Source organism: Maribellus sp. CM-23 (assembly GCF_021354595.1).
Classification (GTDB): domain Bacteria; phylum Bacteroidota; class Bacteroidia; order Bacteroidales; family Prolixibacteraceae; genus Draconibacterium.
This window is the reverse complement of record NZ_JADWYJ010000001.1, coordinates 1441784-1840369: the sequence shown is the minus strand read 5'-3', so window position 1 is coordinate 1840369 and position 398586 is coordinate 1441784. Positions and strand designations below refer to the sequence as shown.

The window sequence follows — 398586 nt, the reverse complement described above, 5'->3', positions numbered from 1 at the left end:
CTTCTTTGCTTATTTGCCCGGTTAAAACTTCAGCAACTACCCGTCGCTTGAAGCTTTCATCATAAACTATAAATCCTGACATAAATTTACTTTTTGTGTAAACCTATTTTAGGACAAGACATTTTGACCCCCTTAATCCCCCAAAGGGGGACTTTGTTGCTACAAATAGTTAATAGTCTGGCTCCTCCCCGTTGGGGAGGTTGGGAGGGATCATTAACTTTAATATCTTCCTATTTTAAAGTACCTCATTCTCCGTTCTGTCGATAATCTCCTGTTGCAAATCGGCGTTCATATCGTTAAAATAGTCGCTGTAACCCGCCATTCGCACGAGTAAGTCTTTGTAATCTTCGGGGCAAGCCTGTGCCGCATACAAAGTAGCCGTATCAACGATATTAAACTGAATGTGATGACCACCCAGCGAGAAATAACTGCGAATCAGGTGTCCCAGTTTTTCCATGTCTTTTTCGCGTTTAAGCAAGCTCGGAACAAAACGCAGGTTGAGCAAAGTTCCTCCCGATTTTGTCTGATCGAGTTTACCCAGCGAACGAATTACATTGGTTGGCCCGTGCGTATCGCATCCGTGCGACGGCGAAGTTCCGTCGGAAATTGATTTACCTGAAAAACGCCCGTTAGCTGACGCTCCCAGCACTAAACCAAAATAAACATGGCAGGTGGTTGAAAGCATATTCAAATGAAAAACTTCTCCTTTTGTGTTGGGTTTTCCTTCGATAGCATTCAGCAAATCGTTGTAAACGCACAATGCAATTGAATCGGCATATTCATCGTCGTTCCCAAAAAACGGTGTCCGGTTCAGAATTCTTTGACGCAAGGCTTCTTCGCCTTCATAGTTCTTTGCCATGGCTTTCAGCAAAGTATACATGGTGAAGGTTTTTTCTTCAAACACGTGCTTTTTTAATACTGAAAGACTGTCTGTAACAGTGCCCAAACCGGTACATTGAATGTAGTTGGTGTTGTATCGTGGTCCGCCGTTGTAATAGTCTTTTCCCTTCGAAATACAGTCTTCAATCACCACCGAAAGGAAAGGTGCGGGAGCATATTTGGCAAACATCTGGTCGATGTAGTTGCTTACACGAACTTTTTGATCGACGACAAAATTCAGCTGTTTCAGAAATGCTTCGTACAGTTCTTCATAGCTTTTAAAACTCAAGGGATCGCCGGTTTCTATACCGGCAACTTTACCGGTTAGCGGATCAATTCCGTTATTCAGCGTTATCTCCAGAACTTTCGGAACATTCAGATAACCGGTAAGCAGATAAGCTTCTTTACCAAAAGCACCCACTTCAATACAACCGCTGCAGCCACCCTCACGTGCATCCTGCAGGCTTTTTCCCTGGTTCACCAGTTCCTGAATGTAGGTATCAGGATTGAAGACCGAAGGATAACCGTGACCCTGGCGAATCAGATGCACTGCTGCCTTCAAAAATTTATCGGGCGTTACTTTGCTGATATGAACCGAGTTTCCGGGCTGAAGAATGTGCAGCTCTTCGGTCACTTCCAGCATCATGTACGAAACCTCGCTGACGGCGTCGGTACCGTCGGGTTTAAGACCTCCGATGTTGATGTTGGTAAAGTCGTTGAAAGTTCCGCTTTCACGGGCGGTGATTCCTACTTTTGGCGGTGCCGGATGGTTGTTCACCTTTATCCAGAAACAGGAGATCAGTTCTTTTGCCTGGTCTCGGGTGAGCGTACCTTCTGCAAGCTCTTTTTCATAAAACGGTTGCAAATGCTGATCAAAATGCCCCGGATTCATGGCATCCCATCCATTTAGTTCGGTAACCGTTCCGAGATGCACAAACCAATACATCTGAATGGCTTCCCAAACATTTCGGGGTGCATGAGCCGGCACCCAACGGCACACTTCAGCAATGCGTTTCAGCTCTTTAATTCGCTGCGGAACTTTCTCCGTTTTAACCAAAGCTTCCGCCAACTCAGCATGACGTTCAGCAAAAACAATAACTGCGTCGCACGAAATATCCATCGCCTTTAATTCTTCCAGTTTGCTGGTTGCTTCCGGATCATTCAGAAAATCGAGACTATCGATGTGTGCCTTAATTTCCTTTTTATAGTCGAGCATTCCTTTTCGGTAAATCGTCCCGTCGAGCGCGGTGTGACCAGGAGCACGCTGCTCCATAAACTCGGTAAATACACCGGCTTCGTAGGCCCTTTTCCATTCATTCGGAACATGATTGAAAATGCGTTCCCGCATAGTGCGGCCTTGCCAATACGGAATAACCTCGCGTTCATAGGTGTCAATATCTTCCTGCGAGATGGTATAACGTTGCTGGTCGCGCGTGTTCAAAACATGAAAATCTTCGACACTGTGACAAGTTAACTCCGGAAAAGTGGGAACCGATTTTGGTTTTGGTCCGCGTTCTCCCACAATGAGTTCGTCATCACCTATATAAATCGTCTTTTGTTTGCAAATCTCCAGGAAATTCAGGGCGCGCATTACCGCTTCTGAATATTTTCCGTAATTCTCGCGATAGAAAGCAGTTGTAATTAATGCCCGCTCAATTGTCAATGATTCCTGGGTTTCAACGCTTAGTTTACGCAAGCGCTGAATACGTTCATTCATTCCGGGGCCTATTTTTTGGGTTTTGATTGGTTGATAGAAATTACCTTCCGCTCCGGCGGGGCGTTCAGGTGCTTTTTTGGTTTTTATTTCAGCAAATGACATGATACCACTTGATTAAATTCAACAATAATAAAATGATTAGGAAAAAGAGGGGGAAGTAAAAAACTAGGCATAGAACATGCGGCATTCGAACAGACATTGGTACGAATCGTGCAAATGTGATATGTGTTGCTGTACTGCCACCGAATTTGCTTTTGCGACAGTAAAATTAGAGAATTATTTGGGAGATTTCAATATACTGAGAATAAATAAACACCATCCAATCAGCATACTATCATCGAACGAACAAAGCAAGACAAAACACTACTGCGTATCTTTTACACAACGAAACCCAGTATGACTCATACCAGTGTTAACTTCTCCGTGCATGCGGGCTGCCACTCTGTAACTCGAACAATAGCTGTCGTTGCAAAGAAAAGAACCACCGCGCATTGTTTTTTGAAGTTCAGTACCCGTGGACTTTGCAGGTCCGGTTGGATTAAGGGTTTCCTTATCTGTTGACAGAGTTTTGTAATACCCCGGATCGTACCAATCGGCTGTCCACTCCCAGGTATTGCCCGCCATATCGTATAAACCATAAGCATTGGGAGCATACGATTTAACAGGTGCGGTAGTAAAGAAGCCATCCATCATTGAATTTTGGTTGGGAAAATGTCCGTTCCAGGAATTGGCTTTTGGGATACCAGCTTCAATGTGTTCATTACCCCACGGATAAATGTTGTTTTCCAAGCCACCTCGCGCCGCAAATTCCCATTCCGCTTCGGAGGGAAGTCTTTTCCCGGCCCATTTGCAATAGGCAAGCGCATCGTAGTAACACACGTGCACCACCGGATGATTTTCTAGTCCTTTTATACTGCTTCCGGGGCCTTTGGGATGTTTCCAGCTGGCACCGATAGTCCAGGACCACCATTGCGAATAATCATTTAACGGCACTGCCTGTCCGGGAGGACTAAATACCATTGAACCGGCCTTTGCCACGCTGTCTCTGGCGTAACTGGTGTTCAGATTTCCCGGAAGCAGATTCTCCAAAACCACCTCTTTTTCTGCAACAGTCACATAACCGGTAGCCTTCACAAATTCGCTGAATTGAGCATTGGTAACCTCGTGCTCATCCATCCAGAAACTGTTCACCCTTACCGGATGCTTCGGATATTCATCAGGGCGTGCCTGCTCATTATCCGCACCCATTTCAAAAACTCCGCCTTCAATGAAAACCATTCCGTCAAAACCTCCTGCACCCGGTGCAATTTCCGGTGTGCCGGAGTCAACTCCCTTACTACGAGGAAGATCTTCAACTTCGCAACAAGATTCGATTTTGTCGGCTACAATAAGCGTATCCTGAATATTCTTTTTTTCCGCGGCAAGCTTTTGTTTGGGTTTCGTTGAACATCCTGCAAAAAGCAGGAAAATAATAATGACCACTGAATATCTTCCCTTCATTTCTGTTTGATCCTCCTCTAAATTAATGGATGTTCTGCTTGCTAACTCACGTCACAACATAAGATAACCATGGTTGGAAAAAAAAGTTTAGGTGGTCAAACAGAAGGCCGATCCTCCTGACCGGCCCTATGAATGTGTTACCTTAATGCATATTTGTCTATATACAGCGCATTAAGTAATACTTATACAAGTTAAGAATTTAGAAAAGTCAAGTCAATGCATTCGACCTTTTTTTGAAAACACGCCAAAAACTAAAACACTAATTCTGTATTTTAAAAATGGAATATATTGGGACTGAGTAACATAAAAGAAGAAAGGGCAGTTCAACAACTGCCCTTTTACTAATGTTAACCCCCAAACACACATCGTGCTGAACGCACGATGATACAAATGAACAAAAAAGTTCCCAGTTATCAAAACAATCGGGAATTTTTTTTAACAACTTCTGTGTGATTTTTAATTGCTTAAGAAAGCTAAATTGACCATAGTTCAAAAAAAGAAGGCCATCGGGTTGTTTATTATACCGATAGCCTCTCATTGGTAGTCCCGACGGGAATCGAACCCATATCTACAGTTTAGGAAACTGCTATTCTATCCGTTGAACTACGGGACCAAATTTCCGGCGCAAAAATATACAAAAACCTATTCTCCCACAAATCGTTCTTGAATATTCTGCTTAATCCGCATCCACTTCCATGGAATTCTTTGAATTGAATGATTATCTTTGCGGATCAATAAAATAGCGGATAATGTTAGACAAAATCAAAGCATTACAGGAGGAGATCGATAAAATTGTCGCTTCAAGTAAGGAAGAAGTTGAAGAATTACGTATAAAATACATCAGCAAAAAAGGCCATATCAGCCAATTATTCAACGACTTTAAAACGGTTCCACCGGAACAGAAAAAGGAAGTTGGACAAGCAATCAACGTACTTAAGCAATTTGCGCTTGATAAAATCAACGGCCTCAAAGAAGGGTTTGAAAACAACGGCAGCGAATTATCGGGCGTTGATTTAACAATGCCGGGTGAACCGATGAAACTAGGTACCCGTCACCCGCTTTCGCTGGTAAAAAACGAAATACTGGGTATTTTTTCACGGCTTGGCTTTACGGTTGCTGAAGGTCCCGAAATAGAAGACGACTGGCATGTATTCTCTGCGCTGAACTTTGCTCCTGAGCACCCAGCGCGCGATATGCAGGATACTTTCTTTATCGAAAAAGATCCGGATGTGCTGTTGCGTACACACACCTCAAGTGTGCAGATACGTGTGATGGAACACACCCAACCTCCCATCCGTATGGTTTTCCCGGGACGTGTATTCCGAAACGAAGCGATTTCAGCCCGTTCGCACTGTATTTTTCATCAGATAGAAGGTCTGTATGTGGATGAGAACGTTTCGTTTGCCGACCTTAAACAAACACTGCTTCAGTTTGCAAAAGAGTTGTTTGGCGAAAATACCAAAATTCGTCTTCGCCCGTCGTACTTTCCGTTTACCGAGCCAAGTGCCGAAATGGATGTAAGTTGTTCGATTTGTGGTGGCGAAGGCTGTAATGTTTGCAAATATACCGGCTGGTTGGAAATTTTAGGCTGTGGAATGGTAGATCCGAATGTACTGGAACTTTGCAACATCGACAGCCGCAAATACACCGGTTTTGCCTTTGGAATGGGAATTGAACGAATTACGATGCTGCGTTACGGCATAAAAGACATTCGTCATTTCTTTGAAAACGATGTTCGCTTTTTAAAGCAATTTGAATCCGCTACATAGAAATAAATCACTAAAATATAGCATGAAAAAGGAGTCCGCAACAGGCTCCTTTTTTTGTATTTTAACTCGAGATATTTCTTCCCCGATAAACAACATTTCATCTAATTATTACGTTTGTTTCATCTAACTATCACGTTAACACGAATTTAACAAAAACTGATTTTAACACATGTTATATAGCATGTTATAAATGAATGTTCTAACTTTGCTGAATACTTTTTAGTCTTTTATTGACTTTGGAGTTTGATTTTAACCATCCGGGATTGGATTACAGAGAGAAAACATTCAAGAAGCATTTACCTTTTAAAATCCTGGATATCAAATAGAAAACAGATGAAAACTCAAACAGATCAGAATCAGATCGTCATTAAAACCGACACTGAAAATGAGAAGAAAATGTTGCCCATGAACATGCTGTTCACTTTGGCAGCTGGAGCAATTGCCGGAGTGGCAGTTATCTTCGGCCTCTTTTGGGCCGTAGAAAAATTACTCGGAATGTAATTTCTGTACAATACACAACTGAAAAGCTTGCCACTTGGCAAGCTTTTCTTGTTTTATAAAGTTTTCAGTTTCTTCCGGTTTCGTTTATCCTTTCAAAATACGTTCAATTTCGGCCAGTTCCTCGTCGAAAAACGAAAGCTTTTTAAGCGTTTCTACGTTGTTTTCGATCTGCTGAACCGAACTAGCTCCAACCAATACAGAAGTGATACGTTTGTCTCTTAAAACCCATGCCAAGGACATTTGTGCCAACGACTGACCCCGTTCCAACGCCATTTGATTCAACTTTACAATTTTTTCGTAGGCGGAATCAACATGCTCTTTCTTTAAAAACACCTCACGGGTAGCTCTCGAACCTTCCGGTATTCCGTTTAAATACTTATCGGTTAAAAGTCCCTGTGCCAACGGCGAAAATGGAATACAACCAATGCCCTCGTGTTCCAGTACATCCAGCAACTCGTCTTCCACCCACCGTTCAAACATCGAATATTTGGGTTGATGAATTAAGCATGGTGTCCCCAACTCCTTTAAAATGCGGGCAGCTTCACGTGCCATTTCTGCCGGGTAATTCGAAATGCCAACGTAAAGAGCCTTCCCCGATCTGACCGCCTGATCGAGTGCCATCATCGTTTCTTCCAGCGGCGTATCCGGATCGGGACGGTGCGAATAAAAAATATCGACATACTCCAGCCCCATTCGCTTCAAACTCTGGTCAAGGCTCGACAATACATACTTGCGACTTCCCCACTCTCCATACGGTCCCGGCCACATTAAGTAACCAGCTTTGGTGGAAATGATCAGTTCATCACGGTAAGCGCTGAAATCCTGTTTCAGAATCTTTCCAAAATTTTCTTCTGCCGATCCCGGTGGCGGACCGTAATTATTGGCCAGATCAAAGTGTGTAATACCCAGGTCGAATGCCCGGTGCAGAGTGGCCCGTCCGTTTTCAAAAACATCGATTCCACCGAAGTTGTGCCATAAACCGAGGGAAACAGCAGGTAGTTTTAGCCCCCATTTGCCACATCGGTTGTATTTCATGGTATCGTAACGACTTTCTTTCGCGATATATGTCATAATAAAAGATTTAATTCGTATTAAAATTAACCATTTTATCGGGGGTTCGTTCAAATGATCGGATGTTCTTTGAATAGTCGTGCAGAAAGAAGTCCGGTATTCATTCATTTTCATTAATTTTGAACCCAATAACAGATTATCATGGAACAATTCAGCACTCGTCAAAATAAAATTTCAAAACTCGTCCATCGCGAAATGGCCGACATTTTATTAAAAGTCAACAAAACACAATTTGTAGGAAAATTAATTAGCGTTACCGTTGTAAGGGTTACCAAAGACCTGGGTATTGCACGTGTTTATCTGAGTATTTTCCCTTCAGAATTTGCCAAAGAAATACTGAAAGAAATACAGTTAATCAGTAAACAATTAAGGGGAGAACTTGGAAGAAAGGTTGGAAAAAGCCTGCGCGTAATTCCTGATCTTGAGTTTTATATCGACGACAGTCTGGACTACATTGAGAACATCGACAACCTGTTAAAACCGTAAATTCTTCGAATAGTAACCAACAGATACTACTTTGAACTTACCATTTTTCATTGCCAAGAGATACCTGGTTTCCAAGAAGAAACAAAATATTATAAACATAATATCAGGGATTTCAATGGCGGGAATTATTGTGGGAGCCATGGCGATAATTATTATCGTTTCGGTGATGAATGGTTTCACACAACTGATCGGCGTTTTTTACAGCGATTTCGACCCGGATCTTAAAATCACTCCGGCGGAAGGAAAAATGTTTGATCCGGCTGAAATTGACGTTCAGAAAATAAAGGAAGTAGCCGGGGTTGTTTCGTATGCAGAAGTAGTTGAAGAAGTGGTCATGCTGAAGTATGGAAAACAGCAATATCCGGCTACGGTAAAAGGTGTTCCTGCCAATTATAATCAATACACCAATATAGAAAAGCTCTTGACTGAAGGCTCGTATTATTTTGAAAAACAAGGCATTGATTATGCCATCGTTGGACAAGGTGTTGCCAACTACCTTAGCGCAGGAGTTTCGTTTCTTGATCCCATTGATATTTATGTTCCCAAAAAAGGCCGGCAATTTTCGTTAAATCCCTCCCGGTCCATAAATCATGGATACTTGTATCCTGCAGGCATTTTTTCGGTTTTGGAAGAAATTGATGCGCAATATATTCTGGTTTCAGATACGTATGCAAAAGAGCTTTTTGAAAGCGGAAATAACGTATCCTCGATTGAATTGGATGTGGATGATTCGGCTCCTGTCAATGAAATTCAGAAAAAGATACAGGCAATTGTAGGTGAAAAGTTTCACGTGAAAAACAAGGAAGAGCAGCACGATCTGGTATTTAAAACCATGAAATCAGAAAAATGGGCCGTTTACTTTATCCTTATTTTCATTTTACTTCTTGCCTCCGGAAATATGATCGGCAACTTAGCCATGCTTTATATCGATAAGAAGGAAGACATTACGATATTAAAAAGCATGGGATTAACCACTCAAAGCATAAACCGGATTTTTTTATACGAAGGTTGGATCATATCTTTTGTGGGAGGTATTATCGGAACGCTGCTTGGCATCTTTGTTTGCTGGCTTCAAATTGAATTAGAACTGATAAAACTTCCTGGCGCAAACGGTTCTTTTGTAATTTCTGCCTACCCGGTTAGCATTATGCTTAGTGACGTTATCCTGGCCTTTCTGGCTGTTCTTTCAATAGGTTTTTTGGCATCCTGGTACCCGGTAAAATTCATGTCGCAAAAACATCTTGCCGAAACAAATATCAATTAGGTGAATTTAATCAGAGTATTTACTCTCTATTTATTCTAACTTTCGGTCAGAAATTAAATTTATACTACTCACTTTTTAAAAATTTAACAAAGTTTTATTCTTTTGCAGAAAGAAAAGTAACATCATCAATTTAATATGATTATGAAGGCAATTGTTAAAAGTAAACCGGAAAGAGGTTTGTGGATGGAAGAGGTACCAATTCCAAAACCTGGCCCCAACGATATATTGTTAAAAGTGAAAAAAGCGGCCGTTTGCGGTACCGATTTGCATATTTACAAATGGGATGAATGGGCGCAGCAAACCATTAAAACACCTGTCATTATTGGTCACGAATACATGGGAACCGTTGTGGAAGTTGGCTCGGAGGTTGACCGTGTAAAAGTTGGAGAACGCGTAACCGTTGAAGGCCATATTTCATGTGGATTCTGTCGTAACTGCCGGCGTGGTCGTCAGCACATTTGTGACAATACGATTGGAATTGGAGTACAACGCGATGGTGGTTTTGCTGAGTACATTGCAGTGCCGGCTAAAAACGTGCTCCACATCGACGATCGTATTTCAGACGAAATGATGGCCATTATGGACCCGTTGGGGAACGCAACGCACACAGCCTTGTCTTTCCCTCTTTTGGGTGAAGACGTGTTGATTACCGGTATTGGAGGCCCGATTGGAGCCATGGCTGTTGCGATCTGTAAATTTGCAGGTGCTCGTAATGTTATCGGAACCGACTTAAGCAAATACCGCCGTGAATTGGCTCGTAAAATGGGCGCCACACGCGTGATCGATCCAACCAAAGAAAGCATAAAAGAAGCGATGGCTGCTCACAATATGGTAAGTGGCTTTGACATTGGTCTGGAATGTTCGGGATCTCCCATCGCCTTTAACGACATGGTTAATCACATGTACAACGGTGGTAAAATCAGTCTTTTAGGTTTGCTTCCTCAAAGTACCCAAATCAACTGGAGCCGGTTGATTTTTAAAGGATTAACACTGAAGGGCATTTACGGCCGTGAAATGTACGAAACCTGGTACCACATGGAAATGATGCTTACTTCGGGATTAGACATTTCGCCCATTATTACACACCGTTTTAAGGCCGAAGATTTTCAGCAGGCTTTTGACATCATGGAAAGCGGCGAATGCGGTAAGATTATCCTTGATTGGGAATAATACTGTTTCACGTGAAAAATACAGTAAAGGGGAGTCGTATTTGATTCCCCTTTTTATTTGAGTTTCGGTGAATTGGTATTTCAACTACCTTTGCAGCAAAAGAAATATTTTGAAACAAGGACTGGTCATAAAATCTACGGGAAGCTGGTACACAGTTGAGGACGAACAGGGAAATACTTTTGAATGCAAGATCAAAGGTAGCTTTCGTATAAAAGGCATTAAAAACACAAATCCTGTCGCTGTAGGCGACCGGGTGAGTTTCTCACTGCAATCGGTATCCGCCGACGAGAAAGAGGCAAAAATAGGCCTTATAAGCGCCATTTCGGAGCGAAAAAACTACATTATCCGGCGCTCGATAAATCTTTCGAAACAAGCGCACATTATTGCGGCCAATATCGACCAGGCTGTTCTTATTGCTACAATCGACTATCCCGTTACCACAACTACTTTTATCGACCGTTATTTGGCCTCTGCCGAAGCCTACCGTATTCCGGTCATGTTGGTTTTTAACAAAACCGACAGATACAACTCCGCGCAACACGAAAAGATGCAAGAATTGATTTCGATTTATGAAAGTATTGGATACAGCTGCCTGGCAACATCGGCAGATAACGGAACAGGCGTGGGAGAATTAAAAAATGCCCTTAAAAACAAAACAAATGTAGTAAACGGACACAGTGGAGTAGGAAAGTCAACCTTGATCAATTTAATTCAGCCTGGGTTGAATCTTAAAACGATGGAGATTTCGGACCTACACAAAACAGGTAAACATACCACTACCTATTCGCAATTGTTTAAGCTTGATTTTGGCGGCTATATCATTGATACTCCCGGTATAAAAGCCTTTGGTATGCTGGAGATGGAACCGTGGGAAATTTCGCACTATTTTGTTGAAATATTCAAGATCTCTGAAAATTGTCAATACAACAATTGTTCGCATACACACGAACCGGGTTGTGCTGTAAAAGCGGCCGTTGATAATGGAGAAATTGCTCCGTCGAGATTTATCAGTTATTTGGGTCTTTTGGAAGGAGACGAAAAATACCGACCTGCTTTTTAAAATCAATAAATAAAATCTATTCCGATGATTCTATAAAGCCTCCTCCCACTAATCTGTCGCCATCATAAAAAACAGCCGTTTGTCCGGGCGAAATCATCGCCTCAGGTTTTAATAATTCGACCTCTACCCTAGCCTCGTCTAAAATACGCAATCTACAAGGCGTTTCCTGAAGCCTGTATCTTACCTTTACCGTAAGTTCAACGCCGTCGATAACAACCTCGTTATCAATAAAATAATAGTCTCTCAAATAGATCTTATTCCGGTATAAATCCTCGTATTTTGCCAACACAATTTCGTTACTATCTAGGCGAATTTCGGACACAAAAAGTGGGAAATTGAGATTTAAGCCCAAGCCACGGCGTTGCCCAATCGTATAATTGGTTATTCCTTGATGCTGCCCCAAAATATCACCATTATGATAAATAAAGTTTCCGGGACAAGATTGAATTCCGTTTTTTTCGAGAAATTTTCTATAGTTATTCCCTTCAATAAAACAGATTCCCAAACTATCCTTTTTCTCAGACAAACGAACAAAGCCTTTTTCGAACGCCTGCTTTCTTACCTTACTTTTCTGACACTCGCCAAGTGGAAAAAATAAACGGTCAACTATTTCTCTTTTTAATCCCCAAAGAAAAAATGTTTGATCCTTATCTGGATCATCTCCTTCAAACAAGAACTTTTTATTATTATAAAAACCGGTTTTTACATAATGACCGGTTGAAATATAATAGCAGTTATTATCGTTTGCATACTTTTCCAGGTAATGAAATTTCAATTTTGGATTACAGTAAGCACACGGAAAAGGAGTTCTTCCCTGAAGGTATTCGTTGATAAAATAATGTGTGATTGTACTCTTAAACTCTTCCCGGAGATCTACAATAATATGAGGAATATCGAGTTTTCGGGCTAACTCTTTTGCATCACTAAAATTACGCTCACATTCTTCATCGGAACCACTAAACTGAAAACTTATACCGGTAACTTTATAACCATTTTCTTTTAGAATTACGGCAGCCATAGAGCTGTCAATACCACCGCTCATTCCAAGTAAAACCCGTTTATTTACTTCCATTTTCAGTATTAAAGTAGGTAAAAATGACTTTTGCCTTTGCCTTTCCAATAACCTTAGCAATCGAATCCTCCGATTGTAGCCTAATATTTTTTACAGATTTAAACTCCTTCAAAAGCCTTTCAGTCGTCTTTTCCCCTACCCCTTCTATCGTATTTAGTTCGGATCCAATAAAACTTTTTGAGCGTTTATTGCGGTGAAAAGTAATTCCGAAACGGTGAGCTTCATCTCGTAATTGCTGAATAATTTTTAATGTTTCGGAGTTCTTATTGATATACACAGGAACAGAATCTCCTGGAAAATAAATTTCTTCCAGTCGTTTTGCGATACCAATAATGGTAATTTTTCCCCGCAAATTAAGCTGATCAAGTGCACTTACAGCCGAAGATAACTGCCCCTTCCCTCCATCAATTACGATGAGCTGAGGCAAAGGCTTCTCTTCGTCCAATAGCCGCTTATAACGACGAAAAACCACCTCTTCCATCGAGGCAAAATCATTTGGGCCTTCAACCGTTTTTATATTAAAATGCCGGTATTCGCGCTTCAGCGGTTTAGCATTTTTAAATACAACACAAGCAGCTACAGGATGTGTTCCCTGCAAATTACTATTGTCAAAACACTCGATTAACTCGGGCAGTTGTTGCAACTGAAGGTCCTTTTTAATGGTATTTAAAATTCTATCGGTACGAATTTGCGGGTTCTTTAATACTGTTTGCTTCTCTTTTTCAAGCCTGAAATACTTGGCATTTCTTGCCGATAAATCTAATAACTGCTTTTTATCACCTCTTTGCGGGACTTTAAATTCAACGTTTTCGAGTATTTGATCAAGCTTAAAAGGCACTAAAATTTCGCGTGCATTGCTAAATATCTTTTGCCGAATATCAATGATACCGGCTATTAAAAGCTCCTTTTTGGTTTCTTCAAGCCCTTTCTTTATCTCGAGCGTGAAAGTCTGAATAATGGCACCTTTTATAATTTTCAGGTAATTAATAAATGCATGCGTTTCGTTTTCATCAATAGAAAACACATCAACATCGGTAATAACAGGTGAAACAACCGTAGAACGGCTTTGATACCTCTTTAATGAATCGTATTTCTCTTTGATTTTAACAGCCTCCTCAAACTTAAGTTGAGAAGACATATCGGCCATTAAAAGCTCCAAGTGTTTGATTACTCCTGAAACATTTCCCTTCAAAATATCAGCAATATCCCCTATTCCTTCATTGTATTTTTCTTCAGAAATATAACCTTCGCATGGCCCCAAACAGTTACCAATATGATATTCCAGGCAAACTTTAAACTTGCCCGACTCAATATTCTCCTTACTCAAATTATAATTACAGGTTCGTAATTTATACTCTGATTTAAAAAGATCAAGTAGCGTTTGAACAGTATATATGGAAGTATATGGACCAAAATACCGCGATCCGTCACGAATTAAATTGCGTGTTTTAAAAACCCTTGGGAAAGGCTCGTTTTTAATACAAATCCACGGATAGCTTTTATCATCTTTTAAGCGAATATTATACCTGGGTTGATACTTCTTAATCAGATTATTCTCCAACAACAGCGCATCCTGCTCGCTTTCTACCACCATATGCTTAATATCCATAATATTTCTGACCAACAAAGCAGTTTTACGATGCTCATGTTGCTTCGAAAAATAAGAGGATACGCGCTTTTTAAGATCTTTCGCTTTCCCAATATAAATGATGGTTCCGAAAGAATCAAAAAATTGATAAATACCTGGCTGATGCGGCAGAACTGCAAGCAATTCTTTTAGACGATCAATGTTACTATTTGAAGTTTTGTATTTCAACAACTAATTATACTTTACCAAAACCTGTGTTTCATAATCCCGGAGCAGCTGTTTATTTGGAGTATCAATAAACTCAAGATCGCATATAAAGCTGAAATAAATTTGCTTTACCCCGCATTTTTGTGCCAACTTTAGAGCAGCCACAGCCGTTCCTCCTGTTGCCAACAAATCATCGTGAATCAAAACAACATCCTCTTCAGACAAGGCGTCAGCATGCATCTCCACAACATCACTCCCATATTCCAACTCATATGTCTCCTGCAAAATTTCAGACGGCAATTTACCCCGCTTGCGTATGGGAACAAAACCTGCATTTAACTGGTTCGCCACTGCTCCGCCAAAAACAAATCCTCGCGCTTCAAGACCAACCACCTTCGTAATTCCCTTGTCTTTAAAACCATGATAAATACTTTCGGTTACATACCTAACTGCATCCCTATTTTTAAAAAGGGTTGTAATATCCTTGAAACTTATCCCCTCTTTAGGATAATCAGCAATCTCTCTTATTTCCTTTTTTAAGTCCATTTCAAACACTTTGTTCCACGTGAAACGCTAGCGACCCAACATAACTAAAAGTACGTTTATATCAGCAGGAGACACTCCTGAGATCCTTTTAGCCTGTCCGATCGTCTTTGGTTTTATTTTATCTAATTTTAATCGAGCTTCAGTTGAAAGAGATTTCAATTCGAGATAATTAAATTTATCTTCAATTACTATGTTGTCCAATTTGACGAATTTCTCTGCCAGTTGTTTCTCTCTATTAATATATCCTTCGTATTTAATCGCGATCTCAGCTCCTTCAATAATTTCATTTTTTCTGTCTTCAGGCAAATCTCTGAGAAACGCTTTAAAGGGAGTAATCACGTCCACCAAATGAAATATCGAAATCTGAGGCCTTAATATAATTTCATACAATTTTACCCCCTGCTTGAGTTCCGAAGTACCTTTCTCTACCATTAAGTCGTTAACAAACCTTGGTTTAACAGAAAAGTCTTTTGTAAAACTTATAATACGGTTTATCCAGTCATATTTTTCCTCCAACAACCTAACACGTTCATTACTCGCTAAACCCAACTCATTTGAACGTCGCGTCAAACGAATATCTGCATTATCCTGTCTTAACAAAATACGATACTCGGCCCTACTGGTAAACATTCGATAAGGCTCATCTACACCCTTTGTAACAAGATCATCTATCAAAACGCCTATATAGGCTTCATCCCTACCTAAAATGAACTCATTTTTAAGGTTTTGTGCCTTTAAATGAGCATTAATTCCCGATATAATACCTTGAGCACCAGCCTCTTCGTATCCTGTAGTTCCATTAATCTGACCAGCAAAATACAGATTGCTAACCAACTTTGTTTCAAGAGTATGCATAAGCTGAGTAGGATCAAAATAGTCGTACTCGATAGCATAACCAGGTCGGAAAATTTTAGCATTTTCAAGTCCTGGTACTTTATTCAAAGCATTTAATTGCACATCCCAGGGAAGTGACGATGAAAAACCATTTAAATAAAACTCGATGGTATTTTCCCCTTCCGGTTCCAGAAACAACTGATGCTGTTGCTTCTCTGCAAAGGTCACAAGTTTTGACTCGATACTGGGGCAATACCTGGGACCAGCACCCTGGATGGTTCCATCGAACATCGGAGACAAATCGAACCCTTTCTCAAGTTCGTCGTGCACATCAGGACTTGTATAAGTGATCCAGCAAGACCGTTGCTTTAACGAAGACTTAGCTTCCGGCAAATAGGAAAATTTAAAATATCCTTCATCACCCTTTTGCTCTGTTAGCTTACTAAAATCGATAGTTCTTCCATCAATCCGAACAGGAGTCCCTGTTTTTAAACGTCCGGTTTTAAAACCGTGTTCAAACAGCTGTTCAGTGATGTTGTATGACGCGGACTCTCCAATCCTGCCACCTTGCATTTTTGAAGCACCAATGTGCATTAGGCCATTAAGAAAGGTTCCGTTGGTAAGTATTACGGTTTCTGATTGAAACTCAATACCAATCTTTGTCCGAACACCGGTAACCTTCTTATTATCAATTAGTAAACCTATAACAGCATCCTGCCAGAGATCCAGATTATCAATGCTTTCCAATACATTTCGCCACTCTTCCACGAAGCGAAAACGATCATTTTGGGCACGTGGACTCCACATTGCTGGCCCCTTTGACCGATTCAGCATTCTGAACTGAATGGTTGTCTTGTCGGCAATAATACCAGAATAACCGCCTAAAGCGTCGATCTCGCGCACTATTTGCCCTTTGGCAATACCTCCCATGGCAGGATTACAGGACATTTGACCATACTTGGTCATATCCATGGTAATCAGCAAGGTTTTAGAACCTAAATTTGCAGCAGCAGCGGCGGCTTCGCAACCAGCGTGGCCCCCTCCTACTACAATAACATCGTATTTTGGTATCATTTTTCCAACCCCTTAAAATCAACTTCACTCAAATAAAAATCTTCTTTGCTTCGCATTAAGACCTTTTCTTCCTCTGTTTTATCCTTGTATCCAACTAAATGCAGGGTTCCGTGAAAAACGACCCTGTAAAGCTCTTTTAAGAGCGTTGAATCGAATTGAACGGCATTATCCTTCACCCGGTCTACACTGATAAAAAGATCGCCGGAAATAACGTTTCCTTCCACATAATCGAAGGTTATTATATCCGTATAATAATCGTGATTCAGATACTCTTTGTTCATTTTCAGCAGATACTCATCCGAACAAAAAATAACTGAAATATCACCTATTTCCCTTAACTCTTTTTCAATCAAAGAATTAAGCTGCAAATTTAAAATATTTTCGTGAATTGAAATTGGATCAATGTCTTCGAAGTAAAATTCGACTGAATTCATTAACATAGAATTTTAAATTGGAGGCTGTTTCCTCTCTTATTGAACTCAACGGAATTGGATAAAGTTTTTATAATATGAATACCTCTCCCTGATTCCTTTTTTATATTTTCTTTTGATGTTGGGTCAGGAACTCCTTCAAAATCAAAACCTTCGCCTTCATCGGTTACACTAATAACCAAACTGTGTGTTAAACAATCAACCTTCACTTTTATTTCCTTGTGCTGTACGTTCTTATTTCCATGTACAATTGAATTGACAATGGCTTCCGACAAACACAATAAACTTTTGTTAAAACAACTTTCTGGCAACATATGAACGGTAAAAATTTCCCTTAAGAAGATTTCTACTCTTTTAAGCTCGGTTTGCGAAGATTTAATCACCAATATGTAGCGAGGTGGTTCTATCACTGGTTGCTCTTAATATTATTCAAATACTGCTTGTATTTACTGTTATAAAAGTTGTTCAATTTATGAGAATTCTTGTTTAAATATTCTATCGAGTAATTTTCTTTTTCTTTATACTCAAAAAATTTAACGGGGTTACTATAAAATTCATCGGCGCTTTCTGATTCACGTTTTTCTTCAAACTCTCGCTCCATCTCGGCTTTTTCAGCTTCAAGTAAACGAGTGGTTATTAAATTTTGTCTTTTAATCGTTTGCGCATTTATCGATTTATTCATCAACTCCTTTCGGTTCTCTTCCAACATTTTATCGATTTGCTGCAATGCGTTTCGTGCTCCGCTCCCAACACTTCCGTTATTCATCATTTCGCGGATCATTTGCTGCATCATTTCGTGCTGCATTAAACTTTCGCCCAACTGTTGATTCATGCCCTGGCTACCACCTTCTTTCATTTGCTGAATCATATTTTCCAGCTGTTTCTTTAGACTTTCAGAAGACTGTTTTAAATCCTGCATTCCACTACCCATTCCTCCGGGATTTTCACATTGCTGATCGCCGGGTTGTGCATTGGCCTGCTGTTTTTCCATTTGCTCCAATACTTCGTTGAGCAATAAAGCCAGGTTATTGGCAGCAGTTATGACAAACTGCTGACTTCCCCTTGCCTGTGGAAACAATGCTTCTTCCATCTCCGAAGATGCCTTGTTCAAATTGATCTCCAGCGAAACAAGCTCATTATTAATAGTACTGGTAATCTGCGGAGTACGCATCGCCAGTGCATAAAGTGAATCTTTCACAATGTTGCTCTGATCCTTGATCCTTTTTTGATGGAGGTTGAGTTGAACCAACTGCGGATCTTTGGCATCAACACCCGAAAGTCCGTTTAAAATATCTTCCTGGTTGAAACTAATATAAATCAAGTTGCTAAGAATCTGTCGCAGGTTCTGCATATTTTCCATGTTTTGCTCCTGACTGTTCATATCCAGCATTTGCTGCATTCCGAAGGCCATATTTTTCATCTTTTCAGATGTCTCCTTCATACTCGAACCCGACTTCTTTCTATTCTTTTGATCCAGATTTTCCTTGCTTTTTTCGATGCTTTCATCCACGTTTTTAAAATCTTCCTCAAACTCGTCGAACATCATCGGCTTTTCGAGTTCCTCGTTCATGTTTAAAGCATCTTTAATCTGGTTATGAAGGTCTTCCAGTTCTTTACCGTGTTTATCAACCGCCTCTTTGGCTTGTTCAAAATTTTTCTCTTCCAGTATTTCTTCTGCCATCTTTTCTTCTTCACCGGCCATCTCTTCAATCTTGTCGATTACATCCTGTAATTTTTGCTCAATTTTCATCTTTTTGAGCATTTCCAGGTTCCGGTCCAATTGTTTTTGAAGATCATCAAACGACATGTCCATATTCTTACTCAGCTGATTTAACTTTTTGCTGTCGAACTCTTCAGCCAACTTGTTAAATTCTTCCATCAGCTTTTTCAACTCATCAGTAAAAACTTCATCCAGCAACTCTTCAATCTGCTTTTGCTTTTCAAGAATATCAGTATTGGGTTTATCAAATGAATTGAGGTAATTATTCAGATTCTCGTTGCTTTGTTTTACCTGATCATACAGCTTTTCCAGCTGATTTTGTTTTTGAACAATGTCGTTGACCATCTGCGATTTCTCCCAGTCAGAAACAGAAGTATCCATGTTTTTAAACTGCAAATTCTTAAGATCCTGCTGAATTTCATTGGCCAACTTCTGACTCTTATTCAGCATATTTTCAAGCGTTTCAAACTGCTCCTTGTCAAAAGCCTGTAATTCCTGCTGATTTGGAAAATGAAAGGTAAAACTTTTAGAGGCAGTTGTTTTATAACGATTTATAGCATCGTTATCGCTAACCGAAAAATAATAGGAAATAATGCCTTCTTTATCCGGAAGGTCAGCAAAATCGTAACTGAAGTAAAAATCCTGATCTGTTAAATTCCTGACAACCGGTAGTACAATACTTGAATCGGTGTTATCAACATTGTAATGAAAACGAAGAGAAGAAAACCCGTAGTCGTCGCCAATAAGTCCTTTGTAAAAAAAGCGTGTGATATGCGTTGAATCCTGCATTTGAATCACATCTATTTCAGGATACAAATCGGGTATCACTTCTACTGAATACGAAAGAGCCAACTCAGGTTCCGTTACTTTATTCTGTATAAACACATTATAAGCCGCCGACTTGTAAAAGTTTCTTTCAACCACAAATCCTTCGTCATCCTTTTTAGCATTAATCCGAAGCGAATCGTCTAAAATAATGTACAACGAATCCACGTCCATTCCACTAAAAAGCCATTTTAACCGCGTTCCGTTTGGTACCTGCAAATCACCGATATTGTAAAAAACCTGGCTTTTCAACGATGTATAAACAGGCGGCGTTACCTCGGTTTTAAACCCATTAATACCAGGTTTCGGAAGTAACTGTAGTTGATAAGTATCCGATTTATACTTCAAATCAGTAAAATAAAAACGAACCGGGTTGATCACCGAAGCCATTTCAAATTCATACTCCCCTTCTGCTCCCGTTTTCATTAAATAGTTGTTTCCTTCTATATTAATGTATGCGATCTGTGGAATTTCATTTCCTTCGGCCGTTACCCTGACAGTAAAAGCATCTCCCTTTTTTGCCTTCAACTCTTTATTCTGCAAATGAAAGGTAAAGGGAGCCGGTTTTACAAACGTCTCGTTGTAATGGATGATCCTGTGTGTCGATTCAGTAAAAATATTCTTGTTAATAACCAACAAACCTAAAGTAACAACAGCACTAATGAACAGATATACAGCGACTAATCGTATATTTTTAAAACTAACCGCTTCGTTAAAATCAAAAACCTTTAGTTCATTGATCTTTTGATCGATACTCGCCAATAAAATATCATTTGAAACATCTTCACTTTTATATTCTGATAACTCAATAATATTCAACAACTTATCCTGAATACCCGAGAAATGATTCTGAATTAACTGAGAAGTAGATTTTAAATTCAGCGGCTTTAAAACGTGCGCCAGACGTAACAACGGAATCCCAACAAAACTAACAAGTAGTAAAACCGAAAAAACGATAAACCCGTAAAACACTATCTTTCTGGCTTCTGAAGAAAGGTAACCAACATATTCGATCAGCGAAAAGGCTGTGAATAACACAATCAAAACCGCTGCGCTTACTACTAAACCCTTAATTAACTGGTACGAATAGTACTTAAGTTGAAAGGTATTTAGTTTATGAACAAGTATGTCGAAACTTTTCGTCATTTAATTATTTTTCAGGCCCTTGCAAAATAGCTCAATTGTTAACAAAGTGTGTGTTTTTTGCTCACAAAACAAAAATAATCTTTTCATTTAATATTTGGTTTATCCGCAAATTTCTACATATAACAACGAGGACAAAAAAGAATTGTTAGAAGCGTGAAAATTTAAGGTGAATATTTCAACACTATTTACACTGGTTGATATCCTTCTTTTCTTTCTACACCGCGCTATTAACAATTGTTTATAACAACAGAAACAGGATTAAATTATAGCGTCTTACTATTGCTTACACCTGTTTAAAACCCCTTAAAAATTCCGTTAACAGTGTCTTCATAAAAACTGGGAAATACTAATTAACACTTACCAACAGGTTATAATAAACACCATTAGTTTTTTATATTTGTTTTCAATATTAATATTAATACGGAAAGCTTGGACATTCTATTAGTTGAAGACAATGTACTGAACCAGAAAATCGTTTCTTTTAACCTGAAGAAATACAATTTCACGGTTACTGCTGTAACAAACGGACAGGATGCCATAGAGGCGGTGAAGAGTAATAGTTACCGGCTTATTTTAATGGATCTGATGTTACCGGGCATGAACGGCTACGAAATAACCGGTGAAATTAGAAAATACGAAACAGAAAAAGGCGTTGAAAATCAGGTTCCTATAATTGCTATTACCGCTAATACACTGGATAACGACCGGGAAAAATGTTTTGAAGCCGGTATGAATGAATACCTTTCGAAACCTTTTACTGCGGAGCAACTATTGGAGAAAGTGATGCACTTTTTAGCTTAATTGTTAATAAATGGAAGAAGATAATCTGGACATACGGGGAGGCTCATACACGGAGACGGAAAGAGAGCTGGATAAAAAACTAAGGCCACTTCAGTTCAGTGATTTCAAAGGGCAGAAACAAATTGTTGAAAACCTTGAAATATTTGTAAAAGCGGCTAAAATGAGGGGGGAAGCCCTGGACCATGTTTTATTGCACGGTCCTCCGGGATTGGGAAAAACCACCTTATCAAATATTATTGCCAACGAACTGGGCGTAGGTTTTAAAATTACTTCGGGACCGGTGCTGGATAAACCTGGCGATTTGGCGGGTTTATTGACAAACCTGGAAGAAAGCGATGTATTGTTTATCGACGAGATTCATCGTTTGTCGCCCATTGTGGAAGAATACCTGTATTCGGCCATGGAAGACTTTCGGATTGATATAATGATCGACAAGGGACCCAGTGCAAGATCGGTACAGCTCGAATTAAGCCCTTTTACGCTGATTGGAGCCACAACCCGCTCCGGACTGTTAACTTCTCCCTTGCGGGCGCGTTTTGGCATTAAATCGCACCTGGAGTACTACGACGCGGATGTATTGACTCTAATTGTTAAACGCTCGGCCGGTATTTTAAATGTGGCGATCACCGAAGATGCTGCGCGCGAAATTGCATTGCGAAGTCGTGGAACACCGCGTATCGTCAATTCATTGCTCCGGAGAGTGCGTGATTTTGCGCAGGTAAAAGGCGATGGAAACATTGAAATAGAAATTACGCGTCATGCACTGGCAGCTATGAACATCGATAAATATGGTTTGGATGAAATGGATAACCGTATTTTGTCTTCCATCATCGACAAATTCAAAGGCGGACCTGTTGGAATAACCACCATTGCTACCGCAGTTGGTGAAGATGCAGGTACGATAGAAGAAGTCTACGAACCCTTTTTAATCAAAGAAGGATTTATTAAACGAACTCCCCGCGGAAGAGAAGTTACCGAATTGGCCTACAAACATTTGGGTAAAATAAAATACGGCGACTCCCCTACTCTATTTTGAAATAAATTTTACTTCAAACAAACGGGAATACAGTTTACCGGTTACAAACATGCGGTCGTTTTCGGCATCGTAAGCAATACCGTTCAGGTAGTCGATGCGTTCGCCTTGTTTGTGATAAAGGTTGATGATTCCGGCCATGTTGATCTCTTCCACTATTTTTCCGGTTGCAGCATCAATTTTTACGATGTAATCAGAGGTGTAAACGTTGGCATAAATAAAACCGTTCACATATTCCAGCTCGTTCAAATTGGCCATTAATGTTCGGTCGTTACCAACCTGTAGTTTTTTTACCACCGAAAAATCATCCGGACTAATCCAGGTAAGAACATGTGTACCGTCACTCATAATAAGGTTTTTACCATCGTTGGCAAGTCCCCATCCTTCGGGTGAAGCGTAAGTAAAACTATCGATAACTGCCAGTGTTTCCAAATCGTAGACAAAGCCTTTTTGAGCACGGTAAGTAAGTTGGTAGATCTTGTTGTTTAATATGGTAATTCCTTCGCCAAAATATTTGTCATCCATTTCAAATACCTGCAGCGGCTTGCCTGTTGAAACATCGATTTTCATCAGTCTTGAATGACCTTTTTCCCCGGTTCCTTCGTAAAGAAAACCATTGTGGTATTCCAGCCCCTGCGTATACGAAGTGGTTAAGTGCGGGTAATTATTCAGCACCTGATAAGAAAACTGAGCAGGTTTAACATCCGACAAAACCGTGATGGGCTTTGAACGTGTATTTTTCAAACCATCTGTTTTTTCGGCATGAACATTTAAATTTATATTTCCAACTTCCTTTAATTCAATATCTTTCTCAGTAAAATCAAGTTCGTTACTTTCTTTTATCAATTTATTTTGAAGGTATAGATTGACCGATTTTAATTCCCCATCTCGAAGTTTGGTTTTTACATTTACCGAAACTTTTTCGCCGCAAATGTATTGCGGTTTTTCGGGTTGAAGTGTGATGGTGCTAACCGGTTTTCGTGCTCGTTTTTCCGATTTACTTGAACACGAAAAGGTGGTTACAAACAAGGCAATGATCAGGAATATGGGAAAAAGCTTTTGTTTCATCTGCTTTTGAATAATTAAAAGTTCAAAGATAAAACTATTAAATGTTTGCTGTTAAATGTATTTTATCTTTGCTCAAAAATAATACTCGATTGAATCCTTTCAAAAAATTAGCCGGCGATACAGCTATTTATGGCGTTAGCAGCATAGTAGGGCGTTTCCTGAACTGGTGGCTTGTCCCCTACTACTCTTTTATGTTTTTGCCCGAACAATACGGGGTGGTTACCAACATGTATGCCTACGTGGCTTTTTTCCTGGTATTGCTCACGTACGGGATGGAAACTTCGTATTTCAGGTATGCATCGCGAAGCGACAAGCCCGAAGAAGTTTATTCCACATCGTTGATTTCGTTGCTGTTTACCACGCTTTCTTTTGTGCTGCTGGCCTCGGCTTTCCGGCACGAAATTGCTGCCTGGATTCGCTATCCCGATCATCCGGAATACATACTTTGGTTTGCCATCATCCTGGGAATAGACGCATTTACTGCCATTCCTTTTGCACGGCTAAGGCTGAACAACCGGCCGATAAAATTCGCGATGTTGAAGTTTATTTTCATCGGTTTTAACATCGGTTTTAACCTGTTCTTTATTTCGCTTTGCCCGAAGCTGGTGGAAAACAACCCCGACTCCATTGTTAACCTGGTGTATTCCAAAGAAATTGGCGTTGGCTATGTTTTTATTTCCAACCTGCTGGCTTCAGTAATAGTATTGGTTTTACTGCTTCCCGAGATTTTCCGTATCTCTTTTCGTTTTGATAAAAAGCTGCTGAAACAAATGCTGAATTACGGCTTTCCGATTCTGATCGTGGGATTAACCGGGATGATCAATCAAAACATAGATAAAGTACTGTTGCCCTTTTTATTGCCGCAGAACCAGGATCCGATGTTTCAGCTGGGAATTTACGGAGCCAACTACAAACTGGCCGTACTGATGAATATGTTCATTCAGGCATTTCGCTATGCGTTTGAACCTTTCTTTTTTGCACGTGGCGGCTCAAAAGACGATCCCCGGATATATGCCGTGGTAATGAAGTATTTCGTGATTTTCGGGCTGATCATTTTCCTCGGAATGATGCTTTACCTCGACATTGTAAAGCTAATCATCGATCCTAAATACCACGAAGGATTGAAAGTGGTTCCGCTGGTTTTGCTGGCCAACCTCTTTTTTGGCATTTATTTTACGCTTTCGCTGTGGTACAAACTTACCGACAAAACCCGTTACGGCGCTTATATGGCTCTCGTTGGATCGTCTATTACCCTGATTTTAAATTTTTTATTGATACCGGTTATGGGTTATATGGGCTCGGCTATCGCTGTTTTTGTCTGTTTTCTGGCCATGATGATTATATCGTTTGTGTTGGGGCAAAAACATTACCCGGTTCCTTATGATTTAAAGCGGATTGGAACTTATGCTATTTTCGCCGCGGTATTTTTTGCCGCTTCCTATTTTACTGAAAGTTTACCTTCACTACTGAAATACGGTGTGAATACCGTTTTCATGCTTCTTTTTCTGGGAACTGTTTTTAAACACGAAAAAAATGACCTGCTAAAATTGTTTAAAGCAGGAAATAAAAAGTAAATACAGTATTTAAGTTTCTATATATCAATTACTAATAGTTGTAATAAAGCTTATTTTATCTCGTTTCATAAATATAAGGAATGAATGAGATAAATATGAAAAAGTATTAATTTTGTGGGATTATGAATATTGAAGGTAAAATTATTGCTTTGGCCAGCGATCACGCAGGCTTTCTGAAAAAACAGGTGATCATAAAATTCCTGCAGGAGAACAACATTCCGTTTAAAGATTTTGGGTCTTACTCAGAAGAAAGTGTGGACTATCCGGTTTACGCGCATTTAATCGGTGAAGCCATTGAAAAAGGAGAGTACGAAACGGGTATTACTTTTTGCGGAACAGGGCAGGGAATCAGTATTGCAGCTAACAAGCACCAGGGCGTTCGTTCGGCTATTTGCTGGAATCCGGAAATCGCTGTATTAGCGCGTCAGCACAACAATGCAAACATTTGTGCCATTCCGGGCCGCTTTGTTGGCGACGAAGAAGCAATTGCCATTGTAAAAGCCTTTTTAAGTACTGATTTCGAAGGAGGAAGACACGCCCGCAGGGTAGACCAGATTCCTATTTGTTAGTGAATGACGGAACTGAAAAACATATTTCTTCAGGATTCTAAAATAGCTTTTAACAAACAGCATCGACGAACCTTAAATTTCAACATTTCGAAGTATGATGAAGCAGTGGCCAAAGGCAAGCTTCGTTATACCAACCTTGAATTGGCGAAACAACGTGCTTCTTATTTCAAAGAAAAAGTAGTTTCAAATCTTGCTGCACATCTCACGGAGTTTGAAAAGAATGCCCAAAAAAACGGGATTGAAGTGGTTTGGGCACGCGATGGAAAAGAAGCAGTGGAGGAGATTAAGAAAGTTCTGGAGGCCGTAAATGCAAAAGTTCTGGTGAAAAGTAAGTCGATGATCTCGGAAGAGATTGAACTGAATGAACACCTGGAACAGGCAGGTTACGAGCCGGTTGAAACCGATTTAGGGGAATTTATTGTGCAGGTAGCCGGCGAGAAGCCTTACCATATTTTAACGCCTGCCATGCACAAATCGAAAGAAGATGTGGCGACGCTTTTCAATCAAAAATTTGATACACCCGAAAATTCGACACCTGAAGAACTCACCAAATTTGTTCGCGGGGTTTTGCGTAAAAAATTTACCAGTGCCGAAGTCGGAGTGACCGGATCCAATTTTTTAGTAGCCGATATCGGGGGAGTGGCTCTGACCGAAAACGAGGGGAACGGAATGATGTCGGTTTCCTTTCCAAAGGTGCACATTGTCATCACCGGCATCGAAAAAATAATTCCTTCGGTTAACGATCTGGCTTTGTTTTTCCCACTGTTGGCAACCCTTGGAACAGGGCAGCAGTTAACGGTATACAATTCGTTGTTTACCGGGCCCAGAAGAGTCAACGAAGCCAACGGACCGGAAAAAATGGTAGTAGTGTTGCTCGATAACAACCGAAGCAAAATAGCGGAAGAAAAAGAGCGCTACAAAGCCTTGAAATGCCTGCGCTGCGGAGCTTGTTTAAATGCCTGTCCGATCTACAAAAATGTAGGTGGTTATACGTACAATACTACTTACAGCGGACCAATTGGCTCGGTGATTACACCGGTTATGAAGGGTTTTAAGTTTGATCACCTGAGTTTTGCCTGCACCATTTGCGGGGCTTGTACACAGGTGTGCCCGGTTAAAATTCCTTTACACGATTTGCTTTTGCTCAACCGCAAAACAAGTGTTGAAACAAAGCACACTTCTTTGGGCTGGAATATGGGAATGAAAGCCTACGAATGGGCCTTTAAAAAGAGAAAAAACCTGGATATGGTCAACGGCTCGGTAAAAAACGGCCTGTTGAAAATGCAACCTACGATATTGGGCGACCGAAAACAGTTTCCACCGGTAGCCAAAACTTCGTTTAGTAAACAATGGAAATCACATAAAACGTCTTAATTATGTTATCGAATACGTGTAAATATGCTCTTAGAGCCCTCATTTATCTGGGAAAATTTTCTACCGAAGACAAACGAATCGGTATCAAGAAAATTTCGGAAGATCTTGAATTGTCATCACCCTTTTTGGGGAAAATTCTTCAAAACCTGGTAAAGCAAAAACTGCTGGTTTCCACCAAAGGACCCAATGGCGGATTTTCGCTGGCCAGAAATGCTTCTGAAATTTCGTTGTGGGAAATTGTAACCAAGGTTGATGGCGAAGAGTTTTTCACCAACTGCCTGATCAGGCTGGAACCGTGTAAAACACACGATCCGTCAAAACCGCTGTGTCCGGTACACGCCCAGTATGAAGTTCTCAGAAATCAAATCCGTGGATTTTACACCGAAACAACGCTTGAGAAGATTGGCGAGGACATCGATAAATACGAAGACCTGGTAAAACTTTAGAGATATTTTTCCAGTTTTTTACCTGAAGCAAACAGGCGAAAAAGAATGGTAGCACTTAGTAATCCGGCTACATTGGCCCAAAGGTCAAGTACATCGGATTGTCGGGTAACGGATATTTTATGTTGAACCGATTCCAGCATTACAGCCAAACATATGGCTACCAGTGGTGCCCAGAAATAGTAGTTGGGCGTAAGTTTTTTTACCGGTCTGAAAAGCAGCAGGCACAGGATAAAAAACAGAAAAAAATGGACGATTTTATCCAAATGAGGAATCCTTAAAAAGGGTTCTGCGGGCAGTTGGCTCGCCGGAATAAAAAGTAAAAAACACGTAAGTAATAACCAAATCGTAAGTCTCCAGTAATCGTTAAATTTCAACATGGCGGGAATTTATATTCATATTCCTTTTTGCAGGCAGAAGTGCTATTATTGCGATTTTTACAAAACCGTTAATACCACCTTAAAACCTAAGTTTTTACAAAGCCTGAAAGCGGAGGCAAAGGTACGTAAAAACTACCTTGGAAACGAGGCGGTCGAAACCATTTATTTTGGAGGAGGAACCCCGTCGGTGCTTGAAGCCGGCGAGTTGGCGGATATACTGGAGCATTTAAATGAGCTATTTGAAGTAAAGGAAAATACAGAAATCACCTTCGAGGCTAACCCCGATGATTTAACTCCTGCATATCTGAAAGCAATAAAACAGGGAGGAGTTAACCGACTGAGCGTGGGGATTCAGGCATTGCAAAACCAGCATCTTCAAAAAATGAACCGCCGGCACGATGCCAGCCAAGCCATCGAAGCCATTCATAATGCTGCAAAAATTGGTTTTAACAATATCAGTGTCGATCTTATTTACGGGCTACCCGGTTTAACCGAAAGCGAGTGGAAAGACAGTCTAAGCCAGGTTTTTGAATTGCCCGTACAGCATCTTTCAGCGTATCATTTAACCTATCACGAAGGCACAGCGTTTTACACCTGGTTAAAAAAGGGCACACTCCGGGAATTAAGCGAAACCGAAAGTGTAAAGCAGTTTGAAATTTTGATAGACAAAGCAGCTTCGGCGGGTTTTGAGCAGTACGAAATCTCAAATTTTGCGCGTAACGAATTGTATTCTCAGCACAATACTTCGTACTGGCAAGGGAAAAAATACCTGGGTTTAGGGCCTTCAGCACATTCTTTTGACCAGCAATCGCGCCGGTGGAACACTTCACATGTCGAATCGTATATCAAGGCCATCGACAACGGATTAGCCTTTTCCGAGGAAGAAATACTAAGTGAAAATGACCGCTACAACGAATACATTTTGACCCGCATCCGAACCAAATGGGGAGTTTCGTTAACGGCTATTAATGAGCTTTTTGGAGAAGAAATGAAAAGCTATTTTCTAACGCAGTTAAAAAAATATGTTGACGCCGGGTTGGTAAACCTGGAAAACGACCGGGTCACTTTACCCCGGAAAGGTCTGTTTGTTTCGGACGAGATAATGACCGACCTGATGATTATTTGATTGTCAACCAATAAGTTGAATTCGCATTCTGTCTGAAAAATATTGATAAAAGCAAAGGTGGGTGGCATTATTTATCTATCTTTGCGGTTCTTTGAAAATCAGATTGCATGCAAGTAAAAATTGTCAATAAATCGAGGAATGAGCTGCCGGCTTACAGTACAAAACTTTCTGCCGGAATGGATTTACGCGCGAATCTCGATCAGCCGGTAACTTTAAAACCCTTACAAAGAGCTTTGGTTCCAACGGGCCTGTTTATCGAACTACCCGAAGGTTACGAAGCACAGGTACGTCCCCGAAGCGGACTGGCCCTTAAAAAGGGAATAACGGTTTTGAATACGCCCGGAACAATCGATGCGGATTACCGGGGTGAAATAGGCGTCATTTTGATCAACTTGTCGCAGGAAGATTTTGTTATAGAGAACGGTGAACGAATCTGTCAGATGGTAATTTCGAGCCACGAAACTGTGGAATGGGATTTGGTAGAAGTGCTGGAGGAAACAGAAAGAGGAGCGGGTGGCTTTGGTCACACCGGGAAAAATTAACATGAAGAAAAGAATAGTACAAGGATTAGGAGCTGCATTTTTGTTGGCGTCATTTATTTCCTGTTCAGGACCTAAAAAAGTCACCGAACAGGAAGTCGTCAAAGCTGCTGTAGATAAACCCGTTGATGAGCTGGCCGAAGAACAGCAAAAACAATTTGAATACCTTTTTGTAGAAGCCTTAAAACAGAAGATGTTTGGCAATCCGCAAAAGGCCATTCAGTTGCTGTCAAGCTGTTTGGAGATTGATCCAAACTCGTCGGCAGCCATGTTCGAGCTGGCAAACATCCACGCGGTAAACAACGATTTTACCAGTGCTTCTTTGTTGCTGGAGAAAGCCATTTCGCTGAATCCTGACAATAAATGGTACAAAGTATTGCTGGCTCAAATTTACCAGCAAACCCGCAAGTTTTCAGAAGCGGCCGATTTGTATGCAGAACTGATAAAAAAAGAACCGGAAAATCTGGAATACATTTACATGAATGCAGCGTTGCTCGCCAGTGCAGAGCGCTACGACGAGGCTATTGCTGCCTACAACAAAATGGAAAAGGAAACCGGGATAAACGAACAGATTTCGGTAGCCAAACAGCAGGTGTATGTTTCGCAGGGAAAAATAGATAAAGCTTTTGAAGAGATTCAGAAACTGATTGACAATAACCCTGGAGAAGCCAAGTATTACGGTTTACTGGCCGATTTATACCACAGTCAGGGCGACGATGAAAATGCCTTGAAATACTACCAGAAAATTCAGGAACTGGATCCCGAAAATGGTTTTGTGCATTTTTCCCTGGCCAATTATTACCTCGAAAACGGAGATACGGAAAAATCGTTTGAAGAAACCAAAAAGGGCTTTGAAAGCGGATCGGTGGAAGTTCAGACCAAGCTTCAACTGTACATGATGCTGACCAATAACAATACGCAGCCAAAACTTACGGAGGAGCAGGAAAACGAACTGATCGCTATTTTGCTGGAAAAACACCCGGACGATGCGCTGGTTCATACAATTTATGCCGAAAGCCTGCTAAAAAAACAAAAGCTGGCAGAAGCAAGAACCGAATTGCTGAAATCGCTGGAGATCGAGAAAAACGATTACATGATTTGGGAACGGGTGATGCTGATCGACAACGATCTGCAGGACTGGAATAGCTTGTATACACACACAAAGGAAATTATGGAGTTGTTTCCCAACCAGCCACAAGGCTACTTTTTCCATGCCATTGCCTGTGTTCAGCTCGAAAAGTTTGAAGAAACAGTTACAGTTGCCGACGAAGGGATGGATTTTGTAATTCAGAACCCGCAACTGAAATCCAACTTCCTGATGCTAAAAGGAGAAGCCATTTACAAGCAAAACAAAAAAGAGGAAGCTTATAAATTGTTTGACAAGGCATTGGAACAGGATCCTGAAAATTACCTGATTTTGAACAACTATGCTTACTACCTGTCGGTTGAAGGGAAAGAGCTGGATAAAGCCGAACGGATGAGTGGAAAAGTAGTGGAACGCTTCCCCGATAATTCAACTTACCTGGATACACATGCCTGGGTTTTGTTCAAAAAAGGAGAATATACGCTGGCTAAGTTTTACATGGAGTCGGCCCTGAAAAACGGGGGAGAGGATAACCCAACCCTGCTCGAACATTACGGCGACATTCTGTTTATGCTTAAAAAGCTGGATGAAGCCAAAGCCTATTGGGAAAAAGCAAAGAATTTCGGAGGAGATTCGGAGGTTCTGCTGCGTAAAATAAAGGAACAAAAATATATTGAAGAATAGAAAATGGGAAAACGTTCCTTGTTTAAATTTCCACTTATTGTTTTTTTTCTGTTTTTGATTGGAGCAAGTGCCTGTAAGGCCCCGCGTGAAGTGGTTAGAACGGCCATTAAACCAATGGGCACCAATCGTTTGTTGAAAAACATTGAAGAGAATGCGTTTGATTACGAGTACCTGACGATTAAACGAATCAGCTGCCAGTTTTCCAGTTCCGAGAATAAATCATCGTTTCGAATTAACCTGAGGTCGAAGAAAGATGAGCAGATTCTGGTAGCGATCAGTAAGCTCAATATTCCGGTGGGTAGGGTGCTGCTTACTCCCGACAGCGTTAAATATGTGAATTACATCGATCACAATTATTTTGTGGACGATTATTCATTTATCAGCGATTTTTTGAATATGGACATCAACTTTGCCACCATTCAAAACATCATTTTCAACAATGTTTTTTCCTATCGCGACGACCCGCGTGACGATTACAAAACCTTTGATTCCTTTATTGAATCAGGGATGTATGTTCTTCAGTCGGAGAAAAACAGGAAGATCTTTAAGATGGAAAACAAAAGGCCGCAGAAGATCGACCGCCGCCTGAAACGCCTTGATGTGGAAGCGCTTATCCTGCAACGGATGTTTTTTGATCCGGTGCATTATTCCCTCAAAAAACTCGAAATATTTGACAAAACCAACAATCGTAACGTGTTTATGACGTTTGATGAATTTACGGAGGTAAATGGGAAAGAGTATCCGGGAGCTATCGATATGAGTTTTCAATCGGAAGTGGATAAAGTTTCGGTGTCGCTGAAAATGAGCGGTTTTTCAACCGAAGAAATCACTTCGTTTAGCATCAAAATACCGGAAAAATACGAGGAAATCCGTGTAAATTAAGCTTGTTTCATTTACATTCGTGAAAACGATTTTGGGATGAAGTATTTCGTATTCACATGGATTGTTTTTCTGATTCCTCTGGTAGGTTTCACACAATCGATTTCCGAACTGCAAAAGCAAAAAGAAGATGCAGCCAGGGAGATTGAATACACTTCCCGTTTGCTTCAGGAAGCCCAAAAAAACGAAAAATCATCGCTTACCAAACTAAACCTGCTAAACAGTAAAATACGCCAGCGAAACTCTCTTATTGACGCTATTAACGGCGAAATACGCTTGTACGACGAGTTTATTTCGAACAACGTTTTGGCAGTGGATATGCTGGAGGACGATCTCAAAAATTTAAAGGAAGAATATGCGGAAATGATCCGGCTGGCTTACAAAAACCGACACAGCGGAGATGTTCTTTTGTTTATGTTGTCGGCCGAAAACTTTAACCAGGCCTACCGCCGGCTTTTGTACACGCGCCGGTATTCTGATTACCGGAAAAACCAGGTTGAAATGATCGGGTCGGTTCAGGAAGTATTGAACGGAAGCATTAAAAAGCTGGAAGAACAAAAGGCAGTAAAACAACAGCTGGTGGGGCAAACCAGGGAGGAAAGGCAGCAACTTTCAAAAGAACAGGGCCAGCAAAACCAGGAACTAAAGGAGTTGAAAGACCAGAAAAGAAACCTCGAAAAACGGCTTCAGCAACAGCGAAAAATAGAACAGCAACTCGAACGCGAAATTCAGCGGATTATTGAAGAAGAAGCCCGCAAAAGCAAAGAAAGCGGAGGCTCGGGTTTTGCACTTACTCCCGAACAAAAGCTGATCGGCAGCAATTTCGAACAAAACAAGAAGCGCCTGCCCTGGCCGGTGGAACGGGGAATCATTGTGGAGCATTTTGGGGTTCACCAGCACCCGGTACTTACCAACGTGCAGGTGCGAAACAACGGGGTGAATATTGCTACCGAAGCGGGTTCAAAAGTACGTGCCATATTCAGTGGCGAAGTAACCCGTGTTTTTGGCATTTCGGGCGGAAATACGGCCGTTATTATCCGGCATGGGAGTTATCTTTCGGTTTACTCCAACCTGCGCGAGGTAGTGGTTAAAAAAGGCGATAAAGTGAGCACCAAGCAAGTGATTGGAACGGTTTTCACCGATTTTGACGATGACAACAAAACCATCCTTAAATTTCAGATTTGGCACGAAAGCCAGAAAATGGACCCCGAAGACTGGATTGTCCGGTAGTTATTTCTTTTCGTTCAGTTTTGCATTGATCTCCCTCAGATTTTCCAGCATTTCCATGGTTACCGGGTTTTCAACTGCGGCATTGCGCATTTCTTCTTTTCGCAAACCCAGCTTGGTGTCAAAGCGGCCGAGTATTAAAGAGAAAACCACAAATCCCACCATCATTACCGGGTAAGTGACCCATTTGTTTTCATCCAGAAAGTTTCGAATGGTTTCGTCTTTTAAATCATTTAAAAACATAAATACGATCATTATAAAGCTGGTGTAATTGATATACATCCGCGCACGATCGATATAGATTTTCCACCGGATGAAGGTGCGTTTGTCCATTTTTATTCCAAAGAATTTCATAGCTGTTGCGCGTTTAATTGCAGTTCCATTTTGTATTGAGAAAGAAAGTGTTGCAGGCCGGTTTTTTCCAGGAAAAGCTGAGTTTCCCCACTCGGATCGTTCACATTGTTCGTGTTGATCTCACTTCCGGCTTTCTCATAAAAAGAACGAAACAAAGTGCTTCCTATTTTCTGACGCCTTAATTTTGGTGCCACAGCAAATTGCAATATCCGGGCCCGCTGAAGGTCTCCGGCCAGGTAAGCCGTCAACTCATTGTTCAGGTAAGCGCCGTAAACGGTAACATTATCAAGTTTGCGAATGGTTTCCGAAGTATTTTGCCAGGTAGGTTCCCAACTTCTGAAAGTATCCAGGATGCTAAAATCGGGAGCAGGCATTTCATGAATCTCCACCGCATTGTTTATCTCCACTGCATCTGGTTTTCCTTTAAAACATTCGAGTTTTGTTACCTTTTTAAAACCGGCCGAAGTGTACGATTTGATGGCAGGAGTGTTTTCACTGATCACCTCCAGTTCTATTTTGGTAACCTTCTTTTTGCGGAGTAGGGGAATCAGCTGTTCGTACATTTTAGGAGTGGCTTTTTGCCCTCTGTAGTCCTTTAAAACACCTGTGGCTGCGTTGTAGGCAATGGTTTCGTTATTCACTTGCCGGATGGCATGCAGCATAAAACCAACGGGTTTACCTTCTTCAAAAATTCCCATCGAATGATCGGGCAGAATATCTTCCGACATGATTTTCCCGGCGAGTATTTCGGGGGTGAGATTTACCTTTACAAAATACTCTTCGAAAGCGCGGTTGAAGAGGTCGGTCAGTTCATGAATACCAAGGTTTTCAAGTGTGCGGAATTCCATTATTGATTGGTTTGAAGTTGATTTTTGGGTAATAAAAAACCGGCTTGTGGCCGGTTTCTGTTTATGCTGATTTTATAAATTAGCCACTCTTGTAAGCGACGGGATGTCGAGAAATTTGATCTTTCGTCCCTGTAACTCGATGAGTTTGTCGTTTTTGAATTCAGATAGCAGCCTGATAACCGATTCAGTGGCCGTACCAACCATGTTGGCCAGTTCTTCGCGGGTGAGCGAAATCTGAAGCGTATTGTGATGATCGAGGTCAAAATTCTCTTTCAGCAACAACAAGACTTCTGCCAGGCGTTCGCGAACTGTCTTTTGAGCAATGTCGGTAATGTAATCGTTGGCTTCGCGTAATTCGCGGCAAACAATCTGCAGCATGTGGTGCGAAAACTGCCAGTTGCTTTGGATCAGGTACAACAGTGTTTGATACGGAATGTGGCAAAGCGCCGCTTCATCAATCACTTTGGCGGTTGTACAGGCCAGTTCCTGGCTCAGTAACGAACGGTAAGCAATGATCTCGCCTTTTTTGGCAAAGCGAATGATCTGTTCCTTGCCATCAATACCTGTTTTGTACACTTTGATGATGCCGCGCGTAACACAGAAAAACCCTGTTAATCTGCTTCCTTCGCGGTAAATGATGGTTCCTTTTTTGTAGAGCGAACAAGTTTTTTCAAAGTTCAAACGGTTGAACTCATCCTCAGTCAGTTTTTTAAATAACTGAAATCCACTCAAATCCGATTCAGCATCCGATGGCCTTTTAACTGCACTTCTCATTTTAGGTTTTTAGAATAAAATTAAATTCAGCTCTCTCTTAATGACGATAAAAATACAATTATCTGCTTTATTCGAAAAACTATTTATATAGATAGTTGTATGTTGTATATTTGTTGCAAAGTAAAATAAAAGTATTTTAAAATTAGGATGTTATGAAGCATGTTGTCGATATGGCGTGGACTGATAAACTCGCTTTCGAAGGTGATATGGATGGACACAAAGTGATTGTAGATGCTACGGAAGAAGCGGGAGGCAGCGATCTGGGACCACGTCCCAAGAAGTTAATGCTCACGGCTTTGGCTGGTTGTACCGGGGTGGATGTAATTATGATTCTGAAAAAAATGAAAGTGGAGGTGGAAGCTTTCAATGTAATTGTGGAAGCTGATGTTACCGAAGAGCACCCCAAACGTTATTACAAAATGAAGGTGATCTACCAGTTTAAAGGAAAAAATTTACCCTTGGAAAAACTGGAAAAAGCAGTGAAATTATCCGAAGAAAAGTATTGCGGAGTAACTGCTGCCTACCAAAAAGCCATGGATGTGGAAAGTGAGATCAGAATTGTGGAATAAGAACAGTGCTTGATCAAAATAAACAGAAAGCAATCTTCAGTGAAGGTTGCTTTTTTGTTGCCCGGCACTTGTCAACTTTTTTTTGCAGGTTCCCAAAAAAAGCAATAAAACCTTCGTTTAAAATGCTTTTTTAATCCCTTGCGGGAAATACAGTGCAGGAGCGCTTTTACTCAAAATGACTTCCGGGAAACTGCTGTGTAATTTGATAAAATTTGTCTCAACAATATGATAAACAGACTAATTGGATGTTTTTCGGTTATGATTTTACTCCCAAAACCCCTAACTTGTAGGTACCATTAAATTTTTCAAAATCATTTAAACACATGGTTTTGAAAGTATTTGTTTAACCCAAAAATTGAATATCATGAGTACATTGTTAAGTACATGGGTTGATATGCCCATTAATTTGGATGATTCCATTAACAGTTCCTTGTGGACTGATGCGGGAGTAATGGATACGCCAAAAGGAAAGGTATTGGTAAAAAACAATGCCGAGTTTTTGTACGTTGCGCTTGACCTGACAGCCGATCAGGGAAATGATGCGGGTACCGGGGATTACTTTTGGTTTACCTTCGACCGTAACCGGAACGCAGCCATTACCCCGAATTACGATGTAAACTACGGTTTGTATCCGGGGAACCCCAATAAAATGGGACGTCAGTATTATCTCGGTGCCGGGCGCTGGACCGGTTTGGTAAATGAAACAAGCCCTTCGATGTGCAGGGTCGAATTCGGGCCGTCTCCTAACTCAGATACGCCGCACCGAATCTGGAAAATGCAGTTTCTTTTATCCGATCTGGATGTTTCGCTTGGCAGTTGGTTTCCGTATACGCGCTTTGGTTTTCGCGTGGCTTCCACCACACCGGGTTTTACCCACAACGAACCTGCTAATTTTTACACCGCTTTTACCAACCTTCATTATTTATTTCTCTCGAAAAAAAGAATGTTCCCGGGCGGCTCGATGGGAACTGTTTTTGGCGGGGTAGGTTTAATTCCTTACGACAAGATCGTTTCGGGCCGGGCGACCACAGCCTCCGGTTATCATCCGTATGTTGAAAATGCAGCCTTTGGTGGAACACTGAATATAATTGGCAATCGCACCACGCTGGCGGGGCTGTCGGGGCGTAAGTACAAAGTTCTGCACCGCGAAGGGACTTCGGGTACTTTTACGCCTTTATTGAGCTCTTGGAAGAATTACCAGTGGGACAATGCGACCAGTCAGTATGTGTTGCGGCATTTCGGGCCGGATACCGACGACAAGTACACCATTCCGAATACCAGCGTGGATTATTCCATCGATGATTTGCTGATTCAGTTCAATACGGTGGGGATGAATGCCGGGATCCATCAATTTCGTATCGATGTGGATTCTTATTCGGGAGATACCGAATTGCTGACTTTGTACATCGACAATAATTTGCCGGAGCTGAATATCAACAGTATTACCCACAACGGAGTACAAAAATCGGCTTGTTCCATCGTAAAACTAACCAGCGATACCGATGGGCTAAAATTCAATATTACGGCAAACGATGTTGAAGGGAACCTGCGCTTGTTCAGCTTGTCGGCGCACTACGGGAGCAATCAAAGTACGGTTATTCACTCGCAAAGTTACCCTGGTTCAGGAAATTGGACAGGTGTTGTTAACCTTCCGGTTCCCGGAAGCGGGGAGTGGGTGCCGCCTGTTACCTGCGCCTATCAGTTTCGTTTAAAAGGGTGGGCCCGAACCACCAATGGCTATGGTTATATTGGCAGTGCGGAACATTCGGAACACCTCACGGTTTTAAAACCAGGCTACGAAAATGTGGTGCTAAAAGCCACTTTGAGCAACTTTGTTTTAGGAATGGATGGAGGTAAAATAAACTGATACAATGAGTTGCAAGGAGTGTTAGTGAAAGCTCTGTTTTTTTAGGGATTCATTTTCTTCTTGCTAAACCTGAAAACAAAAAATACCGGTGAACGCAAACGGGCTGCACACCGGTTATTTTTTGTAATTTAGTTTTTTGATTAACAAACATTCACTATGCTACAATCGGTCAATCCAACCACTGGCGAAGTGGTAAAATCGTATGAAGCTCATACCAGCGAGGGGACAGAAAAAATAATCAATGCCGTAGATAAAACCTGGCACCATTGGAGAAGTACTTCGTTTATGTTTCGAAGCCAGCTGATGCAAAATTTATCGAGTCTGTTGAAATCGAAAAGAGAAGAACTGGCATTTCTGATGGCGCTTGAAATGGGCAAGGTGAAACAGGAAGGAATGGCCGAGATTGACAAGTGTGCCTGGGCTTGTGATTATTATGCAGCAAATGCCGAAAGTTTTCTGGAGAATGAACCGATTCCCACAGAAGCATCCAAATCATATGTTTCGTATCAGCCCATCGGAACTGTTTTGGGAATTATGCCCTGGAACTTTCCGTTTTGGCAGGTATTTCGCTTTGCTGCGCCAACACTGATGGCTGGGAACACAGCAGTACTGAAACACGCCAGCAACGTGCCGGGGTGTGCCATTGCCATCGAAGAATTGTTTCGTGAAGCCGGTTTCCCTGAGAACGTTTTTCGTACACTGTTGATCGGTAGCAAGCAGGTTGAAAAGGTAATTCGTCATAAAGCCATAAAGGCGGTTAGCTTAACCGGAAGTACGCCTGCCGGTAAAAGTGTGGCTGCCATCGCCGGATCGGAACTTAAAAAATGTCTGCTCGAACTGGGAGGCAGCGATCCGTACATTATTCTGGAAGATGCCGACATGGAGTATGCGGCGCAAAAATGCGCCAAAGGAAGGCTGTTAAATGCCGGGCAAAGCTGTATTGGCGCCAAACGCTTTATCGTGGAAGAAAAGGTTTATGCCCATTTCCTGGAGTTGTTTACGCACGAAATGAGTGAGGCCGTATTTGGTGATCCCTTTGATGAAGACACAACGATGGGTCCCATGGCCCGGTTCGATTTGCGCGACGAATTGCATCAGCAGGTAGTGGCCTCGGTTGAAAAAGGTGCTGAAGTGATCATCGGAGGCGAGATTCCCCGCATAAAAGGCGCTTTTTACCCACCCACTATTCTGGAGAATTTAAAACCCGGAATGCCGGCATATGACGAGGAGCTTTTTGGGCCGGTGGCTTCGGTGATAAAAGTAAAAGACCTTCAGGAAGCCGTTAAAGTGGCCAATGACACCGAATTTGGCTTAGGGGCGGCTATCTTCACCGCCAACACATCAAAGGGCGAAAATATCGCAGAAATGCGCCTTGAAGCGGGTGCCTGTTTTGTGAACGATTTTGTGAAGTCTGATCCACGGCTACCTTTCGGTGGCATAAAAACCAGCGGTTTTGGACGGGAGTTATCGGTACATGGCATTAAAGAATTCACCAACATAAAAACAGTGGTGGTAAGGTAGTTCTTTGGCAAGTAGGTTAAGCTGATGTTTTGGTGTCTTTCCAGGGCCATTTGGAATAGATTTTTCGCCCGACAAATTGCCCAAGAAAAAAACTTCCGATCAGAAAGGGGGCCAGTTCCCAGGTCAGCGACAGACCAAAAAATTTCCGGATAAGTATAATCAGCGGAACCGGCAAATGAATAAAGAAAAACCACCAGAAAGAGAGTTTCCTGAACTTTCCTCGCATATATCCAAAAGGCAGGTTAACCGCAAAAGTAGCAAGACAGGTTAATAAAACACGGATCCAAAGCTCTTCGGGATATAGTTGAAACAGAAGAATGTTCAGGAAACCGGTCATCTGCTAATCAAGTTTTGCTTCAATCAGTTCGCACAGTGTATCCACCCAGCGGTCATGTGTATTTAAACTTTCCACCAGCTGCACTTTTTCTCCACCTTTTTGTTTGAATTCACGGTTGTAATCGTGTTCAATCTCAACAATGGTTTCCAGGCAGTCGGTTACAAAAGCCGGCGCAAGCACCAGTATTCTCTTTTTTCCTTCCTGAAGTTTTCGGTCGAGTACTTCATCCGAAAATGGAGTGAGCCAGTTTTTGGAAAGCCGCGATTGAAATCCAATGGTATATTCATCGTCTTTCAGACCCATTTCGTTGGCAATCAGTTGGGTTGTTTCGCAACAGGCCCGGCTGTAAGCATAGGTTTCACCGGCAGGTTGTTCATCGGGTTGACTCTTTTCATCCTGACGGTTGGGCAGACCATGGTAGGAGAAAAGTACAAAATCGAAACTCTTCGGATCGTATTTCTGCGCCTGTTCAGCAAAAGCTTTTATAAAGCCCGGATTCCGGAAGAATTGTCCGATCCGGACCACCTCGATATTTATTTTCTTTTTCTGAATGTAGTCTTCAACAGCCACAAAAGCCGTTTCAGTGGTCGAAAGCGCATGTTGCGGGAAAAGCGGCAAAACGATCAACTTTTTATATCCTTCTTTCTGAATTTGAAGAAGCGCCTGCTTATACCCCGGGTTTCCGTATCGCATGCCTAAAAAAACATCGGCTTTTTCACCCAATTTATCCTGCAACTTTTCCTGCAATTCTTTGGACAGGTAAATAAGTGGCGAACCTTTTTTGGTCCAAAGCCGCAGGTACAATTGTGTCGATTTTTTAACTCTGAAAGGAATGATGATCAGGTTTACGAGTATTTTCCTCGTTAGCCACGGAATGTCTATCACCCGTTTATCGTTCAGAAATTGAGTGAGGTAACGACGTACTGCCGGTTTGGTAGGTGCATCTGGGCTACCTACATTTACCAGCAAAACAGCTGTGTTCGACTTGTTCATATCAGTTGGTTGAAAATTGATCAGCAATGATGCGGCCTTGTTTGATGCGGTCGGCCATTCCGATTCCGTCGCGAATGTTTCCGGCCAGTATTACACCCGGGAATTCCTTTTCGAGCGCAGAAATGGCTGCCAGTTTTTGTTCGCTTTCAAAACTGTATTGCGGAATGGCATGTTGGTAACGGAAAATACGGCATACATCGGGATTGAATGTCTTGAGTCCCATCATTTCGGTAACTTCCTGCTCAGCAACTTTTAACAGTTCTTCGTCGCTCAGGTCAAACAATTCGGGTTTGCGAATACCGCCCATAAATACCGACAACATGGCGCCGCCTTCGGGGGCACGGTTTTTCAAAAACGAAGAAAGGAATAAGATTCCCAATACCTGTCGTTTTTCAGCGGAAGGCACCAGTCCACCGAACGATCTGATCGGAAGACCCTCCCATTTTTTAAATCCCAGCGAAACCTGCGTTACTTTCGCATATTTCATCTGGTTGATTTCGTTGACTTTTTCGGCCGGAAGGAAAGGGAACAAATTCTGCAGCCCATACGCTCCAACCGTAGAAATTACGTGGGTAAATGTTTCTTCACCGAGCTGATAGGAATTTTCACCTTCCTGTTTTTTTACTTCCAGGTTTTTACAATTCAGGCTGATGTTTTCTTCGCCAATATTTTTTACAAGCGCTTTTACCAGGTTTTCCAAACCACCTTCAGCCGAAAAAACAACCTTGGTAGCTTTCTTTTCGCGTTCTGTTTTGGGCTCCTTGGCTTTTTTGATGCTTCCGCCAATAAAACTGCCATAGTTTTGTTCGAGGTTGTAAAGTTTGGGCAGTGCAAAACGGGTGATCAGTTTTTCCGGATCGCCGGCATAAACCCCCGATAAAAAGGGATCGACTGCATTTCTGAGAAAGCTTTTTCCCATGCGTCGGCGCACCATTTCAGCGATGGTTTCATCGGGATTGGTGCCCGGTTTTCGGAAAGGCTCGCCCAAAATACGAAGTTTGTCACCAAAGGTAAAGAGGGGAGTGGTTATACCGCCGATCAAACCCGAAGGAATAACGCGCCATTTCCCGTTTAGCCAGATCCAGCGGGCCTTGGCCGATTCGTTGGCTACTTCCAGCGTGCAGTCGTCTTTCAGGTCTTCAAAAAGCTCGGCAGCTTCGGGTTGGCCCAAAGCACCGGTATTCGGTCCCGATTCAAATACAAAACCATCCTGCTGATTGGTTCGGATAACTCCTCCCGGACGATCGTCTTTTTCAAAAACATGAAAGTTAACACCGTTCTTTTTGAGGTAGAAAGCGGTGGTTAACCCGGTTAACCCGGCGCCGATAATGGCTATTTTAACATTTTCTTTGTTCACCTTACAGGGCTCTTGAGAATTTCTGTGTTGCATTTTTTAAGTTCGGATCGAGGTTGGCGGCAATGTTTCTCACAAAAAACTTTCCGCGATCGGGTACCGTAATTTCGTCGTTGTTAAAAATCAGCAATCCTTCTTCTGCAAATGCCCCCAGTGATTCTTCTTCGTAACTGATTGCCTTTTTGATTTCATCGACGGTAACGCCAAAAACCTGTTCCGTTTCTTTCCATGAAATATAGTAATTACACATTACTTCGTTGATCACATGGCGGATTATTTTCTCACGTTGAGTGAGTTCATAGCCTTTTTCAACCGTGAATTTTCCTTTGTTGATCTGATCAACGTATGTATTGGTGTCTTTTATGTTCTGAGCATAAGCACTTTCTAGCTGGCTGATGCCGGTAGCTCCAAAAGCATACACCTGGCCGGTAGTTTCGCGGGTACAGTAGCCCTGGAAATTACGGTGAAGTTTTTTGCTGTTAAAAGCGATGGCCAACTCGTCGTCGGGTTTGGCATAATGGTCCAGACCAATGGCTTCGTAGCCGTTTTGGGTAAGCAGCTGATAGCCTTTTTCAAACATATCAAGCTTTTTGCTGGCTGACGGAAGCCCTTTGGCTTCGAGTATTTTCTGTGCTTTGCGTACCCACGGAACATGCGCGTAGGAGAAAGTTACCAAACGGTCGGGCGATATTTCGATGGCCCGTTCAATGGTTTTGGCAAACGAATCCACATCCTGGAAAGGAAGTCCGTAAATAAAGTCGAGGTTAATGCCCGTATTGGGGTGTTTCCGGATCATGGCCACCAGTTCTTCCACCGGAATGATGGACCCGTCGCGGTTGACGTTGTCCAGCACTTTCTGATCAAAATCCTGAATACCTAGGCTGAAACGGTTGAATTTCATGGCCACCAGCCTTTCAATAAACTCTTCATCGAGCATGGCCGGGTGGCACTCCATGGCAATTTCGGCTTTGTCTATAAAAATAAAATTGTCGTGAATTACCTGCATGATCTCGTCGATCATTCCCACCGGTAATGAATTGGGTGTTCCGCCACCCCAGTGAACCTGCGATACTTTTCTGTTAGGATCGAGGTAGCTTTTTACCATCAGGATCTCTTTTTTCACCGCATCTACATACCGCCGCATTTTATCCTGATCTTTTGTTAAATGGGTGTTACAGCCACAGTAATAACAAATTTTCGGGCAAAACGGAATGTGAATATAAATCGAGATGTTCTGCGGATTTTCATCGTTTGAACGCTCCAGAATCCGGATGTAATCATCTGCGGTAAAATCAGGAGTAAAAAAATTGGCAGGAGGATAACTCGTGTACCTCGGTACCGGAGTATTGTATTTCTGAATAAGTTTTTGATCGATCTGCATAATCTGAAATTTTAAAGTAAAATCGTTTACAGCGTTATTCTTCTTCCCGCTCGTAAAACGATACATTGAATATAAACGGTAAAAGCAGTAAAAGGATCACGCTCAGGGCAATCTCGATACCAAATAATCCACGGTAACCGATTGCATCAGCGATTTTTCCACTCATTATTGCAATTACCAAACTGCTAAGATGGGTGATAACGATCTGGATCGTGAAGTCGGTTCCTTCGCGGCCCTTTCGTACCACCTGCATACTCATGGTATACACAAATACCGATGCCATTGCATAGGCTCCCCAAAGCAATGCGACGCCGATATAAATCAATATCAGTTGATGGTTCGTAAATGTTAATCCAAAGAAATAGACCGCCACCAGCAGGTTCAGCACCGGAAAATACCAGACTGATCGTACAATTCCTCTGCGGCGGAGAAACATTCCGGCGGGGATGGTCATGGCCACACCGCAGGCAGTTCCGAAGATTCCCGAGATGACGCCGATTTTCTTTACATCGTAACCCAGGTCCACAAAGTAGGGTTTCACCATGGTCAGTATTCCGATGATTCCCGAGTAAAAGAGAAACAGCAGCAATACGTGCCCGCCAATTTTCTTTTGTTTGAAGAAATAGGCAAAGTCAAGCGGCGAAACCTTTTTGCCGGTGCTTCTTGTTTCCTTGTCTTTTCGCACTTTGTACAGGGTTACCGGAATGAGTGCCAGTAACACAAAGGCGCCAAGCGAGTGCAAAAGCATTTGCCAACCCCAGTAGTGGTAGATGATCAGCAGCACGCCGCTTCCCAACATGGTTCCGATAAAACTGCCGGCCGATTGCATACTGTTTCCCAGGCTGCGTTCTTCTTTTTTCAGAACGAGAATGGCAAATGCATCGGTGGCAATGTCCTGCGTGGCTGATGCCGTAAAGGCAATCACCATCAGCACTATAATAGTAATAAAATCGGTGGCCAGGTTCAGCGATCCAATGCTTACGATCACCATTGCATAAAATACCTCGGAAGCCAGGATCCAACGCCGGTACTGGGCTTTGGTTTTGCTGGTGAAATCAACCAGAGGTGCCCAAAGCAGTTTTAAAATCCATGGAAGCTTGATCAACTGGATGTAACCGATCGACTCCAGTGAGTAGTTTTCCATGCGCATGATCACAGGGATCACCGTCGAGAAAAAACTCATCGGGATCGACTGTGCCAGGTAGAGGCTCAGCAGGGTGCCGTATTTGTTCAGTTCATTTTTCTTCATCTGCCTGCTAGAATACAACTTTCAGGTTCAGTCCCATGGTTGCCGGTTTCCCGATTTGCGCATACGAATGTCCCAGTGCCTGAAAATAGAAAGAATTGTAATGACTATCTAAAATATTTTTACCCCAGAATGACAGTGTTACATTCTTTTTTTCGAAACTGATGCGGTGGTTCAGTAAGCCGTAGTACGACTGGTAAGCTTCGTTGGTTTCTTTCCAGTAATGCTTGCCAAAACCGTTGTAGGTAAGGTGAAAACGCACCCGGTCGAGCCATGTTTTATTGAGTTCGAGCGAGTAGTTACCCCCTACGTTAAAAGAGAACCGGGGAACATAGGGAATGTAATTTCCACTGTAATCCTCGTCTTCATCTTTTACATAGTCGATGAATTTGGCGTGGTTATATCCAAAATTAAACCAGGTTTCGAGGTGCTTGGCCGGCAACGCTTTTATTTCAAATTCAACGCCTTTGCTTTCTGATTTACCTGCGTTTGTCAACATCGAACCGGTTCCGCTCGGTACGGTCTGATAAATTTGCTGGTTGGTCCAGTCAATGTAAAAGAAAGCCAGGTTGGCATATACTCTCTGTTGCAACCATTTTGCTTTGATCCCCGCTTCGTAGTTCCACGAATGTTCGGGTTCGAACGAGCGATCTTCGTCACGCTCAAAGGTAGAATTAAAGCCTCCTGAGTTATACCCTTTTGCAACGGTTGCATACGGAACAAAGTATTCGGATATGCTGTACTTAAGCGCAAATCGCGGAAGAATTTCAAAGAAATCCATTGAGCTGTTAAACGTTTCGACCGGTTTAAGTACACCGTTTGGGAATTTGTCGTAAACATAATCCAACGTGGCTTTTTCAAAATCGGCGCGCAATCCTATCGTAAACGAGAGCCCTCCGTAATCAAATGTTGATTGATGAAAAAAAGCAACGCCTGAATTGATATTGTCATAGCTCTTGGTGTAATAATATTCCGAATACGGGAGTCGGTAGGCTGCTATGCCATCTTGTCCATATTCTACCGTAACCGACTTATCTTGTACCTGTTTGAACGAGAATATGCCAAACAACCAGTTGTACAATTTGTCTCCATTCGAGCGCAGGTTGTATTCCTGAGAAAACATGTGTTGTTTTTGATCCTGCGTAACAAAAAAGAGCGATTGCGGAGTAAAGTCCTGGTCAATATCCTGAAAGTCGTCCACCGATTGATAACTTGTGGTAGCTGTAAACAGGTATTGTTCACTGGCATAACTTAAGTTGACACCTGTCGACAACATTTTTCGGTTGTACACGCTTTCGTGGTCATAATTAACATTTCCGGCCTGGTTGGTTGAATCATTAAACACAGCGTAAGGATAGCCGATTTGTTTACTGTCTTCATACTGAATATTACCGCTAACCTGGAAATTTTTTAGCGGATTATAGGCAAGTTTTAACCGGCCGGAATAACTCTCAAGAGCATCCACTTTTGTGTTGTTAAAATGGTTGGTAAAAAAGCCTTCGTTGTCACGGATACTTAAGTTACCCAACACAGCCAGGCTTTTGCTGATCGGCTGGTTGTGCGAAACCTGCGCATTGATCTGGTTAAAATTTCCGTAATCGGCAGCAACACTGGTGCGTCGTTTATTGCCGGGTTGGTTGGTGATAACGTTGATCAAACCTCCCATGGCGTTTCTTCCGTACAGTGTTCCCTGTGGGCCACGCAATACTTCGATACGCTCCACATCAAAGAAATCAAAATTGAAAGCTGATTTCTCAAAATAGGGAATGCCGTCAACATAAAGGCCTACCGACGGTGTGTTGATCCGGTTACCAACTCCCCGGATGTAAACCGGTGAAGTAAGTTTGGAGCCATAATCGGGCATAAAAAAGTTGGGAACCACTGCCGAAATATCGGTCAGGTTCTGAATTTTGTTATTCTCAATCAAGCGTTCGGGCACCATTGTGGCAGCAGCCGGAATCTCAAATACATTGCGGTTGTATTTAGGCGATTTTATTTCAATGTCCTCTAACTGGTAGTGTTTGATGGAGTCTTGAATAGCTTTTTTTTGTGCTTTTGCAGCAGTAATACTGATCAGTACTGCCGCCAAAAGCATTGCGGTTTTCTTCATGTGGTTTCAAAATTGTTGATGCAAATTCTTCCCCCGAAATAGGGAAACAGATAACTTTCAGGTATTGGCTAGGCCGCTACCGGAGGGGGACGACAGAAGAAATGCCCCTGACCGGGGTCTTGTTGGTACAAGGTATGTTTGAACCAGCTCTTCCAGTGGAATTTTTGAAATAGTTGCGGAAGCTCGGTTTCTTCTGTTTTTTCGTATTGAGTGTCGAAGTGATAAACCAGGTCTGAAAGGTAAACCGTGTGCTGTGTATTCAGATTAAATTCAACCTCTTGTGAGTTTTCGCTTACACGGATGTTGCCGTTGCTGGCCTCGTTCACACCAAAAAGAAGAAAATAGGCATAGAAAAGCAGGAAAGCCAGGTAGGGGATATGGGTTGTAAATATTCCGACTGTAAACATTTTCCTTTGTCTTTTCTATCAGTGGGTAAAGTTATAAATAATATTCAGCTGAACAGTAACTTGTGTATGTTTTAGAATAGCTCTTTAATCCATACATTTGCTGAAACTCAACACCTAGGTAATGAAAAGATTAGTTCCGATTTTAGTAATACTGTTTTTTATGATCAGCTGTACCACCAAAGAAAAAGTAGACCTGGTTTTAACCAATGCTACGGTTTATTCCATCAATGAAGATTTTACCACTGCAGAAGCCATGGCGGTGGACCAGGGAAAAGTAGTGGCAGTTGGGACTTCAGAGGAAATACGTTCGAAATACGAAGGCCAAACCACCCTTGATCTGAAAGGAAAGTTTGTGTATCCCGGTTTCAACGATGCGCATTGCCATTTTAACGGCTATGGAAGTAACCTGACACAATATGCCGATTTACGCGGCACCCAAAGCCCGGAAGAAATTTACGAACGCTTAAAAACCCATTACGAAAAGTTTGGAGGGGAATGGATTTTAGGCCGGAGCTGGGATCAGAACGACTGGGAAGAAAAGCAATTTCCGGACAAAACAAAGCTGGATGAGCTGTTTCCCAACACGCCGGTTTACCTGGTTCGCGTTGACGGACATGCCGGATGGTGCAACTCAAAAGCACTTGAAATGGCCGGAGTAACTGCTTCTTCGAAAGTAATGGGGGGAGAAGTTCTGTTGAAAAACGGAGAACCCAGCGGGATTTTAATCGACAATGCCATGGGATTGGTATTTCGTCTTGTTCCTGATATAACTCCTGAACAGCAGGAGAAAGGCTTGCTGGCCGCCCAAAAGAATTGTTTTGAAGCGGGACTTACTTCGGTTACCGATTGCGGCCTGGGGAAAAATACCATTTTGCTGATGGATGAAATGCAAAAAGCAGGTGTTTTGAAAATGCGAATCAATGCAATGCTGGACCCAACACAGGAAAACTTCGAATATTTTGTAAAAAAAGGAGCTTACAAAACCGACCGCTTGTTGGTAAACACGATTAAAATTTATGCGGATGGCGCACTTGGATCGCGGGGTGCCTTACTTTTAGCTGATTATTCGGATGATCCCGGGAACAGCGGACTTCAGATAGAGCCGCAGGAATTTTACGACAGCATATGCCGGTTGGCTTACGATAACAACTACATGGTTGCCACCCATGCCATTGGCGATGGCGGAAACCGCCTGGTGCTGGATACCTATGCAAAGTATTTAAAAGGAAAAAATGACCGTCGCTGGCGCATTGAGCACTCACAGATTGTAAACCCGGATGATTTTGAAAAATTCGGGCAGTATTCCATCGTTCCTTCCATTCAGGCAACGCATTGTACTTCCGATATGCCATGGGCGGAAGATCGACTGGGCCCGGAACGGATCAAAGGTGCTTATGCGTACCAGACATTGCTTCAGCAAAACGGCTGGCTGCCCAATGGAACCGATTTCCCGGTGGAGAACATTGAGCCGCTGTTTACCTTCTATTCCTCGGTTTTTCGTACCGATCACGAAGGTTCGCCCGAAGGCGGCTGGCACATCGCCGAAGGCTTGACACGCGAACAAACGCTGCGCTCTATGAGCATCTGGGCCGCAAAAGCATCGTTTGAAGAAAATGAAAAAGGAAGCCTCGAACCCGGTAAATATGCCGATTTTGTGGTACTCGATACCGACTTAATGACGGCATCGCCCAAACAAGTGCTGAATGCAAAAGTGGAAAGTACCTGGATTGGAGGGGAAAAGGTGTTTTGATGAACCCATTCATTGATATTGAGATCGGTCAAGTTATTGGCTGATTTGCGCTTTGTTTCAAGACAAGGCACGATTCTTATTACCAGGTTTAGTTTGTAAAAGATAGCTGGTGATAAAAAACTCTATTTTCAATTATTGTTCTTGTTTTATCAATCAACGCAACCATCGGCTTGTATTTATCATCTGCTAATAAATCAATAACCTGAATTATGAAATTTCCCAAAATTGTCTCCTGTAAATCTCCAACGCTGTTTTTTAAGCTGTTTGCGTTGTGTTGGTTGTTCTTTGTTTTTGTGTTGAAAACCGAGGCACAAATTGCAGTAATCGGGGGTGTTAATTTTAGCAATGTACGAAGCGATGTTTCGTTGGAGAGCAAGAATGGTCTTACTGCTTATCATTTTGGGGTAAGTGTTCAGTATTATCCGATAAAAAGCCTCGAAAAATTGTCCCTTACAAACGAAGTGATTTTCTCGCAAAAAGGTTATCTGCAAAGCTTTGCCGAAGATTACACTTTTCGTTTTAATTACCTGACATTACCGGTTTTAGTAAATTATACGCCACATTCGTTTTTTTCGGTTCAGGGCGGGATTGAACTAAGCCAATTGATGTCAACGAGTATCAAGCAGGGAATGAAAACATACAGGCATTTCGATACGGGATTGGTATTGGGAATAAGTGTTTTCGATAACTCAAGAGTTAGTTTTTACACGAGGGCTACTTATGGGTTGAGGTATATGCTGGATTATGTGTTAATCGATGAAATGGGAGATTTTGAAGAGGATATAAACGACATCTACAACGTTTGCTTTTCGGCAGGCATTAAAATCAAATTGAGGAATGAAAAAATTGCGTTTGGTAAATAAGCTATGGCTGGCAGGTCTGGCAATTGGGCTGTTCGCCTGCAACGGTATATTTGTTCCTGATCCAATCGACCCACGGCTTCCGAAATACACCGAAAGCGGTAACAATGTTGCGGGTGCCTTTGTCGGCAACAAAGTATGGGAATCACAGTTAACGTGGAGTTTGTATGGGTATTCATACCCTCCTTTGATGAATGTATGGCCTGAAAAAGATAGTATTGTTCTACGCTTTCCCGGAAGTGCAGAAAACAAGCATGCAAGTATTGAATTTTCTCTTCATGAATCGGGAGTGGATGGATTTGAGGATATAAGCCATTTGGAAGGACAAAAAATTGTACTTGATGGAGTAACAAATAAGGCATTTTTCATCCGTGAATCAAAATATCAGGAAGCATATAAAAATAGGGGAGTTGGCCAACTCTATATCCGGAAGGTTGAACTGAACGCCCCATTGAGTAGCGCCATTTTTTCCGGTACTTTTGGGTTTTCAGTAACAGATTCAATCGGTAATACCACTAAAATATCGTATGGACGTTTTGATTACCGGCTGGGAAAAGAGAGCAATTTTTTTATTTCTACGGAGCAATAGCCAAGCACAAGAATTTCAAAAATACCTTCCCGTTTTTTGCTGATAGTTTTGGTATTCTTCCCCATAGTTTTGAAGGAGAAAACGCTCTTCTTTCAAAATCGAAAAATGAATACCGACAAGGGCTGCTAATGTGAAAGCAATCATAAAAACATTGGGAAAAACCAGTGCAACTCCAAAAAAGTAAAGATCGAGGGAAAGAAAAAAGGGGTTGCGCGAAACGGAGAATATACCAGTGGTGATGAGTTTTCCGCGGTTCGTGACATCAAGGCCCAAGCGTAGCGATGTTTTAAAATGAACAAGCGTTAGCACCCATAAAACCAATGCAAGAGTGATCAACATTGCACCGGCTGTTTTTAGAACGGCACCGCTGATAAGAATTCGTGTAAGCAATTCCGGAAGAATGGAAAACGAAAAAACAGGCTGGCACAGTTCGAGGAACCAAAGCAAAAATAAGAAAGTAAAAATGAGATAACGTAAGATTTGCAAAGGCTTTTTGGGATTGGCTGCAGCCATCACCCGGATTTGTTTTTGTGTGAGGATGTATACCCTTGCTGCCACAAAAGCCATCATCAGCAGAAATCCTATCAGCGGGAAATAATTTAAAAACTCCATCCTGTTTATTTGAAAATAAAAGTAGTTGAATCGGAGGTTTTTACAACAAAAAATCCCCGGCAAAACTACCGGGGATCTATATCTTTCATGGCTTGAGTTCTCTTCTAGATATTGGGGAACGAGATGCCGATCATCATTGGGTTAAGTTCGGGCCCTTTGCCGTCTTTAAACAGCGGCGTTAATCCGTAATTTACAAACACGCAGAAATCGCCAAACCCGATTCTTCCGGTGAGGTCTACCTTGAATTGCGAAAGGTTAAAGTTGCCTCTTGATTTTTCTTTGTTGCCGTCGTATTTGTACTTAGTGTGCGAGCCGATATGCAGGCCGCCAATTACACCCCCGGCCAGGTAAAGGTGAGAACCTCCCATCCGAAGCGGCGTTTTCCCCTCCAAAATGATCGGCGCGGTTAAATACGTCATCGTTAGTTTCGATTTGTCGAATTTGTCGAGATCTTCCAGCGATACCGGGATGATCATTCCGTTGTTTGGGTCTTTTTCGATGGTGATTTGGCGGTCGAAGCGGTAATCCGAAAAGCTGAATCCCAGACCTGTAACCAGAGCAAAGTTATTGCGTTGGTTTCTGAAAGCCCACTCTGCAAAGTTGATGTTCCAGGTGAGTGATTTTCCGGGAATAAGATCAAAAAACTCGTCTCCGTTGTACATGGAATAATCGGTGCTGCTAAACAGGTTCATTCCTACTTCAATGCCGGCCCAATGCGGGTTAAAATGACCGTTCCAGTTTTTGCTCCGGGGCTCCTTGCTAACATTTACGTAGGTTCTGTGCCCGTTTTCCACAACATCGAAAGTACGCCGTCCGATTCTGATACGCGTGGTATCGCCCCAGTCGTCAGTAATTACTTCAACGCCTTTGTTTTCTCCTACTTTCACTTTGGTTCCATTGCCGTCTTCAACAACGGTCACCACATTTTTTTTCAAAACTTTTACCTGGGTGGTATCTTCTTGTGCAAAAAGGTTGCTTACTAAAACACTGCACAGGAGTAAGGTCATAAACGATTTCATCTGTTTCTATTTTTTGTTTCTGATGCTGTGACGGACTGCTGTTTTAAAAAGTTACAGGCGATTGTAAAATCGATGAAAAAAAAGAGCGGATTTATTGACCGTCGGCTTTTTCGCGGGTATTGGTAGGAATGGTAAAAGCCAGTAAACGAGAGTCGTAGTTGATCTCGGTTATTTCACCTTCAGCATCGGTTTTGTAGGTAAGATTTTCTTTGGTGAAGCCCGAAACCAGTTTTAATCCGGCTTTTTTGATCTTACTCATGGAAAGATCGTTGAGCCCGGTTTTTTCGAGCACGACTTCTGCCAACAGCTTTTCTTCGATGTTGGAATGCGAAGTTTCCGGAACGGTAATGTACATGGTGCCTAAAGATTCGTTCGGATGCGGAACATCGAGCGATGCCGTGAGTGTTTTTATTTCCTGCGGCATTTCTATGCGGGCCCTTACAATTACTGGTTCTGGCTGGGCATTTTTTTGAATAATTTTCGGAGTGTTGACACTCTTCTTTGGTATAGCTTTTTTCTGAACAGGTTTTTCCGGCACATCTGCAAGGTTTTGTTTTTCAGCCACATGTTCTTGTATAAAAACAACTTCGGGTTGAGCAGAAGGCTGCGGTTCTTTGCTTTCTTCTACTTGGGCAAGCTGATTGGTAGGAACGTTTGTTTTCCGGTTTCTTGTTACCAGGCTAAAAACTACCAGGCCCACTATTAAAATAGCTGCCACACGGGTGCTCCAAAGCAAAAGGGTTTTTCCGGCGGCTCGTTTGTAAAGCTTGTTTTTCTTTTCGAACCGGATGCTTTCGTCGGCTTTGAGTCGGGTCTTATCAAACTGGTCAATGTCTTCTTGTTTTTCCGGATGCGACAAAATATAAGCTTCAAAATCGTGCATTTCCTGCGCAGAAAGATCGCCTTCGAGCCTGGCAACTGCTGCCTGATTGAACGCGCTTTCGAGATCGTATTTTTCGTGGTAAAGCGTTTTCTTTTTATTGAAAGTAAGCGATTCGGGCACAGCTGTTACGGCACTGAAAAGTTCGAGTTCCTCTTTCAGATCGGGATTCTGTTGCAGAAAGTCGATAAAGACATCCACCAGCTGTTCATCCAGGTTACCTTCCAGGTAATCGATGAAATATGCTTCGTAATTTTGCCTTGTGATCTTCATGTTCAACTTCTTTTCCTTTTCTTTATCAGGCAACCGCCTCAATACTTCCGATGTATTTTTTTAAAAATACCCTGGCGCGGTAAATATACACTTTTACCTGTGCTTCGCTTAAGTGGGTAAGTTCGCCAATTTCCTTGTAGTTGTATCCTTCATAATCGCGAAGCAACACAACCATTCGCTGTACTTCAGGCAGTTTGTCCACAGCTTCGCGTAAAACTTCTGCCAGGTCGGTGTAATTGTTTTCCTGCCCTTGTTCGGGCATCGTAATATCGTCGGCATACACCGAATGTTTCTCTTTTCGTATCCGGTCGATCATGGTATGGTAAGCCGTGGTAAATAAATAAGCCTTTACTTTCGCGGCATTAACATTTTCCACGTTTTTCCACAGCTTTTCATAGCTGTCCTGCACAATGTCCTCTGCCTTGTGCGTGTCCCTAATGCTTTTAAGGACGAACCGGTACAAACGGTCCGAATATTCATCAACAGCCAGGTTATATTCGTTTACGGTCATTCGTTTTTAAACACTGTTCACTGGATATGACGGACGAGTGAACAGGAAGTTACAGGGGAAAATACTTTTGTTTCTATTTAACGCGTCTAACTTAGTGTTTATCCCTGGAAAATAAGGTAATAAGGTTTTGGTTTTTGTATAATTTAATTGTCTACTAAGCTTGGTAAGCAAAGAATAAGGTTTATTTCTGCTCCATTTTGAATGTGTTTTTAAATGAAGGTATTTCTGCAAGCTTGATTAGAATGTGTAAAAACCTTATTTTTAAGATATAGAGCTTAGTAGCTAAGAAGATCAAAATGAAATAAACCTTATTAACCTTATCAGACATGAAGATCGAATATAATAACCTTTACACTCATTTTGTCCTTACTACTTATCAGCGAATGCCTGTTATCAGGGAAGAAATCCGGGAAAGAATTGAAAAATACATAACGGGTATTGTTTCTAACAATTCATCAAAATTATATGCGATCTATGCAAATCCAGAGCATGTTCATATGCTTGTTTCCCGCTCTCCTTCCATTTCTGAATTGGAATTGGTTTTGGTAGTTGCCAATAGTTCTGAGCGATTTATTAATTCAAACCAATTGATAAAAGGAAAATTTGCATGGCAGCAATCAGCTTCAGCTTTTTCGGTTTCTAAATCAGATGTAGACAGGGTTTGCAGATATATTTTGAATCAACCGGAACATCACCGGCGAACTACTTTTGAGGAAGAATACCAGGAGTTCATAAAACATTATCAAACAGGAATGAAACGCTAGTACCTGTTTTGAAAAAGTGAGATATTGCGGGCTCAATGATCAGGTAATCAGCACTAACTTCATGAAAATAAAAGAGCCATTCCTAAAAAAGAAATGGCTCTAAATATCTGATAGTTTGATTCTTTCTCTCGCCACCTGAATGAGGAGAAGTATCTTTATTAGTCAATAACAGTCACCCAGCCGTGGTTATCCGGCTCATCGCCGTACTGAATAGCACGTAACTTATTGTACAGTTTTTCGCTGATCGGGCCTGGTTTTCCGTCTTTCGAGAAAACGTACGATTCTTTTGTATCGTAGTCGTCAATCCGCTGGATTGGGCTGATAACAGCTGCGGTCCCGCAGGCACCGGCTTCTTCAAACGTAGCAAGCTCTTCCACCGGAACGTGGCGGCATTCTACTTTCATTCCCATTTCTTCAGCCAAAACCATCAAACTCTTGTTGGTGATGGATGGTAAAATAGATTCCGACTTGGGTGTAATGTAGGTGTTGTTTTTTACCCCAAAGAAGTTGGCTGCACCACATTCATCGATGTATTTTTTCTCTTTTGCATCGAGATAGAAAATATTGGAATAGCCCAACTCGTGTGCTTTTTGTCCGGCAATAAGACTGGCTGCATAGTTTCCGCCCACTTTAAATTTTCCCATTCCAAGCGGGGCAGAACGGTCAAATTCGCGCATAATTACAAACGGCGTGGTTTGGAAACCGCCTTTAAAATACGGACCAACCGGAGTTACAAACAGGATGAACATGTACTCGCGTGCCGGTTTTACACCAATTTCGGCGCCTGTGCCAAACAGCACCGGGCGAATGTACAACGAAGCTCCCGACTCGTAAGGAGGAACAAACCTTTCATTAAGTTTTACCGCTTTGGTTACGGCTTCCATAAATTTTTTCTGCGGAAAGCGGGCCATCATCGTCCCGTTGGCCGAATCCTGCATACGTTTGGCATTTTCATCCATTCTGAAAACACGGATTTTGCCGTCTTTTCCCCTGAATGCTTTCAGGCCTTCAAAGGCTTCCTGCCCGTAATGAATGGCAGAGGCAGCCATGTGCATTGTAAAATATTCACTGTCGCTAACTTCCAGATCACCCCAGGCGCCATCTTTGTAGGTGCATCTTATGTTGTAATCTGTTTTTCGGTAGCCGAAACCAAGATTATTCCAATCGATATTTTCCATTTTATTATTTTAAGTCTTGTTAATTCGGAATGAATGCAACTTTTGTTGCATAGCCAAAGTAAGGAAATTTTCCGGGATTAAAACACGATAATAGTCACCGAAGTCTACTCACAGCAAATGTTTTAAAGCTGCTTAATATTGGCGGTTTTTTAGAGATTGGAACCAGGTAGTTTCCGGAACTTGCAAATTCATTTCATTGGATGGAATAAAGTTCTGAACTGATCAAAATCCCAGATTTTCGCGTTTATTTCAGTTTTTCATTGTTTTGATGACGGTCTTTGTCCCTTGTTGTTTTTTTCCCGATATTTTTGATAAATGCCTCACTTAAGTCAACACCGGTTTGATTGGCTAGACAGATCAACACCCACAGAACATCCGCCATTTCGTCGGCCAGGTTGTATGCTTCATCCGACTTTTTAAACGACTGATCGCCATATTTTCGGGCCATAATGCGCGCCAGTTCGCCCACTTCTTCGGTAAGGATGGCCATGTTGGTCAGCTCGCTAAAATAGCGTACTCCAATGGTTTTGATCCATTCATCTACTTGTTGCTGGGCTTCGTTTAGGGTGAGTGTTTGCTTATTCATGCCTTAAAAATTGATAGAAATTATTGGGATGAACTACTTCAGAATTTGAAACAGTGTAAGTATCCAGAAATAACTTTGGAATTTTGAAAGTGCTGTTCACTTTCCATTTAAATTCAAAAGCCTCCAATTTACCTTGTGCTTCTTCAATATAGTCGATTTCTTGTTTTTGATGCGTTCTCCAAAAATAGGAATTTACCCTTTTCAAGGCGTAATGATTGGATTTGATGCGTTCGGAGATGATGAAGTTTTCCCAAAGAGCTCCTTTGTCTCCACGCATTTCCAATGGTTTGAAATCATTTATCAAAGCGTTCCGAATACCATTGTCGTAGAAATATATTTTGATTTTTGAGCTTAGTTCGTTTCGCAAATTACGACTAAACGATGGGAGCCGGAAAATGACATAAGCTTTTTCAAGAATGTCAATATAATGAATGATTGTTTTTCGATCGATCTGCAAAAGGCTTGAAATTTCGTTATAGGAAACCTCACTTCCAACCTGAAACGCTAAAGCCTGAAGTAATTTTTGTACAAATTCTGGTTTTCTAATTTCCTGAAAAGCAATTATATCCTTGTAAAGGTAGCTTTCTGTAAGGTTAAACAGGATCTCGGTTTCAGCACCTGGATGGTTGATTACGTCGGGATACATTCCAAAAACCAATCGTTGATTGAATTGTGAGAGTGCCTCAATATAATTTGTATGTTCACTCAATTCAATCCACGAAACAGGATAAAGGTAATACTCAAACTTACGGCCGGTGAGTGGTTCATTAATATTGTTAGCTAATTCGAAGGCAGAGGAGCCTGTAACGATCAACTGAACTTCAGGGATTTCGTCAACGATTATTTTGAGAGTGATACCCACATCGGGTATTCGTTGAGCCTCATCGATAAAAATCAGTTTAGCATTACCAAATAATTGCTTTAGCCCGCTGACCGTGACATCTTGAAGTTGCTGCCGGACAATTGCAATATCGGCATTCAGATACAAAGAGTTCTGTGACTGGCTCTCCATAATCTTTTTGATTAAGGTTGTTTTACCAGTCTGCCGGGCTCCTTTTACGATGATCGCTTTTCCCTTACCAACCTTATCAATGATGATATGTTCGAGTGACCTTAAAATCATTTTTATAAAAATTGGGATTATATTCCCAAAAATACACATAAAAATTGGGATTATGATCCCGAAATTCTATATAAAAGTTGGGATTAGCAATTTTCTTTTTTAAAAATCCTTTTGTTTTGAATCGATGATAATGGTTACCGGACCGTCATTCACCAGGGCTACCTCCATCATGGCGCCAAACTTACCGGTGCCAACTTTTTTACCCAATGCTTCTTCCATCGAAGCCACAAATTTCTCGTACATCGGGATGGAAAACTCGGGCCGCGCCGCACGAATGTACGAGGGGCGGTTTCCTTTTTTGGTGCTGGCCTGAAGCGTAAACTGGCTGACAACAATCACATCGCCCCCCACATCCTGTACCGATAAATTCATCACCCCGTTTTCATCATCAAAAACGCGAAGTTGTGCTATCTTTTTTACCAGGTACGATATATCTTCCTCTGTATCTTCGCTTTCGATACCCACCAGGACCAGCAGTCCTGTCTCTATTGCCGAAATCTTTTCTCCTTCAACAGTAACGGAGGCTTCTTTTACTTTCTGAATAACTACACGCATAAATTTTTGATTTTGCTTTGCTAAGGTATAAAAAGGGAAGTAACTCTCAACTTTTGAGATTTGGCATTGTTTAGTATTTTGCAATAAAAATTGAACAGAACAAATGAGAATCATTCAAGTTTTTATGTACCTGCTTATTTTTCCTGTATGTTCCTGGGCACAAAAAGCAAGCTTAAGTGGTAAAGTGGTAGATGCCACTAGTAACGAACCGCTTCCGTTTGTAAATGTGGTGGTGGCCGGAACGGGTATTGGGACGGTTACCGATACCGAAGGTCATTTTGTTTTGAAAGGTCTTGAGTCCGGATTTATTCGGGTAGAGGCGTCGTTTGTGGGATACCGGAAAGTGATTTCATCTGAAACGGAAGTTCGGCAGGCCGGTAATGCTTACATCGAAATTAAGATGGAAAAAAGCCGAGAGAACATTGATGAGGTGACAATAAAAGCTTCCCCTTTTCGGGTGACGATGGAAAGCCCCTTGTCGATGCGGACGATCGGGGTGGGAGAGATAGAGAAAAGCCCGGGCGCCAACCGCGATGTTTCACGTATTATTCAATCGTTTCCCGGAGTTCAGTCCACGCCGGCATACCGCAACGATGTGATCATCCGGGGTGGCGGGCCTTCAGAAAGCCGCTTTTTCCTCGATGATGTGGAAATTCCCAACATCAACCATTTCTCCACACAAGGAGCTTCGGGAGGCCCGGTGGGCATTCTGAATGCCGATTTTATACGGGAAGTGAATTATTACTCAGGCGCTTTCCCTGCCAATCGTGGGAATGCTTTAAGCGGAGTGCTGGAGTTCAGGCAAATTGATGGCAACGAAGAGAAGATGCAGTTTCACGGAACGCTGGGGGCTTCGGAAGTGGCTGCTACCCTTGACGGGCCGCTGGGCGAGAAAACCAACTATGTTTTTTCGGTGCGCCGTTCGTATCTGCAATTGTTGTTCAGCGCTTTGGAACTGCCGTTTCTGCCCAATTTCACGGATATGCAGTTCAAGGTGCGTACCCGTTTCGATCAAAAAAATGAACTTACATTGATCGGGCTGGGGGCCTACGATGTGAATAAGCTGAATCTGGATATCGAAGACCCGGATGAGGAACAACAATACATTTTGAGTCAGCTACCCGAGAACCGTCAATGGAGCTACACTGTGGGAGCTGTTTACAAGCATTACCGCGACAATAGCTATCAGACTTTTGTGGTAAGCCGCAGTCAGTTGAAAAACCTGTCGGATAAATACCTGGATAATGATAAAAGCACCGTGGATAACCGGATTTTGGATTATGAATCGCAGGAAGTCGAGAATAAGATCAGGCTTGAGAATACTTCCCGTATTAACGGGTTTAAGCTGAACTTCGGTGCAGGGCTTGACGTGGTAAATTACCTGAATAACACTGTTTCAGGGCGTTTTTACGAAGAAGAATTGCAACAGGTAAATTACGACACCGATCTTTCGTTGCTAAAATATTCGCTCTTTTTTCAGCTTAGTAAAAATGTTTTTGACGAACGGTTGGCGCTCTCGCTGGGTGTTCGCACTGACGCCAACAATTACTCGGCCAGCATGAACAACCTGCTGGAGCAGATTTCACCAAGGTTTTCGGCTTCGTACAAACTGAGTCCGCAATGGAGTCTTAATTTTAACACGGGGCGTTATTACCAGTTGCCGTCGTACACTTCGCTGGGTTTCAAACAGGACGATGTGCTGGTGAACAAGCAAAACAAGCTGAAATATATTTCAGTGGATCATTTGATTGGAGGTCTTGAATTTCGGCCTAAATCAACGGTTCAGCTTTCGGCAGAGGCATTTTGGAAGAACTACTCCGACTATCCGTTTTCGGTGAAAGACCAGATCAGCCTGGCGAATAAGGGAGCCGATTATGGTGTGATTGGTGATGAGGAAGTGGTTTCAAGCTCTGAAGGAAGAGCTTACGGGGCGGAATTTCAGGCACGCATTAATTCGAGTGAGGGCTTTAATTTCAACCTTTCTTACACGCTGGTGCGCAGCGAGTTTAAAAACGGCAGCCAAAAATATATTCCTTCGAGCTGGGACAGCCAGCATTTGCTCGTTTTGACCACTACCAAAGACCTGAAAAAAGGCTGGAGCGTTGGAGCCCGCTGGCGGTATGTGGGAGCTTTGCCTTACACGCCGTGGGATTTGGACAAGTCGTCGCTGGTGGAAGCCTGGAACCTGAGTGGCGGCCCTTACTACGATTTTTCGCGTCTTAACAGCGAGCGTCAGCCTGCTTTTCATCAGCTGGATGTACGGGTAGATAAGGCTATTTACGGAGAAAAGATCACGACCAAGTTTTACATCGACATTCAGAATCTGTATAATTTTCAGGCCAAAACCAACGATATTGTGGTGCGGGCAACCGATGCCAGCGGTAATTTTCTGCTGACCGACAACGGTACCCGCTATCAGCTAAATGTGATTGAAAACAAATCAGGAACGGTGCTTCCCACCATCGGTGTTATTGTTTCGTTTTAACGAAGTTTGTTCAAAAAGCAGCCAGTTCAGCGATCCATCGCTCTTTTTCATGTTCGCTGAGGAAGCTGGCTTTAAAGCTGTTTTTAGCCAGTTTTAGTATTTCTTCTTTTGATAGCTTCAGTGCTTCAGCCGTTTCCCGGAAATTCTGGTTCAGATAGCCACCAAAATAAGCCGGATCATCAGAATTTACAGTAGCAATAATACCCGCATCGAGCAATTTTTTTAGCGGATGATCCTTCAAATGGTCCACCACTTTTAGTTTTAAATTGGAAAGCGGACAAACCGTTAACGGAGTCTGACGTTTGGCGAGTTCCTTCAGCAACTCCGGATCGTCGATGGAACGCACACCGTGATCGATGCGTTCGGCGTGGAGTAAATTCAAACTGTCCCAAATATTTTGCGCCGGGCCTTCTTCGCCGGCATGCACTACTACCCGAAATCCTTCTTCGCGTACCATCCGAAAAACGCGTTCGAATTTAGTGGGCGGGTGACCCAGTTCGGAAGAATCGAGGCCAAACCCCACAAAATAGTCGCGGAAGGGCAAACACTCTTTAAAAGTGGAAATGGCGTCTTCTTCACTCAAATGTCGCAGGAAATTGGGGATCAGAAAACTGGTGATTCCCCATTGTTCCCGGGCGTCATCGAGTGCCTTTTGAAGACCGTTTACCACGGTTTCCAAAGCAACTCCCCGGTGTGTGTGGGTTTGCGGATCGAAAAATAGTTCGGTATGTACAATGTTTTCCTCCCGGCAACGACTCAGGTAAGCCATGGCCAGGTCGTAAAAATCCTGTTCATGCAGCAACACATCGGCTCCCTGGTAATAAATGTCGAGAAACTCTTGCAGGTTTTTAAACTCGTAAGCTTTACGAAGCGCTTCAACGCCTGCGTATTTTAAGGGAATGTTGTTTCGTTCTGCCAAAGCAAAGATCAACTCCGGTTCAAAGGTTCCTTCAATGTGTAAATGTAATTCGGCTTTAGGAATGGCCTGGATGAGGGCTGTTAAATTTTCTGTCTGCATTGCTCTTTCTTTTGATAAAGATAGAAAACACCCGGATAATACCAATTGTTTTTGGATGTCCGCCTTCTGAAAAACAATGTAGTTATCCGGAAATAAAGGGGTTAATGTTGAATTTCGCGGCCATACTTTCCGGCCACCACGCCGATGTAAAACAACTGAAAAGCATGGTAAATCATCACCGGAACCAGGAAAAGACTACCCAAAGTACTTCCGGCAAAAAGAACGCCCACCATCACCGAGCCGTGAACCAGCGATTTTTTGGAACCGCAAAACAAAACGGTGATCCGGTCTTCGCGGTTTAGGTGCAAGCGGCGGGTAAGGTATTTGGTGGCTTCAAAAACCACAAAGAAAAGGGCGATAACACCGGCCGACAATAGTAAGAGCGAATGCACGGGAATGCTGGTAAAAATGCCGTTGGTGAACGAGTCGCCAAAACTGCGGTACACAATGGCAAGAATCACCGATTTGTCGAACCAGCTGATGCGTTTCCGGTTGCGCATGGCCCAGTTTCCCCAGTAACGATGCAGGATCAGCCCAACAATAACCGGAACCAGCACTTGCAAAGTAAGGTCGCGAATTACCGGCCCAAATGAAAAAGAGCCGGCTTGCTGATCCAGAAAAAGCCCCATCCACGCAGGCGTAAGAATGATGCCGATCACTCCCGAAATGCTGGCGTTAAAAATGGCTGCCGGAATATTTCCCCCTGCAATCGAAACCATCACCACCGACGAGGAAACGGTGCTGGGCAAGGCAGCCAGAAAGAAAACGGAAAGCCACAGAATTTCCTGATCGCTTCCCCTGAAAAGAGGGTAAAACAATAGCAGTAAAAGCGGGAAAAGCAGGAAAGTAATGCCTTGTATAACAACGTGAAGCCGCCAATTTCCGAGGTCGTGTTTTAAACGTGCCGGATCGAGTTTTAGCCCGTAGAAAAAGAAAAGCAACGTAATGCCGTATTTGATAAGCTGACGAAGTTCGATAACACTTCCTTCTGCACCGATTCCCGGGAAAATGCGGGCCAGCAAAATCATCAAAAGGATTCCGGCAATAAACGGATCGGGAATGACCGTGCTGATAATGCGCCTGATTTTACCTGACATGTTTACTTTTACTTTCCGGCAAAGATGCAGATTTTCCCGAAGATCCAACTTTTATCACCTGTTAAATGGACTGAAACGACGGTAGCTTAAAAAATCTTTTTGAATACCGGAAGTTGTTTGACCAGCCAGGCGGTAAGAAAAGTGAGCAGCAAAGCCAAAGGTGCCAGAACCAGAAATTTGAGGTGCGGTGGAATGGAAAGAGGCAAAAAAACAGCACTTAAAGCTACAATCAGGGGGGCGTGAAAAACAAATACCCCGTAAGCACTTTCAGATAAATGCCGGGCGAATTTTGGCTGAGCATTCAGCCGGTCTTTAAAAATCCCGAGTAAACCCATGATCAGGGAAAAACCCACCAATTGTTCCCACAAGGCATACGAAAAGGATTGATAGGTAAGGCCACCCATAAAAGGATCAAGTCCGGAGCTTATGGCTTTGCCGCCTATAAATACTAACGGAAAGCCAATAAAAATAAGGGCTTGTGCAAAAAGGAACCACTGCTTTCCCATTTTCCGGTTAAAATGTTCCAGCCAGTTGTTTTGCCATGCGATGGTTCCAAAAGCAAACAGAACTATGTACTGCACAAAAAACGGAAACTGGAAATTGGTAAAACTCCAGCTCCAGCCAACGGGCAGCCAAATACGGATGATAAACTGTGCGATTCCGATTAAAAGAGCTGCGACGAGGATTTTTTTTGTTCCGGGAAAAGGAATACGGATTTTTAGGGGAGTCATTCTGATTAAAAGATAAACGGCCGTGAAAATCAACAAAGCTTCCACAAACCACATGGGGCCGAAGCCAAAGGTGCGTCCCGAGAAAATATGTTCCAGCAACCCGGGTTCCTGCTTACGGATATAGTGGTTGGCAATAAAGTTAGTCAGCGGATTCAGAATAAAAAAGAAAAGCACGGTTGGAATTCCCAGGCGGATCAGCCTGTCGGAAATAAAACGCTTGCTGCCTTTGCGTTGGAGCGACGGAACCAGGAAAAATGCAGAGATAAAAAAGAACATTCCCATAAAAAAGGCTTGGTTCGAAGCCACAAACATCGACAGGGGAATAATCTCCGGAAGTCCGGCTTCTGCTTCGTTGTAATACCACCCGCCGGGGGCTCCGTAGGTAATGGCAAAATGATGAAGAACCACCAGGCTGATCAGGAAAATGCGGAGGTTATCGATGTAATAAAGGCGCTTACCGGTCATTTACGGTTATGATTTTAAGTGGTTTAAAGGTATAAAAAAGTGGATACCTTTTGCAGGAACCCAGGCAGTAGGTTTGGGTTCGTTGGTTGGGAGTTTCTGCCTGTTACTTTTTTAGTGCATGAATATTGGCACTTACCGGAGTGGCTGCCACAATGGTTTGCAACACCACGCAATAGCGTTCGGTGAGTTTCAGCAATGTTTGTTTGGTTTCTTCACCGGCATCGCAATCAAGTTCAAAATACAAACGAATGTTTTGAAAACCTACCGGAACTTCTTTCGAAACACCCAGTGTTCCTTTAAAATCAAGGTCTCCTTCTGCACGCACTTTTCCTTCTTTGATGGTGATTCCGATGGAAGTGGCCACTGCATTAAGCGTAACTCCGGCACAGGCTACCAGTGCTTCGAGTAGCAGATCGCCCGAACAAAGCATGGTTCCGTCGCCACCGGTTGCCGGATGCAGACCCGCCTGGGTGAGCGCCCGCCCGGTATCTACTTTGCACGAAATGCCTTCGCCCAGTTTTCCGGAGGCATGCAAGGTGATCACGGCTGATTGCGGATCGTTGCTGTACTTTTTCTTGAGTGGTGCCTGCAGGGCTTTTAGGTCTTCTGTCTTCATAGTAAGATGTTATAAAAGAGGTTGTATCAAGAATGAGTCGTATAAATTGAACGTAGAACAGAACGCAGATGACACTGAATTTAACAGATAATCACGTACAAAACAGCGAAAATCAGTTGAATCTGAGTTATCAGTGTTCTATTTCAAATTGTAATCCTTCTTACTATTGATACAGCCTCTTTCTCATACGCAATTTATTATTTCTGGTTTTCCGGTGGACAAACTGTCATTTCAGGTACTACGTCCCAAGTGGTCCAGTCAACATAGCCGGAACCGATGTAGTGACTGCCGTTCTCTCCCATAATATTCCAACGAATCGTATAGGTAGGATCCATTCCTTCTTCAAACAACATTTTGTCTGTTTCGCGAATGGTCAGTACTTCTCCGTTGCTACTGGTTAAGGTTCCGCTAAAATTGATGATGATCCACTGACGAACACCGTTTTTATAGTGTACACGCCAATGCGAACTGATGTTTCCGCTTACATAATCTACCATTTCACCGTCGCAAAACAGGGGTGTCAGATATCCGTCTTCGGTGAATTTTGCCTGGTAAGTTTTGGTTTCAGCCGATTTTAAAACAACATCAACTTCGTTTTCATACATGTCTTCTTTGGTACATCCCATCATTAGAAAGGATAACCCCAATACAAAAAACGCAATTTTTTTCATGATTCATTTTTTAGAGTTAGAAGAACAAGTTAGGAAGACCGCGTACACGGGACTTAGCAGTTTTGATGCATTGTTTTACAATTTTGCAGCATGGATAGAAGCGCCAATAAACTTTCATTGTTTATCGCCGGGGAGTAAAAACGAACTGGATGAATGAGAGATTTGTTGTGCGATTGTGAACACTTGTATAACCAAATCCCGGGCATTCACGTACACTCCAAATCTTGTGCTCCAGGCCGGGCAAAAGAACTTAACACATGTATATGAAGCTCTTAATAACACTCAATTCATTTTCCGGAAGCCTGTTTAGCTGTGTCTGTCACCAGGATAGTTCTATTTTGGTGGATATTCAGGGGAAGACGCTGATGTTGTGTCCCCGTTGTTCGGGGCTGCAGGCCGGATTTTTTGTAAGCGTGCTGATTCTATTTCTGATTTCGGAACGGAAAAGCCTGAAAACCGGGCGTGCTTTTAAATGGTTGGTGGTTGTGGCTTTGACGTTTTTATTTTCTGAATGGATGCTGGCGCAACTGGGTATTATTCATTCGGGTACAGCCAGCCGGTTTTTGAGCGGACTGGCGGGGGGTGTGGCATTTTCGTTACTGGCATTTGCTTACCGGAATCAGTTTGTTGGTCGTGGCAGCCAGTCACTATCCCGATTTTATCAATTATTCGCAATGATAATCATAACCCTGTTACTTGGGTTGCTCTTGTTTCAATCCGACCTCTGGATTGTTGTAACACTCTTTTTGGCAGTGGCGGTTGTAACCAATGTGTTGTTTGTGCTGCAAACCGCCATTCTTCGTGTTTATTTTCTGTTGGTCAAACCAAAAAACAAGACTTTATGAAAAATTTTTATCGTTTAACCCGAATGGATGTGGCCTTTATCGTGGGAGCCGGCCTGTTCTTTTTTAGTTGTATTGCAACCACCCTGCAAACAGCGCGAACCAAGGCGCCCGGACAGGTGGAATTGAGCGCGGGGTATTTACAGTCGCGCGGAACGGATGATACCGAGGAGGATGTTCCCATTCAGCTGATTGGTATGAATGCCCGGGTGGGAGTATGGGAAAACCTGGACGTTGGCCTGGAACATACCCTGGATGTTACGAAAAGCAATGATGCTTATTTCAATACCATTTGGGGAGATGTAAAATACCAGATCTCGAACCACAGTAACCAGGACAAAAAACTTACTTTTTCTTCGGGGCTGCTCAAGGGGTACGTGTACAACGGAGATGTGTCGGTGCACATAACCACGCTGCCTTTGTATTTTAGCTATCCTGTCGACAACCGGGCCACGCCAACGTTTATGTATCGCTACGGATTGATCAGCGATGGATTCTTTCCCAATTCTGACAGTTTTGATGAGCCGCGCCATACCTTTATGCTGGGAATTGAATATGCCCTGAAAGATCCGGATGCTGCCAAATGGATACCCAAATTTGCCGCATCGATCGGAACCATGCAATCGTTTCGGGATGACGACTCGGGTGCCTTCCTCTTTAATTTTGGCTTTAAAGTGGATTCCCCTTTTGGGCAGCGGCAAAAGTAGACGCAGCTGGGTTGCCGGGTTGCCGAATTGTTTTTTATTTCAGTCAGAAACATTGCTTTTCTGTCTGGGAAAGGACTCTGTTTTACATAAATGATTTGGCACCGTTCTTGTTCCAAACGGTCGCTTAGAAACCAGAATCTAAACAAATGACAACCGTAAAACAAATCTTTGCCGTTCTGCTGCTCGCTGCGCTAACGGCATGCTCGGGTGTCCCGATCAGCATTAAAAGTCCCGAAAACAATTCAACGTATAGTGTAGAGTATCTTTTTGAACACGACGGTTGCAAAGTGTATCGTTTTTACGACCGTGGCGAGTATGTGTATTTTACCAACTGCCTGGGCGATGTAACCAGTTTCTCCAACGATACCACGCAAACGCGTATCGAGAATCACATACGTATCAATACGCAGGATATTCAGCCAGCCGAAACGCCGGCAATGAAAGATGAACCCGTTTCAGAAAAGTAAAGCACATCGGGGAAATAACGTTCGGGGGTTAGGGCCGGTTTTTAGGCCGGCTGAATGTTGCCGGCATTCCATCCCCGGGTACCTTTTATCAGTTCGAAAGTAACCATGGCTCCCTCGCGGATTTCAGGATAGGCTTCCGAAATATGAAAGAAATATTTTTCGGTACTCGCGGTGTCTTTGATAAAACCGTAGCCTTTGTCGGCTTTGAAATGCTCCACACGACCGGTCAGCGGAACATCTTCCACCTCTTCTTTTTTAGGTGTCGACACTGCAATGTCTTCTACTTTGATTTCTGCCTTTTTCTCGTCGGTTGGCATTTCAGTCGTAATCACGCCGTTTTCATCTACATACGCGATCATATCGTCCAGGGAACTACCACCGGCATTGGCTTTGCGCTCTTCTTTACGTTTCAGCTTTTCTTTTCTTTTTTGCTCTCTTTTTTTTTCTAATTCTCTTTTGTTATACGAAATTGATCTAGCCATTCACTTGTATTTTATGTATTTTTTTCTCTCTGTCAAGGTATTTTGCTGTTGGTGCACGACACGTATTTCACGGTATGCTTTTTTTGAAGCCGGTCAGGCAGATGCACTCTTGTGGTGCAGGTTGACCGGTGTACTGCTATCTGGGATACTCCCGGGTTTCAGGCGCTTTGTCTAAACAAGAAAAAGATTTTTGAAGACAATTTTAGCGTTCAGAACATCCGCAAACAAAAGGCGGACAAAACACTACGGAGTATCACTCAACAAAATACCAGGTTGCCAGGCTTTCAAAGGTAATAAATTATTCCGACGATTGCCATAATACGGCAACAAGGCAGTGCTTCCCGAAACATAACCAAATGACTTCTAATTACGTAGTCCATTGTGTTTCACTATGATTATTACTATTGAATGAATAGTAACATGGAATTCATAAGCAATAGCGGTAATTATCCGCCGCTTGACGGACCATTAAAAACAAAAATTTTAATCTCATGAAAAAGTTTACTTTGTTGATTGCCGTATGCCTGATTGTGGCATCGCTGTGTGTGACCCCAAGCTATGCGCAGGAATCGGAAGATCCCGGCCTCGTACTGGTAATGGAAGAGTTTGTGGCTCCTTCCGATATGCCGGAGTTCTGGAAAGTACAGTCGGAAGCCATCAAACTGTTCGACGAACTTGATTTCGACATGAAGTTCTGGACCTACCGCACCGATCAGAACTCGTTCTACTGGGCCGTACCACTTCGGAATTTTGGATCGATCGATGAATTTTACGCCCAACACATGAAATTCACGGAACAATTAAAAGAGAAAGGCTATGATCCGGCTGCCAAGTTTCGCGACCTGTCCAACATCAGCCAGTTTGTGGTGCGCTGGAACAAAGATTTGTCGTTTCGCAAAACCGAAAGGGTGGAAGGTGCCGAGCCCGACAAGTTTTATGAATGGATGTTTATCTACCTGAAATCAGGGCATGAAAAAGAAGCCGTTGAAGCTTGCCAGAAATACATTGATTTCTACAAAGGCATTGATGAAGATTACCCGTGGGACATGTACGAAGTGGTGCTGGGAGAGCACACTCCCTGCTGGATTATGGAAGTATCGTCTGATAGCGAAGCCGCATTGCGTACCTTGGAAGGCGAGCTGCAAAAGAAATACAACGAGGATTTTATGAAGCTGTGGCAAAACATGATTCCGCACGTTCGCGACATAAAAACCCAAAAAGGCTGGTTCCTTCCCGGCTGGTCCCGGTTTAGTGAAAACTAAGTAAAAGTGGTGCAGTGTTGCTGTTATGCCGTATTATCGTGATGTTGGTTGGCTGTTTCAGTATTTAGGGATTGAAGGATTGATGAGATTGAAGGATTGAAATATCCAATCGTCCATTGCATTGCTTGCACCTTGTAACTTGAGGCTTGCAGCTATGATGCCCAAAATTGCAGGCGGCAAAGAACCAAAATGCCGGCCATTGAGTATCTTTGAGCAAAGCACAACCAACAACATCAGCGCCAATGGAAGCGGATAACGGGAACAAAAGCGAAAAGAAGAAAGAAGATCCTTCACCGAAAAATGAATCGTGGATGGATAAAGCGGAAGCCTTCATCGACGAGGCGGCGGATAAAATACACAAAAGCGATACCTACCGCAAAGCCGACGAAACGGTGGAAGAAGCCACCAAAAAGCTTTTCCGGAAAGCCGGACGCTGGTGGGGAAAACTCTGACCACGCCGTCCCCGAGGACTCGGAGCCACCCCTCCTGCCAGGAGGGGAAAGTCGGAGAGTTATATTCCACGACCCCCTTTGTCGACCACGCTAAAGCCTTACGCTGACATTTCCCCCATTTGGGGGAAAGAATAGGCAGATTGGATCTTTAGGAGGGGAAATTAGTGTTTCGAATAAATCCTGCAAACCCCAAAATGATGGGTATAAAAACAGGGAAAGAATGCCGATATTCTCTCCCTGCTTCCAGGTCAGTGTTATAGTCCCTGTTCAGGACGACCCGTATATTAATAGGCTTTTGGCTTGTACTTTTCGCTGCCGGTATTCCAGAGCGCAAAACTCAGGATGTCGGCAAGCTCTTCGAAATTCCTGCTTTTGGTATTGTCGAGGCCATGCCCGGCTTCGTAGTCCACCCGGAAGATCACCGGGTTGTTGTCCTGGTTGATGGCCTGCAAACGGGCAGCAAATTTCCCCGGGTTCCAAACCGCTACACGCGGGTCGTTCATTCCGGCAGTGATCAGGGCAGGCGGGTATTTCACGCCCTCTTTCAGGTGGTGGTAGGCATCCATTTCAAGCAAGGCCAGAAACTCCACCGAGTCTTTCACCGTGCCAAATTCCGGGATATTGGCGGGGCCCCCGGGTTCGAGTTCGGTGCGAACCGCGTTCATAACACCCACCGACGGAATGGCCGCCGCAAACAGGTCGGGGCGTTCGGTCATCGCCCGTCCGATGAGGATACCGCCGGCACTTCCCCCGTAAATGGCAATTTTTTCGGGGGTGGTGTATTGCTGGTCCACCATGTATTCGGCGCAGGCAATAAAATCTTTCCAGGTATTGGGTTTGGTGGTTTTAAACCCGGCTTTGTGCCATTGTTCGCCCAGTTCGCCCCCTCCGCGTACGTGGGCAATGGCAAAAATGCCGTCTTCGAGGCACCACAGCAAGGTATTGGGACCAAACCCCGGATCCATCGAAATACCGTACGAACCATAGCCAAAGAGCAGCAGACGTTGGCTGCCGTCCTTTTTTAATCCGTTTTTGTAGATGATCGACAAGGGCACTTCCACCCCGTCGTGCGATTTTACCATCACTTCTTCCACCACCAGGTCTTTGTACTCGGGATATTCGGGAATAACCGACAGGTTCTCCAGTACAAACGCATCGTCCGCCAAATCGTATCTGAAACGCTGGCTGTTGCTGGTCCAACCCGCCAGGGTCACCCACACTTCGCTAAACTCAACTCCTTTGCTGCGGACCATAACGGTTCCGGCAACAAAGGGAAGCGTCAGTTCGCGGCTTTCCCCGTCGTAGGGTTTGAAATACAGTTTTTCCTGCACCCCGTTTAGCTTCATGGTGTAATAAACCCCGTCTTTGGTGAGGGTAAATCCCGACAGCTTTTGTCCCGGGTCTTCCGGAATAAAGGTTTCGGCTTCACTGATCTCAGGCTGATCGAGCGATACCCTTAGCAGTTTGAAGTTGGGTGCATCTTTGGGCGAATACAAAAAGAGGTCTTTCTGATTGGTGGCCCAGTTGTAAATCTCGTCTTCGCGGCCAAACAGCAGTTTCCAATCGATCTGATCGTTGTCCAGCTGATCACCCGGAGCAAAAAACACCTGTGCCCGGTTGTCGACATTGGCTGCCAGAGCATACACCTTGTCGCAATCCCGGTCGTAGGCTGCCACCGGAATATCCATCTGTCCAAGACCCAGCGCGGGATATTGCTCTTTGGAGAAGAAATCGGTGTCGGTGGAAGCATCGGTGTTGATGCGGTGTAAACAGGTTTTGGCCTCTGTGTAAAAGCTAAAATCGCTGACATTGTCGGAGCCCGTGCGAATGTACAGGAAGCTATTTTTTCCGGGCAGCCACGAGGTAATCCCCAGCACCTGCTCAACACGGTCGGGAAGTAGTTCGCGGTCGTCCACTTTCATCACCATCAGCGTAGCCAGTTCCTTTCCGTTGGGTGTTACGCCAAAGGCCAGGTATTCGCCGTCGTAGGTCGGAAGAATGTTGTTGATCACATACTTTACGGTGGAGTCGTTGCCAAAGGTTTCAGGGTCGAAAAGCAGTGTTTCCGAACCGCCCAGTCCTTCACGGAAGAAGAGTTTGCCCGTATCGTCGTCGGGGGTGGTTTTCAGGTAGAAATAGCGGTCGTTGTCGGTGATGCTCAGGTTGGTGACCCGCACCGTACGGCGGCTGTCGAAATCGTACATTTTATCCAGCAGCTCCTGCCGGGCATCGATGCTTCCGAGCACGGTTTTGGCATAGTCGCCTTGTGCTTTTAGCCACGCCAGCACGGTGGTATCTTCCGTGTTTTCGAGGTACTGGTAGTCGTCGGTAAGCGAGGTTCCGAAATAGGTATCCGTCACCGGTTTTTCAGGCGCCAGCGGTGGTTTTTCCACGGTCTGGTGTTGGGTGCATTGCATAAAAAAAGCGGAGATCGCTGTCAAAAGTAGAATTCGAGTTTTCATCTGTTTGTTTTTAGTTCTTTTTAGTGCGGATATTCAATTTACGCAAATCGCAGGTAAAAGACAAGTGAGTGCTTTGATCAGTGTATTGGAAACCAGTGTGTTTGGGATTGGGGTGAAAAAGGAGAGGAGGCGGGAGGGTGACCACCCTGTAACGGTCCCGTAGAATTCGCTTTTAAAAAGAGTGCGGCATGTCAATGTGCAGGGGAGAGGCATCCTTTATCTTCTGTTCATCATGAAAGTCGTTAAAACCGTCTTTGTTTGCAAACCAGTTCAGCACTTCGTTGCGTTTCAATTTTGTTTTTAAAGGAGAAGAGACCGTTAGGAATGAACTCCAGGGATAATCAAACATACTTTCGCAAAAACCGTGGTGTACCCGGTCAAATAAGATTTGAACTTTCATTATTCCACCTTTTCAATCTATTTTTTAAAAACATTCTACCATAATAAGTTTTGAGATATTTTTCGCGATGAGTTGCATCCTGCTGATTTAAACAAGCCTCAAAATAGATTAAAACCAATGGGCGCCTGTTTTTGGTCGAATCTACTTCTCCATTGCAGTGTTGTTCAAATCTTAATTTTAAATTTTTTGTATAACCCGTATAGTTATTTCCATCTTTCAGACTTCGAAGTACATATGTATAATAAAATTGTTTCATGAGAAAAATTTTAAATTATTTGACAGGGTGAACGGGATTGTGGTGAATGTAATAAACCAGGTATTTCAGGTGGTTGATATTTGCAACCCGTATTCGTTTGAACGGATGCTCAAACAGACTTCCTGTGCGAAGATACTTCTTGTTGATGGCTTTGGTGTAGGCGTTAAAAAGATGGGAGAACTGATTGGCAGGTTTATACCTCTTGGAAACGCTTTCGGGTCTGGCAGACACCGAAAGGTTTTTCTCCAACCCCGAAGTGTCTGGAAGACCTTCGGGTTTTTTATGATCCATAAAAGGAATTTCGGCCTCCGGTTTTATCCTGACCAAAAAATGAAAATGATTTTTCATCAGCACCCACGCGTAAGTATCTGCCACCGGCGAGATGTACTTATCAAATAAGTTTAGAAAATGCACATAATTCTCATTGTCTTGAAACAGGTTGCATCGGTTGATCCCCCGGTTGTAGATGTGGTAATATTTTCCGTATTCAAGAGGTGAGGTGTTCATGCACTCAATTTACAAACTTTTTGTAAGGCCCGAAAGGTCTTGTTTCATCTATGGTATCAGCGCCGAAACCTTTGGGCCTGTTCTTTTTAAAACCGGATCTTTACTGATAGGCCCGGCTGGTACGAGCGGCTGATTAAATTGTACTGCGCACAAGGTTTTAGGTCCAGTTCCAGCCTGTTAAAGCTGGTTGCCTGGAGGGCATTGATTCGGTTCACGCGGTTTTTCCCGGTCAGGTTCATCGGAATCCCGACAGCCAGTGTTCCAAACCCTGCCAGTCCGCCAAAGAAAGCAATCACCACCGCTCCCAAAGCCCAGTCGTCGGTGGCGGTGAGGGCCACCCCGGCAATGGTCAGAACGGTGCCTCCCAGTATGGAAGCCCCTACAATGTTGAGTGTTCTTCCCGATTTCTGAAGCTGTACCGCTCTGTCGAGGTACACATTCAGGTCTTCCTGCGAGAGGGTTTCCAGATGCTCCTGTGTATAGATCAGTTGTGCCTGGGTTGCGAATACGGCTAACAAAAGAATAAGGCCCGCAACGATCTTTTTCATGACAGTTAATTTTGGTTCTATAAATAAGTTAAGGATTTATCGCCGAAACGGCAATACAGGGGCGATGGAGGAATTCCTTGCCCCACTCTTTTTGTCGGCCACGCTCTGGAACGATCCCGTAGAATTCGCTTTTAAAAAGAGTGCGGCATGTCAATGTGCAGGGGAGAGGCATCCTTTATCTTCTGTTCATCATGAAAGTCGTTAAACCCGTCTTTGTTTGCAAACCATTTCAGCACTTCGTCGCGTTTCAATTTTGTTTTTAAAGGAGAAGAGACCGTTAGGAATGAACTCCAGGGGTAATCAAACATACTTTCGCAAAAACCATGGTGGACAGGGTTATGGTGTATGTAATAAACCAGGTATTTCAGGTGGTTGATATTTGCAACCCGTATTCGTTTGAACGGATGCTCAAACAGACTTCCTGTGCGAAGATACTTCTTGTTGATGGCTTTGGTGTAGGCGTTAAAAAGATGGGAGAACTGATTGGCAGGCTTATACCTTTTGGAAACGCTTTCGGGTCTGCCAGACACCGAAAGGTTTTTCTCCAACCCCGAAGTGTCTGGCAGACCTTCGGGTGTTTTATGATCCATAAAAGGAATTTCGGCCTCCGGTTTTATCCTGACCAAAAAATGAAAATGATTTTTCATCAGCACCCACGCGTAAGTATCTGCCACCGGCGAGATATACTTATCAAATAAGTTTAGAAAATGCACATAATTCTCATTGTCTTGAAACAGGTTGCATCGGTTGATTCCCCGGTTGTAGATGTGGTAATATTTTCCGTATTCAAGAGGTGAGGTGTTCATGCAATCAATTTACAAACTTTTTGTAAGGCCCGAAAGGTCTTGTTTCATCTATCCCAAACGGGGAAAGAAACGGGCAGATTGGATTTTTAGAAAAGGAAAATAGGAGTACTCCTCCCCCTTCTTCTGCTCCACAACATCTTGACTGCCAGTTGTGTTTTTTATAATTTGCAATAACTAAAAAGCCAAAAACACAGATATAACCGACAAACAACGTTTATTCTGTAAGATTTTTGCAAAGTACCATTGAGCACACATGTATCACCAGTACATGTACACGCCTTCTGAAACCGTTGGCGTGCATACAAAAAAGGCCACCTGCCGCCCTGAGAAGCTTGCAAGTGGCCGGTCAATAATCTTAAATTATTAACTTTTTAAATGTAACAAAAATGGCAAACATTGATGATTACAATGATCTTTTAGCCGACATTCAGGCAATTCCCGACGAGGAAACAACAGAACCCACGCTTCCGGTGGATGTCGCTTTGCAGGAAGCCGAAAACCTTCATCACTGGAGTTTAGACGAAGCGTGGAGGTTCTCCCCAGACTTTCTCCCACAGCCACGCATATTTCGACGCTGCGATCTGCATCAGAACGTCCTCTTTCGATGGTGCATTCTGTTCCACCGGATTAAGAAAGGGACCAAGCGCCTGTTCGGCCGACGGCAAACCCATTCCTGCCAGCATTCCTGCGTCGGGATTGAGCAGGAAATGTTCGCCTGTGGCGCGACCGTCCCAGAAATTGCCACCTTCGAAAATACCTTCCTCGTCGATGTGCAACACCGGACTGAAGGCAGCATAGGCAGCGCTCGGTGGTTTGCGGTCACCAAAGCGGTGTGGCACCGCTCCCCGGTAAACCGAGCCTTTTAAATTGATCCCGGGATTGGGGCCTGTAAAACCTAGCCCCGGATCGTGACAGCCGGCACAAGCCATGTTGTCGGGGGAAGAGATCTTGTCGAAATAGATGTTTTTACCCAGTAACTGCAGATCAGTCAGGCCATCGGTTTGGGCCATCTTGAGTTCCGGAACTCCCATTTCGTCGTTCAACATTTCCTTTTGACAGGAAATGATCAGTGTCGTCAGCAGGACGACAACTCCCATTTGAAGTAAGCTTTTTGATCTTTGCATAACGCTAAAATTTAGGTGTAAGCTGATTTTGTTACAACCTAAAAGGGTGTGTGTATTTATTAAGGTACTTAAAAATCAGGAGTTTCCATTGAAATATTAGACCTTTTTTATTCGAACACTACAGGAAGAATCCATCCCAGAATCGGGCAGGGATAAAAAGGGTCTTTATAAAGAAACGAAGTAATCTGCCGGATTCTTCATTTAATGATGAAGGGGTTTATTCTAATCCTTCGTCTATCAGCTGACGGAGAAGCCATCTATCTCAGCGCACCTTGTTGGTATAGAAAGTGGACTGCCTTTGTCCTTCCCGGGCAAAGGGGAATAAAAGTGGGATTTCGTTGCCCCTTTCAGGGCAGCCAGTCGACACCGGGTGGGCGGTATCTTCCGGTTTTTTTAGCCGCTTCGTCGATGTCTTCGGGGAGCATCAGCGGGATGCAGGTAACGCTTACCAGCCCGCTGGCCGATGCCTGTAACGAAAATGCCGCCATGCTGCTGTTGTCGGGCATATCGAATATGCCGTAAATATCGTATTCGCCAAAGGCGTAATACACACTTTCCACGCTTCCTCCCAGCGAGCCCGCCAGTTCATGAATCACCGAACGCCTGCCCGAACCTCCTTCGCTGAGCAAGCCCTGTACTCCTTCGCCTATGTATTTTCCGCAAACCAGGTACTTTGCCATTGTATTTCGATTTAAGACACTAGAGTCTGTTATGTAAATACAGCCTACGTCGTGGGGTAGAAATGGTTGCTAAAAAATTGATCACACTAAGCAGAAAAGGGGATTATAATTTTTACCAAAGGTTTTATTCCTATACTTTAGTGAATATCTAATATTCCCTTGATAATAATCCTTCTACGCTAAAGGGGAAAGTCTCTATCCTAAGCTGAAAAGCGATGAAATTCCTTATTTTACTGATGGTTTAGAAATATAACTCCTCTGCTGGCCACGAAGCCCCGCAATACTCGCACGCGCTTGGTTCGGCAATAGCATGCCCACAAAAGGGGCAAATGCCCTCGTTTACATCACAGTTCACGCAAATCTCTTCATCGGTGGCTACCGAGTTACGGTAAACGGTGTTCATTTTTTCGCCACAGGTTAAGCAGTTCATAGGCTGGGTTTTAATTTATGTATAAGTTAATTTACGTAAATATTGTCCTTGTGATTAATCAACTACTTCAAATCCGATTGACTCCAAATAATTATAAGTGTCATTATAAAACTCAGGAAGCCGAGTGTGATCTTCTTTATCGCCTTCTGGTACAACAATCACCATTCCTTGACGAGCTCTGGTTAATAGCACCCGATAGGCGTTTTTTAAATACAGCCTCCGATCAGCTTTATTAATATTTTGCCATTTACTGCCTTTGAAAGATTTATAATCCCATCCTTCTTCTGAAAATCTGAAATCTCCGTCCCAAGCCACGCAAGCCCAATCTAGTTCCAAGCCTTGAACATGAAATTCGGTGGCCACATCTTCTAAATAGTAAGAAGACCGAATGTCATCCTTGTTATTTAAAAACCAATTCACCGGATCGATTGGGGATTTCACGTCAATTGCATAAGGTTTTAAACGTTGTGCTTGAGAAGAAACCACAATGCCATATCTTTCGGTTCCTCGCGCTTTTTGTTTCAACCATTGTTTGGCTTTTTTAAAATCGCGTGTTAAAACAATGGGATATTTTGCTTGGAGCTCAGACAACGTTTCTTGTGCTTCTTCTCTATTCAAATCCAAAATTTGCTTTACAAGCAACGAGACATTTTCTGCTCGAAACGAACGCATGGAAACCGACAAGTGCAGCGAATCAGAGTGAATAACATTGGTTCGGTGATTAATTTGCTGAAGTATTTGCTCTGCATTGTATTCACTATCTGTTAATCGGGTTGACATGTAAATTTTCCAATCAGGAAAGGACCGTCCAAGAGCTTCGATCCATTCAGAAATACCTGCTTCGCCTGTATTTATTTCCTGACCTCCTCCAACTAAGCAAACTACAACCGCCCAGTCAGGGTGACGGTCGAGACAAGAAATAAGGAATTCCGGTTCGGACATGTGAAAATCGGGAACACCTTTCTTTTGTTTCATGAAATTCGAAGTTTGCTCCAGCGTCCAGGCACGTTGTGCTTCGTCGAAAAGCGTAACATGTTCAATAGGGGCTGAATCATCTCTTAGCCCTTCATCTCTGAAATGATGTACATTCTGAATAAATGCTTGAACTTCACTTTTAGCAACCTTTTTAGTTAGTTTTTCACTTTTTGCTTTGGCTCGCTTCACTTTATCACGCGCCAAAGCTTCTTGGAGAATTTTCACTAATGGTCCATTTCCCGAAAGGAAAACACTATACAATTCGCTGTCTTTATCGAAATGAGTTGTTGCAACATTTAGTCCCACCAAAGTCTTCCCTGCGCCGGGGACTCCGGTTACGAAACAAATTGCTTTTTCCGAGTTATCTCTTGCCTTTTTTATGATGGCCGAAATCTCATCTGAAGTCTGGCTTAAATTGATGGCACTTGCATCGCTCCTCGAAATATCGGCAACCGAATGATTAGCGTAAAGTGAAGTGGCCGCTTCAATTATTGTTGGCGTTGGTTGATAACGTCCTTTTTCCCAATCTTCAATATTTATGCGTTCTTGCCCATCAAGAAACCGAATTGAGTCAGTAATGATAGCTTGAAACCTTTCCGAATTAGATTTAATTGGGTTAAAAAGTCCATCACCATGCTTCGATGTAGTCAGAACCAAATCGGCATTTCTGGCTTTAGTGGCTAATAAAACAGGTATTATAATTTTATCGTGACTCGTTTCGTGAAAGTTCTTTAAATCCAACGCATAATCCCACACTTGGTCGACCGCATGAGAAGGATATTCTTTTTCTCCAACTTTAAATTCAACAACGAAGATGAGGGATTCTATTAGCAAAAGAACGTCAATGCGCTTACCCATTCGGGGTATGGCATATTCGAAATAGATTGATCCAGAATAGCCATTTAGGATATCCTTCAAATATTGTATCTGAAACTTCCATGCATCTTTCTGGGTTTGCTCTGTTGCAAACTCGTTATTATCAGCCAGTATTCCTAGAATCTCTGTCAGGGGAGTTATCAAAAAGTTTTGGATTGAGTCGGAATAATATGCTCGGTTCATTAGTTTATGTTGAAAAGTCAACCATAAATCTAATAGAAAATGAACATAAAGTGATTGTTCTACCTAATTTTCTTCGCGCAATGGAATTAATTCACACCAGTCGTGATCTAACTCGGGGTTATAAGTTGGGAATTGGGGTTTTACTAATCCGAAATCGTGTGGAACAAAATACAATCCATCGATTAACAGGCTTTTAAACCATCTTTGAAATTCATGAAATGTTAGATTCTTGGGATTGGCGATTTCAGCTTCTTCAAACAGTTTATAATTGCCTGCATCTCGGTACAAATATTCAATGATGATTTTATGTTTCTTCATTCAGCAAATGAAGAGAATATGTTTGCTCGTGTCAACGGACTATGAGTAACATCCCTGATGCCAGCGGCATCGAATGTCTATAGAATATTCGTTGAGAAAGAAGATATTCGACTCCGGCCGGAGTCGTACCTTTCCTCTCAGGGCTTATTTCTATAAGCATTCCAATCCACCGGATTTGATTTTTGTTCCGCATTGTGACAGGCACCAGCTTTGGGTTTTGTGCTTTGCCCTTCATGCGGCCCATATTGTACGAGCGGATATGTTGATCGTGCACATCCATCGTTTCCAAAATTACAATTAAAAGCCATTGCTACCAGACGGATGCCGGCGGCATCAAATGTCTATAGAATATTCGTTGAGGAATGAGATATTCGACTCCGGCCGGAGTCGTATTTCCTCCACACATTGTATTTTCTATAGACATGCAAATCCTCCGGATTTGATTTTTGTTCTGCATTGTGACAGGCACCAGCTTTGGGTTTTGTGCTTTGCCCTTCATGCGGTTCCTATTGTACGAGCGGGTATGTTGATCGTGCACATCCATCCCAAAGCATTAATGCAAGCTAAAAATAAAAAATGAAACACGCATCCCTGATGCCAGCGGCATCAAATGTCTATAGAATGTTCGTTGTGAAAGAAGATATTCGACTCCGGCCGGAGTCGTATTGCTTCCACCGATGTGTTTTCTATACACATGCAAATCCTCCGGATTTGTGGTATGGTGGCCCATTATGCTTTCTATCCACATTCAAATCCACCGGATTTGTGATGAGGTGGCCGATCTTGTTTGCTATAGACGCGTTAATCCTTCGAATTGGAAATCGAATTGCTTATCTTGTAATCAACAACTAAAACATACATTATGGCCGATACATTCTCACAAATTTATATACAGGTGGTCTTTGCCGTACAAAACCGAAAAGCGCTCATTCAGTCCGAATGGGAAGAGGAATTAAACAAATACATAACCGGAATTGTACAGAACAAAGGACAAAAAATGTTAACGATTAACGGCACCGCCAACCACATTCATTTTCTGATTGGCATGAAACCTACTTGTTGCCTTTCTGATTTGGTCAGAGAAATAAAAAAATCATCCGTCGCATTTATCAAAGAAAAGCAATTCTCGAAATTTCAGTTTCGATGGCAGGAAGGATTCGGGGCATTTTCTTACGGACAATCCCAATTGTCGGATGTAATTCGATACATCGAAGGTCAAAAAGAACATCATAAAAGAAAAACCTTTCAGGACGAATATGTAGCTTTTCTCAGCGCTTTTGAAATTGAGTTTAAAGATGAATATTTATTTGAATGGCTGGATGATTGATGCCCGCGGCATCAAATGTCTATAGAACATTCGTTGAGGAATGAGATATTCGACTCCGGCCGGAGTCGTACCTTTCCTCTCAGGGCTTATTTCTATAAGCATTCAAATCCTCCGGATTTGTGGTGTGGCGGCCGATTGTGTTTTCCATACACATTCAAATCCGCCGGATTTGATTTTTGTTCTGCATTGCAACAGGCACCAGCTTCGGGCTTGGTATTTTTGCCCTTCATTCGGCTCCTATTAAAGGAGCGCGTTGCTTTGTTGTGTACGTCGGCCACGGTAGTTCAGCGTTTAATGTTAGGAAGAAAGTTGGAAGCGGAAGATACAGTCGCAGTTTGCAGCACTTATATCTCGTGTCTCGCAGCTTATGATTCACTACTTGCGGCTAGTAGCTTGATCCTTGATTCCGGATACTAGATGCTCGTAACTCGCAGCTCGTGTCTCGCTACTGGTAACCCGCAGCAATCAATCGATCGTAATCTCATCAATTTTACCTGCAATCTCAACAGCTGCATTTCGTCCGGTATCATTAAAAGCGATTTTGCCGTTTTGTTTATCGGTAAGTTTTACATCAAGCGTTGAGGTCATGCTTTCACTAATACGCCCATCCATAAAACCTGAAACAGGTGATGCCAGTTCCGTGGCTTTGTTTCGGTGAACCACTATTTCCAGCAGGTAATTCTTATTTTCCATTACCACCTCTGCCACATCAACACCCGCCACGGAGCGTACTAACCGGGAACCATTATAGGTGGTAAACTGAATGATTTCTTGGTTATAATAAAGCCCTGCAATAAACCCGACAAAAGAACTGCCTAGCCATGGAATTTTAGCAACCGAAGCCTTAAGCGAAACTCCCTGCTGCGAGAAATGGTTGGTTTGCATCCAGATGTACGCCGAAGGGAAAGAGTGTCCCCAATCTTTTTCGGTATATCCTCTCCCACCGTTGAAATTGATATCCCTGCCATCGATGTTAAGGCTGCCCCGAATTTCATGATTCATACTTAAAACCCCGTGATAACATTCCATAAACGGCACAAAGGCATACGGTCCCATTATTCCCGGCGAATACCAATGATTAGGCCATGGAACCGGATTCGCAAAGTAAAGTTCACCCCTGACGTTTTCAAGATCAAGCAACATCTTATCCAAAGCGAATGAATTGTTCCCGATTGTTGTGGTAAAATAATTTGCACCGGAATTAAAATCTTCCACCGGAAACCGAATATAATCTGATGTTTGTTTTATTCCGTCGAGCACCTGAATAAAAGCCTGCTTACTACCCTGTGCATCCATGGCAATTCCGGGGATAAATGCAAAGGCAGATTTTTCGTCGGCAGTTATAACTTTATAATACCAGCCTTCAAAATATTTCCGATTTTTCCCCCATCCATGATATCGTTCGGGATGAAAAAGTGCTTTCATCTTTTTATGCCACATACTGCCGTTCTTTATCGTGTAAAATACAAAGAATATAGTTAAGGCTCCATCTTGAATGAATGAAGGATGTGCTGATGGAGTGATTGGGTGAATGCAGGAAGACTAAGCCCTCTGTCGTCCTCCTTCTTTTGCAAGGCGACAAATTCAATACAGGATAAGAAAAGTGATCAGTGTTCAGTGTTTAAAGTTAGCAAGGAAGTCTTTTTGTTTTCTCCCTTTCTTTCAAGCCAAATACCCCGCTACGGGGCTAGTTTCTAGTGAATTGCTATTGTGCGCCGGTTTTCGTAAATTATTGTTACCAAAAATCAGGCGCAATGAAAAACCGGTTTTCCTTTCAACTGAGCGGATCCAGGCATAAGCAGCCGCCAAAACTCCGGAAATGGTCACCCGGGTATCGGCTTATTTCCTGGCTGCTGATCGTGTGTTTGCTCAACCTGTCGGGCTGTATGAACTATTTTAAAGTGCGTGGCCCCAGCGCACCCTTGGCCGAAGAAATGGAGAATTTAAGCGCTCAGCACAAGCGAATGATTCTTCATTTTGGGGAAGAGGCCTGGGTGGTTACAACGCCCAAGGTAACGGCCGATTCCTTAACACTGAATACCTGGGAAAAGTACGAGCTGGTGCTCAGCAAACCGGTAGTACCCGATAAAGCAAACCGCTACCGGACAAAAAATCCCTACCGCGAAAATGCCGTACTAAACGAAGTACACATTTATGCTTCGAGCCTGAACCGTTACCCGGGTACGCTAAAGGTGGGTATTCCGGTAAGCGATATCCAAAAAATTGAAATCTATGAAAAAGACAAAGGCGCTACCACCGCATCGTGGGCACTGGGCATCCTGGGAGGCACTGCCGGCGCGTTGGCTGTGCTCACCCTTTTGGTATTGCTGTTAAAATCGTCGTGCCCCTTTATTTATACCTGGGACGGTGAGCAGTATGCGCTGACCGGAGAAATTTACAGCGGAAGCATTCAGCCGCAACTCGAACGACACGACTTTCTGAAACTTCCCGTTTACGCCCCGGAAAACATCAACTACAAGCTAAAAATAGCCAACGAAGTAAAAGAGATCCAGCATACCAACCTGATGGAGATGTGGGTGTTTGACCACGCTTCCGACCTGAACATCTGGGTGGATAAATACGGGAAGTATCATACTGCCGGGCAGCTTTTGTCGCCCGTGTCGGCCACCGCTTTCGACGGTTCCGATCTTTCGGCTTTGATTGCCCAAAAAGACAGTTTGTTTTTTACCGGCCGCATCAGCGATCAGGAACTGCCGCTCACCGACGGAATGATCCTGGAATTTCAAAAACCGGAGAAGGCCGTTGCTGCAAAAGTGATGATCCGGGCCAGGAACTCCTTTGTGCTCGATTATATGATCAGCCAGTTTCACGATCAGTTTGGCGACCGCTACAAACGGTGGAACAAAAAGCAGCAAAGGGTTCCCGAGGCGCAGCTGCGGCAATGGTCGGCCGACCAGAACATCCCGCTGACTTTGTCGGTGGAACGAAACGGCGAATGGGAGGCGGTGGATTATTACAATGTTATCGGCCCGATGGCGTTTAAGGAAGACATCCTTTCGTTCGGGTTAAACGGAACGGAAAGCAACCCGGTAAAAATTAAACTCGAAGCGGGTAACTTTTTCTGGGACATCGATTATGTGGGGATCGATTATTCTGCCGACCTCGAGCTCGACTATACGGTGGTTTCGGCAACATCAGCCCTTGATCAGTCGGGGAAAGACATTACAAAGAAAATACTGGCCGACGATCACCACTATTACGATCAGCCCGAAGTGGGAGACTATGCGGAGCTAAGTTTTGATCTTCCGCCGAACCGGGAGGAAGCGCGTTCGGTTTTCCTGCACAGCAAAGGCTGGTACCACATCCTGCGCGATCCCAAGGGGACTCCTGATATCGAGTACCTGAAAACGTTCCGGGAGCCCGGGCGTTTTAACCGCTTTGTGAATGAATACATGCAGCAAATGGTCGAGTATCAGAACAAAGACCAATTCCCGAACCCATAAAACCGGCGTAGTGAAAGAAAAACAAGAAAGAATACCCGAACTGATCAATGGCCGGAAGGTATGGTTCCTGGTGAGACGGCTGCGTGCCTTTATTTTCTGGCAGATTCTGAAAGTGAACCGCAATCCGCTGACAGCGGTGAGGGAAGTAAAGCGGCTGAAAAAACTCAGAAGTTCGGTGCACGGAAACCAGCGGATCACCAAGCTGGTAAAATCGGGCAGCCTCTACTACTGGGTGACCGATTTTCCCGGGTTTCCGTCGGCCAATCTGAAGAAAGTGATGCAGCAGGAGTTTTTCCGGAATAATAGAGGGAACGGAAGCGCGAACCGGGCAATGATTCCGCAGCAGACCATTATCTGGGGGATTACCAATCGCTGTCAGCTGCAGTGTTCGCATTGCTACGACTGGGACAACATCGACAGCCGAGACCATCTCTCGCTCGATCAGCTAAAAGAGATTCTGCAAAAGATCGAAGAGCAGGGCATCCGCCATGTGCAGCTGAGTGGCGGCGAGCCGCTGACCCGCTTCGACGATATGATCTCGATCCTGAAAGAAGCCTCCACGCGCATTGATTTCTGGTTGCTCACATCCGGTTTTGGCTTGACAGAAGAAAAAGCCCGGGCGCTTAAAAAAGCGGGTCTGGTAGGGGCAAACATCAGCCTCGATCACTGGGATGAAGACAAGCACAACCGGTTTCGGAACCATCCGCGTAGTTTTGAGTGGGTGTTAAAAGCCGTGGAAAACTGCCGGAAAGCGGGAATACTGGTAAGTCTTTCGCTGTGTGCCACCCGCGAATTCACCACCGAAGAAAACCTGGATAAATACATTCAGCTGGCTAAAAACATCGGTGCGCATTTTATCCGCATCCTTGAGGCCCGGCAGGTGGGGCGGTTTTCAGACAAGCCCGTTCGCCTGGGAAAGGACCAAATTGAGTTGATCAGTGATTTTGTGATCCGGATGAACAACGATCCGCAATTCAGCGATTACCCCATCGTCGTGTTCTATGGCTATCACCAGCGAAAACTCGGGTGCATGGGTGCCGGCAACCGCTACCTCTACATCGATGCCAACGGCGATTTTCATGCCTGTCCGTTTTGCCGCGGGCGAAGGGGAAACGCACTCACCGGTTCGTTTAACAACTCGATTGAAAAATTAAGATCGGAAGGCTGCCAGGCCTTTAAGACCGTTTCGGTTGGTGAGGAGTTTGAGGGGATTTAGCTGCAGTTTGCAGTCACAGTGTTCAGTCATTGGTCACTAGTCATTGGTCAATGGGAGTGGTATAGAAGAGATTGCTTAGGTCTCCGTCAACTGACGGATCCCTCGCAATGACAATCATCTGTTAACAGAAAGCAGCGGACAAGTGACGTATTCATTCAGGCATGATTTACTATTGTCCGCTGCTTTTGCCCCCACATAGCGTGTGCGTCTTTGCGATCCGACGGAGGAAGTGAAGCAATCCAAAACAGATGGTAATAAGTAATGAGTTTGAAGAAGATTGCTTCGGTCGTAAACTCCCTCGCAAAGACCAAGATTTTATAGAAGTCTGGTAGCGGACCGTGCAGTTTTCTGCCGGGAATAAGATTTTTGTGGTCCGCTGCCTCTGGTTTCCGTTCAACGTGCGTCATTGCGATCCCGAGGTATCGGGAGAAGCAATCTTAATTCCGGGATACCTAATGCTGAGGGATTGAAGGACAGAAGGATTGAGTGAAGGCATAATACCCGATGATGGTAGTCTCGGTTTGCAGAGGCGCTGAAATCTGCAATCGACATTGAATGCTTGGTTGACTTGCAGCTCGCGGCTAATGGCTAATCGTTCACAGCTCTCCCCCCATTGAAACCCTGGCCGACGCAAGGCAGTAAAAACATATGAAAACGATCAACCGGTTTTAAAAAATAGCAGCCATGGAACAATTCAAGAACAACGTCAAAAAACGGATTGACTACCTGGGTATGGAAATTGCCTGGATGCTTCGGGAGCATCCCAACACAGTGGTGGGAGAAGTAAGCGTAAAGCAACTGCTGGGGGGCATGCGCGGACTTACCGCCCTGGTGTGCAATACCTCGTATGTTGACCCGTACCGCGGTTTGTTTATCAGCGATTATGCGATTCCCGAGTTTGAAGACAAACTGCCCGAAGAGATCTTTTACCTGCTTTGCACGGGTAAGTTCCCCAGCGAAACCGAACTGGCCGAACTGCGTGAAGAACTCGGCTTCCGGGCCGAACTTCCGGACTACCTGTGGACCTTTATCCGGCAGCTTCCGCCCCACCTGCACCCCATGACCATGTTTAGCCTGTGTGTCCTGGCGCTCGAAGGAGAGTCGGTGTTTAAACAGAAGTACGAAGCGGGCGAACTGGCCAAGTCGGAGTACTGGGAATACATGCTGGAAGATGCCGTGAACCTGCTGGCAAAACTGCCCGCCATTGCTGCGGCGATCTACCGCATCCACTTGTTGCGGGAAGAGCCGATTGATTACCGCCCGTCGCTCGACTGGGGAAGCAACCTGGCGCATATGCTGGGGGTGAATCCCGAGCTTTCGTTTGCCGAACTGGTACGGCTGTACATGGTGCTGCACTGCGACCACGAAGGTGGCAATGTGAGCGCGTTTACTTCGAGGGTGGTGAACTCGGCACTATCGAACCTTTACTATGCCACATCAGCAGGGTTAAACGGCTTGGCGGGGCCGCTTCACGGACTGGCCAACCAGGTGTGCCTGCGCTTTATCCGTGGTATTCACGAGCGTTTTGGCGAATCACCAAGCACCGATCAGCTCGACGCTTTTGTGAGGGAAGAGCTCGATGCCGGGCGGGTAATTCCTGGCTACGGGCATGCGGTGCTTCGGGTCACCGATCCGCGGTTTACGGCGTTTATGGAGTTTGGCAACCGCCATTGTCCGAATTCGCCCTACCTGCAAACCGTTAAGAAGCTGTACTACGTGGTGCCCAACATCCTGAAAACCTACAAGGGAGGAAAGGTGGCGAACCCTTACCCCAATGTGGATGCGATTTCTGGAACGCTGCTGTACCAGTACGGGATCAGTCATTTTGATTTCTACACCGTGATGTTTGGGATTTCGCGCACCTTTGGTTTCTGTGCGCAAAGCATTATGGCACTGGGGCTGAACCAACCGATTATCCGGCCCAAAAGCGTTACCAACAAGTGGTTGATGGATGCGCTGGAGCGGGCGGAGTAGAAAACCCAACGGGTTTTCATCGGAATAGCCCCGGGTTTTAACCCGGGGTAATGAGCGCAGCGAATAAGCGGCGCAGTTAAACCATTCGGTAGAGATTGCCGCTTGTATGCGCCGCAATGATTTGTCGTTGTTTTATAGCCAATCCCCGAATTAAGCAGTTTTTCAGCTGGCCCTTCATTGGACGGAGAACTTGGGTCTCAACCCTGTTCCTGGTTGTTGATTGTTGGGGGTTGCTGCCAGCTCTTAACCCCCTTTGTCACCCTCGCTAAAGCCTTACGCTGACATTTCCCCCAAATGGGGGAAAGAATTCGGAAGGTTGGTTTTTGGGAGGGGAAACTATCATCCTTAATATTAGAGTTTATATAGGAATATTTAGGAGTACTCAGTCGTAGCTTGCGGAGACTGGGGGAGGAGGTGGTTAACTGATTTACATTGGAGGAAAGAAGGTAGTACCACCCTGTCAGCGAATTGGAGTTTGTTATGTATGGCAGGTTTCGAGTCGCTGCCACCCCTCCTGGGAGGAGGGGAAATCGTGCTTTTTAAGAGTTACAAATCGATATAAAAAAACAGCCACCTGTATCGACTTTGGGTTTTATTCCTTTTGTAAGACAAGTGGCTGCTTTTGGGAATGGATTCCCTTATGATGCTGGCTGTTTAATCATCGTCGTGGCCGTTGCCATGGTGATCGTCGTCGTAGCCATCGTGGTCATCATCGTCTCCGTGGTGTTTGTGTTTGTAGCGGGTGCGGCAGTCGTGCGCCAGGTTGCTGACAACTATCTGGTAAATGTCCTGGTTGCTGTTGGCCGAGATAACAATCACTCCATCGGTCTGGTCAGCATTGTCGAGGTCAGCCGGGTCCACACGGGCCATCAGCTGGTCGAGGTACATCTGTATCACCGAAGTAACATCGATGCCTTCGTCGGTCACTTCCACGTCTTCCTTTTCGGTTTTGAAATAGACGTCTTGCGTTACGCGCACTTCTATGGGCCAGCTACCTGCATCGTTTTTGTAGGTTCCGCCAAGGAAAAACACAGGTTCGCCGCCCGCATCTTCTTTCTTCCCTTCAATTTTGAGTTCAATCTCGTCGTAAGTGCCGGGCGAAAGCACAAAATTACCAAGGGTAAGTTCGTTGTTCAGCAGGTCGACCCACTCCGAGCCGTGCCATTTGTATTCGATTTCAATCGAGTCTTCGTTGGTGAGCTGGCTTTTTAATTCAGCTTCAAACTTAATGGTGGATACCAGCAAATGAGCCGTATCCCAGACAATGGAATCGGTTTCTACCGTGGCCGATTTAAGCGTTCCCTGAACAGGGAGTGCAAAGCGTGGATTCAATGCTTCAAACTGAACACCAAATTCAGAAGTTCCGTCGTTTTTACTGTCGTCTTTCTGGCAGGCGGTAAACACCATTGCAAGGGCCAAAAAAACAAGCACTACATTTTTCATTCTTCTCATACTTCTCTTTTTAATCAAATAATTTCTCGTGGCTTGCCACGGGTTTTCCTTGTATTCTCCCCTGAATTTCAGGGGAGATGTCATCCGTCAACTGACGGATGGCAGAGGGGTGCAATAAAGAAAATTCTGTTTTTCAGTTTGTTGATGAAACAACGTTGGAGTAATATTCTCTGGCTCTGCCACAGGGATTGTCAACGTCAAGAATTTTCTTTATTGGTTGTGTATAGGCAAACGCAAAAGCGCGTTCAATATTTTAATACCAAAAGGTTTCTTTCTTCCCGGTTCACAATTTATCGCCGGAAGCGTTGCCAAAACTGTGCTTTTTCTGTTTCCTTTCAGGAAAAATAAAATCGTATTGCACAGCTCTCTGTCGAGTTTCCCGTCCTTCCCGTTTTGGTGTATTTCCGGAATGTCCTTTCATTTTAAACTTATTCGCGGGGATTATGTTGAATGGCTTAGTACCGTTTGCTTTCTGCGTGTAACGTGCAAATAAGCCTGTTGAAGAATGTACTTAAGGACATTGATTTACAGTAATAGATGCGGTGTTTTTCAAAAAAATACTAATTTTCAGCTCTATTAAAAGATAGAAGCACACGGGGAAATTCAAAAAGATACGGTTAATGAAAAGAATTGCGTGGCAGTACTGTTTCCTGGTACTTTTTTGTATGCAGGCCTTTTCTTTGTACGCCAATGAGCAGGCCCGGTATGAGTCGAGGATAGACAGCCTGCGGAAAGAAATTGAATCAAAATCGGGGGAGCATGCGGTGGCAGCCCAACTGGAACTGGCCTTGCTAAAAGTGGGGACCGACAAAGCGGAGGCTCAGCAGCTGGCAGATACTGCGCTGCTGGCAGCCAAAGAATCGGGAAAGAAAACGCTGTTGATGAAGGCCTTTTATGCACAGGGCAGGGTACTTCTTGAAAAAGAGCGCTACGAAGCGTCGCAGGCTTTTCTGGATAGCGCTTTGGTACTGGGTACAGAACTGAACGACAACTGGTACAAAGGGGAAATTCTGTACCGGATGGGAACCAACTATCATTTTTTGAGTGATGAAATTGGCGCGTTGAAATCGTTTAACGACGCGGTTCAGGCATGTCGCTTATCCGATAATTACAAAACACTGGGCTCGGCTTACTCCATGATGGGAACCATCTTCCGGATGAACGGTTTGTACGACCGCGCCATCGAATACATTATTAAGTCGGAGTTGAACTACGAAAAAGCCGGGTTTACCGAAGGAAGTGCGTGGGCCGATTACCTATTGGGCCGTACCTATGCCGACCTGGGACTGCAGAAAGAAGCGCTGGAGTACTTTGAGAAGTCGCTGGAATTGTACAAAAAGCTGTCAAAAATCGACGGAGATGAGGGCGGATTGGCGATTTGCTATGCCCAGATTGCCTTGCTTAACATCGCTTCGGAAGAGTACGACGAGGCACGTAACAACATCGAGAATACCCGGAAGATCTATTCGGAAAAAGGATCGAAGTTTGGCATGTCGAACGTATACAAAGACCTGGGAATACTCGAATATTCACTCGGAAATTACCAGCTGGCAGAAAGCAATTTAAGAACCGCGGTGGAGATGAAAGAAGGGCTGAACGAAGTGCTGAGTTCTTCGGTTATTTTTGAATACCTGGGTTTGAGCATGATCGGGCAGGGACAGTTGACAGAAGGGATTGAAATCATAAAAAAAGGATTGGAGCTTGCCATTACCAACGATCAGAAAAAAATTCAGCTTGATATTTACGGAAAGTTGACCCAGGCCTACTTGGATATGGGCGATCTTAAAAGTGCCATTGATTGTCAAAACAAGCAAATCCGGATCCAGGACCTGATTCTGGCAGGAGGCGGAAACATCAAAGCCAGCCAGTTGTCGGCCATGTATGAGATCGACCAGAAAAACAACCAGATCGCCGAACTGGAAAAGCAAAACAAAATCAACGAATTAAGTATCCGGGAACAACGGATCATCCGAAACTTTATGATTAGCGCGGTTGTACTGGCCTTGCTGATTGCCGGAGTAATCCTTTGGTTTTACCGGAAACTGAAATACACCAACCGAGAGTTGTTTGAAGCCAATGCTGCCAAAGACCGGTTCTTCGCCATTATTTCGCACGACCTGCGCGGGCCTACCGGGTCGCTGACTTCCTTTTTGCTACACCTGAACGCCAATTTTGATCAATTTAGCAAGGAAGAACTAAGAGACATGGTGGCCATCCTGTGCCAATCTTCTGAAAATGTAAGCCAGTTACTGGAGAACCTGCTGATATGGGCGCAATCGCAGTCCGAAAAAATTGAATACCGCCCGGAAAGGTTGAGCCTGACCGATTGTATCGACAGTGTGGTGAAAGGGCTGTCGCAAATGGCCGAACACAAAGAAATTGATATCCGTTTTGAGCGGGAACAGGACCTGGTGGTTTTTGCCGATCGCAATATGCTGCAGACCATTCTGCGCAACGTACTTAGCAACGCGATCAAATTTACGCGCAGAGGAGGGCATGTAATTATTCATCCGGAAATGAGCCGGAACAACACCGTTCTCGTTCGTATTTCGGATACCGGCGTGGGTATTGAAAAGTCGAAACTCGCCAGTATTTTTGATATCAGCAATTCGTACCACACCCACGGTACCGAAAATGAAATGAGTACCGGCCTAGGTTTGATCCTGGTAAAAGATTTTATCGAGAAAAACCGGGGAAGTATCTCGATTGAAAGCGAGCAGGAGAAAGGTACCACCGTTTCGTTTACACTTCCGGCAACAGCTTCCGGAGCCCGAATGTAATTTGCTTTCCAAAAGGGCAGACAGCCGGCGTTTCTAAAAGCTTTATCGGGTGCGACAACAGTTCCGCTCGCCAGCCAATAAGTATTAACATAAAAAATTGGGTGTCAGTGTACCTGATGCGGGGTGTTTTTTATAACATTGTAAACGGTTTCCGTTAAACGCTTGGAAGCCACCTTGTATATGAAAGAAGAACAACTCACCATCGACCGGATTGAAGTATACCAGTCGCCGATCAAACTAAAAGAACCCTTTGTTATTTCGCTGGGGCCCTTGGCGTATGCCCAAAACCTCATGGTTGTGATCCGCGCCCGTGAAGGGATTGCCGGCTTTGGTGAGTGCAGTCCGTTTATGACCATCAACGGCGAAAGCATGGAAACGGCTTTTGTGGTTTCGAAATACCTGGCACAGATGCTGCTGGGGCAGAATCCGCTGGACATTGCGGCCTGTTCGGCTGCCATGGACCGTGTTATTTTTGGAAATTCGAGTGTAAAAAGTGCCTTTGATATAGCACTGTACGATATCGCCGCCCAGCAGGCAGGCGTTCCCCTGTATCAATACCTGGGGGGCGACAATACCCGGCAACTGGTAACCGATTACACGGTAAGTCTGGGCAACCGGGAGAAAATGGTCAATGATGCGTTAAAGATCAAAGCTGCCGGATACCAGGTGATCAAAGTAAAACTGGGCGAGAACGGCGAACGTGATATTGAACGGATTCGTGCCATACGGGAAGCCATCGGAAATGAGATTCCGCTGCGTTTGGATGCCAACCAGGGCTGGGGAACCGACGAGGCCATCCGTGTTTTGCAGGCACTTGAACCGCACAACATCCAGTTTTGCGAAGAGCCCATTCCGCGTTGGGATTTTATGGACCTGAAAAAGGTCAGGCAGCAGTCGGGGATACCGGTGATGGGCGACGAATCGTGTTGCGACCACAACGATGCAAGGCGCCTGATTGACCTGGAAGCTTGCGACATGTTTAACATCAAACTGGGAAAATCGGCGGGCATTTTCAAGGCCTTAAAAATCAAAGAACTTGCTGAAGAGGCAAACATGCCTTTGCAGGTCGGCGGTTTTCTGGAATCGCGGCTGGGTTTCACCGCATCGGCACATTTTGCGCTGGCCGGGAAAACCATTGTTTTCAATGATTTTGATACGCCGCTGATGCTGGAAGAGGACCCGGTGATCGGGGGGATCTCGTACGGCGAAAATGGCAAGGTTACAGTGCCGGAAGCTCCGGGACTGGGATTAAGCGTGGATCCCGGATTCCTGAAAAAGCAGGTTTCGGCGGTGTTTTCATAAGTGGATTAGAAATGCCGCTTTTCAAAAAGTCGGAACCAACGGTTTTGTTTTTCATATCAACAGGCATTGTAAATAAACAGATATTCAGTTGGTTGGTTTTATCGGTTTCAGTCATAAGGCATTATTCTGGGATTTTTTCTAACTTGTATAAGACAGTGTAGGAAATAAGTTTTAAAAATACCGAAAGATGAACCGTGTAGAGATTACCGGAATCTCCTCCAAGCTTCGTAATTTGATTTATGAGCATTCGGCGGAAGCGGATATTCCTGCCGGAACTGAAGTAATGTATGAAGGACAGTACATTAAATCCATACCTATTTTAACAAAAGGGTTGATCAAAGTTTTTTCCCGTTACGAAGACAAGGAACTATTGCTGTACTACATCAAACCCTTCGAAAGTTGCATCATGACCTTTGATGCCAGTTTAAATCAATCTCCCAGTCGGGTTTATGCCTCAACAGAAGAGGATTCAAGTGTGCTGCTTATGCCTGTCGAAAAAGTGTTCAAATGGATGAAAGAGTATCCTGAAATGAATCAGCTTTTTTTTCGCCAATACAATGTTCGTTATACCGAATTGATCGAGATGATCAACCAGATTCTGTTTGATAAAATGGACAAACGTCTTTATGAATACCTAAAATCAAAGGCAGAACTTAAAAATCAAAATCCCATAAAAATTTCTCACCGGGAGATTGCCAACGATTTGGGTACTGCGCGTGAAGTTGTAACCCGTGTCCTGAAAAAACTGGAAATGGAGCAACTGGTTAGCCAGGAGGCAGGCGCAATAAAAGTAATGTAGTGGTGACTGTGGTCACCGGTTGCCCATGCTTTTTTGTTGTAACTTGAATAGAAACTATTTTAATCTGTAGTGTATGAAAAGAAATATGGGTAGCATCGATCGTGGCTTACGCGTACTGATAGCAGCGCTTTTGGTTGTACTTTATCTCACAGGAAAGATCGGTGGAACGCTGGGCGTGGTGCTTTTACTACTTGCTGTTGTCTTTTTGCTGACGAGTCTTTTGGGAATCTGTCCATTGTATTATCCACTTGGCTTGAAAACAAACAAAAAGGCTAAATAAGGGAAAGCCGGTTATTCCGGCCTTTTTTATCATCTGTAATAAGATAAAAAAGTCTGTAACTATTTTAAATCTATTGAAAAGAAGCCGATGAAAACAATTTTTACCAGAAAGCAATTTATTGGTGGCGGGCTTTTATTGACCAGTCTTCTGTTTGTCTTGCTTGTTCAGGCACAAACAAAATACGTGGTAGAAGCTTCCAACACAGTGTTTACTCCCGATGAACTGAGTATTCAGGTTGGAGATACGGTGGAATGGCGCAATGTGGAGGGGTGGCACAATGTAAATGGTCAACAAACTACCTTCCCCGAAAATCCTGAATCTTTTGGGAACCAGGAGGGGAACGGATGGGTTTATTCCCATGTATTTACTACGGTTGGAAGCTACAACTATCGATGTGATCCACATGCATCGCTTGGGATGACAGGAAAAATCGAAGTTCGGGCAGCAACCGATGATGGAAAATATACTTTAACGCTGAATCTTAGCAACATGAATCCACATGTCGGTCAGACACTGTACCTGTCGGTGGTGGATAAAAGCTCAGGAAAAGAGGTGGAGCGCAAAATGACTACTGTTAGCGTCGCATTCTCCCTGCAGGTTTCAGGTATTGAAAAAGATCATTCTTATTTTGTGAATTTCTTTGCCGATCACAATGCTAACGGGATGTACGATGCTCCTCCTGTTGATCACTCCTGGCAATTAGAGGCAAACAATGTTTCGGGAAATATTACTTTGGATTTTACTCATAACACTAACTTCATCGATATCAACTGGCAAAACAAACTGACGGTAAATTTTGCCGGAATGAATCCGCATGTGGGGCAAACACTTCGTCTTTGGGTGATTGATAAGAGCTCGGGAGCAGAGATCTCTTATTCCGGAGTGATGGCAACTGCCGAATTCTCCGTTGAAGTTTTCGGGATAGAAAACGGGAAGTCGTATAATATTGATTTTTATGCTGATCACAACAACAACGGAACATACGATGAACCTCCCGTTGATCATGCATGGCGACTGGAGTTGAATAATGTTGCGGGAGATGCGGTACAGAATTTTACTCACAATACCAATTTTACTAATATTTTGCCGGTTACGGCTGTGAGCGACCTTGTAAAACGAATGTTTGCCATGTATCCCAACCCGGCAACTGGCCTTGTACGGCTAGAGCTGACAAGTTCTTTGAGCAAGCCCCTTGTAAATATATTCGACATTTCCGGAAAAATGCAGTTGGTGCAGCAATCGTGGAAAGGAGCCACGCTTGATCTGGATGTTTCTAACCTGGCTGAGGGAATGTATTTTGTGACAGTCAGTACGCGTGAAGCACGCGAAACGCTGAAACTGATTAAACAATAGTGAGAACAATACGGTATGAGGGACAAGATTAATTTGATAATTTTTGGGTTGTTAGTGGTCCTTGCACCAACAGGGGTTTGGGCGCAGGAGGAGGAAGATAAAGTAAACAATGTCTTTCAGGGAACAAGGGTGGTAAACGGGCAGTCGGCAAACCTGGCCGATGATGGTGTTTTAATGCTGATGATCCAGCATCGTTTTGGAGACATAAGTGGGGGATTTTATGATTTGTTCGGATTGGATGTGGCCTCAATGAGATTGGGTTTTGAGTATGGTTTAGGAAAGAACCTTAACCTTGGAGTGGGGCGGAGTACCTGGTTGAAGACTTTTGATGCTTTTGCCAAGTGGCGTCTGGTTCAGCAAAAAAACGATTTCCCGTTTACGGCCGTTGTATCTGCCGGAGCTTCCCTTCCAACAATGCGTGATCACTTTCCGGCAGCTTACGATCAGTTTTCGGATAAGGTCTCATGGAATTTTCAGGTGCTGCTGGCTAAGAACGTGGATAATTTCGGGATCCATCTCTCGCCGGGTTTTCTTCAAACCGGGTATATGCCTGAATTGAACAAAGAGTTGTCGGTTTTCACGCTTGGAACAGCTGCTGCGTTGCGTATTTCAAAAAAAGTTTCGGTCAACCTGGAGTATTTGGTTCCTTTTAGTTCTGATATTCAGGGAGATAATGCGCTGTCAATGGGAGTGGATATTGATACAGGAGGTCATCTCTTTCAGCTGGTTTTATCGAATAATCAGCGTATGTTTCACCAGGCGGTTTACACCAATACCACAGGAAGTTTATCGGGTAGTCACTTGTTTTTAGGATTTAACCTTATTCGGGAATTTAAGCTAAAATACAAGGATATGTGGACTGATTAATTTCGTTTGTTAGCCTTCCTGAATTGAAAAATAAAACCTTTAGCCTATATTGTTGTTCCCTTTAGGTAGCAGACAAAAAGGAAGCATTTTGATGCGAAGTTTTTATTAAAGCAGAACAACCATGCAGGAATTTACGAAGACGGACAAAATGGTGCACCTGGTGCAAAACAATCACAGTTTATTGCCGGTGATTCACCGCTTTGGTATCAGGTTGGGTTTTGGTAATAAAACCGTTGAAGAACTTTGCTCGGTTTACGGGGTCAACACCGATTTCTTTTTGGCCATCGTGAATACTTTTCACAACAAAAACTATTTTCCAAAGGCACAATTGCTTTCCTTTTCGCCCTTGCTGATCGTTGACTATCTCAAAAAAACACATGCCTATTATGTGGGCTTTTCGTTGCCACAGATCGAAGAACTGATTCACCAGCTTTTGTTGAGTACCCCGCAGCAAAACAGTGAAATGAAAATGATCGAAACGTTTTACCTGGCTTACAAGCGAAAGCTACTCGAACATCTGAAAGAGGAAGAGGAAACGATTTTTCCGTACGTGGAAATGCTGGTTTTAAAACCGCAAGAGGTAGAGCACCGGAATTTTGATTTCAATTTTGAAAAGGAACACGAGCACGTGGATTTCGAGTTGAACGACTTGAAAAAACTGATCCTGAAATACCTGGTTCCGGAATACGACGAGTGGGTGTGTAACAAACTGATGGAGGAAATATACCGGTTTGAAAAGGACATGCACGATCATTCGCGAATGGAAGATGCCATTCTGATTCCACACGTTTTGCATCTTATGAAAACCGCGGAATAATGGGACAGACTGTGATCATTATTTACCCGGCAGAGCTGGTTCGCCGCGGACTGGTTTCGGCACTTGAAGATCTTCAGGGGGCGCGGATCGTTAGTGTGGCAACTTTTACAGAAGTGCGTTTGCAGGATTATGCGGCGGTAGCAAAGCTTTTGCTGATTGTTCCGGCCAGCTGTGAGTGTACCGGCGATTTGCTGGAGTTACGAACCCGTATTGGCGAGCACCTGCTGATCGGGATTGTTTCAAACGAAAATGAAAAATACAACCAGGATACGTTTGACAAAGTGCTGCCGCTGGATACACCCGCCCGGCAACTGCGCAAAGCAGCCGAAGGTTTTTTTGAACAGGAGGACGCGGCGCTAAACGACGAACTTACCGCCCGCGAAAAAGAAGTGCTGCGTTTGATCGCCCTTGGAAACACCAACAAAGCCATTGCCGAGAGCCTTTTTATCAGTACGCACACGGTTATCTCGCACCGGAAAAACATTACCGAAAAACTGGGAATCAAGTCCATACCGGGGCTTACCGTTTATGCCATTATCCAGAAAATAGTGGCTCCCACCGATATCTCGGCCGACCATCTGTCGTAAAAACTTTCATTAACGCCCTCCAAAAAATCCCTACATGTTGGGATATTATTTTGAATGGTTCAAAATAATTTTGCCCCCGAATAAATCACTCTATTGTTATGAAAAGAAATACAAAGACTATTTTAATGGCAGCACTGTTGTTTTTTAGTGTTGCTGCTATGGCCCAAAACACCGATAATAACTCCGAATTTAATGCTGCCGAATCCCTGTTGAATTCAGGATCGAACCTGTCGATTGGGGGGTATGCACAAATCGATTACAACCAGCCGTTTGTGGACGGAGAGCGGCGCAATTCCACACTGGATATTCATCGTTTGGTACTGCTTTTTGGTTATCGTTTTAATGAAAAAACCAGTTTCGTGAGTGAGATTGAGCTCGAGCATGTGCAGGAAGTGTATGTGGAGCAGGCATTTATGAATCACGAATTTTTGCCCTGGCTGAACCTGCGCGGCGGTTTGATGCTGGTGCCGATGGGAATTCAGAACGAGTACCACGAACCTCCCACATACAACGGGGTGGAGCGTACCAACCTCGACAGCAAGATTGTGCCAACTACCTGGCGTGAAATCGGATTGGGATTTGCCGGCCGTTTTGACCAGGCTTCGCTGAAATACCAGCTGTATGTGATGAACGGTTTTAACGGCTACGACGGAGCAGGTAAGTTCCGTGGTTCTGACGGCTTCCGGAAAGGAAGGCAAAAAGGAGCCGAATCGTTTATGAGTTCGCCAACAGTGGCTGCCCGTGTTGATTATTACGGCATTCGTGGTCTGAAACTGGGAGCCAGCACCTACCTGGGGAAATCGCAGTCGAGCCTGTACGACGGACTGGACAAAGACGATGATATGGCACTTGCACAGGCTGATTCTTCAGCAATTAGTATTGCCATGCTTGGTTTGGATGCCCGTTACCGGAACGGTGGTTTCGAGGCACGTGGTCAGTTTAATGTGGCAAATGTTTCCAATACGGCAGAGTACAACGATTTTACCGGTGCTGATCTGGGAAGCCAAATGCTGGGCTGGTACCTCGAAGCCGGTTACGATGTTTTACACGGTGTGCAGAACGGACAACGACTGGTTCCGTTTGTTCGTTATGAGCGTTACAACACACATGCGAAAACAGCCGGAAGTCTGGCTGAAAATAAGTCTTTCGACCGTACCGATGTTACCATTGGCGCGGGTTGGTGGCTGGCTACCGGAGCCGTGCTGAAAGCCGATTATCAGTTTTTTGATACGGCAGCCGGAAGCGCGGGAGGCCAGTTTAATATGGGAATCGGAATCTGGTTCTAAACGATTGAAACATGTTACGTATCTTAATTTTTGTATGCTTTATATCTGTTGCCGGTGTCAATGACCCGGCAGCAGACTTTTACCCGGAAGAGAAAGCCGTCGGGCAACTTGAGAAGAGCCTGAAGACCAAGGATGTGGAGGTTTTGGAGCGGTTTGATTTAACGGCACAGGTTAAAAACGAGCGCAGAACCGTGGCTTATCAGTTCAAATACGATCATAAACCGGCCACCTTTTTTGCAGTTTTTACCGAATCGAAGGGACGTTACGATCTGTTTGATTACCTGATCATCACAGATAAGGAAGGGACAATACAGTCGGTGAGTTTGCTGAGGTACCGGTCGGAGCACGGCGGTGAAATAGCCTCGCGCAAATGGCTTTCGCAATTTGAAGCTTACTCGGGTGGCCGCCTGATCTACGGAGAAGATATTTCCGCGATTTCGGGTGCAACACGTTCGGCCATGTCCATAACCCGCGATATTCCCGAGGTTATTCAGTTGCTTCAAACGTCCCTGGTGAAGAAGTAGAACGGGCATTTGGGCTATTTTCTGTCAAAACCGGCCGAAAGATGCCAAATCTTTGTGGGAAGATTGATGGCTTTGTAATCTTCTGAAAGATAGTTTTTTAAACGGAAGAGTGCATTGCTGGGCCCAAGTTGTTTGACTTCTTGCATAGAGATGTTATGTGAAATCTCATAATTTCTGTTAATTTCAACGCCCTTTAACAGTCATTTTATGAGTACATTGCTCCGTATTGGAACCATTGTGGTGCTTTTCGCTTTTGTCGCCTATTCTTTAGGTATTTACCGGGAACATCGCAAACGACTTCTCACAAAATCCATCTTGTTTTTTATCACTCTTGGTGTCGTTCTCGACATTACCGCAACCGTTTATATGATCATTGGATCATCAGAAGGGGCCTTTACCCTTCACGGAATTCTGGGGTACCTGGCTTTGGCGGGTATGTTTACCGATGCGGTTTTACTGTGGCGGATATGCCTGAAAGAAGGCCTGTACAACCGCATTCCAAAGAAGATTCATCTTTATTCGCGTTATGCTTATTTGTGGTGGGTAATTGCCTTTATTACCGGTGGTTTGTTGGTGGTGCTAGGATAATGCACCATTTTTACTCTTGATCGAATCAAGAGTAAAAGTCAACACAAAACATCTAGTAAGCTACTGTAAATCTTAGACTTCATCTATCGCTGATGAGGATGTTGCCGGTTTTTATTATCGTTTGCCCAGCAATTGGTCTACCGAAATCTTTCCTGGTCCTGAGAACAAAAGCACCACGTAACTAAGCAGGTACAGCAAAGCCATTTCCTTGCGCGCAAAAGGATCAGCACCATGTGCAATAAATGCTGCCACCGACATAGTAACAATCAGGGGAATGGTAGCCAGTCGCGTTCCTAGTCCTAAAATCAGTAAGATGGAACAGAAAAATTCAGCAAAAACTGCCAGCCCCAACGAAATTCCGGGGCCAAGACCGAACGGATCCGCAAACTGAAATTCTCCGGACAGCAAACGCTGAAGTTTCGGATAGCCGTGGGTGAGCATAAAAGCTCCTGTTCCCACGCGAAGGATCAGTAACGAAAAGTGGAGGCCAGATGGGTGTAATCGGGTTGAAAAAATCTTCTTCATGGCTTGTAATTATGAATTTCACTTAATCCACTAAACAACCACACAAACGATTTGTTGGTAGGCTCGGGTTATTATTTGCCGGATATTTCTTGTGTTGTCGTACTCCTCCTTTAAAATCAGAGTGTTTCGTCGGGCCACGGCACAGGCTGGTTGCTTGCTTTAAAAAGTGGTCGTTGTGCGTCCACACTTCTGAGGTACTCACCCAATTTCACAGCCAGTTCCTTTACTTTTTCGGTTTCCTGTTCCGCCAAGTTATTTAGCTCGCCAATGTCTTCGCGAATGTTGAATAACTCAAAACGCTGGTCGGCATAGTAATAAATAAGCTTCCAGTCGCCGCTTCGGATGGTACAGGTGGCTCCGATACCCGGTCCGCTTGGGCCCCAGTTGTTGGGAAAATTCCAGAAAAGATCGCGGTTTTCGTTTTTGGGTGCGTCGTTTTTCAGCACCGGCACAAAGCTCATCCCATCTACCGTTTGTACGGTTTGATAGTTGCTAACTCCTGCCATTTCGAGAATGGTTGGGAAGAAATCCTCGATAATGACCATCTTTTCTGTTTTGGTTTTTGGCTGAACCACTCCCGGCCATTTTACAATCATCGGTTCGCGGATTCCACCTTCGTAAGCCGAGCCTTTTCCACTGTTAAGTGGTTTGTTGCTGGCATGCACGGCTTCCCTTGGTTTAAGGCTGAATCCTCCGTTGTCGGACATAAAAAGGATGATGGTATTCTCTGTCAAGCCATTTTCATCGAGGTAGTTCATCAGGTCTCCGAGGCTTTTGTCCATGCCTTCCACCATCGAAGCATAGCGCGCTTCTGCATCGGTTAGACCTGCATCAAGGTATTTTTGGTAAAACCGCTTATCGGCATACAAAGGAACGTGCACGGCGTAGTGCGACATGTATAAGTAAAAAGGTTGATTCGAGTCGCGCGCAGAATCCAACGCATGGATGGCTTCCAGTGTCAGTGCCTCGGTCAGAAAAATGCTGTCGCCGTGGTATTTTTCCAGTCCCGGAATCCCCCATGGTTCGGAGTGGCCTCCTTTTTCCTTGTTGCCAAAGTTTTCGGTACCGTAATAACTTCCGGGGCCGCCCGCTGCATGCCCGGCAATGTTTACATCAAACCCGCAATTCAACGGATCGGCTGCAGGTGTGGTCATGGCGCCAAAATGGGCTTTCCCGCAATGGATGGTAAAATAACCGTTGTCGTGTAATATCTGTGGCAGTAATGTCGCGTAAGTGGCATTTTCGATGGAATCTACCGGTTGAATACCGTTTACACTCCACTGGGGATAGCTAAGCACCGGGTGTTGGGAATCTACCGACTGGTTTCTTCTGAGTGTCCAGTTGGTAACGCGGTGCCGGGCGGCATTCATCCCACTCATCAGGCTCACACGCGTAGGCGAGCATACTGAACTGGCATAGGCCTGGGTAAACATCATCCCTCCATTGGCGAGCTTTTGCATCGCCGGAGTATAGTAGCGCCGGTTAAATTCGGTCTCTTCGGTCCAGAAAGGAACAGAGGTATCCTGCCAGCCCATATCGTCTACCATAAACATAATGATATTGGGCTTGCTTTGAGCCTCGTTTTGTTGGTCGGTATTTGCACATCCACTTACCAAAACAAGCGAAAGCAGCATCATAAATAATCTAATTGTCCTCTGGGCCGAAGAAAGAATCGTCATAGTAAAGTTTTTTTGAGTCCTTTAGCCGCAAAGAAAGTGAATTGTGGTCTAATAAATGGATTCTTTTTAGCTTTTATGACTCAGGTTTTGGTTGGAGCGGGTGGCTGTCCAGGTTCCGCCGCCGCTGGTTTGGTCGTCGTAGCCCCAGGTTCCGGAAAAAGAAGAATCTTCGGCTTTTAGAATGCCTCTGCCGCCGGTTTTTCCCCAGGTCCAGTTGTAGTGCAGTGCATCGTTTTCTAGTAGCCCCTGAAGTTCAGCTACTCCCACGCCAAAACTAAAACGGCCGTTCACCCGGTTTCCTTTCCGGTAAAATACGGCGGTGGAGGCAAGCGCTTCTTTTTCACCGTTTTTTAGCTGACGTTCGTGTTCCCCCTTGTACAAACCAGAAAAGGGTACATCAGAAAATACTGCATCAGAATATTCTGATTCGGTAATTGCATTTTCACCCGGGCGACGCGGGTAAAGTGAAGAAAGATCAATGGCGAGGGCATGCCCGGTAAGAAAGGTCTGCATCTCGGGATCTTCGATAATTTCGGCTATTTTTTTGGCTTCCAAACCTATTCCCTTTGTTAGTTTTGCCGATTTGTAAAAGTCGGGTTCAGCTCCCACAAACGACTCCGAATCCATTATCAGTTCGTTGGCAATCACTTTTAAGCGGTCGGACGAAACCGGATGCGTGGAGGTTCGCATGTAGTTTTCCCAATCAGCCTGGTTTGTAAAATCGCCCCGGTGACCAAAGAAATTGGTAAAAAGGGTGAAAAGCAAAATCATCCCTCCTGGCATGGTTCCAATTCTCCGGAACATATCGGTTGCGAAACCATCGGCCTGCTGCTCGCATTTTTGCGAAGTTTCAAACGAAACACTTTGGTACGAAGGGTGTTGGAAAACGATGTGTCCCAACTCGTGTCCAAGTATCCACACAATAATGGATTTGAGCAGTTTCTGCGAAACATCGTCCACCCACTGGTCGCTTTCCCAGGCCTTTTCAGGAACATGAAGCGCTTTGATCGGATCGGGAATCTGCCCGGCAGGAAAGCGGTTGAAACCGTATTTCAGCACGGAAAGATAATCTACCAGTGTTTCCTGGCTATATCCGTTTCGTTCAAGCCAAGCCGAAGCTACCGAGAGATCGTCGATAAATTTAACCGACGAAATGGGAGCATAAATCACCTTGTTCTGAACATCGGCATAAAATGAAAACGGAGAGTCAGAAAATTGCGGATGTGGCTTGAGTGGAATCTCCAGTCGCACGCCAAACGCATTGAAGCGTTCCGGCGCATAAAGTTTTGCCAGCATCAGGTTATTGAAGTTCCACCGGATATTATCGGGGTAACGGGTGGTGTAATATTGCAATACATGATCGGGGTAAATGTCGGAGTAATTGTTTTTCATGGCTGAGTGATTTTATTTTCCCTGAAAGAATTTGGCTGCCTCCAGAATTTTGTCGGGAACCGGCTCGGGGCAGCCTCGCTTGAGCCAGTTGTCAAAATCGGGGTATTCGCCCCACTGTTCGTCCCAGACGGAAGCCATCAGCGATTGCCGGGTGTTGTTTAAGGCGGTTTCAAATTCGAGCCTGAGATTGTTCGGAACCGGTTCGCCGGAATTCAGCTTATCCAAAATGTGTGAATACGTACGAAAGTCTTTTTGATAGTTTGCCCGTACATTGATCGAAGCCTCTGACTGTTTTTCTGTTTTCTGAAGAAACTGAAAAGTGGTCGTAGTCTCCGTTTGCTGACCATTATTATTGGTGACGGTTTTCTGTGTTTTGGCCTGCGTAACGATCGAGTAAACCGTTATGACCGCACCAAAAAGTGCAAAGAAAACACCCGGCCCCACGTTGGCCATCATAAATTTTTTGTTGGCCCACTCCAAATTCGCTGTTCCTTCGGCCGGTGCATCGGGGGCAAAAAGAAACAGTAGAAATCCGAGGATGATGCAAATACCTGCAATGCCTAAGGCCAACAGACGTTCGTGCGCACGTTTCCGAATAAGTAGTTCATTGGTATCCATAACTTTGATTTAATGGGTTCTGGGGCAATTAATTGACCCGCTTCCAACAAGTTACGAATTATTGAATCTGAAAACAATACAAGCTGCCGAACCTGCTGTGAGCAGAACGTTATTGAACCGGAGGTGTAAAGGATGTAGAGGCTTTTCTGTTTAAGATAAGCGCGAGTTGATGAATTTTAGCTGTTGTTCCAGCATGGCTACTTTTTTCATTTTGTACCCGGCTTTTTGGGCAGCTTTTACCGGAGCAGAATAAATGGCTTCCACTTCCAGTGCGCGTTTGTTATCGAAATCCAGTTTCATGCTGGGTGCATAAGGCTCCATTTTCATGGTCATGTTGATCATTTTATGGGGCAGATCGTTGTCGAGGTTGTACCCGCATTTTTGGGCGGCTTCCACCACTTCTTGCATCATATCGTGCGACAGTTCACGAATGGATTCATCTTCCATCAGGTGATCGGTGTTGGAATTCAGAACAACGCACATCCCGTTAAAAGGAACATTCCAAACCAGTTTGTGCCACCGGGCATATTCCAGACTTTCGGCAATATGGGCGTCAACCCCGGCTTTGCAAAAATCAGTGCAAACCTGCTCCAGTTGTTCCTTGTTTCCACGGTACAGGCCCAGGTTGATCCGGCCTAAATCCAAATGAGAAATTACTCCCGGACTATTTTTCTGGGAACAGATAAAAGCAAGCCCGCCGGCAATGTTGGTGTGAGGCAGTTCTTCCGCCAGCTTTTCTTCAACACCCAGTCCGTTCTGAATCAGCACCACCAGGCTGTTTTCGTGTAAAATGGGTTTTAAAAGCGATGCCAGCTGATGGTTGGCCGTTGTCTTCAATCCTACCAGAATAACATCGCAAACTGGCATATCATCGGTTGAATGGTAGGCAAGAACAGGGTTTAGCAGGAAATCTCCGTCAACAGAATGGATTTGCAGTCCGTTTTTCTTAACCTGTTCAAAATCGCTTCTGAACAGGAAATGAACCTCGTTCCCGGCTTTGGCCAGCTTTCCTCCGTAGAATCCGCCAATGGCCCCGGTTCCAATAACTGCATATTTTAATCTCATACACCTTTTCTAAAAAATCGATTTCAAAAATAGCCGGAAAGCAATCGTTTGGGTGAAACAGGGAATAGCAGGAAAGAAGAGTTAACGAAAAGATTTGATAAAAAGCCGACTCAAACGAGAAGCGGCTTCTTTGAAGTTATTCGTTTGAGAAATATGATAGAAATATCGAATATGGCTGATGCACTTACTCTTAATGTAGAATAGTTGGTAGCTTTTCCCGGAGCTGTTTAAAAGGGGGCGTTCTGCTTAAAACATGTTGTTTAACACATTTTAGTTATTCAAAATATAATATCTTTATGCAATCGATTGCAGCAATCGATTGCATTTGTCTGTCTTGATTGAAATTTGTTCAGCACGTTATGCTGGTTGATAAGTGATTGACTTTGTACAAATTGAGTTTTCGATACCTGAGATTTAACGGTTGTAAGATGAAACAGATGTGATAAACTAACTAAACTTTAAACTAAACCTGTTGAGTTATGAGAATGAAATTTAGCTTGCTCGCCTTTATTCTGTCTCTATTTTCTTGCGAGCATCCAAAGACTTCTGATTTAGATTTAGTTAACCGTTTATCGGAACAGTTAAAGTATGCAGTAAGGCTTTCGGAGCCTTTACGTGACAGTATTTTGACATCTCCCCGCACAGTTGAAAATGGTAAGTTAAAGCTGGTTGCCAGTCGTGATTGGACGAGTGGCTTCTTCCCCGGAAATTTGTGGATGATAGAGGAATTGACAGGAGATACGACATGGCGGAGTATCGCCACCGAATTTACTCTTCCTTTAGAAAAAGAACAGTGGAATGCAGGCACCCACGATATGGGGTTTAAAATGTTCTGCAGCTTTGGTAAGGCATATTCAATAACCGGTAACCCGGGATACAAAAAGGTGCTGATACAGTCGGCTTATACATTGGCAACACGTTTTAATGCCAATGTTGGTTGTCTCCGCTCGTGGGACCATAATGCAGACAAATGGGACTTTCCGGTTATCATTGATAATATGATGAATCTGGAGTTGTTAATGTGGGCTTCAAAAGAGACCGGAGATGGGCACCTTAAAGATATAGCGGTATCACATGCCCGTACAACAATGAAAAATCATTTTAGGGCAGATAATTCATCTTATCATGTGATCGATTATAATCCAGAAACTGGAGAAATAGAACATAGACAAACCCACCAAGGATATTCTGATGAAAGCTCGTGGGCTCGTGGACAGGCTTGGGGATTATATGGATATACCATGATGTACCGAGAAACGGGATTAAGCGAATTCTTGGAGCAGGCTGAAAAGATAGCCGCCTTTATCTTAAGCCAACCAGGATTGGAAGAAGGGGCGATTCCGGTTTGGGATTTTAATGCACCCAACATTCCTAATGAACCCTATGATGCTTCAGCCGGTGCTATTATTACATCAGCACTTTACGAATTAAGTCAATATTCAACACACAAAGAACATTACATACGGGTGGCCGAGAGTATGCTTTCCAGGTTGTCCTCTCCCGAATTTTTAGCGCCGGTTGGTGAGAACATGGGATTCTTATTGAAACATTCAACTGGTCATCTTCCGCACAATTCAGAGATTGATGTGCCGATTGTTTACGCAGATTATTATTTCCTGGAAGCAATTATAAGAAAGCAGCATATTGAAAATATTTGACCAATAAATAATTAGCAATTAAACTAAACCCAGTTCTTATGAAAATTAACAATGAAAATAGAAAGGCGATCAGCCTTTTTATACTATGTTTTTATCGATGTAAGCCATATTAAATCTGAAGTAACCTATAACATTACAATTATCGGTTTATACGTGATTCTTGTCATTAACGAATCAGTATTCTTCTTATAAATAAGGACTGGGGATACTGTAATTTGTTGTCAGTTAGGAGTTTTAACTAAACTAAATAAAACTGAATATTAACCTAAAATAAATCTTCATGAAAGACAAAAACGGAATTAAAAAAGCAGTTAGCTTTTTGATGTTGTGTTTCCTCTTCGTTACTGTTTGTCTGAGTGCTTCCGCACAGAAAACGGTTAACGGAAGAGTGATCGATGAGGGGGGACTGCCTTTGCCAGGAGTATCTGTTATGATAAAGGGTACCACGCAGGGGACAGTGACCGATGTGGATGGAAATTTTTCGATTCCAAATGTTAACCAGGAGTCTACGCTGGTTTTTTCCTTTGTTGGGTTAAAAACTCAAGAGATTCTGGTAGGCAATAAGACTGCTTTTGAGGTAGTGATGGAAGAGCAGAGTATTGGCCTCGAAGAAGTAGTAGCTGTGGGCTATGGTGTTCAAAAAAAGGAGAGTGTTGTTGGCTCCATTGCTCAGGCATCGGAAGAAGAGCTAAAACGAACGGGTAATGTAACCGATCTTCGCCAGGCTTTATCTGGAAACTTACCAGGTATTGTTTCACTTACTTCATCCGGTGAGCCGGGTGGTATATTAACGGGTGAAAGTGCAACCAACATTTACATTCGTGGGCAGAACACCTGGAATGGTGGCCAACCATTGATTCTGGTTGATGGTGTTGAGAGAGACATGAACAACATCGATGTTAATGAGGTCGAAAGCATTTCAGTATTAAAAGATGCTTCTGCAACAGCTGTCTTTGGAGTGAAAGGAGCAAATGGTGTGATTCTGATCACGACAAAGCGAGGTAAAGAAGGTAAGACAAAACTGAATTTTAATTACGTCGCTACCGGTATAATGTTATCCAGACAGCCTGAAAAGCTGGATTCATATGATGCAATGATGGCGAAGAATGAGATCATTGAACGTGAAGGTGTTATGAATGAGCCATCATGGAATGCGTATGTGCCATATGAAATTGTACAACGTTACCGTAAACCTCAATCGGCTGAGTATGCAGTAATCTATCCCAATGTGGATTGGGAGGAAGAAATGTTCAAAGACGTAGGTTTCTCGCACAAGGCGACACTTAGTGCCAGAGGGGGAAGTAATTCAGTAAAATATTACGGACTGTTAGGATATACGCACGAAGGTGACATGTTCAAAGACTTTGATAACCAGAAAGGATATGATCCGAACTATAACTTCAACAGGTTTAATTTTCGGAGTAACATTGATTTTCAGTTAAGTAAAACAACAAAACTTGCGGTTAATCTTTCCGGGTATTATAGCCAAAAGAACACGAACTGGAATAACGAAGGGAGTACGAGCCGGGCAGATTGGTGGATGTGGGCAGCAACTTATTATATTGCTCCCAACCTTATGATTCCAATGCACGAGGACGGTAGATGGGGAGCTTACCAGGAGGGGGGTAACAACACCCTAAACCCCATTGCAGTAGTGTACAATATTGGTATTCGGGAAACAAGAACAACTCAACTCAATTCAGATTTCTCGCTTACTCAAAATCTCGATTTTATAACCAAAGGATTAAAGTTTAAAGCCAGTTTGTTTTATGATAATAGCATTCGCTCTGAGGGGGGAATCTGGGATCAGCAAAACAGCATAAGACCGAACGAGGCGCGTACAAATGTGCCTTACAAACAAATCTATCCAATGCTTTATGAAGGACCCGATCAGGATCCAAGTGAATATACCGTGTTGCTTCCTGTAAGTGACGAAGAATATGATTGGGTACTGAGCCCTTGGGGTATTAGACAGGAAGATATAAAAGAAGCAAACTGGTCCAACGGGATTCCCGTATCCAGGAGATTATCTTATGAAGCACAATTAAACTGGGCAAGAAAATTTGACGCGCACAATGTGAGTGCAATGGGTGTGTTTAAACGAGAAGAATTTGCCTATGGAAGTATGTTTAAAAAGTATCGGGAAGACTGGGTTTTTCGTGCCACTTATGATTATAACTCACGATATCTTTTAGAAGTAAACGGTGCTTACAATGGTTCAGAACAGTTTGGACCGGGCTACCGTTTCGATTTTTTCCCGTCTCTGGCTTTAGGATGGTATGTTTCCAACGAAAAATTTTTCGAGGTTGACTGGATTGACAGGCTGAAACTCAGATACAGCATTGGTAAGGTGGGAGATGACAAGGTGAGTGCAATTCCATGGCTTTATGCCTCACAGCTTGCATACGGCGGATACGCCAGGTTAAGTGAAAGAAGTAACGGGCGAAGCCCTTATACTTTCTACCGGGAAAAATCTGTTGGGAATCCTGATATCCAGTGGGAAACAGCAGTGAAAACAAATATTGGTTTGGAACTGGGTTTAATGAAAAATATGTTGTCCTTAACTGTTGATTATTTCACCGAAGACAGGACAGATATTTTGATGTCAGGAGGGAGTAGAACTGTTCCTTCATTTTTTGGGGTAACTCCTCCCAGTGCCAACCTTGGACGTGTAAAGGCCAAAGGGTTTGAAGTGGAGCTAGGATTTAATAAAAAGTTTGGACGTTTTGATGTCTGGTCTAACCTGGCTATTACTCACAACGAAAACGAGGTAATCTTTCGCGATGATCCCCCATTGCAGTTAGATTATCTAATGGCAAAAGGATATCCAATTGGCCAACAGAAAAGGCTGATTTCAACCGGATTTTACAACAACTGGGATGAAGTATTTGCCAGCGTTCCTACTGAAACCAATGATCTTCAAAAACTTCCGGGCTATTATAATTTACTTGATTTTAATGCGGATGGAGTAATTAAAAGTACTGAAGATAGTGCTCCAATTGGATATTCGAATATTCCGCAGAATACCGCTAACCTTTCTTTGGGGCTTAACTACGGGGGCTGGAGTTTTATGGTTCAGTTCTATGGTGTTAACAACGCCAACAGGTATATTCCTTTTAACAATTTCAACAATGATATTGATGTTGTTTTTGGCCATGTTAAAGACTATTGGTCAAAGGATAATCCAAACGCTTCATCTTTCCTGCCACGGTGGAAAACACCGGCAGAGAATGTAGGTGATTATTACTTGTATGATGCTTCTTTTTTAAGATTGAGAACGGCGGAGGTTGCCTATTCCTTTAATAACCTGGCATGGGTAAAGCAGGCTGGATTTGATAATTTAAGGATATTCCTTAACGGTAATAACTTGTTCTTTTGGTCAGATTTACCTGACGACCGCGAAAGCTCATATAGTGGAGGTAGTGACACGCAAGGAGCCTACCCAACTACTAAGAGGATTAACTTAGGAATTGATTTAACCTTTTAAAAAGCTAGAACATGAAACGTATAAAATATAATATAAGCTTTTATGTGATTTTCATACTATTGATTTCAATATCAACATCATGTGAAGATTATCTGGACAAAGCACCTGAAGCAGATATTAGTGAAAAGGATGCTTTCGGAAACTTTTTTAGTTTTCAGGGATCAATTGAAGAACTGTACAACTGTGTGATGGATCCCGATAAGGGGGGAGCCTGGAACAACTATTCGTTTGCTGACGAAAACCTGAACAATAAGATATACAACTTTGATATCGGAAACTACTGGTCTAATGAAGGTTATTTTTCAGGTAAGAGTGTAAATACTACTTCCAATGAAGGAAGAGATAGAAGAGTATATGAGTATGCCTGGTACGCCATTCGAAAAGCCAACCTGGCACTTGCCAAACTCGAAGAAGAAGGTTTGTTTGAAGGAACGCAGGAAGAGAAAGACTTGTTAAAAGGGCAAGCCCTGTTTTTTAGGGCATGGTTCCATTTTGAGCTTGGAAGATATTGGGGTGGATTACCCTATATAACAAGAGTATTGGAGCCAACTGAAAGTCTTATTACAGAAGAGTTTAATCGGCTCACATTTCAGGAGATGGCTGTAGAGATGGCCAAGGACTTTCGTGCGGCTGCCGATCTTTTGCCCAATCATTGGGATGAAACAGAAGCCGGGCAGGCAACTTTAGGTCATAATATGGATCGCGTTAATAAGTTCTTTGCACTTGGTTATCTTGGAAAAGCTTTATTATATGGAGCCAGTCCCATGATGAATGAAGAAGCAACAGGAAGTGCTTCGTACAATGCTGAGTTGTGCCAGCAAGCAGCAAGCGCTTTTGGTGAATTGTTAAAGTTGGCTGATGAAACCGGAATATATGGATTGCAGCCTTGGAGTAGTTATACGGACATTTTTTACCGGTTTAACCATGCGAAAACGGGCGGTATTGAAACGATAATGAACCCCACGATATACAACCGTGGACGTATACGTTGGTCAACCGTCGGGGCTACTGTTCCATCGTCGTTCGGGTTAAATAGTGGATCAAGTGCAGATGTACCTACCCACAATATTGTGAAAAACTTTGCGATGGCCAACGGACTACCAATCGACGATCCCGAGTCTGGCTATGATTCCAATGATCCATGGTCAAACCTTGAACCCCGTTTTGCTAAATTTATAGTAAAAGACGGTGATAATTTCTCCAATATTCGGAGTGCTGATAAATACGCAGAATTATACACCGGAGGTCGCCATCGCTCGCAAATAAACCCGCCGAGTGTTACCGGATATTATTCAAGGAAATTTAATGGGATGGATAAGGCTTTTACTGTGTCCAAAGCCGGAAACCTGGCTGCTTACGTACCCTACTTACGTATGGCTGATGTATATCTTATGTATGCCGAGGCGGTTCTGTTTAGTGGTAACGGAGGACCTAATGCAAGTTCAGCTAATTATACAATGACTGCTGTTGAAGCAGTAAATGCTGTAAGAAACAGGGCTCAATTACCTGACCTAACTGCTAAATATACAGCAAATAAAGACGTATTTTTTGAAGAAATCGTCCGTGAGAGGGCTGTGGAATTGTTCATGGAAGGCGCCCGTTTTTGTGACCTGCGTCGCTGGAACCGTAACGGAGATCCTCGTTATCTTGAAAAAACCGCTATCGATTTTGATCGTGACCCCGATGGAAAGCCGATCAACATAAGCGAAAGAGTTGTGATAAAAAGAGTAGCAGAAAAGAAACACAACTGGCTTCCTTTGCCGGTGTCTGATACCAAGATATTTGAAGGATTCCCTCAGAACCCGGGATGGTAGGCTAAGTCTTAAATTAAAAATCATTAACAAATGAAAAAGAAGAATACAATAATATTAGCTTTTCTGTGTGTATTAGTATTATTCATTTCCAATAATATATTTGCTCAGTCAGAGAAGTTAGTAACCATCGAGTCGGTTGTGGCCGATGAGAATGGGAATCCTGTGGAAAATGCACAGGTGTTCTGTGATAAAGCTTATACCAAAACAGACCCTAATGGGAAGTTTAGTTTTGTTGTTGAATCCGGTTCTAAAGTTGTGATTGAAGCAGAGGGATTTGAGAAAGTTATTCTTACCCAAATTGAAATACAAAGTATGTCCGGCGTCGAGTTAAAAAAGACACCTTTTATGTATGGAGAAAACAACAAAGTTGACGTTGCTTTTGGAAGAGTATTTCAGGGAGATGTTGTTGGTGCGGTCAGTTCTTTAGATGTATCAGAAATTAATGCAATAGATAATACTATTTGGGCAGGCGATGTGCTAACAGGTCGTACCCTAGGCCTACTAGGAAGCAACAGTATACGGGGGATCGGTATAAATATTAACGTTGCATCATTAACAGGAAGTGGTCTTGAATCGGGAAATGCTCTGTTTATTGTTGATGGATTACCTCGTGATATTGAATCTCTCAGGTTATCGGAAATCGAAAAGATATCAGTACTCAAAGATGTAAATGCCGCAATTTTATACGGAACAGCAGCAGTTAATGGCGTTGTTTTGATCACTACAAAAAGGGGAGAACCTTTTAAAAAGAAAATGGATTTTTCATTTAACTATGGACTTTCCACTCCCCGTGAGTTGCCTGAATATTTAGGCTCGGCCGAATACATGACTTACTTTAATAAGGCCAGAGAGAGTGACGGACTTGCACCTTTATACAGTGATGAAACAATCGATAATTACAGAAATGGCAACATGTATCGCTATCCGGATGTAGATTATTACTCGGATGAGTATTTAAAAGACTTCAAAACATATTTCGATTTGAATGGTGAATTTTCCGGAGGAAATGAAAATGCAAGTTATTATACCAACGTGGGCTGGTATTCATCAGGAGGAATTTTAGACTTTGGAGAAGGAGCTAATGCCAGAAACAATATATTCAATGTTAGGGGGAATGTTGATCTTAAGATTAATGACTGGATTAAAACATCAGTAGATGGTTCATCTCTTTTTGGCAATAACAAAGGACAACGGGGAAGTTTCTGGGGCAATGCCAGTTCAATAAGACCATTTGAGTTTACCCCGCTTATTCCTTTTGACCTGATCGATCCTGAGAATTCGCTGTTGAAAGGACGGAAAAACGATGTGGACGGAAAATACCTCCTGGGAGGTAACTCCAACTACCTTACAAATTCGATTGCTGATAGTTATGCCGCTGGAGTTGTGGAGGCCATCTATCGAAAATTTTCATTTAACAACCGAATTGATTTTGACCTGAATAAAGTGACCCAGGGCTTATCGTTCCATACAAATATCAGTTTTGATTACTTTACTAGCTATCTCCAAACGATCGCCAACGAGTATTCAGTTTACGAACCTGTATGGGCCGAGGATGAAGATTTGGTCGTAGACCTAATCCAGCATGGAAATGATACACGGCCAGGCACGCAGGTAGTTGGCGGGACATACTTTAAAAGACGTTTTGGCTTTTACGGGCAGTTGAGCTACGACCGAATGTTTAATGATGTACACCATATTACCGGGTCGCTTCTTGGCTATGGAAATAATTATAAGGAAGAAGGAGATTTTCAGGGAGTAAAAAGTGCACATTTGGGCTTGCAGTTAACCTACGCTTTTGACAGAAAGTATTTAGTTGATTTTAGTAGTGCTTATGTAAACTCCGTAAAACTTCCGGATGGAAACAGGGGAGGCTTCTCTCCTTCTTTGGGGCTTGCATGGGTTTTAAGCAACGAAGACTTTTTAGCTTCAGCTAATAACGTGGATTATTTAAAGCTACGTCTTTCCGGAGGGATCCTAAAATCAGACATACCAATCGGAGGTTTCTTTTATTACGACAACAGATATGGCGGTTCCGGCAGCTATAACTGGTACGAAGGTACACGTAGTCGCTCCGGAATTGCTTCAAGTTGGAGTAGCAATCCTAATTTAGGATATGCAAAACGGAATGAAATTAACCTGGGTATTGAAGGGATGTTTTTCGACAAAGTATTGGGAGCAGAAGTAAATCTATTTTATGATGTATATAACGACCTGGTAACAAGGCCAAGTACAGCCTATCCAAGTTTTTATTCGAACTTTATTCCTTACGAGAACTTTAATGCCAACCAATACAAGGGAATTGAATTTGGGCTTACTTTCAACAAGTCTGTTGGTGACTGGGACTTTTACCTGGCAGCAAATGCACTTTATGTAACTTCTGAGCAAACAAAAGTGGATGAAGTTTATGATAATGACTACCAATACAGAAAAGGTAATCCGGTGGATGCAACTTTTGGTTTAGAGGCGATCGGATTTTTTGAAGACCAGCAGGATATCGATGATAGCCCGTACCAAACATTTGGAACGGTAAAACCAGGCGATTTAAAATACAAAGATCAAAATGGTGACAATATCATTGATGGAAATGACGAAGTTTACTTGCGTCGCTGGCAGGCTCCTTTCTCCGGCGGATTGCAAATGAAAGTTTCGTATAAAGCCTTTACCCTTTATGTTCTAGGAGAAGGACGTTCGGGATCAGAGACCTTCAAGGAAGGTAGTTATTATTGGATTGACGCAAACGATAAGTATTCTGAAGTTGTCAGGGATGCCTGGACTCCGGAAACAAAAAATACGGCGAAATATCCGAGAATAAGTTCTCAGTCCAATAGCAATAACCTGCGCAGATCCAGCTTCTGGTTGTATAATAATGATTATTTCGAGATCCGAAAAGTTCAACTCAATTACACTTTTCCGGAGGCTGTTACAAAATCTTTGCTGATGAAAGATTTGAATGTTTTTGTCAATACATCAAACGTTTTCCAATTTGCCAAGAATAAAGAAATTAGAGAACGTCGTATTGGTGGAGAACCATACTACCGAACTTTCTCGATAGGTGTAAAAGCTAACTTTTAATTCACTTTAAGATTAATATTATGAGACGATATAAGATATTTTTATTCTCGCTGGTAGCTCCGGTAGTACTCTTTTCGTGCGACCTGTTGGAGCCTGCTGATGATAATCATAGTACCATTGAAAGAGTTTATGAAGATCCTACATTTGGCGAAGGATTGCTCATAAAAGCCTATACCTATATCCCAACAAACGATTACAGATACGATGAAGTAGCGACAGATGATGCTGTTTCCAACGACAGACAAAACTCTTATATGAGAATTGCGACCGGAGAATGGTCGGCACTGTATAATCCGCAAAGTCTTTGGGACAACTGTAACCAGGGAATTCTATATGCAAATAAATTTCTGGATGTTGTAGATTCTATTCCGTGGAAATGGACCGATGATGATCTGAATGCCTTGTATGTAAGGCGTCTAACCGGAGAGTCTTATGCTTTGAGAGGGTTGTTTAAGTATTTTCTTTTGCGCAACCATGGTGGTTATGGATCTGATGGTGAACTATTGGGAACACCCATCTACGACAAATTTTTGGAAACAAAAGAAGAGTTTTCTACACCACGGGCAGGTTTTTCCGATTTTGTAGGCAGTGCAAAATCCGATTTAGACAAGGCCCTCACATATCTTCCGTTGGATTATGGTAATTTGGGAAGTGTAGATGAGCTCCCTGCCGGTTTTTCAGAAGTAAGTGATATTTCATTGTACAATACTGTTTTTGGAGATGTGACTCAACAACGGATGAGCGGAAGACACGTAGAAGCAATGAAAGCCAGACTGGCGCTTCTTGCTGCCAGTCCTGCATTCAACGCCAGTGACAATACTTCGTTGTGGGAGGAAGCTGCTGATTTGAATGCCGATTTACTGGACGATATTGGTGGGCCTGCAGGACTGGATCCTAAAGGGCATATTTTCTTCCTGAAAGATCAAGTGAATGATGCAGATATCACAACAGGTAATAAACAGGATATTGCTGAAATTCTCTGGAGAAGACCAATTTATTCAAACAGGACAAGAGAAGCAAATAACTTCCCGCCATCTCTTTATGGAGATGGAGACATCAATCCCACTCAGAATTTGGTTGATGCTTTCCCGATGGCAAATGGATACCCTATTACAGATGAGAATTCCGGTTACGATCCGGCGAATCCATATGCAGGAAGGGATCCTCGTTTGAGTTTGTACATTGTTTATGATGGAAGTAAGTTGAAAAACACCACGATTAATACGGGAGTAGGAGCTGGCGACGATGGTTTAGATGCCCTGCAGAATTCAACACGTACAGGTTATTATTTGCGAAAGCTGTTAAGGGACGATGTCAACCTGAATCCTTCATCCACCAGCGATCAAAAACATTTCAACACACACATACGGTACACCGAATTGTTTTTGAATTATGCAGAAGCTGCCAATGAGGCATGGGGACCCGATGGCATGGGAGGTAACGGATATTCAGCCAAAGATATTATTGGGGCAATACGTCAGCGGGCAGGAATTGCTCAACCAGACAGTTATTTGGCATCTATCTCAAGTAAGGATGAAATGCGTACGCTTATTCGTAACGAAAGAAGACTGGAACTCTGTTTTGAAAGTTTCCGTTTCTGGGACTTACGCAGGTGGAAAGAAGATCTGACGGAGCCGGCAAAAGGTGTTCGTATCGAAAATGGTACCTATAGTTATTTTACGGTTGAAGGGCGAGCTTATGATAACTCGTATATGCATTACGGACCTATTCCTGATAAGGAAATAGTTAAATTTAATCTGATCCAAAATGATGGATGGAATTAGTACTTTTAAAAAGAAAAATACAGAAATATGAAAAGGATATTATTAATACTTACAATATTATCAGGGTTAACAGCATGTAATAACTTTGATATTGAACATCCTGATTTTGAATATACCTCTGGTTATTTTCCTTATCAGTTTCCGGTGAGGACACTCGTTCTGGGCGATTATATTTATGATAATTCGAATGATAATGCCCACAAATTTATCATTTCGGTGGCGATGGGCGGAGTGTATGAAAACACTATGAACAGAGAGTTTGATATTGAAGTAGATGAAAGCTTATGCAATGACATATTGTTTGGTGCCAACGGAGATACCATACATATGATGCCAAGCAACTACTTTACATTAAGCTCTAACAGCAAAATTGTTATTCCTGCAGGAAAAATGAATGGGGGAATAGAAGTACAGTTAACTGATGCTTTTTTTAACGACCCGCTGGCAATAAAACTAGGGTATGTTGTTCCAATAAGGTTAAAAGGATCAGCTGATGTTGATACCATTCTGTCCGGAAGTTCTACTAATCCGAATGCAGATATTCGTATCGCTTCTCAGTGGGCTGTTGCTCCCAAGAACTTTACCATGTTTGCCGTAAAATATATCAATGAATACCACGGTACTTATTTCCATTACGGGGCAAGTAAAGTGAAAGACAATGGCGGTAACGAACTTGAAAGTAAAACCTACAGTGAAAAGTACGTTGAAAATAACCCAACAGCCAAGTTGGTAACTACCGGAAGAAACCAGGTTTCATTAACAACGAGCTTGAACTCTGATGTAATGACCGGCGAAATCACAATGTTGTTAAATTTCTCAGGAGATAAATGTACGATCACCGGCGCAGAGGGTGCTGCTTATACCGTAAGCGGTATTGGAGAGTTTAAATCAAAAGCATACTCATGGGGCAATAAAGAGCGCGATGGTATTGTTTTGGATTTCACTGTATCCATTGATGATCAGACCTATGAAGCAAGTGATGTGTTTGTAATCAGGGACAGAGGTGTGGTTATGGAGATTTATAGCCCGGAAGCTTTTTAATCAGTAAATTCTGCAATAATAATTCAAACCGTCATCCGTCAATTGACGGATGACGGTTTTGTTTTCATACGAGTAATCTTCAATTATATTGGGTATGATTCCTGAAGTGGCATTCTTTAATGTATTGTTTACCAGAAAAGTAAGAATTCTGATAACATCTGTTTTGTTCTGCATTTCTACGTATGCGTATACTAATACTCCATCCCAGGAGAGAAAGGAATACGGCAACTTAGAAAAAGAAACAATGTTGCTTTTATCCCGGATTGAGCCCGGAGTAGCAGGAATGGGAAAAGTTTTTCAGAACAAGAATTACCCGGAAAAAGCTGCGGAAGAATTACTCATTTATTTTAGAGAAAGAAAAACTGTCAGGCATTTGGTTGAACGGTTCTCTGCAGAAGATTCAACCAGAAATTATGCTACGAAGAATGATTTCAGCATAGCCAATAACGCCCTGAAGCATATTTTTGCCAGTCAATCTGCTTACCCGCCTTCTTTTTGTGGCGATGATATTGACTGGGATTCACGTCCTGTTCCGGATAACGAGTGGATATGGCAATTGCATCGCATGTATTTCTGGAATTCAATGGCACGTGTTTACCGACAGACCCGCGATGAAAAATATGCCAGAGAGTGGGGGATTCAGTTGCTGGATTGGATAAAAAAGAACCCCAATGACGAATCACACAAATATGCGTGGCGGTCCATTGAGGCAGGAATACGTGGTTATAGCTGGACTATTCTTTTTCAACACTTTTTAGATTCGCCTTCGTTCACTCCTGAAATACTTGTCGCTTTTTTGAACAGCTTTTATGATCATGCTGAGTACTTGATGACGGTTTACCGAAGCAAAAGCAACTGGGGATTGATGGAAGCTGAAGGAATGGCTTTTATCGCAATTACCTTTCCCGAATTTAAAGATGCCGTGAAATGGCGTACCGAGGCTTTCCGGCGCCTGAACAATGAAATTAACCTGCAGGTTTATCCCGACGGGCACCAGCGCGAACTGGCCATTGGCTATCATATTGGCTGCATAAACTGGTTTTTGCGTACCCTTGAACTGGCAAAAATGAACCAGCTTGAAAACATGTTTCCTCCATCGTACCTTAAAACGATTGAGCTTATGTGTGAGGTTCCGATGAAACTTGGTTTGCCCGATGGTACAAATGCGCAATTCGGAGATGCATGGGCCGGAAGACCAGGACAACATAACAACAGGTATTTGGAGTGGGCAAAAATGTTCTCCCGCAACGACTTTTTGTATATAGCTACCGAAGGGAAGCAAGGAAGTAAGCCCGATTCTACTGCATTTGCTTTGCCACAAAGCGGATTGTATTCTATGCGCAGTGGTTGGGATAAAAATGCCACCTGTTTGGTTTTGAAATGTGGTCCCAATGGCGGAGGACATTGTCAGCCCGATAACGGAACATTTACCCTGCATGCGGGTGGCCGAACCTTAACGCCCGATGCCGGATCATACATTTATAGTGGAGATGCTGAAAACCGTGCTTGGTTTAGGCAAACCAAAGTACATCAAACGTTAACGTTGAACGGAGAAAACAGCCAGTACGCTCCGAAACTTCTGCTATGGAAGCCCGAAGAGAAACTCGATGTTCTAGTGGTTGAAAATCAGAGTTATGAGAATTTGGCGCATCGGCGCTCGGTGTTCTTTATTGATAAAAAGTACTTTGTGATTGTTGACCAGGCTTTCGGTGATGCCGCCGGTGATGTGAATATCCATTTTCAACTGGCACCGGGAAAAGAAGAGGCAATCTATGATCATGTTAATAATTCTGTCCACTCAAATTTTAGCGAAGGTTGGAATGTGTGGGTTGAATCAATGCCTCAGCCGGGGATGGAGTTAAAAGAAGAATTGGGACAAGTTTCTTTTGAGTATACCAAGAAAGAGCCCAGGCCGGCTTTTAGCTATGGTATTAAAAAGAAACAAGAGGATGCTGAAGCAAGATTTGTAACGGTAGTTGCGCCTTACCTGGGGAAAGCTCCCCGGGTTCAGGTTAAAGTGATTAATGGAAATTTATTGAATAGAAACGAATTATACCTGGAAATAATTGAAAATGGAGAGACAAAGAAAATAGGTTACAACCTGTAAAAAAGTTATCAGCAGGCAACCTTTAACTTAAATAAAACCAACTAAAATGAAAGCAAAATTAATCTCATCTATCCAACTTTTGTGTGTGATTTTGATGGTTGTTTTATCTGTACCGGCTTGGGCTGGTAATTCTGAGAAAGAACCAGAGAACGAGGAAGTACAAAAGCTCCAGAATCCAATCACGGTTGAGTACCTGAAAAAAAATCTTCGGAAGTCGCAACCACGTTTGGTTTTAAATTCCCAAATAAGAAGCAAGCTTAAAACAAAACTGAACACCGATGAGGCAGTGCAAAATATGTACAAAGCCATCAAACTAAATGCAGAGAGCATTTACACCAAGCCTTTACTCGAAAGAGTGGTTGTTGGTCGCCGGTTGTTGTCAACTTCTCGCGAAATATTGTGGCGTGTAAACATGTTGGGGATGGTATACCAGGTGGAAAGAGATAAAAAAGCACTGGCCCGTTTAAATGAAGAAGTTGTAGCTGTTTGTAACTTTTCGGATTGGAATCCCTCACATTTTCTCGACGTGGCTGAAATGTCGATGGCAGTTGCCTTTGCGCTCGACTGGACAGAGGGGAAACTACCCAGATCTACCGTTGAACTCGCCAAAACCGCTTTGATTAAAAAAGGAATAGAGCCCAGCTGGCCCGAAAGCGGGAAAAATCCCGGATGGGCATACGGGCATAACAACTGGAACCAGGTATGCAACGGTGGAATGATAGCAGCTTCCATTGTGATCGCTGAAAAAGACCCGGAACTTGCTGCCAAAACAATAAGCAGGGCATTGGATGGCATCGTTCAGGCCTTAAAACAATATGCTCCCGACGGAGTATATCCTGAAGGTTCAACTTACTGGGGCTACGGGACCAGTTTTTCAGTGGTTACATCTGCTATTTTGGAGAGCTCATTCGGAACCGACTTTGGAATCGCTGATTACCCTGCCTTTAAAGAGAGTGCGGTATTCAGGTACTTAATGAATGCTCCATCGGGTTGGTATTACAATTTTGCCGATTGTGGGGATAAGCGAAGTGCGTCGGGAGACGTTATTCTAGCGTGGTTTGCAACGAAAACCGGTAATGCTGAATTTTTTGAGAAGGAAAGATTCTTAATGCCTGCCGAAGAAATGGGTAAATTATCGAGACTTGGCGGTGCAGCCTTGGTTTGGTTATCGCAATACAAAGAAAGCGAGGATGTAAAAATGCCCAATGCCTGGAAAGGCGACGGGTCAAATCCGATTGTTGTTTTCAAAGGAGATGCAGGTGATGAGCATAATTATTACTTCGGAGGAAAGGGAGGCCGGGCAACAACCAGCCACGGAAACATGGATGCCGGATCCTTTATTTTTGAGTTAAACGGCGTGCGCTGGGTGATCGATCCGGGTAATCAGAGTTACCATGAATTGGAAAAGACCGGATTTGATTTGTGGGGAAGTTGCCAGGATTGCGAACGCTGGACTTTACTGACAAAAAATAATTTTGGACACAGTACGATCTCGGTTAACGACCAACTATTTATCAATAATGGTCAGGCTACTCTGATTGATTTTAGCGAAGGCGAAAATCCAAAAGCCTCATTTGACTTAACGGCGGTTTACGGAGAAAACCTGAAAAAAGCGGTACGCACCTTTGAGAAAGACAGCCCCGTTTCATTGGTCATTGAGGATAAGATCCAAATCTCAGAGTCATCGAAATTAATTACCTGGCAGTTACTTACAACGGCCGATGTTGAAATCACACCAAGCGGCGCATTGTTAAAACAAGACGGAAAAGAGCTTAAGGTTGAGAATCAGACCCATCCGGAGCTGACTTTTTCGGTCGTTTCTCTCGATCCTGCACCGATGGAACTCGATCGTCAGATAAAAGGATTAAAGCGAATAGAGCTCCGTATTCCTGCCTGGACCTGCAAAAACGGGAAAGACCAGATTCGAATCAGACTGTCTGAAAATTAAGTTCAAAACAGGTCTCGGAACCTGAACATTGGAAAAAGCGGAACTATCAGAATAGATATGGATTCCTGTTATTCCGGACTATCGGGTTAAAGAAATAAAAAGACTGGCTTATGAAATATTTATTGCAAACACTGATCCTGGTTCTTTTTCAAGTTGCCTTTATCCAAAGCAATGCGACTACCTCAGACATTGATGTTGTAAAAAAGCGTGTGTTGAAACAGGCGATGCAACCGGTGGCGGATAATAATGTAATTGAGAAACTGCTTATATCTATCCGGGAGGATGGTACTTGGCCGGGAATTAATTATGCCGATGTTTCGCGAGAGGGATTTCAGCATGCAAGGCATTCGTCCAACATGGTTATCCTGGCAAGGGCATATAAAAGTAAAGAGTCAAAATATTACAACAAAAAGGACGTAAAGGCGGTAATTGAAAAATCCCTGAGAAACTGGGTTGATCACGATTATTTCTGCGATAACTGGTGGCATAATCAGATTGGAACACCCAACAGTTTGGTAACATTAATGCTACTGGTTGGCGACGAGCTTCCCAAAGATTTGGTAGCTAAGGCGCAACCTATCATTGGGCGTGCACACCTGACGGCTTCCGGAGCACGCCCCAGCGGCGACCGGATAAAAATTGCGGGCATTCTTGCTAAAAATCTGCTTTTTCTAGGCGATAAAGAGCAATTCGACGAGGTGATCAAAGTAATTGAAAATGAAATAAAATTCAATACCGGGCAGCGTGGAATGCAACACGATTTCAGTTTCCATCACCGGCAGGACAGGGTAAACAACACCTTGTCGTACGGGCTTGGTTATGCCGATGCTTTTGCCGAGTGGGCTGCCTATGTGGCAAGTACCGAATATGCTTTTTCAGAAGAAAAAATTGATCAGCTGGTGGATTATTTTCTGGATGGAATCTGCAAACAGATGGTTTATGGGCGGTCTGATGACCCCGGAACAAAAAACCGCGATGTTTCCCGGCCAGAAAGTGGCAGACCCGCAGGAACGGCTACTCCCGAAAGATTGTTGAACTCGACGGATTACCGAAAAGCCGAACTGGATGAAATAATTAGAATCAGGAGAGGAGAAGCTGCTCCAACCTTATCATTTGATAAATTCTTCTGGCAAACCGAACATTATTCCCATCAGCGGCCCGAATATTTTACCTCTGTCCGGATGTTTTCTACCCGTAACCGAAATATGGAAGAACCTTACAACAGCGAAGGACTTAAAAACCATCATAAAGCAGACGGAGCCAACTACATTTCAGTTACCGGCGAAGAATATACCAATATTGCACCCGTGTTCGATTGGCAAAAAATACCGGGGACTACTGTGCTGCAAAAACCGGAATTACCAGCGCCACGCGAAATACAAAAAGATGGCCTTACGGATTTTGTGGGCGCGGTAACAGATGGAATTTATGGTGCTGTCGGCTTCGATTTTAAAAGCCCACACGATCCGCTTTCCGCAAAAAAAGCCTGGTTTTTTTTCGATAAGGAATATGTTTGTTTGGGGGCCGCAATAAAATCACAAAGCAACCTTCCGGTAGCTACCGCGCTTAACCAGTGTCCGTTGAAGGGAGATGTGACAGTGGGATCAAGCAGTCAAAAATCAATCCTTGAAAAAGGAGATCATCAGTTGGAAAGAGCAGATTGGATTCTTCATGATGGCATTGGCTACCTGTTCCCGAAATCGGCAAAAGTTAACGTGTCGAACCAGGCACAAACCGGTAGCTGGTATTCCATTAATAAACAGGTTAACTCCCCCAAAGAGGAGATAAGCCTGGATGTGTTTAAACTTTGGCTGGATCACGGTAGCCGGTCAGAGAATGAAAGTTACGAATACATTATTGTACCAGCGGTTACTGAAGAACAACTGGAGAATTCGCCTGACCGGGGAATCTCAGTTTTGTCTAATACGGCTAAAATTCAGGCAGTAAAACATTCGGGCTTGCAATTGTGCCAGGCTGTGTTTTACAAAGCTGGGGAACTTCAGGTTTCTGAGAAAGTGAAAATTATATCCGATCATCCCGGAATTGTAATGATTAAAATGGAGCAGGATAAAGTGATCAGTTTATCGGTGGTCGATCCTGCACGAAATTTAGGGAAATACCATCTTGCCATTTCAGGAAAAACAGCTAATCAGGGCGATAACTTTATCGCTTCATGGGATGAAAAAAGCGGGCTAACCCGTATTTCAGTTGACTTACCACAAGGAGTTTACTGTGGGAAAAGTGTAACCATTAATTTATAGAAACGGAGAAATGAAGAAATGTTATTTGATAGTGGGATTCTTGTTTTTTATGTTGTTTTCATCTTTTGGGTGTGTTAAGGACGACGCAGAAAATAATCAGGGTGAAGCTAAGAGTATTAATCATCCCCGTATTTTGCTCTTAAAGGGAGAGGAACAGCAAATTAAAGATTTGATTGCATCTGATCCTACCTGGGCAAAAATGCACCAGGCCATCCTGACTGAGTGTAGCAAAATTCTGGCAAAATCGCCGGTAGAAAGAGTTTTAATCGGCCGCCGGTTGCTCGATAAATCGAGGGAATGTCTTCGAAGGGTATTTTACCTCTCTTACGCCTACCGGATGACAGGTAAAGAGGTTTACTTTATCCGTGCAGAATCGGAGTTACTGGCCGTGGCAGAATTTAGTGATTGGAATCCCTCGCATTTTCTCGATGTGGCCGAAATGACCATGGGAATGGCCATCGGTTACGACTGGCTTTACGATAAACTGCCGGAAGATTCACGTGAAAAAATCAGTGAAGCGATTGTTTCAAAAGGTTTGTATCCTTCCTTCGACAGTAAATACAATTGGTTTTTAACTTCCTCGAACAACTGGAACCAGGTGTGTAATGCCGGCATGACTTACGGAGCACTTGCCGTACAGGAAGATTATCCGGATCTGGCTCAACAGATCATCGATCGTGCTTTTGAAACCATTAAATTATCAATGGGAGAGTACCAGCCCGATGGTGTTTACCCTGAAGGATACAGTTATTGGGGATATGGAAGTTCTTTCAACGTAATGTTTTTAAGTGCGGTGGAAAAAGTCCTGGGATCCGATGAAGGATTAAATGCTACAAGGGGTTTTCTAGAGACGGCCCGATATCTTGAGCATGTGTTGGCACCTTCGGGAAAATGTTTTAACTACAGCGACTGTGGTCTCGGGGGAAACCTGAGTCCTGCTATGTTTTGGTTTGCGGAAAAATCAGATAATCCTTCTCTGTTGTGGTCGGAAAACAAATTCCTTCAGAACAGTGATTTCTCCAAATTTACCGGCGATCGTCTTCTGCCTGCAATTATGATCTGGGGGAAAAATATCCCGCTGGATCAAATTTCCGAACCATCAGAAAAAAGCTGGATGGGGCAGGGGGCGAATCCCGTTGCTATGATGCGTACATCATGGACGGATGAAAATGCTGTTTTTCTTGGGTTTAAAGCCGGTTCCCCGTCTGTAAACCATGGACACATGGATGTAGGCTCTTTTGTAATGGAGGCCGAAGGTGTGCGTTGGGCTTCAGATCCAGGAATGCAAAGTTACGAATCGCTGGAGTCAAAAGGGATGTCGATTTTTGGACGAAGCCAGGATGCGCAACGTTGGACCATTTACCGGATGAACAATCATTCGCACAACGTTTTAACAGTAAACAATGAGTTGCAGAAAGTATCGGGCTATGCAAAAATTGATAAGTTCTCGGATGCTGAAGATTTCAGGTTTGCTGTGTCCGATATCTCGTCGGTTTATAAGGATCTGTTGAAAAAAGCAGTTCGCGGTGTCGCTATCAAAGACGAAAAATACGTGGTGGTTCGCGATGAGATTGAGACGCCCGGTAATGCAGTTAAAGTAAAGTGGGCAATCTTCACTTCTGCCAGTGTTGAATTGAGTGAACAGTCGGCCACTCTCTCGATTGGTGATAAAAAATTGTATCTGAAAGTGGAAGGGCTGGAAAACCTGACCATGAAAACATGGAGCACCGCTCCGACCAATGACTACGATGCCCAAAATCCGGGAACGGTTATGGTGGGCTTTGAATGTGAAATTCCTGCAAACACTTCCAAGAGTTTTGAAGTATTGCTGGTTCCTGAGAAATATGCCAACGTGGCTTTGCCTTTAGACAAGACATTAAGTAACTGGTGATTTTTTTAAGATGAAAAGGAATAAAATTGGTCTGCTTATTTTCCTGTTGTTTTCGCTTCTTCAGCTTAGGGCACAACAAAGTAATCCACATATTTTGGTTAAACCCGAAGATAAACAAGCGGTGTTAGACAAAATCGACAAGCAACTGTGGGCAAAAACCATTTTCGACAACATGCGAAAAAATGTGGAGTCCTATGCTGATCGTCATCAAACCGATAAAGAATGGATTTTGAGCCGTTACCTGATGAACCGTGTTCCCGGCAAACGATACACAACGGTTTATTCCGACAATTCGGGAAAAAAGCTAATAAAGTGGGAGGGAGATGCTCCGGTTCCTACAGTAAGGGTGAATACTTATTTGCGCACACCTATAACGGAAAAAGGCAGCTCGTATCGAAAACCTACCATCGAGGAGCTTGTACCCAACGATACCTGTAGGTTGATGTTCCTGTTTAATCCCGAGACGGGGGAAAAGGAGTGGGTCGATCCGCAGGCTTATATTACCTCGATCAACAGTGATATTAACAAACTGGCACAGGATGCTGCTATTCTGTACTGGCTCACCGGCGAAGAAAAGTTTGCCACTTTTGCTGCCGATATTATTGATCAATGGGCAAAAGGTGCCTATTACCAGGAACCTATTGTTGGACCGTGCCGCACCGGCTTTCTCGACATGCAGACCCTTGGTGATGCAGCTTCCCGTTCGCTGATTGTTGCTTACGATTTTATCAAGCCATTTATGAGGCAGAAAAATTATGACCTCAGTTATTATGATACGGTGTTTGAGAAGATTGCATCAACTTTGGCTTTTCGTGGTTACTGGAATAACAACTGGTACGCTGCCGAAAGCTCAACCATGGTTTTTGCGGCACTGAGCCTTGAAAATCCGCAAAAAAGGGATTATTATCTTCAGTTTTTTCTTGAAAAAGATACCATCAACGGTAGTTGCGGGCAACTGGCGTTACCGTCTACGGTAGAAAAATGGCTCACTCACGACGGGCATTGGAAAGAACCGGGAGGTTATCACAATTATCCGGTGGGCAATCTTTTGGTTGCAGCGCTCGCCCTCGAAAATAATGGTTTTGATGTTTTTCTTCAGTTTCCTGCCCTCTTTAGGGCTTCTTATGCCATGTTAAAGTATTCGTTTCCAAATCTTACGGTTTCTGCTTTTGGAGATACCGGAAGGTCTTCGCAAAGCGCAGAATCGCTGGAAATAGGATTGATAGGAGCGGTAAAGTATAAACAGCCCGAATTGCCAGAGATGCTGGCATCAATGAAAAAACTGATGGATGGCGGTAAATACCGGCGCGATGATTCAGGATTCGTAGGCTTGCTTTGTTATCTACCCGAAATACCGGAGGCAACATCATCTTTTGAATGGCCCAGAACCGGAACACTCGATTTTGCACGGTATTATCTGCAACGTAACGGTACCGATCCAAAAACCGGATTGATGGTGGGCGTTCAGGGAGCTACCTACAACCACAACCATTGCAACGGAATGGCCATGGAATTGTACGGTCTGGGTGAAGTAATGGGAATTGATGCGGGCACGGGACCCAATTACGAACATCCGATGCACCGCAATTACTACAGCCAGTGGGCTGCACATAACACTGTGGTGGCTGCCGGTGCTTCCAGTTCTGTTCCTTTCAGCGGTTCGGCCGGCACAAAACAAATCGGGGAGATCGAATTGGCCGCTATGGAACCCATGCCCGACAAAGAAGCAGTGTCGCCCGATTATTCGTTTACCGATACCCGGTATTTCGATAAATCCACGAACACGAACCAGTTAAGAACCCTGGCCGTTGTGCGCACTTCGCCTTCGTCGGGATATTATGTCGATATTTTCCGCTCCGACAATGAAGTGAGCAACGATTATGTGTACCACAACATGGGGGAAGGGCTCGTGTTAACCGACAAAAAGAGCGATGTTTTGAAAACGGTTTCAACAAATTATCCGTTGACTGGAAAAGACTATCCGGGATTCCGCTTTTTTACGGATGTTCAAAAGCTGGAAAATTATTCGGGGAATATTACAGCATTGTTTACGATCAAAGAAAATGAACTTCCGGATAAATATATGCAGGTACTTGTTCCGGGGGCAAAGGACCGTACCTACTTCACCGCATTGTCGCCAAAGGTGAAAACGTCAGGGCATCAATATAAAAATCTTCCGCAACCTGTTTTTACTGTTCGTGCGCAGGGAGAAGCCTGGGCTGAGCCTTTTATTGCCGTTTTCGAACCTTTTGAGGGGACAGGAAACCAATCGATCAAGGCGGTAGAAAAAATAGAGGAACTAAGCAGTTCCCAAAACACAGTGTTGAAAGTTTATAACAGGAATAACACGGAGCAGATTGTTTTGCAGGGAAACGATTGTGAGGCGAGAATCGATGGAAAAGATATCCGGTTTCAGGGTTATTTCGGAATCGTTTCGTTAAAAAACAACCAGCCGGAACACCTCTACCTGGGCAAAGGAAAGGAAATCGGATACGGTCCGGTGTCGCTGAAAGCCGAAAAGGAGCATGTCTCTGCTGAGATTCGAAAAATTGATAAGAACTCCTATTGGGTGAATTGTACCCATCCCATGAAACTTATTCTGGAGAATTCAACGATAAAAGAAGTCATTTTGGATATAAACGGTTTATCGCAGAAAATAACAACAGAACCTGCCGGAAAGGGAATGTCGGTTTCAATCCCTTCGGTTATGGGTGCAGTGGTGAAATGGTAAGAGAAACAAATTATTGAAAGAATATCAACAACGTTAAATTTATGGAGATGAAAAAAACATTCATTTTAATTGCGATCATCGCAGCAGGCATTTTTTCTCAGTCGTGTCAGAATAAGTCTGGCGAGGCTGCAACCGATTTTATCGGTGAGAATGTAAAATTTGCCGCCGAACAATACGGTTTGCAAATAGCTGAAATTGAAAAATCTGACAAAGTGCTTAATCCCAAAAGTATTATCAACGGAAAAATGAAATACATTCCGCCGCAGGAATGGACCTCCGGTTTTTTCCCGGGTAGTTTGTGGTATATTTATGAGCTTTCATCCGACGAAAAATGGAAGCCGCTTGCCACAAAATATACTGAAGCACTCGATACAATTCAATACTTTACAGGCAACCACGATGTTGGGTTTATGATTTATTGCAGCTATGGGAATGCACTTCGGCTTACCGGAAACGAAGCATATAAAAATGTAATTGTAAACGCAGCCAAATCGCTTTCAACCCGTTTCAGGCCGGGCGCCGGAATTATCCAGTCGTGGAATGCCAACAAAAAGAAAGACTGGACTTGCCCCGTTATCATCGACAATATGATGAACCTGGAACTAATGTTTGAAGCGACCAAGTTTTCAGGAGACTCCTCGTTTTATAAAATTGCTGTAACCCATGCCGACAACACGATAAAAAATCATTATCGGCCCGACTACAGTACCTGGCATGTTGTGGATTACGATCCTGAAACCGGAGACATCCGCCACAAGAATACGCATCAGGGATTTTCGGATGAAAGTGCATGGGCACGTGGCCAGGCGTGGGGAATTTACGGTTTTACCCTTTGTTACCGCGAAACCGGCGACCGCAAATACCTTGAGCAGGCTGAAAAAGCTTTTGAGTTTCTGGCCAACCATCCCAACATGCCTGCTGACGGCGTTCCTTATTGGGATTTCAATGCTCCCAACATTCCGAATGAAAATCGTGATGCTTCCACGGCAGCCATTTTGGCCTCTGCCCTGTACGAAATGTCAACCTACGATAAGAGTGAGTATTACAAAGGTTGGGCAGACAAAATCGTTCAGAGCCTGTCAAGTGCCGAATACCGTGCTAACTTAGGTGAAAACGGCCATTTTATTCTGAAACACTCAGTCGGAAGTTTGCCGCACAATTCGGAAGTGGATGTACCACTCAACTATGCCGATTACTATTTCCTGGAAGCACTGAAGAGAAAACGCGATCTGGAGAGAAAGTAACAGAAGCGTCGCGGAGAAACGATAGTATAAAGGTTGTATGAGAAGAGAAGGCGGTAAATTGGTTCCAATTGCCGGATTCTCTTCTCTCTCTGCCTCTAAAAAATAAATCTGTCGGGTGCGAGACCTGACAAAACATTTAGCTTGCTCTAAAGGCCAGCCTGATAACTTAAACCAAATTACCATGACCCATAAGTTCTTCATTTTTTGTCTGTTCTGTCTTCTGTCTTCAGGAGTTTCCTTCTCTCAGGATTGGCAGCAAATTTGCTCAGCAGAAGAGGTGTGTTCTGCTTTCCCTGAGAAAATGGAGTACATTTTTGAGAACCTGGATCTCAGTTATCCCGGGCTGGAGAAAGTAAAAGAAGCTTTTGATAAAAATGAGTTGTCTAAGGCCTGTTCCTTGTTGCTGGCGTATTATGAAAAAAGTGATAATGCCCGGCGACTAAAAAAGCAGCAACCCAATGTATCGTCGCAAAACACATCATTGGGCGATTCCATTTTGCAGGATATTTATGTATTTCAATTGGTAGGGGCAAAGGTTCCCCGGGTGGATGATGGTCACCTTAAGTGGGACTACACAGGTCCTGAGGATGATATTGAATGGGCATGGATGCTCAACCGTCATCATCCGGTGAGTTTTATTTTTTCGGAATATTTCAAAACCGGTAATCCACAGTACACAAAATACATCGACTCGTTTATTAAGGACTGGATCATCGAAAGCTGGCCCTATCCGGCAAAGAAAAGCAGTACCGCTATGTGGCGGGGTCTCGAAGTGAGTTTCAGGGTGAAAATGTGGTCGCAGGTGTTTTACGGACTGATGAGTACCGATTATATCTCGCCGGCAACACGACTGCTGATTTTGAGCAGTTTGCCTGATCATGCCGACTATGCGCGTAATTTTCATGCACAAGGTAACTGGCTGACCATGGAAATGTCGGGCTTGGCTACCTTAGCGACCGCGTGGCCCGAGTTCAAAAGGTCTCCTGAATGGCTTGAATACACCATCCACACTATGGCCGAAAGTATGAAGGAGCAGGTTTATCCTGATGGTGTACAGACTGAACTTACTTCGCATTACCACAGCGTGGCACTGAGTAATTTTTACCTGTTTTACGAGATTTGTAAGCAGGCTGGGAAAACCTTGCCGGAATATTTTACCAGCCAAATTGAAAAGATGTGGGACTACACCGCCTGCACCATGCGCCCCAATGGAACGGGCTTGTTAAACAACGACTCCGATCTGGATTTTAACCGGGATCGTGTGCTCAAAGTTGCCCCTTCCTACGGCCGGAACGACTGGGAGTTTATTGCCTCCAACGGGCAAAGTGGTACCGTACCAAAGAAAGGGCCTTCGTTTGTTTATCCATGGGCTGGTCAGTTGATTTCACGAAGCGGATACGATACCGGTGCACAGTGGTCTTTTTTCGATTTTGGTCCGTGGGGAAGCGGGCACCAGCACAACGATAAATTACATATTTCGGTTTCAGCTTACGGCCGTGATCTGCTGGTCGATGCCGGGCGTTTTGCCTATCGCGGCGAAGTGGCCGAGAAGTTTAGAGGATATGCATGCGGAAGCCAGGGGCACAATGTGTTGCTTATCGACGGCAAAGGGCAGGCACCAGGTCCGAAAGTTGCTGAAGAACCGGTTTCGCCAACTGATTACAAGATTTCAAAAGACAACGATTTTGCCAGGGGATCATTTGAAGATTTTAAAGGATTGGAAGGCAAGAATAGACACACCCGCGCACTCTTTTATTCCCGTGGAAATTTCTGGGTAGTGGTTGATCAGGTTTCTACCGACCAGCCCCGGAAAATTGAGGCGCTCTGGCACTGGCATCCTGATTGCAAAGTTCAGATCCGGGAGCAAAAGGTCTTATCTGTCAATGACCATGGTAATTTACAGATTATACCTGCAGGTGATACAAAATGGTCGGTTCAGAAGATTGAAGGTCAGGAGAAACCGGAAATTCAGGGGTGGTACAGCAGAGAATACAACACTTACAAACCCAACGCGGCAATCGTTTATTCTACACATATTGAGGGAGATTCCACATTTGTTTGGGTGCTTTTTCCTTCAGAAAAGTCGGAATCCGGAGTTCAGGCTCAAATTGTTTCAAAATCAGCGAAAGAGATAAAAGTAAAGATCACAAATCAGGACAACAAGGAATGGGAAGTTGCTGTCCCTCTGAAATAAACAACTATAATCGAATGAAAATTTTAAATGTGTTTTTCGCCATCCTCTTTTTTATAACCCCTTGTTTGGTGGCAGCTCAATCGTCGTCTTCGCTGAATAATACCAAAATCGACGGATATCGAGCCATTTGGTTCGAACTTAACCAGAAATACGAATACGGAGATAAATATTCGGGTGCTTTGGGAACATACACTGCCAAGCATACGCCACTCGCCATTTATTCAAAAAAGGCCGATAAAACCTTTTTCGTTTATGGCGGAACAACTAACAAAGATGAGCGCCATTTGCTTTGCATGATCGGCGAATTCAACCATAAAACCGGAACGATTTCCAAACCAACCGTGGTTTACGATAAACAGGAAGTGAACGATCCACATGATAATCCTTCGCTGTTGATAGATGATGCAGGTTATGTCTGGGTATTTGTAAGTGGAAGAGGCCGGTCCCGGATGGGGTTTAAGTTTAAAAGTAAAAAGCCATTCAATATCGATGCTTTTGAACAAATTACCGAAGAAGAAATGACTTATCCTCAACCGTGGTACACCAACTTTGGATACTTCCATTTCTTTACCAAGTATTCGGGAGTGCGGCAGTTGTATTACGAAACCAGCACAGATGGGAGCCACTGGACCGACGACAAATTACTGGCTGCCATCCCGGTTAAGGAAGGCGAAAAATCGGGCCACTACCAAACCAGTGCCGTTTTTCAAAATCAAAAACTGGGTACTTTTTTCAACCGGCACCCACAGGGGAATGTGGACAAACGAACCGATTTGTACTACGTTCAAACCGAAGACTTTGGGAAAACCTGGGCAAATGTCAACGGGGAAACACTGGAATTACCCTTGTTGAAAATCGAAAATCCAGCACGGGTTATCGACTATGCCTCGCAAGAGAAAAATGTGTACATGAAAGATATGGGATTTGATAAAAGCGGAAATCCTGTTTGCCTGTACATTCGCAGCAATGGCCACGAACCCGGCCCGGTAAGTGCGCCTTACGAATGGTGTATCACGCGATGGGACGGTATAGAATGGCAGACTTCAGTGGTTACTGAATCGGATCACAACTACGATATGGGCAGTTTGTACATCGAGAAAAAGGAATGGAAAATTGTCGGTCCGACAGAACCCGGTCCGCAGAAATGGGGGGTAGGCGGCGAACTGGCTGTTTGGAGCTCAACCGACAAGGGAGCCACCTGGCAGAAAGAGAAAACCTTAACGCACGATAGTCCTTTAAGCCATTCTTATTTAAGACGGCCTGTGGATTTTAAAGCGCCGTTCTGTTTTTTCTGGGCCGACGGAGATTCGCATGAATTCAGTAAGTCGGAACTATACTTTGGCGATTTTGACGGGAATATCTGGAAACTCCCTTACGAAATGAAGGACGATTTTGTTAAACCAACTAAAATTAATTAATCATGAGAAACCTCGTAGTATTTATCGTACTCATCAGCTTTTCGCTGCATGGTTTTGCTGAAGAAAAGCGCGATTTACTTCAAAAAGAAGCGACTAAGATTGATCTGGCAGCTTCGCTGGTGAAAAACTTTTCGGAGTTAAATTTTCCAACGTATGAAAACCGCAGTTTTTGGAACAATCTTCCGGCAGAAATTCGGAATGAATATATAGCAGATGCCGAGGAAGCGCTGGATTACAACTGGCCGGTGGTAAAGGCCACCGATTACCTGGAAATCATTCGCTCGGGCGACCGCCGTCAGGGGGCATATTCGGCGCCGCAAAGGGTACTGCTTGCACTGGTAATGGGAGAACTGGCTGAAGGGGAAGGTCGTTTTACCGACCAGATTGTGAACGGCGTTTGGTACTACAGCGAGCAAACCTGGTGGGGCTGGTCGGCGCACTTAACAGCTCAAAAGGCACCGCATGGTTTGCCTGATGCCGACGAACCGGTCATTGACCTCGGCGTTGGCGAAATTACCAACATCCTTTCGTGGACATGGCTCTTGTTCAAAGACGAGTTCAACAAAATTCACCCGCTGATTGCCAAAAGGTTGAAAAATGAGATTATGAAAAAAGCGGTGATCCCCTACTACGAACGCAATGATTTCTGGTGGCAGGGCTTGGATGGAAGCAGATCGGTAAATAACTGGAATCCATGGACCAATCATAACATGCTCACCGCCATTTTAATTCTGGAAGACGATCAGGAGAAGAAAATTGCAGGAGTTGAAAAGGTAGTGCGTTCGCTGGATGCTTTTACAAACGATTATCCGGCAGATGGAGGTTGCGATGAAGGTCCTTCTTATTGGGGAAGGGCAGGGGCTTCTTTGTATCAATGCCTCGATTTGTTGAAAAGAGCTACAAGTGGAAAATTTGACGTATACGATAACTCCCTGATTCAAAACATGGGAAGCTATGTTTACAAAGCATACATCAGCTATCCTTATTTTACCAATTTCGCTGATGCCGACGCCACAACCGGTGGCCGTCCGCAAATCATTTACAGCTATGGAAAAGACATCGGCGATCCCATAATGCAGGGTTTTGGTGCATTTTTGGCGAAGAAGCAGGATTGGGGAACCAAAGCTCCGGGCGGTAAAGTTGACGAGCAGATAATGCAGCTGATGTTTTTAAAGGAGATTGCCGATGCAAAAGCAGAGGAACCACTGATAAGCGATTTTTGGTTGCCTGATTTACAGGTTGCCGGTGGGCGTGATCAGCAAGGATCTTCCAACGGTTTCTTCTTTGCTGCCAAAGGCGGGCATAATGCCGAAAGTCACAACCACAACGATTTGGGAACATGTGTCTTGTATTACAACGGCAAACCTTGTCTGGTGGATATCGGCCGTGAAACCTACACTGCAAAAACCTTCAGCCGCCGCCGTTACGAAATCTGGACCATGCAGTCGCAGTATCACAACCTACCCAAAATCAATGGCGTTGACCAAAAAGAAGGTCGCAATTTTGTCGCAACCAACTCAACTTTCAAAGCCGACACAAAAAAAGCAGTATTCTCAACAGATATTTCAAAAGCTTATCCAGAGAATGCACAGGTGGAAAAATGGATTCGCTCTTACGCATTGGAGCGCGGAAAGCGCTTCTTGATCAACGATACTTATGAATTAAAAAGTGTGGAGGAGCCTTCTACCCTGAACTTTGTAACCTGTTGTAAAGTTACTGAAGCCGGCCCCGGTAAGTTAAAACTGGAGGGCGATGGTTTTGTTATGAACATGGCTTACAACCCGAAAGTGCTTACTCCAAAAATCGAATTCAACGAAATAACCGACAGCGGATTGAAAAGATACTGGAGCAGCATCACTCGAATCGTTTTCACCGTTAACAATCAAAAAGCCACAGGCAAAAACGAAATTGTGGTGACAGCAGCAAAATAGGCATCACTGATTTCTGATTGAGAGACTGCCGGGTCTTTCCTATAAATTGAATAACATGGTTAAAAAGAACTATCTCATCCGGATTTTTATTGCAGCGGCATTCTTTCTTGCGATAGTTGCCTGCCAAAAAGAAAAAGAGGTCCCGCTGATTTCCGAAGAGGAACAGCAATACATTGTTGAAAAGGCCACATCTTTTCTCGACAATTTGCCGGTTACGGTAACTGCTGCGGTTTGCGAGCGTAGTGCTGGTGGAGCACACGATTTTTATTCGGAAGGAGATTACTGGTGGCCTGATCCTGAAAATCCCGAAGGACCTTACATTCGGCGCGACGGTGAGTCCAATCCCGGAAATTTCACTGCGCACCGGGAGGCGATGATCCGTTTCAGTCAAATAGCCGGAATGGAAACTTCTGCCTACCTATTGACGGGTGATAAGAAATTCGCCACGGCTGTTGGCAAACATTTGGAAGCGTGGTTTGTAAGCCCGGAAACGCGGATGAATCCCAGTTTGCTTTATGTTCAGGCCATAAAAGGAAGAGTTACCGGACGAGGTATTGGAATTATCGACGCCATTCATTTGGTTGAAGTAGCGCATTCTGTTGAAATTTTAGAGAAAAACAGTGCTTTGCCTGAAGCACTCATCGCAGGAGTAAAAAGCTGGTTTGGGGAACTGGTGACCTGGCTTACGACACATCAGTACGGCATGGATGAAATGAACGCGAAAAACAACCACGGTACCTGCTGGGTAATGCAGGTGGGTGCTTTTGCCCGGTTGACAGGCAATACGGAGGTACTGGAATTGTGTCGTAACCGGTTTAAAGATGTGTTGCTGCCCGGTCAAATGGCTGCCAACGGTTCGTTTCCGCAGGAAATTGCCCGAACAAAACCTTACGGCTATTCCATTTTTAACCTTGATGTTTTTATGACAACCGCCGAAATTCTATCCACTGATACTGAGAATCTTTTCACGTTTACAACACCGGAAGGACTGAGTTTGGAAAAGGCGGCTGATTTTTTGTTTCCTTTCATAAAGGATAAATCCAGGTGGCCTTATCCTCCCGATGTGATGTATTGGGATGAATGGCCTGTGCGGCAGCCTTTTTTGCTGTTTGCCGGAAGGGCGTACAACAAACCGGAGTACCTTGAGCTTTGGAAAACGCTGGAAGGCTACCCGACAAACGGAGAGGTTTTGCGCAATTTACCGATTCGGAATCCATTGATTTGGCTGATGGACAAACCGGTAAAATAAAGGGTAATAAAACCGGCTGTTTAAATCCCCTTTATTTATTAGGAAGGAGTTTAAACGGCCGGTTCTTACTCAAAAGTTGGGAGAGAATATACGTTTCAGTTACATTACAATCGTCATGATCGAGCGAGGCAAACTCTGAAGTTTTGTTGCTTTTTCTCCAATCATCAACAGGTAGTGGTATTCTTTTTCTGAAAGATTGAGCACGACCACTGCCACCGAACCATCAGGATTTTTAAAAGCTGTTGTTTGCAGATCGTCACGGCTTGATGAGGCTGCAATTCTTTTGGCACCTTCCCGGATAAATTTCGAGAAATGACCGATATAATAGTAGCTGTTCGTAAAAATCAACTCGCCGGTTTGTGTGTTAGCATGAACAGGAGCGAAGCAAAAGTTTCCAACATGATTTGGCCCTCCGGTTTCATCCAGAATAATATTCCAGTCGGTCCAGGCAACGGTTCCGCAGTTAAAATCATTCAGCATTGAGTAGCCATAGCGTTCACCCAACGTCCAGTCGCCAACCCTGTTCAGGTCGAATTTCTCCACACATCCTTCTGTAAAAACCAGCTTTGTTTCCGGGTAGGCATCGTTTACCAGTTTTACGTTTTTAAACTGCATATCGCCGCCAGTCCACGGTTCGTACCAGTGAAACCCGATTCCCCAAACGTATTTGGCGGCATCAGGATCGTTTAAAATAGTGGAAGCCCGCTGGAAGATCTGGTCGCGGTTGTGGTCCCAGGCAATGAGTTTTTTATCGCTCATGCCGCTGTTGTGCAGCGTTGGTCCCAGGTATTTTTTAATAAAATCGCGTTCTTCATCGGCTGTGTAAACACACGATTCCCACCTCTGAATTGCCATTGGCTCGTTTTGCACGGAAAGCCCCCACACGGGAATTCCACGTGCTTCGTATTCCTGGATAAACTTTACGTAGTAATTGGCCCACGGTTGTTTGTATTGTTCCAACAGCTTCCCGCCGCGCAGTACGTTGTTGTTGTCTTTCATCCAGGCAGGAGGACTCCAGGGACTAACAAACAATTTCAGTTTTCCTCCGGCAGCTCCGATTGCTTCTTTTATAAAGGGAATACGAAACTTCTCATCATGCTTTACATTGAAAGTACTTAGCAACGAATCATTTTCTTCCACGTAATTATACGAAGCGCTCGAAAAGTCGCAACTGGCAATGTTGGTACGCGCAAAGTCATACCCAATACCATCTTTCGGATCGAAAAATGAAGTTAAAATTTGCTGCCGGGTTGCTTCGGGCATTTTGTAAAAGGTTTCAGCCGAAGCGTCAGACAAAGCTGCACCTATTCCCTCCATCGATTGAAAGGTTTTTGAAGGATCGATAAACACAAAGGGTTGTATTTCCAGCGGTTGATCTACCGACTGAAAAGCAAATTCACCCACGTCGCTCATCCGAAGGCTGGTGTCTTTCGCAGTTACAAATACCCTCGCCTTTTGCGGGTTAAACGATTGGAGAGCTTGTTTCTCGTTGCCGGTATTTTCTTGTTGGCTGCATCCGGCCAAAAGCAAAAAGGATGCGAGCAAGAGGTTGGCCAGCTTTTTCGAATGATTTCTCATGACAATAATTTTTAAACTATTTTTTTTGACGTTTTAAATGTTCAATGTTGTCCGCAATCGGTGGTTCGAAAGCTTTTCTGTAAAAAAAGGCCGTGCACCATTCTCTCTGACGGCGCACGACCTTTTCATCTCTGCATATATCTCTTTTATTGTTTCGTAACCGTCAGTACGGCTTGCTGTATGCCTGCCGACACATCGATGGTGAACACGTAGGTAGCATCTTCTTCGAGTGTTACTCCAGAAACAAGGCCAAGGTTACCGTTATCGCGGCCATTGGTACCATCACCAATGAATACAATTTCACTGCTTGTTGAAATAGCGGCGCTTCCAAATTCTCCACCCCAGCCTTTCTGGTGGAAAAACTTGAAGTTGATACCATCAAGGCTGATGTTTTTACCGCCGACTAAAGTCAATTGGTATTTTTTTGCACCAATCGGCGCCATACACAAGGCTTTGTCGGTGTTCCAACCCAGGTAATTATCTGTTAACGATGGTTTGCCAACATTGTCGCCAATCACCCAGATTGCTCCGGTGCCGTCGGCATTTAACGAAGCAACCGAATTTCCGCTAAGTACTTCCACTCTGAAATAATTGAGTTTCAGGTTGGCCGAAATGCGATATTTGCCGGTGATCGGAACAAAAGTATACAGCCCGTTTTCCTTTTTGGTGAGATAATCGGCATCAATCCACCAGTCGGCAATGTTTTCCAATCCTTCAATGGTGATATCCTGACCCTGTGTGAGCTCCACGTCCAACTGGTAATTTTCCTTGTCAACCATGTGCATTTTTTCTCCGTTTAAAAGGATTTCGAAGAAAGGAGCAGCTGTGTAGGTAAGGGTATTGAAGGTAACCGCGAAAGTTCCGGCCACCGGACTTACAAAAGGAATATTTGTAGCGGTGCCTTCGGTTACTGCTCCGGCATCCCATCCGAATACGATTTCGCTTCCTTTTTCGTCGAGAGCCGGAGTTTTAATGTATGCCGGAAGATCGGTTGACGGGAAGGCTTCAGTAGCAGCATACTCGTGGGCCTGCCCGGTTGGGAGCATGGGGTACGAAGCATCTTCGGTTACCAAAATCAAATAAGGATATTGTGCGCGGGTAATCGGCACATCAAAGGTTTTTGTGATTCGCTTGAGCGTCGTATTCACTAAAATAAATTCGAGCGTGGCCGTTCCGTCAGGTATATCTTTGTGAAACGGTATTTCAATCACTCCTGAATATTCGCCGTTTTCCTTGGTGCGGATGGTGGTCCGTTCTACTTCTTCATCGCCAAAATACAGGATGGCAGTGAGCGTAGAGAGAGGAATTTCGTCGCTTACGGTAGCCGAAAAAGGCAGCATGTCGCCAAAATGTACATTCGAAAACTGGTTCTCCATTTCCAGGACGGGATTTCCCGCCTGTTGGATTTCGTTTACCTCGTCAGTACACGAAATGAAAGCCGTAAAGCCCACCAGTATAAGTATCAAGTATTTTAAGTTCTTCATTGTGTTAGTTTTTATTTTTTCCATCGATATGAAATCACAGATTTAGCAGGCACTTCGTAGCTGAAGTGGTGCGCGCCGTCGTCGAGCGTAATCAGTTTGGAAGCGGTATTACTGTTGAGTAGAACCACTGCGTAGGTACCATCGGTATTTTCAAAGGCCGACATGTAAAATCCGCCGTCGGCAAAGCCCGAAGTTCCGATGCGCACGGCACCCGGTTTAACCACTGAGGATAAGTGCCCGATGATGTAGTAATGCGAGTTGCGCGTGATGGTCGAATAGTTGGAACGGTCGATGTCAACTGCGCCGTAACAGGTTTGGCAGCCGCCTTCGCGGTTGGGCCCGCGCTCGCTGTCGAGCATCAGGTTCCACACGATAACGCCCTTGCACCAGTTGTTTACGGTACCCAGCGCCACTTCCCGCATGTCGTCGATCAAACGCACTTCCAGATTGCGGCCATCGTTCCAGGTACCAATGGATGTTTCGGTAAAAATCAACTCCTTCTCGGGATATTTTCCGTGTATATCCAGCAGTTCCGATTTGTCTCCGCCATAGTTGTGATAGGCCGCTCCGGCAACAAGCTCATCGTCGATTCCGGCATCGTAAATTTTTACCGGGTAATCGTTCTGATCCGCCATATTATCGTAGTTGTAATTGTGGTCGAACAGATAGATTTTTGTGTTTAACGAAGCTGCTTTTAATGCCGGAACCAGGTTGTTTTTTACAAACTCGAGTTGTTCTTCCCAGCCCATAAAAAGGGATGCTGAATTTCCGCGGTTCAAGGGCTCGTTTTGCGGCGTTACAGAATAAATATTTATTCCTTGCGCGTTAAAAGCCTGAATCCATTTTACAAAGTAGGTGGCATAGTCTGCATAATGAGCCGGGTTTAGCTGCCCGCTGGTCCATGAGTTGAAGGGCTGCAAATCAGTAAGATTATTCACTTTCATCCAACGTGGAGAGGTCCAGGGCGATCCCAGGATTTTTATGTCCGGATTAATGGACAGAATCTCCTTTATAATTGGGATAACGTAGTCATTTTCTTCGGATGTGAGTCCGAAATTCTCAATGCCCGGATTATCGCAGCAGGTATATTCGCTTAGCGAGAAATCGGAACAACCAATGGAAATGCGGATGTAACTTTGTCCCATTCCTTCAGTCGGCGAAAACGTTTCCTTCAGAAATTTAGTCCGGTTCTCGGCCGTCATCTGCATCAGGTTGTAACAGGTAGAGCCCGTTACCGCTGCTCCAAAACCATCCATAGTCTGGTACCTTGTGTTGGGTTCCAGCTTGATGGTGGTTGGCGACATATTGCTTTTTTCACTGAAATCAACAGCGTGCTTTTTGAAATCCTGTGTCCGGTTGTTGGTTGTAACATAAATCGTTACATCGCCGGTTTCGGTATCCGGAATTTCATCCACGCCGCCGTTGTCTTTGTTTTTGTCGCTGCAGGCAACAAATCCGCAAAGCACCGCCGCCAGTAAAATCAGTTTTAAATCGAATTGTATCTTCATCTTATCAGAGCGTTACTTTTTCAATGTGTACTGTGTTATCGTTCAGATTAATTGTAAAACGATAATTGGCTGACTCAATCACCGGGTCGTTTTCACCGTTAGGAATGTCCCAGTTGTTATCGCCTGAAATAATCTGTTCGCCGGTAAATGTAAACTGACCTGCTTTTTTCTCATTTGCCCAACCTGTGTTCTCAAAGGGTTTAAACCCGGCATAATGATCCTGGTCGCCCGGAGTATAAAAAGTTCCCTGGTAAACACCATCGTTTATCTGACGCAGCAGGACATAATTCATCACGTGGCCAAAACCCCAGTCGGTATGTACCCTTTTGTGCCCCGGGTATACGGCATTTATTTCGTCGGAAGTTACATTTGTAGGGTATCCCAGTCCCCAACCGCAAGCCAGCAGGTATTCAGGATAGGCCGGATTATCGACTCCCACAAAAATGTTTTTGCGAACCGGGTTGTAATAGAGAGTGTATTCGCCTGTTGCTCCGAGGAATTTCACCTGTGAATCAGAGATTCGCTCAAAGAAATCAGGATTGTAGATGTTGCTTGCATCTCCCAGTTTGCCAAAAACCTGGTACGTTTTACCGTTTTCGAGGGTGCGTTTCAGGGTGCGGAACGATTCACCATAAATATCCTGGTTGCCAAAAGCTGACAAGGCCAGGTCGTCGGCTCCCAGGTTACTTCCTGTAGTGGCTACACCAAAGGCGTAATTGTCGTAAACAAAAGCTTTGGTATAATCGGCATTGGGCGTATAAGCAAAAGCCGACTCGCCTGCTTCGCTGATCATGGCCATTTGGCCATTCACATTGCCAAAAACCGCTCCGCTGTAATCGATGGTTTTATCGGCATTCAGCTTTTCAGCCACTTTAAAACGGAACGATGTCTCAAAAGTAAGTTCAGTTGCTTCAAACTTGTTTTTGTCGGAAGACCGGGGTGAAAGCATCGCAACAGTTCCATCGTCGGTAACCAGGTAAAGTTGGTTGTATACCGGGCGTTTTCCTGTCAGGCCTGTAACCTGATAGGAGTCCTTTCCTTTCAGAACATTTGCAGCTACGAGGTTTACCACCACATCCGAATTATCGGCCTGGTTGTTCAGCAAGGGAATAAAAATGGACTGATTTACCAGGAATGTATCTCCTGCCATTGGAATTACTCCTGAAGCCACCACTCTTCCTTCTGATACCACTTCGTATTTTAAGGTAGCAAGTATTGTGGCCGGATCACTCATCCGGGCGTTTAACGTAATGGAATCGCCAAAGGTAAAGCTTGCCGGGGTAACGGTTACGGCTTCAAAAACCGGAATTGATTCTTTGCGGGGGCCGTATTCATCGTCGCACGAAGCGAAGAACAAGCCAAGCACCCCGATCAGCATGAATATTTTATATATCGAGTTCATAATTATCTCTTTAAAAGTTTACTGTTCATAGTTTAATAACCAGGATTTTGAACCAGGTTGGGGTTCTGGTCGATTACGTCCTGTGGAATAGGCAGAATGTAGGATAAGCTGTTGAAGGGGTAAACCTGCGCGGGGCGTCCTTCATCCTTGTCGTAAACGGCATTCATTACTTCTTCCACTTTATCGAGGCGAACAAGATCGAACCAGCGCTGGCCTTCGAAAGCCAGCTCAAGCCGGCGTTCTTTCAGATAGGCTTGCATAATTTGCTCGTGTCCGGCAGTTGCCGACGACGGAAGATTGCTTAGCCCTGCCCGGCGGCGGGTTTGGTTAATAATGGCAGCAGCCCCGTTGTAGTCGCCTTTGCTGATCAATGCTTCCGCCTTGAGGAGCAGAATATCAGCATAACGCAATTTAATAATGCTGTTGTAGGCGCTGCGGCATTTGTACATAAATGGATAATTGTCGGCCGGGTAATACACGTTCCAGTCGCATTGATAAAACACAACCGATTCCTCGTAACGTTTATCGCCTACTTCGCTGTTAAATGTTTTTATCAGGTCGCGCGACGGTGTGATCCATTTTAGCCAGGTGAAATAAAATGTCCAGTCATTCAGCGGACGACCATACATCCAGGTTACCCAGTTCGTGTTGCCGGGGAAAAATTGAGCTTCGTAGATAGTTTCCTTTGTATTCCGGGCTTTTGCATCAATGGCTTTGTTTTGCTGCGATGCCGGAGAATTGGGATCCGTTAAAGTAACGCCAAACAGATCGCCAAAGTTTTCCACTAATTCAAAGCCATCGCCGGCTAACTCATCGGCATATTTAATCACCTTGTCGTAATCGCGCAAAGGTTTTTCTGCATAGACCTTAGCGAGCAGAGCACGGGCAACTGATTTCGACAGCTGTGTTTTATCGGCAGCGCTGTTGTCGGGTGCGTATTGCAGTCCTTCCAGAAGGTCTTCTTCAATCTGCTGGTAGATGGTCAAAGCGTCCGTTTGCGGCGGGAAATAAGCCGGGTAAACATCCTTAATGGTTTCGGAAGTAATGTCGCCGGCTACGGTGGTTACCAGCGGTACATTTCCCCAAATCCGTACCATGTCGAAATAGATCATGGCCCGGAGGATTTTGGCTTCGGCCTTGTATTGCTGCCTTTCCGCCTGGGTTAAGGATGCGTCATTTACATCGACGATGAAATTGATCAGCTTATTGGTTTGGCCTACATTGGCCATGTGCCCGTTCCAGTCGCGTCTCAGGTTAATGTTTGAACCTTCGATGGAGTTAACCTCAAAGGGAGTGGTTTCTGCATTGGGCGCACCTGCATAGGCATTGTCGGAATGCGATTCGGCAAGCAGCAACATATCAAGGTACCAGTGTTCCTGGCCGTTTTTAAAACGCTCAAGCAAGAATTGCCGATGTGATAAAACAGCTGCTTTGTCTCTAAATACTACGGGTACACTGTCCTGGTTAAACCCTTCGGTTACATCCGAATAGGTGTCGATCGGATCGTAATCAAGCGAACAGGCTGCAAACAGGAAGACTGATAGGATAAATAAAATATATTTTGACTTCATTTTGTGCAGTTTTAAAATTCAACATTTAGTCCAAAAACAAAGGTTTTACTATGCGGATAGGTTCCCCAGTCAATGCCTTGTACGGCACCGCTGTTACCCCACTGGTTTACTTCGGGGTCCATTCCGCTGTACTTTGTTATTGTTAGCAAATTGCTGGCAGTAACATACGGTTGCAGGCGCGAAACACCCAATTTGTTTAAAATACCCCCATTGAAATTGTAGGAGAAAGTAACATCTTTAACCCGGAGGTAAGTGCCGTCTTCAACAAAATAACTTGAAGGCTGCAAGTTGAATCCTGCTTTGGGAACATCTGTAATTTGTCCCGGGGTACGCCAGCGTTCCAATACTTTGGTCGATTGATTTTTTAAGTCGTGCATGCCCTCCGTGTCTCCTTTCGAAGCATTGAAAATATCGTTCCCTACAGAGCCCTGCATGAAAACACTTAAATTGAATCCTTTGTATGAGAAGGTATTGGTAAGCCCGAATGTAAATGTCGGGTTGGGATCGCCAATGTAGGTTTTATCCGAAGCAGTGATCTTTCCGTCTTCGTTGATATCGCGGTACATTAATTCGCCGGTTTCCGGATCAACACCGTCGCTGATGTAACCGTAGAATCCGCCGAGGGCACGTCCCGGCTCATTTCGTACTACACGTGTTTTATGGAAAGCATCTGTTGTTTCTGCATCGTAGTAGATTTTCTGTAACTCAAGACTTTGCAGTTCGTTTTTGTTGAAGGAAATGTTAAAATCGGTATTCCAGCTAAAAGCTCCGGTAAGATTGCGTGAGCTTGCTGAGAATTCAAAACCCCGGTTCATCATCTCTCCTTCATTTCGTGTAATAATAGCTGCTCCTGAAGGTCCTGCCGGCACTCCAACATACATTAGCATATCGGTTGTATGTTTTCTATAATAATCCATTACTAGGGTTAACCTGTTTTCAAACAGAGTAGCATCCAGGCCGATGTTCACTTGTGAAGTAGCTTCCCAGGTAAGGTCAGCAGTGCGAAGGTTTGCCTGGGGAATGGAAGGAACAGCGTCTTCTTTTCCGGTTTCGAACCATGGCTGACGGGTAATGTTGTACCGTTGCAGGTAGGAGTAATCACCCACTCCCGACTGGTTACCTGTTTGTCCCCAGCCTCCGCGGATTTTTAAATCGCTGATCCAGTCGATGTCACGCATGAATTCTTCGGAAGACAGACGCCATGCTCCTGAAAACGAAGGGAAGGTTCCCCAGCGGAGATCGGGGTGCAGCTTGGAAGATCCGTCCTGGCGAATGTTGAATGTAAAAAGGTACTTGCTTTCAAAGTTGTACGACAGACGTCCGAAAGCAGACATAATACCCCATGCAGATGCCGAAGAACCGGTATTGTCCCAGGCAATTTTGTTGGCTGCATTCAGTGTCTGGATATATCCGTCTTTAAAATGAGTTCCGTTAATGTAGCTTTGCGACCATTGCGAATCCGTCCACGAGGTACCGGCCATTGCTTCGAAATTGTGTTTTTCGGCAAATGTTTTCTTGTAAGTCAATACATTGTCGAATACCAGAAGCGTGTTCATGCTTCGTGTGTCCCAGGCACTTCCCCAGTCATCTCTGTCTAAACCATGAACCGGAGGGGTGAATCCTGTTATTTTCCCGTTTCTGCGGTCAACAGTAAGCGATGATCTCAGGTTCAGTTCCGGCAGGAAAGTAATGGTTGCACTACCTGAAGCAATCAGGCGGTTTTCGTTGTTTTTATTGTTTTTGCCGTTTTCGAGCGATTCAACCGGATTGGTAATGTTTTGCCCGAAAAACAGACGGTTGTACAAGCCAGTTTCCGGATCGATAACACTGGCCGCCGTGGGTAGGTTAACCACCGAAAGCACCACGCCTCCACGGTTGGAGCCGGCCCCGGTAGTTACGCTGTTACTTGTATTGTCAGAATACGACAGGTTCAACCCAATATTCAGCCATTTACGTACCTGGCTGTCAACATTACTGCGCAGGTTATAACGACGGAAAAATGCAGAACTGAGTACTCCTTTTTCGTTCAAATAACCGCCGGAAACAAAATAGCGGGTCTTTTCGTTGCCATCCGATATCTGCAACTGGTAATTTTGGGTAATACCGGTTCCATACACTTCGTCAAACCAATCGGTTTGATCGGTGGTACCTTCGGGGATGGTTCCCGGGCGGATTTCGTCGATCAGCTCCTTGTACTGGGCGGCATTCAGCGATTCAATCTGGTTGGCCACACGGCTCACACCCATTTGAACATTGGCCGCAATTTTGGCACCTCCGCCCGCTTGTTTGGTGGTGATAAGAACAACGCCGTTTGCAGCCCGCGAACCATAAATAGCTGCAGAAGAAGCATCTTTCAGGATTTGCATGCTGGCAATATCCTGCGGAGAAAGGAAGTTGAGGTTATCAACCGGAACGCCGTCTACCACGTACAAAGGCTCGTTGCTTCCGTTAAAGGAGGTGGTACCGCGCACTCTTACAACCATTTCGCCACCGGGAGCTCCATTGGGCTGGTAAACATTAACACCGGCCGCCTTTCCCTGGATAGCCTGCGCTGCCGAGACAATCGGGCGTTCGTCAATGTCTTTGGTTGAAACTGTAGAGACAGCGGTGGTTACGTCTTTTTTGGCAACAGTGCCATAGCCAATTACCACCACTTCGTCAATTTGCTGCAGGTCTTCCTTCAATGAAATATTGATCTCATCTTGATTGCCTACTGCTACTTCCTGTGCAAGGTAGCCGATGTATGAAAACACCAAAACGGCATCATTACCGGGCACGCTGATCTGGTACTGGCCGTCAAGGTCAGTTATCACACCCTGCAAGGTTCCCTTTACCACGATGTTTACACCGGGCAATGGTATTCCGGCAACATCTTTTACAACTCCTGTTATGTTTTTGGGATTTTGTGCCTGAGCCGAAAAGCCAAAGCATAGAATCAAAAGCAAATAAACAAGAGGAATTTTTACTTTAAAGAAATTAGTTCCCATAGATAAGTTATTTAATTAGTATCAGTTTTCATCAGGAAATAAGCGCATGGCCCTTTTGGGAAAAACGCAACGCTTACCTCTTATTCAAACTCTGGTAAATAAATTCCGAACGGTATTATAAATTGTTAAATAAGTCTGTCCTGTTTTGTCTTTTACAAAGGTATCTAATGATGAGGCTGCTTTGGGAGAGGCGAAAATTAAAGTGGATGCTTGTACCTGTTTGAACGGCTTAGTTTGCTTATTTTGTGTCTGTTAACATAGTGTGGTGGAGGTGAAAAAGTGGAACAGAAGTGGATTGTTACCCTGCAAATATTTGTTTTACCGGAGCTTTGAAGATGCTTTGATCACAAAATGGTTGATGGCTAGTTGGGGCGTTAAGCGATGCTCTTGCCGATGTGGATTTTCGAAAATCAGAAAAGTTATGTTAAAACAAAATTCTGAAATTTCAGGGCTTGCTTTCATCGGATAAGAACCAGTAAATCTTCGAATTCGTCGCGTGATACGGCCCGGCTTTTGGCTTTGGCCCGGTAATTATAAATGGTGTTGACCGAGTACCTTAGAAAATCAGCAATTTGCGAGCTGTTACTTATGCCCAGTCGGATTAGGGCGAGTATTCTTAGCTCGGCATTCAACAGTTCGTCTTTTTTCAATACAATTTTCTCTTCGTCAACCAACAGCATGTTTACTTTCTCTACAAAATGAGGAAAAATGCGTAAAAATGCTTTGTCGAAATTTCGGTACAGTTCTTCAATCTCGTTTTCCATCATCGTCTGCGACCGGGTGGCTACCAGCAACTCAGAAACCTGCCCCGCCGTGAGCTTTTTATTGACCATGCGGCGGAACCCATCCATTTTATCGATGTAAGTAGAACAGAGTTTGATAAAATGCCCGATGTATACTTCCTTTATTTGGTTGGATTCCGATAGGTCTATGTTAACAACTTGCAGTTGCTGATTTACCTGTTTTAATTCATTGTTCAGGCTTTGCAAATTTGTATTGGCTTCCTGCAGGTATTTTCGGGTTACGGATAAACGCCTCATTTGGCTGTAGATGTAGAAAAAGGCAATGGTGAGCAGAACTCCCAAAATACTCGAAAGCAGTAAGTAATTTTTTAGCTGCCTGTTTTTCTTTTCAATGGTTGCCTGGTAGGTTAAATCAATGAGCGACAGGATGCCGGCGCTTTGCAGGCTTCGGAGGCGCGCGTTGTAAAACACCGTTTCGCTCCACGAAAAACGAATGTAATTATAGGCACGTTCCATATCGTTTTCCTTGTACAGAATTTCGGCCAACATCCACAGCGATGCGTGGTCTTTTGTTGCCGAAAGTATATCCGACAGGGCGGATAGTGCGAGGTAGTATTTCTCCTTTTCCGTGTCTTTGAGTTTTCGGTAGGTTAAGGAGCGATTGTAACTTGTTATGGCAAATTCGCGGGTCCCCAGGGTGCATTTTGCCAGTATGGTATCGTTCACTTTCAATGACTCTTCCAATCTTCCCGAATTTCTCAGGTCGTCTTCTTTTCCCACATAATACAGTTCGTCGGCAGGTGTAAGAACCGTTTTTAGCGAATCGCCGTACCGGGATGATATTTGCCAGTATTTTTCGGCTCCCTGCTTGTTTTGCGTATAAAAGGCAAGTTCAGAATAAATGTGCTTATAGGTGCTGTAGTATTCCACCAGCAACCTGGCTGGTACTTTCTGCCGGTCAATTGAAATGATCAAATCAACCGCTTCCAGGTACATTCCGGTAGAACCCATCAGGAAAGCCAGCTGAAGCTCACTTTCGTACTGAAGTTCGGTGTTGTTGAGGTGTTTCGCAATTTCAATATTCCTGTTTTTGTAATAGATGGCAGAGTCGCAAATGTAAGGACGGTATTCGTTGTAAAGCTCTGTGTTTATGGTGTATTCTTGAAGGGAATTTTTGGGTGTATGTTGTAATTGCGCTTTAAGTCTCTGCAAGCGTTCTTCCTTCTGTTGTGAATAGTTTGCATGATTTTCGATGGCTATATCAAGCCGGGTCATCAGCGAGTCCAACGAATATTGCCCCAAAACAACACCCGGAGCAAAAAATACAAAACAAAACAATATTCTAATTGAATACATAACTTTAGACTTACCCTTCACCAGAGTAGCACAAAATAAGCATTTTTTATTGTCTCTTCAATGTGGAAAATCATTTTCCAATGCCTGTTGTGATGATGATAGTAGGGTGCAAAATATTGGAGTGTTCTTGTAACTTATGTCAAAAGTTCATTTATAAAGTGGTTTGATGTGTTAGCTATCATTTTCTGTCTGGTGTAGTTTGGCCAAGTACTCTTTGGGCGTTTGGTTGTAGTGCTTCCTGAAACTTCTGGTAAAATAAGAGTGAGTAGTGAACCCAACTATATGAGCTGCTTCATCAATATTGTATTGATTTGTTTTAAGCAAATTAATGGCTTTTTCCAGCCGATAGATACGAATGTATTCTGAAGTTGAATAGCCGGTCAGATTTTTAAGCTTACGATGCAGTTGGGAGCGGCTAATCCCAATCAGACTCGTGAGTAGCTCAATATCGAATTCTTCGTCATTTAAGTGTTTTTCAATGATATTGTTTAACTTTTTAAGGAAGTAATTATCTAGCCCATTCATTTCGGATGATTCAGTAGCCGGTATTTTGGGGCCAAAATATTTGCGAAGCTTAGCACGCTGTTCCAGTAGATTGTCTATTTGAGTTAGTAACAGCTCGTCGTCAAATGGTTTTGATAGATAGGAATCAGCACCCAATTGCATTCCTGTAATCTGATTCTCTTTTGATGAAAGGGCGGTTAAGAGAATGACCGGTATATGAGAGGTGGCCATGTCGCTTTTTATTTTAGCGCAAAGTTCGAAGCCATCCATTTCAGGCATCATAACATCCGAAACAATTATATCCACTGCTGTTGATTGAAGGGTATCCAGTGCAATTATCCCGTTTTCCGCTGTTTTTGTCTGGTAGTGTGGCTTTAATACCGAGCTTATGTAAGTCCTTAGGTCCGGATTGTCTTCCACAATCAGAACCATCGCATTTGATTTTTGACTTTTTTCTTTAGCCCCGTGAATTGCTAAATCCTGGGAAACAGTTGTGCTATAGGATTCAAAATATATGTTTTCACCCTCTTGCTTTAGCGGTAGCTGAACGACAAAACAGCTGCCCTTACCCGGTGTGCTGTATGCATGCAGGCAGCCTTTGTGCATAAGCGTAAAGTCGCGACACAATGAAAGGCCAATGCCCGAACTGTTTTTGCGTAACTCTTTGCCTTGCTCAAAGCGGTCGAATACTTTTCTGAGGTCTTGCGCTTCTATTCCCGGCCCCTCATCTTCTATTAAAATAGATACCGTTTCGTCGGTGTGGAGTTCGCCAAAACTGATGTGGTTTTGATACTCATCTTTTGGAGGTTGGTGTTTGCCTTTCTTTAATGAAAGACTAATCTTCTTGTTGTTGGTTGTGTACTTAAAGGAGTTCGAAAGCAAATTAAAAATAATGTAATCCAGTTTTTCAGGATCAAACTCCATTTTAATGTGTTTATCCGGGTAGCTTTCCGTAAAAGAAATGGACTTCGATTGGATGTCAAAAGAAAAATGCAAGCTTCGCTCTTTAAGAAAACCAATGACATCATCAGTCGAAAGGTTTAATTTCTCTTTTCCTTCTTCCAATTTACGGAAGTCGATGATTTGATTGATCAGTATAAGTAAACGCTTTGAGTTGCGCTGAATAATATCTACCATCTCTCTCTGAGAATCTGTTAAGTTATCAGCTTCGATTAATGATTTGGTAGGCCCTGAAATAAGTGATAGAGGGGTCTTGAATTCATGCGATACGTTGGTAAAGAAGCTTAATTTCAGTTCATTGATTTCCTCTTCCTGTTGGTGTTGTATTTTCTGTATTAATATGTCATTTCTCAGTTTTGTCCGTGCCTTTAATATTCTTATTAAGAAAAACAGGATGGAGCCAATCAGTAGTAAATAAGTAATATAGGCCGTGTTTGTTGCATAAAGCGGCTTGGTTATGGTTATGTGTATGCGTGCAGGCTCTAAGCACCATATGCCGTCATTGTTACAGCTTTTTACTTCAAATATGTATGAGCCCCATTTCAGGTTGGTGAACATGGCTGAAGCCTCCTGCCCTGCTTCAATCCACTCGTCATAGAAATTGACCAGCCGGTACTGGAAGCGGTTTTTTTCGGGTAACAAGTAGTTGTCCGAAGTAAACATAAAGCGGAGGGTGGTTTCATTTGGTTTAAGACGCAGTTGATGGGTAACGGAGTCCATGTTGGTATAGAAAAGATTGTAGTGCTTTTCATTGTTAATGATGGCATCGCTTATAATGACTTTTGGTGGTCGGGTATTAATTTTTATGTTATCGGGATTTACAGTAGTGAAGCCATTGGTGCCGCCAAAGTACAATAAGTTATCCTGGTCTTTGAATACCGATTGCGGATTGAACCAAAGGCCCTGTATTCCGTCAGAGGTCTTAAAATGCCTTGCGGTTTGGTGTTCCGGTTTATACAATACCAGGCCATTATTGGTTGTAATCCAGATGTGTTGATTGAAGTCTTCTAAAACACCATAAACGGCATTGTCTTTTAACAGATTGTTGGCGTTGAAACTGGTAAACTTGTCATCTTTTGGATTATAAATAATGAGATCCGTTTTAGTTCCTATCCAGATTGTACCGTTCTTAAGTTCTGTAATGGAGTAGATTAATCTGTTTAATCCGGCTCGTGCATTTTTTTTAATGGATGTGTTGGGCTTAAGCGGAATGCACCTGATATCGCTCACGGTGCCTATCCAGATATTGGAGTTGGAATCAACAATGATGGATTTAATGAACGGCGAGTTGTTGGGTATTTCGTTGGGGAATATTGACGATTGAAAAGAAATTTTCTTGGTTTCGTGATGGTAGAAGTTGAGTCCTCCCCCGTGTGTGCCTATCCATACCCCTGAATCAACCGGGAAAAGCGAATAAACTTCATTGAAAGAAATATGCTTCCCGTCTTCAGGACCGGCATCAAAATGCGTGTAAGAGCTGAGCCCCGCTGGTTTATACCAAAGTCCGTTTGCTTTTGTTGCCACCCAATGCCCGCCAAAGCTATCAAAGCACTGGTATTTAATATTGTAGGTGTTTTGGTCGTGGGAGAGTGGTACCGTTGTAAAGATGCCTCGTTGCTTATCAAAGCTGTTGAGTCCTCCCCTTTCGGTTCCAACAAATATTTTTCCATTGCTATCCTGGGCAAAACAGCTGACCATATTATTACTGATAGATAATGGATCTTTGGAATGTGAATAGTTGATAAACTGATTATTGGCATAGTGATAATAACTAATGCCACCGGCCCATGTCCCGATCCAGATTCCATTTTGTTTGTCTTCAAACAGTTCAAAAATAGAGGAGTTGGGTAAGCCTTGATTTTTGTCACTGTCAATCCATAATAGCTGCTGTCCGGGTTGCTGGATAAACAGGCCATAGTAGGTTGCTATCCAGAATGTACCACTTCGATCCTTGATGACTTTACGAATATCCCAGCTATCATAATCGACCCCCATCGCTTTATTAAAATCAAACTGCTTTGTTTGGGTACCATCCATTGAATACAAGATGAGACCACTTTTTATATAGCCTATCCAAATGTGGTGATTGTCTCTGTATATGGAAGTTACCTTATTTCCCTGGGCAGGGATAAACAACTCTGGCTTTAGGTCAGTGAGTTTTGCTTTATAAACACTGCCTTCCTGAGTGCCAATCCATACATTATTATTTACATCAAAATAGAAGTATACAGGTTTTTCATTGTTAACAAAGGCCAGGCGTTCAAGATAGCCGTTGTCAGCATTAAGCCGGCCCATACCAGCCTGATCTGCTATCCATATGTTTCCTTCATTATCACTCGCTATATGATGTATATATTTGTTTTTAACGATGCCATCTTTATCATTGTAATGAAATTGACTAAAAAGCTGAGTAGCTTTGTCCATTACGCATATTTTATCACTGATTGCTACCCATATGCGTCCGTCACGGTCAATGGCTAAGGAGTTAATCGCGCCATTTTTAAGGCAGTCACTTTTCCTTTCTTCGTTGCTGAACTTGTTTTCGTCCCGCATACTGTATTTGAGTAGTCCATGATTGGTTCCTACCCAAATAAAATCATTTTGATCTTGAATAATTGCATTAACCGATTCGGATGAAAATCCACCAAGTGGTGATATGCGACGAAATATAAAATCAGTATTACTGCCATTCATTTCGTGCCCAAAAAAACAAAGCAAAAATATTATGAGTACGATTTTCATATGCAAATGTTTGTTGCAAAAATAGCTGAATTAAACTACAAGAACTAGTATATATGTTGCAAGGCAACTGCATTTATCCCATTAGTGAACAATGCTTGAAAGAATATGCAATATGTGTGGCAGAGTTGGCTTGATGGTGTATTTATATTTGAAAGGAAGAACGTTGGAAGAGGGTTCTGATATGAATAATAGCTGAGATAAATAGGAGTATTCTTCGAATGATGCAAGTCAGTTTGAATTTGATTGCGTAGAAGTCAGAGACCTGGATCCGCGATTATCGCGTAGCTGGTCAGATGGTTTTATGGTAATCTTTTTAAAGATGAAAGAAGGGCAAAATAAAAAAGTTACAGAGATGACAATTAAGTGTAAGCAAGGAATCCTTGTCTTTGTTTAGGAACCTGTAAGAGAAAAATAAACACAACAAGATATGAAGAAATCTTTTTTAGTACTGTTGTTAATTGTTGGTTTTATAACAATAGCATCAGGACAACGAGAGCAGATGGTGATCAATGACAAGTGGCGTTTCACCTATGGATATGAAGTGCAAAAAAATGTATTTACAGAAATAAATCTGCCTCACACGTGGAATACCAAAGATGCATTGGGAGGCAATGTTGATTATTATCGGGGACTAGGTAATTACGAGCGGACACTTAAAGTGGAAGAAAGCTGGAAAGGAAAGCGATTGTTTGTTCGTTTTCTCGGGGTCAATACGGTGGCCAATGTGTTTATCAACGGTAAACATGTGGGCGAGCACCGTGGTGGTTACACGGCTTTTGCATTTGAAATAACTGATTTTGTCAATTATGGTGAAGATAATACGCTTTGGATTCGGGTCAATAATGCGCCGCAACTGGATATCATGCCTTTGGTGGGCGATTTTAATATGTACGGCGGCATATACCGCGATGTAGAACTGTATATAACCGATACCGATCTTATATCGTTGCTGGACTATGGCTCTAAAGGAGTTTATCTTCATCAGCAGGAAGTGTCATCAAGCAAAGCCCAGGTAAATGCAGTCGTTAAAACATTGGGGCATTCAGAGTCTGTTGTGCGTTTAATGGTTGAAGATCACAGCGGTAAAATCATACTCAATAAGTCTGTTTCCGTGTCTCCGGGTAAGAACCAAACTGGTGAGGTAGCTATTCCTTTCGAGATGCAGGAACCGCGCTTATGGAATGGGCGTAAAGATCCCTATTTGTACACCGTGCGAACGCAGTTGATTAAGCAGGGAAATGTTGTGGATGAGGTTGTTCAACCATTGGGTTTGCGCTTTTTCCATGTTGATCCTGATAAAGGCTTCTTTTTGAATGGTGAGCATTTACAGCTAAAAGGTGTGTGTCGGCATCAGGACAGACCAGAGCTGGGGAATGCCGTATCGTACCTGCACCATGCCGAAGACATCGCCATAATGGAAGAGATCGGGGCCAATGCAGTGCGCTTGTCTCATTATCCGCAAGATCCGCAAGTGTACCGCTTGTTAGACGAGAAAGGTTTTATCGTTTGGAGTGAAATTCCTTTTGTAGGTCCAGGTGGGTATCGCGATAAAGGATTTGTAAATCAGGCTTCTTTTAAAGAAAATGGTAAGCAGCAACTGCTGGAAATGATACGTCAGCAAATCAACCATCCTTCGATTGTTATGTGGGGTTTGTTTAATGAGCTGAAGGAACAAGGAGATAATCCTGTTGAGTATATTAAGGAGCTGCATGCGCTCTCTCATTCCGAGGATCCGTCGCGAATAACTGTGGCTGCAAGTAACCAGGGAGGTGCTTTAAATACAATTACAGACATTATTGCCTGGAACAAGTATTATGGCTGGTACGGCGGAAACCCCTCTTCTATTGGAACCTGGGCCGATAATCAACACAAACAAATGCCTTCAACTCCTATTGGGGTAAGTGAATACGGTGCCGGAGCAAGCTTGTATCACCAGCAGGAAGAACTAATTCAGCCTGCTCCCAATAGTTTCTGGCACCCGGAAAACTGGCAAACGCATTTTCACGAAGGCCATTGGGTAGCTATCGATCAACGCCCTTTCCTATGGGGAACATTTATTTGGAATCTGTTTGATTTTGGAGGAGCGCACCGCACCGAAGGGGAAGTGCCGGGGAAGAATGACAAAGGCTTGGTGACTTTTGACCGGAAAGATAGAAAAGACGCTTTCTACTTTTATAAGGCTAACTGGAACCAGACCGAACCAATGGTTTATGTGGCGGAGCGACGCATCGTGAATCGGACAAAAGCAGCACAAACCATTAAAGTGTATTCCAATCAAAAGCGAGTGGAGCTGTGGGTAAATGGAACGAAAGCAGGTACAGCCACCGGTGATTATGCACGCTTCTATTTCGATGTGACCTTAAAGCCTGGCATGAATGAAATAATCGCCAAAGCGGGAAAAGAATTAATAGATACGGTTTACATTAATTTACAGGTTAATAATTAAATAGATGAAGAGGAGAGTATTGCTGTTTGCCTTGGGTGTATTGGTATTAGTGGCTTGTGAGCAACCACAGGATTTTACTGAAAAGCTTTGGTACAAGCAGCCGGCAAAAGAGTGGTTTGAGGCCTTGCCAATAGGTAATGGGCGCATAGGTGCTATGGTGCATGGGGGTATAAATCGCGAGCATTTGCAGCTCAATGAGGAAAGTTTGTGGGCCGGATGCCCGGAACAGCCCTATCCGGAGGATGTCCAGAAACACTATAAGCACTTTCAGAAACTAAACCTTGAGGGGAAGTTTGAACAAGCGTATGAATATGCGGGTAAGTATTTGGTTACCAGTCCAACCGGCATTAGATCATACGAACCATTTGGTGACCTGTATATCGGCTTTGACCACTCTGACGGGCAGAATTATCGCCGGGAAATTGACTTGAGCACAGGCGTTGCTACCGTAGAATATGAAGTAGAGGGAAAACGCTTCCATAGGGAAACCTTTGTATCCATGGAGCACGATGTGTTGGTTTATCATTTTAAAAGTTTGGACGGAGAGAAAGTGAATGCCGAAGTGGCGTTTAACCGTAAAAAAGATGTGCTAACAAAGGCTGTAGCGGACGGTATTGTTATTCAAGGGCAGATTTTTGATGATCCTGACGGTTATGATGATAATGTTGGAGGATCCGGAAAAGGTGGTTACCACATGAAATTTGCAGGCCGTGCCAAAATAATTGCCGATGGTGCTGAAATTGTGCGAAACGATGAGGCCTGTCAGATAAAGGAGGCTTCCTCATTTACCGTTCTGTTTGGTGCCGCCACTAATTACAATTTGGCCGGGCTTAATTTTGACGAATCCATTGATGCCTCTGAAAAAGTTGCAGAGGACATTGAAAAGGCTGAGGCATTCACGTATGCCGAATTGAAAGAAGCCCATGTGAAAGTTCATTCCGAATTATATAAGCGCGTGAATCTGGATCTGGCTAAAATGGTAACAGACACCATTCCTACAGACAAGCGTCTGGATGCTCTAAAAGCTGGCGACGACGATGTGTATTTGCAGCAATTATTATTTCAATACGGGCGATACATGTTAATAACCAGTTCGGCAGGCAAAGCCAACTTGCCGGCTAACCTTCAGGGGATTTGGAACAAGGATATGTGGGCGGCCTGGGAGTCGGATTACCATATGAATATTAATTTACAAATGAATTACTGGCCGGCTGATGTTTGCAATCTCCCTGAAACTGTCAGGCCGTTATCTGAATACTTAACACGACTGGCGGTTAATGGGAAAGAAACAGCCCGCGAATTCATTGGTTCTGAAGGATGGATGTTTCATGCAAGCAGTAATGTGTTTGGGCGGACTACACCTTCTGCTTCAAATGCTTTTTATCAGATAAGTGTCGGTTATAGCTTCCCTTTGGCAGGAGCCTGGATGACACAGACATTGTGGAGGCATTATCAGTTTACCCGTGACGAGCAGTATTTACGCGAAACCGTTTATCCAATGTTAAATGGGTCAGCCCGTTTTATCATGGATTTTCTTCAGGAGGACGAAAACGGGGTGTTGGTAACAGCTCCATCTTATTCGCCTGAGAACGAATATATAGATCCCGAGACTGGGAAGGTATTGTCTAACACAGTGGCTTCTTCTGTAGATATTCAGATCATTCGTGATGTACTAAACAGTTGTTTGGAAGCAGAGCAGTTGCTTGGACAATCAAATCTCACGGCAGAGATAAAGTCAGTACTGCTTAAGCTGCCTGAGATTAACATCGGTGCCAATGGTACCATCATGGAATGGATTCAGGATTACGAAGAGGCTCAGCCTGGGCATAGACATATCTCACACCTCTATGGCTTGTATCCATCTACTCAAATAAATCCTTCGAAGCCGGAATTATTTGCAGCTGCGCGTAAAACGATAGAGAGGCGGCTGTCATTTGGTGGTGGACAAACAGGCTGGAGCCGTGCCTGGATGGTTAATTTTTATGCGCGCCTGTTGGATGGCGATGAATCGTATAAACACATCAATGCGCTGCTAAAAGAGCAAATGACCAATAATCTGTTTGATTTGCATCCGCCACGTATTTTTCAGATAGATGGCAATCTGGGCGTTACGGCCGGAATGGCTGAAATGTTGCTGCAGTCGCATGAGCCAGGTATCATTCGCTTGTTGCCCGCATTGCCTCAACAATGGCAAGAGGGTACAGTTAGTGGACTCAGGGCAAGGGGAAACTATGAATTAGGCATGACCTGGTCGGAAGGTAAACTCACAAAAGTGCAGGTAAAGGCTTTCAGGGATGGACAGGTTTCTTTGGTGTATCAATCAAAAGAGATGCCGGTTGATATGAAATCTGGCGAAACAAAAGAAGTGGTGTTTTTATAGTTGAAGCATTGAATAAGCGCTTGCTTTTAAGAAGATAACGACAAAAAACATGGAATTACTTCCAATCCTCACGATCATTGATCGTGGGGATTTTTCATTTTCATTACCAGTGTTTTTCTTGTAGGTATATTGTCTGGTCTTTTGGCTTTCTGACACGAGGTACCTAGTGAGACTGCTTGCAGCAAGCTGGCAAGGTATCCCATTGGATAATCATTGTTTTATTCGCACCAAGGTAAGGGGCATGTAACCCATGAGACCCTGATCCGTCAGTCTCACCGATTTAATAACCCAAAACAGCCCGCTGTTCTTTCATTATTTATGCCTGTGCCAATGTGTTCTCCAGGGGCGTTTCCAAAGTTGGTAATAGGCTCCGTTTTTTCGGTGAGCACCGAAAGCGCTGAACAGCCATAAGAAGAATCTTTTTAAAACTTAGAAATTCTAAAAAAAGTTAAATGCTGCTGTCGAGGATGTTGCAGTTGCGAAACAATAGTGAAAACATGCAGCATGTGTCTCAGAACTAAACACAAAAGTGCAAAAATCTTGGAAGTGCTTCATGTATGTTTGGATTTATAAGAATGGAAACATAGGAAGGCACAGTGGTGCTTGGTTTCCTTTTTTATAAAAGTGTAATTCTAATCAACCATTTATGAAGAAAAAAAACAAAGTTGTTTATTGGACTCAGCTAAAAAAGTTTGTTTCCAGTAAATTGAAGTTTAGCTTACTGTTTCTGGGATGGAGTTTGTTCCATACATCAGCAATAGCTAATTATTCTAGCGGTGATGGTTTCAGGGAGTCAGGAAGTCAGACTGATAGAACAGTTTTTCAAGAGCCTAGCCGGGTAATGACAGGTGTAGTTAAAGATGGGCAAGGGCTAACACTGCCAGGTGTAACTGTGTTTTTAAAGGGCACAACTACCGGTACGGTAACTCAACCAGACGGTAGCTATCAGCTTAAAGTTCCGGAGAACGGCGGTGTTTTAGTATTCTCATTTATCGGAATGGAAACGAAGGAGGTTGTAATTGGTAATCAAACGGTTGTCAATTGTGTCCTGGTTAGTTCAGTAACAGCGCTTGAGGAAGTAGCTGTTATCGCGTATGGCACTCAAAAGAAAGTGACTATCACGGGAGCTATCTCATCCATGGATACTGAAGAGCTGGGAAGAATGCCTGTTGCTTCGGTTAGCAATATGCTGGCCGGTAACATGACGGGTGTGTCAGCAGTTCAGTATTCGGGCCAGCCAGGTTCTGATGATGCACAAATTTACATTCGTGGAGAAGCAAACCCCTTAGTATTAGTGGATGGGGTTGAGAGAGCATTCTCTCAAATTGATCCGAACGAAATTGCCAATGTAACTGTATTGAAAGATGCCTCTTCAACAGCTGTGTTTGGAGTGCGGGGAGCCAACGGGGTGATTTTAATAACCACCCGCCGAGGACAGGAAGGATCTGCTCAAATTCATGTAAACTCGTCAATTGGGGCACAGGTACCAACGAGCTTAGGTAAATATGTGAATGCCAAAGACTTTATGACTTATGTGAATGAAGCCAACTCAAATGATGGTCAGTCACCTACCTATTCTGAGGAAACATTGGCTCAATATGATGATCCTAACAGAAATACATTGTTGTATCCCGATACCGATTGGCAGGAGATGTTTTTTGATGATTATGCAATTCAGCATCAGCACAATATGAATGTAAGCGGAGGTTCAAAAAGAGTTAAATACTTTACCTCTATGGGAATGCTTAGTCAGAACGGTATTTTTAACGGGAATGATGAGCTTGAATCTAACGGGAACTTTACCTACCGACGTTACAATTTGAGAAGCAACCTTGATTTTGAGATTACATCGAGTACGACCATGTCGGTAAATATTGGTGCTCGTCTTGAAAATCGCAACGAACCCAATGCCTATAAAGATGGTGAGTTTTTCCGCTCGTTTAAAGAAGCGAATCCACTTGGTGGTGCCGGAATCGTGGATGGTAAAGTTATTTTGGGGAACACAGAAGTGTATGTCCCACTTGCCAGCAGCGCCATGGATTTTACGGGGCGGGGAACCACGTCCAAATCTAAAAATGCCTTAAACCTGGACTTTAATCTGAAGCAGAAGCTTGACTTCATTACTAAGGGTTTGGAGTTGAGTGTGAAAGGTTCTTACAATAGTGAGTATGAGCAATGGAAGACCTTTAAGACGCAACGCCCCAGGTACACACCTTGGTTGCGAAAAGATATTCCATGGCTGCAGGATGTACCCTATACGGAAGAGGAAGGCGAACAAGTTATTCTGATCAAAGACGGCGATGATGGCCAAACAGAGTTCGACACAGGTGTTGGAAAAGGTCGTGATTTTTATACCGAAGCAGCTTTAAACTTTAAGCGAAGCTTTGGCGGGCACAATGTATCGGCCTTAGCTATGTATAATGCCAGGCGCATTTATTATCCTGCAAATGCTGTTAATCAGGATTTGCCGGCTGGTTATGTGGGGTTGGTTGGACGTATTACCTATGACTATGACACCCGTTACCTGGTCGATTTAAGTGTGGGGTATAACGGTTCGGAGAACTTTCACCGCGATCGCCGTTATGGAACGTTCCCATCTGTTTCTGTTGGTTGGATTGCAACCGAAGAAGACTTTCTGAAGGATAATAATATCATCGATTATCTGAAGTTGCGTGCTTCATATGGTATTGTTGGTAAAGACCGACGCTACAATGATTACAGGTATCGGTTTGGATACGTTCCCAATTCATGGACTTCATCAGGTGGCTATCGATTTGGCGATGTATCAGGGGGAACGTGGTATGGCGGTTACAACGAAGGTAAAATTCATGACGAGTTTACTACCTGGGAAACGGCTCACAAGCAGAACTACGGTGTGGATATGCGATTCTTAGACAGTAAATTATCTATTTACTTAGATTACTTTAATGAAAAACGCGATGATATCTTAATTGCCCGTCAGACTTACCCAACTTTTGTTGCCTTTACTCCACCTGAGGTCAACATGGGGTCACGGGAGATCACCGGATGGGAATTTAATATCGGTTGGAAATCGCGTGTGAATGAGGTTTCTTACAATGTGTCTTTTAATGGTTCGTATGCTAAACGCATTGTTACCTTTATGGACGAAGTACCCAACCCGGAAAACCCCTGGACCTTGCGCACAGGATATGAGGAAGGTCAACCATTCGGGTATAAATTTATTGGATTCTACCAGGATGGAATGCTTAATAACAACGGTGTGGACGCGAAAGAGGTGCAGCCCTCTATAGCAGAAGGAGACTGCGTGTATGCTGATGTTAACGGCGATGGAGCTATCGATAGCAATGATATGGTTGCCATTGGTAACACAAACAACCCACGCTTTACAGCAGGTTTAAATATGGGCTTTGAGTGGAAGAACTTATCCTTTTCCATGCAATGGAATGGTGCTACCGGAGTTTCACGTGTGTTGGCAGGTGCCTACCGCGAGCCGTTAGGACCAACAGGTAACCGCTCATTAATGCAAGAGCAGTTTGATAACCGATGGACACCGGAAACAGCAGAGACAGCTACGTTGCCACGTGCTTCAATGAGTTCACTGCCAAATAATAGCATGGTCTCTGATCTTTGGATTAGAGATGCCAGCTATATCCGATTGAAGAACTTCCGTATCGGTTATGATATTCAGTCTCAGTTTATAAAGGGTCTGGGGATTAGTAAGTTTAACGTTTTCGTTGCCGGACAAAATGTGTTGACATTTGATAAGCTGAAAGTACTGGATCCGGAATCTCGCACAACAGCACTCAATCCTGCTTATCCGGTAATGGCTGTATACAACCTTGGGGTTAACCTTAGTTTCTAAGCAGAACTTAATCAATAAAAAAAGTTTGTACAATGAGAACGATAATATATAAATTACTGTTTGTTGGTGCCATTGTTGCCGGTTTGTTTGCAACATCGTGCGTTGATGAATTTGAAGTGGGAGATGACTTTCTGGTTAAAAAGCCCAGCGGAGATATTTCGATTGATACCGTATTTAATGATGCGGTGAGCGCTAAAGGTGTGCTATGGAATGCATATGCTACACTGTATTATGGCTTAACCGATAGGACTACCTATTTTCATAACCTCGAAGGATTAAACTCTTTAGGAGATGATTACGAGAGTTTTTTGAATCAGGCGCGTGGAACATCGGTTTATTATTCCGGCCAGATGAATCCGTCAAAGGAATACAATGATTCAAAAGGATATTATACAAAACCCGAGAGATGGAAAGGAATACGTTACGCTTATACTTTTATTGAAAACGTAGATAAAGTACCAAATTTCGAGCAAGGAGAAAAAGAACGGTTAGTTGGAGAGGCCAAGATGATCATCGCAAGCCATTATGCGAACATGTTTCGCCATTTTGGTGGATTACCATTGTTAAAAAAGGCATATCAGCCTGCTGATGATACGAATGTTGAGCGTGCTACTGTAGAAGAAACGGTAAAGTTTATCACCAATTTGTGTGATGAAGCAGCAAGTGCTCTTCCCTGGCAGTTGAGTAATGATGAGATTGGTGCATGGGCGGGCAGATTTTCGGCTGCCGGCGCAAAAGGATTAAAAGTCAGAGTGTTGCTGTTTGCTGCGAGTCCGTTGTTTAATTCTTCAAATACCTGGAGTGGATCCGGAAACGAGTCGGTTAGCAATTTGCAAACAACCTATGGTAGTTACGATGCCAGCCGCTGGCAAGATGTGGTGAAGGCTTGCGAAGATTTCTTTACACTTAATGGAGGTATTGCGCCCAATACAGGAACATACTACCTGAATCAGCCTACAGGTACTGATCTGCAATCATATCGTGAAGGCTACCGCGAAGGCTATTACAACAGAAGTAACCCCGGAATGCTTATATCAGTGCGAAGAGCTGATAAATCACCTTCTAAATGGGATTATTATTATTTCCCAACCATATGGGTACGTTGGAATGGTATGTTACCGACATTAACCGGTTTGAATGCCTATCCAAAAGCAGATGGAACACCTTTCCTGGAAGCAGACATGCCATGGAAAAAGAGCAACGCGGAACAGCAAACGGCTCTGAATAATGGAACATATGTTGATCCTTTCGCTGATCGCGACCCTCGCCTCTATGAAGTAAGTAACATAACCGGTAAGACCTACCATAACGGAAGATTGTTTGAAGGGTATATGGGCGGCTCTCACCGTGGCGATAAAGAAGATGGATCGCAGGTTAAGACCGACAAAGGGCTGGCTGCGTCAGGCTTTACAAATTATAAGTTCACGCTTGATTTTGCGGGAGAATACGACGGTCGCACAATCCATTGGCCTGAATTACGTATAGCAGAGATTTACCTGAGTTATGCTGAGGCACTGACAATGGTTGGCCGTTCAAGCGACGCCTATAAGTGGGTGGACGCGGTACGTGAACGTGTCGGACTTAAAGGTTTGTTAGAAGCCAATCCAACCCGCAGTGCTATTGATGTAACACATCCCGATTTCAGTGAGGCGGCACCAGCTGATGAGTTTTTATTAAAAGAAATCCTGAGAGAAAGAAAATGCGAATTGGCGCTTGAAGATGTACGTTTCTACGACCTCATCCGCTGGCGTTGTGCAGAGGATTTCAAAAAGCGTTTGTCCGGCTTATTAATATGGAGATACAAAAAAGATGATGGTACAATCGTGGATGATGATGCCTCATTTGTATTTAATGAATTCCAGATAAGAAAGCGCTTTATTCAGGATGGCGAGTCGGGTAAAGAACAAATTATTCGGATTTACCCTGGCGATAAAGAAACTGCGATCAATAAAGATGCGCACGGATCAATGTGGGAGCCTAAATGGTATTTGTCAGCTTTCCCAACAACTGAATTAAATAAGAGCTATGGTTTAACACAAAACCCAGGCTGGTAAGCAGTAAAAAGTTGAATTTATGAAGACAAGATATTTAAAATTTATTATTGGGCTTTTCCTTGTATTTGCAGTTCAAAAGTATGCCAATGCAGACGAACTGACCGGCCGTGTGTTGGATGCAAAAGGAAAACCAGTTTCAGGAGCATTGATTTATTTGGTGCAGTATCCTGATGTTAAAGCGACTACTGACAGGAATGGCGAGTATACTATTACTGCCACAGAAAATTCTGAAGCAGTTATTAATTCAGCTGATATTTTTTCCAAGTCAGTAATATTATCGGATAGCCTTGTGGTTGTTATGGGCCTGGAAACGAGCCCGGTGAACCGTGGTTATGATTTAATTAACGCAACAAAAAACACGGCAGCATCTGCTCGTACTGTGTTTGCAGAAGACCTGGAGAAAAACGACTCAAAAGTGAACGCTTCCAATGCATTGTTTGGCGAGTTGTTGGGGCTTAGTGTGTTACAGGAAAGTGGAACAGTTGCCGAAAACCAGGCTAGGTTGAATTATCGTGGCTTAGGACGTCCGTTGGTCTTAGTGGATGGTTTCGAACGTGATCTTGATGGACTGACTGTGGAGGAAATTGAGTCAGTGACCTTGTTAAAAGATGCAGCATCGCAGGCTATTTATGGCATGCGTGGAGCAAATGGTGTTTTGTTGGTAAATACCAAAAAAGGTAAATACAATACCATGGAGATTGATCTTAAATACGACCATGGGGTTAAGTTTGCCAAATCAACTATTCCAATGGTTGATGCTTTCACCTATGCGAGTGCGATGAACGAAGCATTAGCCAATGATGGGTTAGCTCCTGAGTTCAACCAGTATCAGCTTAATGCCTACCGAGACGGAGGTCAGCCCGGAATTTATAGCAATGTAAACTGGGCCAATGAGATATTTAAGGATGTAGCTCACTCTAACTCCTACAATGTACAAGTTAGAGGCGGTAATGGCATTACTCGTTTTTATGGGGCGGTGGCCTATGATACTGATGAAAGTTTTATTAAGCTCAACGCGCCCGATCCTTCAATCCCGAACCAGTTCAAATATTCAAACCTGAATGTGCGTACCAATGTAGATGTCAACATATCAAAAAATACACTGCTGACAATTAATATGCTGGGGAAACTACAGGAGAACAGCCGGGGAATGCTAAGTGAATCGGACCTGATGAAAAGTATTTATAATACATCTGCCGGAGCATTTCCAATAAAAACCGAAAATGGTAACTGGGGAGCCAGCACAACGTGGAAAACCAATCCGGTAGCTGAATTGTCAACAGCTGGTTTTACAAGGTTTCATACGCGTACCCTTTACGCCAATATAAACATTAAGCAAAACCTTGATGCGATTACCAAAGGTCTGAATGCAAGTGCCAGGTTTGGTATGGACTCTTATTCGGTAATTAGAGAGAAAAAGTACAGAACTTACCAAACAGAGACCATTACACCTGTATTTGATAATGATGGTAACCCAACTGATCTTGAATATAACCTGATTGGAGAACGCATGACCAACTTTCAGGAGTGGAATGCAGGCACCATCGATCAGTGGAGAAAACTTACCGGACAGGGACAACTCGATTACAAACGCACTTTTAACAAGTCAACCGTAGGTGGTGGATATATATTTGAGATATCTAGCTATTCCGGTTACGGGCAGCACAAAATGTTTAACCGCGTAAATAATGTCATGTATGCTTCGTATGGCTATGATCATAAATATTTGCTGGATGCTACATTTTCAGTTGGTTCTTCTAACGTGTTGAACCCCCGTAGAAAGTGGGGTTATTTTCCTGCCATTTCGGCCGGATGGGTTGTTTCGCAAGAAGACTTTGCTAAAAACAGCGAGGCCATTGATTACCTGAAAGTGAATGCATCATGGGGTATTACCGGAAGTGATAATATGGATTTTGACCTGTACAAAGTGTACTATCAAACAGGTAAAAGCTATTTATTCGGGAACTTCCAGGGAGTGGGTACTATTGAGCCCGGTAGCTTACCAGTGGTTAATCTTACTTATCCTAAAACCCGAAGTGTGAATGTTGGTGCTGAAGGTACATTCTTCGGTGGTATGAATGTGAGTGTTGATGTGTTTGATATTAAAGAGTACGACCAATTGATTGAAAGCAAAAATATTGTTTCATCAGTCATTGGTATTGACCCGGGCATGACCAACAGTGCAGAATATGCTTACAAAGGCGTTGAGTTAGGATTAGGATATACAGGCGCAAAAGGTGACCTTAAGTATTCGGCGATGGGACATTTCACTTTTACAAGAAGTGAAATAATTAATAACAACGAGCAAGTATGGAAGAATGACTTTAACAGGGCTACCGGACATCCGGTTGGTCAAATCTTTGGTTACGAATCGATAGGTTTCTTCAAAGATCAGGCTGATATTGATAATAGTCCTGTTCAAACTTTCTCAGAAGTGCAGCCCGGAGATATCAAATACAAGGATCAGGATGATAATGGCATTATCGACCAATACGATAGAATTGCTATTGGCAATAATTCAATTGTACCCGAAATGTATTTTTCATTGGATTTGAATGTTGAGTATCGTAAGCTAGGTATCAATCTTCTGTTCCAGGGAACTGCTAACCACAGTGCCATCATGAAGGCAGATGGTATTTACCGTCCATTAGTCGATAATAATAATATATCACAACATTATTACGATAATCGCTGGACTGAGACAAATCAGGATGCATTGTACCCACGTTTAACAAACGCGCTAAATGAAAACAATAATGTGGCCTCAACTATTTGGTTGCAAGATTTATCCTATCTGAAACTTAGAACAGCTGAAATTTACTATACCCTGCCAAAACAATGGGTTGAACGTGTAAAGCTGGGCAATGCCACAATCTTTGCCAGGGGCTATAACCTGTTTTCGATCGATAAAATGAGAGTTGGCGATGCTGAGGCCTTTGGTCTCAATTTCCCAATGTATAGTTCTGTTAATCTTGGAGTGAAGATCAATTTCTAATAGACTGAAGTATGAAAAATAAATATAAACACAAAATAGTATTACTGCTTAGTGCAGTGATGTTGACGTTTACTGCCTGCAACGACTTCCTGGAGTATAGCGAAACAGATACTCTCAATGAAGAGTTGGCATTTAGTAATCTGCAGCGAGCCACCTCCGCGGGTTTAAACTGTTATACTTATTTACAGGATAATTTTGGATCGGCTATGCGTTCCTCTGGTTGCGACGAATCGCAGTATGCCTGGCCTGCAAGTTATATTCATAAATACTATAATGGCAGCTGGTCGTCCTTTAATACGGTAGATGATCAATGGGGACATTTTTACCAGGGCATCTTTGTGTGTAACAACTTTCTTGAAAAAGCGGCAGATAAAGAGTTTGAAGAGTATCTGTACAACGAGGATTATGAAAGATTGTACACCAACTTTAAAAATCTGAAATGGGAAGTAAGAGCCCTGCGTGCTTATTTTTACTTCGAATTGGTTAAACGCTATGGCAATGTGCCTTTGGTTACTGATGTGCTTAACAAGGAGGAAGTTAATCGTGTATCGCAAACTGATGCCAAAAAAGTGCTGGAATGGATTGCCAGCGAGAGTCATACTTGTTCTGATTATCTGCCCGATACCTATGACGTTAATGAATATAGCAAACAAACCGGTCGTGTTACAAAGTTGTTTGCAAAGGCTCTGGAAGCACGGGTACTGTTATATGCTGCCAGCCCCTTACACAACAATGGCACTTACGACCTGAATTTGCTACGCTCGTCTGGTCTGGCTTCGCTATCCATTATTAATGCAATGGAAGCCAACGGTGTTAGCTTGTCTTCTATCGAGTACTCCGATTTGTGGAACTCAGAAGGCGATAAACATGCAAAATGCCCGGAAGTTATAGCGAATATCATGAAAGGTGCAACCAACTCGTTTGAAAAAGAAAACTTTCCAATTTCAGTAGAGGGAGGAAAAACGGGTAACTGTCCGACTCAGAACCTGGTTGATGCCTACGACATGCAATCTGGCTTTACTTACGATCCGGCCAATCCATATGCAAATCGCGATCAGCGTCTGCAACAAACCGTGGTGGTCAATCAGTCGGAATGGGCCTATAACGAAACCATGGATATTTTCTTTGGCGGAAAAGATGGCTTGCCAAACAAAGGTGCTACTCCAACCGGCTATTACCTGAAAAAATATGCGATGAAAAACACCAACCTTAATCCGGTTGGTACCACGCAGCATAAAATGGTTTGGATCCTGTTTCGTCTAGGGGAAGTGTATTTGAATTATGCAGAAGCTGCCAGCCAAATCAATGGTGTGTCAGGTACTGATGCTGACTTGCCGCTTTCAGCTGTTGATGCGATCAATAAGGTGCGCACACGCAAAGGCTTAACCATCGATGCTATTTCAGATGCTTTATCACTGGAAGATTTTACCACTCAGTATCGTAAAGAGCGCATGGTAGAGCTGGCTTTTGAAGATCACCGTTTCTGGGATGTTCGACGCTGGATGATTGGAGATGCTACCGTTGCGATAAAAACAATGAAGATTGAGAAAGCGGCTGATGGTTCATTTATCTACACAAAAGAGGTAGATAATAGCACTCGTCTTTGGGAGGATAAATACTACTTCTATCCGATCAATCAAAGTGAGCTGAATATTAATCCAAATTTGAAACCAGGTAAAAATTGGTAAAAATTACTGGTGCAGAGCTATCTCTGTATCTGTATTACAAAATTTTAAAAAGTTTAATTATGAAGAAAAAATTAAGCTATATATGGATATTAACCATTGCTGCAGTGGCTTTTATCTACGGATGTAACAAAGAAGACCTATTGCATAATAGTCAGGAAAAGGAAAATGTTGCCTTAAAAATGACAGTAAAAAATGATGTACTGGTTTCGGGTGACAGCCTAAGTATTGTTTTCGATGTTGAGGGAGACGCTGTTGCCGGTAAAGACATTGAAATTACTCTGTCGGTAAGCAACGCAAACGGAGAAGATGCTTCTCAACACTTTCTGGGGTTTATTGAAACGGTTGTTTTTCCAAGAGGTGAGAAATCGCTTACTAAAAACTATTCAGTCAGTAAGCTTAAAATGGCTAAAATTAATGTGGAGCTGAGTGCCAGTTGTGAAACGAACACTATTACTGGCGAAAAGATTCCTTTAACGATTACCAACAATCCATCGTGTAACCTGAACTCTTTTCTGCTTGATGGGAGAGAGGGCGAGATTAACCAGGAAGACCGCACTGTTTTGGTATACATGGTATACGGTGCTGATCTGACAGCTTTGGAGCCAGTGTTGGAAGTATCGCTCGATGCAAGCTATTCACCGGAAGGTAAGCAGGATTTTTCATCTCCGGTTGAGTATACCATTACTGCGCAGGATGGTGAAACTAAAAAGGTATACACCGTTTCTGTTAAGTATGCTAAAAATGATAAAGCTGTTGTCGAATCATTCATACTTGGTAATTACCCTGCTGTTATCGATCAGGCTAACCGGGTGATCAATGTAAATGTGCCAACAGGAACCAATGCTGCTGAGTTGACCGCTTCACTCACACTTGCCTATGGAGCCACCTATGAAAAAGCGGGTGACACTTATACGGTAACCGCTGAAGATGGGGTGACGACGCAGGAATACAGCGTAAGCATTGTTGAAAAAGCAGTTGCGCCTCTCATGGTATTTGTTGAAGGAGGCACCTTTACGATGGGAGCCGGAGGAGCGTCTATGTTTGAAGCGACTATTTCTAAAGATTTATTTGTAAGTACTTTAGAGATCATGTGGGGAGAGTATGGTGATTTATTAGGTGAAGACAGAGCCAGTGTTCAAGGCTGGAGATGGAAGCCTGCCGGACCAACTATTCCTATGACTTGCTTGTCATGGTTTGATGCTTGTGACTTTAGTAATAAGCTGAGTATTGAGCATGGCTTAGAACCGTATTATACAATATCAGATGTAGTGAGTGAAGCAACTGGCCGTATTTCTTCAGCAACTGTAACCATCAATGATCCTAACGGTAAAGGATACCGTTTGCCAACTGAGGCAGAATGGGAATTCATTGCACGTGGAGGCAAGTACTCTCAAGGATACATTTACCCCGGCGGCGATGTAGCAACAGAGTTGGGATGGGTACAAGCCAATGCCACAAATGTTTATAACAACTGGGGAGAACCGCATCCTGGTGCAAATTTTAAAGCCAACGAACTAGGTATTTTCGATATGGTGGGTAATGTGAGAGAATGGTGCTGGGATTGGGCTGGCGGAGAACATCCGGCAATTCCAACAACTGATCCTATGGGACCTGAATCGGGCACAAATAAAGTGACTCGCGGAGGATGCTATTGGACACGTCCTACGGATAATGAAATGGAAATGTGGGAACGTGGTAAAGAGTTTGGTGTAAACCCAAACCATGCCTCCATCGGATTTAGAATTGTTCGTAATAAATAAGAAGTGGATACATAAGAGTTGGTATTCTGAGGGATACCAACTCTTATTACTTTAAAATTCGATTTATTCGTTAGCCAGTTAATATTGTTTATAAAAATAACTGCTGTAGTTGTTTTTTTTAGTGGAGAAATTATGAAGTATCTTGTATGGGTAGTAGTTGTCGCAGCTTGCTTTATCGCAGCATGTGGTCAGGATGAGATGTTGGAAAAGGACAAGCCGGTTGCTGCGATTCCTTTAAAAATGGCGCTGGAAGAAAAGAGTCTTGTTTCCGGAGATAGTCTCGAAGTAGTGTTTAGCTCGGTGTATGGTACACCCGCAAAATTGGATATCCCAATTTCTATTGCCATTAGCGATGGTGATGGTGTAGATATTTCGAATTATTTCAATGATTTTGAAAAGACGATAACCTTTCAGAAAGGGCAAACTGTTCTGGCAAAAAAATTTCAGCTGGGTGATGCGCAGATGACCAAAGGAGAGGTCCAGCTGATCGCTGGTTCAGAGATAACATCAATTGCCAATAGTTCAGTGAGTTTTACTATCTCAAACAGCGAGTTGTGCAACCTGGTATCTTTTCAGCTTAGCGAGGCTGTTGAAATTGTAAAAGATGGAAGTACGATATATGTAACAATGCCTGCCGGTGCTGATTTAACCAGTTTGACGCCTGAATTGGAGGTATCTCCCAAGGCTACCTATTCACCGCAAGGTCCACAGGATTTTTCATCTCCTGTTGAATTTACCGTTACCGCGCAGGATGGTGTGACAAATAATAAGTATACCATCATTGTCAATGCTGTAATGCCTTACTTGTCAAACTTAGTGGCTGATTTGGAGATGTACAATGCCGCTGTGAAAGAGCTGGAAGAATCGGGTGCAGCGAGGAGCGCGTTTAACAAATGGATTACAGAAGTGGCCAATGCCGCCATGACAAGTGAACCATACGCCGTACAACAATTAACCCAGGAAAACCAGGCAACTGCAAAGGAAAATGCCCAAAATATTTACACCATTGCAGTTGATTGGATGTTCATGGATAAAAAAAGTGAACAAGCCGGTTTATACCTTCAAAAAGCAACCGCTTTAATAAAAGCATGGGCAAGTATTAATGAGCCCACCGATCATACTCCGCGCGAATCGTTAATAACTCCTTTGTATGAAGCTTACTCGGTAATAAGACAACACATTGGTGAGCAGGATCGTGTCGCGATTGATGGCTGGATACGTAAGCGGGCTGACTATTATAAGCAATTGAACTTTACCGGCAACCTGCTCGAAAACAACTGGAATACGATACGAATCAATTTCCTGTTTTATTTTTCACAGATATTAGACGATGAGGCACTCTATAATACCTCTGTGGATAATTTGAAAAGTCACATTGAACTCAACATTCTGGAAAATGGTGTTTCTCATGACTTTGTTAACCGCGATGCGTTTGCTTACCATTCATACAACCTGCTTTTTTATGCGCGTATATTAAAGGCAGCTGGCATGTACAAAGATAAAGCAGCAGCCACAGCGCTTTATCAGTTGCAGAACAAAAAAGGAAGTTCCATCGAAAGCTGTGTGAAGTTTTGGGAACCATATATGATGGATACCGAAAACTATGTTCACCTGGAGTTTGTGAATACCGAGTGGGCTCCGGATAAGGATCGCAGCGATTATAACAAGCCTTATAACCCAATGGGAACAGTATACGTTTTGGATGAGCTCCGGTATATTGACACTAAATGTGCCGAATATGTGCTGAAGATAACATCGATGAATAAATACGGGCGAACTTTTAATTATTGGATGAATAGTCTTCAGCCTGCAAACTAGCTGTGCTGTGGCGATTATGGTAGGTGGGTAAACCAATGTCGCTATGTTTCCTGTATAAATATTTAAATGATTAAAAGAATGAAGAAGCGTATTTTGCTGGTGGTTTCGCTTATTTTTTGGGCAGTATTAATTGGTTTTGCGCAAGAGAATAGCACAATAATAGTTCCTTATCCTAATCATTATGAGGCTAAAAAGGGGTATTTCGATTTCTCCAATCGGCTAACTGTGTCAACAGATGCAGATGAGTTCAATGATATAGTCAAGGTATTTACGACACAGGCCAAGAGCTATGCCAATATCAATGTGCGTCAGAAGAAACAAAATGCCCGGGTTAAACTGTTCAAATCAAGCGAAGTGACAGCCAAAGAGGCTTATCGTTTGGTAATTGAACCGGACGAAATTGTTATTGAAGCAAACGCTTCGGAAGGGACGTTTTACGGGTTGCAGTCACTCCTTCAGTTGCTTATTAATGCGCAGCAAAAGGGTAATACATCCATTCCCTGTGGTGTGGTCGATGATAGTCCACGTTATGAGTGGCGCGGTTTTATGCTCGATGAGTCTCGTCATTTCTTTGGCATGGAAGAAGTGAAAAAGATACTGGACATGATGGCTCTGCAAAAACTAAACAAGTTTCACTGGCACCTGACAGATGAGCCCGCATGGCGTATTGAAATAAAACAATATCCTTTGTTAACCGAAGTGGGTGGTGCCGGAACCAAATGGGATAAGAATGCACCCGTCAGGTTTTATACCCAAAAGGAGATAACAGAAATAATTGAGTATGCAGCCGAACGTTTTATCGAAATTATCCCTGAAATAGATATGCCCGGTCATGCAACGGCTGCTGTTAGAGCATATCCCGAATTTGGTGGAGGAGGTTCAGAAAGAAACCCTGATTTCACTTTTCACCCGGGCAAAGAAGGAACATACCAGTTTTTGACCAATATCCTTAAGGAAGTGGCTGCTTTGTTCCCTTCTGAATTTATCCACATCGGAGGTGATGAAGTACACTATGGTAATCACCAGTGGTCAGGTTTTCCCGAAGTACAGGAGTTGATGAAAAAAGAGGGATTGAAAGACCTCGTTGATGTAGAACATTACTTTTTAAACCGGATGGCCGATTCGGTTAAATGCATTGGGAAAACAGTAATGGGATGGGACGAAGTGACCAACGCGGGTTTAAGAAACGAAGATACCTGGGTAATGTGGTGGCGACACGATAAGCCACAAATGTTACAGACGGCGGTTGATAAGAAGTACGCAACAATTATGTGTCCTCGCAGGCCGCTTTATTTTGATTTTGTGCAGAATGATTCGCACAAAGACGGAAGACGATGGGGCGGATTTTGTCCTATTGAAGACGTATATGCTTTCCCCAACGGGGAAATGACAGGTGGGCAGTTTTATAAAAGCGACTTTGTTAAAGGAATTCAGGCCAATGTGTGGACGGAAACCATGCATACTGTCGAACGACTTGAGTTCATGGTATTCCCACGTTTGTCGGCACTGGCTGAAGCAGCCTGGACCAAGGAACTAAACAAGGATTATGAGAGCTTTAGTAGTCGCCTTAGTTGGTTAATTCCATTTTTCGAGCGGGAGAATATTAGCCTGTTTGATCCGCTTCGTCCGGAGCGCATCTCAGAAATCAATGGGGTGAGTGAAGAAAAACACTAATTTGATTTTAGTAAGTCTGATGGCTAGGTGGTTTGGCGAGTGTACCTGACTGCTTTTAATACTGTAACAATGAAAATAGAGAAAATCACAACTATTGGTATTGTCGTTATTAGCGCGATGATTTTGTTTTCGGGATGTTCAGGAACGAAAACCAATGAAGAAACCACATAGACGATTTGCTCAGTTTAAAGTCGTGAAAAGTGCGAAAAATAGAAATTGATAATTATAGATAGTGTTATGAGATTTTTTGGACAGCTTTTTTTTGTTTTGATTTCCATAGGAGTGTTTTTCGGATGTAAGAAGGAAAATGCAAATCAAACTTTTATAGATGAGAACATAGAATTTGCATCTGCTCAAATCGGATTGCAATTGGATGCAATTCGTAAAACGAATAAGGTGTTGAATCCAAGAACAATGAATGAGGATGGGACTACCCGCTATGTGAATCCGCAATGTTGGACAAGTGGCTTTTTTCCTGGTACGATGTGGTATATGTATGAACTAACAGGCGAGCAGAAATGGATCGATTACGGGACTGAATTAACTGAATCGTTGGAGAGTGTGCAATACCTGAAGTGGCATCACGATGTGGGTTTCATGATCGGATGTAGTTATGGCAATGCATACCGTTTAAACAAAAATGAGAAGTATACCAACGTAATTGTCCAGGCAGCTAAGTCGTTATCAACCCGATTCAGACCCGGAGCAGGCGTTATACAATCGTGGAATACCACAAACGGATGGATGTCGCAACGCGGGTGGGAATGTCCGGTTATTATAGACAACATGATGAACCTCGAACTGCTGTTTAATGCTACGCGCCTGAGTGGTGATTCCACTTTTTATGACATTGCAGTGCAGCATGCTAACACTACTTTGAAAAACCAGTTCAGAGAAGATTTTAGTTCGTGGCATGTTGTTGACTATGACACTATTACCGGGGATGTGCGTCAGAAAAATACCGCGCAGGGGTATTCCGATGATTCAGCTTGGGCCAGAGGACAAGCCTGGGGTTTGTACGGCTACACAGTGTGTTATCGCGAAACAAAGGATCTCAGGTATCTGGAGGTGGCCGAAGAAATAGCTAATTTCATTTTTGGCTCACCCAATTTACCACAAGATCTGGTGCCGTTTTGGGATTACAACGCACCGAATATCCCTAACGAGTTGCGCGATGCTTCGGCTGCTGCCATAACGGCGTCTGCCTTGTGCGAGCTTAGCGGTTTCTCTGAAAACAAGGAGCTTTATCTTGTAAAAGCGAAAGAGATAATGAAGTCATTGGCCTCGCCGGTCTACAGAGCAAAGTTAGGAGAAAACAATTTCTTTGTGTTAAAACATTCTGTAGGAAGCATTCCTCATGGAGCCGAAATTGATGTACCTCTCAATTATGCTGATTACTATTTCCTTGAAGCACTCAAACGGTTTAGGGATTTAGAACAATAATTAATCTGTTTCACTCCCATCTGCCAAGATTTCTTGTCGAAATAATAATTAGCGAACCATGTGTATGAAAAAAATTAGTGAGAATAAACTGATGATGCCCCTTCGAAACCTGGCGGCTCTATTGGTAGTGCTTTGTTTTTCGATGGGCCAAACCGAAGCGCAACAGCACGACTGGGAAAACCCTGCGGTGATCGGAATCAATAAGGAACAACCGCACGCCACGCTCTATCCTTTTAATACGTGGGAACAGGCTCTGAGTGGGCAAGCAGAAAATTCACAATGGATACAGCTGTTGAATGGAAACTGGAAATTCAACTGGGTTAAGCATCCGGACGAACGACCTGTTGACTTTTATCAGACCGGTTTTGATGATTCTGAATGGAACACTATTCCGGTACCGTCTAACTGGCAGTTGCACGGGTATGGAAAGCCGATTTATACCAATGTAGCTTATCCGTTTAAAAACAATCCGCCCTACGTTATGTCGGAGCCGGATAGCGCCTACACTTCATTCGAAATGCGCAATCCGGTTGGCTCTTACAGACACCAGTTTATGGTTGATGAAAGTTGGAATGGGCGCGAGCTGTTCATTCACTTTAATGGTGTGAAAAGTGCATTCTATTTATGGATTAATGGTAAGAAAGTAGGGTATAGTCAGGGAAGTATGACCTCGGCAGAGTTCAATGTGACCGACTATGTGAAGCCGGGAAAAAACCTTTTGGCAGCGGAAGTATACCGCTGGAGTGATGGTTCTTATTTGGAGGATCAGGATTTCTTCAGGTTCAGTGGAATTTTTAGGGACGTTTACCTGATGGCTGCGCCCAAATTGCATATCCGTGACTTTTTTGCCCGAAGCACTTTCGACGCAGATTATAAAAATGCAGAGTTGAATGTTACGGCTTACATCCACAATTACGACGAGAAAGCTCGGTACCGCACGCATCTGCAGCTTGACCTGGTGGATGCCAATGGCAATTACTACAAACAGTCGCCTTTGACAGAACACCTGACGGTGATGATTTTTCCCGGTAACGAAAGTGTTGTTCATTTAAAACAAAAGGTTTTGAACCCGCGTCAGTGGAGTGCCGAAGATCCATATTTGTACAAAGCTATCCTGACGCTAAAAGATGATCAGGGCAATGTGCTTGAACGGGTATCCACTGATTTTGGTTTCCGCGATGTAAAGGTGGAAGAGGGTGAATTGCTGGTTAATGGGCAGCCTGTCTATATTAAAGGAGTGAACCGCCATGAGCACGACCCTGTTACGGGACGTAATGTATCCAAAGAGCGTATGTTACAGGATGTGCTGATCATGAAGCAAAATAACATCAACACAGTGCGGATGGCACACTATCCCAATGATCCCTATTTTTATGAGTTGTGTAATAAGTACGGCTTGTATGTTATCGATGAGGCCAATGTGGAATCGCACGGAGTGGGTTATGAACCAGCTAAAACACTGGCCAACAAACTGGAGTGGCGCGAGGCTCATGTTGATCGGATTCGTCGGATGGTAGAACGCGATAAAAACCATCCTTCCATCATCATCTGGTCATTAGGAAATGAAGCGGGAGATGGTACCAGCTTTGAAGTGGCGCGCGATTACATCCGTCAGCGTGATCCGGAGCGTCTTGTGCAATACGAACGCGCCGGCACACGCAGTTATACCGATATTATCTGTCCGCAATATTCGCATCCGTGGGAGTTGGTTGATTATGCCACAGGTAAGAGCGGTTCTGTGTACCCAGGCTCTTGGAGATGGGGTACCTTTGATTATGCGGCGTCGCAAACACGCACACAGCCCTGGATTTTCTCTGAATATGCACATGTTATGGGCAACAGTTTAGGTAACTTCCAGGATTACTGGGATGTAATTGAAGAGTATAAATACCTGCAGGGTGGTTGTATCTGGGATTTTGTGGATCAGGGTCTTCAGGCAACAGATGATAACGGAAACGTGTATTTCAAATACGGTGGTGATTACAAAGATTATCCGAACGATGGTAATTTCTGCTGTAATGGAATTGTTCGACCGGACCGAACACCAAACCCTGCTTTATATGAGGTGAAAAAGGTTTACCAATATCAAAAGGTTGAACCGGTGAACCTGTTGATCGGGGAAGTGGATTTGTTTAATAAGCACTTCTTTATAGGAACAGAACATTTGGTATTTAGCTGGGAACTTACCGAGAATGGAAAATTGCTGCAACAAGGACAATTGCCTCATTACAACGTGGCGCCTCGTCAAAAAATGCGTATCCGCATCCCGTTTGAAAGGCCGCAATTGAAACCGGGTGCCGAGTATTTCCTGAAAGTAACAGCTGCTTTGCGTGAAGATGGTTTATGGGCAAAGAAAGGGCATGTAACAGCCTGGGACCAGTACACTATCCCTTATGAAGTACCGGCCATGGAAGAACAAGACCTTGCGGAATTACCTGCTGTTCAGGTCTCGCAAAGCGAAGAGGCAATTCGTGTGTTTAACAAGGAATTCTCGGTTGAAGTAGACCCTAAGAGTGGCCAGGTGGTGTCGTACAAGCAGAAAAAGACAGAGCTGCTTACCGCGCCTATGAAAGTGAATTTCTGGCGTGTGCCAACCGACAACGATCGAGGCAATAAAATGCCTAAGCGACTGGGAGTGTGGAAACAGCCACAAATGGAAGTTCAAACAGTAGATGTGAAGCAGGTAAGCAGCACACAAGTTATTGTGGAGGTTAAAAGCAAGCTGGACATTGGAAAGAATAGCCAGGTAGTGAATAAGTACACCATCACTGGAGATGGCGCATTGGGAGTGCATACATCGGTAAGTTTAGAAGGTGAAGAAATCCCTGAAATGCCTCGATTTGGAGTTCAACTAGCCATTGATGAGAAATACAATAATGTTAGTTTCTTTGGCCGCGGCCCATGGGAAACCTATTGGGACCGCAAAACATGCGGGGAAGTGGCTATCCATTCTGGAAAAGTAGATGAATTTATTCACGATTATGTTCGCCCTCAGGAAAATGGTAACCACGCCGATGTGCGTTGGGTAATGCTGACCGATTCAGGGAAGAACGGATTGAAGGTGGTTGCCAAAGAATTAATTCATTTTTCGGCATGGCCTTATAGTATGGAAACACTGGAGGCAGCCACACACCCTGTTTATTTGAAACGAGATGGCAACATTACTTTGAATATTGATTATAAGCAGATGGGAGTTGGTGGTGACGACAGTTGGGGATCTAAAACCCATGAAAAGTATTGGCTGAAAGCAAATAACTATGCGTTTGAGTTTGTTCTTCAATGGGAGCAGCATTAATATAGCGGCAGTGGATAAAAATGACCCTGTAGCAGGGAGTTTTTCAGCCCAATGGAGTATTGGTTGAAGCATCGTGACGATGTATGGTTCCAACAAGTTTTAACAGGTTAATTAGTTGGAAACATTAGTTCTACTTTAACACATTTGAAAAACCTACCTATTTTTACCCTTATATCCCTAAAGGGAACAGGCAGGTTTTTCTGTTTGCCCCCTTTAGGGCGGGGTAGAAACAAACAGAAAAATCATATTCTAGACTTAATCTGTTAAAGTAGAATTAGTCAGAATAGCTATTTAAAGGATTATGAAAGAGAAAAAAAATCTGCGGATATTATTGATTGTGATATGTGCCTGTGTTTTTTGGGTGGGGTATCAATTATTGAAGGGTAATGGTACTGAAACAGATATTGAGCAGGGCGTTAAGCATCCTAACGTTGTCATTATATATGCCGATGACTTAGGGTATGGTGACATAAGTGCTTATGGAGTAGGAAAACTTAATACACCCAATATCGATCGGATAGCTACCGAGGGTATTCGGTTCGAAAATGGATATGCCACTTCTGCAACCTGTACTCCAAGCCGTTATTCATTGCTCACCGGGCAATACCCATGGCGTAATTCCAGAGCTCAGGTGCTTTCTGGAGACGCACCTTTTTTGATAGATCCTGAGCAGCCAACGTTGCCAAAAATATTGAAGAATGCTGGCTACGAAACAGCCGTAGTAGGTAAATGGCATTTAGGAATGGGCGACGGCTATGTGGATTGGAATGAGACAATAAAATTAAATCCCAATGTCATTGGTTTTGATTATTCATACGTGATGGCTGCTACCAACGACCGTGTGCCCAATGTGTATGTTGAGAATGGAGATGTGGTTGGATTAGATAAAGCCGATTCATTAAAGGTTAGTTACAAGAAAAACTTTGAAGGTGAACCAACCGGAAAAGCCAATCCTGAACTTTTAAAAGTAATGTATAGCCACGGACACGACATGAGCATCAATAATGGTATTTCCAGAATTGGCTATCAGAAAGGTGGAAAGTCTGCGCAATGGATAGATGAAAATATGGCAGATACATTTCTTGTAAGAGCGCAGCAATTTGTAAAACAAAGAAGTGACAATCCCTTCTTCCTGTTTTATGCCCTGCATCAGCCGCATGTGCCGAGGGTGCCCCATCCCCGATTTGCGGGCACAACAGGAATGGGACCGCGTGGTGATGTTATTGCAGAAGCAGATTGGTGCGTTGGTGAATTTCTGAAAACGCTGGAGCAGGAAGGGCTAATGGAAAACACCCTTATTGTATTCTCGAGTGACAATGGGCCGGTGCTCGATGATGGTTATTTGGACGAATCGGCAGAGAAAGTAGGTAACCATACACCCGCCGGTCCTCTCAGGGGAGGTAAATATAGTTTATATGATGCCGGAACAAGGGTTCCTTTTATGGTGATGTGGAAAGACAAAATTAAACCGGGAGTTTCCAATGCAATTATTTCTCAGGTTGATCTGGTGGCATCCTTAAGCAAATTAACAGGGCAAAGCATCCCACAAACCGATAGCGAAGATATGCTGGATGTGCTGCTTGGCCGCTCGCAAAAAGGAAGAGAAAGTGTTGTTATCGAGGGACTCTATCATCGAACGGCATTCAGGAAAGGCGACTGGATACTGATACCTGCGTACGAAGGCGCCAAAAAAGTGAGTTGGGGGGTCGATAACGAAACTGGTTTTGGATATGATACACAGCTGTATAACATTACAGACGATATTGCGCAGCAGAATGATTTGGCAAAACAGATGCCTGAAAAGGTAAATGAGCTGATGGAAGAATATAGAAGAATTTTGGATGACAAGTGATTCATACTCCCTGAAATTAGTCAGGGAGTGCAACTTTCTTTCATTCAAATTTAATATTGTTAGACAGCGTTTATTTTACAGTTTCTTGTTCAATTCAGGCCAATAGTTTTTGCATCAGAAAAAACCAGTGCAAAAATAATTTCATGTTCGATTTTGTGAAGCAAGCTTTTTAAAATTGAAAGCTGTAGCCGCGATTAATACCGATAAACACTTAAAATTACCCAATAAAAACAGCCAATAGCTTATTGACACTTAAATGACTATCGGCGTATTGCCGTGGGTGAATTAGTCGGTTGTTTATTGAAAGATGCCACTTATATATAGTAAAAAGGAAGAGCTTGATTTTTATCAGGCTCTTCTTGGTTAGTACCCTTAACTTTTCTTTTTCCGAACCATCTCGTACTGATTTGTAGTTGATAGGGAAGATATTTAAAACCATTAACGGAAACTCATTACGGAAAGATGGACAATTAACTTATTTTCCAAGCTTTAGAATTCTTATCGGCGTCTGGCAACAATTAAAAAATTGATTGAGTTGATAGTTAGGTCGGTATGTTTTGATGAGGAGAACAATGCCAAACCAATATTCCGGCAAAATACCACCTCCGTTTGTTCCACCTCGTTTGACGTAAATATCATACGCCTGCATACTTGTTTTGTGGTATTTCGATTTTGCTTCTCATTTTGCTGACGGGTAAAATGGGGCATCTGCCCTATTTTTTAAGGTACCTCTTATGGCTAAAATTGCATAACATTAAAAAGTAAGAAAGTTATGAGAACAAGATTTATCATTGCAATTACCTTATTATTCGGTTTATCAACTGCTGTTAAAGCTCAAACTTTAGGAGATTTTATACCTAAAGAAGACAGAGGCGCATACGGGCCCAGAGAATTTCCTTCGAAAGATGTGTACATTGCCAGTTTTGCAGTCAATTTTCAGCTGTATAACCTTCGTTCTACTTCAACCAAAGGTGGCTTTGCAAACAAAATGCTGTCGGGCGATACGAAAGCCTCATTGGCTGTTGGCCTCGATATTCCAGCCTTAACATTGCAACAAATTACCGATGAAGCTTACAAAGGGTTTGTGGCCGAACTGGAAGCCAACGGATTTAATGTGCTGAATCCCGATGCCGCGGCAAATGCTCCCTATTACGAAAATTACGAACGGATAGATAATATGGAAATGAGCCTGTCGGAAGCTCCGGGAGTGATTACGGTGTACCCATCGAACACCACATTTTTTGTGAAAGGTTTTAACAACTCGGGTAAAATTAAACGTGCAGGTATGTTTAGTGTTATTGGGCTGGCCGACCGGCTTGATGAAGTAGGAAGCTACCCGAAACTTTCGCGCGATCTGAACGATGCGACCATTGTAAATGCCGACATGTACGTGTTGTTTTTGGATGTTAAGAAACCCTACCAGGGCAACGGGGCAAAACTTACGGCCAATACCAATCTGCGCCTGAGTGCTTATGATGCTTTAACCAGCAGAATGGCAAGTGGAAAAAATAGTTTCACCGACAAACTTGGTATCACTGCATCGGAGAAAAAAGAAGTAACGACAACTGCTCGGACTGCCATCGATTTTGTTGCCGGAAGAAACAAGATCGGAGGTTCACCGCTCGGAACTTATACCGGTGTACTTAAAAAAGATTTGGCAATTACCGGAGTAGTGGCCCAGGAGAAAGTTGAATCTTATGCCAAAACCAAAAACGACTATATCGGCACGGAAACTGCATTCGGAAAAATGTACCGAACTGAAGATATTTCGGTAGAAAACACCGCCTTAATCAAAGCCGATGCCGGTAAATATGAAAAAGGCGTGGAGCAAGCACTTCATGCATTTCTGAAACACCACGTTGGTGAGTTCAAAGACAAGTTTTTTAAATAGTAAACAACACCCTAAAACATTACAATGAAATGAAATGGATGGCGGCACTTTTGGGGATGTTTTTTTTGATGAGTTCATGCAGCGATGACGAATTGAACCCGGCGGAAAAAGCTTTACAGACAAAAACCATTGAATGGGAAGTTTTTCACGAGTTTGAACCCGGAGAGACGGTTGTTCAGTTTGAAATATCAGACGATGCACAATGGCTTTTCTACTACACACAAATGGCAGAAGCGTATCGGGTAAACATGAAAACAGGTACACGGGAAAGGATGACAGCACGTCCTTTGGAATTAAAAAACAATAAATTATATACTTATGCTCTAAAGGATTACAAGAGCTACTTTGGTGTGTCAACTGATTTTGGCGCAAGCATCACCGAATATTATGTGGGCGCCTACACCAATGTAGCTGCCGGATGGTACGAAGGAGCCTTTATTGCTCCGATGATTAACCGAATGTTTGTAATGCCCAACGGAAATCTGATTATACCGCACATTATGCGTACAGCAAACAACTCCGCTTTTCTGGCCGACAATAAATTAATTGTGGTTTCTGAAGATGGAGGAGCAACATGGGAAAGAAAGGAAACCGAGTATTCTTTCATTTCGGCACAACAGGGCGACATGCTCTATGCCATTAGCGAAGGCTGGACCGGAGTAAAATCCTCCGAAATTTTGTATTCCGATAATAGCGGCTTGAGCTGGCAACCTTCCGACCTGATTTATCGTCCGCAAGCCCTCGACCGGGAAAACTGTCTTATCGCGGGCTCGGGAAATGAAATTCAGAAATTTAAAAATGGGGCCTGGACGACCTATACCTGGGAGGCGAACTCCGACCCCCTGGTAAACGTCATTGGTCTGAAGTATGAAGGCGTGCGTGGAGATGACCCCAACGGCCGAAGAATAGATGATTTTGAGTTTGACTCGGCTAACAACCTCTACATGATTGGCAAAAACGGGAACACCCTTTGCCGCACAAAGTTAAACTGAAGGCGAGCCTGATGCTGCTAAAAGCACATTCGCATTAAGCATTCTCTTTTGTGGTAAGCCAGCAATGGTGGCAATCATTGGTCAGCATGCAGAGCTACACAAAACAAGACGAATGTTCATCCTCAAAACCAGTACAGCCCAAGTGTGCAGCAACCATTGCTGTGCATTTGCGGCTGTTTTTTAGCGACGCCATTCAGAAAAATAAGATTGTTGCATTTATAACGCTATTGCCGGGAGTGCCCACATCAGGCAGAACTTTACCGGGGAATTTTATCCATGACGAACTTGAATAAAACAAACGGCTTTTTTCACCATGCTTTGGTCCACTACCGAAAATGGGATTTTCTCAGTTTTACGCTACTGACGATACTATCTCTTTTAAATGGCCAGACCACGGTGTTTTACCTGATTTATTTTTTCTGGTGGAATGAACTCCTGCGTATCATTTTAGATAAAATATGTTTCAGCCGTAATCCCAATGCAATTCTTGTAAGTGATAAAAAGGCCAGGGCTTTTGAATCAGTTATACAAATGGGGATCTATTTTATCTTCATCGTTGTTTTGTTTGGTTTTTTAGCCAACTGGAAAAACACAGTACTTATAATGATAAATATGGACATCCTGTTTTTTCAGAATGCATTTTTCAACATCAATCTGATTTTAGTAGCAGTAGAGCGTATTTATCTGCACAAAGCCAAACAACCGTTAAAGGTAAACTTCGGTAGTTTTACTCCCAATATGATTGTGTTACACATTTCCATCATTTTGGGGGCGGTGCTTATGTTTTTTGTGGTTCGAAATTTCCCCGATTTTTTTACGCCCACCAATCTTTGGGGCTCGGTGATCATTATCCTCCCTTTTCTGCTTTTAAAACTTACAATTTCCTATTTCGATTAATGGAACAAAAAAAGTTGGTATGACTGCTTTAGCTTTATTGTTTGCCCTAGTTTTCGGTTTGCTTTGCCTGCTGGTATGGCAGGTGCAGAAGTATTTTAACTTGCAACGCAATCTGAAAACATTTGGGGAAGATTTGCAAACTAAGGTAAGTAAACTTGCTGACAACGAGGAAAATGTAAAAGAGAATCTTGAAGCAGAAAAACAACTCCATGCCATAATCAATAAACGCTTGCTAGAGCTTGAACAGCAATTCCCCGACTCTGCAACCGGGCATGATTTAGCCGGCCTGAAAACAGAGATGTTCACGAAAGACTTTAAAAAGATGTTTCATTCTACATTAAACTTGCTAAAAGTTGAACATAGTTATTATACTAATCGTTAATTAAGCCGATAAGAAAGTAACACAATTTTACTTTTACAACCTCAACATCTGGACAACCAGGGGATAACCGTGAACAAAATGAATTTTAGAAAAAGGCTGTTGGCTATTTTCTTCGTCCTATTTGCATTTAATTCATTCTCGCAAACAGATCTTTCTGCTGATAGTATAATACAGTATGTACAAAAGCAGGATAACTATAATTTAAAGGTCGAAGTGCTTCAGAAAAATATAAAGGAAATTTATATGACTCAATTCGATGAAGCGCTTCAACTGGCTCGTTTGGGCTACAACTTAGCCGATCAGCAGAACGACAGGGTAAACAAAGGCGACTTTTTGCGAACCATTGGAGGTGCTTATGGCAAAAAGGGAAATATAGACAGTGCTTCGGTCTATTATTTTAAGGCATTAGAAGAGCTTGAGCCTACCCAAAACAGCGAAAAATTGGGCTTGCTTTATGACGATATGGCAAGGTTATACCGCAAACTGGCGCAACCCCAAAGAGCCCTGGAGTATTATGACAAAGCATTAAAACTTTATGACGCAGAGAACAACCTCGAGGGGATAGCGCGCATTAATAACGAAAGTGGTGTGGTTTTTCGCGATGCGGGAGATTACAAAACCGCCAACGAACGCTTCGAGAAATCCTTGCACATCCAGCAAGCGCGGAAGGATTCTGTCGGTATCGGTTACGCCCTGGAGTTTCTGGGCTACAATCAGTTTCTTATTCATGATTATAAAAAAGCAGAGGACTATTTGACACAGGCACTGAAAATCCGTGAGCAGGTTGGCGAAAAATTTGCAATAATGCTGAATTATACTGCGTTGGGTGAGCTTTACAAGCAAGTCAATCAGCCTCAGAAATCCATTGAATATTATGAACAAAGCAATGCTTTAGCAAAAGAAATAGATTTCCTCGACATTCAAACCTACAACTACCAGCAAATAATGAAGAATTATGAGATGCTGGGAAATTTTAAAAGAGCGTATCAAAATCTGAAGGCATTTAATGTGTTGAACGACAGTTTGTACAACGCGCAAAAGCTGAAAGATGTTGAAGAAATTACGGCCAGGTACGAAACTGCTGAAAAAGAAAAACAGATACTTGTACAGCGGACAAAAATTGCGGAACACGAGCTGAGTTTGAAAAGCAGGAATCTTTGGATTTTTGGTCTTTCATCCTTGGTAATAATTATTGGCCTGATAGGTTTTCTTTTGTATAAACAACAAATGCTGAAAAACATTCGACAACAAAAGGACAGTGAACTTAGACTGGCGCTGGAAAAAATTGATAGTCAAAATAGGTTGCAAGAACAAAGGCTGGCTATATCGCGCGACTTGCACGACAATATCGGGGCGCAACTGTCATTTATTGTTTCCGCCATCGATACCATCAAGTATTTCATGTTGGATAAAAACGACCTATTGACAAGTCGGTTGGATAATATCGGAACCTTTGCCAACGAAACCATTCAGGAGTTGCGTGATACCATTTGGGCGATGAATAAACCGGGTGTTAGCATTAACGACCTGCAATCCAAGATTGCCAACTTTATTGGAAAAGCCAAACAGTCCTACCATGATATTGAAATCTCGGTTGTTACTGACGAAGAGATTTCAGCAGAGGTGCAATTCACTTCCTTGCAGGGGTTAAACATCTTCCGGATCATCCAGGAGGCTACCAACAATGCATTAAAATATGCCGATGCCAGCCATATACTCATCCAAATCAGCAAACAAAAAAGCACCATTCATTTTTTAATAAAAGACGATGGAAAAGGCTTTGTTGAAAATGAAGTAGAACCCGGCAACGGACTTTTGAATATGCGTAAACGGGCCCTGGAATTAGGGCGTGAACTAACATTAATTTCTGACCTCGGAAATAATACAATTGTCTCATTCAATGTCAATTTAAAAAAGTAACTCTTGAACACGCGAATAGCTATTATTGACGACAATAACTTCTTGATAAAGAGTGTAAAAGAAAAACTTTCGTTTTTTAATGACATTTCGATTGCGTTTACAGCCAATGATGGGGTTCAGTGCATGGATAAACTGGAAGTTGATGCGCGGGTAAAACTTATTCTTATGGATATTGAAATGCCCCAAATAAATGGCATTGAGGCCACGGCCCTGATCAAACAAAAATACCCGCAGATCAAGATTATTATGCTAACGGTTTTCGACGATGATGAAAATATATTTAAAGCGATCCAGTCAGGTGCGGATGGTTATCTGTTGAAGGAGACTTCATCCTCCGAACTTTATAATGCGATTCTACAAACGCTGGAAGGTGGTGCTGCCATGACCCCTTCGATTGCACTTAAAACCCTGAATCTGTTGCGCAGACCCTTATCCTTGAAAACAAATGACACCGAAGAAAATGTGAAACTTACCGGTCGGGAGGTGGAGGTATTGGAACAATTGGCTGTCGGGCTCCCCTATACTTCAATCGCCGATAATCTGTTTATATCGCCATCTACAGTGCGCCGGCACATCGAAAACATTTACAAAAAATTACAGGTTCACTCTAAGGTAGAGGCAATAGAATTAGCGAAAAGGAAAAGGATTATTTAAGATACCAGCCTGATATATGATAAAAAAAGAGCCTGATAAAAATCAAGCTCTTCTTTGTTTGTACCCGAGGCGGGAATCGAACCCGCACTCCGTTGCCAGAACTGGATTTTGAATCCAGCGCGTCTACCTATTCCGCCACCCGGGCTTTTCCTTTAACGGAAATTGGTGCGCAAAACTAACTATTTCGTTCGAATTACCAAAATATTAATGCGCAATTTGTTTTGCCTGGTCAATTCTTTTTACCACTTGCCCGTAAACAATCAGTGCAACAGCCGAAATCATGGCAATACCTACAAAGTAATACCAGATGTAATGGGCATTTTGGGCAGCTACAGCCCATTCTTCGTGCGAACCAAACAGTCGCGGATCGGGACAATACCGGTCGAGCAGTACCCCCGACATTAAAAAGCCTAAAATGGAAGAGAGAAATGAATGCAGGTGACTAAATCCGAGGTAAAGTCCTTCCTCTCCTTTGGGAGCCTGTAATGAAAAGTATTCAAGAAAGCGCGGAGAAATAAAGGTCTCGGCAAACCCTTGAAAAGCGATCCCAATAACCATCATAAATGCTACCGGATGCATTCCCATAATTTCGTTCGGGAACAGGTTTCCGGATGCCATAAAGAGCGCTGATACAGGCATGATGAACATACCCACTGTCATGCTGAATAAGGCTGATCGCTTGCGCATAAAGTGGGTAATCAGTCCAACCGTGGTAAATACAACCAGCGGGTTAATGTTGGCATACCATTCCGGGGACGCGCCTTCTCCGGCAAGTCGAAGAACGTATTTGGGCATCGTCGCATACATCTGATGTTGTACCATCCAGAAGCCGGTGATGATCAGGATGAGGAAAATTAATCTCGCATTTGTGAGAACGCGTAAGAAGCCCTTCCAAAGTTCAGCGATTGATTTTCCTTCTCCCTCATGCTTTTTACTGGTAAAGAGGAAGAAAACGACCAGGAGTCCGATCAAAGTCATGGCGGCCGAGAAGTAACCAATCCAAATTAATCCTTCATTACCCCAGGCTTCGCGCAAGGGTTTAACTATGGTTTTTCCGGAGAAGGCTCCAATATTGACCATTGCATAGAATATACTGTATCCTCTGGCGCGGTTTTCTTTCGTGGTTTCTTTGGCAACTGTTCCGGTAATTACCGACTTAATAAAAGATCCTCCCAGAATAATAAGTACCATGGCCGGTACTACTGCATAGCGGTAGGACGATGTTTCCAATCCTTTAAAAACGGTGGTGTCGCCATATTCTGCCAGGCCGGCTGATTCAAACAAGCTGGGAAGGGCACCCATTCCGGCATATCCGAGTGTAAGCAGCCCAAAAGCCAACATCAACGACTTGCGGAATCCTATTTTATCGGCATAAGCGCCTGCAAAAGTCGGCAGAAAATACAATAATGCAGAGAAGGTACCTGCAATTGCTCCGGCTTCAATGTCGTTAAAGCCGATGATACGTGATAAATATAAAGTGATAGCTATGAACAAGCCATAGTAGGCAGCCCGTTCAAATAATTCGACAGTGTTGGCTACCCAAAATGCCCGTGGAAACTTCCAGGTTTCTTTTTTTTCCATATTATTTTGCTGAGTTTGACCGGCAAAAATAACAGCTTATTCCGGTTCTCAAAATCAGGCATTTTAACATAAGCTAAATTCTTTTGCAGGGAAATTCTTTTTTCTAACTTAGCTTCAAGTGATTGAACCGTAGCAAATGAACCTGAACGAAGAGAAAAAACTAGTGGATGAAATCAGGCGGGGAAACGAGGCCGCTTTTGAAAAGATATTCCGTCGATACTACCGGCCTTTGTGCCTTTTTGCCACCAAAATACTGGGAGACGATGAAACGGCTGAAGAAGTTGTTCAGGATTTCTTCGTGAAGCTGTGGGAGCGAAGGGAAGGATTTATAGTTGAAACTTCGGTCAAAAACTACCTGTTCCGGTCGGTAAAGAATCTTTCCATCAATGTAATCAAGCACGAGCAGATTAAGCTGAAACATGCCCAGCAGGTGATGGCAGATGCTGAAGCGAACGATTTTAAGGATCATTTTACGGAAGTGGATCTGGAGCGTGCGATTGAAAAAAGCATTGAAGAATTGCCTGAAAAACGCCGCGAGATATTTCGGCTTAGCCGCGAAGAAGGATTAAAATACCGCGAAATAGCCGAACGAATGAATATTTCCATTAAAACGGTGGAAGTTCAAATGGGTTTGGCAATCAGGACATTACGAGATAAACTGAAAAAATACAGCACCTTTCTTTTCTTTTTTGTGCCTTTTTATCAAAAATAGCTTAGGGGTAAAATTAGTGTGTATTGTCATTTAAATGTAATGAGTAAAATGGAGAACATCGAGAATCAGTCCCGTGAGCTGTTAACCAAACAGCTGGTTGGAGAAGCAAGCGACCGGGAAAAAGTGGAGTTGGAGGCCTGGCTGGAACAATCGGAAGAAAACCGGGCAGAGTGGGAGCAGAGTAAGAAGATGCTCTCGAAAATCGACTCATTCTACCAGGAAAAGCGTTTTGATACAGACGCTGCCTGGAAAAACGTTCATGCACAATTTGTCCCAACGAAAGGCACAGTGGTATCGTTTCAGAAAAAAAGAAAGGAGGGTATTGCAACATTTTACAAGTATGCTGCGATACTGGTGGTGGCACTTTTACTGGGGACTGTTGGATATTACATTGGTTTCAGAAACCAGGTTCCGGCTGTTTACAGCGAGGTAATCTCGGGAGAAAACCAGGTTTTACAACAGTATGTTTTACCCGATGGCTCGGTGGTTGCCCTGAACAGCCATTCGAAACTTACGTTTCCGAAGAAATTCAGGGACAATGTACGCGAAGTTAGCATCGAGGGCGAAGCATTTTTTGACGTAAAACCCAATCCCGATATGCCTTTTGTGATCAATGCCGGCGAAACTCAGGTAAAAGTTTTAGGTACCTCTTTTAGCGTGAGTGCGTATCCGGGAGATGAGACCGTGGAAGTAATTGTTGAAACCGGCAAAGTGCAGGTGATCAGCAAATACACTGAAAAACAGACCGTAGCGACAGAGGTGTTTTTGATTCCGGGAGAGAAAGGAACCTTTTTCACCCAAAACAAAATCCTGGAGAAATCGGTAAACGCCGATCCCAACTTCCTGTCGTGGAAGACTCACGACCTCATTTTTAACAAGGTTCCATTAAGCGAAGTGATCCGTTGTTTGGAAAAAACTTACCACATCAGGATCGATCTGGCAGAACCCGGGTTAAATGATTTGATGTACGAAGGTCATTTTGACCAGAAACCCGCTGATTTTGTATTGGATGTTATACGGCTCACATTCAATCTCGAACTCACCGGCGAAAACGAACATTACACGCTTGCGGGCCGTAAAAACGACCAGTAAAACGAATGAGCAATGAAAACAATTTTGAATAAAATACGAATTTTCATCCTTTTAATTGGAGTGGCATGGGTGATGATGCCCGATCGGCTAAGCGCACAGGAAGAAAAAAGCCAGGCGCTCGACCAGAACATTACCATTTTTGCCGAGGATGAACCGCTTTCGAGCGTAATAGAAAAGATATGCAAGTACCTGAACGTCGATTATTCCTATAACTCGAACCTGGTAGCGGATAAAAAAATCAGCCTGAATATTTCAAATAAACCCATTAAATATGTACTGGATAAGTTGATGAACGACTTTTACCTTTTGTTTGAAATTGAAGGCAACCTACTGGTAGTGCGTGATTATGTTCCGCTGGATAAGAGCATTGATTACGAGAACAATTCGCAGCAGTTTTTTTCCAGCAACCGCGGTTTTTTATTTGACGATCCGCACGACAAACGCATTACCATTAAGTTTAAGTCGGCCAGTAACCTGATCATTATTCCGGTGAACATCAACGATTCCGACACGCTGAATTTTATTCTCGACACCGGGGTTCGTTACCCGATTATCACTGAGCTTCCGTTTGTAAACAAGCTGAACCTGAATTACATGATGCCGGTGAAGATAAAAGGGTTGGATGAAGGCGAAGGTTTGACCGCTTACCGTTCGGGAGGAAATACGATGCACATCGACGGGCTCACTGCCCGGAACCAGGAAGTGCAGATGGTCATCGACGAAGATTTCCAGATTTCGCATATGTTGGGAATCCCGGTTCATGGATTGATTGGCTTTAATCTTTTCAAGGATTATGTGGTGGAAATCGATTATGCCGATGAAAGGCTGGTACTTTATAAACCGGAGTATTACAAATACCGCGACCGGAACAAAGACATTATCATGCCTTTGCACTTTGATGGGAACAAACCGTATGTGCGTACCACCATTGTTACCGACGAGATGAAGGATGTGCCGGTAAAACTGTTGGTAGATACGGGAGCAAGCGATGCTTTGTGGCTTTCCGAAAAATCGGACGAGCGCATTAAATTGCCGCAGAACCACATCGAAACTTTTTTAGGAAGAGGCCTGAGCGGCGATTTGTACGGAACCAAAGGAAGGATAGATGCCATTTGGGTAGGCCCGCTTTTGATGTCGCACCCGATCGTTGCTTTCCCCGATTCGGAGCTGATGGAGCAACTGATCTCGGCAAACGACCGTAACGGAACCATTGGGGCCGAAATTTTGCGAAGGTTTTATGTGATTGTGGATTACCGGAACAGCCGGCTGACGCTGCGTCCAACTTCGCGGATAAAAGAAGATTTCAATTATAACATGAGTGGAATGGAAGTTATCAATCCGATGCCCGGATTGCCCGTATTCACCATCGCGGATATTACCAAAGATTCGCCTGCCTTTAACGCTGGTCTGCAAAAAGACGATCAGATTTTATCGATCAACAGTAGCAGCCACCGGTCGATGGAACTGAATGATATTAACTTACTGCTTCAAAGCAAAGAAAACAGGAAAATACGCATAAAAGTACTGCGTAATGGTGAAGAGGTTAAAACTTCGTTCGAGCTGAAAAGAATGTTTTAATGCATGCACCCACATAGAAAAATAGTCATATTAATTGCCATCCTGTTGCTCGCCTTTCTTTCGAAGGGCCAGCAGCAGGATGGTTCTGTATTGGAACGCCGGGTGACGCTTCGTATCCAGGACCAGGCGCTTGAATACATTCTGGCCCAGATAAGTTGGCAGGCCGGTGTCTATTTTTCGTACGATGCTTCTATTGTGAACTCTGAAAAAAAATGCTCGGTGGAAGCTGAGAACAAGTCGCTTTTTACTGTGCTGAATCAGCTGTTTGATCCCGCTAAATACAGCCTGATTGAGCGCGAAAACCAGGTAATTGTTTCACTAAAACCCGACGAACCCGAAACGAATGTAGCCATAACCGACAGTATTCCGTTGAAGTACTTCTTCCTAAGTGGGAAGCTGGTGGAAGACCGCAAAGGAAAACCGGTTCCCTACGCGTCGGTATCTGTTTTTAATCAACCCATCGGTACAATTTCCAACTCAGACGGTGAGTTTTTGCTGAAACTTCATCCCGATCATATCAACGATACCGTGGTGATCTCGAGTATGGGCTATGCACAAATTCTGCTTCCGGCCTATAAACTGCTCGATGAGGATCTTTTTATTCTCAAACCCATTTCCATCCGTATCAAAGAAGTAACGGTTACGGCCATTTCGGCTCAGAAATTACTGGAGAATATTCGCAATAACCTGGAACGGAATTACACCGCTCATCCGCGGTTGATGACTGCTTTTTACCGCGAAACTGTAAAACAGGATGGCGCTTATATCAATGTTTCAGAAGCCGTGCTTGAAATCCTGAAATCGCCGTATGTAAATACTTTCAGAAGCGATTTGGTGCGACTGATAAAAGGGCGTAAAAGTCCCGATGTTCAGCCTTTTCGCTGGTTGAACTTTAAGCTGCAGGGAGGGCCGTTTACCATTGTTCAACTGGATGTGGTAAAAACCATGGAGAGCTTTATCAGCAAAGCCTTTGAAAGCAGTTACAAATACGAAGTTTCAAGGGTAATTCTTTACCACGAGGAGCCGGTTTATGTTTTGACCTTTACGCCGGCTTCTGCCGATGTTTTTCCGGGTTACATTGGGGAAATGTATGTTCACCGCGAAAGTTTTGCGATTGTGCATGCCAGTTTCCGGTTTAATAAAGGTAGCCTGAACGAGGCCGTTTCGTTTATGATTCGCAAAAAGCCTCCCAAAGTAAAGGCACGCCCTACTTATGTGCAATACAGCGTAAATTACCAGCAATACCAAGGGAAATGGCATTTGTCAAGCGCGCAGGCTTCGGTAAAATTTAAGATAAGAAGCAAACGCGATCGGCTAAACAGCGAATTTCACAGTGTATCGGATTTACTGATCACCAATATTCAACCCACAGATTTAAAGCGTTTTTCGGGCGACGAGCGTTTTTCCCGCGACGATGTTTTTGTGGAAAAACTCGGGCAGTTTGACGAAAAATACTGGGAAAATTACAACATCATTAAGCCCGACGAAGACCTTCGCAACGCATTCAAGGAAAAGTAGGCGTTTTCTGAGCTTGGGTTGTGGTTGGAAATTTAGTATCCGGCCGGAGTAAACTGCCCCCAATCAAAATTGCTTCCATAAAAAAGAGTTGTTACATTTAACAACTGATTTCTGAATCAACTAAAACTAATAGCACATGAATAGAAAACTTCGTATGGGAATGGTCGGTGGAGGAACCGACGCATTTATTGGTGCAGTTCATCGTTTGGCTGCTTTTATGGACAATCAAATTGAATTGGTTTGCGGCTGTTTCAGTATAAATCCGGAGGTTTCAAAATCTTCAGGAAAACTCTATTTCTTGCCGGAAGAACGCATTTACACGACTTACCAGGAAATGTTTGAAAAGGAGTCGAAGCTGCCCGAAGGTGAAAGAATGGATTTTGTTACGATTGTAACCCCGAACTTTGTACACTTCGACCCTGCGGTAATGGCGCTGGATCATGGATTTCACGTGGTTCTTGATAAACCCATGACTTTCACGCTTGAAGAAGCCTATAAACTCAAAGAGAAACTGGATGAAACGGGTTTGACTTTTGCGTTAACGCATACCTACTCGGGTTACCCGGCGGTTAAACATGCCCGGAAAATGATTGCTGACGGTCAGCTCGGAAAAATCAGAAAAATTTTTGTTGAATACCCGCAAGGTTGGCTTTCGTCAAAACTTGAAGATACCGGCAATGCGCAGGCATCGTGGCGAACCGACCCGAAACGCTCGGGAAAAGCAGGATGCATGGGTGATATCGGAACACATGTTCATCATTTGGCAGAGTATATGACCGGTTTGAAAGTGACCGAATTGTGTGCCGAGCTGAATGTTTTTGTTCCCAATCGTTTACTGGATGATGACGGTGCAGCTTTTCTGCGTTTCGACAACGGAGCAAAAGGCGTGCTGATGGCCACTCAAATTGCGGCAGGCGAGGAAAATGCGATCCGTATCCGGGTTTATGGAGACAAAGGCGGCATTGACTGGGAGCAAATGGAACCCAATACTTTACGCGTTAAATGGCTCGGGCAACCCATGCAGGTTTTGCGTGTGGGAACAAGCCTCGACAGTGCGGTTGCGGCTCATAACACCCGCGTTCCGGGAGGACACCCCGAAGGCTACCTGGAAGCTTTTGCCAATATCTACCGGAATTTTGCCTTAACGGTTCGGGCAAAGGCAAATGGCGAAGAACCTACACCTGAAATGCTCGATTTCCCGGGCGTGGATGATGGTATTCGTGGCATGCAGTTTATCGAGACTGTGGTAAGCGCAGGCTACAACGATGAAGTGAAGTGGGTAAAGTTCGGCGAGACAATTTAAATACCAACCTGATAAACAAGATATCATGTCGAGACCTGTAACAATATTTACCGGACAGTGGGCCGATTTGCCTGTTGAAACCATGTGCCAAAAGGCAAAGCAGTTTGGCTACGACGGACTTGAGTTGTGCACTTGGGGAGATCATATGGAGATCCCAAAAGCTGATCAGGCGTATTGCGATCAACGACTTGAGCTACTGGCAAAGTACGACCTGAAATTGTTCGCTATTTCCTGTCACCTGGATGGCCAGTGTGTGTGCGATCCCATTGATCAGCGGCATAAAAGCATTGCCAGCGCTCATGTTTGGGGCGATGGCGATCCGGAAGGCGTTCGACAACGTGCAGCCGAAGAAATGGTAAAAACAGCCGAAGTAGCAAAAAGATTGGGAGTTGACAGAGTGGTTGGGTTTACCGGAAGTCCGATATGGCACCTGCTGTATTCGTTTCCTCCGGTTCCGCCCGAAATGATTGAAGAAGGTTATGCTGATTTTGCCCGTCGGTGGAAACCGATTCTGGATGAATACCAAAGCCTGGGAGTGAAATTTTGTCTCGAAGCACATCCCACTGAGATTGCTTTTGATATTCAGACGGCGCATCTGGCACTAAAAGCACTGAATCATCATCCTGCTTTTGGTTTTAACTTCGATCCAAGTCATTTCGGCTACCAGCATGTGGATTATGTACGGTTTATTTATGAATTTGCCGATCGTATTTTTCATGTGCACATGAAAGACGCTTACTGGAGTGATACGCCAATGAGTGTGGGCGTTTTTGGCGGGCACATGGAATTTGGTGATAACCGGCGGTACTGGAATTTCCGCAGTTTGGGAAGAGGAAAAGTTAATTTTGAAAACATTATAAGGGCGCTGAACGACATTGGATACAACGGGCCGCTTTCCGTTGAATGGGAAGACAGTGGAATGAACCGCGAACATGGTGCAACAGAAGCCTGTGCTTTTGTGAAAAAGGTTGATTTTGCTCCTTCGGATGTAGCTTTTGACGATGCGATGCAGAAGTAAGATTTTTATAACCTGATACGGTCCGGAAAGGATCGCCAACTGAATTTAATTGTATGATGACAGATCGAAGAGCGTTTATCAAAACTACAACGATGGCAACCGCTGGTGTAACGATGGCAGCGGGTATGCCGCTGGCTATGAATTCGTGTGCGGGAGCCAATGATAAAATCGTGTGTGGCGCCATTGGCGTCAATTCCATGGGTTTTGCTGATCTAAAGGCATTCCTGGAGAAGAAAAACACGGAGTGTGCAGCCTTGTGCGATGTGGACGAGCATGTGCTCAACAAACGAATCGACGAGGTTGAGAAGATCCAGGGAAAGCGTCCGAAGGGATTCAAGGATTTCAGGAAATTGCTGGAGGAACCCGGAATTGACGTGATCATTATCGGTACGCCCGATCACTGGCACTGCCTGCCTTTTGTGTATGCGGCGCAGCTTGGGAAACACATTTATTGCGAAAAGCCCCTGGCCAACTACATCGAGGAAATCAATGTGATGGAACGTGCGCAAAAGCGTTATGGTAACATTGTTCAGGTAGGGCAGTGGCAGCGGAGTGACAAGCACTGGCTGGATGCCGTTGATTTTGTGCATTCCGGGAAGCTGGGACAAATACGCGCCGTTAGAACCTGGTCGTACCAGGGTTGGATGAAATCGATACCCGTTAAACCGGACGGGCTGGTTCCTCAGGGTGTTGATTTCGATATGTGGCTGGGGCCCGCTAAAGCCAGGCCTTTTAATCAGAACCGCTTTCATTTTAATTTTCGCTGGTTTTGGGATTATGCCGGAGGTTTGATGACCGACTGGGGCGTGCACATTATCGACTACGGACTGTTTGGAATGAAAGCTAAGGCTCCCAAATCGGTTATGGCAATGGGCGGCAAATACGGTTACCCGGATGACGCTGCTGAAACGCCCGACACCATGCAGGCTTTGTATGAATTTGATGGCTATACCATGTTGTGGGATCATGCCACCGGAATCGATGGCGGATACTACGGAAGAAGCCACGGTGTTGGTTTTGTTGGAAACAATGCAACACTGGTGGTGGATCGCTCCGGATGGGAAGTAATTCCGGAGGGTGGAAAGAATCCAAAAATGGAGCCGGTTGAATTGATTAAAGGCGATGGCCAGGGTTTGAGTAACCACATGCAAAACTTTGTAGATTGCATTCGTAGTAACGATCCGGATACGCATTGTAACATCGATATTGCAGCCAATACTGCCAGGGTTGCGCACTTGGGGAACATGGCGCTTAAAATAGGGCAACGTCTTTATTGGGATGCCGAGAACAGCCGTTTTATTGATAACGATGCGGCCAACGAATTGTTGGTTCCGCAGTACCGGGCACCCTGGGAACTTCCAAAGGTTTAAAAAATACAAGCATATTTGAAAAGGCAGGCTATTGGGGCTTGCCTTTTTTTATCTATATGTATAATGTATTTGGTATTGAGGCAAGTAAGATTACTATGAAAATAGTATTTGTGGATTTTTGAGACGTTCTTGTTAGCGGTCTGGAGATGATCAAAAAAAGTGAAAGAAAACGGAGAGAAAAGCGCATGAATAAGCACGATGTACATTCTGCGTGTTTTTTAATTAATATTAGTGTATAGTCAGTAAAATAAGATGTTTTGAGTTACTATTAACATAGTATTGTTGTGTGGATCCATAGATTATAGGAATCAAAAAGTCCTTTACGCCACTACATAAAGTGGTAATTGAAATTCAAAGCGGGTTCCCTGGTTAATTTTGCTGTAAACCTGGATAGACGACTTATGCAAATCAAGGATTTTTTTAACGATTGCCAATCCCAGTCCGGTGCTGTTTGCCCCCTTTGTTTTGCTGCCTTTATAGTAGCGGGTGAAAATGTAGGGCAGCTCATCTTCCGCGATACCTTTTCCGGTATCGGCAATTTTTACCAGCACTGAATCTTTTTGTAATTCCAGCTCAATGGTAACCACGTCTCCCGGGTTGCAATACTTGATGGCATTGTCGAGAATGTTCTGAAAAACCCGGTCGGTCATCTGAATGTCGGCATACACCAAAGGCAGGCTTTTGGAATAGATGGTATTGATGCTGATATTTTTCTCACGGGCAATAATCTGAAATTTGTCGGCCACATCCTGCACCAGTTCTGCCACCTGTATCGGTTCGGGTTGAATCATTTGCGGATTCGATTCCAGTTTTGACAATTCAAACAGATCGTTGACCAGTTTGCTCAGGTTTTCCGAATTCTGGAGAATGATTTCGAGGTATTTCTTTCGTTCATTTTCGGTAAGCCTGTCTTCTTTCAGTAAAATGGTTTCGGTAAAACCCTGTATTGAGGCAATGGGGCTTCGAAGATCGTGCGAAATATTGGCAATCAGTTCTTTCCGGAGTTCTTCCACGCTTTTCAACTGAATAATATTTTGTTGAATGGTTTCGGCCATGCTGTTAAAAGTATGCGCAACATTGCCCAATTCACCACCTGTTTTCAGGTTAATACGGACAGAGTGATTTCCTTCCTTAAAACTTCGGAAGGCCGAAATGATTTTGTTGAGATTGCGGGTAATGATCCAAATCGCCAGTAATCCCAGAATAGACGTTAGAAACACCGATATTAAAATGCTTCGGGCACCGACTTTTAGGATAAAACTGTTTTCGAGGGCCGCCATGGTTGAAGTGTATTGATTGCTGGCCAAAATAATGTACATGTAGCCTTTTAGCTGGCCGTCTTCGATGATCTCAGCTGCCGAGAATATTTTGGGTGAACCCGGGTTTCGCGGGTCGTCGCCTTTTATGATACGGTCGTCACTGCGGCTCAGAAACTTCTTAACCGGTTCCAGCGAAACATATTCGGTTTTAACATCCTGGCCGGGGACAACAAAGGTTAGTATTCTGCCGCCCGGATCGAGCAAATACACTTCTATGCTTGGATGAACCGCCATCATGGAATGCATTAGCACCTTAATGGCTTCTTCCTTTACTTGTCCATCCACAAAAATCGGGGAAACTTCCTTGATAGCCCCCGCTGCAATTTCTCCGTTGATTTTTTGTTGCGCTTCCTGGTTGTATTCCGAAGAGAATATCACAGAAATGTAGATGAAAATGATGGTCAGCAAAATGGTGAAAACCAAAAATATACCGGATATTTTCCAGTACAGGCTGTTGAATATTTTACTTTTTGTGCTCATGATCTTTTATAATTCGTCGTTGAATTTATAACCCACTCCCCAACTGGTTAGTATGTATTTTGGATGGTTGATGTCGGGCTCAATTTTCGACCGCAGGCGGTTGATGTGAGAGTTTACGGTATGTTCGTAGCCGTTGAAGTTATATCCCCAGACAGTGTTTAACAGATCGGTTCGGCTGTATACTCTACCTGGTTTTTGTGCCAGAAGCACCAGCAAATCAAACTCTTTGGGCGTGAGTTCGAGCCGGTCGCCCTTTAGCAGTACTTTTCGTTTGATCAGGTCAATATTCAGTTCATCAATGCTTATCCTTTCTGACTGATTTTTTTCTTCGTCGTTACTGAGAGCGTTCAGTCTGCGGAGTATTGCTTTCACGCGGGCAATAAACTCGCGCACGCTAAAGGGTTTTGTCAGGTAGTCGTCGGCACCGGTTTCCAGTCCCAATACTTTGTCAATTTCCTCTGATTTGGCGGTAAGCATCAGAATGTGCGTACGAATTTTGTCGGCCCTGAGCTGACGGCAAACTTCCAATCCGTCCATTCCGGGAAGCATCAAATCCAGTATAATCAGGCTGTAGTTGCCGGTACTGGCTTTTTCGTAGCCTTCGCGCCCGTCGGTTGAAATGTCCACTTCGCAATTCAAATCCTTTAAATGAATGCTGACCAGTTCGCCGATGTGCGGATCGTCTTCAATTAACAAAACCTTGTCCATGATACTTTTCGTTTGTTGCTACAACAGTAACAACAAAGTATCACAAAAAGGTCACGAAGCCATTGATTTTGTGTAAAATGCATATTTTTGAGTACAGTTCAGGAGATTTGGTGGTGACCGGAAATCATGCTTTTTTCAGGTTATTGCGGAAGGTGCCCGGAGTTACCCCTTTGCAATCTTTAAACGCCCGGGTAAATGAATTGGTTGATCCGAAGCCCGATTTTTCAGCAATGTAATCGAGCGTGTAAAAAGCGTGCTCTTTGCTGCGGAGCAAAGCCTCGGCCTCTTCTACCCGGTACTTATTTACAAACTCGTTGAAATTAACCCCAAATTCTTCGTTTATCAGCCGCGAAATATAAGTACGGTTGGTTTGCAGCGTTTCTGAAATAGTGGTGATGCGAAGGTCTGAAAGGCGGTAAATCTTCTCGCTTTCAAACAACGTAAGCAACTTGCCCTTGAGTAGCTCCTGGTGCGAATCTCCCAATGCCTCGTGCTCGTTGGTAGTATGATTCACTACTTCAGCTAGCTCGTCTGAGATAAGTATTTGCTGGTTTGCGTAAAATCCGATGAGAAAATAAACAGTACTGAAAACGAGTGAAGGGAACAGCAGAGAAATTTCGTTTTTGGCAAAATAACTGCGTCCTACAACGGCAAAGAAAATTCCAAGGGTCGCAACGATGAGCATAACAATGCTAATGTGACGGAGCCATTGCACGCTTCTTCCTTCGGTGTTCGAGTAAAATTCGGTTAAGCGCTTGTTGTGTTTGTTGGTAACCCGAATCCCGACGAGAAGATAGATCATTACCTGTCCGATGAAAATGATTCTTACAATCAAAAGAATAAGGCCTTTAAATCCGGGGAGTGTAGCCAGGTTCAAGTCTTTAAGGTTTCTTTCTATCAGTACATCTTTTACGTAGTCAACTCGCTGATCTGGGCTGAGATAGAAAGTGAATAGCAGCGATGCCAGGCTAAAAAGTATGGCCGGTATAAAATGGATGAAGTAATGTGCACATTTTATTTTGTTGGCAGTAAGTAGCAGAATATAAGCAAAGAAAAGAGGACAGATGGATAGAAGTGCCAGGAGATAAACGCTTTCTAAAAAGGAATAAATATGGTACGACTGAAAGAAGAAAAAGGTATGTGTAACGTATAAAACGGAAGCCGCCAGCATAAACAAGCCCAGCGATTTATTGGCCATGATCCGCGGTTTTTTCTGGAATAAAAATACCAGTGCCCACATTAAGGTTACATACATGGGGAGAAGTAGAAACGCCGACTTGATCATAATAAATATTATTGCTCTGCAAATTTATACTTTATCCAACGTGGCTCTTGTTCAAGTTACTATATTTAGTAGAATGTTACAGCATTTTGTTACTTGTTATCCGGGATCTAAAGTGTAGATATGTCCTGTCCTGCCTTGTCTGCCGCTTTTTTGAACTGAGTGGCTGTGATTGCCCGCACAGAAACACCAATGGACGCATTTTTTTGGTGGGCTCCAAACTTTGTTACTACAACAAAGGTGTTATTCTCATCTTTTTCTTCGCTGAACGAAGCGTGAAAATTCTCGCTTTTTACCTTGGAGAGATCCGAAAAACGAACGGCAAAGTATCCCTCTTCTCCCTGGTAGTAGTAGGTTTTCTTACGGGGGTTGTAAGCGGCCTTTGTCTGTGTGCGGCTTTTGGGTTTGTCTTTTAAAAATTTCCCGTCCTGTTTCGGAAAGGTAAGCGACATCCGGTAGCTGCCGGCATCCAGGTGATGAAAAACAACTTTCCCGTTTTCTCCCGCAGATTGATAGGCGATAAGTTCAGAGCCTTTTTCAAGATAAACTCCGGCTTTGGGAGCCGGTTTTCCCGGGATCAGAAAGTTGAATAGAACTAAAAGAATGGCTAAAATTTTCATGGCTGTTTTTGTATGTAAAGATCTCCTTTATTACGGACGATCGGGTAATTGTTTTAAAATGCGTCGTCTAAAGTTCGTACGGTGAATACTTCGTTTAATTTTTCTTCTGAAATACCGGTTTTCAGGTTCACGCTGATTTTTTCGTTAGGTAGCAGGTCAAAATAGTTATTGGAGAAGAACCCTTCTTCATCGCCGATTTGCAGGTACACGTTTTTAGCCAGCTTATCGGTTGTCAATGTAATATCAAATCCGTTTTCCGATTTCTGAATGGTGTACTCAACCGTTGGTTTTTTGATTTTCAGATTTTTAAAAGGTTCAAAATAGTACTTGTTGTGCGAAAGAACTTTTCCGTCTTCAAGAACTTCGGCTACAAAAACCATTTCATCTAACATTTTGCGGTATTTGAAACGAAATTCGTTTCGGTTCACATCAAAATAATCGTCGCTCGAATTGGCCGGGAGGTCAAGAAGTGAAGCTTCTTCCCAGATCACTTTGCCGTTAAAATCGACCAGGCGCATGCGAAGCTCTGCTCTAACAGGCTCCAGGCGGTCGTTGACAATACCCACTTTGAACTTGATATCTTCTTCGTACGGGCTAACCAATACCTGGCTAAATCCCTTTTTTACTGAATATTGAAGTGCTTTCCATTTTTGGTAATAGTCGGTAGAACTCCACGACGCAACCGGCCAGCAGTCGTTAATTTGCCAGTACAAACTTCCCATGCAATAAGGCATGGCACGGCGGTGGCCTTCCAGTCCGAATTTGATTCCATCGGCCTGCAACACATGGTTTACGTACAGGAACGACTCAAAATCCTTTGGGTGTTTGTATTCTTTCAGCATGTAATATTCAATGGTTCCGTTGCCGATGGACGAGCGCTGGTGCGATTTCATCACTTCGGAATAAATGTCGTAATCTTCCGGCACGGCATATTTTCGTACGGTGGACATTTCAGGAAAGCTTTGGAAGCCGTATTCACTCATAAAACGGGCCAGGTGCGTGGCGTAGGTGCTAAAAGGTTCTTTTCCCCACCAAACGCCCCAGAAATGTTCGTCGCCGTTCACCAGGTCGGCTTGTACTCCCAGACCCGACGACGGGCTGGAACCCCAGTAGCTTCTTTGCGGATCGAGTTCTGTCACCACATCCGGCAAGGTTTTGTGGAAAATATCGACATAAGCCTGCCATGCTTTCTCCGGTACATCGGCGCCTTGTTTTTCGGCTTGTGCTTTCCAGCCCCAGGTGTTCCAGGCAGTCAGAATTTCGTTGTTTCCGCACCACAAGGCAATTGACGGGTGATTGCGCAGTCGTTTCACGTTGTCGATGGCTTCGTGTTTTATGTTTTCAAGAAAATCGGCATCGTTCGGAAACATGGCGCAGGCAAACATAAAATCCTGCCACACAAGGATTCCGTTTTCATCGCACAGATCGTAAAAAATATCTTCTTCGTAGATACCGCCTCCCCAAACGCGTAACATGTTGTTGTTTGAGTTTTTGGCGGTTTCAACCACGGTTTTGTAGTTTTCGTTGCTTACACGCGGCAGAAAAACGTCGTTTGGAATGTAGTTGGCGCCTTTCATAAACACCGGATGCCCGTTCAGCTTAAAGTAAAACGAAGTGCCTTCCTCGTCTTTTTCGCGAACCAGTTCGAGGGTGCGGATGCCAATGCGCGTGTTTTTATTTTCTTTTCTTCCGCCAACCTCCAGGTTTCCGGAGAGATTGTATAAATGCGCTTCTCCCAAACCGTTGGTCCACCACAATTGCGGGTTGGCAATTTCGAAATCGAGCTGGTATTTCGCTTTGCCTTCATTAAGGGTGACTGTTTGTGTGGCCAGCGTAGTTCCTTCGTTGGCAATGGCCAGTGTTGCTTTTCTTTTTTTATTAGAGGAGATTTCAAAAACAGCGGTGAAAGTTGCCTTCTCTTCGGAAATTTCATTCTGAACTATTCGCAAATCTTCGATAATTGCATTGTCCCAGGCTTTAAGATAAACCGGCCGCCAAATGCCGCTTGTAACCAGGCGTGGACCCCAGTCCCATCCAAAATGATAGCCTGCTTTTCGGGTGTAAATGCTTACTTTTTTCCCGTCTTCAACCTGTCCGCGTTCTGCCTGGTCGTTTTCAGCCCCGGGATACACAAAACCGTTGGCGTCGTATTTCTTGAGCCCTTCGGTAATGGGCGAGCGAAACAAAATACGAAGTTCATTTTCGCCTTCTGTAAGTTGTTCTTTAACATTTACCTGCCATTCGCGAAACATGTTGTTGGCCGAAAGCACTTTCTCCCCGTTCAGAAAAACATCGGCATAAGTATCAAGGCCTTTAAAATCGAGGGCAATATTGTCGCGGTCGAGGTAATTGTCATCAATGGTAAAAGTTGTTTTGTACTCCCAGTCAACTTTATCGATCCATTGCTGATCCAGTTCGTTGAGGCGGTAAAAAGGATCTTCAATTTTCCCGGCAGCCATCAGGTCGGTATGTACCGTTCCGGGCACTTTGGCGGGCATCCATTCGTTTTTATCGGCTTGTTTAAATGTCCAGTCGGTATTTATTTCTTTGATAACCATAAGGTTCGAATCTTTTGGGACTTGTTTGCAGCTATTTGCCAGTAGCAAGACAATGGCAGCCAATACAGTTACTTTTAACGTGGAACGCATGGATAATTTTAGTTTTAAGCGTGGTTAAAGTTGATAATTTCGCCTCGAATTACCTAAAGTTCTGTTTAAAAAGGGGGCAAATAAAAATGCCATCAGACAAAGGGTTGATGGCATTTTTATTTGTTGTACAAAGCGTTAACTGTCTTTTTCTGTGGTCGATATTTTAAACGGCAGGTAAAGCGGACAAAATTTGAAAAGCCCGGTTGCCAGCGGAATAATTCCGATTAAGCCCCACCAGCTGTCAAAAATTACACCTGCAATAGCTACGATCAATCCGGCGATTATCCTGATCAGTCGATCCGTTGTGCCAACATTACTCTTCATATCTTCTTTGTTTTAGTTATATGTTTTGAAACAATCGATAAATCAATGGGTTTAAACGAATTAAAAATGTTCGTCCAGGATGTTGCAGGCGGCTTTTACAAAGAGCGGGCATTTTTTCTGAAACACACCTTCGGCGCTTGCTGCTGCGTTTCCTTCGGGAGTAGAAATATCGTAACCCGTTAATTCTTTGCAAATCAAACTCCCGTAGGCAGCTTTGAAGCGCTGGTTAAACTCCAGGATCTTCTGTTTGGTTGCAGCTTTTGCCTCGGGCTCTGAAACTGCATTTCCGTGTTGCATGCCAATTACCATGTACGCTCCGGTAACGGCACCACAGGTTTCGGCGCAATTCATTCCGCCGCCAAATCCGCTCGAAATTTTCAGGGCTGTTTCTTCAGGAAGTCCCAGGTCTGCGGCATACAGGCTAAATACTGTTTGGGCACAGTTAAAAACGGGGAAGCGCTCGTCGACAAGGTTTGATTTGTTTGCCATTTTTTAGTTAAAGTTAGGAAGTTTTTTCTAACTCCGACGAGGGATGAAAAGCCTGAAAATAAAAAACCCGGTCTGTACGTCAGCTGACGGACAAACCGGGTTTTATTATATTTTTTTGGTTGATTGCTTATTCGCCGCGAACAGCTGCTACACCCGGAAGAACTTTTCCTTCGAGGTATTCAAGCAGTGCACCACCGGCAGTTGAGATGTACGAAACTCCCGGAGCAATGCCAAACTGGTTAGCCGCAGCAACCGAGTCGCCACCACCTACCAGCGAGAAAGCACCTTTTTTGGTGGCTTCCACAATGGCTGCACCTACCTTTTTTGTTCCGGCAGCAAAGGTTTCCATTTCAAAAACTCCCACAGGACCGTTCCATAGAATGGTTCCCGAGTTTTCGATTACTTCCTTCATTTTGGCAACGCTTTCAGGACCTGCATCCAAACCTTGCCATCCTTCCGGAATAGCGTTGGCTGCAACTACCTGGGTATTGGCGTCGTTGCTGAATGCGTCAGCTGCCACAACATCGGTAGCAATTACCAGGTTAACCCCTTTTTCTTTGGCCAGTTTCTCAATGTTTTTGGCAGTTTCAAGGAAATCAGTTTCGCAAATGGAGTCACCTACCTCGCCACCGTTGGCTTTTACAAAAGTGTAAGTCATACCACCACCCAAAATCAGGTTGTCAACTTTACTCAACAGGTTTTCGATGATAGTAATTTTCGATGAAACTTTTGCACCACCCATGATCGCAGTTAACGGGCGTTGTGGGTTTTTTACCACTTTGTCGAGGCTTTCAACTTCACTTTCGATCAGGTAACCAAACATTTTGTCGTTCGGGAAAAATTGGGCTATAACAGCTGTTGATGCGTGTGCGCGGTGAGCTGTTCCAAACGCATCGTTGATCCAGCAGTCGCCGTTGTCAGCCAGCTGTTTTGCAAACTCTACATCACCTTTTTCTTCTCCTTTATGGAAGCGAAGGTTTTCCAGAAGCAACACTTCTCCGGGCTGAAGCGCATCAGCAATCGCTTTTACTTCTGCACCTACACAGTCGGGAGCGAGTTTAACTTCAACACCCAGTAATTCACTTAAGTGACCAACCAAGTGACGCATTGAAAATTTATCTTCCGGACCGTTTTTCGGACGGCCAAAGTGCGACATAATCACCGGAGAACCACCGCTTTCCATTACTTTTTTAATGGTTGGAAGCGCTGCTTTGATTCGGGTGTCATCGGTAATGACAAAATTTTCGTTCAAAGGAACGTTGAAGTCAACACGGATAAGTGCTTTTTTGCCCTTAAAGTCGTAGCTGTTAATTGTTTGCATCGTATTTTATTTTAATAATTTCTTGAAAATCATTCAAAGATAAGAATTAATGCAACGCCATAACAGTGCTGATTTCAAGGCCAAATGAATTTAATGTTTGGGTAAAGTAGATTAGGGAGGGTTGGAGGATTAGAATATTGGAAGGTTCGAATTTGACGATAAATGGAGGAAACTGTTAGACTGATAAATTGTAAAATTGTTAAACTGTTTACTGTGACTGACCACTAAATCTTTCTGTCCTTCGATCCATCAGTCCTTCAGCTTCAAGACACAAGTCGCAGTGTTCAGGGAAGAAAGGACTGGATTTCAAATAATCAATAACAAACAATGAATATCTAGTGACCAACTACTCGTGGTTCGTGGCAGATGGCTCGCTGCTCATTCTCTCATTAAAGCATTCATGCATTTTCGCATTTTCATTGAATGCCCAATGACTGCCAATACTTGCCGTTCTCTGATCTTTCTCTGTGTAACACTGCGGTAGAATTTTTTAAAATCGTTCGTGCATAAATTTCCAATATTCAACGCTCAATGTTCAATCCAACCGACATAAAGTGCTATTTTTGGCTCTATGTTTTTTAAAGACGTTGTAGGACAAAGCAAAATCAAAAAGCGGCTGATCCGCTCGGTAAAGGAGCAGCGAATCAGCCATGCACAGTTGTTTGCCGGGCAGTCGGGAACAGGAAAGCTGGCCATGGCGCTGGCGTATGCCCAGTATATATCGTGCCGGAACCGCACCGATGGGGACTCGTGTGGAGTTTGCCCGTCGTGCCACAAGTACCAAAAACTGGCGCATCCCGACCTGCATTTTGTATTTCCGATTTTCAATGCAAAAAACCTGAACAAGCCGGTGAGCGACGATTTCCTGCCGCAATGGCGCGGGAAAGTCCTGCAGTCGCCCTATTTTACCCTGGGCGATTGGTTGCACCACATTGATGCCGGCAATGCACAGGGCGAGATTTACGAACGCGAAAGTGAGTCGATCCTTCGCAAACTGAACCTAAAGTCGTTTGAGTCGGAATTTAAGGTGATGATTATCTGGCTGGCCGACAAAATGAATGTGGCCTGTTCCAACAAGCTGCTGAAAATGATCGAGGAGCCGCCCAGCAAAACACTTTTTTTGCTGATCACTGAAAACGAAGAAGACCTGATCGGAACGATCCGTTCTCGTTCCCAGTTGGTAAAGTTTCCGTTTATTGAAGCCGAGGCCATTGAAGAGGCCTTGTTAAAAATAGAAGGGATCGACCCGGAGATTGTTCCCGATGCGGTGCACCTGGCTTCGGGGAGTTACATCCGGGCACTTAGCTACCTCAATCCGGGCGAAGATGAGCGCTTCTACCTGCTGAAATTTCAGGAGATGATGCGTTTTGCCTATGCCCGAAAAGTGAGTGAACTGATCACTTGGGCCGACGAGATGGCCGGCATCGGGCGTGATAAGCAAAAGGCGTTTTTTGCCGCTTCACTGCGTTTGGTGCGCGAATATTTTATTTCGAACCTGAAGTGCAGAGAACTCTCTTACATGAACCGCGAAGAAATGGAATGGGGGAAAAAGTTTGCTCCGTTTATCAACGAAAGAAACATTGTGCCCTTCGCCAAAGAGTTTGAACTGGGCATTCAGCACATCGGGATGAACGGCAATCCGCGCATCGTATTTCTGGATACTGCCTTGAGGATGGTGCGCTTGATAAAGCGCTAATTCGGCATAGATTCGTTCAAAATAGTTGGCATTTCCGGTTCAAATGGTATTAATCGTTATTTTTGTGTATGTATGCCAAGCCTAAAGGAAGAAACTAAACATAGAAAGTTACTATGCCGGAAGTGAATACCATAGAACGAGGAGTCTGCAAATCGGATAACGTATGTTGTGCTAAATTGCATGTTACAGACTGGCTCGCCGATATTAAATCGGTGGTTCAGGGTGACGAAATTGTGGAAGTCCGGTTTAAAAATACCCGCAAAGATTACTACCGGAATGTCAATAACCTGAAAATAAAGGTAGGGGATCTGGTGGCAGTTGAAGGAAGCCCGGGACACGATATCGGTGTGGTTTCTTTAAAAGGCGAGCTGGTGTACGACCAGATGAAGCGTCACCGGGTTACGCTGAACAACGGCGAACTCCGGAAGATTTACCGGATTGCCAAGCAGGTAGATATTGAAAAATGGAAAGAAGCCATTGCGCAGGAACACCAAACCATGATCCGGTCGAGACAACTGGTACAAGACCTGAACCTGGACATGAAGATCGGGGATGTGGAATACCAGGGCGACAAAACCAAAGCTATTTTTTATTACATCGCCGACGGACGTGTCGATTTCAGGCAGCTTATTAAAGTTTTGGCCGACACGTTTCGCATCCGCATCGAAATGAAGCAGATTGGTGCGCGGCAGGAAGCCGGCCGTATTGGTGGAATCGGGCCTTGTGGACGCGAACTTTGCTGCTCTACCTGGATGGCTAATTTTATTTCGGTAACCACCAATGCGGCGCGCTACCAGGAAATTTCACTGAACCCGCAAAAGCTGGCCGGGCAATGTGGCAAACTCAAGTGCTGCCTGAATTTTGAGGTGGATGCCTACATCGATGCACAGAAAGACTTTCCGCCGACCAATGTGCCGCTTGAAACCGAAAAGGCATCCTACTATTACCTGAAAGCCGATATTTTCACGGGTATTTACTGGTATTCTCCAAGGGGAGATGGTCCGGCAAGCCTGGTGGCAGTCCCGGTTGAACGTGTGAAGGAAGTGATTCGGATGAACCGGAAGGGACGGAAACCGGAAAAACTGGTAACGGAGCGTTACGAGAATAATACAAAGCAGGAAGATACGTTTCATAATGTGGTGGGGCAGGAAGATTTGAATCGTTTTGATAAACCGCAGAGCAGAAAGAAAAGCCGGAATAAACGTTCCCATCGAAGAGAAGGCGGGCCGACGAGCGATTCAGGAGAAAGAAATAGAAAAGGGAGGAATCCAAACCGAAATAACGGGAGATAGATGAAGAAGATTTTTCAGTGGGCGCTGGCTGCTTTTTGTTTGTGTTGGCTAGCTGCCTGTCAGCCAAAAATTATTTACGAAACATACAAGGAAATCGATCAGCGCAGCTGGAACAAAGACTCTCTGGCGGTGTTTGAAATACCGGTGACCGACACCACACATAATTTTGATCTTTACATCAACGTCAGAAACGACGTAAACTACAACTACAGCAATTTGTGGCTGTTTGTAACGATCGAAGAACCGGACGGAAAATCAGTAGAAGATAAGTTTGAAATTACGCTGGCCGAGCCTTCCGGAAAATGGATGGGAGAAGGAATGGGCGGATTAAAAACGCGCGAGGTTTTGTACCGGCGTAACATTTTTTTCCCTTCTTCGGGAAATTATACGATCACGCTTCAGCAGGGAATGCGGGAAAATGTGTTGAAAGGGATCAGCGATGTGGGTGTCCGTATCGAAAGGGTTAAAAATTAGCCGTCAAAATTGAATCAACCAAGAAATAGCAGTAACGATAAATAAAAGTGGGAAAAGGAAAACTTTTAAAGTTTAACGAGTTGTTGAGCTTCGAACATGTGGTTCAGGCTCCGTTTAACGTGGTAGAACACAACGATTTTCAGCTGAAAGGAAAGTGGGGGAAGGAATTTTTTAAGAATGACAACCCGCTGATCCTGGAATTGGGTTGTGGCAAAGGAGAATACACCGTGGCCCTGGCTGCAAAAAATCCGGACGTGAACTACATGGGCGTCGATATAAAAGGCGCCCGGCTTTGGAGAGGGGCCAAACTGGCTAAGGAGCAGGGTTTAACCAATGTTGGCTTTTTGCGTGCCAATATCGAGCAGATCACACAGTTTTATGGTGCGAGTGAAGTGGCGGAAATCTGGCTTACTTTTCCTGATCCGCAAATGGAAAAGACACGTAAACGTCTTACCTCAACTACCTTTCTGAATAAATACCGGGAGTTTCTGAAGCCCGGCGGAATCGTTCATCTGAAAACCGACAGTAACTTTCAGTACAATTATACCCGCGAGCTGGTAAAGCTGAATAGGTTTGAGATTTTGGCAGAGACCGACGATGTTTATGAGTGGGAACATTTGGACGACACACTGCGAATCCGGACTTTCTATGAAAAACAGTGGCTCGATCGTGGAATTAAAATCAAGTATATCGCTTTCAGGCTTGACACCGGCGAATTTCTGGAGCCGGATGTTGAAATTGAAAAAGACGAGTACCGCAGTTTTGGCCGCTCAGCAAGAGAGTAAAATCTAAAAGGGATGAGTGATTTTTTCCAACAGGTTTTCGAAGTGGTAAAGCAAATACCTCCGGGTAGGGTAACCTCCTATGGAGCAATTGCCCGTTACCTGGGAACCGGCGGGTCAGCGCGTATGGTAGGCTGGGCCATGAACGCCAGTCATACATCGCCTGATTATGTTCCCGCGCACCGCGTGGTGAACAGAAACGGATTACTTACCGGAAAACATCATTTCGACAGCCCCAATGCCATGCAGGAATTACTCGAAGCCGAAGGGTTCAAAATTGAAGACGACCAGATTCTGAATTTTCAGGAACGATTCTGGGATCCGGCAAAGGAACTTGATTTGTGAAGCCCTTAAAAGGACAATGACTTTGTTAATTTTCTACCTTTGAGGGCAAATCAGCAAGATGCCAAAAATCCTTTCCATTGAAGATTTACTCCCGTTAACTGATTCGATTCCTTTGATTGATGTCAGGTCGCCGGCCGAATACGAACTGGCGCATGTTCCCGGCGCATTTAACATTCCTATTTTTGACAACGAAGAACGTCGTCAGGTCGGAATCAAGTACAAAATTGGCGGAAAAGAAAGTGCGGTACTGCTGGGGCTCGATTTCGTGGGCCCCAAAATGTCAACTTTTGTGCGGGAGGCAAAAAAGCGTGCCCGAAATAAGAAAATTCTGGTTCATTGCTGGCGCGGCGGAATGCGTTCTGCGAGCATGGCCTGGCTTTTTGAAACTGCCGGACTTGAGGTATATATCCTCAAAGGCGGCTACAAAGCTTATCGGAAATACATTCGTGAACAGTTTTCGCGTCCGGTGAAGATGGTTGTGTTGGGAGGCTATACCGGCAGTGGAAAAACCGAAATACTTCAGACTCTGAAAAATCAGGGAGAACAGTTTCTCGATATTGAAGCCGTAGCTCATCACCGGGGGTCAGCTTTTGGTTCGCTGGGGCAGAAAGAACAGCCAAGCAACGAACAATTCGAAAACAGCCTCGCAGATGTTTGGCAAAAATTCGATTTCAATCAAACTGTTTGGGTGGAAGACGAAAGCCGTCAGCTGGGGCAGATTGGCATTCCGGATCCTTTGTATCAGCAGATTTGTAAAGCACCGCTCATAAAAATTTACATTCCGAAGCCTTTCAGAGAGGAAAGACTGGTGAAGGAGTACGGATTGTTTGAGAAACCCCTGCTAAAGGAAATGATTGAAAAGATCCGGAAAAGGCTGGGAGGGGCGGTAACTGCTGAAGCATTGAAGGCATTGGAAACCGGCGACCTTGAAAAAGTAGCTTCGCTGACATTGCTTTATTACGATAAAAGCTACGATTACGGCTCTTTGAAGCGTGATCCGGAGAAGATTCTGGGGGTGGAGCTGGAAAAGGATGATCCGGCCGAAAATGCTGAAATAATTAAAGGATTGTTGAATAAAATATAGTCTGTTTTGGAACCTATTTATCTTGATTACAACGCCACCACCCCCATTGCCAAAGAGGTGGCAGATGCCATGCGGCCTTATCTCGAACATTTTTTTGGAAATCCTTCGAGTGTACACTCGTATGGGGTTAAGACAAAACTGGCGGTAGAAAAGGCACGCGCTCAACTGGCTGATTTGATTGGCTGTTCGGCGGCAGAGATTGTTTTTACAAGCGGCGGAACCGAGTCCAATAATTACGCAATCAAGGGTGTGGCGATGGCGAACAAACATCGCGGCAATCATATTATAACGTCAGCGGTGGAGCATCCCGCGGTTTTTGAAGTTTGCCGCTACCTCGAAAAAAACGGCTTTGAAATTACCACGGTTCCGGTGGATGAAGACGGAGTGATTGTGCTCGAAGAACTAAAAGCCGCCATTCGCCCTGAAACCATTCTGATTAGTGTGATGCACGCCAACAACGAAGTGGGGACGATTCAGCCCATCCGAGAAATTTCTGAAATTGCCCGCAGGCACAGTATCATTTTTCATACTGATGCGGCACAGTCGCTGGGGAAAATTCCGGTAAATGTGAATGAGCTAGGTGTTGATTTGCTGAGTATTGCCGGGCACAAACTGTATGCTCCCAAAGGAATCGGGGCTTTGTATATTCGTAGCGGCGTTGAGTTGGAGAAGTTGATTCACGGCGCTGATCATGAGCAAAACTTGCGGGCGGGTACCGAAAATGTATTGGAAATTGTTGGGTTAGGGGCGGCAGCACAGTTAGCTGCGGAAAACCTAAACGAAAATATCGATCACTACAAGAGCACTCGTGATTACCTCGAAAAACTGCTAAAAGATGCCATCCCATCGCTAAAAATAAACGGACATTACGATTTACGCCTACCCAACACGTTGAGTGTTTCTTTTCCAAAAGTGGAAGCCAACACCCTGATCGATCGTTTGGAGGGAGTGGCTGCATCAGCAGGAGCCGCTTGCCATGCCGAAAGTGTGGATGTTTCAGCGGTACTTGAGGCCATGCATATTCCGATTGAATTTGCAATGGGAACGATTCGTCTGTCAACAGGAAGAGGAACTACCATGCAGGAAATAAAACAGGCAGCAGATGAAATCATTGAAACGGTGAAACAGTTGCTTCCAAAAGAGGAGGGCCAGCATTTAGCAGGGAAATCTTTTCAGAAAGAAATTAAACTGACGCATTATACGCATGGATTGGGCTGCGCCTGTAAAATTCGTCCGCAAAACCTCGAAAAAGTGTTGAAAAACCTGGCGCCGGTAATCGACAAAAATGTGCTGGTCGGAACCGAAACTTCCGACGATGCAGCTGTTTACCGGATCAGCGATGAGCTTGCGGTGGTTCAAACGCTCGACTTTTTCACACCTGTTGTAGACGATCCGTATGATTTTGGGGCGATTGCCGCTGCCAACGCTTTAAGCGATATTTATGCCATGGGGGCCAAACCGGTTTTTGCGCTGAATATAGTCGGCTTTCCCGAAGATACGCTTCCGATGGAAACGCTGGAGCAAATTCTGAAAGGTGCGCAGGACAAAGCCGCTGAAGCCGGAATTCCGGTTTTGGGCGGACACACAGTCGAAGATCCGGAGCCTAAATTCGGGATGGTGGTGACGGGGACAATTCACCCGGCCGAGATTTTGAAAAATACCGGTGCGCAACCTGGCGATAAACTTGTGCTGACCAAACCGCTGGGAACCGGCATCCTGTCAACAGGAATAAAGCGCGGAATGGTGGAAGATCAGCTACGGGAAATGGTAAGCCGGCAAATGATGAGCTTAAACAAAACCGCTGCCGATGTGATGAAGAAATATTCGGTTCATGCTTGTACTGATGTTACCGGTTTTGGTTTGATGGGGCATTTGAAGGAAATGACAAGCGGATCGTTGTGTGATGCAACGGTGTGGTACGACAAAGTGCCTTTTTTGCCCGAAGTGAAAAATCTGGCAGTGGCGGGAGTCATTCCCGGAGGATCGCACAATAACCTCAGTTTTGTGTCTGAATATGTTGATTTTGGAAACCTTTCGCGAACTGACCGGCTTTTGCTGTGCGATGCGCAAACTTCGGGTGGTTTACTGATCGCACTGCCTGCGGCTGAGGCCGAAAGACTGGTAATTGATCTGAAGGAGAGCGGCGTGTCTGATGCTTGTATAATTGGTGAATTTTTGGCGAAAGGGAAAGGGATTGTTACTGTTCAGTAAGATCTTTATATGTTTTAGTATTGAACAAATGGTTAGAATATTCTTGCTGAAAACAATTCACCCATCCAGGTGTTTTTATAAGGCAATTGTTACTTTTGCATGGTTTTACGATTACATAAGAACATAAGAATCATTTAAAAATGGCTGAAATACCAAGAAAGTTAATTGTCCCGAAGAATGTTACCGATGCTTTGCGCACGGTAAAATACCCGGGAAGTAATGAAGACATTGTTGCGCTTGAAATGCCACAGGAAATTCGGATTGCCGGACAACGCGTAAGTTTTTCCCTGGTTTTTCAGAAAAGCGATGATCCAAATATCGAAGCGCTGATCCTCGAATGTGAGAAAGCGATCAAAACCTATGTGGGAGAGGAAGTGGAGATTGAAGACAATATCGCGGTGAAGTATATCCACGATATGGAGCGCCCGGTTCTTCCAAACGTAAAAAATATCATCGCCATCGCCTCCGGGAAAGGTGGTGTTGGTAAATCAACGGTTTCGGTAAACCTGGCAGTTGCGTTGGCAAACTCAGGAGCTAAAGTTGGTTTATTGGATGCCGATATTTTTGGACCTTCAATACCGAAAATGTTTGGTGCTGAGGGTGACCGCCCGGCAGGAATCAAAATTGACGGTCGCGAGATGATCAATCCGCTGGAAAAATACGGCGTTAAATTTCTCTCGGTTGGTTTTTTTGTGGATACTGAAAGTGCCATTATCTGGCGCGGGCCCATGGCTTCAAATGCTCTGAAGCAGTTGATCTCAGAAGGAAACTGGGGCGATCTCGACTATTTGCTGATCGACCTTCCTCCCGGAACCAGTGACATTCATCTTACCCTGGTACAATCAGTGCCGGTTACAGGAGCGGTGATTGTTACCACTCCGCAGGATGTTGCGCTGGCCGATGTGGTGCGCGGTGCCAGCATGTTCAAAAGTAAATCGATTGATGTTCCGGTGCTGGGGCTGGTTGAAAACATGGCTTGGTTCACGCCCGAAGAATTGCCGGAGAATAAATACTACATTTTTGGTAAAGACGGCGGTAAAAAACTGGCCGACAAACTGGGGCTGTCGTTTTTAGGACAGATTCCGATTGTGCAAAGTATTCGCGAGGGAGGCGATTCCGGCAACCCGGTTGCTTCAGCCTCCGAAACAATTACCGGAAAGGCTTTTGCTGAAATTGCAGCAACCGTAAAACACCGGATACACCTGCGAAACCTGCAAATGGCCCCTACCAAAAAAGTGAAAATTTCAAGGAAATAGTTCTCCTGATAAGGAGGCCTTTCAAACGGAAGAGATTTGTTTATTTAGAGCAGATCTCTTCTGTATTTTTAACCGAATTGTATTGGGGGTTTTTAGGCAATCAAATTTTCTTATTTTTGCAGCACCCGTCATGAGAATAAATAATGGTAATCAACAATAATCTGATGTTTCGGGAGTTTATTCTTAGAGCAAATAAAATACCTGTTTGAAGAGACTTTTTTTACATACCATAGTTTTTCTTTTATTGGTTGCGGTTTTTGCAGGGTGTTCCACCGAAAAGAATACCCGGGCATCGCGTGCTTACCATAATGTTACCTCGAAGTACAACATTTACTTTAATGCCAACGAGAGTGTAAAAGCGGGGCTCGAAACCATCGATTCGCGCATTGAGGATGACTACACGCACGTGCTTCCGATTTTTAAGGAAAATGATCCGGCAGCAGCTAAAATGGTAAAATCCGATATGGATTATGCCGTTATTAAATGCTCGAAGCTGGTTGAAATTCATTCTTTGACCAAAAAACCTAAACGGAAAAGAGGGGGTGGTTCTCGCAAGTACCAGGAGTTTGCCAGCCAGGAAGAATTCAACAAATGGGTTGACGAAAGCTATTTGCTGATGGGTAGAGCATACTTCTATCAACAAAATTATTTTGCAGCCATCGATAATTTCTCGTACGTAGTTCGTAAATATCCCAAGGAAGAGACTGCCAGCATGGCGCAAGTCTATCTGATCAGGGCTTATACACAACTTGAAAGATACATTGAGGCCAACGAAGTTATTCAGGCCATTCAGGGCTACGACGATTTTCCACGGAAATACGAACGCGAACTGGCACTTGCCACCGCCGATTATTATAAAAAACAGGGCACTTACAGCGAAGCGATCCGAATGCTGGACATTGCCGTAAACAAAACGTTCTGGAGAAAAGAAAGGGCGCGTTTGCTCTACATTGTGGCGCAGTTGTACCAGGAAATGGGGCAAAACGATAAAGCATCGGAAACATTCAGCCAGGTGGCGCGCATCAGTCCCGATTACACGATGGCATTTAATGCGCGGATCAATTCTGCAGGAATATTTTCAGGTGAAGGCGACATCACTCAACTTAAAAAGGAGTTGAACAAGATGCTGCGTGATAAGAAGAACATCGATTTTCGCGACCAGATCTACTATGCATTGGGTAACCTGTTGATGAGGGAAGGTAACCGCGATGACGGAAAGGACAATTACCGTCTTTCGGTGGCCGCGAGTTACAAAAACCAGTACCAGCGTGCTTTGTCAGCGATCACACTGGCAAATCTTTATTTTGAAGACCAGAATTACCGCGGGGCCCAGTCTTATTACGACAGTGCCATGATCATCATAGATGAAAATTATCCGGATTACAAAAACGTTGAATTAAGATACAAAAGTCTCACCAGCCTGGTGGATAACCTGTTGATGGTGGAGCGTCAGGATAGTTTGCAGAAAGTTGCTCAAATGCCGGAAAATGAGCGCGAGGCTTTGATTGCCCGTTTGATGCAGGAAGAGCAGGAGCGCCAGCGTAACATGGAAAACCTGGCGATGCAAGGCTCTCGTGATCAGGGCTATTACCGATCTAACCGCTACCGGATGGGAATGGGAGGTGCGGGTGGAACCGGATGGTATTTCTACAATCCGCAAACGATTTCTTACGGAAGGGTAACTTTCCAGCAACAGTGGGGCCGAAGACCATTGGAAGACGATTGGCGGCGTGCCAACAAGAACACGGTTTCGATGGGCGAAGAAGACGAAGTGGCAGAAGAGGCCCGGCAGGAAGAACAACGGGAGCAAGACCCGCTGAAGAAAGAATTTTATACGCAGGATCTTCCGTTGAACGATTCGCTGATGCAGGTTTCGCATAACCGGATCCGGGATGCGCTTTACAACGCCGGAAAAATATTTAAGGCCGAGTTTGAAGATTATCCACGTTCGGCAGAATCGTTTGAAGACCTGAACAAACGCTACCCTGCCAATATTTACCTGCTTTCAGCTTACTTTGATTTGTACGACTTGTACGAGCTGATGGGCGATAAAGCCAAATCCGATTATTACCGCAACCTGATTATTTCGCAGTACCCGGAAAGCAAATACGCGCAATTCCTGCTCAATCCGAATTTCTTTGTGGAAATGGAGGCCCGTCTCGACAGCCTCAACAAGCTGTATCAGGAGACATTCAGAAATTACAAGGCAGGGCGGTACCGGAATGTTTTAACGCTGGCCTCGGAGATGAAACAGATGAAGCCCGACACGGTGATCATTCCAAAAATTGATTTTATGGAAGCGATTGCGAAGGGGACCCAGTCGGATATGAGTCAGTTTGAATTGCTGATGAAAGGTTATCTTGAAAAATACCCGGCAAAAGAACCGTCGCCGCTGGCAAAGGAAATTCTGACATTGATCCAGGACAGTACGTTGGCCGATTACCAGAAACTGGTGGACATGGGGTATATCAACGAAGAAATTCAGAACGAAGAATTGCTAGCCAACGGAGATGTTGACGATGAGTTTGGAGGCAAGTTCTCGTACGACGAAGATCTGTTGCATTATTTTGTGATTGCTTATCCGAGAAAGGACGAGAAAAAGATCGATCTGAACCGTTTGAAATTTGACATTGCCAACTACAACATCGACCATTATACGAAGGTTGATTATGATATTGAAACCGAAAACCTGAACGAGAACACGGCATTTGTATTGGTACGTGCCATGCAAAACAAAGAGAATGCGTTGATCTACCACGGATCGATCATTCGCAGGGCGCCGGTGTTTAAATCGCTTCAGGACATCGATTACGTGAACTTTGTGATTTCTTCCACCAACTACCGACAGGTGATGTCGGAGAAATCCATTGCCGATTACCTGAAATTCTTTGTGAAAAATTACAGCCGCTTTATTCGTTCGAACTTTACCGACGATGGCCTGGATATTTCTCCGGAAGAATTGATGGCGCGTGCCGAAGCCGAATCAAATGCGCTGAAGGAAAAAGGACGTTTTGTGAGTGTAAGTACCGCTTTGCCCGGAACGTTCAATACACAGGTAGATACAACGCAGAACTTTGTACTGGCAGTAAAAGACAAGGGCGTTTCAATGCGCCAGGTTCTAAAAGAATTTTCTGATTTCAACCGTGTGGAGTTTAGGCCCTGGAACTTGGGGACGCAAATAAAACAGATAGATGAGTACCAATTGCTGGTGGTAAATGGCATTCCGGCTCTGAATCAGTCGTTGTCGTATTTCCGGAAAGTATTGACCACCCGGAGCCTGTATGGTTCGCTCACAGGTGTTTCTTACCGTGCATTCCTAATAACAGATGAAAACCTGCAGGCTTTGATGGATAAGAACAAAGTGGATGAATACATGACCTTCTTCCGGGCGCATTATACACAACGGAGTTCAGAACAAAGCAGCAGTAGTTCGCAGTCGAATACGCAAAGTACCGGGGCAGTGACTCAGCCAACAACCGGAGCAGTACAAGAGGCTGCAAAAGTTACGGATGTGGAAGGCCCGTATAATCCGGCAGTGGAGGGAGCACACAGAGTTGTGTTTGTGATTCCGGCAGAAGGAATTGACAAGGCTGCTTTTATCCAGGGAATTGAGCGTTACAACAGCGATAACTTTGCAGGTTCAAACTTTGTTGTTTCCGAGCAAGCGCTCGATGCATACCGTGTACTTGTTATTATTTCAGGAATGAAAGACAAGGAAACAGGACGTTTGTATTTCAGTAACCTGGTTCGCACCCGTAGTTTGTTTGACGCGCTGGGCAATGCCGAGTACCGGAACTTTCTTATTTCCGACGAAAACTTTGGGATTTTCCTCAACGAAAAGAACATCACCCAGTACATGGATTTCTACAAAAAGGTGTACCTCGGCAATTAGCCGCAAGTTTCAGACGGATACATTTCAGCAGCTATCGGCTCACAGCTGGTGGCTCGAAGCTATTCACCCATTAAGTGGTTAAACTTTGTTAATGCCATACTTCAGCGGCACTTTTTTTGTTTCTATCTTTACATGAATAATAATAAAACAATGAGTATGAATAAACCACGTATACTTTGGACCGACGACGAAATTGACCTGCTACGCCCCCATATTCTGTTTCTGACAGAGAAGGGGTACGAAGTGGAGACAGCTACAAATGGACTTGACGCGGTTGAGAAAGTAGGTGGTAGTTATTTCGATATCATTTTTCTGGACGAGAACATGCCGGGTTTGACCGGGCTGGAAACGCTGACCCGCATCAAGGCAATTTCGCCCAATGTTCCGGTGGTAATGATCACCAAAAGTGAAGAAGAAAACATTATGGATGAGGCAGTGGGGGCCAAAATTGCCGACTACCTTATTAAACCCGTAAATCCCAAGCAGATTTTATTAACGCTGAAAAAGAACATCGATCAGAAACGTTTGGTAACCCAGCAAACCACGTCGAAATACCAGATGCAGTTTGCTCAGATCGGAATGGAGATAAGCGACCGGCTTAGTTTTGATGAGTGGAAGGAGATCTACAAAAAGCTGGTTTACTGGGAGCTGGAGTTAAGTGAGTCGGAAGATTCGACCATGGACCAGATTCTGGCGATGCAAAAGGAAGATGCCAATAAAGCCTTCTTTCGTTACATAAAAGACAATTATGCCGATTGGTTTAACAGGGAATTGGGCGACCGGCCGATGTTGTCGACCGATATTTTCAGGCACGTTGTTTTTCCGCAACTCGATCAAAAGAAAAAAACACTGGTTTTGGTGATCGATAACCTGCGTTACGACCAGTGGCGCATCTTTAGCCCGGTTGTGAATGAGTATTTCCGTACGCAAACCGAAGACCTGTATTGCAGTATTTTACCCACCGCAACTATGTATGCCCGAAATTCGATGTTTGCTGGCCTGATGCCTTCGGAAATTGAGAAAGTATATCCGCAGTTATGGGAGGACGATGACAACGAAGGCCATAAAAACCGAAACGAGGATGTTTTACTGCAAAAGCAAATGGCCCGTTTCGGGCGGAAGGAGAGTTTGTATTTTGAAAAAGCTTCGGGTGTTCGCAAAGAACGTTGGGTAACCGATAACCTGAAGAATATTCTGGAGAATGATCTTTCGGTAATGGTGGTCAATTTTGTGGACATGATTTCGCATGCACGTACCGAAATGGACATGATCCGTGAGCTGGCCAACAACGAAAAGGCCTATCGTTCGCTGGCACTTAGCTGGTTCAGGAATTCTTCCATTCTGGAACTTTTAAAAGAATTGGCAGACAACGATATCCGGCTGGTTATCACTACCGACCATGGAGCCATTCGGGTGGATAATGCGGTGAAAGTGATTGGTGACAGGGAAACAAATACCAACCTTCGTTACAAGCTGGGGAAGAACCTTAATTTTAAGTCGAAGAACGTATTTGAAATTCGCGATCCGCGAAAGATCTACCTGCCGTCAAGAAACGTAAGTACCAGCTACATTTTTGCGCAGGGAACCGATTTTTTTGCCTATCCGAATAACTATAATTACTACGCCAATTATTACAAGGATACCTTTCAGCACGGGGGCATTTCAATGGAAGAAATGATCATTCCGGTGGTGACCCTGGTTCCTAAAAAATAGGCTTTTGCGGGTTTAACTCTTAGCAGGAAGTACTACGTTTAATCACAAAGTCGCCTTTTTGTGCGCCGATCTTTTTGCCGATAACCGGGCATTTGATCATCAGCAGGAAAAACAAGCGGGGATCGTTCTGGTCCATCAGTCCTTCGTAGTTTCCCATTCCTTTTGAAATGATCAGGTCGGCGGAATCATACATTGCTTTAAACTCCGGGCTAACCCTGTGAAGCAAGGTGGAGGGAGCGTGGTCGCCGTTCGATACCAGTTTTGCTACCTGGGGAATACCTACTTCTTTGGCTTCCTTTAAGGTTACATCGTTTAGAATGGCCCGCTCGCGAACGGAAAACACGACATTCGGATGCTGGATGGTTTCCAGGAAAAGTTTGTCGAGCACCACTTCGCCGCAATTGTCTCCCAGGTAAAGAACGGACTTTGCCTTTGCAATTTCTTTCCGCAGCTGATCCGAATCGTCGATGGCAAAATCGCTGGTCATTACGCGGTCGATGGTTCCCCAAACATCAAATTGGTGTGTGGGGCCAAAATCAATGATGTTGCCGGCAATGGCCAGTCGTAGTGCTGTATCAAACGGATCGGGAGCCTGGCTGACCATTTCTTTGAAGCCATCGTAGCGGGCCAGCATTTCCTGGTTGCTTTCTTCTTTCTCGGTTTTGTACGGATCGGAAATCGGGGAGTGTTTCTCCAGTTCGTCAATAATGTTGCGCGAAATGTCGGGAGAATAACTGATGTCTAGATCAATCCCGGCAATGGATTGGATCAGCTCACTTACCAGTGTGTTTCGCTTCTCCTCTGCGATTTCGTATTTGTCCATTCGTTTTTCCAGGGCTTTTACCTGGCAAATCAGGCATTCGTAGTTCATGGAGTAAAGATAGGCAGAAGAACGCAGTTCAAATTCTTATTCCTGCTTTTTGTAGAAGCCTCAATATGTTTAAAAAAAATGCAGCGTGAAATTGATTAGAGGGAAACATCATTTGGAGAGCATTTTCTGTTGAACAAAATTTTATTTACTGTATCTTCACTAAAAACCTAAAATATGAAAATAGCTCTCATAGCATTCTTTGCTCTCCTTGTTTTGGTATCATGCAGAAAAACAGAGATATCTGATGAAACCCAGAAAACAATTGTCACCGGAGAGATCGTCGGCTTTAATAACTTACCTGACTATAATTCACTAGAAATACTTGTTCCTCAGTTTCCGGGAAAAGCATTAAAATTAAATCCTACTATTGATAATTTTGGAAAATTCTGGTTCAGATTGGATTTGGAAGACGCAACCAATATTTTGATTCGTTACGAAGCTAGGTTTCCGGTATTTATTGCTCCCGGAGATTCCGTTCACATTATTATTGATAACGACTTTATTTCTAACATAAGTGAAACTTACCGCGATTTATATGATCATTTGAAAGTAAGAGGAACCTCCGAAAGGATGAATAAGGATATCTCAGGATTTCTTGCTTATTGCGAAGATTCAGTTTTTCATCACTTGGCATTGAATGATTCTCTTAAAAAGTATACGGGAATAGAAGCGAGGCAGTTCCTTGATCGCGAACTTGGAAGGTATGGCGAAGCATTGACGGATTTCAATGCAATGAATAATACTTCAGAACATTTTAAACGCTGGGCACAAAATCATTTAAAATACAGGATATGGTCAATCTTGTTTCAGTATCCGGCATTTCATGCTTATCTAAATAAGATGGAAATGCCAAAGGATGGGTATAACAGCCTAGTTCCACCGGAGTATTTTGATTTTCTTGATTCGATGAAGAACTTTAGAGAAGACGAACTTTTTGAAACCAGCAGTTACATCAACTTCTTGGAAGGTTATTACTTATATGAGCGAAAAAAAATACCGGTCGATACGTTTCAGTTTTATAACCGGCTTTTGGATACTGATTTTGAGAAAGGATACAAATATTTTGTTAATTACTACCAGACAGCTACAACGGGATTTGCGAAAGATGTTGTATTGTCAAGTTTTCTGTATTATATGTTGGAAGATGGAAAGTACAATGATCTAAAGTATCTGATTGATTTTTCGCTGATTGAAGATGATAAGTTCAGGGCAAAAGTGGTGGGTAAATTCAACCACGAACAGAAGCTGGTTGAAAATCCGGAATTGCATCCCGATTTCAATATTGATGCAAAAGTGCGTGAAAATGATTTTTTACAGAATTTGGTTACGAAGTATAAAAACAATGTGATTTATATTGATTTTTGGGGACCATGGTGCAAGCCTTGTATGGCAGAGATGCCATATGCAAAACAACTAAAAGAAAAGTTCAAAGGCAAAGACGTGGTTTTTGTGTATTTGGGAGTACAAAGCAGCGAAGCCAGCTGGCGGTATACAATTAAAGAAGAAGGTATTGACGGAGAGCATTTTTTATTGACCAATGAAGAACAGAAACAATTGAAGGATATCTTCGGATTTGAGGGTGTGCCACACTATGTTTTATTGGATAAGCAAGGAAAGGTGGCTATGAAATTCGCGCCCCGGCCCAGTAGCGAGGAAATTTTGGAAAAAGAAGTTGAAAAACTGCTGAGATAATATTAATCATCAGGTAAGTTCTACTTCCCCTTCTTCATTTGCGCATACAGCTTGTTGGCAAAAATAAAGTCATCGAGTTTTTGATTGCCCGAATCCAGGATTTCGCGGTTGGTGCCCACCCATTCTTTTTCGCCTTTGCTGATAAACAAAACCGATTCACCGATTTCGATTACTGAGTTCATATCGTGGGTGTTGATGATGGTGGTCATCTGAAATTCCTTCGTAAGAGCCTGGATCAGTTGGTCGATCACTGTAGATGTTTCCGGATCGAGGCCCGAGTTGGGTTCGTCGCAAAACAGGTACTTCGGGTTGAGGGCGATCGCACGCGCAATGGCCACACGTTTCTGCATCCCTCCGCTTATTTCGCTGGGATAAAGTTTGTAAGCCTGCCGGTCGATGTTCACGTGGTCGAGGCAAAACTGAACACGCTTTATTTTCTCGGGGCCGCTCATATTGGTAAACATATCGAGCGGAAAGCGGACATTGCCTTCCACGCTTACACTGTCGAAAAGCGCGCCTCCCTGGAAAACCATTCCAATTTCGCTTCGGAGCAGTTTTCGCTCTTTGTTGCTCATTTGCACCAGGTTGCGGTCGTTGTACCAGATCTCACCTTGATCGATATCAAACAAACCAAGAATCGACTTCAGCAATACGGTTTTTCCCGAACCGCTTCGCCCGATGATCAGGTTGGTTTTTCCGGGCTCAAAGGTGATGGATATATCTTTTAAGACCTGGTTGCCATCAAACGCTTTTGATATATTTTTTACTTCGATCATGTAAGGAGTAAACGTGTTAGAAGAAGGTCAAAAAACAGGATCAGAATGTTGGTATTAACAACGGCCTTGGTACTGGCTTTTCCCACTTCGAGCGCACCTCCCTGCACATAATACCCAAAATAGGCAGGTACCGACGAAACGAGAAACCCAAAAACCAGGCACTTGATAATGGAGAAAGTAACGTAATACGGGTAGAATAGCCATTGAATACCGTCGATGTATTCCGGAATGGTAACTACTCCCACCAGCGGACCTGTCAGCATTCCTCCCAGCAGACCAAAGAAAACACTCATGATGTAGAGGAAAGGAAAGATGAAGACCACCGCCACGATCTTGGGAAATATCAGGTAGCTGGCCGAGTTCACGCCCATAATCTCCAGCGAGTCGATTTGCTCGGTAACGCGCATGGTACCGATTTCGGAGGTGATGTTAGAGCCGATCTTCCCTGCCATGATCAGTGCGAGCATGGTTGACGAGAACTCCAGCAACAAGGTGTCGCGGGTGCCAAGTCCTACCAGTTCGTTCGGGTAGAGCGGATTGGCTAGTGCATGTGCAAACTGGATGGTCATAATACCTCCAATGAAAATGGAAATAATGATAACGATCCATACCGAGTTTACTCCGAGGTTGTCAATCTCAAGAAACAATTGACGCACATACATTTTGGCTTTTTCGGGACGGGTAAACACTTTCGATAACATCGAAAAGTAGCGGCCTATGTGAAAAAAAAATCCCATTCGCATTCGATTCCTGCTTTTCTGTCCGGATAAAATTACAACTTATATGATGGATACAAAACTTTTGATGTGCCGATTGAGCACAATAGAAATAAAATTCCTCCGTACTTATTTCGATATGATTTTTAAATTGGTACTTTTATAGGAAACAGAGGATATAAAAAGGAAGCAAAAGGCAAGCATTTTAAATCCCGCAAGCGGGGTGTTTGCACTGATTCCCGAAGAAACAGACTTAGTATGAATAATACGTATTGCGTTATCATGGCAGGTGGTTTGGGCAGCCGTTTCTGGCCACTCAGCCGCACCGCCAAACCCAAACAGTTCATGGATATTTTAGGAACCGGCCGCACATTTATGCAGCAAACCTACGAACGTTTTTCAAGGTTGATACCCAAAGAAAACTTCTTGGTTGTGACCAATGTTCGGTACAAAGACCTGGTGTTGGAGCAGATACCCGAATTAGGTGAAGAGCAGGTTTTGCTTGAGCCGCTAAGACGCAACACGGCGCCCTGTTTGGCTTATGCACTTCATAAAATACGGCTGAAAAATCCGGAAGCAAAGATCATCGTAACTCCTTCCGATCATTTAATTCTGAAAGAAGAAGAATTTGTGAGCCAGTTGAAAAACGGGCTGGCTTTCCTCGATGTGAAGGAAAGGTTGCTAACACTGGGGATAAAACCCAGTCGTCCGGAAACCCGCTACGGTTACATCCAGGTAAAAAAGAAAAAAGAATTTAACGATCTGGACAATCTCTACAAGGTGAAAACCTTTACGGAGAAGCCCGACGTGGAAATGGCAAAAATATTTATCGAAACCGGTGAGTTTTACTGGAACTCCGGGATATTTATTTCCTCGGTTGACTGTTTTATGAAAGCTTTTGACGAACACCTTCCAGAAATATCGCAAACTTTCCTGAAAGGTGAGCATTTGCTGGATACGCCCAACGAAGAGGCTTTTATTAAAAAGGCTTATTCCGAATGCCAGGCGATTTCGATCGACTATGGGATTATGGAAAAAGCCACCAATGTGTACGTGCTGACTGCCGATTTTGGGTGGAGCGACCTGGGAACCTGGGGCTCGTTGTATGAAAACAAGGCAAAAGACGAGTCCGGAAATTTAATTGAAGGCGACAATATTCTTACCTACGATGTGCGAAACTGCATTGTGAATATTTCGGGTGAAAAAGCAGCCGTTATCCAGGGACTGGATGGTTACATTGTGGCCGAGTCGAACGAAACACTGATGATCTGTCGTTTGGAAGACGAAGACCAGATCAAGAAATTTGTAACCGATGTGCGGATCAAAAAAGGTGATTCGCTGGTTTAGCCTGACTTAACTTTTTATCAAATAAAAACCGCCTTCCCTGTACGAGAAGGCGGTTTTCTTATGTTGTGATGATCGTATCTGCTTAGATTACATCAATTGCATTCAGGTCTTCAAAAGCAACCTGCAAACGAGCGATCATTGCTTCTTCAGCTTTTCTTACCCAAACACGTGGATCGTAGAATTTTTTGTTGGGTTTGTCGTCACCTTCCGGGTTACCGATTTGTCCCTGCAGGTAATCGTGGCTGGCAGCTTCGAAAGCACGAACGCCATCCCAGTATGCCCACTGAGTGTCAGTATCGATGTTCATTTTAACTACACCGTAAGAAAGTGCTTCGCGAATTTCTTCGTGTGAAGAACCTGATCCTCCGTGGAATACAAAATCTACTGGTTTTTCAGCAGTGTTGTGTTTTTCCTGGATGTATTTCTGTGAGTTATCAAGAATTTTCGGAGTAAGTTTTACGTTACCAGGTTTGTAAACACCATGTACGTTACCAAAAGAAGCCGCAACAGTGAAGTTCGGAGAAACTTTGCTCAGTTCTTCGTACGCATAGCAAACTTCTTCTGGCTGGGTGTAAAGTTTTGAAGAGTCAACATCAGAGTTGTCAACACCGTCTTCTTCACCACCGGTAATACCCAACTCAATTTCAAGGGTCATACCCATTTTGCTCATTCTTTCGAGGTATTTTTTGCTGATCTCGATGTTTTCTTCCAGCGGCTCTTCGCTCAGGTCAAGCATGTGCGAGCTGAACAACGGTTTTCCGGTTTCAGCAAAATGTTTTTCGCTGGCATCCAGTAACCCGTCAATCCAGGGTAACAGTTTTTTGGCAGCGTGGTCGGTGTGCAGAATTACATGAACACCATAAGCTTCAGCCAAAGTGTGGATGTGTTTTGCACCGGCAACAGCGCCTAAAATAGCAGCTTGTTGTCCTTCCAATTTCAATCCTTTACCGGCATTGAATACAGCACCACCATTTGAAAACTGGATGATAACAGGAGCATTGGCTTTTTTAGCTGCTTCCATAACTGCGTTTACTGATGATGAACTTACTACGTTCACTGCCGGAAGTGCAAATTGATTTTCTTTTGCTACTTTGAAAATGAATTGTACGTCAGAACCGGTTACTACACCTGGTTTTACGTTTTCGGCTATTTTACCCATTTTGTATTTGTTTATTTGATTTTAGAATTTGTCTGCTGTCTAAATAAAGTGTAACAAAATTAGAATTTCCCCATTTGTTCAGCAAAATTGCCCTGTTAATGATGATTAAATTCTTCATTATTTAATATTTAGCTGTATTCGGATACCGGGATCCGGTGGCTGATATTCGGACATTTCAACCGCTGTAAACATTTTAGTGTCTGACGGATAATGGCATACAAAAGGCAGGATTCAGCTTCGGTAACCGTAATTCTGTTGCTGAATCCTGCCCGCTTGTGCCCGGCTGTTTGTTTGAAAAATACGCTTGTTAAGTACTTTTTAATTCACCGGAATTATTTTATGTTCTCCAGCTTTTGCTGAGCTTTTGTGATTTCTTGCTCTTTATTTTCGATATCCTTTAAGAGTAGCTTTTGTTTGCTGGTGTTTTTATCAATTTTCTTATCGTATTTATCGACCGACTTCCTGGCCTTTTTTATCTCATTGGAGGTTTTCTTGATATCATCGTTCAGGGTTTTATTTGCTTCACCCGATAGAGGACTGGGGTTGTCGCCATCCGACAGCATGTTGGATTTTAATATGCTTTTGGATCCCTTCAGGTCATGGTTCAGGTCGTCGATATCAGATTGTTTTCCGGCCGATTTCCGGTCCATCTTTTTATTGTCTCTGTCGAAACCCGAATAGTCACTTTTCATTTTCCTGAGTTCTTTCTCCAGTTCACCTACTTCGTTTCTTACTCCCTGCCGGTAAAGCTCTGCAGCATATTTATGGACGTATTCCTGTGCTTTCTCGGTGCCGGAACCCGATTGGGCGCCAATAAAACTTCCGTTGTTGTCGAACAGGGTAGCAAAAGTGATTCTGTCCTTTGTAGACGTGATGCGTGTGTAAATATCAAGTGTATCGGGGCTGATTTCAGCCACTACTACCCGGCGGATCACCCACTTCTCTTTGTCTTCCTTTTCCATTTTCGGGAGTTTTTTAAAGGTGTCGAAAAAGTTCTTCGGAACCAGGGTCTCTTCCCAAAGGGCAATGGCATCTTTACTTGTAGTCTGCGGTACATCCACCACAAATGCTGGCTGCATTGCGTTGTTCAGGGCCCATTCTTTTTGCTGAACACGGATTTCTTCTTGCGCCATTGCGCTGAATGAGGCCAGTATTAATCCAAGGGAAAGTAATTTTTTCATAGCGTTAAAATTTTAAGTTTTTAAAGGAATCCGGGGCGTTCCATTTGTTTGTTAACTGATGGATATGCACTTCAATTAGCATCAATTTCGTTGAACACATTTTCTATTAAAATGGCTTCGTGCAATTGGATGGATTCTTTTGTTACTTGGTTGCCGGATAATTATTTAAGGTTAATGATCAAATGTAAATCTGTTAAATTATCGTTGGTTTTTTAAGAAATGGCTTTCTGTATCGCCTTTCTCGTCGCTCTATAACATGCATTAAATAACAAACACATCTGACAGAAGTTCATATTTGGAAGTCTTGTGGAGCACGTTGAATCGTATAATTAGAACGTCTTTTGTACTTTGAGTTGGTAAGATTATAACGTAGGTCAATCAGTAGGGGTGAAAGACGGAATTGGATATAGATGAAATTCAGTAGTCTATGTGCATTATGACTATAAAAATAGTTAAAATGTCAAAGAACGGCGTTGTGACTAAAAATATAGTCATATATTTGTTTTGAAGGATTGACAAATTAAAAAGATACTGATATGCAACTGACAAAAGCAGAAGAGCAGATTATGCAGCATTTATGGGAAATGGGCGAAGGAATTGTTCGCGATATCCGCGATCGCTTTAACGAGCCAAAGCCAGCCCGAAATACTGTTTCAACCGTGTTGCGGGTTTTGGAGAAGAAAGAATTTGTGGCGCATAAAAGCTACGGAAACCTTCATGTTTACTATCCTGTAATTACAAAGGAAGAGTATTCGAAGTCACAGCTTTTTGGGCTTATGAAAGATTACTTTAACAATTCGTTTCCGGCGCTTGCTACTTTTTTTGCTAAAGAAAAGGATTTGAATATCCAGGATCTGGAAAAGTTGATGGAAGAAACCAAGCAACAATTATCAAAAGATAAATAAGCTCCCACCTATGGAAACATTCGCCTTTTATTTACTAAAGTCAGCGCTTTGGTTAGCAGGTTTTACTCTGGTTTATCTATTGTTCTTGCAAAATGAGCGATATTTTGTCCTCAATCGGATTTTTCTGGTTGGCGGAATACTGGCAGCTGGCTTTTTACCATTTTTTACCTGGTATTATACAGTCGAACTTAATACTGGGTCAATCGAGTCGATTGCCGGAATACCGCAACAAGGGGCAGATGAGGTCGTTGTTACAACAAATTTGTTTTCAGTACAAAAGGCTGTGCTGTTTCTGTATTTGACGGGAGTTTTATTTATGGTCTTCCGGATGTTAAAGTCCACTATCCCGGTTCTTCGAGTCATTTTCAAGGCAAAAGTATGTCGGTACAGAAATGCAAAGCTGATCCGTAATGTCGAATTTCCCGCATCGTTTTCACTGATTTCGTTTGTATTTGTCCATCCTTCAATTGACGAACCTGAACTAGGCGAAGTCGTGAAACACGAGCAGGAACACATCCGGCAAAAACACTGGATCGATTTATTGATTTTTGAGGTCCTGCGCACCGTTCAGTGGTTTAACCCGATTGTCTGGTTTTATGGCCGACTGATCAGGCAGAATCACGAATACCTGGCAGATAAACATGCGCTGCAGAGCAGTTTGAATCCGGGTGTTTACCGTGCGGCTCTACTCAACCAAACATTTGGTGGGTCAATCATTCCGTTGACCAGTTCTTTTAACTTTTCATTCAATAAAAAACGATTTAACATGATGAATCCAATAATTCAATCACCATTAAGAAAACTGAAGTTATTATTGATAATACCGGTTTCTGCAGGCATTTTGTATGCTTTTGCAATGCCCGAATATCGGAATAACACAGAGACTGAAGCACTAAATGAGAATTCACAGGAAACAAAAGTAGTAATCGGGAATATTACCTGGGAGGGTAATTCGGTTTATACTGCTGATGAGTTGAATAAGGCTTTAGATATTAAAAAAGGAGATACCTATTCGCAGAAACAGATTGATCAACAGCTTTACCATGGTCCCGTTTCTGATCTTTATCTTAACAATGGATATCTATTTTTTAATGTAGAACCTGTTCCAACTAAGAAATCGGACGGTAGAACTGATTTTACCTTTAAGATTTTTGAAGGAGGACTTTATCAGTTTCGCAAAATTGAGTTAAGAGGTAACAAAAATGTTCCAGATGATATTCTCCGTGTCGTTTCTATAAGATCCGGAGAGTTGTTTAGCAAAGAAAAATTAATAGAGTCAACCAAATCTTTGGTAAAGACCGGAAATTTTGTTGCCGAGGAAGTTTCTCCCGATGTAAAACCTGATTTAAGCACCCAGGGCTATACCGTTGGAATGGTAGATATTGTATTTAATGTTGTTGAGAAATAAAGAAAAAAGGGCATCCTCATCTCAGGAGATGTCCTTTTATAATCAGCGCGTTTGCTTCATCTGAAATGCTTTTTCCTTACATTTGTTTAGCAATTATTTAGGTCATGAATATTCAAGCAAAAAAACTGGAGTTGGTTGATTTAATTTTGAAGACAGATAAACCTGCACTTCTTGAATTGGTTAGCCATATTTTGAAACAGGAAAAGGATGATGACTGGTGGGATGAATTACCGCTTTCCGTTAAAGAGTCAATTGATCTTGCCCTGGAACAGGTTGAAAAAGGGGAGGAGCTCTCACATGATGTTGTCTTGCAGGAAATTAGGGCCAAATATGGTTTGAGATGAAAGTTTTCTGGTCTCCTAAAGCAAAAAGCGATTTTGAGAACATTCTTGATTATCTGTTAAAAGAGTGGGGAATTAAAGAGGTTGAATCACTGATCAAAAAAACGGACCGGGTTCTCAATGCGATTGCGCAAAATCCTAAAATGTTTATTGAATCCTCCAAAAGAAAAAATGTTAGAAAGGGATTTATAACCAAGCACAACAGTGTGTTTTATTTGGTGAAATCGGGGAACAAGGAAGTGGTTTTATTAACGTTTTGGGATAATCGACAAAATCCTGAGAAGTTAATCTATTGAATGATCAAGTAAATTTTGGTAATCAGTTGTTGCAAGGAGTTCGCAGCGTAAGCAATAAAAAAGGCACCCACCTTTCAGTGGATGCCCGTAAAAATCAGTCTCCTTTTTGTCCCTAATGCTATGTTATTTGTCTGTTTCGCTTAATTCGAGGAACATTTCCAAATCCTGGTCAACACTGGTAATTCCGCCAATTCCAAAGTTTTCTACCAATACATTGGCTACGTTGGGCGAAAGGAAGGCCGGCAATGTTGGTCCGAGGTGAATGTTTTTCACGCCCAGGTAAAGAAGTGCGAGTAATACGATTACCGCTTTTTGTTCGTACCACGCAATGTTGTAGGCAATCGGCAATTCGTTGATATCGTTTAGCTCGAAAACTTCTTTCAGCTTGAGCGCAATCACTGCCAGTGAGTAAGAATCGTTACACTGTCCGGCGTCGATTACGCGTGGGATTCCGCCAATGTCGCCCAACGGAAGTTTGTTGTAGCGGTATTTGGCACAACCGGCGGTCAGGATGACCGTATCCTGTGGCAATTGTTCTGCAAACTGCGTGTAGTAATCGCGACTCTTCATGCGTCCGTCGCAACCTGCCATTACAAAGAATTTCTTGATGGCACCGGTTTTTACGGCATCCACAATCTTATCAGCGAGTGCAAAAACCTGTGCGTGTGCAAATCCACCAATGATTTCGCCGCTTTCAATTTCCTGCGGTGCTGCGCATTTTTTGGCATGTTCAATAATGGCACTAAAGTCTTTCATCTCGCCGTCCTTACGATCCGGAATATGAATCGCTCCTTCCAAACCGGATGCTCCTGTGGTGTAAATACGGTCTTTGTACGTTGCTGATTCTTTTGGCGGAACAATACAGTTGGTGGTGAACAGGATCGGGCCGTTAAAGCTTTCGAACTCGGTGTTTTGTTTCCACCAGGCATTTCCGTAGTTCCCAGCCAGGTGTTTGTATTTTTTGAACGCCGGGTAGTAGTGCGCCGGCAGCATTTCGCTGTGAGTGTACACATCCACGCCGGTTCCTTCGGTTTGTTTCAGCAGTTCTTCCATGTCTTTCAGGTCGTGCCCCGAGATCAGGATAGCCGGATTGTTTCGAACGCCAATGTTTACTTTGGTCATTTCCGGGTTTCCGTATGCTGAAGTGTTGGCGGCATCAAGCAATGCCATCACATCCACACCGTATTTTCCGGTTTCCAGCGTAAGTGCTACCAGTTCATCCACCGACAGGTCTTCGGTTGTAGCCACCAGTGCACGTTGCATAAAAGCAAAAATCTCATCTTTTTTGTTACCCAGGTTCCAGGCGTGTTCCGCATAAGCCGCCAAGCCTTTCACACCGTAGATAATAAGTTCGCGCAACGAACGGATGTCTTCGTTTTCAGTGCTCAAAATCCCAACTTCTTCAGCTTTCTTTTCGAAGGCTTCTGTGCTTGATGCCGTCCATTTAGCACAATCCGGAAGGTTGTCGGGCAGGATAACGCCTGTACTTTTGCAAAGAATATAAAGTTCGTTTCTAACCTGAAGGGCTTTGATGATTCTTCTTTCAAATGCCTTTTTGTCGAAATTGGCGTTGGTAATAGTGGCGAACAGTCCGTCGAAAACAAACTTGTCAACCTTCGATGGGTTGGCATCAATTGCACGTAGTTTTTCGTTGTACCAACTAATCCCTTTCAAAACAAAAAGCAAAGTGTCCTGCAGGTTCGCTACATCACTGGTTTTTCCACAAACTCCTGCAATGGTACAGCCGGTTCCTTTGGCGGCTTCCTGACACTGAAAACAAAACATACTCATATCTGTACAATATTTAAATTGATTAATAATTTTTTTGATTTTGGTGTTGGGAGCGGATGTTGTCAGGTCCCGGACCGGGCTCTGGTGTTGTTTATTATCCGGTATTCCTGACAATCCCGATCAAACAATTAAATCCATTCTTCGGAAAGAACTTCTCCCCGAATGCTTATCACAACTTCTTTTACGGGTACCTTCCGCGAGGCCATTTGGGTAGCCATTTCCACCATTTGCGACAAGCCGCCGCAACACGGTACTTCCATGATCACCACTGTAATGGTATTGACCCTTGCATCGTCGATGAGGCGGGTCAGTTTTTGAACATAAATATCTTTTCCCTGGTCGAGTTTCGGACAGGCGATCACCATTTTCCGGCCCTTTATAAAATCTGCGTGGAAATTGCCATAGGCAAAGCCGGCACAATCGGCAGCCACCAGCAGGTCGGCACCATGAAAGTACGAAGCTGCGGGGTTGATCAGGTGCATTTGCACCGGCCATTGGGTAAGAGCCGATGGAACGTCGCCGGCAGGAGCTGCCATTTTCAGGCTTCCGGCATCAAAAGCCATGGGAGCCGATCCCGGGCAACCACCTGTTGCACAACCTCCGGACGATGCACTTTCCTTTTTGTCGCCGTGCAGCAGTTCGTGCACTTCGCTGATTTCAAAGGGCATTGCCTCGCGGTTGGCGCGGATAAAACTTAAAGCTTCGTTCAGGTAACCGGTTTCGTTGTGGTCCTGTAAATGTTTCAGGTGGGCAAAAACGGTTGCCTTTCCGGCTTTTATCATTTGCGAAATAGTCGCTACCTCGTCGTAGGCATCGGCTTCGCGTTTTTCGATGGTGATGGCGCCTTCCGGGCAATGACCGATACAGGCCCCCAGACCGTCGCACATCAGTTCGCTTACCAAACGGGCTTTGCCGTCAATGATCTGTAAGGCACCCTCGTGACAGTTCGGAACACAAACTCCGCAACCGTTGCACAAATCCTCGTCTATTTTTACAATTTCCCGTATCATATCGTTTCTTATTTGTTTTCTTATTTTTGGATCACGCAACAAAAGTAGAGGTGCGGCGTTTCGTAAAATGTATCAATTGTTACAAATCTGAAAGATTCCGATAATCTCCTTATTTTCTGATTTCTTGTTATATTTAACAAAAAATATTAGTAGACTATGCTGGATGCTTTCAATCACATTCTAAAATTCTTTTTAGGAAAGGATTACCCGGTAGGTTCTAAATTTCTGATGTTTGCCTTAATTATTCTCGTCCTTTTGCTTCTTAATAATTTATTTGGTTTTACTTTTTATTACGAGTCAAATCAAAAAATTTCTCTAATCAGAAATATTGAGGAATTGAAAAGAACAAATCCTGATAATACTGAACTAGAGGAATTCCTCAAAAAGCATGAAAATGAAGTTATAGAAAGGAAGAACTTGTTAGATGAATTTCTCAGCTTGTTTTCCAGAGAAGATTTTAAGCCTAATGCAGAGTCTGATAATTTAAATGTAAAAGTGATAAGAGATACAGTTTATATTTATCAAATTCCTAAAATATACAGAGACTCTTCGAGTTATAAATCTATTCCTATCTCGTCGTCCGATTCTTTTAATAGTTCAGAATTCTCTTATAGTCACGGTTTTAAGTTTGGGATTGACTGGGGGTCTTTTATGAAAGGAGATTCTGTTTCTGAGATAGAAAGAATTGTATCTGAGCAAGAAAGAAATACAGAGAAACGATATCGTTCTAAATTATGGCACACAGTAACCTCAAGTATTTTATTTATTATTTTGGCACTTTTAGTTTTTGTTTTGCTATTAGTTTTTCCATTTGTTACAGAAAAGAAAGATAGATTTAATACTGTTGTAGGGATTTTGGCATTTCTACCATTTTTAGCTTTTTGGATATGGTTATTTCAATGGCTATTGGGACTTATTCCTGTAATTAATAATTCTCCTTGGATAAATTATTTAATTAATATCTTAATAAATGCTTTAATCGTATTAGGGGTATCTTTATATTTTGGATTAAAAGAAGAAAAGAAAACAAAAAAGGGGGTGTAGGGAACATAGAGATTTTTAGGTAACAAAATTTGTATGCCTGTTTTCTGAAAACTTATCAATTGTTACAAAATGATCGATTATTCGCTTTTAAGTCACTGCCCCGTTTTTAGCGGGATTCCGGAGCATGAAACCAAACAGCTTCTGGCAGAAATTCATTTTCAGGTTAAAAATTATGAGAAAGACGAGATTGTGGCGCTTGCCGGAGAGGAGGTAAAAGACCTGTTGGTGGTGCTTACCGGAACGGTGCGCGGTGAAATGATCGACTACTCGGGAAAAACCGTAAAGATCGAAGATATTGAAGCGCCCAAACCGCTGGCGGCAGCTTTTTTATTTGGAAAGGAAAACCGTTTCCCGGTTACTGTTTCAGCCAATGTACCTGCTAAGATACTGGCGATACCGGTTCCCGAATTCCTGAAGATTTTGCAGTTAAATACGCGGGTGCTTCGTAACTACCTCAACAGTATTTCTTCGCGGGCCCAGTTTCTTTCGCAAAAACTGAACTTTTTGAGTTTTAAAACGATTCGCGAAAAAGTGGCACATTTTCTTTTGCAGCGGGCCGGCGACCGTTTTCATTCGTTCGAGCTAAATAGTACCCAGCAGCAACTGGCCGATTTGTTTGGTGTTACCCGCCCTTCGCTGGCGCGTGTTTTGGGTGAAATGCAGGCCGAAGGATTGATCACTATCGAGAAAAAAACGGTAACCCTACTGGACAAAAATGCACTAAATCAATTGCTAAAAAATGGATGATTTAATTCGCTACCCGGTATTTCAATCCTGCAAAAACTTGCTGGCATTTACCACCACCAAAAAAAGTGTGAATAGTGTGGCTGCGCGTTTTACGGGCGACGAGGAATCTGTTTTTATGGGAAGCAGAAAAGAGCTGGCGCATTTACTGGGGATAAAAACTGAACAACTGGTTTTCCCGCGGCAAACACATACTTCAACGGTTTGTACAGTGGAGGAAATTCCGGAACAGGAAATTACCGAAACCGATGCGCTGGTCACCAACCAGGCGGGAATTTGTATTTGTGTGCAGACTGCCGACTGTGTCCCGATTCTTCTTTTTGACCCGGTAGAAAAAGTGGCAGCGGCTGTTCATGCAGGCTGGCGCGGAACAGTTCAGAAAATTGTGGTGGAAACCGTTCGGAAAATGCAAAAGGAATACAACAGCGATCCGGTCAATATTATCGCCGCCATCGGTCCGTCAATTGGTCCGGGAGTTTACGAAGTCGGTTCGGAAGTGGAGCAGGCGGCGCGACGTTCAATTCCCGGAGCAGAGGAAACACTTTGTTTAAATGGTTCGGGAAAATATCACTTTAACCTGTGGGAAGCCAACCGGAACCTGTTGTTGAGTTGTGGTCTTGTGGCTCAGCATATTGAGGTGTTGAAAGAGTGTTCTTTTCAGAAAGGCGAGAAATATTACTCGGCGCGCCGCGAAGGTGTGGAAACCGGGCGCATGGTATCCGGAATTATGATATATTAGCAAGAAAATACCCATTAATTTTCACCCTTAAAAATCACTCAAAATGAAAGCAAAAAACCGCAAATGCATGTTTCAGCAAATGTTTGTTGCTGTAGCATTGTTGTGCTTGTTCACCGGTACTAAAGTAAGTGCACAGGAAGGCGCGTACTGGATGGGCTTGTCGTCAAAAAATCCGGCCGCCATTGCCACCCCATCGGATTGGGCTTATGGAAGTTTCTCGCATGTAGCATTAGATCTGGGAGATTATGGTAAAGAGTCCTATAATTTGGTGACAGGTTCGTTCGACTACCGAATTTCACCAAAAGCCGGAACCGTGGGACTCGATTTTTATCATACAAAAATGGAACTGGAGACCGCCAGCCTGGTAAAAGTAAACTACGCTTTTGATTTCAAGGTTTTTAATTCGGCCATTTTAAGCTTTGGTATTTCAGGAGGGACCACTTTTTATAAAAATGAGCTTTCTTCTTATCATCTTTATCCTGATGATCAATATGATCCTTTATATGAGCCGGCTGAAGATCAACATTTCAAAACGTTTAATGGAAACATCGGCATGTTTTTTCATTCAACAAAGTTAAGTGCCGGATTAAGTGTAACTCTCCAGGAGCAAATTGCCGGAGAGGATAATTTGGCGATTGATATTCCTGCAGTTTTCACAGGTGTTCTGTCATTTAAATTGTTTGATGCAGAAAGTTTTACGCTCACTCCAAATGTTATGGTCGATTATTCCGACAAAGATTATACGATCATTCCGGGAGTTTATGCAGAATACAAGAATACAATCTGGGCAGGGTATCAGAACGGTGATTTTGAGGATTTTCATTCGGTGATGTTTGGTGTAGATATCAAACAAAAATTCCGGATTGGCTACAGCTACGCGTTTAATGATTTCTTGAAAACCGAAACGGTGAATATTCATGAATTTGTTCTGGGCTACCGGCTCAATTAAGTTACAGATAGTAAGTAAACAGGCCTGAAATTCCAAAAAAGTCTTAAAAAGCAGGGGGCTGGTAATAGTTTATTTCAAAAGCTTTATCTTCGCAACTGTTTATAATTTTTCACATATTTCAGTATTCTGAAAACATTTCAACGAATGAAACAATACAAATTGTACAACGACATTGGCGGCTGGGTAAGTTTTTTGGTAGCTGCCGTTGTTTATCTGATGACGATCGAACCGACCGTTAGCTTTTGGGACTGCGGCGAGTTTATTACAACTGCCTTTAAATTTGAAGTGGGGCACCCACCCGGAGCTCCTATTTTTATGATCGTTGGCAGAATGTTTACCTTGTTTGGAGGCCCCGAAAATGCCGCGAAACTGGTGAATATAATGTCGGCATTGGCCAGTGCTTTTACCATTATGTTCCTGTTTTGGACCATTACACACCTGGCGCGTAAAATAGCGGTAAAAGAAAGTGAAGCTACTTTCGGACAAACGCTTGCCATTGTGGCCAGCGGATTAGTTGGAGCGCTTGCTTACACGTTTTCAGATACTTTTTGGTTTTCGGCAGTGGAAGGCGAAGTTTATGCGAGTTCGTCGCTGTTAACCGCCATTGTTTTCTGGGCCATTCTGAAATGGGAAGATGCGGCCGATCAGCCACATGCCAACCGCTGGCTGGTGCTTATTTCCTATATCATCGGCTTGTCAATTGGTGTCCACCTGTTGAACCTGTTGGCAATTCCGGCCATTGTTTTTGTTTATTATTTCAAAAAATACGAAGTCACTAAAAAAGGAATTTTCTGGGCGCTGGCGATTTCAGTTGGCTTGCTCGGACTGATCATGTACGGAATTATTCCGGGGGTTGTAAACGTGGGCTCGTGGTTCGAGTTGCTGTTTGTGAATTCCTTTGGCTTGCCTTACCACTCAGGCGTACTTTTCTATGCCGTGCTTCTGGTGGCTGCTTTTGCCTACGGAATTTATTACACGCACAAAAAGGTGAAGCCGGTTTTGAACACTGTGTTGCTTTCGGTAGCCGTGATCCTGATTGGTTATTCGTCGTTTGCGATCATTATTATTCGCTCTTCGGCCGAACCGCCAATGGACCAAAACAGTCCGAACGATACTTTCTCGTTGCTGGGTTACCTGAACCGCGAACAATACGGCGAGCGTCCTTTGTTTAGCGGGCAGTTTTATAACTCGCCGCTGAAAAGTGGCGACCGCTTTTCTGAAGGTCGTCCGATTTACTCTCAGATCGATGGCAAATATGTGGTGACACATCACCGCTACAGTGCCAATTACGACGAGCGTTTTACTTCTTTCTTCCCGCGAATGTGGAGCTCCAACGATCCGTCGCACGAGCAGGATTACATTCGCTGGGGGCGTGTGAAAGGCAACCGTATCACTTACAAAAATGAGCGCGGAGAAAACGAAACCATCGTAAAGCCGACTTTTGCTGAAAACCTCCGTTTCTTCTTTTCGTACCAGGTTAACTTCATGTACTGGCGCTATTTTATGTGGAATTTTGTGGGCCGTCAGAACGATATTCAGGGGCATGGTGAAATTCTGTACGGGAATTGGTTAAGCGGTATCAAATTTTTGGATGAAATGAGGCTGGGCGACCAGGATAACCTGCCAGCTCGTTTTGCCAATAACAAAGCCCGGAATACTTATTTCTTCCTTCCGCTGCTGCTCGGAATTCTCGGAATTTTATACCAGTACAACAAAGGGAAAGAAGGGAAAAAAGGCCTGTGGGTAGTGTTCCTGTTATTTGTGATGACCGGCCTGGCCATTGTGGTTTACCTGAACCAATACCCGCACCAGCCGCGCGAACGCGATTATGCTTATGCGGGGTCGTTCTATGCTTTTGCCATTTGGATCGGATTGGGTGTTTTATCGCTCACCGATGCTTTAAAAAGATTTTTGCCAGAGACAGTGAGCGCCGGGATTGCCGGGTTGGCAGCACTCGTTCTGGTACCCGGAATTATGGGCGCACAAAACTGGGACGATCACGATCGTTCGGATCGTTACACGGCCCGCGATTTTGGTTCTAATTACCTGAACACTTGCGAGAAAGACGGTATTATTTTCACCAACGGCGATAACGATACATTCCCTCTCTGGTACAACCAGGAGGTGGAAGGCGTGCGTACCGATGTTCGGGTTTGTAACTTGAGTTACCTGCAAACCGACTGGTACATCAACCAAATGAAACACAAAGCCTATGATTCGGAACCTTTACCGTTCTCGATGACTGAAGACCAGTACCGCCTCGGAACCCGCGACATGGTTTACGTATTCGATAACCCGCGCATAAAACGCGATTACATTGGCTTGAAGGAAGCGATTGACTGGATTGCAGATGATAATCCGGGCACAAAATTGCAACAGATGGGCAATGCCGCTTACATTCCTAAACAAGAGATCCGCTTTAAAGTGGACAAAGAAGCGGTTCTGCGCAACAAGGTGGTGGCACTTGAAGATTCGGCCAAAATTGTGGATGAGATCGTGATTGACCTCTCCAACAAAAATGTGTTGTCAAAAGATGAAATGATGATCCTTGACCTGATTGCCAACAATAGCTGGGAACGACCTATTTATTGGGCAATTACGGTTGGAAGAGATAAATACCTCAATTTGAACGATTACTTCCAGACCGAAGGTTTTGCTTATCGCCTGGTGCCGATCAAAACACCGAGCTCGCCACAACAGTTGCAGTTCGGCAGGGTAGAAACCACGCGTATGTACAACAACCTGATGAACAATTTCAAATGGGGAAATATGAATGATCCGGAGGTTTACATCGACGAGAACAATGCGCGTATGATGACCAACATCCGAAACAGTTTCAACCGCCTGGCGGGAGCATTGATTGCCGAAAACAAGAATGATTCAGCCATTGCAGTGATCGACCGCTGCGTGGAACTGATCCCCAACGAGGTGATTCCTTTTGAATATTTTGCCCTCGAATTGGCCGAGAACTATGCCAAAGCAGGAGCTGCCGACAAGGGAATTGCCATGATTGAAACAGCGTATGCAAATGCCGAAGACGAACTGAATTACTACTTTTCGCTGGCACCGCAACATTTCATGACAGATGGGGTAAACGAAGAAATACAACGTAACCTGTTCTATATTCAGAAAATGGAGCGTGCGGCCAGAACCGCTGGTAACACGGAACTTTCGGACAAAATAAGGGCAAGTTTTGAAGCTTATTTCAAAAAGTACAGCAACGGTTAGAACGAACAGATAAAACACTTTTTTAATGAAGATATTGATTATTGGCTCCGGTGGCAGGGAACACGCTTTGGGGTGGAAAATAAAACAAAGCGACAAGGTGGAACAATTGTTTTTTGCACCCGGAAATGCAGGGACAAAAGAATTGGGAACCAACCTGGCCGTGAGTGTTAGCGATTTTGAAAAGATAAAGGCGGCGGTTTTGGAAAACCACATCGACCTGATGTTGGTGGGGCCGGAAGTGCCGTTGGTAGAAGGATTGCACGACTTTTTTGCAGCCGACGAAGCATTGAAAGATGTTAAAGTAGTTGGCCCAAAAAAATTAGGTGCCGAGCTTGAAGGCAGTAAGGATTTTGCCAAAGCCTTTATGGCCCGTCATGGCATTCCAACCGCGCAATATGCGACGGTTACCGCAGCGAACCTGGACGAAGGGCTTGCTTTTCTGAAAAAGATGCAGGCGCCCTATGTTTTAAAAGCCGATGGTTTGGCGGCCGGAAAAGGTGTTTTGATCATCGACTCACTGGAAGAAGCCGAAGCATCTTTGAAAGAAATGCTTGATGGCCAGTTTGGAAAAGCGAGTAGTAAAGTGGTGATCGAAGAATTTTTGAGCGGAGTGGAAGTTTCGGTGTTTGCCATCACCGATGGAAAGGATTATAAAATTCTTCCTGAAGCCAAAGACTACAAACGTATTGGAGAAGGAGACACAGGCCTGAATACAGGCGGCATGGGTGCTATCACGCCGGTTCCCTTTGTCGATGAGGTGTTCATGAAAAAAGTGGAAGAACGTATTATTCAGCCTACTGTTTCAGGACTTCAGAAAGACAACATCGAATACAATGGTTTTATCTTTTTCGGATTGATTAACGTAAAAGGCGAACCTTTTGTGATTGAATACAACGTTCGCATGGGCGACCCGGAAACGGAAGCCGTTATGTTGCGCGTAAAATCGGATTTTGTTGACTTGCTCGAAGGCGCCGCTACCGGAACTCTTTCAGAAAAGAAGATAGAAATTGACGAACGCACCGCCGTTACCGTAATGTTGGTTTCGGGCGGATACCCGGGAAGTTACGAAAACGGAAAAGTGATTACGGGTGAAGAAAAGGTGGAGAACAGCATCGTATTTCATGCGGGTACCAAAAACGACGGCGACAAGGTTGTGACTGCCGGAGGGCGCGTTATTTCAGTAAGTTCGTACGGGGCTAATATGAAAGATGCGCTGGCTACTTCGTACAGAAACGCCGAAAAGATTGAATTCGAAGGTAAATACTACCGGAAGGATTTGGGCTTCGACCTGTAATACCATTTGATAAAGTTTGGCTGTGTTCAATTTTCTGACCAATGCCGTTAGACTGGAGAAGGAGACATTTGAAAGCGTTGAAAATTCGTCAATTTTGAGCTAACCGGTATAAGGCATGCTTTTAAAAACATTAAAATCGAATAATTTAAGAAACCTGATTTTTATCCCGCTTGCCGTAATGGCATTCTGGTTCGAAAAATTTCTGGCTCCTTACAATTATGGTTTTATGCCCGGCGAAGCTGAAAATGTGTTGTTTGCGCCCATTTTTCGTTTAACTGCCGAAAACCCATTGCTTAATGTGATCCTTTCTGCGGTTTTGACGATCATCCTTGCGTTGATGGTGGAAATGATCATTGCCCGGTACCAGTTTATCCGAATACGAACCCGGCTCCCCGCCATTTTGTTTGTCATCATCATCGGTGGCTTTACGGGCTTGCATACCTTGCAGCCGGTATATTTTGCAGCCATTTTTCTTTTGCTGGCCATTTATCGCCTGTTCGGGATCTTTGAGCAACAAAAAGCTTATACCACGGTTTTTGACGTCGGGTTTTTGCTGGGCGTGGGCTCCTTGTTTTACGTTAGCCTGATTGTATTTCTTCCGGCTTTTATTGCCGGTTTGCTGGTGTTGAACCGGGATACCCGCTGGCGCGAATTCATATTGATAGTGATTGGCTTTGCGTTACCGCTGGTTTTTGCCGTAAGCTATTTCTTTTACACCGACCGTTTGTATCCGTTATTAACGGTGTTTGAACAAAGCATAACCGAACCGGTAAGTCATTTCCGCAGCAATGTTCCGCTTCAGATTTACCTGGGGGTGCTGATGGTGTTTACCGCCATGGGAAGCATTGTAATGGCTCAGCAATACGATACGAAAAAAGTAAGTTCGCGGAAATATTTCACTGTGTTCTTCTTCGTTTTTCTTTTTTCGCTGGGTGGTTTTGTTTTTATCCCGGCGGCATCGCACGAAATGCTTATCCTTACAGCCATTCCGGTAACATATTTGATCTCCAATCTGTTGGTTTTTATGAAAAGCCGTTTCTGGAGTGAGTTCTTTTTTCTACTCCTGCTAGGGATCGTAATTGCACTTCAATTTGTTGGGTAATGGAAAAAAGCAGGCCCACATTGGCCATATACGGGATACAGGATCGCTTTGATTACGAGCATCCTTTTTATGTGCACGATCACAATCTGGCGCTGATGCAAAACGGTAAAGTGATCCGTTTTCTGCAACAGGAACGCATTTCGAGACGAAAGCGCGACAACACGCTTCACCTTCATTTAAAAGATATTCTGAAACAGCAAAAGCTGCTCGGAACAGACTACGATCTGGTTTTTGTTGACAATGTGGTTGGACGTACTTTTCTTACCTCGTCGGGCGAAGTTCGCTTTGAAGCCCCGCTGAATGAGTACCTTTCAACCGGGTTGGAAAAAGGGAAATGCTGGTGGTTTGGAGAGGAAAAAGAAGCCTGGTTGCTTAACCACGAGCTGGCACATATTTTTTCATGCTTGCCCTTTTTCGGAAATTTCAGGGAGAACAGTTTGCTGGTGCATTTTGATGGTGGTGCCAGTTTGAGCAATTTCTCCGCGGCGGTTTTCAGAAATGGCAAAATCGAATGGGTGGAGTACCACTGGGATTTAAAACTGTATTCAACACTTTACAATGCCAATGCACTGGTGTTTGCAATCATCGGAGCAAAGCTGGCCGAGCAAAATTCAGTTCCCGGGAAATTTATGGGCTTTGCCGGCTGGGGAAATTATCGGCCAGAGTTGGAAGAATGGCTACGCCAACATAATTTCTTTGAAAATATTTGGGGAAAAACGTCGCTTTTCTTTCGGCAGACAAAACAGGATTGGGGCGTTGAGCTCAAATCGTTTAACCAGAACGATCCGTTTATCCGCGATGTGGCGGCTACGTTGCAGCAGGTTTTTATCAAGGCCATCCTCCAAAAGCTAACATCACTAAAAGAACAAACGGGAGCTGAATATTTGTACTACACCGGTGGATCCGCGTTAAACATTGTCGCCAACACGCAACTGGTAAAAAGCGGCTTGTTTAAAAAAGTCTTTATTCCGCCGTGTACCGAAGATTCCGGGCTGGCTTTGGGGGCAGCTGCCTTTGCTGAGTGGCAAAAACATGGCAAGGTTGAGCAACATTCAGCTTATTTGAACAACTGGGGAATTGAAAAATATGCCGCGGATTATGATTCAGGAACAATCGCAGAAGTGGCAGAATTACTAACCCGGAAAAAACTGGTGGGGATTTGCAATGGCATGGGTGAAGCCGGACCACGGGCTTTGGGAAACCGGAGCATTCTCGCGACAGCCGATTCAAAAGAATTATCAAAAAAACTCAGCATCGAAAAGAAAGGCCGGGAATGGTACCGACCGCTGGCACCCATTGCGCTCGAAAAAAGTACCCGTTATTTCACCGGGCTATCCGAAATCGATGCTTTGTCGAGGTACATGTTGCTCGATTTTGAAGTGTTGCCCGAACGGCTGGAGGAAATAGCAGGGGCGGTTCATGCGGATGGTACGGCGCGTTTTCAAAGCATTTTTGAACGGGCTGACAATCCGTTTCTTTTTGATCTGCTGACTGAAATCGATGAAAAATACCATGTTAAGGCATTGATAAATACTTCGTTTAATACTGGGGGAGAGCCGATTGTGCATACCGAAGAAGATGCTTTGCTTTCGGCCCGGAAGATGAAACTGGATGCTGTGGTTCTAAACGGAAAGATTGTAATGCTTTAACTATTTTTGCAGAACTTTGTTTATTGATCATCTTATGGCAACAATATTAAATATAGAAACATCTACCGAAGTGTGTTCGGTATCGCTGGCAAAAGACGGTGAAACGCTCTTTCTAAAAGAAAGTACGGAAGGACTGAATCATTCGCAATTACTGACGGTGTTTATCGAAGAGCTGTTTGTGTCGGCTGATTTTGACAAAAAAGAGTTGGATGCAGTGGCGGTTAGTAAAGGTCCGGGATCTTACACCGGGCTTCGCATTGGTGTATCGGTGGCCAAAGGTTTGTGCTATGGCTTGAACATTCCACTAATTGGTGTGGGCTCCATTGATGCGATGGGGCATTATGCCGCAGAAAATGTTGCCGACTTTTATACGGGAAGTAATGAGAATCTGCTCTTTTGTCCGATGATTGACGCCCGCAGAATGGAGGTTTACACCGCCATTTTTGACAAAAAAGGAGAAGTGACTCAGCCGGTGTCGGCAGAAATTATTGATGAAAGCTCGTTCGGCAGCTTGCTGGAAGAAAATAAGATCCTGTTTTTTGGTAATGGGGCAGAGAAATGCAAAGCGGCGTTAACCCATCCCAATGCTGTATTTGAAGGGCCGGCGAAAACATCGGCACGGTTTATGCAAAAACTCTCGGAAAATAAGTTTAACCAGCGGGAGTTTGAAAATGTTGCCTACTTCGAACCTTTTTATTTAAAGGACTTTGTGGCAACGATCCCCAAGAACAAAGTATTAAAATGAAACAAAGTATTCTGATAATTTTCCTGTTAGTTTTTGGCTTCTCAAAGCTGGAGGCCAAAGAGGAGCATCTCAGTTTTAACCTGAAATTTGGTTTTCTGAAAGGTGGAGAAGCTGAAATGATCATCCGCGATACGGTTTATAACGGTAAGCCCGCCAAACATTACCACGTAATGGGGCAAACCACCGGGTTGGCCGAAAAGCTGTACGGTGTTTATGATATCTATGAAACAACAGTTGATGCTGAAACTTATCTTCCGTTAAAAACCATTCGGAATGTTAAGGAAGGTAGCTACAGACGCTACAATGAAACCTTCTTTTTTCACGAGAACGACTCGATTTTTAGCCAGCGAAGCGGTGGCCGAAAAGTCCCTGAAAACCTGGTGGATATTATCTCGGTGCTATTCTATTTTATGCACAACCAGCCATTCGAGAACCTGGCGCCTGGCGATGGAGTTACTTATCCAACGATTAATGCGGATAAGATTTCGGATATAAACGTAAAATTCCTGCGCGAAGAAGTAGTGGAAACCGACATTGGCAAAATGAATAGCTATGTTTTGAGTCCCACTGTTGAAAAAGGGAAGGTGTTAAAAAAGGCCGACGGCGTTCGTTTTTACATCTCGAAAGAAAAAAAAGTACCTGTTTTCATCACTTTTGAAATGCGCGTAGGCGCACTAAAAGCAGTATTAAAAAGCTATAAAATTGACGGAGTGGAGCAAACGACCCGTTAGTTTTTTTTATAAAAATACAGGCAAAAATTACAGAAGGGGTTGATTTTTAATTGATTTGATTATTTTTGCAGCACTTTAAAAAACAAGATAAATTTTGAATATGGCTTCTACAGCAGATTTTAGAAACGGATTGTGTATCAAATTCAAAGATGATATTTATACGATTGTATCATTCTTGCACGTAAAACCCGGCAAAGGGCCGGCTTTTGTTCGCACCAAGCTTAGAAACGTTAAATCCGGAAGGGTAATTGAAAATACCTTTAACTCGGGGGTGAAGGTAGAAGAAGTTCGTGTGGAACGTCGTCAGTACCAGTTTCTGTATCGCGACGATATGGGATTGAACGTGATGAACAATGAAACTTTTGAGCAAATCTCTATCCCGGAGGCGATGATTGATAACAACGACCTGATGAAGGAAGGACAGATGATTGAAATTCAGTTTCATGCCGATGAGGAAGTTCCGTTAACTGCAGAAATGCCTGAAAAAGTGGAGCTTACCATTGTTAGCACCATTGAAGGTGAAAAAGGTAACACGGCCAGTTCAACAGCGTTGAAACCTGCCACTGTTGAAACAGGAGCCGAAGTAATGGTTCCGATGTTTATTAACGAAGGTGATGTAATCCGTGTGAGCACCTCCGACCGTTCATACAGCGAACGTGTAAAACAGTAGTACGCCGTTTATAACGATATATTTTAAACCGGTTTTGGGATTCCAGAACCGGTTTTTTGTTGGCCGAAAACTTCTTAGTGCTTACTTTCATCCAGCAAATAAAGGTATTCTTTGAGTCCGGAGGTGAAAGCCCAGGAATTTTGTGCGTAATTGTGGCCTGTTGTTACGATTACAAGCTCCAGTTCAGGAACTACATAGATAAACTGGCTTCCCCAGCCGTTTCCCCAAATACACGGGTATGATTTGTGTTTCGACTCTATTAGAATATTCCACCATAAATAGCTGTATTGATCTTTCTCAATACCGGTTTCAACATAAGCGGTTGTAGATTCTTCGATCCATTTTTCACTCAGGATTCGCCGGCCGTTGAATTGACCTTTTTGCAATATCAGTTCTCCTATTTTCAGCATATCGCGGGGACGTAAACACAAAGCGCCCGACATGAGTGGATAACCGTTTTGTTGGTAGTCCGACCACTTAACCGATTGAATATTCAAAGGCTCAAAAAGGTATTTCATTGCAAACTTGTCGGCAAACATGCCAGTTTTTCGATGAATCACAGCTCCCAGTATTTCGGTATTTCCTCCGTCGTATTGGAAGACTTCCCCGGGTGTACGAATGATTTTCCGGTTCAAGCAGAAGTTCAACCGGTCTTCGCTTTTTGTCAGTTGGTCGTCTTTACTTTCGCAACCCGATGTCATGCTTAGTAAATGTTCGAGAGTGATTTGATTAAATAATTCGGGTTGATTGTGCCGGATTTCAGGAAAGATATCCGCGATTTTTTCGTCTGTTCCACTTATCTTTCCCTGATCGATGGCTATGCCTGTTAGCAGAGAAGTTACACTTTTGGTAACCGATTCAACAGGATGAAGATCTTTGGCTTGATAGCCCCAAAAGTATTCTTCGCAAAAAAGCTGGTGATCTTTTGAGACCAGTATTGAATTAATTCTGCCGAATTTGCTTTCCGCTATTTTGGGAATGATCGAGTCCAGAAAAGCTTTCTCTCCTGGTGAAAGGGCATTTGCGACTTTCAACCCATCTTTATTTTCAGGAGGTGTTTTCCATGAGTAGGTAAAGCCCGTTTCTTGTGAACCGGGAAGTGCATCGATCAGGAAAGAATGAATGTTGTCGTTTTTTATCAGCGACACTGAATCAAAGGGCTCCCCCGGGCAGCTAAAACCTCCTGAAACGATTGAGTTGCCGATGAGTTTACCCAGATAGGTGCACTCCCACATCGGCACAAAAAAGCGGATTTCTGCTTTCTTGAAATAAACAGAGTCAATCTCAAACTCCGAGTCGTAAAAACCATTGTGCGTCCAGAATCCGTGGGCGGTAAGGGTATGATTGTTTTCATAGAATCTCACATAAAACTTTCGGTTCTTGTTTTCGGGGTGAGGGCCTTCCCAAAAACCGTAAATAGCTGTGGTATCCTGATGGCAGGAGTTGGCAAGCAACAGGGTGACAATGATAAAAGAGAGAATTTTCACCGTTTCTGATTTTTATTGAAAAGTTACAAAATCTGCGTTAAGTCAGGCCCTTTTTTCGATCAGTAGCTGGAATGCGGTGATGAACAACAGATTTTGGTTTTAGTGAGCAAAGTAGTTTGTAAGTTGCAAATGAAATTATAAATTCAAAACCATAATTTTACCAGTAATAGATACCAACGAGCCTGAATTTTGAGAATCTTTTGGATCATATTGTTTTTTATACTTCCGCTGGCCGGCTTAACGCAGGTTAAAAACACGGGTATTCCTAAAATCCGAAGCTTTCCCAAATCGGAGTACCTGGCCGGAACACAAAACTGGGGAATTGCACAAGATCCTGATGGGTTTATGTATTTCGCGAACAACGACGGGTTGCTTCGCTTTGATGGGCTGAAGTGGGACCTTTTTAATGTCCCGGGAACTTCTCCGGTTCGCTCGGTTTGCGTGGATAAAAAAGGGACTATCTACATTGGATTGGACGACGATTTTGGCATGTACGAAACCAATAGCGAGGAGGGCCCTTTTTTTAGGAGTCTAAAAGAGAAGCTGGATGCGGACATTGCAGAAACAGATGTGATCTGGAAAATATATGAGACCCAGTTCGGAATCGTTTTCCAATCGTACCAATACATTTTTATTTACCGCGACGATGAGATTTGGACAATCAGGCCTCACAAAGCATTTGATTATTCATTTTATGTGAACAACCGCTTGTTTTTTCATGAGTCGGGCGTTGGCTTGTTTGAATTGATCAACGGCTTTGTAAACAAAGTGCCGTGGGCCGATGAGCTTATAAATTCAGAGATACTTTCCATTGTTAGTTTTCACGACAATCATCTCCTTATTGGAACAGCGCAGGATGGCTGGTTTTATTATTCAAACGGGAAGCTGGAGAAGTGGGATGTTCCGGTTAACGACCTTGTTGAGAAGTACAAGCTTTTTTGTGCCGTTAAAACCGATGAGGACCATTTGGCAATTGGTACGATTCTGAATGGTGTGCTGATTGTTACTTCGGATGGGAAAGTAGTTCAGCACATTAACCGTGAAAAAGGGCTTCAGAATAACACTGTTTTAAGTCAGTTTCGGGATAACTCGGGAAATCTGTGGTTGGGGCTTGACAACGGGATCGATTACATTGAATTGAATTCTCCTTTAAGTTTTATAACAAGTTACGATGGAATCAGCACCGGCTATTGCTGTCTTGTTTATAAAGACAACCTGTATCTGGGTACCAACCAGGGGCTTTTTGTCAAGCCCTTCAATGCAATTGGTAACAATACCCGGGAAAAATTTGAATTGATAGAAAATACCGAAGGACAGGTTTGGTGCCTTGAGGTGATCAACAATCAGCTGCTTTGCGGGCACCATTTAGGAACTTTTATAATTGATGGAGCCAAGGCCCAAAAAATAAGTGAAGAGGCTGGAGGCTGGAAATATTTGCGGCTATCCGAAGATTCAACCTTGATGGTGGGAGGCCACTACAATGGACTTGTTTTATTTCAGGATTTGGGCGATGGCTGGAAGTTTAAAGCGAAAATAGCGAATTTCTCGGAGTCAAGCCGGTTCCTGACACAAGACCAGGATGGCAATTTATGGATGAGCCATGGCAGTAAGGGCGTTTTCCGGGTTGGCTTAAGTTCTGACAAAGACTCAGTAAATACTGCGGTGTTGTATGATTCGGGGAGTGGCTTGCCGAGTGATGACCAAAACCTGTTGCTGGCAATCAATAGTAACTGGTACATCTCAACCTTCGATGGTTTGTATCAATACAATAAGGTGAATGACCGGTTTGAAAAGAATGAGGAATTAAATACGCTTTTCGATGTTCGTGATCAGCTAAAGTACGTGACCGTGGATGATCAGGAAAATATCTGGTACATAGCCGGAGAAGACGCCGGATTGTTGCACAAGAACGATGATTTCAGTTACAGTAAGATAACGGCTCCGTTTTCGCAGCTCAGCGGCACGTTTGTCGGTGGCTTCGAATTTTTGTATGTACTTGGTAACGATAACGTGTTTTTTGGAATTGAAGACGGCTTTGCGCATTATTCATCGCGTATTGTGGCGTCTTACAATGTGCCTTTTAAGTGTTTTATTACCGAAGTAGAGGTGCCTTTTCTTGATTCTGTGATCTATCCAAAAGATCGAAGTCTGACTTACGAATTTCCATTCAACAGAAATGCGTTTCGTTTTTATTTTGCCGCTCCTTTTTTTCAGAACTCCGCGCAATTGCAATTCAGTTATTTTATCGATGATTATTCGGATAGCTGGTCGCCGTGGTCGCCTGATAATTACCGGGATATTACCAATTTGTCGGAGAATGAATACGTATTTAGGGTGAAAGCCCGAAATGCCTACGGAGCCGAAAGTGAAGAAGCCCGGTTTTCCTTTGTTATTGCTCCTCCGTGGTACCGCTCGCTGCTGGCGCGTTATCTCTATCTGCTATTGTTTATTGTCACGGTTTTTGGTATTACCTGGATTGTGCGGCGAAGATTTGAACGGTCAAAAGAAAGGGAGTGGAAGAAACACCAAAAAGAGCTGAAAAAGACAGAAAAGGAATTCCAGCAACAGGCTCTGCTGGCTGACAAGGAGATAATCAGGCTCAGAAATGAAAAGCTGGAAGCTGAAAAGATCTACCTGGATAAAGAATTGGCAAATCAAACCCTGAGTCTTGTTCAAAAAAACAAGTTCCTGTTAAAGATCAACCAGGAATTAAAACAGATTGCGGAACATACCGACGATAGTTCTGTGAAAACAAAAATGGCTGTGCTTAAAAAGCGTATCGATCGTGAAATAGACGGGCAGCAGCAAAAGAAAATATTTGAAAGCTATTTCGAAGAAGTGCATGCCGATTTTTTTGATCGCTTAAAAGAACAGTTTCCACAGCTTTCTCCCAAAGATTTGCGTCTTTGTGCCTACATCCGAATGAATATTTCAACCAAGGAGATCTCAACTTTAATGAATATTTCTGACCGCGGGGTTGAAATCAGCCGCTATCGCCTGCGAAAAAAGATGGAGCTTGCACGCGATGTGAATCTCTCTACTTTCCTATTGAATATTTGATGTTATGAGCTTTGTGTTGTATAACACATGATGTCTTGTCGTATTAAATACTACAAGTTTCGCTTAGTTAATGTGCTCGATATTAGCTGTTAGTGATTTTTGTGATGTGTTTTTGATGTAATGAAAAAACACAAATGAAGTATTTATGAGATAGGTAATTTTTTGCGCGTACGGAAAGCAAACTTCAAATTTGGCAGTAACGAACGAATCAGGGGATTCAGTATCAAGGCGAAACAAGCAAGTGATATTCCCCCGGGTGTATTGTCTAATTGAACAAAACTAAGTAATCTATGAATGTAGTAAACTATTCAATTAAAAACTCCAGGCATGATTTTACAATTTGATCAGACTATGGGAGAGTTTTGTCCTCGGCAAGGCTTATAATTTTAGCGTACATCATTTTACAAATTAACATCAAACTTTTATCTATGAAAGGAAAACAAATGATGAGAAAAATTCTCATGTTGCTTTTGGGGGCTGTTATTTCTGTGGGTCTGTTTGCCCAGGAAGTTGCACTCAAAGGTGTGGTTACTTCGGCTGGCGATAACGAGCCTTTACCCGGAGTTACGGTTGTTGTAAAAGGTACCACAAACGGTACTGTTACTAATATCGACGGGATTTATCAACTATCGGTCTCGGCCGATGCTATCCTTCAGTTTTCGTTTGTAGGAATGAAAACACAGGAAGTAGCTGTAAGCGGAAGAACAGAAATCAATGTTCAGTTGGAAAGTGCTGCTTTCGATGTGGACGAAGTGGTAGTGGTTGGTTACGGTGTTCAGAAAAAAAGCCTGGTAACCGGTGCGATTGCGAAAGTAGATGGCGATGAGCTGAAAAAATCATCAGATATGAGGCTAACGCAAGCCTTGCAAGGAAAAACCGCCGGCGTTGTTATCGCTGGTAATTCGGGGCAGCCTGGCGATCAGGTTTCAGTGCGTATCAGGGGGATTGGTACCAATGGCGATGCCGAACCCTTGTATATTATTGATGGTTTGCCCATGAGTAGTGCCGGAACAGATTTTCTGTCTTCGGGCGATATCGAATCCATTGAAATTCTGAAAGATGCAGCTTCCAGTGCAATTTACGGTGCACGCGGTGCAAACGGTGTTATCTTAATTACCACCAAGAAAGGAAATGCCAACGAAAAATTCACGGTGTCGTACGATGGTTATTACGGTGTTCAGAATCCATGGAAAAAGCTGAATCTGTTAAATGCGCGTGAATACACTATGCTTACCAACGAAGCTTCTTTGAATGGTAACGGAACTTTGTATTTTACCAACGAAGAGCTGGCCGGGTTTACGGCAGATACCGATTGGCAAGATGAAATGTTTAACTACGATGCTCCCAAGCAGAATCACTCATTTTCATTTACCGGAGGTACCCAAAAAACAACTTATTCATCGTCGTTTAATTATTTTAACCAGGAAGGTATTGTTGCCAAAGGAAAATCAAAATACGAGCGGTTTAGTATTCGCCTGAATACCAATTCTCAGTTTGGTTTCTTTAACCTGGGAACAAATGTCAATCTTGTTCGGGTAAACAGCAAGGGTATTGATACCAATGATCATTTTGGAAATGGTTTGGCACAGGCTATCAACATGCCCCCGATTGTTCCGGTAACCAACAGCGATGGTTCATGGTCAACGCCCGAGCAGTTCGGCATTGGATTGCAAGAGATCACAAACCCCATTGCCTTGCTGGATCAGCTCAACCACGAAACAAAAACAAGCAAGTTTATCGGCGGCCTTACCGGTACTGTCGATTTTGGAAAACTGGTGGAGGCATTGAATGGTTTGACTTTCAAATCGTCCTACAGCGGCGAATTGGCATTGGTTGACGGAAGAGGGTACCGGCCTTATTATTACCTGGATGCACTTCATTTTACGATTACGGATGAGGCAAGCCGGCATATGGAACTTTATACCCGTTGGAACTTTGAAAATGTATTGACTTACGATAAAACTATTCAGGATCATCATTTTACTTTGATGGCCGGTACTACAGGTTTTAAGAATCAGTATGATAATGTGGGTGGAAGTAAGAAGGATGTAATTTTTGATGACTTGGGACATTCATACATTGATAATGCAACCGATCCGGAAAGTATGAACGTTTACGGTGGATTCTCGGAGCATACCGTTGCTTCTGTTTTCGGTCGTTTAAATTACGACTATAAAGACCGTTACATGTTCGCAGCTACGCTCAGACGCGATGGTTCTTCCCGTTTTGGATCGGAAAACAAGTACGGTTATTTCCCGTCAGTCTCGATGGGCTGGGTGCTTTCCCGCGAAGAATTTATGGCAGGCTTGGCTGACAAACTGGATCTGTTAAAAATTCGTGCCAGTTGGGGGCAAAACGGAAGCGAAAACATCGGAGACTTTGGCTATACTTCCATTATTGGCAACCAAAACATCTACTATTTTGGCGACAGTAAAACCCAGTACAACGGAACGCAACCCACCCGAATTGCTAACCCATCGTTGAAATGGGAAACTTCAGAACAAACCAACGTTGGTATCGACATGGCAACGCTGGAAAACAGTTTACGCGTATCTCTTGATTACTACGTAAAAACTACAAAGGACTGGTTGGTAACAGCTCCTGTTCCGATGTTGGTGGGTAACTCGGCTCCAACCATCAACGGCGGAAAAGTTCGTAACTCAGGTTTCGAAGCAGAAGTAAGCTACCGGAAAGAACTAGGGAAATTGTATGTAAGTGCGTCTATCAATGGTGCTTATAATAAAAACGAAGTACTCGATATCCAGAATGCAGAGAAACGCCTGCAGGGAGGTGACGGTGGTTTTGGTCAGTCGGGAGTATTGTATGCAGCTGTTGGGACCCCAATGGGAATTTTCTGGGGTGCTAAAACCGATGGTATTTTCCAGACCGTAGAAGAAGTCAATGCATACACCAATGATGAAGGCGGACTGATTCAGCCAAATGCCAAGCCGGGAGACATTCGTTTTGTGGATGCAAACGGTGACGGACAGATTTCGGAAGACGACTACATGGAGTTGGGATCTCCTTATCCTGATTTTACAGGAGGTTTGAACCTGACACTTGAATACGGAGGCTTCGATTTTACGGCTTTTCTGTATGCAGCTCTTGGACAGGAAGTATACGATGCAACCCGTCGTTACGACATGAACGGAACCAACTACCGCTCAGATTGGCTGAATCGCTGGACAGGTCCCGGAACATCCAATGAATATCCGCGCGTAACTTTTGTGGATGATAATCAAAACATGAAAACCGTGAGCGATTTCTTTGTTCACGACGGAAGTTTTGTAAGGCTTCGGAACGTTACCCTGGGGTATACCTTACCCAAAACTGTGACCAGCTACCTGAAAATAGACCGCGTCCGTTTTTATGTGTCCGCAGAAAACCTGCTCACATTTACCAAGTACGATGGCTACGATCCTGAGATTGGTGGAGGTGTATTTAGCAACGGTATCGATCATGGTATTTATCCGCAGGCACGCACCGTGCTCGGAGGTGTTAACATTACTTTCTAAGCGTGTTCTGAATGATCAACTATTTAAAATTAAAACAGATGAAAAACAAAACAATATATATTCTGAGTCTCGTTGCTTTGGTTTTCCTGCAAGTATCTTGTTCAAAAGATTTTCTTGAACTGGAACCGAAAACCGGGCAGGTAGAAGCCAATTACTACCAGAACGAAGAACAGGCCCTGCTGGCTGTGGCTGCCGTGTACGATGCTTATTCAGTACAAAACTGGCAGTTTGTTCCTACGATGTCTGATATTTTCTCTGACGATGCTTTTTGCGGTGGTTCAAACATCAGCGACATGAGTCAATGGCAAGACATGGAGATGTTCAAAATGGAACCTGAAAACAATTCTGCTTCTGACCTGTGGAACCGGTGTTATTCGGGAATTTACCGGGCCAATCTTTACCTGCAAAAACAGGAAAATGTAACCTGGGAAACGGAAGGCATGAAAGAAAGACTCGAAGCAGAAGCCTTGTTTCTGAGAGCCTATTTTTACTGGGACCTTGTTCGCCATTATGGCTATACTCCAATCATCACCGAGGTGTTGCCTTCGGTAGAAGATTACAAAAATCTTCCGCAAAATACTCCGGAAGAGTTGTTCACGCAAATTGCCGACGATCTCTTGAAAGCTGTGGCAGTTTTGCCGGTTACGGTTTCTTCTGAAGAAACAGGTCGTATTACAAAAGGCGCTGTTCAGGCATTAATTGCACGAATTTACCTGTATCACGAAGGTTTTGCAAAACCGGTGCTGGGCGTTGGTAACTGGTCGAATGGAACCACCACTATTGATAAAACGTACGCACAAAATGCGCTGGAAGCAGTAATTACCAGTAAAGCATATTCTTTGGTGTCTGATTATGCCGAATTGTGGAGCTGGGACAACCAGAACAACCAGGAGTCGATACTGGAAATTCAGTATTCAGAGAAAGCAAAATCAGGCGACTGGGGAGGTTGGAACATTAACGGTAACTTCTCAAGTGTTTGGGTGGGGCCTCGTAATCCGGATGGCGACAATGGAAGAGTGTTCCCCGGATGGTCGTTCTCGGTTCCTTCCTGGAGCTTACAGAATGAGTTTGAAAGCGGCGACCCTCGAAAAGATGTAACGCTGTACAACGCTGAAACCAAATTGACGGAGTATACCCGGGCCTTTATGAATACGGGATATTTCAACAATAAATACATGGCATTGAATGCTTACATCGGCTCGGGGGGGGACAATAGTCACAATTTCCCACGCAACTTCATGGATATCCGCTATGCCGATGTTCTGCTGATGGCAGCTGAGCTCTACCTGACCGACAACCCTTCAAAATCGCTGGAGTATTTCAACGAAGTTCGCACCCGCGCAATGGGAGCCGAAGCTGCTAAGTCGGCAATTACTCTCGACGATATTTATCATGAACGTCGCGTTGAATTCGGTTTGGAAGGACTGCGCAAATGGGACCTGCTGAGAAGAGGAAACGACTACGCAGCACAAAAAATCAATGCCAGCTTTAATGTGCCGGGCGACGTTCCAAATCCTTCTCATTTCACACCGCGTACGTTCAAAGCCGATACCTGGGGAATGTTCCCGATACCGGCCAGTGAAATTCGCAATACCAACCAGGGAGTATTACAGCAAATGGTTCCTGCTTACAAGTAGGCCGCATGGTTTAATCTTTTAAAAGGACAAAAATGAAGAATAAAAAATATTTCAATTTAATGTGGCTTTTCGCGCTGATTGTAATGTTTGGCTGCGAACCCTACATGGAAGATGGTCCACAATCGAGTACCAATCTTCCACCCGATCCTTCAACAATGGACTTCTCGATTACCCCGGGTGCCGATGCTTTCCATTTTAAAATCGATCTGGTTAGCCCGCAAGTTATTGGAATCAGTGCTGTAAGTTTTAATCTGGGAAACGGATCAACGGTCAAGTCATCTTCGGCAACTGCCTACTATCCGCTTCCGGGCGATTATACCATTACCATGACCATTCTGACCAATGGAGGTAGCAGTTCAATTACAAAAACACATACCACCACCGAAACTGATTACGCAATCTTTACGGATGATAAGTATGTTTTTCTGACTGGAGGTGCCGACAACGCAGAAGGTAAATCGTGGGTGTTGGATGCTGAAATTCAGGGGCACTTGGGTGTAGGCCCTGCAGGAGGGAACCCGTTGGAGTGGTGGTCGGCTCAACCTTTTGTTAAATCAGGCACTGGCGCTTATGATGATGAGCTGATCTTTAATCTGAATGGATTTAAAGTAACCTACGACAACCATGGTGTCAGTTATGTAAAAAGTTATATGAAAGACGATCCGAATCTCGCATCGTTGTACAAAAATCCGCGGCTGAATAAGGATGACTGGGACGTAGATTATGTTACGCCGGTAGAAGGGACCTGGTCGATTAACGAAAAATCGGATGGTTTTTATCTGCAGTTTTCATCGGATAAAAGAATTTTCCCGGGATTGGACGTGGGAGCGGCCAACAATGAATATAAGATTCTGAATATCACTGAAAATTCACTGGAGTTGATATGCGCAAGTGCTTATGAAGATTGGACCAGCTGGCACTTCTTATTGAAACCGAAGAATTACGAGCGTCCAAAGATCGAGTATACAATTGATGTGCAGGCTGCAAGTGGAATCAATGCTTACGAAGTTCATTTTACAGTGAATAACATTCCTTCAGGGCAAAGCATCGACAATATTTCAGTTGATTTTGGAAACGGAACCGTGCAGGAATCAACGGATGTTAACGAAGTGTTCACCAATACCTATATGCGTAAGGGGACCTATACCATCACGGTTACTACAACTACTTCGCTGGGAGTTGAAACAAAAACACAGACCCTTGAAATAACCGAAAACCATCCGGACTACGAAGAATTCCTGTTGGATGAAATGGTGATGTACAATGATTTCAGTGAGGTGATTATGGCAGCGGTACAAGGTCAGGACTGCGCTGTTGAAGCAGTTGACAATCCAATGCGCCTGTACCCGAACAAGAGTTCAAAAGTCGCTTTCTATTCTAAAACAGATAATCCGTGGGCCAATGCATTTATGCAACTACCGTCGGGCTATCGCTTCGACTTGCGTCAGTTGAGCACCTTTAAAATGCAAGTTTATGGTAAAGCGGGCGATGTTGTTTTATTGAAGCTAGAGAATACCGATTGGGGGGGAGACGCCTGGATGTCGGGTGTTGAACTGACTTATGCTATTCAACAGGATAATACGTGGGAAGTAGTGGAATACAACTTCAAAGGAATCGCAAACAATGGCTCTGCTGGTGGTTTCTTTACAAACGACGTAACAAATCCCGATGCCGCGGTAAGCCACGATTTTTACAACGTAATTCGCATTATGCTCAATCCCGGAAACGGAACAGGAACACATGAATTTTATTTTGATGAGTTGGCAGGCCCGCATGTTGAGGGTATCAAATCTGCTAAGGTAAGATAGTGCTTGGGTAGATAGAAGAGGGGAGATCTTCTCTCCTCTTCTTCATCTTTAAGATTACTTCAGTTAAAAAGGAAAAAGTCGTGATTCATTTTCCTGCGGGAAAATGAGGAGAGTTAGTTGGAACGAAATTGAGTCTGAGTGGCCAATGCAGATACTGCTGATATGGGCTTAAAATCAAATAAAATAAGGGAGAGAATAGAGGTGCAAAAATCAATGGGACTTTGGAATTTCAGGAATATGTTATTACTGCTGTTTAGTGTAATCGCCCTTGGCAGTTGCGGAGGCGACGAGGCTGGTGATGTGTTTACTCCCGGTTTTAAATACGATTTTATAGATGAAAATCACTTGCGTTTTACAAACCAGTCAGAAGGTGAGTATCACTTGTTAAACTGGAACTTTGGGAATGGCCGTACCGAAGTAAGCACTACAAAATCGCAAACCTTTGAAGTTTATTATCCCGAAGCAGGCAATTACGTGGTTTCGCTGGAGTTGATCGGATTGGAAGGCGAGCGAAAATCGACGTCTCAAACCGTGACGATCACGAAGAATGATTTGATGGTTTCTTTCAACGCAACCGTGGATGGGGCCCGTCCCAACTACGTAATCCTTGCTAACACTTCTGTCGGCACTTTCGATTCTTTTAGATGGATTTACCGAAACAAAGTAATAGAGAATAAAGGCAATGCAGAGGCGTATTTTCCTTATTCGGGAAGTTATGAAATTGAATTGCAGCTTGTCAAAAACGGAGTTACGTACTCTTCCAAACAAACGGTTTCCATTGCCTCCAACGATCCGGATTATTATTCAAAATTCTCCTTGGTCTGGTCGGATGAGTTTGACGGGAATGCAGTTAATACCAATAACTGGACTTTTGAAACAGGTTCGGGTGGCTGGGGAAACAACGAACTTCAGAATTACACAGCCGGTGACAACGCCGAAGTAAAAGATGGAATATTAACGATCACGGCCAGGAAAGTAAATGATAACAAGGTGGCTGGTTCTTACACATCAACGCGAATGATCTCCGGCGGCAAAAAAGAATTTACCTACGGACGAATGGAGATCCGGGCCAAGCTGCCGTCGGGAACAGGAATCTGGCCGGCTATCTGGATGTTGGGTGGCAATATCGGAAGCGTGGGCTGGCCTGCCTGTGGCGAAATTGACATCATGGAATACGTGGGCTACCAACCCAATACCATCCACGCCACTGTGCACACATCGGCAGGCTTTGGTGGAAACGGCAGTGGCAGCAGCAAAACACTCGAAACCGCGGAGGAAGAGTTCCATATTTATGGTCTGATCTGGACCGAAAAAGAAATGATCTTTTATACCGATACCCCTGAAAATGTGACACACCGATATGCTCCCTCCAACAAAACTGCCGAGAACTGGCCCTTTGACAAACCACAGTTTTTTATTCTGAATGTGGCTGTTGGAGGTAATTGGGGAGGTGCGCAGGGAGTGGACAACGCCATTTTCCCGCAAAGCATGGAGGTGGATTATGTGAAGGTATTTCAGGAGGAATAGGGAATAATAAAATTGCAGGTATGAAATTTAATGGTTGGATATTTATTGTGTTCATGCTTTTGGGCACAGCTTGTACCACTGTTCAGAACAAAGACAAAGGGACAGAAGAGGAAAAGATTCAGGAGCTGATCGGTCAAATGACATTGGATGAAAAAATCGGGCAGATGCAGCAGGTGTCTGACGGATTTTATCCCACCGAAGAAGCGCTAGAACAAGCGATTCGCGAGGGAAAGGTGGGCTCGGTGCTAAACGTGGTGGGTCCAGAAAGAGTAGGGGAATTGCAGCGTATAGCCTTGCAGGAAAGCAAACACGGAATTCCGCTACTGTTTGGTCGCGATGTAATTCACGGTTATCGCACCATCTTCCCGATTCCGCTCGGAATGGCTTCTTCCTGGGAGCCGGGGGCAGCAGAAAAATCGATGCGAATTGCCGCGGTGGAAGCGTCGTCGATGGGAATTAACTGGACTTTTGCTCCAATGATGGACATTACCTGGGATCCGCGCTGGGGGCGTATTGCCGAAAGCTGTGGCGAAGATCCGTATCTGACTTCGCTGTTTGCCGCAGCCATGGTCAAAGGTTTTCAGGGCAATATGGACGACCCAACGGCAATAGCAGCCTGTGCCAAGCATTACGTAGGTTATGGAATGAGCGAAGCCGGTCGCGATTACAACACCACCTATATTCCCGAGCCGCTCTTGCGCAATGTGCATTTGCGTCCTTTTAAAGCTGCCCAGGATGCCGGAGTGCTTACGTTTATGTCAGCGTTTAATGACTTAAACGGAGTGCCCACGTCGGGGAACGAATTTACGCTGAAACAAATTTTGCGTGATGAATGGAGATACGACGGAATGGTGGTCAGTGACTGGGGGTCGATAGAAGAAATGATCAATCACGGTTTTGCAGCCGATAAACGACAGGCCGCCGAAATTGCGGTAAAAGCCGGTGTTGATATGGAGATGGCGACCACCTGCTATGTCGAAAACCTAAAATCTCTGATTGAACAAGGAGTTGTTTCAGAGCAACTGATTGACGAATGTGTAGGCAATATTCTCCGGGCGAAAATGAAACTGGGGCTGTTTACAAAACCTTACGACCAAATGGTATCAAGCGATACGATTCTTGCGGCATCACATTTAGCTGAAGCCCGCGAAATGGCGCGAAAAAGCATGGTGTTGTTAAAAAACAAAAACAATACGTTGCCCATTTCAAAATCCATTCAACGCTTGGCGGTTATCGGGCCCTTGGCCGACGCTCCGCGCGATCAGCTGGGAACCTGGGTTTTTGACGGGAATGAAGATGATTCTACAACCCCGCGGGCAGCAATCGGCCAAATGTTGGGGAATCGCATGAACTATTCTGCGGGACTGGAGTACAGCCGCGACAAATCGACCAAAGGATTTGCGGATGCTTTAGCCGCTGCGAAGACTTCCGATGCTATCCTGTTTTTTGCCGGGGAAGAAGCGATCCTTTCTGGCGAAGCCAATGCGCGCGGGATCATTAACCTGCCGGGTATTCAAACTGAGTTGATCACTGAGTTGAAAAAGACCGGAAAACCGCTTGTTTTGGTTGTCATGGCAGGAAGACCGCTGGCCATTGGCGCCGAAATGGAAATGGCCGATGCTGTTTTGTATGCCTGGCATCCGGGAACCATGGCGGGGCCGGCAATCACTGATCTTTTGTTTGGCGACTTTTCGCCATCGGGCAAGCTGCCGGTGACTTTTGTAAAGGGAGCGGGGCAGATTCCGTTCTATTATTACCGGAAAAACACGGGACGTCCGGCAACGGAAGATGATTTTATTTACATCGATGATATTCCGCGCAACTCGAAACAGCTGTCACTTGGTTTTAAATCGATGCATCTCGATTACGGTATTTCACCGCTGCTGCCTTTTGGATACGGATTGACGTACACCGAATTCCAGTACAGCAACCTGGTGCTTTCTTCCGGAGAAATGACAAAAGACGGTTCCATTTCGGTTTCGGCCGAAGTGAAAAACGTGGGGAATTTTGAGGCAGAAGAGATCGTTCAGCTGTATGTGCACGATAAGGTGGGAACGCTGACTCGACCGATCAAAGAATTAAAGGGTTTTGATAAAATCAACCTAAAACCCGGCGATGTGCGCAAGGTGTCGTTTCAGCTTAAGCCGGAAGACTTGCAGTTTTTTAACGGGAAAGCTTATGTAATTGAACCCGGTGATTTTGAGGTGTGGATCGGGCCAAATTCAGCGGAAGGTTTGCACGGTGCATTTGTACTGAAGTAATTGGGGAGCAAGACCTTTCATCAATTTTGATAGGCATATAAATGATATGGGGCAGTAATAGCTGCAAGTTAGTGGAGGGAGAAGGTCGTCGGCAGACGGCCTTTTTTGTTGAACGCCGGGCAACTTAATGGAAAATAAAAAGCCGGTTAACAACCGGCTAGCAGGTAGAAGGATAGATTATTTTCAATCCAAACGGACATATTTTTCAATACTGAAATTTTCTGCAAGATTCCAGTTCTCATCAACCGGCCATCTGATGGTTAAGGTGTCATTTTGGACATCCAGCAACAATTTTATTTTCTCGCCCTGGTCTGTACCGCCATATCGGTATATAATTGTTTCTTCAAATTGATTTCCATTTAGTGCGTAGGACCCACATCCATGATTATCCATGATTGAGTCGGCTTTGAATTGCCCTACATGACTGAAATAATGCTTCGTGTACATTTTTATTTGTCCTCCGTCAAGGTCGGCAGGAAATGTTTTGTCGAATGAATTCCAACTACCGTAAATCATATTCCATGTTCCTTCAACGGGTGATTTTTTCTCGGGGGAGCAAGAACCCATGATTAATGCCACCATTAGGCTTAAAAAAATAATTCTCTTCATTGTGCAATGTTTTAGTTAGCGACTGTTTTATATTAAAGTTACACCTAAAAGAGTAGAAAGTCAAGTTGTTGAATATTAGGTAGTAGTGGGAATGTAGCATTGTTTGGGAGAAAGTCTTCCGCGAATCTTCTTCTTAAAAAGATTAAAGCTTTCAGAAATCAACTCAGGGGAGTTATTGCAAGAAATGGAATAAAGTTGGGATTTGGGAAATAAAAAAGCCGGTTAAAAACCGGCTTCTGAGTAGCGGGGACCGGACTTGAACCGATGACCTTCGGGTTATGAGCCCGACGAGCTGCCAACTGCTCCACCCCGCAATGTATCTTTATTTCTGTTGAAATGTCTTCTTGAACGCGGGTGCAAATATAACAGCTTTTTTATAATCTGCAAAAAAGTTTGCAATTCCTTTTCGATTAAAATCAATTTATGTAAAAACTAAGCTTTTCCCCCGACCGTTTTAATTAAGCATGAAAGATCAAAAGTGGTGTGTTACTGTGAAATACCATCTCACGGGCGATGCTCGGGTTAAAAAGCCGCGAGATCATATTTCTTTTGTGCGATGTCAGTGACAAAAGATCTACCTCCGAATTTTTGATGTATTCTTCGATCGAATTCAGCACATCGTTGCCCTCAAGCAGCTGACAATTGAAGTTTCGCTTCTCGTATTTTTTCTGAAGTACCTCGCGCATTCCTTCCAAACGGGCCAGATCCCAGCCGTTTTGACGGGGTTGCCCCACGTGCACACAAGTCAGTTGCATTTCGAAAGGCTGAAGCAGATCGAGCAGTTTGTCGATGGCTACAAAGTCTTTTTCATCGAAATTGGTCGCATACAGAACATTGTTAAACGCTGTAACTTTCTTTTCCGGCGCATTTTTCGGGATCACCAAAACCGGTACATTGGCGTTGTACATAATGTCGGCGGTTACGCTGCCCACAATGCCGTGCGGGTAATTGTCGCCACCGCTTCCGACTACGATCAGCAACGGACGGTTTTTACGGGCATAAGCCAGAATGTCTTCTTCAGGGTAGCCCGATTTAATGATGTAGTAGGTTTCCACCGATTTCCATACTTCGTCGCCCACTTCCGTCGACAGTTCCTGAATAAAGGTTTGAAAATCTTCGTTGGCGGTTTTCTCGGCGTGTTCGATCTTAAACAGCGTACTGGAATCGAAAGCATAAATATCGCTGTAGGGCACCGAATGAATAATCGGATTGATAAAGCTGTGCATAAAAACCAGGTCTGCTTTCAGGTGAGTGGCAATGTCGACCGCCAAACGGGCGGCTTTTTTTGAAGCTTCCGAGAAATCAACCGGAACAAGGATCTGCTTTAAACTGCTGCTTTCTTCCTGTGTCGCAATGGAAACTTTTGCTCCGAGAAATTCTTCGAGCTCATGCACCGCTCTTGGAATATCTTTTTCAAGGATCTTAATCCTGACAGTAGCAGATGTTTCACCCTGAATCAGGTAGATATCTTCGAGTTCACAATTAACGCCCTTTTCTTCGAGCATCATCTTGAATATATGTGCTTTTGAATAGGGCAATACAACCAGAGTAACCAGTTTTTCTTCCATGACTTTTAGTTTTTGTTGTTGTTATTTCCCGCTCTTGTATTCGAGATAAATACATATTATGTTTCAAAAAACGGCAACAAAAGAATCATGATTCGAGGGAGTTACCAGCAGAGATAAAAGATGATTAGGCTTCAGAAGAAACGACGAACAAAAATACTTGATTTCAATTTGCTTCAACCCACTTACCAATCGTCCCTGCCTACTGCAGGCAGGCTTCCTTACACGTAGAGAAGGATGAGAGGATGGGTATAAGTGGATGTACGGTTAGACTTTCAGAAAAAAGGGCGGTCCGAATAACGAACCGCCCCGTGTGCGTATTACTAACACTTCCCTCGGAATCAGATTCCGAAAGCTTCTTTGATCGGATTTACAAAATCAAGTTTTTCCCAGGTAAACAATTCCACTTGCTTTTCTACTTTTCCGAAGTACGGAGATTCAAAGGTTTTGGTAACGGTCGACGGGATACGTCCCATGTGTCCGTAAGCGGCTGTTTCCAGGTAAATTGGGTTGCGCAGTGCCAGTCTTTTTTCGATGGCCGATGGGCGCAGGTCGAAAATGGCTTTTACTTTTTCTGCAATCTCGGCATCGCTAATGTTTACGTTCGAGCGGCCGTAGGTATTTACAAAAACACCCACCGGCTGGGCAACACCAATGGCATAAGCCAGCTGCACCAGTACTTCGTTAGCAACACCCGCGGCTACAAGGTTTTTGGCAATGTGGCGTGATGCATAAGCTGCCGAACGGTCTACTTTCGACGGGTCTTTGCCCGAGAAAGCACCACCGCCGTGAGCTCCGCGGCCTCCGTAAGTATCCACAATAATTTTACGACCGGTAAGTCCGGTATCTCCGTGTGGGCCACCAATCACAAATTTACCCGTTGGGTTTACGTGGTAAATAATATCGTTTCCAAACAGTTTTTGAACACGTTCCGGAAGTTTGGCTACTACACGTGGGATCAAAATGTTGATTACGTCTTCTTTAATTTTAGCGAGCATGGGCTCGTCGGCGTCAAACTCGTCGTGTTGGGTTGAAACCACAATGGTGTGGATTTTCACCGGCTCGTTTGCTTCGTTGTATTCAACCGTTACCTGCGATTTGGCATCGGGACGAAGATAAGTCATCGTTTTTTCTTCGCGGCGAATGTCGGCCAACTCCAGCAAAATCAGATGCGACAATTCCAGCGTCAACGGCATGTAGTTGTCGGTGTCTTTGCAGGCGTAACCAAACATCATTCCCTGGTCGCCGGCGCCCTGGTCGTCTTTGTCTTCCTTGTCAACACCGCGGTTGATGTCGGCACTTTGTTCGTGAATGGCGGTAAGCACACCGCACGAATCACCGTCGAAACGGTAAGCAGCCTTGGTGTAACCAATGTCGTTGATCACCTTGCGCGCCACTTCCTGTACGTCAACATACGTTTTTGATTTTACCTCGCCGGCAACAACTACCTGCCCGGTGGTAACCAGTGTTTCGATAGCCACTTTCGAATCTGCGTCGAATGCCAGAAACTGGTCAAGCAATGCGTCTGAAATCTGATCGGAAACCTTGTCTGGATGACCTTCGGAAACCGATTCGCTTGTAAATAAATAATGCATAAAATCCCTTTTTTAAGCTGAAACGTTCAGCATGTTAAACATTAAATGAAACTGCGGGATGTTCGATTGATAGTGAAAAATGCGATTGTTTTAGCGTTTTTTTCATGTGGTTGCAATCAATCTCAAATCTTTCCACGTAGCGGGCACAAATGTAAGGTGTTTATTTTGAATAAAAAAAGACTTATTTGAATTTATTATAACGGAAGGCTTTTCTCTTTTTTCAATCTTTATCATACACAATAATCCTGAGTGCACGAGAAATTTCCTTCACACGAAACCTCTGAGGTACTCTGTGCTGTTTTCTCTGTGACACTCTGTGGTTTCTCTTTTTAACCACAGAGAACGCGGAGTTTTTCACAGAGGTATCCGGAGTTTTTTTGTATTTCCTTTATTCTGAAGCAAAATGGAAACTTGTTGTGCACCCCCAAATTCAATATCTGCTTCAAACATTCGTAGTATGTATATTTGCAATGCTAAGTAAAATTTACATAAATAGCCGAAGGTATTACAACTCAAACATCGCTTTTATTTCATTATAGTAGCTTCTGCCGCTGGTTATCTTACTCTGGCTGTAGTCGTCGAGTATCAGGACAAAACGATTGTTGAAATGCTTCCGGATCTCTTTTAGCAGATTTTTATTGATGAGGTAGGATTTGTGTACCCGGATGAAATAGCCGGGAAGCTTTTCTTCCAGCCTTTTTAAACTCGAATCCAGTACGTGCGATTTGGCGTGTTTGGTAACAACGGTAACATATTTCTCATCGGCCTGGATGTAGGAAACTTCGTCGAGCCGGACAAAAATCACGCGGTCGCCTACTTTCACTGGAATCGACGTCGCTTCATTTTTTCGCTGTTCCTGGTTAAATTGTTCGATCAGTCTGTTCAGATCAATTCTCTGACTGTTTTCGTTCATCTGATCCAGTTTGGTAATGGTTTTGGCAAACCGTTCTTTGGTCAGTGGTTTTACCAGGTAGTCGATACAGTTCGTATCGAAAGCCTGCAAGGCAAATTCGTCGTAGGCCGTGCAAAAAATAACTTTTGGCAGGTAGTCCAGTTTTTTGAGTACATCAAATCCGCTGATTTCGGGCATCTGAATGTCCAGAAAAATATACTCCGGGCGCAGCCGGTTAATTTTTTCAATCGCTTCTTCACCGTTTTCGGCTTCGGCAATAATTTCAAATCTATCCGGATATTCCCCGGCCAATGTCTTCAAACGCAAACGCGCCAGGGGTTCATCATCAACAATTATCGTTTTCCAGGGTTGGTTGAGTTTCATGCGTTAAACTGATTTTTCAGGATGATCCGAATGTGTTTGTTTTCTCCGTTTTCCCAGTTAATACGGGCGTCGTTTCCATAAATAATGTCGAGTTTGTCGTGCAGGTTTTGCAGCCCGTAACCGCTTACCGGTTCCACAGGGAAATCGGGGCCATTGTCAGCTATGGTGATGATCAGGTCCATTTCTGTTTGATTCACAGCTACAGAAACAATTCCGGTTCCTTTTATTTTTGAAAGCCCGTGTTTGATGGCGTTTTCTACTAACGGCTGGATCAGGAATTTTGGGATTTGTTTTTCACGTGTACTTTCATCTGCATCGATCTCGTAAACGAGTTTATCTCCAAAACGGTTTTTCTCAATTTCGAGGTATTTTTTAACCATTTCGAGCTCTTCGGCCACTGTTACAAAGGTTTTATTTTCCTTGTTGATCGAGTACCGGAAAAGTTCGGAAAGCCCGGTGGCCATGTTTTCGGTTTTATCGGCATCGATGTGCGCCAGGCTAGCAATGGAATTCAAGGAGTTGTACAAGAAGTGTGGGTTGATACGTGAGTGCAGCGCATTTAACTCGGCCTGGTTTTTTAGCTCTTTCATCTTCGCAATTTCCACATCTTTTTGGTTCACCATGCTTTGTATGCGGTAGTTTATAAAGTTATAAAGCACCCTCAAAATAGCTATAATTGAAATATCTAGAAGTTTGGTAAGAGCTAAGTGGTCTATCAGGCTAAAGGATTGGCCACTGGCTTTTGAGTTTAAATAAGCGAATGGAACTGAGATTAGCCAATAACTTAGAACGATAAATAAAAATGTTGATATGAATACAAAAATTTGCTGATGATAGAAATTATTTATTCTGTTTAACAACAATTGGTCGGTATAATAAATAAGCACTAAAACAGGAATCCCATAAATGATTACTTCAACGAAGTTGGCGAAAAAGTGATAATACCCATTTGCAAATTGAAAAAACGGAATAGAATAGGGCAGGGTATAAAACCAATAGGTTATTGAAATCCCTATTATAAGGATTAGTTTGCGTTTTAAATAATTCCAGAGACCATTTTTTGTTGTAGAACTAGATGAATAAGACAGAAGAAAAAGAAGTAAGATAATGATTAAGACAATTGTAATTACTATAGAAAATTTTTTAATCCATCCTTCAAATCTCAGGTTTAAATAATACAGAAAGCCATATCTTTTGACGGTGTTTCGTTTTAGTTCTCTATAAAAATCTTTAGAATAAAGTTTTTGTAGGAGGTTTCTGTCTATTTCTGTGAAGCGTTTAACCTCTTCAAAGGAAGAAGTGTCAAAGAATCCAAAAATTTTTGTTGAGCCAAACTTGGGAGTGAATGTTTTTGTGAGTTTGGTAATTATACTGTATTGAAACAATTTCTGTTTTTCTTTCAGGTAAAATAGATCTTCTGTATTAATGGTTGTTTCAATATGTGTTATTTCGTTTTTGGGAGAGAAACTCATTTGTGTGAAAATGCCATTTTTTGAGTCATTTATGTTGATGACGAAGTTAGCATCAGACTGAACGAGCTTTACTTCAATGGTCTCTATAATCTTATTTAATTCTTCAACAATACCTTTTACAATTGATGAGTCTTCTGGAGTCACGTTCCCATCCAGTTTGATTCGAATATCTTCATAAAAACGAAATGCCCGTGAATTCGTTCCATCAAATAGTCTTTCCCGTATTGTATTCCAGGTGGTTTCGTCATAATTATAACTGGCTTGTACCTTCAATAGGAATGATGTAGAGAAGAATAGGATCAGAAAAAATAACAACTGTTTCATAGTGGGCGGATTTTAGTTTTGGGTCAAATAAACAGTGTTATCATTTGGTATTTTAGCTTTTTCCGATGAAGTGCTGAATTTAGGGAATATTCAGCTTTTTCCCTTATCGTGATTCGTTTTTATCGTTGTCTTATAAATATGCAATTTTGCATTTCATATTTAGAGGAACTCTCCCTAATGAGGCTGTCTAAATAGTTAAGAAAACAAATTTTCCACTTTTTTGTAAGTTGCTGGCCCCTCCTAACCTCCCCAAAAGGGAGGAATCTTCCCCCTTCGGGGGACCGAGGGGGTCAATTGGAGTATTTGTCCTACTCCTGCCTCAACTCTGGTTCTGTGTCAACTGATGAAAAACGTTCTCCAGGTTTTTCTGTTTTTCGTGAAGAGTGAGAAGTGTAAGTTGGTTTTGTACGGCAAATTCAAATACTGCCGCGCGGATATCTTCTCCGGATGCAGCTTCCAGCTCCCAGCCCTTTCCGTTTGGAAGCGCATTTTGTACTCCGGGAATCTGCCATAATTTTTCCTGCTTAACAGTGGTCGAGAACTCCGCCAGCACTACCTGGTTTTGCTGTAGGCTTCCCGATTTTACTTCTGCAATGCCGCCGTCGGCAACAATTTTTCCGCGGTTGATGATGATCACCCGGTTACAGACAGCCTCCACTTCCTGCATAATGTGCGACGAAAGGATCACCGTTTTTTCGCGGCTGATGGTGCGAATCAGGTGGCGGATTTCTTCCAGCTGGTTGGGGTCAAGTCCAGTGGTTGGTTCATCCAGAATCAGAATCGACGGATCGTGGATCAGGGCCTGTGCCAGCCCTACACGCTGGCGGTATCCTTTCGAAAGAGCGCGGATCTTTTTATGCTGTTCCAATCCCAGCCCGGTAAGTTCCACCATTTCACCCACCCGCTTCTTTACGTTCTTTAAGCCGTAAAAACCTGCCGTAATTTCGAGGTATTCCTTGATGTACAGGTCGGGGTAGAGCGGGTTGTGTTCAGGCAGGTAGCCAATGTCTTTTTTGTAAGACAGGTCGCCGGGCAAAACCTTTTCTCCATGGATTAGTATCTCTCCCGAATCGGCAGGCAGGTAGCCGGTAATGATTTTCATCATAGTTGATTTGCCTGCTCCGTTAGGTCCCAGAAAACCAACTAATTCACCTTTTCTTACCGATAAGCTTACCGTATCCAATGCACGTTGCTTTCCGTATAATTTGCTGATATTTCGGGTTTCGATGCTCATTCGCTTATTTGGAATGAACAAAAATAGCGGAATGTTTTTATTTTAGAAGCATTCACTTAAATTTGCAGTTCAGCTTAACAGATTTAATTAAATGAAGGACCGTCATTTCAACTACATTCAAGACCTTACTAAATATCAGCGGCAGGATACTACCGAAGTGAATATTGGAGGTGTTGCCGTGGGAGGAAGTAATCCGATTCGTATTCAGACCATGACCGATACTGATACGAGTGACACGGATGCAACAGTGGAGCAGATTATTCGGGTAGTAAAGGCGGGAGCCGATTATGTAAGGGTTACCGTAAAAAGCATGCAGGACGCCGAAAGCCTGCAGATTATTAAAAAGGAATTGGTTGGCAGAGGATACAATACACCGCTGGTGGCCGATATTCATTTTAATCCGCGTTTGGCAGAAGTGGCTGCCCAATATGTTTCCAAGGTGCGTATCAACCCCGGGAATTTTTACGACAAGAGAGCGCAGTTCAAGAATAAAATATACACCGACGAAGAGTACAAAAACGAACTCGAAATCATCGAGAAGCAGTTTGTTCCTTTTCTTGAAGTGCTGAGAAAAACCAATACCTGTCTTCGGATCGGGGCCAATCATGGTTCGTTGTCCGACAGGGTGATGAGCCGTTTTGGCGACACGCCGGCAGGTATTGCGGAATCGGTGCTGGAATTTCTACGCATTTGTAAGAAAGTGAATTTCAACAATGTGGTGGTTTCCATTAAATCGAGCAATACCCGTGTGATGGTTTATACGGCGCGTTTGCTTAATTTCAAAATGCGCCTGGAAGATATGCAGTTCCCGTTCCACCTTGGGGTAACCGAGGCAGGTGAAGGAGAAGACGGCCGCCTGAAATCAGCGGTTGGAATTGGCGCTCTTTTGGCTGATGGAATTGGTGATACCGTAAGAATTTCGCTGACCGAAAAACCGATCAACGAGATTCCGGTGGCCATGAAACTGGTCAATCATTTCAGAACTTACCAGAACCATGCACCCATTACGGCTCCGATGATCGGGCAAACGAACCCGTTTGAATACGAACGTCGCGATACGCGTCCGGTGCTGAACATGGGAGGAAAGCAACTTCCGCTGGTAGTGGCCGATTTGGGCGACCACAGTTTGCGTGAAATGATCCCGATTCGTGGGAAACTGATTCCCGAGTATTTCTTGTCAGGCAACCGTGTGTTGGATATCGAAGGCGAAGAATACCCGGTGATAACGCTGGAGGAATATTTGTTTGAAAGCACGCGTTGGGGAAGGATGAAATTTATCCGTACCAACAAAGCCGAGTTCGACAAGTTTATGGACCTTCACCCTGAGATCATTATGAAACTCAAACAGACACGTAAAACCGTGCTGATACTGGAGAGTTTCAATGCCAACCCGATGGCGGAACTCCGTGCCTTCTTTATGGCGCTGGAAACACACATCTGGAAGGTGCCGGTAATTTTGTACCGTCGCTACAACGAAAGTCGCCTCGAAGACCTGCAGATCAAGTCTTCTGCCGATTTGGGCGGTTTGCTGATCGATGGTTACGGAGATGGTATCTGTATTTCGAATGACCACGAAAATATCACGTTCACCGAGCTGAAAGACCTGAGTTTTGGCATTTTGCAGGCCAGTCGCATGCGGGTGTCAAAAACCGAATTTATTTCGTGCCCGGGTTGCGGACGAACACTGTTTAACCTGCACGAAACAACCAAACAGATCAAGGAACATTTCAAACACCTCGATCACTTGAAGATCGGGATTATGGGTTGCGTGGTAAACGGACCCGGCGAAATGGGCGATGTGGATTATGGTTTTGTGGGCGCCGGAAATAACAAAGTTAACCTGTACAAAGGTTTGAAGCCGATCAAACGGCACATTCCGTACGAAGATGCTGTGGAAGAACTGGAGCAACTGATCCGCGAAAACGGCGACTGGAAAGATCCGGTGGATTAGTGTCGTATCAATAATCCTCGTGTTTTTTGCAGAATATTGTCAGCCAGTTTTAGTTTGAAATGTCTGAGTGGAAGGATTGGATTGACTCAATCTACCTCAATCTGTTTTCAATCTACTTCAATCCTTTATTTCTCGTGTGTTGCATAAAGGGTGCAGAATAAGTTTTTTACCTTTACGCGATAAACCATTAATTTTTTTCGATGGCACGAACCTACTGGAAACCCGGTACGATCATTTACCCGCTTCCGGCCGTAATGGTGAGCTGTGGCGAAACACCCGAGGAGTACAACATCATAACGATTGCCTGGACAGGTACGATCAACAGTGATCCCCCGATGTGCTACATATCGGTGAGGCCCGGGCGGCATTCCTACGAAATTATCAAGCGAACCGGCGAGTTTGTGATCAACCTGACCACCGAGAAACTGGCGAAAGCCACCGACTGGTGTGGTTGCCGGTCGGGCCGGAAATTCAACAAATGGAAGGAAATGAACCTGACTCCCGGTGAAGCGAAGTATGTAAAGGCTCCTATTATCGAAGAATCGCCGGTAAACATCGAGTGCCGGGTAAAGGAGATCGTGGAACTGGGCTCGCACCACATGTTTATTTCCGAAGTTCTGGGCGTTTCGATCGACGATACTTACATCAACGAAAAAGACGCGTTCAGTTTTTCGAAGGCCAACCCGCTTGTGTACAGTCACGGCCATTATTTCGGAATGGGAAAGAAGATCGGAAAGTTTGGATGGAGTGTTGAGAAAAAGAGGAAACGAAAAAAATAGACTTCATTTGAACAAAGCAAACCCGGCTTTGTCTTTTAGGAAATCAAATAATCAGTGTAGAACTTAATCTTTAAGCATGAAGAGAATTTACTTGTTATCAATTGTTTTTTTAATGAATATTGGAATGATCAACGCACAGAATAACCCATTGCTGGGCACGTTTAACACGCCGCATGAAACGGCCCCTTTTAACGAAATCAAAAACGAACATTTTTTACCGGCTTTCAAAGCTTCCATCGAAGCGGGAGAGAAAGAGCTGGAAGCCATCAAAAACAACCCGGAAGCTCCGACTTTCGAAAATACGATTGTTGCACTTGACCATGTGGGACGCCTGCTGGGCCGCACTTCGGGTGTGTTTTTTAACCTGCTGGGGGCTGAAACTAACGATGAGCTGCAGCGCATTGCGCAGGAAGTTTCGCCTTTGCTGACCAAGTTTCAGAACGATGTTTCGCTGGACCCGGTATTGTTTGAAAAGGTGAAAAAAGTGTACCAGCAAAAAGACCAGTTAAGCCTGGATGCTGAACAGAAAACCTTGTTGGAAAATACCTACGAAGGATTTGTTCGGAAAGGAGCCAATCTTTCGGAAGAGGATAAGGCGAAATTCCGGGCCATCAGTACCGAATTGTCAAAACTCAGCCTGACTTTTGATGAGAATGTGCTGAAAGAAACCAATGCCTACGAGCTTGTTATTACGAATAAAGAAGAGTTGTCGGGTTTGCCCGAAGGCGAACTGGAAGCAGCTGCAGGCCGTGCCAAAGCAAAAGGCAAAGAAGGCTGGCTGTTTGATATTACACAGCCCAGTTTTGGCCCGTTTATGAAATATGCCGATAACCGCGATTTGCGCAAAACACTTTACATGGCGTATAGCTCGAAGTCATTCAAAGGTGATGAACTGGATAACCAGGAGAACGTAAAACGCATCGCTGAGCTTCGTTTGGAATTGGCGCAATTGCTGGGATATAAAAATTATGCCGATTATGTACTCGAACGCCGCATGGCCATTAATCCGGCCGGTGTGTATGGCTTGCTCAACGATTTGTACGAAGCATCGTATAAAGTGGCGCTTAGGGAGAAACAGGAAATTCAGGAGTTTGCAGCAACTGAAGGTTTTGAAGGCGAGCTGATGCCGTGGGACTGGAGCTATTACAGCGAAAAACTGAAAGTAAAAAAGTTCGATCTCAACGATGAGATGCTAAAACCATATTTCGAGTTAAGCCGGGTAACAGAAGGAGTACTGGGGCTTGCCACCGATTTGTATGGAATAACTTTCAGGGAAAACAAAGACATTCCTGTTTACAATCCGGAAGTAACAGCCTACGAAGTATTTGACGCCGATGGTACCTTCCTTTCGGTATTTTATACTGATTTTCATCCGCGTCCGGGAAAACAGGGCGGTGCCTGGATGAACGATTTCAAAGGCCAGTGGAAAGACAATGGAGTTGACTCGCGGCCGCATGTTACGATTGTGATGAACTTTACCCGCCCCACCGAAACCAAACCGGCTTTGCTCACTTTTTATGAGGTGGAAACGCTGATGCACGAATTTGGTCATGCGCTGCACGGAATGCTAGCCAATTCTACGTATGGAAGCCTTTCAGGAACCAGTGTTTACCGCGACTTTGTGGAGCTGCCTTCACAAATCATGGAAAACTGGGCCACACAAAAAGAATTCCTGGACCGCTTTGCGAAACATTACCAAACCGGCGAAACCATTCCGGCCGAACTGGTGCAGAAAATTGTGGACTCGCAAAATTACCTGGCAGGGTATCTTTCCATTCGCCAGCTAAGTTTTGGCTACCTCGACATGGCGTGGCATACGCTCGAAAAGCCTTATACAGGCAGTGTGAAAGACTTTGAAGAGCAGGCCTGGAAAAAGACACAGATCTTTCCTGCAGTCGACGGAGTTTGTATGAGTACACAGTTCGGGCACTTGTTTGCAGGTGGTTATGCCGCCGGCTATTACGGCTACAAATGGGCCGAGGTGCTGGATGCCGACGCCTTTAGCGTTTTCAAGGAAAAAGGACTGTTTAACAAGGAAGTGGCAGCGTCGTTCCGTAAAAACATTTTGGAAAAAGGCGGCACCGAACATCCGATGGAATTGTACAAACGTTTCCGCGGGCACGAACCAACGGTTGACGCACTGCTCGAACGCAGCGGTTTACAATAAACTAAAAGTTACACAATATTGAAAATGGCATCCCGGTTTAGGGGTGCCATTTTTTTGTTGATTGAGTATCGCGCAACAAGTGGGAGGGGTGCTCAACAGCAGATCGCTTATTGGGATAATACAGAATTCGATTTATATCTTTATCGGTAAAGATTGCTTACAATAAAACAATGAGAACCAATAAATATCAAATGTGGCGGGGCCTTTCAAAAACCGATAGAAAAGTGTTGAGAAATCAATATATAAACGTATTAGGCTTGTGTGTATTAGTCTTTGTTCTTGCTACAGTTATTGGAGTTACTATTTACGAGTTATTTTTCGATTTGAATCCTGATGCCCTCCATACTAAAATGATGATTTATATTTCAGTAGGAACATTGATCTTGTCAATAATGCTATATTTTCTAATAAGCCATAAGTATTACCGCGACTTGCAATTCAACGAAAAAATCCAGCTAACAAAAACTTTGATGGGCAAATATAAAACAGCTGATTACGCTGCTCCTGTACGTGGTAATAGTATGTCGAAGACTTATACTGTAAGATTTGAGTTCCTTGTGGATGATATAAAGTTCAATGTAGATAAAGAATTATTTGAACGTTGCACTGAGGGTGATAAGCTGATTTTTAATTATGCTCTTAAAAGCCACTATTTATTGAGTATTGAGAAAGCAGATTAAAGTGCCGTTTGCTCTTATTCGAAGCGAGGAAATGGCTTTGCGTAGTTTAAAAGCTTTGATACCAGACTTTGGCATTTTCCGAATATATTTTGTCTACCACCTCCTTCGGAAGTTTCAGTCCCTTAAATTCTCCGTCAATAAGACCGCTTTTCATGGTATTGTCGGTGATGAGGTATTCCCAATCGTGCAACCAGGTTTCATGTATTCTTTTTTGGAACAACTCAGCATCTCCTCCGCGGTCGATGATATCGGTTCCGTAAAGCAGGCGGTTCTGGTATTTAATAAAGAAATCGCGCACTTTATCGTGGTTGTCGCGGGTTTGGTAAAAGAGCTGTCCCATTCGTGCGGCCATGTCAACAGCGGCATTCGGATATTTATCGAGCCACTCGGATAGCGTATCGACATTCCACTCGAGGCTCGCCAGGTGACAGCCAATAAAAATGAGGTCAGGATTCTTGTCCAGCATCCTGTCGCGGGCAGCCATCTGTTCTTCATAGCTCGGAAACTCAGGGTGCTTGTACATGTGGTACTGCGGATTTCGCGAAAAATAACCACTGTCGTTTTTGGTGGTCATTTCCTCCAATGGCAACCAGCAGTTTTTCGGTTCTCCCAAATGCCCGACAAGGGGGATCTTGTTCTCGGCAAGATATTGAAAGACAGGATCGAACTGCGGATCGTCAATCATCACCAAAACACTGTCGGAGTTTCGGTATTCCATCCCAATGTTTTTCCACACTTTCACTGCAATGGCTCCGTCGGCAAGGCATTGTTTTAGCCACAACAGGGTATTGCCGGACCAGGCTGGGTTGTCCCAGTCGTCCATGCAAAACGTTGTTGTATATTCTATTTCCTGTTGAAGTTCCTGCTTAAGTTTATCCAGTTCCTGTTGTGTGTCAATCACCCTTTCGCAAGTGCCTGAATGAGTGTTGATGGAAAGAAGCCTGAAGTTGTCTTTTCTGGCCTGGTCGATCGAAACATTCTGGCTCGAATAAATGTGATAGTGAGCATCGATTTTCGGGACAGATGAAAAATCATCCATCGAATAATAATTGTCACACGAATAAATGAATGGTGTCAACATGCTAAGCAAAGTAATCCGGAATTTCATACGATCAGGTTTATTTGGTTTTAGTGGTCTTTCAATCTATCGGTGGAACTCGCACGTTTTTCAATTAGCCTAATGGAAATAGTTGTTTTACATGCTCGTTTCATAATGATACAGATTGAGTTGAGCAGATGAAGGTAAGAAAATTTTACTTCTTGTAGCTGAGCAGGATTTATCTTAAAACGATGATCTTCTTTTTTATGTAGTGTGCCGAATTACAATTTTTTGTTTAGGCGACTGACAACAGGTTGCTATTGGCCCGGAGAATGAATTGGCAAATTGCCATCCTCGTTTCAGTCTGGGTATATACAAAAGTTTGTCTAACTTTGCGGGCCTTAATAACAACAGAATAGAGAAAAACCATGTCAGACGAAATGAAACAATGTCCGCAATGTGATTGCCCGTACGGATATTTTGTGAGAGAAGATGCGTATGCCTGCCCCGAGTGCAACCATGAATGGAACCCGGCGGAAGTGGCCGACGAGGATACACTGGTGGTAAAAGACGCCAATGGAAACATATTGCAGGATGGCGACTCGGTGATCGTAATAAAAGACCTGCCTGTAAAAGGAGCTTCGGGACCGATAAAAGCGGGTACCAAGGTAAAACGGATTCGTTTGGTTGAAGGTGACCACAACATCGATTGTAAAATTGACGGATTTGGCGCCATGGCCTTAAAATCGGAGTTTGTCAGAAAAGGTTAGCCTTGGCTGGCCTGGCAAATAAACAGCTTCAATAACCCCCGGACATTAACCTGCCTGTTTGCGTGTATTTTGTTTAGAATGAAGAAATAACGGATTTTTTCTGTTAATTTTCCCTTCATGAAAATTTCCTTTTTAATAGGAGTGTTTTGGTGGCTGCCGTTTTTGGTGGCAGGGCAACTTTTGCCCGGCTTTCAGAAATCTGCCTCGTTTAACGAACAGCAGATGGTGCTGGAGGGTGCTCCGCCCAATACCCGTATTCTGATCAATGCGCCGCTTGATGGGTTAGGAAAACGGGACCAGGTACTGTTGATTTTTTATGCCCTCCCGAACGGAAACACCATTGAACAGACTTTCGGAAAAACAATAAAAGAAGGTGACGACTGGCATTTTAACATTCAGCATATCGGGGCTCAAACCCGTTTCTTAAGAGGTGTTGTTGCTCAAAAGACGATTGTGGTGGCATGCCTCGAAACTACCTGTAAAAGCTGGCCTTTGTGGAAGAAAAACAACCCGGATTATTTAAATGATACTAAAAACATAGTAGAGAGAATAACTGCTATGTTTTCGGCATGGAACCCGCAGTTAGTTTTGAATGGACACAGTGGTGGCGGACGCTTTATTTTTAGTTACCTGGAAGCGGTTAAGGTAATTCCTGACAATGTAAAACGCATCGCTTTTCTCGATAGTGATTATGGTTACGAAGATTCGATTCACGGTCCGCAGCTAACCAATTGGTTAAAGGCGGGGAAGGACCGTTTTTTAACGGTACTGGCCTATAACGACAGTGTGGTTGTGTATAACGGAAAACAGCTGGTTTCGCCAACTGGCGGCACCTGGTACCGAAGCCGAATGATGAAGAAGTATTTAGCCCGGTCTTTTCAATTCAGCGAAGAAGGGAACGATTCGCTTTTGTGGTCCCGATCACCCGGAAATAAAATAGAGTTTATTCTCAAGACCAATCCGGAAGGAAAGATCTTTCATACGGTTCAGGTAGAGCGAAATGGTTTTATTCACAGCATTTTGAGCGGAACAAAACAAGAGCAGAAAGGATATATTTATTTTGGTGAAAGAGCCTACGAAAATTATATTTCAGATTCGATCACTCTCCCCATTCGGCAACTGAATATCCCGCCGCGTAAAACAGATGCCGAACCCGGCTCCGTTTTTATGAAACGCATCGAAAACTTACCTCTCGAAGAGCGGGAAGAAGAAATCTGCAAGGCATTGGCCGATGGTAATGTGCCCGTGTTTTTGCGGAGAACGATTTCTTTAAAAGCTGCTTTTGCCGATGCCGAAGGTGTTGTTCATAAAGTTGAGTACCAGATTATGCCTGATTACCTGGCGGTTGGAAGCGACGACGATTACTGCCGGATTCCGATGAATCCACGCACTGCACAGCGGCTGGCTACTTTGTTTGGGGCCTCGCTTATCACTTCCAAAATCAGCGATGGTATTTATGAAAAGGCGGAGCTTAAGTTGGAGCCCTTTCCGTATAAACCGGTAGGCAATGCCAACGAAACCGTTCAGAAATTTGTTGACCATAATTCGCAGATAGAGCGGCAAATGAGCGAAGCCGGAGGAACTCGCTGGCAGCTTGTTGCCGGAATAAAGAAGGATGTGATACTTTCAGAACGGATCGCACAACAGCCCGATAAAGTAGTGATTTATGGCTGGCACAAGTCCGACGGTAAACCCATCCAGCCGGTTTACAGCGGGCATGTTTACTGGTATGTGGATTACAGTCACGGAATAAGATTGATGAATAACCAGGTACTGCTTGATGGAAAGCCTGCATTATTGTCCGATATTTTAAAAGATCCGGTGCTTTTCAAAGTCTTTAGCAACGAAGATGCACCCATGAGCCAAACCGTTTATTTAAGTCAGTAAAGAACAAATACGAATATGCAACCAAAGGAAGTAATATTAAAATGGGTAGTGGCATTTAACAAAGGAGATGCAGCCGGCATGGCTGAATTTTATCACGAAGATGCAATAAACCACCAGGTGGCAAACGAGCCTGTGTTGGGGAAAAATGCCATTCACAAAATGTTTCAAGAAGAATTCGCAGCAGCCGAAATGACTTGTATTATCGAGAATGTTTTTGAAGACAACGATTGGGCCATCCTCGAATGGGCAGATCCGCTCGGATTACGGGGATGTGGCTTTTTTCAGATCGTGGATGGGAAAATCAAGTTTCAAAGAGGCTACTGGGATAAGCTTTCTTTTTTGAGGCAGCATAATTTGCCAATTCCTTCCGAATAGCCATTTTTGTGCGAAAAATACATCATGATCGAACTATTACGTCAACGCCGGAGTATCCGGAAATATACCGCACAAGCCATTGAGCCCGAAAAACTGGAAATCCTTCAAGAGGCCGTTTTGCGTTCGCCATCCTCTAAAAACATCAATCCCTGGGAGTTTATTTTTGTTGATGAACCGGCTTTGATTGCAGAGATGAAGAATTGCAAACCGCATGGTGTTGCGCCGTTTACAAGTGCTCCGCTGGCAGTTGTTGTTTGCGGCAACGAGAACCTAAACGACGTGTGGGTGGAAGACTGCTCCATTGCATCGATTCTGTTGCAATTAACGGCACAATCGCTCGGTTTGGGCAGTTGCTGGATTCAGGTTCGCGAACGGATGCATTCCGAAACGGTTTCTTCGGAAAAATTCATTCAGGATTTATTAAACATTCCTGAAAATTTCAGGGTGTTAAGCATTGTTACCATTGGTTATCCGGAGAAAGGAAGAGAAGGTAAATCCTTCGAAGATTTGCAGTTTGAGAAGATCAGGCTGAACCGGTTTTAACAAACCATTCACCTGTTTTCGCTATAAAAACAAAGGAACCGTTTTCTTTTAAAGAGCGGTTCCTTTGTTTTATTTTGTTTCCGACTGAATGCTAGAAGAATTCATCAAACGAGTCGGAATTGTTTTTTTTCCTGGTTACCTCGTCGCAATCGAGGTTGATGTTAAAATGGGCAGGCTTTTTAAACTGCATGTCTTCTTCGCGTATTCCCAGCGAAGGATCGGCCAGCACTTTTTTATAGAAATATCCCCAAACAGGCAGAGCCATGTTGGCTCCCTGTCCCGAAGAAATGGTTTTAAAGTGAATACTCCGAAGGTCGGCACCGGTCCAAACTCCGGCAGTTAGTTTCGGAGTAATTCCGATAAACCATCCGTCAGAGTGGTTCTGTGTCGTTCCTGTTTTTCCGGCAATGGGCATTTTGAATTCTCCATATTCCTGAGTCACCCTTTCGCGCCACAGATTTGACCCGCGCAAACGAATACCGGTTCCTTCATCAATCACTCCTTGCAACAGGTTCAGCATCAGGTAGGCGGTTTCTGCATCAATGGCCTCGTGGCGGTCGGGCTGAAACCGTGCGATCACGTTGCCGTGGCGATCTTCAATACGTGATACAAAATAGGGTTTTGTATATACGCCCAGGTTGGCATAGGTATTAAAAGCACCCACCATTTCGTATAAGGTAACGTCGGAAACCCCCAGAAACATCGAGTTTACGGGGTCGATCGGACTAACAATCCCCAGGCGTTTCATTACCTCCACCACTGCCTGTGGATTGTACTGCTTCATTACCCAGGCTGATATGCGGTTTTTTGAATTGGCAAGTCCCCATTTCAGCGTAACCATTTTTCCGTCCATTTCTTCGTCAACACCAGCATCCTTGGGTTCATAAATTGATCCGTCGGGTTGTATAAACTGCTGGCTTACATACGGGACTTTGGTGCACGGAGTCAGCCCGTTTTGCATGGCCAGCGTGTAAACAAAGGGTTTTACCGTGGAGCCAATCTGGCGTTTGCCGTCTTTTACCATATCGTACATAAAATACTGGTAATTGGGGCCGCCCACATAGGCTCTTACTTTGCCGCTTTCGGTATCAACCGCCATAAACGACGAGCGGAAAAAGCGAAGGTAATACTTGATGGAATCCATCGGAGTCATGGTGGTGTCCACCTCTCCTTCCCATGTAAACACGGTCATTTCAGTGGGTTCGTTGAAGGTTTTCTTCACCTGTTCGAAGTCGTTCCCGGCTTTGCGCATAAGGCGGTAGCGTTCGCTTTTGCGTATTTCGCGGTTCAGCAAATCGTCTACATCCTGCGAACTCATGTTGTTGGCAAACGGCGGATTTCTCAAGTCTTTCATGCTCCCGTCGAAAAGAGGCTGGAGGTCGTTGCTAAGATGTTGTTCCACTGCTTCGTTGGCATAGCGTTGCATACGCGAGTCGAGTGTGGTGTAGATTTTTAATCCGTCGGTATAAATGTCGTAGTTTTCGCCGTTGGGCTTTTTGTTTTTGTTACACCAGCCAAACAAGGGGTTGTTTTCCCATTCGGCCAGGTCTTCGATGAATTTTTGTCCCTGCCACGACGGATAGTTTTCGCGTTCCGGTTTTTTGGAGGTCAAGGCCAGTCGGAGGTATTCGCGCACATAAGGCGCAGGTCCCTGTTTGTAATCCACTTTGCTGTATTCAAGATCGAGCGGAAGTTGTTTGGCTGAATCGCACACTGCTTCCGAAATGTATCCGTATTTCTCCATTTGGTTCAGTACGGTGTTCCGGCGTTGAAGTACCAGCTCGGGCCGACGTACCGGGTTGTAGAGCGAAGAGTTTTTGGCCATTCCCACCAGCATGGCAGCCTGGTGCAGCTGCAACGAATCGGGCTGAATACTAAAATATACGTTGGCCGCCGACTTGATTCCCACGGCATTGTTCAGGTAGTCGTATTTGTTCAGGTACATTAAAATGATCTCTTCCTTGGTATAGCTTCGTTCAAGTTTAACGGCAATAATCCATTCCTTGAATTTTCGTAAAACAAGATCCATTTTGCCGTCGACACCGGTACGCGGGAACAACATTTTGGCCAGCTGCTGACTGATGGTACTACCACCTCCCGAACTGGAATCTCCGGTCATAATACCTTTTACAACGCGGAACAAGCCACGAAGGTCAACTCCTGAATGGTTGTAAAAACGAACATCTTCCGTGGCGATCAATGCATCAATCAAATGCGGGGGAAGACTTTCGTACCCGACATAGGTCCGGTTTTCGCTCACAAAGTATTTGTCGAGTATTTTCCCGTCTTCAAAATAAATCTCGGTGGCCAGAATGTTTTTTGGATTCTCAAGCTCTTCGAAACTAGGCATAAACCCCATCTTCCCGTTGGCCATCATCGAGAAAAAAAGGAAAACACCACCTATTGCAAGCAGTACGATCGCCCAAAAAGCGATGATATAACCGGTGAACTTTTTTAATTTTTCCCCCATCTATTTTGCTCATTTAAAGTTGGCAACAAATATATATGATAATACCTAGGCGGCAATTGATTTAACGCCCCGGGAAGTGATTATATTTTGGTTTTTTAAAAATAAATTGATCATTTTCAAATAAATAGAAAAACAAAAAATAGAAAGATAAATTTTGAACTTAGCATTGGTTTTGCTTTAATTTGCAGAAATTTTGTGAAAGGATTAGAAAGCATATGCATAATAACCTCGTAATTGTTGAGTCTCCGGCAAAAGCAAAAACTATTGAAAAATTCCTTGGGGAGGGGTATACCGTTACCTCCAGCATGGGGCATGTCAGAGACCTGGAAAAGAAGGACTTTGGGATTGATATCGAGAAAAACTATTTGCCAAAATACGTAGTTACACCCGATAAGAAAAAGATAGTTTCGGAACTGAAAAAAATGGCCAAAGATGCACAGGTTGTGTGGCTCGCATCCGATGAGGACCGTGAAGGAGAAGCCATTGCCTGGCACTTGATGGAAGTGTTAAAACTGAAACCGGAGCATACGAAACGTATCGTTTTTCACGAAATCACAAAAGATGCCATTACCAATGCCATTCAAAATCCGCGAAGCATCGACCAGCATTTGGTAAATGCCCAGCAGGCACGCCGGGTGCTCGACCGTATCGTAGGCTTTGAAGTGTCGCCGGTATTGTGGAAAAAAGTAAAACCATCGTTGTCGGCAGGCAGGGTTCAGTCGGTGGCAGTACGCCTGATTGTGGAGCGTGAACGCGAAATTCGTGATTTCACAAGTGAATCTGCATTTCGGGTGATTGCAACATTCCTAGTTCCGGATGATAAGGGAAATGTGACGGAGCTAAAAGCCGAGCTTTCAAAGCGTTTTGAGACCCGTGATGAGGCAGCTGCTTTTCTCGAAAAATGTAAAACTGCCGAATTCAGTGTAAGCGATGTGGCCAAGAAGCCCGGTAAACGCAGTCCGGCACAGCCTTTTACAACTTCTACACTGCAACAGGAAGCCAGCCGCAAGCTTGGTTTTTCGGTTTCGCAAACCATGTCGGTGGCACAGCGCCTGTACGAAAGTGGAAAGATCACCTACATGCGTACCGACTCGGTAAATCTTTCGAGCCTGGCCATCAATACTTCCAAAAAGAAAATTGAAGAGCTGCACGGCGAGAACTACGTGAAGATTCGCAAGTTCAAGACAAAATCAAAAGGGGCTCAGGAAGCGCACGAAGCGATCCGGCCTACTTATATGGATCAGGAAACGGTGGATGGCACAAGCCAAGAACAGCGTTTGTACGAGTTGATCTGGAAAAGAACCATCGCTTCGCAAATGGCGGATGCCATTATGGAGCGCACTACGGTAACCATTGATGTTTCCACCGCTTCGGAGAAATTTATTGCCAGTGGCGAAGTGATCGTTTTTGATGGCTTCCTGCGGGTTTACATTGAATCAACCGACGACGAAGGTCAGAGCAACGGAAACGGACAAAGCATTATTCCTCCTTTGCATGCAAAAGATGTTCTCAGTATGGAGAAAACCATCGCTACCGAGCGTTTTTCGCAGCGTCCGGCACGCTATACTGAAGCCTCGCTTGTAAAACGTCTGGAAGAGCTGGGAATCGGAAGACCGTCGACTTATGCGCCAACCATTACCACAGTTCAGAACCGTAACTATGTGGTGAAAGAAGACCGTCCGGGTGTGGAGCGCGAATACCAGGTACTGGAACTGAAAGGTGGCAAAATAAAAGAACAAACCAAGACGGAAATAACGGGGGCTGAAAAAAGTAAGCTGTTCCCGACCGACATAGGCATGGTAGTAACAGATTTTCTGGTGGATAATTTCAGCGAAATCATGGACTACAACTTTACCGCCGATGTAGAGAAGGAGTTTGACGACATTGCTGACGGAAAGCTGGTTTGGAACGAGATGATCGATAAGTTCTACAAGCCGTTTCATGAAAAAGTGGATGATGCCCTTGAGAATGCAGAGCGTTCAAAAGGAGAACGGGTGCTGGGTGTTGATCCCAAAACCGGCAAGCAGGTATCCGTAAAAATAGGGCGTTTTGGTCCCTTGGCTCAACTGGGAGAAGCTTCTGAAGAAGGAGGCGAGAAACCGCAGTTTTCCAGTCTTCGCAGTGGTCAGCACATCGAAACAATTACGCTGGAGGAAGCGTTGGAGCTGTTTAAGTTGCCGCGCGAATTGGGTGATTTTGAAGGGAAGAAAGTAAGCGTTTCTATTGGCCGCTTTGGTCCGTATGTGCGCCACGACAATAAATTTGTTTCACTCGGGAAGGAAGACGATCCTTATTCTGTTGGCTTGGAAAGAGCTGTGGAACTTATTGAAATCAAACGCGAGAAGGACAAGAATGCGGTGGTGAAAGTATTTTCGGAAGATGCTGAGCTGCAGATCCTCAACGGGAGATGGGGGCCATATATTAAATACAAGAAGAAGAATTTTAAAATTCCGAAATCAACGAAAGCAGAAGAACTTTCCTTCGAAGACTGCATGAAGATAGTAAGTGCAGCTCCGGCAACAAAAAGTACGCGAAGCAGAAAAAAATAACGGAAGAGGGCAGGTGATTTGGTCATTTGCCCTTATTTTTAGCCAAAAAACATGGACCTGAAACCTTATTTCGATGCTGTTGATTTTTCCGCTTATCCTGAAAAATCGCGTCTGAACTGGAAACAGACACTGGGAGCTGTTATCGAAAAAAATACGCAGGCGTTGAATGAATCAACCCTGACGAAGGTGGAAGTGGCTCTGATTGGCCTCCCGTTTGAAACGAATGAAAACAGTTGTGTTCATAACTCGGTTGCGGATTCTATCCGGGCAGAGTTGTATCAACTGGCAGTTCCCGGTAAATTGAATATCATCGATTTGGGAAACCTGAAAGAAGCGCAGAGTCATAAAGGAAACTACCTGGCTTTACGCGACATTATTGATTATCTTACGGAAATTAACATAAGCTGTTTGCTGTTGGGCGGCAGTCAGGATTTTTCTTACGGCGTTTGCCAGGCATTCAGAAACAATAAAATGTTTTCCTTTAGTGTGGTAGACGCCTTTCTAGATGTAAAGAAGGGTGTTGAAAGTTTTCAGTCCGACAATTATTTATCACGCATTTTTAGCAAACAGCCCGGTATTTTTGGCTTTAACCTGTTGGGGTATCAGCGTCATTACGTTCCCGATCAGCTTTTTAGTAAAACAAAGGGAGTGGGGAACCACATCGGATTGGGGCAACTACACGGCAATCCTTTGCTGGCAGAACCTGTTTTCAGGAACAGTGATTTTGTGTCCTTTGATTTTGGGACCTTGAAATTTTCGGAAACCTATGGTAAGCAAAAGCTTCCAAACGGTTTATACAGCGAAGACATTTGCCAGCTGGCAAGGTATGCCGGCCTGAGTACACGGTTGAAGGTATTGGGGATCTTTGAGGTTCAGGAAGATGCCGGATTAACAGGAATTAATATTCAGCTTGCAGCTCAGGCAGCCTGGTATTTTCTGGAAGGAATGATTCAGCAAAGCCGAATGAAACCGGAAGATCAGGAAGGCTTTATTATACATAAAGTAGAGGTGTGGCAGGTAGAAACACCGCTGGTATTTTACGAGAACAAGGAAAACGGTCAGTGGTGGATGCAATTGCAGTCGTTCGATAATTCGTTTCTGTATTTTGCCTGTTCAGAACAGGATTTTATTGATGCCAGCCTCAATGAAATCCCGGAGATGTGGTTGAAATATGTTCAAAAAATCGACGAAATATTAAAATAATACACTTTTCAGAACGTTCTTTGCATACCTTGTTAACAGAAGATTGTTACAAACAACAATAATTTTGTTTCTTTGGCGGGGCAATAAATGGCTAAATTGCCAAATGAAAGAAGAGTATGAAGAAAACTGTTTCTTTTCTATATTTGCTGCTATTGGTTCAGTTTGTGGTTTTTGGTCAACAGGACCCTCAATTTACAAACCACATGTATTACAAATTGGGGGCTAATCCGGGTTATGCCGGAGCAGAGGACGCCATTAGCGGGCTGATATTGAATCGTTACCAATGGGTTGGATACGGGGGAGGAGAACCAAAGACCATGGTTTTTAGTGTGGACGCACCAATTAAGGCGTTTGGCGCTCCCGGAGGACTTGGGTTAAATATTGTGAGAGACCAGTTGGGTTATTATAACAACTTGTGGATCAACTTGAATTACGCATACAAAGTTACAACTGGTTTGGGAACTTTGGGGATTGGAGTTTCCCCCGGGTTCTATAATTTTAATATCTCTCCTGAAGAGTGGGTCACTCCTGATGATATATCGGGAAATGGCGGAGGAGGTGGTGGAACAGATACCGGAGATGGTTCGATACCGAGTGAAGAGGCCAGTCAGCTGGCATTTGATATAGGTTTAGGTGCTTATTTGTATTCCAGGGATTATTACCTGGGAGTTTCAGTAAGTCACATAAACGAAGGAGCTGTGAAGTACGATGATGTGGCAAGCGATTATCTGGCAAGGCACTATTATGCCATGGGTGGATACAATATTAAGCTGTCTGATCCGTTATTTCAGTTGCGGCCGTCGTTCTTGTTTAAATCAGACCTTGCCAGTTGGCAGTTGGATTTAAACGCAAATGTTGTTTATGATGATAAGTTCTGGGGCGGATTGTCTTACAGAGTGCAGGATGCGGTAGCATTGCTGATGGGACTGGAGTTGTTTAACGGACTGAGAATTGGCTATTCTTTTGACCTGGCTACTTCGGCGGTGAGAAGAAATTCTTTGGGATCTCACGAGTTTTTTGTAAGTTATTCGATCAATGTGGAAAGAAGCCGCAACCAGAAATACAAGAGTATTAGATTTTTGTAAATATTGATTAACACCTCAGGTGTTAGGATAAGACGTATATATTTTTTTATTTTTATTGTTGTTAACTTTTGCAGAAAAAGGTGCTTAGCTAAGAAAAGATACAAACTATGAGAAAACCACTATTAATTGCAGTAGTATTCATATTGGCGTTAAGTTTATCGGGCTGTTTGGGCGGTGGTTCAGGTGGCAACGGTGAATTGGTCGGAGTACAAAAGAGGCAACGGTTTAAAGAAACGCAACCTTACGGAATGGTATACATCCGCAGAGGAAGTTTCAATATCGGACCCAGCGACCAGGATGCGAGCAGCGCCGGAGTACCTACCAAAACAGTTTCTCAGGAACCATTTTGGATGGACGATACTGAAATTACAAATAACGAATACCGCCAGTTTGTTGGTTGGGTAAAGGAGAAAATGGCGCGCGAGATGTTGGCCGACCAATATCCTGAATTCATGATTACCGAAGACAGGCAGGGAAATCCGATCGATCCGCCGCAAATTAACTGGGACGAAAAAATCGACTGGGAAGATCCGGACATGCAGATGGCCATGGAAGATCTTTACATTCCTGAAAACGAACGTTTCTTCGGGAAAAAGGAAGTGGATGCCCGTAAGTTGGTTTATGAATATTGGTGGGTTGACTTAAACCAGGCAGCCAAACGCAGCAACAGCTATAATTTCGAAACGCAACGTTACGAAGGTAATGTATACAATACTGAGGGAGACCTGGTTCCGATTGAGAACCGTTCTTCTTTCATGATGCGCGACCAGGTGCATGTTTATCCCGATACCTTATGCTGGATCAGGGATTTCACTTATTCTTACAACGAGCCGCTTGCTACCCGTTATTTCTGGCATCCCGGTTTTGATGAATATCCGGTAGTAGGTGTTACCTGGAAACAGGTGAACGCTTTTTGTAACTGGCGTACTAAAATTCAGTCAGATTATCTGGATGAAAGAGGTGAGCCTACTTTGATGGAATACCGTTTACCCACCGAGGTTGAATGGGAATACGCAGCCCGTGGCGGGAAAGATTTCTCTATGTATCCATGGGGAGGTTACTATACTCGCGACGACAAGGGAGTTTTCCTGGCCAACTTTAAACCTTTAAGAGGTAATTATGTGGAAGACGGCGGAATTGCCTCGATGAAAGTGGGGAGCTATGATCCGAATGAATACGGCTTGTACGATATGTCAGGTAACGTGGCAGAATGGACAAGTACTGCATACGACGAAGCAGGTTACAACTATTTCAGCGACCTTAACCCTACCTTTACTTACAACGCGCGGAAAGATGATCCGCCGGTAATGAAACGTAAGGTAATCAGAGGGGGATCCTGGAAAGACATTTCGCAATTTGTACAGGTATCGACCCGGAGCTTTGAATACCAGGACACTACTAAATCGTATGTTGGGTTCAGGTGTGTACGTTCAACCTTTGGTGAAGAATTTTAGACTTGTTTGAATAAATTTAACTTTATACCATTCCATTATGAACCTCGGAGAACTTTTTAAAACAAAACGCTGGAAGACTTTCATGGGCTATGTATACGGCTGGGGTGCAGCAGTTGTGCTGATTGGCGCACTTTTCAAACTGGAGCACTGGCAGTATTCGGGGCTTTTGCTGACCATTGGACTTTCCACGGAAGCATTGATCTTTTTCCTTTCAGCTTTTGAACCATCAACGGAACAACCCGACTGGGGAAAAGTGTATCCTGAGTTACGGGAAGACTATGAACTGGCTGAACTTGAGGAGCTAAAGCCGCGGAAAAACGGTCTGGAGCAATTGCTAAACGGCTCGCAACTAACACCTGATTTGTTAGACCGGGTTGGTAAAGGTTTAAATGAATTGAGCAACACCGCACGCGGTATCAGTGATATCTCGTCGGCCACGCTGGCAACTGATATGTATGTTAAAAATCTGGGGTCGGCTTCTGAGTCGATGAATACCTTTGCTGAGATCAACAACAGGGCGAACGATTCCATCAATCGTTCAGTAACAACCCTGCTGGATTCTTATACGTCGGCAGCCACTCAGCTATCGGCAACCGGGACCAGCCTTTCCAATACGTATAACAAATCAGCGGAAGCTATTTCGCAAGGTTTGCAAAACATCGGCAGCAGTTCAAAAGAATATGCTACTAACCTGGATAAGTTGAACAAAAATCTGAACTCGCTAAATACCAATTTCGAGTCGCAGTTGCAGGATACAAAAGAACAGTTTAAGGCCAGTCAGCAATTCAGCAAAGATCTTTCAGAGATGAACTCCATCCTGACTTCTTCGGTGGACGAGCTGAAAAAATACAAGGAAAATGCCGAACAACTCAACAAAAACCTCGAAGCGTTGAATACGATCTACGGGAATATGTTGGGGGCAATGAGCTATAAAAAATAACATTCTGAAAGAATAGCATATGGGAGCAAAAAATTGCCCGGAAACACCGAGGCAAAAAATGATAAACATGATGTACATCGTGCTCACCGCAATGTTGGCATTAAACGTTGCGGCAGAGGTGCTGGAGGCTTTCAGAGTGGTGGACTCAAGCCTGTTGCAAACTCTGGAGGCGGTTGACATCCAGAATGCTCAGTTATACGCATCATTTGATCAGGCCTATGCCGAAAACCCAACCAAAGTTGCAGAATGGAAGGATAAAGCCGACGAGGTGAAAGCAAAGTCCAAAGAGATGATAACCTTTGTTTGGCAACTGAAGGACGATATTGTTAAGTACTCGGGAAGTAAGCCAGTAAACGAAGATAATGTCCTTACCGAAGAAGATTATTTTCATATTACGGTAGCCGGGGATACGGTTGAACTTGGTAAAGTGGACGACCTGAACGGCCCGTCGGAATACATGATCACCCAAAAACATGCTACCGAATTGAGGGAGAAAATTGGAGAATACAAGGCTTTCCTTGTTGGTATAGTGGGAGAAGATAACGAGGAATTGAAAAAAACAGTTCTGAGTGAGTTGAAAACCGATGACCCGAAAGGGAATATTAAAAGTGGAACAGAAAAGAAATCATGGGAGTCGGAGCATTTCGAGAATAAACCTTTGATTGCCGTGCTTACACTGCTTTCAAAAATCCAGATCGACGTTAAAAACTCGGAAGCAAACATGGTAAAATACCTGTATTCGGAGATTGATGCAGGCTCTTTCAAGTTTAACCGCTTGGGAGCGATGGTTTTGCCTAATTCAAATGTTGTGCTGATGGGTGACGAATACAAGGCCGATGTTATTTTAGCTGCAGAAGATACTACTCAACAACCCGAGATCATTATCAACGGGCGTGCTTTTCCTGTAAAAGATGGGAAAGCCACTTATGTTGGAAATACCGACAAACCGGGTGTGTTTAAATGGAGTGGATTGATCAAATATAAAACTCCGGGTGGAATTATAAAAAGCTATCCGTTTGAGCAGGAATACCAGGTAACCCAGCCGTCGGTAACTATGTCGGCCACTAAAATGAATGTTTTCTACAAAGGATTGGATAACCCCTTCGAGGTGAGTGGTGGTTCTATTCCAAGTGAAAACCTGGAGGTGACAATGACAAACGGTAAGATTGTTAGAAACGGGAACCTTTTTACAATCAAGCCTGATGATTTGGATGCGAACGGTAGAAAAACAAAGGTTAGTGTTTATGCAAACATCAACGGTGACCGTAGATTGATCGGTACTTCTGACTGGCGTGTAAAAGAAGTCCCTGACCCTGTTGCTCAAGTGGCTGGTATTTCAGGAGGCAATATTAAAAAGGAAGTTTTAGTCATTCAGGATGGGGTGTTGGCTGTATTGGAAGATTTTGATTTTGAATTCAAATACACTGTGACTCAATTTACGCTTGAAACAACAGGAAGTGATGGTTATTCCAATCCATATCCTGTTAAAGGAAACCGTTTCTCAGCACAGCAAAAAGAGGCTCTTAAAAGAGTTAATATAAATACTTGGGTAAATATTACTGATATTAAAGCGGTTGGTGACGATGGCTCCACTAGGGATCTTGATCCAATCTCGTTAAAAATAAAATAATGATTATGAAGAAGTTAGCAATTTATTTAGGCATGCTTGTTTTTGTATTGAGCCTGGCTTACAAAAGCTCGAACGCCCAAATTGTCAACGGCGCCTATAAGCAAAACGACATTTATGAGAAGAAGCCAATGCCATTGGTTTCAGTAAGGGAAGCTGATGTTTTTTGGTCAAAGAAAATATGGCGTGTGATCGACTTACGTGAGAAAGCAAACATATCATTATATTATCCAACAAAGGAAATTGCGGGCCGTGTAAATTTGATTAGTTTACTTTTAACAGGAATTGAGAATAGTCAATTGACGCCATACGATGCGAGATCAGACGATGATTTCAAAGTGCCGATGACTTATACGCAGGTGAAAGAACTTTTTGGAGCCAAAGCAACTACGCAGGAGAAAATCAATTTTGATACAGGTGAAAAAGAGAATGTGGTTGTTCAGGGGGATATTCGTAGAGAAGAAATAAAACAGTATATGTTGAAGGAAGAGTGGTATTTTGACAAACAGACTTCAACCTTGAATGTCCGTATACTGGGTATTTGTCCGATTCGCGAATATGTAAGTGAAGGAGATGCCTCGGGACAAATACGTCGTCAGAAGGTATTTTGGATCTATTTCCCGGAAGCGCGTCCATTGCTGGCCACCAACCTGGCTTTGAATCCGGTAAACGATGCACGCCAGCAATCGTTCGACGATTTGTTCATCAAACGAATGTTTACCAGTTACATCATAAAAGAGTCGAACATGTATAACGACCGCGATATCAGTTCGTACTTAAGCGGTATTGATGCGATGTTGGAATCGAAACGTATTGAAAACGATATTTTCAATTACGAACAAGATCTTTGGGAATATTAATACTGAGAAAAACATATGCAGCCTTATGGAAACATAAGGCTTTTTTTTGAAACAATAGATATTACAAGCGTACGTTTTAATTAAACTTTCATTCCTCTGGGGAAATTGCATGAAGAGAACATTCACATATTTGTTTCTGTTGGCAGTGCTTCTGTCGTCGTGCAAGAATGAGCAAAACAAATACCTCTTGCTCGGGAAAAAGAGCGGTCGGCAATGGTTTGAGCCAACACCGTTCGGAATGGCTTATATTAAAAGAGGCGCTTATAACATCGGGGCCAACGACGATCAGTTAAATGGCGTTACGCCCAATAAAATGGTATCCACCGAAGCTTTTTGGATTGATGATACCGAAATTACGAATAACGAGTATCGGCAGTTTGTTTACTGGGTGCGCGATAAACGGGCACGCGAGTTGCTGGGGCAAACATACTCTGATTTCCTTATCACCGAAGACAAGTACGGAAACCCGCTGGACGAACCCGAAATTAACTGGGATGAACGCATTGAGTGGGACGACATTGATTACCAAAATGCTATGGACGAGCTTTATCTTCCGGAGCAGGACCGGTTTCATTTCAAAAAGGAAATTGATACGCGCCAATTGGTCTACGAACATTACTGGATCGATTTCAAACAGGCGGCGAAACGCAGCAATAGTTACAATTTTGAAACCCAACGTTACGAAGGAAATGTGGTGAATGAAAAGGGAGAAGTGGTTCCGATTCAAAACCGGACTTCTTTTTTGATGCGTGAATCGGTTCCGGTTTACCCCGATACCTTGTGCTGGATTCGGGATTTCGCTTATACATACAACGAGCCTTTTACGATCAAGTATTTTTCGCATCCCGGATTTGATGATTACCCGGTTGTGGGCGTAACCTGGAAACAAGCCAACGCATTTTGTAGCTGGCGGTCGGGTCTGAAAGCTTTTACTCCTAAAAATGAAGAAGAGGCGCCGCCACACGATTTCCGCTTACCAACCGAAACCGAATGGGAAATTGCAGCCCGTGGCGGAATGATGAACAATAAATACCCGTGGGGAAGTTATTATTCGCGCAATGTGAACGGTTGTTTTGTGGCGAATTTTAAGCCGCAACGGGGAAATTATGTTGCCGACAGTGAAACAACCACTACCGCGATGAAAGTAGGGCAGTACGATCCCAATCCCTTTGGGGTTTACGATATGGCCGGAAACGTGGCAGAATGGACTTCTACAGCATTCTTCGAAGCCGGTTATGAAATGATGAATGACTACAACCCGGAAATTGAATACGATGCCAAACCCGATGATCCACCTGTTATGAAAAGAAAGGTGATTCGCGGTGGTTCCTGGAAAGACATCGCGTATTTTATTCAAACATCAACGCGCAGTTTTGAATACCAGGACACAGCCAAATCATATGTTGGTTTCCGTTGTGTACGTACTTCTTTCAAAGACGAATTCGCACGCAATTAGTCTCCTAAAACTTAAGGTTTAAACCCGCAAATACTGTTGCTTTTGGCATGGTGTAATACCTGTTTACCTCATAACTTGTTCCCAGCAGATTCTCTCCGCTAACAAACAGATGAAGGTTTTTACTATGCCTGTACTTGGCTTTGGCATTTACAAGCGTATAACTTTCCTCATTTACACCCACTGGCGAAGGATTGTTATCCAGGTTTGAGATTTGTTGAATACTCGCAGATAAACGGAGTTTACTGATCTGATAACTGGCATTCAGGAAGAAATGATGCTCCGGTGTTGCGTAAACCGGTTGATCCATATTTATGTAGCTGTAGGTAGCCTGGATCCCAAGGTTCTTTAACGGTTCTGCATTTACAGCCAGTTCCATGCCTTTGTTGGATATTTTACCTGTGTTCAGATAGCCATTCGGAGGTCCGACATTTACGATCATATTATCGCCTTCAACCACAAAGAAGGTGAGTTCTGCCTGCACTTTTTTTCCAAGCTTGGTCAGAAGGCCGGTTTCGTAATTCCAAATGGTTTCCGGATTCAGGTTCGGATTTGGTCCCCACATAAATAATTCGCGCATGGTAGGACTACGGTAGCCTTTCGAAGCGGTTCCTTTCCAGGTTGTGTTCGAATTGAAATGATAGGCAAATCCTGCAGAAGGAATCCAAATATCTCCATATTGGCTGTGGTGTTGAAACCGTATCCCGGCATTGATGGTTAGTTTCTTCCACAGTTTTTGCTGGGTGAAAGCGTATGCGCCAATTTCAGACAAGGTAGTATCGGCGAAAACGATTCCTTTGCCGTTCATGGCTTTCTCGTTCTCTGCAAGTCCTCCGTAATTCATAAAATCAAAACCGGTTGTTAGCGTGTTTCCGTCAAACAGGTGGAAAGATTCATACAAATTCACACCATAATTGTGATCTTTGGAATGAAAACCGTCGGTTATATCGTGTTCTCCAAAATTGTAAAACACTTTTATTGCCCCCGATGCTTTTTCAAACTCGTTGAGCAGGGTAAAGGCCCAGTAACCGCGCAAAATATCGATGCTTTCGCCTGCACTGGCATTCAGGGTATCTGGTCCGGGGTCGGACGCTTTAAAGGCTGCGATGCTTACATCAGTAGAGGCGGAAAAATGAGTATTCAAATCATAGCCCAGTTTCACGTAACCATTCGTGATTTTAAAGTCAGAATGATCGCGGTGACCGTCAGTCTGATCGTGATTAAGCGAGGCAAAAACACTGAATTTATCCTTTTTGTATCCCATCGATCCCATGTATTTCTGGGTATTGTGTGATCCGTAAGATAGACGAGCGTTGCCGTGTGTGCCATCGGCCGTTTGCTTACGTGTAATGATGTTGATAACGCCTCCCATTGCATTCGAACCATATAAAATCGACGCCGGGCCGCGGATAACTTCAACACGCTCCACATCAGATGCCACGTACGAGTCGGGGAGCGGATGACCCATAATTCCCATAAATTGCGGGTGCCCGTCGATAAGCATTAAAACGCCGGTAGTTGGATTTCCTCCGATACCCCGAATGCTGATCTGCCCGGCAGAGCCGGCGGCTACGCCAAAACCGGTGATGCCCCGCTCCGTAACAAAAAGTCCGGGGACCCTGCCGTTTAATACCGGAAGTAAGGCCGATTCATTAGATTCTTCTATTTGGTTGCGGTCAACTACCGAAACAGCCATTGGCACATTGTTGCGCGTCACTTTTACGGGTGTCCCGGTTACCACCACTTCATCAATTCTGACCGTATCCTCGGTGATTGAAAAGCTTTGGGCATTTACCCATCCAATGCAGGTAATTAGTGTGAAAACTGTCAGCAATAATTTTAGGTTTATCTGAATCATCGTGTTACGTTTGTTTTGAGTCGTGTTACTATTTGGCCAAAAAAAATTATCCGGCTTTGCTCATTACCAGTTTCCCGTGTTGCATGCCTTTCAGGCTAATAAGCTTATCCGAAATTTCGGTTAATATCCTTGATGGCCCTTTCACGGCCGTTATTTCCATGTAATTTTCATCGTTCAGGTAAAATCCCTGCGACGACAGGACATACTCTTTATAAGCAAAGCGGATTTCAGAAGATTTTTTGAGGATGTCGGCTTTTTCATGGTTAAAAACCAAAACAACGGCGCCCGCCACAATATTGTCGCATTTCCATTTTTCCTCCACCATATTTTTTTCAATGAGGTGACGGATGGCCTGGGAGCGATTGGCAAAGCCATTGTCGCTCACATAATTGTCGAGCGCTTTTAACAGGTCTTCATCCAACGAAACTCCAAAACGGGAAACCGACATGGTGTTACTTTTTTAGTTTATCGTGGCACGAATATAAATAAAATTGTGTTAGCAAGTGATATGCCGGATTTATTTTGTTAACCAAAATACGTTTCGGCTGAAAGGATTCAAGCTTATTGAAGCAGCAAATAATTGTATCTTTAAGCATAAGTAAAAACGTTAAGATTTATTATATGACAACGATTAAGACCATTTATTTGGGTGAATTGCGTACTGAAAATGAACATCTGCAGTCGGGGAATAAGGTCATTTCCGATGCTCCGACGGATAATCGCGGAAAGGGCGAGTTCTTTTCACCTACTGATCTTCTGGCGACGGCACTCGGGAGTTGTATCATGACCATCATGGGAATCAAGGCGCGCGACAACGGTATTGACATTGAAGGAACGCAGGTGGATGTTACCAAAATCATGGCTTCCGATCCGCGACGGGTAGCCGAAGTGATTGTTGAATTCACCTTTCCAAAGAAGAATTACACCGAAGAAGAAAAGCAACTGGTTGAAAGTGTGGCAGGAATCAGCCCGGTGCCGCTGAGTTTGCACCCCGACCTGGTTCAAACCATCCGTTTCAACTGGTAATTACTGTTTGATAAATTTGGTTTTGATTTCGCTGTTTTGTGTGGACACCACCAGTACGTAGGTCGCACTTGTTAAGTCCGAAACATCCAGCACTTTTTGAGCGCTGTTAAACGATTTTACCAAAGTCCCGTTCATCGAAAATATACGGATAGACAAACGCTGAACATTCGGACTCATTTGAAGCGTTAACTGCTCCCGCACAGGATTGGGTAAAATTTGGATACCGGTATCCGAAATGGTCGGAACATTCACAACAAAAGCTGTTTTTGAGACCAGCCAGTAATCGGGATCAATTTTGAGCTCGGAAACCGGAAAGCCGGGATGAACAACAAAGGTTTGATCGTTTATTACCTGGTTGAGCCTAAAATCGGCCGAATCAGAATGATCGGCATTGTAAACGCGAATTGGTATCGGCATTTCAAACAGGTCAACCGAAGAATGAGTGGTTGTTTGTGACAATGTGATGGAAAGATCGTTGTTTGCTTCCTGCGAGTAATGGATGCTGTAAATAGGATAACCTTCTCCGTAAAACCAGTCTTGCAGGAATTCAGTGAAACTGGTATCTGCAGCGTTTTCCATGTGCCGGATAAATTGCCCGGTGTTTGCAAAGCCATTAGCTACTTCCGGATCCTGAAAATAGTTGCGCAGTGCAGAGAAAAATGCATCGTCGCCAACGATCCAGCGCAGCATGTGTAACAGATAGGCGCCTTTTCTGTAACTAAGTCTACCGCTGAATATCCGGCTTACATTGGTTGTGTCGTCTACAAACACCGATCCTTCGGGCTGGCCGGTGATGTTGTCGACTTGCAGTTTTTTCCAAACACGCCAATATCCGGGTAGGAGGTTTTCGTAGGAGAGCCCTGTTAAGTAGGTGGCAAATCCCTCGTTGAGCCAGATGTCCTGCCAGCTTCCGAGGGTAATGTAATTGCCAAACCACTGGTGAGCCAGCTCGTGTGCAATTAATTCATAACTAAATCCTCCCATAAAACTCATGGTTTGGTGTTCCATTCCACCTCCCCATCCGAATTGCGCGTGCCCGTATTTTTCATCCGCAAAAGGATATTCTCCAACCAACTGGTTGTAAAATGCCATCACCTTTGCCGTTACAGGTGTTTGTAACCGGGCGGTATTCTGGTTCTCGGGGTAAACGTAGTTGAGAATATCGATGGTGCGTCCGTCTTCCAGTTGCAGGGTATCTGAATACGAGGCGTAGTTGGTAACAGCAATTGCCACCAGGTAAGTGGCAATCGGGTGGCGGTGTTTCCAGTGCGTAATGCATTTATTATTGCTGATTTTTTCCGAAACCAGGATTCCGTTGCTGGCCGTCCGGTAGGCTTCAGGCGATGTTACGATGATGTCGATCGAGTCAATTTTGTCGGCCAGCGATTGTTTACAAGGCCACCATTCCATGGCTCCGTAAGGCTCCGAAAGAGTCCACAAAACCGGAGTTTGTAGGTTGCCATGAACATTCACTTCAAAAGAGCGAAAGCCGCTGCTCGGTGGAATTCCCCGGTAGTAAACCGAAAAAGAATCGACCTGTTCAAAATGTACAGGCTTGTTGAAACGGATCGTTATTTTGTTTGCTGAATGGGAAAAGGTGAGTCGTTCTTTTCCACTGGTGACTGAATCAAGCTGTAGATCAGAATGCAAATCGATCCGGATGGAATCGAGCGAAGGAACCTTGCTTTTGAAATAACTGGTAATTTTTCCGGAGATGTAGCGCACGGCCGGATCAACCTGCCACTCCATCCGTTGATAAATGAAATCGGTGGAAGAATAGTCTTGACTTTCCGTAAAAGCCAGTTTCTGAGCATGGCTTTTTTGTTCCAGACGCGCGATTTTATCAACAAGAAACGGGTCGTTTTGGCCACAGACAAGTCTGGCAATTGCGAAGAGACTGAGGAGAATTAATAGCCGTTTCATATGCTAAAGATACAAAACAGAACAAGGTGCAGGTAAAAATAAAAAAGGCGAATTCCCGAAAGAATCCGCCTTTTGAGTGGTTAGCTCTACTTTTTGTCAAGAATTAATTTTCTGACGATCCGCTTTTTATTGATGTGCATGACAACCAAATAGGTTCCGCTTGCCTGATCAGAAATGTCGAAAATCATTTGTTCGCCGTTCTGATAGGTTTTACGAATTAATTCGCTGCCGGCCAAGTTTAAAACAAGAAGTTCAACCTGTTCTTGCAAAGGATTTCTGAACTCAATTGTTACCTGTCCCCGGGTTGGGTTAGGATATAAACTGACACCCAAACGATCGTTGTCGATTTCACTGATGCCAACCAGCACAGATACGCAAAGTTCGAAGGTATCGGTAATGCTGGCACCGGCACGATCGCTTCCATGTACAACAATGTTCACACAACCCGTGTCTGCTGATGCCGGGGTGAAGGTGATTGTATAGGTATCCAGGTCTTCCTCTGTTTGGATCCAATCCGGCAAAATACCCTTGTCGGTGCGTACTTCAAATACCAGCGTGCTGTCATCGATGTCGCCAAACAGTTCTTTTTTGTTCAGAACCAATCCAAGTGTGTCGTTGGCTATCATTGTTTCGTCATTCAGCCAACTTAGCAGGTAAGGAGGATCGTTTTCAGGGATAACCGTCAGCAGAAATTTACGCATAGTGATTTCGCCGGAAGCATCTTCCACCGAAACCCGGATGGTATCTGTTCCCGATTGATCCGGATTCAGAGAAATGCTTAGTTCTGCTGTTGAATCGAGCGGCTGGTGATCGACCTCAAGCTCTGCGATTAACCCGGTATTGGAGTAACTGGCATCAACAGTTACCGGCCCCGGTTCACAAACGGTTCCTCCTGATATCCCGTTGATCGTTATTTTCACAGATTCATCTTCAAAAATGCTTACCGCCGGAATCTCGTCAATGGAAGGCTGAATTCCTGCTGCCAATACTGTGAGGGTGGTTTGGCAACTGGCAATGTTCCCGGCCTGGTCTTTTACACTTAGTGTTACGGTATTTTCACCCAGATTCTCACAAGTAAAGAACGAAGGCGAAACCTGGATGTCAAGGTTAGTATACGACGTGATATTGTCGGTTGTTCCGTTGGAAATCAGGTCCCCGTCAGCTTCTGTTAATGAATAATTTCCATCTGCTGAAAGTGTTAGCTCCATTGGGTTACAGACAACCTCAGGCGGAATATCGTCTTTTACTTTTAGGTTGAGAACGATAACGCTGTCGCAGCCGTTTACCGTTTGCAGGTTACGCGTATAAATTCCTGGTTGCCGTATTTGCTGTGTTCCAAACAGGTATGGTAACTGACTAATGCCCACCGTAACGTTTATAGTGGCACGGTAAGCCGGATGTACCGTAAGAGAAAGAGTAACTACGCTGTCGCAACCATTTATGGCCGGGAAGGTTTCGGTATACGTTCCGGATATGGTGAGCGACTGACCTCCAAACCGGTAGGGTAAGTCGTTTTCGCAAATGGTATCGGAATAGGCCAAAGCAAATGTGTCGCTTACCGAGAATACCAGTGTTACGGTGCTGTCGCATCCCGCCGAAGAGGTGAACAGTTCGGTATAGATTCCGTCGACTGAAAGCTCTTGCGAACCAAACGGATAGGGCAAATTGTTTTCGCATACGCTGACTGTGTCTGCCACATCAAAGGTATCGTTCACTGTTAGTGAAAGAACCACGGTGCTGTCGCATCCGCTTGTTGCGGAGAAAACCTCGGTATAAACCCCCGCATCAGTAAGTGATTGTGCCCCCAGAGTAAGTGGTAACTCACTGGCACAAACAGTCATTTGCTGCCTGACAAGAAAGGTGTCGTTTGCTGTAAAAGCAAGGCTAACCGTACTGTCGCATCCGTTTGCTGAAGCAAAAACTTCGGTGTAATTCCCGGAGGAGAGCAGCAACTGAGTTCCAAACTGATACGGGAGGTCGTTTTCGCAAAGCACCAGTGTGTCGGTTACCACAAAAGTATCTGAAACGGTGAGTGTCAGCATTACCGTGCTGTCGCAGCCATTGTCACGGGTGAATACTTCCAGGTAATTTCCACCTGCAAGCAGCGATTGTGTTCCGATTGTATACGGCAGTTCACTTTCGCAAATGGTAACTTCTTTCGAAACCAGCGAAGTATCGAGGACATTGAGTGTTAATACCACTGTACTGTCGCAACCATTGCTTCCTGTAAAAATTTCAGTAAAGGTTCCGCTTGAAGTTAGTGTTTGTGCTCCGAATGCAATAGGCAGATCGTTTTCGCAAAGGGCCAATTCCTGTTCTACCAGGAAAGTATCTGTTACGTTCAGGGTAAAACGAAAGATACTGTCGCAGCCATTTACTGTAGTATAAACCCGGGAGTAAGTGCCCGCTGAAATGAGTGTCGAATCCTCCCACTGATAGGGCAACGCATCCTCACAAATGGTAAGGGTGTCTTTCCAGGAGTAAGATGGATGTACTGTGAGGTTCAAGGTTACGGTACTGTCGCAGCCAAATTCGCTTTGGAAGGTTTCGGTGTAGGTTCCGCTTTCGGATAATTGTTGATTTCCAAAAATATAAGGTGTTTCGGATGAGCAAAGTACTATTTCGGTACTCCCGCTTTCATACAATCTTATGTTATCGAAATAAACCATGCTATTGCCATACAGCTCAACAGAAGTTGGCGTAACTCCATTTAATATAGGAAACTCGCTAACCACCTCGCTTCCCGAAGTGCCAGTAGCCTGTGTTCCGTTTACAAACACTTTGTATTTGCCTGTCGAAAAATCAAATTCCATTCGAAGATGGTACCAGGTATTGGATGTAGCTGGTTGCAACACATACTGCGTTCCGTAACCTCCGGAACTTCCTGAGTAATTAAAGGTAATCAGGTTGCCGTTATAAGATTCTACTCTGCCCAGAAATGCCCCCCAACTTCCAATTGATGGATTTCCCAATCCCATTCCGCACCTACCTCCGCTAGCTACATTTGTTGCATACATCCAGCCTTCCAGTGTCGATTTTTCGTAGACTGTCGAAACCGGCTTCGATAGATTTGCAGCCCAACTTGAACCGGAAACCTGAAAAGATTGCGCTCCATACTTTACCGGAGTGTTAACTATTTTTTGGTCAGCATTTCCAGTCCCGTTGTAACGAATCACCCAACCGGCAGGAAGTGTCCCAAGGGCACCACTTTCAAAATCATCCATAACCAATGAATTTGATGGATCTCCAATTGTGTCGTTGTATATGGGGTGCACGGTTAAATTCAGTTGAATAACACTGTCACATCCATCAACTGTCGGGTAAGTTTCGTAGTAGGTTCCGCTTGCGCTGAGTTGTTGTGAACCAAAAGTGTACGGTGCTTCACTTGCGCAAATCTCGGCTTCGATTGGTGGAAGAGTGGAGCCTTCAGTTCCTTGGTATAACTGGAATATTTCTGCTGGCGACAAGACTTTATTGTACATTCTCAAGTCATCGATTGCCCCTTTAAAATATTCTGCTCCCCGGCTTGCGTATCCAATTGTCAGTGGATTGGTAATGCTTCCGAATGGACCGGAAGAAGAAGTTGTTTCGGCAACTAACTGGCCGTTTACATAAATTTGTCTGTGTTCTCCCGGATTATTTGCAGTAACAACAATGTAGTACCATTTATCCGCTTCAAGTGGCTTTGTTGTAGTGTTCAGGTAGCCATTGTATTCCCATTGAAGGTTGCCGTCTGACTGTATCCGCAGCAAATAGTTGGTTGCCGTTGTATAGTTCGACTTTCCAAAGATCATAGCGTTCTGGAGCACGGTAGGTTTTATCCAGCAAGAGAAACTCAGTGCTTCTGACATGTTTAACGCATCGGAGTGCTGAATCAGAATACCATCGTTACCATCAAACAAATAGGCGCTGTTTGGCGCTCCGTTTCGATCTTCGGTAGGCGTTGCACCGTTAACTGCTCCGTCGTGTCCATTTCCACTGGCATCTGTGGCATCACCATCCAAAGGATAATAGGCTACCAGGTCCTCAGGAGCAACTACAGAAACGCCATAGTTTTGGTGAACTGTTATGGTGGTTGTGGCTGTATTTGTGTAGGCGCTGTCGAGATTGAGAAATGTAGCCGTAACAGTAAAATCACCGGCATTTTTGTAGGCGTGATAAGCATCTTCACTTGCGGCTCTTCCCACAATTGCTGTAGTGTCGCCAAAATCCCAGAAAATACTGTCCACATCCGTAGTTTCTGCCGTAAATGTAACCACACTGTTACTACATGCCGGATCTGTTTGGGCTGTTATGGTGCCCCGTGGGTTATAATCCTGGGTATAGGATTTTGTGAGCGCACTACTCCAGTTTCCGACGGAATCTCTAAACTGGAAACTGATGTCGTTGGTTCCGCCCGGAAGCGATGAAACATCCACCAGCTCATCAAGTGCCAGGGTTACCACAGGAGTTGGTAAATCAACCTCGATGGCTGATCCAATGCCTGTATTGGGCCAGTAACGGTAAGCAACTATTTTGTTGCCTGTGGTTATTGGTTCGTCTTCATATTTGGCAAACAGGTGTGTTATCCCCGGGCTCCAGGTCCCGGCTTCATCCTGAAAGCGCCAGGTGAAAGAGTGCAATCCGTCGCTCAGCGCTGAAACATCGAGCTGCGTGTCGAGTAAATATTCCGAACCAGTTGGAATTGCACTTTTTACTGCCGAAGAAAGGTTCCCGTTGAACCAGTATTCCACCGCAACCAGATTGTGCATTGCAGGAGCCGGTTCGGCTGTGAATTTTGCAAACAAGCGGCTAAAGGCAGGACTCCAGTTTCCGGCTTCATCCTGATACCGGTAACTCACCATATGTAAGCCGTCGTTTAAGGCAGAAACGTCTAAATCAGTGTCGATATTTAGCAAGGGCGTTGCCGGAACCGGATCGTTTTGAACGGTAGAGTAATCGCCGTTGAACCAGTACTCAAGAGCAGTAAGTTGGTGAAGTTCCGGTAAGTCTTCCTGATTTTCCTTTGTAAAGTACCACGAGGCTACCGGGCCCCATTTACCCTGCTCGTCCTGTAACCTGAAACTCACAAAATGAAACCCAATGTTAAGGGAAGACACATCGAGCATTTTATGGAGGTTGAGCAATGACGTTGCTGTAAATACCGTGTCTTGTTTATTGTTGAAATCATTGTTAAACCAGTATTCGAGTGCTACAAGCTGCTGAAGGCCGGTGTTTTTGTCTTTCTTGAAAAAACGGATCAGTGGTGAACTCCAAATCCCGCGGTCGTCTTTAAAGCGGCAGCTTACTGTGTGTAGACCATTTATCAGCGAACCTACATCAAGCAGCGAATTTAAATCAACACTTGCTCCGGGCGAAAGTGGTACAACCACTGAGGTAGAATAACTGCCATCGTACCAGTATTCGACATCGGTAACCTGGCGAATTCCAGGGCTTGAGCCCGGGTAATAGGTAAAGAACTTTGTGAGTACGGAGCCCCAAATTCCTCTGTCGTCCTGAAAACGGACAGAAAAGGTGTGCAGGCCCGGCTCAAGGGTGCTTACATCGAGCAAATCGGTATAGTTCACTATCGGAGCTGATACCGTTTGCCGGCTGGCTGTAGTGTAGTCGCCATCGTACCAATATTCCACGGCAGAGATATTGGTTTGCGCCGATAACCAGGCGGGAAGCAACAGCCATATGAGTAAATAGATGAATCGTCTCATGTTCATTTTCTTTTCAATTAAACCGGAACGATTAACGGCTTTGCGCCTCTGCATTGATGTTTACTCCCAATTGATTGTTTACAGCCTCGGTGGCAATGTTGGCTGAGTTGATGTGCGGGTAGTACGGGATGGTTTTGTAGGGAGTTGCTGTCCCGTAAACTCCGGCATTGGTGCCGTCGCTGGCTGTACCGATAATACTCACTGTTGAACCATCCAATTCGGCAGTCCCGGTGGCTGACACGTTTAGGTGATAATCGTTTTCGTATGAAAAAATATAAACATTCGCACTGTGCGATATGTCTGTGTAAATATTTTCCAGACCAACATTGTAGATGTTGTTATTGCCACCATTGCCATTTCCATCAGTAGGGGTATATGGCAGTCCACTTCGGAAGATATTATTATTAAAGGTATTACTGGCCGAGTTATATAATCCCCATTCATAACCAAAAACATTATCGTTAAAAAGGCTATTTGAACATCCGTATATTATTCTGTTCGAATTGCTTGCATTTATTGTGTTGTGCGAAAACAAGGATTGAACAAAATAATGAACAGGTCCGAAAATGAGTGATTTTTCGATTAAACAATTTGAGCCATTGTTAGCATAAAGAAAACCTGTCACACATTCGCTGATGTGAAAATTAAGATCAGGGTTTCCGACGTTACTTACTCGCATGTTAAGAGTGTTTAAAATTCTGCAACGCTTAATTTCAATGTTGGTCGCTTCATCATCAGCACTTCCAAACGTGAGAGTTGATGTAAAATAAATTCCTTCAAAAGTGCTGTTATCGCAGTTCCCCGTAAAGTTCAATGCTGTTGTAATTCGGGTTTGCATGGTAGCTCCGGTTTCAGAAGGATAATGGCCGTGCCCTACCCAGTGCAGGGTTTTGTCAATAGTGGCGTTTGTAATGGTAAAGCCACCGCCGGGTAAATACAGAGTATCACCTGCCACTGCATTGGTAATGGCGGTGTTAATATTGTTGTAAACCTCGGTTTTTGAACCGTTTTGCACTACAAACTGCGCTTGTCCCCAGCTAAGCAGGCCAAGGAATAAGAAGGGAAGTATGATTGTTTTTTTCATGATTGTTGATTTTTGATGTTCAATACGTGATACTTGATTCGCGATTTTTGATTCTCGCAGTGTTTTAACGTTCCTGTGCGGCAACACTTATCTTTACTCCCAGGTTTCCTGAAACCGCTTCGTTATCGATGGTTGCTGTGCGGATGTGCGGAGCATATGGGACTGCTCCGTCTTTGTAAGGCAGTGTGGTTCCGTAGATCCCGGCATCAAAACCGTCAGTGGCAGTGCCAATAATACTCACCCCGGTTGTCCCGTCTTCTGCGGTGCCGGTGCTGGCCGGATTCAGGTGGTAGTCGTTTTCATACGAAAATTGGTAAACGTAGCCGGTAATGGCAACATATGTATTCGGGACCCCTACACTGTACAAATTGCCCGACCCCGTATGAGAAGAAGTTGTTGGATTGTATGGCAGGGCTGCCTGAAAAATATTGTTTGTAAAGTTGCAGTTGCTGCAATTTCCATCCATGCCGTGATGGTACGAAAAAACATTGTTGGTAAACAGGCAGAAATCACAATCACGGAATATTGAACTACTGTTATTGACGTTGAATGAGTTGTTGATAAACAGGCATTGGAAGAAGTTGAATGCGATACCGAAAATCAGGTTTTGTTCCATTCTGACGTTGGTACCAAGGTAGGCATTGATGTTGGTAATTATGGACTCAGATATTTTAAAATTCAAATCGGGATTTCCTCCGCTTATGTCTGCATTGTACCGCATGTTAAGGGTACCATCCAGCCTGCAATATTTAATTCGTATGCCGGTAGCTTCGTTTCCTGCCGAACCAAAATTAGCACCGTATTGGAAGAAGATTCCTTCAAAAGTACTGTTGTCGCAGTTTCCGGTGAAGGTAACAGTATTGGTAATTTGGGTATGTCCGGTTGCGATTGTTGAGTCGGGGTAATGGCCAACGCCCCGCCAGTGCAGGATTTTATCAACTGGAGCAGAAACGGAGAATCCGCCGCCGGGGATGTAAAGGGTGTCTCCGGCAGATGCAGCAGCAATGGCTGCATTAAGGTCATTAAAAGTTTGTGCGGTGCTGTTTTGCACAACAATTTGTTTTTGGGCAAAGCCTGTGAATGCCAAAAACAAGAGCGGTAAAAAGTAAAGCTTCTTCATTTTGATTTTGTTTTTATTTTGCTGTTTGGTTTATCATATTTCTGCCGGTAAATTAGGAGTGTATGATTTTGCACTTTTGTTTTAATTGATTCCGGATAATCCTCCTTAGTTGATTGTTTGCGAGGCGCTTGTTAAGTTCATTTTACTTTTTGCGGGTTTTGCAGCAAAGTTATGCTTAGGATAAAAACATTAATACCTATATTGTAAAACCATTACTCACAACGTACAATTGAGCCGGATCAGATATTTATTTTGAATAACAATACAGGAACAAATGCTTCGAGATTTGGTAGTTTACACACCCATGTATGTTACTTTTTTCTGGTGTATTGTATTGCTTATTCCGAACAGAAAAAACAACCGGGCCAGGCATTTTCTTGGCTTCTTTATGCTGGCGGCTTTTTTGCTGTATTTATGTCATGCCGTTTTTTTTAAAGCGTCACCTGGCCGCTATTTATGGTTCGACCCTGTATACACCTTTGTTTCTTTGTCGGTCTATCCGCTTTATTATTGGTACATTAAACTCCTTTCAATAGAAACAGATTATAAATGGTATAATCTGCGCATGCTTCTTCCAGCTAGCATTTTATTTTGTTGTTCTGTTGGCACTTATCTGATTATGACACCTGCAGAACGAGATTATTACCTAACTTCTTTTCTATTAAAAAGAGAAGGCTTTCTATCGGCCTCTTCCGGGGTATTGCTTCAGGAGATTTTTTACATTACCGGACGAATCGTTTTCACTATCCAGGTTGTTTTCTTTCTTGTTCATGGAAGAAATCTTATAATGCGGTACAATTCAAAAATCGCAAACTTTTATTCCAACCTTAACAACAAAACCATTCTTTGGGTGAAAACGCTGTTGTATTCATTGGTATTAACTTCGATAATGAGTATCATTTTTATGATTATTGGAAGAACACAGTTTATGGATTCGACTGTCTTGCTGCTTATTCCTTCCAGTGTTTTCAGTATTTTATTATTTTTTATCGGCTTGCAGGGCTATATGCAAAATCATACGGTTGTTGATTTGGTTGTGGAAGAAAATATGGATGCAGAAAAAAACAACCATAAAATCTATAACCAGGATATGTTAAAGAGAAAGTTGCTGAAACTTTTTTCTGAAAAAAAGCCCTATCGGAATCCAGAACTTAAAATCACACAGATATCCGAAGAATTATTGACGAACCGTACTTATGTCTCCAATCTCATCAACAGTGAATTTTTATGCTCTTTTAGCGATTTCGTAAATAATTACCGTGTTGCGGAAGCGAAAGAACTGCTTGCTGACTCCAGCTACAATAACCATTCTCTCGAATCTATTTCCGAGGCAGTTGGTTTTGGGTCGTTAAATACTTTTATCCGGGTATTTAAGCAGGATGAAGGCGTAACTCCCGGTCGTTACCGAAGCCGAATAATGCAGGAAAAATAGCTCTGTGATTTTCTTTTATCGTTGCAATGCTGGCGAAAAACTCCGTTTGAATTTCTGAATAATTCGTATGTGGGGGAAAAGTAATGTATTATCCGAATAGGCTTGGTATGATTGAATAAAAGTTAGCGAGCGATTTATTGAATAAAAAAAACAGGAACCGTTTGGCTCCTGTTTTTATATTGCGTAGGTCTTATTTTTCCAGTTCTTTCCAAACCAGTGCGCTTGCTCCAACAATGGCCGCATCGCCAGGCTTCAGTTTAGATGGAAGAATTTTAATTTTGTTCTTGAAGATCGGGAGCAAATGTCTTTCCATGCTCTCTTTGGTTGGTTTGAAAATGTATTCGCCGGCAGCAGTAGGTCCGCCAAAAAGGAATACGGCTTCAGGACTCAGGTGGTGAACGGTATCAGCCAAGCCTTGGCCCAACCATGCACCGGTTTTTTCGAATACTTCCAGTGCAATTTTATCGCCTTTTTCTGCTGCGTCGAAGATCATTTTTGAACTCAGTTCCTTGAATGATTTGTCGGCCAGTAAACTGTCGTTGGCGTTGTAGTGTGCCATCAGTTCAAAGGCAGTACGTTTCATTCCGGGAGCTGAACAGTAAGCTTCCAGGTGTCCCAAAGCAGAACATCCGCAAAGTCTTCCGTTCGGAATCAGTGTGGTGTGTCCGCATTCTCCGGCAAAACCATCGTGTCCGTAAACCAGGTCGCCGTTCACAACAATACCGCTGCCAACGCCTGTTCCCAGGGTAAACATTACAAAGTTTTTCATGCCTTTGGCACCACCGTAAATCATCTCTCCCAAAGCGGCTGCATTGGCATCGTTGGTAAGAGCTACGGCGTTCATATCCGGAAAATGTTTTGTCAGCAATTCAACAAACGGAACCATTCCACGGAACGAAAGGTTGGGTGCATATTCAATGGTTCCACTGTAGTAGTTACCATTGGGAGCGCCGATACCAATCCCCAGGAATTCAATATCTTCGTTTAATAGTTTTACTGATTTAATCAATTCTTTAATGGCTGCTGACAGGTCGGCTATATAACGGTCGATATCCCCGTGCGAAGGGGTCGAAATATTGTCTTTAACCATTACATTTCCCTCTGCATCAACAACTCCGATAGCGGTGTTCGTCCCACCTATATCCACACCGATTGCAACTTTCTTCATTATAAATATGTTTTAAATTTTTTGGCTTTTTCTGTAGCTCAGCAAATTTAAAAATAATATGCAATTCTCCCTGTCCCAGAAGGCTTATTCGGAAAATATTCTTGAAAATCCGGAAAGAGAATGGTTTTTTTCTGTCTGTGAACGGAATTTTCGTCCGTTTCGCTGAAGTTCGGTAAATTTGCAGCAAAAGAGAAGGAGAATTTTATGCACAAACTGAAAAAAAAATTACTTCAGGCACTCGGATGGGTGTTGCTGGTGCCGGTTTATATTTATAAATACGGCATTTCTCCTTATACTCCGGCATCGTGCAGGCATGTTCCCACTTGTTCTGAATACGCTGTTCAGGCCATCAAAATCCATGGCCCTTTCCGGGGATTTGTGCTCACTGCCAAAAGAATTTCCAGGTGTCATCCGTGGGGAACGCACGGTTACGATCCTGTTCCGCCAAAAAAGGAAAAGAAGAAGGCGAGTTAGTTCGATTATCAGAATGTAATCAAAAACATAAAACTAAATTTGTAGGACGTTGTTCTATTGGGAGCATTAAAATTATTACGAAAAAATGAAGAGATTTTTATTTATACTGGCCCTTGCTTTTATAGCAGCATCTTGTGGTTCGGGAAAGCAGGAAGAAGCAAAAGTGATTACCGTGAGTATTTTGCCGCAAAAGACGTTTGTCCAGAAAATTGTGGGCGACGACTTTAGTGTAAATGTTTTGATTCCACCGGGAGGAAGCCCGGCCACTTACACGCTTTTGCCTTCGCAGTTGAAAGACATTGCTAAATCGGCGGTTTGGTTCCGGATTGGATACATTGCCTTTGAACATTCGTGGAAAGATAAAATTGGCCAGGCCAACACAAAAATGAAAGTGGTTAACATGGCGGAAGGACTGGACCTGATTGCCGACCAGATGGAACAGCACGGCGATCATGTTCATATCGACGGGGTTGATCCGCATGTGTGGTTATCGCCGGTAATGGTGAAGCAAATGGGAAAAGTGATATTGGATGAAGTTTCGAAACTTAATCCGGAGAAAGCCGACGAGTACAAGGCCAATTACGAGAAATTTGCCAACGAATGCGATGAGCTGGATGCGGAGCTTCGGAGCAAACTGGAGCCCTACAAAGGCCGGAAATTTATTGTTTTTCACCCCAGCCTTTCTTACTATTCCCGCGAGTTTGGCCTCGAGCAGTATTCGCTCGAAACCGGGGGAAAAGAGCCAACTCCGCAACACATGAAAGAGGTGGTTGATTTGGCCAACGAGGACAACATCCGGGTTATTTATATCCAAAGCGAATTTGATAAGGACCATGCGCGGGTTTTTGCCGAAGAGATCAATGGCAAAGTGTTACAGGTTTGGCCGCTGAGTCCTGACTGGGCAGAGAATTTAAGGTCGATGACTGATTTACTTATTGAGAATTTTTAATGAAACCACTGGTTAAAATAGAAAATCTTACGTGCGCTTACGACAAAATTCCGGTGCTGGAGAATGTCAACCTGGAAGTGAATGAGCGTGATTTCCTTGGGGTTATCGGACCCAATGGCGGAGGCAAAACAACTTTGCTGAAAGCCATTCTGGGACTGCTTAAGCCTGTGAAAGGGAAAATAGCTTTTGGACACGATTTGCAGGGACGTAAGAAGCCCATCGGGTACCTGCCACAGGTAAGGCACATCGATAAAAAGTTTCCGATCACGGTTTTTGACGTGGTGCTTTCCGGGTCGATAATGAACGGGATCTACCGGCCTTCGGCAGAAGAGCGGCAGAAAGCAGAGCAACTTCTCGTTGAAATGGGAATTCTGGACATTCGGCACAAAGCCATCGGTGAGCTTTCGGGTGGACAGATGCAACGTGTTTTTCTGTGCCGGGCATTGCTGAGCGATCCAAAACTTCTGATTCTGGATGAACCGGATACCTTTGTGGATAACCGTTTTGAAGGTGAGTTGTATGAGAAACTCCGGGCGCTGAACAAAGAGATTGCCATCATCCTGGTTTCGCACGACGTGGGCACCATTTCAACCTATGTAAAAACCATTGCCTGTGTGAATAAATCGCTTCATTACCATCCGAGCAATATTATTACCCAGGAACAGCTGGAAGGATACAATTGTCCGATCCAGGTTATAACACACGGAGAGGTTCCACACACTGTTTTACCGTATCATCATCATTGATTATGAACGCCATACTTGAACTTTTTAATTACGATTTTTTTCAGAAAGCTTTTCTCGCCACCGTTTTTGCCAGTATTTCCTGCGGAATTATTGGTAGTTATATCGTTGCGCGAAGAATTGTATTTATCAGCGGAGGGATCACCCATGCCTCGTTTGGAGGTATCGGACTGGCTTTCCTGTTGGGGTTTAACCCCTTACTGGGAGCCGTGTTGTTTGCTGTAATGTCGGCCATGGGAATTCAGTTTTTTACCAAAGTAGCCGAAATCCGGGAAGACTCTTCCATTGCCATTTGGTGGTCGCTTGGAATGGCGCTGGGGATCATTTTTGTATTCCTGACACCGGGTTACACACCTAACCTGATGAGCTACCTTTTTGGAAACATCCTCACGGTAACGAGCTCCGAACTTTGGTGGATGTTTATGCTCAACTTGGTGATCGTGCTCTTCTTCACGCTTTTTTTGCGTCAAATACTGTACATCGCATTCGACGAAGAATATGCCCGCACGGCGGGTTTGCCGGTCGATTTGTACAACTATCTCATCATGACACTGATTGCACTTACCGTGGTGCTGAATATTCGCGTGGTGGGGATTATCCTGATCTTATCGTTGCTGACGATCCCGCAGGCTTCGGCGAATCTTTTTACCAAAGACTTTAAGAAACTGATCGTTCTGTCTTCGATGTTTGCATTTATTGGGACGATGATCGGACTGTTCATTTCCTATTTTCTGGACATACCTTCGGGGGCTGCGATTATTTTTACCCTGGTGCTTATGTTTGGTTTGCTTCGGGTGGTTAAGATATTTGTGTAATGTTCACCCAAAAAAAGGAGAAATTCTATCGCTGTAAAACCTGTGGTTTTGAGTTTTCGAACCTCGATGTTGAACGTGTTTGCAGCAATTGTTTCGCCTGTACCGGATGCGAAGTTTACACTTGCCCGTCGTGTGCTTCGGAGGTGGTGGTTAAGCCCATGAAAAAGATGCAACCGTAGTTCACTCTGAGCTTGAAATCAACACACAAAAAACTTTCTATTTAGCGTGATTTAATAGGATAAAACGCGAAAAACGTATTGTATCAAATAAAAGAATAATGTATTTTCGGCTTGTGTTTATACACAATCAATTCGGGATTGCCTAAAACAAAAACTGCCCGTGCTGTAACAGCCGGGCAGTTTCGTTTTTTAACAGTTATAGTGCTTAATAAGCTTCTTTGAAGTATTTAACCGTACCCACTTTTAACTCCATAGTGGCTTCTTCGTCGCAAACAATAATTCCGTTCGGATGAGCCTGTAAAGCTGAAAGTGTCCACATGTGGTTAATTCCGTTTTCAACTACGTTTTGCAGGGCGCGTGCTTTCTTGTATCCGTTTACAATGATAAGTACCTCTTTGGCATCCAAAACCGTTTGTACGCCAACCGTAAGCGATTGTTTGGGAACAAGGGTAAGATCGTTGTTAAAGAAACGCGAGTTGGCAACAATGGTGTCGTAGTTCAGGTTAACCAGACGGGTGCGCGATTGCAGCGATGAACCGGGAACGTTAAAGGCCAGGTGACCGTCGGCCCCCATTCCTCCCATGAAAAGCTCGATTCCACCGTAATTCTGGATCTTCTCTTCGTATTCAGCACATTCCTTATCCAGATCGCTTGCGTTGCCATTCAAGATGTGAATGTTCTCTTTTTTAATGTCGATATGGTTAAAGAAATTGTTGAACATGAAGCTGTGGTAGCTTTCCGGATGATCTTCGGCAATGCCTACGTATTCATCCATATTAAAAGTAACCACATTCTCGAAAGACACTCTTCCTGATTTGTTTAAATCGATCAGTGCTTTGTAAGTTCCAAGTGGCGATGAACCTGTGGGCAATCCCAGTACAAAAGGCTTCTCCGGAGTTGGTTGAAATTCGTTGATCCGGGTCGCAATATGGTTGGCTGTCCACTGGCTGATCTCGTCGTAATTGTTATGAATGATAAGTTTCATCTTATATATGATTTTTGGTTATTTTGACACTCTCCCGTTTATACGGGAAAAGTGCCAAAAGTAATCAATTTAATGTTATCCAAGGTTTTCCATTGCCTTGCCCAGCTTTGCTGATTCGGCAAGGAACTGCTCTACAGTCAATTCGCGGTGGTAAATCATTCCGTGCGTTGCTCTCAGCAGTGGCGATTCATTCTGGTAGAAGAAGTTTTTGCCCAGTAACAACTCAATTTGTTTGTGTTGTTCGAACCATACCCTGCGGGTTACATCACTGAATTTTCCATCAAGTTGGTAACTTGGGAACGATGCGTTTACCTGTGTAATATAGCATTCGGTAAACGACTGGTCGAGCGTTGCCAGCGAATTAAGCGAAACCGGAACGATCACTTCCACATCCCACGGATTGTACCTGAACCACACATTCCGGTAACCTACAATGCGCAAGTTGCTAAGGTCTTCTTCTTTGTCCCATTCTTCAACGGCTTTGCTTACTGCCTGTAGTACTTTGTAGTGAGTGTCCGGTCCGCTTCCCTGCGGGTCCATTGCCAAACTGATAACTGTTGGCTTATATTTTCTGAAATCATTCAGAATAGGCAGCACGTCGTTTTCGAAATTAGATTCTCCTGAATAAAATCCAAGATGAAGGTGGTGTACATTTTTCACCATTGTTCCGTAGTGCGCCCAAACCAGTTCTTCTTCGAACTCACGGATCATTCCTTTCAGTTTCTGTATTTTTGGGGGATTTATACCACCGTCGTAGCTGTTTTTCAGAACTGTAAGAATTTCATCGATGGTTTCACGCAGCTGTTCTTCGCTGTTGAGGTCCCAGATAGAAACCAGCGCTCTTACGGTCCGGTGGCAAACACCGCGGCGTTTTTCTTCTGCATCCTGTGCTGCAATGTTATCGAGGTAATGGTAAAGATCTTTGTCCCACTTGTATTTGTATCCATCCTGGAAAAAATCGGGGAAGTTGATCATCTCAATTTTGCTGTGGTTCAGCAGATCTAATGTGTCAAGTAAAAGATCGCGCAGGAATGTATTGGTGACTGCATTATAGCCGGAAGTCATTACTGAAAAATGTAATTCATTGCTGGCTTCGCGTGACTGCCTGTTAGTTGCCGGCATAATTCCGAGCATGATGTCGTCGTGGTGAGGGCCAGTATGGTAATAAGTCTGGTTTTTCTCCCGCTCCATTCCTTTTTGAAGCTTTGCCGTAATGGAGTCAATCACCGACTGAACTGTATTCTCACTCAGATCGGGGATCATGCTGCAATATTTGTCTGCTTTCAGATCGGCCAGTTCGAGTTTTGATCCGAACTTGTTGATTTTTTTACATAAATCAATTACAGCACGTTCTGTTTTCTGGTGATTCCACGGCGAGCATTTATAGTAGCAATCAATGGCATCATCCAATTTTACGGCAGCTCCTTCAGTCAGGTAAAAACGGGCATTTTCAAGTCCCTGTAGTGAAGTAGCGGGGTAGCAAATGCTGGCTTCGCATTCAATTGAGTTTTTGATCACATCGGCAATCGCTTCGCCTGCTGCATAAATAATCGCCTTGTTTTTTGGGTTGAATTTCAGGGTTCCCAAACCAATAGTAATTACGAGGCGGTTTCTCGAAACTTCGATTCCGCCTAAGTCGGCCGCTGTTATTGCCTGTGTTTCGAAATTGGTTTCGGTAAGGCGGGTACCTGAGAAATGATCGGTGCCGCGGGTGTTAAAGGCAATGTGACCATCAGGCCCGATTCCGCTCATAAAGAATCCGATTCCGCCTTTTTCCCTTATTTTGGTTTCGTAAGCCCTGCACCAGTTGTCGATTTTGAAAATGGAACGTTGTTGCAGTTGCTCCTGGTGTGTTTTTGCTTCGCGGTAACGCAGCGAAAGGTCAATTTTGTAATCCGGGAATACTTCGCTGTAGTGTTTTCCGTCGGCCAGTTCAATTTCTTCTGAATTGATCAGCAATGCTTTTTCAGCATCAAAGCCAAAACCTTTTATGTAGTGCTCAACAGCGTAATTGTACAAGCTGTTGTGTTGTTTTGGATCGATGGGGAAGAACTCGCCCATTTGCACAAACGTCAAGCCGCTCAAATCTGGTTTGGCAACATCTGCCAGTCCGTATTTTGCACGAATGTCAATGCCTTTCTGGTTGTCCCAGTTATCCAACAGGAAATGCGTGTAATTCTGAAAATACTGAGCCGTTTTTGCACTCGGAAGACTGATGACACCTTGCGGGTTTTTACTTACCCATTCAAGGAAACTCAAAGCCGATAATAATCCGAGTTTTGGAAAACTATCAGACGCAATGTAAGGAACACGAGTTGTAATCTCTTGTAGTTGGGTTTCTTTTAGAAACGCTTCTTCAACTTTTGAAAAATTGTGATTCATCGTATGTATTTGTTTCTGCTACTATTTATTCATAGACAGTTGCCTAAATTTTTTGTTCTGTCTATTTCGAAATTTGTTCCAGGGCATAAGCCGCTGCGCCCATTGTTCCGGCTTTTGGCCCCAGTTCTGAAAACACTACCTGGGAGTCGTTACTGATGTCGCGGTTGCTGTAAGTGTTAATGGCCTGTTGAATGGGAGCCTGAATAAAACGGCTGGCTACAGCTACCTGTCCGCTTAAAATAATCAGCTCGGGGTTAAATACCTGAATAAGCAATGCAATGCCGTGTCCAAGCCATTTTCCTGCTTCCGAGAAGAGCGAAATGGCAAACTGGTCGCCGGAATCGGCAGCTTGTATAACCGTTGAAATATCTATTTTTTCTAAATCGTTGTCAACCAATTTGTTTATAAGAGACGACTTGCCGTTTTTAATGGCTTCCCGTGCCTGCCGGGCAATGGCTTTTGCCGAAACCACTGTTTCAAGACATCCCTGTTTCCCGCAAACGCAAAGCGGTCCGTCGGTAACAATCGGAACATGCCCGAATTCGCCGGAAAAACCTGATTTCCCGGTGTATAATTTTCCGTTTACAATTATGCCCAGTCCCATTCCCCAATCAACTTGAAGCATCAGTACGTTTTTCTTGTTACGTGCCAGACCAAAATGTTGTTCCGCAAAAGTGCGCAGTTTGGTATCGTGGTTGAAAAATACGGGTACTCCAAATATCTTTTTTAACTCGGCAAACAAGTTTTTCACTTCGGGGAAGTAGGTAAGGTTGGTTCCTTCGTGAAGATTAATCAGCCCCGGAAGCTCAATTCCTGCCACCAGGATCTTGTCGCGCGAGATATTGTTTTCGTTGAAAACTTCCTCCAGTTTTTCATTTACCTGATGGAATATTTCAATGTCCGACTGCATGCTAATGGGAAAAAAGTGCGGTCCGCTAATTTCCTCGTTGTTGCTGTTGAAAATTGAAATAATGGTGCGGGTAACATTAATGGTAATACCAACTACATAAAATCCGTCTTTCACCAGGCCGTAAATATTCGGCCGGCGGCCACCGCTGGAATCACCGCGGCCAAGTTCTTCCACCAAACCTTCATCAATCAGCTCCAGGAGCAAACTGTTAATTTTGGGGGTACTTAACTTAATTTGTTTTGCTAACTCTGAATTCGACAAGGGGCCGTTAAAATAAATAGCACGAAGGATGTGCTTTTTATGTCCACTTTTTTTGACTTCAACGGCCTGGCTATGGTTTACAGGATGTTTAAATAGTCTTTCCATGATAGTTCTACAAAAATCTAAATTAAATAAGTTCCAAACAAGCGCCTTTTTAATAATTTTAAAAAGGAAGTGGTATTTTCGCTAAATTTAACCATTGCTTTACAATTCATAAAAAAATAATGCCAAAATATTTTGATCTTGTTTATTTTAGAAGAACTTTAGGCTGGCAAGTCTTAAACCGATTAAACAGAAAGTACAATGTGTAGTAAGAAATTTTGGATACTGCTTTTGCTTGTAATTGGTATTGGCCTGGCTCACGGTCAATCGCGCAGAATTATCAACATTCCTGATATCAGTGGGTACAAAACGCTCAAATGTGATTTTCATATTCATACCGTATTTTCGGATGGTACCGTTTGGCCAACCGTGCGGATAAATGAGGCCTGGGAAGAGGGGTTGGATGCGATTTCCATCACGGATCACATTGAGTACAGGCCGCATTCAACCGATGTTGTGGCAGATCATAACCGTTCGTATGAAATTGCGGTACCACTGGCCAAACAAAAGAATATTTTGCTGATCAAAGGGGCCGAGATTACCCGAAGTATGCCTCCCGGACATTTAAATGCCTTGTTTATTAAGAATGCCAACCTGCTGGATCGCGATGATGTGCTGGATGCCATAAAGGAAGCACGCGATCAGGGGGCTTTTCTGATCTGGAACCACCCGGGCTGGAAAGCGCAGCAACCCGATTCAACCTTGTGGTGGCCCGAACATTCCAACCTTTTGGCAAATGGCTTGCTTCACGGAATTGAGGTGTACAACAGCGACGAATATTACCCGGAAGCGCTGGAATGGGCCAGCGAGAAAAAGCTGGCTATGTTTGCCAATACCGATGTACACGGCCCCATGAATGTAGGAGAAGGGCAGCACCGCCCCATGACATTGGTTTTTGCCAAAAGCCGCACCGAAGGCGGAATCAAGGAAGCGCTTTTTAACAGGCGCACATTGGCTTATTTCGACAATACCCTGGTAGGGCAATCGGCTTTGCTGGAACCTGTGTTTTTTGGTTCGCTCGAATACGACAAGGCACCTTTACGAATCGCCAACGGAATCAATAAAGTAGTGTACCTGCGAAATAATTCGGATCTTGATTACGAACTGGAACTGGTACAACCGGGTGTCGGATTCGATGCACCGGAGCGTTTAACACTGAAAGCGCATCATGTTACGCCTTTGAGTTTAAGCGGTAACTCCAACGAAATCGGAGGTACCCACGAAATCAACCTTTACTACACGGTAAAGAACATGTTTACGGGCCCTGTAGATAACCTGATCGTTACATTTACCTTTAAAAATCTTCCCTAAAAAATACCGCCTGCTGAACAATTTGGCCGCGGGGAAGTTTTTGCGATTACATATTCAGTAAAAAATGGCTGTTAGCAAGAAAAAAGAACCGCAACTTTTCCCGCAAATCATTACCGACAACCAGGAGATTTCTCCCGGCGTTCACCTGATTGCCTTTAAACGGAGCACAGCATTTAGTCCCGGGCAGGTCGTGAAGATCGGAATCGACTCTGAGCATCCGCCCCGCATATACAGTATTTGCAGTGGCAACCAGGAAGAGGAGGTCTGCATTCTTTTCAATATAAAAGAAGATGGATTTCTAACCCCGAAACTTTCGGCCGTTATTCCGGGCGATACGATTTGGGTTTCGGAGCCCTACGGAAGTTTTTTGGGGAATAAAGAACCGGCCTGGTGGATCGCCACTGGTACGGGTATTGCTCCATTTTACAGCATGTTTCGTTCGGGCATTGATGCCAATAAAAAATTGATACATGGAGTGGCGCACCTGAACCAGTTTTATTTCGAAGATGAACTGGAATGGGCCATGGGTGAAAACTATGTGCGATGTTGTTCGCGCGAGTCGTCGTGTAATGTTTTCCCCGGACGCGTGACTGATTACCTGGCAAATTTGGAAAGCTTCCCCGATGTGAAATTTTATCTCTGCGGAAAAGCGCTGATGGTGGTGGAAGTACGTGATCTGCTGATTGAAAAGGGAGTCCCGTACGAAAACATCCTGGCCGAGATATATTTTTAAGCAAAGGGTTGGCCGAAAAACCAATATTTGTAAATTAGTCGATTAATATCCATTCAATTTAAACTAAAAAAAATGAAACGGACCTTTATTTTAACCGCCCTGATGCTGTTTGCATTCATTGGCTCCCACGCACAATCGCTCGACGATGTATTGAAAAAACACTATGCTGCCACCGGGCAGGAGAAACTTGCTGCTGTAAAAACATTTTATGTAAAAGCAAAAATAAGCGTGATGGGGATGGACATGCCCATGACGATTCAAATGAAAAAGCCCGACAAATTCCGGATTGAAATGGAAGCCATGGGACAGAAAATCATTCAGGCATATGACGGTGAAAGCGGCTGGATGCAGAACCCAATGGCCGGAGCCGGAACTACGGACCTGAAAGGACCTGAGCTGAAACAAGCCATGAGCCAGGCCGACCTGGAAGGTGAACTTTACAACTACGAGAAAAAAGGCCACTCGGCCGAATTGCTTGGTAAAGTGAATGCCGACGGTAAAGAAGCTTACAAAATTAAACTGACCAACGCCGATGGAACCGTAAAAGATTATTTTATTGATGCCGACACGTACCTGATCAATAAAATAAAGGTAACGATCGAATCGATGGGGCAAACCGTAGATGTGGAAACCAAAGTAAGCGAATACAAAGACGTTAATGGTATTAAAATGGGGAGCAAGATGGAAATCAGCACCCCAATGGGCAACCAGTCGATGGTTATGGAAGAAATCAAACTCGACGAGAGTATGGATGATTCTATTTTTGCCCGTCCAGGCGAATAACGGAAGATTTACCAGATAGAAAAGGGGCGGAATTTCTGCCCCTTTTTTTTTGTGTACTTGCAAAAGCAGTAGTAAATACCAAAGGAAGGGAAAAATTACTGGGGGAATCAGGACTCTTACCCTTGGGATTTTAAAGATTTCCTTTGGTAGCTAAACGATTACCTGGGTAAAATAGATGATTACCCCGGTAAACAAAATAATTACCTTGAGGATGATAGAGATTCTCTTTGGTAGAAGAATAATCCTTTCGGTAAAATCTATATTACCAAAGGGAAAGAACAAAATTACCTTGGGGAAATGCTCAATTACCGCAGTAAGTAAAACCTGCTGATTTGGTTTTTCACAATTACAATGCTGTGTAATCCCTTATTTTCGGATTATTAACTTCTTTACGGCCTATTTTTAACGTCTTTTAAAAAGGAGCCTGACATATTTATCGGAAATTCGGGGAAAACATAAATCAAACAATATGAAGATCCGATTTTTACTTGTATTTCCCATTATTTTATTGACAGTCAGTATGCTTCAGGCGCAGACTACTTTGAAGGTTGCTCATGTAAACGTACAGGAATTGGTACAAACGCACCCGCTGTTAGACAGCATTCAGGGAGTGCTTGACCAGGAGGCCAAAGACATGGAGCAGATTTACGCCGATATGCTGGAAGAGCAGCAAACCAAAATGGACGTTTTTGAAAAGGAAAGCGCCGGCTATTCCGAGTTGATGAAAAAGACCAAACAGGAAGAACTGCTGGCCCTGGCACAGAAAATTCAGAATTACAACCAAACTGCCCAGCAAACACTCCGACAGCGAAACATGGAACTGATACAGCCGGTTTATCAGAATGTAAGCGCGGCGATTAACGAAGTTGGCAAAGCAAACAAAATTACCTATGTGCTGGATGTGAGTACCGGTGCTGTTGCCTACATGGCACCCGACGCCCAGGATATTACCGAACTGGTGAGGCAGAAATTTCAGAAATAGCCTGCCACTTTCCGAACCCGTAACTCAAATTTTGCCGGAAAATAAGTAAACCCTGCCGTTGAATAAACCGGGCTTTTAATTATCAATAATTCCTGCAAAATTTGGGTAAATCCAAATACAACGGTTATGAAAGCAACTTTTCTGTTTCTGTTAGCGTTACTCCCTTTTTTCGGCTTCGCCCAAAACGACACCCTTTTACTTTTGCCCCAATTAGGAAAGGAATATATTTACGAATACACCGAGTCGGAATATACGTTAAACGAAGATAATACGAAGTTTGATCCGCGTGAGTTGAGGGAAACGCTGAGATTACAATATGATGAATTTGAGCCGGGAAAAGAACCTTATTTGGCGGTAACAGTTGATAAAAGTATTTCTGTAAAACCCGGTGCAGTACCGCTACAGATAACCGATTATAAGTTTCCTGCCTTTGTTGATGGAATACCCGTGAGTCCTTCGGTAGCTGTTCGTGATCTTTTGTTTGCCATGGAACTCCAATTCAGTATTGATCCTGTTTCAAACCAACTCAGCTTATTAAACCGAACGGATTTATTGTTAAAGGCTCGGGAAGTACTAAGGAGTAAGGGCATTGATGAAGACGATATTAGAAGGAATACTGAATTTTTCAACGAGAACTTGATTCCTTCTTTTACCAATAAAATACAGTCGTTTTTTAAGGTTCCTGTTCTTTCGTTAGAAGGAAAGGATGTGGTGGAAGATTATAAAACCAATGAGAGGGTTGTCCAAAACGTAAAAACAATTGAACAGAAAAAATCTTCATTATCGCCGGGCTTGCTTTCACAACGAATTGTTGTTGACGAACAATCGGAGCAGTTATTGAACTTTGACAGAATTGTATTAGATACGGTCAATCGTAAAAACAGACTGTATTATCGTTTATACGATTTGGGGAATCACAAACTATATCAAGAAACGAATATTCAATTGATGCGTGTGACCGATCTCAATAACAGGAAAGTCAGGATTTCGGGCAAGCTTGAGAAACTATTGTCGAAAAAAGTGACTCTATCGAAGTTGCAAAAGTCGTTTGGAACGGAATTGCAACAGCAGGTTTTTTATTGCGATGCCGATAATTCTTTTGAAATAGAAATCGAGTTGGAACATCCCCAACTGATTTTCCTGCAATTTGGGTTCAATTCCAACCAAGGTTTACCAACTCTTCTCCTATACGTTGAACCCGGTTCTGAAATTCATTTTGAAGCTACCGGGAATACATTTCCATGGAATATTACTTTTTCGGGAGAGCTGAGTAAGGTGGAAGAAATGATTTATGAATACCGAACAAGCTATCCAGTATTCAATGAGCGGGTATTTATTAATTTTACTTTGTGGTTAAACCTTACAACGAATAATTCCATGTTCGAAGAGGCTGTTAAAGGCGTAGATGATTTTTGTGAAAAATATAAAAATAAGATTCCTGGCAGCGCATTCCAATTTGTAAAAACAGAGCTAAAAAATCAGCTTAGTATTGGTGCTTATGATTTTCTGATCCGGACAAGATTATCAGAACAGAGTTGGGGGTTTATATCGGAATCGGAAATAAATCCTGATTTTCTGAAAGCATATGTCGATTCGTATAATATTAACCTGAACTATAATTCTTACGGTATTTTCTCGCGGCAGGCAGCGATCAGTTATTGTAATTATAGTTTTGAAACGGATCGAAATGTTATGGGCGTAAGTTATTACTCACTCCCATTTTCAGCGGCCAGTGCCCCTGTTTATATTTACGATTTGCCCATAGAGATCGAATCTGCAAAAATGATTTTGGCGGGCGCTTCGTTGTACAATGTGTTGGCAGATAAACTTGTTAATAAGTCAAGAAGGTTGGTTTCGGTTGAGTCAAAAAGAGATGAGCACGAGCAACGAAAAGTCAATGAGTACTTTGATTTAATGTTACGGCTTTGTAACGATAAAACGTTCGGCGATGAAATCTCGGCTTTTGTTTCCGCCCAATCGAAATGGAGCCGTGACGATTATGTTCCGGATACAAAGTTTTTAAATCCGGACGGAAAAAAAGCTTTGATGAAAGACTTCCTTGGTAAAAAGCCAACCATATTTTATGTTAGCCTGGATTGGGCGGTAAGTCGTTACAGCCTGGATAAAGCTTCCGTCAAAAATCCGGATATTAACTATGTAATGGTGGTGGAAGGCAGCAATTTCAAAGAGTGGACCGATTATCTGAAAGCAGCCGAACCAAAGGCAAATCAGTTGTTACTGATGAATGCTGACGCCAACCTTACTGATATTTTTAAAATGCAGGGGAGGACATTTCTTTTGTACAATAAGGATGGCAAGAGGCTTGGAGATGCAAATAACCCGTCGGAAGCCACCAACTTGATCCGGAAAGATATGGAGCAACCCAAAGAAAAAACAATCAATAAGTCGGCACTGATAACCGTGATCATTGTTTTGGTTGCATTGCTGGTGTTGGTCGTTTCGGTTTTGTTGGTTTGGAAATGGCGCGTTCAGCAGCAGTTTCGAAAGGAGCAACGCGAACGGCGCTTGCGCGAGCTGGAGCTAACGGCCATCCGGTCGCAAATGAACCCGCACTTTTTGTTTAACAGTTTAAATTCGGTACAAAACCTCGTTCAGAAAAATATGGGCCGCGAGGCCCATTTGTATTTATCCGATTTTGCCGGGTTGATCCGAAAGGTGCTGAATAACTCTGAAAAGGAAGAAGTGTCGCTGGGCGAAGAGTTGGAAATGACCGAGCAATACCTGAGGCTTGAACAACTGCGCTTCGACTTTGACTATGCGATGGAAATAGCTTCGGAAATAGATGTGCACAACACGCTGGTGCCCTCCATGTTGTTACAGCCTTTTGTGGAAAATGCTATTGTTCATGGCTTGCAAAACAAAACGTCGGGCCGTAAACTGAAAATAACAATGAAACGCCGGGATTCAGAAATCAAAATTGAAATAGAGGACAACGGTGTTGGCCGGGAAGCTGCCAAAGAATTGTCGAAAACCAAAAACGGGAAAGGATCGAAACTGATTAGCGAGCGTTTGCAGCTTCTGAAAGAAAAACAAGGTGAAAAATATTCGCTCGAAACCATCGATTTGCAGGAAGGAACGCGTGTTGAGATTATCATCCCGGAAGAAAATTAGATCTTCCATGCAAAGAAAAGAAGAAGCGCAAAGTCCGCAAAAATCTTTTGCGCGCTTTGCGTGAACTAAAAGAGAATAAAATGAAAATCAAATCCATCATAGTTGACGACGAGAAACACGGGCGGGAAAACCTCGCCGGATTGCTGCGGGAATATTGTCCCGAAGTACGGGTGCTCGGAGAAGCAAATTCGGTGGCCGCTGCTGTTTTGTTGATTGAAAAGTACGATCCTGATTTGGTTTTTCTGGATATTGAAATGCCCAAGGAAAATGGCTTCCGGCTTTTGGAAACGCTGGGCCATGCCCGCTTCGAAGTGATTTTTGTAACCGCTTTTGATAATTATGCCATCAAAGCAATTCGTTTTTCGGCTGCCGATTATATTCTTAAACCCATTAATTACAACGATCTGAAGGAAGCTGTTAACAGGGTTTCTCAACGGGTTCTGCAGAAACAGGAAAATCAACGCGTCAACGAATTGGCGCGCAACATTCAGCAGCCCGAGAATCCGCGGATAGGTTTACCTACAGGCGACCGGATTGAGTTTATCGAAGTGCGGAAGATCATTCATTGCAAAGGCGAAGGAAATTACACGCACATTTACCTTCAGGACAAGAGACGTTTGCTGGTGGCAAAAACGCTGGTGGATTTTGAGGAGCTTTTAAACGATTATGCGTTTATCAGAACACACAAATCGCATTTGGTGAACCTGCATCATGTTGCGGCCTATTTAAAAACAGATGGTGGAACACTGGAACTTTCCAATGGCGACCGGGTAAATATTTCAAGGCGCCGAAAAGACGCGGTTCAGGAAGTGTTAAAAACGTGGATTCATTAGTTCGTTTGTATCTCATTCTTTATTTTTAACTGGAAACAATCTGAAAATCATGAAAGTATTAACCCTTCTTATTCTCCTAGGTCTGTCGTTGGCGGGAGTTGGTCAAAATGCAAACACATTAAAACCACTTCCAAAACTGGGATGGAATGGATTGGGGCTAAGCTCCGAGTCAGGTTCGTTAGTGCCGGCGCAAAGCCTGAAGTTGGACTCTTTGACACTTGATGAGTGGAAAGATCCTTACATGTTGAGGTACGGAAAAAAGAAAGATCAGCAGGAACAAGCGATGATTCAGCCCAATTCATCGCCGGCACAGGAAAATATTAATGACCCATGGAACATGCCGGTTGCCAAACCCGGTGCAGGCAACTGGAATATGCCCGTTGCGGTTCCTGATTCCACGGTGGATTACTTTCTGAAAATGAAAAAAATAGGGCAGGGTAATGATTTGCGGAAATAACTTTCTCCCATAAAAAAAGGCGTACCAACCATGATACGCCTCTGAAAATGTGTAGTAAGTTATTACTTGTTGAAGGGTACAATCAAATAGGTGTAGATAATGCAACCTACGCAAATGGTGAGCGCAAACTCAAGCGCGGCAAAGAATACATAAATTCCTGCGACCAATAGGGCAGCAGAATGCAATCCGCAGACAGAAAGAACTGTAATGGATAGCATCAGCAAAAAAGCCAGGCGCGCGGCAAATATTTTAGGAGCTTTGTCGATGGCTTTTTCTCCTAAGTTAAGAGTATTGGTCAGCCAGTGGCTGAGGTAGCTGATGGGGCTGAATTTCGCTTTGGTAAACGCACGTACAAAATAGTCGGCCACCAAAAAAAAGAGAATAACCGGTAGTTGAAATGCGAAGGCTGCTACAATCAGCAGAATTCCAATAATTGCATTCAGGCGGGTTATCTGTTCATTGATCTTTTCATTGGAGATGGGGCAAATAATCTGTTTCATAGTACTTTAGTTAACGCGCTTCAATATAAGGACTAAAAAGTGTTTTATTAACTTATGTGACTTAAGTCACCCAGATTCATTACAAAAACTTAACAATAAAGGGAGAATGTCATTTCATGCTACCGATGTGTAATTATCTTTAACGTTTCCGGTCAAATCGGTTATTACGGCAATTTCATGATAGAAAAGGTCGCTGTTTTCTAAAACAAATAAACATTCAATACAGATTCAAATGAACGTTCGATTTTTGGGTACAACATTTTTAGGCATCTCAGCTGCATTGGTATTGCAAGGTGCTGCTATTGCAGGGGTACAGGCCCAGGAGAAACAAGAAGCTAAGCCGTGGTTTAAAGACGGGGAAGCGCAAATTGTTAAAGCTTTTGAAGATCCGGACCGCTGGATCAGGGAAGATTTGTGGGTGGAAACCGAATTCGACAGCGATGGCGACGGACGCCCTGACCGGATGCACGTTGACGTAACCCGCCCGGCCGAAACAGAAACCGAGGGTTTGAAACTGCCTGTTATTTATAATACCAGTCCATACTTTGCCGGAACTGCCGGAAACGATCCTTCCTATTTTTGGGATGTGAGGCAGGAGCTGGGTGAAGAGCCCAAACCACACGCACACCCGACGGAAATTAAACAAAGAGGGGTGCGTCCGATCATTTCGAAAGGGCATGTTAGTACCTGGTTGCCGCGTGGCTACATTGTGGTGCATTCTTCGTCTCCCGGAACAGGTTTGTCGGACGGTGTGCCTACCGTTGGCGGCGAGAATGAATCGCTGGCACCAAAGGCGGTGATCGATTGGCTTTGTGGTAGGGCAAAAGGTTACACAAGCCGCACCGGAAGCAAAGAGGTAAAAGCTTTCTGGTCGACCGGGAAAGTGGGAATGACCGGCACGTCGTACAACGGAACGCTGCCCCTGGCCGCTGCAACAACCGGCGTGGAAGGCTTGGAAGCCATTATTCCGGTGGCGCCCAATACTTCTTATTACCACTATTACCGCTCCAACGGGCTGGTTCGCTCGCCCGGCGGGTACCTGGGAGAAGATGTGGATGTTTTGTTCGACTTTATTCACAGCGGCGATGAGTCGAAACGTGAATATGCCCGAAAGACTGTGCGCGACACGGAGATGAAAAACGGGCAAGACCGTGTTACCGGCGATTACAACGATTTTTGGGCAGGACGCGACTATCTGAATAAGATGGATAAAATGAAAGCCGCCTTGCTGATGTCGCACGGTTTTAACGATTGGAATGTGGTGCCCGAACACAGCCTGCGAATCTACGAAGCCGCGAGGTCCAAAGGACTGCCGGCTCAGATATATTACCACCAGAACGGGCACGGCGGACCGCCACCCGTATCGATGATGAACCGCTGGTTTACCCGTTATTTGTTTGGTGTTGAAAACGGGGTGGAGAACGATCCCAAAGCGTGGATTGTACGTGAAAACGACGAGCAGGGAAACCCGACGTCGTATGCCGATTACCCCAATCCCGATGCTTCGCCGGTCATCCTTCATCTCACAAAAGGAGCGCCTGAAAAAGGAAGCCTGACTGTGGAAAAACCAACATCGCAGGGAAGAGAGACCTTGGTTGATAATTATTCTTTTTCAGCCGAGGCACTCGCAAAAGCAGAAAATACGGATCACCGATTGATTTACGTAACACCCGTTCTGAAAGAGGATGTACATCTTTCGGGGAAGACGGTTTTCACCATCAGGGCCGCCAGCAGCAAGCCCGCAGTAAACCTTTCGGTTTACCTGGTATCCTTACCCTGGACCGATCATCGAGGTGCCAAAATTACCGATAACCTGATCACGCGTGGCTGGGCCGACCTGCAGAACTACAAATCGTTGTGGGATAGCGAGCCACTCAAACCTGGTAGATTTTATGAAATGTCGTTTGAATTGCAGCCCGATGACCAAGTGATACCGGCAGGTCAGCAGATTGGGTTGATGATTTTTTCGAGTGACCGCGACTTTACTTTGCAGCCCGAACCCGGAACCGAGTTGAGGGTTGACCTGGATGGAACTTCCGTTTCATTGCCTGTTGTTGGCGGCGCACAGGCGTGGATGAAGGCTACAGGTGAACTTTAAAAAACGAAAAAGATGTTTGGCAAATCAACGTACACAGAGCGCAGAAGAACGCTTAAAGAGAAAGTTGGTAAAGGTTTGATTCTTTTGCTGGGGAACGACGAGTCGGCCATGAATTATGCCGATAACACCTACCATTTCCGACAAGACAGCACTTTCCTCTATTATTTTGGAATCAATCATCCGGGGCTGGCAGCGCTGATCGATATTGACAGCGATACAGAAACAATTTTCGGAGACGATTATACCATCGACGACATTGTTTGGATGGGGCCGCAACCTACGATTGCTGAGCGGGCAGAGGAATGCGGAGTAAGCCGTGTTAAGCCGGTGGCTCATTTGCAGGAAGCCGTGAACAAGGCTAAAACCACCGGGCAAGTGTTGCGTTTTTTGCCGCTGTACCGGCCTGGAAACAAGATCAAACTTCTGGAACTGGCAGGTGTGTATCCCAAAGAAATTGCAAGCAGGTACTCGCTCGAACTGGTAAAAGCGGTGGTGAGTCAGCGCGAAATAAAAACAGCCGAAGAACTTGTGCAAATTAACCAGGCAGTGGATGTCTCGGTGGATATGCACATGGCAGCCATGAAATTTGCCCAACCCGGGATGAGGGAAGCTGAAGTTGCCGCCGAAATTCACAAAGTAGCACTTGCTGCCGGTGGAAACATCTCTTTCCCCATCATTGCCACCATTAATGGGCAAACATTGCACAATCATTACTACGGGAATACCATCAAAGAGGGCGATCTGTTTTTAGTGGATGCCGGTTACGAGAATGAAATGTGTTATGCGGGAGACCTGTCGAGCACTTTTCCGGTGAGTAAAAAGTTTACTTCAGAGCAACAGGAGATTTATGGCATTACACTGGCGGCTCATCAGGCGGCAGTCGATGCGCTGGGGTTCCAAAAACCTTTTCGGGAGGCACACCTGGCAGCCTGTTCAACGATTTTTGATGGAATGAAAAGCATGGGCTTTACCAAAGGAAATACCGCCGATGCAGTGGAGGCAGGCGCTCATGCCTTGTTCTTCCCCTGCGGAACCGGACATATGATGGGCCTCGATGTGCACGATATGGAAGACCTTGGCGAGGTTTGGGTGGGCTACGACGGTCAGCCTAAAAGTACACAGTTTGGGTTAAAATCGTTGCGACTGGCAAAACCGCTGCAGGCCGGGCATGTATTTACCATTGAGCCGGGGATTTACTTTATTCCGGAGTTGATTGATCTTTGGAGCGGGCAGGGTAAATTCAACGACTTTATTAATTGGGACAAGGTGAAAAGTTATCGTAATTTTGGTGGTATACGCAACGAAGAAGACTTTGTAATGACCGAGAACGGAGCCAGATTACTTGGAAAACCAAAACCCAAGACAATTGTCGAAGTAGAAGCTTTGCGCGGATAGATGACTGCGTAAAGCACAGAAGGTTTTTGCAGAGTGCCGGTTGGTTTAACATTCGTGATTATGATCAGAATATTTAAAAACCGAAGAAGCAGCAGGCCAGTTTGGCAGATCACACTGGCAGTTCTTATGATTTTGATGAGCATCTATTTCATCAAAAACGAGCATCTTGAGATTGCACAAATACGATCGACGCTGCAAAACGCCAACACGTTTTACATTTTTCTGGGGCTGATCGTTACGGTACTGTATGTTTTGCTCCAGGCATTTATGTATGTTTTTAGTTTCAGGGCAGCGGGTGTGAAAACGAGTTTAAGCGACACCTTGCCTCTGTTTCTGAAGCGAAACCTGATCAGTATTTTCCTGCCGGCGGGTGGAGTTTCGTCGCTGGTATTTTTTACCAGGCCGCTGTCTGCCAGGGGGATCAGTAATTCCGATATTCATTATGGCTCTTACATTTACGGGCTGTGCGGATTTCTTTCAGTGGTTGTGGTTGCCTTTCCTCTGCTGATTATACTGCTATTACGCAACAAACTTACTTCAGTAGAACTGATTCCTTTCATCGTGTTAATTGTGTTGATTGCCCTGATTTTATTGATTGTCTGGTCGTTTGTGAAACGCGGTTTTGTTTACAGGCAGGTGCAGCGGTTCAATCCGCAGGCGCTGTTAACACTTGAGAATGTTTTTTCAACGAACCTTCACAATCGGGCGTTTATTTTTGCATTGCTGATTTCCGTGTTCATTGAGTTGGTTGGGGTAAGTCATGTTTATATTTCCATGCTGGCGCTGGGTTTTCAGCCTACTTTGTTTACTGCTTTCATGGCCTACATCGTGATGGTGATGTTGCTGATTGTTTCGCCTTTTTTACGCGGTATCGGGGCCATCGAAGTTTCCATGACCTATGTTTTTATCCAAAGCGGAATAGCTGCACCGCAGGCTGCCGCCATAACCCTGGTGTTCCGTTTCTTTGAATTTTGGCTGCCTTTGATCGCCGGTGTGGGCAGTTTTCTGTTTTCAAGAAAAAACATCCTGTTACGTGTTATTCCGGTGTTTATCATCTTTGTTGCGGGCCTGATAAACATTGTTTCTGCCATTTCGCCCACCTTGCCCGAGCGGATTGTGATCCTCGAAAAACTGCTTCCCCGGCTGGCGCTTACGATTTCAAACTTCGCCGTATTTTTTATTGGTTTGCTGTTAATCGCTCTTTCGGTTTACCTTTTGAAAGGAGTGAAGCGCGCCTGGAGAATCTCACTTTTGCTATTAACCCTTTCCGCGATTGGCCACCTTACCAAGGGAATCGATTACGAAGAAGCCCTGGTTTCTCTGTTTGCGATTGCCAGTTTGTTGTATACTTACCGCCTGTACAATGTGCGTTCCTTGCCTTTTTACCTGCAAAACTGGTGGAAAATATGGCTGGCTGCTTTTGTGGCACTGATGGTAAGTGCGGTGGGTGGAACTTATTTTTTGGAAAAAGTACACATGGGGGTGGATTACAGTTTTATCCATTCGTTAAAAGCTTCGTTTCGTTTGGTTTTCCTGTTCGACAACTCTGAGTATTTGCCACAGTCAAGCTTTGGGCAGCATTTTGTTTTACTGGCTCATCTTTTTAGCGGCGGGTTGTTGATTTCTGCTATTGTGCTTTCACTCCGCCCTATTTTTGTTACCGACCACACGGATCTGGAAAATGAGAGGAACCACGCACGTTTGCTGGTGCAGGATTACGGTAAGTCGGCACTCGATTATTTCAAATACTACCCCGATAAGCTTTTCTTTTTTAATGAAAATGGTTTTCTGGCCTATAAAATCCAGGGGAGTTATGCTGTTGTTTTGGAGTTACCGGTTTGCGCCGATGAGGAAACGACGCTGCCCTTGCTTCAGGAATTTGAGCGCTATTGTTACGGGAACGGCTTGAAAACCTTTTATTACCGGGTTCCGGAATCTTCCGTCGGTGTTTTTCGGCAGCTAAAAAAGAACGTATTGTATATCGGGCAGGAAGCCATTCTGAACCTGGAAACTTTTTCGTTAAGCGGCTCAAAAATGCACCCGCTGCGAAATGCCATCAATAAAGCTAAAAGTGCAGGATTTACGTTTCATGTGTACGAACCTGAAATAAAGGACGGGGTGATCCAGAAGCTTCAGCAGGTGTCGGATGACTGGCTGAACAAGCCCGGAAAGAGCGAAATGGTTTTTTCGCAAGGAATGTTTCTTCCCGAGTTGGTGAAGAAGACAACTGTGATGACGATTGAGAATCCGGAAGAAAAAGTGGTTGCCTTTCTGAACCTGGTGCCCGATTTTGTAAAAGAAGAAGGAACCTATGATTTGATTCGGATTACGGACGATGCTCCCACCGGGATCATTTATTTTCTGTTAACTGAAATGTTTGCGTGGTTCAAAAGCAAAGGGATTACGCATGTCAATCTTGGTTTAGTAGCTTTTGCGGGGATAGAGGATCCCAAAACGATGGCTGAACGATCGATGAAAATAGCCCTGGAAAGATTAAAGCCACTTCAGCATTTTAAGGGACAATTTCAGTTTAAAGACAAGTTCAATCCCGACTGGGAGAAGAAGTACCTGGTATACAGCAACGACTACGATCTTGTGCAGTTTCCGGTGATTCTAAAGGGAGTTTCAAAACCATAACCGGTTAATAATTAACGTTCAATTTGCATTCAGAACCATCGTGCCGTCAATTCGGCCTGCGCACTTGGAGAAGGGCTAAATTCTTGTATTTTTACGCGAAATTTGGCAGGTGAAAAAACTTCTTTCCATACTTTTTTTTAGCAGTTTTTCATTGAGGCTTTTCGCGCAAAACGAGATAGGTCCTGATGGAGACAAGCTTGTGTATATTTTTTTGGTGCTGGCTGCGTTGATAGCCGGTTTTATTTTAACCGGAAGATCGTCGCGCAAAACAAAGGATGGCGGAGGTAAATCGCTGTTTGGTAATGGCAGAGTAAGTATTGAACTCGAGAAAAGCGCTCTTTATTACCCGGATCGGCTAAAGCTTACGGTCAAAAATACCGGGAAAACAGATATCGATCTTGCCCGGCCTTTGCTGGTGTTCGATAATTTCTGGATAAAACGAAAATTCAGGCTCAAGGGAAGCAATAATTACGTGTTTTATCCGCTTTACCTGGAAAAAGGGAAAACGCACACACTTGAAATCGATTTGCTGCGTTTTTACGGGCACGACGATCGCCTGAAAAAGTTTCCAAAAGCAAAGGTCTACCTGGAGGATGTAAGAGGGAAGAAGCTGGGAAGCCGGGCAGTTTTTTTGCGGAAAACGGCGTTTAAATTTTAAATGAGAAACTGGAAATTCAATCATATAGATTTTTCAACTTATCCGGGTTATGAAGGAAATGACCTGGGAGTTTTTTGGTCGCCTGAAAAAACGGTGATCAAAATATGGGCGCCTACTGCCCAGGTGGTTGAGTTACGTTTTTACAAGGACGGACTGACCGGAGAAGCCTTTCATAAAACCAATTTGCAGAAATCGGGCAACGGAACCTGGTCGACAGTTCTAAACGGCGATTACGAAGGCAAATACTACACTTTCAAAGTTAACGACGGCGAGTGGCTCAACGAGGTGCCGGGAATGTATGCCCGTTGTGTGGGGGCCAATGGCCTGCGCGGGCAAATTTATAACCCGAATTCCACCAATCCCGAAGGATGGGCGGTGGATCGCGGACCACGTTACCATAGTTTCACCGAAGCGGTTATTTACGAACTTCATGTACGCGATTTTTCCATTTCCGAAAATTCGGGCATTGAAAGCAAGGGGAAGTTTCTGGGGTTTACCGAAGAGGGAACAAAATCTCCGCAGGGACAGAAAACCGGTGTTGACCACTTGCAGGAACTGGGTATTACGCATGTTCACCTGCTTCCGGTAAACGATTTTGCAACGGTTGACGAAGAAAAGCCGCTTGAGAAATACAACTGGGGCTACGATCCGCTGCATTTTTGTGCACTGGAAGGTTCGTATGCTACCGATCCGTACGACGGAACCAAGCGAATCAGGGAGTTTAAGAAATTGATAAAAACACTGCACGACAAGGGAATTGGCGTTATTCTGGATGTGGTGTTTAACCATACTTTCTATGCCAAAGAGTCGGTGTTTAACCAAATGGTGCCCGGCTATTTTTACCGACAAAAACCCGATGGAACGTTTGCCAATGCAACGGGATGCGGGAACGAAATTGCCTCGGAGCGTTTCATGGCCAGGAAATACATCGTTGATGCGCTGAAGTTTTGGGCGGAAGAATACCACATCGACGGTTTTCGTTTCGACCTGATGGGCGTTTTGGACCTGGAGACGATGAAAACGATTCGGGAGGAAATGTCGAAGCTGGATCGTGGTTTGCTTCTTTACGGCGAAGGCTGGACTGCCGACCAAAGCCCGATGCCCGAGGAGCAGCGTGCTGTTAAGCAAAACACGCATAAACTGCCCGGAATCGCCAGTTTCAATGACGATTTCAGAGATGGGTTAAAAGGAAATCACGGCGACAAAAAATCAAAAGGATTTGTAAGTGGTCTTAACCTGCGGGAAGAAACCATTAAGTTTGGAATTGCCGCTGCTGTTGATCATCCGCAGATCAATTTTGGCTACATCGAATCCATCAAAAGTGCCTGGGCAGCAGAACCTGATCAATGTATCAACTATGTTTCGTGTCACGATAATTACACGCTTTGGGATAAACTGAAACAAAGTCTGCCCAAAGCCCCGGATGAAGAATTGCGGAAACGGGTAAAGCTGGCCGGTGCGTTGGTGCTTACTTCGCAGGGAGTTCCTTTTTTGCATGCCGGTGTTGAGTTTTGCCGCAGCAAAAACGGAAACGGAAATTCCTATAAATCACCTGATGCTATCAATCAATTGGACTGGGCGCGAAAGAACGATTACTTCGAAGTATTCAACTATTTCAGGCAACTGATTCAACTACGAAAAAATCATCCGGGCTTGCGGATTGCCAATGCTGAAGGCATCCGAAGCCACCTGAATTTTTGCACCCAGTACAAAATAGGGGTTGTGGCTTATTGTATCGAAGGGCAGCAGGTTGGCGATAGTTGGGAGCGGATCATGCTGTTTTTTAACGGTAATGCCGAGCCGGTTGAAATGCCATTGCCGGAAGGCAATTTCAGGATGGTGGCCAATGATGCTGAGATCAACGAAGCAGGAATTGGTGAGCTGGTTTCTGATACGGTTACGATTCAGCCTGTTTCCATGCTTATTCTTACTTTGGTAAAATAAAAATCCCATTCACCACGAAAGTGAACGGGATCTTGCTCTTATCTTAAAAATATGTCAAAGGTTTACTTATTCCAGGGCCAGGGTTTTATTTTGGTCCGTACGGCTTCTTTCTCCCATAATTCAGCCAGTTCCTTTACTTTTTCCGGATACTTTTCAGCTAGATCTACCGTTTCCGAACGGTCGTTTTCCATGTCGTAAAGTTCCCAGGCATTTTCATCTTCGGGAGTAAATTTTTTGAGTTTCCTGACCTTTGAAACCAGTTTCCAGTTACCGGCTCTTATGGCACGGTTTCCTTCGTGTTCCCAAATGATATAATCGCGTTCAACAGGTTTATTCTCAAAGGCCGGAGCCAGGCTTTTGCCTTCGTATGGCTGTATTTCGTGGCCGTTGTATTGTTTTGGATAATCGAGATTGGCCACATCAATACAGGTTGCCATAATATCAATCAGGTGCGAGGGCTGGTTTCGAAGTTCGTTGGCGGCTTTAATTCCGCCGGGCCAGTGTACGATCATAGGTGTTGAAATACCCCCTTCGTGCACCCAGTGTTTGTACATACGGAAAGGTGTGTTACTCACATTTGCCCATTCCTCGCCGTAAGCGACCCAGGTGTCGGCCGGGCCGGGCATTACACCGCGTCCTCTGCGCACAAATCGTCCGTCGCGGGCATATTGGGGTTTTCTGCCGTAAAGAATGGAATCTTCGGCGTACGGGCGCAGTATTTTTTGTTCTTCGGTAAGGGGAACAGCGGATTTGTTTTCACCTTGTGCTTCGGCGCATCCACCATTGTCATGCATGTAGAAAATAATGGTATTTTCCAGCATTCCCCGGTTTTCCAGCGCAGTAATAATTTTACCTATTCCCTGGTCCATAACATCGACCATGGCGGCATAAACTTCCATTCTGCGGGCCTGCCATTCTTTCATCTCCTCATCTTTCCACTCCGGAATATCAACGCCTCTTTCTGTTAATACACATCTGTCGTCGATAATTCCGAGTTTCTTTAGTTTGGCAAAGCGCTCTTTGCGGGTTTCGTCCCAGCCTTTGTCGTATGTTCCCTTGTATTTGGCAATTTCTTCTTCAGGAGCGTGTAACGGCCAGTGTGCGGCAGTGTACGCAACGTAACAAAAAAACGGTTGGTTGCCGGGGTGTTGATTGATGTATTTAACCGTTGTGTCGCTAATGGCTTCGGTGTAGTAAAAATCATTTCCGGGCGATATGTAGTTGTTGCCGCTAACCAGCCCGCTGGGATTGTAAAAACTACCCGACCCCGTAATGGTTCCGAAGTGTCTATCGAATCCTCGTTGGAGCGGCCAGTTGCTTTTATCACCGTCAGGTTCTACATCGTAGCAAACATGCCATTTCCCGGTCATGAAGGTAGAGTATCCGTTTGCTTTAAAAAGCTCAGCGAGGGTAAGCGCATTTTTGCTTAGGTCGTCGCGGTAACCTTCTTCTTCGTATTGGTTAAATGCAAGCTGCCCCATTTCTGCCTGATGAGGATACAATCCGGTTAACAAAGACGCGCGTGTTGGACTGCAACGTGCAGTGTTGTAAAACTGGGTAAAACGCAATCCGGTGGCTGCCAAGTGGTCGATGTTGGGTGTATTTATCTCCGAGCCAAAACATCCGATATCGGAATATCCCATGTCATCGGTCAGGATAACGATTACGTTGGGTTTTTGAGTTGGGGCTTCCTTTTGGGTACAACTGGTTGTGCCCAAGAATATTGTTCCCAGGAGTAGTGCGGTTAACCAATGCTTTTTTAACAGGTAATTTCTTTTCACAAATGTTTTTGTTAAAACGATACTTATTTATGCTGTTTTACTTTGCCTTATTTTTTGATCGCTTTTGCAAGGCGGTAAAGATTTCAGGCCCTGTTTCGATGACTAAGTACCTGGCTTCAGAAATAATCTTCAGGACTTCTTCTACTATGGGGATCTTTTCCAAATAAAAATGTGCTGTTTGTAAAATGTGCCCTATCCGTCAAGACGTTGTTTCCGCGAATCATTCTTTTGAAGTTTGCTTTCAGAAGAATAAAAATAGAAGCGGAACCAAGGAAGAATAATAGAGAGGCCGCCCTAAAAATATCGGGCAGCCTTTCTATTTATTCAGCAATTTATCAATTAGCCTTTATGAGTTTAATATTATCAAGGAACCAGCGGTTGGCTGTAGACACCTGCCATTGAGTCGCATGGATCGTAATCTTGGTGTCGTTGTTGATCGTAACACCAGTGAGCTCTATTTCGGCTCTGACCCATTCAAGTACATGACCCGTCTCGAAACCCGATTCGGGCACATCAAATGTTACTTCCTCGCTTCCATTCGTAACGATGACGATCAGGTTGACGGGATCAATTTTGCCTGATCCCTGGCGCATCGGACACCAGTCGAACGACAGCGCGGTTGTTACTCCAGCAGGAATGTCTTCAATTTTTGGAAGAACGATACCAGCCTGATAGCCCGTTTTACCGAACTTGAGGTAATTGTTCTGAAGATAGATACACTCGCCCGCTTCCGTACTCGTGGGTGTAACACGCAGGAATTGATAACCTTCCTGGAGAAGAGCATCATTGGCTGTAATGCCATCAACAACCGTAGCCGAAGACGATATCTGAGGGGCGGTTGAGCCGAGGTTGTCCGTTTCAACTGTCCGGCCGGCTGCGCTTGCTTCAGCCCAAGGGTTCAACCACTCAAAATCCTCCGCAAAATAGATGATTTCCACCACTCCGAGGTCTTCAATGGCAGTAGCGTTTAGCTTGATAACAGGAGCGGCTACGCCTGCAAAATAACCAGTAGCTTTTACTTTATGGCCATTTAACGGAGCAAGGTCAAAATTTTCCGGAGCATCTGTTATTGCAACAGAATAATTAGCGCCTTCCACTGTTACGTTATTGCCATTCAATATGCCATTGACCGTAATAAAAGTTCTCGAAGTGGAAGTGTAGGTATCCACCTCATCAGTAATATCTGTCGCGGCAGGATAGGTTACCGTACTACCCGCAGAGTTAACGTTCGCTTCGTCGCATTCTACGTATGGAAGCGAATGAGTATCGTAGAGCTTTGTCCCTTTTACCGAAACGTTGTCGCCAACGCTTACAGCAGAAGAGCTTTGCATAAAGATATTTACAGTCCCGTCGCTAACAATGAATCCTTTTGTTGTGACTGCTGTTACGATAACCTGCGGCACAATAACAACCGTTTCGTTTTCCAAGTCGGCCAATTCTGCCAGTGTATATTCCTCACAGTCGCGATATTTGTCTCCATCCTGAGAAATTATCACTTCGGCCCGGCTTGCCAGTGTGCCGCCCTTGAATACAAGCGCAGCCTTGCGGGGATTGTCAACAGCGCCACCGCGGATATTTTCCGTTACAGTAATTGTAACATCCATTGTTCCGGTGCCGGAAACGGGCGTGACTGTTACCCATTCGGGAACTTCCGTAACCCAGTCGGCATCAGCATAAACGGTGATGATCTTTTCCGATGTTCCGGTCGCTTCAAAATTCAGCGTACCGGCGCTCGCCAAAACTGCCTTCGACAGTCCGCTCTCTTCATCGTTGCAGCCCTGTAAGAGGCTGGCAAACACCAGAAGGATAGAGAAGATGATATAATTTGTACGTTTCATGATTTTGCAATTTTTTATCAATTACCATTTTTCAGTTAAAAAGAGAGTCCGTCATTCCAACCCGGGTTCTGCGTAAGATTGTGGTTGAGCGAACGCTCGTTGATTGGAATCGGGTAGAGATAATCGCGCCCCTCGTCAAAAGAAGTGCGTTCGATATTTTTATGATAGTAAATGTAACCTTTACTACCTCCTGAAAGGATGATTTCGTTTCCTATCTCATATGCGATTCCGGAAGTTACGTCAGGTTTGGGTGTTCCATTGGCATAAAGCGTAACATCTGCCTGTCCATCACCACTCAGGTCGTATGCTCCGGGACCGGGGAAATACATTCCGTAAGTAGACTGGTCGATGCAATAACCGGCTTTCCAGCGTACCAGATCGTCGAAGCGGAATCCTTCCTGATTCAGTTCAATACCCCTTTCACGGCGGATTTCAAGGATGATGCCTTTGTTTGCGTCTGTAACATTTGGGTAGCCTGTTTCTGCGTCAGAAAGGTATCTGTCGGGATTGGCGTTGGCAGCGTTCATGTCAAGGTTTGGCATTCCTGCACGCTGACGGATCAGATTGACTGATTCGTCAAGGTCGGCCTGTATCAAGGTGCCAAGTTCTGCCTTTGCTTCGGCATAATTGAGGAGCACTTCGGCATAGCGGTAAACCGGCAAGTCGCAAGTAGAACGGTCGTTACGATCTACGTTGCCACCCGATGCTTTAGGATCCTGTACAAACTTAATGGGCTGATAGCCGGTAACGCTTATTGAAAGGTCGGGCGCCAGCACTGTTGTTTGCCCGATGCGGGTATAGCCCGGCGTACGGATGCTTTGGGTCAGACGGGGATCGCGGTCTGTCATTTCGTCGATGAACGACATCTCCTGCCAGCCCGACTGATTGGTAAATGCCGTACCGTCTTTTTTCAGGTAAGTATTCACCATCTTGCGGGTCAGTCCCGGCCGTCCCTGTGTTGGTACCAGCGTATGCGCTGTAGCATTGTGGTAGATGTTAAGTCCGTAGTCGAATTTGATAGCGAGAATATACTCGTTCGGATCAGCATTTTCTTGTGCAAAAAGCGTCAGATAGTCGCTTTCCGGATGATTGGTGCTGTACAGACTGTATACGCCATCATTCATTAAGTTCTTCGCCGCTGTTGCCGCTTGTTCCAGATAATATTTGTAGTCGTGTCCGTCCAGATTGATAGAGTGATATTTCCGGTAAGTACCTTCGTACAGGCAAAACTGAGCTTTCAAGGCCATGGCTGCATATTTGTTGACACGATAAGGACTGCTTGTTTCCTTTGCCTTGTCGGGAAGATTGGCAATGGCGTAATCAATGTCCTCAATCATTTTGGTCATCACAAATTCGCGCGAATCGCGGGCATTGTAGAGCTCTTCATCTGCCGAACCCAATTCAGCTTCGTACCACGGCACATCGCCGAAGCGTTTTATCTTCTCGAAATAGAAGAAAGCGCGGAAGAAGCGGGTTAGTGCCGTATATTTAATAACAGCATCCTCGTCCTTGCATTGATCGGCATAGGCAATCAATGTGTTCATTCTGCGTAGGTCTGTCCACGACCATCCTCCACCCGAAGCGGGAACGGTACGCTTGGTGCCTCCCAACATTATGTCCGACAGGTTTTGGCAAACATAAAGGTCGCTCTGCAAATCGTAGGGCGATTTGTCCAGCAGGTTATTGTAGAAAGGGTTGCTGAAGAGCTGAAGATCTGTTTCCGTCTGGAAATAATCCGCCTGAGAAATCTGGCTCAATGGCTTCAGGTCAAGAAGATCATTACAAGCCGAAAGCCCCATAAGCAATGTCATGGCTACTATAGTAAAACGTTTTATCTTAATCATAGCTTAATCGTGTTAAAAAGTAATATCTACACCAAACATAATGGTCTTTTGCCAGGGATAGAAGGCGTTGTTGGAAGCGCCGCTTCTGTCGATGGCTCCTTCGGGATCAAGGTATTTCGTACGTTTCTTAAGGGGCGACCAATAGCAAAGGTTTTCACCCGAAAAATAGAAACGAAGCGCATCAATGCCTACTTTATTCGTCAAAACAGACGGAATAGTGTAACCGATGGTTAGATTTTTTAAACGCAGATAGCGTAGGTTCTGGAGATAACGGTCGTTGACCTTGCTCAAAGGACCAGAGGTGGCTGAATAGGCCATCGGTCGCGTAAAGTATGCATCCCGGTTATCTTCTGCCCATACATCTTTCAGAAAATCTTTCTGCAAATAAGTGAGATAAGGATACGAATAAGGTCCCCAGAATGGCATTGACTGTCCGGTAGGATACCAGTAATGATTTCCGGTGCCCTGGAAGAATACGGATGCATCGAAACCATACCAGCGAATACTTGTATTAATGCCGTAAGAAAAACTAGGAAGCGAGTTGCCCAAAATCTTACGGTCGCCCGGATCGTTAACACTATTGCTGCCGATTCCCAGTTTTTTATCCCCGTCAAGATCTAAAAACTTAAGGTCGCCCGCCTGCCAACCGCCGGTGATTCGGTTGTTGATATAACTTAAATCAACCTCTTCGGCATATGCCTGCGCTTCTTCGGTGCTCTGATACAGTCCGTCGGTAACAAAACCCCAGATTTCTCCAAGGCGCATACCTTCGTAGTAGCTCTTGGCAAAAGTTTTGTCGGCATTATCATATTTCGTGATGGTACTCATGTAGTTGCTGACATTAACCCCAATGCTGTACTCCAGGGGTTTGTTTACCAGAGTCAGCTGGTCCCTCCACGAGGCAGACAACTCGTAACCTTTTGTGCGCAAGTCGGCCGTATTCATTTTCGGAACGGAAGCTCCGTACACTGCCGGCAGTTCAATGCCGTCGGTCAACATGTTTTTGGTATCGCGAATATAGACGTCGGCCGTAAAGTTCAGTCGGTTATTGGCCATAGTGAGGTCGAACCCAAGGTCCCATTGCGCTGCTGTTTCCCAGGTCAGGTCGGAAGCCACAGGGGAACCCAGCGACGAATACTTACCCATAGTGCTGCCTTCGTTGAATGAATATCCTGCGAAGTCATTGATGGAAACCAGGCGCAAATAGGCATAATAGGAAGAAACATTCTGATTACCCAGGCTTCCGAAAGAGGCTCTTAGCTTCAGGTTGTCGATGGTGCCTTTGGCCGATTCGAAGAAAGACTCTTCCGAAATGCGCCAGCCTGCCGATGCCGAAGGGAACCATCCCCAGCGACTGTCAGCTTCAAAACGCGATGTTCCGTCGTAGCGACCGCTGACCTCAAGAAGATAACGGCCCTTGTAATCGTAGTTAACACGAGCGAAAACGCCGGCCAAAGCGTATTCATTCTGCCCGCCACCTACACCAGTGATGGTTTGACCCTCCGAATTTTGACCCACGAGGTCTAAGTCATCCAGCGTTGAAGAAGAAAGATATTCACCGTATGCGGAAAGATTTTTCAGTTTCAGGGTTTCGTAGTTGAATCCAACAACACCCGACAGATTATGCTCGCCAAAGGTTTGGGTATAATTGGCAAATACGTTCGTCGAGTAGTAATTGCGCGTATTAACCGATTCGTCGAGCCGGTTGGCACCGGCGCCGGTTGCATACGAGCCAAGTGGCGCATCCGGATATTCCCGGTAAAAAATGTTGTTGGAACGGCTTGTGTTACGTGTCTGATACTGGCGGTAAGTAAAGTCGGCCGTAATTTTCAATGGTTTTATCGGATTGAGGACAAGACGGGTCGTGTTAGATAAATCAGATGCCCTGTTTACGTTCCGGTGCGACCCTTCGCCAAGGATAATGTGGCGGCCGTTACCTACTTTATAGTTCAGATACGGGGTGCTGTAAAGCCATGACCCGTCAGGGTTTTGCATCGGAAAATTTGCAAGTGCATGCCTTGCGCCGTAAGCAAGCGTATTCTCTACGCTGCCATCTCCCTGAAAAGTATATTGCGAAGCGTAGAACGAGGTGTTATTTGTCATCGTCGCCCACTTGTTGATCCGGAAGTCGATCTTTGAACGCAAATTGTATTTATTAAAAATATCAGGATGAACTTTCAGGATACCCTCCTGACGATCATACGCACCCGATACAAGATACTTGATGTCCTTCGTTCCGCCATTGATGGATATATTGTGTTGTTGCACCGGGCGGCTATCCCGGTATTGCATGTGCCACCAGTCGTAGTTGCCGTAATAAACCCACTGATTCCGTCCGTTTCTTACTTCTTCTACTACCCAAGGACGATCGGGGTTCTCTGTCTTGTCATTTACACGGGCTAATAGCTGCTGCATATCGCGGTCGGTATAGTTGACGTAGAGCGTTCCCGAGTCGGCCTTCCAAAACTTGTTGATGGTATAAACCGACCAATATCCGGTAGTTTCATAATCAGTGGAAGTTGTCGGGCTTTCCCAACCATAGCGGCCGCTGTAGCGGACAGTCGCTTTATTGTCTTGCGCCGATCCCGATTTTGTTGTAACCAGGATAACCCCAAAAGCCGCACGCGCACCGTAAACGGCAGCAGCCGAAGCATCTTTGATAACCGAAATTGATTCAACGTCGTTTGGGTTAACGCGGTTCAGGTCGCCCACTGCACCGTCGATCAGTACCAGGGGCGAAGCGCCGTTAATGGAAGTTACACCACGGATATTGATGTTGGGCGAACTGCCGGGTACGCCCGAAGAAGTAGTGATGTTAAGTCCCGAGACAGAGCCTTGCAGCATATTCGTCAGCGAATGGGATACACGGTTTTCAAGCCCTTTGCTTTCTACCGTTGACACGGCGCCGGTCAGGTTAACCTTTTTCTGTGTTCCATAACCGATAACCACCGTTTCATTCATTAAAATGACGTCTTCCTGCATGTAAACGTTGATGTCTTTTTGATCCGGGGCAACATTGACTTTTTGAGTCAGGTAGCCCACATAAGAGATATTTAAAACGACAGCCTCTGATGGAACCAGAAGACTGAAAGATCCATCTGCAGCAGTAACCGTACCTTGAGTGGTGCCACTGAGTTGAATGGTTACTCCTACAAGAGCTTCTTGCTGGGTATCAAAAACTTTTCCCGATACCGTTCTATTCTGGGCGGAAAGAACCGAAAAGCCCTCCACCACAAATAGTATTAGCAACAAAATAAGAGATTTGAACGCTTTCATTGATTCATAGGTATTTAAATTAGAATAATTTTTATTTCGTCTTATAAGCATCCGTAGAGAAGACTTTGGGGCGTTGCATATTTTCTGTCCAGATGTGCCCAAATTCATCTTTGACGGTAATGGTCAGGTCCGTGTCTGCATTATCGGCTTTCACCTTGAAGAAGTGGGTGAATTTATCGGTAATAAAACTGGGAGTAGACGTAAGACTAGCCGAATTGAAGCGCTTCACGGAAAGGGCGGCAATATGCAGCGGGTCGTATGCCCAGACTTTTTCATGAGTCAGACTCTTTCCTGATTCGTCAGTTACGGTCAGCGTCCAGCGCGGATTCCAGTTCCAGATGTTTATCAGCACCTCGTTATTGTTGTTTGCCGGGTAGGCATCAACATACTGCATATACTTATTCTTAACCGAAGTAGGAACCGAGGATGGCATCAGCGGAACATCTGCCAGCGAAAAGTTTACATTGTTCAGGTCGTAACTCCGGAATTGGTAATCCTCCGGCCATCCGGTGGCCTTGTAAACATATTGCAAATCTTTCCCCGAAACATCCCAAATCGAATACCCGCCCGGTGTACCGTCAGGACTGATGTGAACACCCGGCGTTAAGTTACCCGACCACCACCAGGAGGCGCAAACCGCTCCGGCGTTATGTTCATAGAAATCATTTCCGCCTGTAATGGCATCCTGGGGCGTAACATTGAAAGTCTTGTGTGTATGCCCCGTCACAAAATGCACTTTATAGCCATCCAGAATGTTGAATAGTTGTTCGGTGCTGGTTATGTCGTGGTCTATCTTAAATTCGGCAGTTTCCGAAGGTAAATATACTTGTGCGTGCATCACAACAACCAAAGGCGTTGACTTGTCGATGTAAGAGAGGTCTTTTTCAAGCCAGCTCAACTGTTCAGCAGAAGTCAGTTTTTTGTAATTGCGGGAAGTTGTTCCGTCATACTCACTGCAATCGATGTCGTCCATGACAACATAATGGACCTCACCTATATTAAACGAGTAATAGGTAGGGGCAATGTTGTTCATGTATTTGAGTTCCGCGGTAAAATCGGAAGTCGCCTGATAATCGTAGTCGTGGTTGCCGATGGTATGGAATATCTGCAAATTTTTAACCTGACTGTTTATGGTGTTCAGGTATTCGGGTAAGCCAAAGTTGTTTGAATACCAGTACAAATCCCAGGTCATGTCCCCCAGGGCAATTGCATACATTTTTTTAGAAGCGTGGGCGTTCATGTAAGTGTTCAGGTCGGTGGTAAAAGCCGAAAACTGGCTAAGGTCGTTTGTTCGGGCGGCAAGGTGCATGTCGCCCAGCATGAATACTTTGTAGGCATCCTGGCCGGTAACCTTCTGAAGCGTAAAGTCTACCCGTTCTACGGTGTTGGCACTGGCTTTTAATTTTTGAAAGAACTGAGGAAGCACTCCCGAAGAAGGCGCCTCGTAATTGCTCGGAACAGAAATAAAGACATAGTTTCTTTTCTTTGCGGACTTGAGTTGATAGATGCCTTGTTCATCTGTGGTGGTTACTTCCACACCATCTGAAACCACGACGCCTTTCAAGCCGCCCTCTGCCGATTTAACGATGCCATATACCGTAGTGCCTTCGTCCGGCGTAAACAAAAAATCAACAATATTGATGTATATCTTCCCAACAGGCTTCTTTCGTGCATCCCGTTTAACGGAAACATTGTAAGTGCCGGTTTTACATTCATTGGAAATCTGCACTGTGAAGCCTGTAGACGAAACAGCGGTGACAGGACAAACGTAAGATATGCCACCCGACTCCAGGATGAATGAATCGGACGTTTTTAGTCCGCCTCCGTCTTGCGCTGTAAAAACATATTCACCGCCCTTGGTCACATCAATTGTTGACGGGAGGGTAATCTGTATATTAAAATCATCTATCGGTTCTTCGTTCTCGTCCCCGCTCTCGCAACTATACAGCGATGAAATTACAGCCAAAACTAAATACAATAAAATTTTACTGTATTCCAGGTTACTTTTTATTTTTCTCATTCGTTTAAAATGTATCTATTCTTATTTGGTAAGTAATTTCTCTAAATGTTCCGGATAATTCCTTGTAAAATAATCCACTCTCATTTCGATGAAATACTTCATGTCCTCTTTTTCTCCACCGTTATTTGTCATCAAGGAGACCCATAACGTACTTCGTGATTTAGTGGCACAAAAGGCGCCACTTGTTGTTATTTATCTTAACTGTTCGCGCAACCATCCCGGGCGGTTGGTTGTAATGGCGCTTACTCCCAGGTCGGCAACTCGTTTGGCGTCTTCTGGTTTGTCAACTGTCCAGCACCAAACATCCAGTCCAAGTTTTTTGGCTTTGTCCATTGTTTCCGGAGTAACCAGTTTTGCATTTACATCTATTCCTTCAAGGCCCAGTGCAGCACATTCCCCGATTTTGTTATCCAAATCTTTGGCCGATGAGGTGAGCCAGTAGCAGTCGTTTTCAGGATACAGTTTTTTGGCCATGAGAATCGTTTCCCAGTTAAAGGCGATAAATTTTACTTGTTTTGCCTTGCCCGATTTTTTGATCGCTTTTTGTAAAGCCGTAAAAATTTCAGGACCGGTTTTGATTTCGATAACTAAGTATCTGTCTTCAGGAATAATCTTCAGTACTTCTTCCACAAAGGGGATCTTTTCTCCGGCAAATTTTTCATCTTTCCAGGTACCGGCATCCAGCTTTCTAAGTTTTTTTGATTTTGTTTCCGAAACTACCAGGTCGACTCCGGTTGTTCTTTTGGTGGTTTTGTCGTGGATCGCCACCACCCGTTGATCGGGCGTAAGGTAGATATCAATTTCAACTCCGTCGGCTCCAAGTTCCCATCCGAGTTTAGCTGCTGCAACTGTATTCTCAGGAGCCAGGTAAGAAGCTCCTCTGTGTCCTACAAACTCTACCTGTGCAAACAAAGGAAAGCTTGCCGTAATCATGAAAAATAAAAGAAATGTTGTTTTCATCTGTATGTAATTGTTTGTTTTATCAGTTTGTCGCTATATAATATCGTTCGTTTTTGTCTTTTGATGAGAAGTGGTTTTATTACTTCGGATTGGGGCGGTTTTGCCTGATCTTCCATTCTGTAGTGGAAAATTTCACCGAAGGGTCAGCCACATCGTTGCATTTTACGATCAAAGCACCTTCTTTCTCCCAGTACGATTTAACGGTATAGCCGTTCATTGGGCCATCTTCTTCTCCCCGCACCGTTTTGTCGTCGGGGTTTACAATAATTTTCAGACCGGCCGATTCGTTCAACATATCCATGTCGCCTCGGCTGTTGCCGCCTACGATCAGCGGTCTGGTTTTAATGTAGGTTTCAATAGTATGCGCTTTTCCATCGTCCTGCGGAATCGGAAGAATGATTTCGTTCGTGGTTTTGCCCTCTTTTACCACACATTTGGCACCCAAAATATTTATTTCAGGAATACCCAATTGTTCCGACACGAATTTCTGGTAAAGAATTTCGGGAGATGCGGTAAGCACCCAAACTTCAAACCCGTATTCCTTCAGGTTGGCAATTAATTCCTTCATTTCGGGGTAAAATTTCCCTTCATAGGCTTCGCGGAAGCAATTGTAGCCAATCATTTCTATCTCTGATGGAGAGAGGCCGGCCAGAAAATGAATGCGGTCTTCTACGTATATTTTCCCCACGTTGTCCCCGTTTTTCACCATGCGGTTTAGTACCTCTAGCTTTTCTTTTGCGTCTTTGTCGTTTCTGTTTTTCAGAACCTGGTCGGCATAGCGGTAAAGCGCTTCGTCAGCTAAATAATGAGGTACCTGCCCGAAAGTTGTTCCGTCGCAATCGAAAACAGATACTTTTCGCTCGGTCATGGTAAGTGTTGAGTTCAAAAAGCTTTCAAGCTTCTCATTCACTTCTTTCGACCATCCTTTGATCGGACGAAAGGTTTGAGCCTGTATTCCCTGTATGAACAGGAGAAATGTGAGTGATAATATAAATAGGATCTTTCTCATTTTTCAATTGATTTGAATGAAACGCAACTGCGTTCTTTTGTTGTTTATTGATTTAGATTAAGCAATTAATCGTTGCTTCTCTGTTTTCCAGGTAAAAGCGGTGAAAATGATGGAAATCACACAGGCTGCGAGCATAAGGATAAACGCCGCATCCCAGCCCCAGTGGTCCACAATAAATCCGATGGCAATATTGGCCAGCAATGCTCCGCCGAGGTACCCGAACAGTCCGGTAAGGCCTGCAGCAGTTCCGGCTGCCTTTTTGGGAACAAGATCAAGCGCCTGAACTCCGATTAGCATAACCGGTCCGTATATGAGGAATCCGATGGCAATCAGGGCGATGTTGTCGATCATGATATGGCCGGCAGGATTTTGCCAGTACATATAAATGGCCACCATCACCAGTAGCATGTAAATAATAATTGCGGGGGCTCGTCTTCCCCTGAATACTTTGTCCGAAATCCAGCCACACAACAGAGTTCCAGGGATGCCTGCATATTCATAAGCAAAATAGGCCCACCCCGATTCGGAAATCGAGAAGCCTTTTACTTCGTCGAGGTACGTTGGGGCCCAGTCGAGCACTCCGTACCGAACCAGGTAAATCATGGCGTTGGCAAAAGCAATGAGCCACAAAAATTTGTTTCTAAATACATAGGTGAAGAAAATTTCCCTTGCTGAAAATTCCTTTTCATAGCTTTGGTTATAATCTTTCGGATAATCTTTTTTGTAGGCTTCAATATTTGGCAGACCACAGGATTGCGGAGTATCCCGAATCAGAATATAGGCCAGGAACGCAATACCCATGGCAATTAATGCCGGAAAGTATAGCTTACTGTGCCAGTTCCCGAAAATGGCAACTCCTACCACTGCCAGTGGGCCAATCAGGCCGCCGCCGATGTTGTGGGCCACGTTCCAGATCGACATCATGGTGCCGCGTTCTTTTGTCGAAAACCAGTGTACCATTGTACGTCCGCAGGGAGGCCAGCCCATTCCCTGAAACCAACCGTTGATAAAGATTACAATGAACATGATGGTTACTGATGAGGTCAGCAACGGGATTGTCCCCAGGCTAAAGATGGTCACAGCCGAGAGTAATAATCCAAGGCTAAGAAATACCCTTGCATTGCTTCGGTCGGAAACTCCTCCCATCAGGAATTTGCTTAGTCCGTAGGCAATGGAGACAGCTGAAGCAACTATCCCCAATTGACTTTTGGTGTAACCTTGCTCAATCAGGTCGGGCATAACAAGCGAAAAGTTCTTTCTAACCAGGTAATAGCCAGCATAACCAATAAAAATGCCCAGAAAAACCTGCCAGCGTAATTTTTTATACGTAGGATCAATTTTCTCTTCAGGCAATAGTTCTTTGTGTGGAGGGGGAGAAAGTATATTTCTAAAATTAAGCATTTAGTTAATTTGTTAAAGTTCGCAAAAGTAGGTTTCTATTATTTACGTTTTATTGCTAATCATTTACACTTTTATTAAACAAGCTTATGCCAGGTAGCATTGGGCTATGTCGGTATAAGTTTTGACTTGTTCTTTTTCCCAGCTTTCATCTTTCCGGAGTTCCTGTGCCATAATTTTGGCTACTTTGGGTGCAATTTCAATAGACGCTTTGGCGTCGAGGTAGAGTACTCTCACTCTGCGCGCCAATACATCGTCAACGGTGCGTGCCATTTCGTTTCTAATTGCCCAAACTACTTCCCCAACCGTAAAATCGTAGTCGTCGATTAACTTATGGGCATAGTCCGGATTCTCCTTCTGAAGACGGAGTATCTCGTCTTGGTCGCTACCATAAACATAGAGCCAATGATTGTAATCCGGATTTTCGCGGTAGCCATGTATTTTAAGGTTTTTGGTTTTACAGGGCTTCAGAGGAAGACTCTTTCTTTTTATTGCGAGGTCAATCGTTTCTTCCGCCATAATTCGGTAGGTAGTCCATTTTCCTCCGGTGATGGTAATCAGGTCTGAATCGGAGGCGATTAGTTTATGACTACGCGAAATTTCTTTTGTTTTGGTTTCGTCCGCATGTTTTTGTGGGGCGGCCAGTGGTCTAAGTCCTGCAAAAACGCAAAGCACGTCCTTTCGCTGGGGCTTCCGGGTAAGGTAACGACCTGCTGTTTCCAGAATGAAATCAACTTCTTCCTGCAAGGCTTTGGGTTCCAAAACAAAGTCTTTTACCGGGGTGTCTGTTGTGCCCAGAATTACCCGGTTGTGCCACGGTACTCCGAACATTACGCGGCCATCGCTGGTCTTGGGGACCATAATGGCATCGTCGCCGCCCAAAAACGACTTGTCAACAACCAAATGCACTCCCTGACTGGGTCTGACCAATGGCTTTTCTTCGGGCGCATCCATTTTAATAATATCATCCACAAAAATGCCGGTGGCGTTAATAATGCATTTCCCTTTTAGTTTGAATGTGCCACCGTTTAGTTCATCTTGGGCCACCACACCTGAAACTTTTCCGTTAGCGTCTTTCAGCAGTTCGGTAACTTTTACATAGTTTACCACATTTGCACCATGCTCTGTAGCAGTTTGCACAAGGTTAACAGCCAGGCGTGCGTCGTCGAACTGGCCGTCTTTGTATGCTACTCCTCCTTTAAGATTCTTTTGCTCTATTTCGGGAACATGTTTTATTACTTCTTTTTTGCTCATTGGGATCGAGTGTCCCAATCCCATTTTTCCTGCGAGTAAATCGTACACTGTAAGCCCAATCGTGTAGAATGGTTTTTCCCACCATAGATAATTTCCAATTATAAATCGTTGGTTTTTAACCAGGTGTGGGGCATTTTTTCGCAGGTATCCTCTTTCACGCAAGGCTTCTCTCACCAAAGCAACATCTCCTTTTTGCAGGTAGCGAACTCCACCGTGCACCAATTTTGTGCTTCGGCTCGATGTTGCTTTTGCAAAGTCTGATTGTTCCAGTAAAACAGTTTTGTATCCGCGGGTGGCTGCATCTACTGCAATACCCAGGCCCGTGGCTCCTCCTCCCACAACAATGAAATCCCATTCTTCTTTTGATGACTTCAATTGTGCGATGTAGCTCTCTCGGTTCATTTTATGTGGTATTTTAAATATTAAAGGTTTTTAATTGTTTGTGTTAAAAACATGAAGTAAAAATAAATTTCTGTTTCGATAAAAACAAAATAAAATGAAACTAAATGAAACTAAATGAAATTTATTCGGTTTTGAAAAGGGCTATGAGCTGAACATGGATGACATTATTATGTTGACCTTAATGCCAAGGATAGGGAATTGAATATGTTTTGTAAGGGATTGATTTATTTGTAGTTGTGTGATATTTTTTGAAATCGTTTAGGAGAAGTTATTATACTCAAAAAAGTTGTTTCGCGTTAACTTAACACATGTTTCGCTTTTTGGTAAAGTGAATGTGATGTTCCCAGTAATCGAAATTAAGTAAATTCAGGACGAGATAAGAGTATGTGATTTATTGATCTTGTAATCATGTAGTTGTGGGCTATGTGGTCGGAGTGAGTAAATTACCTTAATAGTGTTGTATTCATTTCATTTTCTTACTTTTGCTTGAAAACAAACTAAAATTATGAGAAATATCGCGCAAAGGCACAAAATTATTTTGAACGAATTGGAGAAAAAGGGATTTGTTCGTGTGCAGGATCTGAGTAAAAAGCTAAGCGTTTCGGAAGTTACGATCCGGAAGGATCTAAAGGAGCTCGAAGAAAGAAGGTTGCTGTACCGGAATCATGGCAGTGCAAGCCAGCTGAGTTCATTGATTAACGACCGGCACATTGATGAAAAGGCTAAAGTTCAGGTAGAAGAAAAAGCGCGTATAGCCGATGCGGCCAATCTGTTGCTGGAGAAAAATGACAGGATCATTATTGCCTCCGGAACAACTCTTTTGCGTTTTGCGCAGCAAATGACATTTGCCGAGCCGTTAACAGTAATTACTTCTTCGGTTAAAGTTTCGCTAACGCTTAGTTATAAGCCCAATATCGAAATAATTCAGCTGGGTGGAATTATGAGGAAAAGTTCTGCTTCGGTTATCGGCCCTCACGCAGAGTATTTCTTAAAAGATCTGACCTGTAACAAGCTTTTTATTAGTGTGGATGGTATTGACCTGGATTTTGGACTTACCACCAGTAACCTGGACGAAGCATACCTCAATAAATTTATGATAAAGGCTGCGCAGGAAGTAATTGTTCTGGCTGATTCTTCAAAGTTCGGGAAACGTGGCTTTGGTAAGATCTGCGACATGCACCAGATTCATCGGATTATTACCGATAAAAATGCTTCTCCCAATGCCATTGCCATAATGAGGGAAAAGGGGATTGAAGTGGATTTGGTTTAACCTTTTGCTTTCTGATGCTTAGTCAAGTACGATTTGGAGTCGCTTTCTGAGGCTTCCGGAAAAATCGAACAAAGAATACTCCGAGTTTCCGATGTTTGGTTTCTTTTTGATTCCGGCATCCAAAAAATCGTGGAGAAAACTATTGTCAAAGAGGTTGTCAACGATCTCGGTGAAGCTGGATAGGGAATTATTTTCGGTACTCCAGAGTGGTGATTCATCCAATTCTCCCTGTACGATTATTCTTTTTTGAAATGCATCGCATCTTTTGGCCACCAAACCGGCTGATTGAGTTTGGTTGTGCTGTGTTTTTATTATGATGAGGTCGGCCCAAAGGATGTCTTTGTCGCGAAGTTTTTCCACGCTCAAATCAATCAGTTTCTTCTCCCAGGTAATTGGAAGTTCGATGGAGATCTCGAGTAGCTCCAGCGGTGTTGCGTGTATTTTTTTTGTATTCAAGCCAAGCTTGTTCAGCCAGCTTTTAGTGGTGTTATCTTTCTCCGGATATATTAATAATGTTTTCATGTGGTGTTATATTTAAGTGTTCCTGTAGTACAAAGAAAATGTGCGGACAGAAGTATAAAAAGAATAAGGGGTTGGTGTCAAGAAAATGTGATTAAATGCCCGGAAATGGTTGGAATACCGCTTATTTGGGATTAATGGCAACTATCCCAACTCGAGAAGGTGCGAGTAAGAGATGATTGTTACTTGAATTTGTGGCGGTTTTGAAGAGTTAATGGTGGCGAAGAGCTTCTTTTACCTTTAGTGCATATTGACGCGAAACATGAATAGGTTGGGGGAAATTAAACAGCGAAAGTTCGAGTCCGTAGTTTCCGCGCGTCAGTTTCTGAACATGCTTTCGATTTACAATGTAGGAGCGATGGCAACGGATCATATCCTGGTAGCGCGCTAATTGCTCCTCGGTATTTTTTAGTGTATTCCGGATGAGTTTCTTGTTTGTTCTGCCGCCTTCTTCTTTGTACAGCACCTCAATGTAATTGTTGGCTGATTTAATCAGCAAAACCTGCTCCGATGGAATCTGGAAAAACTCTGTTTTGTTCTCCGATTCAAAATCAATCATTTCATCTCTGGTCGATTCTTTTTCCTGCTTTTGGTCGGAAGGAACAAACTGGCTGAGTTCTTCGATCTGTTTTTTTAGCATGTAAATCCGGTTGATGGTCACCATAACAGCCGCCGCTGAAATCGAGAGGATCACAATGTTGATCACGATGGGGAAATTAATGCGTACACCTCCCACATAACGGGCAAAAAACGAAAAGGCTACCGAGTTAAAGATCACAAACAGCAGGTCGATGATGATCTCTTTCTTGATGTTCCAACGTTCTTCGGAAAAGGCTTTGATGAAGATAGACGGAATAACCAGCCGAAAAATGCTTAGTAAAACCAGCGTAATAGCGCCAAAGGTGGCCAAAATAATAAGCCGGTTGTCGAAATCCGGATTCTGAATTTCGAAGGGTTGAAAAAAAAGCAGAAATAAGAAAATACCCAGACTTACCGAAGTAATGGTTCGCACATTGATCTTTAAGTTATCATTGAATGGGTATTTTTTGTTGAGTGAACTAAGCATGCCCTGGTAATATTAATGGTTAAAAAACCGCGAGCAGCAGGTTGATGTCTTTCGATGGAATGTTGAACAGGCGGCCAATGTCGTGGTTGGTAAGAATTCCCTGGTAGATATAAACGCCTTTTCTAAATCCTTTCGAAACTTTTATGTAGTTGTCAACACCTCCGTTATCGCCAATGGCCAGCAAAATCGGAATGAGAATATTGCTCATCGATATGGAAGCAGTTCGGGCCACCATGGCCGGAGAGTTAGGCACGCAATAATGTACTACGCCGTGCTTCACAAAAGTAGGATGGTTGAAATCGGTACATTCCGAAGTTTCGAAACAGCCTCCCTGGTTCATGTTGAGGTCGATAATCACAGAACCTTCCTTCATCTGCTTGATCAGCTCTTCGGAAACTTTGAATTTCGGAGGCGTATTAAACGATGCGGCACCAATCACTGCGTCGGCCGAAACCAGCGCTTTTCTCAATACCTTCGGATAAAATACCGATGTAAAAATCCGGCGCCCCAGTTTTTCTTCCAGTTTGCTCAGTTCGTAAACCGAGGTGTCAAAAACTTTTACGAAAATTCCGAGTCCAAGAGCGGCGCGGGCAGCGTATTCGGCTGCGGTGCTTGTTCCGATAATGACGAGTTCGGCAGGAGTAACCCCGGTAACTTCGCCAAACAAAACGCCTTTCCCATTCCTCGATTTGCTCAGGTATTCACTGGCAATAGTAATGGAAGTCACCCCTGCAATCTGGCTCATTTGGTGGACAAAAGGCAGAAAGCCATCTTCGTTTTCCAAGTATTCGAAAGCAATGGTGGTAACTTTCTTTTGCATCAGTTTCTGGATCGATTCCATGCTGTATGCCTGGATTTGCATGCTTGAAATAATCACCTGGTTTCCACGCAGGGAGTCAATTTCTTCGTTGCTGAATGTGGCCAGGCGCAGAATAATGTCGCATTGAAATGTTTCCTCTTTGGTTTCGACAATGATAGCACCCGCTTTCTGGAAATCTTCGTTGGTGTAGCTGACCGATTTCCCGGTGTCTTTTTCAATGTATATTTCGTGACCGTAGGAAACCAGCAGGTCTACTGCCTGCGGAGTTAAAGGCACGCGGTACTCGACTTTGGAAAAATCGGAAGGAATCCCAATTTTTAATTTCTGCCCTTTCTTGCGAACCTCCAACATTTCCTCCTTGGGCAGTAACATCGATTTGGGTATTGAAACCTTTTCCTTTGCTTTTTCCATTGCTGAAACGTAAGAATATTAAGTGCTGATTTTGACAAGAGCAATTTACAAGCAAAAGGGGAGTTTTCAAAATGAAGATTTGAAATTGTAGATTACCTTTCAGAAGAAGACCTTGGGGGTAAGTGAGGTTTGTTATTTTATTGGTAATCAGATTATTTGTGCACTTATTTGCCGGGTGCCATCTTCCGAAACTTCAATTTTAACTTCCACCATTTTCTCCGGAAGTAGTGGTTCAATCATTTCGGGCCATTCAATTAAACAATAACTGCCGCTGTAAATGTAGTCTTCATAGCCCAGGTCAAATGCTTCTTCAATGTCTTTGATGCGGTAAAAATCGAAATGGAAGATCGATTCCATCTTTGCGGTGTTGTATTCGTTGATCAGGGCGAAAGTGGGGCTGGTGATATTGTCCCGGCTTCCCAATTCCCGGCAAATAGACTGGATGAAAGTAGTTTTGCCGGCGCCCATTTTTCCGTAAAATGCAAACACCCGTTCGTCGGGAAAAATGCTGATCAGTTCTTTGGCGGCCTCTGACAGTGCAGACAGCGATTCGACTTTTCTTGAAAACATATTACTTGTACAAATTTTTGCAATAATACAAAAAGACTCAAAACTATCTTGTATCCATGTCAAAATTGGGTAAAAATCAGGGAAATGGTTGTTTTTTGTGTCTTCTTATTTCAGTAAAATGTTTTAATTTTGACGAGAATCTTTGAAATCATTTCGTTTGTGAAACGAGCCGGAAGGATTCTTGCTGAACCGGAAGATCTTTACTGGCGAGTTCCATGTTGTACCATAAAATCATTTAAAACGTAATAATATGAATATTCCTGCTGATTTGAAATACACGCAAGACCACGAATGGGTGCGCATTGAAGGTGATGTTGTTGTGGTTGGTGTTACCGATTTCGCTCAAGGTGAATTGGGTGATGTTGTTTTTGTTGAAATTGAAACAGAAGGCGAAGAGCTTGGAAAAGGCGAAACTTTTGGTACGGTAGAAGCCGTTAAAACAGTTTCGGATTTATTTATGCCTGTTGGAGGCGAAGTGTTGGAGGTTAACGAAGCTCTGGCTGACGATCCTGAACTGGTAAACAAAGATCCTTACGGTGACGGCTGGATGATTAAAGTTAAAGTAGCAGATGCAGCTGAATTGAATGAGTTGCTGGATGCTGATGCTTACAAAGCAATGATTGAAGCTTAGAAAGAACAAATCGAAGATAAAGGAAGGCGTAACTTTTAGTTGCGCCTTTTTTGTTGGAGCGGGTGATTTCGTGTAGCAAAAGTTACAATGAAAAGATTAAGTTGATTATTGACTTTTAAACGAGAGGATTGAGCTTTTATACAGAAAATGCCCGGCCAAAATAGCCGGGCATTTTTTTAGAACTTTATAATTGTCAATCAAATTATCCGATTACAAAGTCTGAGTATGTTGAATTGATTGATTTATCCGCATTTAGACGAGCCACAAGAAATACAGGTAAGACAGCCTTCCTGGTAGATTACTTCTTCCGATCCGCATTCGCCGCATTTGGCACCGTCAGCCAATGTTCCGTCTGGTATGTACTTTTTAAGCGCACGGGCTACACCGGCTTTCCACGAGTTAATGGTTTCGTTGTCAAGCTGCAGGCTGGTTACCAGTTCCACTACTTTGTGGATGGGCATGCCGTGACGCAGCGTTCCCGAAATCAGTTTCGCATAGTTCCAGTAAACCGGGTTAAACTTGTGTGACAGCCCTTCGATGGTGGTTTTATAGCCACGTTTGTTAACGTATTGGAAATCGTAGCGCGAGTTTTCTTCGTCGATCCAGCTTTTGAAAATGTATCCTTTTCCCACAGAGCGTGGCAGTAAGATTCCGTCTTCATCGTCGTGCAAACCAGTGAAAATCTCGTAAGGTTTGCCATCCGCCAATCCGATAAAGGCAATCCACTTTTCTTTGTTGTTTTGGAAGCGAACCACATCGGCTTCCAGTTTTTCCGGGCGGTGAGTTGGGAAACTGCCGTCTTTTTTCTCCGGCTTGTCGTTCGAGATAAGTACGCCTGAACGAGATCCGTCGCGGTAAACAGTAACGCCTTTACATCCGCTTTTCCATGCTTCGAAATACAGGTCTCCCACCAACTCTTCTTTAACATCGTTCGGAAGGTTGATAGTTACTGAAATCGAGTGGTCAACCCATTTTTGGATACGGCCCTGCATTCGCACTTTGTTCAGCCAGTCAACATCGTTGGAAGTGGCTTTGTAGTAGGGCGATTTCTCTACCAGTACATCCAGTTCTTCCTGGCTGTATTCGCGGCTGGTGTCGTAACCGTTGGTTTTCATCCATGTTTTGAAATGGTGATGGAATACGGTGTATTCTTCCCAGTGGTCGCCTACTTCGTCAACAAAATCAACACGAACATCTTTGTCGTTCGGGTTTACTTTCCGGCGGCGTTTGTAAACCGGCAGGAACACCGGCTCAATCCCCGACGTGGTTTGTGTCATCAAACTGGTTGTCCCGGTTGGAGCAATGGTCAGCAACGCAATATTACGGCGACCGTACTTGGTCATTTTTTCATACAAAGCAGCGTCTTCTTCTTTGATCCGGTTGATAAGCGGATTGTTCTTTTCGCGTTCTGCGTCGTAAATCGTAAACGGGCCGCGTTCTTTTGCCAAGTGAACAGAAGAGCGGTATGCCTCCACTGCGATGGTTTTGTGAATTTCAACCGAGAAATCGGTGGCATTTTCGCTTCCGTAGCGCAAACCAAGAGCTGCCAGCATATCGCCTTCAGCAGTGATCCCAATACCGGTTCTGCGCCCTTCTTTGGCTTTGCGTTGGATATTTTCCCACAGTTTTCTTTCGGTGTATTTAATTTCTTCTGCTTCCGGGTCGGCATCTACTTTCCCGATAATAGCATCGATTTTTTCCAACTCCAGGTCGATAATGTCGTCCATAATGCGCTGTGCATAGTGAACGTGTTCTTTGAACAATTCGAAGTTGAATTTTGCCTGTGGAGTAAATGGGTTCTCAACATAGGAATAGAGGTTGATGGCCAGCAAACGACAGCTGTCGTACGGGCACAACGGAATTTCTCCGCAAGGGTTGGTGGATACGGTGCGGTAACCAAGATCGGCATAACAATCCGGCACCGACTCTCTTATAATAGTATCCCAGAACAAAATGCCAGGCTCGGCAGACTGCCAGGCATTCTTGACAATCTTTTGCCAAACACGTGTAGCATCTGTTTCTTTGCTGTATATGGCTTTCCCGGTAACAGGGTACTGTTGTGTGTACGGTGTTCCGGCTTCAACAGCCTGCATAAAATCATCCTGAATTTTTACGGAAACGTTGGCTCCGGTTACTTTGCCCTGCTCCATTTTGGCGTCGATAAAGCTTTCCGAATCGGGATGTTTGATTGAAACCGACAGCATAAGTGCACCCCGGCGTCCATCCTGGGCTACTTCGCGCGTCGAGTTCGAATAACGTTCCATAAAAGGTACAATGCCGGTAGAAGTAAGCGCCGAATTCTTTACCGGTGAACCTTTGGGACGGATGTGCGAAAGGTCGTGACCAACACCGCCACGGCGTTTCATGAGTTGCACCTGCTCCTGATCAATTTTCATGATTCCGCCATACGAGTCAGAGTTGCCGTCGTTTCCAACAACAAAGCAGTTCGACAGCGATGCAATTTGGTAATCGTTTCCGATTCCTGTCATTGGTCCGCCTTGCGGAACAATGTACCTGAAGTCTTTTAATACGCTGTAAATTTCGTCTTCAGTCAGGGGGTTTGGATAGCGTTCTTCGATCCTGGCGATCTCTTTGGCCAACCTTCTGTGCATGTCGTCGGGTGTCAGTTCGAAAATATTCCCGAAAGAATCTTTCAAGGCATACTTGTTTACCCATACTCTTGCTGCCAAATCATCTCCTTTGAAGTACTCTAGCGAGGCCTTTACCGCTTCGTCCTGAGCGTAAATTTTCTTGCCCGCCGGGGCTTTTACAGATACTTCGTTTAATGCCATTTTTATTCCTATATGTGAGTTAAATAATAATAAGATTTATTCCTTGATTGCTCCAGTTTTCCGGCTTGTAGAATGTGTAATGCAAGATAGAAATGAAAACAGGATTTTGGAATTTTTTCATGAACAAATTCATCAAAAGTTATCAACTTTCAAAAGTTATTATTTTGAAAGTCAGTGATATATATGTTTGATATATGAAAAAAGTTTACCGAAATTGTAATTTTAACATACAAGAAAGGAGTATTTTTTTATAGAATCTTTGGGGAAATAATTCAATTTTTTGATGAATTTTTTTCTAACAAAAAGTATGCTAAATAAAGTTACGTGTTAAAAACTTTTTTTATGATAACTTTTGTCGATCCCACGTTTTTTTCTACATAATTCTGGCAGATACCGGAGGCTTTTTTTAGCTCATTTTTGTCTTCGAGCAGCCCGCTCAGTGCTTTGTTGAGTGAGTTTGAATCTTCAATGGGAAAAGCACCTTTTTCTTCCACCAAATCCACCGCCTCTTTAAACTTGAGGTAATTGGGGCCGAAAATAATGGGTAGTTTAAAAGTGGCAGCTTCCAGTATGTTGTGAATGCCTACGCCAAAGCCGCCGCCTATGTATGCTATGTTTCCGTACTGGTAGAGCGACGAAAGAATGCCGATCGAATCAATTATCAACACATCAAATTCTTCGATAGCGGTATTTTGGACTTTGCTGAATGAAATCGCCTTCTTTTTCAACAATTGGTGAATTCTGTTAATATTGGCGGGTGCTACCTCGTGTGGAGCCAGGATGAATTTTACGCCCCGGCTGTTGTTGATAAACGCTGCAAGCAGCTCTTCATCGGGCTTCCAGGTGCTTCCGGCAATTATTAGCGGAGAATCGCCTTTGAACTTTTCAACATTTTCGAACTTTTTTGCACTCTTGGCAATGGCAGCTACCCTGTCGAAACGGGTATCGCCGGCAATGGTGTAATTGGCAATGCCTATTTTCTCCAGCAGTTCTGCCGACTTTTCATTCTGAATAAATATGTGTTCAAAACTGAACAGCATTTTTCGGTACCATTTTCCCCACAAACTGTTCTTGAAAAAAGATTGGTTTTCGCGGAAGATGGCCGACACAATGTAGAGCGGGATGTTTCTTTGTTTTAGCTGATGAATGTAGTTGTACCAGTATTCGTATTTTACAAAGAAAGCTTTCCGGGGTTGAAGCACATCCAGGAAATACCTGACGTTGCTCTTTGTATCGAGTGGAAGGTAAGCCACCAGGTCGGCGCCATCGTAGTTTTTGCGGATCTCGTAACCCGACGGGGAAAAGAACGTGAGCGCAATTTTGTACTGGGGAAACTCTTTTTTCACTTCCTCTATAACCGGTCTGCCTTGTTCGAATTCACCCAGCGAAGCACAATGAAACCAGAGATAGTCCGCCTGGCTGTCGACGCCGGATTTTAATTGCTGTTTCCAGTTTTTTCTTCCCGAAACAAACAGTTTGGCTTTGGGATTGAACAGAGCCGCCACGCACGTGGCAAGGGCATAAAAATATATACCAAGATTATAGAGGAATGTCATAGCTTGAAGTCTAAGAAATACCGACGCTCACTTAAGTATTCGTATATCGTAATGTTGATTAAAAGCAGTAAAAACAGGTAGGCAAATTTTTCGACCGGGAAATCTGCCAGGTTGATGTTCATGGTGTGTTGTGGATTGTAATTCACGATTTCTAAACGGCTGGCTATCCCCGAAAGAATGGTAAATGGGAGGAGCGAGACAAAATAAGCCAGGTAGAATTTGGTCAGGTTTTTCCTGAAACGGTTTCTGAATACGGTGTATCCCAAATAAATGGCCGAGAGAAAAAAGGTGAAGAAACTAAACATGTTTTGGCGAAAGGTATAGGCAAGAAAGGCCAGTGCCGCAAAACCAATCAAACTGATAATTACAAAAAGACGGGGTTTCTCGAAGTTTTCAAAACGGATTTTCAGCCATTCATAAATATACACCGCCGACCAGGGAATGACAATGAACGAAAGCCATTCTTCCACCGGAACTTTCAGCCATTGGATGCCGCTTGTGTAGACCGGGTTGAAACTCCAGATGTCCATTTCGATAAAGCGGCGATCCCACATTACAAAAATGGCTCCGGCGAAAATGGTAGCCGGAATGAGGTAGCGCAAACGAAAAGCAAAGCGCACTTTATGCCGGTAGCCCAGGATTGCCGGGATGACCAGGTAGCTCAGAAGGAGCAGTAAGTAGCTAAAATTTTTGAATTCCATTTGTCTGAATTTGGGCCAAAGTTATTTAAAAATACGAAGGTATGGTAACAAAAAAAGTCATACTCTCACGCAAGATGAAAGTATGACTTTTTGTGTGGTTGAAGCAGTTTAGAACTTCATTCTGGCAGCTTTTAGCGGATCGTCTCCTTTTGAAAGCGGAGTCATCCGGAAAGAGTAGCTGTATTCTTTTGCGGTGAGGCGGTACTGGTCATGTGTCCATGCTCCCCAGCTGTCGTCGCCGCCAACGCCCATTTGTTGATAATCAATGTTCACCGAAGTCAGGTCGCGGGGTTGAACGTCGGTGGTGTGGCGGTTCTCCACGGTAATGCCTTCCACCTGGCGTCCGTCGGTACGCTCCATCGATTCAAAATCTTCCAGAATGTTGTGGTGAGCACTTACTTCCAGCAGAGGCATTCCGGTAAACAGCAAGCCGTTTCCTTCGTTGTCGGTAATGGTCATCCAGCGAACATCGGTTTTGTTGCCGTTTTCCTGCGGACGGAGATAAGCCCAGTACTGATCGGCCACACTTCCGTTGTACAAGCCAACAAAGGCGCCTGATTTCCGGTCGCAATATGATTCCTGCGGTCCGCGGCCCAGCCAGCTCATTTGGTCGAACTTGCGTGGCATTACCAGGTTCATTCCCATTTTTACGATTTCAGGAAGATCTTTGCCGGTCATTTTAAAATGATTGTTTACAACTACATCTCCCGTTCCGTAAACGGTGTAAGTTGAATTGTAGGAAGCAATTTTGGCTCCTTCATCATTTACGAGATCGAATACGAATTCTACCTGAACTTCTGAGCTGCCGTTCTTTTTTACATTGGTCTTTACCACTTTGCGGTTTTCGCCTGCTTTTCTCCACACCCGCGAGCGTTTGTGCAGGTTGTTGCCAAAGTCGTTATCAATCGGTGCTCTCCAGAAATTGGGAACAGGCCCGCTTGTCAGTAATTCGGTTTCGCCTTTTTTGTAGCTGGAAACGATTCCGGCTTTCTTATTGAATGCAATGCTAAAGCCTTCGCCTGAAACAGTTGTATTGTCATCACCGTCGGTTAACTCCAATGCAGGAATATCTTTCACATTCACTTTTGCAACCGGTTCGAAAACGGGTAATTCAAATTGTTCGGCCGCCAGTTCGGTACCAGCTTCTACCAGGCTCCAGTCTTTTTTTAGTTTGGCTTTCAGGGTAAGGAAGTATTCAACTCCTGGTTCCGGAGTAAGGCTGTAATCGATGGTAGATGTCTGCGATGCGCCCGGTTCGAGGTCGATTTCGCCCAAACTGCCGTTGTCCAGCATCTTGCCATCGCCGGTAACTTCCCATACAAAGTCAAATGCTGATAAGTTCAGGAAAGCATATTTGTTTTGAATGGAAATTTTCCCGGAGGTCAGATCTTCTGCTTTAAAGGCTATGTGCTGATATACTTTCTTTACTTCCAGCAGATGTGGTTTTACAGTGCGGTCTGGATTTACGAGCCCGTTGTTGCAGAAGTTGCCGTCGGAAGGAACGTTTTCGGGGCCAAAATCGCCACCGTAAGCCCAGTATTCTTCGCCTTTTTCGTTGGTGGTTAACAAGCCCTGATCAACCCAGTCCCAAATAAATCCTCCCTGGAGAGCCGGATATTTTTCAATCACATCCCAGTAATCCTGAAGGTTGCCGACACTGTTGCCCATGGCATGTGCGTATTCGCATTGGATCAACGGTCTTTTCGGATTGCTTTCGGCATATTTGATCATACCATCGATTCGCATGTACATCGGGCAAACAATATCGGTATTTCTTTCCAGTTCTGCCCGTTCGTACTGAACTGTTCGTGTGCTGTCAACCGATTTCAGGTAATCGTAAGTAGTTTCGAAATTAATTCCGTTACCTGCTTCGTTCCCGAGCGACCAGGTTACAATGCAGGGCTGGTTTTTGTCGCGTTCGAACATGTTTTTTGTGCGGAACATGTGCGCTGCTTTCCAAACAGTGTCTTTCGCCAGCGATTCAGGTCCGTAGCCCATTCCGTGCGATTCGATGTTGGCTTCGTCGATGATGTACAAACCGAATTTGTTGCACAGGTCGTACCACAGTTCCGGTTGCGGGTAGTGTGAAGTGCGAACCGCATTGATGTTGTTTTCTTTCATGGTTTTAATATCCAGCAACATCGTGGCTTTGTCCTGAACGTGGCCTGTTTTGTCGTTGTGTTCGTGCAGATTGACGCCTTTCATATACACATACTGGCCGTTAACCAGCAGGTGTCCGTCTTTTATTTCCACCCTTCTGAAACCCACTTCCTGGCGAATAAGCTCCACAATTCCTTTTTTATTTCGCAAGGTGATCATCAATTCATAAAGATTGGGTATTTCTGCCGACCATTGTTTTACGTTCTCAATTTCGGCTTCAAATGCAACATTGGTTTCGCTTGTCGTCTCTGTGAATTCCCTGATAAGCGTTCCATTGTCCGAAAGTGCAGCTTCTACGGTCAGTTCAGCATCGTTTTGCAGCTCGATGTTCAGGCTGAATAAGCCGTTTTTAAAAGAGTCGTCGAGGTTGGAGCCAACGCTGAAATCCTTCAGTGCCTGATTGCCCCGGGCCACCAGGTACACGTCGCGCGTAATACCGCTTAAACGCCAGAAATCCTGGTCTTCGAGGTAGGAGCCGTCGCACCAGCGAAATACTTCAACGGCCATGGTGTTTTTCCCCGATTTCAGGAAGGGAGTAATATCGAATTCCATGGGCGTTTTGCTGTCTTCGCTGTAGCCAACGTATTGTTCGTTCACCCAAAGACTGAGGCTGGCACCGGCAGCGCCAAAATGCGCGATCACCTGTTTGTTTTTCCAGTTGGCCGGAATTTCAAAGGTCCGTTTGTACGAGCCCACCGGGTTATAGTCGTCGGTAATAAGCGGCGGGGTTGTATTGTGCGGATATTTTACGTTGGTATAAATCGGATAGTCGTAACCCTTCATCTGCCAGTTCGATGGTACTTCAATTTGGTCCCAGGAACGGGTGTCGAAATCGTTTTTGAAAAACCAGAAAGGACGTTCCGCGGGGTTATTTGCCAGGTGAAACTGCCACATCCCGTTCAGCGACTGTATCAGCGGCGATTGCCACTTGTCTTCCGTGCGTGCCTGTTCGGTTGCAGTAAACGGTATAAACGAAGCTCGTGGCTCCAGTCTGTTGACGTCGTTGATGGTCGGGTCTTCCCACGGTTTGGGCGATGGTTCCTCAAAAGGAACGTTGGAATAATCGGTATACTGGTTACAGGAGGCCATAATAAGCAATGCCAGCACCAGCATGAAAGCAGGTAAGTGTTTCATGGTAACTGAGTTTAGATAAGTAATACAGTAGGTCAAAGTCAATATGTAGAGTGGGTCTTTACCCTTTCTCGTCTATGCCTGCTGAACGGGTTGAAATAGCTTTGATACTTTCTCCTTCACTTCTTCCTCACTTGGATGGATATCAAAAACAATCTCGGGTTTCAGGTAAAACAACTCGTTCTCTTTTTTGAATTTTTCTTCGCCCCCGCCGGTAATGTTGAGCATGATCAGATCATCTGGCTTAACCGTTCCGTTTTTAGCTGCCGCGATTAAAGTCGCTGTGGCTACTGCCGATGCCGGGTGAATATCGTTGCCCTCTGTTTCGAGGAAAAGCTTTCCGGCTTCGGCGGCTTCCTGGTTGGTGGCCAGCAGGACATCGCCGCCTGCATCTTTCATTGCATCATACAGTCCGCCGATAATCGGGTAGGGAGGTTTGCGGTTCGAAAGCACTTTTGCAACAATTTCTTCTACCTGTGTCCGTGCCTCGTGGTCATCAAAAGGAAGCATCGCCCTTGAATCGGCTTTCCAGGCATCGTGGATCGGCTTGAACGGAAGGTTTTGCGAAACCATCAGTTTCATTTTGTGCGAACCAAAACGTCCGTCTTCGATCAGCCTGAGATTGGCTTCCCAGGCAGCAATCGCACCTGTTCCGCTGCCAATAGCCTGGAAATAGTAATCCGGAATGCGGCCGATGGTAGTGGTTGCCGAAAGCATGGTGGTTGCCATACCATCGCGGCGGGCAACGTTTTTGGCACCGCCCTCGGCAACAAAGCCGGGAGTAGCTGCCACAATATTCGACAAATGAATAGCATCGAAATAATCGCTTCCCGATCGGCTGCAAATCAGTTTAACACAGTCGTTTATCGGCTTGTCGAACCACAATGCGCTGATGTTGTCTTCGGGAACACTTATTAAAAGTGGAATATGATTGTCAGAACAAACTTTTGCAAAAGCTCGGGATGTGTTTCCGGCCGAGGCTACCACAAGAACCTTGTTCATGTCGTTGTTCATCCGCCCGCACACTGAGTAAGCTTCTGTTTCTTTGAAAGAGCAGGTTTGCATGTTGACTCCTTTCTCGGGCCAGTATCCGCTAAAAGTGATCCAAAGGTTTTTAAGGCCCAGTTCTTTGGCCAGACCCTCGCTTTTGTAGGTCACCGGTGCCGAAGATCCTGCCAGTGTTTTACTGACGGGAAGCCAGTCGGCAAATTTATACAGTCCCCAAGAGTCGTCCTTTACTTCAATCTGTTTCTTTTCGTACATGGCCCTGATCAGTGTTGGTTCCACTTCTCCGGGAGCATCCAGTAACCAGCCGGTGTCATTAAAAATTTTACCTGTTTTAATGGATTTTAGCTGATACCTGGTTTTTTCAAAAGTTTTACTCATTATTTCAATCATTGAACAGAAGCACAAAAATAGTATTTTGAGTGGGCTTTAAAATAACCTTTTGTGATTTTAGTGTGTTGCCCGGGTAAGAGCATTAACATAGTGGGTTTTAGCGTTTTTAATTTTCCGTTGTCTGTAGGAAGCTGTTTCTCAGAATAAAGTGCCGTTCACATGAGGCCCTCTCACATTCAGGCCAAGTTTTTCGTTCAGTTTTTGTATGAAATGGGCAGCCAGTTGCGGCGATTCTTCTTCTGTATTTTGATGAACAAAGAAATAAAGATTCTCCAGTCCGTTTTCAACCCAGTTCTCAATGCGGTCAATCCAGTCTTCAAGCCGCGTATAGTCTGTAGGATGGTTGGCACCCACATAGCGGACAAAAGCGGTTGGCGAAGTTAGCCGCATGTGGAGCAAATCGCGGCGGCCCGCTGTGTCCACAATTATATTTGCAACTTTGCGCTCTTCCAAAAGTGCATAAAGTTCGGCGGCTACGGCCTCATCGTCGAACCAGGCTGGGTGCCTCAGTTCCACTGCCAGTGGGATTCCTGTCGGAAACATATGGATGAAATCCTTTAAGCGATTGAAGTCCTTGTGGGCAAAATTATCGTTTAGCTGCAAAAATACCATGCCTAGTTTTGATTCGAAATGGCTGATGTTCAGGCAAAACTCGTCAAGCAGGTAGTGTACATCTTTGAGCCTTTTAAAGTGGCTGATGATGCGGGTTATTTTTGGGAAAAATTTAAAATCATCGGGTGTTTTGTCACGCCAGGCTGTTACCTGCGGAATAGATGGGGTGCCATAAAATGAAGCATTCAGCTCGATGCTGTTAAATTGCGACGAATAATAAAGCAATTCATCTTTGGTTCCCCGGGGGTAAAATCCTTTTAATTCGGTTCTGTTCCATTTGGCACAACCCACATAAACTTCCGGTTGCTTCTTTTGCTCTGCATGCGTTAAAACTCTAGCCGTGTCGCTATGGTCGGGAGGCAGCTCAAAATTAATTACTGACGGGTTATCTACATGGCCGAAGATCATGTGAGTTAATTTAAATTCTGTACTTAAAACAAAATTCGGGTTTATTTAACTCAATGACAAATTTCAGCCGCTGTTGTTGTTAACACAGCGGCTGAGTGAGCGAATATCAATAGTTAATTCTACTAATGTCTTCTACCTTTTTGAGGCACTTTATTAAACCTCCGGTTCATTTTGTGTTCGCCGTCTACGTATATCTCCATCACATAACGTCCGTCTTCCAAATGTCGCAGATCGAGTCCGGTTTGCGCGTCTTTGATGTTGGTGAACTCATGTGTTTCCACATATTCACCGTCTTTTGTGATCCGGATTTTTAAGGTGGATGGCTTATTGGTGGTGGTGTAAACGGTGGCGTAATCACGTACCATGCGCGGATAAATGTTTACGGAAAGATGTGGCACGCTTGGATCAACTTTGGTTTCGTTGTCGGCCCTGAAGCCATAAAACTGGCCGTTTCCGCAATCACTTTCAAACAAATGAACGAGGTTGCCTTCGGTGTCCTTCAAGCGGAGGCGTCCGTAACCGGCTTCAGCTAAAAACCAGAATTCCAGTCCTTCCCCGGCCGTGTCAACCAACTGCATGTAGTAGTTTCCTTCTGCTAATTCGAGCGTGTCAAGATAAGTCGTTGCAGTGTCCATCATTTCGGGTGTCTTGACATAAACCGTATCGTACGAACTGTTTACGATGTACAGCCAGTTGTCCTTTGGGCGGTTATTGGTCATAAAATCCACCACAATTTTTGAAGGGATATTCGGAATGTCTTCGAAACTTGCTTCGAGGCTGTTATCGCCATCCCACTCATCTGCAACTCCGTTCGGATCGTTCAGGGTCACCACAAAAGTGTTGGTGCCGGGGTGGGCATCAATTTCGCCGGGCAGCGTAATAAGGGCGCCTTCGTAAAAGCCCAGATTTCCTTCCCATTTGAATGTCTTTTCCGCAAAACCAACTGTTTTGTAAACAATGTCAAGGCTGGTGAGATCCTGGCTTCCCAGGTTTCTGATCTTGATGATGGGGCTGAATCCCCGCGGATTGAAGCGGTTGTAGTTGTCTTTGCTGTTCGGTGCTATGATTTCCTCAATAATCACATCGTTGGCGCGGTTCGGCGCTCCGTACTGAAAAAAGTACGAGGTGATCTGTTCTTTTGGCTGGTCGATATTGTTGGCCGTAAAAGGCTCCATGTTCAGGTCGAGCGTATGTTTCGATTTTTCCAGCGGAATATCGACCAAGTCAGGCACCTGCAAATCTCCGGGACACCAGTAACCGCGGTCAAAAATCCAGGTTCCACCCTGCGGGTAAAGCGGGTTGTTGCCGCAATCTTTCCACATATCACGGTGGTCAACCACCTGCCCGTCAAAAAGCAATTCGCGCCAGCGGCTGCAAAACTCGCTACATCCGTTTGGCTGGTCCATTCCGTGTCCGGTGTGTTGAATGCGAAAGCGGCCGAAAGCTGCATTTTTCGCGGTTTTTACTTTTATGGGGGCCAGCTGTTTTTCGATGTCGTTGGCCGGGTTTCCGTATTGGTAGTTGCCATCCCATGTTTTCTGAACGGTGATGAAATCAGCCACTTGCGGGCCGTACGTGATGTCGAAATCAATACTCAGGTCCCAGCCCAGATCGGGTGATTCGTATCCCGAGTGAATGTATTCCAGTTCCACGCTGTCGCGCAGAAAGGCCTGAAAATCGGTTACGTCGATGCTCCAGGTAAAGCTCCATCCTTCTTTGAAATTACTTCCGTAAGGAGTAAGCATACGGCCGATTTCAAAATTTACTGCTTTGCCGTTTTTCCCGCCCTGACGCAGAATTTTTACGCGGTCCATGTAGTCCCAATGCGCAATGGCCCGGTCTTCGGGATAAGCCAGGGTAAGGTTCATCACCACGCGGCGGATTTCTTTGCTGGCGGGAGGAAATTCACCCCATTGAACAAAGCTTTTCACTCCCTGCGAGGGATCGGTTACAATGGTTTCTTTGTCGAATACTTTAACGTTGGAAGTTTGAGAAAAAGCCAGCTGTCCACTTAGCAGGACAATGACCAGTAAAATAAGTTTCTTATTCATCGGGCTTCAATATTTTCAATAGTTTTTATTTCGATAGAATGAGTTGAATGTCTTGCTGTGCGTCGTTTCCGGTGGTTACAGCAAACGTTTCTTCAATCGCCTGCTCGGGATTGCTTACCACGAACTGATAGCTTGTATTTTTTTTGAGTTTAAACTGAAGAAAGTGGTTCAGATCGTCCGTCTTGCGGGGCGAATAGCCAAAATTCACCTTCTCGTCGTCTTTCTGCACATCCACTCTGCAACTTAAGCGCGATTCGCTGGAGCTGGTGTTTTCGTCGGCAAAAACCACCACATTGGCCAGTAGTTCATCTTCGGCGAGTGCGCTGTTTTGCACGGATTTTTCGTACAAATCAATGTAACGTTGTGTAACGTTGTGTCCCCAGATGTAGGGCTTCAGTCCAGTGGCCCTTTCTTTCATGCGTTCGTAACGCGCGCGCACATCTTCGGGCAGGTTGCTGAGGTTGACCACATTGGCCACATACGGAGCGTCAACGGCTGCATAGTAAGGCAGGCCGGTAGGTTTATACGAAGCGGCATAAATCCAGTGCAACATATTGTCGGGATCGGCTTTCCCTGCATCGGCAACAAACCACGACTGATCGAGTGTGTCCACATAGTATTCAATAAACTTCCATTCGCCGTCCACCCAAACTTCACTCCAGGTGTGGTTTCCTTTGTAGTTGGTCCACATGGCAGTTCCGGCCAGGCGCGATGGAATTCCCACCGAACGGTAGGCGTCGGTCAGTAAAATGGAAAGCCCGCTGCAGGTAGCCATGTGTTCTTTCATGGCCTGCAAAGGACTGATGTCGACCCGCGAACGTTTGGTGTTGTACTCCACATCCACTTCGGTCGGAATGTTGTGAGCAATGTTCATCAGGGCATCCACCATGTTGTCTTTGTCTTTTACATATTTTGAAAAGCGTTCGTAAAAATCGGGTCTCCAGCGGTCGCGGTTTTCCGAAATGTTGGCGTAAGGCAGTACTTCATTCAAAAAAATGGAATCGGGCAGTGCAGCGCACCAGGGGAATTCCCGGCGGGCTTTGTAGGCATACTGGTTGTTTTCGAGCAGAAAATCAGCCGTTAAAGTCGTAAGGTCGCGTTCGGGCATGTAGCTGATCAGAAAGGCCATTCCTTCCTTTTCGTCTGCCGGTGCTTCGGCAAGTGCCTTTTGTAATTCCGCAGCATTTTCACCGGCTTTCACCAAAGCCGAGTCGAGCAGGGTGTGGTATTCTTCTGAAACTCCGGGGTATTTCGACTGGCAGGCAACCGCCAGAATCAAAATGGTAACGTACAATAGCAGCTTATTCATTTTCTTGAGTTATTAAAATATTTTAATAATAAACAAAACTAACACAAAAAAATGAACAATAAACTTGTGGAGGGAAAAAATCCCTGAAAAAATGAAGGGAGTGAATGAATGAAGCCGGCTGATAATTAAATGATTAATCGGCCGGCTTATTACGTATTAATGAGATAAATGTCGGTGTCCGTTTCTTAAATCAAACCGTTGTCGATGAGTTGCTGAAACATCTCGTTGAGCGATTCGTCTACAGAGCGGTAATTCATTTTCAGTTCGTTGATGCTTTTTGAATTATCCGCTACAAAAGGGAGCCCCATGTTGCGTGAAATGTATTTTCGTGTCACGGCTTTGTTGATCATTGGTCCCATCAACCAGATTAGCCATTTGGGCATTTCCTTTTTCGGGATGGGGTATTTGTCGCCGTATTTGGGTTGAAGGGCTTTGGCCATGTCGATAAACCAGGTATTATGGCCTGAAATGATGTAACGGCCATTTGCGTCGGGTTTAAATCCGGCCAAAAAATGTGCCTCGGCTACATCGCGTACATCCACCAAACCCATGCCCAGTTTGGGTGCGCCCATTTTGAGTTTGCCATCGCCAAAGGGCTGGATGATCCGGAAACTTTCGGAAGTAACCTGCGTAGGGTTGATTGCCGGGCCAATCACCAGGCTGGGATTTATCACCACCAATTCCCACTGCAGCTGTTCTTCGCAAATTTTCCAGGCTTCTTTTTCGGCCAGTGTTTTGGAATACGAGTAAGGTTGATGTTCGAGTGAAGAGCTGGTGTTCCAGATTTCTTCTGTAAAAACCTTGCCGGGAGCGTGGTTCAGGTCGGCATTGTCGCCATAAATGGCAGCCACACTGCTGGTAAGAACCACCCGCTTCACCGATTCCGTTTGGTTGGCTTGTTCCAGTACATTGCGGGTTCCCAGTTTGGCGGGGTTGATGAGGTCTTTCTGCGGATCTTTTACATCGGTAACAAAGGGCGATGCCGTGTGGAAAACCAGCTCACAACCGGCCATGGCTTCGGCATACGATCCTTCTTCAAGTAAATCGGCCTTGAAATAACGGATCTCACCCGGTGTGTTTTGGGCAATCCCGTCGAGGTATTTTAGTTTTTCCTTATCGTCTGGATTCCGAACTGCTGCATGCACCGTTAATCCTTCTTCAAGAAGTTTTTTTACCAGCCAGCCTGCCACATAACCGGTGGCACCGGTAACCAGTACGGGTTTTGATTTATCGATCGTCTTCATAATCTATTGGTTCATAAAGTTAGTTTTCTCTGCCGTAACGGGGCTTGTCCGGAAAAATCGTTGCCCCTAAGAATTTTGTTTGCAAGTATAGTTTTACTTGATCTAATAATCCCTGATTCATCATTAATAAAATGTAAAATCAACCTTTCTTTTGGCATTAAAGATGCTTAAGAGGATAAAATTCGATAGCCTTGCGACACCTATAATATTTACCAACTAAAAAACCGAAATATGGCCATTAACCGACGGAGATTTCTCTTGAACGGGGCATTGGGTCTTGGTGGACTCATTGTTGCTGAGAGAACTTACGATTTTTTTTCAGAGAGTAAAGCAAAGGCGAAGATACTGATTGTGGGGGGAGGTGCTGCCGGAATAACCATGGCTGCCTACCTTACCGATAAGTTGCGAACGCCTGATATTACCATTGTTGAGCCCAACGAAACACATTTCTACCAGCCGGGCTATACCTTGATTGCATCGGGAACTTTTTCTCCCGAGCAGGTCACAAGATCTACCGAAAAGCTGATTCCCAGAGGCGTGAAGTGGGTAAAAGATTCGGTGGCCGAACTGGTGCCGGATGCCAACTATGTAAGCACAAAGAAGAGCGGGAAGATTGATTATGACTTTTTGGTACTGACACCGGGTTGTCAGATGAACTTCGATTTGATTGAAGGAATTTCGCGTGAAACGCTGGGCGAAGGAAATGCTCACTGCATCTACGATTATCAGGGAGCCATAAAATACCACCGGGCCATGGAGAAACTTACCTCCGGCCGCAAAGATTCCCGCCTGGTGTTTACCGACACCTACACAAAACTGAAATGCGGCGGCGCGCCTAAAAAGATCTGTTTGATTACCGAAGATTTTCTGCGTGACAAAGAGATCCGGGACGGGTTTGATATTCAGTATTTCGGGAATTCGACCAACCTGATGACGCCCGTGGTTTTTGGAGACCGCCTTCAGCAAATTTATGACGAACGGAACATCGGAATATCTTACAAACACCGCCTGGTATCGGTGGATACTTCAGCAAAAAAGGCTGTTTTTCAGCAGATAGAGGAAGCGACCCTGGCACCTTTGCCGGTGGACGATACAAAATTGATCACGGTGGATTATGATTTGCTTCATTTTATCCCGCCGATGAGTGCGCCCGATTTTGTGAGAAATTCTCCGCTGGCCATAACGACAGGCGATTTGCGTCACGGTGGCTGGGCCGATGTAGACAATGCCACACTGGTTCATACGCATTATAAAAACATTATGGTGGTTGGCGATGCGGGTGGACTGCGTACCAGCAAAACAGGGGCGGCCATTCGCATGCAGGCTCCGGTGGCTGCTGCCAACCTGGTTTCGATTATGGAAGGCAACGAGCCCGAAGAAACGTACAACGGTTACTCTGCGTGTCCGATCGTAACGGAGTACGGAAAGGTGCTGATGTGCGAATTTGGCTACGACAAAGAGTTGATGCCAACCATTCCGTGGCTGGACCCTGCGGTAGAGCGCGGAATGTGGTGGATGTTGAAAGTGCACGGGCTGGAGCCAATGTACTACCATGGCATGTTAAAAGGCCTGATGTAACCGATGTCGCAATCTGCTTGGCGGATTTTACTTTGCCAGAATAATGATGTCTTTGGGGGCTAATACGTTTTTGGAATAGCCCTTCAATGCTGAATTTATCATGGCTTTGCCCACCTGTGTGGTATCTACCACCGAGTTGGGCGAAAGAAACTTTACCAGGTTGACCAGCCACATAAAATAATCGTACAAAAACTGGTAAAGTTTTGTTCTCGACTTGATTCCTCTTTTGGGGATGATCATTCCCGGGCGGAACATGTAGGCTTGCTTAAAACCAAGACTGATCAGATCGTTTTCGGTTTTGCCTTTTACGCGGGCCCACATGCTTCTCCCTTTTTCGGTTGAGTCGGTGCCAACCCCCGAAACATAGTTGAAGGTCATGTCCGGATTCAAGGTGCGAAGTACCCGGGCCAGCGCCAGGGCGAAATCGTAAGTTACCCGCCGGTAATCGGCTTCATTCATGCCCACAGAGCTCACTCCCATGCAAAAGAAGCAGGCATCGTAGCCTTCGAGTTGGGATTGTATAGCTGTGAAATCGGCAAAATCACGGTGAATCACTTCCTTTAATTTCGGATGCTGAATTCCGAGCGGGTTTCGGTTGATGACCAAAACCTCCGTAACGGCTTCATGGTCGAGGCATTCCAGAAGAACACCCTTTCCTACCATGCCGCTTGCTCCGGTTATTATTGCTTTCATCTGTTTATAACTGTTTTGCTTTATCTAACTTATCAATCAGCTCTTTTGTTTCTTCCCTTATTAAAAAACGATCTATTCAAAATCCTCATATAAAAGATATTTTTTGCGCATTCGCTTGTATTCCGAAAGTTCTTCCTTCCAACTGTCGCGGATCTGTTCTTCTGTCCATCCCGCCAAAATTTGTTCGCGGAGTTTATCTGTACCGGCCAACTTATCGAAGAAGTCGGGACGTGCAAAGAATTTATCGGGCATTTTATGGTAGAAATCAAGAATATATTTGAGCGTAAACCGAATGCTGTCAGCTTTTAATCCGCGCAAGTCTATGCCATAGCATAGATTCCCCTGTTGCTCTACATGTGCTGACATGCCCACGCGGGTTCCCGGCGTAAACGTGAAATCGCCAAACTGAGTGTCGGGATAGCCGATTACCTGAAATGGAAAATCTGTTCCACGGCCTATGCTGAAATCGGTCGCTTCAAATAAACACAGCAGTGGAAACAAACGAACCGATTGATAGTTGGGTAAGCTGGGAGACGGAATAACAGGCAACTCATATTTTGATTTGTGCGTGTAGTTTTCCAGCGGAATAACAGTAAGGTCGCACTTTTTCTCCCCATTATCGAGCCAGCCTTCGCCGTTTATCATTTGCGCTAACTCGCCAATCGTAAGTCCGTGTATCATCGCAACTTTATGAAAACTGATATCCGATTTAAATTTATCGTCTTTCCGAACAGGGCCGTCAACCTGCTCTCCGTTAGGATTAGGACGGTCGAGAACTAGAAGCGGACGGTTATTGTTGGCGCACAATTGCATTACATTGTGCATTCCTACAACAAAGGTGTAAAAACGAGCGCCCACATCCTGTATATCGAATATCATTACATCCACCGAACGAACCAACGAATCGGCCTGGTGGTTTTCTCCATACAGCGAATACAGTGGCAAGCCTGTTTTGGTATCCACATCGTTGTGTACATCCTCTCCGCGCTCGATGGTTCCACGAAAGCCGTGTTCGGGAATGAACGCAAATTGTAGGTCAACACCTTTTTCCAACAGCACGTCAACCAAGTGTTTGCCGCCAACAATCGCTGTCTGGTTCACCATTACACCTACTTTTTTGCCTTCCAGCAAAGGTAGATAGACATTTAAGCGTTCGGCACCTGTTGTAATTTTCTGTTGAGCGAACGTAGTCAACGAAATGCTCATGATGATCGCTAAAATCAGATTTACCCGTTTCATTATTTTTTTTATCAATTTTATTATTAACTCAAATAATAGTTTTAATGGTATTCTTACAGCTAATACTCCAAGGAATCCTGCAATAAAAATGATAACACTTTTTGGAAAATTAGATTTACCATACTGTGCCCAGAAATACAAAATAACAATTACTCCAACAATACTTAAAAGTATGATTGTAAGCTTAATTTCTTTTTTATCAAGTTTAGTTCTCATTACAGTTTGTCGGTTACTGATTGCTTTTTTAGTAAATCGTACCTAGCAATCGTTGTATAAGACCGGTTTTGTTTAAGACCCAAACAATCTGATAATAACCTGCGCCATCACTATTGTCTTGATAAACAAAAAAAGTGTCTTCTTTTTTATATACTTTAAACTCATTGTCACATTCAAACAAATTCGAATAAAAAGCCTTATTGATATTTATTTCTTCACCGTCAATTTTTATAGAGATTTTCTCAATTTCAGTTTTTGGCAATTCTCCATCTGTTCCCCAAACAGATTGACCATCAATAGAACTTACAGAACGATTATTTATCCAATCTATAATTCGATTGTCTGGATTGAAATCTTTAAGAGTGTAAGAGAATTTGAAATCTGATTTTTTGTATTCTTCCATTTTGTCAAGAGGGGCAAGTCTTGATTTATGAATAAATCCAACTAAAAATTTAAAGTCAGTGCAACCTAATGATAAATCGTTTTTGGGAATATATACTATAGCCCAATCAGATGTATCGTTTTTCTCACTATAGTCATACCAAAATACTTTATTGTTATTTAGTTTATAAATCACTTTTGAATCAATGCTAGGTTTTTCTCTAACATTTGTAAATCCATCCTTGTCATTAATAGTAGCGACTTGTGCAATGGAGTTAATTGTCAAAAAGACTAGTATAATTGTCAGTAGCTTTTTCATCGTTTAAATTTAAGCATAACGGTCACTCGCAAGTTGTCGTTGCGTCTCGATTACTCGGGACACAGTTGGCGTACCACCAAACCCCGCCCTGCAATATGTACGGTGTCAGCGGCTGCTTTTTTGCTTTATTTTTGTTTGATATTCATTGATTTAGATTCCTCGGGGAAATGATTTTACTTCAATTATTTTTCTCAATGGTCATTGCATAGTTGTGGCTTTTGTCAATTGTTATCCATTTGATTGTGTATCCTTTATAAATAAATTCCTTTTCTGGAAGAGTGATGCTTCGTGCAGGTTTTTCTTCTGCGTATCGTACCATCATAGGAATTTCGCTGAAAGGACAATTAGGTGGTGTATCTGGTGCTTTATTTAAACTTGCTGTATATCTTTTCCCATTTACGATATATTGAAACTCATAGGTTTTACTTGACATTCTACCCGCAGAATAGACAAAAAAAGCAATGGTCTCTTTTCCATTTTCTTTTAAATATTCATTCCATTTTTTAGCCTGTCTGTCACCAATTATGAAAAAAGGAGAAATTACCGAAATAATAATCACCATTGCCAGTGCAAAGTGTTTGAATTTCGGTTTAACCTCCTCTTGCTTATATTTCGATTTTCTTTTCATTATTATTGCGTATGAAACTCCCTTTCAATGTTGCCGTTGCAGATTTCGAAAAGAAATCGTGTCAGACCCGCAGGAAAGTGGGCGCAAGGTCTGACTTGTCAGACCGCTCTTACCCCCGCCTGCCATATTACAATTTGTTAGCGGTAGTTTTTTAATATATATCTTCTGGGTCATCTATCTGTTTATAATACTTTCGTTTATCAATCAAAATACATTTTACAGAAGTTGAATCACCTTCGCATTTTTCTAATAACAATATCGCAGGCTCAGCTTTTATATTTAATTCTTTTGTTTCAAAGTCAATGACCTGCCAAGAATCTGACTTAGTGGTATACTTGCTCCTTACTAATTTCCCACCGACCTTTTCATGAGTTGATTTGACTGTTAGTATCAATTGGTTGTCTTTAACTTCATATTGACCATTTATTCCAATAATTCTTTGCAAGCCATCAAACTGTGATGGTAAGAAACCAAAAGTTCCATCTTTAAAAAATGCATACGAGTCATTCCAGAAACGGTCAACGTTTTTAGAATCAGCTTGCCAAATACCTATTAAGTCTTTTGACGTAAGCGTACTTTCTTGAGAGAATAACTGAAAAGTATTTAATGCAAATATTAAAATCAATAAATATGTTTTCATCTTTTTAAAAATTACCGTTAACGTTGAGTGTATGATTTTGTAAGGGGTTGCGGGCTTCAAACCTATCAAGTTACCACCCCAATTGGATGCGGATGATACTGCTCGAAAACCGCTGAAACCCTTATGAATTATACACATTGTTGTGCTTTCGTGCTTTATTTAATTTTGTCAATATTCTTATCCTTAAGTTTCTGTCCAAGTCCAATTAATCTGTTGTGATGATTTTCGCAAATTAACCAATCCAAATTTTTGTCAATCACATAATATTCAAATCCGAAACACTCACCGATAATCTGTCCTATGATTGAAGGTTCACAGTCGTAAATAGGATAATATTCTTCTTCATCGTCTTCCACCATTAACCAGACCCTTTCATTCAAATCAGGGATAATCTCAGTCAGTTTTTCAAGTGGTCTTTCATATGTATGAAAATCAAATGAGGTTTGTTTAAAATCCTCCCACCACCAACGTCTGTCTCCAGATTTTACAAACCAATCAAGAAGTTCATAGTACAATTCTTTACCAGAATCAAAATCTAAAAGCTTTATTTGACTTTCAGAATACTTTAAAGTCTTTATAGCTGTTGATATTTCTTGGATTACATCGCCCATATGATATTATTATTCAGAGATTCTGAAAGGATTCCATTTTGAACCAACTTTCTCTCTTTCAGCGCCAAATCCTTCAGGCATTTCAAACAGGTCATTTATAGTGAAGTCCAAATCTGTAGCTTGTTCCATGCTTATAATCTTAATGTTGGATTCGCTGTGGTCGTCTTGTCCACAAAGGAATTGCCAGCTAGAGCCATCTTTGTCGTGAGTTACAAATAGGATATCTCTTTCTTTATTGAGGACATGGTCACAAACAAAACAAGCAGTGTTTTTAGCTTCTTTGAATCTATATTCAGATTTACTCTTTTTTCCGAAAAGTTTTTTAATCATTTTATATCAATGTTTCAATTAGCAATGTGGACTCTTGGCATGAAGCACAACTACCGTATAACATCACTAGTCATGTTATTTTCATTATCTCATTTTTTTCGGTGGTTTTGCCTGGTCCGTGCCCCGGTAACGCCTGCATATATCGTAAGTCGCTTCCCCGTTCCGAAAAGCGGGGGACATAATTATACAGGAGCAAGTGATTGCACGGCTGGCGGTGTTGTTCCTGCGTGGGCTTTATTTGCAGGCGTGTAGTCAAAAGGTTTTGGTTTTTAGCTCAGTAAATATAAACATAATACGGATACGTGGTCCTCTTTAGTGCTGTTTTTTAGCCGGCTGTTATGCGGTTGTAACTTGCTCTGTGGGTGTTCTTTCCATTGAGTGTGGAGTTGTTTTCACTACCTTGTTTTATGGTTTCACTAAGCCTGTTGTTCATTTCGCTGTTTGCAAAGTTGTTTTCGCAATTTCCCTTGATAAATTCACCGTTTTGGGTGACGATTTCACTGCATACGATGATGTTTTCGCTAACTGTGTTGATGTTTTCGCGACTTGCATGCTTGTATTCACGGTACTTTTTTATGTTTTCGTCGCCCTCCACCATGTTTTCGCCAATGCCTTTTATTTATTCAGCAATTGGCGCTAAAAAATCCCTCTTCAGCAAGTTGCTTGCTGAAGAGGGATGTATAAAATCACAACTTTAATCCACAATTGTTCGGCCCGTTCGTATTCGCTGTAAAATTCGGTGTTGCCGAGTTGTAGTGTAGCTGTGATGCAGTAAAGCTCGCAGCTCGTAACGCTTCCCGTTTGTCCCCATTCAGGGGGACGAGGAATTCAGGCGGCTTCGACGCCGGAATGACGGAGGGGGTGTTGCAGTCGCAGTGTTTAGAGTTCAGAGTTCGGGGTTCAGAGTGCCCGTGTTGCCGTGTTGCTGTATTTTGCTCGTAACTCATTCTACAATTTAACAATTGCTTACAATTCGGGTGTTGCTGTATTTTGCTCGCAGCTCAGAGCTCGACGCTTATTGCCTTCTTCTTATTCCGGTTTCAAAGTAAGCAAAGGCATTTCGCTGATGGTTCCTACGCGCATGGGCGGGCCAAAGGCTCCGGCGCCCTGCGACACATAAATGTGGGTTCCTTTGTAGTTGAATAAGCCCTTGTTGTATTTGTAAAACAAAGGAATAAGCAGGTTTACGGGAAATAGCTGTCCGTTGTGGGTGTGTCCGGCCAGGTACAGATCTACCCCGTGCCGGTTGGCGTATTCCACCCCGTCGGGACTGTGGTGAAGCAGCACCGTAGGCGGCCCGTCAAAAATATTCAGCTGGCTGAGGGTGGATTGTATGGTCGGCCTTTCGGGGTTTCCCCCGTTTGGGTGGTCGGCGCGCATGTGGTTGAGCCCGATAATTTGCAGCTCGCCAAAATGCGTCACTTCGTTTTCAAGTACGTTTACGCCAATTTCCCTCAGTTTTGCTTTTACCTCTTTGGCGCCCGAGTATCCGTCGTGGTTGCCTTCCACAAAATAAACCGGGGCCGAAAGCTTTTTCAGGGGTTCAATGCTGGCTTTGTTCAGCCGTATTTTGCCGTCAAACAAATCGCCGGTGATAAACACCACATCCGGGTTCTCCTGGTTGGTTTTATCCACGATCTTTTGCAGGGTTTTGGGTCCCCAGAAATGCCCGATGTGAATGTCGGACAAGTGCATGATCTTTACTTCTTTCTTTAGTCCTTTAACCGGAATATCAACACGGGTAACCCGTTTGTACATCGCGTTCCAGATACCCAGTGTGGTAACAAGTACGGCCAGCGCCAGCGAGGCGGTTCCCAGTATTTTGGGCTGGAGTTGTACAAAAACACTCAGCAGGTGAACCGCCAGAACCGCCAGTAAAAGGTAGAGCATAAAGCCCATAAAGATCGACGCCGCACTGTAAGCCAGGTTGGCAAATCCCGATGCTGCATTGGAAAAGACCATGATTCCGGCAATCATAAAAACAGTGACCGATGCAAAAGTCAGGTAGAGATAGCGGGAACTTTTCAGATCGAAATAAAAGGTGAACCGCCGGGTGAGATAGATATTGGCACTTATCAGTATTCCCAGAAAAATGACCAGGAACAGGATGGGAAAGAATTGTTTCATCGTTGTATGGCTTTCAAAAGCTTTGTTGCTAATGCCTGCAATTTAATAAAATAATTCCTCGTGGTTGGCCACGGGGTTTCCTGTTAAGAAGATATGGCCCCCCGTTTCGGCTGCACTCCGCTCAGCGGAGCTGTCGGACTCAACTGGAGGTTGTCCAAAAAGTCAAATTATTTTAAAAGAAACTTACAATCTATAATCGGCTTTTATTTTACCCCTCCAAACCTCTCCGTCAGCTGACGGGAGGCTTAAAGTCCCCTATAGGGGATTTAGGGGTGAAAACTCTAGTGCTTACTTACGAAATAATAAGTTCAATCTAATTCAAAAGAACTTTGGGGACAGTAACCTTCTTTTTCTGTCATTGCGATCCGTCAACAGACGGAGAAGCATTCTTTAAGATGAACGGGACACGATGATCCTAAATGTAAAACGTGAAAACAGAACGCTGATGATATGGATGTTGCCCGGTTTACTACTTGCTGATTGTGCGCTGTAAAAGCCATTGCGATAGGATTTTGGTGAACAAAAACGGCTTAATTTCCTTATCTTGTTCGTATAATCTAAATCAGCAACAATGAAATTTTTCCGACTTTTTGTTCTAGCTTCTTTTTATTTGTTCTTCTCCTGTAATGCGGGCGCGCAGGACGGGCAGGCGCTTTATCAGCAGCATTGTGCCCAGTGCCACGGCGCCGATCTGAACGGCGGAAACGCTACCAGTCTGGTAGATGGTATCTGGCAGTTTGGAGCCGAAGATGGTTACATCTACCGAAACATCAAATTTGGGATTTCGCATTTGGGCATGCCGTCGTACGAGAAGACTTTGAGCGACACCGAAATTGGTGCGATTCTGAAGTACATCCGTGGCTCCGAGAAAAATGCCGGGGCAGAGCGTCCATCCATTGTAAAAGAGTTGGAAACAATGGATTATTTTATGAACGTGGAGGTTTTTGCCGATAAACTGGAGATTCCGTGGGCCATTGATTTTATCGATGCCAGCACTGCACTGATCACCGAGCGGCCCGGTCGCCTGCGGGTAGTGAAAAACGGCGCTTTGCAAAAAGAGGCCGTGCGGAATACGCCTGAAGTTTTGCACGAAGGCCAGGGAGGCTTGCTGGATGTGGCAGTGGATCCGGATTATAGTCAGAACGGATGGATTTACCTGGCGCACAGTCATGCCTTAAGCAATGTGGTGGGGGCCGAACGCCCGCCGGCCATGACGCGTATTGTTCGCGGAAAGATCAGGGACAACGCCTGGGTGGATCAGCAGGTGCTGTTTGAGGCGCCGCACGAAACCTACCGGACCACCCGTCATCACTACGGTTGCCGGATTGTTTTCGATCCGTGGGGCTATCTGTATTTTGCCATTGGCGAACGCGGAACCGATATTCATGCGCAGGACCTGGCGCGGCCCAACGGGAAAGTTCACCGGATCTATAAAGATGGCACTGTTCCGGCGGATAACCCGTGGTTTGATGCCGAGAATTCTATGCCGTCGCTTTATTCGCTTGGAAACCGGAATATCCAGGGAATGGCGATTCATCCCGAAACGGGGCAGCTCTGGGCAACCGAGCACGGCCCGATGGGAGGCGACGAACTGAACCTGATTGAAGCGGGGAAAAATTACGGCTGGCCGGTAATTACCTATGGATTGAATTACAACGGAAGCATTGTTTCGGAATACACGCGCAAGCCGGGCTACGAGCAGCCGGTTTATTACTGGAAACCTTCCAACGCGGTTTGTGGCCTCGATTTTTACCGCGGCGATTTGTTTAAAAAGTGGAAAAACAAATTGCTGGTGGGGGCTTTGAAATACGAGGAGGTAAGCTTGCTCGACATTGAGGGCGACCGCGTAATGCACGAAGAAGTGATTGTGAAAGGGCAGGGGCGTGTTCGGGATGTTTCTACCGGCCCCGATGGAGCTATTTATGTGGTGTTGAACAAACCCGATGCTGTGATTCGTTTAACGCCCAAACTGGATTGATCGACTGGAGGAAAAGATAAAGCACAAAAAAATCCGTCTTTGGAAAATATCTTTGCTGCACCGGCAGCTCAAAGAATTCCAAAGACGGATTTTGTTTTTTATACGGGTCTGCCTCTATTTGAATGCTTTCCCGAGGCGGTTCAAAGCTTCTTCCAACGTGCTTCTCGGGCAGCCGATGTTGATACGCAGCCAGCCTTCGCCACCTGTTCCAAACCTGCCGCCGTCGTTTAGTGCCAGCTGCGCCTGTTCGATGGTGAATTTCATTAACTCCTCGTTTTTCATCTTGTAATCGGTGAAATCGAGCCATACCAGGTAGGTCCCGTCGGGTTTCATCACTTTCACGCGTGGAAGGTGCTTTTCAACAAAACTTTCGAGTAATAAATAATTGTCCCAAAGGTAGCTTAGCAGTTGATCGAGCCAGTTGTCGCCGTGGGTGTAGGCAGCTTCGAGCGCAATCGATCCAAATATGTTGCCCATTCCAAGGTGTCCCACTCCAAGGTGTCTTTCGTAGCGCGCAAACTTATTTTTGTTCGGAATGATAACAAGCGAAGATGAAAGCCCTGCAACATTGAATGTTTTGCTGGGCGCCATCGTAATCATGCAATTCTCTTTAACTTCTTCCGAAAGAGTGGCGATCGGGATGTGCTTGTGGCCTTTGTAAACCAGGTCGGAGTGAATTTCATCTGAAATAATCATGATGTTATTTTCCATACAAACCCTGGTCAGTCCTTCCAGTTCTTCGCGTGTCCACACCATGCCTCCCGGGTTTTGTGGATTGCAAAGCAACAGTAGCTTGGTGTTGGAGTCGATCTTGGTTTTTAAATCATCCAGATCAAAAGTATAACGTCCGTTCACGAGCTTTAACGGGTTTTCGATGAGTTGGCGTTTCGTGCCTTTTACACAGTCGAAAAACGGGAAATACACCGGCGGTTGAACCACCACTCCGTCGCCGGGTTTGGAGAAAGTCTCGATACCCATTGTCAGGCCGGCCACCACACCCGGGCTAAACGAGATCCATTCCTTTTGAATGTCCCAGTCGTGTCTGCGTTTCATCCATCCGATGATCGCGTTAAAATAAGAGTCGGGTTTAAACGTGTAGCCCAGTATCTCGTGCTGTGCTCTTTCTCGGATGGCTTCCATTATAAAATCGGGTGTGCGAAAATCCATGTCGGCCACCCAAAGCGGAAGCAGGCCGGGCGATTTGAAATAAGTTTCCAGTGCATCGTATTTCAAGCAATTGGTTTCTTTGCGCTGAATAATTTCATCAAAATTGTACGTCATCATTTTATCCTTTCTTCTGATCGAATTGTATTCCTTTTTTGAAATTTGGAGGAAGCTTTTATCGTAAAATGCTTGTGTCGCTTGGACATTTTTTATACCGATTAGCAATTGAGTTGAGCCTTAAATTCGCTGCGCTCTTAAAGCCTTTTCAATTGTCTATCGGCATTAACCATTGTAATTTCAGAGTTTCGCATAAGGCTCACTCTGAAAAACAATTGGTATTATACCTCAATGGGGCGAAGATAAACTAATTCACCCTCCTTTTCAACTTTCAGTACAAAATTGAAACGGTTGAGTTGGGTGCAAAGACGGAAGTCATTTTCGGGCGACCAGCTTTGTTTGTCGGGGTCAAAAAAACGCGCGCCGTCTCCGGCTTTGATGGTCGCAATCATTCCTGCGAAATCGTTGTTTTTGCCTTCCAGTTCATTTTTGATGAATTCGGCGCAAAGCGTGTCTTCGTCGGTGGGGTATTCGCAGGCATAGCCCATGCACACAAGCGAAACAGTCGCGGGGTTTTTGGCCCGGATGTAGCGGACAATGGCACCGGCATTCACAAAACTTCCGGTAAGAATCTCCTCAGCATTGGTGGCGTTAACAATTCCCTGCGTGCCGGAGCTGGTCGTGTGAATCATCGTGCAGGCCGGGAAAGGTGTGTTTATCAGTTGATCGGGTGAATTTCCAAAGTCGAACCCTTCCGGTTTTTGTTCGTTCCGTTCTCCCACCAGCAGGTAGTCCGGGTGTTCTTCTTTTAGTTGGTATGCCTGCCTGATGTCGCCCATCGGGTAGATTTTCTTGATGCCTTTGTCTACAGCGTAGCAGGCAGTGGAGAACGCACGAAACACGTCAATGATGACTGTAATTCCACTGGCAACCTTCGCCCCTTCAATGAGTTGTAAAATTTGTATGTTCATTTTGTTATTTGTATTTGATCTTGGTAAAAATCATTTAACAATAGATTATTTGAATTGGCATGATATTTGATTATCTGGTGCTGTCTTATTCACAAAAAGCCTTCTGCTACTGGTTTTCAGAGTTTCTGTAAAAATCTTCTTCAAAAATCACTGTTAAGTTTACGTTTAATTCCCGGGTTTTAAAACATGTTATACAGCATTTATGTTGAAAAACATATATTTTTGTCCTGTCATTCATGTTAAACTTAAAATTGAATGGTTATGAAAACAATTAAATTTTTATCTACAGTAATGGCAGTAGCAATTGTAGCAGTTGCTACTGCAGTTGAAAAGCCAAAAATGAACGTTGTCCCTCTGACTCCCGACAGGGCAGTTGTTTCTATCGTGAACAACAAAGAGGCGATGTTTGAGTTGAGTATTGTTGCAGAAAATGGTGATTTGGTATATTATAAACAATCAGCAAAGCCGCTAAACACCTATCAGAAAGTATTTGACTTCTCTCAGCTGGCTAGTGGCGGATATACCATGAATCTGAAAGTGGACGACACTCGTTTGTCCAAAGAATTTGAAGTGGCGGCCAACGGAATTTTTGTTGGAGAATCAAAAATGCGTTTTGATCCTTACTTCGCTTATGCGAACGATGTTTTGAAACTTTCGTACCTTAATTTTGACGGCGAGTTCATGACCCTGAACATCTACGATGACAACGGGTTGATCTACCAGTCAAAATTGGGAAAAGAATTCAACATGATAAATGGCTATGATCTTTCGGCCCTTGCAGGTGGAAACTACCAGGTTGTGTTGAGTTCATTGAACAACGAGTACACATATAGTTTAGTAAAATAGGTTAGAAAATGTTATTGGTTTAAGAAGGCCGGGAATCATTGGGTTTCCGGCCTTTTTTTGCCTGTTGAGTATTTAGTTTGAAAAGCGTAAAAAGAAAAGGCTGTCCTACTGACAGCCTTTTTAACCTAAACCAACTAAACCTAATAAACCACGGATTTACCAGAATAGTAAACCCGGATTGTCTTTAATATTTTCTTGTTTTGTCTACTTTCCTGATGCAAAGATAGGATTTTTTTTTGCAGATGATTCCCTGTTGCTTTATCAGATGTCAATTTTAAATGGTTGGATTCATTACATTTGCTGAAAATATACTATACACACACTATGAACAGGTATCTTCTTGCATGCATTTTTATTTTTTCAACAGTACTGATTTCTTTCGCCCAACCCAAGTATGAGTTCAGGGCTGTGTGGGTGGCTACGGTTGCCAATATTGACTGGCCGTCGAAACCCGGTCTGGATACAGAAACCCAAAAGGCCGAAGCCATTCGCATTCTGGATATGCACAAGGACCTGGGAGTGAATGCGATTATTTTGCAGATACGGCCTGCGGCTGACGCACTTTATTATTCCGAACTTGAACCCTGGTCGCGCTACCTCCAGGGGAAGCAGGGGCAGGCTCCCGATCCGTATTACGATCCGTTGGAATTCTGGATCAAAGAATGCCATGCGCGGGGTATGGAATTGCACGCCTGGTTAAATCCTTACCGGATTGCACAAAATACAAAAGAAGAACTCTCGGCCAACCACGTCGTTTTTAAGCATCCTGAATGGGTGCTGGAGTATGGCAAGAAATTGTATTTCGACCCGGGGATTCCTGCTGTTCGCGAGTTTATTACCGGTGTAGTGAAAGATATCGTGACGCGGTACGATCTGGATGCCATACACATGGATGACTATTTTTATCCGTATCCCACCAAAGAGGCATTTCCCGATACTACATCTTTCGGGTTGTACAACAGAGGTTTTTTTGCCGATAATATAGCCGATTGGCGTAGGGAGAACGTGGACATCACCATTAAAATGCTGAATGAGGGAATCAAGTCAGTAAAGCCTTGGGTAAAGTTTGGGATCAGTCCGTTTGGCGTTTGGCGAAATATTGCCGACGATCCGCGTGGCTCACAAACAACGGCCGGTACCAGTAATTACGATGGCTTGTATGCCAACATTCTGAAATGGCAGGAAGAAGGCTGGATTGACTACTGTTTGCCGCAACTTTACTGGCATATTGGAATGGCTGCTGCCGATTTTGAGGTTCTTGCCCACTGGTGGAAAAATCACACCTATGGAAGGGCTTTGTACATTGGGCAGGCTCCTTACCGGATCGATGCTGAGTCGAAAACACCGGAATGGAGAGAGCCTGATCAGTTGCCAAAGCAATTGCGCCTGATTCATTCCATTCCCGAAATAAAAGGTTCGGCTTATTTTAGTTCCAAAAGCTTTAACAAAGATTTACTGGGTTTTCAGGATAGCCTGAAACTGGATTTTTACAAGCAGCCAGCAATTGTGCCGCCAATGCCCTGGTTGGATGCAACGCCTCCGCTGGCGGTGACAAAATTGAAACGCTCGGGACGAAAATTACAATGGAAGGTAGCTGATGCTTCGGGAGAGATGGATAAGCCCTGGCAGTTTGTGGTATATGTAAATGAACTCGGGAAGAGCTTTGATAAAGAAAATAGCAGTCATATGTTTACAATAATAAAGGGGCGGGAAATTAAATTCGACCGGATGAACCGAAAGAAGAAGAAGTACGAAGTCCGTATTTCAGTGCTCGACCGCATGAATAACGAGAGTAATGTCTCGCTTCCGGTAACCGTAAAAATGTAATTTTTGTTTTTGTAAAACGTATATTTCAAACTACCTTTATTGCTCTGCGGCCTGTAGCTCAGTTGGCAGAGCAGCTGACTCTTAATCAGCGGGTCCAGGGTTCGAATCCCTGCAGGCCGACAAGATATTCAGGGAGTTACCATACAACAATTTGGTAACTCTTTTTTATTTCCCTGTCTATTGGTTCGTTTTTTAATTCTTCTGTAAACCATCATGAAAACCAATTTTTATTATGCCGCTTTGGTTTTGTGAGCGGGTAGTTGGATCGCAGGGAAAGCAGAGTTGCTTTTCTATCCTTTTCCATGAGATTGAATTGTCCCCAAAGAAATTGAAATGACGGCTCTGATAACACAGGAGGCGGGTGTAATTGCATGGGAGTCAGGGCCAGTTTCTTCATTTTTATAGCAAAAGGTATTTTAAGAAAAAAAGAAAGGTCTTAACTTTAAGTGAGTAAGTGCAGGTTATCAGCCCAAAAGAATTCGTTTTGGCGGGCAAATGATACCTGAATAAATAAAAAAATTAATGATATGAAAAAGCGATTTTCCTCTTTAACAGTACTTGTGATCTCGGCCCTTATTTTAGCGGCGTGCAGCTCTGTTGTTTATACAGGAATATGGAAGGATAATGAAAAATTGGATGCAAACTCCTATTCAAGCATTTTTGTTTCGGTGATTACCAGCGATATCGGTGCGAGGCAGATAGTTGAAACGGACCTGGCAAATGCGCTTCAGTCAAAAGGATTTAAGGTGGTAAAAAGCAGTGATTACTTTAACCCAAAGTCTGGTTCGATGGACGAAGCTACCGCGCTGGCCAAAATTAAATCGCTGGGTTGTGATGGTATTCTAACGTCGGCACTGGTCGATGAAAAATCGGAAGATCGTTATGTAGACGGCAGCGTAACCTACGGATCGTATCCGGTGATTCGCCGCTACGGAAGATATTGGTCCTACCACGAGTTCAGGTATCCGGTTTATGAGCCGGGTTACTACACCAACGACAAAACCTATTTCATGGAAGATAATTTCTATGATGTTGAGAGCGGAAGCATTGTATTTTCGATGCAGAGCAAAGCTGTCAACCCAAGCGATCTGAAGTCGTTTAGTGAAAAGTACTCCCTGGCTTTTATCAAAGAACTCGAGAAGAGCGGACTTCTTAAAGCTCAGTAAGCGTTGTATTTCGGAATTTGAGTTGAAGTTTTAAAATGATCTTTGAAGGGCATTACACGAAAAGTGTGAGCATGGGAGAAATATATTTGGTGCTATGAAAAAACATTCAATTTTAATCCTGTTTTTTCTAATTGCTAGTTTGTTAATCCAGGACATAAAAGCCCAGGAACAGACAAAGTCCAGTGTTTCAGGTAGGTCGCCGTACGAGCTGATTTCGAGTTATTACGAAACACAGTTTAATCCGTTCCGGAAATCAAATGTTTACCTCGGACTGGCTTTCTCGGTTCAGAACAGCAAGCTCGAGAATACGGACTATTTGATCAAACAAGTGCTGGAGGGCAGCAGAGATAAGTTTAGCGTTCTGCTTAAAGGCGGTTATTATCTGGGGGATTATATTATGGTCGGCCTAAATCTCAGTTATTCGGAGAATGAGTTTCGCGGGGTTACTTTCCAAAGTCCCGACACGATTCATTCAAATTCTATTTCCAGGGGTTTTATGATTACTCCCAATATCCGGCCTTCGTTTCCGCTGACCCCAAACGAGCGATTGAGTTTTTTTACTGAAATCGGCTTAACATACGGCAGAAGCCATACGCTCAAACGAGACATTACCCGGTTAGATGAGGTTGACAAGTCGTATGAAACCGTAAATACATTTCGGGTTGGCATTAGTCCGGGAGTCACTTTTTTTGCGATGGAAAACTTTGCTTTTGAGGTTCGCTTCGACGTGTTAGGGTATTCGATGACGGTGGCAGACAAAAGTGTTAACGATGGGCCAAAGTCGCATGAAGTTCGGCACAATGTTGATTTCGAGATCAATCTGTTGACGCTGGATTTGGGGCTGGCCTATTATTTTGGAGCAGGTAAAAAACGATAAGTGTATGAAAATGGAAAAAGGGTTGAAATTGAAATTATTGCTCATTGGCCTGTTTGCACTTTTGCTTTCCTGTGTTGATGAAGGCTTTTTTGGATACTCGCCTTATGGAAACATTAAATCAATCGTAGTCAGCAATCAGGCGAGTAATGCGATAATCGATAAAAGTACGTTTTCAGTATCGGTTGAAATTCCGGGAGGCGTTGACCTAAGCAAAATCAGCATACAGGAACTCACGCTTTCATCGTTTGCCTCAGCTGATAAAAAGGTGGGTGACCTGCTTGATTTGACTACGCCTCAAATAATTACCGTTACAGCAGAAGACGGGAGTAAACACAACTGGACTATTCATTCGTTTGTGGCATCGTTGACACCGCAACTTAAAAACGGAGATTTTTCAGCGTGGTACAAAGCGGCTTCTGATTATTACGAACCTGGAGAAAGCGCGGCCACAACAATATGGGGGACCGGAAACCAGGGGACACAGGTTTTGGGAAAACTGGCAACCATCCCCACCGATTTGGGTAATGGCAACCTGGCGGCGCGAATGGAAACGCTTGACAACGGAAAGCTTGCAGCGACTTTTGGAGCACCCATTTCAGCCGGCTCAATATTTACCGGCTTTTTTAACTCCGATAAAATCGATCCGGGCAATCCGGAAGCTGCCATCGAATTTGGAACACCTTTTATCGGACGTCCCGGGAAAATGCGCTTTAAATATTCCTACACACCCGGCTCTGAGAATAAGGATAAGCAGGGGAATGTACTTGCTTATCCCGATGCCTGCGATATTTATGCCTTGCTTGAAATCAGGCAGGGAACAGTTGTTCATCGGCTCGGAACTGCTTGGTTCAGAAGTGATAACTTACAGGAATACCTGGCAAGCATTGAAATTCCTTTTGTGTACGGAGAACCGGAAGGCACTTATCCCGACTATTTAAAACCCAACGGTCATGCGTTTGTAAGTGCAGATTCCGCTTCATTTGTATTACCCACGCACATCACTTTTGTGGCGTCATCCAGTTTCGACGGAGCCCGGTTTGCCGGCGCTGTTGGAAGTAAACTGGTAATTGACGATGTAGAGATGGTGTACGACGAATAGGCCAGGGTAAAAGTCTCTAGCGCAAACAAGTGTTCAGCCTTTGCAGAAGAATGATTATCTGCCGATCATGTTTTCCTCCTTCAAATCTTTCAGAATGAGTTTGGAGTAGGCTTTAAACCAGCTTTTCATGTCTTTTGGATCAAATGCTTCGGATTGAATAGACCAAAGTAGTTTATGTGAATCAAGGTCGTAAAAATTAGTTTCAAAGAAATAGGTGGTTTCGCGGGTAACATACCCGGGGTCATTCACCTGGTTGTAGCGGTAGTTGACATATTCGCTATAATTGGAATAATAATTAAACCGGTACGGAGGCAATTGGGCATTATTTGTTCCGGGGTGGTATTGTTCTTCTGTTTTGGTATTCAGCAGCGAAAAAGTAAGTGCTCCCTGGCAACCTGCTTCTTTCATCAGTTGCACCATTTTTTCAAGTGGTATTTTTTCTCCTTTAGTGAATTCTGAAGGGAATATTTCGGTGCTTTTTACGGCCTTGATCCCTTTTTTGCTCAGCAATTCTACCATCATGTTCTCAACGTTGAGCTTTCTGCTTTCTTCACGTACCAGCGGGATAATGCAAATACTTTTGTAAGGGGCCTCGGGGATGACCTCGCGGTCTATCCAGTTGCTGGTAATTTGTTGGGAAGGGGTGCACGCAAATAAAACGGAAAGCATGCTCAGGGCGATAATTAGGTTTCTTTTCATTTTTAGTTTATTTATTCATCGTTTATTTTCTGGTCAAAAGATAATCAGTGATTCTGCACTTTTGCAAAAATGCATGAGAGCAGAGCCTTTAAAATACAACTTTTTTGGATGTTTTTATATTTGTTTTCAACCGGTTTCTGATTTCTCCTGCTTGTACGGAATGAATATTTTCAGGAACTTTAGAACTCATCTGTAATTAGACACCAGTGAAAATAAGTCGAGCAATTCGGAAAGTGGTTTTTTCTCTTATGCTCTTTTTGGGCGCCACCATGGTTGGCTCCGGTCAGGTGGGCATACTTCTTTTAATATTCGGCGACAAGGCTTCAACCGAAGAACTGCACTTTAGCATCGACGGTGCGTTTAATTTTTCCAGTGCGTCGCATCTTCCGCAGGGGCAAACCATTCTTGGAGCTAATTTCGGATTGGGGCTGCATGTGAAGCTGAATGATCGTTGGGAGTTCAATCCTCAGCTGAGGCCTTTGTCGCAGAAAGGAGCCTGGAAAACACCGGCAATCGTTGATATTCCTTCCGAGATCTTGGAGCCCGTGAATTCGTGGAAACTAAATTACATTGAATTTCCGGTGATGATGCGTTACCGGATAATCCCGGATTTATCCGTTGCTGCGGGCTTGCAAATGAGTCTTCTTACCAGTGCCAGGCAATTTAGCAAAGGCAACTACACCAATGGGGTAAATGCCGAAATCAGGGTAAATGTTGAGTCGTATTTTAGAAAGCTGAATTTTAGCCTGCCTCTTGAAACGGCCTATCGTTTAAAGTTGTCGCGTGCAAAGTCGGCATCACCCATCAGTTTGGATGTTTTTGCGCGGTATTGTCCCGACTTTTATCCGCTGTTTCGCGATGAACAGGAATTTGATCATTCAAAATTATCGACCTGGCAGTTTGGGGTAAGTTTTCCGTTTATTTTTAATTGAATGTTTTTCAGCTTATTCAGGTGCCAGCACCGAGAAAGGGAACCACGGAAGATTGCGCAAAATCCAGAATAAGATCACAATAATCAGAATAATCCAGGGCGTTTGTTTCTTGTAAAGCAGGTTGGGTAATTTCCAGGCAAAAATCCGGTTTAATACCGGATGAATGTAATGGTAAAGGAGTAAAAGTGCGGCGGGTAAAAACAAAAAATTATAGCTAACCACCCCCGCTATGTTTAAATGAAGTAGGTTATGCAAAGCTCGCTGCGAACCACATCCCGGGCAATAGCCACCCGTAACGGCATGAAACGGGCACTGCGGAAAAAGCTGGGTTTTGGACGGGTCGAGTACAAAAAAGACCACAGCCACCCCCAGTCCCAAAAGCAGCAAAACAAAAGGTAGAATTTTCTTCATGTACTAGAAATCCATCCCTCCGAGCGAAATCCCTGCCAGTACTCCAAAAATTGACAAAAGAACGGCGATCATTGCAATAGCCAATCCGCTGGCCAATCCGATCCATGCCCACATTTTAGCATTCTTACTGGCAATTCGCGCACCTTCCAGGTCGCCTGCATTCCACTTCGAATTAACCTGGGCCGCAAAAACGATGGACACAATGCCCAGAATCTGGCAGCAAAAAATAGTTACCAAGATGGCAAACACTAAATAATTCGGAGGAGGAGGACCCGGATGAGAAACTTGTTCGTTCATATTATTATGGTTCATTTATCTTTTCGAAGGAAGTGTTTCAAAATTAAGTTAAGCAATGATAATATAAAATAGATTACCGGTTTTAATTTCTTTGGAATATTTCAAATTCGCGTTTTTTACCCGGAAGTTCACCTCAAATGCCTGCCATTCCTGTTCTGTAGCTATGAGAGAGATTGCCATTTATCGTTGGGCTGCTATGTTGATACGTAATTTATCGTGTTGGCAATGTGGATGATCGTGGGTATGCAGAGCCATTTTAAAAGCACATTCCGAAAGGGTGTCAAAAACAGTGCGTTTGTTCTTGCAGAAAGTCTTTAACACTTCATTAACAAACCACGTTTTAAACCTACATCAGACAAAGTTGTCTTATTTGTAGTTCAATTAATTAAACAATCAGAAAACAGAATTCAGAAATGAAAAGACTGCTAGGAATTTTTTTGTTGTTCTCCATCTGTATTTTTTATTCCAATGCGTATTCTAATACGCTCACAAATGTGGATGACGACAAGTCGGGAAGGATTAAAGGGATTATTGTGGAAAAGAACTCGGGTCAGCCGATGGAATTTGCCAATGTGGCGGTTTACAATGCCTCCAGTTCGTCGCTGGTATCGGGTGGAATTACCGATGGCAAGGGCGAATTTGAAATATCCGGCCTGCACATGGGGGAATATTACCTGGAAGCCAATTTTATCGGTTTTGAAAAATCGGTGATCGAAGATATTGTTATAAACCGCGATAACCCAACTTTTAACTCCGGAAAAATCAGACTAAGTAATTCTTCCGTGGAACTGGAAGGAGTGAATGTAGTGGCCGACAAGGCTCAGGTTGAGTTCAAGCTCGATAAAAAGGTTGTGAATGTAAGCCAGGTGATGAGTGCAATTGGAGGAACAGCCGTGGAGGTACTCGAAAACACACCCTCGGTTCAGGTTGATCTCGAAGGAAATGTCTCCCTGCGCGGGTCTTCCAACTTTACCGTATTGATTGACGGGCGCCCCAGTGTTTTAAGCGGGAGCGATGCCTTGCGCCAGATTCCTGCGTCAGCCATCGAGAACATTGAAATCATTACCAATCCTTCGGCCAAATACGAGCCCGACGGAACAACGGGGATCATTAACCTGGTGATGAAAAAGAACTCGCTAAACGGATTAAGCGGGATTGTAAACGCAACCATTGGTTCGAACGACAAATACCGGGGAGATGTAACGCTGAACTACCGTACCGAAAAATTCAACTTTTTTGGTGGTGTCGACTGGCGCGATGATACCTTCAAAGGAGGGGCGCATTCGCTTAGTGAAACATATTCAGGCGATACCACTTCGTACATAAAAATTGACGGCGACCGGAACTTTAACCGACAGGGGAAGAACCTAAAATCGGGGATCGACTGGTTTGTAACCGATAAATCAACCTTGTCGCTTTCCGGAGAGTTGGGCCGTTCTGATAACAAAAGTACGGGTGGCGGAAGAACCCATGAATATTCAGTTCCGGCAAGCGATGAGCTGTTCTCCATCAGCGAGGAAGAATCCAAACGCGATAACAAATTTTACAGCGGAACGCTTAGCTTTCAGCACAAGTTTAACAACGAAGGGCATCAGCTGGATGCAATGGCCTTTTACTCGCGCGAGAAAGGTTCTGACAACGAGATAGAAGGAGAGCTGCTGGCCGACGAAAATTTTAACCGAACGCCGGATTATATCGAACGAATTTCGACCCTTGAGAACGAAAAGGAACGCGAATTTCGCTTTAAGCTCGATTATGCGTATCCCTTCAGCAAGGATGGAAAGCTGGAAGCGGGATTGCTGAGCCGCCTGGAAAGTGATGTGGAAGACCTGGCTTTTCGCGATTACGATCAGAGTACCGACAGCTGGATCATCAACGAAGATTTCTCCAGTGAAACTGATTTTACACGCAACATTCATGCGGTGTATACAACATTCAGTAACAAACTGGCCGATTTTCAGTACATGGCCGGACTGAGGGGAGAACTGACCCACCGCGAAACAAAAAATACAAATGCCGAAGCGCCGTCGCAGTTAAACCGTTTCGACTTGTTTCCAACGGTGCATTTTTCTTACCAGTTGGAAGATAATATTGAGTTGATGTCGAGCTACAGCAGGCGGATCAACCGGCCACGTGGGCGCGACCTCGACCCCACTCCGAATTATTACAACCGTTATACGATTAGGTTTGGGAACCCCGATCTGAAGCCGGAATACACCAATTCTTACGAATTGGGAGCCATATACCGCTTCAGCAGGTCGTATGTTTCGCTGGATGCTTTTCACCGCATTACCAACAACAAAATCGACCGCGTTGAAACCCTGGGTGAAGACGGGATCTACTACCTGAACACCGACAACTTTGATAAAGACTATTCAACCGGTGCCGAGCTCTCCGGAAACATCAATTTCACCAAATGGTTGATGGTAAATGCGAGCGTTTCGCTTTATCACTACCGGATCACGGGCGACCTGAACGGCGAGTCGATCGACCGAAGCAGCAACAACCTGAGCAGCCGGATGAATACCACCTTCAAGATCAGCGACAATTCGAGGTTGCAGTTGCAGGGCTTTTTTAACGGGAAAACGGTTTCGGCGCAGGGAGAACGAAAAGCAATGGTGTTTACCAATATTTCGTACCGCCAGGATTTCTGGGATAAAAAGCTGACAGCCACGTTGAATGTCCGTGATATTTTTGGTACCGGTAAATTTGAGAACGAATCATACGGCGCCGATTTTAAACGCTGGAGCCAATGGAAACACGAGCCAAGAACGTTTATGCTTACACTCAGTTACAAGTTGAATAATTTTAAAGAAGATCGAAACAGCCGGGGAGAAGGAGGTATGGATATGGACGGCGGAGAGTTTTGATACCTGCTTAAAAAATAATACGTCATGACTTTATGGAATGCTGCTCACCGGGCAGCATTCTTTTTATAGCGCGGTGGCCTGTGCTTTTGCTCACTTGCCGACCAGCCATTTTTGTGTGAAGTGGATTTCATTCATGGCATTGGTTATCAGGCTTTTTTAGCCCACTGAATAAACATTTCCAAAACAATAACTGAAAATTCAGTTTAAAAACTGAAAAAATAGTTGCGAAACTGAAAAATCAGTTATATGTTTGTTCGGAATTAGAAATTTACTATTGAGCACAAAGTATTGAGAAGATCGTACCAGTGCTCATTGCATAAATCTTAAAGTCTGAACAATGAAACGACTCACCCGAAAAGAAGAAGAGGTAATGAAAATCCTCTGGCAGCTAAAAAAAGCGTTTGTTAAAGACATTATTGAAGAATACGACGATCCGAAACCGCATTACAACACCATTTCGTCGTTGGTGCGCCTGTTGCAGGAAAAAGGAGTTATCGGCTACAAGCAGTATGGCAATACCTATCAGTATTTTCCTCTGCTGTCGAAGGAAGAGTACCGCCACTCGTTTATGAAACAGGTGGTAAGCGACTATTTCGATAATTCCTACAAAAGTGCGGTGGCGTTTTTTGTGAAAGAAAAAGGATTGTCGGAGCAGGAGATTGATGAGCTCATTAAACTGATTAAAGAGGGAAAATAATGGAAAACTTTCTGCTCTACATCGGAAAATCGGGCTTGGCAGCCGGGGCTTTTTACCTCTTGTTTCTGGCGCTTTTCCAAAACAAAAAACAGTTTTTGTTTAACCGGATTTATCTGCCGGTTTCGCTGGCCATCAGCTTTCTGATTCCGCTGATTACCTTTACTTCGGTTCGGTACATCGAAACCCAAACAGTGAACTATGCCAAGAGTTTCGCCTATTTGCCCGAAGCAAGTGTTCCGGCGGTGGCAGCACCGGAAATGGAGTGGACAAGCGTACTGTTCCTGATTTACCTGGCCGGAACGATGCTCTTTCTGGGCCATCTGTTGCTGGGGCACTACAAGGCTTTTCGCATTGTTCGCACCAGCAAACTCAGGAAATTTTACGGAACCATCGTGAATGTGACTTCGAAAGACGTACACCCGTTTTCGTTCTTCAACAAAATTGTTCTTTCCGAAAGAACCACCCGGAATCCCAACCTGGAAATGATCGTTCAGCACGAGTGGATTCATGTAAAAGAACGGCACACGCTCGACATACTGGCGGGCGAAATCCTTTTCCTGTTCCAGTGGTTCAACCCTTTTGCGTGGCTGATTAAAGATGCCATGAAAAACAACCTCGAATACCTTACCGACCACCAGGTTGCCCAAAGCCATAACCCGGAGGCCTACCAGCTGACAATGGTTGGACTGGCCGACAAAAAGGGGGTAGCCCCTTTTCTAACTGCATTAAACGGATCACAACTTAAAAACCGAATTATTATGATGAAACAAAAATCAGAAAACAAGTACTCGCTGCTCAAACAGCTGGTTGTTCTGCCTTTACTGGCCATTCTTATCATGGGGCTTTCAAACAAGGAAGTTAAGACAGAGTTTATCGAAAGTAGCACTGCTGAAGTTGTTGCAACACCGGCAAAAACAATCACCGGAAAAATTACCGACGAAGCCGGAAAGGCATTGCCGGGAACGGCCGTTTTTGTAAAAGGAACCACCATTGGTACCGTTACTGACATGGAAGGTAATTACCAACTGAAACTCGAAGACGATGCCGCAACGCTTGTTTTTATGATGGTAGGCTTTGATCAGAAAGAGGTAGAAATCAACAAGCAATCTACGATCGATGTAAAACTTTCGGCCTCAAAAGCGGCACAGGAAGTATTTCAGGTAAAAGGCAAAATTACCGATGAAGCCGGAAAGGCTTTGCCCGGGACTGCTGTTTTTGTAAAAGGAGCCACGGTTGGTACCGTTACTGACATGGAAGGTAATTACGAACTGAAACTCGAAGACGATGCCGCAACGCTTGTTTTTATGATGGTTGGCTTTGATCAGAAAGAGGTGAAGGTAAACAAGCAGTCAACGATTGATGTAAAACTTTCGGCCTCAAAAGAAAACGAGGATAGTAAAGTAAAAGGAACGGGGAAGTCTGAACAAGTAAAGCCCAATTCCGGTGATGCGACTCAAACATCAGGCATGAAAATTTACGGCGATTTCAATGGAACCCTTTCAAAAGATGGTTCGGTTACTTTAAAGCCAAGCTCTGCTGAAGACTTAAAAATAACGGCTACGGGTAAGAATGCGCCACTGTTTATCGTGGATGGCAAAGAATACAAAGATATTAACGCCTTAAATGCCAGTGATATTGAAAGTATTTCAGTGTTAAAGGATGCAACAACAAAGGCAATTTATGGCGAAAAAGCCAAAAACGGGGTGGTTCTTATTTCT

At 43.9% G+C, this 398586-nt stretch carries 301 protein-coding genes, 4 tRNA genes and 2 pseudogenes (1 of these 307 running past the window's edge); 170 read left to right on the top strand and 137 right to left on the bottom strand.

Features of this window, described 5'->3' with window-relative positions; translation table 11 throughout:
• Positions 1-235: 235 nt before the first annotated feature.
• The 3 genes from hypD to INQ51_RS07235 all read right to left on the bottom strand — a co-directional run bounded on the left by hypD (position 236) and on the right by INQ51_RS07235 (position 4709).
• Positions 236-2698 carry a trans-4-hydroxy-L-proline dehydratase gene (hypD, locus tag INQ51_RS07245; protein ID WP_233377242.1) on the bottom strand — a complete coding sequence of 821 codons (2463 nt, stop codon included), beginning with the start codon at positions 2696-2698 and terminating at the stop codon, positions 236-238.
• Between the two features lie 261 nt (positions 2699-2959).
• The gene (locus tag INQ51_RS07240) at positions 2960-4096 is read right to left on the bottom strand and encodes a formylglycine-generating enzyme family protein (RefSeq protein WP_233377241.1); all 1137 of its coding nucleotides are present in this window, start codon (positions 4094-4096) and stop codon (positions 2960-2962) included.
• Between the two features lie 538 nt (positions 4097-4634).
• Positions 4635-4709, bottom strand: a tRNA-Arg gene (locus tag INQ51_RS07235).
• 136 nt (positions 4710-4845) lie between these two features.
• On the opposite strand from INQ51_RS07235, the gene pheS reads away from it, so the two are divergent.
• Both pheS and INQ51_RS07225 read left to right on the top strand, forming a co-directional pair.
• Positions 4846-5865, top strand: a complete 1020-nt coding sequence (pheS, locus tag INQ51_RS07230; protein ID WP_233377239.1) for a phenylalanine--tRNA ligase subunit alpha — start codon at positions 4846-4848, stop codon at positions 5863-5865.
• A gap of 333 nt (positions 5866-6198) precedes the next feature.
• Positions 6199-6366 (top strand): hypothetical protein, encoded by a 168-nt coding sequence (locus INQ51_RS07225; RefSeq protein WP_155523334.1) that lies wholly within the window; start codon positions 6199-6201, stop codon positions 6364-6366.
• 84 nt (positions 6367-6450) lie between these two features.
• Here the strand turns inward: INQ51_RS07225 and mgrA are convergent, their stop codons facing one another.
• Entirely contained in the window at positions 6451-7437 is a 987-nt protein-coding gene (gene mgrA, locus INQ51_RS07220) for an L-glyceraldehyde 3-phosphate reductase (protein WP_233377238.1), read from the bottom strand.
• A gap of 141 nt (positions 7438-7578) precedes the next feature.
• Here mgrA and rbfA point away from each other — a divergent pair, with 141 nt between their 5' ends.
• The 4 genes from rbfA to rsgA all read left to right on the top strand — a co-directional run bounded on the left by rbfA (position 7579) and on the right by rsgA (position 11417).
• Entirely contained in the window at positions 7579-7923 is a 345-nt protein-coding gene (rbfA, locus tag INQ51_RS07215) for a 30S ribosome-binding factor RbfA (protein ID WP_233377237.1), read from the top strand.
• A 115-nt stretch (positions 7924-8038) separates the two neighbouring features.
• Positions 8039-9187, top strand: a complete 1149-nt coding sequence (locus INQ51_RS07210; RefSeq protein WP_233377234.1) for an FtsX-like permease family protein — start codon at positions 8039-8041, stop codon at positions 9185-9187.
• A 141-nt stretch (positions 9188-9328) separates the two neighbouring features.
• The gene (gene tdh / locus INQ51_RS07205; RefSeq protein WP_233377232.1) at positions 9329-10357 is read left to right on the top strand and encodes an L-threonine 3-dehydrogenase; all 1029 of its coding nucleotides are present in this window, start codon (positions 9329-9331) and stop codon (positions 10355-10357) included.
• Positions 10358-10466: 109 nt separating this feature from the next.
• Positions 10467-11417 carry a ribosome small subunit-dependent GTPase A gene (gene rsgA, locus INQ51_RS07200; protein WP_233377231.1) on the top strand — a complete coding sequence of 317 codons (951 nt, stop codon included), beginning with the start codon at positions 10467-10469 and terminating at the stop codon, positions 11415-11417.
• Positions 11418-11433: 16 nt separating this feature from the next.
• On the opposite strand, the gene mnmA is transcribed toward rsgA, so the two are convergent.
• Genes mnmA through INQ51_RS07165 form a run of 7 tightly spaced genes read right to left on the bottom strand, consistent with a single transcriptional unit; the run spans position 11434 to position 20860 of the window.
• Positions 11434-12489 (bottom strand): tRNA 2-thiouridine(34) synthase MnmA, encoded by a 1056-nt coding sequence (mnmA, locus tag INQ51_RS07195; RefSeq protein WP_233377229.1) that lies wholly within the window; start codon positions 12487-12489, stop codon positions 11434-11436.
• Positions 12476-14308: an excinuclease ABC subunit UvrC gene (gene uvrC / locus INQ51_RS07190; protein ID WP_233377228.1), complete on the bottom strand. Its 1833-nt coding sequence runs from the start codon at positions 14306-14308 to the stop codon at positions 12476-12478. The genes mnmA and uvrC overlap by 14 nt, the downstream gene beginning before the upstream one ends.
• On the bottom strand, positions 14309-14830 hold the full coding sequence (locus INQ51_RS07185; RefSeq protein ID WP_233377227.1) for an adenine phosphoribosyltransferase: 522 nt from the start codon (positions 14828-14830) through the stop codon (positions 14309-14311).
• Between the two features lie 27 nt (positions 14831-14857).
• On the bottom strand, positions 14858-16738 hold the full coding sequence (mnmG, locus tag INQ51_RS07180; RefSeq protein ID WP_233377226.1) for a tRNA uridine-5-carboxymethylaminomethyl(34) synthesis enzyme MnmG: 1881 nt from the start codon (positions 16736-16738) through the stop codon (positions 14858-14860).
• Positions 16735-17172 carry an rRNA maturation RNase YbeY gene (gene ybeY / locus INQ51_RS07175; RefSeq protein ID WP_233377224.1) on the bottom strand — a complete coding sequence of 146 codons (438 nt, stop codon included), beginning with the start codon at positions 17170-17172 and terminating at the stop codon, positions 16735-16737. The genes mnmG and ybeY overlap by 4 nt, the downstream gene beginning before the upstream one ends.
• Positions 17172-17579 (bottom strand): ATP-binding protein, encoded by a 408-nt coding sequence (locus INQ51_RS07170; RefSeq protein WP_233377222.1) that lies wholly within the window; start codon positions 17577-17579, stop codon positions 17172-17174. The genes ybeY and INQ51_RS07170 overlap by 1 nt, the downstream gene beginning before the upstream one ends.
• Positions 17576-20860 carry a DUF4175 family protein gene (locus tag INQ51_RS07165; RefSeq protein ID WP_233377221.1) on the bottom strand — a complete coding sequence of 1095 codons (3285 nt, stop codon included), beginning with the start codon at positions 20858-20860 and terminating at the stop codon, positions 17576-17578. The genes INQ51_RS07170 and INQ51_RS07165 overlap by 4 nt, the downstream gene beginning before the upstream one ends.
• 429 nt (positions 20861-21289) lie before the next feature.
• Between INQ51_RS07165 and INQ51_RS07160 the strand changes: the two genes are divergently transcribed.
• Positions 21290-21661 (top strand): response regulator, encoded by a 372-nt coding sequence (locus INQ51_RS07160; RefSeq protein WP_233377219.1) that lies wholly within the window; start codon positions 21290-21292, stop codon positions 21659-21661.
• Positions 21662-21671: 10 nt separating this feature from the next.
• Entirely contained in the window at positions 21672-22697 is a 1026-nt protein-coding gene (gene ruvB, locus INQ51_RS07155) for a Holliday junction branch migration DNA helicase RuvB (protein ID WP_233377217.1), read from the top strand.
• Here the strand turns inward: ruvB and INQ51_RS07150 are convergent.
• Positions 22689-23762, bottom strand: a complete 1074-nt coding sequence (locus tag INQ51_RS07150) for a glutaminyl-peptide cyclotransferase (RefSeq protein WP_233377216.1) — start codon at positions 23760-23762, stop codon at positions 22689-22691. The two genes, ruvB and INQ51_RS07150, sit on opposite strands and share 9 nt — an antisense overlap.
• Positions 23763-23851: 89 nt before the next feature.
• On the opposite strand from INQ51_RS07150, the gene INQ51_RS07145 reads away from it, so the two are divergent.
• The 4 genes from INQ51_RS07145 (at position 23852) to INQ51_RS07130 (ending at position 27725) form a co-directional block, all read left to right on the top strand.
• Positions 23852-25336 (top strand): lipopolysaccharide biosynthesis protein, encoded by a 1485-nt coding sequence (locus tag INQ51_RS07145; protein ID WP_233377213.1) that lies wholly within the window; start codon positions 23852-23854, stop codon positions 25334-25336.
• 122 nt (positions 25337-25458) lie between these two features.
• On the top strand, positions 25459-25905 hold the full coding sequence (gene rpiB / locus INQ51_RS07140; RefSeq protein WP_233377211.1) for a ribose 5-phosphate isomerase B: 447 nt from the start codon (positions 25459-25461) through the stop codon (positions 25903-25905).
• 3 nt (positions 25906-25908) lie between these two features.
• Positions 25909-27279, top strand: a complete 1371-nt coding sequence (locus tag INQ51_RS07135) for a lactate utilization protein B (RefSeq protein ID WP_233377210.1) — start codon at positions 25909-25911, stop codon at positions 27277-27279.
• A 2-nt stretch (positions 27280-27281) separates the two neighbouring features.
• A complete protein-coding gene (locus INQ51_RS07130; RefSeq protein WP_233377208.1) occupies positions 27282-27725 on the top strand; it encodes an RrF2 family transcriptional regulator in 444 nt (147 codons plus the stop codon).
• On the opposite strand, the gene INQ51_RS07125 is transcribed toward INQ51_RS07130, so the two are convergent.
• Complete coding sequence (locus INQ51_RS07125; RefSeq protein ID WP_233377206.1) at positions 27722-28102, bottom strand: VanZ family protein; 381 nt, start codon at positions 28100-28102, stop codon at positions 27722-27724. The genes INQ51_RS07130 and INQ51_RS07125 overlap by 4 nt on opposite strands.
• On the opposite strand from INQ51_RS07125, the gene hemW reads away from it, so the two are divergent.
• The 5 genes from hemW (at position 28101) to INQ51_RS07100 (ending at position 33644) form a co-directional block, all read left to right on the top strand.
• Positions 28101-29228, top strand: coding sequence for a radical SAM family heme chaperone HemW (hemW, locus tag INQ51_RS07120; RefSeq protein WP_233377204.1), 1128 nt, complete (start codon positions 28101-28103; stop codon positions 29226-29228). The two genes, INQ51_RS07125 and hemW, sit on opposite strands and share 2 nt — an antisense overlap.
• Before the next feature lie 107 nt (positions 29229-29335).
• Positions 29336-29770: a dUTP diphosphatase gene (dut, locus tag INQ51_RS07115; protein ID WP_119437574.1), complete on the top strand. Its 435-nt coding sequence runs from the start codon at positions 29336-29338 to the stop codon at positions 29768-29770.
• Between the two features lies 1 nt (position 29771).
• Complete coding sequence (locus tag INQ51_RS07110) at positions 29772-31535, top strand: tetratricopeptide repeat protein (RefSeq protein WP_233377202.1); 1764 nt, start codon at positions 29772-29774, stop codon at positions 31533-31535.
• A 3-nt stretch (positions 31536-31538) separates the two neighbouring features.
• Positions 31539-32417: a DUF4292 domain-containing protein gene (locus INQ51_RS07105; RefSeq protein ID WP_233377200.1), complete on the top strand. Its 879-nt coding sequence runs from the start codon at positions 31539-31541 to the stop codon at positions 32415-32417.
• Between the two features lie 36 nt (positions 32418-32453).
• Complete coding sequence (locus tag INQ51_RS07100) at positions 32454-33644, top strand: murein hydrolase activator EnvC family protein (RefSeq protein ID WP_233377198.1); 1191 nt, start codon at positions 32454-32456, stop codon at positions 33642-33644.
• Here the strand turns inward: INQ51_RS07100 and INQ51_RS07095 are convergent, their stop codons facing one another.
• From INQ51_RS07095 to INQ51_RS07085, 3 genes are all read right to left on the bottom strand, one after another.
• Positions 33645-33995, bottom strand: a complete 351-nt coding sequence (locus tag INQ51_RS07095) for a hypothetical protein (RefSeq protein ID WP_233377196.1) — start codon at positions 33993-33995, stop codon at positions 33645-33647.
• Positions 33992-34843, bottom strand: a complete 852-nt coding sequence (locus INQ51_RS07090; RefSeq protein ID WP_233377194.1) for a GNAT family N-acetyltransferase — start codon at positions 34841-34843, stop codon at positions 33992-33994. Before INQ51_RS07090 ends, INQ51_RS07095 begins: the two co-directional genes overlap by 4 nt.
• A 72-nt stretch (positions 34844-34915) precedes the next feature.
• Complete coding sequence (locus INQ51_RS07085; RefSeq protein ID WP_233377192.1) at positions 34916-35617, bottom strand: Crp/Fnr family transcriptional regulator; 702 nt, start codon at positions 35615-35617, stop codon at positions 34916-34918.
• A 152-nt stretch (positions 35618-35769) separates the two neighbouring features.
• Here INQ51_RS07085 and INQ51_RS07080 point away from each other — a divergent pair, with 152 nt between their 5' ends.
• The 3 genes from INQ51_RS07080 (at position 35770) to INQ51_RS07070 (ending at position 39574) form a co-directional block, all read left to right on the top strand.
• Positions 35770-36186, top strand: a complete 417-nt coding sequence (locus INQ51_RS07080; RefSeq protein WP_233377190.1) for an OsmC family protein — start codon at positions 35770-35772, stop codon at positions 36184-36186.
• Positions 36187-36550: 364 nt separating this feature from the next.
• Positions 36551-38053, top strand: coding sequence for a hypothetical protein (locus INQ51_RS07075; protein WP_233377188.1), 1503 nt, complete (start codon positions 36551-36553; stop codon positions 38051-38053).
• 156 nt (positions 38054-38209) lie between these two features.
• A complete protein-coding gene (locus INQ51_RS07070) occupies positions 38210-39574 on the top strand; it encodes an NAD-dependent succinate-semialdehyde dehydrogenase (protein ID WP_233377185.1) in 1365 nt (454 codons plus the stop codon).
• Positions 39575-39590: 16 nt separating this feature from the next.
• Here the strand turns inward: INQ51_RS07070 and INQ51_RS07065 are convergent, their stop codons facing one another.
• From INQ51_RS07065 to INQ51_RS07035, 7 genes are all read right to left on the bottom strand, one after another.
• Positions 39591-39911 (bottom strand): hypothetical protein, encoded by a 321-nt coding sequence (locus tag INQ51_RS07065; RefSeq protein WP_233377183.1) that lies wholly within the window; start codon positions 39909-39911, stop codon positions 39591-39593.
• A gap of 3 nt (positions 39912-39914) precedes the next feature.
• Entirely contained in the window at positions 39915-40904 is a 990-nt protein-coding gene (gene hemH, locus INQ51_RS07060) for a ferrochelatase (protein ID WP_233377182.1), read from the bottom strand.
• A 1-nt stretch (position 40905) separates the two neighbouring features.
• The gene (gene hemG / locus INQ51_RS07055; RefSeq protein ID WP_233377180.1) at positions 40906-42294 is read right to left on the bottom strand and encodes a protoporphyrinogen oxidase; all 1389 of its coding nucleotides are present in this window, start codon (positions 42292-42294) and stop codon (positions 40906-40908) included.
• Positions 42263-43639 (bottom strand): oxygen-independent coproporphyrinogen III oxidase, encoded by a 1377-nt coding sequence (gene hemN, locus INQ51_RS07050; protein ID WP_233377178.1) that lies wholly within the window; start codon positions 43637-43639, stop codon positions 42263-42265. The genes hemG and hemN overlap by 32 nt, the downstream gene beginning before the upstream one ends.
• Before the next feature lie 34 nt (positions 43640-43673).
• On the bottom strand, positions 43674-44888 hold the full coding sequence (locus INQ51_RS07045; protein WP_233377175.1) for an MFS transporter: 1215 nt from the start codon (positions 44886-44888) through the stop codon (positions 43674-43676).
• Positions 44889-44895: 7 nt separating this feature from the next.
• Positions 44896-46995, bottom strand: coding sequence for a TonB-dependent receptor (locus INQ51_RS07040; RefSeq protein ID WP_233377174.1), 2100 nt, complete (start codon positions 46993-46995; stop codon positions 44896-44898).
• 68 nt (positions 46996-47063) lie between these two features.
• Positions 47064-47402 (bottom strand): hypothetical protein, encoded by a 339-nt coding sequence (locus INQ51_RS07035; protein ID WP_233377172.1) that lies wholly within the window; start codon positions 47400-47402, stop codon positions 47064-47066.
• Positions 47403-47523: 121 nt separating this feature from the next.
• Between INQ51_RS07035 and INQ51_RS07030 the strand changes: the two genes are divergently transcribed.
• The 3 genes from INQ51_RS07030 (at position 47524) to INQ51_RS07020 (ending at position 50601) form a co-directional block, all read left to right on the top strand.
• A complete protein-coding gene (locus tag INQ51_RS07030; protein ID WP_233377171.1) occupies positions 47524-49152 on the top strand; it encodes an amidohydrolase in 1629 nt (542 codons plus the stop codon).
• Between the two features lie 209 nt (positions 49153-49361).
• Positions 49362-50015, top strand: a complete 654-nt coding sequence (locus INQ51_RS07025) for an outer membrane beta-barrel protein (RefSeq protein WP_233377170.1) — start codon at positions 49362-49364, stop codon at positions 50013-50015.
• Positions 49990-50601 carry a hypothetical protein gene (locus tag INQ51_RS07020; RefSeq protein WP_233377169.1) on the top strand — a complete coding sequence of 204 codons (612 nt, stop codon included), beginning with the start codon at positions 49990-49992 and terminating at the stop codon, positions 50599-50601. The genes INQ51_RS07025 and INQ51_RS07020 overlap by 26 nt, the downstream gene beginning before the upstream one ends.
• Before the next feature lie 15 nt (positions 50602-50616).
• On the opposite strand, the gene INQ51_RS07015 is transcribed toward INQ51_RS07020, so the two are convergent.
• The 4 genes from INQ51_RS07015 to INQ51_RS07000 all read right to left on the bottom strand — a co-directional run bounded on the left by INQ51_RS07015 (position 50617) and on the right by INQ51_RS07000 (position 53896).
• A complete protein-coding gene (locus tag INQ51_RS07015) occupies positions 50617-51213 on the bottom strand; it encodes a methyltransferase family protein (protein WP_233377168.1) in 597 nt (198 codons plus the stop codon).
• A 104-nt stretch (positions 51214-51317) separates the two neighbouring features.
• On the bottom strand, positions 51318-52232 hold the full coding sequence (locus INQ51_RS07010) for a hypothetical protein (RefSeq protein ID WP_233377167.1): 915 nt from the start codon (positions 52230-52232) through the stop codon (positions 51318-51320).
• 91 nt (positions 52233-52323) lie between these two features.
• Complete coding sequence (locus INQ51_RS07005; protein WP_233377166.1) at positions 52324-53385, bottom strand: cytochrome c-type biogenesis protein CcmH; 1062 nt, start codon at positions 53383-53385, stop codon at positions 52324-52326.
• Between the two features lie 25 nt (positions 53386-53410).
• A complete protein-coding gene (locus INQ51_RS07000) occupies positions 53411-53896 on the bottom strand; it encodes an RNA polymerase sigma factor (RefSeq protein ID WP_119437595.1) in 486 nt (161 codons plus the stop codon).
• Between the two features lie 326 nt (positions 53897-54222).
• On the opposite strand from INQ51_RS07000, the gene tnpA (INQ51_RS06995) reads away from it, so the two are divergent.
• Positions 54223-54660: an IS200/IS605 family transposase gene (tnpA, locus tag INQ51_RS06995; RefSeq protein ID WP_233377165.1), complete on the top strand. Its 438-nt coding sequence runs from the start codon at positions 54223-54225 to the stop codon at positions 54658-54660.
• Between the two features lie 158 nt (positions 54661-54818).
• On the opposite strand, the gene INQ51_RS06990 is transcribed toward tnpA (INQ51_RS06995), so the two are convergent.
• From INQ51_RS06990 to dtd, 4 genes are all read right to left on the bottom strand, one after another.
• Entirely contained in the window at positions 54819-55838 is a 1020-nt protein-coding gene (locus tag INQ51_RS06990) for a branched-chain amino acid aminotransferase (RefSeq protein ID WP_233377164.1), read from the bottom strand.
• A 244-nt stretch (positions 55839-56082) separates the two neighbouring features.
• Positions 56083-56424, bottom strand: a complete 342-nt coding sequence (locus INQ51_RS06985; protein WP_233377163.1) for a nucleotide pyrophosphohydrolase — start codon at positions 56422-56424, stop codon at positions 56083-56085.
• Positions 56417-57547 carry an ATP-binding protein gene (locus INQ51_RS06980; protein ID WP_233377162.1) on the bottom strand — a complete coding sequence of 377 codons (1131 nt, stop codon included), beginning with the start codon at positions 57545-57547 and terminating at the stop codon, positions 56417-56419. The genes INQ51_RS06985 and INQ51_RS06980 overlap by 8 nt, the downstream gene beginning before the upstream one ends.
• Positions 57548-57646: 99 nt before the next feature.
• The gene (gene dtd, locus INQ51_RS06975; RefSeq protein WP_233377161.1) at positions 57647-58102 is read right to left on the bottom strand and encodes a D-aminoacyl-tRNA deacylase; all 456 of its coding nucleotides are present in this window, start codon (positions 58100-58102) and stop codon (positions 57647-57649) included.
• A gap of 103 nt (positions 58103-58205) precedes the next feature.
• Between dtd and INQ51_RS06970 the strand changes: the two genes are divergently transcribed.
• Positions 58206-60587: a TonB-dependent receptor gene (locus INQ51_RS06970; protein ID WP_233377160.1), complete on the top strand. Its 2382-nt coding sequence runs from the start codon at positions 58206-58208 to the stop codon at positions 60585-60587.
• A 10-nt stretch (positions 60588-60597) separates the two neighbouring features.
• Here INQ51_RS06970 and INQ51_RS06965 read toward each other — a convergent pair whose 3' ends face one another.
• The 5 genes from INQ51_RS06965 to INQ51_RS06945 all read right to left on the bottom strand — a co-directional run bounded on the left by INQ51_RS06965 (position 60598) and on the right by INQ51_RS06945 (position 65185).
• Complete coding sequence (locus INQ51_RS06965; RefSeq protein WP_233377159.1) at positions 60598-61605, bottom strand: adenosine deaminase; 1008 nt, start codon at positions 61603-61605, stop codon at positions 60598-60600.
• A 101-nt stretch (positions 61606-61706) separates the two neighbouring features.
• Positions 61707-62702, bottom strand: a complete 996-nt coding sequence (locus INQ51_RS06960) for a bile acid:sodium symporter family protein (protein WP_233377158.1) — start codon at positions 62700-62702, stop codon at positions 61707-61709.
• 86 nt (positions 62703-62788) lie between these two features.
• Positions 62789-63898: an acyltransferase family protein gene (locus INQ51_RS06955; RefSeq protein WP_233377157.1), complete on the bottom strand. Its 1110-nt coding sequence runs from the start codon at positions 63896-63898 to the stop codon at positions 62789-62791.
• Positions 63899-64001: 103 nt separating this feature from the next.
• Positions 64002-64514, bottom strand: coding sequence for an OsmC family protein (locus INQ51_RS06950; protein ID WP_233377156.1), 513 nt, complete (start codon positions 64512-64514; stop codon positions 64002-64004).
• 197 nt (positions 64515-64711) lie between these two features.
• Positions 64712-65185 carry a hypothetical protein gene (locus INQ51_RS06945; RefSeq protein ID WP_233377155.1) on the bottom strand — a complete coding sequence of 158 codons (474 nt, stop codon included), beginning with the start codon at positions 65183-65185 and terminating at the stop codon, positions 64712-64714.
• A 263-nt stretch (positions 65186-65448) separates the two neighbouring features.
• Here INQ51_RS06945 and INQ51_RS06940 point away from each other — a divergent pair, with 263 nt between their 5' ends.
• The 3 genes from INQ51_RS06940 (at position 65449) to INQ51_RS06930 (ending at position 67201) form a co-directional block, all read left to right on the top strand.
• Positions 65449-66030, top strand: coding sequence for a DUF2085 domain-containing protein (locus INQ51_RS06940; RefSeq protein ID WP_233377154.1), 582 nt, complete (start codon positions 65449-65451; stop codon positions 66028-66030).
• Positions 66027-66734 carry a hypothetical protein gene (locus tag INQ51_RS06935; RefSeq protein ID WP_233377153.1) on the top strand — a complete coding sequence of 236 codons (708 nt, stop codon included), beginning with the start codon at positions 66027-66029 and terminating at the stop codon, positions 66732-66734. The genes INQ51_RS06940 and INQ51_RS06935 overlap by 4 nt, the downstream gene beginning before the upstream one ends.
• 146 nt (positions 66735-66880) lie before the next feature.
• Positions 66881-67201, top strand: coding sequence for a DUF4884 domain-containing protein (locus INQ51_RS06930; protein ID WP_233377152.1), 321 nt, complete (start codon positions 66881-66883; stop codon positions 67199-67201).
• A gap of 41 nt (positions 67202-67242) precedes the next feature.
• Here INQ51_RS06930 and INQ51_RS06925 read toward each other — a convergent pair whose 3' ends face one another.
• On the bottom strand, positions 67243-67683 hold the full coding sequence (locus INQ51_RS06925; protein WP_233377151.1) for a cold-shock protein: 441 nt from the start codon (positions 67681-67683) through the stop codon (positions 67243-67245).
• 491 nt (positions 67684-68174) lie between these two features.
• On the opposite strand from INQ51_RS06925, the gene INQ51_RS06920 reads away from it, so the two are divergent.
• Together INQ51_RS06920 and INQ51_RS06915 are read left to right on the top strand one after the other, a co-directional pair.
• Positions 68175-68945, top strand: a complete 771-nt coding sequence (locus INQ51_RS06920) for a hypothetical protein (RefSeq protein ID WP_233377150.1) — start codon at positions 68175-68177, stop codon at positions 68943-68945.
• A gap of 242 nt (positions 68946-69187) precedes the next feature.
• Positions 69188-69397: a hypothetical protein gene (locus INQ51_RS06915; protein WP_233377149.1), complete on the top strand. Its 210-nt coding sequence runs from the start codon at positions 69188-69190 to the stop codon at positions 69395-69397.
• A 284-nt stretch (positions 69398-69681) separates the two neighbouring features.
• Here INQ51_RS06915 and INQ51_RS06910 read toward each other — a convergent pair whose 3' ends face one another.
• The 11 genes from INQ51_RS06910 to INQ51_RS06860 form a co-directional block, all read right to left on the bottom strand.
• Positions 69682-71859 (bottom strand): prolyl oligopeptidase family serine peptidase, encoded by a 2178-nt coding sequence (locus INQ51_RS06910; RefSeq protein WP_233377148.1) that lies wholly within the window; start codon positions 71857-71859, stop codon positions 69682-69684.
• A gap of 172 nt (positions 71860-72031) precedes the next feature.
• A complete protein-coding gene (locus INQ51_RS06905; RefSeq protein ID WP_233377147.1) occupies positions 72032-72259 on the bottom strand; it encodes a hypothetical protein in 228 nt (75 codons plus the stop codon).
• Positions 72237-72515 (bottom strand): GIY-YIG nuclease family protein, encoded by a 279-nt coding sequence (locus INQ51_RS06900; RefSeq protein ID WP_233377146.1) that lies wholly within the window; start codon positions 72513-72515, stop codon positions 72237-72239. The genes INQ51_RS06905 and INQ51_RS06900 overlap by 23 nt, the downstream gene beginning before the upstream one ends.
• Positions 72516-72530: 15 nt before the next feature.
• Positions 72531-73022, bottom strand: a complete 492-nt coding sequence (locus INQ51_RS06895; RefSeq protein WP_233377145.1) for a hypothetical protein — start codon at positions 73020-73022, stop codon at positions 72531-72533.
• A gap of 86 nt (positions 73023-73108) precedes the next feature.
• Positions 73109-73570 (bottom strand): hypothetical protein, encoded by a 462-nt coding sequence (locus tag INQ51_RS06890; protein ID WP_233377144.1) that lies wholly within the window; start codon positions 73568-73570, stop codon positions 73109-73111.
• Between the two features lie 131 nt (positions 73571-73701).
• Complete coding sequence (locus INQ51_RS06885) at positions 73702-74376, bottom strand: hypothetical protein (RefSeq protein WP_233377143.1); 675 nt, start codon at positions 74374-74376, stop codon at positions 73702-73704.
• A 515-nt stretch (positions 74377-74891) separates the two neighbouring features.
• Positions 74892-75500: a cytochrome-c peroxidase gene (locus INQ51_RS06880; protein WP_233377142.1), complete on the bottom strand. Its 609-nt coding sequence runs from the start codon at positions 75498-75500 to the stop codon at positions 74892-74894.
• 347 nt (positions 75501-75847) lie between these two features.
• Positions 75848-76180, bottom strand: coding sequence for a GYD domain-containing protein (locus tag INQ51_RS06875; RefSeq protein WP_233377141.1), 333 nt, complete (start codon positions 76178-76180; stop codon positions 75848-75850).
• A 241-nt stretch (positions 76181-76421) separates the two neighbouring features.
• Positions 76422-76610, bottom strand: a complete 189-nt coding sequence (locus INQ51_RS06870; protein WP_233377140.1) for a hypothetical protein — start codon at positions 76608-76610, stop codon at positions 76422-76424.
• A gap of 54 nt (positions 76611-76664) precedes the next feature.
• Positions 76665-78644, bottom strand: coding sequence for a DUF2075 domain-containing protein (locus tag INQ51_RS06865; RefSeq protein WP_233377139.1), 1980 nt, complete (start codon positions 78642-78644; stop codon positions 76665-76667).
• A 63-nt stretch (positions 78645-78707) separates the two neighbouring features.
• The gene (locus INQ51_RS06860; RefSeq protein WP_233377138.1) at positions 78708-78962 is read right to left on the bottom strand and encodes a hypothetical protein; all 255 of its coding nucleotides are present in this window, start codon (positions 78960-78962) and stop codon (positions 78708-78710) included.
• An 862-nt stretch (positions 78963-79824) separates the two neighbouring features.
• Here INQ51_RS06860 and tnpA (INQ51_RS06855) point away from each other — a divergent pair.
• Positions 79825-80289, top strand: coding sequence for an IS200/IS605 family transposase (gene tnpA, locus INQ51_RS06855; RefSeq protein ID WP_233377137.1), 465 nt, complete (start codon positions 79825-79827; stop codon positions 80287-80289).
• A 465-nt stretch (positions 80290-80754) separates the two neighbouring features.
• Here the strand turns inward: tnpA (INQ51_RS06855) and INQ51_RS06850 are convergent, their stop codons facing one another.
• Entirely contained in the window at positions 80755-81714 is a 960-nt protein-coding gene (locus INQ51_RS06850) for a tocopherol cyclase family protein (RefSeq protein WP_233377136.1), read from the bottom strand.
• Positions 81715-82043: 329 nt separating this feature from the next.
• Between INQ51_RS06850 and INQ51_RS06845 the strand changes: the two genes are divergently transcribed.
• The 3 genes from INQ51_RS06845 (at position 82044) to INQ51_RS06835 (ending at position 86943) form a co-directional block, all read left to right on the top strand.
• On the top strand, positions 82044-83753 hold the full coding sequence (locus INQ51_RS06845) for a hypothetical protein (RefSeq protein WP_233377135.1): 1710 nt from the start codon (positions 82044-82046) through the stop codon (positions 83751-83753).
• 10 nt (positions 83754-83763) lie between these two features.
• Complete coding sequence (locus tag INQ51_RS06840; protein WP_233377134.1) at positions 83764-84969, top strand: radical SAM/SPASM domain-containing protein; 1206 nt, start codon at positions 83764-83766, stop codon at positions 84967-84969.
• A gap of 684 nt (positions 84970-85653) precedes the next feature.
• Entirely contained in the window at positions 85654-86943 is a 1290-nt protein-coding gene (locus tag INQ51_RS06835; protein ID WP_233377133.1) for a citrate (Si)-synthase, read from the top strand.
• Positions 86944-87597: 654 nt separating this feature from the next.
• On the opposite strand, the gene INQ51_RS06830 is transcribed toward INQ51_RS06835, so the two are convergent.
• Positions 87598-88395: a hypothetical protein gene (locus INQ51_RS06830; RefSeq protein ID WP_233377132.1), complete on the bottom strand. Its 798-nt coding sequence runs from the start codon at positions 88393-88395 to the stop codon at positions 87598-87600.
• A gap of 620 nt (positions 88396-89015) precedes the next feature.
• On the opposite strand from INQ51_RS06830, the gene INQ51_RS06825 reads away from it, so the two are divergent.
• From INQ51_RS06825 to INQ51_RS06775, 11 genes are all read left to right on the top strand, one after another.
• Positions 89016-91175 carry a tetratricopeptide repeat protein gene (locus tag INQ51_RS06825; protein WP_233377131.1) on the top strand — a complete coding sequence of 720 codons (2160 nt, stop codon included), beginning with the start codon at positions 89016-89018 and terminating at the stop codon, positions 91173-91175.
• A gap of 180 nt (positions 91176-91355) precedes the next feature.
• Complete coding sequence (locus tag INQ51_RS06820) at positions 91356-92477, top strand: mandelate racemase/muconate lactonizing enzyme family protein (protein WP_233377130.1); 1122 nt, start codon at positions 91356-91358, stop codon at positions 92475-92477.
• Positions 92478-92664: 187 nt separating this feature from the next.
• Entirely contained in the window at positions 92665-93276 is a 612-nt protein-coding gene (locus INQ51_RS06815; RefSeq protein ID WP_233377129.1) for a Crp/Fnr family transcriptional regulator, read from the top strand.
• A 73-nt stretch (positions 93277-93349) separates the two neighbouring features.
• Complete coding sequence (locus tag INQ51_RS06810) at positions 93350-93556, top strand: DUF2892 domain-containing protein (protein ID WP_233377128.1); 207 nt, start codon at positions 93350-93352, stop codon at positions 93554-93556.
• Positions 93557-93643: 87 nt separating this feature from the next.
• A complete protein-coding gene (locus INQ51_RS06805; RefSeq protein WP_233377127.1) occupies positions 93644-94909 on the top strand; it encodes a T9SS type A sorting domain-containing protein in 1266 nt (421 codons plus the stop codon).
• A gap of 15 nt (positions 94910-94924) precedes the next feature.
• Positions 94925-95776: a DUF5777 family beta-barrel protein gene (locus INQ51_RS06800; RefSeq protein ID WP_233377126.1), complete on the top strand. Its 852-nt coding sequence runs from the start codon at positions 94925-94927 to the stop codon at positions 95774-95776.
• A 121-nt stretch (positions 95777-95897) separates the two neighbouring features.
• Positions 95898-96593: a hemerythrin domain-containing protein gene (locus INQ51_RS06795; RefSeq protein WP_233377125.1), complete on the top strand. Its 696-nt coding sequence runs from the start codon at positions 95898-95900 to the stop codon at positions 96591-96593.
• The gene (locus INQ51_RS22505) at positions 96593-97180 is read left to right on the top strand and encodes a helix-turn-helix transcriptional regulator (RefSeq protein WP_262909859.1); all 588 of its coding nucleotides are present in this window, start codon (positions 96593-96595) and stop codon (positions 97178-97180) included. The genes INQ51_RS06795 and INQ51_RS22505 overlap by 1 nt, the downstream gene beginning before the upstream one ends.
• A gap of 98 nt (positions 97181-97278) precedes the next feature.
• On the top strand, positions 97279-98466 hold the full coding sequence (locus INQ51_RS06785; protein ID WP_233377124.1) for a hypothetical protein: 1188 nt from the start codon (positions 97279-97281) through the stop codon (positions 98464-98466).
• Positions 98467-98477: 11 nt separating this feature from the next.
• Entirely contained in the window at positions 98478-98990 is a 513-nt protein-coding gene (locus INQ51_RS06780) for an FMN-binding protein (protein WP_233377123.1), read from the top strand.
• 207 nt (positions 98991-99197) lie between these two features.
• Entirely contained in the window at positions 99198-99578 is a 381-nt protein-coding gene (locus INQ51_RS06775) for a hypothetical protein (RefSeq protein ID WP_233377122.1), read from the top strand.
• Positions 99579-99692: 114 nt separating this feature from the next.
• Here the strand turns inward: INQ51_RS06775 and INQ51_RS06770 are convergent, their stop codons facing one another.
• The 5 genes from INQ51_RS06770 to INQ51_RS06750 form a co-directional block, all read right to left on the bottom strand.
• Positions 99693-100103, bottom strand: a complete 411-nt coding sequence (locus tag INQ51_RS06770; RefSeq protein ID WP_233377121.1) for a DoxX family protein — start codon at positions 100101-100103, stop codon at positions 99693-99695.
• 116 nt (positions 100104-100219) lie between these two features.
• Positions 100220-101782 (bottom strand): sulfatase, encoded by a 1563-nt coding sequence (locus INQ51_RS06765; RefSeq protein ID WP_233377120.1) that lies wholly within the window; start codon positions 101780-101782, stop codon positions 100220-100222.
• 66 nt (positions 101783-101848) lie between these two features.
• The gene (locus INQ51_RS06760) at positions 101849-103174 is read right to left on the bottom strand and encodes a phage exclusion protein Lit family protein (RefSeq protein WP_233377119.1); all 1326 of its coding nucleotides are present in this window, start codon (positions 103172-103174) and stop codon (positions 101849-101851) included.
• A gap of 12 nt (positions 103175-103186) precedes the next feature.
• Entirely contained in the window at positions 103187-103792 is a 606-nt protein-coding gene (locus tag INQ51_RS06755) for a hypothetical protein (RefSeq protein ID WP_233377118.1), read from the bottom strand.
• Between the two features lie 150 nt (positions 103793-103942).
• Positions 103943-104857, bottom strand: a complete 915-nt coding sequence (locus INQ51_RS06750; RefSeq protein WP_233377117.1) for a putative 2-dehydropantoate 2-reductase — start codon at positions 104855-104857, stop codon at positions 103943-103945.
• Positions 104858-105336: 479 nt separating this feature from the next.
• Between INQ51_RS06750 and INQ51_RS06745 the strand changes: the two genes are divergently transcribed.
• The 16 genes from INQ51_RS06745 to INQ51_RS06670 all read left to right on the top strand — a co-directional run bounded on the left by INQ51_RS06745 (position 105337) and on the right by INQ51_RS06670 (position 136687).
• Entirely contained in the window at positions 105337-106515 is a 1179-nt protein-coding gene (locus INQ51_RS06745; RefSeq protein ID WP_233377116.1) for a glycoside hydrolase family 88 protein, read from the top strand.
• Between the two features lie 280 nt (positions 106516-106795).
• Positions 106796-110002: a SusC/RagA family TonB-linked outer membrane protein gene (locus INQ51_RS06740; protein WP_233377115.1), complete on the top strand. Its 3207-nt coding sequence runs from the start codon at positions 106796-106798 to the stop codon at positions 110000-110002.
• Positions 110003-110013: 11 nt separating this feature from the next.
• A complete protein-coding gene (locus INQ51_RS06735) occupies positions 110014-111816 on the top strand; it encodes a RagB/SusD family nutrient uptake outer membrane protein (protein ID WP_233377114.1) in 1803 nt (600 codons plus the stop codon).
• Positions 111817-111846: 30 nt separating this feature from the next.
• A complete protein-coding gene (locus INQ51_RS06730; protein ID WP_233377113.1) occupies positions 111847-114888 on the top strand; it encodes a SusC/RagA family TonB-linked outer membrane protein in 3042 nt (1013 codons plus the stop codon).
• Positions 114889-114908: 20 nt separating this feature from the next.
• Positions 114909-116672, top strand: coding sequence for a RagB/SusD family nutrient uptake outer membrane protein (locus tag INQ51_RS06725; protein WP_233377112.1), 1764 nt, complete (start codon positions 114909-114911; stop codon positions 116670-116672).
• Positions 116673-116699: 27 nt separating this feature from the next.
• On the top strand, positions 116700-117713 hold the full coding sequence (locus INQ51_RS06720; RefSeq protein WP_233377111.1) for a DUF5627 domain-containing protein: 1014 nt from the start codon (positions 116700-116702) through the stop codon (positions 117711-117713).
• 244 nt (positions 117714-117957) lie between these two features.
• On the top strand, positions 117958-119820 hold the full coding sequence (locus INQ51_RS06715) for an alginate lyase family protein (protein ID WP_233377110.1): 1863 nt from the start codon (positions 117958-117960) through the stop codon (positions 119818-119820).
• 46 nt (positions 119821-119866) lie between these two features.
• Positions 119867-121768, top strand: coding sequence for a heparinase II/III family protein (locus tag INQ51_RS06710; protein WP_233377109.1), 1902 nt, complete (start codon positions 119867-119869; stop codon positions 121766-121768).
• 110 nt (positions 121769-121878) lie between these two features.
• Positions 121879-124029: a polysaccharide lyase family 8 super-sandwich domain-containing protein gene (locus INQ51_RS06705; RefSeq protein ID WP_233377108.1), complete on the top strand. Its 2151-nt coding sequence runs from the start codon at positions 121879-121881 to the stop codon at positions 124027-124029.
• A gap of 10 nt (positions 124030-124039) precedes the next feature.
• On the top strand, positions 124040-125920 hold the full coding sequence (locus INQ51_RS06700) for a heparinase II/III family protein (RefSeq protein WP_233377107.1): 1881 nt from the start codon (positions 124040-124042) through the stop codon (positions 125918-125920).
• Positions 125921-125930: 10 nt separating this feature from the next.
• Positions 125931-128651, top strand: a complete 2721-nt coding sequence (locus tag INQ51_RS06695) for a heparinase II/III family protein (protein ID WP_233377106.1) — start codon at positions 125931-125933, stop codon at positions 128649-128651.
• A gap of 47 nt (positions 128652-128698) precedes the next feature.
• Positions 128699-129895: a glycoside hydrolase family 88 protein gene (locus INQ51_RS06690; RefSeq protein WP_233377105.1), complete on the top strand. Its 1197-nt coding sequence runs from the start codon at positions 128699-128701 to the stop codon at positions 129893-129895.
• 301 nt (positions 129896-130196) lie between these two features.
• Positions 130197-132089, top strand: coding sequence for an alginate lyase family protein (locus INQ51_RS06685; RefSeq protein WP_233377104.1), 1893 nt, complete (start codon positions 130197-130199; stop codon positions 132087-132089).
• Between the two features lie 14 nt (positions 132090-132103).
• Positions 132104-133507 (top strand): BNR-4 repeat-containing protein, encoded by a 1404-nt coding sequence (locus INQ51_RS06680; RefSeq protein ID WP_233377103.1) that lies wholly within the window; start codon positions 132104-132106, stop codon positions 133505-133507.
• 2 nt (positions 133508-133509) lie between these two features.
• Positions 133510-135438: a heparinase II/III family protein gene (locus INQ51_RS06675; RefSeq protein ID WP_233377102.1), complete on the top strand. Its 1929-nt coding sequence runs from the start codon at positions 133510-133512 to the stop codon at positions 135436-135438.
• Between the two features lie 55 nt (positions 135439-135493).
• Positions 135494-136687: an alginate lyase family protein gene (locus tag INQ51_RS06670; protein ID WP_233377101.1), complete on the top strand. Its 1194-nt coding sequence runs from the start codon at positions 135494-135496 to the stop codon at positions 136685-136687.
• A 99-nt stretch (positions 136688-136786) separates the two neighbouring features.
• Here the strand turns inward: INQ51_RS06670 and INQ51_RS06665 are convergent, their stop codons facing one another.
• The 8 genes from INQ51_RS06665 to INQ51_RS06630 form a co-directional block, all read right to left on the bottom strand.
• Positions 136787-138265: a glycoside hydrolase family 30 protein gene (locus INQ51_RS06665; protein ID WP_233377100.1), complete on the bottom strand. Its 1479-nt coding sequence runs from the start codon at positions 138263-138265 to the stop codon at positions 136787-136789.
• A gap of 146 nt (positions 138266-138411) precedes the next feature.
• Complete coding sequence (locus INQ51_RS06660) at positions 138412-139749, bottom strand: DUF5125 domain-containing protein (RefSeq protein ID WP_233377099.1); 1338 nt, start codon at positions 139747-139749, stop codon at positions 138412-138414.
• Positions 139750-139760: 11 nt separating this feature from the next.
• Positions 139761-141257, bottom strand: coding sequence for a glycoside hydrolase family 30 protein (locus tag INQ51_RS06655; protein WP_233377098.1), 1497 nt, complete (start codon positions 141255-141257; stop codon positions 139761-139763).
• A gap of 4 nt (positions 141258-141261) precedes the next feature.
• Entirely contained in the window at positions 141262-142659 is a 1398-nt protein-coding gene (locus tag INQ51_RS06650) for a hypothetical protein (protein ID WP_233377097.1), read from the bottom strand.
• A 32-nt stretch (positions 142660-142691) separates the two neighbouring features.
• Positions 142692-144230 (bottom strand): RagB/SusD family nutrient uptake outer membrane protein, encoded by a 1539-nt coding sequence (locus INQ51_RS06645; protein ID WP_233377096.1) that lies wholly within the window; start codon positions 144228-144230, stop codon positions 142692-142694.
• A gap of 11 nt (positions 144231-144241) precedes the next feature.
• On the bottom strand, positions 144242-147217 hold the full coding sequence (locus tag INQ51_RS06640; RefSeq protein WP_233377095.1) for a SusC/RagA family TonB-linked outer membrane protein: 2976 nt from the start codon (positions 147215-147217) through the stop codon (positions 144242-144244).
• Between the two features lie 458 nt (positions 147218-147675).
• The gene (locus INQ51_RS06635) at positions 147676-149316 is read right to left on the bottom strand and encodes a DUF6377 domain-containing protein (RefSeq protein WP_233377094.1); all 1641 of its coding nucleotides are present in this window, start codon (positions 149314-149316) and stop codon (positions 147676-147678) included.
• Between the two features lie 171 nt (positions 149317-149487).
• Positions 149488-153522: a two-component regulator propeller domain-containing protein gene (locus INQ51_RS06630; RefSeq protein ID WP_233377093.1), complete on the bottom strand. Its 4035-nt coding sequence runs from the start codon at positions 153520-153522 to the stop codon at positions 149488-149490.
• Between the two features lie 427 nt (positions 153523-153949).
• Between INQ51_RS06630 and INQ51_RS06625 the strand changes: the two genes are divergently transcribed.
• From INQ51_RS06625 to INQ51_RS06540, 18 genes are all read left to right on the top strand, one after another.
• Positions 153950-155968, top strand: coding sequence for a glycoside hydrolase family 2 protein (locus INQ51_RS06625; RefSeq protein ID WP_233377092.1), 2019 nt, complete (start codon positions 153950-153952; stop codon positions 155966-155968).
• 4 nt (positions 155969-155972) lie between these two features.
• Positions 155973-158348, top strand: coding sequence for a glycosyl hydrolase family 95 catalytic domain-containing protein (locus INQ51_RS06620; protein ID WP_233377091.1), 2376 nt, complete (start codon positions 155973-155975; stop codon positions 158346-158348).
• 841 nt (positions 158349-159189) lie between these two features.
• Positions 159190-162192: a SusC/RagA family TonB-linked outer membrane protein gene (locus INQ51_RS06615; protein WP_233377090.1), complete on the top strand. Its 3003-nt coding sequence runs from the start codon at positions 159190-159192 to the stop codon at positions 162190-162192.
• Between the two features lie 32 nt (positions 162193-162224).
• A complete protein-coding gene (locus INQ51_RS06610) occupies positions 162225-164246 on the top strand; it encodes a RagB/SusD family nutrient uptake outer membrane protein (protein ID WP_233377089.1) in 2022 nt (673 codons plus the stop codon).
• Between the two features lie 19 nt (positions 164247-164265).
• Positions 164266-167241, top strand: a complete 2976-nt coding sequence (locus INQ51_RS06605) for a SusC/RagA family TonB-linked outer membrane protein (protein ID WP_233377088.1) — start codon at positions 164266-164268, stop codon at positions 167239-167241.
• Between the two features lie 11 nt (positions 167242-167252).
• A complete protein-coding gene (locus INQ51_RS06600) occupies positions 167253-168929 on the top strand; it encodes a RagB/SusD family nutrient uptake outer membrane protein (RefSeq protein WP_233377087.1) in 1677 nt (558 codons plus the stop codon).
• A 59-nt stretch (positions 168930-168988) separates the two neighbouring features.
• Positions 168989-170689 carry an SUMF1/EgtB/PvdO family nonheme iron enzyme gene (locus INQ51_RS06595; protein ID WP_233377086.1) on the top strand — a complete coding sequence of 567 codons (1701 nt, stop codon included), beginning with the start codon at positions 168989-168991 and terminating at the stop codon, positions 170687-170689.
• Positions 170690-170821: 132 nt separating this feature from the next.
• Positions 170822-172507: a DUF5018 domain-containing protein gene (locus tag INQ51_RS06590; protein ID WP_233377085.1), complete on the top strand. Its 1686-nt coding sequence runs from the start codon at positions 170822-170824 to the stop codon at positions 172505-172507.
• A gap of 78 nt (positions 172508-172585) precedes the next feature.
• The gene (locus INQ51_RS06585) at positions 172586-174181 is read left to right on the top strand and encodes a beta-N-acetylhexosaminidase (protein ID WP_233377084.1); all 1596 of its coding nucleotides are present in this window, start codon (positions 172586-172588) and stop codon (positions 174179-174181) included.
• A gap of 399 nt (positions 174182-174580) precedes the next feature.
• Positions 174581-175624 carry a glycoside hydrolase family 88 protein gene (locus tag INQ51_RS06580; protein WP_233377083.1) on the top strand — a complete coding sequence of 348 codons (1044 nt, stop codon included), beginning with the start codon at positions 174581-174583 and terminating at the stop codon, positions 175622-175624.
• Positions 175625-175688: 64 nt separating this feature from the next.
• Positions 175689-178919: a glycoside hydrolase family 2 TIM barrel-domain containing protein gene (locus INQ51_RS06575; protein WP_233377082.1), complete on the top strand. Its 3231-nt coding sequence runs from the start codon at positions 175689-175691 to the stop codon at positions 178917-178919.
• A gap of 301 nt (positions 178920-179220) precedes the next feature.
• Positions 179221-180771 carry a sulfatase family protein gene (locus tag INQ51_RS06570; protein WP_233377081.1) on the top strand — a complete coding sequence of 517 codons (1551 nt, stop codon included), beginning with the start codon at positions 179221-179223 and terminating at the stop codon, positions 180769-180771.
• A gap of 772 nt (positions 180772-181543) precedes the next feature.
• Positions 181544-182662: a hypothetical protein gene (locus INQ51_RS06565; protein WP_233377080.1), complete on the top strand. Its 1119-nt coding sequence runs from the start codon at positions 181544-181546 to the stop codon at positions 182660-182662.
• A gap of 29 nt (positions 182663-182691) precedes the next feature.
• On the top strand, positions 182692-183654 hold the full coding sequence (locus tag INQ51_RS06560; protein WP_233377079.1) for a sialidase family protein: 963 nt from the start codon (positions 182692-182694) through the stop codon (positions 183652-183654).
• A gap of 285 nt (positions 183655-183939) precedes the next feature.
• Positions 183940-184551, top strand: coding sequence for a hypothetical protein (locus tag INQ51_RS06555; protein WP_233377078.1), 612 nt, complete (start codon positions 183940-183942; stop codon positions 184549-184551).
• Between the two features lie 19 nt (positions 184552-184570).
• Positions 184571-184933, top strand: coding sequence for a hypothetical protein (locus INQ51_RS06550; RefSeq protein WP_233377077.1), 363 nt, complete (start codon positions 184571-184573; stop codon positions 184931-184933).
• 243 nt (positions 184934-185176) lie between these two features.
• Positions 185177-186853, top strand: a complete 1677-nt coding sequence (locus INQ51_RS06545; RefSeq protein WP_233377076.1) for a tetratricopeptide repeat-containing sensor histidine kinase — start codon at positions 185177-185179, stop codon at positions 186851-186853.
• 3 nt (positions 186854-186856) lie between these two features.
• Positions 186857-187507 (top strand): response regulator, encoded by a 651-nt coding sequence (locus INQ51_RS06540; RefSeq protein ID WP_233377075.1) that lies wholly within the window; start codon positions 186857-186859, stop codon positions 187505-187507.
• 61 nt (positions 187508-187568) lie between these two features.
• Here the strand turns inward: INQ51_RS06540 and INQ51_RS06535 are convergent.
• Both INQ51_RS06535 and INQ51_RS06530 read right to left on the bottom strand, forming a co-directional pair.
• Positions 187569-187652, bottom strand: a tRNA-Leu gene (locus INQ51_RS06535).
• Between the two features lie 59 nt (positions 187653-187711).
• Positions 187712-189088, bottom strand: coding sequence for an MFS transporter (locus INQ51_RS06530; protein WP_233377074.1), 1377 nt, complete (start codon positions 189086-189088; stop codon positions 187712-187714).
• 136 nt (positions 189089-189224) lie between these two features.
• Here INQ51_RS06530 and INQ51_RS06525 point away from each other — a divergent pair, with 136 nt between their 5' ends.
• The 7 genes from INQ51_RS06525 (at position 189225) to INQ51_RS06495 (ending at position 197679) form a co-directional block, all read left to right on the top strand.
• Positions 189225-189800, top strand: coding sequence for an RNA polymerase sigma-70 factor (locus INQ51_RS06525; protein WP_233377073.1), 576 nt, complete (start codon positions 189225-189227; stop codon positions 189798-189800).
• 48 nt (positions 189801-189848) lie between these two features.
• Complete coding sequence (locus INQ51_RS06520) at positions 189849-190892, top strand: FecR domain-containing protein (RefSeq protein WP_233377072.1); 1044 nt, start codon at positions 189849-189851, stop codon at positions 190890-190892.
• A gap of 12 nt (positions 190893-190904) precedes the next feature.
• On the top strand, positions 190905-192470 hold the full coding sequence (locus INQ51_RS06515; protein ID WP_233377071.1) for an aspartyl protease family protein: 1566 nt from the start codon (positions 190905-190907) through the stop codon (positions 192468-192470).
• A gap of 3 nt (positions 192471-192473) precedes the next feature.
• Positions 192474-193988 (top strand): STN and carboxypeptidase regulatory-like domain-containing protein, encoded by a 1515-nt coding sequence (locus INQ51_RS06510; RefSeq protein WP_233377070.1) that lies wholly within the window; start codon positions 192474-192476, stop codon positions 193986-193988.
• Between the two features lie 136 nt (positions 193989-194124).
• Positions 194125-195291, top strand: coding sequence for a Gfo/Idh/MocA family protein (locus INQ51_RS06505; protein ID WP_233377069.1), 1167 nt, complete (start codon positions 194125-194127; stop codon positions 195289-195291).
• A gap of 25 nt (positions 195292-195316) precedes the next feature.
• Positions 195317-196309, top strand: a complete 993-nt coding sequence (locus INQ51_RS06500; RefSeq protein WP_233377068.1) for a sugar phosphate isomerase/epimerase family protein — start codon at positions 195317-195319, stop codon at positions 196307-196309.
• Positions 196310-196401: 92 nt separating this feature from the next.
• The gene (locus INQ51_RS06495; protein WP_233377067.1) at positions 196402-197679 is read left to right on the top strand and encodes a Gfo/Idh/MocA family protein; all 1278 of its coding nucleotides are present in this window, start codon (positions 196402-196404) and stop codon (positions 197677-197679) included.
• A 320-nt stretch (positions 197680-197999) separates the two neighbouring features.
• On the opposite strand, the gene INQ51_RS06490 is transcribed toward INQ51_RS06495, so the two are convergent.
• From INQ51_RS06490 to INQ51_RS06455, 8 genes are all read right to left on the bottom strand, one after another.
• Positions 198000-199478 carry a sensor histidine kinase gene (locus tag INQ51_RS06490; protein ID WP_233377066.1) on the bottom strand — a complete coding sequence of 493 codons (1479 nt, stop codon included), beginning with the start codon at positions 199476-199478 and terminating at the stop codon, positions 198000-198002.
• 6 nt (positions 199479-199484) lie between these two features.
• Positions 199485-200186 (bottom strand): response regulator transcription factor, encoded by a 702-nt coding sequence (locus INQ51_RS06485; RefSeq protein WP_233377065.1) that lies wholly within the window; start codon positions 200184-200186, stop codon positions 199485-199487.
• A gap of 124 nt (positions 200187-200310) precedes the next feature.
• Positions 200311-201471 (bottom strand): helix-turn-helix domain-containing protein, encoded by a 1161-nt coding sequence (locus INQ51_RS06480; protein ID WP_233377064.1) that lies wholly within the window; start codon positions 201469-201471, stop codon positions 200311-200313.
• Positions 201472-201578: 107 nt separating this feature from the next.
• Entirely contained in the window at positions 201579-202088 is a 510-nt protein-coding gene (locus INQ51_RS06475) for a hypothetical protein (protein WP_233377063.1), read from the bottom strand.
• 53 nt (positions 202089-202141) lie between these two features.
• Positions 202142-204736: a beta-mannosidase gene (locus tag INQ51_RS06470; RefSeq protein WP_233377062.1), complete on the bottom strand. Its 2595-nt coding sequence runs from the start codon at positions 204734-204736 to the stop codon at positions 202142-202144.
• A gap of 135 nt (positions 204737-204871) precedes the next feature.
• On the bottom strand, positions 204872-205060 hold the full coding sequence (locus tag INQ51_RS06465) for a DUF2892 domain-containing protein (RefSeq protein WP_233377061.1): 189 nt from the start codon (positions 205058-205060) through the stop codon (positions 204872-204874).
• 60 nt (positions 205061-205120) lie between these two features.
• Positions 205121-205549 carry a C-GCAxxG-C-C family protein gene (locus INQ51_RS06460; RefSeq protein ID WP_233377060.1) on the bottom strand — a complete coding sequence of 143 codons (429 nt, stop codon included), beginning with the start codon at positions 205547-205549 and terminating at the stop codon, positions 205121-205123.
• A 127-nt stretch (positions 205550-205676) separates the two neighbouring features.
• A complete protein-coding gene (locus INQ51_RS06455; protein WP_233377059.1) occupies positions 205677-206870 on the bottom strand; it encodes a phosphoglycerate kinase in 1194 nt (397 codons plus the stop codon).
• Positions 206871-207441: 571 nt separating this feature from the next.
• On the opposite strand from INQ51_RS06455, the gene INQ51_RS06450 reads away from it, so the two are divergent.
• From INQ51_RS06450 to INQ51_RS06405, 11 genes and pseudogenes are all read left to right on the top strand, one after another.
• Complete coding sequence (locus INQ51_RS06450) at positions 207442-208566, top strand: ATP-binding protein (RefSeq protein WP_233377058.1); 1125 nt, start codon at positions 207442-207444, stop codon at positions 208564-208566.
• A 113-nt stretch (positions 208567-208679) separates the two neighbouring features.
• Positions 208680-209858 (top strand): stage 0 sporulation family protein, encoded by a 1179-nt coding sequence (locus INQ51_RS06445; protein ID WP_233377057.1) that lies wholly within the window; start codon positions 208680-208682, stop codon positions 209856-209858.
• Positions 209859-210332 (top strand): gliding motility lipoprotein GldH, encoded by a 474-nt coding sequence (locus INQ51_RS06440; protein WP_233377056.1) that lies wholly within the window; start codon positions 209859-209861, stop codon positions 210330-210332. It abuts the gene before it with no gap.
• A gap of 47 nt (positions 210333-210379) precedes the next feature.
• On the top strand, positions 210380-211117 hold the full coding sequence (trmB, locus tag INQ51_RS06435; protein WP_233377055.1) for a tRNA (guanosine(46)-N7)-methyltransferase TrmB: 738 nt from the start codon (positions 210380-210382) through the stop codon (positions 211115-211117).
• Between the two features lie 12 nt (positions 211118-211129).
• Positions 211130-211459: an MGMT family protein gene (locus INQ51_RS06430; protein ID WP_119437710.1), complete on the top strand. Its 330-nt coding sequence runs from the start codon at positions 211130-211132 to the stop codon at positions 211457-211459.
• 58 nt (positions 211460-211517) lie between these two features.
• Positions 211518-212543, top strand: coding sequence for a tRNA 2-selenouridine(34) synthase MnmH (mnmH, locus tag INQ51_RS06425; RefSeq protein WP_233377054.1), 1026 nt, complete (start codon positions 211518-211520; stop codon positions 212541-212543).
• A 6-nt stretch (positions 212544-212549) separates the two neighbouring features.
• Positions 212550-213653 (top strand): annotated as a pseudogene (locus tag INQ51_RS22500) (cysteine desulfurase family protein); the annotation flags it as partial.
• Positions 213654-213725: 72 nt separating this feature from the next.
• Positions 213726-214754: a selenide, water dikinase SelD gene (gene selD, locus INQ51_RS22495; RefSeq protein WP_317207955.1), complete on the top strand. Its 1029-nt coding sequence runs from the start codon at positions 213726-213728 to the stop codon at positions 214752-214754.
• 140 nt (positions 214755-214894) lie between these two features.
• Positions 214895-216010 carry an Mrp/NBP35 family ATP-binding protein gene (locus tag INQ51_RS06415; protein ID WP_233377052.1) on the top strand — a complete coding sequence of 372 codons (1116 nt, stop codon included), beginning with the start codon at positions 214895-214897 and terminating at the stop codon, positions 216008-216010.
• 205 nt (positions 216011-216215) lie between these two features.
• Positions 216216-219902, top strand: a complete 3687-nt coding sequence (locus tag INQ51_RS06410; protein ID WP_233377051.1) for a tetratricopeptide repeat protein — start codon at positions 216216-216218, stop codon at positions 219900-219902.
• A 156-nt stretch (positions 219903-220058) separates the two neighbouring features.
• Entirely contained in the window at positions 220059-221615 is a 1557-nt protein-coding gene (locus INQ51_RS06405) for a bifunctional response regulator/alkaline phosphatase family protein (RefSeq protein WP_233377050.1), read from the top strand.
• A 19-nt stretch (positions 221616-221634) separates the two neighbouring features.
• Here INQ51_RS06405 and INQ51_RS06400 read toward each other — a convergent pair whose 3' ends face one another.
• Positions 221635-222486, bottom strand: a complete 852-nt coding sequence (locus INQ51_RS06400) for a damage-control phosphatase ARMT1 family protein (RefSeq protein ID WP_233377049.1) — start codon at positions 222484-222486, stop codon at positions 221635-221637.
• A gap of 174 nt (positions 222487-222660) precedes the next feature.
• On the opposite strand from INQ51_RS06400, the gene INQ51_RS06395 reads away from it, so the two are divergent.
• Positions 222661-224178 carry a TlpA family protein disulfide reductase gene (locus INQ51_RS06395; protein WP_233377048.1) on the top strand — a complete coding sequence of 506 codons (1518 nt, stop codon included), beginning with the start codon at positions 222661-222663 and terminating at the stop codon, positions 224176-224178.
• Positions 224179-224198: 20 nt separating this feature from the next.
• Here INQ51_RS06395 and INQ51_RS06390 read toward each other — a convergent pair whose 3' ends face one another.
• Both INQ51_RS06390 and INQ51_RS06385 read right to left on the bottom strand, forming a co-directional pair.
• Positions 224199-224954 (bottom strand): ABC transporter ATP-binding protein, encoded by a 756-nt coding sequence (locus tag INQ51_RS06390; RefSeq protein ID WP_233377047.1) that lies wholly within the window; start codon positions 224952-224954, stop codon positions 224199-224201.
• Positions 224951-225691: an MlaE family ABC transporter permease gene (locus tag INQ51_RS06385; RefSeq protein WP_233377046.1), complete on the bottom strand. Its 741-nt coding sequence runs from the start codon at positions 225689-225691 to the stop codon at positions 224951-224953. Before INQ51_RS06385 ends, INQ51_RS06390 begins: the two co-directional genes overlap by 4 nt.
• 237 nt (positions 225692-225928) lie before the next feature.
• On the opposite strand from INQ51_RS06385, the gene INQ51_RS06380 reads away from it, so the two are divergent.
• Complete coding sequence (locus tag INQ51_RS06380; RefSeq protein WP_233377045.1) at positions 225929-227017, top strand: mannose-1-phosphate guanylyltransferase; 1089 nt, start codon at positions 225929-225931, stop codon at positions 227015-227017.
• Between the two features lie 82 nt (positions 227018-227099).
• On the opposite strand, the gene fbaA is transcribed toward INQ51_RS06380, so the two are convergent.
• Together fbaA and INQ51_RS06370 are read right to left on the bottom strand one after the other, a co-directional pair.
• The gene (gene fbaA, locus INQ51_RS06375) at positions 227100-228176 is read right to left on the bottom strand and encodes a class II fructose-bisphosphate aldolase (protein ID WP_233377044.1); all 1077 of its coding nucleotides are present in this window, start codon (positions 228174-228176) and stop codon (positions 227100-227102) included.
• 332 nt (positions 228177-228508) lie between these two features.
• Positions 228509-229357 carry a hypothetical protein gene (locus tag INQ51_RS06370; protein ID WP_233377043.1) on the bottom strand — a complete coding sequence of 283 codons (849 nt, stop codon included), beginning with the start codon at positions 229355-229357 and terminating at the stop codon, positions 228509-228511.
• Positions 229358-229893: 536 nt separating this feature from the next.
• Here INQ51_RS06370 and INQ51_RS06365 point away from each other — a divergent pair.
• The 5 genes and pseudogenes from INQ51_RS06365 to INQ51_RS06350 all read left to right on the top strand — a co-directional run bounded on the left by INQ51_RS06365 (position 229894) and on the right by INQ51_RS06350 (position 232307).
• Positions 229894-230262, top strand: a complete 369-nt coding sequence (locus tag INQ51_RS06365) for a BlaI/MecI/CopY family transcriptional regulator (RefSeq protein ID WP_233377042.1) — start codon at positions 229894-229896, stop codon at positions 230260-230262.
• Between the two features lie 10 nt (positions 230263-230272).
• A pseudogene (locus INQ51_RS22720) lies at positions 230273-230980 on the top strand (M56 family metallopeptidase); the annotation flags it as partial.
• A gap of 48 nt (positions 230981-231028) precedes the next feature.
• Positions 231029-231670: a POTRA domain-containing protein gene (locus INQ51_RS06360; RefSeq protein ID WP_233377041.1), complete on the top strand. Its 642-nt coding sequence runs from the start codon at positions 231029-231031 to the stop codon at positions 231668-231670.
• A 104-nt stretch (positions 231671-231774) separates the two neighbouring features.
• Entirely contained in the window at positions 231775-232014 is a 240-nt protein-coding gene (locus tag INQ51_RS06355; protein ID WP_233377040.1) for a hypothetical protein, read from the top strand.
• A complete protein-coding gene (locus tag INQ51_RS06350) occupies positions 232011-232307 on the top strand; it encodes a type II toxin-antitoxin system RelE/ParE family toxin (protein WP_233377039.1) in 297 nt (98 codons plus the stop codon). Before INQ51_RS06355 ends, INQ51_RS06350 begins: the two co-directional genes overlap by 4 nt.
• A 123-nt stretch (positions 232308-232430) precedes the next feature.
• On the opposite strand, the gene hcp is transcribed toward INQ51_RS06350, so the two are convergent.
• Together hcp and INQ51_RS06340 are read right to left on the bottom strand one after the other, a co-directional pair.
• A complete protein-coding gene (gene hcp, locus INQ51_RS06345) occupies positions 232431-234098 on the bottom strand; it encodes a hydroxylamine reductase (protein WP_233377038.1) in 1668 nt (555 codons plus the stop codon).
• A 128-nt stretch (positions 234099-234226) separates the two neighbouring features.
• Positions 234227-235108, bottom strand: coding sequence for an ATP-binding protein (locus tag INQ51_RS06340; RefSeq protein ID WP_233377037.1), 882 nt, complete (start codon positions 235106-235108; stop codon positions 234227-234229).
• Positions 235109-235264: 156 nt separating this feature from the next.
• Here INQ51_RS06340 and INQ51_RS06335 point away from each other — a divergent pair, with 156 nt between their 5' ends.
• The 11 genes from INQ51_RS06335 to efp all read left to right on the top strand — a co-directional run bounded on the left by INQ51_RS06335 (position 235265) and on the right by efp (position 248003).
• Complete coding sequence (locus tag INQ51_RS06335; RefSeq protein ID WP_233377036.1) at positions 235265-236152, top strand: hypothetical protein; 888 nt, start codon at positions 235265-235267, stop codon at positions 236150-236152.
• 69 nt (positions 236153-236221) lie between these two features.
• Positions 236222-236899: a Crp/Fnr family transcriptional regulator gene (locus tag INQ51_RS06330; RefSeq protein WP_233377035.1), complete on the top strand. Its 678-nt coding sequence runs from the start codon at positions 236222-236224 to the stop codon at positions 236897-236899.
• Positions 236892-237635, top strand: coding sequence for a peptidoglycan editing factor PgeF (pgeF, locus tag INQ51_RS06325; protein ID WP_233377034.1), 744 nt, complete (start codon positions 236892-236894; stop codon positions 237633-237635). Before INQ51_RS06330 ends, pgeF begins: the two co-directional genes overlap by 8 nt.
• A 43-nt stretch (positions 237636-237678) precedes the next feature.
• Positions 237679-238584 (top strand): PorP/SprF family type IX secretion system membrane protein, encoded by a 906-nt coding sequence (locus tag INQ51_RS06320; protein ID WP_233377033.1) that lies wholly within the window; start codon positions 237679-237681, stop codon positions 238582-238584.
• 144 nt (positions 238585-238728) lie between these two features.
• On the top strand, positions 238729-241812 hold the full coding sequence (locus tag INQ51_RS06315) for a DUF2723 domain-containing protein (RefSeq protein WP_233377032.1): 3084 nt from the start codon (positions 238729-238731) through the stop codon (positions 241810-241812).
• Between the two features lie 25 nt (positions 241813-241837).
• Positions 241838-243106, top strand: a complete 1269-nt coding sequence (gene purD, locus INQ51_RS06310; protein ID WP_233377031.1) for a phosphoribosylamine--glycine ligase — start codon at positions 241838-241840, stop codon at positions 243104-243106.
• Positions 243107-243221: 115 nt separating this feature from the next.
• Entirely contained in the window at positions 243222-244208 is a 987-nt protein-coding gene (locus INQ51_RS06305; protein WP_233377030.1) for a DUF6427 family protein, read from the top strand.
• Entirely contained in the window at positions 244208-245857 is a 1650-nt protein-coding gene (locus INQ51_RS06300) for a carbamoyltransferase C-terminal domain-containing protein (RefSeq protein WP_233377029.1), read from the top strand. Before INQ51_RS06305 ends, INQ51_RS06300 begins: the two co-directional genes overlap by 1 nt.
• Before the next feature lie 34 nt (positions 245858-245891).
• Complete coding sequence (tsaB, locus tag INQ51_RS06295) at positions 245892-246602, top strand: tRNA (adenosine(37)-N6)-threonylcarbamoyltransferase complex dimerization subunit type 1 TsaB (RefSeq protein ID WP_233377028.1); 711 nt, start codon at positions 245892-245894, stop codon at positions 246600-246602.
• Entirely contained in the window at positions 246599-247333 is a 735-nt protein-coding gene (locus tag INQ51_RS06290; protein WP_233377027.1) for a DUF3108 domain-containing protein, read from the top strand. The genes tsaB and INQ51_RS06290 overlap by 4 nt, the downstream gene beginning before the upstream one ends.
• Positions 247334-247433: 100 nt before the next feature.
• Positions 247434-248003: an elongation factor P gene (gene efp, locus INQ51_RS06285; protein ID WP_233377026.1), complete on the top strand. Its 570-nt coding sequence runs from the start codon at positions 247434-247436 to the stop codon at positions 248001-248003.
• A gap of 74 nt (positions 248004-248077) precedes the next feature.
• On the opposite strand, the gene INQ51_RS06280 is transcribed toward efp, so the two are convergent.
• Positions 248078-249490 (bottom strand): serine hydrolase domain-containing protein, encoded by a 1413-nt coding sequence (locus tag INQ51_RS06280; protein WP_233377025.1) that lies wholly within the window; start codon positions 249488-249490, stop codon positions 248078-248080.
• A 189-nt stretch (positions 249491-249679) separates the two neighbouring features.
• Between INQ51_RS06280 and INQ51_RS06275 the strand changes: the two genes are divergently transcribed.
• From INQ51_RS06275 to bglX, 6 genes are all read left to right on the top strand, one after another.
• Positions 249680-252550 carry a triple tyrosine motif-containing protein gene (locus tag INQ51_RS06275; protein ID WP_233377024.1) on the top strand — a complete coding sequence of 957 codons (2871 nt, stop codon included), beginning with the start codon at positions 249680-249682 and terminating at the stop codon, positions 252548-252550.
• A gap of 443 nt (positions 252551-252993) precedes the next feature.
• Positions 252994-256065 (top strand): SusC/RagA family TonB-linked outer membrane protein, encoded by a 3072-nt coding sequence (locus tag INQ51_RS06270; RefSeq protein WP_233377023.1) that lies wholly within the window; start codon positions 252994-252996, stop codon positions 256063-256065.
• A 38-nt stretch (positions 256066-256103) separates the two neighbouring features.
• Positions 256104-257702 (top strand): RagB/SusD family nutrient uptake outer membrane protein, encoded by a 1599-nt coding sequence (locus INQ51_RS06265; protein ID WP_233377022.1) that lies wholly within the window; start codon positions 256104-256106, stop codon positions 257700-257702.
• Between the two features lie 32 nt (positions 257703-257734).
• The gene (locus INQ51_RS06260; protein WP_233377021.1) at positions 257735-259510 is read left to right on the top strand and encodes a PKD domain-containing protein; all 1776 of its coding nucleotides are present in this window, start codon (positions 257735-257737) and stop codon (positions 259508-259510) included.
• 138 nt (positions 259511-259648) lie between these two features.
• Positions 259649-261037, top strand: coding sequence for a family 16 glycosylhydrolase (locus INQ51_RS06255; RefSeq protein WP_233377020.1), 1389 nt, complete (start codon positions 259649-259651; stop codon positions 261035-261037).
• A 20-nt stretch (positions 261038-261057) separates the two neighbouring features.
• Positions 261058-263298, top strand: coding sequence for a beta-glucosidase BglX (gene bglX / locus INQ51_RS06250; protein WP_233377019.1), 2241 nt, complete (start codon positions 261058-261060; stop codon positions 263296-263298).
• Between the two features lie 183 nt (positions 263299-263481).
• Here the strand turns inward: bglX and INQ51_RS06245 are convergent, their stop codons facing one another.
• From INQ51_RS06245 to gldA, 7 genes are all read right to left on the bottom strand, one after another.
• The gene (locus INQ51_RS06245) at positions 263482-263907 is read right to left on the bottom strand and encodes a hypothetical protein (RefSeq protein ID WP_233377018.1); all 426 of its coding nucleotides are present in this window, start codon (positions 263905-263907) and stop codon (positions 263482-263484) included.
• A gap of 241 nt (positions 263908-264148) precedes the next feature.
• Positions 264149-264221 (bottom strand) — tRNA-Met (locus INQ51_RS06240).
• A 144-nt stretch (positions 264222-264365) separates the two neighbouring features.
• The gene (locus INQ51_RS06235; RefSeq protein ID WP_233377017.1) at positions 264366-265475 is read right to left on the bottom strand and encodes a universal stress protein; all 1110 of its coding nucleotides are present in this window, start codon (positions 265473-265475) and stop codon (positions 264366-264368) included.
• 338 nt (positions 265476-265813) lie between these two features.
• Complete coding sequence (gene metK, locus INQ51_RS06230; RefSeq protein ID WP_233377016.1) at positions 265814-267067, bottom strand: methionine adenosyltransferase; 1254 nt, start codon at positions 267065-267067, stop codon at positions 265814-265816.
• Between the two features lie 505 nt (positions 267068-267572).
• A complete protein-coding gene (locus tag INQ51_RS06225; protein ID WP_233377015.1) occupies positions 267573-268343 on the bottom strand; it encodes a LytR/AlgR family response regulator transcription factor in 771 nt (256 codons plus the stop codon).
• The gene (locus INQ51_RS06220) at positions 268340-268966 is read right to left on the bottom strand and encodes a sensor histidine kinase (RefSeq protein ID WP_233377014.1); all 627 of its coding nucleotides are present in this window, start codon (positions 268964-268966) and stop codon (positions 268340-268342) included. Before INQ51_RS06220 ends, INQ51_RS06225 begins: the two co-directional genes overlap by 4 nt.
• A gap of 1492 nt (positions 268967-270458) precedes the next feature.
• Positions 270459-271373, bottom strand: a complete 915-nt coding sequence (gene gldA, locus INQ51_RS06215) for a gliding motility-associated ABC transporter ATP-binding subunit GldA (protein ID WP_233377013.1) — start codon at positions 271371-271373, stop codon at positions 270459-270461.
• Positions 271374-271464: 91 nt separating this feature from the next.
• Between gldA and ispG the strand changes: the two genes are divergently transcribed.
• From ispG to INQ51_RS06195, 4 genes are all read left to right on the top strand, one after another.
• Positions 271465-273324, top strand: coding sequence for a (E)-4-hydroxy-3-methylbut-2-enyl-diphosphate synthase (gene ispG, locus INQ51_RS06210; RefSeq protein WP_233377012.1), 1860 nt, complete (start codon positions 271465-271467; stop codon positions 273322-273324).
• A 200-nt stretch (positions 273325-273524) separates the two neighbouring features.
• Positions 273525-274103 carry a flavin reductase family protein gene (locus INQ51_RS06205; RefSeq protein WP_119437753.1) on the top strand — a complete coding sequence of 193 codons (579 nt, stop codon included), beginning with the start codon at positions 273525-273527 and terminating at the stop codon, positions 274101-274103.
• Between the two features lie 76 nt (positions 274104-274179).
• A complete protein-coding gene (locus tag INQ51_RS06200; RefSeq protein WP_233377011.1) occupies positions 274180-276270 on the top strand; it encodes a M3 family metallopeptidase in 2091 nt (696 codons plus the stop codon).
• 170 nt (positions 276271-276440) lie between these two features.
• Positions 276441-276950: a hypothetical protein gene (locus INQ51_RS06195; RefSeq protein ID WP_233377010.1), complete on the top strand. Its 510-nt coding sequence runs from the start codon at positions 276441-276443 to the stop codon at positions 276948-276950.
• Positions 276951-276996: 46 nt separating this feature from the next.
• On the opposite strand, the gene INQ51_RS06190 is transcribed toward INQ51_RS06195, so the two are convergent.
• A complete protein-coding gene (locus tag INQ51_RS06190) occupies positions 276997-278058 on the bottom strand; it encodes an amidohydrolase family protein (protein WP_233377009.1) in 1062 nt (353 codons plus the stop codon).
• 359 nt (positions 278059-278417) lie between these two features.
• Between INQ51_RS06190 and INQ51_RS06185 the strand changes: the two genes are divergently transcribed.
• From INQ51_RS06185 to INQ51_RS06170, 4 genes are all read left to right on the top strand, one after another.
• On the top strand, positions 278418-278759 hold the full coding sequence (locus tag INQ51_RS06185) for a zinc ribbon domain-containing protein YjdM (RefSeq protein ID WP_262909858.1): 342 nt from the start codon (positions 278418-278420) through the stop codon (positions 278757-278759).
• 117 nt (positions 278760-278876) lie between these two features.
• The gene (locus tag INQ51_RS06180; RefSeq protein ID WP_233377008.1) at positions 278877-280646 is read left to right on the top strand and encodes a hypothetical protein; all 1770 of its coding nucleotides are present in this window, start codon (positions 278877-278879) and stop codon (positions 280644-280646) included.
• 15 nt (positions 280647-280661) lie between these two features.
• Positions 280662-281021, top strand: coding sequence for a nuclear transport factor 2 family protein (locus INQ51_RS06175; RefSeq protein WP_233377007.1), 360 nt, complete (start codon positions 280662-280664; stop codon positions 281019-281021).
• Between the two features lie 24 nt (positions 281022-281045).
• Positions 281046-281564: a nitroreductase family protein gene (locus INQ51_RS06170; RefSeq protein WP_233377006.1), complete on the top strand. Its 519-nt coding sequence runs from the start codon at positions 281046-281048 to the stop codon at positions 281562-281564.
• Between the two features lie 91 nt (positions 281565-281655).
• Here the strand turns inward: INQ51_RS06170 and INQ51_RS06165 are convergent, their stop codons facing one another.
• On the bottom strand, positions 281656-284034 hold the full coding sequence (locus INQ51_RS06165) for a transglycosylase domain-containing protein (RefSeq protein ID WP_233377005.1): 2379 nt from the start codon (positions 284032-284034) through the stop codon (positions 281656-281658).
• Between the two features lie 215 nt (positions 284035-284249).
• Between INQ51_RS06165 and topA the strand changes: the two genes are divergently transcribed.
• The 8 genes from topA to INQ51_RS06125 all read left to right on the top strand — a co-directional run bounded on the left by topA (position 284250) and on the right by INQ51_RS06125 (position 295208).
• Positions 284250-286583: a type I DNA topoisomerase gene (gene topA / locus INQ51_RS06160; protein ID WP_233377004.1), complete on the top strand. Its 2334-nt coding sequence runs from the start codon at positions 284250-284252 to the stop codon at positions 286581-286583.
• A gap of 51 nt (positions 286584-286634) precedes the next feature.
• A complete protein-coding gene (locus INQ51_RS06155; RefSeq protein ID WP_233377003.1) occupies positions 286635-287786 on the top strand; it encodes a hypothetical protein in 1152 nt (383 codons plus the stop codon).
• 116 nt (positions 287787-287902) lie between these two features.
• Positions 287903-288871 (top strand): type IX secretion system membrane protein PorP/SprF, encoded by a 969-nt coding sequence (locus INQ51_RS06150; RefSeq protein WP_233377002.1) that lies wholly within the window; start codon positions 287903-287905, stop codon positions 288869-288871.
• 107 nt (positions 288872-288978) lie between these two features.
• Positions 288979-290325 carry an SUMF1/EgtB/PvdO family nonheme iron enzyme gene (locus INQ51_RS06145; protein WP_233377001.1) on the top strand — a complete coding sequence of 449 codons (1347 nt, stop codon included), beginning with the start codon at positions 288979-288981 and terminating at the stop codon, positions 290323-290325.
• A 37-nt stretch (positions 290326-290362) separates the two neighbouring features.
• Positions 290363-291265 carry a gliding motility protein GldL gene (gene gldL / locus INQ51_RS06140; protein ID WP_233377000.1) on the top strand — a complete coding sequence of 301 codons (903 nt, stop codon included), beginning with the start codon at positions 290363-290365 and terminating at the stop codon, positions 291263-291265.
• A gap of 19 nt (positions 291266-291284) precedes the next feature.
• Positions 291285-292895 (top strand): gliding motility protein GldM, encoded by a 1611-nt coding sequence (gldM, locus tag INQ51_RS06135; protein WP_262909857.1) that lies wholly within the window; start codon positions 291285-291287, stop codon positions 292893-292895.
• A gap of 5 nt (positions 292896-292900) precedes the next feature.
• Entirely contained in the window at positions 292901-293752 is an 852-nt protein-coding gene (gene gldN / locus INQ51_RS06130; protein ID WP_233376998.1) for a gliding motility protein GldN, read from the top strand.
• Positions 293753-293861: 109 nt separating this feature from the next.
• Complete coding sequence (locus INQ51_RS06125; protein ID WP_233376997.1) at positions 293862-295208, top strand: SUMF1/EgtB/PvdO family nonheme iron enzyme; 1347 nt, start codon at positions 293862-293864, stop codon at positions 295206-295208.
• 4 nt (positions 295209-295212) lie between these two features.
• On the opposite strand, the gene INQ51_RS06120 is transcribed toward INQ51_RS06125, so the two are convergent.
• Both INQ51_RS06120 and nikR read right to left on the bottom strand, forming a co-directional pair.
• Complete coding sequence (locus tag INQ51_RS06120) at positions 295213-297063, bottom strand: TonB-dependent receptor plug domain-containing protein (RefSeq protein WP_233376996.1); 1851 nt, start codon at positions 297061-297063, stop codon at positions 295213-295215.
• A gap of 46 nt (positions 297064-297109) precedes the next feature.
• Positions 297110-297511 (bottom strand): nickel-responsive transcriptional regulator NikR, encoded by a 402-nt coding sequence (gene nikR, locus INQ51_RS06115; RefSeq protein ID WP_233376995.1) that lies wholly within the window; start codon positions 297509-297511, stop codon positions 297110-297112.
• Between the two features lie 173 nt (positions 297512-297684).
• On the opposite strand from nikR, the gene INQ51_RS06110 reads away from it, so the two are divergent.
• On the top strand, positions 297685-298089 hold the full coding sequence (locus INQ51_RS06110; RefSeq protein ID WP_233376994.1) for an OsmC family protein: 405 nt from the start codon (positions 297685-297687) through the stop codon (positions 298087-298089).
• Here the strand turns inward: INQ51_RS06110 and INQ51_RS06105 are convergent, their stop codons facing one another.
• From INQ51_RS06105 to INQ51_RS06090, 4 genes are all read right to left on the bottom strand, one after another.
• On the bottom strand, positions 298090-300012 hold the full coding sequence (locus INQ51_RS06105) for a M1 family aminopeptidase (RefSeq protein ID WP_233376993.1): 1923 nt from the start codon (positions 300010-300012) through the stop codon (positions 298090-298092).
• Between the two features lie 86 nt (positions 300013-300098).
• Entirely contained in the window at positions 300099-305717 is a 5619-nt protein-coding gene (locus INQ51_RS06100) for a LamG-like jellyroll fold domain-containing protein (protein WP_233376992.1), read from the bottom strand.
• 31 nt (positions 305718-305748) lie between these two features.
• Positions 305749-306801: a hypothetical protein gene (locus INQ51_RS06095; RefSeq protein ID WP_233376991.1), complete on the bottom strand. Its 1053-nt coding sequence runs from the start codon at positions 306799-306801 to the stop codon at positions 305749-305751.
• Positions 306802-306865: 64 nt separating this feature from the next.
• Positions 306866-307921 (bottom strand): hypothetical protein, encoded by a 1056-nt coding sequence (locus tag INQ51_RS06090; protein ID WP_233376990.1) that lies wholly within the window; start codon positions 307919-307921, stop codon positions 306866-306868.
• 274 nt (positions 307922-308195) lie between these two features.
• Between INQ51_RS06090 and INQ51_RS06085 the strand changes: the two genes are divergently transcribed.
• Positions 308196-309353 carry a helix-turn-helix transcriptional regulator gene (locus INQ51_RS06085; RefSeq protein WP_233376989.1) on the top strand — a complete coding sequence of 386 codons (1158 nt, stop codon included), beginning with the start codon at positions 308196-308198 and terminating at the stop codon, positions 309351-309353.
• A gap of 190 nt (positions 309354-309543) precedes the next feature.
• Here the strand turns inward: INQ51_RS06085 and INQ51_RS06080 are convergent, their stop codons facing one another.
• Positions 309544-310521 (bottom strand): ROK family protein, encoded by a 978-nt coding sequence (locus INQ51_RS06080; protein WP_119437859.1) that lies wholly within the window; start codon positions 310519-310521, stop codon positions 309544-309546.
• Between the two features lie 204 nt (positions 310522-310725).
• Between INQ51_RS06080 and yidD the strand changes: the two genes are divergently transcribed.
• From yidD to INQ51_RS06055, 5 genes are all read left to right on the top strand, one after another.
• A complete protein-coding gene (gene yidD / locus INQ51_RS06075) occupies positions 310726-310995 on the top strand; it encodes a membrane protein insertion efficiency factor YidD (RefSeq protein WP_119437777.1) in 270 nt (89 codons plus the stop codon).
• An 85-nt stretch (positions 310996-311080) separates the two neighbouring features.
• The gene (locus INQ51_RS06070; RefSeq protein WP_233376988.1) at positions 311081-311944 is read left to right on the top strand and encodes a metal ABC transporter solute-binding protein, Zn/Mn family; all 864 of its coding nucleotides are present in this window, start codon (positions 311081-311083) and stop codon (positions 311942-311944) included.
• A complete protein-coding gene (locus tag INQ51_RS06065; RefSeq protein WP_233376987.1) occupies positions 311944-312690 on the top strand; it encodes a metal ABC transporter ATP-binding protein in 747 nt (248 codons plus the stop codon). The genes INQ51_RS06070 and INQ51_RS06065 overlap by 1 nt, the downstream gene beginning before the upstream one ends.
• Before the next feature lie 2 nt (positions 312691-312692).
• Complete coding sequence (locus INQ51_RS06060; protein ID WP_233376986.1) at positions 312693-313502, top strand: metal ABC transporter permease; 810 nt, start codon at positions 312693-312695, stop codon at positions 313500-313502.
• Positions 313502-313681: a hypothetical protein gene (locus INQ51_RS06055; RefSeq protein ID WP_233376985.1), complete on the top strand. Its 180-nt coding sequence runs from the start codon at positions 313502-313504 to the stop codon at positions 313679-313681. The genes INQ51_RS06060 and INQ51_RS06055 overlap by 1 nt, the downstream gene beginning before the upstream one ends.
• Before the next feature lie 205 nt (positions 313682-313886).
• On the opposite strand, the gene nagB is transcribed toward INQ51_RS06055, so the two are convergent.
• From nagB to INQ51_RS06040, 3 genes are all read right to left on the bottom strand, one after another.
• Positions 313887-314666 (bottom strand): glucosamine-6-phosphate deaminase, encoded by a 780-nt coding sequence (gene nagB, locus INQ51_RS06050; RefSeq protein WP_233376984.1) that lies wholly within the window; start codon positions 314664-314666, stop codon positions 313887-313889.
• Between the two features lie 75 nt (positions 314667-314741).
• Positions 314742-317048, bottom strand: a complete 2307-nt coding sequence (locus tag INQ51_RS06045; protein WP_233376983.1) for a glucosamine-6-phosphate isomerase — start codon at positions 317046-317048, stop codon at positions 314742-314744.
• A 61-nt stretch (positions 317049-317109) separates the two neighbouring features.
• A complete protein-coding gene (locus INQ51_RS06040; RefSeq protein WP_233376982.1) occupies positions 317110-318324 on the bottom strand; it encodes an ROK family transcriptional regulator in 1215 nt (404 codons plus the stop codon).
• Between the two features lie 198 nt (positions 318325-318522).
• Here INQ51_RS06040 and INQ51_RS06035 point away from each other — a divergent pair, with 198 nt between their 5' ends.
• The 7 genes from INQ51_RS06035 to INQ51_RS06005 all read left to right on the top strand — a co-directional run bounded on the left by INQ51_RS06035 (position 318523) and on the right by INQ51_RS06005 (position 326552).
• Positions 318523-319632 (top strand): Sb-PDE family phosphodiesterase, encoded by a 1110-nt coding sequence (locus INQ51_RS06035; protein WP_233376981.1) that lies wholly within the window; start codon positions 318523-318525, stop codon positions 319630-319632.
• A 64-nt stretch (positions 319633-319696) separates the two neighbouring features.
• Positions 319697-320365, top strand: coding sequence for a ferredoxin--NADP reductase (locus tag INQ51_RS06030; protein ID WP_233376980.1), 669 nt, complete (start codon positions 319697-319699; stop codon positions 320363-320365).
• A gap of 72 nt (positions 320366-320437) precedes the next feature.
• A complete protein-coding gene (locus INQ51_RS06025; protein WP_233376979.1) occupies positions 320438-321148 on the top strand; it encodes a LolA family protein in 711 nt (236 codons plus the stop codon).
• A gap of 469 nt (positions 321149-321617) precedes the next feature.
• The gene (locus INQ51_RS06020; protein WP_233376978.1) at positions 321618-322130 is read left to right on the top strand and encodes an OmpH family outer membrane protein; all 513 of its coding nucleotides are present in this window, start codon (positions 321618-321620) and stop codon (positions 322128-322130) included.
• 126 nt (positions 322131-322256) lie between these two features.
• Positions 322257-325262, top strand: coding sequence for a histidine kinase (locus INQ51_RS06015; protein WP_233376977.1), 3006 nt, complete (start codon positions 322257-322259; stop codon positions 325260-325262).
• An 80-nt stretch (positions 325263-325342) separates the two neighbouring features.
• On the top strand, positions 325343-326095 hold the full coding sequence (locus tag INQ51_RS06010) for a LytR/AlgR family response regulator transcription factor (RefSeq protein WP_233376976.1): 753 nt from the start codon (positions 325343-325345) through the stop codon (positions 326093-326095).
• A gap of 49 nt (positions 326096-326144) precedes the next feature.
• On the top strand, positions 326145-326552 hold the full coding sequence (locus INQ51_RS06005) for a hypothetical protein (RefSeq protein WP_233376975.1): 408 nt from the start codon (positions 326145-326147) through the stop codon (positions 326550-326552).
• Between the two features lie 62 nt (positions 326553-326614).
• Here INQ51_RS06005 and INQ51_RS06000 read toward each other — a convergent pair whose 3' ends face one another.
• Entirely contained in the window at positions 326615-327052 is a 438-nt protein-coding gene (locus INQ51_RS06000) for a DUF4395 domain-containing protein (protein WP_233376974.1), read from the bottom strand.
• 232 nt (positions 327053-327284) lie between these two features.
• Between INQ51_RS06000 and INQ51_RS05995 the strand changes: the two genes are divergently transcribed.
• The 5 genes from INQ51_RS05995 (at position 327285) to pulA (ending at position 335784) form a co-directional block, all read left to right on the top strand.
• The gene (locus tag INQ51_RS05995) at positions 327285-329150 is read left to right on the top strand and encodes a Xaa-Pro dipeptidyl-peptidase (RefSeq protein WP_233376973.1); all 1866 of its coding nucleotides are present in this window, start codon (positions 327285-327287) and stop codon (positions 329148-329150) included.
• Between the two features lie 12 nt (positions 329151-329162).
• Positions 329163-330545, top strand: coding sequence for an aminopeptidase P family protein (locus INQ51_RS05990; RefSeq protein WP_233376972.1), 1383 nt, complete (start codon positions 329163-329165; stop codon positions 330543-330545).
• Positions 330546-330605: 60 nt separating this feature from the next.
• Positions 330606-333182 carry a phosphatidylglycerol lysyltransferase domain-containing protein gene (locus INQ51_RS05985; RefSeq protein ID WP_233376971.1) on the top strand — a complete coding sequence of 859 codons (2577 nt, stop codon included), beginning with the start codon at positions 330606-330608 and terminating at the stop codon, positions 333180-333182.
• Between the two features lie 109 nt (positions 333183-333291).
• A complete protein-coding gene (locus INQ51_RS05980) occupies positions 333292-333840 on the top strand; it encodes a hypothetical protein (protein ID WP_233376970.1) in 549 nt (182 codons plus the stop codon).
• The gene (gene pulA / locus INQ51_RS05975; protein WP_233376969.1) at positions 333841-335784 is read left to right on the top strand and encodes a type I pullulanase; all 1944 of its coding nucleotides are present in this window, start codon (positions 333841-333843) and stop codon (positions 335782-335784) included.
• 62 nt (positions 335785-335846) lie between these two features.
• Here the strand turns inward: pulA and INQ51_RS05970 are convergent, their stop codons facing one another.
• The 9 genes from INQ51_RS05970 to INQ51_RS05930 all read right to left on the bottom strand — a co-directional run bounded on the left by INQ51_RS05970 (position 335847) and on the right by INQ51_RS05930 (position 351566).
• Positions 335847-337565 carry an arylsulfatase gene (locus tag INQ51_RS05970; protein ID WP_233376968.1) on the bottom strand — a complete coding sequence of 573 codons (1719 nt, stop codon included), beginning with the start codon at positions 337563-337565 and terminating at the stop codon, positions 335847-335849.
• Between the two features lie 335 nt (positions 337566-337900).
• Positions 337901-339403 (bottom strand): BACON domain-containing protein, encoded by a 1503-nt coding sequence (locus INQ51_RS05965; RefSeq protein ID WP_233376967.1) that lies wholly within the window; start codon positions 339401-339403, stop codon positions 337901-337903.
• Positions 339404-339438: 35 nt separating this feature from the next.
• On the bottom strand, positions 339439-341247 hold the full coding sequence (locus INQ51_RS05960) for a RagB/SusD family nutrient uptake outer membrane protein (RefSeq protein ID WP_233376966.1): 1809 nt from the start codon (positions 341245-341247) through the stop codon (positions 339439-339441).
• A 12-nt stretch (positions 341248-341259) separates the two neighbouring features.
• On the bottom strand, positions 341260-344499 hold the full coding sequence (locus INQ51_RS05955; protein ID WP_233376965.1) for a SusC/RagA family TonB-linked outer membrane protein: 3240 nt from the start codon (positions 344497-344499) through the stop codon (positions 341260-341262).
• A gap of 55 nt (positions 344500-344554) precedes the next feature.
• Entirely contained in the window at positions 344555-346543 is a 1989-nt protein-coding gene (locus INQ51_RS05950) for a calcineurin-like phosphoesterase C-terminal domain-containing protein (protein ID WP_233376964.1), read from the bottom strand.
• A gap of 192 nt (positions 346544-346735) precedes the next feature.
• A complete protein-coding gene (locus INQ51_RS05945; RefSeq protein ID WP_233376963.1) occupies positions 346736-347503 on the bottom strand; it encodes a glycerophosphodiester phosphodiesterase in 768 nt (255 codons plus the stop codon).
• 79 nt (positions 347504-347582) lie between these two features.
• Positions 347583-348512, bottom strand: a complete 930-nt coding sequence (locus tag INQ51_RS05940) for an HAD family hydrolase (protein WP_233376962.1) — start codon at positions 348510-348512, stop codon at positions 347583-347585.
• Positions 348513-348569: 57 nt separating this feature from the next.
• Positions 348570-349913, bottom strand: a complete 1344-nt coding sequence (gene glpT / locus INQ51_RS05935) for a glycerol-3-phosphate transporter (protein ID WP_233376961.1) — start codon at positions 349911-349913, stop codon at positions 348570-348572.
• Positions 349914-349997: 84 nt separating this feature from the next.
• On the bottom strand, positions 349998-351566 hold the full coding sequence (locus INQ51_RS05930) for a glycerol-3-phosphate dehydrogenase/oxidase (RefSeq protein WP_233376960.1): 1569 nt from the start codon (positions 351564-351566) through the stop codon (positions 349998-350000).
• Positions 351567-352071: 505 nt separating this feature from the next.
• On the opposite strand from INQ51_RS05930, the gene INQ51_RS05925 reads away from it, so the two are divergent.
• The gene (locus INQ51_RS05925; protein ID WP_233376959.1) at positions 352072-352836 is read left to right on the top strand and encodes a DeoR/GlpR family DNA-binding transcription regulator; all 765 of its coding nucleotides are present in this window, start codon (positions 352072-352074) and stop codon (positions 352834-352836) included.
• An 18-nt stretch (positions 352837-352854) separates the two neighbouring features.
• Here the strand turns inward: INQ51_RS05925 and INQ51_RS05920 are convergent, their stop codons facing one another.
• The 4 genes from INQ51_RS05920 to tsaE form a co-directional block, all read right to left on the bottom strand.
• A complete protein-coding gene (locus INQ51_RS05920; RefSeq protein WP_233376958.1) occupies positions 352855-353358 on the bottom strand; it encodes a hypothetical protein in 504 nt (167 codons plus the stop codon).
• 208 nt (positions 353359-353566) lie between these two features.
• Complete coding sequence (locus INQ51_RS05915; protein ID WP_233376957.1) at positions 353567-354421, bottom strand: LytR/AlgR family response regulator transcription factor; 855 nt, start codon at positions 354419-354421, stop codon at positions 353567-353569.
• Positions 354422-354440: 19 nt separating this feature from the next.
• A complete protein-coding gene (locus INQ51_RS05910) occupies positions 354441-355652 on the bottom strand; it encodes an alanine dehydrogenase (protein WP_233376956.1) in 1212 nt (403 codons plus the stop codon).
• Between the two features lie 147 nt (positions 355653-355799).
• Positions 355800-356222 carry a tRNA (adenosine(37)-N6)-threonylcarbamoyltransferase complex ATPase subunit type 1 TsaE gene (gene tsaE / locus INQ51_RS05905; RefSeq protein WP_233376955.1) on the bottom strand — a complete coding sequence of 141 codons (423 nt, stop codon included), beginning with the start codon at positions 356220-356222 and terminating at the stop codon, positions 355800-355802.
• Between the two features lie 250 nt (positions 356223-356472).
• Between tsaE and gcvH the strand changes: the two genes are divergently transcribed.
• Positions 356473-356853, top strand: coding sequence for a glycine cleavage system protein GcvH (gcvH, locus tag INQ51_RS05900; protein WP_233376954.1), 381 nt, complete (start codon positions 356473-356475; stop codon positions 356851-356853).
• Positions 356854-357095: 242 nt separating this feature from the next.
• On the opposite strand, the gene INQ51_RS05895 is transcribed toward gcvH, so the two are convergent.
• The 9 genes from INQ51_RS05895 to INQ51_RS05855 form a co-directional block, all read right to left on the bottom strand.
• Positions 357096-359645 (bottom strand): adenosylcobalamin-dependent ribonucleoside-diphosphate reductase, encoded by a 2550-nt coding sequence (locus INQ51_RS05895; RefSeq protein WP_233376953.1) that lies wholly within the window; start codon positions 359643-359645, stop codon positions 357096-357098.
• A gap of 320 nt (positions 359646-359965) precedes the next feature.
• Positions 359966-361201, bottom strand: coding sequence for a 3-deoxy-D-manno-octulosonic acid transferase (locus INQ51_RS05890; RefSeq protein ID WP_233376952.1), 1236 nt, complete (start codon positions 361199-361201; stop codon positions 359966-359968).
• Complete coding sequence (locus INQ51_RS05885; RefSeq protein ID WP_233376951.1) at positions 361198-361902, bottom strand: lycopene cyclase domain-containing protein; 705 nt, start codon at positions 361900-361902, stop codon at positions 361198-361200. The genes INQ51_RS05890 and INQ51_RS05885 overlap by 4 nt, the downstream gene beginning before the upstream one ends.
• Before the next feature lie 108 nt (positions 361903-362010).
• Entirely contained in the window at positions 362011-365196 is a 3186-nt protein-coding gene (locus INQ51_RS05880; protein WP_233376950.1) for a glycoside hydrolase family 2 TIM barrel-domain containing protein, read from the bottom strand.
• Positions 365197-365268: 72 nt separating this feature from the next.
• Positions 365269-366579, bottom strand: a complete 1311-nt coding sequence (locus INQ51_RS05875; RefSeq protein ID WP_233376949.1) for a cysteate synthase — start codon at positions 366577-366579, stop codon at positions 365269-365271.
• A 150-nt stretch (positions 366580-366729) separates the two neighbouring features.
• Positions 366730-367611, bottom strand: a complete 882-nt coding sequence (locus INQ51_RS05870) for a DUF72 domain-containing protein (protein WP_233376948.1) — start codon at positions 367609-367611, stop codon at positions 366730-366732.
• A 122-nt stretch (positions 367612-367733) separates the two neighbouring features.
• On the bottom strand, positions 367734-369662 hold the full coding sequence (locus INQ51_RS05865; protein ID WP_233376947.1) for a peptide-N-glycosidase F-related protein: 1929 nt from the start codon (positions 369660-369662) through the stop codon (positions 367734-367736).
• Positions 369663-369687: 25 nt separating this feature from the next.
• Positions 369688-370971 (bottom strand): transglutaminase-like domain-containing protein, encoded by a 1284-nt coding sequence (locus tag INQ51_RS05860; protein WP_233376946.1) that lies wholly within the window; start codon positions 370969-370971, stop codon positions 369688-369690.
• A 185-nt stretch (positions 370972-371156) separates the two neighbouring features.
• Complete coding sequence (locus INQ51_RS05855; RefSeq protein ID WP_233376945.1) at positions 371157-372215, bottom strand: NAD-dependent epimerase/dehydratase family protein; 1059 nt, start codon at positions 372213-372215, stop codon at positions 371157-371159.
• A 231-nt stretch (positions 372216-372446) separates the two neighbouring features.
• Here INQ51_RS05855 and INQ51_RS05850 point away from each other — a divergent pair, with 231 nt between their 5' ends.
• On the top strand, positions 372447-373793 hold the full coding sequence (locus INQ51_RS05850; protein ID WP_233376944.1) for an NAD(P)/FAD-dependent oxidoreductase: 1347 nt from the start codon (positions 372447-372449) through the stop codon (positions 373791-373793).
• Positions 373794-373820: 27 nt separating this feature from the next.
• On the opposite strand, the gene INQ51_RS05845 is transcribed toward INQ51_RS05850, so the two are convergent.
• From INQ51_RS05845 to INQ51_RS05805, 9 genes are all read right to left on the bottom strand, one after another.
• Positions 373821-374486, bottom strand: coding sequence for an NAD-dependent epimerase/dehydratase family protein (locus INQ51_RS05845; protein WP_233376943.1), 666 nt, complete (start codon positions 374484-374486; stop codon positions 373821-373823).
• 72 nt (positions 374487-374558) lie between these two features.
• Positions 374559-375725 (bottom strand): exo-beta-N-acetylmuramidase NamZ domain-containing protein, encoded by a 1167-nt coding sequence (locus INQ51_RS05840; protein WP_233376942.1) that lies wholly within the window; start codon positions 375723-375725, stop codon positions 374559-374561.
• 244 nt (positions 375726-375969) lie between these two features.
• On the bottom strand, positions 375970-376641 hold the full coding sequence (locus tag INQ51_RS05835) for a hypothetical protein (protein WP_233376941.1): 672 nt from the start codon (positions 376639-376641) through the stop codon (positions 375970-375972).
• 178 nt (positions 376642-376819) lie between these two features.
• On the bottom strand, positions 376820-377269 hold the full coding sequence (locus INQ51_RS05830; protein WP_233376940.1) for a hypothetical protein: 450 nt from the start codon (positions 377267-377269) through the stop codon (positions 376820-376822).
• Between the two features lie 151 nt (positions 377270-377420).
• Positions 377421-377909 carry a hypothetical protein gene (locus tag INQ51_RS05825; protein WP_233376939.1) on the bottom strand — a complete coding sequence of 163 codons (489 nt, stop codon included), beginning with the start codon at positions 377907-377909 and terminating at the stop codon, positions 377421-377423.
• Positions 377910-378064: 155 nt separating this feature from the next.
• A complete protein-coding gene (locus INQ51_RS05820) occupies positions 378065-378520 on the bottom strand; it encodes a DUF6756 family protein (RefSeq protein WP_233376938.1) in 456 nt (151 codons plus the stop codon).
• 9 nt (positions 378521-378529) lie between these two features.
• Positions 378530-378850, bottom strand: a complete 321-nt coding sequence (locus INQ51_RS05815) for a hypothetical protein (protein WP_233376937.1) — start codon at positions 378848-378850, stop codon at positions 378530-378532.
• A gap of 325 nt (positions 378851-379175) precedes the next feature.
• Positions 379176-379448 carry a hypothetical protein gene (locus INQ51_RS05810; protein ID WP_233376936.1) on the bottom strand — a complete coding sequence of 91 codons (273 nt, stop codon included), beginning with the start codon at positions 379446-379448 and terminating at the stop codon, positions 379176-379178.
• 431 nt (positions 379449-379879) lie between these two features.
• Positions 379880-380977, bottom strand: coding sequence for a metallophosphoesterase (locus tag INQ51_RS05805; protein WP_233376935.1), 1098 nt, complete (start codon positions 380975-380977; stop codon positions 379880-379882).
• Positions 380978-381548: 571 nt separating this feature from the next.
• Between INQ51_RS05805 and INQ51_RS05800 the strand changes: the two genes are divergently transcribed.
• Positions 381549-382955 (top strand): PQQ-dependent sugar dehydrogenase, encoded by a 1407-nt coding sequence (locus INQ51_RS05800; RefSeq protein ID WP_233376934.1) that lies wholly within the window; start codon positions 381549-381551, stop codon positions 382953-382955.
• 114 nt (positions 382956-383069) lie between these two features.
• Here INQ51_RS05800 and INQ51_RS05795 read toward each other — a convergent pair whose 3' ends face one another.
• Complete coding sequence (locus INQ51_RS05795; RefSeq protein WP_233376933.1) at positions 383070-384239, bottom strand: MalY/PatB family protein; 1170 nt, start codon at positions 384237-384239, stop codon at positions 383070-383072.
• Between the two features lie 218 nt (positions 384240-384457).
• A complete protein-coding gene (locus INQ51_RS05790; RefSeq protein WP_233376932.1) occupies positions 384458-385147 on the bottom strand; it encodes a 2-phosphosulfolactate phosphatase in 690 nt (229 codons plus the stop codon).
• Positions 385148-385408: 261 nt separating this feature from the next.
• Here INQ51_RS05790 and INQ51_RS05785 point away from each other — a divergent pair, with 261 nt between their 5' ends.
• From INQ51_RS05785 to INQ51_RS05760, 6 genes are all read left to right on the top strand, one after another.
• Positions 385409-385993, top strand: coding sequence for a hypothetical protein (locus INQ51_RS05785; RefSeq protein ID WP_233376931.1), 585 nt, complete (start codon positions 385409-385411; stop codon positions 385991-385993).
• 324 nt (positions 385994-386317) lie between these two features.
• The gene (locus tag INQ51_RS05780; protein WP_233376930.1) at positions 386318-387820 is read left to right on the top strand and encodes a glycoside hydrolase family 10 protein; all 1503 of its coding nucleotides are present in this window, start codon (positions 386318-386320) and stop codon (positions 387818-387820) included.
• Positions 387821-387867: 47 nt separating this feature from the next.
• Positions 387868-387940 (top strand) — tRNA-Lys (locus INQ51_RS05775).
• 407 nt (positions 387941-388347) lie between these two features.
• Positions 388348-388986, top strand: coding sequence for a hypothetical protein (locus INQ51_RS05770; RefSeq protein WP_233376929.1), 639 nt, complete (start codon positions 388348-388350; stop codon positions 388984-388986).
• Between the two features lie 94 nt (positions 388987-389080).
• The gene (locus INQ51_RS05765) at positions 389081-389863 is read left to right on the top strand and encodes an outer membrane beta-barrel protein (RefSeq protein ID WP_233376928.1); all 783 of its coding nucleotides are present in this window, start codon (positions 389081-389083) and stop codon (positions 389861-389863) included.
• A 4-nt stretch (positions 389864-389867) separates the two neighbouring features.
• Complete coding sequence (locus INQ51_RS05760; protein WP_233376927.1) at positions 389868-390962, top strand: PCMD domain-containing protein; 1095 nt, start codon at positions 389868-389870, stop codon at positions 390960-390962.
• Positions 390963-391016: 54 nt separating this feature from the next.
• Here the strand turns inward: INQ51_RS05760 and INQ51_RS05755 are convergent, their stop codons facing one another.
• Complete coding sequence (locus tag INQ51_RS05755; RefSeq protein WP_233376926.1) at positions 391017-391661, bottom strand: hypothetical protein; 645 nt, start codon at positions 391659-391661, stop codon at positions 391017-391019.
• Between the two features lie 206 nt (positions 391662-391867).
• Here INQ51_RS05755 and INQ51_RS05750 point away from each other — a divergent pair, with 206 nt between their 5' ends.
• Complete coding sequence (locus tag INQ51_RS05750) at positions 391868-392593, top strand: porin family protein (RefSeq protein WP_233376925.1); 726 nt, start codon at positions 391868-391870, stop codon at positions 392591-392593.
• Positions 392594-392605: 12 nt separating this feature from the next.
• On the opposite strand, the gene INQ51_RS05745 is transcribed toward INQ51_RS05750, so the two are convergent.
• Together INQ51_RS05745 and INQ51_RS05740 are read right to left on the bottom strand one after the other, a co-directional pair.
• Complete coding sequence (locus INQ51_RS05745) at positions 392606-393004, bottom strand: DUF2752 domain-containing protein (protein ID WP_233376924.1); 399 nt, start codon at positions 393002-393004, stop codon at positions 392606-392608.
• Positions 393005-393007: 3 nt separating this feature from the next.
• Positions 393008-393301 carry a CD225/dispanin family protein gene (locus INQ51_RS05740; protein WP_233376923.1) on the bottom strand — a complete coding sequence of 98 codons (294 nt, stop codon included), beginning with the start codon at positions 393299-393301 and terminating at the stop codon, positions 393008-393010.
• Between the two features lie 413 nt (positions 393302-393714).
• Here INQ51_RS05740 and INQ51_RS05735 point away from each other — a divergent pair, with 413 nt between their 5' ends.
• From INQ51_RS05735 to INQ51_RS05725, 3 genes are all read left to right on the top strand, one after another.
• Positions 393715-396171 carry an outer membrane beta-barrel family protein gene (locus INQ51_RS05735; protein WP_233376922.1) on the top strand — a complete coding sequence of 819 codons (2457 nt, stop codon included), beginning with the start codon at positions 393715-393717 and terminating at the stop codon, positions 396169-396171.
• Positions 396172-396508: 337 nt separating this feature from the next.
• A complete protein-coding gene (locus INQ51_RS05730) occupies positions 396509-396868 on the top strand; it encodes a BlaI/MecI/CopY family transcriptional regulator (RefSeq protein WP_233376921.1) in 360 nt (119 codons plus the stop codon).
• Positions 396868-398586, top strand: partial view of a carboxypeptidase-like regulatory domain-containing protein gene (locus INQ51_RS05725; protein ID WP_233376920.1) — the 5' portion only. The gene runs 957 nt beyond the window's last position; only the first 1719 of its 2676 coding nucleotides appear in the window; it begins with the start codon at positions 396868-396870; its stop codon lies off the right edge, out of view. The genes INQ51_RS05730 and INQ51_RS05725 overlap by 1 nt, the downstream gene beginning before the upstream one ends.

Coding starts and splice junctions, on each gene's coding strand:
- hypD (WP_233377242.1), bottom strand. CDS start 2,698: ATGTCATTTGCTGAAATAAAAACCAAAAAAGCACCTGAACGCCCCGCC.
- INQ51_RS07240 (WP_233377241.1), bottom strand. CDS start 4,096: ATGAAGGGAAGATATTCAGTGGTCATTATTATTTTCCTGCTTTTTGCA.
- pheS (WP_233377239.1), top strand. CDS start 4,846: ATGTTAGACAAAATCAAAGCATTACAGGAGGAGATCGATAAAATTGTC.
- INQ51_RS07225 (WP_155523334.1), top strand. CDS start 6,199: ATGAAAACTCAAACAGATCAGAATCAGATCGTCATTAAAACCGACACT.
- mgrA (WP_233377238.1), bottom strand. CDS start 7,437: ATGACATATATCGCGAAAGAAAGTCGTTACGATACCATGAAATACAAC.
- rbfA (WP_233377237.1), top strand. CDS start 7,579: ATGGAACAATTCAGCACTCGTCAAAATAAAATTTCAAAACTCGTCCAT.
- INQ51_RS07210 (WP_233377234.1), top strand. CDS start 8,039: ATGGCGGGAATTATTGTGGGAGCCATGGCGATAATTATTATCGTTTCG.
- tdh (WP_233377232.1), top strand. CDS start 9,329: ATGAAGGCAATTGTTAAAAGTAAACCGGAAAGAGGTTTGTGGATGGAA.
- mnmA (WP_233377229.1), bottom strand. CDS start 12,489: ATGGAAGTAAATAAACGGGTTTTACTTGGAATGAGCGGTGGTATTGAC.
- INQ51_RS07185 (WP_233377227.1), bottom strand. CDS start 14,830: ATGGACTTAAAAAAGGAAATAAGAGAGATTGCTGATTATCCTAAAGAG.
- mnmG (WP_233377226.1), bottom strand. CDS start 16,738: ATGATACCAAAATACGATGTTATTGTAGTAGGAGGGGGCCACGCTGGT.
- ybeY (WP_233377224.1), bottom strand. CDS start 17,172: ATGAATTCAGTCGAATTTTACTTCGAAGACATTGATCCAATTTCAATT.
- INQ51_RS07165 (WP_233377221.1), bottom strand. CDS start 20,860: ATGACGAAAAGTTTCGACATACTTGTTCATAAACTAAATACCTTTCAA.
- ruvB (WP_233377217.1), top strand. CDS start 21,672: ATGGAAGAAGATAATCTGGACATACGGGGAGGCTCATACACGGAGACG.
- INQ51_RS07150 (WP_233377216.1), bottom strand. CDS start 23,762: ATGAAACAAAAGCTTTTTCCCATATTCCTGATCATTGCCTTGTTTGTA.
- rpiB (WP_233377211.1), top strand. CDS start 25,459: ATGAATATTGAAGGTAAAATTATTGCTTTGGCCAGCGATCACGCAGGC.
- INQ51_RS07135 (WP_233377210.1), top strand. CDS start 25,909: ATGACGGAACTGAAAAACATATTTCTTCAGGATTCTAAAATAGCTTTT.
- INQ51_RS07130 (WP_233377208.1), top strand. CDS start 27,282: ATGTTATCGAATACGTGTAAATATGCTCTTAGAGCCCTCATTTATCTG.
- hemW (WP_233377204.1), top strand. CDS start 28,101: ATGGCGGGAATTTATATTCATATTCCTTTTTGCAGGCAGAAGTGCTAT.
- INQ51_RS07125 (WP_233377206.1), bottom strand. CDS start 28,102: ATGTTGAAATTTAACGATTACTGGAGACTTACGATTTGGTTATTACTT.
- dut (WP_119437574.1), top strand. CDS start 29,336: ATGCAAGTAAAAATTGTCAATAAATCGAGGAATGAGCTGCCGGCTTAC.
- INQ51_RS07110 (WP_233377202.1), top strand. CDS start 29,772: ATGAAGAAAAGAATAGTACAAGGATTAGGAGCTGCATTTTTGTTGGCG.
- INQ51_RS07105 (WP_233377200.1), top strand. CDS start 31,539: ATGGGAAAACGTTCCTTGTTTAAATTTCCACTTATTGTTTTTTTTCTG.
- INQ51_RS07100 (WP_233377198.1), top strand. CDS start 32,454: ATGAAGTATTTCGTATTCACATGGATTGTTTTTCTGATTCCTCTGGTA.
- INQ51_RS07095 (WP_233377196.1), bottom strand. CDS start 33,995: ATGAAATTCTTTGGAATAAAAATGGACAAACGCACCTTCATCCGGTGG.
- INQ51_RS07090 (WP_233377194.1), bottom strand. CDS start 34,843: ATGGAATTCCGCACACTTGAAAACCTTGGTATTCATGAACTGACCGAC.
- INQ51_RS07085 (WP_233377192.1), bottom strand. CDS start 35,617: ATGAGAAGTGCAGTTAAAAGGCCATCGGATGCTGAATCGGATTTGAGT.
- INQ51_RS07080 (WP_233377190.1), top strand. CDS start 35,770: ATGAAGCATGTTGTCGATATGGCGTGGACTGATAAACTCGCTTTCGAA.
- INQ51_RS07075 (WP_233377188.1), top strand. CDS start 36,551: ATGAGTACATTGTTAAGTACATGGGTTGATATGCCCATTAATTTGGAT.
- INQ51_RS07070 (WP_233377185.1), top strand. CDS start 38,210: ATGCTACAATCGGTCAATCCAACCACTGGCGAAGTGGTAAAATCGTAT.
- INQ51_RS07065 (WP_233377183.1), bottom strand. CDS start 39,911: ATGACCGGTTTCCTGAACATTCTTCTGTTTCAACTATATCCCGAAGAG.
- hemH (WP_233377182.1), bottom strand. CDS start 40,904: ATGAACAAGTCGAACACAGCTGTTTTGCTGGTAAATGTAGGTAGCCCA.
- hemG (WP_233377180.1), bottom strand. CDS start 42,294: ATGCAACACAGAAATTCTCAAGAGCCCTGTAAGGTGAACAAAGAAAAT.
- hemN (WP_233377178.1), bottom strand. CDS start 43,639: ATGCAGATCGATCAAAAACTTATTCAGAAATACAATACTCCGGTACCG.
- INQ51_RS07045 (WP_233377175.1), bottom strand. CDS start 44,888: ATGAAGAAAAATGAACTGAACAAATACGGCACCCTGCTGAGCCTCTAC.
- INQ51_RS07040 (WP_233377174.1), bottom strand. CDS start 46,995: ATGAAGAAAACCGCAATGCTTTTGGCGGCAGTACTGATCAGTATTACT.
- INQ51_RS07035 (WP_233377172.1), bottom strand. CDS start 47,402: ATGTTTACAGTCGGAATATTTACAACCCATATCCCCTACCTGGCTTTC.
- INQ51_RS07030 (WP_233377171.1), top strand. CDS start 47,524: ATGAAAAGATTAGTTCCGATTTTAGTAATACTGTTTTTTATGATCAGC.
- INQ51_RS07025 (WP_233377170.1), top strand. CDS start 49,362: ATGAAATTTCCCAAAATTGTCTCCTGTAAATCTCCAACGCTGTTTTTT.
- INQ51_RS07020 (WP_233377169.1), top strand. CDS start 49,990: ATGAAAAAATTGCGTTTGGTAAATAAGCTATGGCTGGCAGGTCTGGCA.
- INQ51_RS07015 (WP_233377168.1), bottom strand. CDS start 51,213: ATGGAGTTTTTAAATTATTTCCCGCTGATAGGATTTCTGCTGATGATG.
- INQ51_RS07010 (WP_233377167.1), bottom strand. CDS start 52,232: ATGAAATCGTTTATGACCTTACTCCTGTGCAGTGTTTTAGTAAGCAAC.
- INQ51_RS07005 (WP_233377166.1), bottom strand. CDS start 53,385: ATGAAGATCACAAGGCAAAATTACGAAGCATATTTCATCGATTACCTG.
- INQ51_RS07000 (WP_119437595.1), bottom strand. CDS start 53,896: ATGACCGTAAACGAATATAACCTGGCTGTTGATGAATATTCGGACCGT.
- tnpA (WP_233377165.1), top strand. CDS start 54,223: ATGAAGATCGAATATAATAACCTTTACACTCATTTTGTCCTTACTACT.
- INQ51_RS06990 (WP_233377164.1), bottom strand. CDS start 55,838: ATGGAAAATATCGATTGGAATAATCTTGGTTTCGGCTACCGAAAAACA.
- INQ51_RS06985 (WP_233377163.1), bottom strand. CDS start 56,424: ATGAATAAGCAAACACTCACCCTAAACGAAGCCCAGCAACAAGTAGAT.
- INQ51_RS06980 (WP_233377162.1), bottom strand. CDS start 57,547: ATGATTTTAAGGTCACTCGAACATATCATCATTGATAAGGTTGGTAAG.
- dtd (WP_233377161.1), bottom strand. CDS start 58,102: ATGCGTGTAGTTATTCAGAAAGTAAAAGAAGCCTCCGTTACTGTTGAA.
- INQ51_RS06970 (WP_233377160.1), top strand. CDS start 58,206: ATGAGAATCATTCAAGTTTTTATGTACCTGCTTATTTTTCCTGTATGT.
- INQ51_RS06965 (WP_233377159.1), bottom strand. CDS start 61,605: ATGCAGACAGAAAATTTAACAGCCCTCATCCAGGCCATTCCTAAAGCC.
- INQ51_RS06960 (WP_233377158.1), bottom strand. CDS start 62,702: ATGTCAGGTAAAATCAGGCGCATTATCAGCACGGTCATTCCCGATCCG.
- INQ51_RS06955 (WP_233377157.1), bottom strand. CDS start 63,898: ATGACCGGTAAGCGCCTTTATTACATCGATAACCTCCGCATTTTCCTG.
- INQ51_RS06950 (WP_233377156.1), bottom strand. CDS start 64,514: ATGAAGACAGAAGACCTAAAAGCCCTGCAGGCACCACTCAAGAAAAAG.
- INQ51_RS06945 (WP_233377155.1), bottom strand. CDS start 65,185: ATGAAAAAAATTGCGTTTTTTGTATTGGGGTTATCCTTTCTAATGATG.
- INQ51_RS06940 (WP_233377154.1), top strand. CDS start 65,449: ATGAAGCTCTTAATAACACTCAATTCATTTTCCGGAAGCCTGTTTAGC.
- INQ51_RS06935 (WP_233377153.1), top strand. CDS start 66,027: ATGAAAAATTTTTATCGTTTAACCCGAATGGATGTGGCCTTTATCGTG.
- INQ51_RS06930 (WP_233377152.1), top strand. CDS start 66,881: ATGACAACCGTAAAACAAATCTTTGCCGTTCTGCTGCTCGCTGCGCTA.
- INQ51_RS06925 (WP_233377151.1), bottom strand. CDS start 67,683: ATGGCTAGATCAATTTCGTATAACAAAAGAGAATTAGAAAAAAAAAGA.
- INQ51_RS06920 (WP_233377150.1), top strand. CDS start 68,175: ATGAAAAAGTTTACTTTGTTGATTGCCGTATGCCTGATTGTGGCATCG.
- INQ51_RS06915 (WP_233377149.1), top strand. CDS start 69,188: ATGGAAGCGGATAACGGGAACAAAAGCGAAAAGAAGAAAGAAGATCCT.
- INQ51_RS06910 (WP_233377148.1), bottom strand. CDS start 71,859: ATGAAAACTCGAATTCTACTTTTGACAGCGATCTCCGCTTTTTTTATG.
- INQ51_RS06905 (WP_233377147.1), bottom strand. CDS start 72,259: ATGAAAGTTCAAATCTTATTTGACCGGGTACACCACGGTTTTTGCGAA.
- INQ51_RS06900 (WP_233377146.1), bottom strand. CDS start 72,515: ATGAAACAATTTTATTATACATATGTACTTCGAAGTCTGAAAGATGGA.
- INQ51_RS06895 (WP_233377145.1), bottom strand. CDS start 73,022: ATGAACACCTCACCTCTTGAATACGGAAAATATTACCACATCTACAAC.
- INQ51_RS06890 (WP_233377144.1), bottom strand. CDS start 73,570: ATGAAAAAGATCGTTGCGGGCCTTATTCTTTTGTTAGCCGTATTCGCA.
- INQ51_RS06885 (WP_233377143.1), bottom strand. CDS start 74,376: ATGAACACCTCACCTCTTGAATACGGAAAATATTACCACATCTACAAC.
- INQ51_RS06880 (WP_233377142.1), bottom strand. CDS start 75,500: ATGCAAAGATCAAAAAGCTTACTTCAAATGGGAGTTGTCGTCCTGCTG.
- INQ51_RS06875 (WP_233377141.1), bottom strand. CDS start 76,180: ATGGCAAAGTACCTGGTTTGCGGAAAATACATAGGCGAAGGAGTACAG.
- INQ51_RS06870 (WP_233377140.1), bottom strand. CDS start 76,610: ATGAACTGCTTAACCTGTGGCGAAAAAATGAACACCGTTTACCGTAAC.
- INQ51_RS06865 (WP_233377139.1), bottom strand. CDS start 78,644: ATGAACCGAGCATATTATTCCGACTCAATCCAAAACTTTTTGATAACT.
- INQ51_RS06860 (WP_233377138.1), bottom strand. CDS start 78,962: ATGAAGAAACATAAAATCATCATTGAATATTTGTACCGAGATGCAGGC.
- tnpA (WP_233377137.1), top strand. CDS start 79,825: ATGGCCGATACATTCTCACAAATTTATATACAGGTGGTCTTTGCCGTA.
- INQ51_RS06850 (WP_233377136.1), bottom strand. CDS start 81,714: ATGAAAGCACTTTTTCATCCCGAACGATATCATGGATGGGGGAAAAAT.
- INQ51_RS06845 (WP_233377135.1), top strand. CDS start 82,044: ATGAAAAACCGGTTTTCCTTTCAACTGAGCGGATCCAGGCATAAGCAG.
- INQ51_RS06835 (WP_233377133.1), top strand. CDS start 85,654: ATGGAACAATTCAAGAACAACGTCAAAAAACGGATTGACTACCTGGGT.
- INQ51_RS06830 (WP_233377132.1), bottom strand. CDS start 88,395: ATGAGAAGAATGAAAAATGTAGTGCTTGTTTTTTTGGCCCTTGCAATG.
- INQ51_RS06825 (WP_233377131.1), top strand. CDS start 89,016: ATGAAAAGAATTGCGTGGCAGTACTGTTTCCTGGTACTTTTTTGTATG.
- INQ51_RS06820 (WP_233377130.1), top strand. CDS start 91,356: ATGAAAGAAGAACAACTCACCATCGACCGGATTGAAGTATACCAGTCG.
- INQ51_RS06815 (WP_233377129.1), top strand. CDS start 92,665: ATGAACCGTGTAGAGATTACCGGAATCTCCTCCAAGCTTCGTAATTTG.
- INQ51_RS06810 (WP_233377128.1), top strand. CDS start 93,350: ATGAAAAGAAATATGGGTAGCATCGATCGTGGCTTACGCGTACTGATA.
- INQ51_RS06805 (WP_233377127.1), top strand. CDS start 93,644: ATGAAAACAATTTTTACCAGAAAGCAATTTATTGGTGGCGGGCTTTTA.
- INQ51_RS06800 (WP_233377126.1), top strand. CDS start 94,925: ATGAGGGACAAGATTAATTTGATAATTTTTGGGTTGTTAGTGGTCCTT.
- INQ51_RS06795 (WP_233377125.1), top strand. CDS start 95,898: ATGCAGGAATTTACGAAGACGGACAAAATGGTGCACCTGGTGCAAAAC.
- INQ51_RS22505 (WP_262909859.1), top strand. CDS start 96,593: ATGGGACAGACTGTGATCATTATTTACCCGGCAGAGCTGGTTCGCCGC.
- INQ51_RS06785 (WP_233377124.1), top strand. CDS start 97,279: ATGAAAAGAAATACAAAGACTATTTTAATGGCAGCACTGTTGTTTTTT.
- INQ51_RS06780 (WP_233377123.1), top strand. CDS start 98,478: ATGTTACGTATCTTAATTTTTGTATGCTTTATATCTGTTGCCGGTGTC.
- INQ51_RS06775 (WP_233377122.1), top strand. CDS start 99,198: ATGAGTACATTGCTCCGTATTGGAACCATTGTGGTGCTTTTCGCTTTT.
- INQ51_RS06770 (WP_233377121.1), bottom strand. CDS start 100,103: ATGAAGAAGATTTTTTCAACCCGATTACACCCATCTGGCCTCCACTTT.
- INQ51_RS06765 (WP_233377120.1), bottom strand. CDS start 101,782: ATGACGATTCTTTCTTCGGCCCAGAGGACAATTAGATTATTTATGATG.
- INQ51_RS06760 (WP_233377119.1), bottom strand. CDS start 103,174: ATGAAAAACAATTACTCCGACATTTACCCCGATCATGTATTGCAATAT.
- INQ51_RS06755 (WP_233377118.1), bottom strand. CDS start 103,792: ATGGATACCAATGAACTACTTATTCGGAAACGTGCGCACGAACGTCTG.
- INQ51_RS06750 (WP_233377117.1), bottom strand. CDS start 104,857: ATGAGATTAAAATATGCAGTTATTGGAACCGGGGCCATTGGCGGATTC.
- INQ51_RS06745 (WP_233377116.1), top strand. CDS start 105,337: ATGAGAATGAAATTTAGCTTGCTCGCCTTTATTCTGTCTCTATTTTCT.
- INQ51_RS06740 (WP_233377115.1), top strand. CDS start 106,796: ATGAAAGACAAAAACGGAATTAAAAAAGCAGTTAGCTTTTTGATGTTG.
- INQ51_RS06735 (WP_233377114.1), top strand. CDS start 110,014: ATGAAACGTATAAAATATAATATAAGCTTTTATGTGATTTTCATACTA.
- INQ51_RS06730 (WP_233377113.1), top strand. CDS start 111,847: ATGAAAAAGAAGAATACAATAATATTAGCTTTTCTGTGTGTATTAGTA.
- INQ51_RS06725 (WP_233377112.1), top strand. CDS start 114,909: ATGAGACGATATAAGATATTTTTATTCTCGCTGGTAGCTCCGGTAGTA.
- INQ51_RS06720 (WP_233377111.1), top strand. CDS start 116,700: ATGAAAAGGATATTATTAATACTTACAATATTATCAGGGTTAACAGCA.
- INQ51_RS06715 (WP_233377110.1), top strand. CDS start 117,958: ATGTTGCTTTTATCCCGGATTGAGCCCGGAGTAGCAGGAATGGGAAAA.
- INQ51_RS06710 (WP_233377109.1), top strand. CDS start 119,867: ATGAAAGCAAAATTAATCTCATCTATCCAACTTTTGTGTGTGATTTTG.
- INQ51_RS06705 (WP_233377108.1), top strand. CDS start 121,879: ATGAAATATTTATTGCAAACACTGATCCTGGTTCTTTTTCAAGTTGCC.
- INQ51_RS06700 (WP_233377107.1), top strand. CDS start 124,040: ATGAAGAAATGTTATTTGATAGTGGGATTCTTGTTTTTTATGTTGTTT.
- INQ51_RS06695 (WP_233377106.1), top strand. CDS start 125,931: ATGAAAAGGAATAAAATTGGTCTGCTTATTTTCCTGTTGTTTTCGCTT.
- INQ51_RS06690 (WP_233377105.1), top strand. CDS start 128,699: ATGAAAAAAACATTCATTTTAATTGCGATCATCGCAGCAGGCATTTTT.
- INQ51_RS06685 (WP_233377104.1), top strand. CDS start 130,197: ATGGAGTACATTTTTGAGAACCTGGATCTCAGTTATCCCGGGCTGGAG.
- INQ51_RS06680 (WP_233377103.1), top strand. CDS start 132,104: ATGAAAATTTTAAATGTGTTTTTCGCCATCCTCTTTTTTATAACCCCT.
- INQ51_RS06675 (WP_233377102.1), top strand. CDS start 133,510: ATGAGAAACCTCGTAGTATTTATCGTACTCATCAGCTTTTCGCTGCAT.
- INQ51_RS06670 (WP_233377101.1), top strand. CDS start 135,494: ATGGTTAAAAAGAACTATCTCATCCGGATTTTTATTGCAGCGGCATTC.
- INQ51_RS06665 (WP_233377100.1), bottom strand. CDS start 138,265: ATGAGAAATCATTCGAAAAAGCTGGCCAACCTCTTGCTCGCATCCTTT.
- INQ51_RS06660 (WP_233377099.1), bottom strand. CDS start 139,749: ATGAAGAACTTAAAATACTTGATACTTATACTGGTGGGCTTTACGGCT.
- INQ51_RS06655 (WP_233377098.1), bottom strand. CDS start 141,257: ATGAAGATACAATTCGATTTAAAACTGATTTTACTGGCGGCGGTGCTT.
- INQ51_RS06650 (WP_233377097.1), bottom strand. CDS start 142,659: ATGAACTCGATATATAAAATATTCATGCTGATCGGGGTGCTTGGCTTG.
- INQ51_RS06645 (WP_233377096.1), bottom strand. CDS start 144,230: ATGAAGTCAAAATATATTTTATTTATCCTATCAGTCTTCCTGTTTGCA.
- INQ51_RS06640 (WP_233377095.1), bottom strand. CDS start 147,217: ATGGGAACTAATTTCTTTAAAGTAAAAATTCCTCTTGTTTATTTGCTT.
- INQ51_RS06635 (WP_233377094.1), bottom strand. CDS start 149,316: ATGTATTCAATTAGAATATTGTTTTGTTTTGTATTTTTTGCTCCGGGT.
- INQ51_RS06630 (WP_233377093.1), bottom strand. CDS start 153,522: ATGAAAATCGTACTCATAATATTTTTGCTTTGTTTTTTTGGGCACGAA.
- INQ51_RS06625 (WP_233377092.1), top strand. CDS start 153,950: ATGAAGAAATCTTTTTTAGTACTGTTGTTAATTGTTGGTTTTATAACA.
- INQ51_RS06620 (WP_233377091.1), top strand. CDS start 155,973: ATGAAGAGGAGAGTATTGCTGTTTGCCTTGGGTGTATTGGTATTAGTG.
- INQ51_RS06615 (WP_233377090.1), top strand. CDS start 159,190: ATGACAGGTGTAGTTAAAGATGGGCAAGGGCTAACACTGCCAGGTGTA.
- INQ51_RS06610 (WP_233377089.1), top strand. CDS start 162,225: ATGAGAACGATAATATATAAATTACTGTTTGTTGGTGCCATTGTTGCC.
- INQ51_RS06605 (WP_233377088.1), top strand. CDS start 164,266: ATGAAGACAAGATATTTAAAATTTATTATTGGGCTTTTCCTTGTATTT.
- INQ51_RS06600 (WP_233377087.1), top strand. CDS start 167,253: ATGAAAAATAAATATAAACACAAAATAGTATTACTGCTTAGTGCAGTG.
- INQ51_RS06595 (WP_233377086.1), top strand. CDS start 168,989: ATGAAGAAAAAATTAAGCTATATATGGATATTAACCATTGCTGCAGTG.
- INQ51_RS06590 (WP_233377085.1), top strand. CDS start 170,822: ATGAAGTATCTTGTATGGGTAGTAGTTGTCGCAGCTTGCTTTATCGCA.
- INQ51_RS06585 (WP_233377084.1), top strand. CDS start 172,586: ATGAAGAAGCGTATTTTGCTGGTGGTTTCGCTTATTTTTTGGGCAGTA.
- INQ51_RS06575 (WP_233377082.1), top strand. CDS start 175,689: ATGAAAAAAATTAGTGAGAATAAACTGATGATGCCCCTTCGAAACCTG.
- INQ51_RS06570 (WP_233377081.1), top strand. CDS start 179,221: ATGAAAGAGAAAAAAAATCTGCGGATATTATTGATTGTGATATGTGCC.
- INQ51_RS06565 (WP_233377080.1), top strand. CDS start 181,544: ATGAGAACAAGATTTATCATTGCAATTACCTTATTATTCGGTTTATCA.
- INQ51_RS06560 (WP_233377079.1), top strand. CDS start 182,692: ATGAAATGGATGGCGGCACTTTTGGGGATGTTTTTTTTGATGAGTTCA.
- INQ51_RS06550 (WP_233377077.1), top strand. CDS start 184,571: ATGACTGCTTTAGCTTTATTGTTTGCCCTAGTTTTCGGTTTGCTTTGC.
- INQ51_RS06545 (WP_233377076.1), top strand. CDS start 185,177: ATGACTCAATTCGATGAAGCGCTTCAACTGGCTCGTTTGGGCTACAAC.
- INQ51_RS06530 (WP_233377074.1), bottom strand. CDS start 189,088: ATGGAAAAAAAAGAAACCTGGAAGTTTCCACGGGCATTTTGGGTAGCC.
- INQ51_RS06525 (WP_233377073.1), top strand. CDS start 189,225: ATGAACCTGAACGAAGAGAAAAAACTAGTGGATGAAATCAGGCGGGGA.
- INQ51_RS06520 (WP_233377072.1), top strand. CDS start 189,849: ATGGAGAACATCGAGAATCAGTCCCGTGAGCTGTTAACCAAACAGCTG.
- INQ51_RS06515 (WP_233377071.1), top strand. CDS start 190,905: ATGAAAACAATTTTGAATAAAATACGAATTTTCATCCTTTTAATTGGA.
- INQ51_RS06510 (WP_233377070.1), top strand. CDS start 192,474: ATGCACCCACATAGAAAAATAGTCATATTAATTGCCATCCTGTTGCTC.
- INQ51_RS06505 (WP_233377069.1), top strand. CDS start 194,125: ATGAATAGAAAACTTCGTATGGGAATGGTCGGTGGAGGAACCGACGCA.
- INQ51_RS06500 (WP_233377068.1), top strand. CDS start 195,317: ATGTCGAGACCTGTAACAATATTTACCGGACAGTGGGCCGATTTGCCT.
- INQ51_RS06495 (WP_233377067.1), top strand. CDS start 196,402: ATGGCAACCGCTGGTGTAACGATGGCAGCGGGTATGCCGCTGGCTATG.
- INQ51_RS06490 (WP_233377066.1), bottom strand. CDS start 199,478: ATGAGCACAAAAAGTAAAATATTCAACAGCCTGTACTGGAAAATATCC.
- INQ51_RS06485 (WP_233377065.1), bottom strand. CDS start 200,186: ATGGACAAGGTTTTGTTAATTGAAGACGATCCGCACATCGGCGAACTG.
- INQ51_RS06480 (WP_233377064.1), bottom strand. CDS start 201,471: ATGATCAAGTCGGCGTTTCTACTTCTCCCCATGTATGTAACCTTAATG.
- INQ51_RS06475 (WP_233377063.1), bottom strand. CDS start 202,088: ATGAAAATTTTAGCCATTCTTTTAGTTCTATTCAACTTTCTGATCCCG.
- INQ51_RS06470 (WP_233377062.1), bottom strand. CDS start 204,736: ATGCGTTCCACGTTAAAAGTAACTGTATTGGCTGCCATTGTCTTGCTA.
- INQ51_RS06465 (WP_233377061.1), bottom strand. CDS start 205,060: ATGAAGAGTAATGTTGGCACAACGGATCGACTGATCAGGATAATCGCC.
- INQ51_RS06460 (WP_233377060.1), bottom strand. CDS start 205,549: ATGGCAAACAAATCAAACCTTGTCGACGAGCGCTTCCCCGTTTTTAAC.
- INQ51_RS06455 (WP_233377059.1), bottom strand. CDS start 206,870: ATGCAAACAATTAACAGCTACGACTTTAAGGGCAAAAAAGCACTTATC.
- INQ51_RS06450 (WP_233377058.1), top strand. CDS start 207,442: ATGTTTTTTAAAGACGTTGTAGGACAAAGCAAAATCAAAAAGCGGCTG.
- INQ51_RS06445 (WP_233377057.1), top strand. CDS start 208,680: ATGCCGGAAGTGAATACCATAGAACGAGGAGTCTGCAAATCGGATAAC.
- INQ51_RS06440 (WP_233377056.1), top strand. CDS start 209,859: ATGAAGAAGATTTTTCAGTGGGCGCTGGCTGCTTTTTGTTTGTGTTGG.
- INQ51_RS06430 (WP_119437710.1), top strand. CDS start 211,130: ATGAGTGATTTTTTCCAACAGGTTTTCGAAGTGGTAAAGCAAATACCT.
- mnmH (WP_233377054.1), top strand. CDS start 211,518: ATGCCAAAAATCCTTTCCATTGAAGATTTACTCCCGTTAACTGATTCG.
- INQ51_RS06415 (WP_233377052.1), top strand. CDS start 214,895: ATGGCTGAAATACCAAGAAAGTTAATTGTCCCGAAGAATGTTACCGAT.
- INQ51_RS06405 (WP_233377050.1), top strand. CDS start 220,059: ATGAATAAACCACGTATACTTTGGACCGACGACGAAATTGACCTGCTA.
- INQ51_RS06400 (WP_233377049.1), bottom strand. CDS start 222,486: ATGAACTACGAATGCCTGATTTGCCAGGTAAAAGCCCTGGAAAAACGA.
- INQ51_RS06395 (WP_233377048.1), top strand. CDS start 222,661: ATGAAAATAGCTCTCATAGCATTCTTTGCTCTCCTTGTTTTGGTATCA.
- INQ51_RS06390 (WP_233377047.1), bottom strand. CDS start 224,954: ATGATCGAAGTAAAAAATATATCAAAAGCGTTTGATGGCAACCAGGTC.
- INQ51_RS06385 (WP_233377046.1), bottom strand. CDS start 225,691: ATGGGATTTTTTTTTCACATAGGCCGCTACTTTTCGATGTTATCGAAA.
- INQ51_RS06380 (WP_233377045.1), top strand. CDS start 225,929: ATGAATAATACGTATTGCGTTATCATGGCAGGTGGTTTGGGCAGCCGT.
- fbaA (WP_233377044.1), bottom strand. CDS start 228,176: ATGGGTAAAATAGCCGAAAACGTAAAACCAGGTGTAGTAACCGGTTCT.
- INQ51_RS06370 (WP_233377043.1), bottom strand. CDS start 229,357: ATGAAAAAATTACTTTCCCTTGGATTAATACTGGCCTCATTCAGCGCA.
- INQ51_RS06365 (WP_233377042.1), top strand. CDS start 229,894: ATGCAACTGACAAAAGCAGAAGAGCAGATTATGCAGCATTTATGGGAA.
- INQ51_RS06360 (WP_233377041.1), top strand. CDS start 231,029: ATGATGAATCCAATAATTCAATCACCATTAAGAAAACTGAAGTTATTA.
- INQ51_RS06355 (WP_233377040.1), top strand. CDS start 231,775: ATGAATATTCAAGCAAAAAAACTGGAGTTGGTTGATTTAATTTTGAAG.
- INQ51_RS06350 (WP_233377039.1), top strand. CDS start 232,011: ATGAAAGTTTTCTGGTCTCCTAAAGCAAAAAGCGATTTTGAGAACATT.
- hcp (WP_233377038.1), bottom strand. CDS start 234,098: ATGAGTATGTTTTGTTTTCAGTGTCAGGAAGCCGCCAAAGGAACCGGC.
- INQ51_RS06340 (WP_233377037.1), bottom strand. CDS start 235,108: ATGATACGGGAAATTGTAAAAATAGACGAGGATTTGTGCAACGGTTGC.
- INQ51_RS06335 (WP_233377036.1), top strand. CDS start 235,265: ATGCTGGATGCTTTCAATCACATTCTAAAATTCTTTTTAGGAAAGGAT.
- INQ51_RS06330 (WP_233377035.1), top strand. CDS start 236,222: ATGATCGATTATTCGCTTTTAAGTCACTGCCCCGTTTTTAGCGGGATT.
- pgeF (WP_233377034.1), top strand. CDS start 236,892: ATGGATGATTTAATTCGCTACCCGGTATTTCAATCCTGCAAAAACTTG.
- INQ51_RS06320 (WP_233377033.1), top strand. CDS start 237,679: ATGAAAGCAAAAAACCGCAAATGCATGTTTCAGCAAATGTTTGTTGCT.
- INQ51_RS06315 (WP_233377032.1), top strand. CDS start 238,729: ATGAAACAATACAAATTGTACAACGACATTGGCGGCTGGGTAAGTTTT.
- purD (WP_233377031.1), top strand. CDS start 241,838: ATGAAGATATTGATTATTGGCTCCGGTGGCAGGGAACACGCTTTGGGG.
- INQ51_RS06305 (WP_233377030.1), top strand. CDS start 243,222: ATGCTTTTAAAAACATTAAAATCGAATAATTTAAGAAACCTGATTTTT.
- INQ51_RS06300 (WP_233377029.1), top strand. CDS start 244,208: ATGGAAAAAAGCAGGCCCACATTGGCCATATACGGGATACAGGATCGC.
- tsaB (WP_233377028.1), top strand. CDS start 245,892: ATGGCAACAATATTAAATATAGAAACATCTACCGAAGTGTGTTCGGTA.
- INQ51_RS06290 (WP_233377027.1), top strand. CDS start 246,599: ATGAAACAAAGTATTCTGATAATTTTCCTGTTAGTTTTTGGCTTCTCA.
- efp (WP_233377026.1), top strand. CDS start 247,434: ATGGCTTCTACAGCAGATTTTAGAAACGGATTGTGTATCAAATTCAAA.
- INQ51_RS06270 (WP_233377023.1), top strand. CDS start 252,994: ATGATGAGAAAAATTCTCATGTTGCTTTTGGGGGCTGTTATTTCTGTG.
- INQ51_RS06265 (WP_233377022.1), top strand. CDS start 256,104: ATGAAAAACAAAACAATATATATTCTGAGTCTCGTTGCTTTGGTTTTC.
- INQ51_RS06260 (WP_233377021.1), top strand. CDS start 257,735: ATGAAGAATAAAAAATATTTCAATTTAATGTGGCTTTTCGCGCTGATT.
- bglX (WP_233377019.1), top strand. CDS start 261,058: ATGAAATTTAATGGTTGGATATTTATTGTGTTCATGCTTTTGGGCACA.
- INQ51_RS06245 (WP_233377018.1), bottom strand. CDS start 263,907: ATGAAGAGAATTATTTTTTTAAGCCTAATGGTGGCATTAATCATGGGT.
- INQ51_RS06235 (WP_233377017.1), bottom strand. CDS start 265,475: ATGGAAGAAAAACTGGTTACTCTGGTTGTATTGCCCTATTCAAAAGCA.
- metK (WP_233377016.1), bottom strand. CDS start 267,067: ATGCATTATTTATTTACAAGCGAATCGGTTTCCGAAGGTCATCCAGAC.
- INQ51_RS06225 (WP_233377015.1), bottom strand. CDS start 268,343: ATGAAACTCAACCAACCCTGGAAAACGATAATTGTTGATGATGAACCC.
- INQ51_RS06220 (WP_233377014.1), bottom strand. CDS start 268,966: ATGGTGAACCAAAAAGATGTGGAAATTGCGAAGATGAAAGAGCTAAAA.
- gldA (WP_233377013.1), bottom strand. CDS start 271,373: ATGAGCATCGAAACCCGAAATATCAGCAAATTATACGGAAAGCAACGT.
- ispG (WP_233377012.1), top strand. CDS start 271,465: ATGAAGGACCGTCATTTCAACTACATTCAAGACCTTACTAAATATCAG.
- INQ51_RS06205 (WP_119437753.1), top strand. CDS start 273,525: ATGGCACGAACCTACTGGAAACCCGGTACGATCATTTACCCGCTTCCG.
- INQ51_RS06200 (WP_233377011.1), top strand. CDS start 274,180: ATGAAGAGAATTTACTTGTTATCAATTGTTTTTTTAATGAATATTGGA.
- INQ51_RS06195 (WP_233377010.1), top strand. CDS start 276,441: ATGAGAACCAATAAATATCAAATGTGGCGGGGCCTTTCAAAAACCGAT.
- INQ51_RS06190 (WP_233377009.1), bottom strand. CDS start 278,058: ATGAAATTCCGGATTACTTTGCTTAGCATGTTGACACCATTCATTTAT.
- INQ51_RS06185 (WP_262909858.1), top strand. CDS start 278,418: ATGTCAGACGAAATGAAACAATGTCCGCAATGTGATTGCCCGTACGGA.
- INQ51_RS06180 (WP_233377008.1), top strand. CDS start 278,877: ATGAAAATTTCCTTTTTAATAGGAGTGTTTTGGTGGCTGCCGTTTTTG.
- INQ51_RS06175 (WP_233377007.1), top strand. CDS start 280,662: ATGCAACCAAAGGAAGTAATATTAAAATGGGTAGTGGCATTTAACAAA.
- INQ51_RS06170 (WP_233377006.1), top strand. CDS start 281,046: ATGATCGAACTATTACGTCAACGCCGGAGTATCCGGAAATATACCGCA.
- INQ51_RS06165 (WP_233377005.1), bottom strand. CDS start 284,034: ATGGGGGAAAAATTAAAAAAGTTCACCGGTTATATCATCGCTTTTTGG.
- topA (WP_233377004.1), top strand. CDS start 284,250: ATGCATAATAACCTCGTAATTGTTGAGTCTCCGGCAAAAGCAAAAACT.
- INQ51_RS06155 (WP_233377003.1), top strand. CDS start 286,635: ATGGACCTGAAACCTTATTTCGATGCTGTTGATTTTTCCGCTTATCCT.
- INQ51_RS06150 (WP_233377002.1), top strand. CDS start 287,903: ATGAAGAAAACTGTTTCTTTTCTATATTTGCTGCTATTGGTTCAGTTT.
- INQ51_RS06145 (WP_233377001.1), top strand. CDS start 288,979: ATGAGAAAACCACTATTAATTGCAGTAGTATTCATATTGGCGTTAAGT.
- gldL (WP_233377000.1), top strand. CDS start 290,363: ATGAACCTCGGAGAACTTTTTAAAACAAAACGCTGGAAGACTTTCATG.
- gldM (WP_262909857.1), top strand. CDS start 291,285: ATGGGAGCAAAAAATTGCCCGGAAACACCGAGGCAAAAAATGATAAAC.
- gldN (WP_233376998.1), top strand. CDS start 292,901: ATGAAGAAGTTAGCAATTTATTTAGGCATGCTTGTTTTTGTATTGAGC.
- INQ51_RS06125 (WP_233376997.1), top strand. CDS start 293,862: ATGAAGAGAACATTCACATATTTGTTTCTGTTGGCAGTGCTTCTGTCG.
- INQ51_RS06120 (WP_233376996.1), bottom strand. CDS start 297,063: ATGATTCAGATAAACCTAAAATTATTGCTGACAGTTTTCACACTAATT.
- nikR (WP_233376995.1), bottom strand. CDS start 297,511: ATGTCGGTTTCCCGTTTTGGAGTTTCGTTGGATGAAGACCTGTTAAAA.
- INQ51_RS06110 (WP_233376994.1), top strand. CDS start 297,685: ATGACAACGATTAAGACCATTTATTTGGGTGAATTGCGTACTGAAAAT.
- INQ51_RS06105 (WP_233376993.1), bottom strand. CDS start 300,012: ATGAAACGGCTATTAATTCTCCTCAGTCTCTTCGCAATTGCCAGACTT.
- INQ51_RS06100 (WP_233376992.1), bottom strand. CDS start 305,717: ATGAGACGATTCATCTATTTACTCATATGGCTGTTGCTTCCCGCCTGG.
- INQ51_RS06095 (WP_233376991.1), bottom strand. CDS start 306,801: ATGAAAAAAACAATCATACTTCCCTTCTTATTCCTTGGCCTGCTTAGC.
- INQ51_RS06090 (WP_233376990.1), bottom strand. CDS start 307,921: ATGAAGAAGCTTTACTTTTTACCGCTCTTGTTTTTGGCATTCACAGGC.
- INQ51_RS06085 (WP_233376989.1), top strand. CDS start 308,196: ATGCTTCGAGATTTGGTAGTTTACACACCCATGTATGTTACTTTTTTC.
- INQ51_RS06080 (WP_119437859.1), bottom strand. CDS start 310,521: ATGAAGAAAGTTGCAATCGGTGTGGATATAGGTGGGACGAACACCGCT.
- yidD (WP_119437777.1), top strand. CDS start 310,726: ATGCACAAACTGAAAAAAAAATTACTTCAGGCACTCGGATGGGTGTTG.
- INQ51_RS06070 (WP_233376988.1), top strand. CDS start 311,081: ATGAAGAGATTTTTATTTATACTGGCCCTTGCTTTTATAGCAGCATCT.
- INQ51_RS06065 (WP_233376987.1), top strand. CDS start 311,944: ATGAAACCACTGGTTAAAATAGAAAATCTTACGTGCGCTTACGACAAA.
- INQ51_RS06060 (WP_233376986.1), top strand. CDS start 312,693: ATGAACGCCATACTTGAACTTTTTAATTACGATTTTTTTCAGAAAGCT.
- INQ51_RS06055 (WP_233376985.1), top strand. CDS start 313,502: ATGTTCACCCAAAAAAAGGAGAAATTCTATCGCTGTAAAACCTGTGGT.
- nagB (WP_233376984.1), bottom strand. CDS start 314,666: ATGAAACTTATCATTCATAACAATTACGACGAGATCAGCCAGTGGACA.
- INQ51_RS06045 (WP_233376983.1), bottom strand. CDS start 317,048: ATGAATCACAATTTTTCAAAAGTTGAAGAAGCGTTTCTAAAAGAAACC.
- INQ51_RS06040 (WP_233376982.1), bottom strand. CDS start 318,324: ATGGAAAGACTATTTAAACATCCTGTAAACCATAGCCAGGCCGTTGAA.
- INQ51_RS06035 (WP_233376981.1), top strand. CDS start 318,523: ATGTGTAGTAAGAAATTTTGGATACTGCTTTTGCTTGTAATTGGTATT.
- INQ51_RS06030 (WP_233376980.1), top strand. CDS start 319,697: ATGGCTGTTAGCAAGAAAAAAGAACCGCAACTTTTCCCGCAAATCATT.
- INQ51_RS06025 (WP_233376979.1), top strand. CDS start 320,438: ATGAAACGGACCTTTATTTTAACCGCCCTGATGCTGTTTGCATTCATT.
- INQ51_RS06020 (WP_233376978.1), top strand. CDS start 321,618: ATGAAGATCCGATTTTTACTTGTATTTCCCATTATTTTATTGACAGTC.
- INQ51_RS06015 (WP_233376977.1), top strand. CDS start 322,257: ATGAAAGCAACTTTTCTGTTTCTGTTAGCGTTACTCCCTTTTTTCGGC.
- INQ51_RS06010 (WP_233376976.1), top strand. CDS start 325,343: ATGAAAATCAAATCCATCATAGTTGACGACGAGAAACACGGGCGGGAA.
- INQ51_RS06005 (WP_233376975.1), top strand. CDS start 326,145: ATGAAAGTATTAACCCTTCTTATTCTCCTAGGTCTGTCGTTGGCGGGA.
- INQ51_RS06000 (WP_233376974.1), bottom strand. CDS start 327,052: ATGAAACAGATTATTTGCCCCATCTCCAATGAAAAGATCAATGAACAG.
- INQ51_RS05995 (WP_233376973.1), top strand. CDS start 327,285: ATGAACGTTCGATTTTTGGGTACAACATTTTTAGGCATCTCAGCTGCA.
- INQ51_RS05990 (WP_233376972.1), top strand. CDS start 329,163: ATGTTTGGCAAATCAACGTACACAGAGCGCAGAAGAACGCTTAAAGAG.
- INQ51_RS05985 (WP_233376971.1), top strand. CDS start 330,606: ATGATCAGAATATTTAAAAACCGAAGAAGCAGCAGGCCAGTTTGGCAG.
- pulA (WP_233376969.1), top strand. CDS start 333,841: ATGAGAAACTGGAAATTCAATCATATAGATTTTTCAACTTATCCGGGT.
- INQ51_RS05965 (WP_233376967.1), bottom strand. CDS start 339,403: ATGAAACGTACAAATTATATCATCTTCTCTATCCTTCTGGTGTTTGCC.
- INQ51_RS05960 (WP_233376966.1), bottom strand. CDS start 341,247: ATGATTAAGATAAAACGTTTTACTATAGTAGCCATGACATTGCTTATG.
- INQ51_RS05950 (WP_233376964.1), bottom strand. CDS start 346,543: ATGAGAAAAATAAAAAGTAACCTGGAATACAGTAAAATTTTATTGTAT.
- INQ51_RS05945 (WP_233376963.1), bottom strand. CDS start 347,503: ATGAAAACAACATTTCTTTTATTTTTCATGATTACGGCAAGCTTTCCT.
- INQ51_RS05940 (WP_233376962.1), bottom strand. CDS start 348,512: ATGAGAAAGATCCTATTTATATTATCACTCACATTTCTCCTGTTCATA.
- glpT (WP_233376961.1), bottom strand. CDS start 349,913: ATGCTTAATTTTAGAAATATACTTTCTCCCCCTCCACACAAAGAACTA.
- INQ51_RS05930 (WP_233376960.1), bottom strand. CDS start 351,566: ATGAACCGAGAGAGCTACATCGCACAATTGAAGTCATCAAAAGAAGAA.
- INQ51_RS05925 (WP_233376959.1), top strand. CDS start 352,072: ATGAGAAATATCGCGCAAAGGCACAAAATTATTTTGAACGAATTGGAG.
- INQ51_RS05920 (WP_233376958.1), bottom strand. CDS start 353,358: ATGAAAACATTATTAATATATCCGGAGAAAGATAACACCACTAAAAGC.
- INQ51_RS05915 (WP_233376957.1), bottom strand. CDS start 354,421: ATGCTTAGTTCACTCAACAAAAAATACCCATTCAATGATAACTTAAAG.
- INQ51_RS05910 (WP_233376956.1), bottom strand. CDS start 355,652: ATGGAAAAAGCAAAGGAAAAGGTTTCAATACCCAAATCGATGTTACTG.
- tsaE (WP_233376955.1), bottom strand. CDS start 356,222: ATGTTTTCAAGAAAAGTCGAATCGCTGTCTGCACTGTCAGAGGCCGCC.
- gcvH (WP_233376954.1), top strand. CDS start 356,473: ATGAATATTCCTGCTGATTTGAAATACACGCAAGACCACGAATGGGTG.
- INQ51_RS05895 (WP_233376953.1), bottom strand. CDS start 359,645: ATGGCATTAAACGAAGTATCTGTAAAAGCCCCGGCGGGCAAGAAAATT.
- INQ51_RS05890 (WP_233376952.1), bottom strand. CDS start 361,201: ATGACATTCCTCTATAATCTTGGTATATATTTTTATGCCCTTGCCACG.
- INQ51_RS05885 (WP_233376951.1), bottom strand. CDS start 361,902: ATGGAATTCAAAAATTTTAGCTACTTACTGCTCCTTCTGAGCTACCTG.
- INQ51_RS05880 (WP_233376950.1), bottom strand. CDS start 365,196: ATGAAACACTTACCTGCTTTCATGCTGGTGCTGGCATTGCTTATTATG.
- INQ51_RS05875 (WP_233376949.1), bottom strand. CDS start 366,579: ATGAGTAAAACTTTTGAAAAAACCAGGTATCAGCTAAAATCCATTAAA.
- INQ51_RS05870 (WP_233376948.1), bottom strand. CDS start 367,611: ATGATCTTCGGCCATGTAGATAACCCGTCAGTAATTAATTTTGAGCTG.
- INQ51_RS05865 (WP_233376947.1), bottom strand. CDS start 369,662: ATGAATAAGAAACTTATTTTACTGGTCATTGTCCTGCTAAGTGGACAG.
- INQ51_RS05860 (WP_233376946.1), bottom strand. CDS start 370,971: ATGAATAAGCTGCTATTGTACGTTACCATTTTGATTCTGGCGGTTGCC.
- INQ51_RS05855 (WP_233376945.1), bottom strand. CDS start 372,215: ATGAAGACGATCGATAAATCAAAACCCGTACTGGTTACCGGTGCCACC.
- INQ51_RS05850 (WP_233376944.1), top strand. CDS start 372,447: ATGGCCATTAACCGACGGAGATTTCTCTTGAACGGGGCATTGGGTCTT.
- INQ51_RS05845 (WP_233376943.1), bottom strand. CDS start 374,486: ATGAAAGCAATAATAACCGGAGCAAGCGGCATGGTAGGAAAGGGTGTT.
- INQ51_RS05840 (WP_233376942.1), bottom strand. CDS start 375,725: ATGAAACGGGTAAATCTGATTTTAGCGATCATCATGAGCATTTCGTTG.
- INQ51_RS05835 (WP_233376941.1), bottom strand. CDS start 376,641: ATGAAAAAGCTACTGACAATTATACTAGTCTTTTTGACAATTAACTCC.
- INQ51_RS05830 (WP_233376940.1), bottom strand. CDS start 377,269: ATGAAAAGAAAATCGAAATATAAGCAAGAGGAGGTTAAACCGAAATTC.
- INQ51_RS05825 (WP_233376939.1), bottom strand. CDS start 377,909: ATGAAAACATATTTATTGATTTTAATATTTGCATTAAATACTTTTCAG.
- INQ51_RS05820 (WP_233376938.1), bottom strand. CDS start 378,520: ATGGGCGATGTAATCCAAGAAATATCAACAGCTATAAAGACTTTAAAG.
- INQ51_RS05815 (WP_233376937.1), bottom strand. CDS start 378,850: ATGATTAAAAAACTTTTCGGAAAAAAGAGTAAATCTGAATATAGATTC.
- INQ51_RS05810 (WP_233376936.1), bottom strand. CDS start 379,448: ATGGTGGAGGGCGACGAAAACATAAAAAAGTACCGTGAATACAAGCAT.
- INQ51_RS05805 (WP_233376935.1), bottom strand. CDS start 380,977: ATGAAACAATTCTTTCCCATCCTGTTCCTGGTCATTTTTCTGGGAATA.
- INQ51_RS05800 (WP_233376934.1), top strand. CDS start 381,549: ATGAAATTTTTCCGACTTTTTGTTCTAGCTTCTTTTTATTTGTTCTTC.
- INQ51_RS05795 (WP_233376933.1), bottom strand. CDS start 384,239: ATGATGACGTACAATTTTGATGAAATTATTCAGCGCAAAGAAACCAAT.
- INQ51_RS05790 (WP_233376932.1), bottom strand. CDS start 385,147: ATGAACATACAAATTTTACAACTCATTGAAGGGGCGAAGGTTGCCAGT.
- INQ51_RS05785 (WP_233376931.1), top strand. CDS start 385,409: ATGAAAACAATTAAATTTTTATCTACAGTAATGGCAGTAGCAATTGTA.
- INQ51_RS05780 (WP_233376930.1), top strand. CDS start 386,318: ATGAACAGGTATCTTCTTGCATGCATTTTTATTTTTTCAACAGTACTG.
- INQ51_RS05770 (WP_233376929.1), top strand. CDS start 388,348: ATGAAAAAGCGATTTTCCTCTTTAACAGTACTTGTGATCTCGGCCCTT.
- INQ51_RS05765 (WP_233376928.1), top strand. CDS start 389,081: ATGAAAAAACATTCAATTTTAATCCTGTTTTTTCTAATTGCTAGTTTG.
- INQ51_RS05760 (WP_233376927.1), top strand. CDS start 389,868: ATGAAAATGGAAAAAGGGTTGAAATTGAAATTATTGCTCATTGGCCTG.
- INQ51_RS05755 (WP_233376926.1), bottom strand. CDS start 391,661: ATGAAAAGAAACCTAATTATCGCCCTGAGCATGCTTTCCGTTTTATTT.
- INQ51_RS05745 (WP_233376924.1), bottom strand. CDS start 393,004: ATGAAGAAAATTCTACCTTTTGTTTTGCTGCTTTTGGGACTGGGGGTG.
- INQ51_RS05740 (WP_233376923.1), bottom strand. CDS start 393,301: ATGAACGAACAAGTTTCTCATCCGGGTCCTCCTCCTCCGAATTATTTA.
- INQ51_RS05735 (WP_233376922.1), top strand. CDS start 393,715: ATGAAAAGACTGCTAGGAATTTTTTTGTTGTTCTCCATCTGTATTTTT.
- INQ51_RS05730 (WP_233376921.1), top strand. CDS start 396,509: ATGAAACGACTCACCCGAAAAGAAGAAGAGGTAATGAAAATCCTCTGG.